General features: G+C 59.6%; 414 protein-coding genes, 14 tRNA genes, 14 pseudogenes, 2 riboswitches and 1 other annotated feature (1 of these 445 running past the window's edge). Of the genes and pseudogenes, 168 read left to right on the plus strand and 274 right to left on the minus strand.

Annotated features, from left to right (window positions below; all coding sequences use genetic code 11):
* Window positions 1-67: 67 nt before the first annotated feature.
* Window positions 68-595, minus strand: a complete 528-nt coding sequence (locus ETEE_RS01050; protein ID WP_012849085.1) for a fimbrial protein — start codon at window positions 593-595, stop codon at window positions 68-70.
* A 624-nt stretch (window positions 596-1,219) separates the two neighbouring features.
* Entirely contained in the window at window positions 1,220-1,522 is a 303-nt protein-coding gene (locus ETEE_RS01055) for a hypothetical protein (protein WP_034162517.1), read from the minus strand.
* Window positions 1,523-2,751: 1,229 nt separating this feature from the next.
* Between ETEE_RS01055 and ybjG the strand changes: the two genes are divergently transcribed.
* The 4 genes from ybjG to ETEE_RS01075 all read left to right on the plus strand — a co-directional run bounded on the left by ybjG (window position 2,752) and on the right by ETEE_RS01075 (window position 8,143).
* Window positions 2,752-3,360: an undecaprenyl-diphosphate phosphatase gene (ybjG, locus tag ETEE_RS01060; RefSeq protein ID WP_034162518.1), complete on the plus strand. Its 609-nt coding sequence runs from the start codon at window positions 2,752-2,754 to the stop codon at window positions 3,358-3,360.
* A 347-nt stretch (window positions 3,361-3,707) separates the two neighbouring features.
* Window positions 3,708-4,472 carry a DNA-binding transcriptional repressor DeoR gene (gene deoR, locus ETEE_RS01065; RefSeq protein ID WP_012849091.1) on the plus strand — a complete coding sequence of 255 codons (765 nt, stop codon included), beginning with the start codon at window positions 3,708-3,710 and terminating at the stop codon, window positions 4,470-4,472.
* Window positions 4,473-5,383: 911 nt separating this feature from the next.
* Window positions 5,384-6,676: an HAAAP family serine/threonine permease gene (locus ETEE_RS01070; RefSeq protein WP_034162519.1), complete on the plus strand. Its 1,293-nt coding sequence runs from the start codon at window positions 5,384-5,386 to the stop codon at window positions 6,674-6,676.
* 99 nt (window positions 6,677-6,775) lie between these two features.
* Complete coding sequence (locus ETEE_RS01075; RefSeq protein ID WP_034162520.1) at window positions 6,776-8,143, plus strand: L-serine ammonia-lyase; 1,368 nt, start codon at window positions 6,776-6,778, stop codon at window positions 8,141-8,143.
* Window positions 8,144-8,251: 108 nt separating this feature from the next.
* Here the strand turns inward: ETEE_RS01075 and ETEE_RS01080 are convergent, their stop codons facing one another.
* Entirely contained in the window at window positions 8,252-9,451 is a 1,200-nt protein-coding gene (locus tag ETEE_RS01080) for a serine hydrolase (RefSeq protein ID WP_034162521.1), read from the minus strand.
* Window positions 9,452-9,894: 443 nt separating this feature from the next.
* Between ETEE_RS01080 and ETEE_RS01090 the strand changes: the two genes are divergently transcribed.
* Both ETEE_RS01090 and ETEE_RS01095 read left to right on the plus strand, forming a co-directional pair.
* The gene (locus tag ETEE_RS01090; RefSeq protein ID WP_034162523.1) at window positions 9,895-10,446 is read left to right on the plus strand and encodes a kinase inhibitor; all 552 of its coding nucleotides are present in this window, start codon (window positions 9,895-9,897) and stop codon (window positions 10,444-10,446) included.
* 19 nt (window positions 10,447-10,465) lie between these two features.
* Window positions 10,466-11,293, plus strand: coding sequence for a helix-turn-helix transcriptional regulator (locus tag ETEE_RS01095; RefSeq protein WP_034162524.1), 828 nt, complete (start codon window positions 10,466-10,468; stop codon window positions 11,291-11,293).
* Window positions 11,294-11,303: 10 nt separating this feature from the next.
* Here the strand turns inward: ETEE_RS01095 and ETEE_RS01100 are convergent, their stop codons facing one another.
* The 12 genes and pseudogenes from ETEE_RS01100 to ETEE_RS01145 form a co-directional block, all read right to left on the minus strand.
* Window positions 11,304-12,620 carry a PglL family O-oligosaccharyltransferase gene (locus ETEE_RS01100; RefSeq protein ID WP_034162525.1) on the minus strand — a complete coding sequence of 439 codons (1,317 nt, stop codon included), beginning with the start codon at window positions 12,618-12,620 and terminating at the stop codon, window positions 11,304-11,306.
* Window positions 12,524-12,985, minus strand: a complete 462-nt coding sequence (locus ETEE_RS21495) for a hypothetical protein (protein WP_144418101.1) — start codon at window positions 12,983-12,985, stop codon at window positions 12,524-12,526. Before ETEE_RS21495 ends, ETEE_RS01100 begins: the two co-directional genes overlap by 97 nt.
* A 144-nt stretch (window positions 12,986-13,129) precedes the next feature.
* Complete coding sequence (locus ETEE_RS01105) at window positions 13,130-13,975, minus strand: thioredoxin domain-containing protein (protein ID WP_225865092.1); 846 nt, start codon at window positions 13,973-13,975, stop codon at window positions 13,130-13,132.
* 148 nt (window positions 13,976-14,123) lie between these two features.
* Window positions 14,124-15,083 carry a fimbrial protein gene (locus ETEE_RS20725; protein WP_081854051.1) on the minus strand — a complete coding sequence of 320 codons (960 nt, stop codon included), beginning with the start codon at window positions 15,081-15,083 and terminating at the stop codon, window positions 14,124-14,126.
* A gap of 230 nt (window positions 15,084-15,313) precedes the next feature.
* Window positions 15,314-15,883, minus strand: a complete 570-nt coding sequence (locus ETEE_RS01115; RefSeq protein ID WP_225865093.1) for a fimbrial protein — start codon at window positions 15,881-15,883, stop codon at window positions 15,314-15,316.
* Between the two features lie 11 nt (window positions 15,884-15,894).
* Entirely contained in the window at window positions 15,895-16,488 is a 594-nt protein-coding gene (locus ETEE_RS01120) for a fimbrial protein (protein ID WP_049703831.1), read from the minus strand.
* A gap of 89 nt (window positions 16,489-16,577) precedes the next feature.
* A complete protein-coding gene (locus ETEE_RS01125) occupies window positions 16,578-17,123 on the minus strand; it encodes a fimbrial protein (RefSeq protein WP_158407643.1) in 546 nt (181 codons plus the stop codon).
* A gap of 10 nt (window positions 17,124-17,133) precedes the next feature.
* Window positions 17,134-17,745: a fimbrial protein gene (locus ETEE_RS01130; protein WP_034162529.1), complete on the minus strand. Its 612-nt coding sequence runs from the start codon at window positions 17,743-17,745 to the stop codon at window positions 17,134-17,136.
* A gap of 153 nt (window positions 17,746-17,898) precedes the next feature.
* Window positions 17,899-18,651 carry a fimbria/pilus periplasmic chaperone gene (locus ETEE_RS01135; protein WP_034162530.1) on the minus strand — a complete coding sequence of 251 codons (753 nt, stop codon included), beginning with the start codon at window positions 18,649-18,651 and terminating at the stop codon, window positions 17,899-17,901.
* A gap of 176 nt (window positions 18,652-18,827) precedes the next feature.
* Window positions 18,828-21,341: an outer membrane usher protein gene (locus ETEE_RS01140; RefSeq protein ID WP_034162531.1), complete on the minus strand. Its 2,514-nt coding sequence runs from the start codon at window positions 21,339-21,341 to the stop codon at window positions 18,828-18,830.
* The gene (locus ETEE_RS19630) at window positions 21,341-21,931 is read right to left on the minus strand and encodes a fimbrial protein (protein WP_225865094.1); all 591 of its coding nucleotides are present in this window, start codon (window positions 21,929-21,931) and stop codon (window positions 21,341-21,343) included. The genes ETEE_RS01140 and ETEE_RS19630 overlap by 1 nt, the downstream gene beginning before the upstream one ends.
* 10 nt (window positions 21,932-21,941) lie before the next feature.
* Window positions 21,942-22,474, minus strand: a pseudogene (locus ETEE_RS01145) (fimbrial protein).
* An 808-nt stretch (window positions 22,475-23,282) separates the two neighbouring features.
* Here ETEE_RS01145 and ETEE_RS01150 point away from each other — a divergent pair.
* The 6 genes from ETEE_RS01150 (at window position 23,283) to rimO (ending at window position 30,871) form a co-directional block, all read left to right on the plus strand.
* A complete protein-coding gene (locus tag ETEE_RS01150) occupies window positions 23,283-23,921 on the plus strand; it encodes a hypothetical protein (protein ID WP_034162533.1) in 639 nt (212 codons plus the stop codon).
* Window positions 23,922-24,562: 641 nt separating this feature from the next.
* Window positions 24,563-25,489, plus strand: coding sequence for a LysR family transcriptional regulator (locus ETEE_RS01155; RefSeq protein ID WP_034162534.1), 927 nt, complete (start codon window positions 24,563-24,565; stop codon window positions 25,487-25,489).
* A 220-nt stretch (window positions 25,490-25,709) separates the two neighbouring features.
* Window positions 25,710-25,919, plus strand: coding sequence for a transposase (locus ETEE_RS22280; RefSeq protein ID WP_095666536.1), 210 nt, complete (start codon window positions 25,710-25,712; stop codon window positions 25,917-25,919).
* Window positions 25,920-27,303: 1,384 nt separating this feature from the next.
* Complete coding sequence (locus tag ETEE_RS01165; RefSeq protein ID WP_034162535.1) at window positions 27,304-28,059, plus strand: glycosyltransferase family 25 protein; 756 nt, start codon at window positions 27,304-27,306, stop codon at window positions 28,057-28,059.
* Window positions 28,060-28,619: 560 nt separating this feature from the next.
* Entirely contained in the window at window positions 28,620-29,360 is a 741-nt protein-coding gene (locus ETEE_RS01170) for a glycosyltransferase family 25 protein (RefSeq protein WP_034162536.1), read from the plus strand.
* 185 nt (window positions 29,361-29,545) lie between these two features.
* A complete protein-coding gene (gene rimO / locus ETEE_RS01175) occupies window positions 29,546-30,871 on the plus strand; it encodes a 30S ribosomal protein S12 methylthiotransferase RimO (protein ID WP_034162537.1) in 1,326 nt (441 codons plus the stop codon).
* A 265-nt stretch (window positions 30,872-31,136) separates the two neighbouring features.
* Here rimO and ETEE_RS01180 read toward each other — a convergent pair whose 3' ends face one another.
* The 3 genes from ETEE_RS01180 to ETEE_RS01190 all read right to left on the minus strand — a co-directional run bounded on the left by ETEE_RS01180 (window position 31,137) and on the right by ETEE_RS01190 (window position 34,763).
* The gene (locus ETEE_RS01180; RefSeq protein ID WP_034162538.1) at window positions 31,137-31,964 is read right to left on the minus strand and encodes an SDR family oxidoreductase; all 828 of its coding nucleotides are present in this window, start codon (window positions 31,962-31,964) and stop codon (window positions 31,137-31,139) included.
* Window positions 31,965-32,097: 133 nt separating this feature from the next.
* Window positions 32,098-33,522: an MFS transporter gene (locus ETEE_RS01185; RefSeq protein ID WP_034162539.1), complete on the minus strand. Its 1,425-nt coding sequence runs from the start codon at window positions 33,520-33,522 to the stop codon at window positions 32,098-32,100.
* A gap of 56 nt (window positions 33,523-33,578) precedes the next feature.
* Window positions 33,579-34,763, minus strand: a complete 1,185-nt coding sequence (locus ETEE_RS01190; protein ID WP_034162540.1) for an amidohydrolase — start codon at window positions 34,761-34,763, stop codon at window positions 33,579-33,581.
* A 418-nt stretch (window positions 34,764-35,181) separates the two neighbouring features.
* On the opposite strand from ETEE_RS01190, the gene ETEE_RS01195 reads away from it, so the two are divergent.
* The 13 genes from ETEE_RS01195 (at window position 35,182) to ETEE_RS01250 (ending at window position 49,417) form a co-directional block, all read left to right on the plus strand.
* Complete coding sequence (locus ETEE_RS01195; RefSeq protein ID WP_034162541.1) at window positions 35,182-36,681, plus strand: C69 family dipeptidase; 1,500 nt, start codon at window positions 35,182-35,184, stop codon at window positions 36,679-36,681.
* A gap of 150 nt (window positions 36,682-36,831) precedes the next feature.
* Window positions 36,832-36,879 carry a his operon leader peptide gene (gene hisL, locus ETEE_RS21130; RefSeq protein ID WP_106389040.1) on the plus strand — a complete coding sequence of 16 codons (48 nt, stop codon included), beginning with the start codon at window positions 36,832-36,834 and terminating at the stop codon, window positions 36,877-36,879.
* Window positions 36,855-36,987 (plus strand) — a sequence feature (His leader region). (Overlaps the previous gene by 25 nt.)
* A 55-nt stretch (window positions 36,988-37,042) precedes the next feature.
* Complete coding sequence (gene hisG / locus ETEE_RS01200) at window positions 37,043-37,942, plus strand: ATP phosphoribosyltransferase (protein ID WP_034162542.1); 900 nt, start codon at window positions 37,043-37,045, stop codon at window positions 37,940-37,942.
* A gap of 4 nt (window positions 37,943-37,946) precedes the next feature.
* A complete protein-coding gene (hisD, locus tag ETEE_RS01205) occupies window positions 37,947-39,257 on the plus strand; it encodes a histidinol dehydrogenase (RefSeq protein WP_034162543.1) in 1,311 nt (436 codons plus the stop codon).
* Entirely contained in the window at window positions 39,254-40,330 is a 1,077-nt protein-coding gene (gene hisC, locus ETEE_RS01210; RefSeq protein ID WP_034162544.1) for a histidinol-phosphate transaminase, read from the plus strand. The genes hisD and hisC overlap by 4 nt, the downstream gene beginning before the upstream one ends.
* Complete coding sequence (gene hisB / locus ETEE_RS01215; protein WP_034162545.1) at window positions 40,331-41,410, plus strand: bifunctional histidinol-phosphatase/imidazoleglycerol-phosphate dehydratase HisB; 1,080 nt, start codon at window positions 40,331-40,333, stop codon at window positions 41,408-41,410.
* Complete coding sequence (gene hisH / locus ETEE_RS01220) at window positions 41,410-42,015, plus strand: imidazole glycerol phosphate synthase subunit HisH (protein ID WP_012849109.1); 606 nt, start codon at window positions 41,410-41,412, stop codon at window positions 42,013-42,015. Before hisB ends, hisH begins: the two co-directional genes overlap by 1 nt.
* Window positions 42,012-42,749 (plus strand): 1-(5-phosphoribosyl)-5-[(5-phosphoribosylamino)methylideneamino]imidazole-4-carboxamide isomerase, encoded by a 738-nt coding sequence (hisA, locus tag ETEE_RS01225; protein ID WP_034162546.1) that lies wholly within the window; start codon window positions 42,012-42,014, stop codon window positions 42,747-42,749. Before hisH ends, hisA begins: the two co-directional genes overlap by 4 nt.
* On the plus strand, window positions 42,731-43,507 hold the full coding sequence (gene hisF / locus ETEE_RS01230; protein ID WP_012849111.1) for an imidazole glycerol phosphate synthase subunit HisF: 777 nt from the start codon (window positions 42,731-42,733) through the stop codon (window positions 43,505-43,507). Before hisA ends, hisF begins: the two co-directional genes overlap by 19 nt.
* The gene (gene hisIE, locus ETEE_RS01235) at window positions 43,501-44,133 is read left to right on the plus strand and encodes a bifunctional phosphoribosyl-AMP cyclohydrolase/phosphoribosyl-ATP diphosphatase HisIE (protein WP_034162547.1); all 633 of its coding nucleotides are present in this window, start codon (window positions 43,501-43,503) and stop codon (window positions 44,131-44,133) included. The genes hisF and hisIE overlap by 7 nt, the downstream gene beginning before the upstream one ends.
* Before the next feature lie 286 nt (window positions 44,134-44,419).
* Window positions 44,420-45,589, plus strand: coding sequence for a NapC/NirT family cytochrome c (locus ETEE_RS01240; RefSeq protein ID WP_034162548.1), 1,170 nt, complete (start codon window positions 44,420-44,422; stop codon window positions 45,587-45,589).
* On the plus strand, window positions 45,589-48,081 hold the full coding sequence (torA, locus tag ETEE_RS01245; protein WP_034162549.1) for a trimethylamine-N-oxide reductase TorA: 2,493 nt from the start codon (window positions 45,589-45,591) through the stop codon (window positions 48,079-48,081). Before ETEE_RS01240 ends, torA begins: the two co-directional genes overlap by 1 nt.
* Window positions 48,082-48,217: 136 nt before the next feature.
* A complete protein-coding gene (locus ETEE_RS01250) occupies window positions 48,218-49,417 on the plus strand; it encodes a sugar efflux transporter (protein WP_034162550.1) in 1,200 nt (399 codons plus the stop codon).
* A 5-nt stretch (window positions 49,418-49,422) separates the two neighbouring features.
* Here the strand turns inward: ETEE_RS01250 and ETEE_RS01255 are convergent, their stop codons facing one another.
* Window positions 49,423-49,683 carry a YkgJ family cysteine cluster protein gene (locus ETEE_RS01255; RefSeq protein ID WP_034162551.1) on the minus strand — a complete coding sequence of 87 codons (261 nt, stop codon included), beginning with the start codon at window positions 49,681-49,683 and terminating at the stop codon, window positions 49,423-49,425.
* 284 nt (window positions 49,684-49,967) lie between these two features.
* Between ETEE_RS01255 and mtr the strand changes: the two genes are divergently transcribed.
* The gene (gene mtr / locus ETEE_RS01265; RefSeq protein WP_034162552.1) at window positions 49,968-51,218 is read left to right on the plus strand and encodes a tryptophan permease; all 1,251 of its coding nucleotides are present in this window, start codon (window positions 49,968-49,970) and stop codon (window positions 51,216-51,218) included.
* A 187-nt stretch (window positions 51,219-51,405) separates the two neighbouring features.
* A complete protein-coding gene (gene yeiP / locus ETEE_RS01270; RefSeq protein ID WP_015871856.1) occupies window positions 51,406-51,978 on the plus strand; it encodes an elongation factor P-like protein YeiP in 573 nt (190 codons plus the stop codon).
* 74 nt (window positions 51,979-52,052) lie between these two features.
* Here the strand turns inward: yeiP and uxuA are convergent, their stop codons facing one another.
* Window positions 52,053-53,243, minus strand: coding sequence for a mannonate dehydratase (gene uxuA / locus ETEE_RS01275; protein ID WP_034162553.1), 1,191 nt, complete (start codon window positions 53,241-53,243; stop codon window positions 52,053-52,055).
* A gap of 406 nt (window positions 53,244-53,649) precedes the next feature.
* Here uxuA and ETEE_RS01280 point away from each other — a divergent pair, with 406 nt between their 5' ends.
* On the plus strand, window positions 53,650-55,122 hold the full coding sequence (locus ETEE_RS01280; protein ID WP_034162554.1) for a mannitol dehydrogenase family protein: 1,473 nt from the start codon (window positions 53,650-53,652) through the stop codon (window positions 55,120-55,122).
* A 62-nt stretch (window positions 55,123-55,184) separates the two neighbouring features.
* Here ETEE_RS01280 and ETEE_RS01285 read toward each other — a convergent pair whose 3' ends face one another.
* The 4 genes from ETEE_RS01285 to ETEE_RS01300 form a co-directional block, all read right to left on the minus strand.
* Complete coding sequence (locus ETEE_RS01285; protein ID WP_034162555.1) at window positions 55,185-56,768, minus strand: methyl-accepting chemotaxis protein; 1,584 nt, start codon at window positions 56,766-56,768, stop codon at window positions 55,185-55,187.
* Between the two features lie 164 nt (window positions 56,769-56,932).
* The gene (locus tag ETEE_RS01290; RefSeq protein ID WP_034162556.1) at window positions 56,933-58,498 is read right to left on the minus strand and encodes an EAL domain-containing protein; all 1,566 of its coding nucleotides are present in this window, start codon (window positions 58,496-58,498) and stop codon (window positions 56,933-56,935) included.
* 151 nt (window positions 58,499-58,649) lie between these two features.
* Window positions 58,650-59,402 carry an FCD domain-containing protein gene (locus ETEE_RS01295; RefSeq protein WP_034162557.1) on the minus strand — a complete coding sequence of 251 codons (753 nt, stop codon included), beginning with the start codon at window positions 59,400-59,402 and terminating at the stop codon, window positions 58,650-58,652.
* A 213-nt stretch (window positions 59,403-59,615) separates the two neighbouring features.
* Entirely contained in the window at window positions 59,616-59,942 is a 327-nt protein-coding gene (locus tag ETEE_RS01300; RefSeq protein WP_225865095.1) for a hypothetical protein, read from the minus strand.
* Between the two features lie 382 nt (window positions 59,943-60,324).
* Here ETEE_RS01300 and ETEE_RS01305 point away from each other — a divergent pair, with 382 nt between their 5' ends.
* The 3 genes from ETEE_RS01305 to cycA all read left to right on the plus strand — a co-directional run bounded on the left by ETEE_RS01305 (window position 60,325) and on the right by cycA (window position 64,085).
* On the plus strand, window positions 60,325-61,320 hold the full coding sequence (locus ETEE_RS01305; protein WP_034162559.1) for a CobW family GTP-binding protein: 996 nt from the start codon (window positions 60,325-60,327) through the stop codon (window positions 61,318-61,320).
* 455 nt (window positions 61,321-61,775) lie between these two features.
* Window positions 61,776-62,372: a bifunctional murein DD-endopeptidase/murein LD-carboxypeptidase gene (mepS, locus tag ETEE_RS01310; RefSeq protein WP_034162560.1), complete on the plus strand. Its 597-nt coding sequence runs from the start codon at window positions 61,776-61,778 to the stop codon at window positions 62,370-62,372.
* A 294-nt stretch (window positions 62,373-62,666) separates the two neighbouring features.
* Window positions 62,667-64,085, plus strand: coding sequence for a D-serine/D-alanine/glycine transporter (gene cycA, locus ETEE_RS01315; RefSeq protein ID WP_034162561.1), 1,419 nt, complete (start codon window positions 62,667-62,669; stop codon window positions 64,083-64,085).
* A gap of 85 nt (window positions 64,086-64,170) precedes the next feature.
* On the opposite strand, the gene fruA is transcribed toward cycA, so the two are convergent.
* Genes fruA through fruB form a run of 3 tightly spaced genes read right to left on the minus strand, consistent with a single transcriptional unit; the run spans window position 64,171 to window position 67,954 of the window.
* Window positions 64,171-65,868, minus strand: coding sequence for a PTS fructose transporter subunit IIBC (gene fruA / locus ETEE_RS01320; protein ID WP_034162562.1), 1,698 nt, complete (start codon window positions 65,866-65,868; stop codon window positions 64,171-64,173).
* A 14-nt stretch (window positions 65,869-65,882) separates the two neighbouring features.
* The gene (gene fruK, locus ETEE_RS01325) at window positions 65,883-66,821 is read right to left on the minus strand and encodes a 1-phosphofructokinase (protein ID WP_012849132.1); all 939 of its coding nucleotides are present in this window, start codon (window positions 66,819-66,821) and stop codon (window positions 65,883-65,885) included.
* Window positions 66,818-67,954 (minus strand): fused PTS fructose transporter subunit IIA/HPr protein, encoded by a 1,137-nt coding sequence (fruB, locus tag ETEE_RS01330; RefSeq protein WP_034162563.1) that lies wholly within the window; start codon window positions 67,952-67,954, stop codon window positions 66,818-66,820. Before fruB ends, fruK begins: the two co-directional genes overlap by 4 nt.
* A gap of 271 nt (window positions 67,955-68,225) precedes the next feature.
* Between fruB and ETEE_RS01335 the strand changes: the two genes are divergently transcribed.
* The 4 genes from ETEE_RS01335 (at window position 68,226) to glnQ (ending at window position 71,192) form a co-directional block, all read left to right on the plus strand.
* Window positions 68,226-68,654: a nucleotide triphosphate diphosphatase NUDT15 gene (locus ETEE_RS01335; protein ID WP_034162564.1), complete on the plus strand. Its 429-nt coding sequence runs from the start codon at window positions 68,226-68,228 to the stop codon at window positions 68,652-68,654.
* Between the two features lie 334 nt (window positions 68,655-68,988).
* Entirely contained in the window at window positions 68,989-69,735 is a 747-nt protein-coding gene (gene glnH, locus ETEE_RS01340; RefSeq protein WP_034162565.1) for a glutamine ABC transporter substrate-binding protein GlnH, read from the plus strand.
* An 81-nt stretch (window positions 69,736-69,816) separates the two neighbouring features.
* Window positions 69,817-70,473 (plus strand): glutamine ABC transporter permease GlnP, encoded by a 657-nt coding sequence (gene glnP / locus ETEE_RS01345; RefSeq protein WP_012849138.1) that lies wholly within the window; start codon window positions 69,817-69,819, stop codon window positions 70,471-70,473.
* Window positions 70,470-71,192 carry a glutamine ABC transporter ATP-binding protein GlnQ gene (glnQ, locus tag ETEE_RS01350; protein WP_034162566.1) on the plus strand — a complete coding sequence of 241 codons (723 nt, stop codon included), beginning with the start codon at window positions 70,470-70,472 and terminating at the stop codon, window positions 71,190-71,192. The genes glnP and glnQ overlap by 4 nt, the downstream gene beginning before the upstream one ends.
* 43 nt (window positions 71,193-71,235) lie before the next feature.
* On the opposite strand, the gene rlmF is transcribed toward glnQ, so the two are convergent.
* Window positions 71,236-72,165, minus strand: coding sequence for a 23S rRNA (adenine(1618)-N(6))-methyltransferase RlmF (rlmF, locus tag ETEE_RS01355; RefSeq protein WP_034162567.1), 930 nt, complete (start codon window positions 72,163-72,165; stop codon window positions 71,236-71,238).
* Window positions 72,166-72,353: 188 nt separating this feature from the next.
* On the opposite strand from rlmF, the gene ETEE_RS01360 reads away from it, so the two are divergent.
* Entirely contained in the window at window positions 72,354-74,204 is a 1,851-nt protein-coding gene (locus ETEE_RS01360) for an extracellular solute-binding protein (RefSeq protein WP_081926385.1), read from the plus strand.
* Here ETEE_RS01360 and ETEE_RS01365 read toward each other — a convergent pair.
* From ETEE_RS01365 to rsuA, 3 genes are all read right to left on the minus strand, one after another.
* Window positions 74,179-74,526: a YejG family protein gene (locus ETEE_RS01365; RefSeq protein WP_034162718.1), complete on the minus strand. Its 348-nt coding sequence runs from the start codon at window positions 74,524-74,526 to the stop codon at window positions 74,179-74,181. The two genes, ETEE_RS01360 and ETEE_RS01365, sit on opposite strands and share 26 nt — an antisense overlap.
* A 183-nt stretch (window positions 74,527-74,709) precedes the next feature.
* Window positions 74,710-75,948 carry a Bcr/CflA family multidrug efflux MFS transporter gene (locus ETEE_RS01370; protein ID WP_049703834.1) on the minus strand — a complete coding sequence of 413 codons (1,239 nt, stop codon included), beginning with the start codon at window positions 75,946-75,948 and terminating at the stop codon, window positions 74,710-74,712.
* Window positions 75,914-76,621 (minus strand): 16S rRNA pseudouridine(516) synthase RsuA, encoded by a 708-nt coding sequence (gene rsuA, locus ETEE_RS01375; RefSeq protein ID WP_034162569.1) that lies wholly within the window; start codon window positions 76,619-76,621, stop codon window positions 75,914-75,916. The genes ETEE_RS01370 and rsuA overlap by 35 nt, the downstream gene beginning before the upstream one ends.
* A gap of 245 nt (window positions 76,622-76,866) precedes the next feature.
* Between rsuA and ETEE_RS01380 the strand changes: the two genes are divergently transcribed.
* The 3 genes from ETEE_RS01380 to rplY all read left to right on the plus strand — a co-directional run bounded on the left by ETEE_RS01380 (window position 76,867) and on the right by rplY (window position 79,291).
* Window positions 76,867-77,109, plus strand: a complete 243-nt coding sequence (locus tag ETEE_RS01380) for a YecH family metal-binding protein (RefSeq protein WP_034162570.1) — start codon at window positions 76,867-76,869, stop codon at window positions 77,107-77,109.
* Window positions 77,109-78,869, plus strand: coding sequence for a DNA repair helicase RadD (gene radD, locus ETEE_RS01385; protein WP_034162571.1), 1,761 nt, complete (start codon window positions 77,109-77,111; stop codon window positions 78,867-78,869). Before ETEE_RS01380 ends, radD begins: the two co-directional genes overlap by 1 nt.
* Before the next feature lie 137 nt (window positions 78,870-79,006).
* Window positions 79,007-79,291: a 50S ribosomal protein L25 gene (gene rplY / locus ETEE_RS01390; protein ID WP_034162572.1), complete on the plus strand. Its 285-nt coding sequence runs from the start codon at window positions 79,007-79,009 to the stop codon at window positions 79,289-79,291.
* Between the two features lie 96 nt (window positions 79,292-79,387).
* On the opposite strand, the gene yejK is transcribed toward rplY, so the two are convergent.
* On the minus strand, window positions 79,388-80,392 hold the full coding sequence (gene yejK, locus ETEE_RS01395; RefSeq protein ID WP_034162573.1) for a nucleoid-associated protein YejK: 1,005 nt from the start codon (window positions 80,390-80,392) through the stop codon (window positions 79,388-79,390).
* A 170-nt stretch (window positions 80,393-80,562) separates the two neighbouring features.
* Between yejK and ETEE_RS01400 the strand changes: the two genes are divergently transcribed.
* From ETEE_RS01400 to ETEE_RS01410, 3 genes are all read left to right on the plus strand, one after another.
* Entirely contained in the window at window positions 80,563-80,790 is a 228-nt protein-coding gene (locus ETEE_RS01400) for a YejL family protein (RefSeq protein WP_012849148.1), read from the plus strand.
* A gap of 40 nt (window positions 80,791-80,830) precedes the next feature.
* Window positions 80,831-82,585 (plus strand): LPS biosynthesis-modulating metalloenzyme YejM, encoded by a 1,755-nt coding sequence (gene yejM, locus ETEE_RS01405; protein WP_034162574.1) that lies wholly within the window; start codon window positions 80,831-80,833, stop codon window positions 82,583-82,585.
* Window positions 82,586-82,798: 213 nt separating this feature from the next.
* A tRNA-Pro gene (locus ETEE_RS01410) sits at window positions 82,799-82,875 on the plus strand.
* A gap of 170 nt (window positions 82,876-83,045) precedes the next feature.
* Here ETEE_RS01410 and ETEE_RS01415 read toward each other — a convergent pair.
* The 5 genes from ETEE_RS01415 to corR all read right to left on the minus strand — a co-directional run bounded on the left by ETEE_RS01415 (window position 83,046) and on the right by corR (window position 87,734).
* A complete protein-coding gene (locus ETEE_RS01415) occupies window positions 83,046-83,990 on the minus strand; it encodes a GGDEF domain-containing protein (protein WP_225865096.1) in 945 nt (314 codons plus the stop codon).
* A 238-nt stretch (window positions 83,991-84,228) separates the two neighbouring features.
* Window positions 84,229-85,515, minus strand: a complete 1,287-nt coding sequence (gene eno, locus ETEE_RS01420) for a phosphopyruvate hydratase (protein ID WP_034162576.1) — start codon at window positions 85,513-85,515, stop codon at window positions 84,229-84,231.
* A gap of 15 nt (window positions 85,516-85,530) precedes the next feature.
* A complete protein-coding gene (locus ETEE_RS01425; protein WP_034162577.1) occupies window positions 85,531-85,950 on the minus strand; it encodes a universal stress protein in 420 nt (139 codons plus the stop codon).
* A 14-nt stretch (window positions 85,951-85,964) separates the two neighbouring features.
* A complete protein-coding gene (locus tag ETEE_RS01430; protein ID WP_034162578.1) occupies window positions 85,965-86,855 on the minus strand; it encodes a DHH family phosphoesterase in 891 nt (296 codons plus the stop codon).
* Between the two features lie 93 nt (window positions 86,856-86,948).
* A riboswitch (Fluoride riboswitch) is annotated at window positions 86,949-87,024 on the minus strand.
* Window positions 87,025-87,062: 38 nt separating this feature from the next.
* Window positions 87,063-87,734, minus strand: a complete 672-nt coding sequence (gene corR, locus ETEE_RS01435; RefSeq protein WP_034162579.1) for a copper stress response transcriptional regulator CorR — start codon at window positions 87,732-87,734, stop codon at window positions 87,063-87,065.
* A 374-nt stretch (window positions 87,735-88,108) separates the two neighbouring features.
* Here corR and ETEE_RS01440 point away from each other — a divergent pair, with 374 nt between their 5' ends.
* Window positions 88,109-88,462, plus strand: a complete 354-nt coding sequence (locus ETEE_RS01440) for a helix-turn-helix domain-containing protein (protein WP_034162580.1) — start codon at window positions 88,109-88,111, stop codon at window positions 88,460-88,462.
* Between the two features lie 79 nt (window positions 88,463-88,541).
* On the opposite strand, the gene rhlE is transcribed toward ETEE_RS01440, so the two are convergent.
* Window positions 88,542-89,864: an ATP-dependent RNA helicase RhlE gene (rhlE, locus tag ETEE_RS01445; protein WP_034162581.1), complete on the minus strand. Its 1,323-nt coding sequence runs from the start codon at window positions 89,862-89,864 to the stop codon at window positions 88,542-88,544.
* A gap of 246 nt (window positions 89,865-90,110) precedes the next feature.
* Here rhlE and ETEE_RS01450 point away from each other — a divergent pair, with 246 nt between their 5' ends.
* The 7 genes from ETEE_RS01450 (at window position 90,111) to rcsB (ending at window position 99,258) form a co-directional block, all read left to right on the plus strand.
* Window positions 90,111-90,830: a CerR family C-terminal domain-containing protein gene (locus ETEE_RS01450; protein ID WP_049703836.1), complete on the plus strand. Its 720-nt coding sequence runs from the start codon at window positions 90,111-90,113 to the stop codon at window positions 90,828-90,830.
* Window positions 90,827-91,816, plus strand: coding sequence for a secretion protein HlyD (gene hlyD, locus ETEE_RS01455; protein WP_034162582.1), 990 nt, complete (start codon window positions 90,827-90,829; stop codon window positions 91,814-91,816). Before ETEE_RS01450 ends, hlyD begins: the two co-directional genes overlap by 4 nt.
* Before the next feature lie 11 nt (window positions 91,817-91,827).
* Window positions 91,828-93,564, plus strand: a complete 1,737-nt coding sequence (locus ETEE_RS01460) for an ATP-binding cassette domain-containing protein (RefSeq protein ID WP_034162583.1) — start codon at window positions 91,828-91,830, stop codon at window positions 93,562-93,564.
* Entirely contained in the window at window positions 93,557-94,696 is a 1,140-nt protein-coding gene (locus ETEE_RS01465) for an ABC transporter permease (RefSeq protein WP_034162584.1), read from the plus strand. The genes ETEE_RS01460 and ETEE_RS01465 overlap by 8 nt, the downstream gene beginning before the upstream one ends.
* A 13-nt stretch (window positions 94,697-94,709) precedes the next feature.
* A complete protein-coding gene (locus tag ETEE_RS01470; RefSeq protein ID WP_034162585.1) occupies window positions 94,710-95,822 on the plus strand; it encodes an ABC transporter permease in 1,113 nt (370 codons plus the stop codon).
* An 87-nt stretch (window positions 95,823-95,909) separates the two neighbouring features.
* Entirely contained in the window at window positions 95,910-98,612 is a 2,703-nt protein-coding gene (gene rcsD, locus ETEE_RS01475) for a phosphotransferase RcsD (RefSeq protein ID WP_034162586.1), read from the plus strand.
* The gene (gene rcsB / locus ETEE_RS01480) at window positions 98,605-99,258 is read left to right on the plus strand and encodes a response regulator transcription factor RcsB (protein ID WP_012849164.1); all 654 of its coding nucleotides are present in this window, start codon (window positions 98,605-98,607) and stop codon (window positions 99,256-99,258) included. Before rcsD ends, rcsB begins: the two co-directional genes overlap by 8 nt.
* Before the next feature lie 32 nt (window positions 99,259-99,290).
* On the opposite strand, the gene rcsC is transcribed toward rcsB, so the two are convergent.
* Both rcsC and gyrA read right to left on the minus strand, forming a co-directional pair.
* Window positions 99,291-102,257 carry a two-component system sensor histidine kinase RcsC gene (gene rcsC / locus ETEE_RS01485; RefSeq protein ID WP_034162587.1) on the minus strand — a complete coding sequence of 989 codons (2,967 nt, stop codon included), beginning with the start codon at window positions 102,255-102,257 and terminating at the stop codon, window positions 99,291-99,293.
* A gap of 191 nt (window positions 102,258-102,448) precedes the next feature.
* A complete protein-coding gene (gene gyrA, locus ETEE_RS01490) occupies window positions 102,449-105,085 on the minus strand; it encodes a DNA topoisomerase (ATP-hydrolyzing) subunit A (protein WP_034162588.1) in 2,637 nt (878 codons plus the stop codon).
* A 241-nt stretch (window positions 105,086-105,326) separates the two neighbouring features.
* Between gyrA and ubiG the strand changes: the two genes are divergently transcribed.
* The 4 genes from ubiG to yfaE all read left to right on the plus strand — a co-directional run bounded on the left by ubiG (window position 105,327) and on the right by yfaE (window position 110,229).
* Window positions 105,327-106,034: a bifunctional 2-polyprenyl-6-hydroxyphenol methylase/3-demethylubiquinol 3-O-methyltransferase UbiG gene (gene ubiG / locus ETEE_RS01495; protein WP_015461896.1), complete on the plus strand. Its 708-nt coding sequence runs from the start codon at window positions 105,327-105,329 to the stop codon at window positions 106,032-106,034.
* A 379-nt stretch (window positions 106,035-106,413) separates the two neighbouring features.
* Window positions 106,414-108,696, plus strand: coding sequence for a class 1a ribonucleoside-diphosphate reductase subunit alpha (nrdA, locus tag ETEE_RS01500; protein ID WP_034162589.1), 2,283 nt, complete (start codon window positions 106,414-106,416; stop codon window positions 108,694-108,696).
* A 94-nt stretch (window positions 108,697-108,790) separates the two neighbouring features.
* Window positions 108,791-109,921, plus strand: a complete 1,131-nt coding sequence (gene nrdB / locus ETEE_RS01505; RefSeq protein WP_034162590.1) for a class Ia ribonucleoside-diphosphate reductase subunit beta — start codon at window positions 108,791-108,793, stop codon at window positions 109,919-109,921.
* A complete protein-coding gene (gene yfaE, locus ETEE_RS01510; RefSeq protein WP_045424283.1) occupies window positions 109,921-110,229 on the plus strand; it encodes a class I ribonucleotide reductase maintenance protein YfaE in 309 nt (102 codons plus the stop codon). Before nrdB ends, yfaE begins: the two co-directional genes overlap by 1 nt.
* A 26-nt stretch (window positions 110,230-110,255) precedes the next feature.
* Here yfaE and ydeP read toward each other — a convergent pair whose 3' ends face one another.
* The 7 genes from ydeP to moaA form a co-directional block, all read right to left on the minus strand.
* The gene (gene ydeP, locus ETEE_RS01515) at window positions 110,256-112,535 is read right to left on the minus strand and encodes an acid resistance putative oxidoreductase YdeP (protein ID WP_034162591.1); all 2,280 of its coding nucleotides are present in this window, start codon (window positions 112,533-112,535) and stop codon (window positions 110,256-110,258) included.
* Window positions 112,536-112,681: 146 nt separating this feature from the next.
* Window positions 112,682-113,392 carry a Bax inhibitor-1/YccA family protein gene (locus tag ETEE_RS01520; RefSeq protein ID WP_012849172.1) on the minus strand — a complete coding sequence of 237 codons (711 nt, stop codon included), beginning with the start codon at window positions 113,390-113,392 and terminating at the stop codon, window positions 112,682-112,684.
* Window positions 113,393-113,558: 166 nt separating this feature from the next.
* Window positions 113,559-114,140 carry a flavodoxin family protein gene (locus ETEE_RS01525; protein ID WP_034162592.1) on the minus strand — a complete coding sequence of 194 codons (582 nt, stop codon included), beginning with the start codon at window positions 114,138-114,140 and terminating at the stop codon, window positions 113,559-113,561.
* 93 nt (window positions 114,141-114,233) lie between these two features.
* Window positions 114,234-114,686, minus strand: a complete 453-nt coding sequence (moaE, locus tag ETEE_RS01530; RefSeq protein ID WP_034162593.1) for a molybdopterin synthase catalytic subunit MoaE — start codon at window positions 114,684-114,686, stop codon at window positions 114,234-114,236.
* A 1-nt stretch (window position 114,687) separates the two neighbouring features.
* Window positions 114,688-114,930 (minus strand): molybdopterin synthase sulfur carrier subunit, encoded by a 243-nt coding sequence (gene moaD, locus ETEE_RS01535; RefSeq protein WP_034162594.1) that lies wholly within the window; start codon window positions 114,928-114,930, stop codon window positions 114,688-114,690.
* Complete coding sequence (moaC, locus tag ETEE_RS01540; protein WP_034162595.1) at window positions 114,927-115,412, minus strand: cyclic pyranopterin monophosphate synthase MoaC; 486 nt, start codon at window positions 115,410-115,412, stop codon at window positions 114,927-114,929. Before moaC ends, moaD begins: the two co-directional genes overlap by 4 nt.
* 38 nt (window positions 115,413-115,450) lie before the next feature.
* Window positions 115,451-116,440: a GTP 3',8-cyclase MoaA gene (moaA, locus tag ETEE_RS01545; RefSeq protein WP_034172518.1), complete on the minus strand. Its 990-nt coding sequence runs from the start codon at window positions 116,438-116,440 to the stop codon at window positions 115,451-115,453.
* Window positions 116,428-116,570: riboswitch (molybdenum cofactor riboswitch) on the minus strand. (Overlaps the previous gene by 13 nt.)
* Window positions 116,571-116,883: 313 nt before the next feature.
* On the opposite strand from moaA, the gene ETEE_RS01550 reads away from it, so the two are divergent.
* Window positions 116,884-117,792 (plus strand): gluconeogenesis factor YvcK family protein, encoded by a 909-nt coding sequence (locus ETEE_RS01550; RefSeq protein WP_034162597.1) that lies wholly within the window; start codon window positions 116,884-116,886, stop codon window positions 117,790-117,792.
* Between the two features lie 18 nt (window positions 117,793-117,810).
* Here ETEE_RS01550 and ETEE_RS01555 read toward each other — a convergent pair whose 3' ends face one another.
* A complete protein-coding gene (locus tag ETEE_RS01555) occupies window positions 117,811-119,013 on the minus strand; it encodes a nicotinamide mononucleotide deamidase-related protein YfaY (RefSeq protein WP_034162598.1) in 1,203 nt (400 codons plus the stop codon).
* 214 nt (window positions 119,014-119,227) lie between these two features.
* Between ETEE_RS01555 and tyrP the strand changes: the two genes are divergently transcribed.
* Window positions 119,228-120,445, plus strand: a complete 1,218-nt coding sequence (gene tyrP / locus ETEE_RS01560; protein WP_034162599.1) for a tyrosine transporter TyrP — start codon at window positions 119,228-119,230, stop codon at window positions 120,443-120,445.
* Between the two features lie 182 nt (window positions 120,446-120,627).
* Window positions 120,628-121,659 (plus strand): tryptophan--tRNA ligase, encoded by a 1,032-nt coding sequence (trpS, locus tag ETEE_RS01565; RefSeq protein ID WP_049640964.1) that lies wholly within the window; start codon window positions 120,628-120,630, stop codon window positions 121,657-121,659.
* Between the two features lie 91 nt (window positions 121,660-121,750).
* Here the strand turns inward: trpS and ETEE_RS01570 are convergent, their stop codons facing one another.
* From ETEE_RS01570 to ETEE_RS01605, 8 genes are all read right to left on the minus strand, one after another.
* Complete coding sequence (locus tag ETEE_RS01570) at window positions 121,751-122,305, minus strand: YfaZ family outer membrane protein (RefSeq protein WP_034162600.1); 555 nt, start codon at window positions 122,303-122,305, stop codon at window positions 121,751-121,753.
* Window positions 122,306-122,604: 299 nt separating this feature from the next.
* The gene (gene menE / locus ETEE_RS01575; RefSeq protein WP_034162601.1) at window positions 122,605-123,999 is read right to left on the minus strand and encodes an o-succinylbenzoate--CoA ligase; all 1,395 of its coding nucleotides are present in this window, start codon (window positions 123,997-123,999) and stop codon (window positions 122,605-122,607) included.
* Window positions 123,987-124,958: an o-succinylbenzoate synthase gene (gene menC, locus ETEE_RS01580; protein WP_034162602.1), complete on the minus strand. Its 972-nt coding sequence runs from the start codon at window positions 124,956-124,958 to the stop codon at window positions 123,987-123,989. Before menC ends, menE begins: the two co-directional genes overlap by 13 nt.
* Window positions 124,958-125,815 (minus strand): 1,4-dihydroxy-2-naphthoyl-CoA synthase, encoded by an 858-nt coding sequence (gene menB, locus ETEE_RS01585; protein ID WP_034162603.1) that lies wholly within the window; start codon window positions 125,813-125,815, stop codon window positions 124,958-124,960. The genes menC and menB overlap by 1 nt, the downstream gene beginning before the upstream one ends.
* A 50-nt stretch (window positions 125,816-125,865) precedes the next feature.
* Entirely contained in the window at window positions 125,866-126,639 is a 774-nt protein-coding gene (menH, locus tag ETEE_RS01590; RefSeq protein ID WP_034162604.1) for a 2-succinyl-6-hydroxy-2,4-cyclohexadiene-1-carboxylate synthase, read from the minus strand.
* On the minus strand, window positions 126,636-128,315 hold the full coding sequence (gene menD / locus ETEE_RS01595; protein WP_034162605.1) for a 2-succinyl-5-enolpyruvyl-6-hydroxy-3-cyclohexene-1-carboxylic-acid synthase: 1,680 nt from the start codon (window positions 128,313-128,315) through the stop codon (window positions 126,636-126,638). Before menD ends, menH begins: the two co-directional genes overlap by 4 nt.
* Before the next feature lie 240 nt (window positions 128,316-128,555).
* A complete protein-coding gene (gene menF / locus ETEE_RS01600; protein ID WP_034162606.1) occupies window positions 128,556-129,884 on the minus strand; it encodes an isochorismate synthase MenF in 1,329 nt (442 codons plus the stop codon).
* 140 nt (window positions 129,885-130,024) lie between these two features.
* Window positions 130,025-130,528: a DUF1097 domain-containing protein gene (locus ETEE_RS01605; RefSeq protein WP_034162607.1), complete on the minus strand. Its 504-nt coding sequence runs from the start codon at window positions 130,526-130,528 to the stop codon at window positions 130,025-130,027.
* A gap of 294 nt (window positions 130,529-130,822) precedes the next feature.
* Between ETEE_RS01605 and ETEE_RS01610 the strand changes: the two genes are divergently transcribed.
* Window positions 130,823-132,289 (plus strand): C69 family dipeptidase, encoded by a 1,467-nt coding sequence (locus ETEE_RS01610; protein ID WP_034162608.1) that lies wholly within the window; start codon window positions 130,823-130,825, stop codon window positions 132,287-132,289.
* 60 nt (window positions 132,290-132,349) lie between these two features.
* Here the strand turns inward: ETEE_RS01610 and hybE are convergent, their stop codons facing one another.
* The 6 genes from hybE to hybO are packed head-to-tail and all read right to left on the minus strand — an operon-like array spanning window position 132,350 to window position 138,340.
* Window positions 132,350-132,862 (minus strand): hydrogenase-2 assembly chaperone, encoded by a 513-nt coding sequence (gene hybE / locus ETEE_RS01615; protein ID WP_034162609.1) that lies wholly within the window; start codon window positions 132,860-132,862, stop codon window positions 132,350-132,352.
* Window positions 132,852-133,346 carry a HyaD/HybD family hydrogenase maturation endopeptidase gene (locus ETEE_RS01620; protein WP_034162610.1) on the minus strand — a complete coding sequence of 165 codons (495 nt, stop codon included), beginning with the start codon at window positions 133,344-133,346 and terminating at the stop codon, window positions 132,852-132,854. The genes hybE and ETEE_RS01620 overlap by 11 nt, the downstream gene beginning before the upstream one ends.
* Entirely contained in the window at window positions 133,346-135,049 is a 1,704-nt protein-coding gene (gene hybC, locus ETEE_RS01625) for a hydrogenase 2 large subunit (protein WP_034162611.1), read from the minus strand. Before hybC ends, ETEE_RS01620 begins: the two co-directional genes overlap by 1 nt.
* Entirely contained in the window at window positions 135,046-136,236 is a 1,191-nt protein-coding gene (hybB, locus tag ETEE_RS01630; RefSeq protein ID WP_012849195.1) for a Ni/Fe-hydrogenase cytochrome b subunit, read from the minus strand. Before hybB ends, hybC begins: the two co-directional genes overlap by 4 nt.
* Complete coding sequence (gene hybA, locus ETEE_RS01635) at window positions 136,229-137,212, minus strand: hydrogenase 2 operon protein HybA (protein WP_034162612.1); 984 nt, start codon at window positions 137,210-137,212, stop codon at window positions 136,229-136,231. Before hybA ends, hybB begins: the two co-directional genes overlap by 8 nt.
* A 3-nt stretch (window positions 137,213-137,215) precedes the next feature.
* Window positions 137,216-138,340, minus strand: coding sequence for a hydrogenase 2 small subunit (hybO, locus tag ETEE_RS01640; RefSeq protein ID WP_012849197.1), 1,125 nt, complete (start codon window positions 138,338-138,340; stop codon window positions 137,216-137,218).
* Window positions 138,341-138,989: 649 nt separating this feature from the next.
* Between hybO and ETEE_RS01645 the strand changes: the two genes are divergently transcribed.
* The 4 genes from ETEE_RS01645 (at window position 138,990) to ETEE_RS21590 (ending at window position 143,399) form a co-directional block, all read left to right on the plus strand.
* Window positions 138,990-139,934 (plus strand): sugar glycosyltransferase, encoded by a 945-nt coding sequence (locus tag ETEE_RS01645; RefSeq protein ID WP_034162613.1) that lies wholly within the window; start codon window positions 138,990-138,992, stop codon window positions 139,932-139,934.
* 140 nt (window positions 139,935-140,074) lie between these two features.
* Window positions 140,075-140,611 (plus strand): cytochrome b, encoded by a 537-nt coding sequence (locus tag ETEE_RS01650; protein WP_034162614.1) that lies wholly within the window; start codon window positions 140,075-140,077, stop codon window positions 140,609-140,611.
* A gap of 239 nt (window positions 140,612-140,850) precedes the next feature.
* On the plus strand, window positions 140,851-143,154 hold the full coding sequence (bglX, locus tag ETEE_RS01655) for a beta-glucosidase BglX (protein WP_034162615.1): 2,304 nt from the start codon (window positions 140,851-140,853) through the stop codon (window positions 143,152-143,154).
* A gap of 89 nt (window positions 143,155-143,243) precedes the next feature.
* Entirely contained in the window at window positions 143,244-143,399 is a 156-nt protein-coding gene (locus ETEE_RS21590) for a hypothetical protein (RefSeq protein ID WP_167549803.1), read from the plus strand.
* Between the two features lie 51 nt (window positions 143,400-143,450).
* Here the strand turns inward: ETEE_RS21590 and nuoN are convergent, their stop codons facing one another.
* The 15 genes from nuoN to ETEE_RS01730 form a co-directional block, all read right to left on the minus strand.
* Window positions 143,451-144,908 carry an NADH-quinone oxidoreductase subunit NuoN gene (nuoN, locus tag ETEE_RS01660; RefSeq protein WP_034162616.1) on the minus strand — a complete coding sequence of 486 codons (1,458 nt, stop codon included), beginning with the start codon at window positions 144,906-144,908 and terminating at the stop codon, window positions 143,451-143,453.
* 6 nt (window positions 144,909-144,914) lie between these two features.
* Window positions 144,915-146,438 carry an NADH-quinone oxidoreductase subunit M gene (gene nuoM / locus ETEE_RS01665; protein WP_034162617.1) on the minus strand — a complete coding sequence of 508 codons (1,524 nt, stop codon included), beginning with the start codon at window positions 146,436-146,438 and terminating at the stop codon, window positions 144,915-144,917.
* A gap of 77 nt (window positions 146,439-146,515) precedes the next feature.
* Entirely contained in the window at window positions 146,516-148,360 is a 1,845-nt protein-coding gene (gene nuoL, locus ETEE_RS01670) for an NADH-quinone oxidoreductase subunit L (RefSeq protein ID WP_034162618.1), read from the minus strand.
* Window positions 148,357-148,659 carry an NADH-quinone oxidoreductase subunit NuoK gene (gene nuoK / locus ETEE_RS01675; protein ID WP_012849206.1) on the minus strand — a complete coding sequence of 101 codons (303 nt, stop codon included), beginning with the start codon at window positions 148,657-148,659 and terminating at the stop codon, window positions 148,357-148,359. Before nuoK ends, nuoL begins: the two co-directional genes overlap by 4 nt.
* The gene (nuoJ, locus tag ETEE_RS01680; RefSeq protein ID WP_034162619.1) at window positions 148,656-149,228 is read right to left on the minus strand and encodes an NADH-quinone oxidoreductase subunit J; all 573 of its coding nucleotides are present in this window, start codon (window positions 149,226-149,228) and stop codon (window positions 148,656-148,658) included. Before nuoJ ends, nuoK begins: the two co-directional genes overlap by 4 nt.
* A 10-nt stretch (window positions 149,229-149,238) precedes the next feature.
* Window positions 149,239-149,781: an NADH-quinone oxidoreductase subunit NuoI gene (gene nuoI / locus ETEE_RS01685; protein ID WP_005288223.1), complete on the minus strand. Its 543-nt coding sequence runs from the start codon at window positions 149,779-149,781 to the stop codon at window positions 149,239-149,241.
* 17 nt (window positions 149,782-149,798) lie between these two features.
* Window positions 149,799-150,776, minus strand: coding sequence for an NADH-quinone oxidoreductase subunit NuoH (gene nuoH / locus ETEE_RS01690; RefSeq protein ID WP_034162620.1), 978 nt, complete (start codon window positions 150,774-150,776; stop codon window positions 149,799-149,801).
* Entirely contained in the window at window positions 150,773-153,508 is a 2,736-nt protein-coding gene (gene nuoG, locus ETEE_RS01695) for an NADH-quinone oxidoreductase subunit NuoG (RefSeq protein WP_034162621.1), read from the minus strand. Before nuoG ends, nuoH begins: the two co-directional genes overlap by 4 nt.
* A 60-nt stretch (window positions 153,509-153,568) precedes the next feature.
* Window positions 153,569-154,915: an NADH-quinone oxidoreductase subunit NuoF gene (gene nuoF, locus ETEE_RS01700; RefSeq protein WP_034162622.1), complete on the minus strand. Its 1,347-nt coding sequence runs from the start codon at window positions 154,913-154,915 to the stop codon at window positions 153,569-153,571.
* A complete protein-coding gene (gene nuoE / locus ETEE_RS01705) occupies window positions 154,912-155,412 on the minus strand; it encodes an NADH-quinone oxidoreductase subunit NuoE (RefSeq protein WP_034162623.1) in 501 nt (166 codons plus the stop codon). Before nuoE ends, nuoF begins: the two co-directional genes overlap by 4 nt.
* Window positions 155,413-155,414: 2 nt before the next feature.
* The gene (gene nuoC, locus ETEE_RS01710) at window positions 155,415-157,211 is read right to left on the minus strand and encodes an NADH-quinone oxidoreductase subunit C/D (RefSeq protein WP_034162624.1); all 1,797 of its coding nucleotides are present in this window, start codon (window positions 157,209-157,211) and stop codon (window positions 155,415-155,417) included.
* A gap of 99 nt (window positions 157,212-157,310) precedes the next feature.
* Window positions 157,311-157,985, minus strand: a complete 675-nt coding sequence (locus tag ETEE_RS01715; RefSeq protein ID WP_012849213.1) for a NuoB/complex I 20 kDa subunit family protein — start codon at window positions 157,983-157,985, stop codon at window positions 157,311-157,313.
* 63 nt (window positions 157,986-158,048) lie between these two features.
* On the minus strand, window positions 158,049-158,489 hold the full coding sequence (locus ETEE_RS01720; RefSeq protein ID WP_015461917.1) for an NADH-quinone oxidoreductase subunit A: 441 nt from the start codon (window positions 158,487-158,489) through the stop codon (window positions 158,049-158,051).
* Window positions 158,490-159,108: 619 nt separating this feature from the next.
* Entirely contained in the window at window positions 159,109-160,011 is a 903-nt protein-coding gene (locus tag ETEE_RS01725) for a LysR substrate-binding domain-containing protein (RefSeq protein ID WP_034162625.1), read from the minus strand.
* Between the two features lie 391 nt (window positions 160,012-160,402).
* Window positions 160,403-161,077, minus strand: coding sequence for a TVP38/TMEM64 family protein (locus ETEE_RS01730; RefSeq protein ID WP_225865100.1), 675 nt, complete (start codon window positions 161,075-161,077; stop codon window positions 160,403-160,405).
* A 143-nt stretch (window positions 161,078-161,220) separates the two neighbouring features.
* Between ETEE_RS01730 and ETEE_RS01735 the strand changes: the two genes are divergently transcribed.
* Window positions 161,221-162,513: a rhodanese-like domain-containing protein gene (locus tag ETEE_RS01735; RefSeq protein ID WP_034162626.1), complete on the plus strand. Its 1,293-nt coding sequence runs from the start codon at window positions 161,221-161,223 to the stop codon at window positions 162,511-162,513.
* Window positions 162,514-162,556: 43 nt separating this feature from the next.
* On the opposite strand, the gene ETEE_RS01740 is transcribed toward ETEE_RS01735, so the two are convergent.
* The gene (locus ETEE_RS01740; RefSeq protein ID WP_034162627.1) at window positions 162,557-163,195 is read right to left on the minus strand and encodes a CDP-alcohol phosphatidyltransferase family protein; all 639 of its coding nucleotides are present in this window, start codon (window positions 163,193-163,195) and stop codon (window positions 162,557-162,559) included.
* A complete protein-coding gene (locus ETEE_RS01745) occupies window positions 163,188-163,772 on the minus strand; it encodes a carboxymuconolactone decarboxylase family protein (protein WP_034162628.1) in 585 nt (194 codons plus the stop codon). The genes ETEE_RS01740 and ETEE_RS01745 overlap by 8 nt, the downstream gene beginning before the upstream one ends.
* A gap of 277 nt (window positions 163,773-164,049) precedes the next feature.
* Between ETEE_RS01745 and ETEE_RS01750 the strand changes: the two genes are divergently transcribed.
* Together ETEE_RS01750 and yfbR are read left to right on the plus strand one after the other, a co-directional pair.
* Entirely contained in the window at window positions 164,050-165,270 is a 1,221-nt protein-coding gene (locus ETEE_RS01750) for a pyridoxal phosphate-dependent aminotransferase (protein WP_034162629.1), read from the plus strand.
* An 83-nt stretch (window positions 165,271-165,353) separates the two neighbouring features.
* The gene (gene yfbR, locus ETEE_RS01755; RefSeq protein WP_034162630.1) at window positions 165,354-165,959 is read left to right on the plus strand and encodes a 5'-deoxynucleotidase; all 606 of its coding nucleotides are present in this window, start codon (window positions 165,354-165,356) and stop codon (window positions 165,957-165,959) included.
* Between the two features lie 24 nt (window positions 165,960-165,983).
* Here yfbR and ETEE_RS01760 read toward each other — a convergent pair whose 3' ends face one another.
* The 6 genes from ETEE_RS01760 to yfbV all read right to left on the minus strand — a co-directional run bounded on the left by ETEE_RS01760 (window position 165,984) and on the right by yfbV (window position 170,872).
* Window positions 165,984-167,825 (minus strand): SLC13 family permease, encoded by a 1,842-nt coding sequence (locus tag ETEE_RS01760; protein ID WP_034162631.1) that lies wholly within the window; start codon window positions 167,823-167,825, stop codon window positions 165,984-165,986.
* 244 nt (window positions 167,826-168,069) lie between these two features.
* Window positions 168,070-168,450 (minus strand): hypothetical protein, encoded by a 381-nt coding sequence (locus ETEE_RS01765; protein ID WP_237753779.1) that lies wholly within the window; start codon window positions 168,448-168,450, stop codon window positions 168,070-168,072.
* 14 nt (window positions 168,451-168,464) lie between these two features.
* Window positions 168,465-168,734 (minus strand): hypothetical protein, encoded by a 270-nt coding sequence (locus ETEE_RS01770; protein ID WP_034162633.1) that lies wholly within the window; start codon window positions 168,732-168,734, stop codon window positions 168,465-168,467.
* Window positions 168,735-169,017: 283 nt separating this feature from the next.
* Window positions 169,018-169,677, minus strand: a complete 660-nt coding sequence (locus ETEE_RS01775; RefSeq protein ID WP_034162634.1) for a sugar phosphatase — start codon at window positions 169,675-169,677, stop codon at window positions 169,018-169,020.
* 30 nt (window positions 169,678-169,707) lie between these two features.
* A complete protein-coding gene (locus ETEE_RS01780; protein WP_034162635.1) occupies window positions 169,708-170,202 on the minus strand; it encodes a YfbU family protein in 495 nt (164 codons plus the stop codon).
* Between the two features lie 214 nt (window positions 170,203-170,416).
* A complete protein-coding gene (gene yfbV, locus ETEE_RS01785; RefSeq protein WP_034162636.1) occupies window positions 170,417-170,872 on the minus strand; it encodes a terminus macrodomain insulation protein YfbV in 456 nt (151 codons plus the stop codon).
* Window positions 170,873-171,417: 545 nt separating this feature from the next.
* On the opposite strand from yfbV, the gene ackA reads away from it, so the two are divergent.
* Both ackA and pta read left to right on the plus strand, forming a co-directional pair.
* The gene (gene ackA / locus ETEE_RS01795) at window positions 171,418-172,617 is read left to right on the plus strand and encodes an acetate kinase (RefSeq protein ID WP_015461926.1); all 1,200 of its coding nucleotides are present in this window, start codon (window positions 171,418-171,420) and stop codon (window positions 172,615-172,617) included.
* Between the two features lie 134 nt (window positions 172,618-172,751).
* On the plus strand, window positions 172,752-174,890 hold the full coding sequence (gene pta, locus ETEE_RS01800; protein ID WP_015461927.1) for a phosphate acetyltransferase: 2,139 nt from the start codon (window positions 172,752-172,754) through the stop codon (window positions 174,888-174,890).
* Window positions 174,891-174,966: 76 nt separating this feature from the next.
* Here the strand turns inward: pta and ETEE_RS22175 are convergent, their stop codons facing one another.
* The 5 genes from ETEE_RS22175 to yfcF form a co-directional block, all read right to left on the minus strand.
* Window positions 174,967-175,092 (minus strand): hypothetical protein, encoded by a 126-nt coding sequence (locus tag ETEE_RS22175; protein WP_255640304.1) that lies wholly within the window; start codon window positions 175,090-175,092, stop codon window positions 174,967-174,969.
* A gap of 62 nt (window positions 175,093-175,154) precedes the next feature.
* The gene (locus ETEE_RS01805; protein ID WP_034162638.1) at window positions 175,155-175,733 is read right to left on the minus strand and encodes a rhodanese-like domain-containing protein; all 579 of its coding nucleotides are present in this window, start codon (window positions 175,731-175,733) and stop codon (window positions 175,155-175,157) included.
* Between the two features lie 101 nt (window positions 175,734-175,834).
* Entirely contained in the window at window positions 175,835-176,461 is a 627-nt protein-coding gene (yfcD, locus tag ETEE_RS01810) for an NUDIX hydrolase YfcD (RefSeq protein ID WP_081926386.1), read from the minus strand.
* 99 nt (window positions 176,462-176,560) lie between these two features.
* Window positions 176,561-177,124, minus strand: coding sequence for a phosphodiesterase (gene yfcE / locus ETEE_RS01815; RefSeq protein ID WP_034162639.1), 564 nt, complete (start codon window positions 177,122-177,124; stop codon window positions 176,561-176,563).
* 113 nt (window positions 177,125-177,237) lie between these two features.
* Entirely contained in the window at window positions 177,238-177,879 is a 642-nt protein-coding gene (gene yfcF, locus ETEE_RS01820; RefSeq protein WP_034162640.1) for a glutathione transferase, read from the minus strand.
* A 214-nt stretch (window positions 177,880-178,093) separates the two neighbouring features.
* On the opposite strand from yfcF, the gene yfcG reads away from it, so the two are divergent.
* The 4 genes from yfcG (at window position 178,094) to ETEE_RS01840 (ending at window position 180,976) form a co-directional block, all read left to right on the plus strand.
* Complete coding sequence (yfcG, locus tag ETEE_RS01825; protein ID WP_034162641.1) at window positions 178,094-178,720, plus strand: GSH-dependent disulfide bond oxidoreductase; 627 nt, start codon at window positions 178,094-178,096, stop codon at window positions 178,718-178,720.
* Between the two features lie 54 nt (window positions 178,721-178,774).
* Window positions 178,775-179,149: a dihydroneopterin triphosphate 2'-epimerase gene (gene folX, locus ETEE_RS01830; RefSeq protein WP_034162642.1), complete on the plus strand. Its 375-nt coding sequence runs from the start codon at window positions 178,775-178,777 to the stop codon at window positions 179,147-179,149.
* Between the two features lie 43 nt (window positions 179,150-179,192).
* Window positions 179,193-180,089: a TIGR01777 family oxidoreductase gene (locus tag ETEE_RS01835; RefSeq protein ID WP_034162643.1), complete on the plus strand. Its 897-nt coding sequence runs from the start codon at window positions 179,193-179,195 to the stop codon at window positions 180,087-180,089.
* Window positions 180,090-180,289: 200 nt separating this feature from the next.
* Window positions 180,290-180,976 (plus strand): SDR family NAD(P)-dependent oxidoreductase, encoded by a 687-nt coding sequence (locus ETEE_RS01840; RefSeq protein WP_034162644.1) that lies wholly within the window; start codon window positions 180,290-180,292, stop codon window positions 180,974-180,976.
* Here the strand turns inward: ETEE_RS01840 and ETEE_RS01845 are convergent.
* From ETEE_RS01845 to ETEE_RS01910, 14 genes are all read right to left on the minus strand, one after another.
* Complete coding sequence (locus ETEE_RS01845; protein WP_034162645.1) at window positions 180,973-181,551, minus strand: UbiX family flavin prenyltransferase; 579 nt, start codon at window positions 181,549-181,551, stop codon at window positions 180,973-180,975. The two genes, ETEE_RS01840 and ETEE_RS01845, sit on opposite strands and share 4 nt — an antisense overlap.
* Before the next feature lie 119 nt (window positions 181,552-181,670).
* A complete protein-coding gene (gene purF / locus ETEE_RS01850) occupies window positions 181,671-183,188 on the minus strand; it encodes an amidophosphoribosyltransferase (RefSeq protein ID WP_034162646.1) in 1,518 nt (505 codons plus the stop codon).
* Between the two features lie 21 nt (window positions 183,189-183,209).
* Complete coding sequence (gene cvpA / locus ETEE_RS01855; protein ID WP_034162647.1) at window positions 183,210-183,719, minus strand: colicin V production protein; 510 nt, start codon at window positions 183,717-183,719, stop codon at window positions 183,210-183,212.
* A 189-nt stretch (window positions 183,720-183,908) separates the two neighbouring features.
* The gene (gene dedD / locus ETEE_RS01860; protein ID WP_034162648.1) at window positions 183,909-184,688 is read right to left on the minus strand and encodes a cell division protein DedD; all 780 of its coding nucleotides are present in this window, start codon (window positions 184,686-184,688) and stop codon (window positions 183,909-183,911) included.
* Window positions 184,678-185,949, minus strand: a complete 1,272-nt coding sequence (gene folC, locus ETEE_RS01865) for a bifunctional tetrahydrofolate synthase/dihydrofolate synthase (protein WP_034162649.1) — start codon at window positions 185,947-185,949, stop codon at window positions 184,678-184,680. Before folC ends, dedD begins: the two co-directional genes overlap by 11 nt.
* A 147-nt stretch (window positions 185,950-186,096) precedes the next feature.
* Complete coding sequence (gene accD, locus ETEE_RS01870; RefSeq protein ID WP_034162650.1) at window positions 186,097-187,005, minus strand: acetyl-CoA carboxylase, carboxyltransferase subunit beta; 909 nt, start codon at window positions 187,003-187,005, stop codon at window positions 186,097-186,099.
* A gap of 262 nt (window positions 187,006-187,267) precedes the next feature.
* Entirely contained in the window at window positions 187,268-187,933 is a 666-nt protein-coding gene (locus tag ETEE_RS01875; protein WP_034162651.1) for a DedA family protein, read from the minus strand.
* A 14-nt stretch (window positions 187,934-187,947) separates the two neighbouring features.
* Window positions 187,948-188,775 carry a tRNA pseudouridine(38-40) synthase TruA gene (gene truA / locus ETEE_RS01880; RefSeq protein ID WP_034162652.1) on the minus strand — a complete coding sequence of 276 codons (828 nt, stop codon included), beginning with the start codon at window positions 188,773-188,775 and terminating at the stop codon, window positions 187,948-187,950.
* Window positions 188,775-189,785: an aspartate-semialdehyde dehydrogenase gene (locus ETEE_RS01885; RefSeq protein ID WP_034162653.1), complete on the minus strand. Its 1,011-nt coding sequence runs from the start codon at window positions 189,783-189,785 to the stop codon at window positions 188,775-188,777. Before ETEE_RS01885 ends, truA begins: the two co-directional genes overlap by 1 nt.
* 108 nt (window positions 189,786-189,893) lie before the next feature.
* On the minus strand, window positions 189,894-191,021 hold the full coding sequence (gene pdxB / locus ETEE_RS01890; protein ID WP_034162654.1) for a 4-phosphoerythronate dehydrogenase PdxB: 1,128 nt from the start codon (window positions 191,019-191,021) through the stop codon (window positions 189,894-189,896).
* 138 nt (window positions 191,022-191,159) lie between these two features.
* A complete protein-coding gene (locus ETEE_RS01895; protein WP_034162655.1) occupies window positions 191,160-191,663 on the minus strand; it encodes a protein disulfide oxidoreductase in 504 nt (167 codons plus the stop codon).
* Complete coding sequence (locus tag ETEE_RS01900) at window positions 191,660-192,268, minus strand: DsbA family protein (RefSeq protein WP_225865101.1); 609 nt, start codon at window positions 192,266-192,268, stop codon at window positions 191,660-191,662. The genes ETEE_RS01895 and ETEE_RS01900 overlap by 4 nt, the downstream gene beginning before the upstream one ends.
* A gap of 3 nt (window positions 192,269-192,271) precedes the next feature.
* Complete coding sequence (locus ETEE_RS01905) at window positions 192,272-194,278, minus strand: protein-disulfide reductase DsbD family protein (protein WP_034162656.1); 2,007 nt, start codon at window positions 194,276-194,278, stop codon at window positions 192,272-192,274.
* 52 nt (window positions 194,279-194,330) lie between these two features.
* Window positions 194,331-194,711 carry a suppressor protein gene (locus ETEE_RS01910; RefSeq protein ID WP_227625197.1) on the minus strand — a complete coding sequence of 127 codons (381 nt, stop codon included), beginning with the start codon at window positions 194,709-194,711 and terminating at the stop codon, window positions 194,331-194,333.
* A gap of 208 nt (window positions 194,712-194,919) precedes the next feature.
* Between ETEE_RS01910 and ETEE_RS01915 the strand changes: the two genes are divergently transcribed.
* The gene (locus ETEE_RS01915; RefSeq protein WP_034162658.1) at window positions 194,920-195,279 is read left to right on the plus strand and encodes a DUF4186 domain-containing protein; all 360 of its coding nucleotides are present in this window, start codon (window positions 194,920-194,922) and stop codon (window positions 195,277-195,279) included.
* A gap of 148 nt (window positions 195,280-195,427) precedes the next feature.
* Window positions 195,428-195,976, plus strand: coding sequence for an acid resistance repetitive basic protein Asr (gene asr, locus ETEE_RS01920; protein ID WP_038631172.1), 549 nt, complete (start codon window positions 195,428-195,430; stop codon window positions 195,974-195,976).
* A gap of 71 nt (window positions 195,977-196,047) precedes the next feature.
* Here asr and ETEE_RS01925 read toward each other — a convergent pair whose 3' ends face one another.
* Window positions 196,048-196,794 carry a class I SAM-dependent methyltransferase gene (locus ETEE_RS01925; protein ID WP_034162659.1) on the minus strand — a complete coding sequence of 249 codons (747 nt, stop codon included), beginning with the start codon at window positions 196,792-196,794 and terminating at the stop codon, window positions 196,048-196,050.
* A gap of 316 nt (window positions 196,795-197,110) precedes the next feature.
* Window positions 197,111-198,322 (minus strand): beta-ketoacyl-ACP synthase I, encoded by a 1,212-nt coding sequence (gene fabB, locus ETEE_RS01930; protein ID WP_034162660.1) that lies wholly within the window; start codon window positions 198,320-198,322, stop codon window positions 197,111-197,113.
* Between the two features lie 172 nt (window positions 198,323-198,494).
* Here fabB and mnmC point away from each other — a divergent pair, with 172 nt between their 5' ends.
* Complete coding sequence (gene mnmC / locus ETEE_RS01935; protein WP_034162661.1) at window positions 198,495-200,519, plus strand: bifunctional tRNA (5-methylaminomethyl-2-thiouridine)(34)-methyltransferase MnmC2/FAD-dependent 5-carboxymethylaminomethyl-2-thiouridine(34) oxidoreductase MnmC1; 2,025 nt, start codon at window positions 198,495-198,497, stop codon at window positions 200,517-200,519.
* Window positions 200,520-200,651: 132 nt separating this feature from the next.
* Here mnmC and ETEE_RS01940 read toward each other — a convergent pair whose 3' ends face one another.
* The 4 genes from ETEE_RS01940 to ETEE_RS01955 all read right to left on the minus strand — a co-directional run bounded on the left by ETEE_RS01940 (window position 200,652) and on the right by ETEE_RS01955 (window position 204,118).
* Window positions 200,652-200,933: a YfcL family protein gene (locus ETEE_RS01940; protein ID WP_034162662.1), complete on the minus strand. Its 282-nt coding sequence runs from the start codon at window positions 200,931-200,933 to the stop codon at window positions 200,652-200,654.
* Window positions 200,934-200,976: 43 nt separating this feature from the next.
* The gene (locus ETEE_RS01945) at window positions 200,977-201,525 is read right to left on the minus strand and encodes an elongation factor P hydroxylase (protein WP_095666537.1); all 549 of its coding nucleotides are present in this window, start codon (window positions 201,523-201,525) and stop codon (window positions 200,977-200,979) included.
* 100 nt (window positions 201,526-201,625) lie between these two features.
* Window positions 201,626-202,426 (minus strand): TSUP family transporter, encoded by an 801-nt coding sequence (locus tag ETEE_RS01950; RefSeq protein WP_034162664.1) that lies wholly within the window; start codon window positions 202,424-202,426, stop codon window positions 201,626-201,628.
* Window positions 202,427-202,738: 312 nt separating this feature from the next.
* The gene (locus tag ETEE_RS01955) at window positions 202,739-204,118 is read right to left on the minus strand and encodes an SH3 domain-containing C40 family peptidase (protein WP_237753725.1); all 1,380 of its coding nucleotides are present in this window, start codon (window positions 204,116-204,118) and stop codon (window positions 202,739-202,741) included.
* Between the two features lie 403 nt (window positions 204,119-204,521).
* Here ETEE_RS01955 and ETEE_RS21690 point away from each other — a divergent pair, with 403 nt between their 5' ends.
* The 16 genes from ETEE_RS21690 to ETEE_RS02035 all read left to right on the plus strand — a co-directional run bounded on the left by ETEE_RS21690 (window position 204,522) and on the right by ETEE_RS02035 (window position 225,324).
* Window positions 204,522-205,085 (plus strand): hypothetical protein, encoded by a 564-nt coding sequence (locus ETEE_RS21690; protein WP_225865102.1) that lies wholly within the window; start codon window positions 204,522-204,524, stop codon window positions 205,083-205,085.
* Between the two features lie 249 nt (window positions 205,086-205,334).
* Window positions 205,335-205,850, plus strand: coding sequence for a type VI secretion system contractile sheath small subunit (gene tssB / locus ETEE_RS01965; RefSeq protein ID WP_045424188.1), 516 nt, complete (start codon window positions 205,335-205,337; stop codon window positions 205,848-205,850).
* Entirely contained in the window at window positions 205,847-207,334 is a 1,488-nt protein-coding gene (gene tssC / locus ETEE_RS01970) for a type VI secretion system contractile sheath large subunit (RefSeq protein WP_034162666.1), read from the plus strand. Before tssB ends, tssC begins: the two co-directional genes overlap by 4 nt.
* 69 nt (window positions 207,335-207,403) lie before the next feature.
* Window positions 207,404-207,895 carry an Hcp family type VI secretion system effector gene (locus ETEE_RS01975; protein WP_034162667.1) on the plus strand — a complete coding sequence of 164 codons (492 nt, stop codon included), beginning with the start codon at window positions 207,404-207,406 and terminating at the stop codon, window positions 207,893-207,895.
* Window positions 207,896-208,025: 130 nt separating this feature from the next.
* The gene (locus ETEE_RS01980; protein WP_034162668.1) at window positions 208,026-209,246 is read left to right on the plus strand and encodes a hypothetical protein; all 1,221 of its coding nucleotides are present in this window, start codon (window positions 208,026-208,028) and stop codon (window positions 209,244-209,246) included.
* Between the two features lie 8 nt (window positions 209,247-209,254).
* A complete protein-coding gene (tssE, locus tag ETEE_RS01985; RefSeq protein ID WP_034162669.1) occupies window positions 209,255-209,731 on the plus strand; it encodes a type VI secretion system baseplate subunit TssE in 477 nt (158 codons plus the stop codon).
* 3 nt (window positions 209,732-209,734) lie between these two features.
* Window positions 209,735-211,576: a type VI secretion system baseplate subunit TssF gene (gene tssF, locus ETEE_RS01990; RefSeq protein ID WP_034162670.1), complete on the plus strand. Its 1,842-nt coding sequence runs from the start codon at window positions 209,735-209,737 to the stop codon at window positions 211,574-211,576.
* The gene (gene tssG / locus ETEE_RS01995; protein WP_034162671.1) at window positions 211,573-212,598 is read left to right on the plus strand and encodes a type VI secretion system baseplate subunit TssG; all 1,026 of its coding nucleotides are present in this window, start codon (window positions 211,573-211,575) and stop codon (window positions 212,596-212,598) included. Before tssF ends, tssG begins: the two co-directional genes overlap by 4 nt.
* A gap of 118 nt (window positions 212,599-212,716) precedes the next feature.
* On the plus strand, window positions 212,717-215,317 hold the full coding sequence (tssH, locus tag ETEE_RS02000; RefSeq protein ID WP_081926387.1) for a type VI secretion system ATPase TssH: 2,601 nt from the start codon (window positions 212,717-212,719) through the stop codon (window positions 215,315-215,317).
* The gene (locus ETEE_RS02005; RefSeq protein ID WP_034162673.1) at window positions 215,317-217,302 is read left to right on the plus strand and encodes a type VI secretion system Vgr family protein; all 1,986 of its coding nucleotides are present in this window, start codon (window positions 215,317-215,319) and stop codon (window positions 217,300-217,302) included. The genes tssH and ETEE_RS02005 overlap by 1 nt, the downstream gene beginning before the upstream one ends.
* 94 nt (window positions 217,303-217,396) lie before the next feature.
* Window positions 217,397-217,699, plus strand: a complete 303-nt coding sequence (locus ETEE_RS02010) for a PAAR domain-containing protein (RefSeq protein ID WP_012849267.1) — start codon at window positions 217,397-217,399, stop codon at window positions 217,697-217,699.
* Window positions 217,700-217,712: 13 nt separating this feature from the next.
* Window positions 217,713-218,783 (plus strand): type VI secretion system protein TssA, encoded by a 1,071-nt coding sequence (tssA, locus tag ETEE_RS02015; RefSeq protein ID WP_034162674.1) that lies wholly within the window; start codon window positions 217,713-217,715, stop codon window positions 218,781-218,783.
* Window positions 218,770-219,411 (plus strand): type VI secretion lipoprotein TssJ, encoded by a 642-nt coding sequence (locus ETEE_RS02020; protein ID WP_034162675.1) that lies wholly within the window; start codon window positions 218,770-218,772, stop codon window positions 219,409-219,411. The genes tssA and ETEE_RS02020 overlap by 14 nt, the downstream gene beginning before the upstream one ends.
* A gap of 98 nt (window positions 219,412-219,509) precedes the next feature.
* The gene (tssK, locus tag ETEE_RS02025; RefSeq protein WP_034162676.1) at window positions 219,510-220,898 is read left to right on the plus strand and encodes a type VI secretion system baseplate subunit TssK; all 1,389 of its coding nucleotides are present in this window, start codon (window positions 219,510-219,512) and stop codon (window positions 220,896-220,898) included.
* A complete protein-coding gene (locus tag ETEE_RS02030; RefSeq protein WP_034162677.1) occupies window positions 220,895-221,545 on the plus strand; it encodes a DotU family type IV/VI secretion system protein in 651 nt (216 codons plus the stop codon). Before tssK ends, ETEE_RS02030 begins: the two co-directional genes overlap by 4 nt.
* Window positions 221,542-225,324, plus strand: coding sequence for a type VI secretion protein IcmF/TssM N-terminal domain-containing protein (locus ETEE_RS02035; protein WP_034162678.1), 3,783 nt, complete (start codon window positions 221,542-221,544; stop codon window positions 225,322-225,324). The genes ETEE_RS02030 and ETEE_RS02035 overlap by 4 nt, the downstream gene beginning before the upstream one ends.
* A 189-nt stretch (window positions 225,325-225,513) precedes the next feature.
* Here the strand turns inward: ETEE_RS02035 and mepA are convergent, their stop codons facing one another.
* From mepA to prmB, 3 genes are all read right to left on the minus strand, one after another.
* Entirely contained in the window at window positions 225,514-226,320 is an 807-nt protein-coding gene (mepA, locus tag ETEE_RS02040) for a penicillin-insensitive murein endopeptidase (protein WP_370634785.1), read from the minus strand.
* Window positions 226,321-226,357: 37 nt separating this feature from the next.
* Entirely contained in the window at window positions 226,358-227,446 is a 1,089-nt protein-coding gene (gene aroC / locus ETEE_RS02045; protein ID WP_034162680.1) for a chorismate synthase, read from the minus strand.
* 93 nt (window positions 227,447-227,539) lie between these two features.
* Window positions 227,540-228,472: a 50S ribosomal protein L3 N(5)-glutamine methyltransferase gene (prmB, locus tag ETEE_RS02050; protein WP_034162681.1), complete on the minus strand. Its 933-nt coding sequence runs from the start codon at window positions 228,470-228,472 to the stop codon at window positions 227,540-227,542.
* Between the two features lie 210 nt (window positions 228,473-228,682).
* Here prmB and smrB point away from each other — a divergent pair, with 210 nt between their 5' ends.
* On the plus strand, window positions 228,683-229,228 hold the full coding sequence (gene smrB / locus ETEE_RS02055) for an endonuclease SmrB (RefSeq protein ID WP_034162682.1): 546 nt from the start codon (window positions 228,683-228,685) through the stop codon (window positions 229,226-229,228).
* Window positions 229,229-229,279: 51 nt separating this feature from the next.
* Here the strand turns inward: smrB and sixA are convergent, their stop codons facing one another.
* Window positions 229,280-229,756 carry a phosphohistidine phosphatase SixA gene (sixA, locus tag ETEE_RS02060; RefSeq protein ID WP_034162683.1) on the minus strand — a complete coding sequence of 159 codons (477 nt, stop codon included), beginning with the start codon at window positions 229,754-229,756 and terminating at the stop codon, window positions 229,280-229,282.
* A gap of 392 nt (window positions 229,757-230,148) precedes the next feature.
* Entirely contained in the window at window positions 230,149-230,445 is a 297-nt protein-coding gene (locus ETEE_RS02065; protein ID WP_015461965.1) for a YfcZ/YiiS family protein, read from the minus strand.
* A 397-nt stretch (window positions 230,446-230,842) separates the two neighbouring features.
* Here ETEE_RS02065 and fadL point away from each other — a divergent pair, with 397 nt between their 5' ends.
* Window positions 230,843-232,159 carry a long-chain fatty acid transporter FadL gene (fadL, locus tag ETEE_RS02070; RefSeq protein ID WP_034162684.1) on the plus strand — a complete coding sequence of 439 codons (1,317 nt, stop codon included), beginning with the start codon at window positions 230,843-230,845 and terminating at the stop codon, window positions 232,157-232,159.
* Window positions 232,160-232,443: 284 nt separating this feature from the next.
* Here the strand turns inward: fadL and mlaA are convergent, their stop codons facing one another.
* From mlaA to ccmA, 10 genes are all read right to left on the minus strand, one after another.
* On the minus strand, window positions 232,444-233,211 hold the full coding sequence (mlaA, locus tag ETEE_RS02075) for a phospholipid-binding lipoprotein MlaA (RefSeq protein WP_034162685.1): 768 nt from the start codon (window positions 233,209-233,211) through the stop codon (window positions 232,444-232,446).
* A gap of 69 nt (window positions 233,212-233,280) precedes the next feature.
* Window positions 233,281-234,498: a c-type cytochrome biogenesis protein CcmI gene (gene ccmI / locus ETEE_RS02080; protein ID WP_081854045.1), complete on the minus strand. Its 1,218-nt coding sequence runs from the start codon at window positions 234,496-234,498 to the stop codon at window positions 233,281-233,283.
* On the minus strand, window positions 234,495-234,998 hold the full coding sequence (locus ETEE_RS02085) for a cytochrome c-type biogenesis protein (protein WP_034162686.1): 504 nt from the start codon (window positions 234,996-234,998) through the stop codon (window positions 234,495-234,497). Before ETEE_RS02085 ends, ccmI begins: the two co-directional genes overlap by 4 nt.
* Window positions 234,995-235,549, minus strand: a complete 555-nt coding sequence (locus ETEE_RS02090; protein WP_034162687.1) for a DsbE family thiol:disulfide interchange protein — start codon at window positions 235,547-235,549, stop codon at window positions 234,995-234,997. Before ETEE_RS02090 ends, ETEE_RS02085 begins: the two co-directional genes overlap by 4 nt.
* On the minus strand, window positions 235,546-237,513 hold the full coding sequence (locus ETEE_RS02095; protein ID WP_034162688.1) for a heme lyase CcmF/NrfE family subunit: 1,968 nt from the start codon (window positions 237,511-237,513) through the stop codon (window positions 235,546-235,548). Before ETEE_RS02095 ends, ETEE_RS02090 begins: the two co-directional genes overlap by 4 nt.
* Window positions 237,510-237,998 (minus strand): cytochrome c maturation protein CcmE, encoded by a 489-nt coding sequence (gene ccmE / locus ETEE_RS02100; RefSeq protein WP_034162731.1) that lies wholly within the window; start codon window positions 237,996-237,998, stop codon window positions 237,510-237,512. The genes ETEE_RS02095 and ccmE overlap by 4 nt, the downstream gene beginning before the upstream one ends.
* Window positions 237,998-238,231 carry a heme exporter protein CcmD gene (gene ccmD, locus ETEE_RS02105; RefSeq protein WP_034162689.1) on the minus strand — a complete coding sequence of 78 codons (234 nt, stop codon included), beginning with the start codon at window positions 238,229-238,231 and terminating at the stop codon, window positions 237,998-238,000. The genes ccmE and ccmD overlap by 1 nt, the downstream gene beginning before the upstream one ends.
* Window positions 238,228-238,980: a heme ABC transporter permease gene (locus ETEE_RS02110; RefSeq protein ID WP_034162690.1), complete on the minus strand. Its 753-nt coding sequence runs from the start codon at window positions 238,978-238,980 to the stop codon at window positions 238,228-238,230. The genes ccmD and ETEE_RS02110 overlap by 4 nt, the downstream gene beginning before the upstream one ends.
* Before the next feature lie 176 nt (window positions 238,981-239,156).
* Window positions 239,157-239,816 (minus strand): heme exporter protein CcmB, encoded by a 660-nt coding sequence (gene ccmB / locus ETEE_RS02115; RefSeq protein ID WP_034162691.1) that lies wholly within the window; start codon window positions 239,814-239,816, stop codon window positions 239,157-239,159.
* A complete protein-coding gene (gene ccmA, locus ETEE_RS02120) occupies window positions 239,813-240,436 on the minus strand; it encodes a cytochrome c biogenesis heme-transporting ATPase CcmA (protein ID WP_034162692.1) in 624 nt (207 codons plus the stop codon). The genes ccmB and ccmA overlap by 4 nt, the downstream gene beginning before the upstream one ends.
* Before the next feature lie 696 nt (window positions 240,437-241,132).
* Between ccmA and ETEE_RS02125 the strand changes: the two genes are divergently transcribed.
* The 5 genes from ETEE_RS02125 to ETEE_RS02145 all read left to right on the plus strand — a co-directional run bounded on the left by ETEE_RS02125 (window position 241,133) and on the right by ETEE_RS02145 (window position 245,609).
* Window positions 241,133-241,342 (plus strand): DUF1656 domain-containing protein, encoded by a 210-nt coding sequence (locus tag ETEE_RS02125; RefSeq protein WP_034162693.1) that lies wholly within the window; start codon window positions 241,133-241,135, stop codon window positions 241,340-241,342.
* A gap of 11 nt (window positions 241,343-241,353) precedes the next feature.
* Window positions 241,354-242,343: an HlyD family secretion protein gene (locus tag ETEE_RS02130; RefSeq protein WP_034162694.1), complete on the plus strand. Its 990-nt coding sequence runs from the start codon at window positions 241,354-241,356 to the stop codon at window positions 242,341-242,343.
* 8 nt (window positions 242,344-242,351) lie between these two features.
* Window positions 242,352-244,016 (plus strand): FUSC family protein, encoded by a 1,665-nt coding sequence (locus ETEE_RS02135; RefSeq protein ID WP_034162695.1) that lies wholly within the window; start codon window positions 242,352-242,354, stop codon window positions 244,014-244,016.
* Between the two features lie 200 nt (window positions 244,017-244,216).
* Window positions 244,217-244,291 (plus strand) — tRNA-Arg (locus ETEE_RS02140).
* A gap of 160 nt (window positions 244,292-244,451) precedes the next feature.
* Entirely contained in the window at window positions 244,452-245,609 is a 1,158-nt protein-coding gene (locus tag ETEE_RS02145) for a tyrosine-type recombinase/integrase (RefSeq protein ID WP_034162696.1), read from the plus strand.
* A gap of 99 nt (window positions 245,610-245,708) precedes the next feature.
* On the opposite strand, the gene ETEE_RS02150 is transcribed toward ETEE_RS02145, so the two are convergent.
* From ETEE_RS02150 to ETEE_RS02290, 32 genes are all read right to left on the minus strand, one after another.
* Window positions 245,709-246,065 carry a tail fiber assembly protein gene (locus ETEE_RS02150; RefSeq protein WP_321970052.1) on the minus strand — a complete coding sequence of 119 codons (357 nt, stop codon included), beginning with the start codon at window positions 246,063-246,065 and terminating at the stop codon, window positions 245,709-245,711.
* Window positions 246,065-247,795 carry a prophage tail fiber N-terminal domain-containing protein gene (locus ETEE_RS02155; protein WP_225865104.1) on the minus strand — a complete coding sequence of 577 codons (1,731 nt, stop codon included), beginning with the start codon at window positions 247,793-247,795 and terminating at the stop codon, window positions 246,065-246,067. Before ETEE_RS02155 ends, ETEE_RS02150 begins: the two co-directional genes overlap by 1 nt.
* Before the next feature lie 60 nt (window positions 247,796-247,855).
* Entirely contained in the window at window positions 247,856-248,728 is an 873-nt protein-coding gene (locus tag ETEE_RS19640; RefSeq protein WP_071881868.1) for a hypothetical protein, read from the minus strand.
* 179 nt (window positions 248,729-248,907) lie between these two features.
* Complete coding sequence (locus ETEE_RS02160) at window positions 248,908-249,570, minus strand: Ail/Lom family outer membrane beta-barrel protein (protein WP_034162697.1); 663 nt, start codon at window positions 249,568-249,570, stop codon at window positions 248,908-248,910.
* A 53-nt stretch (window positions 249,571-249,623) separates the two neighbouring features.
* Complete coding sequence (locus ETEE_RS19645; RefSeq protein ID WP_071881869.1) at window positions 249,624-250,625, minus strand: hypothetical protein; 1,002 nt, start codon at window positions 250,623-250,625, stop codon at window positions 249,624-249,626.
* Window positions 250,622-253,741 carry a TipJ family phage tail tip protein gene (locus tag ETEE_RS02165; RefSeq protein WP_034162698.1) on the minus strand — a complete coding sequence of 1,040 codons (3,120 nt, stop codon included), beginning with the start codon at window positions 253,739-253,741 and terminating at the stop codon, window positions 250,622-250,624. The genes ETEE_RS19645 and ETEE_RS02165 overlap by 4 nt, the downstream gene beginning before the upstream one ends.
* Before the next feature lie 40 nt (window positions 253,742-253,781).
* Window positions 253,782-254,435 carry a tail assembly protein gene (locus tag ETEE_RS02170; protein WP_071881870.1) on the minus strand — a complete coding sequence of 218 codons (654 nt, stop codon included), beginning with the start codon at window positions 254,433-254,435 and terminating at the stop codon, window positions 253,782-253,784.
* On the minus strand, window positions 254,333-255,070 hold the full coding sequence (locus ETEE_RS02175) for a C40 family peptidase (protein WP_034162699.1): 738 nt from the start codon (window positions 255,068-255,070) through the stop codon (window positions 254,333-254,335). Before ETEE_RS02175 ends, ETEE_RS02170 begins: the two co-directional genes overlap by 103 nt.
* Window positions 255,071-255,158: 88 nt before the next feature.
* Window positions 255,159-255,695, minus strand: a complete 537-nt coding sequence (locus tag ETEE_RS20955; RefSeq protein ID WP_034162700.1) for a zinc ribbon domain-containing protein — start codon at window positions 255,693-255,695, stop codon at window positions 255,159-255,161.
* Window positions 255,696-255,773: 78 nt separating this feature from the next.
* Window positions 255,774-256,472, minus strand: coding sequence for a phage minor tail protein L (locus ETEE_RS02185; RefSeq protein ID WP_034162701.1), 699 nt, complete (start codon window positions 256,470-256,472; stop codon window positions 255,774-255,776).
* Between the two features lie 15 nt (window positions 256,473-256,487).
* Window positions 256,488-256,817 carry a phage tail protein gene (locus tag ETEE_RS02190; protein ID WP_014526494.1) on the minus strand — a complete coding sequence of 110 codons (330 nt, stop codon included), beginning with the start codon at window positions 256,815-256,817 and terminating at the stop codon, window positions 256,488-256,490.
* Window positions 256,817-259,723: a phage tail tape measure protein gene (locus ETEE_RS02195; RefSeq protein WP_034162702.1), complete on the minus strand. Its 2,907-nt coding sequence runs from the start codon at window positions 259,721-259,723 to the stop codon at window positions 256,817-256,819. Before ETEE_RS02195 ends, ETEE_RS02190 begins: the two co-directional genes overlap by 1 nt.
* A complete protein-coding gene (locus tag ETEE_RS02200) occupies window positions 259,713-260,039 on the minus strand; it encodes a phage tail assembly protein T (RefSeq protein ID WP_034162703.1) in 327 nt (108 codons plus the stop codon). The genes ETEE_RS02195 and ETEE_RS02200 overlap by 11 nt, the downstream gene beginning before the upstream one ends.
* An 8-nt stretch (window positions 260,040-260,047) precedes the next feature.
* The gene (gpG, locus tag ETEE_RS02205) at window positions 260,048-260,491 is read right to left on the minus strand and encodes a phage tail assembly chaperone G (RefSeq protein ID WP_225865105.1); all 444 of its coding nucleotides are present in this window, start codon (window positions 260,489-260,491) and stop codon (window positions 260,048-260,050) included.
* A 7-nt stretch (window positions 260,492-260,498) separates the two neighbouring features.
* Entirely contained in the window at window positions 260,499-261,269 is a 771-nt protein-coding gene (locus tag ETEE_RS02210) for a phage tail tube protein (protein WP_014526490.1), read from the minus strand.
* 1 nt (window position 261,270) lies between these two features.
* Window positions 261,271-261,684 carry a phage tail terminator protein gene (gene gpU / locus ETEE_RS02215; RefSeq protein WP_014526489.1) on the minus strand — a complete coding sequence of 138 codons (414 nt, stop codon included), beginning with the start codon at window positions 261,682-261,684 and terminating at the stop codon, window positions 261,271-261,273.
* Entirely contained in the window at window positions 261,681-262,259 is a 579-nt protein-coding gene (locus ETEE_RS02220) for a phage tail protein (RefSeq protein ID WP_034162704.1), read from the minus strand. The genes gpU and ETEE_RS02220 overlap by 4 nt, the downstream gene beginning before the upstream one ends.
* An 11-nt stretch (window positions 262,260-262,270) precedes the next feature.
* Complete coding sequence (locus ETEE_RS02225; RefSeq protein WP_034162705.1) at window positions 262,271-262,552, minus strand: hypothetical protein; 282 nt, start codon at window positions 262,550-262,552, stop codon at window positions 262,271-262,273.
* A complete protein-coding gene (locus ETEE_RS02230) occupies window positions 262,545-262,868 on the minus strand; it encodes a DUF2190 family protein (RefSeq protein WP_034162706.1) in 324 nt (107 codons plus the stop codon). Before ETEE_RS02230 ends, ETEE_RS02225 begins: the two co-directional genes overlap by 8 nt.
* A gap of 92 nt (window positions 262,869-262,960) precedes the next feature.
* Window positions 262,961-264,976, minus strand: coding sequence for a ClpP-like prohead protease/major capsid protein fusion protein (locus ETEE_RS02235; protein ID WP_049703849.1), 2,016 nt, complete (start codon window positions 264,974-264,976; stop codon window positions 262,961-262,963).
* Window positions 264,933-266,459, minus strand: a complete 1,527-nt coding sequence (locus tag ETEE_RS02240) for a phage portal protein (RefSeq protein WP_014526543.1) — start codon at window positions 266,457-266,459, stop codon at window positions 264,933-264,935. Before ETEE_RS02240 ends, ETEE_RS02235 begins: the two co-directional genes overlap by 44 nt.
* Window positions 266,459-266,662, minus strand: a complete 204-nt coding sequence (locus tag ETEE_RS02245) for a hypothetical protein (RefSeq protein ID WP_014526542.1) — start codon at window positions 266,660-266,662, stop codon at window positions 266,459-266,461. Before ETEE_RS02245 ends, ETEE_RS02240 begins: the two co-directional genes overlap by 1 nt.
* A complete protein-coding gene (locus tag ETEE_RS02250; RefSeq protein WP_014526541.1) occupies window positions 266,659-268,752 on the minus strand; it encodes a phage terminase large subunit family protein in 2,094 nt (697 codons plus the stop codon). The genes ETEE_RS02245 and ETEE_RS02250 overlap by 4 nt, the downstream gene beginning before the upstream one ends.
* Entirely contained in the window at window positions 268,752-269,288 is a 537-nt protein-coding gene (locus ETEE_RS02255; protein ID WP_014526540.1) for a DUF1441 family protein, read from the minus strand. Before ETEE_RS02255 ends, ETEE_RS02250 begins: the two co-directional genes overlap by 1 nt.
* A gap of 682 nt (window positions 269,289-269,970) precedes the next feature.
* Window positions 269,971-270,183, minus strand: coding sequence for a hypothetical protein (locus ETEE_RS19655; protein WP_014526537.1), 213 nt, complete (start codon window positions 270,181-270,183; stop codon window positions 269,971-269,973).
* 113 nt (window positions 270,184-270,296) lie between these two features.
* Window positions 270,297-270,584, minus strand: coding sequence for a hypothetical protein (locus ETEE_RS02265; protein ID WP_034162708.1), 288 nt, complete (start codon window positions 270,582-270,584; stop codon window positions 270,297-270,299).
* Between the two features lie 6 nt (window positions 270,585-270,590).
* Window positions 270,591-270,890 (minus strand): Rz1-like lysis system protein LysC, encoded by a 300-nt coding sequence (gene lysC, locus ETEE_RS21755; protein ID WP_225865106.1) that lies wholly within the window; start codon window positions 270,888-270,890, stop codon window positions 270,591-270,593.
* The gene (locus ETEE_RS20740; protein ID WP_034171747.1) at window positions 270,781-271,182 is read right to left on the minus strand and encodes a hypothetical protein; all 402 of its coding nucleotides are present in this window, start codon (window positions 271,180-271,182) and stop codon (window positions 270,781-270,783) included. Before ETEE_RS20740 ends, lysC begins: the two co-directional genes overlap by 110 nt.
* Before the next feature lie 103 nt (window positions 271,183-271,285).
* Window positions 271,286-272,068 carry an antA/AntB antirepressor family protein gene (locus ETEE_RS02275; RefSeq protein ID WP_049703962.1) on the minus strand — a complete coding sequence of 261 codons (783 nt, stop codon included), beginning with the start codon at window positions 272,066-272,068 and terminating at the stop codon, window positions 271,286-271,288.
* A 189-nt stretch (window positions 272,069-272,257) separates the two neighbouring features.
* Window positions 272,258-272,803, minus strand: a complete 546-nt coding sequence (locus ETEE_RS02280; RefSeq protein ID WP_034166122.1) for a glycoside hydrolase family 108 protein — start codon at window positions 272,801-272,803, stop codon at window positions 272,258-272,260.
* Window positions 272,800-273,081, minus strand: a complete 282-nt coding sequence (locus ETEE_RS02285; protein ID WP_034162745.1) for a phage holin family protein — start codon at window positions 273,079-273,081, stop codon at window positions 272,800-272,802. The genes ETEE_RS02280 and ETEE_RS02285 overlap by 4 nt, the downstream gene beginning before the upstream one ends.
* Complete coding sequence (locus ETEE_RS02290) at window positions 273,078-273,449, minus strand: phage holin family protein (RefSeq protein WP_014526530.1); 372 nt, start codon at window positions 273,447-273,449, stop codon at window positions 273,078-273,080. Before ETEE_RS02290 ends, ETEE_RS02285 begins: the two co-directional genes overlap by 4 nt.
* A 198-nt stretch (window positions 273,450-273,647) precedes the next feature.
* On the opposite strand from ETEE_RS02290, the gene ETEE_RS02295 reads away from it, so the two are divergent.
* Window positions 273,648-273,926 (plus strand): hypothetical protein, encoded by a 279-nt coding sequence (locus tag ETEE_RS02295; protein ID WP_014526529.1) that lies wholly within the window; start codon window positions 273,648-273,650, stop codon window positions 273,924-273,926.
* Between the two features lie 205 nt (window positions 273,927-274,131).
* Here the strand turns inward: ETEE_RS02295 and ETEE_RS02300 are convergent, their stop codons facing one another.
* The 11 genes and pseudogenes from ETEE_RS02300 to ETEE_RS02345 form a co-directional block, all read right to left on the minus strand.
* Window positions 274,132-274,668 carry a DUF1133 family protein gene (locus ETEE_RS02300; protein WP_034166109.1) on the minus strand — a complete coding sequence of 179 codons (537 nt, stop codon included), beginning with the start codon at window positions 274,666-274,668 and terminating at the stop codon, window positions 274,132-274,134.
* Between the two features lie 16 nt (window positions 274,669-274,684).
* On the minus strand, window positions 274,685-275,722 hold the full coding sequence (locus tag ETEE_RS02305) for a DUF968 domain-containing protein (protein ID WP_227625198.1): 1,038 nt from the start codon (window positions 275,720-275,722) through the stop codon (window positions 274,685-274,687).
* A gap of 20 nt (window positions 275,723-275,742) precedes the next feature.
* Window positions 275,743-275,946, minus strand: a pseudogene (locus ETEE_RS02310) (LexA family protein); the annotation flags it as partial.
* The gene (locus ETEE_RS02315) at window positions 275,943-276,758 is read right to left on the minus strand and encodes a KilA-N domain-containing protein (RefSeq protein WP_034166126.1); all 816 of its coding nucleotides are present in this window, start codon (window positions 276,756-276,758) and stop codon (window positions 275,943-275,945) included. The pseudogene ETEE_RS02310 and the gene ETEE_RS02315, both read right to left, overlap by 4 nt.
* Before the next feature lie 155 nt (window positions 276,759-276,913).
* Window positions 276,914-277,309 carry a RusA family crossover junction endodeoxyribonuclease gene (locus ETEE_RS02320; RefSeq protein WP_034172590.1) on the minus strand — a complete coding sequence of 132 codons (396 nt, stop codon included), beginning with the start codon at window positions 277,307-277,309 and terminating at the stop codon, window positions 276,914-276,916.
* Window positions 277,306-277,832 (minus strand): annotated as a pseudogene (locus tag ETEE_RS20745) (phage N-6-adenine-methyltransferase). Before ETEE_RS20745 ends, ETEE_RS02320 begins: the two are co-directional and overlap by 4 nt.
* Window positions 277,829-278,071, minus strand: coding sequence for a hypothetical protein (locus ETEE_RS02330; RefSeq protein WP_034166015.1), 243 nt, complete (start codon window positions 278,069-278,071; stop codon window positions 277,829-277,831). The pseudogene ETEE_RS20745 and the gene ETEE_RS02330 overlap by 4 nt, the downstream one beginning before the upstream one ends.
* Window positions 278,068-278,979, minus strand: a complete 912-nt coding sequence (locus tag ETEE_RS02335; RefSeq protein ID WP_225865107.1) for a helix-turn-helix domain-containing protein — start codon at window positions 278,977-278,979, stop codon at window positions 278,068-278,070. Before ETEE_RS02335 ends, ETEE_RS02330 begins: the two co-directional genes overlap by 4 nt.
* The gene (locus tag ETEE_RS19675) at window positions 278,976-279,152 is read right to left on the minus strand and encodes a DUF4222 domain-containing protein (RefSeq protein ID WP_071881874.1); all 177 of its coding nucleotides are present in this window, start codon (window positions 279,150-279,152) and stop codon (window positions 278,976-278,978) included. The genes ETEE_RS02335 and ETEE_RS19675 overlap by 4 nt, the downstream gene beginning before the upstream one ends.
* Before the next feature lie 194 nt (window positions 279,153-279,346).
* Window positions 279,347-279,886, minus strand: coding sequence for a YmfL family putative regulatory protein (locus ETEE_RS02340; RefSeq protein ID WP_034166017.1), 540 nt, complete (start codon window positions 279,884-279,886; stop codon window positions 279,347-279,349).
* A 93-nt stretch (window positions 279,887-279,979) separates the two neighbouring features.
* The gene (locus ETEE_RS02345) at window positions 279,980-280,165 is read right to left on the minus strand and encodes a Cro/CI family transcriptional regulator (RefSeq protein ID WP_034166018.1); all 186 of its coding nucleotides are present in this window, start codon (window positions 280,163-280,165) and stop codon (window positions 279,980-279,982) included.
* Between the two features lie 79 nt (window positions 280,166-280,244).
* Between ETEE_RS02345 and ETEE_RS02350 the strand changes: the two genes are divergently transcribed.
* Together ETEE_RS02350 and ETEE_RS02355 are read left to right on the plus strand one after the other, a co-directional pair.
* On the plus strand, window positions 280,245-280,895 hold the full coding sequence (locus ETEE_RS02350) for a LexA family protein (RefSeq protein WP_049703850.1): 651 nt from the start codon (window positions 280,245-280,247) through the stop codon (window positions 280,893-280,895).
* Between the two features lie 320 nt (window positions 280,896-281,215).
* Window positions 281,216-281,518, plus strand: coding sequence for a hypothetical protein (locus tag ETEE_RS02355; protein ID WP_034166019.1), 303 nt, complete (start codon window positions 281,216-281,218; stop codon window positions 281,516-281,518).
* Window positions 281,519-281,520: 2 nt separating this feature from the next.
* Here ETEE_RS02355 and ETEE_RS21135 read toward each other — a convergent pair whose 3' ends face one another.
* Window positions 281,521-281,775 (minus strand): hypothetical protein, encoded by a 255-nt coding sequence (locus tag ETEE_RS21135; protein ID WP_144242788.1) that lies wholly within the window; start codon window positions 281,773-281,775, stop codon window positions 281,521-281,523.
* A gap of 912 nt (window positions 281,776-282,687) precedes the next feature.
* On the opposite strand from ETEE_RS21135, the gene rdgC reads away from it, so the two are divergent.
* Both rdgC and ETEE_RS22285 read left to right on the plus strand, forming a co-directional pair.
* The gene (rdgC, locus tag ETEE_RS02360; protein ID WP_034172589.1) at window positions 282,688-283,626 is read left to right on the plus strand and encodes a recombination-associated protein RdgC; all 939 of its coding nucleotides are present in this window, start codon (window positions 282,688-282,690) and stop codon (window positions 283,624-283,626) included.
* The gene (locus tag ETEE_RS22285; protein WP_051905069.1) at window positions 283,623-283,895 is read left to right on the plus strand and encodes an ead/Ea22-like family protein; all 273 of its coding nucleotides are present in this window, start codon (window positions 283,623-283,625) and stop codon (window positions 283,893-283,895) included. Before rdgC ends, ETEE_RS22285 begins: the two co-directional genes overlap by 4 nt.
* Here ETEE_RS22285 and ETEE_RS22290 read toward each other — a convergent pair.
* Window positions 283,890-284,135 carry a hypothetical protein gene (locus tag ETEE_RS22290; protein ID WP_034172588.1) on the minus strand — a complete coding sequence of 82 codons (246 nt, stop codon included), beginning with the start codon at window positions 284,133-284,135 and terminating at the stop codon, window positions 283,890-283,892. The genes ETEE_RS22285 and ETEE_RS22290 overlap by 6 nt on opposite strands.
* A 163-nt stretch (window positions 284,136-284,298) precedes the next feature.
* On the opposite strand from ETEE_RS22290, the gene ETEE_RS02370 reads away from it, so the two are divergent.
* The 5 genes from ETEE_RS02370 (at window position 284,299) to ETEE_RS02385 (ending at window position 286,647) form a co-directional block, all read left to right on the plus strand.
* Window positions 284,299-284,814 carry a hypothetical protein gene (locus ETEE_RS02370; RefSeq protein ID WP_034166087.1) on the plus strand — a complete coding sequence of 172 codons (516 nt, stop codon included), beginning with the start codon at window positions 284,299-284,301 and terminating at the stop codon, window positions 284,812-284,814.
* Between the two features lies 1 nt (window position 284,815).
* Entirely contained in the window at window positions 284,816-284,962 is a 147-nt protein-coding gene (locus tag ETEE_RS21595; RefSeq protein WP_167549804.1) for a hypothetical protein, read from the plus strand.
* 3 nt (window positions 284,963-284,965) lie between these two features.
* Window positions 284,966-285,565: a hypothetical protein gene (locus tag ETEE_RS02375; protein WP_051905071.1), complete on the plus strand. Its 600-nt coding sequence runs from the start codon at window positions 284,966-284,968 to the stop codon at window positions 285,563-285,565.
* A complete protein-coding gene (locus ETEE_RS02380) occupies window positions 285,558-286,361 on the plus strand; it encodes a hypothetical protein (protein ID WP_034172586.1) in 804 nt (267 codons plus the stop codon). Before ETEE_RS02375 ends, ETEE_RS02380 begins: the two co-directional genes overlap by 8 nt.
* 85 nt (window positions 286,362-286,446) lie before the next feature.
* Complete coding sequence (locus ETEE_RS02385; RefSeq protein ID WP_034165921.1) at window positions 286,447-286,647, plus strand: helix-turn-helix transcriptional regulator; 201 nt, start codon at window positions 286,447-286,449, stop codon at window positions 286,645-286,647.
* Between the two features lie 631 nt (window positions 286,648-287,278).
* Here ETEE_RS02385 and ETEE_RS02390 read toward each other — a convergent pair.
* Window positions 287,279-289,954 (minus strand): DEAD/DEAH box helicase, encoded by a 2,676-nt coding sequence (locus ETEE_RS02390; RefSeq protein ID WP_034165920.1) that lies wholly within the window; start codon window positions 289,952-289,954, stop codon window positions 287,279-287,281.
* Window positions 289,955-290,886: 932 nt separating this feature from the next.
* On the opposite strand from ETEE_RS02390, the gene ETEE_RS02395 reads away from it, so the two are divergent.
* The 4 genes from ETEE_RS02395 to ETEE_RS02410 all read left to right on the plus strand — a co-directional run bounded on the left by ETEE_RS02395 (window position 290,887) and on the right by ETEE_RS02410 (window position 294,803).
* Entirely contained in the window at window positions 290,887-291,564 is a 678-nt protein-coding gene (locus ETEE_RS02395) for a DUF1345 domain-containing protein (protein ID WP_034165919.1), read from the plus strand.
* Window positions 291,565-291,714: 150 nt separating this feature from the next.
* On the plus strand, window positions 291,715-292,422 hold the full coding sequence (locus tag ETEE_RS02400; RefSeq protein ID WP_034165918.1) for a GntR family transcriptional regulator: 708 nt from the start codon (window positions 291,715-291,717) through the stop codon (window positions 292,420-292,422).
* A gap of 10 nt (window positions 292,423-292,432) precedes the next feature.
* Window positions 292,433-293,404, plus strand: a complete 972-nt coding sequence (locus tag ETEE_RS02405) for a sugar phosphate isomerase/epimerase family protein (RefSeq protein WP_034165917.1) — start codon at window positions 292,433-292,435, stop codon at window positions 293,402-293,404.
* A 124-nt stretch (window positions 293,405-293,528) separates the two neighbouring features.
* Window positions 293,529-294,803: an MFS transporter gene (locus tag ETEE_RS02410; RefSeq protein WP_034165916.1), complete on the plus strand. Its 1,275-nt coding sequence runs from the start codon at window positions 293,529-293,531 to the stop codon at window positions 294,801-294,803.
* Between the two features lie 51 nt (window positions 294,804-294,854).
* Here the strand turns inward: ETEE_RS02410 and ETEE_RS02415 are convergent, their stop codons facing one another.
* Window positions 294,855-295,529, minus strand: a complete 675-nt coding sequence (locus tag ETEE_RS02415; protein WP_034165915.1) for a DUF3313 domain-containing protein — start codon at window positions 295,527-295,529, stop codon at window positions 294,855-294,857.
* A gap of 492 nt (window positions 295,530-296,021) precedes the next feature.
* Between ETEE_RS02415 and ETEE_RS02420 the strand changes: the two genes are divergently transcribed.
* Complete coding sequence (locus tag ETEE_RS02420) at window positions 296,022-296,948, plus strand: LysR family transcriptional regulator (protein ID WP_034165914.1); 927 nt, start codon at window positions 296,022-296,024, stop codon at window positions 296,946-296,948.
* Between the two features lie 522 nt (window positions 296,949-297,470).
* Here ETEE_RS02420 and ETEE_RS02425 read toward each other — a convergent pair.
* A pseudogene (locus tag ETEE_RS02425) lies at window positions 297,471-298,259 on the minus strand (IS630 family transposase); the annotation flags it as partial.
* Window positions 298,260-298,364: 105 nt separating this feature from the next.
* Between ETEE_RS02425 and ETEE_RS20960 the strand changes: the two are divergent.
* Window positions 298,365-298,484, plus strand: a pseudogene (locus tag ETEE_RS20960) (VapC toxin family PIN domain ribonuclease); the annotation flags it as partial.
* An 80-nt stretch (window positions 298,485-298,564) separates the two neighbouring features.
* Here the strand turns inward: ETEE_RS20960 and ETEE_RS02435 are convergent.
* Window positions 298,565-299,158: pseudogene (locus ETEE_RS02435) on the minus strand (ParB N-terminal domain-containing protein).
* Between the two features lie 87 nt (window positions 299,159-299,245).
* A complete protein-coding gene (locus ETEE_RS19690) occupies window positions 299,246-300,400 on the minus strand; it encodes a phosphoadenosine phosphosulfate reductase (RefSeq protein WP_095666538.1) in 1,155 nt (384 codons plus the stop codon).
* A 788-nt stretch (window positions 300,401-301,188) separates the two neighbouring features.
* Here ETEE_RS19690 and ETEE_RS21760 point away from each other — a divergent pair.
* Window positions 301,189-302,139: pseudogene (locus ETEE_RS21760) on the plus strand (RNA-dependent RNA polymerase family protein); the annotation flags it as partial.
* 370 nt (window positions 302,140-302,509) lie between these two features.
* Window positions 302,510-303,622 carry an LD-carboxypeptidase gene (locus ETEE_RS02445; protein WP_045424127.1) on the plus strand — a complete coding sequence of 371 codons (1,113 nt, stop codon included), beginning with the start codon at window positions 302,510-302,512 and terminating at the stop codon, window positions 303,620-303,622.
* A 550-nt stretch (window positions 303,623-304,172) separates the two neighbouring features.
* On the opposite strand, the gene ETEE_RS02455 is transcribed toward ETEE_RS02445, so the two are convergent.
* The 9 genes and pseudogenes from ETEE_RS02455 to ETEE_RS21765 all read right to left on the minus strand — a co-directional run.
* Window positions 304,173-305,306, minus strand: coding sequence for a hypothetical protein (locus tag ETEE_RS02455; RefSeq protein WP_034171902.1), 1,134 nt, complete (start codon window positions 305,304-305,306; stop codon window positions 304,173-304,175).
* 50 nt (window positions 305,307-305,356) lie between these two features.
* Window positions 305,357-305,977, minus strand: coding sequence for a hypothetical protein (locus ETEE_RS02460; protein WP_038631187.1), 621 nt, complete (start codon window positions 305,975-305,977; stop codon window positions 305,357-305,359).
* A complete protein-coding gene (locus tag ETEE_RS02465) occupies window positions 305,970-308,540 on the minus strand; it encodes a TcfC E-set like domain-containing protein (RefSeq protein WP_038631693.1) in 2,571 nt (856 codons plus the stop codon). The genes ETEE_RS02460 and ETEE_RS02465 overlap by 8 nt, the downstream gene beginning before the upstream one ends.
* Window positions 308,541-308,617: 77 nt before the next feature.
* On the minus strand, window positions 308,618-309,322 hold the full coding sequence (locus ETEE_RS02470; protein ID WP_034166083.1) for a fimbrial biogenesis chaperone: 705 nt from the start codon (window positions 309,320-309,322) through the stop codon (window positions 308,618-308,620).
* Window positions 309,323-309,414: 92 nt separating this feature from the next.
* Window positions 309,415-309,993 (minus strand): hypothetical protein, encoded by a 579-nt coding sequence (locus ETEE_RS20760; protein WP_049703852.1) that lies wholly within the window; start codon window positions 309,991-309,993, stop codon window positions 309,415-309,417.
* 726 nt (window positions 309,994-310,719) lie between these two features.
* Window positions 310,720-310,983, minus strand: a pseudogene (locus ETEE_RS02485) (autotransporter outer membrane beta-barrel domain-containing protein); the annotation flags it as partial.
* 53 nt (window positions 310,984-311,036) lie between these two features.
* Window positions 311,037-311,631 (minus strand): annotated as a pseudogene (locus tag ETEE_RS20965) (DDE-type integrase/transposase/recombinase); the annotation flags it as partial.
* A gap of 21 nt (window positions 311,632-311,652) precedes the next feature.
* Window positions 311,653-312,682 (minus strand): annotated as a pseudogene (locus ETEE_RS19385) (IS630 family transposase).
* A 99-nt stretch (window positions 312,683-312,781) separates the two neighbouring features.
* Window positions 312,782-313,336: pseudogene (locus tag ETEE_RS21765) on the minus strand (hypothetical protein); the annotation flags it as partial.
* Window positions 313,337-313,888: 552 nt separating this feature from the next.
* Here ETEE_RS21765 and ETEE_RS02500 point away from each other — a divergent pair.
* Window positions 313,889-315,526 carry an NAD(P)-binding protein gene (locus ETEE_RS02500; protein WP_081926390.1) on the plus strand — a complete coding sequence of 546 codons (1,638 nt, stop codon included), beginning with the start codon at window positions 313,889-313,891 and terminating at the stop codon, window positions 315,524-315,526.
* Entirely contained in the window at window positions 315,523-319,104 is a 3,582-nt protein-coding gene (gene nifJ, locus ETEE_RS02505) for a pyruvate:ferredoxin (flavodoxin) oxidoreductase (RefSeq protein WP_034165722.1), read from the plus strand. Before ETEE_RS02500 ends, nifJ begins: the two co-directional genes overlap by 4 nt.
* Before the next feature lie 62 nt (window positions 319,105-319,166).
* Here the strand turns inward: nifJ and ETEE_RS02510 are convergent, their stop codons facing one another.
* The 3 genes from ETEE_RS02510 to mltB form a co-directional block, all read right to left on the minus strand.
* On the minus strand, window positions 319,167-319,697 hold the full coding sequence (locus tag ETEE_RS02510; protein ID WP_034165724.1) for a rhodanese family protein: 531 nt from the start codon (window positions 319,695-319,697) through the stop codon (window positions 319,167-319,169).
* A 12-nt stretch (window positions 319,698-319,709) separates the two neighbouring features.
* Window positions 319,710-320,018 carry an ArsR/SmtB family transcription factor gene (locus ETEE_RS02515; protein WP_034165725.1) on the minus strand — a complete coding sequence of 103 codons (309 nt, stop codon included), beginning with the start codon at window positions 320,016-320,018 and terminating at the stop codon, window positions 319,710-319,712.
* 160 nt (window positions 320,019-320,178) lie between these two features.
* Complete coding sequence (mltB, locus tag ETEE_RS02520) at window positions 320,179-321,267, minus strand: lytic murein transglycosylase B (RefSeq protein ID WP_034165726.1); 1,089 nt, start codon at window positions 321,265-321,267, stop codon at window positions 320,179-320,181.
* 501 nt (window positions 321,268-321,768) lie between these two features.
* Between mltB and ETEE_RS02525 the strand changes: the two genes are divergently transcribed.
* From ETEE_RS02525 to ETEE_RS22180, 5 genes are all read left to right on the plus strand, one after another.
* On the plus strand, window positions 321,769-321,960 hold the full coding sequence (locus ETEE_RS02525) for a hypothetical protein (RefSeq protein WP_034165727.1): 192 nt from the start codon (window positions 321,769-321,771) through the stop codon (window positions 321,958-321,960).
* A gap of 408 nt (window positions 321,961-322,368) precedes the next feature.
* Window positions 322,369-324,480 (plus strand): pyruvate/proton symporter CstA, encoded by a 2,112-nt coding sequence (cstA, locus tag ETEE_RS02530; protein ID WP_034165728.1) that lies wholly within the window; start codon window positions 322,369-322,371, stop codon window positions 324,478-324,480.
* A 56-nt stretch (window positions 324,481-324,536) separates the two neighbouring features.
* Window positions 324,537-324,734 (plus strand): YbdD/YjiX family protein, encoded by a 198-nt coding sequence (locus ETEE_RS02535; protein WP_015462047.1) that lies wholly within the window; start codon window positions 324,537-324,539, stop codon window positions 324,732-324,734.
* A gap of 64 nt (window positions 324,735-324,798) precedes the next feature.
* On the plus strand, window positions 324,799-325,188 hold the full coding sequence (locus tag ETEE_RS21770) for a GTP-binding protein (protein ID WP_265102054.1): 390 nt from the start codon (window positions 324,799-324,801) through the stop codon (window positions 325,186-325,188).
* Entirely contained in the window at window positions 325,131-325,892 is a 762-nt protein-coding gene (locus ETEE_RS22180) for a CobW family GTP-binding protein (protein WP_265102055.1), read from the plus strand. Before ETEE_RS21770 ends, ETEE_RS22180 begins: the two co-directional genes overlap by 58 nt.
* 168 nt (window positions 325,893-326,060) lie before the next feature.
* Here the strand turns inward: ETEE_RS22180 and ETEE_RS02545 are convergent, their stop codons facing one another.
* Window positions 326,061-326,300, minus strand: coding sequence for a hypothetical protein (locus tag ETEE_RS02545; RefSeq protein ID WP_034165730.1), 240 nt, complete (start codon window positions 326,298-326,300; stop codon window positions 326,061-326,063).
* 661 nt (window positions 326,301-326,961) lie between these two features.
* Between ETEE_RS02545 and ETEE_RS02550 the strand changes: the two genes are divergently transcribed.
* From ETEE_RS02550 to ETEE_RS02560, 3 genes are all read left to right on the plus strand, one after another.
* On the plus strand, window positions 326,962-327,171 hold the full coding sequence (locus tag ETEE_RS02550; RefSeq protein ID WP_015462049.1) for a hypothetical protein: 210 nt from the start codon (window positions 326,962-326,964) through the stop codon (window positions 327,169-327,171).
* A gap of 200 nt (window positions 327,172-327,371) precedes the next feature.
* Window positions 327,372-328,010, plus strand: coding sequence for a leucine efflux protein LeuE (gene leuE / locus ETEE_RS02555; protein ID WP_034165731.1), 639 nt, complete (start codon window positions 327,372-327,374; stop codon window positions 328,008-328,010).
* Window positions 328,011-328,222: 212 nt separating this feature from the next.
* Window positions 328,223-328,591, plus strand: coding sequence for a helix-turn-helix domain-containing protein (locus tag ETEE_RS02560; RefSeq protein ID WP_034165732.1), 369 nt, complete (start codon window positions 328,223-328,225; stop codon window positions 328,589-328,591).
* Window positions 328,592-328,638: 47 nt separating this feature from the next.
* Here ETEE_RS02560 and eco read toward each other — a convergent pair whose 3' ends face one another.
* Together eco and ETEE_RS02570 are read right to left on the minus strand one after the other, a co-directional pair.
* Complete coding sequence (eco, locus tag ETEE_RS02565; protein WP_034165733.1) at window positions 328,639-329,142, minus strand: serine protease inhibitor ecotin; 504 nt, start codon at window positions 329,140-329,142, stop codon at window positions 328,639-328,641.
* A 162-nt stretch (window positions 329,143-329,304) separates the two neighbouring features.
* Window positions 329,305-330,900, minus strand: coding sequence for an ABC-F family ATPase (locus ETEE_RS02570; RefSeq protein ID WP_034165734.1), 1,596 nt, complete (start codon window positions 330,898-330,900; stop codon window positions 329,305-329,307).
* A 748-nt stretch (window positions 330,901-331,648) separates the two neighbouring features.
* Between ETEE_RS02570 and ETEE_RS02575 the strand changes: the two genes are divergently transcribed.
* The 3 genes from ETEE_RS02575 (at window position 331,649) to yajD (ending at window position 334,956) form a co-directional block, all read left to right on the plus strand.
* Window positions 331,649-332,551 (plus strand): LysR family transcriptional regulator, encoded by a 903-nt coding sequence (locus tag ETEE_RS02575; protein ID WP_034165735.1) that lies wholly within the window; start codon window positions 331,649-331,651, stop codon window positions 332,549-332,551.
* A 209-nt stretch (window positions 332,552-332,760) separates the two neighbouring features.
* The gene (locus ETEE_RS02580; RefSeq protein WP_034165737.1) at window positions 332,761-334,428 is read left to right on the plus strand and encodes a methyl-accepting chemotaxis protein; all 1,668 of its coding nucleotides are present in this window, start codon (window positions 332,761-332,763) and stop codon (window positions 334,426-334,428) included.
* Window positions 334,429-334,608: 180 nt separating this feature from the next.
* Window positions 334,609-334,956: an HNH nuclease YajD gene (yajD, locus tag ETEE_RS02585; protein WP_012849349.1), complete on the plus strand. Its 348-nt coding sequence runs from the start codon at window positions 334,609-334,611 to the stop codon at window positions 334,954-334,956.
* A gap of 50 nt (window positions 334,957-335,006) precedes the next feature.
* Here yajD and ETEE_RS19700 read toward each other — a convergent pair whose 3' ends face one another.
* The 26 genes and pseudogenes from ETEE_RS19700 to pbpG form a co-directional block, all read right to left on the minus strand.
* Complete coding sequence (locus ETEE_RS19700; RefSeq protein WP_225865204.1) at window positions 335,007-335,090, minus strand: oligogalacturonate-specific porin KdgM family protein; 84 nt, start codon at window positions 335,088-335,090, stop codon at window positions 335,007-335,009.
* Window positions 335,091-335,146: 56 nt separating this feature from the next.
* A pseudogene (locus ETEE_RS02590) lies at window positions 335,147-335,614 on the minus strand (integrase core domain-containing protein); the annotation flags it as partial.
* Window positions 335,615-335,622: 8 nt separating this feature from the next.
* Entirely contained in the window at window positions 335,623-336,765 is a 1,143-nt protein-coding gene (locus tag ETEE_RS02595) for a hypothetical protein (protein WP_034165740.1), read from the minus strand.
* Between the two features lie 51 nt (window positions 336,766-336,816).
* Window positions 336,817-337,422 carry a hypothetical protein gene (locus ETEE_RS02600; RefSeq protein ID WP_038631193.1) on the minus strand — a complete coding sequence of 202 codons (606 nt, stop codon included), beginning with the start codon at window positions 337,420-337,422 and terminating at the stop codon, window positions 336,817-336,819.
* Complete coding sequence (locus ETEE_RS02605; RefSeq protein WP_051905072.1) at window positions 337,415-339,664, minus strand: TcfC E-set like domain-containing protein; 2,250 nt, start codon at window positions 339,662-339,664, stop codon at window positions 337,415-337,417. The genes ETEE_RS02600 and ETEE_RS02605 overlap by 8 nt, the downstream gene beginning before the upstream one ends.
* Window positions 339,639-339,986, minus strand: a complete 348-nt coding sequence (locus ETEE_RS21780; RefSeq protein ID WP_227625199.1) for a hypothetical protein — start codon at window positions 339,984-339,986, stop codon at window positions 339,639-339,641. The genes ETEE_RS02605 and ETEE_RS21780 overlap by 26 nt, the downstream gene beginning before the upstream one ends.
* 77 nt (window positions 339,987-340,063) lie before the next feature.
* Complete coding sequence (locus ETEE_RS02610) at window positions 340,064-340,768, minus strand: fimbrial biogenesis chaperone (protein WP_034166083.1); 705 nt, start codon at window positions 340,766-340,768, stop codon at window positions 340,064-340,066.
* An 86-nt stretch (window positions 340,769-340,854) separates the two neighbouring features.
* The gene (locus ETEE_RS02615; RefSeq protein ID WP_038631197.1) at window positions 340,855-341,427 is read right to left on the minus strand and encodes a hypothetical protein; all 573 of its coding nucleotides are present in this window, start codon (window positions 341,425-341,427) and stop codon (window positions 340,855-340,857) included.
* Window positions 341,428-341,916: 489 nt separating this feature from the next.
* Window positions 341,917-342,428, minus strand: a pseudogene (locus ETEE_RS20765) (transposase); the annotation flags it as partial.
* A 473-nt stretch (window positions 342,429-342,901) separates the two neighbouring features.
* Window positions 342,902-343,483, minus strand: a complete 582-nt coding sequence (locus ETEE_RS02625; RefSeq protein WP_034164262.1) for a DJ-1/PfpI family protein — start codon at window positions 343,481-343,483, stop codon at window positions 342,902-342,904.
* A 12-nt stretch (window positions 343,484-343,495) separates the two neighbouring features.
* Window positions 343,496-344,350 carry a tagatose bisphosphate family class II aldolase gene (locus ETEE_RS02630; protein ID WP_034164261.1) on the minus strand — a complete coding sequence of 285 codons (855 nt, stop codon included), beginning with the start codon at window positions 344,348-344,350 and terminating at the stop codon, window positions 343,496-343,498.
* 99 nt (window positions 344,351-344,449) lie between these two features.
* Window positions 344,450-345,940, minus strand: a complete 1,491-nt coding sequence (locus tag ETEE_RS02635; protein WP_034164260.1) for a DUF2264 domain-containing protein — start codon at window positions 345,938-345,940, stop codon at window positions 344,450-344,452.
* A gap of 69 nt (window positions 345,941-346,009) precedes the next feature.
* Window positions 346,010-347,641 carry a sulfatase family protein gene (locus tag ETEE_RS02640; RefSeq protein ID WP_034164259.1) on the minus strand — a complete coding sequence of 544 codons (1,632 nt, stop codon included), beginning with the start codon at window positions 347,639-347,641 and terminating at the stop codon, window positions 346,010-346,012.
* A 14-nt stretch (window positions 347,642-347,655) separates the two neighbouring features.
* Complete coding sequence (locus ETEE_RS02645; RefSeq protein WP_034164258.1) at window positions 347,656-348,885, minus strand: anaerobic sulfatase maturase; 1,230 nt, start codon at window positions 348,883-348,885, stop codon at window positions 347,656-347,658.
* A gap of 210 nt (window positions 348,886-349,095) precedes the next feature.
* The gene (locus ETEE_RS02650) at window positions 349,096-350,145 is read right to left on the minus strand and encodes a glycoside hydrolase family 88/105 protein (protein WP_034164277.1); all 1,050 of its coding nucleotides are present in this window, start codon (window positions 350,143-350,145) and stop codon (window positions 349,096-349,098) included.
* Between the two features lie 132 nt (window positions 350,146-350,277).
* Complete coding sequence (gene nagA / locus ETEE_RS02655) at window positions 350,278-351,432, minus strand: N-acetylglucosamine-6-phosphate deacetylase (RefSeq protein WP_034164257.1); 1,155 nt, start codon at window positions 351,430-351,432, stop codon at window positions 350,278-350,280.
* A gap of 3 nt (window positions 351,433-351,435) precedes the next feature.
* A complete protein-coding gene (gene agaF, locus ETEE_RS02660) occupies window positions 351,436-351,876 on the minus strand; it encodes a PTS galactosamine/N-acetylgalactosamine transporter subunit IIA (protein ID WP_034164256.1) in 441 nt (146 codons plus the stop codon).
* Window positions 351,877-351,945: 69 nt separating this feature from the next.
* Window positions 351,946-352,836 carry a PTS system mannose/fructose/sorbose family transporter subunit IID gene (locus ETEE_RS02665; protein ID WP_034164255.1) on the minus strand — a complete coding sequence of 297 codons (891 nt, stop codon included), beginning with the start codon at window positions 352,834-352,836 and terminating at the stop codon, window positions 351,946-351,948.
* The gene (agaW, locus tag ETEE_RS02670) at window positions 352,826-353,596 is read right to left on the minus strand and encodes a PTS N-acetylgalactosamine transporter subunit IIC (protein ID WP_012849361.1); all 771 of its coding nucleotides are present in this window, start codon (window positions 353,594-353,596) and stop codon (window positions 352,826-352,828) included. Before agaW ends, ETEE_RS02665 begins: the two co-directional genes overlap by 11 nt.
* Window positions 353,597-353,649: 53 nt before the next feature.
* Window positions 353,650-354,147, minus strand: coding sequence for a PTS N-acetylgalactosamine transporter subunit IIB (gene agaV, locus ETEE_RS02675; RefSeq protein ID WP_034164254.1), 498 nt, complete (start codon window positions 354,145-354,147; stop codon window positions 353,650-353,652).
* A complete protein-coding gene (locus tag ETEE_RS02680; protein WP_034164253.1) occupies window positions 354,134-355,330 on the minus strand; it encodes an SIS domain-containing protein in 1,197 nt (398 codons plus the stop codon). Before ETEE_RS02680 ends, agaV begins: the two co-directional genes overlap by 14 nt.
* Window positions 355,331-355,343: 13 nt before the next feature.
* Complete coding sequence (kbaZ, locus tag ETEE_RS02685; RefSeq protein WP_034164252.1) at window positions 355,344-356,624, minus strand: tagatose-bisphosphate aldolase subunit KbaZ; 1,281 nt, start codon at window positions 356,622-356,624, stop codon at window positions 355,344-355,346.
* Window positions 356,625-356,673: 49 nt separating this feature from the next.
* Complete coding sequence (gene agaR / locus ETEE_RS02690; protein ID WP_255640309.1) at window positions 356,674-357,453, minus strand: transcriptional repressor AgaR; 780 nt, start codon at window positions 357,451-357,453, stop codon at window positions 356,674-356,676.
* A gap of 199 nt (window positions 357,454-357,652) precedes the next feature.
* Window positions 357,653-357,889 carry a hypothetical protein gene (locus tag ETEE_RS21140; RefSeq protein WP_144242789.1) on the minus strand — a complete coding sequence of 79 codons (237 nt, stop codon included), beginning with the start codon at window positions 357,887-357,889 and terminating at the stop codon, window positions 357,653-357,655.
* Between the two features lie 244 nt (window positions 357,890-358,133).
* Window positions 358,134-359,039 carry a DUF808 domain-containing protein gene (locus ETEE_RS02695; RefSeq protein ID WP_034164251.1) on the minus strand — a complete coding sequence of 302 codons (906 nt, stop codon included), beginning with the start codon at window positions 359,037-359,039 and terminating at the stop codon, window positions 358,134-358,136.
* Between the two features lie 123 nt (window positions 359,040-359,162).
* Window positions 359,163-360,089 carry a D-alanyl-D-alanine endopeptidase gene (pbpG, locus tag ETEE_RS02700; RefSeq protein WP_034164250.1) on the minus strand — a complete coding sequence of 309 codons (927 nt, stop codon included), beginning with the start codon at window positions 360,087-360,089 and terminating at the stop codon, window positions 359,163-359,165.
* Between the two features lie 403 nt (window positions 360,090-360,492).
* On the opposite strand from pbpG, the gene ETEE_RS02705 reads away from it, so the two are divergent.
* The gene (locus ETEE_RS02705) at window positions 360,493-361,392 is read left to right on the plus strand and encodes an EamA family transporter (protein ID WP_034164249.1); all 900 of its coding nucleotides are present in this window, start codon (window positions 360,493-360,495) and stop codon (window positions 361,390-361,392) included.
* 342 nt (window positions 361,393-361,734) lie between these two features.
* On the plus strand, window positions 361,735-362,709 hold the full coding sequence (locus ETEE_RS02710; protein ID WP_034164248.1) for an arsenic resistance protein: 975 nt from the start codon (window positions 361,735-361,737) through the stop codon (window positions 362,707-362,709).
* A gap of 12 nt (window positions 362,710-362,721) precedes the next feature.
* On the opposite strand, the gene dusC is transcribed toward ETEE_RS02710, so the two are convergent.
* The 7 genes from dusC to bioB form a co-directional block, all read right to left on the minus strand.
* On the minus strand, window positions 362,722-363,678 hold the full coding sequence (dusC, locus tag ETEE_RS02715) for a tRNA dihydrouridine(16) synthase DusC (protein WP_034164247.1): 957 nt from the start codon (window positions 363,676-363,678) through the stop codon (window positions 362,722-362,724).
* Window positions 363,679-363,761: 83 nt separating this feature from the next.
* The gene (locus tag ETEE_RS02720) at window positions 363,762-364,040 is read right to left on the minus strand and encodes a VF530 family protein (protein WP_034164246.1); all 279 of its coding nucleotides are present in this window, start codon (window positions 364,038-364,040) and stop codon (window positions 363,762-363,764) included.
* Between the two features lie 75 nt (window positions 364,041-364,115).
* Entirely contained in the window at window positions 364,116-366,134 is a 2,019-nt protein-coding gene (gene uvrB, locus ETEE_RS02725; protein ID WP_034164245.1) for an excinuclease ABC subunit UvrB, read from the minus strand.
* Between the two features lie 567 nt (window positions 366,135-366,701).
* Window positions 366,702-367,391: a dethiobiotin synthase gene (gene bioD, locus ETEE_RS02730; protein ID WP_034164244.1), complete on the minus strand. Its 690-nt coding sequence runs from the start codon at window positions 367,389-367,391 to the stop codon at window positions 366,702-366,704.
* Window positions 367,384-368,151, minus strand: a complete 768-nt coding sequence (gene bioC / locus ETEE_RS02735) for a malonyl-ACP O-methyltransferase BioC (RefSeq protein WP_034164243.1) — start codon at window positions 368,149-368,151, stop codon at window positions 367,384-367,386. The genes bioD and bioC overlap by 8 nt, the downstream gene beginning before the upstream one ends.
* Window positions 368,135-369,286, minus strand: a complete 1,152-nt coding sequence (gene bioF / locus ETEE_RS02740; protein WP_034164242.1) for an 8-amino-7-oxononanoate synthase — start codon at window positions 369,284-369,286, stop codon at window positions 368,135-368,137. Before bioF ends, bioC begins: the two co-directional genes overlap by 17 nt.
* 2 nt (window positions 369,287-369,288) lie before the next feature.
* Window positions 369,289-370,326 carry a biotin synthase BioB gene (gene bioB / locus ETEE_RS02745; protein ID WP_225865205.1) on the minus strand — a complete coding sequence of 346 codons (1,038 nt, stop codon included), beginning with the start codon at window positions 370,324-370,326 and terminating at the stop codon, window positions 369,289-369,291.
* A gap of 210 nt (window positions 370,327-370,536) precedes the next feature.
* On the opposite strand from bioB, the gene bioA reads away from it, so the two are divergent.
* Both bioA and ETEE_RS02755 read left to right on the plus strand, forming a co-directional pair.
* Window positions 370,537-371,826 (plus strand): adenosylmethionine--8-amino-7-oxononanoate transaminase, encoded by a 1,290-nt coding sequence (gene bioA, locus ETEE_RS02750; RefSeq protein WP_034164241.1) that lies wholly within the window; start codon window positions 370,537-370,539, stop codon window positions 371,824-371,826.
* An 82-nt stretch (window positions 371,827-371,908) separates the two neighbouring features.
* Window positions 371,909-372,184 (plus strand): annotated as a pseudogene (locus ETEE_RS02755) (gamma-glutamyltransferase); the annotation flags it as partial.
* 132 nt (window positions 372,185-372,316) lie between these two features.
* Here the strand turns inward: ETEE_RS02755 and ETEE_RS02760 are convergent.
* The 3 genes from ETEE_RS02760 to ETEE_RS02770 all read right to left on the minus strand — a co-directional run bounded on the left by ETEE_RS02760 (window position 372,317) and on the right by ETEE_RS02770 (window position 377,957).
* A complete protein-coding gene (locus ETEE_RS02760) occupies window positions 372,317-373,165 on the minus strand; it encodes an aldose 1-epimerase (protein ID WP_034164239.1) in 849 nt (282 codons plus the stop codon).
* On the minus strand, window positions 373,165-374,604 hold the full coding sequence (locus tag ETEE_RS02765) for a sugar porter family MFS transporter (protein ID WP_034164238.1): 1,440 nt from the start codon (window positions 374,602-374,604) through the stop codon (window positions 373,165-373,167). The genes ETEE_RS02760 and ETEE_RS02765 overlap by 1 nt, the downstream gene beginning before the upstream one ends.
* A gap of 77 nt (window positions 374,605-374,681) precedes the next feature.
* On the minus strand, window positions 374,682-377,957 hold the full coding sequence (locus tag ETEE_RS02770; protein WP_034164237.1) for a DUF5107 domain-containing protein: 3,276 nt from the start codon (window positions 377,955-377,957) through the stop codon (window positions 374,682-374,684).
* Window positions 377,958-378,071: 114 nt separating this feature from the next.
* Between ETEE_RS02770 and ETEE_RS02775 the strand changes: the two genes are divergently transcribed.
* Both ETEE_RS02775 and ETEE_RS02780 read left to right on the plus strand, forming a co-directional pair.
* Entirely contained in the window at window positions 378,072-379,268 is a 1,197-nt protein-coding gene (locus tag ETEE_RS02775) for an ROK family transcriptional regulator (protein ID WP_034164236.1), read from the plus strand.
* 207 nt (window positions 379,269-379,475) lie between these two features.
* On the plus strand, window positions 379,476-380,297 hold the full coding sequence (locus ETEE_RS02780; RefSeq protein ID WP_034164235.1) for a pyridoxal phosphatase: 822 nt from the start codon (window positions 379,476-379,478) through the stop codon (window positions 380,295-380,297).
* A gap of 48 nt (window positions 380,298-380,345) precedes the next feature.
* On the opposite strand, the gene modC is transcribed toward ETEE_RS02780, so the two are convergent.
* From modC to ETEE_RS19710, 5 genes are all read right to left on the minus strand, one after another.
* Window positions 380,346-381,404, minus strand: coding sequence for a molybdenum ABC transporter ATP-binding protein ModC (gene modC / locus ETEE_RS02785; RefSeq protein ID WP_038631204.1), 1,059 nt, complete (start codon window positions 381,402-381,404; stop codon window positions 380,346-380,348).
* 1 nt (window position 381,405) lies between these two features.
* On the minus strand, window positions 381,406-382,098 hold the full coding sequence (modB, locus tag ETEE_RS02790) for a molybdate ABC transporter permease subunit (RefSeq protein ID WP_015872100.1): 693 nt from the start codon (window positions 382,096-382,098) through the stop codon (window positions 381,406-381,408).
* Window positions 382,099-382,107: 9 nt separating this feature from the next.
* On the minus strand, window positions 382,108-382,875 hold the full coding sequence (gene modA / locus ETEE_RS02795; RefSeq protein WP_095666541.1) for a molybdate ABC transporter substrate-binding protein: 768 nt from the start codon (window positions 382,873-382,875) through the stop codon (window positions 382,108-382,110).
* A 146-nt stretch (window positions 382,876-383,021) separates the two neighbouring features.
* A complete protein-coding gene (locus ETEE_RS02800) occupies window positions 383,022-383,798 on the minus strand; it encodes a YdcF family protein (RefSeq protein ID WP_034164232.1) in 777 nt (258 codons plus the stop codon).
* A 123-nt stretch (window positions 383,799-383,921) separates the two neighbouring features.
* Window positions 383,922-384,065 (minus strand): AcrZ family multidrug efflux pump-associated protein, encoded by a 144-nt coding sequence (locus tag ETEE_RS19710; protein ID WP_012849388.1) that lies wholly within the window; start codon window positions 384,063-384,065, stop codon window positions 383,922-383,924.
* A 206-nt stretch (window positions 384,066-384,271) separates the two neighbouring features.
* Here ETEE_RS19710 and modE point away from each other — a divergent pair, with 206 nt between their 5' ends.
* The 6 genes from modE to galM all read left to right on the plus strand — a co-directional run bounded on the left by modE (window position 384,272) and on the right by galM (window position 390,517).
* Complete coding sequence (modE, locus tag ETEE_RS02810) at window positions 384,272-385,063, plus strand: molybdenum-dependent transcriptional regulator (RefSeq protein ID WP_034164231.1); 792 nt, start codon at window positions 384,272-384,274, stop codon at window positions 385,061-385,063.
* A 127-nt stretch (window positions 385,064-385,190) separates the two neighbouring features.
* Window positions 385,191-386,000: a CPBP family intramembrane glutamic endopeptidase gene (locus ETEE_RS02815; RefSeq protein WP_034164230.1), complete on the plus strand. Its 810-nt coding sequence runs from the start codon at window positions 385,191-385,193 to the stop codon at window positions 385,998-386,000.
* A gap of 222 nt (window positions 386,001-386,222) precedes the next feature.
* Window positions 386,223-387,239 (plus strand): UDP-glucose 4-epimerase GalE, encoded by a 1,017-nt coding sequence (gene galE / locus ETEE_RS02820; protein WP_034164229.1) that lies wholly within the window; start codon window positions 386,223-386,225, stop codon window positions 387,237-387,239.
* An 11-nt stretch (window positions 387,240-387,250) separates the two neighbouring features.
* Entirely contained in the window at window positions 387,251-388,294 is a 1,044-nt protein-coding gene (gene galT, locus ETEE_RS02825) for a galactose-1-phosphate uridylyltransferase (RefSeq protein WP_034164228.1), read from the plus strand.
* A gap of 19 nt (window positions 388,295-388,313) precedes the next feature.
* On the plus strand, window positions 388,314-389,471 hold the full coding sequence (gene galK / locus ETEE_RS02830; RefSeq protein ID WP_034164227.1) for a galactokinase: 1,158 nt from the start codon (window positions 388,314-388,316) through the stop codon (window positions 389,469-389,471).
* On the plus strand, window positions 389,465-390,517 hold the full coding sequence (galM, locus tag ETEE_RS02835) for a galactose-1-epimerase (RefSeq protein WP_034164226.1): 1,053 nt from the start codon (window positions 389,465-389,467) through the stop codon (window positions 390,515-390,517). The genes galK and galM overlap by 7 nt, the downstream gene beginning before the upstream one ends.
* Window positions 390,518-390,577: 60 nt before the next feature.
* Here the strand turns inward: galM and ETEE_RS02840 are convergent, their stop codons facing one another.
* Window positions 390,578-391,957 carry an SLC13 family permease gene (locus ETEE_RS02840; protein ID WP_049703858.1) on the minus strand — a complete coding sequence of 460 codons (1,380 nt, stop codon included), beginning with the start codon at window positions 391,955-391,957 and terminating at the stop codon, window positions 390,578-390,580.
* Between the two features lie 379 nt (window positions 391,958-392,336).
* Here ETEE_RS02840 and gpmA point away from each other — a divergent pair, with 379 nt between their 5' ends.
* On the plus strand, window positions 392,337-393,089 hold the full coding sequence (gene gpmA, locus ETEE_RS02845; protein WP_034164225.1) for a 2,3-diphosphoglycerate-dependent phosphoglycerate mutase: 753 nt from the start codon (window positions 392,337-392,339) through the stop codon (window positions 393,087-393,089).
* Between the two features lie 56 nt (window positions 393,090-393,145).
* Here the strand turns inward: gpmA and aroG are convergent, their stop codons facing one another.
* From aroG to sdhC, 25 genes are all read right to left on the minus strand, one after another.
* Window positions 393,146-394,210 carry a 3-deoxy-7-phosphoheptulonate synthase AroG gene (aroG, locus tag ETEE_RS02850; protein ID WP_034164224.1) on the minus strand — a complete coding sequence of 355 codons (1,065 nt, stop codon included), beginning with the start codon at window positions 394,208-394,210 and terminating at the stop codon, window positions 393,146-393,148.
* 468 nt (window positions 394,211-394,678) lie between these two features.
* Window positions 394,679-394,754 (minus strand) — tRNA-Lys (locus ETEE_RS02855).
* A 150-nt stretch (window positions 394,755-394,904) separates the two neighbouring features.
* Window positions 394,905-394,980: transfer RNA gene (locus ETEE_RS02860), tRNA-Lys, on the minus strand.
* Between the two features lie 41 nt (window positions 394,981-395,021).
* Window positions 395,022-395,097, minus strand: a tRNA-Lys gene (locus ETEE_RS02865).
* A gap of 175 nt (window positions 395,098-395,272) precedes the next feature.
* A tRNA-Lys gene (locus ETEE_RS02870) sits at window positions 395,273-395,348 on the minus strand.
* A gap of 148 nt (window positions 395,349-395,496) precedes the next feature.
* Window positions 395,497-395,572: transfer RNA gene (locus ETEE_RS02875), tRNA-Lys, on the minus strand.
* A 174-nt stretch (window positions 395,573-395,746) separates the two neighbouring features.
* Window positions 395,747-396,541 carry a cell division protein CpoB gene (gene cpoB / locus ETEE_RS02880; protein WP_034164223.1) on the minus strand — a complete coding sequence of 265 codons (795 nt, stop codon included), beginning with the start codon at window positions 396,539-396,541 and terminating at the stop codon, window positions 395,747-395,749.
* Window positions 396,542-396,565: 24 nt separating this feature from the next.
* Window positions 396,566-397,078 carry a peptidoglycan-associated lipoprotein Pal gene (gene pal, locus ETEE_RS02885; protein WP_012849399.1) on the minus strand — a complete coding sequence of 171 codons (513 nt, stop codon included), beginning with the start codon at window positions 397,076-397,078 and terminating at the stop codon, window positions 396,566-396,568.
* A 46-nt stretch (window positions 397,079-397,124) separates the two neighbouring features.
* A complete protein-coding gene (gene tolB, locus ETEE_RS02890; RefSeq protein ID WP_012849400.1) occupies window positions 397,125-398,417 on the minus strand; it encodes a Tol-Pal system beta propeller repeat protein TolB in 1,293 nt (430 codons plus the stop codon).
* 144 nt (window positions 398,418-398,561) lie between these two features.
* Complete coding sequence (gene tolA / locus ETEE_RS02895) at window positions 398,562-399,779, minus strand: cell envelope integrity protein TolA (protein WP_034164222.1); 1,218 nt, start codon at window positions 399,777-399,779, stop codon at window positions 398,562-398,564.
* 129 nt (window positions 399,780-399,908) lie between these two features.
* Window positions 399,909-400,331 carry a colicin uptake protein TolR gene (gene tolR, locus ETEE_RS02900; RefSeq protein ID WP_012849402.1) on the minus strand — a complete coding sequence of 141 codons (423 nt, stop codon included), beginning with the start codon at window positions 400,329-400,331 and terminating at the stop codon, window positions 399,909-399,911.
* Window positions 400,332-400,343: 12 nt separating this feature from the next.
* Window positions 400,344-401,027 (minus strand): Tol-Pal system protein TolQ, encoded by a 684-nt coding sequence (tolQ, locus tag ETEE_RS02905; RefSeq protein WP_034164221.1) that lies wholly within the window; start codon window positions 401,025-401,027, stop codon window positions 400,344-400,346.
* A complete protein-coding gene (gene ybgC / locus ETEE_RS02910; protein WP_034164220.1) occupies window positions 401,024-401,419 on the minus strand; it encodes a tol-pal system-associated acyl-CoA thioesterase in 396 nt (131 codons plus the stop codon). Before ybgC ends, tolQ begins: the two co-directional genes overlap by 4 nt.
* 249 nt (window positions 401,420-401,668) lie before the next feature.
* Window positions 401,669-401,962 (minus strand): cyd operon protein YbgE, encoded by a 294-nt coding sequence (gene ybgE / locus ETEE_RS02915; RefSeq protein ID WP_034164274.1) that lies wholly within the window; start codon window positions 401,960-401,962, stop codon window positions 401,669-401,671.
* Entirely contained in the window at window positions 401,962-402,072 is a 111-nt protein-coding gene (gene cydX, locus ETEE_RS19715) for a cytochrome bd-I oxidase subunit CydX (RefSeq protein ID WP_071844137.1), read from the minus strand. The genes ybgE and cydX overlap by 1 nt, the downstream gene beginning before the upstream one ends.
* A gap of 19 nt (window positions 402,073-402,091) precedes the next feature.
* A complete protein-coding gene (gene cydB / locus ETEE_RS02920; protein ID WP_034164219.1) occupies window positions 402,092-403,231 on the minus strand; it encodes a cytochrome d ubiquinol oxidase subunit II in 1,140 nt (379 codons plus the stop codon).
* A 15-nt stretch (window positions 403,232-403,246) separates the two neighbouring features.
* On the minus strand, window positions 403,247-404,809 hold the full coding sequence (gene cydA, locus ETEE_RS02925) for a cytochrome ubiquinol oxidase subunit I (protein WP_034164218.1): 1,563 nt from the start codon (window positions 404,807-404,809) through the stop codon (window positions 403,247-403,249).
* A gap of 626 nt (window positions 404,810-405,435) precedes the next feature.
* The gene (gene sucD, locus ETEE_RS02930; protein ID WP_034164217.1) at window positions 405,436-406,308 is read right to left on the minus strand and encodes a succinate--CoA ligase subunit alpha; all 873 of its coding nucleotides are present in this window, start codon (window positions 406,306-406,308) and stop codon (window positions 405,436-405,438) included.
* Complete coding sequence (gene sucC, locus ETEE_RS02935) at window positions 406,308-407,474, minus strand: ADP-forming succinate--CoA ligase subunit beta (protein ID WP_034164216.1); 1,167 nt, start codon at window positions 407,472-407,474, stop codon at window positions 406,308-406,310. Before sucC ends, sucD begins: the two co-directional genes overlap by 1 nt.
* 86 nt (window positions 407,475-407,560) lie before the next feature.
* The gene (odhB, locus tag ETEE_RS02940; RefSeq protein WP_034164215.1) at window positions 407,561-408,772 is read right to left on the minus strand and encodes a 2-oxoglutarate dehydrogenase complex dihydrolipoyllysine-residue succinyltransferase; all 1,212 of its coding nucleotides are present in this window, start codon (window positions 408,770-408,772) and stop codon (window positions 407,561-407,563) included.
* Window positions 408,773-408,827: 55 nt separating this feature from the next.
* Window positions 408,828-411,635 (minus strand): 2-oxoglutarate dehydrogenase E1 component, encoded by a 2,808-nt coding sequence (gene sucA, locus ETEE_RS02945; RefSeq protein ID WP_034164214.1) that lies wholly within the window; start codon window positions 411,633-411,635, stop codon window positions 408,828-408,830.
* Between the two features lie 262 nt (window positions 411,636-411,897).
* A complete protein-coding gene (locus ETEE_RS02950; RefSeq protein ID WP_034164213.1) occupies window positions 411,898-412,614 on the minus strand; it encodes a succinate dehydrogenase iron-sulfur subunit in 717 nt (238 codons plus the stop codon).
* Between the two features lie 18 nt (window positions 412,615-412,632).
* Window positions 412,633-414,399, minus strand: coding sequence for a succinate dehydrogenase flavoprotein subunit (sdhA, locus tag ETEE_RS02955; protein WP_034164212.1), 1,767 nt, complete (start codon window positions 414,397-414,399; stop codon window positions 412,633-412,635).
* Window positions 414,400-414,747 carry a succinate dehydrogenase membrane anchor subunit gene (sdhD, locus tag ETEE_RS02960; RefSeq protein ID WP_034164273.1) on the minus strand — a complete coding sequence of 116 codons (348 nt, stop codon included), beginning with the start codon at window positions 414,745-414,747 and terminating at the stop codon, window positions 414,400-414,402.
* On the minus strand, window positions 414,741-415,130 hold the full coding sequence (gene sdhC / locus ETEE_RS02965) for a succinate dehydrogenase cytochrome b556 subunit (RefSeq protein WP_034164272.1): 390 nt from the start codon (window positions 415,128-415,130) through the stop codon (window positions 414,741-414,743). Before sdhC ends, sdhD begins: the two co-directional genes overlap by 7 nt.
* A 631-nt stretch (window positions 415,131-415,761) precedes the next feature.
* Here sdhC and ETEE_RS02970 point away from each other — a divergent pair.
* On the plus strand, window positions 415,762-417,045 hold the full coding sequence (locus ETEE_RS02970; protein ID WP_012849416.1) for a citrate synthase: 1,284 nt from the start codon (window positions 415,762-415,764) through the stop codon (window positions 417,043-417,045).
* On the opposite strand, the gene nei is transcribed toward ETEE_RS02970, so the two are convergent.
* Window positions 417,042-417,893 carry an endonuclease VIII gene (gene nei, locus ETEE_RS02975; RefSeq protein WP_034164211.1) on the minus strand — a complete coding sequence of 284 codons (852 nt, stop codon included), beginning with the start codon at window positions 417,891-417,893 and terminating at the stop codon, window positions 417,042-417,044. The genes ETEE_RS02970 and nei overlap by 4 nt on opposite strands.
* A 236-nt stretch (window positions 417,894-418,129) precedes the next feature.
* Here nei and ETEE_RS02980 point away from each other — a divergent pair, with 236 nt between their 5' ends.
* The 3 genes from ETEE_RS02980 to ETEE_RS02990 all read left to right on the plus strand — a co-directional run bounded on the left by ETEE_RS02980 (window position 418,130) and on the right by ETEE_RS02990 (window position 420,775).
* The gene (locus tag ETEE_RS02980) at window positions 418,130-418,666 is read left to right on the plus strand and encodes a GNAT family N-acetyltransferase (protein WP_034164210.1); all 537 of its coding nucleotides are present in this window, start codon (window positions 418,130-418,132) and stop codon (window positions 418,664-418,666) included.
* A gap of 289 nt (window positions 418,667-418,955) precedes the next feature.
* Window positions 418,956-419,294, plus strand: a complete 339-nt coding sequence (locus tag ETEE_RS02985; RefSeq protein ID WP_034164209.1) for a zinc ribbon domain-containing protein YjdM — start codon at window positions 418,956-418,958, stop codon at window positions 419,292-419,294.
* Between the two features lie 761 nt (window positions 419,295-420,055).
* On the plus strand, window positions 420,056-420,775 hold the full coding sequence (locus tag ETEE_RS02990; RefSeq protein ID WP_034164208.1) for a LuxR family transcriptional regulator: 720 nt from the start codon (window positions 420,056-420,058) through the stop codon (window positions 420,773-420,775).
* On the opposite strand, the gene ETEE_RS02995 is transcribed toward ETEE_RS02990, so the two are convergent.
* From ETEE_RS02995 to ETEE_RS03020, 6 genes are all read right to left on the minus strand, one after another.
* Complete coding sequence (locus ETEE_RS02995) at window positions 420,756-421,418, minus strand: acyl-homoserine-lactone synthase (RefSeq protein WP_034164207.1); 663 nt, start codon at window positions 421,416-421,418, stop codon at window positions 420,756-420,758. The genes ETEE_RS02990 and ETEE_RS02995 overlap by 20 nt on opposite strands.
* 610 nt (window positions 421,419-422,028) lie before the next feature.
* Window positions 422,029-422,772, minus strand: coding sequence for a type 2 GTP cyclohydrolase I (locus ETEE_RS03000; protein WP_034164206.1), 744 nt, complete (start codon window positions 422,770-422,772; stop codon window positions 422,029-422,031).
* Between the two features lie 56 nt (window positions 422,773-422,828).
* A complete protein-coding gene (locus tag ETEE_RS03005) occupies window positions 422,829-423,833 on the minus strand; it encodes an MBL fold metallo-hydrolase (RefSeq protein ID WP_225865110.1) in 1,005 nt (334 codons plus the stop codon).
* A 54-nt stretch (window positions 423,834-423,887) separates the two neighbouring features.
* Window positions 423,888-425,318, minus strand: coding sequence for a deoxyribodipyrimidine photo-lyase (gene phrB / locus ETEE_RS03010; protein WP_034164204.1), 1,431 nt, complete (start codon window positions 425,316-425,318; stop codon window positions 423,888-423,890).
* An 8-nt stretch (window positions 425,319-425,326) separates the two neighbouring features.
* Complete coding sequence (locus ETEE_RS03015) at window positions 425,327-426,280, minus strand: YbgA family protein (protein ID WP_034164203.1); 954 nt, start codon at window positions 426,278-426,280, stop codon at window positions 425,327-425,329.
* 100 nt (window positions 426,281-426,380) lie between these two features.
* The gene (locus ETEE_RS03020; protein WP_034164202.1) at window positions 426,381-426,581 is read right to left on the minus strand and encodes a YbfA family protein; all 201 of its coding nucleotides are present in this window, start codon (window positions 426,579-426,581) and stop codon (window positions 426,381-426,383) included.
* A 409-nt stretch (window positions 426,582-426,990) separates the two neighbouring features.
* Between ETEE_RS03020 and ETEE_RS03025 the strand changes: the two genes are divergently transcribed.
* The 6 genes from ETEE_RS03025 to kdpE are packed head-to-tail and all read left to right on the plus strand — an operon-like array spanning window position 426,991 to window position 434,899.
* Entirely contained in the window at window positions 426,991-427,080 is a 90-nt protein-coding gene (locus ETEE_RS03025) for an ATPase (protein ID WP_034164201.1), read from the plus strand.
* Entirely contained in the window at window positions 427,080-428,777 is a 1,698-nt protein-coding gene (gene kdpA / locus ETEE_RS03030; protein ID WP_034164200.1) for a potassium-transporting ATPase subunit KdpA, read from the plus strand. Before ETEE_RS03025 ends, kdpA begins: the two co-directional genes overlap by 1 nt.
* 17 nt (window positions 428,778-428,794) lie before the next feature.
* The gene (gene kdpB / locus ETEE_RS03035; protein ID WP_034164199.1) at window positions 428,795-430,861 is read left to right on the plus strand and encodes a potassium-transporting ATPase subunit KdpB; all 2,067 of its coding nucleotides are present in this window, start codon (window positions 428,795-428,797) and stop codon (window positions 430,859-430,861) included.
* Window positions 430,862-430,872: 11 nt separating this feature from the next.
* Window positions 430,873-431,478, plus strand: coding sequence for a potassium-transporting ATPase subunit KdpC (gene kdpC / locus ETEE_RS03040; protein ID WP_034164198.1), 606 nt, complete (start codon window positions 430,873-430,875; stop codon window positions 431,476-431,478).
* A gap of 26 nt (window positions 431,479-431,504) precedes the next feature.
* Window positions 431,505-434,213: a two-component system sensor histidine kinase KdpD gene (kdpD, locus tag ETEE_RS03045; RefSeq protein WP_034164197.1), complete on the plus strand. Its 2,709-nt coding sequence runs from the start codon at window positions 431,505-431,507 to the stop codon at window positions 434,211-434,213.
* Window positions 434,210-434,899, plus strand: coding sequence for a two-component system response regulator KdpE (gene kdpE / locus ETEE_RS03050; protein ID WP_034164196.1), 690 nt, complete (start codon window positions 434,210-434,212; stop codon window positions 434,897-434,899). The genes kdpD and kdpE overlap by 4 nt, the downstream gene beginning before the upstream one ends.
* An 83-nt stretch (window positions 434,900-434,982) precedes the next feature.
* Here kdpE and pgm read toward each other — a convergent pair whose 3' ends face one another.
* The gene (gene pgm / locus ETEE_RS03055; protein ID WP_034164195.1) at window positions 434,983-436,623 is read right to left on the minus strand and encodes a phosphoglucomutase (alpha-D-glucose-1,6-bisphosphate-dependent); all 1,641 of its coding nucleotides are present in this window, start codon (window positions 436,621-436,623) and stop codon (window positions 434,983-434,985) included.
* A 29-nt stretch (window positions 436,624-436,652) separates the two neighbouring features.
* Window positions 436,653-437,192, minus strand: a complete 540-nt coding sequence (gene seqA / locus ETEE_RS03060) for a replication initiation negative regulator SeqA (RefSeq protein ID WP_034164194.1) — start codon at window positions 437,190-437,192, stop codon at window positions 436,653-436,655.
* A 263-nt stretch (window positions 437,193-437,455) separates the two neighbouring features.
* On the opposite strand from seqA, the gene ETEE_RS03065 reads away from it, so the two are divergent.
* From ETEE_RS03065 to fur, 4 genes are all read left to right on the plus strand, one after another.
* Window positions 437,456-438,238 (plus strand): alpha/beta fold hydrolase, encoded by a 783-nt coding sequence (locus ETEE_RS03065; protein ID WP_370634786.1) that lies wholly within the window; start codon window positions 437,456-437,458, stop codon window positions 438,236-438,238.
* A gap of 213 nt (window positions 438,239-438,451) precedes the next feature.
* A complete protein-coding gene (gene ybfE / locus ETEE_RS03070; protein ID WP_034164271.1) occupies window positions 438,452-438,730 on the plus strand; it encodes a LexA regulated protein in 279 nt (92 codons plus the stop codon).
* Window positions 438,731-438,914: 184 nt separating this feature from the next.
* Window positions 438,915-439,442, plus strand: coding sequence for a flavodoxin FldA (gene fldA / locus ETEE_RS03075; protein ID WP_034164192.1), 528 nt, complete (start codon window positions 438,915-438,917; stop codon window positions 439,440-439,442).
* A gap of 275 nt (window positions 439,443-439,717) precedes the next feature.
* Window positions 439,718-440,167 (plus strand): ferric iron uptake transcriptional regulator, encoded by a 450-nt coding sequence (gene fur, locus ETEE_RS03080; protein WP_034164191.1) that lies wholly within the window; start codon window positions 439,718-439,720, stop codon window positions 440,165-440,167.
* 199 nt (window positions 440,168-440,366) lie between these two features.
* Here fur and ETEE_RS03085 read toward each other — a convergent pair whose 3' ends face one another.
* The 5 genes from ETEE_RS03085 to nagE form a co-directional block, all read right to left on the minus strand.
* Window positions 440,367-443,033: a beta-N-acetylhexosaminidase gene (locus ETEE_RS03085; RefSeq protein ID WP_034164270.1), complete on the minus strand. Its 2,667-nt coding sequence runs from the start codon at window positions 443,031-443,033 to the stop codon at window positions 440,367-440,369.
* An 18-nt stretch (window positions 443,034-443,051) separates the two neighbouring features.
* On the minus strand, window positions 443,052-443,384 hold the full coding sequence (gene chiQ, locus ETEE_RS03090; RefSeq protein WP_034164190.1) for a ChiQ/YbfN family lipoprotein: 333 nt from the start codon (window positions 443,382-443,384) through the stop codon (window positions 443,052-443,054).
* A 57-nt stretch (window positions 443,385-443,441) separates the two neighbouring features.
* Window positions 443,442-444,839: a chitoporin ChiP gene (gene chiP / locus ETEE_RS03095; RefSeq protein WP_034164189.1), complete on the minus strand. Its 1,398-nt coding sequence runs from the start codon at window positions 444,837-444,839 to the stop codon at window positions 443,442-443,444.
* 562 nt (window positions 444,840-445,401) lie between these two features.
* The gene (gene glnS, locus ETEE_RS03100; RefSeq protein ID WP_034164188.1) at window positions 445,402-447,069 is read right to left on the minus strand and encodes a glutamine--tRNA ligase; all 1,668 of its coding nucleotides are present in this window, start codon (window positions 447,067-447,069) and stop codon (window positions 445,402-445,404) included.
* A 227-nt stretch (window positions 447,070-447,296) separates the two neighbouring features.
* Window positions 447,297-449,321, minus strand: coding sequence for an N-acetylglucosamine-specific PTS transporter subunit IIBC (nagE, locus tag ETEE_RS03105; RefSeq protein ID WP_034164187.1), 2,025 nt, complete (start codon window positions 449,319-449,321; stop codon window positions 447,297-447,299).
* Window positions 449,322-449,646: 325 nt separating this feature from the next.
* On the opposite strand from nagE, the gene nagB reads away from it, so the two are divergent.
* Genes nagB through nagC form a run of 3 tightly spaced genes read left to right on the plus strand, consistent with a single transcriptional unit; the run spans window position 449,647 to window position 452,874 of the window.
* Window positions 449,647-450,447 carry a glucosamine-6-phosphate deaminase gene (nagB, locus tag ETEE_RS03110; protein WP_015462098.1) on the plus strand — a complete coding sequence of 267 codons (801 nt, stop codon included), beginning with the start codon at window positions 449,647-449,649 and terminating at the stop codon, window positions 450,445-450,447.
* A 22-nt stretch (window positions 450,448-450,469) separates the two neighbouring features.
* Window positions 450,470-451,624, plus strand: coding sequence for an N-acetylglucosamine-6-phosphate deacetylase (gene nagA, locus ETEE_RS03115; RefSeq protein WP_034164186.1), 1,155 nt, complete (start codon window positions 450,470-450,472; stop codon window positions 451,622-451,624).
* Between the two features lie 23 nt (window positions 451,625-451,647).
* Window positions 451,648-452,874, plus strand: coding sequence for a DNA-binding transcriptional regulator NagC (nagC, locus tag ETEE_RS03120; RefSeq protein WP_034164185.1), 1,227 nt, complete (start codon window positions 451,648-451,650; stop codon window positions 452,872-452,874).
* A 19-nt stretch (window positions 452,875-452,893) separates the two neighbouring features.
* On the opposite strand, the gene ETEE_RS03125 is transcribed toward nagC, so the two are convergent.
* Entirely contained in the window at window positions 452,894-453,661 is a 768-nt protein-coding gene (locus ETEE_RS03125; protein WP_034164184.1) for an alanyl-tRNA editing protein, read from the minus strand.
* 176 nt (window positions 453,662-453,837) lie between these two features.
* On the opposite strand from ETEE_RS03125, the gene ETEE_RS03130 reads away from it, so the two are divergent.
* The 9 genes from ETEE_RS03130 (at window position 453,838) to ETEE_RS03170 (ending at window position 457,435) form a co-directional block, all read left to right on the plus strand.
* Window positions 453,838-454,590 (plus strand): HAD-IIA family hydrolase, encoded by a 753-nt coding sequence (locus ETEE_RS03130; protein ID WP_034164183.1) that lies wholly within the window; start codon window positions 453,838-453,840, stop codon window positions 454,588-454,590.
* 221 nt (window positions 454,591-454,811) lie between these two features.
* Window positions 454,812-456,473 (plus strand): asparagine synthase B, encoded by a 1,662-nt coding sequence (gene asnB, locus ETEE_RS03135; RefSeq protein ID WP_034164182.1) that lies wholly within the window; start codon window positions 454,812-454,814, stop codon window positions 456,471-456,473.
* A 230-nt stretch (window positions 456,474-456,703) separates the two neighbouring features.
* A tRNA-Met gene (locus ETEE_RS03140) sits at window positions 456,704-456,780 on the plus strand.
* 19 nt (window positions 456,781-456,799) lie between these two features.
* Window positions 456,800-456,884, plus strand: a tRNA-Leu gene (locus ETEE_RS03145).
* Window positions 456,885-456,906: 22 nt separating this feature from the next.
* Window positions 456,907-456,981 (plus strand) — tRNA-Gln (locus ETEE_RS03150).
* Between the two features lie 38 nt (window positions 456,982-457,019).
* Window positions 457,020-457,094: transfer RNA gene (locus ETEE_RS03155), tRNA-Gln, on the plus strand.
* Window positions 457,095-457,150: 56 nt separating this feature from the next.
* Window positions 457,151-457,227 (plus strand) — tRNA-Met (locus ETEE_RS03160).
* A gap of 4 nt (window positions 457,228-457,231) precedes the next feature.
* Window positions 457,232-457,306 (plus strand) — tRNA-Gln (locus ETEE_RS03165).
* 54 nt (window positions 457,307-457,360) lie between these two features.
* A tRNA-Gln gene (locus ETEE_RS03170) sits at window positions 457,361-457,435 on the plus strand.
* A gap of 95 nt (window positions 457,436-457,530) precedes the next feature.
* Here the strand turns inward: ETEE_RS03170 and ubiF are convergent.
* Entirely contained in the window at window positions 457,531-458,706 is a 1,176-nt protein-coding gene (ubiF, locus tag ETEE_RS03175; RefSeq protein WP_034164181.1) for a 3-demethoxyubiquinol 3-hydroxylase, read from the minus strand.
* A gap of 198 nt (window positions 458,707-458,904) precedes the next feature.
* Between ubiF and miaB the strand changes: the two genes are divergently transcribed.
* Window positions 458,905-460,329 (plus strand): tRNA (N6-isopentenyl adenosine(37)-C2)-methylthiotransferase MiaB, encoded by a 1,425-nt coding sequence (gene miaB, locus ETEE_RS03180; RefSeq protein WP_034164180.1) that lies wholly within the window; start codon window positions 458,905-458,907, stop codon window positions 460,327-460,329.
* 51 nt (window positions 460,330-460,380) lie between these two features.
* Here miaB and ETEE_RS03185 read toward each other — a convergent pair whose 3' ends face one another.
* Window positions 460,381-461,373 carry the 3' portion of an AbgT family transporter gene (locus ETEE_RS03185; RefSeq protein ID WP_034164179.1) on the minus strand. It continues 531 nt past the right edge of the window, so 993 of the gene's 1,524 nt are visible here — the last part of the coding sequence; its start codon lies off the right edge, out of view; its stop codon occupies window positions 460,381-460,383.

Raw genomic sequence — 461,373 nt, forward strand, 5'->3', positions numbered from 1 at the left:
TAAATAATGCCATATCTATCGAGGTAGCTATCAGGCAGCGATATCGCCGCCTGATAGCTAAAAAACATTATTGGTAGGTAATATTAAAGTTAGCCACGGATGCAAAGTCACCCTCAGCCAATGTACCACCCGTAGCACTTTTAACCCATGCAGAATAACGCAGAATATTATCGCCAACCTTCAGTTTTTGTGCAGATCCAGCATTACCAAATGAGACTAAGCTGCCATCCTCACTAGAAATAACAATGGCCGTACCCGTTGAGCCCGTCGTTCCTAACTCGGTAGGCGCGCCGGTAATAGTAACGCCAGTAAATGTTACCTTGGCACTACCCGTCTGAGCCAGCGCGGTCGCATCGCAACCAACCAGTTTAATATCAATATTCTTCTTCACGGAAATGCCACCCGCCTCAAGATGGCTCTTCGAGATCTGACCAAAATCAATCGATTGATCGGCAGATTCCGGAGCAATACCACATGGCGCGGTAATTACAGTACCACTAAAATTCACAACCCCTTGCCCACTCGCAGCTTGGCTACCAAACGTTACCAGTGCGATGGTCATAGCTCCAGCTGCTTTAAAAAACAACGTTTTCATTATACTCATTCCTTATATATCAATAGATAATATGTTATTGCGTTAGATTATTGCATAGCACACTCTCAGTCACTCACCGACGCTGACCAATGAGCGCTGATTATTCTTTACAGAACATACAGTTAATAACCACCACAGCGATGATGCCTATACATATGGATCATTGTTTGAATAATGATCAAACAATCATAAAGATTTCTTGTTACATATCTTCGGCTGAACTCAGCATAAACACATTTTTGTTTTGGTAAAAGCTTTTTACTTGATCTTTTTATCTAAAAACGAACCTCACAGCAGAATTATCTGCTGATATATATCAAAAAAACAGGTGAAGCGAGCATTAAGAAAGCAAAGCGCGACATAAAACAAATACTTTTTTATAAAATTAAAAATAAAAAAATTATTTAGCTTTAGATAAATTACATAATACTTTTATAAAAATGTATAAACAGCGACATCATAACTAAAGAAATCACTTCCAATAGATATATACAAGTTCATTGTATAAATATGACGTATGACCTCTGTCCTCTGAGTTCCAATCTCTCTAATTACGATAAAAATATCTCGAGCAGAAAAAATAATATGGCTTCTAAAATACATCTAATGCCGATTAAATATCATTCAAAAGCGCGCTTTACACCGGTAAAAAAACACTCTTAAACCAACGCCAGAAAAGAAATACAACTCAATCGCAATACCATATTTCTGGATGAAACGACTAAAATTTTGGCGAGTGATGCCGATCTTATGACCAGGCATCAGGTGAAGAAGCCTCAGGATGTAGGCATGTTTTACAAAAAAGAGAATAAAAGAAGTAAATTCCTGAAATGTTATTTTTGGATTTTTACCTAAATCAGACATCGCAGCTATGCGGCTGCCGGGGATGCGCTGAAGGTCGATGATCCAGGACGCGCTACTGTGCATCTCTGCGCTGAAGGCGTCATTACCCGGGAGATCCTGTCAGCATAGCGCGCGGATCGCCATCGCCAGGCTGTCTATTAACGATATGGCACCCGACACGCCATAGGGACCAGCCCCCTCCCCCTGCTTAGCCTGACACTGGAGACGATGTAACAATAAACGCGTCAGCGCCTTTCATCGGTAACTCTGTTGCCAGAGCAGGTAAGGCGATCCAGAACACACCGGGCGATGCGTTGCCGGTCAATGTGACATAGGGATACCAGCAGAAGATGACTCCGTTGCCATAGCCAATCCGTGACTCGTCGGAGGGCTTAGCGGCAGAGAACGCCCCCGGGCGAGCTCTGTCCAACCTTGCTCCGTGCCACCGAGATGACCGCGACGCTCCCACGGTTAATCCGTGACGCCATGGCGACACTCTCGCTTATCAACGCGGTCGATTGGCGCCGCGATCCGCTCACCTTGCCGGACTCTTTAATGGCATCCCCTGCCTTATGCCTGCCAGCGCCGATGATCCCCCCATTTATACTCTGGGCAGCCGGGGGAAAACGTCGATGATTTTGGTTCTGGTTTCGCCACCTACGCCCGTGATGCAGAGCGTTGCTGTCGACGCTCCGACGCCGGCATCACTTGTCGAGATTGCCGCGCCTGTCTTTTTTTACCATTCTCCTGACGTGAATAGGTTAAATCGAGACGACGTCATCGCGCAGCGGCCCATGACTGCGCTCGCATTATCGACATCGGCAGCCGTCTCATCCTCCCCACGGGAAAACGTCGATGAACGGGCTCTTTTCAGCCTGACATGTCAGGGGGCGGCGCGCTGCCGGACTGAATATGATTGACTCCGAGCATCCCGGCGCTGACGCGTCGCGACATCGTCTGGCGCATGAATAATGTCGCGCTGCCGCACATCGGTTCTGTGGCCTCTATGGTCAATGAAGCGTCACGATGCGCAGCCCGCTGCGATAAATCACCGACTCGTCGCCTTTTCAACCGATGCTCCCACAACAATTATTTTAACGACCGATACGAGACGGAAAGATCGATATGCACGGCAGAGAGCATAAGGTTCCCTTAAGCCTTGCAGGCTAGGCTATCGAGTTAAACCCGGCGACAACCGCGACACACTCGCATTGGCGCAAACGAACGCTTCCTTCTATAGTCTGGCGTTCGCCTGTTGCTGGCGAGAGCGGGCGTCATGCCCTTCTGTTCCGTTGTTAATTGAGCCTGTGTTAATGGAAGAGTTTAACCACACCCTGTTTCTGTGGATCAACGCCACACCGCACTCCTCCGGCGCGCTGATTGCGCTGGCCCGTTTTATCGCGCGGGATCTGATCCTGCTGATCCCGCTGACGATCATCGGCGGCTGGCTCTGGGGACCCGCCGGGCAGATCGCCGCACGACGCCGCCTGATCAGCCAAGCGACGCTGGCGCTGATCGTAACGCTGCTGCTGGCCCAAATCATCGGCGGGATCCTGCCCCATCCCCGCCCATTCAGCATAGGGCTCGGTCACCAGTTCCTGCCCCATGCGCCTGATAACTCGTATCCCAGCGATCACGGCTGCGCCATCTTCAGCTTTGCGCTGGCGTTTCTTTTCTGGTCACCGCGCAGGGGATTCGGCTGCGCGCTGATGCTCTGTGGCCTCGCGATCGCCTGGTCTCGCATCTACCTCGGCGTACACTGGCCGCTGGATATGATCGGAGCCTTTTTGGTCGCGCTAGCCAGCTGTGGACTGGTTCAAATGCTGTGGCCACGCTACGGTGATACGCTGTACGGCGCGCTGCTGCGCCTGTACCGACAGATCTTCGGCTACGCCATCCGGCGCGGCTGGGTTCAACCCTGAATAACGCCGCGGCGCCTCCCGCATGCGCTGACTCGATACCGGGCGCGCATGCCATCGCGGCGTTGGCGCCGCCCTCTCTCGCCCTAACCGTCTATGCCGTCAGCCTGTGACGGATAAAAATGTCACGTAATCATCAAAATTCGGCGTATCATGTAGAGGAATTAACACTGTCTGCGTCTGTCGCCACCGTGCTGTTCGGACGTAGCAAAATGCCTGATCCCTCCACCAAGGCGTCTATCGATATCAGGCATCGCCAGGGTGGCCGGTATGCCTTGTGCTGCATATTCCTGCGGCCCGCACGATGACCCGCCGCACGCCATTCACGGAATCATTTAACGAGAGAGATTATGGAAGCCCGGCGTTACGATCGTATCAACCGCCTGTCCCAGGCACTGAAACGCACCGATAAGCTGCACCTGAAAGATGCGGCCGAATTACTTAATGTCTCTGAAATGACGGTACGCCGCGATCTGGCGGCCCAGAACAGCGACGTGGTGTTGCTGGGTGGCTACGTCGTGCTCGATCCCAAGATCCATCAGAGCGTTCGCTATTTTGTCAGCGATCAGCAGGAGCGACGGGTCAAAGAGAAGCGCCACATCGGCGCCCTGGCCGCCCAGCAGGTACAGGAGGATGACGTGGTGTTTTTTGACTGCGGCACCACGGTTCCCTTTATTATTGATGCGATTGATGAGCAGCGGCACTTTACCGGCGTCTGCTATTCACTCAATACCTTTATGGCCCTTCAGAGCAAGCCCCACTGCAGGGTGATCCTGTGCGGCGGCCTGTTTAACCCGGACAGCGCTATTTTTGCCACCAGCGATGGCGTCAGCGAGCTGGACAACCTGTGTCCAACGCTGGCCTTTATCTCTGCGGCTGGCATCTCCGTACAGCAGGGGGCCACCTGTTACAACCTGGACGAAATCGCGATGAAGCGCAAAGCGATGATGCGGGCAAACCGCACGCTGCTGATCGCCGACGCCAGCAAGTTTGGCGAAGTCCGCAGCGCCTGGATCGCGCCGCTGGAGAACTTCAGCGCGCTGATCGCCGATCAGGCGCCGCGCGGTGAGCTGAAAACGTACCTTAACGCCCATAAGGTTCAGTTGCTGTACTGAGGTCTCTTTCGCCGCCGTACGCGGCGGCGTCTCCCTCCGTCGGCGCGGTGTCGGCGGAGCTGGCCGTCCACACCTGCCGGCGTAGGGATTACTCCCCTTCCATCCCCCACCTCATCCGCCGCCGCCTCTCCCCCATCATGGCTATCGCGGTTAAATAATCGCCACCGCTGTGTGAAATATCGCCTTAGCATTTCTATTTTAAAAATGTGAACTGCTTTCCAGACAGCAATTTAAATCATCATACATAATATTAAATAATCCATGTTCGGTTTTTCCTATTATTCCTTTATTTGGATCAACGATAACGGTTGCTCTATTTTCAGTCACCTAGGTTAATAATTCACCGGGATTTAAATAAATTGACCATCAAAGAACAAATCTTTTAAAAACAAAGAATTAAAAACATAAATAGAGCGTACCCTATAAGAGTTATTTCACCTGAACGCGATTGAGTTGAGGACGACGTCATAAAATCAGTTATGACATAATATATACAAATATTTACTTATTACACTCCAGGTGTTAAAAAGCACAGTTTCGTTTGTTAAGTTTATGTTTTTCTTTTGACCAAAAATTCGGCAAATGACGGTAAAAAATAAATGAATATTGTATTTGAGAGCCTGATCACGGACGTTTAAACTGTAAAAATATATCTTTGCGCCCGAAAAATGCTGTAGCACACCAACAAGAAAAGTTGTTTTGTGAACGGATTCAATCGGTTCGCTGTTTAAATCAAACAGCGACCGGTTACTGTTTGTACTCTTTTTCGCGCAGCAACTTTATTTAACGGATTAAACTTTTTTCGTTTTTTTCATTAGGAATTATTAACTCACTCAGTTCCCTGATTGAGTGTCTGTCGGCCCGTGGGCGGGCAGACCGATCAGAACAAATGTGTTCAATTTGGAGACCCTATGGACACCACTCAGACTGGTACTATTGCTTCTACCTCCGGTTCCAAGAGTGCCTGGCGTAAGTCAGATACTATGTGGATGTTGGGCCTGTACGGTACGGCTATCGGCGCGGGCGTTCTGTTCCTGCCGATCAACGCCGGCGTCGGCGGTCTGATTCCGCTGATCATCATGGCGATCCTGGCGTTCCCCATGACCTTCTTTGCACACCGCGGTCTGACCCGTTTCGTGCTGTCCGGCAAAAACCCGGGCGAAGACATCACTGAAGTGGTTGAAGAACACTTCGGCATTGGCGCAGGTAAGCTGATCACGCTGCTGTACTTCTTCGCCATCTACCCGATCTGCCTGGTATACAGTGTGGCGATCACCAATACCGTGGAAAGCTTCATCACTCACCAGCTGGGGATGACTGCACCGCCGCGTATCATCCTGTCCCTGGTGCTGATCCTGGGCCTGATGACCATCGTTCGCTTCGGTGAGCACCTGATCGTGAAGGTGATGAGCATCCTGGTATACCCGTTCGTTGCAGTGCTGATGATGCTGGCCCTGTACCTGATCCCGAACTGGAACGCCGCTATCTTTGACAGCGCCGCCATCGCCAGCTCTGCCTCCGGCAGCGGCCTATGGATGACCCTGTGGCTGGCTATCCCGGTAATGGTCTTCTCTTTCAACCACTCACCGATCATCTCTGCCTTTGCCGTGGCCAAGCGTGAAGAGTACGGCGATGAGCTGGCTGAGAAGAAGTGCTCCCAGATCCTCAGCTACGCTCACATCATGATGGTGCTGACCGTCATGTTCTTCGTGTTCAGCTGCGTGCTGAGCCTGTCTCCAGCCGACCTGGCGGAAGCCAAAGCGCAGAACATCTCTATTCTGTCTTACCTGGCCAACCACTTTAATACGCCGGTTATCGCCTTCGCTGCGCCGATCATTGCGTTCGTTGCCATCACCAAATCTTTCCTGGGCCACTACCTGGGCGCCCGTGAAGGCTTCAACGGTCTGGTGATCAAGTCACTGCGTGGCCGCGGTAAGAGCATCGAAATTGGCAAGCTGAACAAAATCACCGCGCTGTTCATGCTGATCACCACCTGGATCGTCGCCACCCTGAACCCGTCAATCCTGGGTATGATCGAAACCCTGGGTGGCCCGGTTATCGCCATGATCCTGTTCCTGATGCCGATGTATGCCATCAACAAGGTACCGGCCATGCGTAAGTACAGCGGCCATATCAGCAACGTGTTCGTTGTTATCATGGGCCTGATTGCCATCTCTGCAATCCTGTATACCCTGTTCGGTTAATAAAAGTAACAGCCCGGCCGGTGCGGTTTCCGCATCGGTCGTTTTTTTTATCCTGGCAACAGATTGAATTTCCAGCCTTGATAAATCATTGGAGGCGATATGATTAGCGTTTTTGACATTTATAAGATCGGCATTGGCCCATCCAGCTCCCATACCGTAGGGCCGATGAAGGCCGGTAAACAATTTTGTGATGACCTTATCGAAAAAGGTCTGCTGAACGACGTCACCCGCGTCGTTGTTGACGTTTATGGCTCCCTGTCCCTCACCGGCAAGGGCCACCACACCGATCTGGCCATCATCATGGGGCTGGCCGGTAACCTACCGGACAGCGTCGATATCGACAGCATCCCCGGCTTCATCAAAGACGTCGAGACCCGCGGTCGCCTGCTGATGGCCAACGGGCAGCATGAGGTGGCGTTCCCGCTGGAAACCAGCATGAACTTCCACGAGGACAACCTGTCTCTGCATGAAAACGGCATGCGCATCACCGCGCTGGCCGGAGATAAGGTGCTCTACAGCAAGACCTACTACTCTATCGGCGGCGGCTTTATCGTTGACGAAGAGCACTTTGGCCAGCAGAGCAGCCAGCAGGCTGCCGTCCCGTATCCCTATAGCAGCGCCGCCGATCTGCAGCGTCACAGCAAAGAGTCCGGGCTCTCCCTGTCCGGCCTGGTGATGCAAAATGAGCTGGCCCTGCACAGCAAGGATGAGATCGCGGCCCACTTCTCCCGGGTTTGGGACGTGATGCGTACCGGCATCGAGCGCGGCATCAACACCGAGGGCGTTCTGCCCGGGCCGCTGCGCGTACCGCGTCGCGCCTCTGCCCTACGCCGTATGCTGGTCACCAATGACAAGACCAGCGTCGATCCGATGGCCGTTGTCGACTGGATCAACATGTTCGCCTTCGCAGTGAACGAAGAAAACGCCGCCGGCGGCCGCGTCGTTACCGCACCGACCAACGGCGCCTGCGGGATCATCCCCGCCGTTCTGGCCTACTACGATAAGTTTATTCGTGAGGTGAACGCCAACTCGTATACCCGCTACTTCCTGGCTTCCGGCGTCATCGGTACGCTGTATAAGATGAACGCCTCCATCTCCGGCGCCGAGGTAGGCTGTCAGGGTGAGGTCGGCGTCGCCTGTTCTATGGCCGCGGCCGGTCTAGCCGAGCTGTTGGGCGGCAGCCCGGCCCAGGTCTGCATGGCGGCCGAGATCGCCATGGAGCATAACCTGGGGCTCACCTGCGATCCGGTCGCCGGTCAGGTTCAGGTACCCTGCATCGAGCGTAACGCCATCGCCGCCGTCAAAGCGGTGAACGCGGCGCGTATGGCGCTGCGCCGCACCAGCGATCCGCGCGTCTGCCTGGATAAGGTTATCGAAACCATGTACGAAACCGGCAAGGACATGAACGCCAAGTACCGTGAGACCTCTCGCGGCGGTCTGGCGCTGAAAGTGCTCTCCTGCGGTTAAGTCGGCCTCTGCCGCGATCTCCCCTTCGATGGAGGGGGAAGGTTGATAAATGAAATGCCCGGCGCTGCCGGGCATTTTTTTATGCGACGAGCGGTGCGCCCGGCGGACTTAGCCGAACCAGCCACCGAACAGGCCGTGCAGCTTCAGCATAATAAAGTCGATGATGCGGCCGAAGAAGCCGGCCTCCGGTACATCCTCCAGCACCACCAGCGGGCGCTGCTCAATGGTTTTGCCGTTAAGCTGAAAATCGATGGTGCCCACCGCCTGCCCCTTCTTCAGCGGCGCCTCCAGCGGCGACTGCGTCAGCGTATAGCTGGCTTTCAGATCCTTCATCTGCCCACGTGGAATGGTGACCGCGGCGCTCTTGTCCACGCCCAGCGGCACCTCGCTGCGCTCGCCGTACCACACTTTCTGGGTGGTAAAGGGCTGACCTACCTTGATCGGGGTGACGGTTTCATAGAAGCGAAATCCCCAGGTCAGCAGCTTTTTGCTTTCGTCAAAGCGCACCCGGTCGGTTGGCGCCCCCAACACCACTGAAATCAATCGCATGGGGCCATCCGTAGCCGATGCGACCAGGTTATGTCCGGCGCCGCCGGTAAATCCCGTCTTCACCCCGTCCACGTTCAGACTGCTGTCCCACAGCAGACGGTTGCGGTTGATTTGGCGGATCTTATTAAAGGTAAACTCCTTCTCTTTATTCAGCTGATACTCATCCGGCACATCGGCGATCAGGCGCTGGCTGATCAGCGCCATATCCCGCGCCGAACTGTACTGTCCCTCGGAATCCAGGCCGTGGACGGTGCGGAAATGGGTATTCTTCAGCCCCCAGGCGCCAACGTACTGGTTCATCAGGTTGACAAACGCATCTTGGCTGCCAGCCACGTGATCTGCCAGCGCGATGCTGGCGTCATTGCCGGACTGAATCACCACCCCGCGGTTCAGCTCCGCAACCGGAACCCGATCGCCAGGCTTGAGAAACATCAGCGAGGATCCACGCAGCAGCGGGTTCCCCGTCGCCCAGGCATCCTTCCCGACCACCACCATATCGCCGGGCGCGATCTTGCCGCTCTTCAACGCCTGGCCGATAACATAGCTCGCCATGATTTTGGTCAGGCTGGCGGGATCCAGACGCTCGTCGGCGTTGCCCTCCGCCAGCACCCGGCCGCTATCATAGTCCAGCAGAATATAGGCCTTGGCATTGATCTGCGGCGGCGCCGGATCGGCGGCCAACAGCGGTAAGGCAACCAGAGACAGGCTCGCACCCAGCGTTAGCCTGCGGATAAAAACGGTAAGCGCACGATTCTTCATGATAAGACCAGTGTATCCATTCATATGATCAAACAATATGCCATTGCCCGGGGCAACGCACCTGACGCGATCCGACATGCTGGCCATCGGCAGGGCAGCGGACTCCACCGTCACCGTTACCGCGACGCCTAAGCACGCCGAGAAGTAATTCATTAATTTTATGACATTCCTCGGGATTATTAGCGTAATTCCAGGGATTTTTTCAGCATAACGACACTTCTTGACGCGTGATTGTGGCCGGGGACACACTTTTCCGCCGCCGCCGTGCCCCCTTCCCCGCCGTCCACTCCGCCATCCACTCCGCCATGCTGTGCCGTAACGTCCATTATCAGCCCCAGAAAAGCGGTCAACTGAGCGATTCGGCATAATTGTAGAGCGTTTCGGCACAGCATCTCCGCGCCAACTCCAGTAGCCTGTACCCATCATCACACAGGAGAAATATCATGAGTAAAACCACCTTTTCGCTGGCGGCCCTGGCGCTGCTCTCTTTACCGGTACACGCCCAAGACTTCACCCTGAGCAGCCCAGATATGCAGCCAGGCCAACAGATGAGCAATCAGCAGGTGTTCGCCGGCTTCGGCTGCGAAGGCGGCAACCGCTCCCCGGCGCTGAACTGGTCCGGCGCCCCGGAAGGGACCAAGAGCTTCGCCATCACCGCCTATGATCCCGACGCGCCGACCGGCAGCGGCTGGTGGCACTGGACAATGGTCAATATCCCGGCCAACGTCCATCAGCTGGCGGCCGGGGCCGGAGCACAGGACAGTACCACCCTGCCCGCCGGTGCGGTTCAGGGGCGCAACGACTTTGGCTATGCCGGTTTCGGTGGGGTATGCCCGCCCGCGGGAGACAAACCGCATCGCTACCAGTTTACCGTCTGGGCGCTGAAGACCGACAAGCTGCCGATCGATAATGCTTCCAGCGGCGCCCTGGTTGGCTTTATGCTGAATGCCAACAAACTGGCCACCGCTCAGCTGGTGCCGGTATACGGTCACTGAGTTTTGGAGACAGCAGCAGATGCACGATCCCGCCCCCCCCACGCCGACGGTGCAGCAGATCAGCACACGCCAGAACCACCAGCTGCGGCGGGTCACCCTGTTCAGCCCGGCGCTGTGCCGGGTTCGCCAGGGTAGCAAGACCATCCAATGGGGTGAGCGCTGTGAGGTGGCGGGGGGCGACTCGCTGGTGCTGTTCCCCGGCGGCAGTGAGGTGAGCATGGCCAATCAGACCGGCGCGGGCTACTATCGCGCCGAGATGCTCTATCTACCCGCGGCGCTGCTGCGTCAGTTTCGAAAACACTATCCACAGGCGGCGCCCTCCGACGGGGGGGCCGCCTCGCTGGCGCTGCCCATGACGCCGACGCTGACGCTGCTGTGGGACGCCGTGATGGATGCGCTGCGGGCGCCGCTGGCGCCGCCGCTGCTTAACCATCTGGCCGAAAGCCTGCTGCTGGCGCTGCAGCCCAGCGGCCATACCGCGCTGCTGCTGAACGAACGTCACGATCGTCTCACGGAGCAAATCCAACAGCTGCTGCTGTTGGATCCCGCCTATGCCTGGCAGGCGACCGACGTCGCCCAGCGCCTGCATATGGCCGAGTCCACCCTGCGCCGCCGCCTGAGCGCCGAAGGAAAAAGCTTTCGCGATATTCTGGACGATGTGCGCCTTGGTCAGGCGCTGCTGGCGCTGCAGTCGGGGAATGCCCCCATCGGCGATATCGCCAGCCAGAGCGGCTATGCCAGCCCATCGCGCTTTACCGCCCGCTTTGTCCGCCGCTACGGCCTTACCCCCAGCGCCCTGCGCCAGGCCATGCGCCAGCCGCCCGACGCCCCTCACGCCGGCGGCTAACAGCGGGATATTACGGTTGGGGCGGTGGGAAGATTTGGCGATACGTCTGCCGCAACGCCGTCGATAAGGCCGTCTCTCCCAGGGCGTCGGCGATAGCGATCCGGGTACGATAAACATTCTTATCGTTCGCGACGAGGCAATACTCGGCCGCCCAGCGCTCATACTGCTCTAAGAGACGCCTGTCGCGGCTGTAGTTGAATTGCAATAGCAGCGCCGTGTGGCGATCGTATTGATAGTTTTGCCATTGGGCCTCAGGCATGACGATCTGCTGCAGCAGCGCTGGCTCCCGCAGCCCACCGTGCTCGAAACGGGTTAAGCACCGTTGAGCCTGAAACGCCCCCAGCATAAACACGATGGTCGCGACGCAGCCCAGCGCGAAGCTAGCGCGCCACGGTATGCGAGTGGTCAACTCGTGACGCCGCCGTGGCGGAATCAATGCCAACAGTACCAGCAAAACCAGGTAATGAGGCACCGAGAGATAGAGCGGATACTCCGTCATCAGGTGCAACGCAATGGGTAGCGCCATCCACAGACAAGGCCAGGCGGCGCGGGGACTCTCCCACGCTGCGCGGACGATCCCGCCCAGCAGCAGTAGCGTGCCGACAATGGCACAGATACCGCCCTCCACCCACCAAAACAGCGCCTCGTTGTGTGGATGATCGATACGCCAGATGAGATGCTGCGGAGAGGGTAGATCGCGTTGGGTTACTAAGCTATAGGCGAAGTTTCCATAGCCCCACCCCTGCCACGGGTGATGCAACAGCATCGCCACACTGGTCCGCAGCAACAGCCAACGCGCCTGCGTCGAAGACGCCTTATCAATCACCACCTGGGTATAAGGCAGCCACCCTCGCGCAATCGCCAGCAATAGTATCCCGCCGACCAGACTCCCCAATAGCATGATCCCCAGGTAGAAACCCAGGTGAGGACGCCGGCGATACATCACCCCACCCCACAGCGCCACCATCCCCCCTGCCAACCACCCGATGCGGGATCCCAGTAACACCAGCACCGCAGGAAAGATCAGGAGTGCCACGCCCAGTCCCCATTGCGCTAGACGCTGGCGCCGGTAAAGCGCCAGATGCAAGGCGACAGCCAGTCCAATTGCTAAGAAGCTCGCCAATACATTGGGCTGCTGGAATATCCCATAGGCTCGCGTATGGGGAACAAAGTCCATCCAATTGTTTTTATTTGCAAAAAACAACTGCCAGAGGGCGATCAGCGCCTCTATCAATGCACTAGAAACCAGTGCGAAGAACAACCAATGCCGTTGACGGACACGGATCTCCGCCTGCTGCAGCAGCCAATAGAAGGCAATCCCCCCCATAGCCCGGCGATCCGTAACCAGGCATTTTGTTGCGCCGGGAGAGGTGACCAGAGCAGCGGTAACGTCAACAAAATGGCCCCCGCCAATAACCAAGGCAGGGCGGCCACCCGTATCACCCGCTTTTCACGCCGCAATAGCAGGATCATCAACCCGGCCAACGCCATGCTAATCCAAGCTAATATATTGAATGGTAGGCTAAGCCCCATGCCGCCACTGTTCGGCCAATAGAGATGCATCACCAACAGCAGATAGCACAGCAGGATCAGGCTACAGCCCGTCGCCGCGCCAAAGCGGCTACGCCGGCCGTTCTCGCTTTCTCCCTTTTTCTTCTGCTCAGGCCCATGCCAGCCACCTTCCCTTGTCATACTGTCAGTTTCTCCCGACATAACGACGCACACACTGGCCGAACGCTATGGTTATAGGTTCATGGCGCACTAAAAAATGATGAAGATGAATACAGCATTAATCTGTATGAATTAGGAGGCGCAGGACGCCCATATACGGCAAGGCTACTTGGCTTTTCCGCCGGCCAGTTCGATGGCCGCCTGGAGCTGGCTAGCACTCACGGCTCCTGGCAACACCAGGGTATTGTCTACATTCGCTCCCTCCTGCGGCATCACCACGAAGGCCGGCGTCCCGCTCAGCCCCAACGCTTGTCCCAATTGTATATTGGCCGCGATCTGCGCCAGGTAAGTATCAGGCGTGCGGTGCCCCTGCGCATCAAGGACAATCCCCTGCACCGCCAGCAGCTGATCAATATCCGCCGTCGCTAGGTTCCCCTCGTTTTTCCCGGTCGCAAACAGGCCATTATGATAGGCACGATATCCCTCGGCACCTTTACTGGCCCACACAGCCTGCCCCGCCGCCGCCGCCGCCTGTGAGGCTGGCCAACGCGAGGCAAAGATGGGAAATGCCTTAAAAATAAAGCGTACGCTGGGATTGGCGGTGACCACATCATCAACCAGCGGAGCCATCTTGGCGCAGTAGATACACTGGTAATCGAAGAACTCAATCACCGCCACCTTCGCCGTTTGCGGCCCCAGCGCCGGGGTATCCGCATTGCGTAGCAACGCCTTCTGATGCCCTAACGCCGCCTGTACCATGACGCGTCGCTGCGCCTGGCGGCGCTCATCCTGTAGCCGTTGGTTGGCGGCCAGCAAAACCTGTGGGTGGCTGGCGACATACTCCCCGGCAATCTTGCCGATGGCCGCGACCTGCTCTGGGGTAAAGTCGTCAGTTTTGCTCTTCGCCGCCAACGCTGGATGTCCCCCCAAGAAACACATCGCCATCACGGCCGCGAACGAGACGAATCCGGTGCCACGGAGGGGGCCACCATATACATTACAATTACTCATGCATTAGATCCTAAAAACGAATCATACTATAGCTTAATAAGCCTGCCCCAAAAGAGAGTGAGACAGCATATTGACCAATTCAGTGATCTATCTTGAATAGATTCATCTGTAATGAATTCTAAAAACCCTTTAATGTAAATAAAATATATTATGGCAAATTAATTACCAACGCCATTGAAGCCGTATACCCCCCAGTCGCGATCGACTCAGCCGACGTCGCTGGATTACGGTTAAGTGTAAAACCAAGATTAGAGGTCGCCGAACCGGTCACATTCATCTGGAAGGTAGTCCCATTTTTTAATGGAACACCATCAGCCGTAACCGTAACGCCTAAATCCTTATTAGATGTTAATAGCTGAGTATCAGACCACGATGTTGGCATATTTATTATAGTCTTTACGCTCAGAGGCATTGGATCCGTTGAGTCACAGGTAACGGTTAAGGGAACAATTTTTTGTGCACCACCGCTAGTCTGGATATCACTCCGTTCAATCTGCCCCAAGTCCACATTCATCGGGTTAGCCGAGGTTACAGAGCAGGTAGGACTCGGTGGCGTTGGTGGAATTATCTTCCCACTATGGCAATACCCGGAGAGTCCACTCGGCGATGAGGAATCGTTGTAATCACCACGAAGAACAACACCACCATCTGTTTCAAAAACAGCACACCACAACTCTCCCTCTTGCTTAGAGACAGTTGGAGTTGGCAGCTCCATAGGCGCGCCATCCTTAAGATCCTTAACATCAACATATGCGCCATAGTGATGCCAATATCCTTGACTATCCGTTGCAGAACAGCGGCCGTCGCCAAGAGTACCCAATGGCGCATCGGGACAACGGTGCAACCCATCGCCTGGCCCCGTCACTACCGACAGCCTAATTTTTGTGACTGTATCTGGAATATATCCAACCTGATAGCCATCAATGGTTTTAAATGTCGTTGGGCTGTTAAGATAATATGCTTTTTTTGTTTTATCTACTGAGAAACTAAAAATAGATCCATTTACTGAGGTTATGCTCTTAGGTACCAATACCTTCTTGGCATTGCTGATAGCATAGTTGGATACTATACACAACCATACACCGATCCCCCACAATATCACTTTCATTTATGCTCTCCCCAAGCTTAAGGGCTAATAGATAACCTCACTCACCCTATCGGATTATTGGCAAATCTGTCATTACCCACATACGCCCATCATTGATGGTAGAAGGGTAAAGATTATCACCTGGCTATCATAGTGCTAAATTTTGTTAGCAAGTCTATCCGTTACATCAACCGCCAATAGCACACGAAGGAAGCGTCTTGATAACGAAATGGGCCATATAGGGATATCAACTATAAATACTCAAGAGTAAAAGTGGCCACCGCCGTAAAATTACCAAGAATAATACTATGTTTGAGTAATGCCGTGGGCTCACCCTGTACATATCCTTTAAATGTCAATATGTTATCACCGCTCATAAGCGTATAGGATGGTGTTGATTTGTTTAATGGTAAGGCCGAGCCATCAGACTTCTCCATACCGATAGCAATACCGCTGGCAGGTCCGCTGCTCAATGCTAATAGTGTTGGCAATTCCTTATTGGGCATACCGCCGAAGGTGACACGTACCGATTGCCCCAATGTAACATCACAATCTAATAGCCGAATATTGAATACCTTGCTCGCGGTACGCATATTAGTATATAAATACTTATCTACCACCGTACCAAAGTCTAATGTAATATCTGTGGTGTCAGGATCGAGAGTACAAGGTTCAGTGACTAGAATACCGTCGAAATTAAGGTTATTGTCACCGGTGGCCCAAACCACTTGCCCGATCGACAGCAACACAATTAGTACAATGCTCTTCATGCCGCCATGTAGTATCCATGATGGATAGGAGACGATAGCCGGATAGCGCATTATTTGCCTCTCTATTCAAATACAACCAATAAAGTCGCAGTGGCCGAAAATGCCCCCCCGGACAAGATCACACCCGGTTGCTTAACGGGAACAGCCTGCAACACCGGATTATGTACTTGCTCATAGCGTAATCCTTTATTGATCTCCATCGGGTGACCATCCTGAATTATATGTATCCCCAACCCCGCCACCGATGTATTCAGCGCCGCGGGATCATAACCTGTAACAGAACCGTTGACAAACATCAACATCGGCTGGCCTCGGTTTTCATCTTCATTATATTGATCATCACACGTCACTGTATACGGAATGGTCTGGATATAGTTGACACCATCAACTTTATTCACCCCGACATTTCCAAAATGAATATTTATCGGTTCGTCATTATTAATATGGCAAGGCTTACGCAGCAAGGTACCCGTAAAGGTGATAGAGACCTTATCACCTGTAATATCAGCCTGTGAAGATGAAATTGCCGCAAAAAAAATCAGTAAAAACATTAAGAACATCGATAGATAGCGTACGCTCTTAGCTATATTTTTTTTCCATTGGAAGACGCTATCATACGATACAGAGATTATATGTTGCCAATTGTCATTTATCATAGTTATTCTCAATGATAATCTACGCTAAAAAATTACTGATATCATAACCTTCTACCCACGAGTTACCTCTCGACTTCACCATGGATATTTCAAACATAATCTACAGTCAATGTTATCGATGCCGTAAACTTCTGCCCATTATAAAACGTCACATTTGCGCCTTTCATCACCAGAGCTTCAATCTTCGGAGGCCGGTTAGGATCAATCGCTATCCAACTGCCCGGACTTAACGTAGTGCCATCCAGCATGATCTTAATTCCTAAGCCACGCACATTTGTTGCCAACGCGGTGTCATCGAAAGAAGCACGGGTACCGACAAAGCGCATTTCAACTAATCTGCCATCAGGTTTTTGCTCTCCTTTACAAGTCAATGTATAGGGTACCTCTTTGCGATAGCCTCCTGCGGCTAGATCTGAAACATATACATCACCAAAATCTACGACAATCGGGTCATCACTACCAAACGAACAATGGGCATTGGCTGTAACCGTACCATTAATATTGATAGCAATATTAGTAGGATTACTCGCTAGCGAGTACAGCGGGAACATTGCTAACGCGATACCAGCGCATACCGCCAGCACCCAGCCCATCCCCCACCCATGCCCAACCGCCGCCATAGCCTGTTTAACCATCGTCCCGTTCTTAATCATAATTCAGCCCAAAGTTCACCACGGAGCGCCAAGCGCCTGTGACCAATGGCGCAGAGGTCCGCTCTGGCATGATGTAGTAGGTCAATTGGCTATTGTTTGGCATTAAATACTGCGGCGTACCGCGATCTCCCAGGCGGACATCGCGCCGATTACTATCCTGGAGACGTAATGCCAGCCCCGATGTTCCCTGAACTTGTAACAAGTCAGGATTATCGGCATCCGCTGCACCTTTAAAGGTTACCGAGACGACCGGTTGTAGGCGATCGCTAGTACGGTTACCACTGCGCAGATCATCTTGATGTCCTCCGCTATGCAAGCAATCGCGTAGCGAGAGCTGCACCGCCACAGGGGCCCCTTGGTTACCGGGATAATGCAGCTGCCCGGCCGGCACCGTCCCCAGAGAAATTTGCTGATAGGCCGACTGCATATCCAAACGGCAAGCGCCCTCCGTCAGCACGCCGCTGACATGCAACATCCCATGCGAGCCATCGACATTCCAATTATCCGACGTTTTATCTAACATTGCCGATAGAGCACTCAGTGACACGAATAACAAACTACCCAGTAATACACCTTGGCAATAACGTTGAACGCCCTGAGCCATCATATTCTCCTACCCTTTGACGTATTATCCTGAGAATCATGCATTGCTTCTCTCGCCACTCTCGTCATCACATTCCACTGCCCGTTACCGGGTACATTCGCCATAATGTCTGTTATGTCGTATGTGACCCACCATGCTTTCACTCGCCACGATTCAGCCAGGGTGATTGGCCTTCACCGTGCAACTGCTACCGGCGCACTGGAATTCCAACTTCGGACGCCCGCCAAAATCGTTGATATACGTCAGCACCGGTGAACTGCCCAATGCGGCAGCGCTGCCCGGGATACTGGCACTACCTTTGGGATCGATCATGAAGGGGGAGAACCCGTTGACATCCTTACCCTTCAGACTGCTGGATGCCCCCGCGATCGTCACATAGTATGGTGTCGGGTTATTGATCTGGTACTTATCTGCCATACGAGTCAACGTTACCTTCATCTGCCATGGATTGGCATAGGAGTCCGCTGTCGCCATCAATGCTTTCGGACGATAAAACAGCTTAATTCTTGTCTGTAGTGCAACTTGTAACGTATTCGGTTTATTACTCTTCGGCGGAATCTCTCGCAGGTTAAAATAATATAACGATTCGCGATCCTGTGGTAATTGCCCTATTGCAGGTATCGCCTGAATTTTTACCTGACTCTTCGCTCCCGGCTCTACACGTTGCAATGGTGGCAACACGATCAATGGTGATTCAATCTTCTTTCCATTAATATCTTCAATCCAGCCTTGAGCCAAATAAGGCAGTTCTTTGTTCTCATTGCTTATATTTAGACTCACAGAGCGATTGGCTCCATCAAAAATAACCCGAGTGCGATCCAGTGCTATCGCAGCCATTGCCTGCTGAGCTCCCACAGCAGCGCCAATCACGACGGCCAGTGCCGCCAGAAAAATATTTTTCTTCATACCTTCTCACTATCTCATCAATAATCGTAAAGATTGCTATGTCGCGTAATCTCGATGGTCTATTCCTGCAACACAGAAAAGCTTATCTATCACTGCTCACTGTCTACTATCATCGCAAGAACCCCTGTCCCCAACCGTGGCAAAACATCGCAATATGGTTATTTCTTAGCTATCAATTAATGTCCATTAAGCGGCTGACATGGTAATAGCAACATGCCCCCTGGTGACGGCAGTGACTTCGGTATAGTCAAACGACAACGTTCTGCACCATCCCAGCGAACATTCATTATCTCACCGACCTGAATACCCGTTAACCATATTCGGCCCTCGTCATTCACAATACCTAATTGCTCTTGGTTCTGATTACTAACAATAGCGCCAAAGGGTGGCGTACTCCCATCGGCCAACGTGATGACCGCCATTGATTTCTCCCCTGCGATGATACCAAAGCGGCGATAGCCAATAGCGCCCTCCGTCAGTGTCCCTTCTACCACCGAGCGCGTTGCCTCAACGTTATCGGCCAAGTGATCAACATCCACCTTGACTGCATTATGGTAATAGCTGTTCACATCACCGACGACGGCCTTACCAAACATATTAGTATCAGTGATCCCGCCGTAACCATAGATCGGCACGCCTGCCACACCATCAGTATCCACCATCATCCGGGTCCCTCCCATTACATTGATCCGGTGTAGCGCCGCCCCTTGCATCGTCGCAGTCATCCCTCCCTGCAGGCTCACTCCCAGAGAGCTGTACTGCCCATCTTGGTAGCTGGCATTGGCCGTAACCTGCGCCAAGTCGCCATCATGGACAAAGTAACCCGATGCAGCCGCGCGACCTTGGTTACCCACACCGGCACGAATGTTATAGTTATTGTTGGCATTGATGATGCCTGAATAACCAACCATATTCGTATTACCGCTGCTAGAATGCTGGCTATCATACGTTAAAGTACCATGGGTTCCCCACGGAACACTCAGGCTCACATACATCCCATCATCATTCGTATTGTTATATGCACTACGGTAAGCTGATAATGACAAACTAATGTTTTTAATTCGGCCGAGATCAAAATAACGAGCCAGCGACAAGGTATAACTATCCTCTGATGGGCGATCCCAATAGGTTTGATGGCTATAGTTCAAGTTGGTCGAAAGATTCAATTCACTAAATTGTTTATTTAAGGTAATAGTGTATAGTTCACGTCCCATACCATCACTCTGGCCAAGATAACGCGCATCGAGATACTGAGACATGCTCATAAAGTCACGTTGACTAAAGCGATACCCAGCGAAAGTTACCTGGCTATCATATTGATCAAAGCGCTTAGAATAACTCAGGCGATACGATCCCCCGCTCTTCACCCCTTGCTGCGGTAGTTCGGCAGTGGATTGAGTGATATCAAACGATAATGCGCCAAAAGCCATCAGGTCTCGCCCAATGCCGAGCGCTAGCGCATTATAATCACTACCCGCTAATACGGAGCCACCGTATAACGACCACCCGTTATTGATACCCCAAGAAAATTCCCCGGTGACAAACCCTGGCCCTTGTTGGTTGTGCTGATAATCTAAGGGCCTTCCCAAGGCCAACTTATAGCGTACTAGCCCGGGACGCGTCAGGTAAGGAATATTAGCCGTATTCACCTGGTAGGTACGCACCGAACCATCCTCTTCAGTAATTTTAACATCCAGCGTACCGGTTGTTGCCGAGTTGAGATCCTGAATCCGGAACGGACCGGCAGCTACCGTAGTCTCATACAGTACACGTCCCTGTTGGCTAATGGTTACCTTAGCATTGGTATTCGCCACGCCTGTCACCTCTGGCGCATAGCCGCGTAGATTGGGTGGCAGCATGTTGTCATCGGTCTCCAGGCTAGCACCCAAATAGCGAAAGCTATCAAATATACTGGAGTTTAAATAACTTTCGCCTAGCGTTAACTTAGCCCGCAGAGCGGTAATGGCACGATAGGCATAGTAACGCGTCCAATCCCAGCTACGCTCGCTGTTATTACTATTGCCTGGTTCTGAGTTATGATTATAATTCCCTTGCCAATCAGCACGAAAACGCCACGCCCCAAGATTAAACCCCGTCGTTCCGTTACCGCTTACTGACTGAGTACCATCGCCCCGATGAGATCGAGTAAGTTGAGTATTGAAATTATAGTCAAATAATAGTCCTGCTACACCATCATCCCAAGTCGCTGGTGGGTCCCAATCTTTCGCAGTATATTCAAGATAAGCTTGAGGTATGTTCAAATATAGAGAAGCACTGGCCAGCTCACCTTGAGCCGACATCCCTTTAAGGGAATCAAAATTCAGACACTGCCCCTGATGCCAATAACTTACATCACGTAATGCACTCGTTTTCAGCCCCAGACGCTCGACCATATCGGGAGTGATACACGGTTCACTGCCTTTAGGATTATTATCTGGAGCAAGGAATTTTACGGTCTGCTCTGGTAGCGCATTTTTATTAATATAGACCACCATGTTATACTCCCCAGGCATAATATATCCGGCCTGGGAAAACTCGCTTAAATCGATGCTGCTCCGATCCTTAACATCCAAGACGTCGGTATTAAACTCCACGCTTTGTGCAGCTAATACTGACTGCCCAAATATCGCCAGCGATACTACCACTGACAACGGGCGAATAACAAAACGACGAACCTCATGCCCTTGCATCAGTAATAATCCAATTTAAAACGAATAGATGTCCGGTACGCTCCCGCCTGCAACTTCTTGTGGTTAGTAACCAAACGCATCGTGTAATACAGCATATTACTACCAGGATGAAGATTACCTGCAGGCATTTTCACTCCGGGAATAGCTAAATTATCAGCCTCATCGGCGATTTGCAGTCCCACCCCTCGACCTTCCCCACTTACTGCGAAGAGATCATGGTGTGTCGCAGCACCATCAAATGTCACCCGAAACGTATTCCAATCTGGCTGGTTAGGATTATCTCTGGCTAAATCACAGTGATCTAGCCGAATACGAAACGATCGCGTCGGACCATAGCTATCACGCATAATTTGTGCAACGGGGACCACAGACATATTAATGATCTGATCACGGCTCTCCACGGCAATGGAACAAGGTGTATCAATAATGGAACCTTGCATCCTGACATAACCCGTACCTAAGTCACTTGCCCTAGATATTGCAGGTAACGCCAGCAGGTAAAGTACCACTATAGTAAAACCGCAATAACGCATGCCACCCCCACTCAAGCCTTGTGTTGAAATGGCCAGGTAAAATACCCGGCCAGACATGCGCAGAGCCTTACTGGTAAGCCAAAACGAAGCTTGCAACAGAGGCAAAATCACCGGTCTGAATCGCACTAGAACCAGTATCACCTTTCAGGTAGGCAGAGAAATGTAGGGTATTGCTACCATCCACAATGGATTCAGGTGCACCGCCAATAGCATCGTTAATTTTGATCGGGGCACCGGTAGAGTCCACGATAACGATAGCGGCACCAGCTGCTGTCCCGCCTTGCAGACTCAAATTATCACCATCTGCGACACCATTAAATGCGGTAGTCACGGTTTTCTTAGCCAACGCTGAAACGTCACATCCCTCCAGTTTAATATTAAACTGCTGCGGAGAAGATGTACCCCCCCCAGCAACGCATTACTGGAGACCTGTCCCAGATTGACGGTTTGATCAGTGGTATCAGGCGTAATGGAACACGGTGCATCGATAATTGCACCTTTAAAAGTCACAGTGCCTGATCCCTCGGTTGCGGCAAATGCAGCACCACTAGTCGTAGCAGCAACCAGCCCCAGCATAACAACAAGCTTGTTCAATTTCATTGCAAAATATCCTTAGATATACATTATGTATAGATTAGTTGTACCAATAGGATAAACTAAAATAGGTTATCGTTTATCCACCTAGTGTTATCCCTGAAAAACAAAATTAAAAAAATAGTCATCCATTGGGATAGATACATCTCAAAAATTCACAGTGCATCAAAAACAAATACCAGGTAAAATCAAAGATAAGCAAGCTTGACTGATTACTTAGCTCAAGATTCAAGGCTTAACCTGACCTGAGCAGGATTAACCATATTCAAGGCTTAACTTGATCTGAGCTGGATTAACCAAAGTTCCTGACCTAGAGCGAAAGCGTAGCTGCAGCGCAGCAGCTGCTTATCGGCCTAGTTACACGCTGTCAATCAATAATATCCAGTCATCAAACCAGGAGACAAATCAAATAAATTAAAGCATGGAATAAGAATTAATAATGTAGACAAAAAAATCAATTAAAACAGTTGATTACAAAATAAACCCAAAGCCGCAAAGACAATAAAATCACCTACAGACAGATAACGTTAGCGAGTAATCTTCACCGTTAATTATATAAAATAGAGTTAATGCCACGCCACATTACATCAGCTAATCTAAGACATTAAGAAAAATAATCCACGGTCGTCATAAATTCATTTGACAGTAAAATAAATTAAATATTAACATATTTAATACTTATCTATAGTCCTTAAACAATAGTATACAAACGACCTCAACTGAAAAACATCAAAACATCGATAATTAATCATTACTAAATGAATAAATCATTTGTAGAATGGCAAATGTACGGTCAAGTCAAATGGAGCACGTTATGAATATAAGTTCATTCACTAGCGATAAAAAAATTGCTTTTTTTTGCAAAAACCAACTATTAGATTTATCTATTACTGAGCTGATTCGCTCAATATCTACGATGAGCATTGAACATATTGATATAGAAAACATAGGAGATATAGAAAGTAAAATTGTTAACTACATAGGGATCATATATGCCGTTGGCAACGAGGATTTATCCATTTCATTATTAAATGCAATAAAATCAATCAGTGAAAAATCCATTTGCAAGCAGCTCATCATCACATCATTACTGGATGGTGTTTTCTCTAAATTTAATATGACATCATCAATCCCACTATCCAGTACACTGGAAGAAATAAAACAAGCAATATCACTAATATTTGAGATGGATGAAAAAATTGATAACTACACACTTGAGAAGAAAATAAAGATATCAGAAGATAATATTGCCATGTTAAGAATGATGGCCAATGGTACTAGCGTAAAAGAGGTGTCTATTATATGCCGTAAATCAAAGAATGCGATATACCGATGCCAAAATAAGATTATTCATATGATTGGAATAAAAAATAAGCAAGAGAGATCCATTCTCTTATCTAATTATAATCACCTCATTTCGGCATTGCTCGCCATCAACAAAACAACCAGTTAAGATCTCACGCCCCCATAATCAACACGAAGAAACATACTGATAGCACGACCATTTCTATCTATTTTTTGACAATTATAGCGTCAACGCATCTCGATATGAGAGCAAACCTTGATTTACAATCGTGGTTATATATAGTTTGTATATTCGATGACGTAACTTATATCTCTCTTAATTATATCCACATTATTATTCAAGCACATTGTCACTCAAACAATTTCCTTCTCCTACGAGAAAAATCTTGGAAGAAGGAGATTGCTCCTCAGCCAAGCAGATCATGGCAATCCCATTATAACTATTTGTTATATACATGCAAAATAATAGATATTTAATATACCAATAAGCGTGTAACATAATGAAAATTAATGTAACTTAATGTAAACCAAGCTACGCTTTGAAAGCGTCACGATGCATACGATCACCTCATTGATAGCGTATAGAATGAGAATCACCTGAAAAAACGCTTCTAAAAAATAATTTATTTTTATATTGACAATGAAAAAATAATATTTTCATGTATAATACAATTACATCTATTTTGCGGATGTATGTCTTTATAGTGCCATAATAATTTTTATCACGATCAAAAAATATCAATCACTTACAAGTGATCTTACTCTCTCGCCACCAGAGCACATGACTATATGTTTAGAAATACATTTCCAAAAGCGATAAAGTATGACAGCAACCTACTGATAACTCTATATTTATTGCTAAAGCTAAAGCGCGTGCAAAGCGTTGCTGATGAGCTCTGCATTAGCCAATCTGCTGTAAGCCAGAAACTCTCTCGGCTGAGAGAGATTTTTAACGATCAGCTTCTGGTGAGAAGCAAAAACAGTATGGTGTTAACTTCGTTTGGCGATGAGTTATTGCCAAAACTGGAAGGCGTAATTACTCACATAGAAAATATTTATAACATTATTGACATTTATTCTGATGACATTAGACCTAGCAAAAACATATATACCATCTGCATTAACTCAGATGTCTATGTCGCAGAACTTATTGAATTACTAAACAAAATCAAGCAAGACCTCAACATAAGTGATGATGTATCATTTAAAATAATGTCAAGAAACGCTAACTTGATGCAGGATCTCCTCTCTGGAAAAATAGATTTTTTCATTGGGCATCTCAGTGATACGCCTAATAGCATAAAATCGTTAGATATGCGCCAGCATACCTTCTCCTTTGCAGTGAGAAAAGGCCATCCTCTTGCAGGTGTACATACAACCGGTGAGGCGTTAGGTCAATTCAAGTATATCGAGCTAATAGAACGTCCGGCAGCCCTATCTATCGCATACAATGATAAGTTTGGAAAGATACCAGGGTTATCATCATCAACCTTCTGCACTCAGTCTATTCGGGCTATCGTAGATATTTTAGAAACAAGCGACAGTTTTGCCTACCTAAGCGATACCATTATAACAAAATTTAACCTTCTTAGCGTAGAGATAACCAATAGTGATATATCCCTGCAAAGCAAATTATACTGGCATGAGTTAATGGATAACGATACGTTTCATCGTTATATCAGGGAGGCATTAATTGATAAATTCAAAGAATCATGACAAACAGCAAAAGGCGCAGTCATGCCATATTATATCAGTGTCATTTTAATAAAGTAGTGAACGGCCATCATGTTGGTTACCCTGCCCCAAAATCCTGTTCCGTTCAGAAACAGAATGCCGGCATGATAAACGCTCCCCTGAACGGAGGTGGTGCCAATGAAAAAGCCACGATTCACCGAAGAGCAGATTATCTTTGCCCTGAAGCAGGAAGCAGGCTGAGCTGGGTTCGTCCACGCCGGGTGTCTGCCGCAAGCTGGATATCTCCGACGCCACTTTTTACACATGGCGAAAGAAATACGATGGAATTTCCCCTTCTGAACTCAGACAGATGCGACAGTTGAAAGCGGAAAATCTGCGGCTGAAGAGGCTAGTTGCCGATCTCAGCCGCGACAAGGCGATGCTGCAGGACGTATTGGCAAAAAAGCGCTGACGCTGGCACCGTTGCGCGAATGAAGCCGGGATTTATAGGCCCGTTATGGCGCTAGCGAAAGAGCGGTCTGTTTTGCACTGCGGGTTAATCGCCGTTCGTTCAGGTATCTTTTCGTTGCTGCCGATGACAGCGCACTGCACCCGTGTATTCGGGAGATCAGCGAAGTGCGAATTCACTACGGATATCGCCGGGTACACGTGATGCTCCGGCGTGAAGGGTAGCGCGCACATCTACCGCCCCGACGGTGAGCAGGGGCTCTCAAGCAGCCACGCCGCAATAAATCTGCCCAGCGGCGGCACGCTGCGGCCTAAGGGCCGGCCTCCAAACTTACGTCTGGGGCATGAATTTTGTCTCTGATGCGTTGTTTGACGGAGGGCGACTGCGCCGGCTGACGGCTATCGACCGTTACACCCGCGAATGCCTGAAAATATGCGCGAGACAGAATCTGCGTTCGACAGAAATAGCTGGAATACTGGAATACTGGAATACTGGGATGCTGGAATACTGGGATGCTGGGATGCTGGGATGCTGGGATGCTGGGATGCTGGGATGCTGGGATGCTGGGATGCTGAGCAGCATAGCGTTCAGGCGTCTTTGACCGCAGTTGCTGAAAACCGATAGTGGCTCTGAATTTACAGAGAAAATACTGGATAGGCGGGTGTATGAAAGCGGGATTAGGATCGACTTCTCACGCCCGAGAACGGCGACGGACAACGCGGCGGTGGACACCTTAAGCGACAGGTAGGTCAGTAGGTCAGTAGGTCAATAGGTCAGTAGGTCAGTAGGTCAGTAGGTCAGTAGGTCAGTAGGTCAGTAGGTCAGTAGGTCAGTAGGTCAGTAGGTCAGTAGGTCAGTAGGTCAGTAGGTCAGTAGGTCAGTAGGTCAGTAGGTCAGTAGGTCAGTAGGTCAGTAGGTCAGTAGGTCAGTAGGTCAGTAGGTCAGTAGGTCAGTAGGTCAGTAGGTCAGTAGGTCAGTAGGTCAGTAGATTGACAGAACTACCTGAATGAGAACGAGTTCATCTCCCTGGAGGAGGCTCGGTGCAAAATCGAGGCCTGGCATACACGATAACCAGAAGCGTCCCCATTCTGCACAGGGCAGGATGATCCCGCCGAATTTGCTGAAAAATCTGCCGCTTGCCAGAATATACAGCCAGAATGAGGCGAGTTATTCCTGATTACGACTGGAGCATATTCGGGGTCGGGATCAGAGGTCGCTTATTCCTAATTATGAATGGATCACATGCGGGTAGCGGGCCAAGACCCGGCTCCCTATCGAACAAACACACGCCTCTCGGTGAGTAAAAATCAATCGTATGATAAAACCCTGGATTTAATTTGATACAAAATGTATCATGTGGTATTAAATTTGAAAGACACAACACCCGATGAAAGTATTTATTATAAATTTAAAAAGAGATCTTCAGAAGAAGCACGAAATAATAAGTGAGTGCAACAGATTAAACATTAGCCATGAGATTGTCGAGGCGGTCTCCGGCATCGATCTCAACGCAGCAGAGATCGATCGTTTAATTGACAAAGACGCTCAAATATATTTAACCAAAGGTGAGATAGGTTGTTCCCTTAGCCACCTGCGGATATATCAAAAAATAATAACAGAAGACCTACCATACGCGTTAATTCTCGAAGATGATGCCATTTTACATGATGATCTTAATGAGGTTATTCACGCCATCGAAAACATTATAGATAAAGAAAACAGCCATGCATACCTGCTATATAAAACGAGCTGCGTATACAGAAACAAAAAAATAAAGCTATCTAAAAAATATAGCCTTTATGAATCTAATATTCCAACATGTACCCATGGCTATGTGGTTACCAACAAAACCGCACGCCTCATTACAGCAATCAATACCCCGGTTCGCTTCGAAGCGGATGCCTGGCGTAATTTTTATTACGAAAAAAACATTCGGCCATACTCACTGAATATTAATTTAGTTGACTCAAGAGATCAGTCCAAAGAAAACTCGACAATAGAGAAGGAGCGACTGTCTCGTACGCCAATACAGATCAGGTTAAGGGAACGTATTGACCGAAAAAATTCGTTGGTGAAATTTTATCACAAGATCTGCCGGCGACCATTTCTAAAAAAAATGAGGCAGAATAATAACATTCTATAAGCGCCACCGTTTAGCGTAGCCATCCCGTTAGGCTGTTCACTTTTTCAGTCGTCAGCGAGCGCTCAGATAAATGCACAGGGTGCTCGCTGTTGTCCTGAGTCAGCCGATTACCTGCGCGCTCTTAAAATTGGCCTCGCCAACGCGCCAGATAAACCCGATGACGGATAACGCTCCAGAATATCGCGGGCTGCCGCGCCTCCTCTCAAGGTTACCCTGCATTAGCCGCGGTATCTCCCAAAATAGCTATCGAGTCCTTATTGCATTTTTACGCGGCAATAGCGCTAAGCCAGAGCCCCCTAGAGAAAGCGCAGGAGAGGGATACCTCTGCCGCGTCTTCAAGACACATCGCCTCCCTCTAGTTAAAAACCATGCATCCATTTCAGCTGCGATTATCACGGCTATATACTACTTACATTAGCATTTAATGTGATTAAAAATAATATATTAGATTTTTTAAAATAAAAAAGTCAATAGTCGTCATTATGGTAGCAGTAAATACAAAGCCAACGTTTAAACATAGAGACATTCCAGCGCTATAAAAACATTTGACAGGGGTTAGTATGCGGGTATTTATTATAAATTTAAAGAGTGATATTCAAAAAAAGAATGAAATCATTCAGCAATGCAAACGACTCAAGATTAAATTTGAAATAATTGACGCCGTATGCGGCATAAATTTAACCGATAGCGATCTGGATAGCCTTATCAACACCGATGCACGTTACTACTTAAGCCGTGGCGAGATGGGCTGTGCACTCAGTCATAACGCCCTCTATCGACGGATCATCGCGGAGCAACTCCCTTTTGCACTCATTCTTGAAGATGATGCTATCCTGCACAACGATACAGTCCATGTGATTGCGTTGATAGAAAAGAGGATAAGTAAAGAAGATAATATCGCACTATTGCTATATAAAACTAAATTTATTTATAAAAATAAAATGATAGCGTTGTCTGATGACTATATTTTTTATGAATCCAATGCCCCAACGCTGACGCATGGCTATGTGATAACCAATAAGGCGGCGCGCACTCTGCTTACCCTCAACGCCCCTGTCAGGGTAGAGGCCGATGCCTGGCGCTATTTCTACTTCTCGCGCTTTGTTCGTACTTACTCCCTTAATACTGATCTCATCCTCTCCCATGACGTGGACAAACAGACGTCAACGATAGAAAAGGAGCGACGGCTCAAGAGCGATGCACAAAAGCAAAAAAGGAAAAGCCTTGATAGCAAAAAATCAGTGATCAAAATATACCATAGACTAATTAGGCGGATATTTTTAAAAAAAGTGAAAGGTTAGCTCTCCTAGACGTTATCTGCGTGGGAGAGACGGCGCTCGGCTACAGCGCGCCGCGTCCCGCGGAAACGCACGCTGAAGCAGGAAAAGCGCTCGACGCCCCCCCGAATAAATAGCGGTACAATTTCAGCGCAGAGCGCTGTAAAATCCCTGCCCTATCATAACCAGACACGATGAATTTTTACGCTATGAGCAATCAATCCCGCCAACCGACAATCGGTTTCGTCTCCCTCGGCTGCCCGAAAAACCTGGTCGACTCCGAGCGCATCCTGACCGAGCTGCGCACCGAAGGCTACCTGGTGGTGCCTACCTATGAAGACGCCGATCTGGTGATCGTTAACACCTGCGGCTTTATCGACAGCGCGGTACAGGAGTCTCTGGAGGCCATCGGCGAAGCGCTGCATGAAAACGGGAAGGTCATCGTGACTGGCTGCCTGGGCGCCAAAGAGAACCAGATCCGGGAAGTCCACCCCAAGGTGCTGGAGATCTCCGGGCCGCACAGCTATGAGCAGGTGCTACACCACGTGCACAAATACGTGGCCAAGCCGCAGCACAACCCTTTCACCAGCCTGGTGCCGGAGCAGGGCGTCAAGCTAACGCCCAAGCATTTCGCCTACCTGAAAATCTCGGAGGGCTGTAACCACCGCTGTGCGTTCTGCATTATCCCTTCCCTGCGCGGCGAGCTGGAAAGCCGACCAATCGGCTCGGTGCTGGACGAAGCCAAGCGTCTGGCCGACTCCGGCGTCCGTGAGCTGCTGGTCATCTCGCAGGATACCTCCGCCTACGGCGCGGATATCCAGCACCGCACCGGCTTTTGGAACGGTCAGCCGGTCAAAACCAGCATGCTCAGCCTGTGTGAACAGCTGGCGACGCTGGGGATCTGGATCCGCCTGCACTATGTTTACCCCTATCCGCACGTGGATGACGTTATCCCGCTGATGGCGCAGGGTAAGCTGCTGCCCTATCTGGATATCCCGCTGCAGCACGCCAGTCCGCGCATTCTGAAGCTGATGAAGCGCCCCGGCGCCGTTGAGCGTACGCTGGAGCGGATCAAGCGCTGGCGCGAGATCTGCCCGCAGCTGACCCTGCGTTCGACCTTTATCGTCGGCTTCCCCGGCGAGACGGAGGAGGATTTCCAGATGCTGCTGGACTTCCTGCGCGAGGCACGCCTGGATCGCGTTGGCTGCTTCCAATACAGTCCGGTTGAAGGCGCCGCCGCCAACGAACTGCCCGACCAGATCCCTGACGAGATCAAGCTGGCGCGTTTCGATCGCTTTATGCAGCTGCAGCAGCAGATCTCCGCCGAGCGTCTGCAGGAGAAAGTGGGGCTGACGCTGCCGGTGATCATCGATGAGGTTGACGAGGAAGGCGCCATTGGCCGCAGCATGGCCGATGCGCCGGAGATCGACGGTGTGGTATACCTGAACGGGGAGCGAGGGGTCAAACCGGGCGATATCGTCAGCGTAACCATTGAAAATGCCGACGAATACGATATGTGGGGATCTCTGGCCTGATGAGGCACGGCGCGCCGCCCTGTGCGGCGCGCTTTTCTACGGATAGCTGATCGTAACGTAATTCAACCGGCTGAATAGTAAATAAAATAATCGACATTCAATAGAAATAGTCGGTTTGTGATACCATTCATACCAACACTCGATTTATACCGATTACTCCCCGTTACCACCGCCGTTTCATCCCCTCTTTTTTACCTGCCGATACAAAAAAACACCAGCGATAAAATGTGATCATCGTGGGCGCCGCATGTCGACGCCCCGCCGGCTAATCAAAGGGCATGATCGTGGGATCGGAATAGCGGTAAACGAAGCCCAGCTCATGGCTGATACGGGTTCCGTCTATCGCTTTACCCGCTGTCGCATCGTCATCGCTGCGAAACGCCGGCGGCGTCAGGCCGAGCGCACGCGCCAGCGGCGGGTAAAAGGCCCGGCGAGCCGGATGCTGCGGCGCACACAGATTATAAACGTGGCCGCCCTGAGGCTGCGCCAGCAGCAGCATGATCGCAGCGATGGCGTCGTCCCGGTGCAGCAAATTCACCCCTACATTACCGCCCGGCAGATCGGTTTTACCGGCCAGAAAACGTCCCGGATGGCGCCCTTCACCCACCAGCCCGGCCAGCCGCAGCACATCTACCGAGGTATTGGGCAGATCGTGCAGCCAGCGCTCCAGATCGGTCAGCGCCTGGCCGGCCAGGGTGTTAGGCTGCAGCGGAGAATCCTCGTTGACCTCGCCGCGCGCGGCGCCGTAGACCGACGTCGAACTCAAAAAGATGATCCGCGCTACGCCGTACGCCAGCGCGCTGTCGACCAGCTGACGCACCGACTGACGGTAGCCCATCCCCTCATCGTTCCCACAGCTGGCCGGCAGGGTGATCACCAGGGCATCTACGCTCAGCAGCTGCGCCAGATCCTCGTCGTCGCACTCCAGCTGCGGCGCCAGCCGCAGGGGATAGCACTCCACGCCGCTCATCCGCGCCGCCTCAACCCCATCCGGCGTGGTCTTGCTGCCCACCACCTGATAACCACGCGCCATCAGCGATAACGCCAGCGGCATTCCTAACCAACCTAACCCTACGATAGCCACTCGCTGCATTGCGTTCTCCTCATCTCGGCTCCGCTTCACCCCGTCGCCGGGTTATCTCTCTCTAAGGCTACGCTGACCGCGGCGGTTATACAATTGTTACTCGCGACGATGAGGGCGGCACGATACGCCGCCCCCTGCGTACTCAAGCGGAGGACGAGGAGGAGGAGACGGCAGACGGCGGAAGCTGCCACAGCACCACGCCACCGGCCAGGAGACTGAAGGCGACATTGACCCACAGCGGTAAGGCGCCAGCATAAGCCAGGTTGGCGGCATCGCTCGCGCCCGCGGCGCTGAACAGAGCCAGCGCCACGGCGATGCCGAAGGCGCCCCCTAACGCACTGGTCATCTTGTACAGCCCCGCCGCGACGCCCACTCTCTCCTTAGCCACCTGGGCGATGGCGGTCTCTGTCGAGGGCGTAGCATAGGCCCCAATACCGATCCCCAGCAGCAGATAGCCGATGCCAAGTCCCAGTAGATAGCTGCTCTTCGGTAAGAACGTCATCGTCATCAGCACCGTACCCACGGCGATCAGCACACACCCCCACAGCATCGGTAGCCGGGCCCCTATGCGCTGCAACAGCTTCTCCCCCACCCGAACCATCGCGACCGCGGCGGCAGCATAGGTGATGGTCATCAGCCCCGCCGCCAATGCCGTCATGCCTAGCCCTCGCTGTAGATAGAGGCTGGCGATCACCAACGTGCTGACGTTGCAATTGACGAAGAAGTTAGAGAGTGAGGCCGCGCGATAACCCCGATCGCGGTACAACGAAAAGTCCACGAAGCCGCGACTGCCTAGACGCCGCTCGGTGGTAATGAAGAGCGCCAAGAGTCCGCCGGTCAGCAGCACACCTAGCAGGGTCGCGCCACTCAGCCATCCCCACTCACCGCCCTTGCTCAGCGTCAAGTTGAGCGCCAGTAACGAGAGGGTCAGGGAGGCGGCACCGGCGTAATCGAGCGCCGGCGCCTCCCCGTCGTTACGGCTCTCCGGCACGTGACGGATCAATCCCATCGCCAGCAGGGCCACCATGGCCGAGACGAGGAAGATCCCGCGCCATCCCAAGACGGCGGCGATAGCGCCGCCCAGCAATGAACTCAACGCCGAACCGACGAATGACCCCATCACATAGAAGCTTAAGGCGCGCTGACGCGCGCGCGCTCCCTGGTAATAGACCTTAATGAGCGCCAGGGTCGCCGGCATGATGCAGGCGGCAGAGATCCCCTGCAAGGCGCGCGCAACCAGCAGATGGGCGCCGTTTTGCGCCAGCACCAGGATACCGCACCCCACTAAGCTCAGCAGCAGGCCGATATAGCTCAGGCGACGCCGCCCAAGACGATCCGCCAGTCCACCGCATAGCACGATGAAACAACCGGCAAACAGGCCGCTTAAACTGATCGCCAGACTCAGCGTACCGGGGGAGACGGGCAAGCTGTGCTGTACCGCCGGCACGACGTTGTATAACGACTGGGCGAAGAGCCAATAGGTCAACATACTCAAGACGATGCCCAGCAATAGCCGATTATCGCCGATGAACACCTTGCGCTCGCCACTCCGGATCACCCGCGCCATATCCTCTTCTCCTCATCCTGAGTCTTCACCGCGTCCCTTACCACCATGAGGCGTGGCTAGCGCAGATAATCCGCCACCAGCGCGCACCAGAAGGCGGCGGCGGGCAGCAGAATAGCGTCGTTAAAATCGAACTCTGGTTGATGCAGCGCGGCCCCGCCCGCGCCGCCATAGACCAGCACATAGGCCCCCCAAGGTACCTGCTCCAGCAGCAGCGCGAAGTCTTCACTGCCCATCATCAGCGGGGGATCCTGATGCACCCGCGGCTCGCCCAACAGCGCACAGGCACTGCGGTAGGCCAGATGGCTGGCATCGGGGTGATTGACCACGCAGGGACAGCGGCCAAGCTGGACGATCGTCGCCTGGGCACCGAACGCGGCGGCGATCGCATGGGTCAACTGTTCGATACGCTGCAGCGTCTGCTGGCGCAGCGCGGGCTGTAGACTGCGCACGCTGACCCGCAGCAGCGCCTTATCGCTGATCACATTAGCCGCCTGCCCGCTCTGTAGACTGCCGACGGTCACCACGGCCGCCTGTAATGGATCGGTATTGCGTGCCACGATGCTCTGCAAGGCAACCACCAGATGGCTGGCCACCAGGGTGGCGTCGATACACAGCTGGGGAAAAGCCCCATGTCCCCCAACCCCGCTCAACACGATCTCCAGCTCGTCGGAGGCGGCCATCAGCGGCCCGGGGCGGATGGCGATATCCCCCACCTCGCCCTGCATACCGGCCAGATTCGGCATGTTGTGCAGTGCAAATAGGGCATCGCAGGGAAAACGCTCGAATAGTCCATCCGCGATCATCGCCTGCGCACCGCTTAACCGCTCCTCCGCCGGCTGAAAGATCAAATGCAGGGTGCCATTAAAGCGGCGCTGCTCGGCAAGGTAGTGAGCGGCACAGAGCAGGATGGCACAATGTCCATCGTGACCGCAGCTGTGCGCCACGCCGGGATGGCGGCTCAGCCAGGCGCGCTCCCCCCGCTCCTGGATCGGCAAGGCATCCATGTCGGCCCGCAGGCCGAGCGTACGCTCCCCCTGCCCGGCCTGCAGCGTCGCCACTAGCCCATGCCCGCCGATAGCCCGCGTCACTCGATAGCCCCACTGGCTCAGATGACTCGCCAGCAGATCGGCGGTCTGCGACTCGCTGCCGCTTAGCTCCAGGTAGCGATGCAGCTGGCGGCGTAGGGGGATCATCGCCGCCGCATGGGGCTGTAGTGCGTCCAACAGATGGGCATGAGACATGGCATACCTCCCGAATGGCTCCCCCGCGCAGCGGCGAAATGACCGCCCACCCACAGGGATAATAGTGACAGGAATATCAATGAGATAACTGTCGACACCAGGCAGATGGCGAGCGGATGGCGTCCGTTTTTCATACTAGGCGACAGCGGGAGGTGAGAAAAATTTATTTTTAATATCGATATACGAGACAAATAACCAATTCGCATATTAAAGAGCCACATAGGACATCCTTAATAACATATGTTACATGGGCAACATCATTTGGTTTAAACATTCGTAACAATGGCGCATTTGCATATAAAAATTCCACAAAATCATAAAATATTGGTGTTTAACGCTAAGAAATATGATGCAGTTAAAATAATTAAATAAAACCTGGTGCAATAATCCCAGTAATTCTTCAATGGGAGTCTTACCGATGAAATTTAAATCTTGCGCCGTCCTGATTTCTAGTTTGATCGCCGCAGGTGGCGTCTTGAATAGCGAAGCCTGCACCACCATCTTAGTGGCCTCCGGCGCCACCAGCGATGGCTCTAGAATTATTGCCCGCACCGAAGATCATGATCCCACGCTATCGAAAGTGATGCTAAACCATCAGGCCAAAGAAAATAGCAGTGGCACCTTCCATGCCAATGAAAATAAATTCACCTATTCTGTCCCCAAAAAAGCTTTTGCTTATACTTCATTCTCCAATGGCAAAGAGGGGAAACTGCCCGATCAGATGACCTGGGGGGCCGCTGGATTTAACCAAAAAGGCGTGGGAATGACGGCAACAGAGACGATCTTCGCCAGCCCCGAGGCTCTCAAACATGACCCCTATCTGCCCGAAACCGGCATTACCGAAGACAGCATTACCGACGTGATCTTGCCCTACGTCTCCTCAGCGCGCGAAGGCGCCGCCCGTCTGGGTAAAATTATTGAAGAAAAAGGCGCCGGCGAAGGCTTTGGCGTCGCCTTCGTCGACCAGCACGACATCTGGTATCTGGAAACCGGCAGCGGCCATCAGTGGCTGGCCACCCGCCTGCCGAAGGATGACTATTATGTCACCGGCAACCAGGGGCGCCTGCAGACCTATAAGCCTGACGACAGCGCCAACTATATGGCATCGCCTACGCTGATCAGCGCCGCCGAAAAATATGGTCTTTACAATCCTAAGCGCGACGGCGACTTTAATTTTGAAAAGGCCTATACGCTGCATAACGAGAAAAACGACCCCTATTACAACTATCCCCGAGTATATGCGCTACAGCATCTCTATACGCCAGATATCAAGACCTCACTGACGGCTCCACAAAATTTCCCCGTTTTTGCTAAACCGGAGGCTAAACTTGATATCGACGCGGTAAAACAGGGGCTGCGAAATACCTATGAGAACATAGATCGCAAGCCTTATACTCAAACCCCCGATTATCGTCTACGTCCGGTGTCATTATTTCGCACCCAGCAGGCACATATTTTACAAGCGCGCGATGGTTTACCTCGTGGTATTGCCGATGTGGAATATTTAGCCTATGGCATGCCCAGTATTTCTATTTTTATTCCGGTTTATGCCAATAGTATCCAGCAATTCCCGCAGGCCTACCGCACGGTAACCGACGGAAAAGCGGACTCGGTCTCTGCCCAGTGGCAGTTCCGGAAACTGCAAACGCTGGTGATGATGGACTATTACAAATATGCGCCGATGGTACAAAAGGCCTATCAGCAGCAGGAGGCCAGCTTCAGCGTCATGCAGCGCGACATGGAAAAAGCCTATCTGGCCACCTACCAGAAAGATCCGGCCAAGGCCCAGCGGCTGGTGCAGCAGTTTGAGGATCGCGTTTTCAGCGACGCGCTCAGCACGACACAAACCCTGACCAATCAAATCTTTACCCAACTGACCCAGGACGTCAACGCCAAGTATAAGTTTGCCGGCGCCTGATGCTCCCGCGACGATGGGCGAACCGCGCCCATCGTCAAGCGGCCAAAAAAAGCGCTTGCCATACGCCGTACACTTGGTTTAGGTTAAAAATCACTGAGCGCATTTTGCGCAGCGTATACAAGCGATACCGAACCACGGACTACAATCATGCTGACTCGCGTACTGTTCAACCACCATCATCACCATCACCCTGACTAGTTCTTTCAGGCGGATGTGTGCTGGAAGACGGTCAACGGATCTTCCAGTGGCGGCAGACGCAAGATGTGAAAAAGCCCTCGGAAGATCTTCTTCCGAGGGCTTTTTTGTTGTTCATCATTCACAGGCGCCGCGGCGCCGGCTGGAGAATACAGGGGTAACCACCATGTTGGACAAAGCACGTTTACGCATTGCCATGCAAAAATCTGGCCGCCTGAGCGAGGACTCACAGGCGCTACTGGCTCGCTGCGGGATCAAAATCAACCTGCATCAGCAGCGGCTGATCGCGTTTGCTGAAAACATGCCCATCGACATCCTACGGGTGCGCGATGACGATATTCCCGGCCTGGTGATGGACGGCGTGGTTGACCTGGGCATCATTGGCGAGAACGTGCTGGAGGAGGAGCTGCTCGCCCGGCGCGCTCAGGGCGAAGATCCGCGCTATACCCTGCTACGGCGCCTCGACTTCGGCGCCTGCCGCCTCTCCCTGGCCATGCCCATCGATGCGCCCTATGACGGCGCCCGCGGCCTGCAGGACTGCCGTATCGCCACCTCTTACCCTCACCTGCTCAAGCGCTATCTGGATGGACAGGGCGTCCGCTTCAAATCCTGCCTGCTCAACGGATCGGTCGAGGTTGCCCCGCGCGCCGGGCTGGCCGATGCCATCTGTGATCTGGTCTCCACCGGCGCCACCCTCGAGGCCAACGGCCTGCGCGAGGTCGAGGTTATCTACCGCTCCAAGGCCTGCCTGATTCAGCGCGACGGCGAGATGCCTCCCGCCAAGCAGGCGCTGATCGAACGCCTGATGACCCGGATTCAGGGGGTGATCCAGGCGCGGGAGTCCAAATACATCATGCTGCACGCGCCGAGCGATCGTCTGGAGGAGATTATGGCGCTGCTGCCGGGGGCTGAGCGCCCCACCCTGCTGCCGCTGGCCGGCGACAAGCGCCGCGTCGCCATGCACATGGTCAGCAGCGAGACCCTGTTCTGGGAAACTATGGAGCAGCTCAAGGCCCTGGGGGCCAGCTCGATTCTGGTGCTGCCGATTGAAAAGATGATGGAGTAACGCCATGACCCGCTTTGATACGCTTATCCAATGGGACGACTGTCGCCCCGAACAGCAGCAGCGCCTGCTACAGCGTCCGGCGATCGCCAGCGCCGCGCAAATCAGCGCCAGCGTTGAGGCGATCATCGCCCAGGTTCGCCGCGACGGCGATGCGGCGCTACATCGCCTCAGCCAACGCTTTGACCGGGAGGCCCCCGCCAGCCTGCGCGTGTCACGCCAGGCCCGCGACGCCGCCGGCGACCGCCTGCCCGACGCGCTGACCCGCGCCATGGGCCAGGCGGCCGAAAATATTGAGGCCTTTCATCGCGCCCAGCGCCCGGCCCCGGTCGAGGTCGAAACCCAGCCCGGCGTCAGCTGTCGCCAGGTCACCCGCGCGCTGGACTCCGTCGGGCTGTATATTCCCGGCGGCAGCGCCCCGCTGCTCTCCACGGTGCTGATGCTGGGGCTCCCGGCCCGCGTGGCGCAGTGCCGCAGAGTGATCCTCTGCTCGCCGCCGCCGATCGACCCAGCGATCCTTTACGCCGCGCGCCTGTGCGGCATCGACGAAATCTTTCAGGTCGGCGGCGCGCAGGCGATCGCCGCCATGGCCTTCGGAACCGAATCCGTCCCCCGCGTCGACAAAATCTTTGGCCCCGGAAACGCCTATGTCACCGAGGCCAAAAGGCAGGTCAGCCAAAGCCCTCAGGGCGCCGCCATCGATATGCCCGCCGGCCCCTCCGAGGTACTGGTGATCGCCGATGCCGGGGCCAACCCGGACTTTATCGCCGCCGATCTGCTCTCCCAGGCAGAGCATGGCCCCGACTCACAGGTGATCCTGCTGACGCCCGATGCCCCGCTGGCTCGCCGGGTCGCCGAACGGGTCGAGGCCCAGCTTGCCGCCCTGCCGCGCGCCGACATCGCCCGTCAGGCGCTGGCGCAGAGCCGCCTGATCGTCACCCGTTCGCTGGCGCAGTGCATTGAGATCAGCAATCGCTATGGGCCGGAGCACCTCATCATTCAAACCCGCGACGCCGAGGCGTGGCTCGATGCTATCACCAGCGCCGGCTCCGTGTTTCTGGGCGACTGGTCGCCCGAGTCCGCCGGGGACTATGCCTCCGGCACCAATCACGTGCTGCCGACCTACGGCTACACTGCCACCCACTCCAGCCTGGGCCTGGCGGATTTCCAGAAACGCATGACCGTCCAACGCCTTAGCCCCGCCGGCCTGCTGACGCTGGCCCCGACGGTCGAAGCCATGGCGCAGGCCGAGTGCCTTGACGCCCACGCCAACGCCGTCCGCCTGCGGGTCGCCGCCATCCAGGAGAGCCAATCATGAAACCGATCACCGCACTGGCGCGGGAAAACATACAGCGCCTGACCCCCTACCAGTCCGCCCGCCGCCTCGGCGGCAGCGGCGACGTCTGGCTCAATGCCAACGAGTACCCGCAGCCGATCAGCTACCCGCTGCGCAGCGAGGCCTTTAACCGCTACCCGGAATGCCAGCCCGCCGAGCTTATCGCCAACTACGCTGCCTATGCCGGCGTCACAACGCAGCAGGTGCTGGCCAGCCGCGGCGCCGATGAGGGCATCGAGCTGCTGATCCGCACCTTTTGCGAACCGGGGCGCGACGCCATGATCTACTGTCCGCCCACCTACGGCATGTACGCCGTCAGCGCGGAGACCAGCGGCGTCGAACGGCGCTGCGTCGCGCTGCGCGCCGACTGGCAGCTGGACGTGCCGGCCATCGCTGCCGCCCTCGACGGCGTCAAGCTGGTGTTTGTCTGCAGCCCCAACAACCCGACCGGCAACCTGCTCAATCCCGATGATCTGCGCACGCTGCTCACGCTGACCGCCGGGCGGACGCTGGTCGTCGTCGATGAGGCCTACATTGAGTTTGCCCCCGACGCCAGCGTGGTCTCCTGGCTCGCCGACTACCCCCATCTGGTGGTGCTGCGCACCCTCTCGAAGGCCTTTGCCCTGGCCGGGCTGCGCTGCGGCTTCACGCTGGGCAGCGCCGAGGTGATCGCACTGCTGCAGAAAACCATCGCCCCTTATCCTTTGGCATCACCGGTCGCTGACATCGCCGCCCAGGCCACCTCGCCCGCCGGGATCGCCGCCATGCGGACGCGGGTTGCCTACGTGATTGAACAGCGCCAGGCGCTAATCGCACAGTTATTGCGCTGCGACTGCATTCAAGAGGTCTATCCTTCTCAGGGGAACTATCTAATCTTTCGCAGTGACCGCGCAGAGTCGATCTTTCAGGCTCTGTGGCAGCAGGGCGTCATCCTGCGCGATCAGCGCCGTCAGCCCTCGCTAAACGACTGCCTGCGCATCACCATCGGCAGCGCCGCGGAGCATGAGCGGGTTCTCGCGGTACTGCGCCGTTTTAGCCAGGAAGGAGAGGCGTAAATGAAGAAATATCTGTTTATCGATCGCGACGGTACCCTGATCGCCGAGCCGCCGCAGGACTTTCAGGTAGATCGTCTGGACAAGCTGGCGCTGATGCCCGGGGTCATTCCGGCGCTACTGCGGCTACAGCAGGCCGGCTATCATCTGGTGATGGTCAGTAATCAGGACGGACTGGGCAGCGAACGCTTTCCGCAGGCCGACTTCGATGCGCCGCACAATCTACTGATGCAGATACTGACCTCGCAGGGCATCCTGTTCGAGCGGGTGCTGATCTGCCCACACCTGCCGCAGGAGGGCTGCCGCTGCCGCAAACCCGCCACCGGACTGGTCGACGACTATCTGCAGCCCGGCGTGCTGGATACAGCCAACGCGTGGGTGATAGGCGACCGTGACAGCGATCTGCAGCTGGCGCACAACATGGGGATCAACGGGCTGCGCTACGCCGCGACCCCAACCGATGGCGTCAGTCTGGACTGGCCGCAGATCGCCGAACGCCTGACCCGCCGCGATCGTCATGCCCAGGTGGAGCGCGTCACCCGTGAGACCGCGCTGCTGGCGGAGGTATGGCTGGATCGCCAGGGCGAGAGCCACATCCGTACCGGTATCGGCTTCTTTGACCATATGCTGGATCAGATAGCCACTCACGCCGGCCTGCGCCTGCATATAGAGGCCAAAGGCGATCTGCATATCGATGATCATCACACCGTCGAAGACACCGCGCTGGCGCTCGGCGAAGCCCTGCGCATCGCGCTGGGAGACAAGCGCGGCATCGCCCGCTTTGGCTTTGTCCTGCCGATGGACGAGTGCCTGGCCCGCTGTGCCCTGGATATCTCGGGCCGCCCCTACCTCTCCTTCAAGGCCGAATTCAGCCACCAGCGCGTCGGGGATCTCAGCACCGAAATGGTCGAACACTTCTTCCACTCCCTCGCCTACGCGATGGGGGTGACCCTGCACCTGAAAACCAAAGGCAAGAACGACCACCACCGCGTAGAGAGCCTGTTTAAGGCCTTTGGCCGCACCCTGCGTCAGGCGATCCGCATCGAAGACGACCGCTTACCCAGCTCAAAAGGAGTGTTGTGATGGCCACAGCGTGCAACGTGGTGATTCTGGATACCGGCTGCGCCAACCTGGCCTCGGTGCGCTATGCCCTGGAGCGCCTGGGCTGCCGTCCGACCGTCAGCCGCGATGCGCGGGCGGTGCTGGCGGCTGACAAGCTGCTGCTGCCCGGCGTCGGCAACGCCGCCGCGGCCATGGAGCAGCTGCGCCAGCGCGATCTTATCGATCTGATCAGGGCCTGTACCCAGCCGGTACTCGGCATCTGTCTGGGAATGCAGCTGCTGGCCAGCCGCAGCGCCGAAGGGGATGTCCCCTGCCTCCGTCTGGTCGACACCCCGGTCGAACGGATGACCGACACCGGCCTGCCGCTGCCACACACCGGCTGGAATCAGGTTACCTCTCTGGCCGGTAATCCCCTGTTTCGCGGGATTCCCGACGGCAGCTACTTCTATTTTGTACACAGCTACGCCTATCCCCTGTGCGCCGACACCCTGGCACAGTGCGACTACGGCTATACCTTTAGCGCCGCGGTGCGCCGCGATAACTTCTACGGTGTGCAGTTTCACCCCGAACGCTCCGGCAAGGCCGGCGCCCGCCTGCTGAAAAACTTTCTGGAGATGCCGTCATGATCATTCCGGCACTGGACTTTATCGACGGCAGCGTCGTTCGCCTGCATCAGGGGGACTATGGCCGCCAGCGCGACTATGACGGCGATGCGCTGACGCGGCTGCTGGAGTATCAGCGTCAGGGCGCAGCGCAGCTGCACCTGGTCGACCTGAGCGGCGCGCGCGATCCCGCCCGTCGTCAGCTCCCCATGCTGACCCGCCTGCTGCGCGCGCTGAGCGTTCCGGTACAGGTCGGCGGCGGCGTGCGCAGCGCAGAGGACGTGGCCACGCTGCTCGACGCCGGTGCGACGCGGGTGGTGGTCGGCTCAACGGCGATCCGCCAGCCGCAGGAGGTCGCCCGCTGGTTTACGCGCTTCGGCGCCGATCGCCTGGTACTGGCGCTGGACGTGCGCATCGCCGCCAATGGCGATAAGCGCGTGGCCGTCAGCGGCTGGCAAGAGGACTCCGGCGTGACCCTGGAGCAGACGGTAGCGCATTTTCTGCCGCTGGGACTGCGGCACGTACTGTGTACCGATATCGCCTGCGACGGCACCCTGGGCGGCGCCAACGTGGCGCTGTACCGCCAGATCTGCCCGCGCTATCCGCAGATCGCATTTCAATCCTCCGGCGGCATCGGCGCGCTGCAGGACATCGCCGCCCTGCGCGGCAGCGGCGTGCAGGGCGTCATCGTCGGCCGCGCCCTGCTGGAAGGTAAATTCAGCGTGAAGGAGGCCATCGCATGCTGGCAAAACGCATAATTCCCTGTCTGGACGTTCGCGACGGCCAGGTCGTCAAAGGCGTTCAGTTTCGCAATCACGAGATCATCGGCGACATCGTTCCGCTGGCCCAACGCTACGCCGATGAGGGCGCCGATGAACTGGTGTTCTATGACATTACCGCCTCCGCCGACGGTCGCGTGGTCGATAAAAGCTGGGTGGCTCGGGTCGCCGCGGCGATCGATATTCCCTTCTGCGTCGCCGGCGGGATCCGCAGCGTCGAGGAGGCCGGGCTGCTTCTGAGCTACGGCGCGGACAAGATCTCCATTAACTCGCCGGCGCTGGCCGATCCGGCGCTGATCACCCGTCTGGCGGATCGCTTCGGCGTGCAGTGCGTGGTGGTCGGTATCGATACCTGGCACGACGCCGCCAGCGACAGCGACCGGGTCTACCAATTCACCGGCGATGAGGCGCGCACCCGCGCCACCGCCTGGCAGACGGCGGACTGGGTGCAGGAGGTGCAGCGGCGCGGCGCCGGGGAGATCGTGCTGAACATGATGAACCAGGACGGCGTGCGCAGCGGCTACGATCTGCGCCAGCTAGAGCAGATCCGCGCCGTCTGCCACGTCCCGCTGATCGCCTCCGGCGGCGCCGGTGCCCCCGAACACTTTCTGGCGGCCTTCAGCCAGGCCGACGTGGACGGCGCGCTGGCGGCCTCGGTCTTTCATAAACAGATTATTCAAATCGGTGAACTCAAGCGCTATCTGGCGCTCAACGGTGTGGAGATTCGACTGTGCTAACTCAAGGTTTTCTTTCGCAACAGCAAAAAGAGCGTCTGGACTGGAACAAAGTGGACGGCATGATGCCGGCGATCGTGCAGCACGCCGGCTCCGGCGATGTCCTGATGCTGGGCTATATGACGCCAGAGGCGTTGGATCATACCGAGCGCTGCGGTAAGGTCACCTTCTATTCCCGCACCAAGCAGCGGCTGTGGACCAAGGGCGAAAGCTCCGGTCACACCCTGAACGTGGTCAGCATGACCCCGGACTGCGACCGCGATACGCTGCTGATTCTGGCCGATCCCCAGGGGCCGACCTGCCATCTCGGCAGCGACAGCTGCTTTGCCCCGGCCCGCGCGCAGTGGCCGTTTCTGTATCACCTGGAGCAGCTGCTGGCCGCACGGAAAACGGCCGATCCACAAAGCTCGTATACCGCTCGGCTGTACGCCAGCGGGACCAAGCGTATCGCCCAGAAAGTCGGCGAGGAGGGCGTAGAAACGGCGCTGGCGGCCGCCGTGCATGACCGCGATGAGCTGATCAACGAGTCTGCCGATCTGCTCTACCATCTGCTGGTGCTGTTACAGGATCAGCAGCTGTCGCTGGGCGATGTCATCGACTGTCTACAAACCCGCCACTGCCAGGCTTGACCCGGCCGCCGCCGCCTGCCAACGCGGCGGCGCCTTCCCCCTTCCCCGCCCTGCCGGGGTAGCCAAAGTGTGACCAGCCTGTAGCGTCGGGTTAATCCCGGCGCGCAAAAGCGTCTACCCGCTCACGAAAATGCCTTTGCCTCCTACGCAAAATGGGTTAGCTAGCGGAAATAGTAATATGATTTACCGAGGAGTAATGCACCGAGCGGCCCGGCCCGGCGCGCGGTGATGCTCCCAACAACAATGGCAAGTAAAAACTCTCTCCAATAATAATAAGGTCATCATTATGAGCAATCGTTACGCCGCCCCCAGGCGACGCCGGCGTTGGCCGTGGCTGGTGCTACTGGGGATCATCCTCGGCATTGCCCTGCTGGCTGCGACCTTCACCGTCCTGCACAAAACCAGCGGCACCGAGTTTTGTGTCTCCTGCCATACCATGCAACAGCCTCTGGCCGAATATCAGGGCAGCGTCCACTTCCAGAATAAGCCGGGGATCCGGGCCGACTGCGCCGACTGCCATATTCCACAGCAGCCCCTCGACTTCCTGAAGACCAAGGTACTGGCGCTGAAGGATGTCTACGGCGAGCTAACCGGTAAAATAGACACGCCGGAGAAATACCAAGCCCACAAGCTGGCCATGGCGCAGAGCGTCTGGAACACCATGAAAGCCAACGACTCCGCCACCTGTCGCTCCTGCCATAGCTACCAGGCCATGGATATCATCGATCAGAGCGCGGAAGCCCGCAAACAGCACCCCGTCGCCATCAAGGACGGGGAAACCTGTATCGACTGTCATAAGGGGGTCGCCCATATTCTGCCGGATATGAGCGCCCTGAGCGCCGCCGGCGCTAGCGAGCTGGCCGCCGCCGCCGCGAAAACCCCTGACGGTGCCCGTACGCTCTACGCCATATCCACTCAGCCCTTCTTCCTGGCGCCGCAGGCCGGGGCACACAGCGACGGCAGCCTGATGCCATCGACGGAGATCCGGGTGCTGCAGCGCCGCGGGGACATGGTGGAGGGTGAGCTGAGCGGCTGGCAGCAGAATGGCGTTAACCAGGTGATCTATGCGGCGCAGGGCAAGCGTATCCTCTCCGCGCTGCTGGGCGAGGCGGCCCGCAAACAGGTGAAGGTGCAGTCCAGCGACACCGACGCCGCGACCGGGCTGGTATGGCACCGGGTAACGCTGTCCATCTGGCTGCCCAAGGCCAATCTCATCGGCAGTGAACAGCCCATCTGGCGCTATGCCGCCGATATGATGTCGGCCAACTGCACCGGCTGCCACGGCCTGACCGCATTGGATCGCTTCAACGCCAACCAATGGATCGGCGTGGTGAAAGGCATGGCATCGCGCACCTCGCTGAATGAAGAGCAGCTGCGCCTGCTGACCCAGTATGTCCAGAAACACGCCAGCGATATGTCCGCTAACGGTGCAGATAACACCAAGGAGCCCAAGTGATGAGCAAAACAACATCCCTGCCCGCTGCGCCGCTGTGCGTATCCCGCCGCCGCTTTATCGCCGGTGGTGCGGCTCTGCTCGGCGCTCCCCTGCTGGCCGGACTGTGGCCGAAATCGGCGCTGGCGCAGGCGATTAGCCAGGCGCTGCCCCAGTTTACCGCCCTGCAGCCGGCGCAGAAGGGGATCCTGACCGGCGCCCACTGGGGCGCCTTTGAGGCCATCGTCGAATCGGGACGCATGGTCGGCGTGCAGCCGGTCAGCGACGATCCCTATCCCAACGATCTGATCACCATGGCGCCTTACCAGGTGCACGCCGCCAACCGGATCAAGTATCCCATGGTGCGCAAGAGCTGGCTGGAGGGCGGCGCAGAGCACGGCCGCCCCGAGCTGCGCGGGTGCGATGAGTGGGTGCGCGTAAGCTGGGATCAGGCCCTGACCCTGGTCAGCGGGCAGATTGCCCGCCTGCAGAAACAGTACGGGCCGCAGTCCATCCACGCCGGCTCCTACGGCTGGAAAAGCGTCGGCATGCTGCACAACAGCCGCACCCTGCTGCAGCGGCTGATGAACCTGAGCGGGGGCTTCCTCGGCTACGCCGGTGACTACTCCACCGGCGCGGCCCAGGTGATCATGACCCACGTGGTCGGCTCCATGGAGGTCTATGAACAGCAGACCGCCTGGCCCAACGTCATCGAGCACAGTGAGCTGATCGTCCTGTGGGGCTGTAACCCCATGATCACTCTTGAGAACAGCTGGAATATGCCGGACCACGTCGGCCAGACCGGCTTCGAGGCGCTGAAGAAAAAAGGCACCCGCATCGTCAGCATCGATCCGGTGCGCAGCGCCAGTACCACCCAGCTCAACGCCGAGTGGATCGCCCCGCACCCCTACACCGATTCGGCCATACTGCTCGGTATCGCCCATACTCTGCTGAGCGAAAAACTGCACGACAGCGACTTCCTCACCACCTATACCGTGGGCTTCGATCGCTTTGCCGACTACCTCAACGGCAAGGATGACGGCGTGGTCAAGGACGCCGCCTGGGCGGCCGCCATCAGCGGCGTCGACGCCGACGCCTTGCGCAGCCTGGCGCGGGATATGGCGCACCACCGCACCATGATCATGGCTGGCTGGGGCATTCAGCGTCAGCACCACGGTGAACAGCCCCACTGGCTGCTGGTCACCGTGGCGGCCATGCTGGGGCAAATCGGCCTGCCCGGCGGCGGCTTTGGCTTTAGCTACCACTACTCCTCCGGCGGTAGCCCGACCGCGCGCGGCGGTATTATCTCCGGCATCTCTGCCGGCAATGCCCCGCAAAACAGCCCCACGCCGATCCCGGTGGCGCGTATCGCCGACTGCCTGGCCAACCCAGGGAAAACCATCGACTTTAACGGCGGTAAGGTCACCTACCCCGATGTGAAGATGGTCTACGTCGCCGGCGGTAACCCCTTTGGGCACCATCAGAACACCAATAATCTGATCGACGCCTGGCGCCGCCCGGAGACCATCGTGGTCAACGAGCCCTACTGGACCGCCACCGCCAAGTATGCCGATATCGTCCTGCCGGCCACCACCAGCTATGAGCGTAACGATCTGGAGATGGGCGGAGACTATTCGCAGCTGTATGTCTTCCCGATGCACCAATGCGTTCCCCCGCAGCATGAGGCGCGCAACGACTTCGCCATCTTCGCCGGGCTGGCCGAAAAGCTGGGGGTGCTGGACGCCTTTAGCGAGGGTAAGGATGAGGCCCAGTGGCTGAAGGGAATGTATGATGGCATGGCGGCCCAGGCACGCAACGCGCGCGTCGCGCTGCCGCCGTTCGATATGTTCTGGGCATCCAACAACTACATCCGCTTCCCGATCCCGCCGGCCAACAAGGAGTGGGTGCGCTACGCCGACTTCCGCGAGAACCCGCTGCTGAATCCGCTCGGGACCCCCTCTGGCAAGATCGAGATCTACTCCGATACCATCGCCGCCATGCACTACAGCGACTGTCGGGGCCTGCCCAGCTGGCTCCCCCCCTATGAGTGGTATCAGAGCGAGGTCGCCCAGCGCTTCCCGCTCTCCCTGAGCACCGCCCACGCCGTCAACCGCCTGCACTCCCAGCTGGACAACACCCCGCTGCGTGAAAAGTATGCGGTCGCCGATCGCGAGGCGATCCTGATCCACCCGCAGGACGCCAAGGCGCGCGGGATTGCCAACGGGGATGTGGTGCGGGCCTGGAACAATCGCGGGCAGATCCTGGTCGGCGCCATCGTCACCGAGGACATTCGCGCCGGCGTCGTGCGGATCAGCGAAGGTGCCTGGTTCGATCCGGCCGATCCGGCACAGCCCGGCTCGCTGTGCAAGAACGGCAATGTGAACTGCCTGACCTTCGACATCGGCTCCTCGAATCTGGCCCAGGGCAACTGCGGCCATATGGCGCAGCTGGAGATCGAGAGGTTCCGCGGCACGCCACCGGCCAACACCGCGCACGACGTACCGCGCGGAGCCTAACCCCTTATGCGGCTGGGGAAACCTGGCCGCCTCTCCCTGCGTGATGGAATATTGAAATCCCTTTTCATTTTCACCAATGGCCGGTAACATGCGCAACGCCTATCCCCTGACGCCCTGACCCGATACCGGTTTTCTCATGCTGACTTTTGCCCGCACCCTCGCCCGCCGCTTACCCGATCGCACCGGCTGCGCCTTCCTGATCGTCGCGTTTCTTACCGGGATCGCCGGGGCGCTGCAGACCCCGACGCTAAGCCTGTTTCTCTCCAGCCAGGTTACCGGCAGCCCGCTGATGGTCGGCCTGTTTTATACCGGCAGCGCGGTCATCGGCATCATCGTCAGCCAGTGGCTCGCCAGCCTCTCCGATCGGCGCGGCGATCGTAAGCAGCTGATCCTGCTGTGCTGCCTGCTAGGCGCGGTGGGCTGCCTGCTGTTCGCCTACAACCGTAACTACTATCTTCTGCTGATCGTCGGCGTCTGCCTGACCAGCTTCGGCTCCACCGCCAACCCGCAGATGTTTGCCCTGGCGCGCGAGTACGCCGATCGCTGCGGCAAAGAGGCGGTGATGTTCAGCTCCGTACTGCGCGCGCAAATCTCCCTGGCCTGGGTGATCGGCCCGCCGCTGGCCTTCGCCCTGGCGCTGGGCTGGGGCTTTACCTTTATGTATCTGGCCGCCACTCTCACCTTTCTGCTGTGCGCCGCCATTGTCTGGCGCTGGCTACCGTCCATGCCGCGGACGGCAGAGACGCCGCGCGGCGGCGCGCAGGCACCGCGGCGCAATCGGCGCCAAACTCTGCTGCTGCTGGCCTGCGCCACGCTGATGTGGACCTGCAACAGCATGTACCTGATCAACATGCCGCTGTACGTCAGCCACCAGCTGCAGCTGCCGGAGCGCCTGGCGGGACTGATGATGGGAACCGCGGCCGGGTTGGAGATCCCGACGATGCTGATCGCCGGCGTCTATGCTGCGCGGCTGGGAAAACGGCGGCTGATGCTTCTGGCGCTGGTGGCCGGTCTGCTGTTTTACGGCGGGCTACTGTGGATCACCCACCCGTGGGCGCTGCTGGCCCTGCAGCTGCTCAACGCGGTATTTATCGGTATTCTGGCCGGGATCGGCATGCTCTACTTTCAGGATCTGATGCCGGGACAGGCGGGATCGGCCACGACGCTGTTCACCACCAGCGGGCGCATCGGCTGGATCATCGCCGGCTCCGTCGCCGGCACGCTGGCAGAGATCTGGAGCTACGCATCCGTATTCCCGGTGGCGCTGGCGATGCTGCTCATCGCCCTCGCCTGCCTGCTGCAGATGAGACCAGATCGCCCGGCCGCGGCGCCGTAAGGGGGCTACGCCTCCGGCGCCGTCGCCTGCTCCAGGTGCCGCAGATAGCCCAGGGCCGCCTCGCGGCTCTGTCCGCACATCTCAGCGCAGGGCTTCAGCTGTCCGCACACCGCCGGGCGCGTGGGGCTATGAAACAGGCGGCAGCGCATCATCTCATCCAGCTGCGGACAGGGGATCCCCGCCGGTTTGCCCTGCGGTAGCCCCGGAATCGGGCTGGATATCGACGGGGCAATACAGCAGGCACCGCAGTCGCTACGACACTCCATCACTCTCTCCTTGCCGCCTGAGGGCGGTCACTGATGCGCGCGGGTGGATAAAAAAACGCCGCCCGCGCGCCGGGCGCATACCCTACCAGAGCGCCGCCGCCGCCGCTACCCCCACCGCTGGTGAAATGCAGCAGTCGTGGATACCCCCTCCCGCCCCACGCGCCGGTGAACATTCGCCATTCGCCCTTTTTCTTATTCCGCCGCTGCGTAACCGGTTTACTTTCCGCACGCGGCATCGTACTATTGAGCTAGTACACAAGAATTTTTTCCAGGAGTAACGTCACATGACCATGGAGCAGACTTTGACCCACTCGCTGCAGCGCCCCTCTATTCTGGGCGGCGCGATGATCATCGCCGGCACCGCCGTCGGCGCCGGTATGTTTTCGATCCCCGTCGTCACCGCCGGCGTCTGGTTTAGCCTCTCCGTCGCGCTGCTGATCGTCACCTGGGCCTGCATGTATCTGTCCGGTCTGATGATCCTGGAGAGCAACCTGCACTACCCGGCGGGCGCCAGCTTTCACACCATGGTCGGCGATCTGCTGGGGAAGGGATGGAACAGCGTCAACGGGCTGTCGATCGCCTTCGTGCTGTATATTTTGACCTACGCCTACATCTCCGCCGGCGGCTCCATCATCACCCATACCCTGGCGCCGCTGGCCGAGGTAGGGCAGCCGCTGGCCGGCGGAGTCTTCGCCCTGCTGGTTGGCTTTATCGTCTGGCTGTCAACCCGCGCGGTCGATCGCCTGAGCACCATACTGATCGGCGGAATGGTGATCACCTTCCTGCTGTCAACCGGCGATATGTTTACTCACGTCGACCGCGCGATCTTGTTTGACAGCGCGGATACCCAGGCGAACTACCTGCCCTACGCGCTGGCGGCGCTGCCCTACCTGCTGACGTCGTTCGGCTACCACGGCAACGTGCCGGGGCTGGTCAAGTACTACAACAAAGACAGCCGCGCCGTGGTACGCAGCCTGCTGTACGGCACCCTGATCGCCCTGGTGATCTACATCTTTTGGCAGTACGTGATTCAGGGCAATATCAGCCGCGCCGCCTTCCGCCAGATCATCGCCGAAGGTGGCAATATCGGCAGCCTGCTCAAGCAGATGGGCAGCGTCGCCAGCGGCCCATTGGTCACACAGTTGCTGAACGCCTTCTCCTATATGGCGCTGGCCAGCTCGTTCCTCGGCGTCTCGCTGGGTCTGTTCGACTACATCGCGGATATGCTGCGCTTTGCGGATACCCCGAGCGGACGGGCCAAAAGCGCGCTGATCACCTTTGTCCCGCCGGCGATCGGCGCCCTGCTGTTCCCTAATGGCTTTCTGTACGCCATCGGCTTTGCCGGTCTGGCCGCGACGATCTGGGCGGTGATCGTCCCGGCGCTGATGGCGCGCGCCAGCCGGCGTCGCTTTCCCCGGGCGAGCTATCGCGTCCCCGGCGGGACGGCGGTCATCATCCTGGTTATCGCCTTTGGCCTGATCAGCGCCGCGGCCCATATTCTCTCTCTGTTCAATCTGTTACCGATTTACCGCTAGCGTCCGGGCGCCCTCTCCTGCGGGGGGCGCTTTTCCCCCGCCGATCCGACTTTTTACACCGCCTCCCCTTGCCTGAACCGCAGCGGGCGGGTAGTGTGTCGCCACCTGACCGCGTCCCGCCAGAGGCACTCCTGCCGGGCGGGCGCGCGGCCGAATAACCCCGCTGTTTTTTTAAGGTATTGCAATCATGGCCAGAGCTAACGAGATCAAACGCGGTATGGCGGTAAACTACAACGGTAAACTGCTGTTGGTCCGCGATATTGATATCCAGTCCCCCAGCGCGCGCGGCGCGGCAACCCTGTACAAAATGCGCTTTTCCGACGTGCGTACCGGGCTGAAGGTCGAAGAACGTTTTAAAGGCGACGATCTGCTGGAAACCATCACCTTAAGCCGCCGCCCCGTCACCTTTTCCTACATTGACGGCGACGAGTATGTGTTTATGGATGACGAGGACTACACCCCGTACACCTTCAAGAAAGAGCAGATCGAAGACGAACTGCTGTTTATTCCGGAAGGCGGCATCCCGGGCATGCAGGTGCTAACGATGGAGGGCCAGGTGCTGGCACTGGAGCTGCCGCAGACCGTTGATATGGAGATCGTCGAGACCACGCCGAGCATCAAGGGCGCCTCCGCCAGCGCGCGCACCAAACCGGCCGCCATGTCAACGGGCCTGGTAGTGCAGGTGCCAGAATACCTGAGCAGCGGCGAGAAGATCCGTATTCACGTCGAAGAGCGCCGCTTTATGGGACGCGCCGACTAAGCCCGACGCCTAACGCAAACGAAAGGGGGGACGCCCATGCGTCCCCCCTTATTTTTAGGCCATCGCCCGCGCCGTTACTTCATCTGCGGGAAATAGACCCGCTTGATGGCCAGCTCGACGCCGCGCACCTCGGCCAGCCCTTTCAGACGGCCAATGGCGGAGTAGCCCGGGTTGGTTTTCTTCTTCAGGTCGTCCAGCATCTGGTGACCGTGGTCCGGACGCATCGGAATCGGACGCATGTCGCCGGCCTGCTGACGACGGGACTCCTCCGTCAGGATCGCCTTGACCACCGCAAACATATCGACATCACCCTGCAGGTGAGCCCCCTCGTGGAAGCTCTTCGGGTTGGCCTCCCGGCAGGTGGCGCGCAGGTGGGTAAAGTGAATGCGATCGCCGAAGCGCTCGATCATCGCCACCAGGTCATTGTCGGCGCGTACGCCGTACGACCCGGTGCACATGGTAAAACCGTTGTAGACGCTATCGACGGCCTCTTTCAGCCACTGCATATCCTCGACGGTAGAGACGATGCGCGGCAGACCCAGAATCGGACGCGGCGGATCGTCCGGATGCACCGCCAGACGCAGGCCGCAGGCCTCCGCCACCGGTACGATTTCACGCAGGAAGTGGGCCATATGCTCACGCAGCGCCGCTTTATCAATCCCATCATACTCCGCCAGGCGGGCGCGGAACTGATCCAGGGTGTAGCCCTCCTCCGCCCCCGGCAGACCGGCGATGATATTGGCGGTCAGCTTGGCCACCTCGGCCTCGCTCATCGCGTCGAAGTAGGCCTTGGCCTGCGCCTGCTCTTCTGTGCTGTAATCCTCTGCGGCGCCCGGGCGCTTCAGGATATGCAGCTCAAAGGCGGCAAAGGCGATCTGGTCGAAGCGTAGCGCCTTGGAGCCGTCCGGCAGCTGGAACTCCAGATCGGTACGCGTCCAGTCCAGCACCGGCATGAAGTTATAGCAGACGGTATCGATCCCGCAGGCTGCCAAATTGCGCAGGCTCTGCTTGTAGTTGTCGATATGGCGCTGGTAGTTGCCGGTCTGGGTTTTAATCTCCTCATGGACCGGAACGCTCTCCACCACCGACCAGGTCAATCCCTTCTCGGCCAACAGCGCTTTGCGTTTTTCAATCTCTTCCACGCTCCAGACTTCGCCGTTTGGAATATGGTGCAACGCCGTCACTACGCCGGTGGCGCCAGCCTGGCGGACATCATCAAGGGAAACCGGATCGTTCGGGCCATACCAACGCCAAGTTTGTTCCATCTACTGTTACCTTCTGCGGTGTGTTAACGGGTCTTCCTGTGACGGGTCAGACAGGTTTTACGCTTCACGGCCTCCGCCGGCATAATCTGTCATACCAAATCGACACAGATATCACTCAGCTTTACCCTGACGCATCCGGGTGCAGCTGTCAAAAGCGAAAGTGTGATTGGTTGATCCGCCTCACGATTATCGGGTAATTTTGGACTAACCAATTTGATTTTCTATCATATCAATTTAGACTGCAAGCCTGTGTGATGCTGTCAGACCAAACCGACGACGCTGGGAAAAGCAGGCGCCATGCCGCTGAGTGCCATCAGCAAGTGGTCTAACACCTTTTATGGCTATAGCAACGAAACAGGCCGCCGAGGGCGGCGCTGCTTCCGTCATCCATCAGATGGAGTTACGAATGAACAACCTCGCCAACTATACCTTACCGGCCGACGTACAGCGCCCCTCCTACGATCGCAGCGCCCTGAAATCCCGCCTCGTGCACCTGGGATTTGGCGCGTTTCACCGCGCGCATCAGGCGCTGCTTACCGACCGCGTACTGAATACGCTGGGCGGCGACTGGGGTTACTGTGAGATCAACCTGATCGGCGGCGAAACGCTGATCGAACAGCTGCGCCAGCAGGATCACCTGTACAGCGTGCTGGAGAGGGGCGCCAGCCATAACCAGGCCATCGTCATCGGCGCGGTACATGAGTCGCTGCACGCCGCCCTCGACGGTATCGACGCGGTGGTCGAAAAGATGGCCGAGCCGCAGGTCGCCATCGTCTCCCTGACGGTCACCGAAAAAGGCTACTGCATCGAGCCGGGCAGCGGTCGTCTGGATCTCAGCAACCCGCTGATTAAGGCCGATCTAGCGCACCCGCAGCAGCCGGCGTCCGCCCCCGGCGCGATCGTAGAGGCCCTGCGTCTGCGCCGCGAGCGCGGCCTGCCTCCCTTTACGGTGCTCTCCTGCGACAATATCCCGGAAAATGGCCACGTGGTGAAAAATGCGGTGCTGGATCTGGCGCAGGCGCGCGATCCGCAGCTGGCGGCGTGGATCGCCGACAGCGTCACCTTCCCCAGCACCATGGTCGATCGCATCGTACCGGCGGTCACCGAGGAGAGCCTGAGCCAGATCGGCGCCGCCCTCGGCGTCGACGACCCGTGCGGCATCGCCTGCGAGCCCTTTATTCAGTGGGTGGTCGAGGACAACTTCGTCGCCGGACGTCCCGAGTGGGAAGCCGTCGGCGCCGAACTGGTCAGCGACGTACTGCCCTATGAGGAGATGAAGCTGCGTATGCTCAACGGCAGCCACTCTTTCCTAGCCTACCTGGGCTATCTGGCGGGTTATGAGCACATCAATGACTGCATGGAGGATGCCGCCTACCGCCAGGATGCCCATCGCCTGATGCTGCAGGAGCAGGCGCCGACCCTGAGCGTCAGCGGCGTCGATCTGGCGCGCTATGCCGCGCAGCTGATCGAACGCTACAGCAACCCGTCGCTGAAGCACCGCACCTGGCAGATCGCCATGGACGGTACCCAGAAGCTGCCGCAGCGCATGCTGGACTCCATTCGCTGGCATCTGGCCCACGGCAGCGCCTTCCCCTGCCTGGCGCTGGGCGTCGCGGGCTGGATGCGCTATGTCGGCGGTACCGATGACGCAGGCCAAGCCATCGATGTCCGCGATCCGATGGCGGAAACCCTGAAGCAGTGCGTAGCCAACAGCGCCGACGGCGCAGAGCGTGTCCAGGCGCTGCTGGGCGTCAGCGCGGTCTTCGGCGACGCACTGCCGCAGGAGCCCCGTTTTGTCGAGGCGGTGACCGTCGCCTACCTCTCACTGATGCAGCAGGGCGCGGCCCGCACCTGCGCTACGCTGGCAAGCCAGGCGTAATTCCGCCCCAACGCAGTCTGCCGCCCGGCGGCGGCAGACTGTGCGTCCTTCCATCAAGAAGCCTAAGCTACCGCGGGCGATAGCGCCGCCGCCTCGCTGACGTTGAATGCCGCCACGATCTCGGTCAACGCCTTGGCCTGCCCCTCCAGCGCATGGGATGCCGCCGTGGACTCCTCCACCAGCGTGGCGTTATGCTGCGTCACCGTATCCATCTGGTTGATGGCCTGATTGATCTGGGCAATCCCACGGCTCTGCTCCTCTGCGCTCGACGATATCTCCCCGATCAGACCGGATAAATGCGTAATGGCGCTAATGATATTCGCCATGGTGGCGCCGGCCGCCGACACATTGGCGCTGCCCTGATTGACCCGCTCGACCGATGAGGCGATCAGCGTATTGATCTCTTTCGCCGCCTGGGCGCTGCGCTGCGCCAGACTACGCACCTCACTGGCCACGACGGCAAAACCGCGTCCCTGATCGCCGGCCCGCGCCGCCTCCACCGCGGCGTTAAGCGCCAGTATATTGGTCTGGAAAGCAATGCTATCGATGACGTTGGTAATTGAGGCGATATGCTTAGAGTTGCCGGCGATCTCCTCCATGGTCTTCACCACCTCTGCGATGGCCTGTCCGCCGGACTCCGCCGTGTGGGTTGCCTCGCCGGCCAGCTGCGCCACGTGGCGTGAGCTGTCGGTATTCTGATCGACAATGGAGGTCATTTGTTCCATGCTCGCGGCGGTCTCCTCCAGCGCAGCGGCCTGCTCCTCGGTGCGTGAGGCCAGATTGCTGCTCCCCGAGGCAATCTCACCGGCGCCTGAGTAGATGGCGCCGGCGCTGTGGCGAACCGAGTCGACGATCTCCCGCAGCGCCCGCTGCATGTCATCGATATGCGCGGCCAGGATCCCCATTTCACTCTTGCCATGACGCTGAAAACGCTGCGTCAGATCCCCCTGAGCGATACGCTGTACGCTGCGAATGATGCGCTGCAGCGGTATCAGCATCGCCTGCTTAACCGATACCCAGCACAGCAGCAGGCACAGAATCGACAGCAGCGCCAGCAGCAGCAGCACCCACTTCATGATCTGGCTGGCGTGCTGACTTTTCTGCACCCCGACCTCCATCAGTCGGTCATGCTCCTCCTGCCATAAATTATATGCATGCTGTGTTTCAATATTCAGTGAAATAAGCTGCTGGTTCAGCTCCACCGCGCGCTGAATATCGTTCTGCTTAAGCAGTTCAGCTATTTTAGACACCGTCGAAAGATATTTCGTGAAGTCATTATTAACCCGATTGACTACGTTCACATCCAGCCCGTCAACGTCGGGAATATCTTTATAGGCCACGTAATTACTGCGCGCTTCGGCGATCCGCCGATCGGCGCGGGAGAAGAGTCCCTGCATCCGCTCCCGGTCGACCGTCGCCGCAACGGCCTGATTCTGAGCCTCTCTCAGCGTGGAGCGCGCCTGAACCAGGTTGATCCATGCGTCGCTAAAAAACATGACGTTACGCCGTGATTGATAGTTTTCCTGAATATGTCCAGCGTCGCTATTAATAACATCGTAAAAGAATATAAATGAAACCGCCTGGATTGAAAAAATTGCAACGATTATGATAGGAAGCAGTCTGGCTATTTTGATTTTAGAAAACATGTGACCGATATTCTCTTGTCATTTGCACTCAAGTGTTAAAGATTATCGGCTAGGTCTCCTGTTTCTTTATCATTTTTTTAATAGAAATAACCGGGCATAAATTATACAAATATCCTGTACCCCCATCGGGCAGAGGAGAGCCCCCGGGCCCCGCGCGGGGCCCCCTAGCGCGGCTGACGCGCCTGCCTAACCACGCGCGTCAACCACTCCCGGGTAAAGTCCGGCAGCGGCAGCGGACGGCCAAACAGATATCCCTGCAGGTAATCCAGCCGATCGGCGCGCAGATGCTGCAGCTGCGCCTCGGTCTCAACCCCTTCCGCCAGGGTGACCATATCCAGCCGCTTGGCCAGCGCGATCACCGTATCCACGATGTGGCCCGACAGCATATCGCTGCCGATCATCCGCACGAAGCTTTGATCGATCTTGATGATGTCGAAATGATAACGCTGTAGATAGGCCAGGCTGGAGTGTCCGGTGCCAAAATCGTCCAGCGCCAGCAGCACCCCCAGCGCCCGCAGCTCGTGAAAGACTTGATCCGTCAGCTCGCCGTCCGGCACCCGCTGGCGCTCGGTCAGCTCCAGCACCAGCCGAATCGGGTTGGCGGCAAAGGCATCGATAAAGCGTCGGCACTCCTCAACCAGGCTCAGATCGTTAAAATGGCTGGCGCTGATATTAAAACCAAAGTGAAAATGCGCCGGCAGGCTATGGCAGCGCGGCGCAAAATAGTCGCTGACCTGCTGCATAATATCGCGCGTCATCGGAACGATAAGGCCGCTGTCCTCCGCCAGTGGGATAAAGTTATTCGGCGGGATCAGTCCCATCTGGGGATGCTGCCAGCGCATCAGGATCTCGCAGCCGCTCAGCGACTCATCCGCGCCGTTGACCACCGGCTGAATATAGGGGATAAACTGATGACGCCGCAGCGCCTCGCGCAGGTAGGAGACCGGCGAGTTTACCTGCCCCGCCAGGCGGTAGGTGCCAACCCCGAAAACGATGGCCAGCACCAGGAACAGCACCAGACTCCCGCGGGAGTAGTCCAGCATATATGTCCAGTGGCTGTCGATCGGAACGACCGTGGCGACCGAGATCGGGTAGCGCGACGAACTGCGGACAAAGCGGTGTCCGTCCACCGACGGCGGCGCATCGACGACCTTACCCAGAGGATCCATCCAGCCCGCACCGATATGCAGATACAGCGGCGTCGGGGTACTGAGCGAGCGCAGAATATTCCGCAGGTAGTAACCGTCTATCCCCACCAGCACGCTGGTATCCCCCTGCCCGGGCTCACGAAACACCACCAGCGAGCGGTGAGGCGTAATCCGGTTGCCAGACATCAGGGTCAAGCGGCTCTTGGTGTAGTGGTCATAGCCGACTTCGGCATGAAAGGCGCCGTAGAGAGAGGAGCAGTAGATAGCGCTCGCCCGTGCCAGGCTGACCGAACGCACGTCGGGTACCGTCGTCGCCTGAAGCGCCAGCATATTATGCAACACCGTATCGCAGGGCTGTCCGGCGTAACGCCGGACAGCATCGGCCGCCGTCTGGGCGTTGTCCAGCGCCTCATCGATCTGCCAGATGGCCAGCGTCAGCCGCTGTTTGGCCGACTCGGCCAATCCCCGCGAGGCCTGCCAGGAGATGGTGACGGTAGCCAGCAGCAGCACCATGCCCACCGCGCCCGCAGACAGCAGCGGGCGCAGATAGCTGCGCCATCGTTCGCCGCCCAGATGAATCATTTGCGTTTGTTACCTCCCGCTCGGCGCGTAGGCAGCCTATGCCACGCATAGGCTGCCCCGCACGCAGGCGCTGCGATAAGGGTCAAACCCGCTCTCCACGCTGCGGCAGCGCTCCTGACCCCGCCGGCGTATGCGGAAGACCGGCGACGTGCTATGGCGCCATGCCGCCCAGCGCCACCGGCGTAGAGTCAAACAGATAGCCGTCAAATCCCGGATCGTCTGGATTGGAGATCTCTAATAGCTTAGCCTTAACATTCTCCAAATGCTGCCACATCGCCTGTTTAGCGTCGCGCGCGTCGCGCCGCAGCACCGCCTGCAGGATCCGCTGATGATCCTCCAGCCAGTCCCAGCGGTAGCTGAAATCCTGGGTATGACCATGCAGTCCCGCCCACAGCGGATTATGCTTGCGCGCGCGCCAGGCATCCTCCACCATACCGGCCAGTACGCTGTTCTGCGTCGACTGCGCCAGCAGGCAGTGAAACTGCTCATCCGCGCTCTCATCGGCACACCCTGCGTTCAGCGCCAGGCGCTCCTGCTCAATCGCCTGGCGCATCTTCAGAATATCGGACTTGGTAGCCTGCGTCGCGGCAAAGGCCGCGACCTCGCTCTCCAGCAGCTGGCGCGCTTGCAGCAGCTCAAAGGGGCCAAAGGTGTTCTCATCCAGGTTCCGCACCCGCGGGGAGGATACATTCTGCGGTAAAGCGACGACGTATACCCCAGAGCCTTTACGAACATCGATCAGATGCTCCAGCTCCAGCATGATCAGCGCCTCGCGCACGACGCTGCGGCTCACGTCAAAATGTTCGGCAATATCGCGCTCCGGCGGCAGACGATCTCCGATGGGATAGTCGCCGCGCGCGATGGCAGTGCGCAGCGTATTGCCGACTTCCTGATACAATCTCATGACGTGCCCCTCTGGCTGTGCCGCATCTGCGGAGTAAAAGCACCAATTGGACAGACCAATTGTTAATACTAGCGTGCCGCTATAGTGGCTCTGATTGTATCACAGCATGAATTCATTAAGAAAAAGGACGACGCGGGCGCGCGGGCAGATAATGCTTAGCATGACGATGAAGAACGCCCCTGCGCTGGCAGGGGCGTTCCAGGCAGAACATTCTTAGCGATAAGAGACGGTGAGCAACGCCTGCGCATGTGCATCATCCAGCCAGGTCAGATGGCTCTCGCCAACCTGGGCCGGTAGGGCCATGGCCCCCTGCTGCGCCCGCTCAACGCTGCGCGTAGCCGTCTGGGCTTTACCGTCCCGATAACATTCGGAATGGATCTGATCATTCACTATTTTAAACTGACAACCATCCTCCACAATCATACCACCAAACTGTACCACGCCCGAGCCAGCGGCCTGGGCAGGGGTATCGGCCAATCCGGCCCCCAGCAACATCCCCATAACGACAATCTTCACCAGTGATAAGCATTCACGCCTCATATATCACTCCCGTCGTCAAGTTACTGCGTCTTTTCATCTCGCCAAACGTCGATCGCGGATGAAAAAACGGTGACATTCCCTGTTAACACCTCTCCTAAAAAATAGCAGAACTCGTTGATTACTAACGGCAATGCAGATCAAAACTTCAGTTATTTCTTTTCAAAAGGTAAAAACAGAATTACAAACCAATAAAAAACAAGTGATTAGCATAAACAACCAATTACTCCCCATTTCTTTACCGGTAACGTCGCGAATAGGTTGCCAGCGGTGAGAAAACTCTTAAAAAATAGGGTTGTTTCCGCGCACATTTTTCCTAAGAATGTCTGATCTCTCACAAAACCAGCGGCGCTCTCAATGGCCTCTAATAACAAGGGAACTGCGCATGACCCGCGTAAATATAATCACCGGTTTTTTGGGCAGCGGAAAAACCACCACCCTGCGCCACCTGCTGGCAAATAAGCCCGCCCGGGAGCGCTGGGCGATATTGGTCAATGAGTTTGGTGAGATAGGGATCGATGGCGCGCTGCTCGCCGACAGCGGCGCCCAGCTGAAAGAGATCCCCGGCGGCTGTATGTGCTGCGTCAACGGGTTGCCGATGCAGATAGGGTTGAACATGCTGCTGAAAACGCAGCCTGACCGACTGCTGATCGAGCCGACAGGGCTCGGTCACCCCACGCAGATCCTGCGCCTGCTGGAAAGCGACGTCTACAGCGCCTGGCTGATGCTGCAGGCAACGCTGTGTCTGCTGGATGCCCGCCAGCTCAACGATGCGCGACTGCAGGATAATGAGAACTTTCGCGATCAGCTGGCGGCGGCAGATATTATCGTCGCCAATAAAATAGATACCTATGACGACGGCGCCCGCGACACGCTGCGTCGCTGGCAACGGGCCCTGGGCGATGGGCGGACGCTGCTCGAAACCCAGCGCGGACAGATCGATCCCGCCTGGCTAGATCGCCCGCGCACCCGTACGGCAGCGTTGCCCGACGCACGCCATCATCACGCGCCGCCCGCCCCGGCATCGGGCATCGCCGCGCTGCGGCTACGGCCCGGGCAGGGCTGGCGACGAGCGCTCAACCAGGGCCAAGGCTACTTTAGCTGCGGCTGGGTCTTCAGCGCAGAGAGCGTCTTTGACACCATCGGCCTACTGGAATGGGTACGTTTAACCCCGCTGCTCCGTATTAAGGGCGCCGTACGGGTAGCCGAGGGCACCCTCTGTATTAATCGCCAGGGGGCGGATTTACAGATAGAGACCCGCCAAACGCCGCCGCCGGACAGCCGCATCGAAGTGATCCATGATGCCGAAGCCGACTGGAACGCGCTGCAAAGCGCCCTGTTAGCGCTACGCACCCGTCGACCGGAGGCGTCCGCGCCATAGCCTGGCCGGGGCGCCCCCGCCTTTCCGGCGCGCCGGACACGCCGACGCGGACAAGTTCGCGCCAAATATATTACCAAGTGTGTCAAATTAAACCATTGCTTACCTTTGGATAAGATATCTCTCCCCGTTTATCTTTTTCCTCAATATAATAGAGGGGCGCATAATCTAGAAAATAGGTCATATAATTGACTTGTTTTACATGTGATTAGCACAGTGGCTTCTACTGAATATCTGGGCAGGATACGCGATGGCGCACGGTTTAATCCGGCCATGTCCCTCCGGTCGCAGAGCGTCTGCGCTGCGAATAGCGGAAATCGGGACAAAAAGTGTGTTCTGCTGCACAATTCTGCCTCAGCGCGATTGTCAGTACCCCACGCGGAAATTAGTCTCTGGAAGGGTAATTTTCAGATAGCGACACAACAGGTCGTTAAGGACAACAAGGGAAACGGTTTATAATGGTCAAGTCTCAACCAGTTCTGAGATACATTCTGCGCCTGGCGCCCGCCATCGCCGCCGCAGTGTTGCTTTCGGCATGTACTACGGCACCCTCCGATCGCTACGCACAAACTGATACGCATGTAGTCAACAACAAAGACAATCTATTACTACAGGCGTCTCAGGATGAGTTTGAGGAGATGGTGCGCAATCTGGATGTTAAATCCAAGATTATGGATCAGTACGCCAGCTGGAAGGGCGTACGTTATCGCCTGGGCGGCGACAGCAAGCGCGGCATCGACTGCTCCGCGTTTGTTCAGCGTACTTTCCGCGAACAGTTTGGTCTGGAGCTGCCGCGCTCAACCTCACAGCAGGAGGGCACCGGCCACGCCATCAAGCGCTCTAAGCTGCGCATCGGCGATCTGGTGCTGTTCCGCGCCGGCTCTACGGGCCGTCACGTCGGCATCTATCTGGGCAACGATCAGTTTGTTCACGCCTCCACCAGCAGCGGCGTCACGATCTCCAACCTGAACGACACCTACTGGAACAAGCGCTACCGTGAAGCGCGCCGGGTACTCTCCGGCACTCAGCTGGCGCAGGCTGATACCCACAGCTAAGCCGTCCCGCGGTCTCCCCCTGTCCTAAAAAACGCTGCTACGGCAGCGTTTTTTATTACTATAAATATGATAACCAAAATAAAGCGCTACTCCGTAGCGATAGCACGGCAGGCTCTCCCCACAACCCGCGAATAAACACTATATTTTAACATTTTATTAAACTCCCCATATTCAAAACCGTCGTTCTTTTCTACTATCGTTAGCGGAGGACGGCCATCGGGAGTGACTGCCGCAGGAGGCGAACCGTCGGATCCGCGCATTTCGAACAGAACAGCCCACTCGGGGAGAGCAAACATGGGGAAACGACTCACAGCGGCGGCAGAGCAACGCGAGGCGGCGTCCGACGGACATCTGCAGCGTAATCTGAATAATCGTCATATCCAGCTCATTGCCATCGGCGGCGCTATCGGCACCGGCCTGTTTATGGGCTCCGGGAAAACTATCAGCCTGGCCGGACCATCTATTGTTTTTGTTTATATGATTATCGGATTCATGCTGTTTTTTGTCATGCGGGCCATGGGCGAGCTACTGCTCTCCAACCTGGAGTATAAATCCTTCAGCGATTTCGCGACCGATCTGCTCGGCGCCCGCGCCGGTTATTTTACCGGATGGACCTACTGGTTCTGCTGGGTCGTCACCGGCATGGCCGACGTGGTCGCCATTACCGCCTACGCCCACTTCTGGTTCCCCCACCTGGCAGACTGGATTATTTCGCTCTCCTGCGTCGTGCTGCTGCTTTCGCTCAATCTGGTCACGGTCAAAATGTTCGGCGAAACTGAATTTTGGTTTGCGATGATTAAAATCGTCGCCATTATCGCCCTGATCCTGATCGGACTGGGTATGGCCATCGGCGGCTTTCGCGCCCCCTCCGGCGAGCAGGCGGCCTTCAGCAACCTGTGGCACGGCGGCCTCTTTCCCCACGGGATCGGTGGCTTCTTCGCCGGATTTCAGATCGCGGTCTTCGCCTTTGTCGGCATTGAGCTGGTGGGCACCACGGCGGCGGAAACCCGCGATCCGCAGCGAGTCCTCCCCAGAGCGATCAACGCGATACCGCTGCGTATTATCATGTTCTATGTACTGGCCCTGTGCACCATCATGATCGTCACCCCGTGGCAGCAGGTGGTGCCCGACAAGAGCCCCTTTGTGGAGCTGTTTATTCTGGCCGGGCTGCCGGCCGCGGCGGGGATCGTCAACTTTGTAGTGCTGACCTCGGCGGCCTCCTCCGCCAACAGCGGCATTTTTTCCACCAGCCGCATGCTTTATGGACTGGCGCAAAGCGGTCTGGCCCCGGCCCGCTTCGCCCGCCTCTCTCGTCAGTCGGTGCCCGCCGCCGGGCTGTTCTTCTCCTGCCTGTGTCTGCTGGGAGGCGTCGTACTGCTCTATCTGATCCCCAACGTGATCACCGTCTTTACCCTGATCACCACCGTCTCGGCCGTGCTGTTTATGTTCGTCTGGTCTATCATTCTGTGTAGCTATCTGGTCTATCGCCGCCGCTATCCGCAGCGACACGCTGCCTCGGGCTATAAGATGCCGCTGGGCAGCGTTATGTGCTGGATCTGCCTCGCCTTTCTGTTTGGCGTACTGATCCTGCTCACGCTGGAGACCGATACGCGCCAGGCGCTGATGGTCACGCCGCTGTGGTTTATCGCGCTGGCCATCGGCTGGCGCTTCACCCAGCGTCCCTCAGCGCTTTCCCGCGACGAGGCCGCCTAAAACAGCCCCCCTGCCTAGCAGAGGGTCAACAGATAAAAAAAACGGGGGCATCTCTCGACACCCCCGCTCGGTATCGCTTACGCGACTACGCCGTTTTGCTCGCCTGGCTCTGCGGCGCGCCGTCTGGCCGCTTGAGCAGCGCATACAGCAGTCCGCTCAGCAGCGTCCCGGCCAAGATCGCCAGCAGATAAGGCAGCACCGGGGTGATCGCGCCGGGGATCAGCAGTACAAACAGTCCGCCGTGCGGCGCCATCAGCTTCGCGCCAAACAGCATCGACAGCGCCCCGGTCAGCGCCCCGCCGAGAATGCAGCACGGCAGCACCCGCATCGGATCCCGCGCGGCAAAGGGGATCGCCCCTTCGGTGATGAAGCACAGCCCCAGCACCACCGCCGCCTTACCGCCCTCGCGCTCGCTCTGGGCAAACTTGCGGCGCGCAACCAGCGTCGCCAGCCCCATCGCCAGCGGCGGAACCATCCCGGCGGCCATGATCGCCGCCATCGGCCCGTAGGTCTGGGTACTGAGCAGGCCGACGCCGAAGGCATAGGCCGCCTTGTTCACCGGTCCGCCCATGTCGGTACACATCATCGCGCCGAGCACCGCCCCCAGGATCACCGCATTGGCCGTGCCCATGGTCTGCAGCCAGTGGGTCAGCCAGGCCAGGATCTTCGCCACCGGCGTGCCGATGATGTAAATCATCGCCAGGCCGACGATCAGGCTCGACAGCAGTGGAATGATCAGGATCGGCTTCAACGCCTCCATGCTCGCTGGCAGCGTCAGCCTGCCGCTGATGGCCCGGGCGACGTAGCCGGCGAGAAAGCCGGCGATGATCCCGCCGATAAACCCCGACCCCAGGCTAACCGCCAGCATCCCGCCGATCAGCCCCGGCGTCAGGCCAGGACGATCGGCGATGGAGAAGGCGATATAGCCCGCCAGCACCGGCACCATCAGCGCAAAGGCGGTGCCGCCGCCAATCTGCATCAGCGCGGCCGCCAGCGTGCCGGGCTCCTTGAAGGCCTGAATACCAAAGACGAACGAAAGCGCGATACACAGGCCGCCGGCCACCACCATCGGCAGCATGTAGGAGACCCCGGTCAGCAGGTGACGGTACGCACCGCCCGCCTCTTTCCGGCTCCCCGAAGCCACGGCCCCGGACGGCGCAGACGTCTGAGGGCGGTAGATCTCTGCTTCCTGCAGCGCCCTGTCCAGCTCCTGAGCCGTCTTCTTCAGCGCCAGCCCGGTGCTGGTACGGTACATCGGTTTACCGGCGAACTTCGCCAGATCCACCTCAATATCTGCCGCCACCACCACCAGATCGGCCTCCGCGACCTCCTGCGGCGTAATGGCGTTGCCCGCCCCTACCGATCCCCGCGTCTCCACTTTTACCTGCCAGCCGCGACGGCGTGCCTCTGCCTCCAGCGCCTCCGCCGCCATGAAGGTATGCGCGACGCCCGTCGGACAGGCGGTGACCGCGACCAGCCGCAGGCATTGCGATCGATCCTGGCGCGGCGCCGCATGGTGATAGGGTGAGGCATCGCGCAGCGCGCGGGCCAGCAGCTCCGCCGGCTGGCGAATAGCCTCGCCTACCGAGCCCCGGTACAGCGGTTTCCCCTCCAGCGCGGCATCCTGCGGGGTATCGTCACCGATAAACAGCACCAGCGCCGCATCCTGCGGGCGGGTAACCCAGGTAATCTGCTGCTGGGCGGCGGCAGCCTCCAGCATACGCCTGGCAAGGAAACAACGGGCCTCGCCCTGCGCACCTTCCGTAATCAGTAGGGTATTCATATGGCCTTCCGCAATCAGTTAAAAGGATCGAGCTCCACGCGTGCCATCATCGCCGCCAGCTGCGTGCGGTCGCTGATGCCGACATTGCTCTGACTGACCGCCAGGGCAGAAACCGCCGTAGCCAGCCGCAGCGTGTGTTCACTGGACTCCCGCATCATCAGGCCATAGATCAGCCCGCCGACCATCGAGTCACCGGCACCGACGGTGCTGATAACGTCCACCTCAGGAGGCTTAGCCAGCCAGGCACCAGAGGCGTTGACCCACAGCGCCCCCTCTGCGCCCAGCGAAATCACCACGTGGGCAATCCCCTGATCGCGCAGCGCGTGGGCGGCACCGACGACGTCCTCCAGCGTCGGCAGCGCCCGGCCAGCCCAGATTTCCAGCTCGCGGCGGTTGGGCTTCACCAGCCAGGGGGCCGCCTTCAGCCCGGCGACCAGCGCCTCGCGGCTGCTATCAAAAATGATGCACGGGCACTGACTGCGCAGGCGGCGCATCCAGTCGGTAAAATCATCCGCCGCGACGCCGGCCGGCAGGCTGCCGCTGACGCACACCATATCAAACTGCCCGAGCCAGCTCAGGGAGTCATTCACGAAGCGATCCCAGTCGCTCTTGCTGACGTCGAAGCCGGAGAAGTTAAAGTCGGTGACCGCCCCATCCTTCTCGGTCAGCTTTACGTTGATACGGGTGCGCCCCGGGACTACCTGAAAACGGTTGGCGATGCCCAGCTCGCTGAACAGCTGCTGAAATCCATCCTGGTTATCCTTGCCCAGGAATCCGCCCACGGTCACATCGATGCCGAGATCCTTCAGCACCTTGGCAACGTTAATCCCCTTACCCGCGGCGTGCAGCCCGGCGGTTTGTACCCGGTTAACCTCACCGCGCTCAATCTCCGCACAGTAGCCAACCAGATCGTAGGCTGGGTTTAAGGTGATGGTTGCAACTCGTCTACTCATGATATTTCCTCGCCAAGGCCATTCGCGATGGCCTGACCAATAACGTCCAATGCCTGCTGCGCATCACTGCCGCTGGCAGTAAAACGCAGACGATGGCCTTTTTTAACCCCCAGTGCGACAACCTTCATCAGACTGCGGCCATTGACCGGAACCCCGCTGCCATCAAGGTTGGCAACGGTTATCTGGCTTGCAAACTGCTTAATGGTATTCACCAACTGCGCGCCCGGTCGGGCGTGCAGGCCATGCTCATTACGAACGGTAAACTCGGCACTCAGAGACTCATCGCTCTCCGTCAGCTCGCTGGTCAGCAGCGCGACGATCTCTGCCGGGGTCTGCGCCGTCAGCAAACGTTCAGCCTGCTGACGCTGCAGCAGACGGCTCAGGTAGTCCAGCATCCCCTCTGGCTGCGCATCGGCCATCGCAACGGTCAGCAGCAGCGCCACCGGCTCCCCATCTAGGGTAAAGGGCTGACGCGGACGCGCCAGCGCCGCCGCGCTGGCCTGAACACCCAGCGCGCTGTCGCAGAGCCAAATGCCCTGCCCCAGACACAGCGGCGCGCGACGGATGACATCGCTGACAAACTCGCCGCCGACCGCCTCCACCTGCTGCAGGCGCCCGGCGTTCAGCGCCTGTAGCGTCATCAGGCTGTCGGTCTCCACTCCCAGCGTCACCATGCTGATATCAAAGCGGAATTCAGCTACGCTGCGCTCACCCAGCAGCAGGCTGCGCAGCGTCTCCGCCGACGTGGTCTGCGCCAGCTCCCGGCTTACGCCGTCGTCGCTCAGCACGTGGGTCAGCTGACGCAGCAGCGTCAGATGCTCATCGGACTTGGCTGCGATGCCGATCACCACATAGGCCCGCTGTCCCTCGCCCCACGCCACCCCCTGCGGAAACTGAAACACCTGAACCCCGGTGTTCAGCACCTGATCCCGGGTATCCGTCGTGCCATGGGGAATCGCGATACCGTTCCCCAGGTAGGTCGGCGTCTGCTTTTCGCGCTGCAGCATGCCCTGTACATAGCCCTCGCCAACGTAGCCCGCCGCGACCAGCGCCGCCGCCACCTGCCTGATGGCCTGCTCTTTACTGTCAGCCTCGGCTGCCAGATGGATATCCTGTAGAGTCAGATGAAACATAGATGCTCCTCGTCCGTCATACCACGTGCGCCGCCGGCGAATTGAATCGTTTCAGCGTTGCGGGATAAAAAAACCGGCGTTACCGCGAGATCGCCGTGATTCACCACGCTGAATCGTTTTTGTGAGTGTGGTCCGACGCGCGTCGTTACGCAAGGACTTCCCGCCGCATCTGTACAGATTTTAGACCTTCAGCACATTTTTGCTGAAGTTTGTTGTCAGCGCTGCTGACGTGCGACAATACGCGCTGAAATTTGCTGATGGAGAAACAGACATGACGGTAAAGGTGGGGGTCGGCGTGATTATCGTGAACGCCGCCGGCCAGATTTTACTCGGAAAACGCTGCGGCAGCCACGCGCCTTATTGGTCGATCCCCGGCGGCCACGTAGAACAGGGGGAAACCTTTGAACAGACGGCGATACGTGAAGTGGCCGAGGAGTGTGGGCTGCACATCGATACGCCGCGCTTCGTCGGCGTGACCAATAACCTGCGAACCTGGCGTGACGAAGGGGTGCATAACGTCTCTATCATTATGCAGGTCAGCGCACCGGCAGCGGCGGCCCCCCAACGCTGTGAGCCGGATAAATGTGAACGCTGGCAATGGTGCGATCCGCGTCAGCTGCCGCAGCCTTGCTTCGACGCCTGTCAGCAGGGCGTTCAGCTGTGGCTCACCCAGCAGGCCTATTGCGCTACGCCGGCGTAGCGACGCTGCGGTGCGGTCAAAACCGCACCGCTCCAGTGCACTCCCCACGCTGAACAAAAATAAAGCAATATGAGTAAGATAATCTTCTCTCGCACCACCCTTATCCGCTACTGCACCAAAACAGTTAACGTATAAGCCGCCATCGCACCAATATCGACCACAATGCACTTAAATAGTGCACCCCCTCACCCCGCGCCTGCCTCAGCGCTGCGTATTTATGCCAGTGATAAATATAACCACTTGATAATAAATACAAATAAATAGTTGGCACGTTTTTTTCATTATATCCCGAGCAAACACAAGCGGCTTATCGCAAAGACAAGGAACCATTACGATGAAAGCAATGTTGAAAGCCTCCGTGGCAGCCCTGGCGCTGGCCTTCGCCGTCAGCGCTCAGGCGGCGGAAAAACCGCTGATCGTCGCCACAGATACGGCGTTCGTCCCATTCGAATTTAAAAAGGGCGATAAATATGTCGGTTTCGATATCGACCTGTGGGATGCCATAGCCAAGCAGCTGCACCTAAGCTATACGCTGAAACCGATGGACTTCAGCGGGATCATCCCCGCGCTGCAGACCCGTAACGTGGATCTGGCGCTGGCCGGCATCAGCATTACCGAAGAGCGCAAGAAAGCCATCGATTTCTCCGACGGCTACTACAACAGCGGCCTGATGGTCATGGTGAAGAGCGATAACGCACAGATCCACGGAGTGAAGGATCTGGACGGCAAAGTGCTGGCCGTGAAGAGCGGCACGGCCGGCGTAGACTATGCAAAGGCGCACGTAAAGAGCCAAGATCTGCGTCAGTTCCCTAATATCGATAACGCCTATCTGGAGCTGGCGACCGGCCGCGCCGACGCCGTCCTGCACGATACCCCCAACATCCTTTACTTTATTAAGACCGCGGGCAACGGTCAGTTTAAGGCCGTCGGCGACTCGCTGGAGGCTCAGGCCTACGGCATCGCCTTCCCGAAGGGCAGCGATGCGCTGCGCGAGCAGGTCAACGGCGCGCTGAAGACCCTGAAGGCGAATGGGACCTACGCGGTTATCTATAAAAAATGGTTCGGCGTCGAACCGAAGTAATGCTTTGGGCGCCCGCTGGGCGCCCCTTTGCCCTCGCGGGCGTTGCACGGTAACACATACGGTTTTACCAGGAGAATCGACATGCAGTTTGACTGGAGCGCCATCTGGGATGCCATCCCGCTGCTGCTGGAAGGCGCCAAACTCACCCTCTGGATCTCGGTGCTGGGGCTGCTCGGCGGCCTGATCATCGGCCTGGCCGCCGGCTTTGCGCGCGCCTTCGGCGGTTGGCTGAGCAACCACATCGCCCTGGTGTTTATCGAGCTTATCCGCGGCACCCCCATCGTGGTGCAGGTGATGTTCATCTACTTCGCCCTGCCGATGATGATGCCGCTGCGCATCGACCCTTTCAGCGCCGCCGTTATCACGATCATGATCAACTCCGGCGCTTATATCGCCGAAATAACCCGCGGCGCGGTGCTCTCCATTCACAGCGGCTTCCGCGAGGCGGGGCTGGCTCTGGGCCTCTCTCGCCGCGATACTCTGCGCTATGTGATCATGCCGCTGGCGCTGCGCCGCATGCTGCCCCCGCTGGGGAACCAGTGGATCGTCAGCATCAAGGACACCTCGCTGTTCATCGTCATCGGCGTGGCCGAACTGACCCGCCAGGGGCAGGAGATCATCGCCGGAAACTTCCGCGCCATGGAAATCTGGAGCGCCGTCGCCGTGATCTACCTGATCATGACACTGGCCCTGAGCTTTGTCCTACGCCGTCTTGAAAAAAGATTGAAAATCATATGATTGAATTTAAAAACGTCGATAAAAGCTTCGGACAGACCGCCGTTCTGCACGATATCAACCTGCGTATTCAGCCGGGTGAGGTGGTCGTGATCATCGGCCCCTCCGGCTCAGGGAAGTCGACCCTGCTGCGCTGCATCAACAAGCTGGAGGTCATCAGCCGCGGTCAACTGCTGGTGGACGGGATGGACGTCAACGATCCTAAGGTGGATGAACGCCTGATCCGCCAGGAGGCGGGGATGGTATTCCAGCAATTTTATCTGTTCCCCCACCTGACCGCGCTGGAAAACGTCATGTTCGGCCCCATCCGGGTGCGCGGCATGGGCCGGGCCGATGCCGAGCAGCGCGCGCGCACCCTGCTGGCCAAAGTGGGGCTCTCCGAGCGCGCCCACCACTATCCGTCGGAGCTCTCCGGCGGGCAGCAGCAGCGGGTGGCGATCGCCCGTGCGCTGGCGGTCAAGCCCAAGCTGATGCTGTTTGATGAGCCGACATCCGCGCTAGATCCCGAGCTGCGCCATGAGGTGCTGACGGTGATGAAAGACTTGGCCGAGGAGGGCATGACCATGGTCATCGTCACCCATGAGATCGGCTTTGCCGAAAAGGTGGCGTCGCGGCTGATCTTCGTCGATAAAGGGCGTATCAGCGCCGACGGCAGCCCGCAGCAGCTGATCCATACGCCGCCCAACGAGCGTCTGCGCGAGTTCCTGCAGCACGTCGCGTGATCGTCCGTCGGGGACCGCCCGCGCAGGCGGCCCCGGCGCGATCTCAGAATCGCCAGGCGATAAAGCGGCTCACCTTCTGCCCCTGCGCCATCGTCACCTCACGCATCTCCTTCACCGGGATTGCGCGCAGCGCTCTGCGCAGCGCCGGCAGCGTCTCCCGTCGGGACACCAGCGAGGTAAACCACCCCACCTGCGTCGCAAACGCGCGGCTCTCCGCGATCATCCGCAGAATAAACGCCTGCTCACCGCCGTCGCACCACAGCTCATCCGCCCTGCCGCCAAAGTTCAGTCGCGCCGCCTGCGGCGGTCGCAGCCCCAGGTTGGTCAGCTTTCTCTGGCTACCCGCGGCGGCCTCCGCCGCGCTGCGGTGAAAGGGCGGATTGCACATCGTCGCGGCGTAGTACTCTCCGGCCTTGATAATCCCCTGAAAAATCGCCTGCGGCTGACGCTGACGACGCAGGCGAATCCGCGTGCCCAGTGCCGGATTGGCCCGGATGATGGCCGCCGCGGCCGCCAGCGCCTGCGCCGAAATATCGCTGCCGGTAAAGCGCCAGCCGTATTCGGCCTGCCCCAGCAGCGGGTAGATGCAGTTGGCGCCGGTGCCGATATCCAGCACGCAGGTCTGCGCGCCGCGCGGAATGGCACCGTCAGAGCGGGTGCTGGCCAGCAGATCGGCCAGATAGTGCAGGTAGTCGGCCCGGCCCGGGATCGGCGGGCAGAGAAACTGCGCAGGAATATCCCAGTGCGTAATGCCATAGTCCTGCGCCAGCAGCGCCCGGTTGAGCGCCCGAACCGCCTGCGGATCGGCGAAGTCGATGCTTTCGCCGCCGCCCGGCATCGCTCGAACAAAGTCTCCCAGCGCGGGAGAGATCCGGCACAGCGCCGCCATGTCGTAGCGGCCATGGTGGCGGTTACGCGGGTGCAGACCCGCTTTCTGGCGCCGATCCGGCGGCGTGACTGGCTTATGGTTCATGATTCACTTCGGGGGAGTCGCTCAAACAGGGCGGCAAGTATACCCATTTCAGCGCCGGACACCTACCCTCCTGCGCTTTCCTTCTGCAACCCGTCGCGGGGTGGCGTATACTGCGCGCACGGAGAGTGACCGCGTCGATCCCGCCCGCGGCGATCGCCTGCGCTCACCGGTTATGGAGCCAGTTTCCCATGCGCTTACCCGCCCTGCTCGGTTCGATACTGGGACTTATGCTGCCCCTGCTCTGTGCGGCAGCGCAGCCGGACACCATCGACGAACGCTACGCCATCGCCCTCCGGGGCGAGGCCAAATACGCCGCGGGCTTTAGCCACGTTGACTATGCCAACCCCGCCGCGCCCAAGGGGGGCAGCCTGCGCCTGGCTGCGATCGGCAGCTATGACAACTTTAACCCCTACGCCGCATACGGCACCCCGGCCATCCGCAGCGCGCGGCTGTTCGATACCCTGTTCAGCCCCTCCGCCGATGAGCTCGACAGCGCCTATCCACTGATCGGCGCCTCGATCCGCTACGATCGCCGTTTCCGCTGGGCCGAGGTGGCTATCAACCCCGACGCCCGCTTTCAGGACCGCACGCCGATCGCCGCCCGGGACGTCGTGTTCAGCTTTCACGCGCTGATGACCCAGGGCCCCGCGGCCTTTCGTCAGCGTTTTCAGGGCGTCACCCTGCGCCCCCTCTCGCCGTTGACCATACGCATTGAGCAGCCATCCCCCGACAAGGCGCGCATTCTGGCGCTGCTGACCCAGCTGCCGATCCTGCCGCAGCACGCCTGGCATCGGCGATCGCTGCGTCATCCTCTGCGCCAGCCGCCCATCGGCAGCGGCCCCTATCGCATCGTCCGCTACCGCCTGGGCCACAGCGTCACCTATCAGCGACTAGCCGACTATTGGGCGGCCAATCTGCCGATCAACCGCGGACGCTATAACATTGATACCCTGCACTATGTCTACTACCCCAGCCAACGGGCGGCGCAGGCGGCCTTTCTGCACGATCGGATCGATGTGTGGCTGGAGACCTCCCCGGCCCGCTGGGCGAACCAATACCCCGAGCGCCGCGTAGCCCGCGGCGAGATCGTCAAGGCCGATATTCTCAGCCACGCAGCCCAGGCAACCCGCTGGCTGGCGTTCAATAACCAGCTTCCCCTGTTCCGCGACCGACGGGTACGGGAAGCCATCTCGCTGGCCTTCGACTTTCCGACGCTCAACCGCCGCCTCTACCACGGCGACTACCGGCGCGCCGACAGCTATTTCCAGAATACCCCCTACGCGGCGCACGGCTACCCCAGCGCCGCGGAGCTGCTCTGGCTCGCCCCCCTTCAAGGCGAGGTACCGTCCGCCGTCTTCCTGCGGCGCTACCGACCGAACGGAGAAGGTGCCCTGGCCGACCCGCGGCGGGCGCAGGCGCTGCTAAGGCAGGCCGGCTGGCAACGCCACGGCCCATGGCTGGTCAATCAGGCGGACGGGCGGCGCTTTGCCTTCACGCTGCTGCTGCCGTACGGCAGCCGGCTGCACTACGTCGGCCCCCTGCGCGACAGCCTGGCCCGTCTGGGGATCGACATGCAGATCCGCGAGGCGCCGCGCGGTCAGTTCAGCCGCCTGGCCCGCCGCCATGCCTTCGGCATGATCCCGCTGATCTACCCGGCGACCCCCTTTCCCTCGCCGGCGCTGCTGACGCGCTGGGGATCCCGCTACGCCGATGGCCGCGGCAATATCGCCAACGTCCGCAATGGCGCGGTCGACGCGCTGCTGGCCCACATCGCAGCGCAGCAGCGCTCGCCCGATGCGCTGCGGGCGTTGGGCCGGGCGCTGGACAGGGTCTTAACGTGGAATGCGTTTATGCTGCCGCTGTGGTATTCCGACCACCGGCATCTCGCCTATTGGAACCGGTTTACGATGCCGGCGCAGCGGCCGCGCTACGGGCTGGGATTGGATTATTGGTGGTATGACGTGAATCGTGCGGCGCGTCTGCCGCCTCAGGGGAACGCCGGGGCCGGCGGTGTCACAGAAACGCGTGCGCCGCGATAGGCTCCGCGATCGCCACCCCGTCATTCTTCAGGCGGCACATCACCGTACTCTCATCCTCGGGATCGACAAACAGACAGGGCTCGCCGTCAAGCGCGACGATAGCGCAGGCGACGGGCATCTCCTGCAGGGAGAGATACATGTCGCGCATCACCTGCCAGGCACTCTCGCCGCGCTGGCTCAACAGCGTCAGGCCGATCAGCCGGTCGGCCGCGCCCTGCGCCTCCGGATCCGGAATCGGTTCGACCTGGACGCCGGTGCGCCCAGACGCCCAGCGGTAGCGCCGCGGCAACCGATGAACTATCGACAGCTGGGGATTGTTCACGTTAATACCCTGATGATAAACACGGCACAATTTTTTCACAAAAAACTCACACCGTAAATGCTGAATCGCGTAAATTCGTACAAATAACCGATTGACAGCGATTAATTTCGTTAGAATTGATTACATACCATCAACATTGTCGGTATTTTCACCGCCACGGCGACGGGGGGAGCCCCGCCGCCGTCAGGCCAGCGGACACCGAACGCCGCGCGCCGCGTACAGAAAGAGCGCCATGGCCAGGGTACTGCACAGCGCCATCGACCCGACCAGCGGCCAGGCCGAGACGATCGGCAGCTGCGCCAGCAGCGCGCCGATCAGCGCGCTGAGGCCAAAGCGCAGGGTGCCGGCCAGCGAGGCCGCCGTCCCCGCCATATGGGGAAAGCTATCCAAGATCACCGCCATCGCGTTGGAGGTCACCATGGAAATACAGCCGACATAGGCCGCCACCCCGAACACCAGCGGCCAAAATCCTAGCGCCAGCAGCACACAGGCCACCAGCCAAGCGCCCATCACAAACTGCACCAGCAGCCCAACGCGCAGCATCGCCTGCGCGCCGTAGCGACGCACGTTACGGCTGTTAATCAGGGTCATCAGGAACAGAAACAGAATATTCAGGGCAAAATAGTAGCCGAAATGCTGCGGCGAGACGCCGTGCAGGTCGATATAGACGAAGGGGCCGGCGCTGAAGAACGAAAACATCCCGGAGAAGGAGAACCCGCTGGCCAGCATGTAGCACAGCACGCGACGGTGGCGGAACAGCGCGACGAAATTGGTCAGGGTGGCATACAGCCGGAACGGCTGACGCCGCGCTCGCGGCAACGTCTCGCGGATAAACAAGGCCACCAGCAGCGTCGCCAGCAGCGCCGCTGCCGCCATCACCCAGAAAATGGCGTGCCAGCTAAACCACAGCATCAGCGCGCCGCCCAGCAACGGCGCCAGCAGCGGGGCTATGGTCATGACCAGCACCACAAACGACATCATGCGCGAAAATTCATCCTTACTGAACATATCGCGCATCAGGGCGTTGATCACCACGCTGGCGGCCGCCGCCGCCAGCCCATGCAGCAGGCGCAGGGCAATCAGCTGATCGATGCTGTGCGCCAGCGCACAGGCGGCCCCGGTCAGGGCAAACAGGAGGGTGCCAAACAGGATCACCGGCTTACGCCCAACGCTGTCGGCCAGCGGGCCGTAAAACAGCTGACCGCAGGCAAAGCCCAGCGTATAGGCGCTCAGGGTCATCTGCACATCGCCGCCGGATACGCCAAACTGCGCGGCGATGACCGGCAAACTGGGCAGATACATGTCGATGGCCAGCGGCATCAGCATCGACAGCAGCCCCAAGATCAGGATAAGCCTCAGGTGAGACCCGCTTTGCACACCGGCCTCCTTATGCCCTAGCGGCCAGTACGCTGGCCACCTCATCGTCGCTCAGCGCGCGGTACTCGCCGGGCGCCAGCGCCGCATCCAGCGCAATAGCGCCGATACGCTCGCGGTGCAGCCCCACCACCCGGTTGCCCACGGCGGCGAACATGCGCTTCACCTGATGATAGCGTCCTTCGCTGATGGTCAGACGGACATGATGCTCGTCGAAAGCCTCCAGCTGCGCCGGCTTGGTCAGCTCTGTTTCACCGTTCAACATGATCCCCTGGGCAAACTGCGCCGCGGTCTGCGGCGCCAGCGGCTGCTCCAGCGTCACCAGATAGCTCTTCTCACAGTGGTGGCGCGGCGAGGTGATGCGGTGCGACCACTGCCCGTCGTCCGTCAGCAGCACCAGACCGGTGGTGTCCAGGTCCAGACGCCCGGCGGCATGCAGCTTCTCCGCCATCGGCTCATCGATAAAGTAGAGAATGGTGGCATGGTCCGGATCGTCCGTCGAGCAGACGTAGCCCTCAGGCTTATGCAACATGAAGTAGCGCGGCCCGGTGATAAACGTCAGCACGTTGCCCTCATAGGCGACCTCCTGATCCGGCGTGACCTGCAGCGACCCGCTGCGGGAGACGACACCATCGACGGTGACGCGCGCAGCCCGCAGCTCGCGGATCACCAGTGAGCGGCTGATCCCCAGCTGCTGGGAAATAAATTTGTCCAGTCTCATGAAACCTGCTCTGTTATAACCAAGGCGAAATAAAAACCGATATCGTCCGCGGCGCTGTCCCGAGCGCGGGATCCCCCGCTGCCGCGGCGAACGTAGACCGCTCAGTCTACCATAAGGCCCATACCGCCAGCCATCGCCGCGCAGGAGGCGACGCGCGACGCTGGATCTCGCGCGCCCGATGGGTAAACTGGATCCCGTCCGCCGCGCGGACACCCAATTTTCCCCTTCCAGCCAGAGGTTACACTATGTCCGCATCCATTCACGGCCACGACGTCATGCGCATGATGCTTGCCAGCGAGACGCCCTATACCCGCGATGCCCTGATCGCCGCCATCGGCCAGCGCTTCGGCGCCGATGCCCGCTTTCACACCTGCTCCGCCGAGGATCTCAGCGCCGCCGAGCTGGTGGACCTGCTGGCCAAACGCGGTAAGTTTGTCCCCGCCGCAGGTGGCTTTACCACCCGTGCGGATAAAATCTGCCGCCACTGATGGCCTTTACCCTGCGGCCATACCAGCGTGAGGCCGTCGATGCCACGCTGGCCCACTTCCGGCGCCACCGGGAGCCGGCGTTGATCGTGCTGCCGACCGGCGCCGGGAAAAGCCTGGTGATCGCCGAACTGGCCCGCCTGGCGCGCGGACGAGTCCTGGTACTGGCCCACGTTAAAGAGCTAGTGGCCCAAAACCATGCCAAATATCAGGCCTGGGGGCTCGAGGCCGACATTTATGCCGCCGGGCTGAAGCAAAAGGGCAGCCAGGCCAAAGTGGTCTTTGGCAGCGTCCAGTCGGTCGCACGCAATCTGTCCGACTTCGATGCCGCCTTCTCCCTGCTGATCGTCGATGAGTGTCACCGCATCGGCGACAGCGAGGAGGGACAGTACCAGCAGATACTGCAGCACCTGCGCGGCCATAACCCGCAGCTGCGGCTGCTCGGGCTCACCGCGACCCCCTACCGACTCGGCAAGGGCTGGATCTATCGCTACCACTATCACGGCATGGTACGCGGCGACGAGGCGTGTCTATTTCAGGACTGCATCTACGAGCTGCCGCTGCGCTATATGATCCGCCATGGTTTTCTGGTGCCGCCGGAGCGGCTGGACATGCCGGTGGTACAGTACGATTTCAGCCGTCTACAGCCGTCGGAGGCCGGGCTCTTCAGTGCCGAGGATCTCAATCGAGAGCTGCGCGATCAGCAGCGCATTACGCCGCACATCGTCAGCCAGATCGAGGAGTATGCGGCCACCCGGCGCGGCGTGATGATCTTCGCCGCCACCGTCGAGCACGCCCAGGAGGTGCTGGGCCTGCTGCCAGCGGGCAGCGCGGCGCTGATCAGCGCGCAGACGCCCCATGACGATCGCGACGCGATCATTCGCGATTTCAAGGCGCAGCGGCTGCGCTACCTGGTCAATGTGGCGGTGCTCACCACCGGCTTTGACGCGCCGCACGTGGATCTGATCGCTATCCTGCGACCGACGGAGTCCGTCAGCCTATACCAGCAGATCGTCGGGCGCGGCCTGCGCCTGTGCGACGGCAAGCAAGACTGTCTGATCCTCGATTACGCCGGTAACCCACACGATCTCTATACACCCGAAGTCGGCAGCCGCAAGCCCCACGGCGACAGTCAGCCGGTGCAGGTGTTCTGCCCCGCCTGTGGCTTCGCCAATACCTTCTGGGGCAAGTGTGACGAGCAGGGCCGTATCGTCGAGCACTACGGGCGGCGCTGCCAGGGCTATTTCGAGGACGACGAAGGACAGCGCGAGCAGTGCGACTACCGCTTCCGCTTTAAAAACTGCCCGCAGTGCAATGCAGAAAACGATATCGCCGCCCGCCGCTGTCATCAGTGCGCCGCGCTGCTGGTCGACGCTGACGATATGCTGAAGGCGGCGCTGAGGCTGAAAGATGCGCTGGTGCTACGCTGCGGCGGCATGCAGCTGCGCGACGGGGAGGATGCCAAGGGCGAGTGGCTGCAGATCACCTACTACGACGAGGACGGCGCCGACGTCAGCGAGCGCTTCCGCCTGACCACCCCGGCCCAGCGCACCGCCTTTGCCCAGCTCTTTCTCCGTCCGCACCAGCGGGCGCCGGGCTGTGAGCTGATCTGGCAGCGGGCTGCCGATATCGTGGCGCAGCAGGAGGCCCTGCGCGCGCCCGACTTCGTGGTGGCGCGCCGCCGGGGCCAATTCTGGCAGGTGCGGCAAAAAGTATTTGACTATCAGGGGCGTTTTCGCAAGGCGAACCAACTGCGCGGCTAATTTATTTGCCGTCCCGGCGCGGATCGGCTAGAATGCCGCCCGCCTTGTCGAGGGTGTCAGCCTAAGACTGGCGCACGATATCCCGTCTGCTGCTGGGTCGCCTGTAGCAGGCTTCATTTTTTTAAAGAGACAGATCAATGTTCACGATCAACGCTGAAGTACGTAACGAGCAGGGTAAGGGTGCGAGCCGCCGCCTGCGCACCGCCGGCAAATTCCCGGCAATCGTTTATGGTGGTAGCGAAGCCGCGCTGTCCGTTACCCTGGACCACGACTCCACCATGAACCTGTCTGAAAAAGACGGTTTCTACGCCGACGTTCTGACGCTGTCCGTTGACGGCAAAGAGATCAAAGTGAAGGTTCAGGCAGTACAGCGTCATCCGTACAAGCCGAAAATCACGCATATCGACTTCGTTCGCGCTTAATCGCCCGTTCGCGTCAGATGATAAAAAAAACGCCGCTCTGCGGCGTTTTTTTATGGTTCGCGCGGGGAAAAGGCGCGTTGTACGCGCCCTTCGCCGTTAACGCGCGCCGCCGTTGCGCTGCAGCTGATCTCGCAGGTTAGGCGGCGTCCCCTTGATCGTCAGGGTATCGGTCTGCGCATCCCAAAAGATACGTTCCCCCAGCAACAGAGCATCAAAGTTAATCGTCAGTCCACCGCCGCTGCCGGCAAACTTGGTCAGCTGACGCAGCGTGCTGCGATCCGCGGGGAAGCTCTCCTCCAGCTCGTAGCCGCGCTCGGCGGTGAACTGTTGAAAGTCCATCTCTCCGACGCTGGGGATCTCCCGCGACAGCGCCTCCAGCGCAATATCCTCCCCGGCCTGCAGCTGTTCGTTACAGTAGTCATACACCTGCTGGCGGCAGGCCTGGCGCTCATTTTTATCCAGCTGGCCTTCGCTACAGTAATCGCTCACCGCCTGCAGCAGGCCGCGGTTCTGCACCTTGGTATCCAGCCCCGCCTGGGCGCCTAAAAAGTCCATAAAGAAATCGGCCACCTTGCGCCCCACCCGCCCTTTCAGGTAGGAGAGGTAGCGCTGGGACTGCGGATTGGTCTCCCATTCGGTCATATCGATACGCGCGACGATGTCGGCATGCATAATGTCCAGGTAATGGGTGGTGCTCAGATCCAGCCGTTCGTTCACCCGCATGCTGCTGCAGTTATTGAGCACCGCGACCAGCAGGTAATCCACCGCCAGATAGCGATACTGACAGAACAACACGATCCCGCCCTCGGCAAACGGATATTTGGCCAGCTCATCGCGCAGGCGACCGGTCGCCGCACGGCTAAACTCCAGGAAGCTATCCTCTCCCTTGCGATAGTGAGTCAGCGCCTGCGCCAGCTCGCTCTCCGGGTTAAAGGTGCCATATGCCTTGCTTTTGGCACTGTAGACCCGGTGTAGCTCCGCCATCATCTCATCGACGGCGGCGCTCTTTTCCAGCAACGAGTCGCGCAGCACCACATCCAACTGTTGCTCATCGCGTTTAACCAATTGATGCAGTGCGATGTTCTCCAGATCCAGACTCATTGTTTGCTCCTGTTGTCCTCAGCCTGATACAGGCGCGTATTCAAGCACCGTTGCCGAGCACCCGCAAGCGCCTTTGTCCGCCGCCGCGCCTTCCCCTGCATAAAAGAGCAGAAAATCACGCGCCTATCGGGTAATATGATGGACTTTGTAAGTCATCGACGGTCACTTTTATGCCACAATCATCCCGTTACAGCGATCAGCGCGTTGAACAATTGCTCTCTGAACTGGTTAACGTATTAGAATCGCAGCATGCGCCCACCGATCTCTCCCTGATGGTGCTGGGCAATATGGTAACTAACCTGATTAACACCAGCGTCGCGCCGGCGCAGCGTAGCATGATCGCTCGCTCCTTTGCCGATGCGCTGCAGGCTTCCATTCGGGAAGATAAAGCCCACTGACCCTTCGGGTACAGAGATTCGACGGAAACAGACAGAGTTTATGGTAACGAACCGTCAGCGCTATCGTGAAAAAGTCTCCCAGATGATCAGTTGGGGGCACTGGTTCGCCCTGTTCAATATTCTGCTGGCGCTGCTGCTGGGCAGCCGTTATCTGTTTATTGCCGACTGGCCTGCGACCCTGGCCGGGCGCATCTATGCCATCGTCAGCTGGCTCGGCCACTTCAGCTTCCTGGGGTTTGCCACCTATCTGCTCACGCTGTTTCCGTTAACCTTTATTGTGATGTCGCAGCGCCTGCTGCGCTTTCTTTCCGCGGCGCTGGCCACCGCCGGGCTGACTCTGCTGCTGATCGACACCGAGGTATTCACCCGCTTCCACCTGCACCTTAATCCGCTGGTCTGGGAGCTGGTCGTCAACCCCGCGCAGGGGGAGCTCTCCCGCGACTGGCAGCTGATGTTCATCTGTGTGCCGGTGCTGTTTCTGATCGAGATGCTGTTCGGTACCTGGAGTTGGCAAAAGCTGCGCAGCCTCAACCGACAAACCTTTGGCAAGCCGCTGGCGCTGGTGTTTATCGTCTCATTCCTGGCTTCGCACCTGATCTACATCTGGGCGGATGCCAACTTCTACCGTCCCATCACCATGCAGCGCGCCAATCTGCCGCTCTCCTACCCGATGACGGCGCGGCGCTTCCTGGAAAAACACGGGCTGTTAAACGCACAGGCCTATCAGGAGCGGCTGATCCGCACCGGCAATCCGGAGGCGCTGGCCATTGAGTACCCGCTGGGCGAGCTGAGCTACAGCGACAAAGGCGCCGGGCTCAACCTGCTGGTGGTGGTCGCCGACGGCCTGCGGGCCGACTCGCTGCCACAGACCATGCCGGCGCTGGCCGCCTTCGGCGCACAGAACCTGCGCTTTACCCATCATTACAGCACCGGCAACGCCGTCGACAGCGGGCTGTTTGGTCTGTTTTACGGCATCTCGCCCAGCTACCTGGACAGTATTCTGGCCGGGCGTAAGTCGTCGGCGCTGATCGGCGCGCTGGCGCATCAACACTATCAGTTTGGCCTTTTCTCATCGGATGGCTTCAAGACCCCGCTGTATCGCCAGGCGCTGTTCAGCGACTTTACCCTGCCCGCACCGCAGAAACAGAGCGATGCCGCCACGGTGCGCCAGTGGGAAACCTGGCTGGATACCCAAACCTCCACCCATCCGTGGTTTGCCTATGTGAATCTGAACGGCGGCGGCGCGGACGACGACGGAACGCTGTCGGCCAGCCGCTATCAGCGCTCGGCTCAGCTGCTGGATGGTCAGATCGCCGCAATGATCGACGCCCTCCGCGCGCGCCAGGCGCTGAAAAACACCGTGGTGGTGATCACCGGCAGCCACGGCGTGGCGCTGGACGGCGAGGATCGCGCCGGCGGCGACTACAGCCGCGCCCGGCTACAGGTGCCGCTGATCATCCACTGGCCGGGCACCTCGCCGCAGTCCATCGCCAAGATGACCAATCATGAAGATATCATGGCCACGCTGATGCAGCGCCTGCTGCACGTCGACAGCCGGGCCGCCAACTACACCCAGGGCGAGGATCTGTTTGCCGCCGTGCGCCGTCACGACTGGCTGACACTGGGCAGCGGCGGCGATCTGGTTATCGTTACGCCACAGCAAACCATCGTGCTCAACCGTAATGGCACCTACCGCGCCTACGATCGCGACGGCCGCGAGCTGACGGGCGAGCGGCTGCAGCTACCGCTGCTGCTACAGGTATTGACCGACGTGAAGCGATTTATTGCCAACTAGGGCGCGGTCCGTAACGGGCAGTGAGCGTCTCTGGAACAAGGCGCGAGCGGCGCCGGACGCTATCGATGCGTGCCAAGCCGGGCGCAGCGCAGGGAAAATACCGCGCCGCCGCGCAATACCACGACAAAAGGCGGCCGATTGCCTAAAACAACGGCAAACGGTGCGATCACGGCTTGCAAATGTCAGAAAAAAAGGTAGTATACACAACCAGTTCGGCACGTAGCGCAGCCTGGTAGCGCACTGTCATGGGGTGTCAGGGGTCGGAGGTTCAAATCCTCTCGTGCCGACCAAAATTCCCTAAAAAAACCAACCTCCGCGGTGGTTTTTTTACGTCTGTGCCTCCGCGGGCGCACGTCTATCCGCTGCGGCGTCTACCGCCGGATTTCCCGCCCTCCCCCGGGCCACGCCGCACCGCCCTAGGCTCATAGCCCAACGATCGGCGCTCCCCATCGCCGCGGCCTCACGGCGGCGGCGGGCTCCAGCGATAGCGGTTACGCCCGGCGTCTTTCGCCTGATACAGCGCGCCGTCCACCCGCGCCACAAAATGCGCCAGCGTTTCACCAGCCGCATAGCTCCCCACGCCGATGCTTACGGTCAGCCCGCGCTGTTCGGTCACCCGTACCATGCTGGCCTGCTGCAGCAAGCGCGCCGCGCGGGTCTCTAGCCAGGCCCGATCCTCGCTCTCCAGGATCACGGCAAACTCCTCGCCGCCGATGCGGGCCGGAAAGGCCGGGGCGACGAACTCACTGTGCAACACGCGGCCAAACTGACACAGCACCCGATCGCCGACGGCATGCCCAAACTCATCGTTAATCTGCTTAAAGTGGTCAAGATCGATAATAAACAGAGAGAAGTGGCGCGGCAGCGGCTGCGACATCAGGCTGGTGTAAAAATGGCGCCGGTTGGGTAGCCCGGTCAGATCGTCAAACAGCGCCAGGTAGCGCAGCCGCCCCCGCACCCGGGCAAGGTAGCGCAGGGTACAGATGCCGCCCCAGGCGCACATCACCATGCCGATAGCGCGCAGCACGTCCTCCAGGTTACCGAGCCACACCGGCTGCTGCACTATCTCATCCAGCACATCCAGCACCCCGCTCAGTATCCACAGGGTCAGGCCGCTGTTCAACACCCAATAGGAGCGGCGATCCAGCGCAGAAAACTGCACCGCGACCAGCATCAGCAAAACGGTCAGGTACTCCACCAGCTCCAGCGAAAAGGCAAAACCATTAAAGCGCTGCACCGGATAGTGCGGCAGATACAGCAGGTGCAGCATGATCAGCAGCAGCAGCAGTAGCCCAAGAGACAGCAGATACAGCGCCCGTAGCCGGGTGAAGCCGCGCCGCGGCAGCATCGGATCGCTATATTCCGCCATGGAACGCAGGCGCCTGTCGCCGAAAAGATCCCTCATCCCTGCCGCCTCGTGGTGGAGTAATCGTTAGATACACTTTTAATCTATTGAAATTATTATATATATTTACTTAAACTCTATCATGATAACTATAGTTAGCAAGCCGCAGATTGACAACTTCTTCTTTTCATCTGCGCACGACGGCGCGACCACGCTGGGCAAAGGGGGAGACTGAGGGGAAGGCGCTCGGAGGCCCAAAGCGGCGTGACGGGCGCCACGCCGTCGCAGAGGGACGCGATTAGGCGTGGGTAAAGGCGCGTTTGCCGGCAAACTGCGCCGCGGCCCCCAGCGCATCTTCAATGCGCATCAGCTGGTTGTATTTTTCAATCCGCTCGCCGCGGCACGGCGCACCGGTTTTCAGGTGACCAGCGCGCAGCCCGACGGTCATGTCGGCGATAAAGCTGTCCACTGTTTCACCGCTGCGGTGGGAGATGAAGGTGCCCCAGCCGTGGCTGTGGCACAGCTGTACCGCGGCGATGGTCTCACTCAGGCTGCCGATCTGGTTCAGCTTAATCAGCGCCGCGTTGGCCGCCGCCTCATCGATACCGCGCTGGATATAGCGTACGTTGGTGACAAACAGATCGTCGCCCACCAGTTCAATCCGCTGTCCCAGGCGGGCATTCAGGTGACGCCACCCCTCCCAGTCGTTTTCCGCCAGCCCATCCTCCAGCAGCACGATGGGGAACGCATCCAGCAGCGCAGCATAATAGTCGGTCATCTCCTGCGCGTCGAGCTGGCGCCCCTCGCTGCGCAGATGGTAGCGCCCGTCCTGATAGAACTCGCTGGACGCCGGATCCATGCAGATCACAATATCCTCACCCGGGCGGTAGCCGGCGCGCTCAATGGCCTGGACGATCAGCGCCAGAGGCTCACGGTTCGAGCTGACGTGCGGTGCAAATCCACCCTCATCGCCGACGCCGATGCTCAGGCCGGCATCCAGCAGAACCTGACGCAGCGCCTGGTAAACCTCGCTTCCCCAGCGCACCGCCTCGCGCAGCGATGACGCGCCCCACGGCGCGATCATATACTCCTGAAAATCTGCCCCCTGCCAGCGCGCGTGTACCCCGCCGTTGATGATGTTCATGCAGGGAACCGGCAGCAGCGTCGCCCCAAGACCGCCGATATAGCGATACAGCGGCTGCTGGGTCAGCTGGGCCGCCAGGCGCGCGCAGGCCAGGGAGACGCCCAAAATCGCGTTGGCCCCCAGCGCCGATTTGTTATCGCTGCCGTCCAACGCCAGCATACGAGCGTCCAGCGCCGCCTGCTCACGCACGTCAATCCCTTGCAGGGCGCTGCGGATCGGGCCGTTAACGTGCGCGATCGCCCGCTGCACGCCGCGGCCGCCAAAGCGTCCCGGATCGCCGTCGCGCAGCTCTACCGCCTCGCGCGATCCGGTGCTGGCGCCGGAGGGCACCGAGGCGCGCGCCCACGCGCCGCCCTGCGACGTCACATCCACTTCTACCGTCGGGTTTCCGCGTGAATCCAGGATCTCCCGGGCCACCATACTCTCGATTAAAAAGCTCATGCTGCACTCCAGCCCTTAAAGGTGTTTAACCAGAACGTCGGTCTCAAGGCCATTGATAAAATCAAACGAGGTAGAGACAAACTTGGCTAGCGCGCGGTTATGGTGACCCAGCATCAATAAGTCGACCTGCTGAGCGCTAACGAACTCACGCAGATCGTCCAGCGCATCCATGGAAACGATCTGCTCGGCATCGATAGGGTAGTCCTGCTGGTGCACCAGTGACATCAGCACCTGGCGGGCGTCATTAAGGCTTTGCTGCTCCATACGCGTCAGATTGACATCCAACATACCGCGCAGCGCGGCCAGATCACCGCGGATATGCCCCAGCGTCAGCCGGGCATCATTTTGCCGGGCAACCTGGCAGGCGTGCGGCAGCAGCCGCTCGCCGTCGTGGCGGCCATGAATCAAAACCAGAACATGGTGATATATCTTCATCGGGAAACCTCATTTCACATCAGATGGGCGCCGATCCAGGGAAGGATCTCTTTCTTACGGCTCAGCATGCCGGGCAGCGCCTGTACGGGAAGCGACGTACCGTCGCGGGCAACGCGATAAAGGTCGGTATGGCAGCGACGGATATCGCTGACCGCCAGCATCACGTAGTCCAGCGCCTGCTCGCGGCAGCGCTGTCGCATGCAGGCCAGCAGCGGTGCCAGCCGATCGGAAAGCTGCGTGGGCGAGGCGACCTCCAGCTGCGCCACCTCCAGGGTGTAGGCGCCGATGGCGAAGCGCTTGAGATCTTTTTCCAGCAGTCCCGCGGGGGTATAGCCATCCAGGCAGGTCTTTGCCACCAGCAGGCCATCCAGGAACGCCGCGTCATCGACGCCGCACAGTGGGCTCAGCGCGGCGACCGCCCGGCGATCCGCCTCGGTCGCGGTGGCGGAGATCAGGCCGACGGTATCGCTCAGAATGGCGCCCAGCAGCAGCGTGGCCTGACACCGATCCGGCACCATGGCGTACTCCTGGGTCATGATCTGCCACAGCAGGGTCGCCGTACTGCCCACCCGGCGGATCCAGGCATCGATCGGCTCGGCGCTGGTCAGTGAGCCTAGCCGGTGGTGGTCGATTAGCCCCAGCAGGCGACACTCCGCCAGCCCCGCTGGCCCCTGTTCGGCATCGCTGAAATCGACCAGCCAAACATCCCGTCCATCCAGCGGCTCCGTCAGCGGCGCCGGCGCATCACACCCGGCCTGCCGCAGGATATAGGCCGTCTCATGGTTTATCTCGCCCAGGCGCCAGGCCGTCGCGGGCAGGCCGCGCGCCGTCAGCCACTGGGCGGTCACCAGCGCGCTGCAGATGCTGTCACTGTCGGGATATTTATGGCCAAAAACGTAGATCATCTCTCCTCCGTCACGATCGAATAACCACGGGGAGTTCAGGCACAAGCGCAGAGAAAAAAAAGCAGCACTGATGCCGCCGTTCCCGTGGAACGGTTGTCATCAGGCGTCATCATCCGTAATCAGATTACGGCGGTTGGAATAGGGGTGGCACGCCATCACCCGGGATTAGCTAACCCGTTTTCCCGAACGATGGCAAGGGAGAGAGTATTACAAAGCGTGTCCGCCGGCAGGCTCCGGCAGCCGGCAGGCGTCGCACAGCGCAGGCCATACCGCCATAGTGGCGGCCACAACCGCCTGCAGATCGGCGCAGTCAGCGCCCTCGCGAGCCCGCACCGACATCCCCTGGATCACGCAGCACAGGTAGCGTGCCAGCCCCTGTGCGTCGCTGTATGCCGGCAGCTCCCCCTGCGCCTGACGCAGCTGGAGAAAACGGGCCAGCATCGCCTCCTGTACCGGCTGACGGCTCTTCAGCACCTGGCTGACCTTATCCGAACAGCGGGTCTGCACCATAGAGGCGCAGATGATAAAACAGCCGCTGGGCGTATCACCGCTGGTAAAGCAGTTCGCCGTCACGCTCAGGTAGTTGTGAATCGTCTCGGCCAGCGGCAGCGTCACGTTAAACAGCAGGCGGTCGTACTTGTCCTCGTTACAGGCGGTGTAATACTCCACCACGGCACGGAACAGCCCCTCTTTGTTCTCAAACTCGGCGTACAGCGTCGGCGCCTTGGCACCGGTGGCCTCCACCAGATCCGCAAGGGAGGTGGCCTCATAGCCCTGACGCCAAAACAGCTCCAGCGCCTTACGCAGCGCCACCTCCCTGTCAAACACCTTTGGACGGCCGCGCCCGGCGCGCTTATAGGATGTATGTTCAGTTGTCATTCCCTTTCCTACACCTCACTGACTGGATCTCACGCTAAAGGTAGCCCTCCGCCCCTGAATATGCAAACCGCGGCGCATCGGGGGTGCAGGCGGAAAAAGGGACGCGGACGCCCGCCGCGGACATCAATATCTTTTTGTTAATAAACATAGAGTTAACAATTTTATTAATAAGCGTTAATAAAAAACATTGACGCCGCTTCGGCGACGGAATTACCATTAAATTAACGATCGTTAAAATAATAGATAAACGACGCCGTATCCCATAGCGTCACCGCGATCGTAACTGTGATGACACGTCAACGCATTCAGGTCCCCAGGCGACTCCCGCGCGCGCCGTGTCACCGACCATCGCACAAAAAAGTAAGGTGATTGCCATGTACAATACCGATTTTATCAGCGCACTGCGCACCTGGATCGACAGCAACGTTGCCGCTATCTCATCCCTTGACGACGTGGCGGCGCGCGCCGGTTACTCCAAATGGCACCTGCAGCGCATGTTTAAAGCACACACCGGCGTTCGGCTGGGGGAGTATATCCGCAATAAAAAGCTGGATGAGTCGGCCCGCCGGCTAAAAGTCTGCCAGGGTTCGATTCTCGACGTCGCCCTGTCGATGGGCTTTGACTCCCAACGCTCCTTTACCCGCTCTTTCAAGCGGCGCTTTGACGTGACGCCGGGCGTATGGAAGAAAGAGGTGACGGCGGGGAAACCGCTGGATCGCGCCGCCTGAACGGCAGCGGCGATCGGCCCGTCGCAGACGCAGTCTCACCACTGTCTCCGCAACGGGCTATCCTGACATACCCTATGGCTTAGCGCCCCTCGGTACGCCCCTTACCCTGCTCGGCCGGACGGCGCGGGCGGCGATTTTGCCCCTGACGCGGCGCCGCACTACGCGGCCCCTCCGCGCGGCGCCCCTGCCCCGCACGCTCCGAACGACCGCTGTTCTGGCGCCCGCCCTGGCGGCCATTCTGAATCGGCTCAGCCTTAATGGTCGGATCCGGCTCATAGCCCGCAATGGCCATGCGCGGAATCGGGCGCTTCAGCAGACGTTCGATGTCGCGCAGCAGCTTGTGCTCATCCACGCAGACCAGCGACAGCGCCTCGCCGGTCGCCTGGGCCCGCCCGGTGCGGCCGATACGGTGCACGTAGTCCTCCGGCACGTTGGGCAGCTCATAGTTCACCACGTAGGGCAGCTGATCGATATCCAGGCCGCGCGCGGCGATATCCGTCGCCACCAGCACCCGAATATCACCGCTCTTAAAGTCCGCCAGCGCACGGGTACGCGCGCCCTGGCTCTTGTTGCCGTGGATCGCCGCCGCGCTGATGCCGTCTTTATTCAGCTGCTCCGCTAGGTGGTTGGCGCCGTACTTGGTACGGGTGAAAACCAACACCTGACGCCAGTCCCGGGTGCCGATCAGGAAAGAGAGCAGCTCGCGCTTGCGCTTCTTATCCACCAGATGCACGTGCTGAGTCACCAGCTCTGACGCGGTATTGCGGCGCGCCACTTCCACCTCGGCCGGGTTATGCAGCAGCGAAGCCGCCAGCGCCTTGATCTCATCGGAGAAGGTGGCGGAAAACAGCAGGTTTTGCCGCTTGGCCGGCAGACGGGCCAGCACGCGGCGAATGTCGTGAATAAAGCCCATATCCAGCATCCGGTCGGCCTCATCCAGCACCAGGATCTCGACCTGAGACAGATCCACCGCATTCTGATGGGCCAGATCCAGCAGGCGCCCCGGTGTCGCCACCAGCACATCCACGCCGCCGCGCAGCTTCATCATCTGCGGATTAATGCTCACGCCGCCGAACACCACCAGCGACCGCAGCGGCAGATGACGGCTGTACTCGCGTACGTTTTCACCGATCTGCGCCGCCAGCTCGCGGGTCGGCGTCAGGATCAGCGCCCGCACCGGGCGGCGTCCCTTACCATTTTTGGGGTTCTGGTGCAGCAGCTGCAGCAGCGGCAGCGTAAAGCCGGCGGTCTTACCGGTGCCGGTCTGGGCGCTGGCCATCAGATCGCGACGCTGCAGCACCAGGGGAATGGCCTGCTGCTGGATCGGGGTCGGATCACGATAGCCCTGCTCTTCCACAGCGCGTAACAGTTCGGCACACAGGCCAAGGGAATCAAAAGACATGAAAAACTCCAGACCCGCCCGCTCCCTGTGCTACAGGGATGCAGTTTCCGGACAGGCGTATCAGACGAGGCAAAGCAAGAATTACCACGAGGACAGGCACAAACTGCAGGTACATAATTAGCGCACAGTGTAACAGCATGCGCCCGCGCTGTCTGCCCCCTATTACGCTTCCGTCATCCGCTTTACAGCGGCGAAAAAAGCGCCTAAAGTTAATCAATCATATGATTGACTTTTAACGAGGTCGCGATGAAGACGCCCCGCGGCAACGCGGCGCTGGCCAGCGCAACGCCCCGCGGCGAACAGGCGCGTCAGGCCCTGATCGATGCCGGGCTGACCCTGTTTGCACAGCGGGGGCTAGAGGGTGCCACCACCCGCGATATCGCGCTGGCCTCTGGGCAGAACATCGCCGCCATCACCTACTACTTTCACTCCAAGCAGGGTCTCTATCTGGCCGTCGCCCAGTGGATTGCCGATACCCTTAACGCCAGCTTCCACCCCCTGCGCACAGAGTGCGAACGCTTTCTGAGTCGGGCCGAGGCGACGCCGCAGGCCTATCTGGTGCTGATCCAGCGCGCCATCGCTCACCTGTGTCATCTGATGACCCAGCCGCAGACCCTGCACCTGAGCCAGATTATCTCACGGGAGCAGATGCTGCCCAGCGCCGCCTCGCCCATTCTGCACGATCAGTTTATTTCGCCGCTGCACACCCTGATGACCCATTTGGTGGCCGGCTATGCCGGGCTAGACGCGACGCAGCCGGCGGCGGCGCTGCACACCCATGCGCTGCTCGGCCAGGTACTGGCCTTTCGCATGGCGCGAGAAACCATACTGAACCGCACCGGCTGGCCCCAGATAGGCCCGGCCCAGGCGCAGGCGATCCATGAGGTCGTGCAGCTGCACACCGAGCTGCTGATGAACGGGCTGCGTCACCGCGGCGCCGTCGGGAATGTGAGGAAACCATCATGAATAAAAGGCGCATCGCAGGCGTGGTCACCGGCATCGTACTGATTGCTCTGGCCGCTGCGGGATATTACTACTACCGCAGCCAGCAGGATCAGCCGCTGACGCTGTACGGCAACGTCGACATCCGCACCGTCGATCTCGGGTTCCGCATCAGCGGCCGTCTGGCGTCCCTGAGCGTCGATGAGGGCGCCGCGGTTAAGCCGGGTATGCTGCTGGGCCGGCTGGATGACGCCCCCTATGTCAATGCCCTGAACGAAGCGCGCGCCAACGCCGCCGCCGCACAGGCCAACCTCGCGCTGCTGCAGGCAGGCTACCGCAGCGAAGAGATAGCCCAGGCTCAGGCGGCCGTCGCCCAGGCCGACGCCAACTATCGCTATGCCCAGAGCTTCCTCGATCGTCAGCAGGGGCTGTGGGCCAGCCGCGCCGTATCGGCCAACGAACTGGACAACGCGCGCACCAACCGCAACCAGGCGCGCGCCCAGCTGCAGCAGGCGCGCGACAAGCTGGCCCAGTACCAGGCCGGTAACCGTCCGCAGCAGATAGAACAGGCCCAGGCTCAGCTGCAGCAGGCCCAGGCCGCCCAGGCCCAGGCCGAGCTGAACCTGCACGACGCCGCGCTATTCGCCCCCTCCGCCGGTACGGTAATGACCCGCGCCGTCGAGCCAGGCACCATGCTGGCCGCCGGAAATACAGTATTCAGCGTCGCCCTGACGCGCCCGGTCTGGGTACGCGCCTATGTCGACGAGACCCACCTGAACCAGGCCATTCCCGGCACCCAAATCGACCTGTATATCGACGGCCGCCGCCAGCCCTACCATGGCACCATCGGGTTCGTCTCCCCGACCGCCGAGTTTACGCCCAAAACCGTGGAAACCCCGGAGCTGCGTACCGCGCTGGTCTATCGCCTGCGCGTGATCGTCAACGACGCCGACGATGCGCTGCGCCAGGGAATGCCGGTCACCCTGCGCTTTGCCCCGACGCAGCGCTAGCGGAGCCGATCATGGAGAGCCGCTATATCGCGCTGGAGGGGCTGGAGAAACGCTTTGACGGGCTGGATCGCCCGGCGGTGGCCAGCCTGACGATCCGCATCGCCAGCGGCGCCGTCATGGGGCTGGTCGGGCCGGACGGCGCCGGAAAAACCACGCTGATGCGCATCCTGGCCGGGCTGCTGAAGCCCAGCGCTGGCCGCGTCAGCGTCGTCGGGCTCGATCCCCTTCGCCAGGATCGCCAGCTGCACGCCATCCTGGGCTATATGCCGCAGAAGTTTGGCCTGTATGAAGATTTAACGGTGATGGAGAATCTGAACCTGTACGCCTCGCTGCGCGGCGTCATCGGCGCCGAGCGTCAGCGTACCTTTGAGCGGCTGCTGGCGTTCACCTCGCTGGCCCCCTTCACGGATCGCCTGGCCGGCAAGCTCTCCGGCGGCATGAAGCAGAAGCTGGGGCTGGCCTGCACCCTGATAGGATCGCCGCAGGTGCTGCTGCTGGACGAGCCGGGCGTCGGGGTCGATCCCATCTCGCGCCGAGAGCTATGGCGGATGGTACACAGCCTGGCCGACGACGGAATGCTGATCCTGTGGAGCACCTCCTATCTGGACGAGGCCGAACAGTGCCGGGAGGTACTCCTGCTCAACGAAGGACGCCTGCTGTACAGCGGCGCACCGCAGCAGCTGACCCAGCGCATGGCCGGGCGTACGCTCCTGCTGCGCGCGCCCGGCGTCTCCCACCGCCGTCTGCTGCAGCGGGCCATCACCCTGCCGATGGTCAGCGACGGCGTGATCCAGGGGCGGTATCTGCGCCTGATCCTGCAGGAGGGCTGCGACCATCGGCAGATCCCCGCGGCGCTCGGCCTCGCTCAGGCCGAGCTGCAGGAGGCCGAGCCGCGCTTTGAGGATGCCTTTATCGATCTGCTGGGCGGCGGGCCGCACCAGGCTTCGGCGCTGGCCGACATCATGCCGCAGGTCAACGCCGACCCCGCGCAGACGGTGATCGAGGCGCAGGCGCTGACCAAGAAGTTCGGCAGCTTCGCCGCCACCGACCACGTCGACTTTCAGGTCAGGCGCGGTGAGATCTTCGGCCTGCTCGGCCCCAACGGCGCGGGCAAGTCCACCACCTTCAAGATGATGTGCGGCCTGTTGGTGCCCACCAGCGGCCACGCGCTGGTGCTCGACATGGATCTGAAGACGGACTCCGGACGGGCGCGCCAGCACCTAGGCTATATGGCCCAAAAATTTTCACTGTACGGCAATCTGACCGTCGCGCAGAACCTGACCTTCTTCTCCGGGGTCTACGGCCTGCGAGGCAGGCGCCAGCGTGCCAAAATCGCCGACATGACCCGGGCGTTCAACTTCACGCCGATCCTGAGCCAGACGCCGGATGCACTGCCGCTGGGCTTCAAACAGCGTCTAGCGCTCGCCTGCGCCCTGATGCATGAGCCGGATATCCTGTTTCTGGATGAGCCCACCTCCGGCGTCGATCCGCTGACCCGACGTGAATTCTGGCTGCACATCAACGGCATGGTGGATAAAGGGGTAACCGTGATGGTCACCACCCATTTTATGGACGAGGCGGAGTACTGCGACCGTATCGCATTAGTCTACCACGGACAGATCATCGCCAGCGGATCGCCGGACGACCTCAAGGCGCGCATCGCCGGCGACGAGAACCCCAACCCGACCATGGAGCAGGCCTTCATCGGGCTGGTGCAGGCCTACGACCGGGAGCATACCCATGCCTGACAGCGCCACCCACTTCTCCTGGCGCCGTCTGCGCGCCCTGTGCCGAAAAGAGAGCGCCCAGATCGTGCGCGACCCCAGCAGCCTGCTAATCGCGGTGGTGATCCCGCTGCTGCTGCTGTTTATCTTTGGCTACGGCATAAACCTGGACTCCAGCCGCCTGCGCGTCGGTATTCTGCTGGAGCAGCAGACCCCCCAGGCGCGCGACCTGGCCGATACCTTTACCGGCTCACCCTATATCGACGCCACCGTCAGCGACGATCGTCGGCAGCTGACCGCCCTGCTGCAGGCCGGGCAAATCCGCGGCATGGTGGTTATCCCGGTCGACTTCGCCGCGCGCCTGCTACGCACTCAGGATATCGCACCGATCCAGGTGATCACCGACGGCAGCGAGCCCAACACCGCCAACTTTGTCCGCGGCTACACCGAAGGGGTCTGGCAGATCTGGCTGCAGCAGCACGCCCTGGCAAGCGGTCAGCCTTACCAGCCGCCCATCGATATACAAATGCGCTACTGGTTTAACCCCGCCGCCATCAGCCAGCACTTTATCATTCCCGGCGCGATCACCATTATCATGACCGTGATCGGCGCGATCCTCACGTCGCTGGTAATCGCTCGCGAATGGGAGCGCGGCACCATGGAGGCCCTGCTCTCCACCCAGGTCACCCGCACCGAGCTGCTGCTCTCCAAGCTGCTGCCCTATTATGTGCTGGGCATGCTGGCGATGGGGCTGTGCATGGTGGTGGCGGTCTTCATCATGGGCGTGCCGTTTCGCGGCTCGCTGCCGATTCTGTTTGCCATGACCAGCCTGTTTATGACCAGTACCCTGGGGATGGGACTGCTGATCTCCACCGTCACGCGCAATCAGTTCAACGCGGCGATGATCGCCCTTAACGCGGCCTTCCTGCCGGCGGTGATGCTCTCCGGCTTTGTGTTTGAAATCGACAGCATGCCGGCCATCGTGCGCGCGGTGACCTATGTCATTCCGGCACGCTACTTCGTCAGTACCCTGCAGTCCCTGTTTTTGGCGGGCAATATCACCAGCGTACTGATGGTTAACCTGGCCTTTATGCTGGCATCAGCGCTGGTTTTCATCGGCCTGACGGCCCTGAAAACCCGGCGGCGGCTGGACTGAGGAGGAGAAGACTATGCTGCACCGCCTGCTGACCCTAATCGTCAAAGAGCTGCAGTCCCTGCTGCGCGACCCGCAGACCCGGACCATTCTGGTGGTTCCGGTACTGATGCAGGTGCTGCTGTTTCCCTTTGCCGCTACCCTCAACGTCACCAACGCCACCATCGCGGTGTACAGCGAAGACAGCGGCCAACTCTCCGTCGAGCTGACCCAGCGGCTGGCCAAGGCCAGCGCCTTCTCCCAGGTGATCCTGCTGCACAGCCCGCAGGCGATCGCGCCGACCATCAACGACCAGCGCGCGCTGCTGGTGGTGCGCTTTCCGGCTAACTTCAGCCGCGACCTGCTGAGCGGAAAGCCGAGCGCGCTGCAGCTGATCCTCGATGGCCGCAGCTCCAACAGCGCCCAGATCGCCGCCAACTACGTACAGCAGATCGTCAGCGACTACCAGCAGACGCTGATGCGCGCGCGCAGCCAGCCTCCCTTGGTCAACAGCGCGCTGATCGTCCGCAACTGGTATAACCCCAACCTGGACTACAAATGGTTCGTCGTGCCCTCGCTGATCGCCCTGATCGCCACCATCGGCGTGATGATCGTCACCTCGCTTTCGGTGGCGCGCGAGCGGGAGCAGGGAACCCTGGAGCAGCTGCTGGTTTCGCCGCTGAACACCGGACAAATCTTCATCGGCAAAGCGGTGCCGGCGATGATCGTCGCCACCTTCCAGGCGACCCTGGTGCTGCTGATCGGGATCTTTGGTTATCAAATCCCCTTTGCCGGCTCCCTGTGGCTGTTTTACTTCACCCTGTTGGTGTATGGCCTGTCGCTGGTCGGCTTTGGGCTGTTTATCTCCTCGCTGTGTGCGACCCAGCAGCAGGCGTTTATCGGCGTCTTCGTCTTCATGATGCCGGCCATCCTGCTGTCCGGCTACGTCTCCCCGGTGGAGAACATGCCGCTCTGGCTGCAGCGCGTGACCTGGATTAACCCGATCCGCCACTTTACCGACATCACCAAGCAGCTGTACCTCAAAAACGTCGGCTTTAGCGTGATCTGGCACAGTCTGTGGCCGCTGCTGGTGATCACCATCACCACCGGCGGCGCCGCCTATGCCATGTTCCGGCGTAAGATAGCCTGAGGACGGCGCGGGGCTGATGCCAGCGACCGTCCCCCTTGCTATACTGCGCACAGCGTTTTTCTTGACTGACAGGATCGCCCGCGCGCTATGGAGCCGACTTCACACACCATGTCCCTTTCCGGCATTACCCGCAGCTACCTGCTGTTCCTGCTGCTGCTGCTGCTGGGCAACCTGCTGTATGGCTATAACTATGTGAACGCCTATATCGGCGCCAAGCAGAATATGCTGGCCTCGGTGGCCAGGCAAATACAGCAGCGGGTGGAGACCTACCGCTTCATTACCTACCAGATCTATGAAAACATCCCGGCGGAAAGCGCCGCCGACGCTGCGCCGACGCCGCGAGAGCTGCGCCTGCGCCCGGACATCTATCTGCTGGACAAGGCCCGCCATAAGACCGATGCGCTGATCTTCGGCCTGCACGACAACGCCACCACCGATCTAGCCCAAGGCCTGTCACGCTATCTGGACGTCCTGTGGAGCGCCAGCACCGACGCCTACTCGCTCTACTACCTCAACGGCCAGGACAACAGCCTGATCCTGATTTCGACCATGCCGATGAAGGATCTCTCGGCGCGCTATAAAGACGGCTACCTGGGCAATCTGGTGGAGACCCGCAAAGCCGAAATGCTGCAGCAGTCCAATGCCCTCGACCTGCGTGAGGGCTTCTCCGGGCTGCGCAAGTTCCGTTTTCTCAACGCCTACTACTTTACCCTGCGCACCACCTTTAATAATCCGGGCCATCTGGCCACCGTCATCGCCTTCGATCTGCCGGTGGGCGATATTCTGCCGGACAATCTGCCGGCGACGCGCTTCCAGCTGCTAGAGGATCAGGACAGCATCAGCGACTGGGGCGGTCACGATGAGCTGCCGCGCGCCTTTACCCAGCTGGGCTGGCCCTGGGTCACCGTCAATGCGCCCATCTACAATACGCCGCTGAAAATTCAGTTTCATATCCCGACCATGACCCTCACGCTGGATCTGGCGCGCAATAACTTCTGGGTACTGCTGATCAACCTGGCGCTGCTGATCCTCTCCGCCATCGGCTTCTACATCATCCGTCACCAGTATGTACGCCCGGGCAAACGCATGGCGGCCCAGCTGAACGCCCAGCAGGAGATGAACCAGGAGATCATCACCCATCTGCCGATGGGGCTGCTGATTTACCGCTTCGACAGCGACACCCTGGTCGCCAGCAATAAGCTGGCCGACCATCTGCTGCCCCACCTGAGCCTGAACAAAATCGCCGCCATGGCCGACCGCCACCAGGGGAAGGTGCAGGTCAGCGTCAATAACGCCATGTACGAAGTGCAGATGGTGCGCAGCCAGCAGACACCCTACTCCGCGCTGTTTCTGATCCGCAACCTGGATAGCGAAATGCTGATGAGCCAAAAGCTCAAGCTGACGCAGGCGGAGTATGAAAAGAACCTGACGGCGCGCAAGACCATGACGGACAACCTGGGCCGGGAGCTGCGCGATCCGCTGGCGCGGATAATGCAGATCTGCGAGAGCCTGCGCCGCGACCGCGACGCCGACGGCCCATCGCCGCTGGACGATCTGTGGCTGGAGAGCCAGCACGCCCAGCGCCTGATCGATGAGATCACCCTGCTGACCGCCGTCGAAAGCCAGGACTGGGCGCCGCCGCAGGAAACCTTCCGCCTGCATGAACGCATCGATGCCCTGCTGCTGCGCAGCCTGCCGGCCATGCGGCGCAAGGGGCTGATGCTGCTGGGACGGGTTGAAACCGATCCCGCCCAGCAGTTCAACGGCGATATCGCCACCCTGGAGCGGGTGCTGGAGATGCTGCTGCACTACGCCATCATCACCACCGCCTACGGCAAGATCGGCCTCACCATCGCTCCCGATGCTCAGCGCCCCGGCCTGCTGCAGATCACCCTCAGCGACACCGGCGCAGGCGTCTCCAGCGCCGAGCGCCACAACCTGCGCTATCCGGCGCTGGCGCCGGCCCAGCGCGATCGCTTCGCGCGCGGCTCCAGCCTGACCTACTATCTGTGTGCCCAGCTGTGCCGACGCCTGGGCGGCGAGCTGACCATCGACAGCAGGCATGACATTGGCACCCACTACCGCTTTAGCTGCCAGATGCAGGCGCTGCCCCTGGCCGATCAGGACGGTGAGGGGCTGCTGGACGGCATCACCATCCGTCTGCGGATTACCTCAGAGGAGATCCGCTCCCGGGTTGCCCAGCGCCTGGAGGGCTTTGGCGCCACCCTGCTGACCGCCGACGCGGAGAGCGACGGCGCAGAGATCCACAGCGATCTGACGCTGACCGACGATCCGGCGCTGGCCCAGGCCGATACCCTGCTGCTGGCGGCGGATATCGACGGCTTTGAGGAGTACGCGCCGCAGCGGATCCGGGCCAATTTTAACCTGACTGATGCGCTGATCGATGCCATTCTGCTGCTGATCGAACGGCAAATGGCGGCGACAGAATCGCCAGCGCGGTGCGAATATGCTGAAAATACGTCTCTCGATATTGACAACAATCCTTTTAAATCAAAGGATTATTATTCTCTATTTTTGGACACAGTACCCGCAGATGTTCAAAAACTGTATACTGAGTCGGATCAACAGGATTGGCCATCGCTGGCCCTCACCGCACATCGCCTCAAGGGGGTCTTTGCCATGCTGGCGTTTCCCGCCGGCAAAGGGCTGTGCGAACAGTTGGAAGAGGCCATTAAACGCAACGATGCGGCACACGTTAGAGTCCTGATCAGTCACATTGACGCTTTTGTCAGCCGACTGCTGCAACTAGGTAACCAACAATATGAATAACCTGAATGTAATCATTGCTGATGACCATCCCATCGTCCTGTTCGGCATCCGCAAATCGCTAGAACAGATCGAGTGGGTTAACGTGGTCGGAGAATTTGAAGATTCCACAGCGCTGATCAATAGCCTGCCCAAACTGGACGTCAACGTACTAATCACCGATCTCTCCATGCCCGGTGACAAGTACGGCGACGGCATTACGCTGATCAAATACATCAAGCGCCACTTTCCCGAGCTGTCTATCATCGTACTGACCATGAACAACAACCCGGCGATCCTCAGCGCCGTGCTGGATCTGGATATCGAGGGGATCGTGCTGAAGCAGGGGGCGCCCACCGACCTGCCCAAGGCGCTGGCCGCCCTGCAGAAAGGCAAAAAGTTCACACCGGAAAGCGTCTCCAAGCTGCTGGAGAAAATCAATGCCAGCGGCTACGGCGACAAGCGCCTCTCGCCGAAAGAGAGCGAGGTTTTACGCCTGTTCGCCGAGGGCTTCCTGGTCACCGAGATCGCCAAAAAGCTCAACCGCAGCATCAAGACCATCAGCAGCCAGAAGAAATCAGCGATGCTGAAGCTGGGGGTCGACAACGATATCGCCCTGCTAAACTATCTGTCATCGGTCAATATCATGCCGAATGACGACAAGGCATAACCCCACGCCCCGCCTCCGTCGGCGGGGTTTTTTTATGCCTCTTTCTCCCGCCGCCGGCGAATCTGCTGCGCATAGCCGCTGAGGGAGGCCAGCAAATCCTCCCGCATCACCGGCTTGGACAGGCAGCTGTCCATCCCCACCTCAATACAGCGCTGGCGCTCCTCGGCCAGCGCGTTAGCCGTCACTCCCACGATCGGCAGGGTGCGCCCCTGCTGACGCAGTCGCTCGGTCAGCTGGTAGCCATCCATATTGGGCATATTCACGTCCGTCAGCACGATATCCGCCGCCTGCTGCTGCAGCGCCCCCAGGGCATCGACCCCATCGCAGGCCACCGCGACCTGGCTAAAGCCCAGCGAGATCAGCTGATCGGCCAGCAGACGTCGGTTGATCGGATGATCGTCCACGATCAGGATCGCGATATCGCTGAAGTCCTGCTGACGATCCGCCGGCGCCGCTATGGCGTTGTCCAGGCAGCACTCCGCGACGCTCTCCGGCGCAAAAATGCGGTTCAGCACCTGCAGCAGCTCCAGCGGCGCCGCTATGGCGTTGTCCAGGCAGCACTCCGCGACGCTCTCCGGCGCAAAAATGCGGTTCAGCACCTGCAGCAGCTCCAGCGGCGCGGCGGTATTCAACAGCCATTCCCCCGAGGCGCGGCGACAGGCGTGGCCGAGGTAGTCGGCGCACAGCCGCACCTGGGCGGCGAACGCCTGCTCCGTCTGCGGCGGATGATCGCAGATCAGCACATCCTGCGCCGTCGACGGCGTCATCGGCGGACAGAGGCACACCCGCGCACCGGCGGCGCTCAGCAGCGTCTGCAGATAGCGCTCCAGACGGGCGTTATGGATATCCAGCCACAGGGTGCGCTGCTGCAGCACCGGCTGCAGCACCGGCTGCAGCGGCTGCGCCGCCTTGGCCTGATACATCGGCAGGCGAATGGTAAAGATGCTGCCCAGCCCCGGCGACGACTCCACCGCGATATCGCCGTCCATCAGGCTGACCAGCTTCTCGCAGATGGCCAGCCCCAGCCCAGTGCCGTGAAAATGGCGCTGAACGCCGCTGCCCACCTGAAAGAAGGGATCGAACAGGCGCAGCACGTCGCGCGGCGGGATCCCCAGCCCGGTGTCGCGCACCCGGAACTCCAGATAGAAGTCATTCACCCGCGCCTGCAAAATAATGCAGCCGGTATCGGTAAACTTGATGGCGTTGCTCAGCAAATTCGAGAGCACCTGCTGAATGCGCATGATGTCGCCGGAGAGGGCCTCCGGGACATCCGGCTCAATAAAGCAGTACAGCGTCAGACGTTTACGTACCACCAGCGGGAGGTAGTTGCCGATGATATGCGGGATCACCTCGCGCGGGACAAAGCGACCGGGCTCGATCTTCAGCTGCTCCGACTCTATCTTGGAGAAATCAAGGATATCGTTGATGATCTTCAGCAACAGCCCCGACGAGTTGCTCATCGCCCCCAGCAGACGCTGCACCTCCTCCGGCAGCGTCTTGGTGCGCAGCAGATCCAGGTTGCCGATAATGCCGTACAGCGGGGTGCGCAGCTCATGGCTGACGGTCGCCAGAAACATCGATTTAGACTGGCTGGCCTGCTCGGCGGCGGCGGCCATCTCCTGCAGCGACTCCTCCATCTTCACCCTGGCGCTGACGTCGACCATGGCGCAAATCGCCACGTCTTCATTGCGGTAGCGCGAACGGACAAAGCTGATCTGCAGATTCTGGTTCTGTACGGTGATCACATCCAACACGCTGACCGGCTCTTCGCAGATAATCCGGGTGATGCGCTGGCGATCCTCGGGCGTAAACTGGCTGATATAGTTGTGGGCCAGCTCGTTACTGAGGATGTTGCTGCCGTCGCGCGCCCGCAGGATCGAAATGCCCACCGGCGCCGACGCCACGATCTTGCGGTTAAACTGCTCATGCTCCTCCAGCCGCAGCGCGTTATTCTCCGCCGGAAGGAACATCTTGCGCTCGAACAGCCAGGTCAGGACGAACAGGACGATCCCGCTGATCAGGTTCAGTACGATGGCGTTGATCAGCAGCAGGTTAAAGCGCTCCAGCAGCACCCGCGACGGCAGCGAGTAGACGATGGACAGACCGCTCGGCTGCAGCTTTTTCTTCAGCAGCAGCGTGTCGTAGCCGCTGTTATAGCCGAAGTAGTGCTCATCGTCCGGCAGGCCGCTCAGTATCGGCAGCGGCCCGCCGTTTTCGGCATAGCTCAACAGCGTATCGCCGCTGTCGCTGAGCAGCGTAACCCCGATCGGCAGTACCGACGGGTTGGTCAACTCCTCCAGACGCAGCGTCTGCTCGGTGCCCAGCACCGCCTCCAGCTGGTTGCCGCTGTATATCGGTGAGGCGATATACAGCGAGCCGGCGTCGCTCTGCGCGCCCGGGATCACCCAGAACAGCGACTGATCCTTATCGTTGCTGCCCTGAAAACGCATCACCCGCTGCTGCAGCAGGCGCAGGGTGTTGCCGCCGTCCAGGGGCACGTTGCGAATGCTAAAATCGGCCAGGCATTGGCTGCTGCCGCCGATGACGAAGATCCGGTTGAGATCGTAGGCGGCGACAAAGTTCTCCTTCCAGTAGCGGATAAACCCGCTGAGCGCCCGCAGAGAGGTGCGGTAGCCCGCGCTGATGCGCCGGCAGTCGGACTCGGGAAAGATCGGCAGCAGCGGCGGCAGCTCGCCGCTGATGTCCAGAGCCCTGCCGCTGTAGGGCTGAATGCTACCGTCGCTGCCCGACCAGGCCAGCCGATTCTCGGCGATATAGCGAATATCGCGCATGGTGGCGTTAGCGTGACGGATGACCGACTGGGCCTGATCGAAGTTCAGGTTAAAGTCTTGACGGATATCGGACTCTTTCTCATGAAACTTATTCAGAATGTAGAAGGTGGTCAGCAGGGCACCCAGGATCCACAGCATCAGCGCCAGCGTGCGGAACAGATAGCGGGAAACCTTGAGCGTGGTGCGAAAGGAGACGAAGTATTTCAACGTGGCGCCCGTAACCGTAGTAACAGAGGGAATGGCGTTAAGGTAGCGGCAAACCCCGCCCGGCGCAATGACCTGGCGGCATAACGGCGCGTCAGCGCTAGTCAGGAGGCAAGCCTCAACCGCTATTCGGGCGGATCAGCGGCATAAAAAAGGGCCGGAGTGACCGGCCCTTGTGACACCTACGTCAACGCTTATTCAGCGTCGTCCTCGGCGGCATCGTCATCGCTCTCCACTTCCGGCACGATCTCATCGTCGCCCTCTGCGGCGCTGCCGTCGATGCTGTCCAGCTCTTCGTCGTCAACCGGCTCGACGACCCGCTGCAGCCCCACTACGTGCTCGTCTTCGGCGGTACGGATCAGGATAACCCCCTGCGTATTACGCCCGACGATGCTGACCTCGGATACGCGGGTGCGCACCAGGGTGCCGGCATCGGTGATCATCATGATCTGGTCGCAGTCCTCGACCTGCACCGCGCCGACGACGCTGCCGTTACGCTCGGTCACCTTGATGGAGATAACCCCCTGGGTCGCGCGTGACTTGGTCGGGTACTCGGCCACGCCGCTGCGCTTGCCGTAGCCGTTCTGGGTCACGGTCAGGATAGCCCCCTCACCGTGCGGTACGATCAGCGAGACCACGCGATCGTCTCCGGCCAGCTTGATGCCTCGCACCCCGGTCGCGGTACGCCCCATGGCGCGCACTGCGTCTTCCTTGAAGCGCACCACTTTACCGGCGGCGGAGAACAGCATCACCTCGTCGTTGCCATCGGTCAGATCGACCCCGATCAGCTCATCGCCGTCGTTGAGGTTAACGGCGATAATCCCGGCGGCGCGCGGACGGCTGAACTCGGTCAGCGCCGTTTTCTTCACAGTGCCGCTGGCGGTCGCCATAAACACGTTGACCCCTTCGGCGTACTCACGCACCGGCAGGATCGCGGTGATGCGCTCGTCGGCCTCCAGCGGCAGCAGGTTGATGATCGGACGGCCGCGTGCGCCGCGGCTGGCCTCCGGCAGCTGGTACACCTTCATCCAGTACATGCGGCCACGGCTGGAGAAGCACAGGATGGTGTCGTGGGTATTGGCCACCAGCAGCCGATCGATAAAGTCCTCTTCCTTAATACGGGCGGCAGACTTGCCCTTACCGCCGCGACGCTGAGCCTCATAGTCGCTCAGCGGCTGGTACTTCACATAGCCCTGATGCGACAGGGTCACCACCACGTCTTCCTGCTCGATCAGATCTTCGATATTGATATCCGCCGTGTTGGCGGTGATTTCGGTGCGGCGCGCATCGCCAAACTGCTCGCGGATAGCGATCAGCTCTTCGCGGATCACCTCCATCAGGCGCTCCGGGCTTTGCAGAATGAAGATCAGCGCGGCGATCTGCTCCAGCAGCGCCTTGTACTCATCCAGCAGCTTCTCGTGCTCCAGGCCGGTCAGCTTCTGCAGACGCAGATCCAGGATCGCCTGCGCCTGCTGCTCCGTCAGGTGATAATGGCCGTCGCGAATGCCATACTGCGGCTCCAGCCACTCCGGACGCGCGGCATCGTCGCCGGCGCGCGCCAGCATCGCCGCCACGTTGCCCAGCGCCCAGGCCTGGGAAACCAGCGCGGCCTTGGCCTCGGCGGGCGTCGGCGCGCGACGGATCAGCTCGATGATCGGATCGATGTTGACCAGCGCAATGGCCAGGCCTTCCAATATGTGGGCGCGCTCGCGCGCCTTGCGCAGTTCAAAGATGGTGCGGCGGGTCACCACCTCACGGCGGTGGCGCACAAAGGCTTCCAGGCACTCCTTCAGGGTCAGCAGCTTCGGCTGTCCCTGGTGCAGCGCCACCATGTTGATACCGAAGGAGACCTGCATCTGCGTCTGGGAGTAGAGGTTGTTCAACACCACCTCGCCCACCGCGTCGCGTTTGATCTCGATGACGATACGCATGCCGTCTTTATCGGACTCGTCGCGCAGCGCGCTGATGCCTTCGACGCGCTTCTCCTTCACCAGCTCGGCGATTTTCTCGATCAGACGCGCCTTGTTGACCTGATAGGGGATCTCATGCACCACGATGGTTTCGCGACCATTCTTGGCGTCGACCTCGATCTCGGCGCGCGCACGCACGTAGATCTTGCCGCGCCCGGTGCGGTAGGCCTCTTCAATGCCGCGGCGCCCGTTGATGATCGCCGCCGTCGGAAAGTCTGGCCCCGGAATATGCTCCATCAGCCCTTCGATGGTGATGTTCTCATCATCGATATAGGCCAGGCAGCCGTTGATCACCTCGGTCAGGTTATGGGGAGGAATGTTGGTCGCCATCCCCACCGCGATACCGGCAGAGCCGTTGACCAGCAGGTTAGGCACCTTGGTCGGCAGGACGTCGGGGATCTGTTCGGTGCCGTCGTAGTTGGGCACATAGTCCACCGTCTCTTTGTCCAGATCGGCCAACAGCTCATGAGCAATCTTCGCCATGCGCACTTCGGTGTAACGCATCGCCGCCGCGGAGTCACCGTCGATGGAGCCAAAGTTACCCTGACCGTCGACCAGCATATAGCGCAGGGAGAACGGCTGCGCCATACGCACGATAGTGTCATAAACCGCGCTGTCACCGTGTGGGTGATATTTACCGATAACGTCACCGACCACGCGGGCCGATTTTTTGTATGGTTTGTTCCAGTCATTGCCCAGTACGTTCATCGCAAACAGGACGCGACGGTGTACCGGCTTCAGGCCATCCCGAACATCCGGCAGCGCACGACCGACGATAACGGACATGGCGTAATCCAGATATGAGTTTTTCAACTCTTCTTCGATATTGACCGGCGTAATCTCTCTGGCAAGGTCGCTCATGGAGCTGCTATCCCTCTACTAATTATTCATCTGCCGCTACCCTCAATACATCGAGTAGAACCAGGCGCATACACGATGACAAAGACGATAATGATACCACAAAGGCCGGGGTTGTGCGAAATGCACAGCGCCATCGTCGCGTGAGCGCCGACTGCCCCTTTGCCATCGCGGAACAACGGGTATAATCGCCCCAGAGGGTCTTTTTTGCGCGCGCCGCCGCGCTGAATTAAAGGAGTCAGAGGTGTCACAAAACGTTGATTTGCAGGAAATTGCCAAGTTTGAAGCCGTCGCCTCGCGCTGGTGGGATCCCGAGGGCGAGTTCAAACCGCTGCATCGCATCAATCCCCTGCGCCTGGACTATATCCTGCAGCGCGCCGACGGCCTGTTCGCCAAGCGGGTACTTGACGTCGGCTGCGGCGGCGGCATTCTGGCGGAAAGCATGGCGCAGGCCGGCGCCGAGGTCACCGGGCTGGATATGGGGGCGGAGCCGCTGCAGGTGGCGCGCCTCCACGCCCTGGAGAGCGGCGTCACGGTCAACTATCTGCAGGAGACGGTCGAACAGCACGCCGAGCGCGCCGACGCACAGTATGACGTGGTCACCTGCATGGAGATGCTGGAGCATGTGCCGGATCCCCGCTCAGTGGTTCTGGCCTGCGCCCGCCTGGTCAAACCCGGCGGACAGGTTTTCTTTTCAACCATCAACCGCAACCCCAAGGCCTGGCTGCTGATGGTGCTGGGTGCAGAGTACCTGCTGAAAATGGTGCCCAAGGGCACCCATGATCCGCGCAAGTTTATCCGCCCCGCCGAGCTGATGGGCTGGCTGGACAGCGCCCCGCTGACGGTGCGCCATCTCTGCGGTATGCACTATAACCCGCTGCGCGATCGCTTCACCCTGGGCCAGGGGGTCGACGTCAACTATCTGCTGCACGCCTGCCGCGAGGCGGAGTAACGCGCGCCGTCGTCACCGCTGCCGTTTTCCCCGCGGCGGTGACGTTTTAACCCATTCCGCGCCAGATCAAGATTGCCCGTTTCCGTAACGAATAATAAAACGGCAAACGATCAATTTTTTTAAAAGCGCCCCTCATGTTATCCCCTCGCGGACAGTGCCAGAGCGGACGCCGCCTACCGTCCGCTACATAACATTTCACCCCCAACTTATCCACAAGCACGCGCCATTTTGTTCACTTGCAAAACGCGGGCAACAACACTATCTTGTTGCCACATCGTCATTCACCCCCTATATATTGTGTTATCGCTGCGCCTACGCCACTAGCGTCAGCGGGGCTAACGCACGTCCAGCGGGGCTCACACGGACAGGAACGTATCCTATGAATCAGAGTCTGCTCGTCACCAAACGCGACGGAAGCAAAGAACGCATCAATCTCGACAAAATCCACCGGGTTCTCGACTGGGCGGCGGAAGGGCTGCAAAACGTCTCGGTCTCCCAGGTTGAGCTGCGTTCCCACATCCAGTTTTATGACGGCATCCGCACGGCGGACATCCATGAGACCATCATCAAGGCCGCCGCCGATCTGATCTCCCGTGAAACCCCGGACTACCAGTACATGGCCGCGCGCCTGGCGATCTTCCACCTGCGCAAGAAGGCCTACGGCCAGTTCGAACCGCCCAAACTGTATGACCACGTCGTACGCCTGGTGGAGATGGGTAAATATGATGCCCACCTGCTGACCGACTTCAGCCGCGACGAATTCGAACAGATGGATGGCTTTATCGACCATTGGCGCGACATGAACTTCTCCTATGCCGCGGTGAAGCAGCTGGAGGGCAAATACCTGGCGCAGAACCGCGTCAGCGGTGAGATCTATGAGAGCGCCCAGTTCCTGTATATCCTGGTCGCCGCCTGCCTGTTCTCCCACTACCCACGCGAGACCCGGCTGGACTATGTCAAGCGCTTCTACGACGCGGTATCGACCTTTAAGATCTCCCTGCCGACGCCGATCATGTCCGGGGTGCGCACCCCGACGCGCCAGTTCAGCTCCTGCGTGCTGATCGAGTGCGGCGACAGCCTGGACTCGATCAACGCCACTTCCAGCGCCATTGTGAAGTATGTCTCCCAGCGCGCCGGTATCGGCATCAACGCCGGGCGCCTGCGCGCGCTGGGCAGCCCGATCCGCGGCGGCGAGGCGTTCCACACCGGCTGCATCCCGTTCTACAAACACTTCCAGACCGCGGTCAAGTCCTGCTCTCAGGGCGGCGTCCGCGGCGGCGCGGCAACCCTGTTTTACCCGCTGTGGCACCTGGAGGTAGAGAGCCTGCTGGTGCTGAAGAACAACCGCGGGGTCGAAGATAACCGGGTGCGCCACATGGACTACGGCGTGCAGCTCAACCGCCTGATGTACCAGCGCCTGATCCAAGGCGGCGAGATCACCCTGTTCAGCCCCTCCGACGTTCCGGGTCTGTACGACGCCTTCTTCGCCGATCAGAACCTGTTCGAACGCCTGTATGTGCAGTACGAGCAGGACAGTCGCATCCGCCAGCGCAAGATCAAGGCGGTCGAGCTGTTCTCGCTGATGATGCAGGAGCGCGCCTCCACCGGGCGTATCTACATCCAGAACGTCGACCACTGCAATACCCACAGCCCGTTTGACGCCCAGGTCGCACCGGTGCGCCAGTCCAACCTGTGTCTGGAGGTCGCGCTGCCGACCAAGCCGCTGGAGGATGTCAACGATGAAACCGGCGAGATAGCCCTGTGTACCCTGTCGGCCTTCAACCTGGGCGCCATCGATTCGCTGGACGACCTGGAAGAGCTGGCCACCCTGGCGGTCCGCGCGCTGGATGCCCTGCTCGACTACCAGGACTACCCGATTCCGGCCGCTAAGCGCGGCGCTATGGGGCGCCGCACCCTGGGCATCGGGGTGATCAACTTCGCCTACTATCTGGCTAAAAACGGGGTGCGCTACTCCGACGGCAGCGCCAACGCGCTGACCCACCGCACCTTTGAGGCGATCCAGTACTACCTGCTGAAGGCCTCACACCGCCTGGCGCAGGAGCAGGGCGCCTGCCCGTGGTTCAACGAGACCACCTATGCGCAGGGGATCCTGCCCATCGACAGCTATAAGAAAGATCTCGACGCCATCTGTCGCGAACCGCTGCACTATGACTGGGAAACCCTGCGCGCCGAAATCGTCCGCGACGGGCTGCGCAACTCGACCCTGTCGGCCCTGATGCCGTCGGAGACTTCATCGCAGATCTCCAACGCCACCAACGGCATCGAGCCGCCGCGCGGCTATATCAGCATCAAGGCCTCCAAGGACGGCATTCTGCGCCAGGTCGTGCCGGAATATGAGCGCCTGAAGGATGCCTACGAGCTGCTGTGGGCCATGCCGGGCAACGATGGCTATCTACAGCTGGTCGGCCTGATGCAGAAGTTTGTCGATCAGTCGATCTCCGCCAATACCAACTACGATCCGTCACGCTTCCCGTCCGGGAAAGTACCGATGAAGCAGCTGTTAAAAGATCTGCTGACGGCGTATAAACTGGGGGTGAAAACCCTCTATTATCAAAACACCCGCGACGGTGCGGAGGATGTGCAGGAAGATCTGGGGAGCGCGCAGGACGACGGCTGCGAAAGCGGCGCCTGCAAGATTTAACCGCCCTCGCTGCACGGCGTCCCCGGCGTGGGACGCCGCATCCACGCATTATTTTTGACGCCTCGCACCGGCGGGGCACAACAGGATTAGGGTCATGGCCTACACCATCTTCTCTCAGAAAAAAAACGACCAACTGCTCGAACCGATGTTCTTTGGTCAGCCGGTTAACGTTGCCCGCTATGATCAACAGAAGCATGAAATCTTTGAAAAGCTGATCGAAAAGCAGCTCTCCTTCTTCTGGCGCCCGGAAGAGGTGGATGTCTCGCGCGATCGCATCGACTATCAGGCGCTGCCCGATCATGAAAAGCATATCTTTATCAGCAACCTGAAGTACCAGACCCTGCTGGATTCCATTCAGGGCCGCAGCCCCAACGTCGCCCTGCTGCCGCTGATCTCCATTCCGGAGCTGGAGACCTGGGTCGAGACCTGGTCCTTCTCCGAGACCATTCACTCTCGCTCCTATACCCATATCATCCGCAATATCGTCACCGATCCGTCGCTGGTGTTCGATGATATCGTCAGCAATGAGGAGATCCTCAAGCGCGCGCGCGACATCTCCGCCTATTATGACGACCTGATCGAAACCACCGGCTACTATCATCTGCTGGGGGAAGGAACGCACCAGATCAATGGCAAGCCGGTGACCGTCAGCCTGCGTGAGCTGAAGAAAAAGCTCTACCTGTGTCTGATGAGCGTCAACGCGCTGGAGGCGATCCGCTTCTATGTCAGCTTCGCCTGCTCGTTTGCCTTCGCCGAGCGCGAGCTGATGGAGGGCAATGCCAAGATCATCCGCCTGATCGCCCGCGACGAGGCCCTGCACCTGACCGGTACCCAGCATATCCTCAACCTGATGCGCTCCGGGCAAGACGACCCGGAAATGGCCGAGATCGCCGCCGAATGCGAAGATCAGTGCTATGACCTGTTCGTACAGGCTGCCCAGCAGGAGAAGGAGTGGGCCGGTTACCTGTTCCGCGACGGCTCGATGATCGGCCTCAACCGGGATATTCTGTGCCAGTACGTGGAGTACATCACCAACATTCGCATGCAGGCCGTCGGACTGTCGCTGCCGTTTGAGACCCGCTCCAACCCGATCCCGTGGATCAACGCCTGGCTGGTCTCCGACAACGTGCAGGTGGCCCCGCAGGAGGTCGAGGTGAGCTCCTATCTGGTCGGCCAGATCGACGCCGAGGTCAACGCCGACGATCTGAGCGGCTTCCAGCTCTGATGACGCGCACCGCTAAAGCCGTCGCCGCCGCGGCGACGGAAAGCCCGGATGCCCCGCGCTACCGTATCCGACTGGCGCGCAGCGCGCGTCAGCTGGAGCACCGCCCCGATCGGACGCTGCTCGCAACCCTAGAGCAGCAGCAGGTGGCGGTCGAATACCAGTGTCGCTCCGGCTTCTGCGGCGCCTGCCGCTGCCGCCTGCTGCGCGGGCGAGTCAGCTACCGTCAGGCGCCGCTGGCCTTTCTGCAGCCGGACGAGATCCTGCCCTGCTGCTGTATCGTGCAGCAGGACATCGAGCTCGATCTCTAGGGCGCCCGGCTCGCCGCGCGTCCGCCCTACCCCGCTCGCTCCAGCACCACCGGAATGCTCTTGTAGGCGGGAATACCGCTGGCCGGATCGTGATTGTCCAGCGTCAGCATATGGTTTGACTCCGGAAAGTAGGTCACCAGCGAGCGATCGGCCATCGGGTAAATCACCACCCGCAGCGCATCCATGCGACGCCCGCTGCGCTTGCCGTCCGGCGTCAGGGCGATCAGGTTGACCCGCTCCCCATCGCCGACCCCGCAGCGCTGCGCCTGCGCCGCGCTGATAAACACCACGTCACGCTGACCAAACACCCCGCGATAGCGATCATCCATGCCGTACAGCGTGGTATTGTACTGATCGTGACTGCGCACCGTCGCCAGCACCAGCTCGCTGTTAAAGGCCGATTCGGGATCCTCCAGCAGCCCCGCGCAGGGAATAAAGCTGGCCTTGCCCGAGGACGTCAGCCAGCGCCGCTCGGCCGCCGCGTTGACCAGGTGGAAGCCGCCGGGCTGGCGGATGCGCTGATTCACATCGGCAAACGCAGGGAGAACGGCCTCGATGGCGGCACGAATGCGGTCGTAGTCGGCGATCAGCGCCTCCCACGCCACGACGCTGTGCGGCAGCGCCGCCCGGGCGATCCCAGCCACCACCGCACACTCCGATAGCAGCTGGTCGCTGGCGGGCGTCAATACCCCGCGGGAGGCGTGTACCATCGACATGGAGTCCTCTACGGTAATCGCCTGCGCCCCGCTCTGCTGCATATCGATCTCGCTGCGCCCCAGCACCGGCAGAATGTAGCTGTGACGCGCGGTCAACAGGTGCGAACGGTTCAGCTTGGTCGCGATGTGCACCGCCAGATCCAGCTGAGTGAGCGGCACGGCGCTCGCCTGCCTGTCCGGCATCGCCAGCGCGAAGTTCCCGCCCAGACAGATAAGCGCCCGCGCGCTGCCGTCGCAGATGGCCTGCATGCTGGCTACCGCCGCGTGGCCGGGGGCCGAAGGCGGAGTAAAACCAAAGTAGTCGCCCAGCCGCGCCAGAAACTCGGCCGATGGTTTTTCAGTGATGCCGACGGTGCGATCGCCCTGCACATTCGAATGGCCGCGCAGCGGGCAGATACCGGCGCCCGGGCGACCGATATTGCCCTTCAGCAGCAACAGATTCACCAGCTGCTGTACGTTCTGGGTGCCGTGCTGATGCTGGGTGATCCCCATGCCATAGCAGATAATGGTGCGCTCGGCGGCCGCGTAGGCGTCCGTCAGTTCGGCCAGCTGAGCCTGGCTCAGGCCGGAGATCCGTTCAATATCCTGCCAGCGGGCGTTGAGCACATCGCTGCGCAGCGCGGCATAGCCGCGGGTGTGCTCTGCGATAAAGGCATCGTCCAGCAGCGGCGGCTGCCCGGCGGCCCGCGCCGCCTCATCGCGCTCGATCAGCAGGCGCATCATCCCCTTCAGCAGCGCGGTATCGCCGCCGATACGCACATGATAATAGGCGCTGGCCAGCGACGTCTCACGATTGGTCAGCATCTCCAGCGGGTTCTGCGGCGCGGTAAAACGCTCCAGCCCGCGCTCCTGTAACGGATTGATGGCGATCATTTTCGCCCCGCGCTTCACCAGCGCGCGCAGCGAGGTCAGCATCCGCGGATGGTTGGTACCGGGGTTGTGGCCGATGCAAATCACCAGATCGCACTGGTCAAAGTCCTCCAGCAGAACGGTGCCTTTCCCCACGCCGATGCTGGCCGCGAGCCCGACGCTGGTCGGCTCATGGCACATATTGGAGCAGTCGGGAAAGTTATTGCTGCCGTACTCGCGGGCGAACAGCTGGTAGAGGAAGGCCGCCTCGTTGGAGGTGCGGCCCGAGGTATAGAATTCGACCTGATTCGGGTTGCGATAGCCTTGCAGGTGGGCGCCGATCTCCTCGAACGCCTGCTGCCAGCTCAGCGGCCGGTAACGGTCGCTGGCGGCATCGTACTTCAGCGGTAGGGTCAGGCGGCCCGCCGCCTCCAGTTCATGATCGCCCCAGTTCAGCAGCGTCTGCACCGTATGGGCGGCAAAAAAGCCGGCGTCTAGCCGCTTCGCGGTCGCCTCCCAGGCCAGTGCCTTCGCCCCGTTTTCACAGGCGTCGAACGAGGCGCTGTGCTTGGGATCGGGCCAGGCACATCCCGGACAGTCAAAGCCGTCTGGCTTATTCATGTCAAACAGCGCAATCGCCTCCCGGCGCAGATCCATCTGGCGACGCAGCGCATCCGCTACGGCCTTCACCGCGCCCCACCCACCGGCGGCGGCGCTGTACGTTTCTACTTTGGGTTTCATGACAGCCTCGACTTTACTCAGAGAGGCTATAAGTATAGCCAAGTCGGGCTATCCGGCAGCGCGCCGGGGTATCATGGCACAAAAAGCCATACCGGCCGCAAAGGGCCGGTATGAGTCGCTGGATTTAACGCCTCGACAGCGCAGGGCTAGCGGCGATCGCCGAAGATGCGCAGCAGCATCAGGAACAGGTTGATAAAGTCCAGATACAGCGTCAGCGCGCCCATGATCGCATAGCGGCGGAAGCCGTCGCGATCGTCGGCGGAGAGCTGCTCACCCATCACTCTCAGCTTCTGGGTATCATAGGCGGTCAGCCCGACGAAAATCAGCACCCCGGCGTAGGTCACGATCCAGGTCAGCGCGCTGCTCTTCAGCCAGATGTTGACCAGCGAGGCCAGCACCAGGCCGATCAGGGCCATAAACAGCATCGATCCCATGCCGCTCAGATCGCGCTTGGTGGTATAGCCATACAGGCTCATGGCGCCGAACATACCGGCGCTCACCACGAAGGTGCTGGCGATGGAGCTATAGGTATAGACGATGAAAATGCTGGACAGCGTCAGCCCGGTCAACAGGGAGTAGAGCATAAACAGCGAGGTCGCGGCGGCGCCGCTCAGGCGGTTGACCATCCCGGACAGGACGAACACCACCCCTAGCTGAACGATGATCAGCCCGAAAAAGACCATCTTGTTGGCGAAGATCAGGTTAAGCACCGCCGGTGTCCGCGCGGCATACCAGGCAACCAGCGCCGTCAGCAGCAGACCGCAGCACATCCAGCCATACACCTGGGCCATATAGGCCTGAATGCCGCTGCCTGCGCGCGCTGCCAGGGTGCCGTTTGTACGTGGATAACGATCCATGGAATGACCCTTCATAATGCGAAAAAAACGTGCCCGCGGGCCATAGACACCGCGGGCGGATGAGTGCTATGTCACTCACTTAAGCCTAACATAAAAAAATGCGATCTCGCTCAAACAATTATGCCGCTCGCCGACGCATCGCGACGCCGGCGGCGTACAGCGGGGCTTACGCCGGTGTATGCCAGCGCAGGGCCACCGCGGCGACCCGGGCGCCGAAGCGGCGCGCTGTCTCCAGATCGCCCGGCAGCGGGGCCTCATCCGGAGTGGCGTCGGAGGGCGACACGGTCATCAGGCCGGAAAACCCGGCGATGTAGTTCACATCATTACGCTGGGCCGCCTTGCCGTTGGACGGCAGCATCCCCATTCCCACCCACAGCCCGCCGTGCTGCTGAGACAGGTGAAACAGATAATCGAGGGTGGAGAGCTTATCGCCGTTCATACTGGCCGAGTTGGTGAAGCCGGCAAACAGCTTATCCTTCCAGCTCTGGCTGAACCAGGGCTTGGAGGAGGCGTCGGCGAATTTTTTGAACTGCCAGGAGGGGCCGCCCATATAGGTCGGCGAGCCCATGATGATGGCATCCGCGCCCGCCAGCTGCTCCCAGCCCTGGGCGGGGAGATTGCCCTCGCTGTCGATGGGCAGCAGGCTGACCTGCGCGCCGGCGACGGCGCGGGCCCCCTGTGCCACGGCCTCTGCCGCGCGCGCGGTGTGTCCATAGCCGCTGTGATACACAATAACGATGACTGCCATGATCCCGACTCCTTTTATCCACGGATAATCACAACAGTTATAGGCCAGCTCCGGCGAGAAATCCACGTCGGCGGCATTCGCTGCGTATCGGCGCTACCAGCGCTCGGCCGCCTGGCGATCGCTGTCGCGGGCATCGACCCAGCGATCGGCCCCCTCCGAGGTCTCCCGCTTCCAGAAAGGGGCGCGGGTCTTCAGGTAGTCCATGATGAACTCCGCCGCCTCAAAGGCCATGCCACGGTGTGCGCTGGTCACCCCGACAAACACGATCTCCTCACCGGGGAGCATCGGTCCGACGCGGTGATACACCGCGACGCGCCCCAGCGGCCAACGGCGGCGCGCCAGCGCGACTATCTCCTCCAGCGCCTTCTCCGTCATGCCCGGATAGTGCTCCAGGGTCAGCGCGCTGACGTCATCGCCCAGGTTATGGTTGCGTACCTTGCCGCTGAAGGTCACTACCGCCCCGTCCTCATTCCGCTGCGCCAGCCACTGATACTGTTCGGCAACGGAAAAAGGGGCGGCGCTGACGACGATCTGGGTATCCTGCATGTCAGCCTCCGGTCACCGGTGGGAAAAAGGCTACCTCGTCACCCTCCTGCAGCGGGTGGTCGAAGGGCGCCATGGTCTGATTCACGGCGACCAGCAGCTTGCCCGGCTCCAGCGCCAGCGCCCATTTATCGCCGCGCTGCGCCAGCGCGGCGCGCAGCGTCTCGACATCCCGACAGGACTCACAGGCCAACTCGGCGCAGCCGGTCAGCTCGCGCACCTGGGCAAAAAAACGCACCTGGATCATTGTACCTCCCCCGCGTGAAAATCCCCGGACTTGCCGCCGCTTTTGGCCAGCAGGCGCACCGGGCCGATCACCATATCTTTCTGCACCGCTTTGCACATGTCATAGATGGTCAGCGCGGCCACCGAGGCGGCGCTCAGCGCCTCCATCTCCACCCCGGTCTTGCCGCACAGACGGCAGCAGGTCTCGATGCGTACCCGACTGTGGGCCGGCTCGATGCTCAGCGTCACCTCAACCTTGCTCAGCAGCAGCGGGTGACACAGCGGGATCAGCTGCCAGGTGCTCTTGGCGGCCTGGATACCGGCGATGCGGGCGGTAGCAAACACATCCCCCTTGGGGTGCTTACCGTCGATGATCATCGCCAGGGTCTCCTGGCGCATAGTGACATAGGCCTCGGCGCGCGCCTCACGTACCGTCTCCGCCTTGGCGGAAACGTCAACCATGTGCGCCTCGCCGGCCGCATTAATATGGGTTAACTGGCTCATCGTTCTTCGCTGTATAAAAGGTGGGTCTACCCGGCGGACTAGCCGCCGATGAAAGAAAGGTTCTGGGTATGGCCGCTGTCGCCCTGATGCAGGAAGTGGCTCTCCCGCTTATGGCGCAGGGCCGCGGCGATGCGCGCCTGCAGCGCGGCCTGCTGCGCATCCTCCTGCAGCAGATCGCGCAGGGCGATCCCCTGCTCGCCGAACAAGCACAGATGCAGGTTGCCCACGGCGGACACCCGCAGGCGGTTACAGCTGGCGCAAAAGTTCTTCTCATAGGGCATGATCAGACCGACTTCGCCCAGATAATCGGGATGCCAGAAGACCTGCGCCGGACCGTCGCTGCGCCCCGGCAGCCGACGCTGCCAGCCCGCCGCCAGCAGCTGGGCGCGGATCGTCGAGCCGGACACGTGATGGCGGCGAAACAGTTCGCTGCCGTCGCCGGTCTCCATCAGCTCGATAAAACGCATCTGAATCGGCCGGCGGCGGATCCAGTGCAAAAAGGCCTGCAGGCTGCCGTCGTTGACGCCGCGCATCAGCACGGTATTGACCTTGATTCGCTCGAAGCCGGCGTCAAAGGCCGCATCGATCCCCGCCATCACCTGCGCGAAGCGATCCTCGCCGGTAATGGCGTGAAACTGGCGGGCATCCAGGCTGTCCACGCTGACGTTGATCGCCGTCAGCCCCGCATCGCGCCAGGCGCCGACGTCGCGCGCCATACGGTAGCCGTTAGTGGTCACCGCCAGCGTACGGATGGCGGGATTCTCACGTACGGCGGCGACGATATCACAAAAGTCGCGGCGCAGGGTCGGCTCCCCCCCCGTCAGACGCACCTTTTCGGTGCCCAGCGCGGCAAAGGCATGGCTGATACGGCGGATCTCATCGCGCGACAAGAAGCGCTTGGCGCCGTGGCTATCTGGACGATAGCCGTCCGGCAGGCAGTAGGTGCAACGAAAGTTGCACACATCGGTGACTGACAGGCGCAGATAATAGAACGTGCGCGCGAATGCGTCGGTTAACTGGGACACGATAAACACCTTTCCAAGTCGGGAGGCGCCGGCATTTCTACCTGACACCCTGGTGGCGCGAAGCCACGGCCAAGAAACCTTATCTGCGCGGGAGCGCACACTTAGGCATCAGGGCTCGGAGTTCAAAAATACCCGCGGCGGGCGGCGCACTGCCGCAGGCCATAGCGAGCTGTTGCTGAAACCTCTTCTTTGCCTCGGACGGCGCAGACGCACTCCGGGGCAAAAAAGACGCGACGGTCAACGGACCGATGCAGCGCGACTCTCTGCAGCGGCCAAGCGTTATATAATTAAAAATATAACGCTTATATCTCAGTAGCTTAGTTTTCATAGTAACCAAAATCACGCCGGTTGCAATTGATACATGTCACGCAACCGCCGCGCGGCTTCGCCTTTTTCGCGCCGATCCGCTATCGTAGGCGCCCTCACCGCGCCCGAAAAGGAACCCTATGCGAAACCGCACCCTGGCTGATTTGGACTGTGTGGTCGCCCTCGGCGGCGGCCATGGGCTGGGCCGCGTCATGTCGGCACTCTGCGCCCTTGGCCCGCGGCTGACCGGCATCGTCACCACCACCGATAACGGCGGCTCGACCGGGCGCATCCGGCGCGCCGAAGGCGGCATCGCCTGGGGCGATCTGCGCAACTGTCTGAACCAACTGATCACCGAACCCAGCGTCGCCTCGGCCATGTTTGAATACCGCTTTAACGGCAGCGGTGAGCTGGCGGGGCACAATCTGGGCAACCTGATGCTCAAGGCGCTAGATCACCTGAGCGTGCGGCCGCTGGAGGCGATTAACCTGATCCGCAGCCTGCTGAAGGTGGACGCCCAGCTGATCCCCATGTCCGAACAGCCGACCGACCTCTGCGCCATCGCCGAGGACGGCAGCCGTATCCACGGCGAGGTCGATATCGATAGGCTGCAGCAGATGCCGCGCCAGCTGATGCTCTCCCCCTCCGTCTGCGCAACCCGCGAGGCGATTGAGGCCATTGGCCGCGCCGACCTTATCCTGCTGGGCCCCGGCAGCTACTTCACCAGCCTGATGCCCATCCTGCTGGTCGACGATCTCAGCCAGGCGCTGCGGCGCACCGGGGCGCCGCTGGTCTATATAGGCAACCTGGCCCGTGAACATAGCCCGGCCGGCGCGCTGCGGCTGCCAGAAAAGCTGCGACGCCTGAGCGATGCCATGGGCGGGCGCCACATCGACGCCGCGATCGTCGGTCCGCAAACCGAGATCGGCGGCCTCGGCGCAGGCGTCACCATCGTACAGGGAACGCTGGCCGCCGACGACATTACCTACCGCCACGATCGGGCGCAGCTGCGCGCGGCGATAGAGCAGGTGCTGCAGCGGCTCGGCTAGGCGGCATCCCTGCACACTCTAGGCCTCCTCCCGCCGTTCCAAACAGCGCGGCCACTCGTAGCGCCCAAAGGGCGAGCGCCCGTCCAGATAGCGGCACAGCATATCCAGCGCCAGCGTCGCGCACGCCTCCCGACGCAGCGTCTGGCTGTGGCGGGCAGAGGGAAAGCACAGCGTCTGGCCAAAGCTTCTCCGCGGAGTATGCAGCGCCAGCGTCAGGGTATCCTCCAGCAGTTCACCGCTGGCCAGCGTCAGCGCCCCCGCGCGACCGGCGGAGAGCATCCGCGCCCGGCCCATCACCTGCTCCAGCGTCGGGTGCCCCTCATGCGCCAGCAGCTCGCCGTTCGCCAGCGGCGCATCCGCCGCCCGCAGCCAACAGTGGATCAGCCCGGCGCTGAACTGTTCGCTCAGCGCCAGAGTGACACCCGCGCGTCGCAGCGCGGCGGCGGCACGCGCGGCGACGCCGTCGCATCCGTCAAACAGCAGGTTCTCCGCCACCGCGGCGCGGATCCGGGCCCAGGCCGCCTCCATCGCCGCCGCCTGCCCGGCGGGACCGGTTAGCTTCAGCTCGATGATCGGTGACGCGGAACGGTAGCCCAGCGTACAGCCGGGCGGCAGCGCCAGCGTATCCAGCTGTTCAGCCAGACCGCTCTCGGTGCGACCAAAGGTGCTCAGCCGCAGACACAGCGGCGGCGGCGGCAGACGAAAACGCTGCCGCAGACGCGGCAGGATCTGCTGCTCGACCATCATCATAAACTCGCTGGGCACGCCAGGCGTAAAGAAAACAATACACTTATGCAACGTAACCACAAAGCCGCAGGCGGTGCCGATCGGGTTATCCAGCACCTCGGCTCCGGCCGGCAGCCAGGCCTGCTTGCGGTTGCTGGGGGGCATACTCCGTCCGCGCTGGGCGAACCACGCCTGCATCCGCGCCATCCAGGCGTCGTTCTCCTCCAGCGCCACACCCAGCGCCTGAGCCGCCGCCTGCGCGCTGAGATCGTCACGGGTCGGCCCCAGCCCGCCGTTGACGATCAGCACATCGGCGCGGCGAGCGGCGCCCTCTATCGCCGCACACAGCGCCGCGATCTCATCGCCCACCGTCGCGCGGCCGCACAGCGGCACGCCGCGCTCAAACAGCCAGCGCCCCAGCCAGGCCGCGTTGCTATCCAGGATATGACCGTGCAGCACCTCATCGCCGCTGCTCAACATCTCAACTCGTAACATGGTTCACTCCGTTTTAGACCCTCCCCCACTTTAGGAAGTGTCCGGCCGATGCACAAGATCTCCCGCCGCGCCACCGCGGGCGATCCGGCGCCGACGGCGCCCTTTTTTGTGTAAACAAATAATTACATATAATGTAACGCCAGTTTGACGAAGGTGATTTTTTCCCGTACGCTGCCATGAAATAACTCCCTGGAGCAGTAAAGCAGAGGAAAGCGTGAGAAATCGTACAATTGGCAGTATTTTTATCGTGGCAGGAACCACCATTGGCGCAGGGATGCTGGCGATGCCGCTGGCCGCCGCCGGCGTCGGCTTTAGCACCACGCTGGTGATGCTGATCGCGCTGTGGGCGCTGATGTGCTATACGGCCCTGCTGATGGTCGAAGTCTATCAGCATGCCCCGGCCGATGAGGGGCTGGGCACCCTGGCCCGCCGCTATCTGGGACGACCCGGCCAATGGCTGGCCGGTATCAGCATGCTGTTCCTCATGTACGCGCTCACCGCGGCCTATATCAGCGGCGCCGGCGAGCTGCTGGCCGCCAGCCTGGGGCAGTGGCTGTCGCTGTCGGTCTCGCCGACCCTCGGCGTACTGCTGTTTACGCTGGTCGGCGGCACGATTGTCAGCGTCGGTACCCATTCGGTCGATCTGTTCAACCGCCTGCTGTTCAGCGCCAAAATCGTGCTGCTAGTCGTGATGCTGGCGCTGATGATGCCCCATATTCAGCGCACCAACCTGCTCAGCCTGCCGCTGGAAAAAGGGCTGGCGTTGTCGGCCATTCCGGTCATTTTTACCTCCTTTGGGTTCCACGGCAGCGTGCCGAGCATCGTCAGCTACATGAAAGGCGATATGCGCCGCCTGCGGCTCATCTTTATTACCGGCAGCGCCATTCCACTGCTGGCCTACATTTTCTGGCAGCTGGCCACCCTGGGCGCCATCAGTAACCACACCTTTCTCGGCCTGCTGGCGACCCACGCCGGGCTGAACGGACTGCTGCAGGCGGTGCGCGCCGTGGTGGCGACGCCTCACGTCGAGCTGGCGGTGCATCTGTTCGCCGATCTGGCGCTGGCGACCTCGTTTCTCGGCGTATCGCTGGGACTGTTTGACTATCTGGGCGATCTGTTCCAGCGCCGCCGTAACGCCTCTGGGCGACTGCAGACCGGCATTCTGACCTTTATTCCGCCCCTGGCCTTTGCCCTGTTCTATCCACAGGGGTTCGTCATGGCGCTGGGCTACGCCGCCATCGCGCTGGCGGTGCTGGCGCTGCTGCTGCCGGCGCTACTGGTATGGCAGACCCGCCGTCGCCACGGCGGACTGCCCAACGGCTACCGAGTCGCCGGCGGCCGTCCGCTGCTGTGGCTGGTGCTGCTGTGCGGCGTCGCGGTGATCGCCATACAGCTGTCGATCGCGGCCGGGCTCTTGCCAGAGGTGGGATAAGGCAGTATGGTGAAGCGATGAAAAGCACACTGTCCCGTCTGCCCCCCCTTCGCTGGTGGCGCCGTTTACTGCGGCGGCCCGATACTGTGTACTTCTAATTTCAGTGACCAAGCCGCCGGAAGGCGGCTTGATGTTTTCTATGGACGCACTCCGGCGCAGCTATCGATTAACGGAGAGCGACCATGCAACACCTTTCTTCCCCCAACGACGTTGAACAGCACATCTGCCTGAGCGGCGATCGCCCCACCGGCCCGCTGCATCTCGGCCACTACGTCGGCTCCCTGCGCCAGCGTCTGGCGCTGCAGCAGCGCTTCCCGCTGTATGTGATGATCGCCGATCTGCAGGGGCTGACCGATAACGGCAGCCGCCCGCAAAAGGTGGCGGACAACATTCTACAGGTGATGGCGGACTACCTGGCGGTCGGTCTCGATCCCCGGCGGGCTACGCTGTGCCTGCAGTCAGCGCTGCCCGCGCTAGCGGAGCTGACGATGCTATACATGAATATCGTCAGCGTGGCGCGCGTGGCGCGGAACCCCACGGTAAAAAACGAAATTGCCCAGAAGGGCTTTGCCAACGCGCTGCCGGCCGGTTTTCTGCTCTATCCGATAAGTCAGGCCGCCGATATCACCGCGTTCTGCGCCGATCGCATCCCGGTCGGCGACGATCAGCTACCGATGCTGGAGCAAACCAACGAGATCGTCCAGCGGATGAACGCCCTGCTGCCGCAGCCGGTGCTACGTCCCTGCCAGGCGATTCTCAGCCAGGTAGGCCGGCTGCCGGGCATCGACGGCAACGCCAAGATGTCCAAATCCCTGGGTAATGCCCTGCCGCTCAGCGCCGATCCCGCGCAGATCCGGGCGGCGGTTCACGCCATGTACACCGATCCCGCCCATCTGCGGGTCAGCGATCCGGGACGGGTCGAGGGCAACGTCGTCTTCACCTATCTCGACGCCTTTCATCCCTGCGCCGAACGGGTGGCCGAGATGAAGGCGCACTACCGCCGCGGCGGCCTCGGTGACAGCCAGTGTAAACGCGAGCTAGAGGCGTGTCTGCAGACCCTGCTGGCGCCGATCCGGCAGCGGCGCGCCGAGCTGTTGGCGGATCGCGCCCAGCTGCTGCAGATCCTGCAGGCGGGCAGCGAACGGGCGCGCGAAGTTAGCCAGCAAACGCTGATGGCGATCAAACGGGGACTGGGGCTGCCGCTGATGTACTGAGCCAGAATAGGAAAAAAGGGAGAGTGGGGGCGGCGACGAAAAGGGAGGCGCGGGAAAAGCAGGCGGCGCATCTGCGCCGCCGCACCGATCGTCAGAAGCTGAGACCGACGCCAACGTAGGGGCCATCGGCGATCGCGTTATCGCGGTGGCCGTTTTTGCCGGCCAGGTTAATGTAGCGATAGCCGACGTCCACGCTCAGCGGACGCATCACGTTCCAGCGCACCCCACCGGTGGCCTCCGTGTAGTCCTTGATCCCGCTGGAGAGGGAGTCCGGCGCATAGTAGGCCGAGCCGTACAGCGCGAAGCTTTGCCCCAGCGGCAGGTTAACCCCGCCGCCGATCGCCACGGCATAGTCATCGCTGCCGCCGCCGCTGTGCTTCGGATTCATATACATGGCCTTACCGCCCACGGAAATAATGGCGGAACCCAGGGGGACGCCCAACCCCAGTCCCAGGCCAACGATATCACCGTCGTTATCGCTGTGTGCCCAGTTCAGGGTGGAGTACAGGCCTGACGACCCGGTCCCCAGACCGACCTCAAGATTGGTAAAATCCTTACCGGCCTGTCCGTTCAGACTGATCGCCTGAGCCGCCCCGCTCAGCAGTAGCGCGCTGCCGGCTACCAGGCAGTAAAACGACTTCTTCATTGAATTTTCCTTATCAAACATTAAAAAATGTGCTCCAACATTTTCCCGACGTCCATCGCTCCGCCGGTGAAAAATGCGCCTCCGGCATCCGCCCGCCCAGCGGGGTCATCGGCTCACCGCCCCGCTCCGCGTAAGAACGGCTGCGGGAGGCGTGGCGCAGAGCGCCCCGAGGGCGTTAGCATAGCGGGAAGTCCGGAGAAACAGAATAAAAAAAGCGCCTCGTTGCCAGTCCGGGCGCATTATTTAAGATTATCCCGACGTCGCCGTACGGCGAGCCGGCGGCACCGGGTACCGTCAGGTCAGAGCCCCTGCGCGCGGTAGGCCTGCACGGCCCACTGCTGCACCTGACGGCGAGCGATTTTAATCCCGCCGCTTTTCAGCGTTTCGGGCAGCAGAAGCCAGGCCACCGGACGCTGAAAGCGCGCTACCCGGTTTTCCAGCCAGGCGGCCAGCGACGCCGTCGCCACGCTGCACTCCACCACCGCCAGCGGACGCTGGCCAAACTCGGCGTCATCCACCGGCACGATAAAGGCCTGAGAAACCGCCGGATGCTGCTGCAGAATACGCTCGATATCCTCCGGCTGGATCCCCTCGCCCCCGCTGAAAAACTGGTTATCCAGCCGCCCCAGTATGCGCAGCTCGCCGGACGCCCACGCCCCGCGATCGCGGGTATGGAACCAGCCGTCGTCACCCAGCAGCGGGTGCAGGCGGCCATCCCGCCAGTAACCGCAGGCCATGCTGTCGCCGCGCAGCAGGACTTCGCCGTCCGCCGCCAGGCAAACCTCACGCTGCGGCAGCGTCGTCCCCACGCCCGGCAGGGCATCCGCACGCTTGGCGCACACCGTTGAAGCCATCTCCGTCAGACCATAGCCGCACCAGCAGCGAATACCGCGCGCCTCCGCCGCCTGGGTCAGCGCCAGCGGGATCATCGCCCCTCCCAGCAAAACGTCGCGCAGGGCCACCGGCTGCGGCGACTGCAGCAGACGCCACAGCTGGGTCGGCACCAGCGACGCATGGCTACAGCCGTCCAGCGCCCGCTCCAGCGGGTGCATCGCACGCAGCGCCAGGCGAGCGCCGGCGAGCAGCCAGCGCCAGACGATCCCCTGTCCAGAGACATGGTACAGCGGCAGCGACAGCAGCCAGGTATCCTGCGCCGTCAGCGGTATCAGGGAGAGCACGCCCCGGGCCGAGGCCAGATGCGCGGCCGCCGTATGCACCGCCGCCTTGGGCAGCCCGCTGGAGCCCGAGGTCAGCGTCAGCGTCGCCTGGCGCCGGGGCGCCCATGGGGCAGACGCCGCGGCCGACCCCGAACGCAAATGCAGCGGCGGAATCCCCTCGGACCAGCTCAACGCAGACCCGGGCGCTAGGTCCAGCGCAAAGGCCACGTTGAGCCGCGGCAGCAGGACGCCGAGCAGCGCGGCGGGCAGCTGTGGATTCAGCGGCAGCACCCGGGCGCCCAGCTGCAGCAGCGCCAGATAGGCATACAGCATCTCGGGCCCATTCTTCGCCCGCAGGGCAACGACGGCCTCGGAGGCGACGCCCTGTGCACTGAATCCGCCGGCCAGCCCATCAATACGCTGCGCCAGCGTCCGCCAGTCAATCGCCTCGCCGTCGCTGCGCAGCGCGACGTCAGCCGGACGCAGACGCGCCCAGTGACGCCAGGGCCAGTCGTCAACGCCGCTCAGGCCTGCCATACCACGTCCAGCGCATCCTCACCCCACAGCGGCAGCGTACACGCCGGCCAGGCCCGCAGCAGCTGCGCCTGCATCAGCGTCAGGGTATCCAGACCCGGCGGCGTGCCCGGCGTCAGCCAGGCCGCCATGCGCGCCAGCTGGCTCAGCCCCAGGCTGGATTCAATGCTGGAGCTGATCACCGCGCTCAGGCCCGCCCGGTGCGCCTGCGCCACCAGCTGCTGGCAGCGCTGCAGGCTGCCGGTCAGGGTCGGCTTGATGACGATGGCCGCCACGCCCGGCTCCGCCTCGACGCGAAAGTCCGCATCGCGCACGCTCTCATCCCAGGCGATGGCGATCCCGGTGTCGCGGGCAAAGGCGCGCGACTCATCGCGGGTCTTACACGGCTCTTCCAGGAACAGAATGCGATCGCGCCAGGCCGGATTGACATATTTGGCAAAGCCATCCGCCTTGGCCCGGGTCCAGCTACGGTTGGCATCCAGACGCAGATGCAGATCCGGCAGCGCCTCCAGCAGCAGGTTGACGATCATCCCATCGCGTACCGCTTCATACAGTCCGACCTTCACCTTGGCCACTTTTTCGCCGGGGATCGACTGCAGCGCCTGAAACAGCGCATCGGGGTCGCCGTTGCACAGCGTGGCCGAGCGGTAGTTGGCCGCCTGCGGCAGCGCGCCAGAAAGCTCCGCCAGCGCACAGCTCAGGCCAAAGGCAACCGACGGCAGCGGGCTCTCCGCCGGCACCGCGCCCGCCTGCCACTCCGCCAGCAGGCGGCACGCCGCCTCCTGAGCCTCGGGCAGCGTTTCACGGCTAAATTCCGGTAACGGGGCTATCTCGCCCCACCCTTCGCGCCCGTCCTCGCGCAGTCGCACCAGTAGCCCATCGCGGCTTTTCAACCGCTGGTTACGCAGCGCGACGCCGGCGTCCACCGGCAGACGGTAGCGGTACAGCGTGGCCTGACGCATTACGGATTCCGCTTAAACTTGGAAAAGTCCGGCTGACGCTTTTCATTAAACGCGTTACGCCCTTCCTGCCCCTCTTCCGTCATGTAGAACAGCATGGTGGCATTCCCCGCCAGCTCCTGCAGACCGGCCTGGCCGTCGCAGTCCGCGTTGAGTGCCGCCTTCAGGCAGCGCAGCGCCATCGGGCTATTGCGCAGCATCTCACGGCACCAGCGTACGGTCTCACGCTCCAGCTCATCCAGCGGCACCACGGTGTTGACCAGCCCCATGTCCAGCGCCTGCTGTGCGTCATACATCCGGCACAGGAACCAAATCTCGCGGGCCTTCTTCTGGCCGACGATGCGCGCCATGTAAGAGGCACCCCAGCCGCCGTCGAAGGAGCCAACCTTCGGGCCGGTCTGGCCGAACTGGGCATTCTGCGCCGCGATGGTCAGATCGCACATCATATGCAGGACGTGACCGCCGCCGACCGCATAGCCGGCAACCATCGCCACCACCGGCTTCGGACAGGTGCGGATCTGACGCTGGAAGTCGAGGACATTGAGATGATGCACGCCGCTGTCATCGCGGTAGCCGCCGTAGTCACCGCGGATCTTCTGGTCACCGCCGGCGCAGAACGCCTTATCACCGGCGCCAGTCAGCACGATCACCCCGATGCCGTCGTCATAGCGCGCGTCGGCCAGCGCCTGCAGCATCTCTTTCACCGTCAGCGGGCGAAATGCGTTACGTACCTGCGGGCGGTTGATGGTGATTTTAGCAATACCGTCGGCGGACTTGTGATAGAGGATATCCTCAAAGTCGCCGCTGCAGTCCTGCCATGCGATCGGGGCGTACAGCTCTTGTTCGCTTGGATACAGCATAATACGTTTCCTGTTAATAAGGGTGCCGACCCGGCGGCGCGTCTGGCGCGTCAGCCGGGAGTTGATGTCGTTAAAAAGGTCCCCAGCGCGTCGCGAAACGCCCGTGGGTTGGCGCGGTGGGCGTTGTGGCCGGCGCCGTCGATCAGACGTACCGCCAGCCGCCAGCGCCCGGCCAGCGCGCGAAACTTGGTGTCCTGCTCACCGCATAAATAGCATAAAGGACAGGTCAGCGCCGCCAGCGCCGCGCCCAGCGGCGGCTGGACACCCAGCGAGGTCGCCTGCAGCATCTGCGCCAGCGCCGCGCCGGACTGTCCGGCGCGCAGCGCCACCAGGGCGGCCCGCGCCGCCGCATTCAGATCGGCGAACACCGGCTGTCGATACCAGTCATCCAGCACCTGCGCCAGCGGCTCGCTGCGCAGGCGCTCGGCCCAGCGGCCGTCGTGCGCCCACCGAGCCTGGCGCTCCGCGGCCGTCTCCAGTCCGGGGTTTCCCCCCTCGACCGCCAGCGCCCATAGCCCGGGCGCGCCCTGGCAGCCATGATACATCGCCAGGCGACCGCCCAGCGAATAGCCGATCAGCCCATAGGACGTCACCCCGGCGGCGCGCAGCGTATCGCGCAGCGCGGCATCGCTCTGGGCAAAGTCGTCCACCGTCAGCGCTGCCGAGTCACCGTGCCCCGGCAGATCGATCAGCACATGCGCATACTGCGGCAATGCCTGCGCCTGCGCCAGCCACTCACGGTGATTGCCGAGAAAGCCATGCAGCCATACCAGGGTCGGTGCACCGGGAGACGCGGCCGCCAGGCGGCGATAGGCCAGGATCACAGCGCGGCCACCTTACCCAGCAGCTGCTGCAGTGCCTCCGCGCCCGCCGTGCCGGGCACCCGCAGTTCGATCAGCGTCGTCCCGCTGCGCCGCCAGCCCTGGGAGACCGCGTCGCTCAGCGCCGCCCAGTCCGTCGGGCAGGCGTAGGTCAAATCAAACAGCGCCGCCGCGTGGCGGAAATCCACATTCTGCGGCATCAGGTAAAAGCGTTCGCGCTCCGCCGGCGGCGTCGGCAGCATGGAGAAAATCTGCCCGCCGTTGTTGTTCACCACGATCACCACCGTCGGCGCCGTCACCTGGCGCAGCAGCGCCAGGCCGTTAATATCGTACAGCGCCGACAGATCGCCCAGGATCGCCAGCGTCGGCAGCCCGCTGCCGCGCTGTACCCCGGCAATGGTTGAGACCAGGCCATCGATACCGCTGGCGCCGCGGTTGCTGTATACCGGGTAGCCCGCGGGCAGCTGCCCCAACGCATCGACCAGACGCACGATCAGGCTATTGCCGACAAACAGCTGTCCCCGCAGCGGCAGCAGCTGCGCCAGCCGGTGCGCCACCTGCGCCTCGCCAAACGACGCCTGCAGCGTTTGCTCAACGCACTGGGCTGCCCGCTCGGCCAACGCCTTCAGCCCGGGCGCCCAGGGCGCAGCGGGCTGCGCCGGGTGAGCCTGTAGCCATGCCTGCACCGGCGCCACCAAACGACGACCGCGGTGACAGGCGGGATCCAGCCGTCCCGGCAGCGGATCGATCAACCAGTAGCGCTGCGGTTTGCAGGCCGCCTGCCACTGCAGCAGGCGCTTCCCGGTCAGGCTGGCACCAAACTGCACGACGATCTCGGCCTGCGCCAGCAGGCGGCGCGCCTCCGCGTGGGGCAGCCACAGATCGGCGCAGGGCAGCGGCTGGCCACTTTGCGACAGCACATCCCCCAGCACCGGCCAGCCCAGCATCTCTCCCCAGGCAGCCGCCTGGCGGCCCGCCTCGGCATCCACGCGGCCAATCAGCACCACCCCGCGGCGGCGACGCCACTGCGCCCAATCCGCCTCTGCACGCACCGCGCCCGCATAGGGGGTGCTCTCCTGCAGCCAGGGCGTCTCGCCCTGCCACCAGCTGCCCAGCGCCGCAGACCATCCCTGCTGCCCGTCGTCATCCTCGCCGTACAGCGGCTCTGCGAAGGGGCAGTTGATGTGCAGCGCACCGTGGTCGAGGCGGGCCATGGCGCTATCGACGCTGGAAACCAGCCAGGCGGCGGAGATGTCCGGCGTAGGCCGGGGAAGATTGAGGGTTTCCGTCGGGTGGGAGGCGAACATGTTCTGCTGGCGGATCGCCTGGTTGGCACCGCAGTCGATCAGCTCCGGCGGGCGGTCGGCGGTCAGCAGGATCAGCCGCTCACCGGTCAGCCCGGCCTCGATCAGCGCCGGGTAGAGATTGGCGACGGCCGTTCCCGACGTGACGATCACCGCCACCGGCTGGCCGCTGACCTTGGCCAGCCCCAGCGCCAAATGCCCTAGGCCGCGCTCGTCGAAATGGGTATGGCTATGCAGGCGGGGATGGGCCGCCGCCGCCATCGTTAGCGGCGTAGAGCGGGAACCGGGAGCGATACAGACATGACGTACGCCGTGACGGGTCAACGCTTCAAGCAGCACCGAGGCCCAGCGACGGTTAAACAGAATAGATGACATGGCGACTCAACAGTGACTTAGCGGATTGCGCGTCCTACGGCTGCAGCGAACAGGCTGGCAGCGGCTTCCCTGACGCACGCGTTGGCATACAGCGCGCCTCACGCAGAGGCACAATGTAAGACCATGATTTAAAAGAGAATCAAATGTAAAATATGACCAATATGGTACACCAGACTCCCCCATATCACAATCTGTGTGCTGCGCATGTGTCGCCCCGATCGCAGCTTTCGCCCCCGGGGGCTACAGGCTCTCCCCCTCCAGCAGCGTGCGCAGACCGGCTGCCTTATTCTCAATCTCCAACCACTCCTGCTGCGGATCCGAGCCCGCCACGATGCCGGCGCCGGCGTACAGATGGATGCGATCGTCTTCGATCAGCGCCGAGCGCAGCGCAACCGCAAACTCGGCCTGGGCCAGCGAAAGGTAGCCTGCGGATCCCGCGTACCAGCCGCGCGCAAAGGGTTCATCGCGCATAATAAAATAGCGTGCGGGCTCACGCGGCAGGCCGGCCACCGCCGCCGTCGGCTGCAGGCGCCGCAGGCATTCGGCGTCATCCTGCTGATTCAACGTAACATGAATGGTGCGCCGCAGATGCTGAACCTTACGCAGCGCCACGATCTCCGCCGCCATCACCTCTAGAGTCGGCGCGCCCGCACCGCTGCGCAGGCGCTGACAGATATCGTCGACCACCAGCAGGTTTTCATGCTGATTCTTGCCATCCTGCATCAGCCAGGCCGCGTTGTCCCGGCGCTGCGCCTCGTTTCCGCCGCGGGCGACGGTACCGGCCAGCGCTTCGGTCTCCAGCTGCACCCCGATGCGGCGGTACAGCCGCTCCGGCGACGATCCCAAAAATGCGCGGTGCGGCGCCAACGCCAGCATAAAGTGGTAGCAGCGGTGGTTGACCGCCCGGCTGGCGGCCAGAAACTGCGCCGCGCGCAGTGGCTCACTGAGGGTCAGGGTGGTACAGCGCGCCATCACCACCTTGGCAAATTCATTGCGGGCGATCGCCGCCAGCGCCTGGGTCAGCAGCGCGCACCAGGCGTCGTGATCGGGCTGGTGCGCGGCGCTCAGTACCTGGGCCTGTAGGGCACCCAGCGGCTGCGGCGGCAGCAGCGCGGCCAGATCGCTCAACGCCCGCGGCAGATCCGCCTGCAGCGACGTCTCGCTGTACAGGTATACCACCAGCTCGGCCCGATCGCCGCGGCGCAGCAGCGCCAGACGCGGCAAAAACAGCAGGCTCTCCACCTCACCATAGCCCTCCAGCGTCACGCGATCGAAGGCATTCAGCCCCCAGATCCGCAGATCCGGCTGGCGGTGTCGCCGAATAAACGCCTGCGCCTGCTCGGCATCGCGAAACACCTGCAGCGCCCCACACACCGCGGCCTCTTCCTCATCGCTGCGGTGGCGCCAGTAAAACTGCGGATACAGCGGCTGGGTCGCCAACCACGCCAGCATCGAATCGCTATCATGCGCCGCAAAGGGCAGCGCCACTCTGACCAGTCCCGGACCCTGCTGGGCCGCTTTATGTAGCTGGGGGACAATGCGTTGTATCAGAGCGGTAAAATGGTGCACGACAACCTCGGTCGGGGATAACAGCGGTTAGGAGAGTGGTGAATTATACGGGGGATTAAAGAGAAAAAAAGCGGATGAAGGTGATATCGCTCTCACTGGCGGACAATCGTTGAAAAAGCCGCCAGCGAGACGTCCCCGATTTAGCGAACCCCTGCGCCGTCGGTGCGCGCGTCGTCCGGTAACGGCACGCTGCGGCGCCGGCGAGCAGCCAGCCACAGGCCGCTGTTCTTCATCCCATAGCCAAACAGCAGCCCCAGCAGCAGTGACGGTATCACCAGGCGCCAGTCACCGCCGGCGGCGAAGGTGGCGCAGCAGCCGATAAAGGTCCCCGGAACAAAGGAGAGCCAGCGCTGACAGGCCTGAACGCACATCAGAAAGGCCACCGCGCCGGTCAGCCCATACCCCAGCAGCGCCATGTGCGGCTGCAGCGCGCTGCCGTTGATGATGATCTCCGCCCAGAACACGCCGCTGCACAGGGTGCACAGTGAGATGCCCAGCCCTTTCAGCCCCCCCTGCGGACAGGCGAAGTACGCGGTACAGCCCAGGAAACCGGCCCAGACCGATAGCCCGAGGCTGATGGCGACCCATCCCCACACGGCCGACAGAATCCCAGTGGTTAAGGCAATGGCAAGTAAGACGGGCATCGCAGGCTCTCCTGATACAAAAAGCGTAGTGTAGCGGCGAATGGGCAATATTCATTGATAGACATCACGCCGTCATTTGATGATCTTGTGACTATTACATCATAAAGTGATATTAATCACACTTTTTGCCGGTTTTATGCGGTTTGTTCGATTCGTTATGCTCGACGGGCGCCGTGGTCATTTCCGCTTACAAAAGGTAACGCGCTTTTTATTAGCAGGGTTTGTAACTGACGCTAACGCGATCTACTGTGAAGAAGATTTACGAAACAATACTTATAACGATTGGAGTCAATTATGAAAACCACTCTGCTTGCGGCAGCGATCGCTACGCTGTGCGTTGGTCAGGCCATGGCCTGTACGACGATACTGGTGGGCAATCAGGCCACGACCGATGGTTCTTTTATCGCAGCGCGAAATGAAGACTACTCAGCCAATAATGCCAAACATATGGTCATCCACCCGGCGGCCCATAATCAGCACGGGGTGTTTAAATCCCACGGCAATGACTTTACCTATCCGCTGCCGAAAGAGGCGCTGCGCTACACCGCCATTCACGATTTTGATACCCAGGATAAATCAATGGGTGAGGCCGGCTTCAACTCCGCCGGCGTCGGAATGACCGCGACCGAAACCATCTACAACGGGCAGCCGGCGCTGAAGGCCGATCCCTATGTAGAGAAAACCGGGATCACGGAAGACGCTATCCAGAGCGTGGTGTTGCCGCGTATTCACAGCGCGCGTGAGGGCGTTGAGCTGCTGGGCAAGATCATCGAACAGCAGGGCGCCGGTGAAGGCTTTGGCGTCGCCTTCGTCGACCAGCACGATCTGTGGTATTTGGAGACCGGCAGCGGCCACCAGTGGATGGCAACCCGCCTGCCGGCGGACAAATACCTGGTCTCCGCCAATCAGGGCCGTCTGCGTCAGTATGATCCGAAAGACACCGCAAACTACCTGGGCTCCCCGACCCTGATCAGCTTTGCCGAACAGCATGGCCTGTACAGCCCGAAAGACGGCGCCTTCGACTTCCACAAAGCCTATTCTCAGGACGTCGAAAACGATGTGACCTATAACTATCCGCGCGTCTGGACGCTGCAGCACATGTTCAACCCGCAGCTGAAGACCACCATCACCGACGGTAAAAACTTCCCGGTCTTCCTCACCCCGGCCAAGAAAATCAGCATTGCCGACGTAGAGCAGGCGCTGCGTAACCATTATCAGGGAACCGCGCACGACCCCTATGCCAACAACAACCCGAAAGAGCCTTACCGCCCGATCTCCGTATTCCGCACCCAGGAGTCGCACATCCTGCAGGTTCGTCCGAACTTACCCAAAGCGATCGGCGAAGTGGAATACGTCGCCTTCGGGATGTCCGCGCTGAGTGTCTATGTGCCCTATTATCAGGGCATCGAGCACTATTTGCCGGGCTACGACAAGGGGAGCGATCAGGCCAGCGATGACTCCGTCAACTGGAAGTTCCGCACGCTGCAAACCCTGGTCATGCAGGATTACAACGCCTATGCGCCTGACGTACAGCGCGCCTACCATCAATTCGAGCAGCAGACGGCCCAGCGTCAGCAGAGCATGGAGCAAGAATACCTGACGCTCTATAAGTCTCAGCCGAAGAAGGCCCAGCAGCTGCTGCAACAGTTTGAGGATCAGACCATGCAGGACGCACTGAAGCTGACCGATCAGCTGACCCGTCAGGTCGTGACCAAAATGACCCATGCCACCGACATGAAGTATCACTTCGAAGGGGCATAACGCCAGGCGCTGGCCATAAAAAAACACCCCGCGCTGCGGGGTGTTTGCTTTTATGGACGCTTAACCGCGGCGGCTGAACAGCGCTCGCCGGGAAAGATCCACCTCGTGGGTCTCCGTCACCGGCAGGGAGAGCAGCATGGTCAGCGTATCGCGCATCAGCTGTTCGGCCTGCTCAGCCTCCAGATGGGGATCGAGAGGCGACATCAGCGAACAGGAGAGCAGCTGTCCGCTCTGCGGCAGCTCTCCGACCATAAAGGTCATGTTGCCGCGCGGCAGCTGCAGCGCCAGACGATCGCCGATCTTACGCGCCGGCCAGGCCTGATCCGGCCCAGGCAGGATCACCACGCTCAGCATCCACGGCGTCAGCACACAGCCGATCCACTGCCCGTCGAACGGACGCATCACGGCGCTGACCGGGATCCCGGCGCGATAGAACGGCAGATCGTGCATTTCGCCCGTGGCGATCTGCTGATACTGCGCGATCAGCTGCGCGGCAGGATCGCTATCGAACCCCACGCGCCCGGCGGCCATGCCCTGCTCCGGCGGCTCATCGTGCGGGAACTCACTGTGCATGGATATCCCCCTGGTGCAGGGCCTGAATCCCCTGCTCACGCAGGATAGCCAGCACCCGGTCCATCGCCACCGGCACCGCGCTGGCGATCGCCGGCGTCAAACCGATGTTCGGCTCCAGCGACTGCGGCTCAATGCCGACCAACGTCAGCTTTTTCGGGAACTCGTCCGTCAGGCGCAGCGCCGACAGCACGTCGGCCAGCCCCAGCTGGTGCGGCGAAATTTTACGGCTAAACATCGCCGGGACCTCGTCGTCGCGCAGCGTGATGACGCTGCCGGGTTCGCTGCCGCTGAGCACGGCGTCCACCACGATCAGGTGATCGCGGCAGGCCAGGTACTCCAGCAGCTCCATGCCGGCGGTGCCGCCGTCCATCAGCTCGACGTTGGCCGGAAAGCGATAGTCGCGCTGCAGGCGCTCGACGATACGCACGCCGACCGCCTCATCGCTGAGCAGCAGGTTTCCAATCCCGAGAATCAGCGTATTCATTACAGGATTTTCACCTTGGTGGTTTCGCCATCCAGGGTATTCACCACGTGTACCGCACAAGACATGCACGGGTCGAAGGAGTGCACGGTACGCACCACTTCCAGCGGCTTGTTAATGTCGGCGACCGGAGTCCCCACCAGCGCCTGCTCGTACGGGCCCGGCTCATCCTGGCCGTTGCGCGGGCCGGAGTTCCAGGTTGACGGCACCACTGCCTGGTAGTTGGCGATCTTGCCACCCTTGATGACGATCCAGTGCGACAGTGCGCCGCGCGGCGCTTCTTCGAAGCCGACGCCGCGGTACTCTTTGTTCGGGTCGATTTCGGCCGGGATATAGGCCACGTGATCGCCCTTGCCGATATTGTCGATCAGCGCCTGCCACTGCATCATCAGGGTATCTTTCAGCACGCAGCAGCGCACCGCGCGGCCAATGATGCGCCCCATGGTGGAGTGCAGCTGTTCGACCTGCAGCGTCTTGCCGGTCAGCTTCTGGTACAGCCCATTGACTTCGTTGTAATGTTTAACGGTGTCTTCATGCTTGGCTGCCAGCTTCACCAGCAGATCGGCCAGCGGACCGACTTCGACCACCTTGCCGTACAGGGTCGGCGATTTCACCCAGGAGTACTTACCGTCCTCCTGCCAGCCGGTGTAGTTCGGCTCGGTTTTCCCTTCCCACGGCTTCAGGTTAGCGTCATCCTGATACCAGGAGTGCTTGCTGCACTCGGCGATACCGGCGATCAACCACGGATCCTGCTGGCTATTGATCGGGCGGTAGTTGGCCATGTCACCGTTTTCGATATAGCCGCCCGGCAGCAGGAAGCTACCGCCGTCGCCGTCGGTCGGCAGCTCCGGCACGCTCAGGTAGTGCTGAGCGCCGCGGCCCAGCGTCATCCATTCCGGGTAGTTGGCCGCGATGATCGCCGCGTCCACCTTGTACACCTGCTCAATGAAGTCGCCCAGACGTTCGATGAACATCTTGACGTACATCAGGCGCTCCAGGTTGAGCACGCTCGGCGCGTTGAGATTGATCGGGTTGGCCACACCGCCGACCGCCAGGTTCTGGATATGCGGAGACTTACCGCCCAGGATAGCGACGACGCGGTTGGCGTCACGCTGGCACTCCAGCGCCTGCAGGTAGTGGGCGACGGCGATCAGGTTCACTTCCGGAGAGAGCTTCATCTCCTTGTGGCCCCAGTAGCCGTTGGCAAAGATCCCCAGCTGGCCGCTGTCGACCAGGTTACGGATCTTCTGCTGTACCTTGGCGAACTCGCCGGCGCTGTTCAGCTTCCAGGCGGAGACGCCCTGCAGCATCGCCTCACACTTGTTCGGATCGGCTTTCAACGCGGCGGTGATGTCCACCCAGTCCATCGCCGACAGCTGATAGAAATGCACGATATGGTCGTGAATGCTGTGCGCCGCCAGGATCAGGTTACGGATATACTGCGCGTTCACCGGGACCTTGGCGCCGACGGCGCTTTCGACCGCGCGGACGGAGGCGATGGCGTGGATGGTGGTACACACGCCGCAGATACGCTGAACGATCATCCAGGCGTCGCGCGGATCATTACCCTTAACGATGTCTTCCATCCCGCGCCACATGGTGCCGGATGACCAGGCTTTAGTCACTTTGCCGTTTTCGATCTCGCAGTCAATGCGCAGATGGCCCTCGATGCGGGTAATCGGGTCGATAGTAATACGTTGGCTCATACTTTAGCTTTCCCTTGGGCCTGATAACCTTGGTGTTTTAAATGGTCAAGCGCTGGCAACACCGGCAGCAGCCGGATCAGCAGCAAATAAGCAACGACTTCAATAGCCACAAAGCCCATTGAAATCAGCACCTCTTCAGAGGTTGGAAAATATCCGTAGCCGTTGCCCGGCACAAAGGCCAGCAACGAGTAGTTCAAGCGCCACAGGGCCGAACCGAGCAGCATGCTCAGCGCGCCGACAAACAGAATGCGCGAGTCTTTACGGCAGCGCGCAGAGCAGAATGCCAGCAGCGGGAACAGCATCAGCATGGCCTCACACCAGAAGCTGACGGAGTAGCGGTCAAACTGGAACAGGTAGTGCAGTTTATCATGCATCGCCAGCTCGCCGAAGCGCAGCACCAGGAACAGCAGCAGGAACACCTGGATCACCCGCACCAGCTTGGCAAACAGGGTTTTCTCATCTGGGCCGCGCCCGCGCAGGCCGGCCTGCACCAGCGAGCCTTCAAAGACCACGATGGAGAAGCCCATGATAAAGGCGGTCAGCAGCGACAGCAGCGGCAATAGCTCGTAGCTCTGCCACAGCGGATGCACCTTCTTACCGGCGGCGATCATCAGCGAGCCCATGGAGGACTGGTGCATGGTCGGCAGCAGCGCACCCAGCGCCAGAATAAAGAACATGACCTTATTCAGGCGTTTCAGCGACACCTTCCAGCCGAAGCGCTCCAGGATAACCGGCGCAAACTCCAGCGCCATCACGCCGATATACACCGTCATACAGGCCGCCGTTTCAAACAGCACCGAGGAGGTATTGAAATGCCCCGGGATGTAGAAGTACGGCAGGTTCCAGTAACGGCCCACATCGATGGTGATGGAGAGGCCGCCGAGGGAGTAGCCGAACAGGCTGGCCAGCAGCGCCGGACGCACCAGCGGGTGGTATTCGCCGCGGTTAAACACGTACACCGCCCAGGCCAGCGCCCAGCCGCCGCAGGCGAAGCCGGTGCCGATCAGCAGGTCAAACGCGATCCAGATCCCCCACGGATAGCCACCGTTCAGATCGGCGACGGAGCCGATACCGAAGATCAAACGCTTCAGGATAAACATCCCGCACAGCAGGATGAACGGGGCCAGCAACACGACGGGCCAGCTTACCAAACGCCCGCCGAGCGGACTGGCTTTATGATCACTCATTATCATCGTCTCCGTCATGGTGATTCTTGGTATTTCGATAGGTCATTACCGAAAGACCGGCCAGGACCACCAGCGGCAGGATCATGCCTTTGTACAACGTATGCTGAATGTGTTCGGAGCGGGCGCCGGTAGACAGCTCATCCAGCTGCGGCATACCCAGCTTGGCATAAGGCACGCCCGCCAGAACCAGAACCTGGGTACCGCCCCCCTCTTTCTCGCCATACACGTAAGGCTGATAGTGGGCGACCGGGTGCTGATAGCTGTCATTGCTGTGCAGGGTCTGACGCGGGTAGGCATACTCTGCGCCGGGACGCGCGGCGAGACGCTTCTTGGCCTCGGCCAGCAGCTCGTCACGGGTACCGTAGATCACCGCACCGGCAGGACACACCTCGACACAGCCCGGCAGTTTACCCTGATCGATACGCTCCAACCCTTTCTGATTACACAGTTCACATTTGTGAATCGCCCCGAACGGGTTATCGTAATCGTACTTCGGTACGTCGAACGGGCAGGCCACCATGCAGTAGCGACAGCCGGTGCAGACGTCAGGATCGTACATGACGATCCCGGTGACAGGGTGCTTCTTCAGCGCAGAGACCGGACAAACAGAGACACAGTTAGGATCGACGCAGTGCATGCACTGCTTCTTGATGTAGGCGTAGCCGTTTTCTACCTGATCCTTATTCACCCCGGTGCCGTCACGCCATACCTGAATTATGTTATTGGTATAGGGCGTCAGCTTATCGTTGTTGGACCAGATCGGATCGCCGTTCGGGTTCAGCTGATTTTTGTTCAGTCGCTGACACTCCGCGACGCAGGCCTGACAGCCGACGCACAGCGTTGAGTCATACAGCATCCCCACCGCCGTCGGGATCGGCGGCTTGTTCTCGGCCGCTGCCTGGGCGCTGCCGGAGGCGGCAGTGCCCGCCGCCAGCGCGCCGACAGAGGCGAACTTCAGAAAATTTCGTCTGTTCACGGTTTACTCCTCCCGTGAATCGTGTTGATCCGCCTGGTTACGCTTCTGCTGGCGACCCAGCTCACGCACAGCCATCAGGCTCACCCCGGCCAGGATCCCCAGCGCGCCGCCGATAAGACCGGTGGCCGTCGGCGAGATATGCCCACCCTCTTTGTTATCCACCAGCGGTTTTTCCGCGCGCGGCGTCGGGTTTTCTACGCTGGAGAGCTGGAAGATCCCCTTGGTAAAGCCGACACCCTGCTCGTTACAGCCGTAGCACGGGTGGCCGATGCCCACCGGCCAGATGCCGCCGCCGATGTCGCAGAACTCCAGCGTCGAGCAGTTGCCGTAGGTTTCCGGCCCCTTACAGCCGAGGTGATACAGACACCAGCCCTGACGGTGGCCATAGTCACCGAACTCTTTGGCGAAGCGGCCTGCGTCGAAGTGCGGGCGACGCTCGCAGTTCTCGTGGATCAGGCGCTCGTAGGCGAACAGCGGACGGTGCTTGCTGTCCAGCTCCGGCAGCTTGCCATAGGTGATGTAGTAGACCACGGTGGTCAGGAAGTTATGCGGGTTAGGCGGGCAGCCCGGGATATTGATCACCGGACGACCCAGCGCCTCTTCCAGGCTGACGGCGCCGGTCGGGTTACCGCCGGTAGCCGGAACGCCGCCCCAGGCGGAACAGGAGCCGATAGCGATCACCGCGGCCGCATCGGCGGCGGCCTTACGGATCTGATCGACGATAGGCTCGCCGGCCACCATGCAGTACACGCCGCCGTCTTTCAGCGGAATGGAGCCATCCACCACCAGGACATATTTGCCCTTGTAGCGCGCCATGGCGTTGTGCAGGTTTTCTTCAACCTGATGACCGAAGGCTGATGACAGTACCTCATGATATTCCAATGAGATGGTATTCAGCAGCAGCGTTTCCAGCGTCGGGTGCGTGGAACGCAGCAGGGCCTCGGTACAGCCGGTACACTCCTGGGCACCGATCCAGATAACCGGAGGACGCTGCGGACTGGTGATCGCTGCCGCCATTTCCGCCGCCGCATTGGAGCTTAACCCTAGTGTGGCGGCCATGCCCGCGCACAGTTTCATAAAGTCACGACGATTGATGCCGTGAGCGGATAAAAAAGAATCCTCAACCATTCTGCAGTTTCCTGTTTATGCGCATTCGTCTGGTGGAATGCTTTCAGGGGCGCAATGCTAAGGATTTGCCCCCCCCGCTGTGGTTGATCTTCATCAAGTTGACTGGCTTTTTTTACGCGATAAGGATATTTATGTGAAACAGAGCGATTCAGCCCTGACCATCTGTTCAAAAAGCCCTCAATTAATTCATATAATTATGCTATAGCGCCATTAGACACCTTAATAACTATCAGCCTATCTATTTCACATGATTATTATTTAGCGACGGTCATGACCTCCGCGCCGCGCCGCCGCCTCCCTCTTTTTGATTAACCGAGAGCCCAGTCGATAGCGTAAATATCTCTTCCCACAGTCCCAAGAATAGGCGCTGAGCATTGCTTTTATTTTTACGGCGCAGATCCGCCGCCTTCCTCGCAAAACGCAGCGCCTGTGCTACTTTTTCCGGCAGCGGTCAGGATGCTGCACCGAAGCCCTCTCCCGGCACCCGAGCGCCCGCGGCAGGCCGACGAGATGCCGCGGGTGGCGCCCCGCACCACGGTTAAACAAAGCATCAACAGACAAGACTTTAAGCTAAAAATACCGCAAAAAAATAAAGTTATGATGACGATTAAGAACACCCCGCGTTACATATCAGCTAATTGGATGAATTATGGGTTCTTTTTTTAAACAGCTGTACCGCTACTCCCACCCCCGCCCCTATCGCCATAACGAAAATCTTTGGCCATACGTAAAAATCACGCGCGGCGACGGCGGTGAAATTGTAACGTTAGATTACAAAAAACAGCCGATCCCCATCGTCCCGCTGAGCCAGCTGCAGCGCAGCAGTCACGGTAAGGTGCTGCTGACGGCGAGCGGCCCGTCGGTCAATACGCTCTGTTTTGAGCAGCTCCCCGCCATGCCCGCCGTCGGGGTGAACGGCGCCTACTTTTTACATCACAAGGTTGACTTTACTTTTTACGTTATCATCGATATGGGGTTTATCGATCGGCGTCCGGACGTCGTTCTGGAGGTGATTAAACAGTGCGGATTAACCCTGTTTACCACCGTTCACGGTATGGCCCGCATCCTCGACCGCTTTACCCTCGGCGCCCTCCGCTGCCGCCTGGCCATCATTGAGGATATCGCGGAAAAGGTCTATTGCCCCAGCCTCACGCCTCGCCAGCTTAGGGCGCACTATGGGCAGGACCGCAGCATACAATTTTCCGACAATGAGCAGAGCATTGGGTTCAGCCAGGATATCCGCCGCGGCATCTTCGACGCGGGCACCGTCGTCTATTGGGCGCTGCAGATCGTCGCCTACCTTGGCTTTAATACGATATTTATCGCCGGGCTGGATATGAACAATTTCGACCGTCCCCGTTTCTATGAGACCCTGGGCAGCATGCTGCCGACCTTTTTAGCCGATAAAGTAGAACCGCTGATCATCCCGGCCTTTCTGCATGCAAGCCAGGTGATGAAGGCCAATAATATCGACATCAAAAATCTCTCGCTGAATAGCGCGATCGACGACGCTATTTTTGAAAAAATTGACGCCCGGCGCTACTTTCAGCAATGGAGTCCTCATGTGGAAAAGGCTGAGCCCGGCATCATATAATTGCCATAGGTACGGACATTCGCGTCGTTGGGTGACGTGTCAGACATCATCGCAGGATAAAATCAGAGAAAACCCTTTAAGGGTCTCTTAATATTTTTCAGCTAGTCTACAATGTCACGAACCCATGAGAGTGAGAGACCATGCAACGCTTTAGTAAAATACAAATATCCCTGCACTGGATAACGCTGCTGCTGATTGCCATCGCCTATATCAGCATTGAGTTCCGCAGCCTGTTTGCCAAGGACTCACCGGCCTATCTATTGATGCGCGAAGTTCACTACAATGCCGGCGTACTGGTATGGATTGCGATGCTGATACGCCTCGGGCTACGTCACATCCTGCCGGATCCGCCGATCCTGCCGCCGCCGCCGCGCTGGCAGCATCTGGCGGCGCGCATGATGTACCTGACGCTCTACCTCTGGTTCCTGGCGATCCCGCTGCTGGGCGTCACCTTGATGGCCTACGGCGGTAAAAGCTGGTCGCTGTTTGGCATGACCATCGCCCCCTGGGTTACGCCGGATCCTTCCATGAAGTCCGTGATAAAAGAGTGGCACGTGGTGCTGGCCAATATCGGCTACGCCCTGATCGCTATGCACACCGCCGCCGCGCTGTTCCACCACTATGTCATCCGTGATAACGCGCTGCTGCTGATGATGCCGCAGAAAAAAACGCGCTGATCCGCCTCAGGCGCCGACGCCGGCGCCTGAGATCGCCCCGCCCCTCCCCCGCTTACCTATCCAACATAAATTAAGAAGCACGAAGCAACTATTCACCTGTATGATATGTATCCTTAAAACGCCGTTCCCAGCCTGCGTGATGATCCGCGCACCGCATTAAACTGCGCCCCACTGGGAGAGGCCGGTACCGCTCCGATTACGCTGCTGCGTGCAGCCCAGGCAAAGGAAATGTGAACATCATGAAATGGCTCTGCTCATTCGGTCTGATCAGCGCTCTATTGACGGCGCCGGCGCTGGCCGGAACGTCAGGCTACCCCACCCAGTGGCCCGATCCCACCCTGCCCCGAGACGCCTTTGTCACCCAGATGCTGCAGCGAATGACCCTGGCGGAAAAAATAGGCCAGCTGCGGCTGATCAGCGTCGGCCCCGATAACCCCAAGGAAAAGGTCTACACGATGATCGCCGGCGGCCAGGTCGGCGCCATCTTCAATACCGTCACCCGACCCGGGATCCGCGGCATGCAGGATCAGGCCGTGCGGCACAGTCGAATGAAAATCCCACTGTTTTTCGCCTATGACGTCATCCACGGGCAGCGCACGGTATTTCCCATCAGCCTGGGGCTGGCCGCCAGCTGGGATCGCGATCTGGTCACCACCGTCGGGCGCGTCTCGGCCTATGAGGCCAGCGAAGACGGGCTGAACATGACTTGGGCGCCGATGGTCGACATCACCCGCGACCCGCGCTGGGGCCGCACCTCGGAGGGCTTTGGCGAAGATACCTATCTCACCTCAGAAATGGGGCGTCTGATGGTCAAGGCGATGCAGGGGCGTCACCCGGGCGATCGCCATGCGCTGATGACCAGCGTCAAACACTATGCGCTCTACGGCGCCGTTGAAGGCGGGCGCGACTACAACAGCGTCGACATGAGTCCTCAGCGCATGTTCCAGGACTACCTTCCCCCGTACAAGGCGGCGCTGGACGCCGGCAGCGGCGGTGTGATGGTCTCCCTGAACGCCATTAACGGTACCCCGGCCAGCGCCGACCCCTGGCTGCTGAAAACCCTGCTGCGCGACCAGTGGGGCTTTCAGGGCATCACCATCAGCGATCACGGCGCCATTAAGGAGCTGATTAACCACGGCGTCGCCCGCGATCCCCAGGATGCGGTGCGCCTGGCGATCCAGTCCGGTATCGATATGAGCATGAGCGACGAATACTACAGCCAGTACCTGCCGGGACTGGTGAAAAGCGGCCGGGTCAGCGCCGCCGCCGTCGATGATGCCTGCCGCCACGTACTGAACGTGAAGTACGACATGGGGCTGTTCCACGATCCCTATCGCCATCTCGGCCCCGTCGGCAGCGATCCCCAGGACACGGACGCCGAAAGCCGCCTGCACCGCGCCGAGGCGCGCACGGTCGCCGCCCAAACGCTGGTGCTGCTGAAAAACCGCCTGGATACCCTGCCCCTGGCGCGCCGCGGCACCCTCGCCGTCGTCGGTCCGCTGGCCGACAGCCAGCGCGACGTGATCGGCAGTTGGTCGGCCGCCGGCAAGCCTGCGCAGGCCGTCACCCTTCTCAGCGGGATCCGCAACGCCATGGCCGGCCATGGCCGCGTGCTGTACGCGCGCGGCGCCAACGTCAGCAATGACGCAGACATTCTCCAGTTTCTCAATCAGTACGGCCCCTCCGTCAGCGTCGACCCGCGTCCCGCCCAGGCGCTGATCGATGAGGCGGTCACCGTGGCCAGACAGGCCGATGCGGTGGTGGCGGTCGTCGGCGAGGCGCAGGGGATGGCCCACGAGGCCTCCAGCCGCACCCATATCGATCTGCCGCAGAGTCAGCGGGATCTGATCGCCGCCCTCAAGCAGACCGGCAAGCCGCTGGTCTTGGTGCTGATGAATGGGCGTCCGCTGACCCTGGTACGCGAAGATCAGCAGGCTGACGCCATCCTGGAGAGCTGGTTCCCCGGTACCGAGGGCGGCAACGCCGTCGCCGATGTTCTGTTCGGCGACGTTAACCCCTCCGGCAAGCTGCCCATCTCTTTCCCGCGCTCCGTCGGCCAAATTCCCACCTACTACAGCCGGCTGAATACCGGCCGGCCCTACGATCCGCAAAAGCCGGAGAAGTACACGTCGCACTACTTCGATGAGGCCAACGGCCCGCTCTACCCCTTCGGCTACGGACTGAGCTATACCCGCTTCACGCTGTCGGAGATCACCCTGTCGGCCCCGCAGATGGCGCGCGATGGGCAGATTGAGGCCAGCGTCACCGTCACCAATACGGGCCCGCGCGCCGGGGCCACGGTGCTGCAGCTCTACCTGCAGGATCCCGTGGCCAGCATCAGCCGCCCGCTGAAGAGCCTGCAGGACTTCCGCAAGGTGATGCTGCAGCCGGGCGAACGCCGCCGCGTCAGCTTTACCCTGACGCCGCAGCAGCTGCGCTTCTGGAACGCCCAGATGCAGCAGGTCATCGAGCCGGGGCGCATCAACGTGTTTATCGGCACCGATGTCCAGCGGGTGAAGCGCGCCCACTTCGAGCTGTTATAGCCCGGCGCTTTTCTTATGCGCCCGCGGGCGCATAATCAATCTCATCGCCCCGGCGCCGCCGGGGCCGCCGTATCTTTAGGGGGAGCGCTATGTATACCTGGCCAAGCCTGCTCGTCATGATTATCTTCAGCCTCGGCATGACCCTGCTGTCGATCATGCTGGGCGTGGAGAGTCCCTGGGTCCGTCTGTGTATCTTCTTCATCAGCGCCTTTGCCTGCGATCTCTTTTTCTCCATTACCCGCTAGATAAAAAAATGCCGGGCCCCTGGCCCGGCATTGTCTCATCGGTGCCCCCTATCAGGGCAGCGGCTGTGCCAGCTGTACCAGCGAAATCAGCGTCTGCGGGAAGATCCCCGTCAGCACCACCAGCACGCCAGAGAGCAGCACCACCACCCCACCGGCGGTGAGCGCCCAGTTATTCGGGGTGTCGCGGATCAGCGTCTGCGGCGCGCGTAGGTACATGCTGACCGCTACGCGCAGGTAGTAGTACAGGCCGATCGCGCTGCCGACCACCACCGCGCCGACCAGCCACCACAGCCCGGCGCTGACGCCCGCCATCACCACGAACAGCTTACCGATAAAGCCCAGGGTCATCGGGATGCCGGCCAGGGAGAGCATGGATACGGTCATCACCGCCGACAGAATCGGCTTATGCCAGAACAGGCCGCGGTAGGAGTAAAGCGACTCGGCATCCGGCCCGCTATAGGGGCTGGACATCAGGCTAACGATACCGAAAGCCGACAGGCTGGCGAACAGATAGCCGGCCAGATAGACCCCGGCGGTCTCGATCGCAATGCCCTCGCTCTGCACGGCGATCAGTGCCACCAGCAGATAGCCCAGGTGGGCGATAGAGGAGTAGCCCAGCAGACGTTTGATGTTGCTCTGGGTGACCGCCATCAGGTTACCGAACAGGATGGAGCAGAAGGCGATGACGCCCAGCACCACGCGCACCGCCTCGCTGTCTGTCGCCGGCAGCAGGATGAACAGACGCAACAGCACGGCAAAGATGGCGATCTTGCTGGCGGTCGCCAGGAAGGTCGACACCGGCGCCGGCGCCCCCTGATAGACATCCGGCGTCCACAGCTGGAACGGCGCCAGCGACAGCTTGAAGCCAAAGCCCACCAGCATCATGCCCAGCCCCACCAGCACCAGCGGCTGGGTCAGCATGCTGCCGCCCAGCGCATAGCCCAGACCGGCAAAGGAGAGATCGCCGGACTGCGCGTACAGCAGCGCCATGCCGAACAGCAGGAAGGCGGACGCGGCGGCCGAGAGAATGGCGTACTTGATCGCCGCCTCCAGCGAGCGCTTCTGGCGATAGGCGTAGCCCACCAGACCGAACAGCGGCAGGGAGATAAGCTCTATCCCCAGGAACAGCGCCGCCAGATGGTTGGCGCAGGCCAGCAAGATCCCGCCCAGCGTGGCGATCAGCACCAGCAGGTAGAACTCGTCGCGGTTATCCGGATAGCCCTGCAGCCACGGGTAGGCAAAGGTGCAGGTCGCCAGCGCGGAGAGCAGCACCAGCGCGGTGTACAGCATGGAGAAACCGTCCACATGCATCAGCGGAGTAATGTCGCTGGGCACCGCGGCGGCCACCAGAAACAGCGACAGCAGCGCCGCGTTCAGGCCAATCACGGTCACCGTCGCGTTGACGAAGTGGTTGCGTCGCCACGCAATGCACAGCATCACAACCACCACCGTCAATCCGACGATCAACAGCGGTAGCAGTGCGATCAGATTTTGAGGAGTTATTGTCATGGCGATTTACGGCCTTGTGGTTAAAGTTGAAGCAGAAGCGAACCAATGCTGAATATTGCCCATCGCCGCGCTGGAGGTATCTAGCACCGGCTGCGGGAAGATCCCCAGCAGCACCAGCAGTACCACCAGCAGCAGAATCAGCGACAGCTCACGCACGCTCAGACTGGCCAGCGGCTGGTCTGACTTGGGCGCGCCGTAGTAGGCGCGCTGCATCATCACCAGCGAATAGACGGACGCAAACACCAGGCCGAAGCTGGCGACCACCGTCGTCACCGGCACCACCTGGAAGCTGCCGAACATCATCATAAATTCACCGACGAAGTTACCGGTGCCCGGCATCCCCAGGGTCGCCACGGCGAAGAATAGCGACAGCGCGGGCAGGTACTTCACACGCCCCCACAGGCCGCCCATCTCGCGCAGATCGCGGGTATGCAGGCGCTCATACAGCTGACCGGTAATGATGAACAGCCCGGCGGCGGAGAGGCCGTGCGCGATCATCTGCACCACCGCCCCCTGGAACGCCAGCTGACTGCCGGAGTAGATGGCGATCATCACAAAGCCCATGTGCGACACCGAGGTGTAGGCGATCAGACGCTTGATATCCGTCTGGATATAGGCCATCCAGGCGCCGTAGAAGATCCCGATCACCCCCAGCGCCATAGCGATGGGCGCGAACTCGAGCGAGGCCTGCGGGAACAGCGGCAGGCTGAAACGCAGCAGGCCATAGGCCGCGGTCTTCAGCAGGATACCGGCCAAGTCGACGGAGCCGGCGGTCGGCGCCTGACTGTGCGCGTCCGGCAGCCAGCCGTGCAGCGGCACCACCGGCATCTTCACCGCAAAGGCGATAAAGAAGCCCAGCATCAGCAGATACTGCACCGTGTGGCTCATCGGCGTGTTGAGCAGCACCTCATAGTCGAAGCTCAGCACCCCGGTGGCGTTGTAGTGCACCCACACCAGGCCGAAGATGGCGATCAGCATCACCAGACCGCTGGCCTGGGTATAGATGAAGAACTTGGTCGCCGCGCTGATGCGCGTCTTGCCGTCGGATCCCTTATGGCCCCACAGGGCGATTAGGAAGTACATCGGCACCAGCATCATTTCCCAGAAGAAGAAGAACAGGAACATGTCGATGGCCAGGAAGACGCCGATCACCCCTGCCAGGATCCACAGCAGGTTAAGGTGGAAGAAGCCCTGGTACTTATGGATCTCATTCCAGGAGCAGAGGATGGCCAGCACCCCCAGCAGCGCGGTCAGCACCACCATCAGCAGCGACAAGCCGTCGAGCGCCAGATGGAAGGAGATGCCCAGGCTCGGGATCCACGGCACCATGAAGCTGGACTGCCACTGTGGAATACCCGCCGCCTGGGTCAAGCCATAGTTGCCCTGCAGCCACAGGTACAGCGACAGCAGCAGCGTCAGGCCCATGGCCAGCAGCGCAATCCAGCGCGGCGCTTTCAGCCCCAGACGCTCGCCCTGCCAGGACAGCAGACCGCCAATCAGCGGGATAAGAATTAGCCAAGGTAATAACATGGCGTTTGGTTTCCCTTATTCTGAATACATTCAAACGGAGGAGACAGGGGTCGTCCCCTCACCCGCTTTAACGAGATTCACTTAACCAATAACAACAGCGCCAAAACGACCACTGCCCCAACACCCATCGACGCTGCATACCAGCGCAGCTGCCCGTTTTCGCTGACGGCCAGCGCACGGTTGCCCAAGCGGGCCACCAGCGCAAACAGGTTCATCATGCGATCGAGCGGATCGCGCCGCAGCAGCCAGGCGACGGCCTTAAATGGCTTAATAAAGATCTGCCGGTACAGCCAGTCGAATCCCCAGGCATGGAACCACCACGTGGAGAGGAAACGCCCCGGCACGCTGTTGGCGATCCCGTTGACCAGGCTGCGCTGCCCCAGATAAAGACGCGCCGCCAGCAGTACCCCGGCGATGGCGACGATGGCCGATACCACCTCCAGCGTCACCTTGCCCCCCTCACCCTCAGGCATGGCGGGCAGCACCCCGGCCAGCGGCGGGGTGATCAGCGCCCCGACGAAGGTAGAGAGGATCATCAGCACGATCAGCGGCAGGTTGTGGCTCAGCCCCTTCACCTCATGGGCCTGGGTATGCGCCTCGCCGTGGAACACGATGAAGATCATCCGGAAGGTATACAGCGAGGTCAGGAAGGCGCCGATAAGCCCGGCCATCATCAGGTTGACATGGCCCGAGGCCAGCGCTCCCCACAGGATCTCATCTTTACTGTAGAATCCGGCGGTGACCAGCGGCAGCGCCGCCAGTGCCCCCCCGCCCACCAGGAAGCACAGGTAGGTCAGCGGCAGCTTGTGGCGTAGTCCGCCCATCTTGAAGATGTTCTGCTCATGGTGGCAGGCCAGAATAACCGAGCCGGAGGAGAGGAACAGCAGCGCCTTGAAGAAGGCGTGGGTCATCAGATGGAAAATCGCAGCATCCCAGGCCTGTACCCCTAGCGCCAGGAACATATAGCCGATCTGGCTCATGGTGGAGTAGGCCAATACCCGCTTGATATCCGTCTGCACCAGCGCGGCAAAGCCGGCCAGCACCAGCGTCACGGCGCCGATAATCCCCACCAGGTGCAGCACCTCCGGCGCCATCACGAACAGGCCATGGGTCCGGGCGATCAGATAGACCCCGGCGGTCACCATGGTCGCGGCGTGGATCAGCGCAGAGACCGGCGTCGGGCCCGCCATGGCATCGGCAAGCCAGGTCTGCAGCGGCAGCTGAGCCGATTTACCCACCGCGCCGCCCAGCAGCATCAGCGTCGCCCAGGTGATGGCCGGCGAACCGACCGCCAGCTGCTGCGGCGCCAATACCATCAGCTCGCGGATATTCAGGGTACCCAGCTGGTGGTAGAGGATAAACAGGCCGATGGCCAGGAACACGTCGCCGACGCGGGTCACGATGAATGCCTTCATCGCCGCCGCACCGTTGGCCGGATTGGTGTAGTAGAACCCGATCAGCAGATAGCTGCACAGCCCCACCCCTTCCCAGCCGAGGTACATCAGCATCAGGTTATCCGCCAACACCAGTACCACCATGCTGGCGATAAACAGGTTGGTATAGGCGAAGAAGCGGGAGTAGCCCTCCTCCCCGCGCATATACCATGAGGCGAACAGGTGGATCAGGAAGCCGACGCCGGTCACCACCGACAGCATGGTCAGCGACAGGCCGTCCAGGCTGAGGGTCACCGGAATGGTAAAGTTACCGACCGCCATCCAGTTCCACAGATGCTGGCTATAGGCTGCACCGGCCGCATTGTGACTCAGAAAGTCGGCGCCGACGTACAGGGTGACCAGCGCCGCTAGACCGACGGAACCGACCCCGATGATCGCGGTGTGATTCTCCGACAGACGGCCGCGGGAAAAGGCCAGGATCAGAAATCCCAGCAGCGGCAGCAGAATGGTTAAATAGAGTAGGTTCATCCGCGCATCTCACTGACAGTATCGATATTCAGGGTGTTGCGGCGACGATGCAGCTGCAGCAACAGCGCCAGACCGATAGAGGCCTCCGCCGCCGCCAGACTGATGGCCAGGATATACATCACCTGCCCGTCGGCCTGGCCCCAGACGCTGCCGGCCACCACAAAGGCCAGCGCCGCCGCGTTGATCATGATCTCCAGACTGATCAGCATGAACAGCAGGTTGCGGCGGATTAACAGGCCGGTCAGCCCCAGCGCGAACAGAATGGCTGCCAAGATCAGCCCATGTTGTAACGGGATCATGCGCGCTCCTCCGCTTTATTACGTACCGCCATCGCCGCCGTCCCCTGGGACGCGGCCTTATTGCTCAGTACCTCGCCCGGATGGTGTTCACGACCGATGTGGAAGGCCACCACCAGGCCGGCCAGCAGCAGCATTGAGACCAGCTCCACCGCCAGCACATAGGGCCCGAACAAGGCAATCCCCACCGCCTTGGCATCCACGGCGCGACCATCGAGGACACCACCCTGCAGGGTGCTAATCGCATACAGCACCACCGCCAGCAGGATCAGCGACAGCAGCGCCGGACCGATCCACACGCCGGGCTTCAGCCAGGCGCGCTCCTGCTCGACCACCGAGTGGCCCAGGTTGAGCATCATCACCACGAAGACGAACAGCACCATGATGGCGCCAGCGTAGACGATGATCTCCAGCGCCCCGGCAAAGTAGGCGCCGAGGGAGAAGAACACCGCCGCCACCGCCAGCAGCGAGACGATCAGGTACAGCAGCGCATGCACCGGGTTGGTGTGGGTGATCACGCGGATCGTCGCCAACACGGCCACCAGCGCCGCAGCGTAAAAGGCAAATTCCATGCTCGGCTCCTTAGGGCAACAGACCTTTGACGTCGATCGGTTTGGCTTCGTTTTCGGCCTCGCCCTTGGCTTTGCCATCGATCGCCATACCGGCCATACGGTAAAAGTTGTAGTCGGGGTATTTCCCCGGCCCGGAAATCAGCAGATCCTCTTTCTCATACACCAGATCCTGACGACGGAACTCCCCCATCTCAAAATCCGGCGTGAGCTGCAGGGCGGTGGTCGGACAGGCCTCCTCGCACATGCCGCAGAAAATACAGCGGGAAAAGTTGATGCGGAAAAACTCCGGATACCAGCGGCCATCCTCGGTCTCCGCCTTCTGCAGCGAGATGCAGCCGACCGGGCAGGCCACCGCACACAGGTTGCAGGCCACGCAGCGCTCGGCGCCGTCCGGATCGCGCGTCAGCACGATACGGCCGCGGTAGCGCGGTGGCAGGTATACCGGCTCCTCCGGATACATTTTGGTTTCGCGTTTGGCGAAAGCATGCAGGCCTATCATCCACAGGCTGCGCACTTGGGTGCCGAAACCAACCACTAACTCTTTCAATGTCATGGTTACACTCACCCCTTTTACTGAGCGTGATACAAAATGACGGCCGCCGTGACCAACAGGTTGATCAGCGTCAGCGGCAGGCAGATCCGCCAGCCGAAGGCCATCACCTGGTCATAGCGGGGACGCGGCAGGGAGGCGCGTACCAGAATAAACATCACCATAAAGAACGCCGTCTTGAGGGCGAACCAGATAAACGGCGGCAGCCACGGCCCGTGCCAGCCGCCGAAGAACAGGGTGACGATCAGCGCTGAGATGGTGACAATACCGATGTATTCACCGACGAAGAACAGACCGAACTTCATCCCGGAGTATTCGATATGGTAGCCATCGGCCAACTCCTGCTCAGCCTCCGGCTGGTCGAACGGGTGACGGTGACACACCGCGACGCCGGCGATGATAAAGGTCAGGAAGCCGAAGAACTGCGGAATGATGTTCCACAGATGGCTCTGCGAGTCGACGATCACCTGCATATTGAAGGAGCCGGCCTGCGCCACCACCCCCATCAGCGAAAGGCCGAGGAACACCTCATAGCTCAGGGTCTGCGCCGAGGCGCGCATCGCCCCCAGCAGGGAGTATTTGTTATTGCTCGACCAGCCGGCGAACAGCACCGCATACACCGCCAGCCCGGCCATCATCAGGAAGAACAGGATGCCGATGTTAAGGTCGGCCCCCATCCAGCCCGGCGCCACCGGCACGATGGCAAACGAGAGCAGCAGCGAGCAGAAGGCGATCATCGGCGCCAGGGTAAAGATCAGGCGATCGGTGAACGGCGGAACCCAGTCCTCCTTGAAGAACATCTTGATCATGTCCGCCACCAGCTGCAGCGAACCGCCCCACCCTACCCGGCTTGGCCCGTAGCGGTTCTGGAACAACCCCAGCAGACGGCGTTCACCGAAGCTCATAAAGGCCCCACAGGTGACCACCACCAGCAGGATCACCACAGCCTTCAGCACGGTGAGAAGGATCTCCACCGTATCCGGCGTTATTACGCTCATACCGCAGCCTCCCGCATGTAATCCACTTTAACGCCGTTCAACACCGGCGCGACCCCCGGCATGCCCAGCGGCAGGCCGACCTGACCCGGCTGCAGGCGGCGGCTAATCTGCAGCGGCAGACGCAGCACCTCGCCGGCGCAGCTCAGTTCGATCGTCACCCCCTCCGACGCGCCCATCCGCGCGGCATCCTCCGGGCAGACCCGCACGCAGGCCTGCGGCATGCGGCGCTGGATCACCGGCGTACGCTGAGTCAGCTCGTCGCTGCCAAACAGATGGTAGTAAGGGGCGATCACCCAGCCGTGCACCTGATACGGCGCCGGTACCTGGGTGAAATAGGGTAATCCGCCGTCACCGGCCGCGATCAGGCGCACGCCCGGATCGCCGAAGCGCAGGTGGCTGCCGACCTCATCCTGGAACTTGTTCCAGGCCTGCGGGGAGTTCCAGCCCGGCGCCCAGGCGAAGGCGAACTCCTGACGCTCGGCCTGCGGCGCGCTGTAGCCCTCCATCGAAAAGGCAAAGGCGGTGTCCTTATCCTGCGGCTGGCGCGGCTCATGGACGCTGATGTTGGCCAGCATCGAGGTACGCCCGCTGTAGCGCAGCGGCTCACGCGCCAGCTTCTGCCCACGCACCCGGAAGGCGGCGTTGGGCGCCGCGTCGACCATGCCGGCGAACTGTGGGCAGGCCTGCACGCAGTCGGCGATCACCTGATCGAGCTGGCTCCAGTCCGGCACCTGCTGGCCGGCGCTCACCCGCAGGGCATGCAGCCAGCGCCACCCCTCCAGCATGATGGTCGGCGACTTCTTCTTCGGATCGTCGTAGAACGCAGGATCGAACACCTGGAAGAAGCGCTGGGCGCGCCCTTCCTGGTTAACCAAGGTACCGTCGCTTTCCGCGAAGCTGGCGGCGGAGAGCACCAGATCGGCGCGATCCATGATGGCCGTGCGCTGATGGTCGATGACGATCAGGCCGTTGGCCTTGGCCAGCGCCGCATCGACGCGCGCCGACGGCGCATGACGGTACAGGTCGTTCTCCAGCACGATCGCGGTATCCGCATAGCCCTGCTCCAGCTGCACCAGCGCGTTATCCAGCGAGGAGGCATCCATCATCGCCAACCCCATGCTGTTGGCCTCAGCCGGTACGAAGGTGATGCCGACCTCCAGCGCACGCTGCTTCAGCGCGCGCGCCACGTTGGCCGCCGCCTCGATCATCGGGGTATAGCCCGCCCCGCTGCCGGTCACGATCAGGGGTTTGCGCGCACCGGCCAGCGCCTGAGCGATGATATCAGCCTGACGGCGCACCTCGTCCGACAGCCCCTCGACCGCCGGCGCGTTTTCATCCAGCGCGTGCGCCACAGCAAAGCCTAAGCGCGCCTGGTCGGCCACCGGCGCGCAGTAATTCAGGGCGGCGATGTCATCCAGGCGAGTTTCATCAATACTGGTGATAAACAGCGGGTACTTGGCGTGCTGGCCGATGTTCTGCACCGCGGCGATCTGCCAGTCGGCCACCCGCTGGGCGGCGGCCATGGCCTGCGCCTTGCCCTTCACCGCCTGACGCAGGGCCAGCGCGATGCGCGCCGCCGTCTGAGTCACATCCTCACCGAGGATCAGCACCGCATCGTACTGCTCCATCTCGCGCAGGGACGGCGTGTAGATACCGCCGTCGCGCAGCACCGACAGCATCAGGTTCAGGCGCTTCAGCTCACCCACGTCGATGCCGCTGTAGAAGTTCTCCGCCCCCACCAGCTCACGCAGGGCGAAGTTGCTCTCCACGCTGGCGCGCGGCGAGCCGATGCCGATCACCTTGCTGGCGCGGCGCAGAATATCGGCCCCGCCCTGCAGCGCCTGCTCGGCGTTGAGATCGATCCAGTCCGTCCCACGGCGCTGCTGCGGCCGGCGCGGACGATCCTTGAGATTGACATAGCCGTAGCCGAAACGGCCGCGATCGCATAGGAAGTAGTGGTTCACGGTGCCGTTGAAGCGGTTTTCGATACGGCGCAGCTCGCCGTAGCGCTCGCCGGGGCTGGTGTTACAGCCGACGCTGCACTGCTGGCAGACGCTGGGGGCAAACTGCATATCCCACTTGCGGTTATAGCGCTCGGAGTGGGTCTTGTCGGTGAACACCCCGGTTGGGCAGATCTCCACCAGGTTGCCGGAAAACTCGCTCTCCAGCGTGCCGCTCTGCGGGCGTCCGAAGTAGACGTTATCGTGGGCGCCGTAGACGCCGAAGTCGGTGCCGCCGGCGTAATCCTTGTAGTAGCGCACGCAGCGGTAGCAGGCGATGCAGCGGTTCATCTCGTGGGAGATAAACGGCCCCAGATCCTGGTTCTCATGAGTACGCTTGGTAAAGCGGTAGCGGCGCAGGCGGTGGCCGGTCATCACGGTCATATCCTGCAGGTGACAGTTACCGCCCTCCTCGCACACCGGACAGTCGTGTGGGTGGTTGGTCATCAAAAACTCCACCACGCTCTCACGGAACCGCTTGGCCTCCTCGTCATCGATGGCGATATAGGTGCCATCGGCGGCCGGCGTCATACAGGACATCACCAGTCGCCCACGGGTATCCTCCGCGTTCTGATACTGCTTAACCGCGCACTGGCGGCAGGCGCCGACGCTGCCCAGCGCCGGATGCCAGCAAAAGTAGGGTATGTCGAGCCCCAGGGAGAGACAGGCCTGCAGCAGGTTCTCCGCCCCGTCGACGTCATACTCTTTGCCGTCTACATGTATTGTTGCCATTGACATGCTTCCAAAATAAGAAAACCGTATCCCCCCGCCGTCAACGGCGAAGAGATTCAATTACCAGCGTGATTTCAGTAAGTTGGGCTGAATTCCGCGGATGGGGCTGACGTTGCCGACCGTCTCCCGGGCGATCCCCGCCTCAAACTCTTCGCGGAAGTATTTAATCGCGCTCTGCAGCGGCTCTACCGCCCCGGGGGCGTGGGCGCAGAAGGTATGACCCGGCGCCAGCAGGCGGCACAGCTGCTCAAGGGTTTCGATGTCCCCCGGCTGCCCCTCGCCGCGCTCCAGCGCGCGCAGAATCTTCAGCCCCCACGGCAGACCGTCGCGGCACGGCGTACACCAGCCGCAGGACTCGCGGGCGAAGAAGCTCTCCAGATTGCACAGCAGCGAGACCATGTTGATCTCATGGTCAACCGCCATCGCCAGCGCGGTGCCCAGACGGCTGCCCGCCTTGCCGATGCTGGCGAAGTCCATCGGCAGATCCAGGTGCGCCTCGGTCAAAAAGTCAGTCCCCGCCCCGCCCGGCTGCCAGGCCTTCAGCTTCAGCCCATCGCGCATCCCGCCGGCGTAGTCCTCTAAGATTTCACGCGCCGTCGTGCCGAAGGGCAGCTCCCACAGGCCGGGGTTCTTCACCCGCCCGGAGAAGCCCATCAGCTTGGTGCCGGCATCCTGACTTTTGCCGGCGGACAGCCCCTGGTACCAGGCGGCGCCGTGCTCGACGATCGCCGGCACGTTGCACAGCGTCTCCACGTTATTGACGCAGGTCGGCTTGCCCCAGGCGCCGGCGCTGGCCGGGAACGGCGGCTTGGCGCGCGGATTGGCGCGGCGTCCCTCCAGGGAGTTGATCAGCGCCGTCTCCTCGCCGCAGATGTAGCGCCCGGCGCCGGTGTGCACGAACAGATCGAAGTCGAAACCGCTGCCGAGAATATTCTTGCCCAGCAGCCCCGCCGCGCGGGCTTCGTCGATCGCCCGGCGCAGGTTCTCCGCCGCCGTCACATACTCGCCGCGCAGGAAGATATAGCCGCGGTAGGCCTTCAGCGCGTAGGCGCCGATCAGCATCCCCTCCACCAGCAGGTGCGGCAGCTGCTCCATCAGCAGGCGGTCTTTATAGGTGCCCGGCTCCATCTCATCCGCGTTGCACAGCAGGTAGCGGACGTTCATGCTTTCGTCCTTGGGCATCAGGCTCCACTTCAGCCCGGTGGAGAAGCCGGCCCCGCCGCGCCCTTTCAGCCCGGCGTTCTTGACCAGCGTCACCACCTCGTCCTGCGCCATCCCCTTCAGGGCGCGCTCGGCGGCGTGGTAGCCGTTCTTGGCGCGATACTCATCCAGCCACACCGGCTGTTGGTCATCGCGCAGGCGCCAGGTCAGCGGATGCGATTCAGCGGTACGAATAATCTCTCTCATTTGTAGCGCTCCAGCAGTTCGAGGGCCCGCTCCGGCGTCAGGTGATCGTGCAGATCGTCATCGATCATCATGTTCGGCCCCTTGTCGCAGTTGCCCAGGCAGCAGGTCGGCAGCAGGGTAAAACGGCCGTCGAAGGTGGTTTCGCCCGGCTGAATGTTCAGCGTCTGCTCCAGCGCCGCCTTGATACCCTGATAGCCGTTGATATGACATACCACGCTGTCGCAGTAGCGTACGATGTGACGCCCGACCGGCTGGCGGAAGATCTGGCTGTAGAATGTCGCCACCCCCTCGACATCGGCGGCCGGGATCCCCAGCACCTCGGCGATGGCCTCGATCGCCGCATCCGGCACCCAGCCGTGCTCTTTCTGCACGATCTTCAGCGCCTCAATCGATGCGGCGCGCGGATCTTCATAGTGCTCGATTTCATGCTCAATTTCGGCGCGCGCGCTGTCGCTGAGTACAAAAACCGAATCCTTGTCCAATACGTTTTCTGTCATGATTAGCGGTCCACATCTGACATAACAAAATCAATACTGCCGAGGTACACGATCAGGTCGGACACCAGACAGCCACGGATCACCGACGGGATCTGCTGCAGATGCGCATAGCTCGGTGTACGGATACGCGTGCGATAGCTCATGGTGCCGCCGTCGCTGGTCAGGTAGTAACTGTTAATCCCCTTGGTCGCCTCCACCATCTGGAACGACTCGTTGGCCGGCATCACCGGCCCCCAGGAGACCTGCAGGAAGTGGTTGATCAGGGTATCGATATGCTGCAGCGTGCGCTCTTTCGGCGGCGGCGTGGTCAGCGGGTGATCCGCCTTGAACGGCCCCTCCGGCATGTTCTTCAGGCACTGCTGCAGAATGCGCAGGCTCTGGCGGATCTCTTCCACCTTCAGCATCACGCGGTCATAGCAGTCGCCGTTACTGGCGGTCGGCACCTCAAACTCGAAGTTTTCATAGCCGGAGTACGGCCGCCACTTGCGCACGTCGAAGGCGATGCCGGTGGCGCGTAGACCCGCGCCGGTGGTGCCCCAGGCCAGCGCATCCTTGGCGCCATAGGCGGCCACGCCGACGGAGCGCCCTTTCAGAATGGTGTTGTGCAGCGCTGCCTTGACGTAGGAGTCCAGGCGTTTGGGCATCCACTCCAGGAACTCGCGCAGCAGGCGATCCCAGCCCTTGGGCAGGTCATGCGCCACGCCGCCGATGCGGAACCAGGCCGGGTGCATACGGAAACCGGTGACCGCCTCGACGATGTCATAGATCTTCTGACGGTCGGTAAAGGCGAAGAACACCGGCGTCATGGCGCCGACGTCCTGAATAAAGGTGGAGATGTACAGCAGATGGCTGTTGATGCGGAACAGCTCGGAGAGCATCACGCGGATCACCTTCACCCGCTCCGGCACCTCGATCCCGGCCAGCTTCTCCACCGCCAGCACATAGGGCATCTCATTGACGCAGCCGCCCAGGTATTCGATGCGATCGGTATAGGGAATGTAGCTGTGCCAGGACTGACGCTCACCCATCTTCTCGGCGCCGCGGTGGTGATAGCCGATATCCGGCACGCAGTCGACAATGTCTTCGCCGTCCAGCTGCAGCACGATGCGGAAGGCGCCGTGGGATGAGGGGTGGTTCGGCCCCAGGTTGAGGAACATGAAGTCTTCGTTGGCGGTGCCGCGCTGCATCCCCCACTCTTCCGGGCGGAACTTGAGGGACTCCATCTCCAGATCCTGCTTCTGCTTGGTCAGCTCGAAGGGATCGAATTCGGTGGCGCGCGCCGGGTAGTCCTTGCGCAGCGGATGCCCCTGCCAGGTACGCGGCATCAGCAGACGGGTCATATGCGGATGGCCGTCGAAGGTGATGCCGAACAGGTCAAAGGTTTCCCGCTCATACCAGTTGGCGTTGGGGAACTGGCGGGTCACCGTCGGCAGGTGCAGGTCCTGTTCGACCAGGGCCACCTTGAGCATAATATCGCGGTTGCGATCGATGGAGATCAGGTGGTAGAACACGGAGAAGTCCGCCGCCGGCAGTCCCTGGCGGTGGGTACGCAGACGCTCGTCCATACCGTGCAGGTCAAACAGCATCACGTAGGGCTTGGGCAGCTGCCTCAGGAACGCCATCACCTCCAGCAGCTGCTCGCGCTTGACCCACACCACCGGCATCCCGGTTCGGGTTGGCTGGACGCTAAACGCCTCCGGCCCAAAGCGCTTGGTCAACTCCCCGATAACCGGATCGTCGAGATGGTCGTGGGTCTGCCACGCCGGCATCTCGCGATCGTGCGTCGTCGAATCTGTCATAATTTTTTATCACCACGCATTGAATGACACTTGCCGCCGCATCGCGGGGCAAAACGGGCTAAATTCCAACGGTAAACGCGGCGGCCCGCCGCGCCGCGCTTAAATTTCGTCGGGCGTACGCAGGTTGGTTACCGCGATACGCTCCGCGCGCTTACGCTCGCGCTCGGACTGCATATTGGCGCGGTAAACGCCCTGATCACCCACCACCCAGGAGAGCGGACGACGCTCCTGACCGATCGACTCCTGCAGCAGCATCAGCGCCTGCATGTACGCCTCCGGGCGCGGCGGACAGCCGGGGATATACACATCCACCGGAATAAACTTGTCCACCCCCTGTACCACAGAGTAAATATCGTACATGCCGCCGGAGTTGGCGCAGGCGCCCATGGAGATCACCCATTTCGGCTCCAGCATCTGTTCATACAGACGCTGGATAACCGGTGCCATCTTGGTAAAGCAGGTGCCGGCGACCACCATAAAATCCGCCTGTCGCGGCGAGGCGCGCAACACTTCCGCACCAAAACGCGCCACGTCATGCACCGCCGTAAACGACGTCACCATTTCCACATAGCAGCAGGAAAGACCGAAGTTATAGGGCCACAGCGAGTTCTTGCGCCCCCAGTTGACCATGTCGTGCAGGGCGTGATCGAGCTTACCCATGTAGACGCTGCGGTGAACGTGCTGCTCCAGAGGATCGCTCACCACCTCCTGTTTCTGCAGGGGGTAACGGTCGTTATCACCGTCAGGATCGATGCGCGTCAGCGTGTAATCCATCTTTGTTGCCTCATATCTTGATAAAGCGGGTAAATCCTGGCGTCACGGGCCACCATCCGTCGGCTACTGCGGGCGTTTGTCGGTCATGACGATGGGGCTTTCGTGGGTAATGCGGCGCTTGGATCGCGCAGGCGTCCAATCCAGGGCGCCGATGCGCACCAGATAAAATAGGCCGGCCAGCAGAATCAGAATAAACAGCGTGGCCTCGGCAAAACCCAGCCAGCCGTTTTCACGCACCGAAACCGACCAGGCATAAAGATAGAGCGCCTCCACGTCAAAAATAACGAAGAACATGGCGACCAGGTAAAATTTGGCGGAGAGACGCAGGCGGGCCGAGCCAACCGAATCGATACCGGATTCGTAGGGAATATTCTTGGTACGGGCGCGGGCCTTTCCCCCCAGGGCATAGGCCCCAAGCAACATAAACCCACACAGACCGAGCGCGACGAGAACAAAAACGGCGAATGCCCAATGCTGGGCGATAACTTCAGTGGCTGTTGACATACTCTTATGCTTACTCATTTAACGCGGTATTGCCCGTTGCCGAATCGCTCCAGCAGACAATGACCACAGCGCCCAAGGGAAGGAAATCATCACAGGAACAGCTGTTGATAGGCATATGCGCGCGCAGACAGCGTAACCCTGTGTGTTTTACCTCCATCGATAACCTTTTGTCAACATTAGCAAAAGGAAATATAACATTCGTTTACATCAAAGCAACAAACGCCCTTCGTTATCCAACATCACCACCGAGACAAGCGGTATAAAATCCCAAATAAACGTGGCTGGAATGTAAAAAAACGTGAACGTTTAGTTTCTACTATATCATTTATTGACGCAATTCCTGTTCTCAGGATGAGGTATCTGCGACATTTTTATGATCCAGCGCACGTTTAATTGTAGGATGATATTAGTGAAAAGCGTAATTTATAGAGATGAAACGGAATAAGAGTCAGCCCGCGAGGGGAATTTATTGAGAATGATTTTTATTTAACGCGAAATAGAGACGATGCGAAAAGAAACCGGCGCCTGGCGCCGGAACTATTAATATAAATTAATTTTTTAACAGAAAAATATATCGTTCAATCAATTAATATTCACGGTGCTTGAGCATCTGTGTCGCTCAGCCCTCGTCCGCCTCTGTCGAGGCGCCGCTGCCGTCTCCCCCCTCACGCAGCGCATCGAACAGCGTCACCGCCAGTGGGTTACAGCACTGCGGCGCCAGGCAGAGACTATATTCGGTATCCGCCAGACGCGGCAGACCGTCCGCTTCGCCCAGCACCCGCAGCGATGAGCTCATCATCTCGATCGGGCGGGCCGAGATCCCCAACCCCGCCTTCAGCGCCGCCCGCAGAGCCGGCAGCGTTGAAGCGACGTAGGCCAGACGCCAGGGCAAACCGGCGGCATCCAGCGCCGCGGTCGCCAGACTGCGGAAGGCGCTCGGCTCATCCAGCACCACCAGCTCTATCGGCGCGCCGGGGGTAAAGTCATAGTCGGTGGCGCAAAACCACACCGTCGGGGAGCGGCGTAGCAGGGTGCTGGATAGCGAGGGCTCACACCCCGTCGAGACGGCAAGATCAACCTCATTATCCAGCAGCATCAGCTGAATATCGGCGTTACGCTGCATGCGAACGTCGATCGCCAGCTTGGGATACTGCGCGGTAAAACGGCCCAGCAACTGCGGCAGGATATTGTCGGCGCTGTCGTCGGTCGCCCCCACCACCAGCGTTCCCTGCAGGTGATCGTTGATCAGGGAGTGGCAGGCCTCGTCATTAAAACGCAGGATTTTACGGGCATAGCTTAATAGCTGCATGCCGTGATCCGTCAGATACTTATTGCGTCCTTGGCGGGCAAACAGCTCTTTTCCCACCAGTTGCTCCAGACGCTGCATCTGCTGACTCACGGCAGACTGTGTGCGTTGCACCCGGGCGGCGGCGGCGGCAAACGTCTTCACGTCTGCCACTGCAACAAAGGTGCGCAATAAATCCAAATCCAGATTGATGGGGGGACGTGGTCCGTTGCTCATATCTTTTCTCGTTATTAATCAAAAACAGTTTACCCTGGTGTTCACAACATAAGATAATCTTTAATCATCTTTTTCATCAGGCTTGCATCCTGAATAAAGCACACTAAAGAAACACCGAAAGACAGATAAAGATCACGTTATGTTATCGATAATTATGGCTGAAAATTGCAAAGAAAACATAGGGACTAACAAAGACTTTTTTGCTGCAAAATACTACAGAGTACGATGGAGCACCTCGCAAAGATAACACCCAACACATTGATAAATAATTTTTTTTGCTATTAGCAAAAAGCCAGACCACAAAGCTTTCGCTAATAACGAATAGTTAAGCTAATCTTATATAAATGATTCGCCGCTCCGTTTTTTAATCATCGGCAAAGATTAATTTAAATTAATCATTTGACGCAGGCTTACGCTTAATCGCGTAAATCATAATGCTTATTGAGAATAATACCAATAATCCGCTTAGCAGCATTTGGATACCGCCGCTCAGCATCGCGCCAACATAGGAATAGATCAGCGTCGCCGGCAGTTGTCCCAGTGCCGTCGCGACTAAAAACTCCATCAGTCCCATCGAGGTCAGCCCGGCGGCATAGCTCACCGCGTCAAACGAGACAAAGGGCAGCAGCCGGCAGATCAGCACGGTATAGCGACCATAGCGGGAAAAGAAGCCGTCGCAGCGCCGCAGCGCGGCGGGCGAAACCCAGCGCGCCAGCGTCTCCCGCCCCAGCATCCGCGCCAGGCAAAAACAGAGGGCCGCCGCCGCCGTGGCGCTGAACCAAGAGAGCAGCGCCCCCTGCCACCAGCCAAACAGCGCCGCATTAGCAAAGGTGATGACAAACGCAGGCAGCGGCGCCGCCAGCGCCTGAAAGATCATCAGAAAAAAGGAGACCAGCATCGCCCAGGGACCGAATGACCGCAGGTAGGCCAGCAGCGCGGCGACATCCAAAGAGGCGAGCAGGCGCCCGATCCGCACGGCCTCGTGACGCGCCTCAGGCCAGCACAGCACCAGTAGCACCACCGCCGCGGCACTCCCCACAATCCCATACTTCACGTGACTGGACACGGCATCGCCCTCTGCATAAAACGAACAAGACTACGCATAAATGCCGCCGCCCCCTTTGATGGACGACAACGATTGTGCGTTCGTGCGTGGATTGGTGTAGCATCGCCCTCTCCCAAGCACTTTTGTATGATGGATAAGGGTATATGAGACCACTTCTTTCGCTGGCCGGCGCCCTGTGGCTAGCCGTTACGCTGTGCAGCGACGCCATCGCACAGGCGATCCCGCTACACACACTGCAGGCTCGGCAGGGCGTTGCTATCGACACCCGTCCCAGCGCCGACTATAACGGCTGGCCAGACCAGGGCACCTCAGGTCACGAGCCCGGCGCGCTCAACCTCGCCGCCGAGTGGCTGCCGCTGATGGACGATGCGCAGCTGCGCGCCTGGCTCAGCGACCACCGCCTGGACAGCCAGCGAACCGTGGCACTGTACGGTACACCGGCGCAGGTCGACGCCGTCTCCCACCGCCTTCGGGCACTGGGCTTCAGCCATGTCGAACCGCTGAGCGATGCCCTGAGCCAGCCAGACCGTCTGCAGCGTCTGGCCCACTATGAACAGCTGGTTTATCCGCAGTGGCTGCACGATCTGCAGCGGGGTCAGCCGGTGGCCAACCCGCCGGCCGGCCAGTGGAAAGTGTTTGAGGCGGCCTGGGGGGCGCCGAAACAGTATCTGCTCAGCCATATCCCCGGCGCCGGCTACATCGATACCAATACGGTCGAGAGCGAGCCGCTGTGGAATAAAGTCCCCGACGCCCAGCTGAAGGCGCTGCTGGCCAAGCAGGGCATCCGTAGCGATACTACGGTGATCTTATACGGCCGCGACGTCTATGCCGCCGCCCGGGTCGCGCAGATCCTGCTCTACGCCGGGGTGAAGGATGTACGCCTGCTGGACGGGGGTTTTCAGACCTGGCAGCGCGCCGATCTGCCGGTCGAGCGAGGTCTTCCCGCAGACTCCACGCCGGCCGCTGACTTTGGCGCCCCCTTCCCCGGCGATCCGCAGCTGATGCTCTCCACCGCCCAGGCGCGCGCCCTGCTGAATCGCCGCGATGCCTCGCTGATCAGCATCCGCTCCTGGCCTGAATTCACCGGCGTCACCAGCGGCTATAGCTACATCAAGCCCAAGGGCGAGATCGCCGGCGCCCGCTGGGGCCACGCCGGCAGCGACGCCACCCATATGGAAGACTTCCATAACCCCGACGGCACCATGCGCGCCGGCGACGACATCGCCGCCATGTGGCGTACCTGGCACATCACGCCGGATCAGCAGGTCGCCTTCTACTGCGGCACCGGCTGGCGGGCCGCCGAAGCCTTCATGTATGCACGGGCCATGGGCTGGTCGCGCATCGGCGTCTATGACGGCGGTTGGTACGAATGGTCAGCCAATCCGGCCAACCCGATCGCCCGTGGCGAACGCGGCCCGGAAAGCAGCTGGCGCTGAGCGTGCGACGGGCGTCGGATCGCCTCCCCGGCCCCGATGCCCTTTATTCACCCTGCGCCGCGTCATCCTGCGCCACCCGGCGCAGGGTGTGATATCCGCCCCACACCCGGGTCAGGGTGGTAAACCAGCACAGCGCCCCGAACAGCCAGGCCAGCGGCGCAAACAGGGACGGCCATAGGCAGAACGCGATAAACAGCAGGATGGTCTCCGTGCCCTCCGTCAGCCCCCCCAGGTAATAAAAGGATTTATGCGGATAGGCCAGCGCCAGTAGACGGTGCTTTTGCGCCAGCGCGGCAAAGGCCAGAAAGCTGCTGCCGGTGCCGATAAAGGCGCACAGCAGCCAGGCGCCGGGCAGCGCATTCTGCGCCGGATCGGCCAGCACAAATCCCAGCGGCAGCAGGGCATAAAACAGAAAGTCGAGGGAGATATCCAGAAATCCCCCGGCGTCGCTGAGTCCCTGGCGGCGCGCCAGCGCCCCATCCAGCCCATCGCACAGCCGGTTGATCAGCACGGCCGCCAGCGCCGCGCCGTACTGCTGCCACATCAGCAGCGGCACCGCCAGTGCGCCAACGGCGAAGCCGAACAGCGTCAGGTGATCGGCGCGCACCCCGCGGCGATCCAACCCGGCGGCCAGACGGGCCAGCGCCGGCTTCAGCGGCGGGTGCAGATAGCGATCAAGCATCCTCGCCTCCCCGACGTCCGGCGGCGGGCGTACACAGCCCCTGCGCGGGGATATCCAGCGCGGCGTTAAAGCGCGCCGACAGATTTTGAAACGCCACCAGCGCCGTCAACTCGGTTAGCGCGCGATCGTCGAAATGGCGGCGCAGCTCCGCCTTCAGCGCCGCAGACACCTGCGGCGGCGTCGCACTGACGGCGTCGGCATAGGCCAGCGCCGCCCGCTCCACCGCGTCAAAGCAGTCGGCCTCCTGCCATGTCGCGACCGCCAGCACCTTATCCAGCGAACCGCTGCGCTGCGCCAGACGCAGCCCGTTGGCATCGATGCAGAAGGCGCAGTCGCAGCGCTGGGAGACCCGGGTCATCACCAGGGCGCGCAGGCTGGGTGTCAACGTGGACTGACGACGCTCAAGGTAACCGACAAACAGGGCGATCAGCCAGAACAGGCGGGGAAAGCGCCCCCACCAGCGGACAGGATTCAGCACTTCGCCGTAGTGGCGCCGCTGCAGATGCAGCAGCGGCGCCAGACTGCGCGGCAGGCGCCGCAGGGGGGCCACCCACTCTGGCTGCGTTGTTTTTTTCACCGACTCTCCCTCTCTGTTGTCGTCGCTTTACGTCACTCGCTCTTTTTATCAGTTTATTTAACCAATAAACACAAATAACATAGTTAAATGAACCACAATAGACGTATAACACCATCTATTTTGCTAAGCATTAGCCGTGAATAATACTGTTTTGCACTAAAAACAGACATCTGTCTTCTAAACCCCGATCGCGGGGAGTACAGTATTTTATATTGCCGTGTCAGTAAGGACACCGATCCGTCAGCGGCGGCGCTGATATAAATAAGGCCACAGAGTTATGTCTCCGATCGAAAAATCCCACAAGCTGGACCACGTATGCTATGACATTCGCGGTCCGGTACTCAAAGAAGCCAAACGGCTGGAAGAAGAAGGCAACAAAGTCCTCAAGCTGAACATTGGCAACCCGGCCCCCTTCGGCTTTGAAGCGCCGGACGAAATTCTGGTCGACGTGATCCGCAACCTGCCGACGGCGCAGGGCTACAGCGACTCTAAAGGGCTCTATTCGGCGCGCAAGGCCATTATGCAGCACTATCAGGCCCGCGACATCCACGACGTCACCGTCGAGGACATTTACATCGGCAACGGCGTCTCCGAGCTTATCGTGCAGTCGATGCAGGCGCTGCTCAACACCAACGATGAGATGCTGGTTCCGGCGCCGGACTACCCGCTGTGGACCGCCGCCGTTGCGCTGTCCGGCGGCAACGCGGTGCACTACCGCTGCGATGAGCAGGCGGACTGGTTCCCCGACATCGACGACATCCGCAGCAAAATCACCCCGCGCACCCGCGGTATCGTCATCATCAACCCCAATAATCCGACCGGCGCCGTCTACAGCAAGGCGCTGTTGGAACAGATTGTGGATCTAGCCCGCGAGCATAACCTGATCATCTTTGCCGATGAGATCTACGACAAGATCCTGTATGACGACGCGCAGCACATCTCGATCGCCTCCCTGGCGCCGGATCTGCTGGTGATCACCTTTAATGGCCTCTCCAAAACCTATCGCGTCGCCGGCTTCCGCCAGGGCTGGATGGTGCTCAGCGGGCCGAAAAAGCACGCCAAGGGCTACATTGAGGGGCTAGAGATGTTGGCTTCCATGCGCCTATGCGCCAACGTGCCGATGCAGCACGCCATTCAGACGGCGCTGGGCGGCTATCAGAGCATCAGCGAATTTATCTGCCCGGGCGGCCGCCTGTATGAACAGCGCAACCGCGCCTGGGAGCTGATCAACCAAATCCCGGGGCTCTCCTGCGTCAAGCCGCGCGGAGCGCTGTACATGTTCCCAAAGATCGACGCCAAACGCTTTAATATTCATAACGATCAGAAGATGGTACTGGATCTGCTGTTGCAGGAAAAAGTCCTGCTGGTGCAGGGGACCGCCTTCAACTGGCCGGAGCCGGATCACTTCCGCATCGTCACCCTGCCGCGGGTTGACGAGCTGGACAGCGCCATCCTCAAGCTGGGGCGCTTCCTGTCGACCTATCACCAGAAATATTGATCCCGCAGCGGCGCCCGAGGGCGCCGCTGTCATTTTTGACGCATAATGGTGAGCTCCATTACTGCGACAGGCATGACATCACCATGAGCCACATCCAGAGCCATTTTTTTGCCCATCTCGCCCGCCTGAAACTGATCAGCCGCTGGCCGCTGATGCGCAACGTGCGCACCGAAAACGTCTCCGAGCACAGCCTGCAGGTTGCCTTTGTCGCCCACGCCCTGGCGATTATCAAAAACCGTCTGTTTGGCGGCAGCGTGGACGCGGAGCGTGTCGCCTTACAGGCCATGTACCACGACGCCAGCGAAGTGCTCACCGGCGATCTGCCGACGCCCATCAAGTACTACAATCCGCAGATAGCCCACGAATACAAAAAGATAGAGGAGATGGCACAGCAGAAGCTGCTGGCCATGCTGCCCGCCGAGCTGCGCCAGGATTTTTTACCGCTGATCGACGAACGTAGTTACCCGCCGGAGGAGCGCCAAATAGTCAAACAGGCCGATGCGCTGTGCGCCTATCTGAAATGTCTGGAGGAGCTCGCCGCCGGCAACCAGGAGTTTCTGCTGGCCAAGGCGCGGCTGGAAAAAACCCTGGATCAGCGCAATAGCCCGGAAATGGCGTACTTTATCCAGGTCTTCGTGCCGAGCTTCACCCTGTCACTGGATGAGATCAGCCAGGATACCCCGCTGTAATCCGGGCATCGGTCTGCACCGCCCCTAAAACGGGAACAACCAGGGCACCACCGCCACGCTGACCAGCATCACCAGCAGCGTGAAGGGCACCCCGATACGCACGAAGTCGCCAAAGCGGTAGTTGCCCGGCCCCAGCACCAGGGTATTGACCGGTGAAGAGACCGGGGTCATAAAGGCCGCCGAGGCCGAAATGGCGATAATGATGGCGAAGGGATAGGGCGACATCTGCAGCTCGCGCGCCACGGCGATGGCGATGGGCGCCATCAGTACCGCGGTGGCGGTATTGGAGATAAACAGCCCGATCACCGCACACAGCACAAACAGGCAGCCTAAGATGCCGCGCGGCCCCAGACCGCCGACGGCGTCGGTCAGCCCGCGCACCGCCAGCTCGATCCCGCCGGTTTTCTGCAGCGCCAGCGCAAAGGGCAGCATGCCGACGATCAGAATCAGGCTAGGCCAGTGGATCGCCTTGTAGGCGCTCTCCATATCGATGCAGCGAAACTTGCCCATCAGCAGGCAGGCGATCAGCGCGGCGATAACGTTGGGGATCTCCGCCGTCAGCATCATGGCGATCATCAGCGCCAGGCAAAACAGCGCATGGGGGGCCTGAGAGAGCGCGGGGACCTCGTCGTCGACCTCCGCCGGCAGACTCAGCACCACAAAGTTACGCGCATTCTGCTGTAGCTGACGCAGCTGGCGGATCTGGCGCCAGCTGCCGATGACCAGCAGAATATCGCCCATCTGCAGCGGCTCGTCCACCAGCTTGCCCTCCAGCGCGTTGCCATTGCGGCGAATACCGACCACGTTCAGCCCATAGCGGGTACGGAACGTGACTTCGCGCAGGGTTTTTCCGATCACCTCGGCCTCCGGCACCAGGGTGACTTCGGCCATGCCGACGTCGCGCGCCTGCTCAGAGAAGTACTCGCCGCGCAGCACCATCGGCTCCAGCAGCTGCTCGGCGCAGAAGGCGCGGACATCCACCTGCGGATCGGACATATCGACCAGCAGTACGTCGCGCGCCTTCAGCTCCGTATCCCCAAAGGCGCTGACCATCACCCGGCGGAACTTACGCCAGCGCTCGATCCCCACCACGTTGGCGCCGTAGCGGGCGCGCAGGTGCAGCTCATCCAGGGTATGGCCGATCAGCGGCGAGCCATGGCGCAGCGCCAGGCGCCGGGCGCGCCCGGCCAGGCGATAGTCCCGGATTAAATCGCGAAAGGTGCGCCGCTGCCAGTTATCCTTGTGCGGCGCCTGCTGCGCGGCGCCCAGCCAGCGGCGAGCGATCAGCATATAGCCAATCCCCAGCAGCAGTACGATGATCCCGATGGGCGTAACGCTGAAGAAACGCAGTCCCCCCAGCCCTTCGCGCACCAGTTCGCTGCTGACGATCATGTTAGGCGGGGTCGCCACCAGCGTCATCATTCCGCTGATAAGCCCGGCAAAGCTCAGCGGCATCATCAGCCGGCCCGGCGCGGTTTTCATCCGCGCCGCCACGCTCAGCACCACCGGAATAAAGATGGCCACCACCCCGGTCGAGCTCATCACGGCGCCCAGCAGGGCGACCGTGCCCATCAGCAGCACCAGCATCTTGGCCTCGCTGTCGCCGGCCACCCGCATCAGCCACTCGCCGACCTGATAGGCGACGCCGGTGCGTACCAGACCGTCACCGATCACGAACAGCGCGGCGATCAACAGCACGTTGGGATCGCTGAAACCGGCGGTAGCCTCGGCCAGGGTCAGCGTTCCGCTCAGCACGAACGCAACGATGATCAGCAGGGCGACCACATCCATCCGCAGTCTGTTGGTGGCAAACAGCACGATGGCCACCAGCAGTAAGCTTAATACCCACACCAACTGACCGTTCACGACGTCTCCCTTTACAACACCCTCTCCTGCCGCTTTTTCCCCGCTGACGTGGGGCATATCCCTTAACCATGGATAACACAAACGGGTTAACTGCGATTAACTATGCCATAAAATAACCAACGGATGCAGGGGGATTTTATCCGCGGCGTCTCCCCGCCAGACGGCACGCCGCGGACAAGGGAAACGCGGTGATGCTGCGCCCTCCCACATCGCGCCCTGCGTGATTAAAAACTCACCCGATAGCTCAGCCGGCGCGCAACTCTCCCGAGCCGAAGCCTGTATCACGATACCCACTCTCCAGCGTCACCTGCTGCCGGGCGCTCATCGTACCCGGGTAACCCGCCTCGATCTCCGGCATCACCCGTGCGATTTTCGCTAACCGATAGCGACTGACCAACCCGCCGAAGCCGCCCAATACCGTCGCGCTCGCGCCGCCGTTGGCGCTATGACGATCCTTACGCAGATCCGCCCGCAGAGTGAGGTTGGCACACCCTCTGCGGCGATAGGCGCTTTCTGCGCCAGTGCGCCGGCTAATGACCCTGCTGCGTTGCCCAGCAAAAGTGGCGAGGAAAGGTGCGCTCCCCTGCTCATCATCGCCTTCCCCACGCGTATCACTGTAGCTCAATGCGAGAAAAGGCGTCAGGCGATAGTTGGGCATCGGCGCGAAGGTATAGCCGTATTCAGCGCCTGGCTACGCGCCGAGCCGCGGCTACCCCGACGCTCGACACCGTTGTCATAGGCACGGTCGATATCGAGTGAGGCATCAAGCCAACGGATACCGGCATATCCCTTCCAGCCCGGCTCCTGCGCGTTGCCAATCCCGACAAAGCTCGTGACGATCGGGGTATTCTGTTTCACCGCTCTGCCGCCGTCGCTCTTAATACGCGCCAGCAGGGCCGATAAACTCACGCCGATGCGACTATGCTGCGCCGCTTGATGCGCGATGCTATCGGCGCGCGGTAAGCAGTAGGCAGTAGGCAGTAGGCAGTAGGCAGTAGGCAGTAGGCAGTAGGCAGTAGGCAGTAGGCAGTAGGCAGTAGGCAGTAGGCAGTAGGCAGTAGGCAGTAGGCAGTAGGCTAGCCTCCCCCGCCGGTGACGACAACGTCACAGGCGAGGAGGGACAGGAGGGACATCGCGCCGTGACCGCGCAACAGCGCGCCGTCGTCGTCGCAACAGGACGTCGGCTGACGGCCTAATCTTGCACCAAGGCGATCTCGGCCTCGTCGCCAACGCGCGTCACGGCGATCAACGCCAGGCTACGCAATACCAAGGTCACCTTATCCAGCTTGGGGGTCTCCGCCGGGGCGTTGACGGCGATCACCTGGCAACCGGCCGTCAGCCCGGCTAGGATCCCGGCCGGAGCATCTTCCACCACGGCGCAGGCACCCGGCGCCAGCTCTAGCCTTTGCGCCCCCAGCAGATAGGCATCCGGCTCCGGCTTGCCGCGCTGTACCTGTTCTGCGGTGATAAACACCGCCGGCTTCGGCAGCCCGGCGGCCTTACAGCGCGCATAGGCCACCGGCACCGACCCCGAGGTCACGATCCCCCAGGGGATCTCCAGCGCATCGAGACGGGCGATCAGTGCGGCGGCGCCGGGCATCGCAACGATGCCGTCGGTGTCGCGCGACTCCAGCGCCTCCAGCCAGTCGAACTCTTCCTGCAGGCGCGCCTCATCGGCGTCCGGCATAAAGTGACGCAGGGAGGTGATCGCCTGCTTACCATGAATAAATTCCAATACTTGCTGAGGATTGATCCCCTGACGCTTGGCCCAGTTAATCCACGAACGTTCCACCACCGGCAATGAATCCACCAGGGTTCCATCGAGGTCAAACAAAAAACCTTTACACTTCACGGGTACTCCTCATGACAAAATCAACCGCCGTTACGCATTCAAAATTTGCGTAATCTCGACGGCGCTTAAATGGTACTGGCGCGGACAGGCATGCCAAACGGCCAGCATGCGCAGGTACTTATCCCACATTTTGGTCTGGGCGTTGAAGCCATGGGTGCCGCAGTCAAAGTGGGTATAGCGCCCTTCGGTATTCACCAGAAAACGGACGTAGCTCAGATAGCGCGCCTCCGTCGCCGCATCGAACCCCAGGAACTCCAGGCGACGGGCGTCGATATCCTGGCGCTCTTTCAGGTTATTGTAAGAGACCTGCAGCGCGTGGTGCATCTCCATTATATCGATGATGCTGCGACAGGTCTCTTCCGGCAGTTCACCAAAGTCGCGATCCAGCTCGCGCAGCTGCAGGCCAAACCCCCGCTCAATGATCGTCTGCAGACGGCGGTAGCGTTCGGCGTTATCCGGATCGAGCATCGACATCATTTTATACTGATTGGAGAGGATCAGGCGCTGTGCATTGGTCATTTCCATTTTTACTGTCCTTATCGGCCGACGACGGCCAGAATTACCACGGTCAATATTCGCCGCTCAGCATGACATATTGCCAAATTCACCAACAGTGTAATAAAAGGTGTTTTTTGATCCAGGCAAATATTTAGACCAATAAAAAGGTGATTAAACGCCCAGCACGACCATTAATTATCACGACGCACTCATTTTAAGCACAAATAATTAACAGCGGCGCTTAGATATCGTCCAGAAAGGTTTTATCCAGCTGCTTACAGCAGCGGCGCAGCAGCTCCGCCAGCGACTGGTAGGTCGGCGCGCCATCGACGGGCGCCAGGGCGATGCCGGCGGTCTGCAGCTTGTCGCGCAGCTGATGAAACCACTGCAGCAGCGTCGGCGGCAGCGGCGTTACCGCGCGTTTGCCCAGCCACCACAGCCCCTGCATCGGTAGGCTACAGGCAAACAGCGCCGTCGCGATGGCCGGTCCCAGCTGGCCGCCCAGGGCGATTTGCCAGCACAGGGTAAACATGGCGATCGGCGGCATAAAGCGAATGGCGAAGCGGGTGGCGCGGGTCACGCGGTTTTCCGGGAACACCGGCGCCAGACGTTTTTCATTCGGCCAGGTCTTCATATAGATCTGACCGCGCTGGAAAAGGCGGAACCAGGCGACGTGCGGCGTGGGGGCAGATGACATGGCAACCTCAATTTATTCGATAAGAGTTAAAAAAAAATCATAAAATGAAAACAAAAAATATGCGGCCTCAAATTTATTTTGTTTTTAAAGGCCGCTATCGGTATTCTAAGCCGGCCTTGAGGCCGCCGTCAGTCAAGAAGGGTAAAAAATCCTCCATACCGCTGACGCCCGCACTCATCGCCCCCGTATTAAGGAGTGCCACCGCCGTTCGCGGCCTGGCGAAAACCGTTACGGGCGGGCTCACAGCAGCGCACTCCCCTGCGGGGAGCGACGGACAGTGGCAGACATGCCGCAGCGCCAAAGCGCGCTGCTGTGAACCTGCATGGTTCAGGGTGCTCCCGGCGACGCCGAGGGCGAGCTCCTGAATACCGTGGCCGCCTGCGGGCGGATATTTTGATGCAACACCGTTTATGAACGGTGCGTTCGCGGCCCGCGGCCAGATCGTACCGCGCATGATGTTAATCATAAATGCCGACGGCGTATTGCGCTACGCTTAGCGTCTGTTTGGTACATTTTCTAACCACGCATAACAAGTAGGTACTTCCATGTCGAAGCTGGTACTGGTTCTTAACTGCGGCAGTTCTTCCCTGAAATTCGCCATCATTAACGCGGCAAACGGTGAAGAGCACCTGTCTGGTTTAGCCGAATGTTTTAACCTCCCTGAAGCCCGTATTAAATGGAAAATGGACGGTGCGAAACACGAAGCGGCGCTGGGCGCAGGCGCGGCGCATAGCGAAGCCCTGAGCTTCATCGTGAACACCATCCTGGCACAGAAGCCGGAGCTCTCCGCCTCACTGACCGCCATCGGTCACCGTATCGTTCACGGCGGCGAGAAGTTCACCCACTCTGCCGTCATCAACGACGAAGTCCTGCAGGGTATCAAAGACGCTATCCCGTTTGCACCGCTGCACAACCCGGCGCACCTGATCGGCATCGAAGAAGCGTTCAAATCCTTCCCGCTGCTGAAAAACAAGAACGTCGCCGTCTTCGACACCGCGTTCCACACCACCATGCCGGAAGAGTCCTACCTGTACGCCCTACCGTACCACCTGTACAAAGAGCACGGCATCCGCCGCTACGGCGCCCACGGCACCAGCCACTACTACGTCAGCCGCGAAGCAGCCAAGATGCTGAACAAGCCGGTTGAAGAGCTGAACGTGATCACCTGCCACCTGGGCAACGGCGGCTCCGTCAGCGCCATCCGCAACGGCGAGTGCGTAGACACCTCTATGGGTCTGACCCCGCTGGAAGGCCTGGTGATGGGCACCCGCTCTGGCGATATCGATCCGGCTATCGTGTTCCACCTGCACGATACCCTGGGCATGAGCGTAGCCGAAATCAATACCCTGCTGACCAAAGAGTCCGGCCTGCTGGGCCTGACCGAAGTCACCAGCGACTGCCGCTACGTGGAAGACAACTACGACACCAAGGCTGACGCCAAGCGCGCCATGGACGTTTACTGCCACCGTCTGGCCAAGTACGTCGGCGCCTATACCGCGCTGATGGACGGTCGTCTGGACGCCGTGATCTTCACCGGCGGCATCGGTGAAAACGCCGCCATGGTGCGTGAGCTGACGCTGGACAAACTGGCGCTGCTGGGCCTGGAAATCGACCACCAGCGTAACCTGGATGCCCGCTTCGGCAAATCCGGCGTGATCACCAAGGACGGCAGCCGCCTGGCCATGGTGATCCCGACCAACGAAGAGCTGGTTATCGCGCAGGACGCTGCCCGTCTGACCGCCTAACCCGCCCGCACCGCCTGCTTCGGCAGGCGGTGTCATTCGCCGGGGGCGCGCCGCCGCCGCCGGTCGGCAAAGACTCCCTGTCACCGCCCGGCCTTCCTGGGCCCGCCGCGGAATACTCACAAGAGGTTGCTATCGTGTCCCGTACAATCATGTTGATCCCCACCAGCACCAGCGTTGGCCTGACCAGCGTTAGCCTGGGTGTCATTCGTTCCATGGAGCAAAAAGGCGTACGCCTGAGCGTGTTCAAACCGATCGCCCAGCCGCGTACCGACGCCGATGCGCCGGATCAGACCACCACCATCATCCGCGCCAACTCCGCCATCCCGGCTGCCGAGCCGCTGCGCATGTCCCACGTGGAAGCGCTGCTGAGCTCCAACCAGCAGGACGTTCTGATGGAAGAGATCGTCGCCCGCTATCACGAAAACACCAAAGATGCCGAAGTGGTGCTGGTTGAAGGCCTGGTGCCGACCCGTAAACACCAGTTCGCCAACGCGCTGAACTACGAGATCGCTAAGACCCTGAACGCCGAAATCGTCTTCGTTATGGCGATGGGCAACGACAGCGTCGATCAGGTGAAAGAGCGCATCGAACTGGCCCGCTCCAGCTTCGGCGGCAGCAAAAACCAGAATATCGCCGGCGTGATCATCAACAAGCTGAACGCACCGGTTGACGAGCAGGGACGTACCCGCCCTGACCTGTCTGAAATCTTTGATGACTCCAGCAAGGTTCGCGTCGCGACCCTGGATGCCGCTCAGGTGGTTGCCAACAGCCCGCTGCCGGTGCTGGGCTGCATTCCGTGGAGCTTCGAGCTGATCGCGACCCGCGCCATCGACATGGCTAACCACCTGAAAGCGCGCGTGATCAACGCTGGCGACATCCAGACTCGCCGCATCAAGTCCGTCACCTTCTGCGCACGCAGCATCCCGCACATGCTTGAACACTTCCGCCCGGGCTCCCTGCTGGTGACCTCAGCCGATCGTCCGGACGTCCTGATCGCCGCCTGCCTGGCGGCGATGAACGGGGTTGAAATCGGCGCACTGCTGCTGACCGGCGGCTATGAAGTCGACGCCCGCGTCAACAAGCTGTGCGAACGTGCCTTCCAGACTGGCCTGCCGGTATTCATGGTCGACACCAACACCTGGCAGACCTCTCTGAGCCTGCAGAGCTTCAACCTGGAAGTGCCGGCCGACGATCACCAGCGCGTAGAGAAACTGCAGGACTTTGTTGCCAGCCATATCGATGCGCAGTGGATCGAATCTCTGAGCGCGACCTCTGAGCGCTCACGCCGTCTCTCTCCGCCGGCGTTCCGCTACGAGCTGACCGAATTGGCTCGCAAGGCCGGTAAGCGTATCGTCCTGCCGGAAGGCGACGAGCCGCGCACCGTCAAAGCGGCCGCGATCTGCGCCGAGCGCGGCATCGCACAGTGTGTGCTGCTGGGTAATCCGGACGAAATCCAGCGCGTCGCCGCCGCTCAGGGCGTAACGCTGGGCAAGGGCATCGAAATCGTCGATCCGGTCGCCGTGCGTGAAAAATACGTTCCGCGTCTGGTCGAGCTGCGCAAGAACAAGGGGATGACCGAGGTCGTCGCCCGCGAGCAGCTGGAAGACAACGTGGTGCTGGGCACCCTGATGCTGGAGCAGAACGAAGTCGACGGCCTGGTCTCCGGCGCGGTACACACCACCGCCAACACCATCCGCCCGCCGCTGCAGCTGATCAAAACGGCCCCGGGCAGCTCCCTGGTCTCCTCCGTCTTCTTCATGCTGCTGCCGGAGCAGGTGCTGGTGTACGGCGACTGCGCCATCAACCCGGATCCGACCGCCGAACAGCTGGCCGAAATCGCCATCCAGTCCGCCGACTCCGCCGCGGCCTTTGGCATCGACCCGCGCGTGGCGATGATCTCCTACTCCACCGGTAACTCCGGCGCGGGCAGCGACGTTGAGAAAGTTCGCGAAGCCACCCGTCTGGCGCAGGAAAAACGTCCGGATCTGGTCATTGACGGCCCGCTGCAGTACGACGCCGCCATCATGGCCGACGTCGCCAAGTCCAAGGCGCCGAACTCGCCGGTGGCCGGTAAAGCGACCGTGTTCATCTTCCCGGATCTGAACACCGGTAACACCACCTACAAAGCGGTACAGCGTTCCGCCGACCTGGTCTCCATCGGGCCGATGCTGCAGGGTATGCGCAAGCCGGTCAACGACCTGTCCCGCGGTGCACTGGTAGACGATATCGTCTACACCGTGGCGCTGACCGCCATTCAGTCTTCCCAACAGTAAGACGGCATCCGCCACGCAAAAAGGCTCCCGTTGGGAGCCTTTTTTATTTACGGGCGGGCGTACGCAGGGCCTAACCTCAGCAGCCCCGGGTGCAGGTGCTCCCCTTCGCCGCATCGGCCTTCTCTACCGAGTAGACGATATCACCTACACCGTGGCGCTGACCGCCGTTCAGTCTTCCCAGCGGTAAGACGGCATCCGCCACGCAAAAAGGCTCCCGTTGGGAGCCTTTTTTATTTACGGGCGAGTCATACGCAGGGTCTCGCCTCAGCAGCCCTGGGTGCAGGTGCTCCCCTTCGCCGCATCGGCCGGTGCCGGCGCCGCCGCAGAGGCCTTCTCTACCGGATAGCCGGCCTCTTTCCAGGCCGTGATCCCGCCCGGCAGGCGGTAGACATGCTGGTAGCCCAGCTTCTTGGCCCACATGGCCGCGTTGTGTGAACGCGCACACTTCACGAAGCCGCAGTAGAACACCAGCACCCGCTCCTTATCGGCGCCCAGCATACGCATAAAATCGGCCTGCGTTATCGCCCCCATGCCGGCCTTATCCCACACGTTCATATCCCCCATCGGGAAGGCCATATTCAGCGCGCCCGGGATATGCTGCTTCTTGTAAGAGTCGGAAAAGGGCATGGTATCGACGATCAGCATCGGCTTTTTCTCGTCCATCCACTGCTTCAGCTCCTGCACGGTCAGCAGCTGATACGTCCCATTCGCCGTTTCCCGCGCCAGCTGCACCGCCTGCTTTTCCGCATCCACTTCAGAAGAGGAAAACAGGCCGGCCTGCGCCGGCAGCGCCGAAAGGGCAGCCAGCATCACGCCGGCAACCAGAGGTAATACGGGTTTCATCATTTTTCCTTATATAAAAATCCCGATTTCACGGTAACTCTTTATATAACAAAACGATGTGACTAACGTGGCAAATGCTATTTCGCAACCTATCGCTTGCTTTAATCGCGAGCGCCCGGCTCGGCGGGATCGGCATCGACGGCGGGCGTCGCTCCCTGCGGCGGCTGGCTGGCATCGACCTCGCCGCAGCGGGTGCACAGCGCCGGCGCTTCTCCGTCGCTGTTGCGCGCCATCCACAGCGATAGCGCCCGGATAGAGTCCGGGGTAAAGCTGTCGCAGCGTTCGGCGATCTCCTGCGGCGTCATCCAGCATACGGACGCGATCTCGCTCTCCTGCAGGGCAAAGGGGCCATGGGATACGCAGCTAAACAGCCCGCCCCAGACCCGGCACGCTGCCTGCTCAAAGTAGAACAGACCGTGATCGGCGAAAGGCACCCCGGCGATACCCAGCTCCTCCTCCGCCTCGCGGCGCGCCGACTCCAGCATGTTCTCGCCGCTCTGCACCACGCCGCCGGCGGTGGCGTCCATCCAGCCGGGATAGTAATCCTTGCCCTCGGTTCTCTGCTGCACCAGGATCTTACCCATCCCGTTATGCACCACAATGTAGGTGGCGCGATGGCGCAAACGCTGCGCCCGCATCTGTTGGCGGCTGGCCTGAGCGATAACCTCGTTATTCTCATCAACGATGTCTACCCACTCAATCTCGCTGTTAACCTGCTGGTCCACCATCCTCTGCTACCCTATTACTGATTCTCAACGGCGCTGCTGCGCCACGATGCCGTCGCCGCCGACGCGGGCGGTCGGGCCCCTTGCCAAAAAAAGATAATCTTACCGTGCCGCCGCGGCGCTCAGGCTTACCTCTGCCAGTCTCTCTGTACCGTGCAGCGCCTGAACCCACAGCCGATCCCCCGCCAGCATGCCAAAGCTAGGAACATTCCCGCCCTTGGGCAGGCTGATGGATCCGGGGTTAAAACAGAGATGCTCCCCCTGACGCTCGGCCAACGGCAGGTGCGTATGGCCGTACACCAGCACGTCATCCGGCGCCAGCGCAGGAAGCTGCTGGGGATGATAAAGGTGACCGTGGGTCAAAAAAAGCCGTCTGTCCGACAAAAGCACCTGCTGCCACGGCGCCATCATCGGAAACGTGAGCAGCATCTGATCGACCTCGCTGTCGCAGTTGCCGCGCACCGCGATAATGCGCTCGGCGCAGCCATTCAGCAACGCGGCCACGGCCGGCGGATCGTAGCGATCCGGCAGCGGATTGCGCGGCCCGTGGTTCAGTACATCCCCCAGCAGGATCAGCCAGCGGCAGCCGCTGTGCGCAAAGATCTCCAGCGCCCGTTCGGTCGCGCTGAGCGAACCGTGAATATCGGAGATAAACATTAATTTCATCGTGAGACTCTCACCGGCAAAAAGGACGCGCCCATCGCGCGTATGACGGAATAGCGCTTAGTGTAACCAGCCCGCATTCGCGACACCAGTCACCCCGGCGGCGGCGCCATTTTTTACCCGCGGCGGCGCCCCAGCGCCAGCCACTGACACACCGAGGCCCGCTGCCACTGGAAATGGGCATACTCCGCCAGCCGCTCGGGCAGGCCATCGCCATGCTGCGCCAGGCGGTTCAGCATCATCGCCAGATCGGTGTCGGCAATGCACCACTCACCGAACAGATTTTGGCGCCCGACCGGCAGCAGACGCTCCGCGGCGGCCACCAGACGGGCAGCCTCATACTCGGCCTCCGCCGACAGCGCACCCGCGCGGTGGCCGCAGAACACCACCTCACTCGGCCGTTCACGGCGCAGCGCGGCCAGATCGCTGCGCAGCCAGGCCTGCACCTCGCGCGCGATGGCCCGCGCCTGACGCGCGTGCGGATAGAGCGGCGCATAGTGCGGCGCGCAGAAGGTTTCATCGAGGTATTCACAGATGGCGGAGGACTCCGCCAGGGCAAAGCCATCCAGCTGCAGCGTCGGTACGCGGCGGGTCAGCGACACCTCCGCATAGGCCTCCTGGCGGTTTTCATGCTCCGCCAAATCCACCGGAACCAGCTCGCAGCGCAGCCCCTTCTCCTTCAGGGCAACAAAGACGGACATCACGTAGGGACTCAGATAGCGGCTGTCAGAATAGAGAACGATCGCAGAGGAATTCATAGGCACTCCTGATGGCAGTCAACGTCGGGCACGCTAGCGCGCCCTCGGTGACAGTATGCCATGTTTCTGCCGGGACGAAACGCCACGTCGCGCATCCCGTCTGCGCCCGGGTCGGGAAAACGCCTGATAACAAACAATCTGTTAACATCATCCTTTTATCACCGCGAAATTTGCTCTATAGTCGCCAGACCCTCCCCCCTAGCAGGAAGCGACCATGATCGATCTTTACTACGCTGCGACACCCAACGGCCACAAGATTACCCTGTTTCTGGAAGAGAGTGGCCTGCCCTATCAGCTGCACCCTGTCGATATCGCCGCCGGCGAGCAGTTCGCGCCGGCGTTTCTGGCGATCTCGCCGAATAATAAAATTCCGGCGATCGTCGATCGCCAGCCGCTGGACGGCGGCGCGCCGCTGAGTCTGTTCGAGTCCGGCGCCATCCTGCTCTATCTCGCGGAGAAGAGTGGGCGCTTCCTCAGTGCGGAGCTGCGCGCCAGGGCCACCACTCTGCAGTGGCTCTTCTGGCAGGTGGGCGGCTTTGGCCCGATGCTGGGACAGAATCATCATTTCAACCACTATGCCCCGCAGCCGGTTCCCTACGCCATCGAGCGTTATCAGGTCGAAACCTGCCGCCTGTATGCGGTGTTGGAAACGCAGCTGCGGCAGCACACCTACGTCGCCGGCGCCGACTACAGCATCGCCGATATGGCGATTTACCCCTGGGTTGCCGCCTACGCCCGCCAGCGCATCGATCTGGCCGACTACCCCGCCGTCAGCCGCTGGTTCCACGCCATTCAGGCACGTCCGGCCACCCAGCGCGCCTACCGGCTCGCCCAGGCCTGATCCTCGCAGGCGGGTGCGCCCGCCTGTCCGTTCCGCTACCGTTCAGGATCGCTTATGAGCCCACATTTCCCGGATGCCATCATCAAAATTAAAAACCTGCGTCTGCGTACGTTTATCGGCATTAACGAGGAGGAGATCGCCAACCGCCAGGATGTGGTGATCAATGTCGCCATTCACTACCCGGCGCAGCAGGCCCGCCACAGCGAAGAGATCGCCGACGCGCTCAACTACCGCACCGTCACCAAACGCATCATCGCCCACGTGGAGCAAAACCGTTTTGCCCTGCTGGAAAAATTGACCCAGGATCTGCTGGCGATCGCTTGTGAACATCCTTGGGTCACCTATGCTGAAGTAGAGGTCGATAAACTTTACGCCCTGCGCTATGCCGATTCGGTTTCCGTAACCATGCGCTATAGCCGGGGGGAATAAGCGAAGGGGACGGTGCGCCGGCGCGCGCCGTAAGGAGCAGCCTATGGAGATCCTGATTACCGGTGCTACCGGCCTTATCGGCCAGGCGCTGTGCGCCCGGCTACACGTGCTCGGCCATCGCCTGAGCGTCCTGACGCGCAGCGCGGCGCGAGCCCGCCAGCGTCTCGGAGAGAGCGTTCAGTGCCTCACCTCGCTCGAGAGTCTAACCAGTCTGGATGGCTATGACGCCGTGATCAATCTGGCCGGTGAGCCGATCGCCGACAAACGCTGGAGCGCGGCGCAAAAGCAGGTACTGTGCGACAGTCGCTGGACCGTCACCCAGCGGCTGGCCGAGCTGATCCGCGCCGGCCAGCGCCCGCCCTGCGTGCTGCTCTCCGGCTCCGCCGTCGGCTACTACGGCAGCCAGGACGAGACACCGCTCAACGAGGATGACCCACCCCGCGATGACTTCACCTACCGCCTGTGCGCCCGCTGGGAGGCCCTGGCGCGTGAGGCGGAGAGCGAACATACCCGCGTCTGCCTGCTGCGCACCGGCATCGTACTGGCCCCCAACGGCGGCGCGCTGGGGCGGATGCTGCCGCTGTTCCGCCTGGGGCTCGGCGGCGAATTGGGCAACGGCCATCAGTACATGTCCTGGATCCATATCGACGACATGGTCAACGCGATACTGTATCTGCTGGATAACCCCACCCTGCGCGGCCCCTTCAACATGACCGCCCCCTACCCGGTGCGCAACGATCAGTTCGTCGCCACCCTGGGCGAGGTGCTGGGGCGCCCCACCCTGCTCCGCGTTCCCGCCATGGCCCTGCGCGCGCTGATGGGCGAGGCCAGCCAGATTCTGCTGGGTGGCCAGCGGGTGCTGCCGCGCCATCTGGAGGAGGCGGGCTTTGGCTTTCGCTACTACGATCTGCGCGAGGCGCTGGACGACATCATCAGATAGCCCCCATAGCGCACGCAATGTGCAGCCCGGCGCACCGGCGGTGACGGTGCGCCCCGACGCGCCCACTACACTCTCTGCAGAGACGGGCGGCGGCAGCGATGGTCGGTGCCCGTAACACCACGGCGGGCGCGATACCCCGGTACGGCGCCCAGCGCCGGCGCCGGGACGCCGGCCCGGACATTTCCCACTGCGGAGCATCTATGAGCCCAACCCTCTTGCGCGATAAAGTGGCGCTGGTCACCGGCGGCGCGCACGGCACCGGTGCCGCCATCGTCACCGCCCTGGCCGACAGCGGCGCCCGCGTGGCGCTGACCTACCACCATTCGGAAGGCGAGGCGCGGCAGCTGACCGCCCAGATCCGGCAGCGGGGCGGCGAGGCCATCGCCCTGCGCACCGACTCACGCCACCCGGAAACCTGCGCCCGCGCCGTCACCCGCACGCTGGAGCTGTGGGGACAGATCGATATCCTGGTCAACCAGGCCGCCGTCACCATCAGCAAACCGTTTGATGAAATTGAGCTACGCGAGTTTGAGCAGGCCATGGCGATCAATGTGCAGGCGGTGTTCCTGACCAGCCAGCTGGCCGCCCGGCGCATGCCGGCGGGGGGGAGAATCATCCATATCAGCGGCGCGCATCAGCCGTCTGGCCACGGCGGCGCGCTCTGTGCCATGAGCCGCGCGGCGCTGACCGCGCTGACGCGCAGCATGGCGCAGGATCTGGCGCCGCAGGGCATTACGGTCAACCACCTGGTGCCCGATCCGCTTCCGGCGCCGGGACGGGACGCACAGAGCGCGGCGCAGGCGATCGCCGGGCTGGCGCTGTGGCTGGCCTCACCGGCGGCGGGCGCCATCACCGGCAGCCAGCTCTCTATGGCGGGAGAGCCCTAGCCTGCCGCGGGCCCCTGCCAGCGAGGGAACAGATCCTGCGGCAGGCTGATGTCCAGCTGATCCAGCACTCGGTTGACCGTCTGGTCGATAAGATCTTCAATCCGCTGCGGACGGTGATAGAACGCCGGCATCGGCGGCATGATGATCGCCCCCATCTCGGCGGCGGCGGTCATCGTGCGCAGGTGTCCCAGATGCAGCGGCGTCTCCCGCACGCACAGCACCAGCGGACGCCGCTCCTTCAGCACCACGTCGGCGGCGCGCACCAGCAGGGTATCGCTGTAGCCGTGCACAATCGCCGAGAGCGTTTTGATCGAGCAGGGCAAAATCACCATCCCGGCGGTTTTAAACGAGCCAGAGGAGAGCGAGGCGGCGATATCCCGCGCATCGTGTACCACATCCGCCAGCGCCTGCACCTCCCTGAGCGAAAGATCCGTCTCCAGAGCCAGGGTCTGGCGCGCCGCCTGACTCATCACCAGGTGGGTCTCTACCGCCGGCAGCGCCCGTAGCGCCTGCAGCAGGCGGACCCCGTAGATCGCGCCGCTGGCGCCGGAGATACCGATAATCAGTCGTTTCATCGCCCGTCACTTATCCTTATTCAACGCTCTGCTGCAGCAGACTTTGCCGCAAGGCGGGCGGGTGCGCAAGTAAAAACGGGCCGCATACGCGACCCGTCGGCAGAGCGCGGGGCGCGCCCCTACCCCTCGTTATACAGCGCGAGATCTTCCGCCTGCTGCTGATGGTTCAGCGCCTTGGTATCATCCCCGCGCAGCGACTGCAGGTAGTCCAGGTAGGCCTGATCCACGTCGTGCGTGATGTACACCCCGTTAAACACCGAGCACTCGAACTGCTCGATATCCGGATTATCCTCACGCACCGCCTCAATCAGATCCGTCAGATCCTGAAAAATCAGCCCATCGGCACCGATCAGCTGGCGGATCTCCTCGACTTCGCGCCCGTGGGCGATAAGCTCGGTCGCGCTCGGCATGTCGATGCCATAGACGTTGGGAAAACGGATCTCCGGCGCGGCGGAGGCCAGGTAAACCCGGCGGGCGCCCGCCTCACGCGCCATCTCGATGATCTGCTCCGAGGTGGTGCCGCGCACGATGGAGTCATCCACCAGCAGCACGTTCTTATCGCGGAACTCGGCGCGGTTAGCGTTCAGCTTACGGCGCACCGACTGGCGGCGCAGCTGCTGCCCCGGCATGATAAAGGTGCGTCCCACATAGCGGTTTTTGACGAACCCCTGGCGATAGGGCTTATCCAGAATGCGGGCGATCTGCAGCGCGATATCGCAGGAGGTCTCCGGGATCGGAATCACCACGTCGATATCCAGATCCTCCCACTCGCGGGCGATCTTCTCGCCTAGCTTCTGCCCCATCCGCACCCGGGCGCTATACACGGAGATCTTGTCGATAAACGAGTCCGGGCGGGCAAAATAGACATACTCGAACAGGCAGGGATGGCTCTTCGGCTCCTGGGCACACTGGCGGGTAAACAGCTGCCCCTGCAGATTAACGTAGATCGCCTCGCCCGGCGCCACGTCGCGGATAAAGTCAAACCCCAGCGTATCCAGCGCCACGCTCTCCGAGGCGACCATGTATTCGGTACGGCCATCCTCCAGGGTTCGCTTGCCGATCACCAGCGGCCGGATACCGTTCGGGTCGCGGAACGCCACCATGCCATGGCCGATGATCATCGCCACGCAGGCATAGGCCCCGCGGATTTGGCGATGGGTCGCCGCGACGGCGGCGAAGATGTTCTCTTCGCTCAGCGGATAGTGATCGTAGCGATCCAGCTCGTAGGCGAAGATGTTCAGCAGGATCTCGGAGTCTGAGGTAGTATTGACATGGCGGCGGGCATGCTCAAACAGCTGCTGCTTCAGCTGATGGGCGTTGGTCAGATTGCCGTTGTGCGCCAGAGTGATGCCAAAGGGGGAGTTAACATAGAACGGCTGAGCCTCCGATGCGCTGGAGCTTCCGGCGGTGGGATAGCGCACATGCCCTATCCCCATATTTCCCTGCAGGCGCTGCATATGGCGCGCCTCAAACACATCACTGACCAGTCCATTGGCCTTGCGCAGGCGGAAGGCATGGTTATCATCGATGGTGACGATGCCGGCGGCGTCCTGGCCGCGGTGCTGCAGCACCGTCAGAGCATCATAGATAGACTGGTTGACCGGTGTAAAACCGGCGATACCGACAATACCGCACATGTTGTCATTTCCTCATCAGCGTTACCGGAGCGGCAGCGACGGCATGTGCTCCGGCAAGAAACTCGACGTGCTTTGCAGATAGTCAAATGACCACCTGATGATAGGGCTAAACTGCGGGATCAGCCGGGACTGCTTCCACTCCTCGCTTTGCGCCATCGCCGTGAAGGTGTCCATAAAGAACAGCAGCGCGGCGACGATCAGGATACCGCGTATGGCGCCAAAGCAGATGCCCAGCACCCGATCCGTTCCGCCCAGCCCGGTACGCTCCACCAGGGAGCCGATCACATAGTTGACGATGGCGCCGACGATCAGGGTCGCGACGAACAGCACCGCTATCGCAATGCCGTTACGCACCAGCGGATCCTCAAAGCGGGTAAAGAAGGCGGCCAGATAGGGGTAAAAATGGCTGGCGACAAAGAACGCCGCTCCCCAGGTAACCAGCGACAGCGCCTCGCGCACAAAGCCCCGGATTAAGCTGACCAGTGCAGAAAATCCGACGATGCCAATAATGACCCAATCAATCCAAACCATGACAATTCCAACGCATGAACTGCCGCAAATGTCGCCCGCGGCGCATTCTAACAGAAAAAGAAAACGTTTGCGTAGCAGATTTCCGCCGCACGGCATAAATAAATCTGCCGCGTCCTGCGCCCGTTTTCACCAAAAAAATGGCGCTGTCCGCCGCCGCGAACAGCGCCGTCGAACGCCGTTAAGCGCGGCTTAGCGCACGCTGTAATTACGGATCTGCCCATTCAGCCCGCTCAGGCTGTTCAGCTCCGGCAGCGCCGACTGCAGCTTGGCGCGCGACGCCTCCGGGCCCACGAACAGCCGGTTGATCTCGCCCTGCACCGGCGTCGCCGGTACGCTATAGACTCGATAGCCGGACAGACGCAGCTTGGCGATGATCTCATTCACCTTGCCCGCGTTACGCAGCGCACCGAGCTGCACCACATAGGCCTGACCGACCGGCGCTTTCTCGCTGGCGTCGCTCTTGGCGACGGGCGCGGGCGGCGGCGTCGGACGGCTTTCTGGCGCCGGCGTCACGCTCTTCGCCGGCTCGGCGGCCTTGGGACGGCTCTCCGCGACCCGCGTCGGCGGCTCGCTGGCCTTCGGCCTGCTCTCCTGCGGCGCCGGTGCGCTGATCGGCGGCGGGGCCGTACGCTGCGGCGCGGGCTCCGGCGCCCGGCTCTCGACCGGCTTCAGCTCTACCAGCTCGCCCTCGCCGCGGGTAGGCGTCGGGGCCACCGCAGGCGCGGGCGCAGGGGGCGTCGCAGCACCGGTCGCGCTGGCGCTAGGCAGCGGCGTTTCCCCCAGCGGCTGCGTTACCGGCGGAATGGCATCCGTCGGATCGTCCTCTCCCGGACGCGGCACCAGCGGGATCGCGGCAAACTCATCCTGATAATGCTTTTTCTGGCCATCCAGCAGACCGGGCAGAATGATCACCCCCAGCGCCACCAGGATCACCGTACCGACCAATCGGTTCTGAAACTTACTTGCCACCCGTCTCTCCTGACGCGAGGGCTGCCATCACGTGAGCAACCGTATGGAAGGAACCGCAGACCACCACCGTGTCGTCGGCGGCCGCATCGGCCATCGCCTGACGCCAGGCCTGTTCAACCCCGTCGAACGCCTGGGCGGCGGCGGGCAGATGCGCCGTTAACGCCGAGACCGCCGCACCGCGCGGTCCCTCCAGCGGCGCACAGTACCACTGGTCAACCAGCGGCGTCAGGCAGGCCAGCGTACCGGCGATATCCTTGTCCGAGAGCATGCCGATCACCATACGCAGGCGGCCGCGCTGCGGCAGCGCGCGCAGCCGCTGGGCCAGATAGGCCGCCGCGTGAGGATTGTGCGCGACGTCCAGGATCAGGCGCGGCGCCTCCGACAGCTGCTGAAAGCGCCCCGGCAGCACCGCATCGCGCAGCCCCTGGCGGATCGCTGCATCATCGACCGGCAGCGGCCCATAACTGAGCGCCGCCAGCGCCGTCGCCGCGTTGGCCAGCGGCACCTGAGGCAGCGGCAGCCCCTCAACATGGCGCGTGGCATCGTGCCAGCGCCACCCCTGAGCCTCCACGCTGAAATCCCAGTCCGCGCCGCGTCGCAGCAGATGAGCGCCACACGCCTGCGCGGCCGCGCCAATCGAATCCGGCATATCGGGTTCGCCGACCACCGCCGGCGCCGCGCCGCGGAAGATACCGGCCTTCTCACGGCCGATGCTCTCGCGGGTATCGCCCAGCCAGTCGGTGTGATCCAGCGCGATGCTGGTCACCACCGCGACGCTGGGATCCACGATGTTGGTCGCATCCAGGCGGCCACCGAGGCCGACCTCCAGGATCACCGCATCCAGCGCCGCCTTCTTAAACAGGTACAGCGCGGCCAGCGTGCCGAATTCGAAATAGGTCAGCGATACGCCGTCGCGCCCCGCCTCAACGGCGGCGAAGGCGGCGGCGTGCGCCGCATCGTCCAGCTCGCGGTGCTGGATGCGCACCCGCTCACGATAGTGCAGCAGGTGCGGCGAACCGTATACCCCAACCCGATAGCCCGCCGCCATCAGGATCGCCTCCAGCGTGCGGCAGGTCGTCCCTTTCCCGTTCGTTCCCGCGACGGTATACACCACCGGGGCCGGCGTCAGCAAGCCCAGGCGCTGCGCGACGCGGCGCACGCGGTCCAGACCGAGATCGATGGTCTTACTGTGCAGCTGCTCAAGGTAGTCAAGCCAGGTGGAGAGTGGAGAGGTTGCCAATGGCGTAGGAAGCGTATTCATGCTGTTTTACGTCCCGTAATAAAACCGATTGTGGCGTGTATAGCCGGCCCCAGAGGGGCGCCGGTTACCGAAGAGGTGCGACGTATGGAATACGCCATACGCCGCATCGGCGGCCTGTGCGGCGCGCCGGAAACACAGACGTAAATATTACGCCTGTGCGCTGCTTTCCGCGTCAGCAGCCTGTTGGGTACCGTCGCCCAGCGGATCCGGACGGCCAGTCATCTTGGCCACCAGACAGGCCAGCTTATCGCGCATCGCCGGACGGCGTACGATCATATCGATAGCCCCTTTCTCCAGCAGAAACTCACTGCGCTGGAAGCCCGCCGGCAGCTTCTCCCGCACCGTCTGTTCAATGACGCGCGGGCCGGCGAAGCCGATCAGCGCCTTCGGCTCGGCGATATTGATATCGCCCAGCATGGCCAGACTGGCGGAGACGCCGCCCATGGTCGGATCGGTCAGCACGGAGATATAGGGCAAACCGCGCTCACGCATCTTGGCCAGCGCCGCGCTGGTCTTCGCCATCTGCATCAGCGACATCAGCGCCTCCTGCATCCGGGCGCCGCCGCTGGCGGAGAAGCAGATCAGGGCGCAGTTATCCTCCAGCGCCTGTTCAACGGCGCGAACAAAGCGTGAGCCGACCACGGAGGCCATGGAGCCGCCCATAAAGGAAAACTCAAACGAGGCGGCCACCACCGGCATCCCGTGCAGGGTACCTTTCATCACCACCAGCGCATCTTTTTCGTCGGTCTCTTTCTGAGCGGCGGCCAGGCGATCCTTATACTTTTTGGAGTCTTTGAACTTCAGGATATCCTTCGGCTCCAGCTCGCTGCCCAGTTCGACGTGGCTGCCGTCATCCAGCAGCGTATTCAGACGCATGCGCGCCGTCATACGCATGTGGTGGTCGCACTTGGGGCAGACCTCCAGATTACGCTCCAGCTCGGCGCGGTAGAGCACCTGACCACAGCTGTCACACTTGGTCCAGACGCCCTCCGGGATGCTTGCCTTACGGGTTTGAGAGATATTGCTCTTGTTAAGAATGCGTTCAATCCAGCTCATCGATGACCTTTCTGTTTGAACCTGGCGGAATGCCAGTCCTCTGCCCCTGCCAAGGAACCAAATGCAAAGACCCAGCCAACGCTGAGCCCGATTTTAGCCCATGTCTCCCCTTTCTCCAGGCGACGGGCCGCTTTTTTTGACTGGCAGGAACAGACCATAAATGCCGTTCATTAAACCACAACGGTTCGACCGTGTGGATAAAAAACTGGTCGAACCGTGCAGAGTTTACATTTTTTACCCACTTTAGGTGAGCGCAACGCGGTTATTTTGTGACCTTATTCCGCCGCGCCTGACGCCGATGGCGCCAAATTTCGATCACCCCGGGCAGGATGGAGACCACGATGATCGCCACGATCAGCAGCTTCAGGTTCTCCTGCACCACCGGCACATTGCCGAACAGGTAGCCAGCATAGGTAAACAGCAGTACCCACAGCAGGGCCCCGATCACGTTATAGGCGGCGAAGTGACGGTAGGACATATGCCCCATTCCGGCGACGAACGGCGCGAAGGTGCGCACGATCGGCACAAAGCGAGCCAGGATAATCGTCTTTCCGCCGTGGCGCTCATAAAACGCATGGGTTTTATCCAGATAGCTGCGGCGGAACACGCGCGAGCGAGGGTTACTGAACAGCCGCTCGCCGAACAGGCGGCCGATGGTGTAGTTCAGCGCATCGCCCACGATGGCGGCGATCACCATCAGCAGCACCATCAGGTGCACGTTCAGATCGTTGCTCGGCAGCGACGCCAGCGCGCCGGCGACGAACAGCAGCGAATCACCGGGCAGGAACGGCGTCACGACCAGGCCGGTTTCGCAGAACAGGATCAAAAAGAGTATGCCGTAAATCCACACGCCATACTGTGCGACCAGCTGCGCCAGGTGCACATCAATATGCAGAATAAAATCAACCATCCACTGTAGGTATTCCATCACGGCTCCGGTTATCAATCGGGTAGAAACAGCGGCCCCATCGGCGGCTGTGGTAGTGCAAATTGCGCCGGGTAGTCCACGGCGACCAGATACAGCCCGGCCGCCTTGGCGGTCGCCGCCGCCAGGGTGCGATCCCGCCCCGCCAGCAACTCGGCGATCCAGCTTTCCGGCTGGTTGCCGTACCCCACCTCCAGCAGGCTGCCGACGATATTACGCACCATATGATGCACAAAAGCATTGGCCTTAATATCGACCACCACGTAGGGACCGTAGCGGTTGACCCTCAGGTGGGAGACATTGCGCCACGGGGTACGCGACTGGCACTGGGCGGCGCGAAAGGCGCTGAAATCGTTCTCCCCCAGCAGCGCCTGCCCGGCGCGCGCCATGCGCTCGGCGTCCAGCGGCAGATAGCAGTGCGTCACCCCGCTCTGCAGCACCGCCGGACGATAGCGATGATTATAGATGACGTAGCGATAGCGGCGCGCCGTCGCGCTGAAGCGCGCGTGAAAATCGGGGCTGACATCCTTAACCCAGCGTACCGCGACATCCTTGGGCAGATGGGCGTTGACGCCCATGGTCCAGGCGCCCTCCTGGCGCAGGGCATGGGTGGTGAAGTGCACCACCTGACCGGTGGCGTGGACCCCGGCGTCGGTACGCCCGGCGCAGAACACCGTCACCGGCTCGCTGGCGACGCGCGACAGCGCCGCCTCCAGGCGCGCCTGGACGCTATCGACTTCCCGCTGGCGCTGCCAGCCGGCGTAGCGGCTGCCGTCGTACTCGATCCCCAGTGCTAGAGTATATTCCGGGCGCGGTATCTGCTCGGTCAACGGTTGCTGCGACATCAGTAGAGATACTCCTGCATCAGGCGCTCCGCCACCTCCAGCGCCATCAGCGCCCCGCCGAAGCGAACATTGTCCGCCACCGACCAGAACTGCAGGGCCTCCGGCATGCCGTAGTCATTGCGTACGCAGCCGATGCTCAGATGCGGATTGCCCGAGGCGTCGCCGACCTGGGTCGGGTAGTCATCCTCCTCGCTCAGGCGGATATCGTCCGACTGCGTCAGCCGCTCCCGCGCCTCCTCGACGCTGAGCGGGCGCAGGGTCTCCAGATGTACGCTCTGGGCATGGCCGTAGAACACCGGCGACTGGATACAGCTGACCGTCAGCGGCAGCCCGGGCTCCTGCAGCACCTTGCGTACCTGATCCACCAGACGGCGCTCTTCGGTCACGCTGCCCTGAGGATCCGCCAGCAGCGGCAGCAGATTAAACGCCAGCTGCTTCTGGAACAGGCCCGGCTCGAACGGCATGCCGTTGAGCAGGCGCGCGCTCTGTCCGGCCAGCTCATCCACCGCCGCCTTACCGTAGGCCGAGGCGGAGAGCAGACAGGTTACGCCAATGCGCGCCAGGCCGATCTCAGCGCTGAGCGGATGGATCGCCGTCAGCAGCTGGCTGGTCAGGCTGTCGGCCACCGCCACGATATTGCGGTTACGGTACTCCGCCAGCGCATGGGGATTGACCCCCGGAACCACCAGCGGCACGTCCGCCTCCAGCGCAAAGGCATCGCTGCTGTCGATCACCAGACAGCCGGCGTTGCCGGCGTCCTCGGCGTAGCGCAGCGAGGCCTCGCGTCCGGCGACAAAAAACGCCAGCTGGGCCTGGGCCCAGTCAAAGGTAGCCGCATCCTGCACCGTCACCTGACGCCCGCCGACGCGCACGCTCTCCCCGGCGCTGCGCTCGCTGGCCAGCAGATAGATCTCCCCCAGCGGAAGATCGCGCTGCTGCATCTGCTCCAGCAACGCTTCACCGACGGCGCCGGTTGCCCCCAATACGGCAATATTCCAGCCTTCGCTCATTCTCATCCTCTCCCGGACGACGGATTACGCCGCCGTCCCTGTCAATGGCCCATCAAAAATCGCCAGTCCGCCGCCCGGGCGCACTGGCGATAAGCATCAATTGTCTGCTCAGGCGACGCGGGCGTCAAAGCCCAGCGCCGCCAGCAGCGAGGCGCTGGCGCTATCGTCGCACAGTACCTGCAGCGATGACCACTCGCGGCGCGCCGGATAGTGTTTACGCAGGCGATCGAATTCGCCCTCCTGCGCGGCGACGCGGCGCAGCGGCGCATCATCACGGCGCACATCATACACCAGATGCATCAGACGTTTGAGCATCGCCTGATCGGGCTGACCGTGAACGCGCACGCTGGCGACCGACGGCGGCGGCAGCAGAGAGGCCAGCGCCACCGACTGCGGCTGCCCCAAGAAGGCGCTAAAAGCCTCAAACACCTGGGTGGTACCACGCGCTTTCCCCTCCAGGCTGTATCCGGCGATGTGTGGCGTCGCGATATCCACCCGGGCCAACAGCGGCAGCGGCAGCATCGGCTCCGGCTCCCAGACATCCAGCACCACTCGCAGATCCTGCCCCGCCTCCAGCGCCTGCAGCAGCGCCGCATTGTCGACGACGGCGCCGCGCCCAGCGTTAATCAGGATCCGCCCCGGCGGCAGCCCGCGCAGAAAGTCCGCATCGGCCAGGTGCAGCGTTCGATAGGGACCGCCCTTGTTCAGCGGCGTGTGGAAGGTAATGATATCCGCCTCGCGCTGCAGATCCGCCAGACTGTGAAAGACCTCGTCGTCACCGCGATCGGCGCGCGGCGGATCGCACAGCAGGGTGCGGATCCCCAGCGCGGCGAGGCGGCGCTGCAGCCGGCTGCCCACGTTGCCGACCCCGACGATCCCCACGGTCTTATCGCGCAGCGCAAAGCCGTCTCGCTCCGCCAGCAGCATCAGGGCAGAAAAGACATACTCCACCACGGCAATGGCGTTACAGCCGGGGGCGGCGGAAAAGCCGATACCGGCCTGCGCCAGCCAGGCCGTATCCACATGATCGGTGCCGGCGGTGGCGGTGCCGACAAAGCGAACGCGATGCCCCGCCAGCAGGGCCTGATTGACCGCGGTCACCGAACGCACCATCAGCGCGTCGGCCCCGGCCAGCGCGCTCTCGGGCAGCGGGCGGCCCCGCACGGCCTGGACCTCACCCAGTCGGCCAAACAGCGCCTCGGCGTACGGCATATTCTCATCAACCACAATTTTCATCTGTTCTCCCCTGCGGCATAGGCAATCGGTTCAGGACGAATTATTCTGCCACCAAATGGACGTGATACCTAACCACAGCCGCAGCGCAACCTTGGGGACAGCGGCAAAAAACAGGCGCCCGGCAGCGGGCGCCCTCGTCTAGCCAAACCAGCGCGGCCAATGTAATCGCAGCCACAGGCCAGGATAACTGCTCCAGCCCGTGGTGACGCCAGTGACGCGCCCCCGGTAGAGGATAATAAATGTTGGCGTAACGCCTATCTGCCAGGAGGCGGCCAGCGCCCCCTTCGCGTCATTCACCACCGGGAAGCGCAGGCCACGCCGAGCCAGCGCCTGCGTCAGGCTGGCATCGTCGCCGGAGCGCAGCGCCACCGTCACCACATTCTCCCCCCGCGAGGCCAGGCCGTCGACCGTGGGGCTGGTCACACGGCAAATGCTGCACCAACTGGCCCAGACGTAAATCAATAGCGGCCGCTCCGCGCTCAGCGCCGTCAGAGAGAGCGGGCGCCCCTCCAGGGTGTGGAGGGTCTCCGGCAGATTCGGGGGCAGGCGGGGCTGCCGCAGATAATCCATTACCCCGGCAGAGACAGCCAGCAGTACCGCCAGCCATAATACCTGACGTAGCGCACGACGCAGGCGGCTCATGGCTGCTGTGCCAGCGCGGCCTGAACCGCCTGCTCCAGCTGCTCATACTCCAGCGCACCGGGGATCAGCTGATTCCCGATAATCATCGTAGGGGTGCCCTCAACCCCCAATGCCTGCGCCAGCATCAGCGTGTCGCGCAGCTCCTGAATACTCCCCGGCCCGTCCGGCTGTAGCGACCCGTTACCGCTCCGCTGCAATGCCTCCTGCAGGGAGCCCGCCGAATGGTAACCCCGCTTGGACATCAGCGTTCGGTGCAGCGCCAAAAAGCGTTCGGGCTGTTGGCGCCATAGCGTCAACGCCAGCTGCGCGGCGCGGTGTGCGCTCTCGCCTTTGAACGGCAGAATTTTAATCGCCACCGCCACCTGGGGGTAGCGGCTGACTATCTGCTCCAGCAACGGGTCTAGGCGTTTACAGTAAGGGCAGTTGTAATCCGTAAACACCACCAGCGTCAGCTTGGCATCCGCCGCTCCCAGGCGCGGCGTTGCCGGGTTATGGAACAGCAGATCCTGTCCCTGTGACGCCGACGGGGCGCGTATTGACGCCAGCGTCGCCAGCAGGAGCACGGCCACGACGGTAAAATAGCGGACACTCTTGATCATTGTCATCGGTTACTCCTTGGCCGCCGCCAGCTGATCCAGCAGCGACTGGCGATCGAGTAGAGGGGAAAGCGTGATGCCCTGCGGCAGCGCCGGACCATAGATTTGATTAAAGGGAATGGCCACGGCGCCGCGCTGGCGCATAAACGCCTCCAGCGATGCCGAGGGCAATGTCCAGTCCCCGCGCAGCGCGACCACATCGTCAGCACGCAGGGCCCGCTGGACATCATCTCGCAGTAATACATTGATTTTATTTGCTTTACAGGTCACACACCAATCGGCCGTCACATCGACAAAGACCCGCTTACGCTGCGCCAGCGCCTGCCTCAATGCCGGCTCGCTAAGGGGTTGCCAGACCACGCTATCCTGCAGCGGCGTCAGCGCACTGCCCCAATACATCACGCCGGGAACCCAGACCAGCATGGCCCCGGCCGCCAGTGCGGCGATAAATCCCCGCCGGCCATAGCGCCACAGGGCCAGCCCGAGCAATGAAAGCGCCACCAGCGCCATCAGCCAGGTTACGCGGGGCCAGCCGATGTGCACCGCGAGCAGCGACAGCAGCCACAGCGCAGACGCCAGCATGAGCAGGCCCAGGAACAGACGCAGGTGTAACATCCAGCGCCCGGGGCGGGGAAGACGCCGCGCGACGCCCGGCCACATGGCGACGGCCAGCCAGGGCACGCTCATTCCGACCCCCAACGCCAAAAAGACCAGCCACAGCTGGGCCAGCGGGGCCGCCAGAGCAAAGGCCAGCGCCGTTCCCATAAACGGCGCAGAGCACGGCGTCGCCAACAGGGTCGCCAGTATGCCTTGCCAGAAATGGCCGACGGAGCGCCCCGCCAGGCGGGTCATCAGCGGGCTGGAGAGCGTAATGGTGAAAAAGCCGAAGAGATTGGCGGCAAACAGCAGGGTGACCAGCATCATCAGCGCGAGAAACCAGGGGCTTTGAAACTGAATTCCCCAGCCGACGGCCTGCTGGCTCAAGCGTAGCCCGCTCATCAACGCCGCCAATAGCGCAAAAGCGCTGATTATCCCTGCGGCGGACAGCAGAAACTGGCGGCGCAGCCCCCGAACATCGGCGGCCGGGACATGCAATACGCTCCCCAGTTTCATCGCCAATACCGGCAGTACGCAGGGCATCAGATTCAGGATGAGCCCCCCGGCCAACGCCAGCGCCAGTGCACCGAACAGCGTTAGCGTGGACTCCCCGCGGGGCGGAGCCACGCTGCCAGTGATCGGCGTCACCGACAGCTGACGCGCAACGCCATCATCGCTGAGCAGCAGGTTCAGCGGCGTACCGCGCAAGTCAGGAGCCTTCCCCTGCCAGCCATCGCTCACCGCAACCCGGGCATACAGCCAGTCCCCCTCCTGCCACAGGCGCGGCGCGGCAAAGTCGGCCCCCTCCGGCGCATCCACGAACAGCGCTGGTAAACGCCAGCCGCCGGGTCGCGCGGCGCGCAGGGTCAATTCCCCCGGCACATAGGCCGCCGCCACCTGAGTGACGACCCCGCTAGTCAGCGGTAGCGCGCCCTCTGCCCGCGCCAGCGTATGGCGAAAATCCACCGGCGGCGCGGCCGCCAAATCCAGATCGAAGGCGTAATCACTCAGCACGCACACCGTACTGCAGACCGGCAGCGTCAGTACCCCCTGTAAGCGCGGGGCGTTCGTACGTAAGCGGATAGGGAAGATAACATTCTGCAGGTAGCCCTGCGCCGAGAGGCCGGCAACGTCAAAACGCTGCGGAACCGGCCAGCGCCAGTCCACCCCGTCCAGCGCAGTGCGCCAGCGGATCTCCGGCGCGACGCCCCCCTCGCCCGGGGAGCGCCAGTAGGTTTTCCAGCCCGGCGCCAGCGCCACCTGCACCACCAGATCCACGCGATCCGATGCCTGACGCGCGGCGCTGAAGCGAACCTGTGCATGGCCGTTGCCATCACCGCTCAGCCAGCCGCTGTCGGCCGCCCATACGCCGGGCAGCCAGAGGCACAGGCAGAACGCCAGCGCCCGAAAAATAAAAGCCATCGTTTTTCTCCATAAATAAGCCTAGACCAGGACCCAACAAACCGGTCTGGCGTTATTCGTGGAAGATACACAGGCGTAAGTGTAAACGCCGCTGAGGCGGGGAGAGCGCCGGGGGCGGCGCGGTAAAAAAACGGGCGGGCGGGCATAGCGGGCAAAGCAGCAGCGCCAGGAAAGCCCACGGAACAGCCCCCAGGTGCTCCAGCGGCGGCGCGGACAGCAGCATTTTGGCCCGCAGGGCACAGTGCGCGGACGGGGCGTCGTTATCCTCCGCTCCGGGCGCAGCCATGCTCTGGGCCGAGAGCGACGGCGGGGCGCCCAGCGGCTGTAGCCCGGCTATCCGCTGGGCGGTACACACCGCCACCAGCAGGCACACCAGCGCTAAAAAAAACTTTGCCGCCCGACTATGCTGCACGCGATCCGCTCCCTTTGTCACCCACGGTTATCTTACCGTTCCGGCGCTATTTCACAATCATCATCCCGGGCAGCCGCCGGGGGATAGCACGGATTGTCATCCGCAGCCAAAAGGGGCATGGTATTGACCTTTCCCGGTAAGGACGACGGGGACACCCCGCTGCCGCCCTACCGACCATCTATCTTGGTTATGCACCGCTCCCGCATTCAGCAACAGGACTCAGCCCGGCATGTTACCTCTCTCCAGCGCCGTTTGGCGGCGATTGCAACGCTCCCCTTTCCGGCGCCGTTTTCAGCTCAGCGACGCCGAGTGGCACTACCTGCAAACGAAGGGATGGCCGCAGGTTCTAAACCATGCCCGGGACTTTATCGATACGCGGCTGGCCCCGGCCCGCATCTCCTACGATGGCAGGCAGACGCCCATGCGCGGACACCCGGTCTTTGTGGCGCAGCACGCCACCGCCACCTGCTGCCGCAGCTGCCTGGAAAAATGGCACCATATTCCGCGCGGCCGCGCGCTGAGCGGCGGAGAAAAGCTGTACATTCTGGCGCTGCTGGCCCACTGGCTGGCGGCGCAAACGCCGCGCTGAGCGCGGACAGAAGGCGGTTCACCGCCGTTGTACATACGGTTACTTACCGACACCAAACACACACGGACAATCGTCGCGCCGCTGCCTAACATATCCTCAACGGCTCCAGTGGGGGCTTACCAAACGGCAAATTTTGAGGACAGGAAAAATGAATAAAGTATTAGCTCTGGTTGTCGCTGCTGCGATGGGTCTCTCTTCCGCCGCATTTGCCGCCGAACAGACCGCGGCGCCTGCCGCAGCCCCAGCAGCCCACAGCGCCGCCCCGGCGGCCAAAGAGGCGGGCGCCGTAAAACATCACGGCACCAAAAAGCACCATAAAAAAGCCACGACCGAGCAGAAAGCCCAGTCAGCGAAAAAAGCACACCACAAGAAAGCGGCCGTAGAGCAGAAGGCACAGGCCGCCAAGAAGGTTCATCACAAGAAAGCGGCCGTCGAGCAGAAGGCGCAGGCCGCCAAGAAGGTTCACCACAAGAAAGCGGCCGTAGAGCAGAAGGCGCAGGCCGCCAAGAAGGTTCACCACAAGAAAGCGGCCGTAGAGCAGAAGGCGCAGGCCGCCAAGAAGGTTCACCACAAGAAAGCGGCCGTCGAGCAGAAGGCGCAGGCCGCCAAGAAGGTTCACCACAAGAAAGCGGCCGTAGCGCAGAAAGCGCAGGCCGCCAAGAAGACCCATCACAAAAAAGCGGCGCCGAAAGCCTAAGCCCACCGCGTAAAGACAGCCCAGACGCTCCGGCCTCACCGCCGGGGCGTCTTTGTCATCGGTGCGGCAAACTAGCGACGCAGGCGACAGACGAACGCCGTCACGTCAAAGTTCACCCGCACATCGCGCTCTCCCCCCGCCGACAGCAGCGCCATCAGTCGCTTAGCGTACTCCGGCCCGCCCCGCTCCTCCATATAGCGGGTGACATAGCTGGTCGACAGGAAAAAGGTCGCCAGCTGCGCCACGCTCAGGGTCAGAATATTGGGAAACAGATGGCGCTGACTGTGCTGTAGCTGCGGCTGGATCTGCATCAGCTCCAGCGTATCGTCATAGTCCACCAGACGCCGATCGCGAAACGGCGCCCAGCGCGTCGCCAGCTCATACTCCACCACGTCGCGCAGCGGACCGTACACCAGCGGAAACTCGTAGCGGTAGGCGCAGAAGACCCCGCCCGGCAGCAGCAGCTGCGGCATCCGCGAGAGCATCAGCGGACGATCCATCCAGTAAAACGCCGTGGCGCAGGTCAACAGATCGACCGGCTGCGGCGGGACATAGCGCTCGGCGGACTCGACGCTAAAATTGAGCTGGGGGTAGTTCTCCCGCGCCTGGGCGACCAGCGTCTCATCGCGATCGCAGCCGATAACCTGAGAGAAATAGGTCTGCAGGCGGGCGGTCGAGAAACCGCTGCCACAGCCCAGATCCAGCGCCCGATCGTGGTGGGTGCACTGGCGGGCCAAAAACTGATACAGCGACTCCGGATAACGGATCAGCGCCCGGATTTGTTGATAGGCAATAGCGTAATGGTTGAGCTGTCCCATAGTTTTTCCTTTGGGTGATGACGCCGGCGTCATCGCGCCGTGGTTATGAGTGTACCTATCCCGACGCCGGATACCAGGCATAAAAAACGCGGTTTGGCGCACAAAATGACATAAACAGCTAAACCGTATTTTCCCCTCGGGATCAATCCCTCACCGTGTGGCTAGCCATAAAAAGAGAGACAAACGCAGAAGCAGAAGCAGAAGCAGAAGCAGAAGCAGAGGAGTTGAAAAGAAAACCCCCTTGCCGACAACGCGGCCGACAAGGGGGAGACATCATTACGCTACCCGCCATCGCGGGTAGGATTGGCCGATACGCTTACTTATGCTTGCGCATCACCAGCGTCGCATTGGTGCCGCCAAAGCCGAAGCTGTTGGACATCACCACATCCAGATCGCGCTCGGTGGTGGCGGTAACGATATCCATCCCGGCGGCCTGCTCATCCAGCTCTTCAATGTTGATGCTCGGCGCGATAAAGCCGTGCTCCAGCATCAGCAGGGTGTAAATGGCTTCGTGAACCCCCGCGGCGCCCAGCGCATGACCGGTCATCGCCTTGGTAGAAGAGATAGCCGGCGTATGGTCGCCAAAGACCTCACGGATAGCGCCCAGCTCTTTCACGTCGCCCACCATGGTGGAGGTGCCGTGTACGTTCAGGTAATCCACCGGCTTATCCAGCCCCTGCATCGCCATCTGCATGCAGCGCGCCGCGCCTTCGCCCGATGGCGCAACCATGTCATAGCCATCGGAGGTAGCACCGTAGCCGACGATCTCGGCGTAAATGTGCGCGCCGCGCGCCAGCGCGTGCTCCAGCTCTTCCACGACCACGATGCCGCCGCCGCCGGAGATGACAAAGCCGTCGCGCTTGGCGTCATAGGTCCGGGACGCTTTTTCCGGCGCATCGTTGTAATGGGTAGAGAGCGCGCCCATCGCGTCGAACTCGCAGGCCAGCTCCCAGCACATCTCTTCACCACCGCCGGCAAAGACCACGTCCTGCTTGCCCAGCTGGATCATCTCAACGGCATTGCCGATGCAGTGAGCCGAGGTGGCGCAGGCGGAGCTGATGGAGTAGTTAACCCCGCGAATTTTAAACGGCGTGGCCAGACAGGCGGAGACACCGGAGGCCATGGCCTTGGTCACCATATACGGCCCCACGCCGCGGATACCGCGGGCGCGCATACCGTCAGCGCCGGCAACCTGGTTACGCGGGGAACCGCCGCCGGAGCCCACGATCAGACCGGTACGGTTGTTGGAAACCATATCCTCGCTCAGACCGGAGTCCTTGATCGCTTCCTGCATCGACAGGTAGGCATAGATCGACGCATCGCTCATAAAACGCATCACCTTGCGGTCGATCATGCCGGCGGTATCCAGCTTGATGTTGCCCCAGACCTGGCTACGCATGCCGGCCTCCTGCAGCTCAGGCGCAAAGGTGATCCCCGAACGCCCTTCTTTCAGAGACGCCAGCACCTCCTGCTGGTTGTTACCGATACTGGAAACAATACCCAAGCCAGTAATCACTGCACGTTTCATCTATTACCTCTTGAAAAAATTTTTGTCATTCGGGATTTGCAACGCACTTTAGCGTACACCTGTACGCCGAGGCAAGTCCGATCAGCGCTGGTAAAACCAGATAGCGCTAAATTTGCCGCCCCGGGCACAGACCGTTAAAATCGTCCACTGGCTGATTTAGCGGTAAAAAAACGTGAACCATACATCGATACAGGGTGCATCGCTGAGCTGGAATCAACAGGGTACGCCTGTTTCGCAGCAGTTTGACGACGTCTACTTTTCCAATCAGGACGGGCTGGCGGAAACCCGCCACGTCTTCCTGCAGGGCAACGGGCTGCCGCAGCGCTGGTGTGAGCCCGGGCGCCCTGACTTTACCGTCGCCGAAACCGGCTTCGGCACCGGGCTGAACTTTCTCACTCTGTGGCAGGCCCATCGTGCCTTCCGACAGGCATATCCCGACCAGGGACCGCCGCGTCTGCACTTCATTAGCTTTGAAAAATACCCGCTGTGCCGCGACGACCTGCGCGCCGCCCACGCCGCCTGGCCAGAGCTGGCGGAACTCAGCGAACAGCTGTACGCCGTATGGCCCGACGCCCTGCCCGGCTGCCACCGTCTGCACCCGGCGCCGCACATCACGCTGGATCTGTGGTTCGGCGACGTCAACGCGCTGCTGCCGCAGCTGCCCGACGGCCTCAGGGGGCACGTGGACGCCTGGTTTCTGGATGGCTTTGCGCCGGCGAAAAACCCGGATATGTGGACCCAGGCGCTCTTCGACGCCATGCTGCGTCTAGCCCGGCCCGGCGCTACCTTCGCCACCTTTACCGCCGCCGGATTTGTGCGCCGCGGCCTGATCCAGGCCGGATTTGAGGTCAGTAAAGTCAAAGGATTTGGGCAAAAGCGGGAGTGTCTGGCGGGACGGCGCCCTACGGCGCTGCCGCCCGATGCGCTGCGGGCGCCCTGGTATGCTCGGCCGGCGGCCCGCCGCCCTGACGAGGTCGCGCTGATCGGCGGCGGCATCGCCGCCGCCCTGTGCGCCCTGGCGCTGCAGCGGCGCGGCAGCCGCGTCACCCTCTACTGCGCCGATCCGCAGGGGGCGCAGGGCGCCTCCGGCAACCGTCAGGGGGCGCTCTATCCCCTGCTTAACGGCCGCGGCGATGCGCTGGAGCGCTTTTACGCCCGCGCCTTTCCCTACGCCCTGCGCACCTACGATGCGCTGGCGGCCCAAGGCGTCGACTTTCCCCACCAATGGTGCGGCGTCAGCCAGCTGGGTTACGATGACGCCAGCCAGAAAAAGATAGCGCAGCTGCTGGCCGCCGGTTGGCCCGAGTGGCTGGCGCAAGGGGGCGATGCCGCCGATCTCGGCCTGCGCTGCGGCCTGCCGCTGCCGGTCGGCGGCGTCTGCTATCCCCTCGGAGGCTGGCTGGATCCCGCTGAGCTGACCCGCCAGGCCCTGGCGCTGGCGGAGCGTCAGGGGGCCACCCTGCACTTTAACCATGAGGTTCGGCAGCTGCAGCCGGCGCCGGAGGGCTGGCGCCTGCGGCTGGCCGACGGCTCGACCCGCCTGCACGGCTGCGTCGTGCTGGCCGGCGGCGCCCGCGCCGGCGAGTTCAGCCAGAGCGACGCGCTGCCGCTCTATCCGGTGCGCGGCCAGGTGAGCCATATTCCCACCGCCCCGGCGCTGGCGCCGCTGCGCCAGGTACTGTGCCATGACGGCTATCTGACCCCCTGCAGCCCGAACTACGGCACTCACTGCCTCGGCGCCAGCTACCGACGCAACTGCACCGATCGGGAGTACAGCCCGCAGGAGCAGCAGGACAACCGCCAGCGGCTGATCGCGTCGCTGCCGCAGGCGACGTGGCCGCAGCAGGTGGACGTCAGCGCCGCGGCGGCGCGGATCGGCATACGCTGCGCCGTACGCGATCATCTGCCGCTGCTCGGCGCGCTGCCGGACGCCCCAGCGCTGCAGACGCGCTATCCGCATCCTCGCCCGCAGCAGCGCGTCCCCGCGGAGACCAACGCCGCCGCGCCGCACCATCCGGATCTGTTTATCCTGGCCGCCCTCGGCTCTCGGGGTCTGTGCAGCGCGCCGCTGTGCGCCGAGCTGCTGGCCGGGCAAATCCACGACGAGGCGCTACCGCTGGAGCAGGATCTGCTGGACGCACTCAGCCCCAACCGTTTCTGGCTGCGTAAATGGCTTAAGGGAAAAGGGATGGCGTAGCGGGAGACCCCCCCCCGCCCTTCCTGCGTTATCCGGCGGTGGCGGCGGTGGCGCCGCTGAAGCGGCGCCCCGTCTGTTCACTACGGCGCGATGTATCCTGCCCGCCCCTGAGCGCGCGAAGGATTCCCGGCCTCAGGCTTCATGCTGAGCCCGGCGGTAGAGATCCTGCCATAGGTTGTGTACCAGCGCCTGATCGGGCGGAGAGAGCTCGCCGGCGTGAATGGCGCGCACCAGGCTGGCGCGCACCGCAGCATCCAGCGCCGCGGGCGCGGCCTGCGGCTGTGAGGCGATCTCCGCCACCGCCAGGGTCAGGTGGCCGCGCAGGTAGCCGCCGGCAAATAGCTCATCGTCGCTGGCGCTGTCAACCATCTCATCAATCAGCGTCAAAATACGCTCTTCAAACTCTGCAATCATAGGGATTCCTTGCGCATCGGCATCGGCCGCGCCGCGCCGCGCATCACTGTAAATCGTCGGGATAGGGAAAGTCAGCGGCACTCAGTGCCGGCGTACGATAAAACGCCTGAAGCGCACGGATAAACTGCGCCGGACGCGAGGGGATACCCTCGGCCAGATAGCTCAGCACCTGCTCTCGCACCCGGCGCTGAAACGCGATGCGATCCGGCTCGAAGCTGCCCTCCAGATTATCGCAGCTGACGTTAAAGGGGTAGCCGGCGGCGGCGCAGAACAGCCAGTCCAGCGCCTGCGGCTTAATCTCTACCGCCTCAAAGCGCGACTGCGTGTCGGCGTCCCGCCCGTCCGGGCAGTACCAATAGCCATAGTCCTCCAGGCGGCGACGTGCCTCCCCGGCGATGCACCAGTGTGAGATCTCGTGCAGCGCGCTGGCATAGTAGCCGTGGGCAAACAGAATGCGGTGATCCGGATGCGCGTCATCCGCCGGCAGATAGATAGGTTCGCCGTCGCCGGCCACCAGGCGGGTGTGGTATTCGCTGCCGAACGTCTGCGCGAATAGATCGATTAACTGCTGATAATGATGGGTCTCGGGCATGGTCATCTCTGGGCCTGATGAGAAAATAACGCGCGGCGCCGCGGCGCCGCATCACGGTGGCAGATTGTCGCACAGGCGCCGCCGCCTTGCATCAGCCGCGCTACAGCCAGCGCTGCACCCAGGACAGGATATCGCTGCCGTGGTTGTCATACAGCAGCTTAATGCTCATGATCAGCGACATCACAACGATCATCGGCCGGATCAGCTGCTGCCCGCGGGTTAGCACCATCCGAGCGCCGACGCGGGCGCCGATCGCCTGTCCGACCAGCATGCACAGCCCCACGCTCCACACGACGTTTCCCCCGATGATAAACAGCAGCAGGGACGCCGCGTTAGAGGTAAAGTTGAGCACCTTGGCATGCGCCGTCGCCTGGGGAAGCGACAGCCCCAGCAGCATGACATAGCCCAGCGCATAAAACGAGCCGGCGCCGGGGCCGAAAAAGCCGTCATAAAAACCGACGCTGGCGCCGCCCAGCACGGCAAACAGCGGCATACCGACGCGCCGCACCCCCTCCGTCGCCCCCAGCGACGGCGTCAGCAAAAAGTAGAGCCCGACCCCGATCACCAAAAACGGCAGCAGCTGGCGTAATATCTCCGCCTGCAGGCGCTGCACCAGCAGCGCGCCGGCCGCGGCGGCCAAAAACGTCAGCAGAATGACCCACTTTTGCTCGGCAAGGTTGACCACCCGGCGACGAATAAAGTAGAGGCTGGACGAAAACGATCCCCCCACCGACTGCAGCTTGTTGGTGGCCAACGCCTGGGCGGGCGGCAGCCCGACGGCCAGCAGCGCCGGCACCGTCAACAGTCCGCCGCCGCCGGCAATGGCATCGATAAAGCCGGCGAACAGCGCCACGCAAAATAAAACCCCGAGCAGCTCGGGAGAAAGCAATAGCGTCTCCATGATCCTTGTCTGAACCGTCCCATCGTGTTGTATACGCCCCATATCACATCGACAGCATCGGATACAAAAAACGTATGCATCAGTATGTGATTGAGACCACTAAATAGGCCGCTATCATGACAAACAATCTCGCTGCGGTAACTGACTTTTATCATGCCACCGATGCGATACCCGGCGATGGGGAGCGGGCAGCGCGGGCGATGGGGCGCCTCACCATCTTCCGACGCGGCCCGCGTGCCCACCCGTGACTGCCAAACAGCCGCAGAGCCCGGCGCGCCCACGGCGAAGGGCAACCGGGCAGAGCGGGCAGGACTATTCAATAAAGCCAAGCTTGAAGAGCTGCTTACCGGCCAGCGAAGCCAGCGAGGGATCCTCTGGATAGACCGGCAGCAGGGGGAAAAATACCGCGCCGCCAATGATGCTGCGCCGCTGGCGATCCGACGGACTCAATCCCCAGATATTTTGGTAGGTCATTGGCACCGCCTGCCCATGAACGAGCGAATTGCCGATATACAGCATGATATGCCCCTGAATGTAGACCAGCGTCGTGAATGGCCGGCCATGCGTGGTCAGGTAATCCAGGCGGGAACGGAGGCTATACGGAGAGAGATCGACGGTTCTGGACACCGCCTGAATCTGTGCGGCGGAGTTGCGCGGCAAAAAGATGCCGAACGGCAGCATCAGGCTACGGATCTCCGATGAGCAATCATTGTAAAATTGGTAATTTCCCCAGCCGTAGGGCTTTCCGCCCATGGTTTTCATCAGCGTTGCCATATTCTGCGGCGTCATGCGCCACGGCATGGCGGTAAAGGCGCTGGCGCTCAGCGTCACCCAGCGGAGGCGCGCCTTACCGTCCGCGCCGAGCGTCGGAACCGCCGTTCGGTAATACCCCGGCCACGCCGCGCCAAACGGCAGTATCGTGCCGGGGCGGGCGATAAAATAAAACCGCTTACCGTCGTGCACCGAGACCGGGGCCTGAATAAATGCCCCCAGATTTTTCTGCGCCAGCCTCCGCCACTCGGCGATAAACCGACTATCCGCCGCGGCCACGTCATCGCTTTTGACCCAGCCCATCACCGTGGGAGAGACAACATATTTCCAGCCGGTGTCCCGGCTCAGCGTTAATACGTAGACAGGCGTGCCCGGCCGAATCGACGACATCTGCAGATCGTCGAAGGGATATCCCTGCCCGGCCAGGTGCGGATCGCCGTAGGCCGGCTCCGCGGTCGGCAGTGCCCTGACCGCCGTCTCTCTTAGCGTAATCCCCCGCTGCCCCGGGTGAAAAACGCTATCGATTGTGGATGCGCTGTTCTGCATTAACTGCGCTTTCCACTCAGGCGGATTCAGGCGAAAGTTACTGCCCCAAGAGCGGCTCTCGGGGAGGAGAAACTGGTGAATAATGCGCTCGCGGTTCTCTCTCGCCTCGCCCTGCAGCAGGGCGCTGATATATTCCGCATTCCACGGGGATTTATCCTGAGGATTAATGCCAAAATAGGATGATTTTAATTGGGTAAAATGGCGATGTTGCGCTGACACATCCATTAGCGCAACCGTATAGTCCTTGCTTTCAGGCTGAATCCAGCGGTCGACAGACTGCGGATAATTCTGCAGAGGAAAGCGCGATTTGGTCGGATCGATGACGCTTCCGTGCGCCGTTGCGGGAGGCGATGAGACGCCGCGCCCTCCTTCCATCTGACATCCGGAAAGCAGTAGGGATAAGGCGAATAAGGGCAATTGTATCCACCCAGAAACCGGACGATTTATCATATTTTATCTCCCATGCTGAGCAGCCTGCCCCATTGTCTACATAATGGTCCTCTCGCTATGTCATCGCACATCCAGAATAAACGCCGACTCAACCATCCTTCTATTTTCTAACGCCAGACGAAATATCATTAGCTTTTATTCACGTGACTTATAGATAACTCGATGATCGATAAGTAAACAAACAGCAGATGATACATACGGAACGCTGGATATAACCGAATAACGCGGATTGGCCATAGACAAATGAATCGGTTTTTTTTGCAAAGATTAGATATTTCACCCGCCTACAATAACGAGCTCAATGCTACTGAAAAAAGGATGGCGCGTTATGTTGACTTTGAATTCCGAGCTGGAATGGTCCGGTGTTGGAAGCATTTGTACAGATCAAAAGGCAAAAACCTACGTCAGCGATGCATTTAACATAGCCTATGGGCAGCCGACGAAAGAGCTGCTCCCGGCGGGGACAGCCTTATACAAATTCAATGGATTTAATTCATTGGCAAGGTCCCCGATCACTGACGATAGCCCGCTATCTCCCTGGTGGAGCCCGGTCCAGCCATTCCGGTACGATGGCGGTCTGCGCCAGCGTATGCTGATCGCTAAGCAAAACGGGGTATCAATGAGGGAATGGGGACGACTCACCTCCGTGATCAAAGAAAACTGGAGCTCTCTCGAATACTTACTTGAGATAACCCTCAAGGTTCCCGTCTATGCCTGGTTCGGTGGATTTAAGGGCATGTCGCGCATTGATAATGGTATGACCTCTAGACGAAATATCACGCTGGAACAAAAAGGCCGGAGCTCAATGCTCCCCGGCGGGGCCACACAGTTCTATATTCCAAACCTGACGGTCGGGCATATCAGTAGCCACCAATTTTCAATATTGAAATAGCGCTTATTACGTCAAAACCCATCCTCCTTTCAAGGGAATTATCCCCGAACAGAGCCCCTTATCCCGAGTATTAACGGCCTGCCGCCGGCGCCGTTAATACCCGATGGAAAGCATCGAGCCCGGGGAATAATCGGATAGTCGAGATTGGAATGAATATGTATTTTTTACAAAGATTGGCTAATTCATTCACCTACAATCGCTATCCATAACGTTACGCAGTGTTGTAAGAAATGTTACGGAGATGACTTCATGGCAAGTGAAAGCAAGCAGCATACTTTGGATCGAGTTCGCTCGCCAAGAGTGCAGATTACCTACGATGTGGAGATTGGCGATGCGCAGGAAATGAAGGAGCTGCCATTTGTCATGGGGGTGCTCGGTGACTATTCAGGACAGCCGGCAACCCCGCTTCCCAAGCTGAAAGAGCGCAAATTCGTTTCGATTGATCGCGACAACTTCAACGATGTCATCAAAGGGGTGCATCCCCACCTGTCATTCCGCACCGAAAATACCCTGAGCGGAGACGGCAGCCAGCTGTCGGTGGATCTGCATTTTCAGAGCATGGCGGACTTCACCCCTGAGCGGGTCGCGGCGCAGGTCGAACCGCTGCGTAAGCTGATGGATATCCGCAGCCGCCTCTCTGACCTGAAAAACAAGATGTACAGCAATGAGCGCCTGGGAGAGGTATTGCAGGGCATCATCGAGGATACCGAAAAGCTGCAGAGTCTGGGCAAAGAGACCGGTTTTGGCGAGGAGAAGCAGCCATGAGCGAACAGAACTTGCCAGAGAACAACGCCGCCGAGAGCGCGGCGTTAGAGGGCGGCCTGCTGGATAGCATCATCACGGAAACCCGGATGGCGCGTAGTGACCTGGAGAAGGCGCGGGCCCGGGATCTGCTGGGTGAATGGGTTAGTGAGGTTCTGTCGGGAACGGTGACGGTGTCCGGGGATGTGCTGGCCAGCATTGAGGCGCGTATTGCCCAGATCGATGCGCTGCTTTCCACCCAGCTGTCCGCCATTATGCATGAGCCGGATTTCCAAAGGCTGGAAGGGTCATGGCGAGGACTGCATTACCTGGTACATCAAAGCGAGACCGGTACCGGCCTGAAGATCCGCATGCTGAACGTCAGCCGCAAAGATCTGATCCGCGACTTTAAGAGCGCCGCCGAATTTGATCAAAGCGCGCTGTTCAAGAAAGTCTATGAGGAGGAGTACGGTACCTTTGGCGGCGCCCCCTTTGCGGCCATGATCGGGGATTACGAGTTCAGCAACCACCCGGAGGATCTGTTTCTGCTGGAGGAGATCTCACACGTTGCGGCGGCGGCCCATGCCCCCTTCCTCTCTGCCGCCAGCGCCGGAATGTTCGGTCTGGATAGCCTGACCGAGCTGTCGATCCCCAGGGATCTGGCCAAGGGCTTTGATACGGTTGAGTATGCCAAGTGGAAGTCGCTGCGTCAGTCGGAGGATGCCCGCTATATCGCCCTGGCCCTGCCCCATGTGCTTGGGCGGCTGCCTTACGGCGCCACGACGGTGCCGGTAGAGGCATTCAACTTTGAGGAGGATGTCAACGGCAAGGAGCATGGCAAGTATCTGTGGCTGAACGCCGCCTATGCGCTGGGCACCCGCCTGACCCAGGCCTATGCCAAATATGGCTGGTGCGCCGCCATCCGGGGAGCCGAAGGGGGCGGCCTGGTGGAGGGACTGCCGGCGCACACCTTTACCACCGATGATGGCGAAGTCGAACTCAAGTGCCCCACCGAGGTGGCCATTACCGATCGCCGGGAAAAGGAGCTGGCCGAGCTGGGATTTATCGCCCTGACCCACTGTAAGGGTACCGACTATGCCGCCTTCTTTTCGACCCAGTCGGTGCAAAAGCCCAAGGAATATGACAGTGACTCGGCCAATGCCAACGCCAGGATCTCCTGCCAGCTGCAATATATTATGGCCACCTCACGCTTCGCCCATTACTTAAAATCGATGGTCCGCGACAAAATCGGCAGCTTTATGAGCCGTAGTGAATGTGAATATTTTCTCAATCAGTGGATCAGTAATTATGTGGTCGGCTCGGATGATGCCGGCCAGGATATCAAGGCGAAATATCCATTACGGGAAGCCCGTATTGATGTCAGTGATATTCCAGGCAAACCGGGGTTCTATAAGGCGGTAGCCTATTTAAAACCCCATTTCCAACTGGAGGGGCTGACCGCGTCTTTACGTCTAGTCGCCGATCTGCCACCGCCGGCGCAAGGCTAACTATTTGGCCGAGCTTATTTACCACGTATATCCAAAACGCAGTTTATCTTGTCACAAGAGAGGTCCGCTATGGCTTTTGATACATATATCAAACTGGATAAGGTTGATGGAGAATCCACCGATGATAAGCACAAAAAATGGATTGAAGTGCTGGGCTTTGCCTGGGGAGCCGGCAACGAGTGCACGATGGAGAGCGGCACCCAGGGGCTGAATACCGGTAAGGCCATGATGTCGGTCCTCCGAGTCACCAAATGGATGGACAGCGCCAGCGTCAAACTGGCCTCCGCCGCCGTTCAGGGGCAGAACTTTCCCACGCTGGAGCTGGAGATTTGTACCCAGGCGGGCGATAAGTTCGCCTTCTGCATCTACAAATTTACGCATGTCGCCGTCTCCAGCTATCAATGCTCCGGGGCCACGGGCGGCAGCGACCGTCCGCAGGAAACCATTGATTTCGCCTATAAAGAAGTGACCTGGGAATATATTCCCCAGGATCAGAGCGGCAAGGCGGGCGGCAAAATCGGCCCTGAGGGCTGGAGCCTGATTACCAACAAGAAAAAGTAAGACACTCACAGCGGGGCGCAGTGCGGTGGGCGTCCGACGGACTTCACTCTGCGCTGTCCCCCGCTGGATACGGATAGGCGATATCCCTTCTGCTTTATATGCAGATAGGCTACATCGGTAGGAGCATGTGATGAATATTGACGATCTCACTGATGACGAGCTGTGGCAACAGCTGGGGCCAAAGCCAAAGCGGCAAGCCGGGTTTTACAGTGCGGCAGTGCTGCCTACCGACATACTCCGTATGGCGGACGTTGTCATCACGCATGAGCTGAAGTTCGACTCAGAATCCTTTGGTGCGCTGCTGAAGAAGCTAAAGGCGTACCAAGATGATGCGATGAATCAAAAAGCCACCTCACTGCTGCGCCCGCCGCAGTGGCCTATCGACAGCCATCCTGCTGATGCGGGGGGACATAGTATCAGCGTCCCGCAGGTCATCGGCCACATCGGAACCCTGACCTCCAGCGCCAATCAGGCTGCTGCGCTGTACGGCTATATCCAGAGGGCATCGGGGCCGTTACCAACGGATGCGCGAGGCATCGCCACCTTTTCAACCTCAACGGTATCCAATGTGCTGGGTACCGCGAACCTGATCAATACCGCTGACAATATCTTAGGAAACCCATTGCCCAAGCCGGCCAAAACGGCGCTGACGGCGGTGAACAAGATGGCGGAGGGGGTCTCCCCCTATATCGCGCTGACCAATCAGATCATCGCAGCCACGCAGGGAAGTGTCTCCGTCGGCGGTAACGCGTTACTGAGCACCGTCGGCCATGCCGTGGGCGGCGGCGTCGGCGCCGCGCTGTCGGCCGCCGCCACCCCGGTCGGGGTCATACTGAGCCTGGCCCTAACCTCGGCCGGCGTGGCGTCGACCATGAATGTGTATGGCACGCTGTGGGATCTGCGCCAGCGTTTGTATCCCTGCACCTGCGGCCAGTGCGATGGACGGCTCAAGTTTATTATCGAACGCTATGATCAAAGCAATATGGCCAAAGCGACAGCCTTTGCCGCCGGCTTTATCATGGTGGGACTACTCCCGCTGATGGCGATCGGAATACGCAAGCTGCACCACCGCAGGCAGGGCACAGCCTCCCACAAGCACCAGATGTGTTTACAGATGATTCAGGCGGCCAGAAGCCGGGGAATCCAGATGCAAGGAACCCCCGGCGCGGCGCCGCTGAACGGAAAACCCTGTATGCCCGGCTTTCAGGTCACCACGCCGGGCTGCCCGACCGCCATCGCCACCATTGCGCTGCTGATGGGAGAGCACGGAACCAAAGACGGCTATCTGAAAACGCTGGCGATCATGCTGTCGACCGACGGCGTCGACAGCCTAAAAAAGACAATCCCGTGAGTTAAGCCATGATCCTTCATCATATCCTCCGCCCCTCCGTGCTAGATCGTCTGTTCGATGATTTCCCGCAGGAGGGAACCGAACGGACATCAGAGCGCCGGTATGACCTGGCCCACTTTCACAGTGCCGTCAGACGGGATGTGGAGGATGTGCTGAATACGCGATCCGCGCTGTCGCTGGATACCGTTCAGTGGCCCGAGCTGGAAAAGTCGCCCCTGAATTATGGCCTGCCGGACTGTTCAAATCTGAGTGCCGCCAACGCCGAGGATCGGGAGTGGATCCGCCAGCATATCGAGCGGGCCATCGATCTGTTTGAGCCCCGGCTGAGCCAGGTCCGGGTGCAAATCTATCTGGATGAGAAAACCGGCATCAGTCAGCTGATATTCAGGATCGAGGCATTACTGGAGGTGGATCCCACGCCGGAGCCGGTGATGTTTGATGCCGTTTTGGATGTTTCAACGCAGCTGTATCGAATTGACAGGTGACGCATGGTCGAGCTATTGCCCTACTATAACCGGGAGCTGGCGTTCCTGCGCCAGCTGGGACGCGAGTTCGCCTCCCAGTATCCCAAGGTGGCCGGCCGCCTTCTGCTGGAGGAGGGGGTATCGGAAGATCCGCACGTCGAGCGGCTGATCGAGGCCGTGGCATTTCTCTGCGCCCGGGTGCATCACAAGATTGATGAGCAGTTTCCCGAAATTACCAATGCGCTGCTGGGGATCCTATATCCCCACTACCTGCGCCCGATCCCCTCCCTCTCCCTGGTCCAGTTTTCGGTCGATCCGGCGCAGACTAACCTGTCAGGCCCGCTGCGCCTGCCGCGGCATACCAACCTGCTGTCCCGCCAGGTGGATGGCATGGCATGCCGGTTTCGCACCGCCTACCCGGTGGAGATTTGGCCCGTATCGGTCATCCATGCCTGCTTCGCCCCCGCGCGGCAAACCAGCCTGTCAGTGCAGCAGCAGGGAAGCGCCGGTCTGATCTGTATCCGGCTGCAGACCCATCCGGGGCATCATCTGAATACCCTGGGGATGGATAAACTGCGCTTCTTTCTCCAGGGGGAGCCGGCCGTGGTGCACACCCTGTATGAGCTGCTGTTCAACAATGTCACCAAGGTGGTCCTGCGCGCCGGAGCGTCGGAGTGGACCCTGCCTGCCGGCATCATCTCACCGGTAGGATTCGACGAGGATGAGAGCCTGTTTGACTACGATGCCCGCTCGTCCCAGGCCTACCGCCTACTGCATGAATACTTTGTCTTTCCCGACAAGTTCCTGTTTTTTGATATAACCGGGCTGCTGCAGGCCACCCCGCTACCGGAGGCCTGCCAGGAGATCGATCTGTTGATCCATCTGTCGGCGTTCGAGCGGGAGGGACGCCTGGCCAAACTGACCGATACCATCGACGCCTCCACGTTCCGGCTGGGATGCACTCCGGTGGTCAACCTGTTCCGGCAGCGGGCAGAGCCGTTGCAGATAACCCACCGTAAAACCGAGTACCCGATTATTCCCGACGTCCGCCGCCCCTGGGGCATGGAGGTCTATTCGGTCGATGCCGTCAGCAAGCTGGTCGAGAATGGCGGGCAGGAAAAGACGAAGTGCTACCGCCCCCTGTTCGGCCTGCATCACGCCAACGACAGTGAGCCGCAGCGGGTGTTCTGGATGGAAAACCGCCGCGGCGGGCTGCACGGAGATGACCCGGGGCAGGATGTCTACTTATCCCTGGTGGATTTGGATTTTGACCCCAACCAGTCATCGACGGAAACCCTGAGCATCGATGTAACCTGCACCAACCGTGAGTTTCCATCCCTGCTGCCCTTCGGCGGTGTCCAGGGGGACTTCGAGGTGGACGGTGGCTCTCCCGTCACCCGGATCCACTGCCTGCGCAAGCCGACGCCCACCCTGCGTCCGGCCCACGGCAGGGCCGCCATGTGGCGGCTGATCTCTCACCTGAACCTGAACCTGCTCTCCATCACCGGTGAGAACGAGGAGGCGACCGAGGCGTTCAGGGAGCTGCTCGGGCTGTATAACTTCAGCGACTCCCCCGCCCTGCGTCAGCAGATTGCCGGCATTGTCAGTATCAATAGCCAGCCGGCGACGGCGCGCCTGTGCAGCCGGAATCAGGCGGCGGTGGTGCGGGGCATCGAAATCACCCTGGTGCTGGACGAGAGCCAGTTTGAGGGCTCCGGGGTGTATCTGTTCAGCGCCGTGGTGGAGCGATTCGTCAGCCAGTATGGCGCCATCAACAGCTTCACCCGCCTGCACGTCCGCACCCGGCAGCGGGAGCAGGCGCTCAAGCGCTGGCCGCCGCGGGCGGGCAAGGCGGTGCTGTCATGAGCGACGCCCTGACCCCACAGTCCGTGCTGGAGCAGCTGTATGCCCGGCCCTACGAGTTCGATTTTTTTCAGGCCGTCAGGATACTGGAGCTGCAGCAGCTAAAGTGTGGCTGCCAGGAGCTGCCGCTGCGCTTCCGTACCCATCTCTCCCTGGCCACCCCGGCCAGCAGTATCTATGCGCTGCAGCCCCCTGCGACAGACCAGCCGCAGGTCATGACCATCAACTTCATGGGGCTGACCGGCCCCTCCGGGGCACTGCCGACGCGGTATACCGAGATGCTGCTGGAGCGTCGCCTGCAGCATCGGGATCAGACCGCCCACCACTTTTTTGATCTGCTCAATCACCGTCTGATCACCCTGTTTTACCAGGCATGGCGCAAGCATCAGGCGACGGCCGATCTGGAGTGCGGCCTGCAGGCCGACTGGCGTCAGATGCTGCTCTCCCTGGCCGGTCTGGGCACGCCGGGACTGCAGAACCGGCTGAAAAAAGACGGCGTCAATGACGATGTCTTTGCCTATTACGCCGGCCGGTTCGGCGCACGCTCGCTCAGCGAGGAGGGGCTGCGCACGCTGCTGACAGACTATTTTTCCGTACCGGTCGAGATCCTGCCCTTTCAGGGGCGATGGCTGAAGCTGGATGAGGCGGATCGCCTCTCCCTGGGGCGCCAAAACTGCACCCTGGGCGAGTGGCCGGTGCTGGGGCGGCAGGTATGGGATGCCCAAAGCCAGTTTAGGATCCGCCTCGGCCCCCTGCGCTATACGCAGTTTCAGGCGTTTTTGCCGGGGGGCAAGGACTTTCGGGCGCTGACCCGGTTGGTCCGTTTCGCCATTGAGATCGCCGTAACATTCGATATTCAGCTGGTGCTGGCCGCCAGCGAGGTACCGCCCTGCACGCTGGGCGATGGCCAGGCCGGGGCGGCCCGCCCCGGATGGATTGGCTGGCTGGGCGGCCGCCCCGCCAGGCTAGGCGATGCCGACGAAGTGGTATTACAGGCGTCAGGGGAGCGTCAACACGCGCGATAAGCCGGGCGTGCTGACCAGATGCCCGGCGGCCAGCGCCTCTTCAGGCGGAAAGAGGGCGGCCGGGCGAAGTGACTGACATTCATTAACGGGAAAGCCCGTTTTTCGGGGAGAGGGTTCAGTGAATACAGATTTGAAAGCCTTGACGGGGAAAATGAACCAGACCTGCCATCAGGCGCTGGAGGCAGCGGCGGGCCTGTGCCTGTCGCGGGGCCATCACGAGGTCGAGATCGAGCACGTGCTGCTCAAGCTGCTGGAGACGGACAACACGGACCTGGCGCGCCTGCTGCAGCACTATGGGGTCGACGCCGGCCGTTTTCAGCGGGACGTGGAGCGGGCGCTGGATCGTCTGAAGGGCGGATGTAGCCGGCAGCCGGTGCTTTCCCCCCACCTGCCGCGGCTGCTGTCTGATGCCTGGCTGATGGCCTCCGTCAACTGTGGCGAGAGCCAGATCCGCAGCGGCCATCTGGTCATGGCCCTGCTGGATGACCCGGTGCTGCAGCAGCTCGCCAGGGCGCTGTCGCCAGAGTGGGCGGCGTGGTCAGCGGCAGATCTGCTGCACCAGTGGCCCGCGCTGGCCGCGGGCAGCAAAGAGGCGACGGCGCGGAGCGCGCCGGGCGCCCCCCCCTCACCCGCCCTGGATCAATACACGGTAAACCTGACCGAGCGAGCCCGCCAGCATCAGCTGGACCCGGTTCTCGGGCGCGACGGCGAGATTCGGCAGATGATCGATATCTTACTGCGCCGCCGGCAGAACAACCCGATTCTTACCGGTGAGGCCGGCGTAGGAAAAACCGCCGTGGTCGAGGGGCTGGCCCTGCGCATTGCGGCCGGAGAGGTGCCGGATAGCCTGCGCGGCGTTGCCCTGCGGATGCTGGATCTGGGCCTGCTGCAGGCGGGTGCCAGCGTCAAGGGCGAGTTTGAGCGGCGCCTCAAGGCGGTCATCGACGAGGTGAATGCCTGCAGCGAGCCGGTCATCCTGTTCATCGATGAGGCCCATACGCTGATCGGCGCGGGAGGCGCGGCTGGCCAGAATGATGCCGCCAACCTGCTGAAGCCGGCGCTGGCCCGGGGAGAGCTGCGCACCATTGCCGCCACCACCTGGAGCGAATACAAAAAATATTTCGAGAAAGATCCCGCCCTGGCGCGGCGCTTCCAGGCCATCAAGGTGGAGGAGCCCAGCGAGGAGATCGCCATGGTGATGCTGCGCGGCATGCTGACCAAAATGCGCCAGCACCACCGGGTGCGGATTCTGGATGAGGCAGTGACGGCCGCCGTCAGGCTGTCACACCGTTATTTAACCGGCCGACAGCTGCCGGATAAGGCGGTCAGCGTGCTGGATACCGCCTGCGCCCGCATTGCGCTCGGGCAGCGTACCCTGCCGGCCCCCGTCGAGGACGCATGCCGGCATCTGGAGCATCTCCAGACCGAGATCGCGCTGCTGGAGCAGGAGCAGGCCGGCGGCCTCGATCACGGCAGCCGTCTGGCGACGCTGCAGGAGCAGGCCCGGGTCGCCCGAGAGCACTATCAGACCCTGGAGCAGCGCTGGATAGAGGAGTGCGAGCGGGTCGCAGACATTCAGGCGCTACAAGCGCAGCTGGAGCAGGAAGATGGCCCGGAGCGCGCTGAGGTGCTGGCCCGACTGGAGCAGGCCGTTTTGGCGCTTGAGCAAATGCAGGGCCGGGAGCCGCTGGTGCAGACCTGTGTGGATGAGTCCGCCATTGCGGCGGTGATCTCGGCATGGACGGGGATTCCGCTGGGCAAGATGGTACAGGATGAGCTGGAGATGGTCCGCCAGCTACAGACGCGGCTGGCCGAGCGGGTCATCGGACAGCCCTATGCCCTGGAGACCATCGCCCGGGGTATTCGCCTGTCCCGCGCGGGACTGGAGGATCCCAACAAGCCCATCGGCGTGTTTCTGCTGGTCGGTTCCAGCGGCGTGGGAAAGACCGAGACCGCGCTGGCGCTGGCCGAAACCCTGTATGGCGGCGAGCGCAACCTGATCACCATCAACCTGTCGGAGTTTCAGGAGGCCCATACCGTTTCGACGCTGCGGGGCTCGCCGCCGGGCTACGTCGGCTACGGCGAGGGCGGCGTGCTGACGGAGGCGGTACGCCGCAAACCCTACAGCGTGGTGCTGCTGGACGAGGTGGAGAAAGCCCATCCGGATGTCCTGGAACTGTTCTTCCAGGTGTTTGACAAGGGGATCATGGACGATGCCGAGGGGCGGGAGATCAACTTCCGCAACACCGTCATACTGCTGACCTCCAACGTCGGCAGCGACACCCTGATGGCCTACTGTCAGGACGGCATGACGCCGCCCGAGCCGGAGCAGCTGTGCGAGGCGCTGCGGGACGAGCTGACCCAGGCCTTCAAGCCGGCCTTTCTCGGACGCCTGCAGGTGGTGCCCTACTACCCGGTGCGGGGCGCGGTGCTGAAACAGATTACCCGTCTCAAGCTGGATAAGATTGCCCGCCGCTTCCAGCGCAATCATCAGGCCACCTTCCATTACGACGAAGCCCTGGTGGACGGCATCGCCGAGCGCTGTACCCAGCCGGACAGCGGCGCCCGCCTGATCGATAACATTCTGTCGGCCCAGCTGCTGTCCGGTATGGCGGACGCGGTGCTGGCGCGGATGGCCGCCGGTGAGCCGGTGTCCGATATCACCGTCTCGATGGATGAGCACGGCCGGCTGACGGGATCGCTAGAGGGGAGTGACTGATGGGATTAACGTCGGATAGCCGGCTGTTGTCCTTGTCCACCCCGCTGGGCAAGGATGCCTTACAGGTGGTGCAGTGCCGGGGCGAAGAGGCGATCTCCGACCTCTACCGCTTCGAGCTGGAGCTGTTCTCCACGGACCCTGCGCTGGAGTGGCAAAAGCTGGTCGGGCAGGCCGCCGCGCTGCGGCTGGCCTTGCCGGATGGCCAGACTCGCTACTGGCATGGCGTGATCGGCCGGGCCTCATACCGGGGCGCCGAGCAACACGGATTCGCCTATTATGCCGAGCTGGTGCCGCGCCTGGCCTGGCTGCAGCACGCCCGGGAGTGTCAGATCTTCCAGGAGAAGACGGTGCCGCAGATTATTGAGGCGGTGCTCAAGGCGCGGGGCATCAGCGATTTTCGCCTCGCCCTGTCGCAGCGCTACGCCCCTCGGGAATACTGCGTACAGTATCGCGAATCGGACCTCGACTTCATTAGCCGGCTGATGGCGGAGGAGGGCATTTTCTACTGGTTCGATCACAGCGAAAGCCGCCATGTGATGGTACTGGCCGATGGCAATGCCGCGGTCCAGCCCTGCAAGGTGCGCTCAGACATCGTCTACCGACCAAAGCATATGAGCGAGTCCGGCGATGATATCCAGTGGTGGATGCCCTCCCTCGCGGTCGTGCCGGCCAACGTCCTCCTGAACGCCTATACCTTTGAACAGCCGACCGCCAGCTTGCTGACTTCCAGCGCCTCGGTGGCCAAGCAGGGCAAACTGAGTGACGTGGCGGTCTATGATTTTACCGATGGCTATACGCAGACCCGCGAGGGAGAACGGCGCGCCAAGCTGAAGATGGAGGGGCTAGAGGCCATGCAGGCCCGGATAGAGGGCGGCGGGCGCTGCCGCACGCTGGCCCCGGGCTATGGCTTCAGCCTGCAAAAACATCTCCGCAAAGACTGTAACGGTGACTATCTGCTGTTAAGCGTACGGCACGAGATCGTCAACAACCTGCCGTGGCAGGACCAAGAGGTGAACTACCAGAACCACTTTATCTGCCTGCCCAAATCCCTGCCTTACCGGCCCCTGAGCCCAACGCCCCGCCCGGTGATCCATGGCGTACAGACGGCCGTGGTCACCGGCCCGCAGGGCGAGGAGATCCATACCGATCGGCATGGCCGGGTTAAGGTCCATTTTCACTGGGATCGCCTGGGCACACAGGATGATAAAAGCTCCTGCTGGATCCGGGTGGCACAAGGCTGGGCCGGGCTGGGCTGGGGCGGGATGCAGCTGCCCCGGGTAGGTCAGGAGGTGATCGTGGATTTTGTCGATGGCAATCCGGACGCCCCCCTGATCACCGGTCGGGTCTATAACGCCCACCAGACGCCCCCCTTCAAGCTGCCTGACAATAAGACCCAGAGCGGCATTCAGACCCGCAGCACGCCCAATGGCAATCCGGAGCACTTCAGCCTGCTGCGCTTCGAGGACAAGATGGGCGCGGAGGAGGTGTTCATACGCTCGGAGCGGGATTTTCGCCGTCTGGTGAAACACGATGACGAGCTGACGGTCGAGCACGACCGGAGGGTGACCATCAAGAATGACTGCACCGAAACGGTCTCCGAGGGGAACTACCTGCAGAGCATCACCAAGGGCAAGCATACCCGGGTGATCGAGGGCGACACCCGCACGGAGGTGAAGTCAGGCAACAGTACGCTACAGGTGGACAAGGGGGATCACGCCACCAGGGTATCGGCGGGAAGCCTCCATCTGGAGGCCGGCACCTCGATAACCCTGAGCGTGGGCAGCAACCGTATCGTCATCGACAGCGGCGGCGTACTCCTAGAGGGCATGAATGTCACCGTGAAGGGGAAACAGTCCATTGCGCTATCCGGCCTCAGCGTCGCGATAACGGGCACCCAGTCGGCCAGCCTGAGCAGTTCGGCTGAGGCGGAGGTCTCCTCTTCCGTGATGACCTCCATCAAGGGCGGCATTGTCAAGATCAACTGATTTTTTCTCTCCGCACCCCCGCAGAGCCCCGCGCTTCGGCCCAGGCGCTGCGGTAAGGGAGCGGTACTTACGCAACTGAATAAGGAGTCTATCCATGGGACAACCTGCCGCGCGTTTGACGGATATGCACGTCTGCCCGATGCAGACCCCGGGCGTCCCCCCGGTGCCGCACGTTGGCGGGCCGGTCATCGGCCCCGGCGTTCCCACGGTACTGATCGGCGGACTGCCGGCGGCGGTACTGGGCGACATGCTGACCTGCGTCGGCCCGCCCGACACCATTATCAAGGGCAGTGCCACGGTGCTGATCGGCGGCAAGCCCGCCGCCCGCATGGGCGACAGTACGGCCCATGGCGGCACCATCACGCTGGGTTGCCCCACCGTGTTGATCGGCGGCTAAGGGAGGATGCGATATGACTATCTTAGATATGGCGCGTTTACTGGCCCCCATCAGTGAACACCATCCTGCGGGAGAGGATATCAGCTTCGACCCGCTATATGACCAGATTCGGGAGGCCCGCCGGGCCGATGCCGACTACCTTGGCCAGGGGGAGTGGGTCAGCGCGCTCAAACAGTCAAACTGGGCCGAGGTGATCCGCCTGACCTGCGAGGCGCTGGCGACGCGCAGCAAAGATCTGCAGCTGACGGTGTGGCTGTGCGAAGCCCTGGTGCAGCGGCATGGGTTGCCGGGGCTACGGGATGGGCTGCTGCTGCTGGACAGCCTGCTGGAGCGCTATTGGGCGGAGATGTATCCGGCGCTGAGCGAGGGGGATCTGGAGGGCCGGGTGAGCCGCCTGGAGTGGCTCAACCAGACCCTTCCCCCGGAGCTGGGCCTGCTCCCTCTGACGGCCGCCCAGGATGGACGCGCCTATGGCTGGCTGGACTGGCAGATCTCCCGGGAGGTCGATAACCTGAAGCGGCTAAACAGTGACGCAGCGCAGGTGGCCATCAGCGAAGGCAAGCTGGATCCGGATGCCTGGGATCTCGCCGTCAGCCATACGCCAGGCACCTTTTATCTGACGTTGCAGGACGCGCTGCAGCAGGCCATCCACGCATTCCAGGGATTATCCCAGCGGCTCGAGCCCTTATTCGGACGGGATGCCCCGCGGGTAAGCGATGTGGCTGAGCGGCTGGAGCAGATGCTCCGGCTGGTGGGGCGTCTGGTGGAGGGCAAGGGGGTGACGCTAGCCCGCGACGCAGAGGAGCACGCGGTGGCGCCGGCAGGCGCAGAGGCGAGCGCCACGCTCAGCCCCCCCTCTTCCGGCGTGGCCGGCGCCCCCCGAACCCGCGAGGAGGCCATCCGGCAGCTCAGCGGCATCGCCGCGTTCTTCAGGGAGACCGAGCCGCACAGCCCCGTCTCCTACATTGTGGATAAAGCCGCCCGCTGGGGCAATATGAGGCTGGATGAGTGGATCCGGGAGGTCGTGGAAGATGACGGCACCCGGCGGATGCTCAAGGGTGTACTGGGCTATGATGAAGAATAAGGCGATCTGGGGAGCCGTCGGCTGCCTGCTGCTCAGCCTGATCGGCTGCACCTCCGACTCGGCAAAACAGCAGGCCCGCAGCAATGTACAGTGGCGGTATGGCAGCCAGGCCATTCTGGTGAATGCGCAGACCGCCCCGGATCTGAACAGCTACGACGGCGAGTCGCACAGCCTGGTGCTGGCGGTGGTGCAGGCCCGTTCGCCTGAGGCCTTCTATCAGTTAACCCAAAACCCCGAACTCGCCGGCCACGTCTTGCAGGGCGGACGTCCCCCTGACGGGGTCTTGCAGGTAAGCCGCTATGCCCTGGAGCCCGGCCACGCTTTCCGCCTGGTCTTGGATCGCCTGCAGGAGGCGCGCCAGGTGGGGTTCATCGCCGCGTTCTACGGCCTGCCGGTAGCGCAGACCTCCCGCCTGTTTGAGATCCCGGTCGCCGTAACCCGCTCGGGGATACTGTTCCCGGACTGGCAGGCCGCCCCCTCCCCCGTGGCGCTGACCCTGAAGCTGGATAACAGCGGGATCGGCGAGGCGGTCATCAATCCGGTAGAGAGTATCCCCCCGGCCCCCGACCCGGCCGACGCAGCGGCGGTGGCGACGCCAATCCGGCTGAGCGATATCAGCGATCCCTAGGCGCGATCCGGCGGCCCGTCCATTACGAATTACAAATTAAACATGCAGTTATAGTAAAAAACTGCGCCAACTCTCCACTCTGGCCTTTAGGGTAATAGATGAAAATTCACAAACCAGTTTATTGGCATCAGGGCATGTTTTTACAGCCGCAGCATTTTCAGCTGGCAGACCTGCATAGCCAATTTCAGCTCAAGCCATTCCTGGATTCCGGACTGCAGGATTTTTGGGGAGTGGGAGCGCTGACCATTGCGGAGTCAGCCCTGGGCAACCAACAGCTCAATGTCCTGTCGGCTGAGCTGCTCTTCCGGGATCACAGCTATGTCGTATGGCCGGGCAATAGCATCTGTAAGCCGCGCTCCTTCGCCTCGGCCTGGCTGGATCAGAGTCGGCCGTTCAATGTCTACCTGGGGCTGAAGAAGCTGGACACGATCGAGTCCAATGTGGCCGTCGTGCCACAGCTTGAGGATGGCGCAGGCCGGAACATCCGCTACGTGACGACCCAGCAGGGAGACAAGCTCGCAGATTTATACTCGGATGGGCCCAAAGCCGAGATCCAGAGCCTGCACTACGTGCTGCAGATACTGTGGGAGAGCGAGGTTGAGAAGCTGACGGATTACAATATCCTGCCCATCGCCCGGCTGGAGCGCCAGGGCGAAGTGATTCAGCTGTCTAGGAACTTCATTCCGCCGTGTTACATCATGGGCGGCTCCGAGAGCCTGATGCGGGTGGTGCGGGATGTCCGCGACGATCTGGCGGGTCGCGCCCGCCAGTTGGAGGCCTATAAAAGCCCACGAGAAATCCGCAAGGCAGAGTTCGATGCCAGCTTTCTGATGTTTCTGCTGGCCCTGCGCACCCTCAACCGCTACGTGCCGCTGCTGTACCAGCTGACCGAGTCACCGCAGATCCATCCGCGCAAGGTCTACGACGTACTGCGGCAAATCGTCGGCGAGCTGTCCACCTTCAGCGAACGCTGCGACATGCTGGGATCCCCGGACGGAAACCACCCGGGACTCCCGCCCTACCGCCATCAGGATATCGCGCCGGGTCTCTTCGCGGTACGCGATCTGATTATTAATTTATTGAATGAAATATCGATCGGCCCCGATTTCCTGATCGCCCTGGAGCCGAGCGGAGAGTACCTGACGGCGCGGCTCCCCAAGAGCCTGCTGGAGGAGCGTAACCGCTTCTACCTGATCGTCCGCAGTGACATGGCACCGGATGCCCTGCAGGCCGCGTTCCGGGCCCGCGCCAGGCTGGCCGAGGCCGGCGCATTGCCCTTACTTATCCAGCGCGCCTTGCCGGGGATCACGCTGACGCCGCTATCGTCAGTTCCCGAGGGCCTGCCCCGGCGCTCCTGCTCGTTTTATTTCAAGATCGATAGCCAAAGTGAAGCCTGGCGGCAGGTCGCCCAGAGTTGCCACATCGCATTCAACTGGTTCGATGCCCCAGATGACCTCAACGTAGAATTGGTAGGAGTGAGCCGGTGAGTTTATCGGAAGCATTTATTCAGCCCATGCTCTATGTACGGCAGTATCTGCAGGCGCCCGAAGGCGATGCGTCATTATTCCGTGAGCGGCTGCAGTCATACCTGCACCACAGCCGGATCCGGGCCCAGGAGGAAGGGGAAAGTCCGGCGGCGATCGACGCCGCTATGTATGCCGTTGTGGCCTGGATGGATGAGGCGATCCTGTGTTCGGCGTGGGACGGCGCTGCGACATGGCGCCGTGAGCCCCTGCAGGCCGGCTACTTCAACACCGTCTGCGCCGGGGTCGACTTTTTCGACAGGCTGTCCGCCCTGAGCCCCGAGGCCGACGGCGTCAGGGAGGTCTATCTGCTGTGTCTGGCCCTGGGGTTTGAGGGGCGCTATGCCGGCCCGGCGGGCCAGGCCGCGCTGATGCAGATCAGGATGCACCAGCTGAGGACCTTGCACGGCGAGGTATGGGAGGCGTCGCAGCATTTATTTCCAGAGGCCTACCCGCGCCCCTCACTCACGCCGACGCAGCAAAAGCGATGGCTGACCCACGGCCGCTTTACCACCATCGTCGTGCCGCTGGCCATCCTGGCCGCATTGTATGGCATTCTGAACTGGGTACTATATGAATACGCGGATATCGCGCTGGAGTGGCTGCCATGAAACGTCTCTTCAAATGGATCGCTGTCGCACTGATCCTGATCGTACTGGCGATACTGTGCTGGCTGCTCACGCTGTGGCAACGCTGGCCCGCCGCCGCCGCATGGGTGCTGTTTCTCAGCATTCTGGCCGGCGCCCTGCTGACCCGCTATCTCTGGCGTAAGGCGCGGGCATGGCGTACCCGCAGCCTGGAGGCGGAGCCGGTTGAAAAAGCCCGGGCCGCGGAGCGCCATCCCGTGACGCTACAGCGCCAGTGGAAGGCGGCCACCACCCTGCTGAAGCACTCCCAGCTGCGCCGTTTCCGCCACCCGCTGCAGGTTCTGCCCTGGTTTATGCTGCTGGGCCGCCCGGGGACGGGTAAATCGGCGCTGCTGGCGCAGTCAGGCCTGGCGGCACCGCTGGATTTGCCTCATGAGATCAATGACGGCAAGGCGCCCGTCGACTGGTGGTATTTCGACAAGGCCGTCATCCTGGACATCTCTGGCCAGTTTGTACAGCCGGAGGCATCACAGGATACCCGCACGGCCTGGAACAAGATGCTGGATCTGCTGGGGCGCGATCGCGACCGGGCCGGATTGAACGGGCTGGTCCTCACGGTGTCGGCCCAAACCCTGCTGTCCGAGGACGGCGGCGGCATCGTCGATGAGGGACGGCTGATTCGCACCCGCATAGAGCAACTGATCCGTCTGTTCGATAGACGCTTCCCCGTCTATGTCCTGGTGACCCAAATCGACAGCCTGTACGGCATGGAGGCCTGGTCCCACCTGCTGACCCCGGAGGTGCTGGATCAGGCCATGGGCCATGTGGTGGATGAACCGGAGAACGGCCGCGACGTCCGTGACGTGATCGATATCGCCCTGGGCAGGGTCAGCAGCCGGCTGAAAACCATGCAGCTGACGATGCTGCTGCAGCACCCGGATGCCGATCCGGCCTTATTGATGTTCCCCACCGAGCTGACCAGGCTGGCCGGGCCCCTCAAGCGCTATGTCTATCATGCCCTGGGAGACAGCTCCTATCTGGAGTCGCCCATCTTGCGCGGCGTATTCTTCGCCAGCGCAGTCCAAAAGGGAAACACCCGCAGCGGGCCCCCGGATCAGCAGGAGATTGCGCTGCAGGAGGCGGCACATGACACCGTCAAGCGCGGGGTCTTTGTCCGGGATCTGTTTAACCGCGTTCTGCCGGCCGACCGTAACCTGAATCGCCCCGTCGCCGTGACCAGCCCCTGGCGACGTCTGAACCGCCACCTGGGCCTGTTCACCTGGTGGCTGTGCGTGGCCGCCGCCCTCGGCTATCTCGGCGTATCGGTCGTGTACTGGCAGCATACGCTGGACGATCTGCGCCAGCGCTATCCGGCAACCATGGCCATGAATAGCGCCCTGCCCCACAACATGCGGACGCTGATCGCACAGCGGGATGCGATTTATTGGCTGGAAAGCAGAAACGCGCAGTGGGCCAGCCGAGTACTGGCATTCCAGCATCAGCTGTTCTCGGTTGAAGAGGATGCAAAATCGCAGTATGTAAATGATTTCGGCAAATATATATTGCCCACGCTGGACAAAGCGATTCAGCAGAGTACCACGGCGGAGCGCATGGCATCCCATCCGGATGGCCTGGTGAACGCTATTCAGGTGGAGGTCCGCCGCGCCAACCTGCTACAGGCGAGGCTGCGGGGCGCCAGCGATGAGGCGCTGATGGCCATGCCCCCCATACCGACCCCGCCCCTGCGGTTACTGTATCCGAGCCTGGATTCGGATACGGTCTCCCGCTTCAATGACCTGTTCCTCTCCCAGCTGGCCTGGTCATCGGATGTCCAGCAGCAGAACGCCCGCCTGCTGCGCCTGCAGGAGCGGCTCCGACAGCTGGCGGCGCAAAGCGCCACCCTGGACTGGGTCATTCCGTGGGCAAACGCCCAGCCGGATCTGACTGGCGTGACCTTGGATGACTTCTGGCAGGGCTCACTGCGGCCGGATAACCTGCCGGAGGTCGCCGCGGCCTATACCCTAGAGGGACAGCAGCGGATCCGCGCATTCCTGGTGGAGATGCGCAACAGCATGCCGAACGACATCGCCTTCGACAAAAAACTGGCCGCATTCAGGCATGAATATGCGCAGAAGCGATTGCAGGCCTGGCAGGATTTCGCCGGACACTTCTCCCAGGGAGAGCGGATCCTGGCCGGCCAGGGAGAGTGGCAGAGCACCATTGACCGACTGCCCCACGATGACAACCCGTATCTGCGCCTCGCCCGCCGCCTGCTGAACGAGTTCGCCGACACGCCGGATGACTTGCGTCCAGGCTGGCTCCGAGTGCTCCCGCAGTGGCTGGAGATACGTCAGCGCGCCCACCAGCAAACCATCGTCAGGGTACCCGGACTGGTCAGCGACGTCGGCGGCATGATCCTGCGCGGAACGGCGCAGAAGGGCGCGCTGGATCAGACCCGCAGCCAGCTCGTCAGCCGGCTGGATGCCATCCGCCTGTATCAGGAGTATCAGGCGGCCATGACCCAGGCCATGAACAGCGTCGTCATCAGCCAGGCCCAGGCCACCAAAGTGGCGGCGGACTTCCATGGCTTTGACAGCCAGCAGAGCGGACAGTCCTCACTGCAGACGGCCTATGCACGCCTGATGAGCCTGCGCAGCCTGCTGGGATACAACCGGTCCGATGAACAGCTCACCTGGGGACTGATGGCGGGCCCCTTACAGCTGGTCATTCGCTATGCCGATCAGCAGGCCTCCTGCTTCCTGCAGAGCACGTGGCAGGACCGCGTCATCGCGCCATCGCGCTGGACCCTCAACCAGGCCGAGCGGGCGGACAAGCTGTATGGTGACAATGGGTTGCTCTGGACCTTTTTATCCGGACCGATTAAGCCGTTTATCCAGCGTAACGAGACGGGCTGGCAGGTGGTGGATACGCTGGGGCAGTCAGTCCCCTTTACCGCAGACTTTCTGCCCTTCATCAACCGGGCCCTGATCCGTCAGGTTGATCTGAAGGCCGGGAAAATCGAGCTGCGCCAGAAACAGCAGCAGGCGGTCCTAGCCCAGCAGCAGAAAAAGCAGCGCTGGCAAACCGCGGCCGCCGAGTCTGCCGAAAAACTGGCGGAGCTGAACACCAGCGTCAATGCCCTGAAGGCGAAAAGCTATCCCGTCGCCCTGACGGGGCTGCCGACGGACGTCAACAGCGACGCCCGGGCCAAGGTCGTGGGAACCCTGCTGACCATGCAATGTACCAATGCCACGCTCCGGCTGAACAACCTGAACTTTGCCGTGATGCAAAGCGTACTCTGGTCACAGCAGCAGTGTGGCCAGGTGACGCTGCAGATCCGGCTTCCTGCCTTCACGCTGACCCGCAGCTATCCCGGGCCTCAGGGCTTTGTCAGCTTTTTGCGGGATTTCCAGGGCGGAGCCCGCCGGTTTACCTCGGCGGACTTCCCCGCCGACAAAAGTCGGATGGCGGCGGTCGGGCTAACCCAGATTACGGTACGCTACCGTATCGCCGGACAGGAGACCCTGCTGCAGGACGCCGCCCAGCTGACGCAGGCAGAACGTGATATTCAGTCAGCCCAGCGTCTTCAGCAACAGGCGCAGCAGGCCCTGGCCACGCTGAATAAGCCGACCACGTCGGAGATCCTTCCGCCGCTGGATGCACTGCCGGGGCTGAGCATGATGAGTGTACCGGAGCGCATTGGGCAGTGCTGGCGGGGGGATATCCGCCTGGCCAGAGAAAACGGCGGCATTGGTCAGCTGATGAGTGAACTGGTCGCCAAGCAGGTCACCGACCGGCCGTAATGCCGGCGGCGGGACGTCCGTTTCCGGGATGAGCGGAGGGCCGCGGATCCCGGACTCGGGCGCGGGGAGAGGCTGACGCCCCGCCCTGATGCGGCGGACGGACGCCCTAACCACGCCGGCTGGCGTCCCCCATGGAGGGCGTCGCGATCGTCGCCCTCTATGCCACGACGGACGCCGGCGAGCGCCGATCTAGCCGTGAAGCTGCGCCAGCAGCGCCTGACACGCCGGCGGCAGCGGCGGCGGCGTCAGCGGCTTGGCCGGCGTGCTGCGCGGCGGCGGCGGCTGGAACCAGCTGGCCAGCTCCGCGCCGCAGCCATCGCCCGCCGGCGGCGGCGTTTGCGCCTCACAATCCACGCTGCCCGGCGGACAGCGCAGGCGCACGTGCATATGGGCGCGGTGGGCAAACCACGGGCGCACCTTATGCAGCCAGGCGCGATCGCCGCCGGCCGTCTCGCACAGCTGACGCTTGATCGCCGGGTTGACAAAAATACGCACCACCTGGGGATCCTGCGCCGCCAGCCTGATCAGCTCGCCGACCTGCGGCGTCCAGCGCGACGGGATCACCCTGTCGGCGCCGACGGCCACCAGATCCTGCGGCACCGGCTGCCGCAGCTGCTGCGGCGTCCAGCGCACCTGGGGCAGCTGTAGCCAGATATCCACATCCAGCCCCGACTGATGGCTGGCGTGACCGCCGTTGAAGCGTCCACCGGCCGGCATCGCCATATCGCCGATCAGCAGGGTACCCAGACGCTGCGTGCGGGCCTCGGCACCCAGGCGCGCCACGAACGCCAGCAGCGTCGGATGGCCGAAGTAGCGCCGCTGATCGCTGCGCATGACCTGATAGTTCTCCGACGCCAGCGGCAGCGCCTGGGCGCCGATGATACAGCCATTGGCGTAGCTGCCGATGGCCTGCGGCGCACCGGCCACCGGCTGGGCAATGCGCTGCCAGGGCGTCTGGGTCTGAGCCAGCGCCGGCAGCGCGCACAGCGCTGCCAGCCATAACCACGCGCGTTTACTCACGCTGACCACTCCTTTATGACCAACGCGGAACCGTACAGGCGACATCCGCGCACTGCGCACGCTGGCGCAGCAGATGATCCATCAACACCAGCGCCATCATCGCCTCGGCGATCGGCACCGCCCGGATCCCCACGCAGGGGTCGTGACGGCCGCGGGTGACCATGGTCGTCGCCTCGCCGGCGCGGGTAATCGTCTGCCCTGGCACCATAATGCTCGACGTCGGCTTCAGCGCCAGGCGCGCCAGCAGCGGCTGACCGCTGCTGATCCCACCCAGAATACCGCCGGCATGGTTGCTGAGAAAGCCCGCCGGGGTGATCTCATCGCGATGCTCGCTGCCGCGCTGCCCCACCGCCGCAAAGCCGTCGCCGATCTCGACGCCCTTCACCGCATTGATGCTCATCAGCGCATGGGCCAGGTCGGCGTCCAGCCGATCGAAGACCGGCTCGCCCAGCCCAGGGGGAACCCCGGTCGCCATCACCGTCACCTCGGCGCCGATCGAGTCGCCGCACTTTTTCAGATCGCGCATCAGGGCATCCAGCGCCTCCAGCTGCTGCACATCGGGACAGAAGAAGGGATTCTGCTCTACCTGCGCCCAGTCAGACAGGCGGCAGACGATATCGCCCATCCGGCTCAGGCAGGCGCGGATAACGATGCCATGCTGCTGCTGAAGGTATTTTTTAGCGATCGCCCCGGCGGCGACGCGCATCGCGGTCTCCCGCGCCGAGGAGCGCCCGCCGCCCCGGTAGTCGCGCAGGCCATACTTCTGCTCATAGCTGTAGTCGGCGTGGCCCGGGCGAAACAGATCCTTGATGGCGCCATAGTCCTGCGAGCGCTGATCGGTGTTCTCGATCAGCAGCCCAATACTGGTGCCGGTGGTCATCCCCTCAAAGACGCCCGACAGGATCCGCACCCGGTCGGCCTCGCGCCGCGCCGTGGTGTAGCGCGACGCGCCGGGGCGACGGCGATCGAGATCGCGCTGCAGATCCGCCTCGCTCAGCGCCATTCCCGGCGGAACGCCGTCCACAATGCAGCCCAGCGCCGCACCGTGCGACTCGCCGAAGGTGGTTACTCTGAATACCTGACCAATGCTGTTTCCCGCCATGTCACTCTCCTGGTTGCCCTGACGCCATCAGGGGACTGCCTGTCTCTGCATTCGGAATAAAGGGGGGCAGGCCCAGCGACCGCCCCCTCGCGCTCAGCTGCGGTAAAGGGCGAAGTGCTCCGCGCACTCCAGCAGCTGCTGACGCGTCAGCATAAAGACGCCGTCGCCGCCGTTATCGAACTCCAGCCAGACAAACGGGATCTGCGGATACTGCGCCATCAGATGCACCATGCTGTTGCCCACTTCACAGATCAGGACCCCGTCATCGCTCAGATAGTCCGGCGCACAGGCCAGGATACGGCGTACCAGCTTCAGGCCATCGCTGCCGGCGGCCAGCCCCAGCGCCGGCTCATGGCGGAACTCGTCGGGCAGATCGGACATGTCCTCTTCATCGACATAGGGCGGATTGGTCACGATCAGGTCATAGCGCAGCGGCGGCAGCTCACGGAACAGATCGGAGCGGATCGGCGTCACCTGCTGCTCCAGGCCGTGCTGCTGAATGTTATGCTCCGTCACCGCCAGCACATCGCTGGAGATATCCACCGCGTCCACTTCGGCCTGCGGGAACGCATAGGCGCAGGCGATGGCGATGCAGCCGCTGCCGGTACACATATCCAGAATGTGCTGCGGCTCATCGCCGATCAGGCCGGAGAAGCGATTGTCGATAAGCTCGCCGATCGGCGAACGCGGCACCAGCACCCGCTCGTCCACATAGAATTCGTGCCCGCAGAACCAGGCCTTATTGGTCAGATAGGCGACCGGAATACGCTCATTGATACGGCGGATCACCCGCTCAACGATACGGTGACGCTCACTCAGGGTCAGACGGGCGCTACGCATATCCTCAGGAATGTCCATCGGCAGATAGAGCGTCGGCAGCACCAGCTGCACGGCCTCATCCCACGCGTTATCCGTGCCGTGGCCGTAGTAAACCTCAGCGGCGTTAAAGCGGCTGACGGTCCAGCGCAGCATATCCTGAATGGTGTGCAGTTCGTTTACCGCCTCATCGACGAAAATCTTGTCCAAAGTAGCCTCCAGCAGCGCTCGGAAAGTCATGCCTCACGGCATAGATTACATAATATTGAGTGATACCCGTCGGGGTATAGCGGCTGTAGTGTGCCATGAAGCCACGGACAAATCAGCAAGGATCCGCCGCCGACGGCGGTTTTACTTAGCGCGGCGCCCATCTGCGGTTACACTGTGATTATCAGTAAGAAATCAGCGAACCGTCACAGCATGAGCAAGAAACATTCCATCAATGGCGATGACGTCGCCCTGTTCCGCACCGTCGTCGCCGGTATCCGCCCCCTGAGCCAGGACAGGGTAACCCATCGCCCGGCGCGCCTGACGCGCCAGGCGGCGCCGCAAAAGGTGCTGCAGGAGCAGATCGACGCCAGCTTCTACTTTTCCGATGAGTTTCAGCCCAACTTGAGCAGCGACGGGCCGACCCGCTACGTCCGCCCCGACGTCAGCCACTTTGAGCTAAAGCAGCTGCGTCGCGGCGACTACACCCCGGAGATGTTTCTCGATCTGCACGGCCTGACCCAACAACAGGCCAAACAGGAGCTGGGGGCGCTAATTGCCGCCTGCCGCCGCGAACACCTCTGCTGCGCCTGCGTCATGCACGGCCACGGCAAGCATGTTCTCAAGCAGCAGACGCCGCTGTGGCTGGCGCAGCACCCCGACGTCCGCGCCTTTTATCAGGCGCCGCGCGAATGGGGCGGCGATGCCGCGCTGCTGGTGCTCATTGAGGTCGATGAACGAGAGACGCCGCACCTCTGAGGCGCGGGCTCCACGCCGGCCGCCGTCGGGCGACGGGACCGATAAGGAAGATCAGAGGTCGTCGGCCAGCTGGGATGGGCTCACCTGCCACGCCAGCTCACCCGCGGCCCCGTCCAGGGTTACGGCGGCGATGGCCGAGGTCGCAAACATCGGCGGCGTCTCCTGTGGGCAGAGGGCGGAGACCAGATAGCCGACCAGCGGCAGATGCGAGATCACCAGCACCCGCTGCGACGCCTGCTGTGACAGCGCCTCAAGGTAGCTGGCGGTGACATCGGCATCGCCGCCCGGCACCAGCTCGTTCAGGATCTCGACTTCGCTCGGCAGCGACAGCGCCTCGCGCACCGCGGCCAGCGTCTGCTGCGCCCGCAGATAGGGGCTGACCAGCACCCGATCGATGTTCTCAACCTGGCTACCCAGCCAGGCCGCCATGCGCACGGATTCCGCACGACCGACCTGCGTCAACGGACGCTGCGCATCGCTGGCGGCCTCAAGCGCCGCTTCACCGTGACGCATAATAAAAACTTGCATATTGCACCGCTACTGTTGGTAAACGCCGACGCCACCGTGCGCGGCCCTTACACCCTGGTGGAAAGAAAAATATCGTTACTCAATGCATCCTTTTCCGCGCCAAGCCGGAAGAGCAAAGGATCGCAGTGGGGCTACCGCCGATTTATTGTTATCACGAGGCGACGCGCGCCGTTATTCGGCGCGCTGTTAACGGCGCACCCCGTACGCCGCAGGGACGAAAACTACCCCGTTCACCGCCGGCTGTACAGATCTTAAAGGCAAAAGAGTTGCAGCCAGTGATCCGGCTCTCATCCCCCTGCGGGCGGCCCAATGCCATCGGCCCGCGCGGCGGATAACCTCCGATTACAAAAAAACGCACGGTCTCCCGTGCGTTTTTCCCCCTCGGCGCACGCTTAGCGCAGGCCCAGCTGGAAAATCAGCGTCTCGGCCTGACAGCAGAACAGGAAATCGATGTTCAGCTCGAAGCCCTGCGCATTCTGCGCAATGCTGCTGGTGATCTGGCACGGCTCGGACGCGACGGACTGCGCCTTTTCAGTCAGCTGAGCCAGCATCGCCTGAGCCTCATCCTGGCTGGCAAATAGATGACGGTAAGATGCGGTGCAGTCGGTATTGTCCATCACGGTACCTACGTCTACACAACAGCATGCCGCGGTTTCAGTCGCGCTGCATTTATTGATTGCATCGGTCATTTCGCTTGTCTCCTCAGTGGGGCAACCGCCCCGATAGTCGTGCCAATGATGATCTGGCTCAAAAAACAGGATATTTACGCTTATTTTACCTCGCCCGCCTTTTTCACACTAGCGCCAGGAGAGCGGAATTACGCATCGCGCCAAAATCGCGTAATCTCCACGGTTTGCGGCGTTTTTTCACCTATATTCACCCAGCAAGGTAATAATCTTACAACAAAAATAACAAATTAAAAACATCAACCCCATGAAATCAAAGAACAATATTGCAACATTCAGCCATCGTCCCGCGCCGATACGGCACTGGTCTGATTTGTTAGGCCGCCGCTCCCCCCTACAATCCGCGCTCCTTGTTACGACGTGTAACATTGTTTAAAAAAAGTTCTACGAGGCTTCGGATATGCGCCAGAAAAAACTGTTTACTCGATCGGCGTTAGCCGCGGCGGTAGCACTACTCTCTTCCAACGTCAACGCGGCGGGTTTTCAGCTCAATGAATTCTCCGCGGCCGGACTGGGCCGGGCCTTCTCCGGCGAAGGGGCCATGATCGACACGCCGGCCTCCGCCAGCCGCAACCCGGCCGTGCTGAGCACCTTCGACCGTCCGGCGATCTCCGTCGGCGGCATTTATATCGATCCGGGCGTCGATATCACCGGAACCTCGCCGACCGGTCAGAGCCTGAACGCGCACAACATCGCCCCGAGCGCGCTGATCCCCAACCTGCACTACGTGCAGCCGCTGAACGATCGCTGGTCCATCGGCGCCTCCGCCACCAGCAACTACGGCCTGGCCACCGATTTTAGCGATAACTACACCGCCGGCGCCTTTGGCGGCACCACCGATCTGATGACCGCCAACTTTAACCTGAGCACCGCCTACCGCCTCAACCAGCAGCTGAGCTTCGGCTTAGGCGTCAACGCGGTATACGCCAAGGCGAAGATCGATCGCTATGCCGGCGATCTGCCGCAGATGCTGGCCCCCAAGCTGCCGCAGCCGTATCGGTCAATGGCCATGAACATTCCCGCCGACACCCAGATCGCCGATCTGAAAGGCCACGCCTGGGGCTACGGCTGGAACGCCGGGATCCTGTTCCAGGTAGACGAGCGTAACCGCTACGCCCTGACCTACCGTTCAGAGGTAAAGCTCGACTTTAAAGGCGACTACAGCAGCGCCCTGCCCGCTAACCTGAACCCGATCCTGGGCGTCATCGGCCTGCCGATGGGCAGCAGCGGCCAAGTCATTCCGGGCAAGCTGAGCATGACCCTGCCGGCGATGCTAGAGGTCTCCGGCTATAACCGCGTGGCGCCGCAGTGGGCTATCCACTACAGCCTGGCCTATACCACCTGGAGCCAGTTTAAAGAGCTGAAGGCCACCAATAACAGCAACGATACCCTGTTCCAGAAGGATGAGCAGTTCCACGACGCCTACCGTATGGCGCTGGGGGCCACCTACTACTATGACGATAGCTGGACCTTCCGCGGCGGCGTAGCATTTGACGCGACGCCGGTGCCGGCCGAGCACCGCTCTATCTCCATTCCGGATCAGAACCGCGCCTGGCTGAGCGGCGGCTTCAGCTACGCCTTTAACCGCGATCTCTCCGTGGACGTCGGCGCCTCCTATATGCACGGCTCCCACGTTGACTTCAAGGAAGGTCCCTATACCTTCCGCTCCGTCGGTAAGGCCTGGCTGTACGGCGCTAACCTGAACTACGCCTTCTAATCGCGACGCCGTCAGACATCGAGCGCCCCTGTGGGGCGCTTTTTTTATCTCTGCGCCCACGACGGCCCGGAAAGCCACCGCCGCACGATGAGGGCGATAGCGCGCCGATCGTCCCGGCAAAAGGCGGCCGGTACGGCAACGCTCGGCGGCGTCCGTGGGTATGGTAAGGGAGAAGGCGGTGGGACGCCAAAGCGGGAGCGGTCGCCGCGAGGAAGTCGACGCGCGCGGCGGCGCTGCAGAGATAAAAAAACGGGCGCCCGCCGGACGCCCACGCAGCCTATGCCTCAGTTAGCCGAGTCGATATCTTTCAAATCGTCCTGGATCGCCTGCGCATTGGGGTTGGTCTCCTGCTGAACCTGACCGCCGTTGACCAGGAAGTCATTGTACTGGAAGTAAGCCTCGCGTACCGTGATGTACGGATCGGGCGAGTTGCGCAGCAGGCCGTCGGAGTCCAGCAGCTGGGCCCGGGTTTCAATCCCCTCCAGCGCCCACTTACCGGCCGACATCCAGAAGGTCAGCCACCCCAGCGGCGGATAGAGGTAATCCACCGAATCGCCCCCCTCCTGGCGCAGGGTAAAGCTGCCGTAGCCCGGCAGCACCACGTAGGGGCCGTAGGGGATATGGTAGTAGCCCAGCGTACTGCCGAAGCGCTGTGGATCCTGCTTGCCCAGCTTGTCAGGGTTGGCCATCGCCGCAACGTCGATCAGCCCGCCCATCCCCAGCGTCGTGTTGAGGAAGAAGCGGTTAAAGTGACGGAAGCCGTCATAGATCCGCCCCTCGGCAAAGCTGTTCACCATGCTGGCCGGCTCCGCCAGGTTAACGAAGAAATTCATCAATCCGTTACGCGCAGGGCGGGGAACATAGTCACGCCATACCACGGCCACCGGCCGCACCAGGTAGGGGTCAAGGTAGTCATAGTTCACGCTGAACATGGCCCGGTTAAAGCCCTCCAGCGGATCCGATCGCCCCTGTGTATCGTGCGGGGAAGATCCCGTGGCACAGCCGGCCAATACCACGCTTGCCAGGGCCACCCCCGCCAGACGATATTTCATAATTCACTCCATCAACAAGAACGCCCCTTTACGGGGCGCCCTTCACTGCCTTACGCGCCGCTCAGCCGCCTAAGGCGCCTGACGGCTAAGGGTTATCGCCACCGTTTTACCGCTAGTATAGGGTAAAACTGCACTTTCTCCGAACACATCGCTCTGTCCGTCAGCCCCCCCCGCGCCCGGCGGCACCACCCGCGCTCGTATGGAAAACTGCGCCAGCGAAGAGAGCAGCCGCTCCGGCATCATCGCATCGCCGTCTGACAGGGTCACCGACTGCGGGAAATGGCCCAGCGGCAACCGTTTTACCGCCACCGGTAGCGGGCTATTGCCGTCGGTCAGGGTGATCATCAGCTGGCTGCCGGACGGCAGCTGGCGCTCCAGCGCCGGATCCATGCTGATATCGACCCGCACCTGTGCCGCGTCGATCCCCGCCTGCACCCGCGCCTGCGCAATGCTGCGCTCGATCATATCGCGGCGCCGATCGTCCGGCGGCAGCAGCTTCAGCATCATCTCCCAGGCGCCGATCGCCTGACGAAACTCACCCTGCTCGAAGGCGTTAAACGCCAGCAGGCTCAGCACCCGGGTATTCTGGTGATCCTGGCTGAGCAGACGGCGCAGCAGCGCGGCGGCGTCGCGGTTATCCTGCTCATCGCTGGAACGCGTCAGCACCTCGGCGTAGCCCAGTGCCACCTCAGGCTCGCCGGGGGCCAGTTTATAGGCGTGGGCAAACGCCTGCGTGGCCGTCGTTGCGTTATTCAGCGCCATCCCGATCCGCCCCAGCATCACCCAGTCCGCCACATTGTCCGGATGCGACTGCAGCTCGGTGCGCAGCCCCAGCCCCAGGCGCGTCAGCTCCTCGCGATCCAGCGGCTTCTGATCTTCGTGCATCACCCGCTCGCGCAGCTGCGGCAGCTGCGTCATCACCCGCCGCCACTCGGCCACCTGACTCCAGCCGCCGGTTTTCAGATAGAAGCCCAGCGACAGCCCCACCAGCACCAGCACGCCCGGCAGCAGCGCCCAGCGCCCGATCGGCTGAGCGCGCTGCTCCGCCTGCTTCGGCACGTCATTCAGCAGGTTATGCTGCAGATCCGTCAGCATCTCTGCGTGCCCCTCGACCAGCCCCTGCGCCTCATCCTGCTCCAGCTCACGCAGACGCTGATGATACAGCTGGGTATTCAGGCGATCGCGATCCGCCCCGTCATCGCCGCGCGGCGTACGCAGCGCCGGGATCAAAAACAGCGCTGCGGCGGCGGCCAGCAGCAGTATCACTATCAGCCAAAAGGTTATCATCGCGGCTCTCCGTCATGCTCTTGGTTAAGCAAGCGCCGCAGGCGCTGCCGCTCGGCCTCGCTCAGGTCAGCCTGCGCCGCCTCGCTATCGCGCTGTGCCGTGCGCGCCGGACGGCGACGGGCCAGACGCACCAGCACCCATCCGCCGCCCAGGATCGCCAGCAGCGGCCCGATCCACAGGATCAGGGTCGCCGGCGTCACCGGCGGCTCATAGGTCACAAAGTTGCCGTAGCGCGCCACCATATAGTCCACCACCTGTTGCTGGTTATAGCCCTGCTGCATCAGCTCATACACCTTCTGGCGCATGTCCGAGGCGATGATGGCGTTGGAGTCGGCAATGCTGTTGTTCTGACACTTGGGGCAGCGCAGCTGCTCCGTCAGCTCGCGATACTGCTGCTCCTGCGCCTCGCTGGTAAAGTTGTAGGTGTCGATCACCGCCGCCCACAGGACGCCCGGCAGCAGCAGTCCCAGCGCCAGCAACGCGCCGCGTAACCCCTTCATGATTGACCTCCCTGATATTTCAGCCACAGCGGCTCAATCTCTTCCTTCCAGACCCGCTCATTCAGATCGCCGGCGTGGCGATAGCGAATAATGCCGTTACCGTCGATCAGGAAGGTCTCCGGCGCGCCGTATACCCCCAGATCCAGCCCCAGCATGCCGTCGCCGTCATACAGGCTCAGCGCATAGGGGTTCCCCAGCTCGTTCAGCCATTTGATCGCCTTCTGCCGATCGTCCTTGTAGTTCAGGCCGACCACCCTGATCCCGCGCGCCGCCAGGGTATTCAGATACTGATGTTCGGCATAGCAGGTCGGACACCAGGTGGCCCATACGTTCAGCAGCAGCGGCTTGCCGTCGTGCAGCACCGACTGGCTATAGGTTTTGCCCGGCGTATCCAGCGAGGCGAGGCGGAACGCCGGCACCGGTTTGCCGATCAGCGCCGATTCCAGCATCGTGGGATCTTCGCCGCTGGCGTTGCGCTGTAGCTGGATCAGAAACGCCAGCACCAGCAGTAAGAACAGCGCCAGCGGAATAAAAAGCAGTTTACGGTTCATGCCGTTTTCTTCTCCTGAGCATCCTTGGCGCGGCGCGCGCTGCGATAGCGCGGATCCAGCATACACAGCAGCCCGCCGATCGACATCAGCACGCCGCCGTACCAGATCCAGCGGACAAAGGGTTTGTAGTACAGCCGGACGGCCCAGGCGCCGTCATCCAGCTCCTCGCCCAGCGCGGCATACAGATCCCGCGTCAGGCCGCCGTCCACCGCCGCCTCGGTCATCATGCTGCGCGCATTGGTATAGAAACGCTTCTCGGCGCGCAGCGTAGTCTCCGGCCTGCCGTTACGCAGCACGTCGATCAGCGCCTCGCCGCCGCTGTAGTTCGGGCCGCTGATCTCATGCACATCGCGGAAGACAAAGCGGTAGTCGCGGATCTCCAGGCTGTCGCCGGACTTCATCCGCACGTCGCGCTCAATGCTGTAGTTCTGGCTGAAGGCAATGCCGATCACCGTCACCGCCACCCCGAGGTGGGCCAGCACCATCCCCCACTGGCTGCGCGACAGCTTGCCTAGCCCGCGCCAGAAACCGTCGCGGTGAGTTGCCCGCTGGTACAGCTCCACCAGCGTCAGCACCCCCACCCACAGCGCCATCAGCAGCCCCAGCACCGTCATGGCCACGATACGATCCTGCAGCAGCCACGGCAGCAGCAGCGCCAGCGCCACGCTGATCACCAGCGCGGCCAGCAGCGGCGTGCGCAGGCGGCCCAGCGTATCGCGGCGCCAGCGCACCAGGGGGCCGACGCCCAGCAGCAGGGCGAACGGCACCATCAGATAGGTGAACATGGTATTGAAGAACGGCTCGCCGATGGAGATGCTGCCTAGCCCCAGCTGCTTGTGCACCAGCGGCAGCAGCGTTCCCAGCAGCACCACCAGCGTCGCGGCCACCAGCAGCACGTTGTTCCCCAGCAGCAGCGTCTCGCGGGAGAACAGCTCATGGCGGGTGTGACTGCGCACCTGACCGCCGCGCAGCGCATACAGCAGCAGCGAACCGCCGATCACCACCACCAGGTAGGCCAGGATAAACATGCCGCGCGCCGGATCGGAGGCGAAGGCGTGGACGGAGACCAGCACCCCGGAGCGCACCAGGAAGGTGCCCAGCAGGCACAGGGAGAAGGAGGTGATGGCCAGCAGCACTGTCCAGGCCTTAAAGGTGCCGCGCTTCTCGGTGACGGCCAGCGAATGCAGCAGGGCGGTACCGGTCAGCCAGGGCATCAGGGAGGCGTTCTCCACCGGATCCCAGAACCACCAGCCGCCCCAGCCCAGCTCATAGTAGGCCCAGAACGACCCCAGCACGATCCCCAGCGTCAGAAACACCCAGGCGGCCATGGTCCAGGGGCGAGACCAGCGCGCCCAGGCGGTATCCAGGCGCCCGGCCATCAGCGAGGCGATGGCAAACGCGAAGGCCACGGAAAAACCGACGTAGCCCATGTACAGCAGCGGCGGGTGGAAGATCAGCCCCACGTCCTGCAGCAGCGGGTTCAGATCCCGCCCGTCAATGGGAAAGCCCGGCAGCGTGCGAATAAACGGATTGGAGGTCAGCAGGATAAACAGCAGGAAGCCGATGTTGATCATCCCCATCACCGACAGCACCCGCGCGACCGAATCCAGCGGCATGCGACGACTCAGCAGCGATACCGCCAGCGTCCACCAGCTGAGCAGCATCACCCACAGCAGCAGCGACCCCTCATGGGAGCCCCAGGTCGCGGCGATCCGGAAGTAGACCGGCAGCTGCGAGTTGGAGTTGGCCGCCACGTAGGCCACGCTAAAGTCATTGGCGATAAAGGCATACACCAGGCAAATAAAGGCCAGGGTGATGGCGGCGAACAGCCCAAAGGCCAGCGGCCGCGCCAGCGCCATCATGCGCAGATCGCCGCGCGCCGCGCCCCAGCAGGGGTAGACGCTGAGCAGCACGGAAAGCGCCAGCGCCAGCGACAGTAAAAAGTTACCGATCTCTGGGATCATGATGGATTTCCGCCCCGTTGCTCTGCGCCCGACGCGGGCTGGTGATGGTTCTCTTTCATCGCTTCCTCGATCTCCGGCGGGGTGTATTTCTCATCATGCTTGGCCAGCACCTCTCTGGCCTGGATGACGTTGCCCGGCGCCAGCACCCCCTGGGCGACCACCCCCTGCCCTTCACGGAACAGGTCCGGCAGAATGCCGTTATAGGTCACCTCGACCGCCCCGCGGGCGTCATACAGCTTGAAGCTCACCTTCAAACTATCAGCGTCGCGCTGCACCGAGCCGGGCATCACCATGCCGCCGATGCGCAGGCGCTGGCCCACCTCCGGCTTCTCATGCTGCGCCCCTTTCCCCATGATGATTTCACCGGGGGTGTAGAACAGATCGATGTTGGCGCGCAGGGCATACAGCACCAGCGAGACCGTGACGGCCAGCCCCAGCAATACGCCCACGGCCAGGTATAAACGGTGTTTACGTCGTGAATTCATCATACGGGCTCACTCTCCCTGTTATCGTCATCCGCGGCCTGCTGCGCCCGGCGTATCCGCTGTTCCCGCGCCTGATGACGGCGGATCTCGCCGAACAGCGCGCGCCGGCGCAGGCGGGTATGCAGCACCAGTCCCAGCAGCGGCAGCAGCGTCAGCGCAACCGACAGCCAGACATAGAAGGCGTAGCCGCCCATCGCAAAAAACGCCTGCCAGGAATCAAAGAACGGTGTCATTGCGGGCGCCTCCCTCGCGAAGCCGGCGACGGCAGCAGCGCGGCGACCCAGGGGCGGTGCCGCTCCTGCTGCAGAATAAGGTTACGCAGACGCATCAGCGTCAGCGTGACAAAGAAAAACAGGAAGCCAAAGATGCTCAGCCGCAGCGGGGCGCGCATGCTGGGGTCGATGCTCTGCTGCATATTGCTGGACCCCTGGTGCAGCGTGTTCCACCACTCCACGGAAAAGTGGATGATCGGCAGGTTGACCACCCCGACCAGCACCAGAATGCCCGCGGCCCGCCCGGCGAGGCGGCGATCCTCAAAGGCGTTATACAGGGCGATCACCCCCAGGTAGAGGAACAGCAGCACCAGCTCGGAGGTCAGGCGGGCGTCCCACACCCACCAGGTTCCCCACATCGGTTTCCCCCACGCCGATCCGGTCGCCAGCGCAATAAAGGTAAACACCGCGCCGACCGGCGCCATGGCCGCGCCGACCAAATCTGCCATCTTCATCTGCCAGACCAGCCCGACAAAGGCCGCGACGGCCATACCCGCGTAGATCCCCATCGACCAGATGGCCGCGGGAACGTGCAGGTACATAATGCGGTAGCTGTTACCCTGCTGATAGTCCGCCGGCGCAAAGCCGAAGCCCCAGATCAGGCCGGCCAGAAGAAACAGGATACCAAGCCCCCCCAGCCAGGGGGTCAGTCTGCCGCACAGCCGATAGAGCCGTTCCGGCATGGCAAGCTGATGAAGCCATTTCCACATAGCGATTGCTCACATATTGTTATGAATGGTCCGGGCTGACGCCCGGAATGATGAAAAGTCAGTCAAATTCGGCAGTTATATACAATAAACGCCGCAAATTTTGTCCTGCCGATAGCCCTAATATCAACACGGTTTTAGTTATCGCTGCATGCAAGAACCGGCCGATAACTGTCACCCTACTGAATACTCACCCGCAGCGCGGCGGCGGCGGCAAAGGGCGCCAGCGTCATGCTGCCCGCCAGCATCGCGCCCAGGATCGCCAGATAGCCGCCGATAGGCATTCCCATCGACGCCGCGTCGATGGCCGAAGTGGCGAAAATCAGCACCGGGATGTAGAGCGGCAGCACCAGCAGGCTCAGCAGCACCCCGCCCTTGCGCAGCCCGACCGTCAACGCGACCCCGATAGCCCCGATAAAGCTCAGGGTCGGCGTACCGAGCAGCAGCGTCAGCGCAACGGCCTGCCAGGTCGCCGCGTTAAACGACAGCAGCAGCGCCACCAGCGGCGACAGGATCAGCAGCGGCAGCCCGGTCAGCAGCCAGTGGGCGATCACCTTGGCCAGCACCGTCAGCGTCAGCGGCGCCGGGATCAGCACCAGCTGCTCCAGCGAGCCGTCCAGAAAATCGTCCCTGAACAGCCGCTCCAGCGACAGCAGCGCCGCCAGCAGCGCCGCAACCCAGACGATCCCCGGCGCAATGCGCGCCAGCAGCTGCGGCTCCGGCCCGATGCTCAGCGGAAACAGCGTGACTACAATCAGAAAAAACCACAGCGGGTTGATGATTTCCGCGCCGCTGCGCAGTGCGATGCGCAGCTCGCGCCGAATGACTGCCAGTATCATACCGCCCTCTCCTCACCGCGCAGACGCAGGCGCCGCATGGCGGGGTAATTCAGGTCCTGGTGGGTCGTCAGCACGATAGCCCCCCCGGCCGCACAATGGCGCTCAAACAGCCCGATCAGCCGGGCTACGCCGCGTTTATCGATCGCCGTCAGCGGCTCATCCAGGATCCACAGCGGCGCCTGGCTCAGCCACAGCCGCGCCAGCGCCACCCGACGCTGCTGCCCCGCCGACAGCTGGGCGACCGGCACATCCTCAAAGCCGACCAGCTCGACCTGCGCCAGCGCATCCCAAATGGCGGCCTCATCCGCCTGCCCCAGCACCCGGCAGTAAAATGCCAGGTTCTCAAACGCCGTCATCACGCTTTTGACGCCGGGATGATGTCCCAAATACAGCAAGTTCTGTTGATACGTCTCCCGCTGACGGCGGATGGGCAGCCCCTGCCACAGGACCTCGCCGCGATCCGGCAGGGCCAGCCCCGCCATCATCCGCAGCAGCGTGGTCTTCCCCGCCCCGTTGGGGCCCTCAATCTGAATGATCTCCCCCGCCTGTACCTGAAAGTCCAGATCGTCAAACAGCACACGCTCATCGCGGCGGCAGCCCAGCCGGGAAATGGTCAACATGGATAGATTCTGTCCTGATTTTAGTCGTTGCATAATAGCATAAGCCCTTCGTCCCCCGAACCCCGGAGGCAACACTCGTCCTAACTCATTCGGGGTAAAATAACGCGTGAGATCAAGGATAATCACCGGGTAAATCCCGCCAAGGTACCTGAAATGCCGCCCATGCCGACGTAGTTCACATTTTGCCGCCGGCACCCGGCGCGCACTCAGCCGGCCGCGGGAGAGACGCAGAGGAAGACACGGCGCGATCCGCGCCAAGAAAAGAGGGCGCAGCGCAGCCATCGCGTTTGCGCCAGCCCCCGCGTGCCGCGCACTCTCCTCTCCCGCCCATAATCATCATTAAGCACAATAAAGAAAGACTTCATTATTTTTTAATTAGATTAGGCTCATATATCGTGAATATATATTATGAAAACAAGCTCCCTGATGACAGATTAAAAACCACGCGCCTCGGCGTCCCCGCGACGCTGCGCGCATCAATCGCGGCCGATTCAGTGCGACGCAGCGGATAACAGCGGCTATAATAGCATAATAAATATAGTGATTTCTGTCAGGAGTCCGCGCAGTCTAGACAGCGCGCGGGCTTTACTTAACTTATAAAGAACGGTTTCATTATCACACGAAATAGTAATGCGCATTATCAATAGTGTGATCTATAATACCAAACTAGAACTACTATAATAATCGTAGGTAATCATGGAACTCTTTAACGATGTCGTGCTGCTGAATGCCTTTATCCCCAAGCTGGTGGTATTAGGCATTCTTTGTTTCATTATCACCCAGCTGTCGGTGAAATTTGCCGCACGCTATCGTCTATTAAGCTATTTCTGGCATCCGCGCCTGATCGTCTGGGCTTATGCATCGGCCGTCTATGCATTACTGGTTATCGCCATCATTTATATCTAACAGGTTATGATATGCTAAAGTCACCCGCCTCACGCACGGCGTTATTTCTCGCCATCACCTTCACGATCATTATCTTTGGCATCCACGAGTACAACCAGCAGCTGAGTACCCGCCATGGCGTCGTGCGGGCGAATATCATCGATATCGCGCCTCAGGTGAGCGGCCTGGTCACCCAGGTCAATGTGCGCCACAACCAGTCGGTCAAAAAGGGGGAACTGCTTTTTTCCATCGACGACAGCGACTACCGGATCAGCGTCCAGAATGCCCGGGCGAATCTGGCAAACGTCGAACAGCAGCTGTTAGAGCAGAGCGCCGCGGTGCTCTCGGCCAAGGCGGCGCTGCAAAACGCGCAGAGCCAATACAGCTATATGCAGGCAAACTTCCAGCGCATCAGTAGCCTGAAGCGGCGTGATTTCGCCTCGACCAATGACTATCAGCAGGCCGAGACGGATCTCAATGTGAGCAAGGGAAACCTGGCCACCGCACAGGCACGGCTGCAACAGGCGATCGCCGCACGCGGCGCTATCGGCCCGGACAACGCCCAGCTGCTGGCCGCCAAGGCCACCTTGGCCAAGGCCGAGCTGGATCTCTCCCGCACCCGGGTCTATGCGCCCAGCAACGGCAACATCGCCACGGTTAACCTGAACGCGGGCGACTACGCGCGTCCCGGCAGCGCGGTTCTGGCCGAGGTCGACACCGATAATATCTGGGTCGAAGGCGCCTTCCCCGAAACCGTCATCGCCGGCATACGCGTCGGCGATAAGGCTAAGGTCTACCTGATGGCCGATACCCGCACCGTCTACCGCGGCCATGTACAGAGCATCGGCTCGGCGATCAACTCCAAGGAGCTGCCAAACCCGGGCCTGCTTTCGGAGTTGCCCCAGGTCTTTGACTGGGTTCGTCTGGCGGAAAACGTCCCGGTCAATATTCAATTGGATCCCGACACCAAGATGGAGAACTTTATTCCGGGACTCAGCGCGACCGTCGATATCATTAAGTAAGGCGCCCCATGCTACTGCAAAGTTTAAAAGCCCTGCGGTTAACCCTTGCCGTGATGCTCTCGCTCTATATCGCCATGCGACTGGGGATGCACTCGCCGGATTGGGCCGTAACCAGCGCGCTGATCGTCTCGCTGGGGACGATCGGCCAAATCCGCAGCCGCTGGTGGCAGCGCATCGTCGGTAACTTTGTCGGTGGCAGCATCGGGTTCTTCGTCATCTGGTGGCTAGCGCAGGACCCCTTTACCATCATGCTCTGCGCCGCGCTGTTTGGCAGCGTCTGCACCTATATCAGCCTGACCCATTTCCAATATAAGGACATGTGGCGTTGGGTGCTCATCGGTTTCATCATCGTCTTCAGCGCCTCCCTTTCCAATCCCAGCCACGCCTTCAGCGTACTGTTCGACCGCGTAGGCTGCGTGTTCATCGGCTCCTCCGTGATCTTCATATTCAACCTGCTGTGGCCGCTGGAATATGCCGCGTCGTGGCAGAAGCAGTATCACGCCATTCTGGAAAAGCTGGATGCCCTGCTCAATAAAGAGGATGCGGATGCGGTGGCGCTATACCTGGCTTTGTCGCAACAGATCGATCAGCTGCGCCAGTCCCTGTCCTCAAACTATGGCGACTACCGAAACATCTATTCCCGTGAATACAATGTAATCAATAGTATCTACGCGCTAGAGAAGTTCAGCCGTCACCTCTACTCCCTGCGGATGCAGCATGCCCTGGATAGCCAGGCGAAGACATGGATTAGCGCGGCCATCGCGGCGGCCAAGGCACATGAGACCATTCCCCCGATTACGCTGGAAAACTCCCCGCGCTACGCCTCACTGCTGACGCTAATCGCCGCCGATCTGCACGACATCGTGCAAAAGAATGCCACCACTGATGCGCAAAGCCGCTTTCGCTGGCAGTGGCAAAACCGCATGTTCAGCGCCGGAACCGACTCCGCCTTTACCAGCTCACTGCTGTTCTTCGTCAGCTGTATTCTGAGTCTGCTGCTCTGGCGCTATGGCTGGCCCGGCGGGCCACAGGTAATGCTCTTGACGGCGGTGCTTCTGGTCATGTGCCAATACGGTGAGCGCATGTCGCCCAAGGGGTTCGCCATCGGCTTTAGCATCGGCACGCTGTTCGCCTTCCCGATCTTTATTTTTCTACTGCCTAGCCTGCACAACGCCAATGCATTCTGGCTCAGCATGCTGTTAATCTATTTTCCGGTGGCCTTCGTGATGAATGGGCAATACAAAGTACGAGCGCTCCCCTTTATCGCCTTCGCGGTCGCCGTCATGGTCAACGCCAACAGCCACAACTACGTGCCCGGCAATGACTATTTCAACGGTTACACCACCTTCCTCTTCGCCCTGGTCGCCGTCATCACCATCAGCTCGGGGGCGCTGAGCCTGCTGGTGGTGAACGATACCGAGACCCGCCTCAAGGCGCAGATCGACGGGTGGGCCAAGGAGCGCCAGCGCTTTCTCAACCACCGCAGCCAGGAGCGGAGCAAGATACTGGTACGCCTGGAGCGCCGCACCGACATCATCCTCAGCATGTACAGCAAGCTCGATCCGGCGCAGCAGGGGGTTTGGCGTAAAAGGGTATCGGCGATACCGCTGATGCTGACGCGCATCCAGCGCTGGGAGTATCTCGAAACGCCCGCCGCATCGGCGAGCGACTGATCCCCGCAGGGTTGCGCCGCCCCCCGGCGCCCCCGCTCAGCGCGGCGCCGCGGAGTGCGCATTTAGTAGGCGGCGTCGCGCAAAAAGAGCGCGTTCTGCCCCTTATGCCCCGGTTCGGCTTGAAAAAAAGAGAGAGAATACGGTAGGATAGCTCAATGCTTCGGCGCAGATAGCGCCGCCGCACCACGCCCTATACGCGTGTTCCCTTAGTTAAATGGATATAACGAGCCCCTCCTAAGGGCTAGTTGCAGGTTCGATTCCTGCAGGGAACGCCATTACATAGTTCGTCAACATCCGCATAAGTTCGCTAACCCCACGCCAGATAAGCAATCACAGATAATTTCTGTCCGCTACCGTTCGATTTAGATCGTTGACAGCCGCACTCTTTTGCGGGTAAAAAGCGGGTAAAACATTTTACCCACCGGGATTTTACCCATGCTCACGGTTAAACAGATTGAAGCAGCAAAGCCAAAAGACAAGCCCTATCGCCTACTGGACAGCAACGGGCTATACCTCTACATACCAGCCTCTGGAAAAAAGGTGTGGCAACTGCGTTTCAAACTAGGCGGTAAAGAGAAAATTTTAACCGTGGGTAAATATCCTCTTGTTTCTTTACAAGAAGCTCGCGACAAAGCCTACCAGGCAAGAAAGGATATTGCCGATGGTATAGATCCAGTAAGGACCAAAAAGGAAAGCGAGAAGGATAACTCATTCTCAGTGATCTATAAGGAATGGTACGCCCACAAGCGCCAGGTATGGTCTGAAGGGTATGCGAATGAATTACAGCGGATGTTTGAAACTGATATTCTCCCGCTCATAGGCGCGATGGAGATGAATGAAATCGAGCCTATGGCCCTTTTGTCTGTTGTGAGGCGGATTGAAGAGCGCGGAGCCATGGAGAGAGCAAACAAGGCCCGGCGTCGTTGTGGTGAGGTGTTTCGTTACGCCATAGTAACGGGGAGAGCAAAATACAATCCAGCGCCGGATCTCGCTGATGCAATGAAGGGATACAGGAAGAAAAATTTCCCTTTCCTTCCTGCTGAACAGATCCCTGCATTCAACCAGGCATTGGCTGGATATTCAGGCAGTATAGTTTCGAAGATTGCCACTATGGTGTTGCAGTATACAGCCTTGCGAACCAAAGAGCTCAGATCTATGAAATGGCCTAACGTCGATTTCACTTCCGGACTAATTACGATCGACGAATCGGAAATGAAGAGCCGTAAGCCTCACATTGTCCCTATGTCGCACCAAGTCGCTGAGTTGCTCAAAGCATTAAAGCCAGTCACTGAACCTGTATCGCAGTTTGTATTTGCCGGTAGAAATGATAAAAATAAGTCGATCAGTGAAAATGCCGTTCTATTGGTCATTCGCCAAATCGGCTATGAAGGGCTGGCGAGTGGTCACGGTTTCCGCCACCAATTTAGCACCATTCTACACGAGCACGAATGGCCTTCTGAGGCGATAGAGCGCCAGCTTGCTCACACAGATAAACAGTCCGTGCGCGGGATCTATAACCATGCACAATATATGGATAAAAGGCGAGAGATGATGCAGTGGTGGGCTGACTGGATAGACGGCAATGCCGCATGACCTTCGCGTTACGAACTCAAAGAATTGCCTTATAACATAACCAACGCCGCGCTCACACCGTCCCACGTGTTTATGGCGTCCATGCCCCCCCCCAATCACTCAACCAGCTGGCTTTGGCGGCCATGTGATATCAGGAGCGGTTGAAGTATCTGCAGCTTTCACCGCCTTGATATACTCCATCCATGCAATAAGCTTCGCCTTATCGACATCATTGATGACGCCTAACGCTAGTTCAGTCCGCCAGTCTGCAGTTACAGCATTAGCTTCATCTAATAACGACTGCCTGTACGCTTCAGCCTGTATGACAAGTTCTTCGTGCGTTGGCGGAGGGTTAACAATTGCCATGGCCTCGCGCTCCGTGATTGCCGTAAGGCCCTCGCTTATATAGTCATCCTGACTGCCATCAGACTCGTAAGCATACACAACATCATGAGCATCTTTAAAATACTTCATCATCACACCATCTCCGACCAAATAATAGAAGCGACTGCCCCGTCCGTCTTTGTTACTGAATAAGTTTCGCCTGATGGGACGATGAATGATAGTGATGGCCCAGAATGGGTTGATGAGTTATTAACGCTAACAGCCCTAGCAACAATAGCACCACCAACCCTTGCTTCTACAGTTCCCCAGCTTGCGCCGTGATAAGAAAATATGACCAGCATCGACCGTGTAGAACTATTTGTATATGTTACCCCCATGACCCTGCCGCTTGTTACGTTTGTGTAGCTTCCCCCCATTGTGGTATCACCAGCGGCAACGCTTCCTGCCGTTATACCAACGTCCAGTTTTGCCGCATTCCCCAATTTAAGGTATTGGATAACATCATTAGCAGTACCAGCCCCCACGATATCACGACCTACCTGTGAAAAATCAGCAAGTCCTACACGGTCAGCGCCAGTGAAATACGATAGCTTATTTGCCGCAGCCGGCAACGCAGCAATCGCAGATAATATGGGGGCCTTATCCTGCTTTGTGTCCAGCTTCCCAAGAATACGATCGGCCTCAGTCTTGGCGCTCTGAGCTGATCCTGCCGCCGCTGATGCGCTACCGGAAGCGGCTGTCTCCGAGGCTTTCGCTGCACTAGCACTACCAGCTGCTGCGCTGGCGGAGCTTGATACCTGTGACACTGACTGCGCAGCAGATGATGCACTCCCAGCTGCTGCAGTTTCCGAGGCTTTAGCAGCACTAGCACTGCCAGTTGCAGCACTGGACGATCCCGCCGCCTGTGATGCTGACTGAGCGGCTGCTGTTTGCGAATTATGAGCACCGCTTGCCGATCCTGCAGCCTGCTCTGCAAAGGAATGTGCTTCCGTGGCACTGGATGCGGCGCGATCTGCATCTGCACGCACAGCCTCCCTCAGAGTGGCCTCGGTTGCCTGTGCCGCTTTTACAGCGGCATCTGTTGCTGCAGTTTCCGCAGAGGAGGCCGCCGCCAGCTCCGACGCTTTCGCGGCGTTCTGGCTGGCCAGCGCCGCAGCTGCGCTGTCTACCACTGCCGATTCTGAACCATGCGCCGCCTGCTGACTGGCCTGCGCGGCCTGGGCGCTACTGGCCGCCGCCCGTTCTGATTCTTTAGCTGCATTCTGACTGGCCAGCGCTGCAGCTGCGCTGTCTGCTGCCGCAGACTCCGAGGCTTTGGCCGCTTGCTGGCTGGACTGCGCAGACTGGGCGCCACTAGCAGCCGCCAACTCCGACGCTTTCGCGGCGTTCTGGCTGGCCAGCGCTGCGGAAGCACTCGCAGCTACTGCTGATTCAGATGCATGGGCAGCATTTTGACTATCTAAAGCAGCGCGAGCACTCTCTGCGGTGGCATCCCTATTCTTTTCAACCTCTGCAGATTGGGCCGACACTTTGGCCACCATCACTTCAAACTCTTTCATCACGTCAGGGCGTAAATCACCATCCTGTGGGAGCCCAAGAAAATAGTTCAGCGTACCATCAGGAGAGTCGTGGTAAATCTGAATATCCCCGACATACTCCGGCGGATATCCATCCACACAGAGCGTTACGCGGTACTGCCCTGGCTCCGCTGCCATGTCATATAGCCCTGCCTCTCCAGGGCTCTGTGATGCGACAGTATGAACAATGACGCTTGCGCTCGTTCGTAGCGCTTTCAACGCAATTTCACAATGGGTAATAGGTTTCCCCATCCCATTTTTTAGGATGCCGGTAATGCGTGCCATATTGACTCCATAAATAAAAAAGGCCACCGATGGTGGCCCTGTTACTTAGTGACTATTTATTCAGAATGGGAGAGTCCAAGTAATACTAATGGTCCCATCTCGAAAGTTAGCATTACGATCACCTCGCCAAAAATACCGTGTTCCGCTATAGTTACTATATGAAATTGATAAATCACCAGGTTGATAACCTGAAACATAGCCAATGCTATAGGTATAGTCTGCATCCCATGGTTGTTGCTGAGATCTATCTGGGTAAAAGAACGTCGAAACCCTGAAAAAATAATTATGTTTTAATGTATACCCGCAACTTCCAAGCAATACACTCTTCCCTTTCCGTATTCTACTCTCTTGTGTCGAGTAATATCTTGGGCCATATAAATAGCCTATTTGGCATGTTAGGCTATCACTAGGATATATCAATATATTTTTATTCCATGAGTTCGGAAGCGAAAACTTATATGCCGCAGTAATCATTCCTTGCTCTATTTTTGTTCTGCGATCACCTTCTTGTGGGAAGAATTTATTATTGTCACCATAATTGCTATATACTAGGCTGAATGTTCCTGGCCTCCAATCATCATAGCCAAAACTATAAACAAAATCAGCTCTATAACGATTAATATTTTGCAATGGTGTCCTAACCGTCAAATTAGCAAAAAAAGAGCTTAATGGGGAGTACTGAAAGCTAACAAAGACTCTTTGGTTATATATGTTTTTGGTCTCACTCTCAGTATAACTTACTGGTATATACTTGTCTTGATTAGACAATGGTGCATTATAAGTAATAGCTGTAGACAATCTCGCTTCTGAACCAGAAAAAAGGCGAGACCACGGGGTGGTAAACACGGGAACAGAGTCCTCTGCACCATCAGCACCAAAAGCACATATCGGAAAAATAAAAAACAATAAAAAAACATATTTTCTCTTATTCATTTATCTCATCTCAACCATCCTTAGGCTTTTCTTTAATTAAGAATAGATACAGGTGGATGCTTTCTCCACCCCATAGAGAGAAAACAACAAAATGAATACACATCTTATTGATTTATAAGAAAGTGCAAAGCGAACCAATAACATTTAATCGCACCACACTTACCCGTCATGTCAAAACTCTAAAAAATAAGACCAACCCCAACCAAAAAGCCATGGCTGCGGTCATCACCGCCAACACCGGTATATGAGAAGTCCAGGACATAACCTCCAGCGTTAAGCTGGACTCCGGCGGCGTAAGCCATCGATACACGGGTTAACTGCTGCTCCGCAGTGTGCAAAGCCGTCCCAAGCGCATCGTTAGCGCCATCATCCACCTGAATATGCCAGCTCAGCCGATCAACGCTGGCACCCGCCAGCCCATATAAACTGAGATTGTCGGTAACTCGATACGATGGACCCGCCATGATCCCCCATCGCTGGGAACGGCTACGCCCATCAACAAGTACAGGGACACCCGGTCCATAATTATGCCCGCGCCGGATCTGCATTCCCCGGCGTAATCCCGTGTAACTTAGCCGCCCTATCACGCCCCAGCAGTCGGTAAACTCATAGCGATAGGAAAGTGCAACACCTTCAGCATCGCGGTATGGCGCCGTGGACGCACCAAAGTGTTCAGATCCAATAAACTGATCTGTAATCTGCTTAAACTCAACCAGATCTTTCTCAACCTGGATATTCGATTGCTGTATATAATTCAGCGTTATTGTTGAATCACCTGAACTCGCTTGGGCCATACCAGCAGCAAAAAGCAAAATAGCAGGACATAAAATGCATACACGCATACCAGATCCTTTTATGAAGGGTTAATGTGAAATAGTAGAAATAAGGGAGGAAGTTAAAAGGAGAAGTAATCTTCTGCGTCGAGTACCATCAATGGCGAGTCACCAACAAACCATGGCGATGAATGAGCAAACTCACCAGAAACCCGCCCCATTGCCGCGCCGATCGAAAAGCCATCGCTACGCTGATATAGCTTGCGAACCCCACACTGACCAACACCAGTAGGCATATACATTGGCCTGCGAACGCCGGAAACCCCGGTCATACTATTTTGAGCCATGCCATTCATATTTAATAGTATTGGTCGTGTTAGCATACGCCACCCTGAGTTATAGGCCAGCACGCCATTATTGTATAGCTCAAGGCCATAGGTATCACGTTGAAGCCCGCCACCTCCATTTCCTGTACCAAAGATAACAACTTTAGCACGAACAGATCTTGGCGCCGCATTACTGATATCTACCGGGTAAAAATTTATTTGCTGCGGTTCCTCATGGCACGATATGCAAACATTAGGATCAGTAGTATAGAAAAATACCACAGAGTTATATCGATTAAATGCTGGGTTGATTCTGGACGGAGCCCATCCGTAATCTATGGTTACCTCTCCTCTGAAAAGCTCAGTGCTAAATGATGTATCACCTGTCAACCTAAATAATGCAGACCCATTTAACACTTCCAAACCATATGTGGCTTTCTGCTGCGTTTTAGTCGGCCACGCAATGACAGCATAAAACAGGGCAGGAATACGATAATCGGCGGTATTGGTTGTATCTATAAGCACTCGCCTTGCGCCATCAAGGCGCGAGTATCTCCGATGAAACCCCCACGGTCCTCCTATCGATAACCTGTCATAACCAGCGATGGGGGCACTATTCCAGCAATAGTAATCGTACCCATCAGGAATAACGATCCCTGTATTGAATGGCGCCTTGGCGAGATTTAAGCCATCACCAGGAACTCTTGATACTCCCAAAATTTTTGATACGGTTGTCTCGCTGTTCAGCGTTAGGAATGAACCATCATCACGAAAAATCCTCAGACCATAGTCACTCATACCAGCGTTTTCCTCAAATCTCCCAATTTTATAACTGGCCGGCCTGATTCATCATTAATCTGTATCAGATCGCTATCCATCATTAAACCAACGCGGCTATCTTTGTGAGATCGAATGGTGAGCTGTCCATCTGGAGTAACAATAAACCTATCGTTAATATTGAGTGATTTCATAAAAGCCTCATCAATAATAACCTGGCCATTCTGAATGATGAAAGGTAACAACTCGCTGCCATTATTGGGATTCATAACGGCAAAACGATCGGCAAGTATCAGTACTTGGCCAACACCTCCCTCAGCTGTGGCCTGAATCCCGGCAATAACCTTTTTACCGTCTTGTGTGGTCTGAACCTGCATTGACCACATGGCAGACACATCGCCCTTAAGATCTGCCTGCGCCTTAGAAATCACCTGGACAGCAGAAGCATTTTCGCCGACCTGAGCATTAACGTTATCAATTTTCTGAGATAACGCAGCATCCTCCGTCGCAACAGTCTGAGACAACGCCTGCAATTGAGCCTTAGAGTCACCAACAGCAGACTCCAGAACCGTCAGCGCCTGATCAACTTTAGTTTCTGAATCATCCAGAGCTTTATTAAACTCATCACGCACCAGATTATTATCAATGCCTTTCAGAAAATCCTGCGCCATCTGACTATCGGTAATTTCGCCTTTCAGAATGTCGAGTACGCCGGTAGCATCGCTGGTGACTTGGCCTATAGACTCAACGAATATAGATTTACCGACAAGATTCACACTGCGCACATAGAAATAATATTCCGTAGCTAATTTATTTAGCCCCGCCTTCACCCAATAAGTCGCAATCCCGAGGCGCATCGCTAATGACTCAACCTGAGTCACATCTGTGATACGTCTCTCTGAAAAATAAAACTCATACTGCACATCGGAATGATAGTAGGTCTGGTGAGGGATTATCGTGATCTGAAAATAACCGGGGTTAACCTCGATGCTCGCTGGAGCCTCAGGGACTTGAATACTAAACTGCGTAGAGGTTGGCGCGCCCTGCTGACCTAGGCCATTCATGGCTCTCACGGTAAGCTCATAGTCACCTCGCGACAGATCATTAAACGAAAACCGTGTCTCGCTGATCGTCGCAGACGTTACCAACCGCGCAGGGTCCTCCGCCGTTCCTGCGCCAGTCGTCAGCCGCAGGAGAAACTTACAGCCTTTAACAACGCGCGGGGTGTCCCATTGTGCTAATGCCTGATATTTATCCGAATCGGCGCCAATGCTGACGGACAAATGCTGGATAGCTGGCGGGATAACGCCGTTTTCTGTGCCTGGTAACGGCTCAAAATGCGCGCCGTTATCCACAATGGCCTCTTTCTCCGGTACATGCTGCAGCGCCGTAACGGCATATGTCCCGTCATCATTTTCGCGGAGCATCATGCAGCGAAATAAGCGCCGGCGCATAGATGAAAGCCGCAGTCCCCATACACCATACGCCTGAATACCGGCCGGAACTGTCTGCAGCCGCACCATATTTGGCGCAGGGAGATCGACAACAGGGATGCTTATTGGCGAGCCATCAGCACCGATAAGATTCATCTCTGCCGAACCACCTGGAGGTAGAGCAATATCACGATCGAGGGTGACCGTTCGGCTGACCGTATCAGCATCCAGTATTCGCCCACCAACTGTGACACCTGCATAATCATTATCGCAGATTTCAATAATGTCACCGGGTAGATGGCGCAATCCCTCGGCACCGATCATGAAATCGACGGTTTGCGTCTCCAGCAATTCAGTCTGGATCACCCATAGCCCCATACGTCGCGCTTGGCCACGCGACGTACAACCAAAGGCCTCCATTTTAAGCAGGTTTCGCCCATATCGAACGATGGCCGCCTGATCCTCTACAAGCTCCACAGAGGCTTTCCAGCCATTCTGCGGGTCAATGTATCGCACCTCTACCGCATTATGACGATCTTTCAGTGCGCTGAATCCGTACTTAAAACTGCCGTCAACGACATTGCTGTTTGAATACGTCCACACTTTGTCTGCGGGCCTGTCCTGCACAAACGTCATCGTCAGACCGTTCCAAACGGGCATACAGCGCATTAATGAGCAGAAGTCAGCCAGGACATCATAAACCTTTCGCTGAGTCGCTAGGTAGGCGTTACACACCATCCTCGGCTCCGTCCCACCAAACCCATCAGGAACAGACTGATCGCAATACTGTGCAATGGCATACAGGGACCAGATATCAACGTCTGCCATCCCCATACGATCGCCCATGCCATACCGTGGGTGCGTAAGCAGATCCAGCAGACACCACGCAGGGTTATTGGTATACGCCGGTTTGAAAGATCCATCCCAAATACCGGTATACACCCGCGTAATTGGATCATAGTTGGATGGGACCCGGACAATGCGACCGCGAACGTGGTAATTCATCGTGACCTGCTGGCTGCCGAATTGCTCAGCATCCACACGCACACCAACTACAGCCGTATTGGGATAGCGCTGCTGCAGATCGATTATCTCAGTGTAACTCGACCATAATGTTTTGTTCTGTAAACGAGCAGATGTACTGTCAGGCGTATTCCTGATCATCCGAATACCGAACGGGCGTGGAGGCAAATTATCGACGACTACTGATGCTAAAAATTGCGATGTCCGCTTTCCTTGGATCGTCACATCTTTTTCCGTCACCCAGGCGCCGGCGCGCTGCACTTGAATGCTCAGATTAACGCTGGTTTCGACCTGATCACCGTCATCGGTGCCGGCAACCAATGATGAAACACCGAACGTAAAGCGCAGGCGATCGATCTCTTTTGATGTAATGGTCCTGGTTATTGGATTAGCGTTTTTCACCTCGGCGTTTAACATTGTTTCAGCGCCAGATTCCTCAAACCCATCCAGTGACGACTGCTCCTGCTCTCCAACACGGTAAACCACCGTGACACCGTGGACATTAACATTACCATCAGCATCGACAGTGGGCGTTTGATTAACCAGGATACTCTGCAGGCCATCCACTGGCCCCTCTATCGGACCTTCACTCAACGCATCAATCACGCTGAGCAGTTGAGAAGATCGTAAATTATCAGGTGCCTCATACGGCGTATGCCCACCGCCACTACCCTTACCCATAATGCACACCCCTCATATAACAAAACCGCCAAAAGGCGGTTTATGTTCTGCGACCTATCACGACAACTTTTCCGCCGCCACCTTCATCACGGGTGCTCAGCATCTGCGAAATACGGCGCGATCCGATTAACATCTCGCCGTACAAAACCGGTAATGGGTTTCCTTGTGCAACCATGTTATCCAAGCTGGAAAAATAGGTGCTTTGCTTTCCGTTATCAGCCTGCGCCATTGATGGCGCTTTCGGCTGTGGTGCCAACATCTGCGCAACGCCACCAAGGGCCATGCTGGCACCTGCTGCGTATAGTCCAGATACTGCAGCAGCCCCCATCCAGCCAGCGGGGTTCCACCACGCCACGGCGATCATTGCCACACCAGCGATAATCTGAAATACCCCACCGCGCTTTGCGCCGGCAGCCCGAGGAACAATATGAATAATGCCCCCATACGGCAAAGGCTCCCGCATACGCTGAGCCACGTCTGCCGGGGTGGCAGTTAGCCCTGCGATGCGCACTTGATAATGTCCCTGCGACATCTGCTGGCGCAGGCCTGGAAGCTGTATGCACAGCGCACGAATTCCCTCAGCGGCGGTATTTACATGGAGGTCAAATCGACTACCAAATCGTTGTAAATCCCCGTGAAAGCGGATACTTGCCAGTCCCGGTGCCTCCATATTGAGTGCGTTCGCCGTTGCCATTTATCGCTATACCTCTCTCGTTTACTCAACTGATCAGGGACGTGATGTAGCAACATTCCGTCACCACAGTAAATTGCCGCATGATTCGCTACGGATGACCCAAAGCAGCACAGCACCACATCCCCAGCCTGCGCATCACTGGCGGTAACCCGGTAAAACCCGGTTTTCTCAAAGTTCTCCAGATACAGATTTTCGCCACGCTTCCACCAATCATCATCCCGATGAAAATCGGGCAACGTCAGGCCAGCGAGCTCATAGGCGTCACGAAAGAGGGTGTAGCAATCCAATATCCCGTGCTCAAACTGCCGCCCCAATAAGCGGGGAACGCAGCGAAACCGATGGATATTGCCATCGCAGACTAACCACCACGACAAGGCGCTGGCCAACTGCAGCGTTCGGTCTCCCTCGCTGAGATAGGGCAGCCCCCCAGGATGGCTATGCACCATCGCGATAACCTCCCCCCTGGCCTGTGCCGCCAAAAAGTCCTCGGGCGCCATCCTGAAATACTGCGTAGGCTCAATAGACCGGTTTTCAAATGGCAGATATGCCGTTCTCTGATCCATACGCACCACATAACCGCATGACTCCATCGGCGCACACTGTAAAGCATGCTCCAATATTTCATCATCAATCATATGATTCCTTATAGAGTAAATAGTAAGTTCATTAAGAATGACAACAAAACAGGCAATAAAAAGCCCGTTCAATAACGGGCGTATTTCTTCAAGCCATTAATATTGATCTATACACCATAGAGAACTCTTCTCTAAGGTCATGTGGCAGTTCCGACAAAATAAATTCAATATCATCGGAATATCTTTTTTCAATCCACTCAGAGCTAACATCAGGATTTATTTTTCTCAATTTATAAACAACATCGGCGACTTTGCTGCTGTTAATTGTTTTTCTTCCAGCATCAACTTTGATGTATTCATTAATAGGAACACAAGAAGGAACAAAAAGATAATCAACATTACTTTCTTTTGCCACATTAAATGCTGGTATATCACTACCACAATGCTTGCACTTAATAGCTTCTTTCTTTACTAACTCAGCGCAAAATGGACATTTCCTCATCCCATTTTCCAGCTGTTTATCCTCTATCGCTTTATCATTCTTAGATATTAAAAGAGCGTGGATTATTGCCACAATAAACAGAAAAAAACCATATAACCACCACGCACCAAAAGATCGCCCTTTACTCTGTGCTATGAATGCAGGAATTAATCCAAGCAATGCAGCAACAATAAATAATTCCATATCACCATCCTCATTAGTAATGTAGCCACATACTAACAAATGATAGGTGTAAAGGTAAAAGATGATGCCACCAAATTATCATTGCGATAGTTTATTAATAGACAGATAACCACCAAAGCTGCCGATATTGCTCCTCAGCTTGCACCCCCTCGGACATCGACTGCACTGGTCAAGGGAGGGATCAACGGTTGGACTATCGAACACATCCGCCACTGGAGGGCCAGCATAACCACACTCATCTGATCGATAACGCCATGCACAAACCTCTGCGAGCATGATACGCCCGGGGAATACGGCTCCGTCAGTCTCAGTAGGGAGAGATAAAACAAACGTCGCCGTTTCTGCAGTCAGCTCTGTCAATTGCTCAACAACGTAGCGAGCCACGGCCTCCTGCTCAGGATCGGCCTCTAGGTTACCATCGGGGAAATTTTCCGCATCAAGAAACCGAGAATATACCTGCCGGCGCACAACAGAAGCCCCAACAAGGCTCTGCAAATCCTCCGCCATTCCAGTGACCAGGCCAAACAGATTAGATACGGCGAGCGAAGGGCGATTAGTTGCCCCCTTTCCCTTAATTTCGATACCCGAGCACTGAATGGGATAGGGTTGATATTGTCTCCCCTGCCACGTTACCGGCTCACCATTGTGATTTAATTCATTGCAAAAAAAGTAACGATCCCCGCCTATGGATGACAGGTCGAACTCCCACAGATCAATGCGAGCTCCCTGCTCAGTTTTTGTGGTTTCGTTTCGGGTCTCCTGCGGAATATTGCGCATTATTCCTCCTCTCAATCAGGAAATCACCTGGTTAAACGTTGCTGTAAACACGGTGTTAAGCATTTCAACCCGTGACGCCCATTTCCGGCATACGACCCTGATCTGCCGATGCACATAGGGCGGCGTCCATAGGAACGCTGAAACACCGCCGTGTCGAGATAAAAACGCCTCCAGCGCGTGGGCGTCATCCCGCGAGACCTTGATTGTTACTTCATAGCTTTTCAGATCGCCATTTAAACCGGAGGATCGGCGCTGTTCGTACCCCTCTCCGAACTTTACAACATGCACCCGTGGCTCAGACTCTACGACCATATCGGGGCGAACTTGCCAGCGAAATGTTTCCATTATCGATATGCCCCGCTCAGATGACCACCATCACGCCCCTGCTGCCGCAAAAAATCAGCTGCAGCTTTTTGCCCGAGGTCATATACGGCTTTTAGTGCCCCTGGACCTATCTCGCCATTTTTACCGTCGTTCTGAATAACAACGTTATAGTTCGGAGAAAATACCGAGCCATGTGCCCCAGCCCCAACCGCAGTTACCGCTAAACGGCCTTTACTATCTCGGGTCAATGGCATGATCGCCTCTGGCCCTGCCTCCCCCATCAAGCCCGCCCCGCGAGCAAAAGCAAAAAAAGTTGGCTGTGAAACCACCTGGCCGCTATATGCACTCAAATCTGACGAGCGATACACGCCGCCGGATGCGTTTGCGACCAGTGGCAGGTTGCCATATTCTCCCGAAGAAAAGGCATTAGCGCCTCCTGCTGCCGCCCCGCCGAACATGCTAAACAGCCCACCAACGGCCTTTGACAATGCCATTCGTGCAGCAATGCGGGCTAAATCAGACAGGATCGATGTTGTCAGACTACGAAAGTTAGCTTTACCACTTGATACAAAGTTTGCCAGAGAGTCGGCAGCACTACTAAACGCCCCCGTTAGCGCCTCCCCAGCGGCGCCAGCGGCATCATCCCCGGCCTCTTTAATATTTTGCATAGAGCGGCTTACGCCAATATCCCAGCGGGCCCGCTCCGCATCAACCGCAGCATAGTAACCACGCAATGCCTGTAACCGCTGCTCTAGGCTTTCCTGCAGCATGCGGACTGCATCTGAATACTCCGTGCTACCCTTCGTCCTTTTTTGTGTGGCGCTTCGCTCTAACTCCCCCATAACCTGATCGTAGTGATCGCGGAGAACCATCTCCTGCCGTGCCCGCTCACGGGCTAGGTCACCCATTCGAAACCCCTGCAGTTCAAATGATCGCGTCCGGCTATCTCGTTGCGCTTCTTGCTCCATCTGCATAGAGAGCTGAGAACCCTTGCGCCTCATTTCATTCAGCGCTTTCTGCTGCTCTAACGCCTTTTCCTCCGCTACGTTCTGGGAGAGTAACTTCTCTAAAATGGCGGCATTCGCCACCACGCTTTGCTCAGTTTTAGTCAGGCTGCGCCCTTTCAGGTCATCCAAACGCTGACGAAGTGCGATCAGGTCGCGCTCTGATTGTGTTAGGGTTTGCGCTCCAGCCTGTTCCAACTGCAATGCTTCTCGGGTTTGAGCAAGGCGCTGGCTATAGCGATCTGCCAAGCTTTCCCCTTGCGGGGAACCTTGGTTACCCCGTGACTGAGATTTTGCATAGCGTTCATTTTCAGCATTGATAGCAAGGTCGATAGCATCTTTCGCAGCGCCGGAATTTCTGATCTGTTCCAGCTTCCTAATGTGTCGAGTTGCCTCGCTCTCGTACTCACGATTTAACTTTTCTGTTGCTTCAATTTGTCGTTTTTGGCGCTCTTGATCATCTCGATCTGCTTTCTCTCTGCCAGCCTTAATAGACTCTTGATATGATTTCTCTCCGAGTTCTCCAAGCTGTTTTTGCAATCGTAATACTAGCGACTGCTTTTCAATAATGGCCTGAGTACTTTCTTGAGAACCTAACGAGTCACTTTTTCGCCCGAAACCATACCCAGTAGTATCTACATTCACTGACCCTTTTTTTAAATTAACCAAATCCCGTTTAGCGTTTTCAAGCTGACGGCGAGTTTCTTCCAATTTATCGCTGATTGGAACCTCACGCCCAATATTCAGCATAGAATCCCACGCCTCAGAAGCAGTATTTTTTACTGACCTCCATGCTATTTCAAGTGACCCAAGATTTTCACGCATTTCTGCTGTACGGGTATTAATAGCTGCCGCATACGCATTCATGGCCACTCTAGCCGCCTCCTGCTCTCGCCCCTGAGAAGCAAGCGTAGTGATCTGCTCCAACTGCGCCGCCGTCAGAAAATGTATCTGATCATCAAGCGTCTTTACCGCTGCTACTGGATCTTGCTGCAGCCGCTTAAACTGCTCGATGGTTGAGTCAATTGATGCTCCAGTTGACTTTTCAAGGCGCGCAGCAGCATTAGCAACCATTTCAACAGATGAACCAGAAAATGCACCAGAGCCAACCGTCTGAGCCAATGCCGATGCCATACTCCCTTGAGACAGACCATCGCCAGACATAGCTCGCGCCAGCGCTTGTAATTCCCCCGTCGTTTTCCCGGCATAGCTACCCGTCATAATCAGATTGCGATTAAACGCCTGCTGCTCCTGCTCGGCCTTATACAGCGCATATGCCAACCCACCAATACCGCCGGATAATGCTACGACGCCTAGCGCTGCGGGTGAAATAACCGAACTTAACGCGACAAACGTATTCTTTATGCCGCCGAAGGAGTCCTTAATCTGCCCGCCTTGCTGCAGCAGGATGAGCAGAGGATTTTGACCACCCGCCAACTGCGTAACCACGTCAGTCATCTGCGCCGGTAACATGCCAACGGCGCTACGGTATTGTCCGACTGAGATGTTCATTTTTTTGAGCATCTGATCTTGCCGCTGCATAGCCGCGGTAGCCTGCCCAAACGCGGCCGCATGCAGCCGCTCTTTAGCCTGTGTCTGTTCCAGATCTCGGGACAGAATTTGCATGGCGCGCGAATACTCTTCCGTTGAGATTTTGCCATCACGAAGTGACTGCTCGACCTTGCGCTGCTTTACTTCAAGGGCGTCCATAGACCGCAACGTCGGATCGATCGAACGCAGGAGGCGTTGCGTTGCCCGGACTTGGGCTGCCGTAAATTTATCGGCGCCGTCTTCTGTCGCGGCAGCCGCGGACCGCACTTCCTCGTTCACGATCTGAATATCATCGCGAGCTTTTTGCATCGACTCACGGAACTGCGCCGTGTTAGCACCGATAAATATCTCAAGATCAGTTTCACTGGCCAAATCGCACCCCCCCAGGAATAAATGTCGCGGCCGCCATAATTTGATCGTCTCCCATATCTTCCTCGGGCTCGAGCGCTTCATCGCCGGCAGTGATTAGGCTAAAATCCTGCATAGAGACCTCATCACTCTTTCCGCCTGCCAACAGGAACTGATTCAGCTTCAGGGAAGCAAACTCGCAATCAACCAGATCAACAAAGAAGGGGCGGGTAGCATAGTAATCTGCCCACGTTTTAAACTCCGTGCAGCTCATAGAGGACAACCAGCGCCGCCAGTCAGCGCGCCGGAACTCTCGCGCCAGTCCCAAAACAAAGGCCATTTCCCGCCCTAAAACTTTCCCGCATCATGCTCTCCGAGGGTTCCGTCTGGAGACTCTCCCGGGGCAGGTTCCGGGGGAAGCATACCGCTCAAGGCCATCACTAATTTTCCCGCCTTTCCCAGCGCATCCGATGGCCATGCCCGCATGATGCTGTGCTGTAACACCTGCATTTCCGTCGGATCCTCCATTTTTTCTGGGGATACCGTGGCCATGGCAACCAACATGGCATTCAGCTTGATATCCATGCGATTAAGCGCCGAGATATACTTCATCGGCTCAATCTCGCCGTCATCATTGATCTGGTTTGCTGCCGCATACTCCATATACTCAATACGCTGCAGTGCTGACAGCTCACGAAGCTCAACAGAATGCTCGCAGTGAGTAAATTTCTCTTTTTTTAAAAACATCCACGCCCCCAATAAAAAACCCGCCAAAATGGCGGGCTGCTGCAATGAAAAATCAACTTAACGTGAGCGTTAATTTATCAGTAAAGCCACCGCCACTGATCGTGATCGCCGCCTCACCCGCCATTAACGGCACAATATCGGGAGCCGTAGCATCGGGGATCAACGCCTTATCTGGCGCAGAGGAAACAACACTCAATGCTGGAATGGCTGCCCCCGCCGGAATAGGTTCAATGGTTAGGCTGATACGCCCCTTAGATACGGGAGCGCTCCCCGTCCATTTGCCTTGGCTGCCTGTCAGTGCAACCGCCGTACCATCTGCAGATTGCCCGGTAGAGATTTTGATACCAGTCAGCGCCGGGATAAGTCCTTCTGCTGAGATCGGCTTACCGGATGGCTGAATTTTAATGTCTCGCGTAATAACATCTTTACTGTTGATCTCTTTGCCAAGATTGGTAATGAATCCCGTAAAAAAATCGGCAGTATCGTTCGGGTATTTAATGCGAAATGCCAGCGTTTTACCCAGCATAAACGCATCCATCAACGCCTGTTGCCCCGGGTCTCCAGGCATCCACGCTAACGTTACCGACGCCTCCGATACTGATTTTTGCCCCGGAGAGCTCTGCTTCCAGTCGGCATCAGGATCGTCGAGATAGGAATCATCCTCAGTGTCGGCTTTCATCTCTCCCGGCTTCAGTGACTTTACCTTACCCAATCGACGCCAGTCAGGCTCCGGCGACTGGGGGGTTCCAACACCACGCCCGATGTAATACCAGAACGTGGTCTTTGCGCCTTTAATCGGCTCATTTTTCAGCGGATCAGCCATATCACTCCCACTCAAACGTAATGTTATATTTCACATCAATAGCAGCCCAAGTCGCAGCGACATCACTGCGGTCATAGGTGCATCCCACTAACTCGATTGATGAACACAGGCGCAATAACTCCCGACAGTTAGGAACAACCGGGAAAACTAAGCGGCTAGCCCAGTGATCTAACGTACTATCCGGCGCGCTCGATTTAACAAACACGGCCACATGCAAAACTGCCCGCCATTTCGGATCGTCGAGAAACTCATCGTCATCCGCAATATCTGACAGATGCACAGAAACCGCCGGTAACTCCTCTTCACCGTCAACAAACGCTGGCAGCCCATTGAAAATGGCGACTTCTTCAGGCTCGTCTTTTAAGACCCTGCGGAACTCATCGACCAGAGCCTTACGGATCTCCGTTGCGCTCATCGCTTCATCTCCCGCTTCAGCTGTGACGTCAGCTGCTTACCCAGCTCATCCTCCATCTCGCTCAAGATGTTGTCTTTCTCCATCTCAAATGCCTGCGTCAACACGCCTGACATATCCTCACGCGTCGCGTCGATCATCAGTCTCTGCTTGGCGGCAATCGCCGCCGCAGTCCTGTGCATGATCTGCCAGTGACGATACTTGGGGATGTAGACAAGGAAAGAGCCGGGATAAGAGCGGCCGCCAGCCGTTAATACAGATCCACGCCAGCCAGACCGCCCGCCACTGCGCGGCCCGAGGATCAACTGCGGGGCCCCACGATTAATGACCGGCATTGCGCTTCGATATACCGTGATTTTCGAATAGGCCGCAATGCCGCCACGAGGGGTGTACAACCTCATGCGCCTTTTGACTTTATCGATGGGCAGCTTCTCTTTACTGGCTACTCGCTCTGCGGCACGCAACATGGCCGCCTCTGCGACCTTCCTTGACGCACGCCGCACGGCGGCAGGGACAGCTTTATCGCTGAGATCACGCAGGACGGCCTCCAACCTGTCCATGCCTTTAACTAATGCCATACCCCCCCCGATTAGCCGATCTCCAGTTGGATCACCCACTTCCCGTTTTGCTGATGAAACTTACTCACGGTGTAGGCTTTCTGGTTCCACCTCACATCGTCACCGCGCCGTGGCCGATAGCCGGGTGAAAACACGATCAGAGTCAGCACGCTGGCTTCCACTGGACCGAGAATCGCTGATAACGATGAGGGCACCACGATAACCGAAGTGCCGTTGATCTCGGCTGGCTTACCGAAACGCTGAGAGATAGTCGCGTCCATCCTGCCAGCCAGCTCGTCGAATGGGTTAGGCATTGATTTTTACCGGCACGAAATCATCGCTAGTGCCGGCAGCCTCCCACACCACACCGACATAGGGCTCGCTGGCACTATTGGCCAGCTGCACTTTGTCGCTCTTCAGGTACACCTTTTTACCGGTGGCCATATCATCGGTCCGCAGTTTCGGTAACAGGAATACCCCCTCAGCCATGCCAACGCCCTGCGCTTGAGCAGCAACATCGGAAATGGAAACAGCCATAACGTCGCCCACTTGAACCAGGGCGCCACTTTCCGTGGCCTTCGCCGCAGTAAACTGGATGGTCTTACCTTCCTGTACAAAATTTTTAGCCATAAAGCCTCCAGGCCTCTCCGTGAGAGGCCAAATTCAGGACATAAAAAAAGCCCATAAGGGCCAGTTCGTGGTATTCGGATTATCGGCCGATATTACGATGCAGAGCAGCGCACCAGGCCGCGGTGATCAAGCGGAGAAACGCCCGCGTCAATGCGGACTTTCGTCGTCACTCCATCAACGTCGAAACCATCCAGTTGATCGATATACGGAGCGTCTACGCCGTTGAGATAGGCGACCTCAATCGTGTCGCTGCCTTTCGCGGCCGCCAGGTAATAGGTCGATACACTGGCATCATCCAGGCGCGGTTCGGCGATAACGGTGGCAAAGTTCTGGATCGGGTTAATAACGCCAGAGTTAACGTCAGCCCCCTTAACGCTGGCCGACTTAATAACCTGATTGGCATTGGCCTCCATCGCTGTCGGAACCAGGACAAACGCCGGACGGATGTTCAGATGGCGATCGCCTTCTTTTTGCGTCCGCATCAGCTGGCGACCTTTATCCAGGCTGGGAACATCCATGGCGGCACTGCTCAATACGTTATGGTGCTTGGCGCTATCAAACAGCACGACACCATCCGTCGACATTTTCGGGTTTTTCGTCAGAACGGCATAAACCAGATCAGCGATCGTCGCCTTGGCGGCTCGCCCCAACTTCATCGGCACATCGGTCAGCATGTTCAGATCGTCGTTGATGATAGCTTGGCGAGTAATGCTGAAGAGCTCACCATACGTCGCCAGCGCGATCGTCGCTTGGCTATCACCGGTGGTAACGTACTTATACTCAGCTCCCTCGCGCACCTGACGCAGTGAGGAGAAGCCACCCAGGCCGACACGATGCGCAACTTTGAAGTCGGAAAGCTGCCCCTTCTTCGTCCACTGCTCAAACGTCTCCCCTGCATCCTCCCAGCCTTGCAGAATAGACTTATTGGCCACGTCCAGCAGGATGTTGCCGAAGTCTGAGCTTGAGTGGGTAAAAGCGAGACCGACCATCTGCATCGGGTTATAGCCGGCAATGCCGATCCCACGCTCTGTCAGCGACATTCGCGCCATTTCGCGCAGCGTCATCCCGGCATACGGGTTATCGCGCTGGCCTTCTTCATAGCCGGATTGCGCCATCAGGGCAGCACGAATGCCATCGCCAGTGAAGTTACCGTTGCCCGCGTAGATGTGCGAGTTAGTGCGGTTCTGCGTACCGTTCAGCTGATTGGTCGGCGTCGCACCTTTACCCAATTCGGCCAGCAGCTTGTCCTTTGCCTGATCGACAGAGCAATCGACATCGGACACGCACTGCGCCATCAGATCGGCATGGCGGTTACCAAACATGGCAAATAGGTCTTGGATACCGGTGACACGCTGGCGCTGCTCTTCCTGCACCTGGGCGCGAATAGCGTTAACGTCGAGATTTCCCGCCGGCGCCGCCGGTTCCTGATGGGTAGGCTGACGGCCAGCATTGGCTTGCGGATTGATCAGATTACGGATGCTCTTCGGCATATGTTCGAATTCCTCTACTCGTTTAGATTGGATGCAGGCCATCGCCTTGACAGGCTTGATGGTTTTGTCAGCGAATCCTTGCTCGACACACTCGACGCCGCTCAGCCACGTCTCTTGCTCCAGCAGCGCCGCGATCTCGTCTGCCGTCTTCCCTGTTTTCTCGGCATAGGCCGGGATCAGCACTGATTCAACCTTGTCCAGCAAATCAGCGTAATCACGCATTTCATTGGCATCACCGCCGGCAACGCCCCAGGGCTTGTGGATCATCATCATGGCGTTTTCCGGCATGATGATTGGGTCACCAACCATGGCGATCACCGAGGCCATCGAAGCGGCCAGGCCATCGATATACACCGTTTTGCTGGCTGGGTGATTTTTCAGCAGGTTATAGATGGCGATGCCATCAAAGACATCACCGCCTGGGGAGTGGATGTGCAGATTAATGTGGTTCACCTGCCCCAACGCTGTCAGCTCCTCAGCAAACTGGCGGGCTGAAATACCCCACCCGCCAATTTCTTCATAGATACTGATGTCCGCCGTATCCTCCGCACTGGCTTTCATGCTGTACCAGTTACTACCGCGTCCGGCTCCGAGTGCGGCCATCCCCTTTGGACTCATGATTTGGTTCTTCTTTCCCACCACTGGGATCTCCTCCTGTGTCATTAGCCGGATCGGTATCAAACACCAGCCCCAGCTCTCTGTTTTCGTCGATTTCAGCCTTACGACGACGTTTCACATCTGCCGGGGTTCCGCCTCGGGCACGGATCCAGTCACTTTCCGTACCGGCGCCGCCACGAAGAATGACCTTCCAGGCGTTGGCCTCTTTGAGTGGGTCAATCCACGGCATAACGGGGCCGCTGTAAACGGCGTTGAATAGCGTTTCTTTGTCGATACCGCGCGGGACAGTAATACGGCCAGCTGCAATCGCAGCGGACAGCCAGCGGCGATACATCGGGCGAGTAATAGCAGCGATAAAGGCATCTTGCAGGATGGCGTAACCCTCTTGCGCCTCGACCAGCTCCTGGCGTTGCGCGCTGTATGTGCCATCGTAGTTACGGGCGATAGAGGAAAAGCTGCTTCGGGTTCCTGCGGCGACGGCTCGTAATTGCCCCATGCGGAACGTCTCAAGATTCGGATTCGGGCGATCTGACTTAATCATCCCGATATCCTCACCCGGACCAAGGCCGTCAAAGATCATCCCAGGCGTAATATTCAGCTCTCGCTCTTTGCCTTTTTCGTAGTTGTCGTCATTAAAGGTCTGTGCGTCACCCCGCTTGATATAGGCGCCAAACGCCGCGCCAAGTCGCGCCGCAATACGCTCGCTGTCCTCGTAATTTTTGAGATCGGCCAAACGAATAATGACGCCAGATAACAGCGACACCCCGCGAGCCTGATTTAACCGGCGGGTAAATTTCAGATGCAGCATATTATCTGCAGAGATTACCTTGGTATCAGCGAGACCAACGCCAAACCCCGGATACGTCTTATAGACTTGATAGCCAGTAGGACGCATCCAGTTATTAAACTGGATCCCCTGAACCAGATTCGTTTCTTGATCGCTCATGCCTAACGGCACGTAATCCGGCTCCATCGCCTCCAGCCAGCAAGGAACACCGGCAACCTTAGATAACCCCACCGCCGATCCGCAGATGGTATGCACAAACACTTCGCCATCACGTAACCAGGTACGCAACAGCAAGCGCTCCAACACGGGCCGCGTATACTGACCAGATACATCTGGAGCTACCGACCATTCGGCCCACGCCATGCGGATATCTTCGGCCAGCTCCTTATTTAACGCACCGTCCGGCGTTAGGGGCTGTGGCTCAACGATGATTCCCCGTGAGCCGATAATCCGCTCTTCCAATTTATCCAAAGCGCCGATAACCAGATCGTGGTTTTCATCTAGCCACCGCGCTTGCTCGCGCAATGACTTGCCGCCAAACTGCGTGGCTTGATTAGGTGAGCGATTTTCTCGGTGCGCTCGATGCGTACGCGTAGGCATGACCGCCTCATACGCCCGAATAGTGTGCTGAGCGCGTAGGCGTGACAACTTCCAGTGAGGCGCAATAGCCGTCACCATCTTCCCCAAGATACCCATTAGAACCTCGCTACTGAGTGCAAACTGCGGGGTCGGGTTTTAGCTCGTAGTTGCGCGTCGATATCCTCCAGCCCCTTGCGGATCACCGACAGGCTTTCCATCGTCATTTCCTGCCCGTTAATTGAGATGGACTTCCCCATTAACACGGCGCGCTCAGCCTCCAAATAAGCCTGGCGCCGCTGCTCCAATTCTTCTCGCGTCACAGTATCCACCCTCCCTTAATCTCTTTATCAGGAACAACAGTTGGCGCCGCGAGGACGGCCTCGAAATTGATTGTGTTAACCGGTTTATTTTCTTCGGACGCGGGCTGCGTTACTGGTTTTGATGATGGCTCAGTAGGTAAACGCGCCCACACGGGAGGGCTCTCCCAATTAATACGTTCATACCCACGAAGAATGGCGATGGCATGCGCGTAACAGAAAAGGTCGAACGCCTCGTTTGCGCCATGCCCTGGCTTGCGCCATTTCCCGCTGATATCGCGCTCCTCATACGTCAATTCCTCATAGAACCACTCCCCAAGCCAGTCGGGGAAATGAATATAATTTGGTCCAGGAATATCGCGAGATAGCGCACCAGAGATCCGATCCTTGAGCTTATCGGTTTGCAGCAGATAGATAGGAACGTCACCTCGGGCCTTTGCACGGCGGTCGGAGCGGTCTGTGTTGTCAGGGTAAGAGCGCGAGATCAGCTTGCTGCGGGATACGCTATCCCCTTTCAGCAAATAGACACGCCGACTCTCACCGTCACGGCGGCAACGGCGCCAAAAAGTGTAGGCGTTATCGGTGACGCCATCTTCACCCCCAGAATCGACCCCCATCGCCAATATCGGCATGCGAATATCCGGCGATGACTCCAAAGGATAGGTTTTATCAAGAACATCCGTTCTCAACAGGTCCCAATCCTCAGCGAATGAAGCCGGATTAATCGGCTGACTTTCCCCATTCTCATTGAACCGCATGGAATAGCGGATGTTGTAGCGATCGACTACCCAGCGCTCGCCATCGGCGCCATAACCGATAATCTGCACGACAAAACGACGATTCTTACCACCCTGTACGTCCACCGTCGCGATCAGGAAGCGCACGCCTTCCGGTACAACGCGCTTCTCTATCACTTCCGCACGCGCCATAAGGACATCGCTCTTGCGGCTTTCCAGCGAACGGCGCGGCATATACGGCTGCCCGCAGTCAGTATTGATGACCGTTTTCAGCGTCTCCTCACTACCGGTCGCCTCATACTCCTGTTCAGCGGTCAAAATTTTATAGATAAGCTGCGCCCAGGTCTGGTACGCCGCCGCCGGCCCCTCCATCCAAAAAGACGCGATACGAGATCGACGTGGCGTTCCGCTACGCTCACCATCGGCATAGCTAATTTCCCCATCGCGCAGCCAGATGCCGCGCGCGTTAAGCTCACGCTTTTGATGCGGTTCAATCAGCCCCATACAGTGTGGGCACTGTACCCGAGCCGCCTCGCTGGCCTCCATGGGATCCGGGTTATCTCTATAGCCGACAACGTTCTCCATAATCGGCTGGAAAAACTCACCACAGTGGGGACATGGCCAGTACCAGCGCCGGCGATCGCCTCGGTTGTAGAGTGACAAGATCCCCGTCGAGGGAGGCGCCTCATGTGGCGTCGTCCGCTTCCACTTCGTATCTACAATATCTCGCCCTGGCGAGCTCTCAACCAGAGTCATCCCAGCCGACATAAACGTTGTGGTGCGCTTAGATGCCAGGCTAAAAGCATCACCCTCACCATTAATGTCCTCCGGCAGACGGTCATAGTCAGTCAGCGCTACAAAGCGGTAGTCTGATGACGACATAATGTTTACCGATGGCCAACCAATTTTTAGATAGGATCCATCACGTAGAATTTTGTCATGAACGTTATTGTCATTCCGGCGCGGGCTCATCCGACGGCGCACTGCTGGGCTACAGCGGAAAGTACGGTCAAGGCGTTTTTTCGAATGCTCCCTGGCTTTCTCCTCAGAGATCTGCACAATCAGCATGTCGGACGGGTCGCAGCAAATGTTATAAACAATCCATCCATCAACCAGCGCCACGGTCTTCCCCGTTCGGGCGGGACCGACAAAAATCACCGCATCAAACTCTCTCGACGACAGACAATCCAACGGCTCTAGCACATACGGCGACACATTCGGATCCCAAGCGACAGAGTTGCCTGCACTCTTTGGCACTCGCATATACTTCCCAACAGCCTCGGATACCCTCATTCGACGCGGCGGCTTTAATCGAGCCGATAAATCCTGCCCTATCATTTTTGCGGATGCGTACATCAGTCCTCCCCTAGCCCCTCCTCACTGCCGGCCAAATCCGATGCGCAGGCATGGTATGTGCGTTCAGCCAGCGTAAAACGCAGATCATCAATGACATTTTGGACATGCGAGACAGCCTGCGGAGACAATGCGCAATCGCGCTCTAGAAGATCTGGTACGGTTTCAAGCACCTGAACAACGGCTTTTGTCATACTGGAAAACACAGACACAACCTCAGACTCCGGGATCAGTTGCCGTGTACTCTCCTCCAGCTTCACGCGCTCATTCTCGGACTGATACCAGTCCTTACGGTCCTTTGGTGGCATCAATGCGGGGTTTTGAATGGCATCGATATCAGCAGGAGCGCTATTAGTAGAAAACAGCGCTGGCCCGACATCACGGAGAGCATATAGGGAATTCCCTCTACTCTCTCCGGCTGGCTCTACACCAGCTTCGGCCAGCCGTTTGCGCACTGTGGCCCGATCAAGAGAAAAAGCCTCTGAAATCTTAGAGATACTCCACGCAAAGGCAGTGCCAAGATCGTCAACAGTTCCCATCTCACACCCCGATTCACCACCTTAAAACACAATTTCGCATTAAAATTCAACGAATAAGAAAAATGCACCTGGCGACAGTGCAAAACACACTCACCAGATGGATCTATATTTTTTATATATTAATCATGATATTACGGCAGGTGCTGATGATGGCGATCAAAGTGCAAAAACTAGCCGCCCGCCGCGTGGCGCGTGACCCGCAGTAGGGCCACCCTCAGGGAGTACCTTTTGATAATGGTTATCATTTGTTGATTGGTGCGCTGGATTCCTCCGCCATAGCTCCAGCTGGCGAGCATGTGGGAACCACCCCGGCGTTACCTGTTTTTGAATGACCCCGCCCACTCACATGAAGGATGGCATGGTCTCGGTTAAGGAGAGGACACGGCGACAGGCGGCGCAAACCGATTATTGGTTACGGGTGCTGTTAACCAGCTGCTTAACCCGCTCACGGCTCTCTATATTCGAGCGCCCCGCATACGTTTTGGGGCAGAATTGAACGATATGCGTTAACGAACCGCAATAGCTGCAGCGGCGTCCTCGCGTGAATTGAAACGGTGATGACGTCATACATACCCCCATGAAAAAGGCCGCACATGGCGGCCTGGCTGTAACGATAATTGCTCTGAGTGTGGTAATAACAATAAAAAACCCGCCGCAGCGGGTTATTAATTAGGAATAACAATTATTCATCATCATTGCTTTCCAGTGCATCCTGGATAGCATCAGCTAATGAGCCAACCCCTTCAGTTACAGCCTTAAAATCAGCAAAAGCTTTACCACCAGTATAAGAAGTAGGAGAGCCAACAGAAGCTTTTACAATCTCTAAAGCTGCCTGTACTGCCAGCAAGCGACGCTCTTGATCGGATGTAGAATGTGAAAAATAATCTTGAAGCATAAGTCCTCCATTTTGGGTACTTACCACAATGATAGTTTTCTATACATGGGGCGCTCAGAAAAAACACAAGTCTACATTATCACAGACCCCCCACTGAAGGCCTGCTGTAATGCTTACTCGTCTTCTACCGTCGCCCCTTCCGGCATTTCGGCACAGCTATAGATAGGACAACCAGGGTGGCAATCATCCTCTGCAGCGACCAGCAGGGATTCATCGAACCAGGACGAAGTTGCACGGCCATCAGCGGCGCGGTAGTGGATGTAATACTGGTTCTCAGCATTGGCATACTGAGCGCGCCCACGCACCTCGCCGAACTCATCACTAACGCGTACATTGACCATCTGATTCAGGTCGAACTTAAACGCCGGGGTGTTTACTGCAATCTGCACTGCTTTCTCCATCATTCATTACCTTATGTTGTCGATATGATTTTTATTGCCTGTTGCAGGAGAGGCGCGCATCAGTTCCACGCGCCGGATCCCCGCCTTATCCGCATTGCACTGACCCAACGCTGATAGCAAGCTGATATTCAAATCCAAGCTGCCCCCCCAGGTCAGCGGATCAGGTACTACCGGTACTGGCGTATCGGCAGTTAACTCAGTGCTGATCGGTGGCACTGGCGCCGGAACGTACACTGTCCGCGTACTGACGCAGCCGCTGAGCAGCGACAGCAGGCACAGGCCGACTAGTGCAATCATCGCCCGCAACAGCCACCGCGATATCTCGCGCGGCTCTCTGTGACTCCAGTGCGATCTGGTGCTTTGCATTTCGATTAGCCTCCACCGCCTGATTCATGATGTTGAGCGTCAGCATCACGTTGTCTGTAATCGCCTGAGCTTCCCCGGCATCACGCTGTGACCATTTGGCCTGCCACGCTCGATCAGCCTCAGCCTTTCCATCTGCATGGCCAGCGGCATAGCGCCAGGACGATAGCCCCCAATACGACAAAGTCACCGCCGCGATTAGCGCCAGTGGCTTCCATAACCGTTCACCAACCATGTAATCCCACCCTTGATAGTGATGACCGATGCGATTTTCTTCGCATCATTCAAGGCCTGAACACTGCCACCGCTATTTTTGTAGTGGCGTTAAACAAAAGCCATCACGAACCCAGGCGCCGCGCCATCCAACGCTGGGATAGTCGGGTTAGCTCAACCTTTCGCTGCAGGTAATCCATCCCCATATCCAGCAGGGTTATATTGGTGCTTTCCAGATAAGACAGATGCTCCAACTGCTCGGCATTCATCGAGTCACGCGGATCCCCAACCAACCCATTCATACCCGCCCATTGCTTCGCAGTAAGGCCTCCCAGGACGATGCGGGAGATCATGTTACTTTCGTTGCTATAGTGGTGAGACTGCGTCGCCTTGCCCTGCTCAGCCCTTACCGATTCCAACGCAGAACACATCGGCTTAAACAGGTTTGCCACTCCGATGCGAGCCTTTAGCTTGCGACGATAGCGCGCGGCGGCCTCTGGGGCGGTGAGCTGTAACGCCTCTTCACACTGGATGAAGTAACGACGGATGGCGCGCCCTTGTTCACTACGCTCAACCATTGCCAGCTCTTTGGCTGTGTTCAGCGTCAACAAGTAATCATGCTCTATTTGTTGGCGAGATTTTGCGCTCGCCCGTTTTGGCGAGCTCAAATTTTCAACAGCGATGTAATCAACTCCAACCACGAAGCCGTATTGGCTAACCCGCCCTTTAACCCAGTTGGTGAAGTCTCGGCCAACCCCCAAAGCACCATGCAGTGCTCTGGCACTCACAATATTGGTTTCACGCTCACCGATCCGGCCACTGACAACAGGAACAATGTCAGCGAACTCATTAACGACATGATGATTGCTTGATGCGTCGGTATAAGAAGATGCTACAGATGTGTTCATATCGATGGTTACCTTATAGAAACAAGCCTCGTTGCCCAGAAACGTCGCCCACAGAGAGGTCGCCACCTATAACGGCGTTTCTCCGAGGCCTGTTTCTATAAGGCTCTGTGTGATTGTTTACGCCGGGCATGGCGCAGATACGAAAAAGCCCCGGCATAGCCGAGGCTCTTGGATACACGTCAGATATGGTTAAGACAGAGCGACCCGCTCACGCAGCCAGCCGTACAGAAACGCCTCGTTAGCTGGTCGCGCCTCTGATAGCTCGATGTAGCGAGCCCCCTGGCAGCAGTTCAGCGCCTTGAGCAATACCGCCTCGCCGTCATGTCCACGCTTTGCGAGATAGGCCCGCAGGGCGTTGGCCGTGCGATTACCGATAACCCCATCTACCTGCAGGTCAGGATAAAGGCGCCCGCTATCGTTCAGGGCGGTAAGGCAACGCTGTAGCATCTTGGCCGCTACCGATGGTCCCATGTTAACGCCAGTATCGAGCAGCTCCGCGGCGACGGGTTGAGAAACGACGTCGATCAGATCAAAGCGTGGGCTTTCCCAATAATCTGCGCGATAGATGCGCAGCGCCTGATCGCGTGACAGCATGCTGATATCACCGGTATAGCCGTTTGCTCGCGCCGTTTTCTCTGTAATACCCCAATTCGTCGGGCCACCACGATCAGCGGGATGGTTAACGTATCCGCCCTCACGCTTGAGTAGCCCATCAAAAATTTCATCTTTGGTCATCGCGAAGCCCCCCGAAATAACTGCATAACATTCCCCTTAGCTCTCATCACCAACGCCATGAAGAACACGTTGATGATCGTCTCGGATATGTCGACAGCGTGATACACGCCGATCAGCACCCGGAACGTCACCGATGCCGACGCCACAATCAGTACATAGGCCAGAGCAGCGCCCAGGCGCTTATGCTGCGAGCCATTACGACGAAACAGCAGCAGCCGCATGGCGATTACCCCGCACACAGCTGCATTGATGTGAAGCAGAAACAGATCGATCGTCACTTGCCACCCCCTTTAAAATTCAGGGGCGGCGGGTTCTTGGCTTTCGAGATGATGAACATTAGCACCCAGATAACGCAGGCACTCGCCACCAACGCGCCGATCGGCTTATCGACTACGACCTGGTCAGGGAGAAACCAATCGATAATCGATGCCGTAAACCCTGCCGCAATAACCCCCATCAGGAACGACACAAAGCCAAAAGCGATGCGCTTCCACGCGGGAAACTCCACAGCCGATAGGACAAACACAACGGCCCCCGCAAACGCCGCAATGACTACGCCAGCGTCCGCACCGGAAAAGATCCCGACAAACGTCACCCCAGCCAACGCCCCGGCAGCCGACCCCGTACCGGTTAGCGGATCACTCATGGATAGCTCCTTTTGTTCGCGCTCAGCGAACGCTGGGCGATAGTTGATTGCTCACCCAGGCAAGCAGAGAGCGCGCCACTAATGGCCACTCATTGGAAAGTAGTATTGGTTATCGCAACCGCTGACGAGCCATGGTTAATCTATACTTTGAAATAGATATTTAAGGTATGGCTGGTTAATCATGGTCTGGGAGGCGGCATGGATTACGAGACGAAATCAGAGTTAGACCAAATAAAAATAATGATGGTTGTCAGAGAGCAGGCCGTTAGCCTTATATTTCACAACATAGTAAAAACAATTGAGCGTATCGACCCATCAGGCCATCTGGTAAGGGAGCTCAAGAGCGACATCAACAATTCACTAACATCATTGCATCACGGTAATGATTTAAAGACATTCATTAACAGGCTAATGGATTATCCAGAAGGAACATCCTCTGGATTTCTGGTTAAAGATAAAAAAAGTTTTCTGGACTGAGCGATGACCTATCGCTTATTGACAAACCAAACCCACGATGCGCGCCCATCGGCATCGTTTTAATCGTATACCAGCACTGCTACGGACAAAAACGAAAAACCCGCTCAATGGCGGGTTAATCAAATTCGTTTCGCTTTTGCTGTCTGCCGAGCCGGCGCAGCTTCGCTAAGCGTATATCAAAATACTAACTTTTTCGGTAAGAATGTCAACTGTCTTTTTTTAACGCATCCCGCAGCGGCTTAAACAGCGCAAACTCAGCAGCCGCTAACCACGCATTCACCCGGTTCTGATGCGTTCTCAGGCACGCGCTAGGGTCTTTCTCATGCCGCTCTACAGCAATCTGATAGCAGCTCTTCCGATGGCAATAATGATCCTTGATTACCCTCAACTGGCCCGTACCTAACACCCTTGCAATCACTCCATCAATCACCACCCCCTCATCATCGCTCAGGAATAAAAGGCTACTGGCAGCGCGATCGCCTTTGATGCAGTCGAAAATGGCCTGCAATTCTTCACTCGTTATTCCTGAACGCACCAGCTGCCGCTTGGCCCTCAGCAATGCTGCTTTTGAGATCGTAGGGTCACAAATCAGCTTTGACAGAATACCAGCAGCCCCTTGGTTACGTCTTACCAGCGCCCAGCGACCCCACATACGCAGGCGCCCCTGCAGCCACACCCGATCCAGAGTCCGCAGTTTCAAATCACTACCATTGGCCGTAGCCACACAATCAGGATAAAACATCAGCTATCTCCACACATTAAGCTGTAAAAATTGCGCCGATACCCAGCGCCCTATTGAGGAATTGCACTAGCAGCTCTATCTGGCTGCCGTGCTGCCGCTCCCAGGTACTGACGTCCCGGTGCAGCTCGTCGTGACACCGCCGGCATAGCGGGATCACATACAGGTCATGGGTCTTGGTTCCGACACCACCCAACCCTAGACCTGAATTGATGATGTGATGCGGATCGTCAGCAGAACTACCGCACCCACTGCACTGCTGAATCTTCACCCAGCGCAAATATGTCGGGCACTCCCAGCGCTGCAGCTTGGGGCGCAGCATAAAGCCTGCCGCCGGTGCTTCATCCGCCGCCAGCTTGATCACCGGCTTCATTTTCTCCTGGGGGATGGAGGCTTCCGCCGCCTTCACCTTGGCAGCCAGAACCCCCTGAGCCGTTGGCCGATCCGGGATGATGGTTGACTCGCTCATCACGCCAGTGATCTCCTCCGGCTCTACGCCAGTGATCCGGCGCGCAATGCCTCCGGGGATCAGGTCAGTGACACCGAACTCCAAGGCCCACCAACACAGCTCTGGCTCAGTCAACTGATGCCCTTCCGGCATCTTGAGCCCACGGCGGGCAGACTCGATCACCCACTCAGCACGGTTTTTCTCGCACAGCTCTATAAACAACTTGCCATCAGTACCGCGCATGGCGTTGTCGCAGGTCCAACACAGCCTGGCTCCACCATGCTCGCCATCGGTATTGGTCAGCTGTATGTCGTGGTATCCATCGCGCACACCTTTCCACTGGCAGTAGTGGAAATTTTCCAAATATTCCGAAAAGTTCATGTACAGGCCCGCAGCTTTCTGCACGCGCTCATGTGCAAAGAAGGGACGCCACACCGGATCCGCCGCGATTAGCTGCTCAGACACCAGTTCGCCGGCGGGGCTGTCATGAAATGCCGCGGGTACATCGGCCAGCATCACGCGCTGGCCATCGGTGAAACGGCGCGTCAGTTTTCCGGTTTTCAGCAGGACAACGCCAGCACTCCGCTGCGGGTACGCGGTAAACAGCATGCGCATTACGCTGTCTCCCGAATCCGAATACCACGAGCAGTACCGCGGATCAGCTCAATGGCGCCACTGCGGCTCAGCGCCTTGAGGTGATCCTCTGCGGCGTTAGGTGAGCGGAAGCCAATCCCCCTGGCAATCTCCGCACGCGTTGGAGGGAAACCGTTAGCAGCGATAAAATCACTGATAAAGCTCAACACACCTTCCTGCTTCTTAGTCAGCACCATCACGCCTGCGCCTCCATCATCATCAGCTTGAGCAGGTCGCCCGCCCTGGAGTCAAAGAAGTGTGGTTGCGTCTCGCGCGGGTTGTTCGGGCTCGTGATGTTCTTCCCGTACTGGCAGCCCCGCGCTGTTACTGCCCAGAACGCCTTAACGCCATTCTTGGCCTTAGCTGAGCAGCTAGGGCGCTCACAGTGCTGAACGATGCCTAACTGCACCAGGCGCCGGTATGCGGCCGGTGTCGATATGGGAATGTTGTGACGCTTCAAAATGGCAGTGAGTGAGCTTGTCGGCCTGCTTGACCCATCGGCGGCATCTGATGGGGCATCGATGGCATAGGCCGGCATCAACTCAGGAATGCCAACGAACTGCTGCAGTTTCTGGTAACCGGCCAGTTTAGAGGAATTGGAGAGATTGAGGGTCTTGGCTGCAGACTCCAAGATCATGATACCCGCCTGCACCTTATCGGCAGCGCAGTTATCCCTGGCAGCAGACTGTATCGCGTCAAATGTGCGAATAACTTTTAGATTAAACGCTGCGCTGATCCACATGGCATACGCGTAGACAAGCTCCTTGCACGCATATGTACCACGGTTGTCACCGCCATTTATTACGCTAGTAGGTTGATTATCCAGCACTCCTGTAATCTCAGGAGTGGCGATTATTTCTCCGATAAGCTCTTTGGTCTGCGCCAGAGCCAGCCAGTTTGTGGGCTGGTGACGCTTTTCGCCACCGGCTGCCCGGTGCAAGTCGTTTAAGCAGAAACGTCCACCAACATCCTGACGAACGCAGATACCATCAATCGAGATCAATTGACTCATCACTACCTCCACACAGTTGATTGTCCCCACATACCCCGGCATGGCTATGCGGTCTGTCTATTCTACTGGATATTAAAACAGCCCGCATGAAAATCTTTTTGTTATATAAGGCATTACAAATAAAATGAAAAATCATGATTGGCATAATTGGCATACTATTTGCCCGTAAGCTTCTTAGGTAACGATAAGATTTGCTGTACCGTGATCTCTACACAGCCGCCCTTTACCACTTCGCCGAACTCGGCCGTCAACCGCTTGACCTGACTATCGTCATGCCAGATGCCGATCTTCGTCATGGAGTCCAACGGTGCTTTGAAAAAATTATCCAGATCACGGCGGGCGCGGGTCGGCGGGTACAGGACAACATGCACAGACAGATCACCGGCCATCGGCACCGGATAGCGGCGCAGCTGCTCCAGTACGCGGGCTCGGCATTCGGTGTGAAATGCTCGCCCTTTGGCGCTAACCAAATGGCGGCCGGCAAGCGGACCCCGCGAGGGGGCGCGCCAGTAGGTGTTAACGCTTGGCGGAAACGGAAGGTACAGCCTCACGCCGCACTCCTTACTGGACGGCCTATAGCCTCCAGCGTTGATTTTGAGACGGTCGTTATCATGCGGCGAGAGTTAGTGAACGGACGCCAAATCAGTAGCATTGACCCCTTGCTATTCCCCTTCTGCTCCGCTCCCGTCACAGCATGGACAAAGTTGACACGGCCACCGGTGATCACCCTCACCTCATCGACTGTTTTCAGCGCTTCGCTGAACCAGCCACGCTCATATCCTCCGGGACTAGCATCACTACCGTCTGGATCTGCCGCGCGCTCTGCTCTGCCGCTTTAGCGACCCAAGGCCCGATCTTGCTGTATGGCGGGTTACACCAGACAGCTCCAGCGCTATCCCACTCACACCCCAGGGCGTTGTCTGCCTCGGTCAGATATTTAACGCACAGGGCGTTGCTCTCTGACGCCGCTGCATCCAGCCAGAAGCCGAACTCGAGATCTAACGCATCGAATAACCATAGCGGGGTCTGCCAACAGTCCTTGGCCTCTGCCGGGGTATTGGATTTAACGCTCACAGTACGCCCCCTACGCAGTTGTCATAGTCCATACGCGGATCCCCGCTGGTACGCTGCACACAGCGCACACGGCGCGATAGCTCGTTACGGCGCTCCACAACACCGCCGATCTGTGACGCACTGGCGCACATGGCCGCCGCGGTCAGCTCAGTGATCGCCCTACGGTAAAACCCACGCGATGCCAACGACTCCGCACGCTCGCAGTGTGCTGTGGCCATAGCCGATTTTTTTATGCTCATGCTGCCTCCCCTGCTGCGCCCTGGCGCTGCTCAACTTCGGTCCAGATACTGTTCCAGCGCTTCTGCGCCCACTCCGGTGACATCTTGCTGATGTTTGCCATGCTGGCCGCCTTACGGGCTGCCAGCTCCAGTGCTGACGGCTCACGCAGTGGTAGACCGGATCCGATAAACCGGCGGAACGCAGCATCACGCAGCGTGGTATCTCCTGCCGTCTCGGACTTGGATCGTTGCCCGCGATTGCCGGCGAACTTCTTGGCATTGCGCAGCCAGGTGTTGAATGCGGCGGGCCAGCTTTTGAACGTGGTCCCTTTGGCTAGGTGATAATCACAGAACTGGGCGAGCTCCAGATCGATATCAACGCCAAACTCACTGGCCATAGCTCGGTGAGAATCACTCGGTTTGAAATCGTCAGGCAGTTGCGTAGCCCTTTTAATTTTCCTGTCGGATGTTTGTTTTTCCCCAATAGGTTCTATGACTGGTTCTAACTGATAGGTTCTGGTGTCATCTGACGGCACAGGGGTCTGCCACGTGGCGGCACAGGGGGTGTCGCCTGATGACATAGCTGTGCTTTTTGACGACATAGGGGCTATGCTTTTTGACGGCACAGGGGGTGTGCTTTCTGCTGACATAGGGGTATTCAAGTTCAGGTAATAAACGTTCGATTTATTACCCTTCCCGTTGTTATTCCCGATGCGGTTCTCTTTCACCAATACGCCCATACCTATTAGTGCTTCAATGTGCGTTCTCACCGCGCTCTTGCTGCATTCACAGTGATCGGCGATGTGCTGATATGACGGCCAGCACTCCCCGTTGTCATTGGCATTGTCGGCCAGCTTGATAAGGACAAGCTTACGGACAGGATTCCCAACCTTAATCGCCATGGCCTTTGCCATCAGAGTCATACTCACGCCGCATCCCTCCGAAAACGGGCGTTAAACACGATCAGGGCCGCGTTAATCGTCCACTCATACCCCTTCAGTTGATATGCCACCCGCTGCTTATCAGCGCATGTGGATACCACACGCACGGTATGGCCATAGCGATCTTTGTACATATGGCCAACCCTCGGAAACTTAGCCATGCACCCTCCCGTTCCCGTAAAACTCACCCCACGCCGCATCAACCGCTGCACGACCGACTACCAAACCCTGGCGCTGTTGGTTGTTGCCGTGTCTATTAGACGCCGCTACGATTTGCTCATAGCTCAGGCGGCCACCAACAATCCGGCACCGAAATTGCGTTGATGGACGTTTTGGGTTTAAAATGTTCATGCGTTTATCTCCACACAGAGTTATGCGCAACCGACGCACAGGGACGGCATTCCCTGTGCGTCACCCCTTCCATTGAAAACAACCACGAATTATTGACTGGCGCCCCATACAGAACCGAATGGGCGTAGAAGTGCATCGCAAAGCATCCCACCGAAGCCATAAATAACGACGCCAAATCAGCAAACTCATCAGCGCAGATAACGCCATCAGAAGCCGCTTCTCGTTGTGCTTTCGCTAACTCACCACTGGCTATAGCATTGCGCTGTGCATAGTCATACAGCTCTACGTTGTCGATCTGCTCTGGTGCTGGAACCTCAAAGGTGGCATTCCCAACGCGAGCCGAACTGTACTCTGCAAACAGTTTCGTCCCCGACAAATCCTCCATCAGCTCTATCTCCGCCAACGTGAAGAACCGGCTAGCGCACTTCTGATCCAGGCGGTTGCGGAACGCGTCATAGGTCATGCCAAGCTGTGTGGCCATCGCCTTTTGGCCACCAGGAAATGCCTTGCACATCTCTTTGATCGTTGTCTTGATGTCTACCATCTCTTCTTCCCCTTGGTGGGTATGCTGTTCTATCGATTGCAACTAAACTGAAATCATCACGTTCTATATCTGTCCGTTAAAGAGCGGTGGTGCTTAGGCGATTTTTTTATAAAAATCCTTTGAGTACTTCAGTTTTCCCTTGGTGATTTGGTGAACGAGAAGCGCAGCACGCTCAGGAATCACCCCTTTCCACTGAGAGACAGCAGAGTCACTGACCTGCAAAGCCTTCGCTACTGCATGCTGGCTACCGAAGTGCTCAATAACTGCTTTCTTGAGCATGTTTACCTCCATATTTAAGTATTCTTTAATTATCGATATAAAGGATTCTTAAGTCAACAAGATTTAAGATGTCTTAACTATGAAAAGCGAAACCATGGGGTCCCGCATCCATAAGCGGAGGAAAGAGCTGAAGCTAAGTCAGGTGTCTTTAAGTAAGGTGGTTGGTGTCTCTAACGTTGCCATCTCTCAATGGGAGCGTGATGAGACATCCCCACGGGGAGATGCCCTCCTGAACTTGGCTGAGGCCTTACAGTGCAGCGCCGAATACCTGGTTAATGGTGGCGATGTAGATCACAACATTGAATTCAGAAAGGAGAGAACGCAGAAAGGGATGTACCCAGTGATCAGCTGGGTAAGTGCTGGGCAATGGAGTGAGGCAATAGAGGCATATCCAATAATGGCTGTAGACAGGTGGTATGGAACTACAGAGGAATGCCACGCATCATCGTTCTGGCTAGATGTTAAGGGGGATTCAATGACATCTCCTGTGGGATTGAGCATCCCAGAGGGTATGGCGATTCTCGTTGATCCAGAAGCAGCCCCGGATAACGGAAAATTAGTAGTGGCAAAACTAGTTAATGACAATGAAGCAACGTTCAAAAAACTGGTCATCGATTCAGGGCGGAGATTCCTCAAGCCGCTAAACCCGCAATACCCAATGATAGAGATCAACGGGAACTGCCAGATCATCGGCGTTGTCGTTGATGCCAAGATTACCAACCTCCCATAACACTGCGCCCCGCGGGGCGCCATCAACATAAAACCCCACCCCGCAAAACCAATCACACAAAAATATTTAAGTTTTCTTTACGAATACCTTGACGTGCATTTTAAGTTGTCTTAAAGTTTACTCATCGGGACGGAACACTACAACTCGATGACCGCTTAGACTCACAGGCTGATATCAGCAGATGTGACGAGTGCGAGGGGTAAAACGCATGTGGAAGCATGGGTGTGACCAGTCTGATAGCCATCCACATAGGCATTTGTGAGTGTCTATGTGGATGACAAGTAGTGCTACCTACAGCGATGTGAAGATGAGGAGGAGTTATGGAACAGCAAGAACCACAAGTGATAGCTGGCAACATGTCAAATGACGACCTGCTTAAGTGGATGGAAGAAAAGGTTAGTGCTGCTAACAGCCTTGCGTGTGCTCTTTATAAAAAGAGAGAACTACTGCAAAAATTGGAGTGCATTGAAGTGAGAATTACCGAGCTTACTAAAAATGCAGCAGTGGATATCTTTGTTCTTCGGGCGGATGTTACAGAGAAAAAAAAGACCCATAATGAAAATGGGCCTTTAAATATCGCTCAAAACAACATTGAGCTCAATGATGTAACGATAGCATCATAATGCTATAGTTCTAGATGAACATGAGAAATAGATTCCAGCATAAATTGCTTTGCATATTCCACATCTTCATCTGTAAATGAACCATCACGTGCAGACATAGTTGTATTATTGATTATTTCAATAATTTGATCACAATTTCCAGTACCAACAACCAGCGCATTAATGACACGGGCCATAATATGCTGGGCTACAAACATTTTTCTTAAATTTTGATCGATTATCTCAATTCGTTCATTAACGCTGTAACTGCTAGACATTGCTTAACCTCATATCTTGGTTGTGTAGGAACACCCAAGATACCACTGCCGCCTGAGGTGGTAAAACGACCAGGCTCTAATTTATGTGTGGAGATAGCGCCGAACCGGCGGCACCGTAGGGAAACCGAGCGCGGATATCCGGATAAATTACCATTGCCTTGTATCAATTGGCGGCCCCGGCAGCATCAACACCAGGGCGCTTCTCGGGTCGCAGCCCTTTTTACAGCAGCATGAGTATTTGGCCTCCAGGGGCGTTGGCTGAGTGCTCATCCTGCTGTACTACGGGAAACCAACGGCCAGCTGGCGGTGCCGTTATAACACCGGCAGTGCTCTCTTCATTGTGGTGAATGCGCAGGCTGATGCGCTCCAGTTTCTGCCGTAACTCGCTGTATGCAGGTGAGACCGTGATGACGCAGAAGAAACGTGGCTGAACACACTGTATCGGGCGACTAATACCGCCAATGCCGGGATCAGCTCCGGCCACCACAACGAACAAATGAGGGGGTCATATGTGAAAGTAAAACGGATAGACCGCAGCAGCCGAAAGGTGGCAATGGCAGGGTAGTAACCTGCTCCCGAGTCTCCGCGTAGAGAGCCAGCTTTGCATCTGGTGAGGGTTAAATGAGAAAAGAAGCACCGGTGTCGACGCGTAACAGCCAATTGCGCACTGGTTAGATCCAACGGGGAGCAGAGACGAACCGGGGTGACTACTCAAGGGCATGAGCGCGGCCACTGCGTAAAGTGGCACACACAGAGAAGGGTTCTGGCTAACCTTAACTTAAGTATGAAGTGAGTTATTCAGTCTATCCGGCTAGAGCTCTTCTCTGTGTGAATCCCTTAGATGCCAATCGTGTTGATTATCCGTAATCAGCGCCGGGGACACTCGTACCTAAAAAATGTGTGGAGATAACGATGAAACTTGCTCAAATCAAAAATGCCATCGCCTATAAGGCGACGCTCCCTAACACTGAGAACCTGCTGACTCACATGCAGGAGCAGCTGTTCACCGATGTTATAGAAACGGCGTTCCATGGATATGGCTTCGTGGCCAATGATATTACCGGTGAGATGATCACCCCGATTACTGGCGGGTTCTCTTTCACTATTCGCTACGATGAAAAAGTAATCCCGGCGAAAGCGATCGTCGCCAAACTCAGCGAACGCATTGCGGAGCTACAGGCAAAGAATTTGCTGGGTGAGAAAATTAGCCGTCCGGTGAAAAACGAACTCAAGCAAGCGGTCTTAGCCGAAATGTGCAAGACGGCATTTGTAAAAACAACGCTTCTTACCTGCTACTACAACGAGGGAAACCACCTTCTGTTTGTAGATACGCCAAGCGCGAATATGGCCAACATGTGCATGCACCTATTGGTAAAGGTCACCGGGTCCGTTAAAACCGAAACTATCAATATCAGCGACCCTAAGCACGGCCTGACAACTCGCCTGGAAAACTATCTGAAAAATGACATGCAGCCGTTTGACGGATTCACCGTCGGAAACATGGTGCAGCTCGGGCGCATGAATGGTCAAAAAGAGGTGATCACATACTCTGAAACGGAGCTCACCTCAATCTCTGATGAGATCCTGGAAAAATTATCTGCATGCTTCACCGTCGAAAAACTTCGCCTGGTATTCAATGGCGACATCACGTTCGTACTCACTAATAAATTTCACTTTAAGCAGATCAACCTCCTGTCAGATCCAGCCTATGAGGATGATGACGATCTCCCCTATATCTGGCGCCATGAGGCAGGGCTAAAGCTATTCCTCCTGTCCAATATCGTCCTCGGCCTTGTTTCTGTTCTTGAGTACAAAGACGACGCTGAGAAAAGCACGGAGGCGTCAGCATGAGCCAGGTAGACAAACAGGCGCTGCGTGAAGCGGCGGTAAACGCCAAAATAGCCGGAGAGGCCCCGGTTATACCTTTCGATCAGCGGATCGACGCACTGAATTCGTTCACAAAGCTCCTTACCCCAACTACGGCTATCGCACTGCTGGATGAAAACGAGGCGCTGGTGCGCGCCAACTCGGCCCAGGACGATCACATCAATCAACAGCAAGGCCGTATCGACCGACTTGAGAAAGGCATCTATGAGGCCGCCAAGCAAATCAGTTCATAGCGCCGGATTGCCAAACAGAATATCGCTGAGCGAGAAAAAGATATTGCTGAACTTTGTGCGTCCCGCCAACGCATAGCGGAGCTGGAAGATGAAAAAGAGTACATCAGCAAACGCTTTAAAGAGGCCGATCTGATAGTCGGGAGAAACCTGATCGCCATGCGGGCGGCAATTATAGAGTGGCGAGCCACTGGCGATGCCAAGAGCGGAATGGCGTGGATTTTTAACACTCTGATTGGGCATGGTGAATTACCAAGTGAAAACGAGAAAAACGCACAAGCTTATTTCGACCGAGAGGATGATCAGATCGATAAGGAAATGATGGATCTTCATAAGTGGTTCTGGGAGCGCAGCAAGCGCATCGAAGCAGAGCGCGGCTGCTGGCGCCAGTAAGGGGGAGTGAGGCATGAGTTATTCAACAGTGGTTTCAGTATGGCCCGGCGAAAAATCAGAGGAACTGGAAGAGTTGCAGAACGCTTATGGTAGTGGTCCGGTCATCTGGAATGACATGGCTGTACGCTATCTCGGTATGGCCAGGAACTCTTACACCTGGGAGATCGATAAAGTCTGGCCTTTACCTAAACGCATGGATATCCCAGAACATAATCGCGCTGTGCTGGCGATGACGTACGACAACATGATCGTCGTTCGAGAAGACTATGCCCGCGCTGCGCAATGCATTCGCCAGTATCTAATTGATTTCCCCGCGGACGAAAGATACGTCAATCACTGGCCTCGAATTGCTGAAATTTTCGAGAGCAATCCTGAATCACCAGCAATCGGTTTATGGCTCACATCTGTTTGCGAAAACCCATTTACTGGGGAATGGAATGAAGATGCTGATGAGTACGATCAGCCAGATTGGTCGAAATACTGGAATGTATTTGAATGGCTGGACGCTGGCACCAGTAAGGGGGAGTGAGATGACTGACATACAAAAGGGGTTCTGGAAAGAGTGGGGGCGCCTGTGCCGATTGTGTGGCAAACGCCACACCCGAACCTACGTCGGCACGCCGAAATTCCACTACGGCGCACTAAGCAAAGCCCAACAGATAAAATGGATTGACTAACCCATGACCACTATTACCAAAGAACAATTAATTAAATTACTCCAGCATAGAATTTCGGTGGCCGCCAAATATCCAGATATAGAAGAGGCGCAAATTGATGCAACTGTTTTTAAAATCGCACTGGCATCCGTGGAGGCTGATCCGGTGGCGTATGTCGACCCGGTCGCTTTCCATAACTTTAGCGCCTATCGTTCTGGCAAAACTGATAACAAGCACATGGGCAGAGAATGGATGTGGGCCAATCCAGACGCAGGGCTTATTCCTGTTTACACCGTCCCGCCCGCGCCGGTATCGGATCCTGCAGTAAGCGACAATTCTATTCATGATTTGTTTTTGCGGGCAAAGTCGCTGATGTACCAATCAGGCGGCTCGCCAATCGAAAACTCACTAAATCCTGTTGACGCATGGCTGTTTGAAGCAGAACGAGCAGACATGCTACAGGCCGAGCCTATAAGCCCCGATGCCGAGGAGCCTGATGACACCGTTTTTACCTGCCCGCGCTGCGGCCGCCGAAGCAGTCGACCCAACGGGGAACACTACTGCCACCCTCTCGCTGCGGCTGCCAGAGAAACCGCGCCAAAGGAGGAGACCAGCAATGGCTAACTCATTCAAGAAAATGTGCAAAAAAGGCGGACCGATTAGCCGCCGTGACAGCGGCATGCTTATCAAACTAGATGATATCCACGTACAGGAAGGGTTTAACAAGCGTGTCGATGATGAGCGGACACAGCAAGCTGATGAGGATCTATTTCAGTTCCTGTTCTCCGGCGGAACGGTGCCGCCGCTTGAGGTCCGTCCACGCGATGAGGGCGGTGTATGGGTCGTAGAGGGGCACCGCCGCATTCGAGCGTATCGCCGGGTAAGAGAGGCTGGCAAACCCATCGAACTGATCGCCATTGCTCCCTTCACGGGTAGCGATGTGGAGCGCGTAGCGCGCATCATGACCAGCAACAACCAGCTGCCGCTGACGCAGTTCGAACAAAGCCTCGTTGTGAAGGAGCTGGCCGCGTTCAATCTGACACCGGATGAGATCGCCAAGCTGATCCACAAAAGCCGCGCAACCGTAGACAAACTGCTGATCCTCAGCGCGTCGAATTACGACGTACAGCAGCTGGTGAAAGATGGCGAGGTGGCAATGGATGTGGCAGTCGATCGCGTGAAGGAGCACGGGGAGAGCGCCGGGGATGTACTGCAGGAGGATGTGAAGCGGGCGAAAGCCCAGGGAAAAAAGAAAGTCACCCGCAGCGTCACCGGCAGCCAGTTTAGCGCAATACGCGCACGCCGGCTGGTCGAGCTGCTCAGCGATGCCGAGATCGATGGGGATGGACGCACCCTGGTCCTGCGGGAAGGGGTTGGTGAAGAGGTGCTGAAGATTATCAACGAATACATGCATAGATAGATCTGCTGGCGCAGACGCACTGAACACTTAGGCAATCAGATCAGGAAAAAATGACAGGTTCGATTCCCTGTCCGGAGATAAAATCATGACACATAATATGACCCCAGATTCGCTCGTTGATTTGAAATTCATCATGGCGGATACTGGCTTCGGGAAAACCTTCATTTATGACCGAGTGAAGGATGGCACCTTGGTAAAACCAGAGAAGATTCATGGACGTTCGCGCTGGCGTTATAGCGACCACTGCGAATTTAAGAATCGCCTCCTATCCAGCTCAAATGGGTAAAATTGCGGGTAAAAAGTTTAACGAACACATAAAAACCCAATTATATCAAATCCCTGCATATCAACTTCGGCGTATGCAGGGAACGCCATGCGCACCGCGCCTGAAGTCCGCCGAACCCATCACGTCTCCAGAGAATCAGTAAAACAGCTTCAATACTGGATGGTTAATCTTTCACCTCGAGCGCTGCAGCGCTTTGTCGACTTGAGTTTTAGACCGATAGCCGGTCTATATGCAGCTCAAATCCCCCTAGCGCCAGCCAACGAGAAAAGGCGTCAATACCGAGATAAAAACGCCGCTTCAGGATGAAATCTCGCACCAGGCCACTAAACGCTCCGCGCTGAAAGTCTTCAGTGACAACACGTGAGCGCCTTGGCAACATCGACTGCCAAGTACCTTGAAGATCCCCCCGTAGCCAATCAGTATCAGAGAGACTACATTGATGACTAGAAAAAATGCTCACCGCTGCGTAATAACAGAAACGACCATTCTCCGCATCAAGCTACTATCCGGAGCGCATCTGAATTTGCATGACGCTCCGAAATATACTGTAAATTCTCCTTCATCCCCCGCTGCCGGCAAGGCTTCGTCACTAACGACTTATTAACACATTACCTTGCTCTTTTACTTATTTTTAGTGCAATAGACCTGACAGAAACGTTCCCAGTTTACCTTCTATATTACTGTCGGTCGTACATAGTCTGAGCAGGGGCAGGTTGCATTTCTTCAATATGCTGTTCTTAAGTTCATCGCGCTCAATCTGTGAGCTTTCCAGATGATATCCGCCATCTACTTCAATAACACCCAACGGGGTCTTACCAACCTTATAGTAAATTACAAAATCACAGCTGGCCCGGTTATGCATAAATGACAGTTCTCTAGGGCTAAATTCACCTAGCTCCAACGACACCAACTGGTTCAACGCTATCTGTGAATGGAACATCATGCTTCGATAGCTATCCAGTGACAATTTATCCCGCAACAGACTAGCAACAATCTGCTCTGACTTAAAACACGAATCATCTGGATCCAACTGAATATTCAACCGTTCCAGTGATTTATCATATTCGCTATACAGCAAGTCAAATGCAGATATCACTGGGCTCTCAAAAATATCTTCATCGTTAGCATAATATTTAATATGACGAATCAGTGCAGCAATATGCTTGCCGTGACTTTCAAAAACACCATCTCCAGTCACCAATGTAAATTTGTTTCGAGCCCTGGAAACCGCGACGTTCACCAAATTAGGGTCATCAACAAACATAATATTCCTACTTTGCTGACTGCTACATTTTTTATCCAGTACGGTTGAGAAAACGATCTCATCACACTCTCTCCCTTGAAATTTATGCACCGTCGATTTCACAAAATCAACAGGCAGAACAGTTTCCGCTAAATTAATCTGTGCATTATAGGGGGCAATGTATCCTCTGCTACTTTTTTCATCCCAGTAATGTCCCTCTATCGACTCAAGCTCTCTGAAATTAGAAAAATTACGAGTATGGTTTCCTTTTGCCGTAATCACCAAAGATAATGATGATTCCCCTGAGTCTGTCGTCAGCGGAATCAGTGTATTGTCATAAAACTGCTTATTACAGAATTGAATTATTTTAGGGTGGCAACGATAATGTTCTTTCAGAAGCGTTACCGGTGTAGTTTCCCGAAAAAGCATACAGATAGAATCTAGAAGGCTGTTCTTCACACAGTCATAGTATTCTGCTGGGGGAGTGCTTGAGCTAACTATAGGAACATGCGGAAGCTGCTTGCGATCCCCGACCACAATCACGTTTCGGGCACATCCTAGACCTAAGATACCTGGAACAATATCCTGCTGAGAGGCCTCATCAATAATCACATAATCAAGAATAGCGCCCTTTCCAATAGAATTAATAATAGAATGGGTACTACTACCGATAATAGGAAAGCGTTTTATAAAACGATCAAAGTGATCTCTATATGTTTCCGCAGCAAATGACTTTTCTGGTGGGATACTCTTCCGCAAACACCACTTTAAATAAATCATCGATAACGATGTAAGCTGATCCAACAAATTATTAAAATCAGACGCTGCCAAGATTTCATTATATTTATCTAGAGAGCCTTGTTTTTCTTGGATGGCTTTTTCATAAAATGAAAGTTGCAGCGAGGTAAAAATTGCCAGCCTTTTCTCCTGATCATTCAGCGGTTTTATTCTCAAAATCCTAAAATTCAGCAGCAAATCAATTCTATTTTTAAGCCCAATCCGCCGTCCAGAGAGATAATGAATATAAGCCATCAGGTCAGCCGTTTTCCGAGAAGACAATCGGTAACTACGAGCAAAAGACTCCTCCGCTAGATGGTTTTCCCCCTGCCATTGCTGCAAGTATTTATGTTCAACACTCAGCTCGTCAATTTCTGCTTTCAACAGAGCAACCTGATTAATCGCATTCAGATGTTTTTTCACCTGTTGAAACACATCATCAATTACATGTATTGGTGGAGTATCTAATAAATTCTCTTCAGGAATCAAAGATGGCATAGAAAAGAAATGCTGTCTACTCTCTGAACTCCCCAGCCGGGCTATCAGATATCCCAGCCCTTGCTTATCCATTTTTTCATAAACATTACTGACAGCTGTGTTATTGTTAGATAAAATTGCCACTGTTTTATTCTGAATCAATATATTAGCAACAATATTAAGAATGGTCTGCGTTTTGCCGGTTCCTGGTGGTCCTTCAATAACAGAGAGTTGTGAAGAAAATGCCCGTTCGACTGCCAGCAACTGACTTTCATTAAGACCGAACGGGAAAATCAAACTCTCCGAAAAATCACGCTCTTTACTCTGCCCTGAACAGTATGCATGCAAGGCCGTATCAGGATGAGGAACAATTCTCTTTATCTGACGAAGGACATTCTCAGCAATACTCCTATCGTTTCCACGAGCATCACTAATACGCTCTTCAGCTATACGACAAAAATAGTCAAACACGGCATGCTCTGTAAAATTCGAACACGTCTGAAAATTAATCCCAGCGGTTTTCATAATGTAGGGTTTTTCATTTCCAGAATAGTAAACAACTGCATATTTATTGCCATAGAGAACAACCCGCTCAGCCCGAGATGTTATAGCAAATCCTTTCCGTTCAAGAAACACATTGTGCAGGGTGCTAGTCGGCGTTATCTGGCATACGGAAAGCGGACGAGTATATTTTTTTCCGCTACGGAAATGACAGGTCAGCATAACCTCTCGGTTATCATATCCAGACCATAAAGTCCAATCTGAAATTTTATTGGTTTTATTTTCCCCGTCAACGCAAATCGTAACCATATTATCATCCAATCATCATTGATTAACTTACGGAAAAACCGTTAAAGACACGCTGAGAGCTTATCCTAAATGAAGTTGACCATTTTCTCTTTTAGCGCCAAACCACTTTACCCGCCGATGGATAACCTGGATTATTCTATCTCGTAGGTTATTTCACCCGACCGGATCACTCATTTCTGAATATAGCGCTCTCAGCAGAGGCTCTTACCCAAGGATGCCGCGTCCAAACCTCGTCAGGCCCATTCCCCAGCCTGGGCTAAAATAGCGCACGGGATACATCCCGGCAGCAGCCCATTCATCCCTATCATATGTTCGCATCAACGCCACTCCCAGCGCCGTCCACACGCTATCCTTTACTCCGCTTCAGCTGGAGCGCCTAACCGCTCCCCGTCCCGACTATTCTACTCGCCTCCCGCCAATAATTTATATCGATAGGCGTATGAAAAGTCATTTTTCACACACTACTAACTGTCTAGGGAGATCATCCGCAGCAGAAAAGCTGACCTGATGGAGGCTTCGGACAACGGCTGCTTACCCCCGCAGGGGTGCCGACATTGCGGATACGGCTCAGCATTTGAACCTCCTCAATCCAGACCGGGACTAACTCCTTATTCAACCTGAAAAGCGGGACGATACGGAGCACTGCCTTAACGGCTTCAATGTTAAACACCCTGAGATAACGCTCCCTATCATGAGATCCTCGCGTTAGATCATCTTAATGACGAGGAGATGCCTTTTAAAATCCTTGGTGATTCAATCACATCAAAAAGCATCATCAACATTCATAGCAGTACTGCCGCTACACTAGATTACTCATAAGCATTATTCATATCGTTACAATTTCCTTACAGCCTCAAAACGGCTAAAATGAACAATATTTCCACGATAAATTAAAGAGATGCTCTTCTCTGGCAATCAGGAACAATGTTGGAATGAATCCACGCTTAACCCGCGGCTACCGTAAAATAAGGCACTATCTACATGGGCGGCCGCGCTTTCTCTTTTCCATACTGATGGCCACCGTCATCTACCTCTGCCTTACGCCCTTTTTCTCCCCGGCAATCCGCCTGATGTTTGGCTGGAACGTCTTCGCCTGGCTGTACATCCTCTTTTTGCTGGCCAAAATCGTCAACCGCAGGGCCCACGATATCCGCAAAATCACCCGGCTAGAGGATGAGAGCGCCAAGATGGTGATCTTCTTCGTCGTCATCGGCTGCTGCATCAGCGTGCTGGTGCTGTTTCTGGAGCTGGCCACCGCCGGGCAGATCAGCGGCCACCAAAAGATCCTGCACTTCATCATCACCGGATCTACGCTGCTCTCCTCCTGGCTGCTGCTGCCGATGGGCTTTACTATGCACTACGCCCATGTGTTCTACGCCAACCCCAGGGCAGACGATCCCTGGCTGCTGTTTCCCGACAAGATCCAGGCGCCCTCCTACTGGGACTTTATGTACTTCTCGTTCACCATCGCCGTCGCCTCGCAGACCGCCGACGTCTGCGTCGGATCTCAGGAGATGCGCAAAATTGTCCTGCTGCAGTCGGTGATCTCCTTCGTGTTCAACATGGCCATCCTCGGTCTGTCGATCAACGTCTGCGCCAGCCTGTTCTAAGCCGGCGCTCGGGCGCCGCCGCCGCGGCGCCCCCCGGTGACTTCTGCGAGAAGCCTCACACTTCATCACACTCTCCCGCCGTGTCTATTGTCTGTTCAGACGCGTAACGGTAGTTTATTCAAATCTGGTTTAAACCAAATGGATTACATCATGGAAACCGTTTCTACCGTCGAGCTGGCCAAAGAGCAGCTCAATCAATGGATTGACAATGGCATGATCGGTGCCGGCGGCAAGCTTCCCTCGGAGCGCGAGCTCAGCGAGCTGCTCGGCATCAAGCGGATGACCCTGCGTCAGGCGCTGCTCAATCTGGAGGGCGAATCCAAAATCTTCCGCAAAGATCGCCGCGGTTGGTTTGTCGCCCTGCCGCGCTTTAACTACAACCCCAATGAGGCGACCAGCTATAAGCAGGCCGCCATCGAACAGGGGCGCGTGCCCTCCTGGGGCTACCTGGAAAAGCGGCGGGTGCTGGATGCGCCGCCGCGAATGCAGTCGCTGCTGCAGGCCGACCCGCAGCAAGGGCTGTACCGTATTCGCGGCTGGGGAGCCCTGGACGGCCACAAGGTGTTCTATCACGAAACCTATATCAACCCGCGGGTCGCCCCCGACTTTATCGATCATCTGGGCGAGAGCGCCTTTGCCGACGTATGGAACCAGCACTACCAGCGCCCGACGGTCACCCGCCATCTGGCCTTCAAGCCGACGCGGCTGAACGCCGAGGCCAGCCGCGTCATCGGCGGCAACTGCACGACGCCGGCGATCCAGGTGGAGAAGTTCCGCGCCGATATGCTGCGCAATATCCTGCAGATTGACATCGAATACTGGCGTTTTGAATCCGTAGATTTTTATATCGACCTATAAGGCAATTCCAATGACACCCGAACAGGCTAAAAAAATCGCTGCGCGTGCCGACACGCTACCGCTGTATCTGCACGCCTACGCTTACCACCTGAATATGCGCCTGGAGCGAATCCTTCCCGAGGATCTGCTGGAGATCGCCCACCGACAGGGGCTGCACGGCGTAAAGATTCACGTGCTGGATGGGGAAAGCCGCTCGCTGGCTCACGCCAGCCCCGGGAGGCTGACCCGCTTTGGCGCCGCGGCGCGTCGGCTGGGGCTGGATATTCACATTGAAACCAGCGCCTCAGATCGCGATACCCTGGCGCAGGCGATCGGCATCGCCGAGGGCTGCGGCGCCAGCTCGGTGCGCTTCTACCCACGCTATGAGGGCGCCCTGAGTCAGGTGCTGAGCCAAATTCGCGCCGATATCCAGACGCTGCGCCGGCATCACCGGCACAGCGGACTCAGCTTTACCCTAGAGCAGCATGAGGATCTGAAAAGCCACGAGCTGGCGGCGCTGATCGCCGAAAGCGATTTTCCCGCCCTCACCCTGCTGTTCGACTTTGCCAACATGATCAACGCCAACGAAGAGCCGCTGCCGGCCCTGAGCACGATGGCGCCCCATGTCACCCAGGTGCACATCAAGGACGCGCGGATCACCCGCGAGGCCCGCGGGCTCGGGCACCAGGCCTGTATCTCCGGTCAGGGGGAGATGCCCATGCGCCAGCTGCTGACCGAGCTGATCTGCCTGGGCGAAACGCAGCCGCAGGTCACCGCCTATGGGCTGGAGGAGGAGGTCGACTACTACGCCCCGCCGCTGCGCTTTGCCGACGAGGGCGCGGATCCCTGGATCCCGTGGCGCGCGATGAGCGAAACTCCGCTCCCTCAGCGCGATCTGGCGCAGCGCCTGGCGCAGGAGCAGCAGGATGCGCTGAATCAAATCCACTATGTCCGCACGCTGGTTCAGGATATCAAGCGGGAAGCCTTAAATTTAATTAATTGAGCGCCATTATTATTTTTTAATTTATTCCGCAGCGTCAGCGCGAATTATTCCTTCGGGAGTAAGGATGCCTGTCGACCCTACATAACGCCATGCCATACATTTTTATGTGTGTCGGGGGGACTTTATGCTAACGAAAAGAAAATGGGCTATCTTCAGTCTATTAATGCTGTGCGGTGGCACGATTTATAAACTGCCGTCGTTAAAAGATGCGTTCTATATTCCAATGCAGCAATATTTCCACCTAAGCAACGGTGAGATCGGCAATGCGATGTCGGTGAACTCGATTGTCACCACCATCGGATTTTTTCTCTCGATCTATTTTTCCGACCGCCTGCCGCGCAAATACACCATGTCCTTTTCGCTGATCGCCACCGGCCTGCTCGGCCTGTACCTGAGCACCATGCCGGGCTACTGGGGGATCCTGTTCGTCTGGGCGCTGTTCGGCGTGACCTGCGACATGCTCAACTGGCCGGTGCTGCTCAAGTCCGTCAGTCTGCTGGGCGATAATACCCAACAGGGGCGTCTGTTCGGCTTCTTTGAGACCGGACGCGGCGTGGTCGATACTATCATCGCCTTTTCCGCGCTGGCGATCTTCGCCGGATTCGGCAGCGGCTACCTGGGGTTTAAGGCGGGGATCCTGTTCTACGCCGGCTGCGCCATCGTGATCGGCATCCTGATCCTGTTCGTCCTCCGCTCAGACGGCGATGCGCCCTCTGCCCCCGTCGCTAAGCCCGAGCAGGCCAAACCGGGCATCGGCAGCGTATTGAAGGACAAGACGGTCTGGCTGATCGCCTTCAGCGTCTTCTGCGTCTACGCCGTCTACTGCGGGCTGACCTTCTTTATTCCGTTCCTGAGCACCGTCTATGCCCTGCCTATCGCGCTGGTCGGCGCCTATGGCATCATCAACCAGTATTGCCTAAAAATGGTCGGCGGTCCCATCGGCGGACTGATCGCCGATAAGATTCTCCGCTCACCGAGCCGCTACCTTTTTTACACCTTTATTATCAGTGTACTAACGCTGCTGCTGCTGATCGTGCTGCCCCATGAGAAGATGCCGGTATACCTTGGCATGATGTGTACCCTGGGGTTCGGCGCCATCGTGTTCACCCAGCGCGCCGTCTTCTTCGCCCCTATCGGCGAAGCGCGGATTGACGAGGCGCACACCGGCGCCGCCATGGCGCTGGGCAGCTTTATCGGCTACGCCCCGGCCATGTTCTGCTTTAGCCTGTACGGTCATCTGCTGGATGCCTATCCCGGGCTGCGCGGGTATCAGATCGTGTTTGCCCTGATGGCCTGCTTTGCCTGTCTGGGGATCATGGTCTCCGGTCTGCTGGTCAAGCGTATCCGTACCCAGCGCGCCGCCGCGGCGCAGTCCGCCCCGGCGCCGACCGACGCCTAAAAACGAAGGGCCCGCGCCGCGGGCCCTCCATAGCCACCGCGGCGGAGAGCGTCAGGAGCCAAAGCCGTTATAGGCCCGGATGTCGCTCGCCAGCGCATTCAGGGCCGGCTGCATATCCTGCAGCGTCAGCGGGGTCTGATCGTTGCGCAGCGGATTACCGGCGATCTTACGCACCACCTTCAATACCGGCTTATGGGTCGCCGCATCGATAAACTCCGCCTGCAGATAGATGGCGCTCTCCAGCGTACGGTGCCCCGTCGCGGCCTGCGTCCCGGCGATCAGCAGCGTCACCGGCAACACCTCATAAAACTGCAGCCCCTGCTTCGTCGTGTCGATGGCGGTGATCGCCCCGCGGAAGATCAGCGTCTTACCGGTCGGCCTATCCACCAGCGGGTAGTGGCTGGCCAACGCCGCCTTCACCTTAACGTTGGCGTATGCCAGGATCTGATCCAGCGTGCTCTGGCTGATCTGCGCCGTTGGCTTCGGGCGCGGCGCATAGATCACCGGCTGATAGATCAGGCTGTTAAACTGCTTCATATCCATCCCGGGCGCCCGCCAGTACAGCACCGGCTGGCCCGACGCCGTCGTTCCCCGGGTGACGTTTTCATAGGGGGTAAAATAATTGCCGTACTGGTCCTTCTCCGGCACCTTGGATGCGCAGCCGGCCAACAGCAGCAGCGCCGGCAGCATGACACAGCCAATGACCTTACTATTCAATCGTTTCATATTCTACCGATCCTTAAATAACACCTGAGTTGCCCGTTCGATGCCGCAATACGCGCGAAGAAGCAGCGCGGTAATAAGACGCAGCGGTGCCGCCAGCCTGCCGCAATAACAGGCTGTATCCCCTCTTGTTTATTCTCTTTACCATCAGACACGTTATTTTCCGGCGGGGAGTCGGAACGCCCGCCGGCCTCGCTCGCGCCCCAGACGGACGTCAGAGGCCCCCTCCCTAATTCCACCGCCGACGCGGCGGAATAATAACAGCGTAGCACACGCCAGACGCCGCGGTGGCCCACGGATAGATGCGCGCGACGCCGCTGAGAAACCGTTCGGATAATACCTTGATGACATTAAAAAAACCCCCGCCAGGGGGCGGGGAAAAGTCATGCAGCGGTTATCTTTCGCCGCCATCATAATCTGCCCGCCAGAGGCCATCATCTGGTATTTTTGCTAAACATAGATATCATTTTTGATATACCCCTGTAGGACCACTCTATGAAAGATTATAAGTTTGATGAACTGCGCATCGCCCTGGCAATCGCCGGCCAGGGCAGCGTCACCCGGGCGGCACAGCTGCTGCATATGCCGCAGCCCAACGTGTCGCGCGCCCTGGGCAGCCTAGAGCGCCGCCTGGGGCTGGCGCTGTTTGTCCGCCATCGGCAGGGGCTGGTCCCCAGCGAATTCGGCCAGCGCTTCCTGGCCCAGGCCGAGCTCATGCTGGAGCAGCATCGCGCCCTGCAGAGCTTCTCCGACAGCTACAAGCGCAGCCTGCAGGGCGGCGTGACGCTTGGCGCGCCCATCGCTATCCACGCGCTGCTGGCCCACCATCTGCTCCCCGCACTGCAGCGCGACATGCCCGGTCTGATCCTCGATCTGCGCACCCGGAACCCCAGCGCCACCGAGCGTCAGTACGGCGCCATCTTCGACAGCGACTGCGATCTGCTGATCAGCCCCTTTCAGCCGCAGAACGAAAGCCTGATCGCTCGCCCGCTGGTCAACTTTCGCATAGGGATCTTCGCCGCGCCGGCGTATCTGGCCCGTCGTCCGCTGACGCTGGACCAGGCCGCCGATCTGGAGGGACACGCCTGCATCACCCTCAGCATGCTCGGCGGGCAGCGCAACCGCTGGCACTTTCCCGACGCGCAGGGCCATCTCCAGCAGAGCGAGGTCAGCGGCGTCTGCATCTGCGACAATCTACTGCCGGCGATCGAGCTGGCCCGCCAGGGGATCGGGCTGCTCTATGCGCCCTTCTACGCGGTGGCCGCCGACCTGCAGGCGGGTACCCTGCGCGCCTGTCTCGCCCACGCCGACGGCCTATCGATGAACAGCTACCTGATTTACCGCCAGCGCAGCACTCTGCCGCACCGGGTACAGGCGGTGATGGAAGCCATCGCCGACCAGCTGCCCCGCCTCCTGCCCTGACGCGCCGCGCCTGCGGCCATGCGCTGCGAGGGAGCGCGCCGGCCTCCCGCGGGGTCGATGCCGTACGGCGCCGGCGCCGCACGGATATCCTTCTCGATGATTGACCCGCGCCGGTGGCAGATTCAACCAGTGGCGCCTGGAGGTTTACCGATCCAATTGGTGGTGTATGGCGCTATGGGAGCATCCGAGCAAGAATTTAAGGTTTTGCGCTATAACTGGCTCGAGTGAACCAGCAGCAGCTTTTATTATCAAAACTCATGCAGATAGAAATGATCAAGAACATTAGATAGTTACAACACCATCCTATTAATATCAATATGTTGATGTGGTTTTCTCAAAAACCCTCGTTTTTATAGCGCCAGTTGTTGGCACTTATATCAGCGACTCGGTCATTACTAAAACAGTAAGTTTCTATGCAAATGCTCCCGTTGGTCCATGATTGCTCCCAATAGTTAAATATTCCCGTCCAATATTACGACCACTTCGATCTCAGACATCGAAAACTGCATACGCTGTTTAGCGGTAACTATCCACGATGAGCGTTATCGTTTTTGCCCGCCGGTACATCGCTTTAAGATGCTTTAACAAGCTGACAAATAAGGCTGAGCTTTTGCGGTTACCGCCCACATAGCTGACTTTGCCCGTACCGCAGTGCAGCGCTCCGGCCAGATAGTATTTTTCATTCTGCCCTGGTGTTACCACGCATTTTTGTTGTCCGCGTACCTGCCACTCCGCACCGATTTTGGGATTAAGATAGATATCCACTTCCCCCTCATAAAAGACGGGATTCTCTGCGCTGCATCCGCCCAGCGCTTTATGGATTGCCGCTATCTTTTCATCCTTATGCGGGGCGCGGATACCCAGGGTTGGTGCTGCCCTGCGCCATACCAGAGCCGCAGAGGGCAACCAGCGGCGAACGGTTCCGGCATGTCACTGGCATCCGGTTATCTCGTTGATTTTTTATTGCCAGAAGTTCTGTACTCCAGCGTGAACGCTGGTAGCCAAAATCGCCGGGAGAGTGTTTTACCAGCTCGCGTAACAGCGAGCAGATATGCTCGGACGGCCAACGGCGGGAACACCCTGCGGGTAATGATTTCAGTCCTTCAATACCCAACAGCGTGAACCAGTTAATCCAGCGTCCCACCGATGAGCGGGCGCAGCAGAGCGTTCTGGCAACGTTGCTGACGCGGTCGCCCCGATGCAGCATCAGCATGGCGGTCAGCCTGCGGCATGGTTTTTGTCACGCGTTTTATGGATAGTTTTCTGCATCAGGCATCGTTCAGTTCGGGGAATGGGTGCTATGATCGACATCGCACAGTCCGGTTGGTGATTTTGATTGGTTTGGCGATTGATCGGATCGCACAATCCGGGCTGAGTTCCCTCAAAGTGATCTACTATTCCGCGCAGCTATTTAGCCCGAACAACACGGCGAGCGCCGGACACGCCATCGCTGCTGGAGCGATTTTGGTGACGAATAATAAACGGGAGTTTGAAGAAGTGCCAGGCCTATTACTGGAAGACTGGGTAAACTTATGATGATTAATGACGCTGAATATACCTTGAATGGACAAAATCAAAAAGCATGGAATATATAACCCATGCTTTTTACAGGATAACTACTTAACTGTCCATGCTTCGCTAAATTTATCTTCAGCAAAGATCTCTGTGATTCCATTTATTTGTTTAAGCCGCAGCACCTCATCCCTATCCATTCCGAGATTAAAGCTAATTTTCTCATCATCCAAACCCAACAAATATAACTCTTTAACTACATTTGACATCAATGCAATTTGATGTTGACCTCTAGCTCTATTATGCCTAATAGTTGATATAATTCTAAACACTCTATCAGCATTTTCTTGTTTTATTATTGCTATAGGTATGTAATCTTTAAATCGATTGTTTCAGCCATTTAATTTTGAATTAATCTTATAGCGATGATAGCCATCAACTATATTGAACTCACTATTTTCTTTATATACAATTATTGGCTACGTAAAGCCATCTATATTCAATGATTCTTTTAATACATTGTTTTCTACTGATGCCATATTATTTGGATTGTAATCATTTTCATCAATTAACTTATCTTTTACCCATAGTACAAAATCAATAGGCTCAGATGAAAACGGGCTTTCATTATGAAAAGTTTTTCGTATTAAATTTAATGCAGCCATTTTTTCATCAAGTGAAATATCCTGAGAAAAAATATTTTATACTAGCAATAATTTTATTAACGTCAATCATAGCATCTTCCATTTTAGTCGTTTCTTTTGTCTTCTATTAATATGTTTATATTATGATTTATTAGACTTAGGGCTAAACGAAAGCATCTTACACCAATAATCATTTTTTATTATAACTTTACAAATTCGTCTCCATGATGGTATATCTTTAATATCCAGATCTTTGTCTTGCAAGTCTGGAATATTTATAGGATATTCCCGCTCTTTATGCCATTTCAAATAGATAGATATTTTACAACGATAATGTTCAGCAGTTGCTGGAGGCATGTTGTCAAGCAAGAATAAAGCATACTCTCGCCAAGATAAAGTGTTTGGCTTATTTATTTTCCTTAATGCATAAAAATCCCCACTTTGATTACCATATATAGCACCACTGTGCGCACCAGAAACTCTATTACATACTAGACGCCAAGTATCAGGCTCTAGAATATAATATAACCATAACCCCTTACGTTGTTCTGGACCAAATGGTTCACATATACGCATTGAGTTTATTGGAACACCTGCTTGATACATCAGATTATATAACTCATTATATGGCAGTTTTGTTTTCCTATGGTAGACCCATATATCTTTTGCTTTCCAATCGTATAGCGGATATCCAGTATAATAGAACCCCTCTAGAGATGCCGTTGTCCAAGGTTTATCATCGGCATATCTTAACTTCCGATTTGATACTAGCCCCATATATCGATTCAGTGACTCATCAGTTCTAACACCCGTTAAAGTTATTAAAGAATTATGCCCTGCGAGCCAATTGGAAAATTTAGAAACAAACTCCTCAAATGTCATACCATATTTATAAAAAGGGAAATAATCATGTCCTGTAATAGAGAAAGACGGTGGAGTTCTAACCCACGAAGTATCTGACTCCCAGCATATCCATTCTGGTTGAAACTGAGATACACCGTTTACTGTTTTGAGAGGTAGAGCTACCCAATAGACATCGAGTATAACATCCATATATAATTCAAGCATTCTTTTAATATGATTTATTGTATAGTTAAACTGCACCTCCCAATCTATAAATAACACACTGAATTTCTTTTTTTTCTTTCTAGCTACATACCCTGCCAAATGAAATAGCACAGTGGAGTCTTTCCCACCTGAAAATGACACACAAACACTAGAAAAATTATCAAAAGCCCAGTCAATTCTATCTGTTGCTGCAAATAGAACATTTTCATTTATATTAATTTTAGTCATATATATATCCATATAAACCGACTATTAATTCATTTGATATCATGCTAACAGATTAGTTGCAATTTATTTTTCAAGATTATAATCCTGAGTGTATTTATTTTCACAGAATTACAATCCATGCACATCAGAAAAATCATAGATAAATATAAAATAACTTATTTTTGTTAGCATACTATCCTTTATTTTAATCAACTACTGACTAACTTGATTTAGATAAAGCACTCAAAAGCTCACATCAAAAACCACTCATAAATAGTTACAAGGATTGTATATCAATATATTTATGCATCATTCCCATTTTTAAATTATAGAATATTAATTAATAGATAGTACTATATTTAAATCAAAATTTATTTTTAACAATGGTTAATATTATTGAGCTCACGCGAAGTTTTGTTGAATAGATCAGTTTTGGCATAAATATCAATACAAACTGAATTTATCCCTACTATGTAAAAATAAAGAGGTCTCCTAATTATGATTACACAGAAACGTCAACTTGCATCTATCTCTTCAGTTGATCATCTTTGCTCTATCTTCCTGACGGCAACTTTAGCCCTCGAACTGTACGATATGGGCACCATATAGTAGACGATAACAGAATGGTTACCGTTAACGTTCCATTATATCCAAACGTGCCGGAGCGCTGCGTAAACGACAGATGATTAGTCAAACCAGGCTACCTGATTCATAACATCGTGCGACAAACAGGAAGTACAAATTGGTCTTTTCTTTGCTAAACAGCAGGTAACCGGTCTCATCAACAACGAATAGCCGAGTGGTCTGGACGCCGTGTCCAGCACGCGATCCGCACGGCGAAATACAACTCACAGATGGTGAAGAAACCCGAGGACGCGAGGTTATTTAAGGTGACCTGTCCAACGACTTCGACACCGTACACCATCAACTACTGATGCCAGTTGCCCATCGTAGGATCAGTGATGCACGTTGCATAACCTTGCTGTGGGAAACCATCAAGGCGGGACATAGCGATGCCGCTATCTTTCGGGCGCCAGTGAAGGTGCTCCGTAGGGTGGCATACTGCCGGAATGCCGATGACTTTATACTTATGTCAAAGGCATCAAAGCACAGACGAAAGTTATCAGGGAAGAATGCTGGGGTGTGCTCGAAGGCAGCGCTCAAGCTAAACATGGGCAAGACAAGGATCACCCATGTTAATTATGGCTTTATATTTTTTGGTCATCGGCTCATCCGTAAACGAAGTCGTTACGGCAACATGTGGATGGTCACGACGATCCCGAGGGACACAGCCTAGAAATTTCGCGGCATCACTGGCGGCGCTATTATCGGGCGATTACAGTGGAAGCAAAGTCGATATGGTTGAGCAACTCAACCAGAAATTGAAAGGCTGAGCAGTATTTTACCAGTTCGTTAATTTTAAGATCAAAGTGTTCAATTATATCGATCGTATTATGTTCTGAAAACCAGCTGACTGACTGGCCCGTAAATACCTAATAGGTATTGCATCTCTGCTACCTCGATGATGCAAGGCTCCGAAATCTGGACAGAGAAAGAGATGGGTTTTATTTGGCTGCACCAATAACGGTAAGCTCAGCGGTAAAATATTATATAGAATGGTCAGGCAAGGCAAGGCAAGGCAAGGCAAGAGGATGTTTCCCTAGCGATTGCCCTAAGGTAACTCTTATCTAAGGACTGAAACCAGAAACACATATAAATCGCGCTTTCCTGAAGTGGCAATAGCGTTCACTAGCATTTAACTGGTACGAATACTGTTGTTTAATTATATTGAATGTGATTACAATCGCTAACGCCGCTATAGTGCATGAGAACTAAGCCTGGACCAATTTCGAAAACATAACCTCGCTTTGCATCCAGCACACTTTTCATGAGTAGGTTCAAAGCTCGATTTTTTAGCAACGTCACAGTTAACACTATCTTCCTGAATAGCCATCTATTATTAAATTTAATTAAACTAAAAAATAAGCAACTTTGCACTAGCACAATCATAGTTGCACATTTAGTCAACAACACTTATGATGCAGGAGATTTTAAGTGGAAAAAGTACAGGTCAAAGTAATATATATCAATATGGCTGAATAAAAGTTAACCTTATCATTAAGGAAGTCTATGATTAAGATAAAAGAAAAAATATCAAAAGAAATCACACCCCTCATCCTTTTGCTTTTCCTGTCTGGATGTGCGAGCACCTCACTGACCACTGTGAAAAAAACGGTTTCCCCGCTAGAAGCGTATGAGCGAAAAGACTGTTCCAGTCAAAAGGGAACGGTATTCCTGATTTCAAGTTCATCGCAATATGATGAAAACATCATTCCTGAGATTGAGACAGCATTTTCTCGCCAGTGTTACTCTGTTGACAAACGATATCTCAACCAGAAGCCTAACAGGTTGGGTTACGTCAACACTGATGAAAAACGGGCGCAGACTCTCATTAACGCTCTCAGTGACAACAATGTACAATACCTCTGGTTTGTTAGAGGAGGTTCGGGGGCACTCAACCTATACCCAGCTCTGCATGCAAACCGGCTTCGAATTTCAACATCCACACCCAAAATCATCATCGGATTCAGCGACGTAACAGCTATTCATAGCTTTATTAATCATGATCTGAAGTGGCCAAGCGTGCACGGGGTGCTGGCATCTTATAATAAAGAAATGCATGAGATTGATAAAAGTAAGAAAATCAGCATGAACAGTAGCCTAAATGAAGTTTTTGATACACTATCTCATGGAATTAATTATACAGGTATCGAGCCGATGAATAGTCAGGCTGTAAAAATAGTAAGCGGTAAACTAGATGGTGGGAACCTGACTCTAGTGCAGTCCTTGTTTTCCACTATTTATGAGGGCAACTATTCCGATAAAATAGTGATCCTAGAAGATACTGGAGTAACGGCGAAACAACTTGACCGCACCTTGCATCAGATAGAGTTCAGCAAGAAACTCCATCCACGCGCCATTATTTTTGGGCAGTTTTACGGGCAAAATGCATCCGACGAAGAAAAATATCTTTACCGATATGTGATAAAACAGTTCGCTGATCGAGTTAACTATCCTGTTTATTACTATCCAGAATTTGGGCATGGTGAAACTAACCAACCATTTATTTTAAATCACCAAGCCAATATTTTATGCAGCAGCGCATACCAGCTGTGCAGCCTGACCCAAACGCCTGTAAAAGCGGCGACACATATCGGCTATTTACATTTACCACAAATCTAAATTGGCATATAAGCCTAAAAGGCAACAAATCAGCTTTATGGCGATATAGCTAGCCATTGATAGGATACTCCACTTCAGAGCAAGCCGTTTAGGATATAGTGGCCATTTTTACATCGGTAAGTATCTATGGTCACTTTGGCATAATATATCGTAATCCTCTTATAGATCAGGAAAAATATTGATAAAGCGATCTGTACAAGCATGTCTACGGGGAATATTTTCTGCACAATTTCAATCCTTTCTAGCAATAAGTACGGTAGATTTCTTATTGTTAACAAGCCGATCTTCCTGTCACAGCTGAATATGAATACGTGGATAAAAACAATCCTGTTAGGTGATGCATCCAATTAGTAGAATTTGGTGTGGTTTCTATCTATCCCATAGGCTCACGGGATATCTCATGCTACTTAACTCACTATACAATCCATGCAACTCATAACAGCAAGGGCCAGATAAGTAAATTTTCGTCATTTCCTATCCTTAAATCTGAAAAAAACTTATGCACTAAAATAATCATGTTGCTTTAAGAAATAAGAGTATTGATTATTAATCACAGCAGAGGCAACTCAGCAATGAGTGTCACTCTATCACGATAGACCCCATTGGTTAAGCTGGATTTGTCTTGATTAAATTGAAATGTCAAGTTTAACGGGAGTTGATTTACATTATTTAAACTGGCTATCTCGATGGGCGCCGTGCTGGCCGCATCCTTATTTAAGGGATACTGCCGTGTCCCATGGTTCAATACTGCCTGATAAGCTATCCTTCTGCCATCAGCATTACCCAGGGAGAACTGATTATCAGAGCGCAGGCTAAAGCGTATCCGGCCAAAGTTAGGATCGAATAACCCCTGTAAAATCAGCGGCGTGGAGGCGTAGCCTACCACCTGATCCTGGGTATAGCTCGTGTTGAATGCCACATTGGTTGAGGGCACGGATAGCCCGCTAAAATAGGGCAGCTTGCGTATCGAGACGGTGGTGGTGGTATTTAGATCTTTAATTCTGCCAGTATCGATATTATTCATGTGCTCCAGATTTAAACTGACGCTACCGTTATAAACATCAGGCGGCAGCGATTGCCAGGCAACGCTAGCTGTCAGGGTATCGATATCCAGCCATACCACTCTGGCATCCCCAAAGGTAAACACAGGACGAATATCGCTACTTCTATAAATATCAGAAAAGGTCCTTGCACTACAGTCCGCCGTAAAATCATGACTGCCCGGGTCAATAATAACAAATTTACCGGAGCCCTGTGTTTGGTTTGTATCCCGCGGCTGGATATTGGCACACCCATTATTCTCAGAGGTATGTCCTATGGTAAAGGATTGTACATAAGAGTCTTGTCGGTAGATCGTCCTGCCCAGCTTGGCCCGCAGGGTTATCGACCTGCCGTAGCGCGCCCCGGTCAGGGTGACGCTGAACAGGCTGGTTCTGCGCACCAAGTTGCTTTGGGTTGAGCCGAGATCCGACAGAACAAACCCCGATAACTCAGGGTAATTATCCTTAACTTGCAGCACACCGTCGCTCAGGATCTCTGGAGAGTCTCCAGAGTCAATCCGTATCTCCTGATTATTATAAATAGTGAGATTCACCCCGATAGCGTGGCTCTTTGCCATCAACGACAGCGCTAAAACGCCATACATCAGATAACGCAGCAGCCTTTCCCCTATTATGCAATACATACTTCCTCCTGATATAACATCACACCGCCGGCTCAGGGCCGCGATACCTCTCAGAGCGGCACGCTCACCAGCAGGGTAACCTGCCCGCTGCAGACTATCGGCACCCCCACCCCGCCCACGGGAACCTGCGAGAGTTCCGGCAGAACCACGCGGAGATAGAAGTCCAGAATAAAACGATTTGCCGCGATACCCGCCACATCCCCCGCGCGCTGCCACTCTCCCGGCTCAAAACGGTGCTGGCGGGGGCCAGAGCTATCCAGCCGGGCAACCGACCGCCCCCCTGTTTCGACGCCGTAGCGATATCCCTGGTTGACGGCTGCCAACGTAAACGGCGTGTACAACGTCTGGGAGAGGGACGCACACTGGTACTGGTCGTTCACGATCTCCAGCAGCAGCGGCTGGCTGTTCTGTTCGCCTATCGCCCGCAGGGCGATACCCATATCCTCAAAACGATGGCGCCGCGCGTCATACGCCACCTGCTGAAACAGGGGCGTCTGACTTATCACCTGCACCGGCTGCACAACATGGCTGCCCATATCGATATGCGCGCTCAGCTCCAGGCTCTCCTCCAGCGTATAGCCGCCATTGCTCACGACAAAGCCCTGCGCCGCACCGCTCAGCCACAGCCCGAGGCTTAACCCGATCCCCACGCTTACCTGACGTTTATTCACTCTTACACTCCACGATGGGTAGTTGATCCGCCGGCAGCTGCAGCGCCGAAGAGAGCGAGGCGCATGGCCGCCCCTCAGACAGCAGGGTAATCGCCCCGGTGGGGTGCAGCTGCAGCATAAATAGGCCGCTCTGTATCCGCTGTACCCCAACGCAGCCGGCCCCCTCACAGCGCAGTTGATCCACCCCATTGCCCTGCTGCCGGACCCGTATGGCCTGATTGCGCACCGGCAATACCGCGCGCGTGGTATCGACCAAACGCCCGGGCAGCAGATCGATCTGCTGCTGATAACGCGACTGATGGTTGTCAAAGACACGGCTCCCGCCAATCAGCCGCTCATCCAGCTGGTAACGGCTGTAGGCCGGCAGGGCGATGATTTTCCCCCCGCCCTCCGTGTAGTAGCGGGTCATCCCGCTGCTCTGCTCTTTCAGCGCCACCGACACCGCCCCTTTCTCCTCTGCCGGCAGGCGCAGAAAAGCCTGTTGACTCAGCGCATCCGGCCGCTGAAACGATATCCCGTCTGAGGCGATCAGCTGGCTGGACTGCACATCGAGGCTGCCGGCTGCACCCGACTGATCGCTGGCCAGATAGACCTGCGCACGGACATCCGCGTTGCCCCGGTATTGCGCACCGGCCGAGAAGGTGCTCTGCGCGCCGCTGTCGGAGAACTGCTGGCCACCCTGCAGGTTAACCAGCCACGCCTCCGCCAGACTCTGGCTATAGTTCAGGGTGTTCTGGCTGCGCCAGCGACCCGCGTTTTGCTGCGAGTAGTAGCTGCTGGCCTGCAGGCTGCCTATCGGCACCGAGAGCCCCACCGAGGCGCTCCAGAGGTCGTTCCGGGCGTAGTTGAGGCTGGCGGTGAGATTGATATTCCAGGGTAAGCGGCTGAACAGCGACAGCGTATAGTATTGGCTCCGCTGGGACTGCTCGCGGAAAAACTGGTAGCCAAGCTGCAGCGTATGGTCCTGATGCAGGGCTACGCTGTAGTTGGCCAGCAGGTTTTCGCGGTTGGTCGACGTGCCGGGGAGCTGGTCCAGATAGTCCGGGATCAGGCTGGGCTGCAGCACGTCGTCAGGCTCCACCGCGCCCGGCAGGGTGCGGACGAAGGGACGCTCGCGCTGACGGTAGCGCTCACGGGTGTATTGCAGCGAGAGCGGGTAGTAGGTGGCGACCAGATCGCTCTTCTGATACCCCTGGCTGCCCAGGGTCTGCAGCAGCGATAGGGTGAGGCTGCTGCTGCGGATATCAGCCCCCAAGGTGCCCAGAAACTCACGGTCGGCATAGCCGGTCAGCCCAGACAGGCTGACGATATCGCCCAGCGGTACCGTGACGCCCAGCTCGCCCATCCAGGCGTTACCGTAATAGGCATGATCGTCCAGGCGTCCGACGCTGAGGTGGGTGCTGACCCCCTCCAGGGTCGGGCCATCGTTGACCAGCAGCAGGGACTGGTCGGAAAACAGCTCATCATTCAACCCCTTGATGACAACTCGTGCCTGATAGATCCCCGTCGGCAGGCTTTGGTAGGCAAGCTCCCCCATGCCGGCGTTGACGCCGCGGCGCAGCAGCAGTTTATCGTCGCGCCACACCTCCAGCACCCCCGGCAGCGGGGCGTAGTAGGTGTAATGGCGATCGTTCTGGCTCCGCACCTGCATCTCCGCGGAGTTACCGAGCAGGAGGCCGGTCATCTGACTGTTTTTAAACAGGCTGCGCTGCGCCGAGGGGTTAAAGTCGTAGCTGTTGTCGACCGCGCCCAGCTGTGCCTTGAACCACTGGTATTGATAGACATAGTTCAGCGCATTGATGCCATAGTCCCGGTCGGTGACGTAGGCATCGTATTTCAGAAAGCCGCCGGGCAGCCCCCACAGGCCATAGTCGCGGGCATAGAGGCTGTTGCCCTGATTCGCATAGCGGTTGGCAAAGAGGCTGGCATGGTTGACCAGCACCTTTTTTCCCCCATCTCCCTGCAGATATTCAACCTGGCGCGTCTCGCGGGCAAAGTAGGCGGGGGCAAAGAAAAGACGGACCTGACGCGCATAATAGTCGATCACGACGGCCATCCCCTCGCTGCTGAGGACACAGGTCGCCCGGCTGCCCTTACAGCGGCTGTCGTGGGCCACCCCGGCCGCAAACTGTCGGGCCACCTCGTCTGCCTGTTTCTGGCTCAGCCCGGCGCGGGATAAAAACGCCGCCACCGCGGCGCTGTCGTCGATACGCACGCTATCCAGGGCAAGCTCCCCCTCAAAGCGGGCCTCATCCACCTGGGGGATCACCAGGGTAATCGCCATCGGGCTGGGGGTCAGGATTTTGCCGTAGCGGGAGCGGGCCAGCGGGACCCCGGAAGCCAGCGACATGCCATGCGCCATGGCCAGCGTCGCATTGTTCTGTGCCAGCGTCATATCATTGTGTGCCAGCGTCTGGGTGGCGACAGCGCCCTGCGCCAGCCCACGGTGATTGCTGGCCAGCGTATCTGTCGGAAGGGAGGGCGCCGCCCAGGCAGCGCCTGCGAGCAGACCGGTAACCGGTAATATTTTTATGATGGTAATCTGGAAACTCGTCATGGTCATCTTCATCTTCAAGCCGGGTGACACCCTGTCAGGCGCGTTAACGCAGGCTGCTGTCTGACAGACGATGGGTAATTTCCTTATCTGGCCGGGCGCAGGGCAATCTCCTTTTTATACTGGTCAGCAAGGTCAAAAAAGGTCACCTTACCCCGGCTCAGATCGGCAGTGGCCGGGACAGTAATCTGCTTGTCATTGCCGGGGAGTAAGATGGCTTCGCTGTAGCAGGAGCCACTGTCGGCTTTCCTGTCTGCGGCGGGACAGACATCCAGGATCAGGCGCAATACCTTATTGGTCGGGTTACTGAAGTTAATCTTCTGGTTACTTAGCCAGGCGTGTGGCTCTCCGGTAATACGCTGGCTACCGGGGATCAGATACCACGACTTATAGCCAATGGCGATGGCGACATTGCTTTTTTCGCCCTGCTCCTGCTGGCGTAAACTGTCGGGAATAAAGCTGACGCCAATAATACGGTCGTGCGGGGTAATTTGAGCGGTACGGATAACCGAGACACGTAATTCCCCCTTAGCGTCAATAACGATATCCATCGGATCAATATAGAGCGGCCATGTTAAAAAATCATCCGTGGAGAGCGCGCTCTCCTGATAACGCCCATTCCCCGCACGCTGTAATTCGCTTAATGAGACCGCAAGGTAAACCGGCTCGTCATCCGGGTTTTTTAAGGTAAAGTAACGGCTGTTTTCACTGTCCACCTTAAACATGGAATCAACGGTGAAGGCATAGGCATGATTGATGATAAATAAGAATGGCAGGATCCACTTGTACATTGAAATCACCCTGGAGACAGCGACAAATTACCCGGCGATATTGGTATTGTTATCGCCGGGTAGGATTAAATCCTCGAGCGGGACTTAAATGATTAAGGCGTAGGTGTAGTGACCAAATCAACCGCGAAAACCACCGGCGTGGTAAAGCTGACGCTGCTGCCGGCATCATAGGCATCACGGGTTGCTTTAGCATACAGGCCAAGGTTGATAGGACGATCATTTCCCGCACCGGTGACGGTGATGGCGTCTGAGTTCCCCACTTTGAGAGGTTCGCCGTTAATAGTAATTAAGACCTGGTTATCCCCGGGCGCGGCCGCGGTGTCCTGCAAAGCCAGCTGACGGCTCCCCTTAAACCCGACGGCGATGGGAGCAGAGGCCAGATAGGCGTTGATACCGTTAATATTGCTATCGGATTGGATATAAAAGGTGACGGGAGAAGTGGTGGTCAATGTCAGCTTGTCGTTTGTGTCAACCGCGGTGGTAAGCGTCTGGGGGGCGGGAATAAAATCGGCCCCCAGGGCATCGACGAACTTCCAGTCGGAGGCTAACTTCTGGGCGGGAATGGTCCCCTGCCAGGTAAAGGTCAGCTGACCGTTAGTGACCACGGCAGAGGCATACAGGGGGGCGGCCAGTAGCGTGACTAAGGCCAGTTTTTTCGCAAAAGACATCATGTCTACTCCATCATAAATAATTAGTACTGGAACAATATAAATTTATATTAAAGGTCTTTAACATACGTTTATAAGGCTCGACAAGAGTAAACAGGACAGGGGGCATTCATACTGATATCATCAAAAATATAATGTCAGCATTAATTCATATAATTAATTGGATTATAACAATAGGTTTCTAATATTTCTACGATAGGTAATGGTGAGCGTTTTATCTTGTTGATTGTTCAGCGTTTTAATTTAACTAAGGCCTATGAAAGATGGAGGCTTCAAGAATGTAAAATTGAAATGACGCTTTAGCTAAATAGTTGGAGTGATTTTATTTATTGGTCTGTTTTATTATGTTCGAGTTTTCTATAATTGACATCTTATTGTCTAAAGAAATATATTCAACTTATACTCTTTTCAGATTTAATATCTTTAGAACTAATTGAATGAGCCCCCTTAGTCCATGTATCCAATTTCCCTACTCACGATTCCTTTAGTGGGATAACCCTTTAAATATTTTATCACTACCCTTGATAAAACCATTAATCGCATAGGGTAATGTTTTAAATATACACTTTTAGTGATCTCCCTATAACTTGTTTATACCATAGATGTCCAGCCTGCAGGGGTGGGTTATCCGGCTGATCCAATAGGGGAAAATGAACCTTCCCGCCATGACGGGAAGGTTCAGCCCCACGAAATCAGAAACTATAGCTGAATCCATCCTGCCGTCACACCTCATTTCTGCTCCGTATCCTTACTACGGATATAATCCACATTCACGTTGCCGCTCAGTTGTTTCGAGAACTTGGTGCCTAAGCCGGCGCCGTAACGCATACCGCTGGTGTTAATCGCGTTATTGAACGTGTGTGCCCCGTTAATGCTGGCGTCGTTGTTATCCATAAACTCATGGATACCGGCTATCGTAATATAAGGCAACAGCTCGACGCGGCTCAGCGGCAGGTTCATGCCGGTGCGTATACCACCTTCCGCACGCAGAGAGTTATAACGTTTGAACCATACCGGTTTTGTGGGAGCAAGTTAAGTGCGGGAGCTCAGGCTGCCATAGCGTCGTTCCCGATGGAAGCGTGATACACTTTTTCTGCTTCAGCGGGCGGGATGTTACCAAGCCGCTTAAGCAACCAACGATTGTTGTACCAGTCCACCCACGCCAGTGTGGTCTGCTCCACTGCCTGTCAGTTTTTCCAGCTCTATACAGAGCGTTGATACTTTCGGCCATGACGTTATCATAAGAGTCACCCGTACTGCCCGTTGAAGCCAAAAGTTCCACTTCCTGTAGCCGCTATGTGTAATACTGCGTGCCTTTGACGCTGTGATGAATGGTTCTTGACGGCCACCGGGCCCACAGCGCCCGCTCCAGTGCGTCCAGTACGAACGCTGTCTCCATTGATGATGACACTTTCACCCCAGATAATTCAGGCGAATACATCAATGATAAACGCCACATAAGCGAAGCTTTGCCAAGTGCTGACCTGTCACCCACAGCTGATCCGGCCGTTCTGCCACGAATTGACGGTTTACCCAGTCATGTGCGGCCTCTACCCTACGACTGACAGTGGTACGCACCCTTTTGCCTCACAGCACACCCGCGAGGCCTATTGCCTTCATTAACCGCGCCACCGTGCATCTAAATAGCTGCGCCTAATACCGCTACACTTTTGCCAGACCATGTTTCCTCCGGGGAATGGACTGACGGTTTCCATAAAATGTCTTACCTTTCTCAACAGGTTCCACATTGAACGGCACTGATGATTACGAGTTATCGTGTCGTGAAGCGCCTGCCATAGCCGCTCAACATGATTCACCCACGGCGAGTAAACTGGCTGGTAAATTATCCTGAACTGCGGATTTTGCTTCAGCCAGCGCTGCGTTTCCCGACTTTTATGGATAATGTAGTTATCCACGATGAGCGTTATCGTTTTTGCCCGCCGATACATCGCTTTAAGATACTTTAACAAGCTGACAAATAAGGCTGAGCTTTTGCTGCTACCGCCCACGTCGCTGACTTTGCCCGTACCGCAGTGCAGCGCTCCGGCCAGATAGTATTTTTCATTCTGCCCTGGTGTTACCACGCATTTTTGTTGTCCGCGTACCTGCCAGTCTGCACCGATTTTGAGATTAAGATAGATATCTACTTCATCTTCATAAAAGACGGGATTCTCTGCGCTGCATCCGCCCAGCGCTTTATGGATTGCCACCATCTTTTCATCCTTATGCGGGGCGCGGATACGCAGGGTTGGTGCTGCCCTGCGCCATACCAGAGCCGCAGAGGGCAACCAGCGGCGAACGGTTCCGGCATGTCACTGGCATCCGGTTATCTCGTTGATTTTTATTGCAAGAAGTTCTGTACTCCAGCGTTAACGCTGGTAGCCAAAATCGCCGGGAGAGTGTTTTACCAGCTCACGTAACAGCGAGCAGATATGCTTGAACGGCCAACGGCGGGAACGCCCGGCGGGTAATGATTTCAGTCCTTCAATACCCGACAGCGTGAACCAGTTAATCCAGCGTCCCACCGATGAGCGGGCGCAGCAGAGCGTTCTGGCAACGTCGCTGACGCGGTCGCCCCGATGCAGTATCAGCATGGCGGTCAGCCTGCGGCATGGTTTTTGTCACGCGTTTTATGGATAGCTTTCTGCATCAGGCGTCGTTCAGTTCGGGGAATGGGTGCTATGATCGGCATCGCTCAATCCGGTTGGTGATTTTGATTGGTTTGGCGATTGATCGGATCGCACAATCCGGGCTGAGTTCCCTCAAAGTGATCTACTATTCCGCGCAGCTATTTAGCTACGATGAGATCCTCGCGCCGCAATTGATGCCAGACCTTGCGGATGGCATAGACACCGTAGTTTTCGTCATACACCCGCTGTATTTCCGGTATCAGCAGCTTGTCACTGCGATAACGATAACTACGTTTCTCTGGATGCTGGCAATATTCACAGTGCCGGTAGTATGTCGACGGGGCGATATTCAGCTCATGGCATACCGGTCCAACCCTATGACTACCGCTGAGGGTATTCAGCAGCGGCACTATTTTTTCACAGACGGACGAAGCCTGTCGCAAAATTTCATTGCTGCGGCGCAGCTCGCGGTTTTCGCACTCTAATTCTTTCAGTCGTTGGCGTTCGGCAGTCGTGAGTCCATCATCACCACCGCCAACATCGCGTTCATGCTGACGAAGTCAATAGCGTAGGGTGTCGGTGCTACAGCCGATTTTAGGGGCGATGGATTTGATAGCAGCATGTTCAGAAGGATAACTATCCCGCTGCTCTATCAGCATTTTGACTGGCCGCTCACGGAGCTCGGGGGAGTAACACTTGGATGATTTCGATGTCATATCGGGTCTCCTTTCATTGAGAGTTTAGTCTCCCAAAAATCCGGTACGGTTCAGTTTTTCATCCATAAATTAACCTGTTTTTGATATTGGATTGAACATATAAAAATCATGCAATTACACAAATCTATGTACAGGCTTATTTAGCCAGAACATAATATTGTAGGGAGATCAATATCCTACGCACGCAATAGCCATTGTTTATATGATTTATTCTAATTAAATAAAGCACTAATCTGTATCGTTCTGTTTTTAGCGCTAGAGATAAAAACATCTTATTGATATCCATCACCATTATCCCTTTCAGTCAAATTATCCACGCCATCGCGGCGTCATAAATGGCGCCATTATTGATCTGGCGCAATTTTTACCCGCCAGTTTGGCGTAATTTTATCCACAATCTCATTTTTATTGTTTGCCGCCCGTACCCGCTTGCCACGCCAATCGCGTCGGGCCGCTCTCTTTTATCACTCGACACCGACTGCCGCGCACTGACGCTGGCGGTCTGTTTTACGGTTGTCTCTTTCCCTGTACAACAACTGATAAAGAAGCAATATGATGAGCAAAAATCAACGAGATATGACGCTGCCACCGGATCTGGGCGCCGCCTCAGGCACCGGCCCCATTCGCAGCCAACGCCCTGTCTATCGGGACTCCCTGCCCCCCTGTAACCATGCCTGCCCCGCCGGGGAAAACATCCAGGCCTGGCTGGCGCTGGTGCAAGAACAGCGCTATGAAGAGGCCTGGCAAAGCCTGATCGCCAACAACCCGATGCCGGCGATCCACGGCCGCGTCTGCTACCATCCCTGCGAACAGGCCTGCAATCGCCTGCAGGCCGATCAGCCAGTCAGCATCCACGCCGTCGAGCGTTTCCTGGGCGACATGGCGCTGGAGCAGCGCTGGACACCCCGCATCGACGCCGCCGACAGCGGTAAAAAGGTGCTGGTGATCGGCGCCGGCCCCTCCGGTCTCTCCTGCGCCTGGCACCTGCGCCGCCTGGGACACCGGGTAGAGATCCGCGAGGCGGGGCCGATGCCCGGCGGGATGATGCGCTTCGGCATTCCCGCCTACCGCATGCCGCGCGACATCCTCGACGGGGAAATCGACACCCTCCTCTCCACCGGCATCACCCTGACCCTGAACCATAAAGTGGACGACGTGCAGCAAGAGATGCGCGACGGCGGCTTCGACGCCGTCTTTATGGCCATCGGCGCCCATCTGGCGAAGAAGACCGATATTCCGGCGCGTGAGGCGGGGAAAATCCTGGACGCCGTCGGCTACCTGGCCGCCGTCGAACGCGGTGAGGCGCCGAAGCTGGGGCGCCGGGTCGCCATTTACGGCGGGGGGAATACCGCCATGGACGCCGCGCGCACCGCGCGACGCCTCGGCGCCGATGAGGCGATGATCATCTACCGCCGCGACATGGCGCATATGCCGGCCCACGCCTTTGAGGCGGAGGAAGCGATGGAGGAGGGGGTCAAGATCAACTGGCTGCGCACCATCCGCAACATCGACAGCACCACCGTTACCGTAGAGCAGATGACCATCGACGATCAGGGGCGCCCGCAGCCGACCGGCCGCTTTGAGACGCTGCAGGCCGACAGCCTGATCCTGGCGCTGGGCCAGGACGTCGATACCCGAGTGCTGACGCGGATTCCGGGGATCGTCGTACGCCCGGACGGCATCGTCGAGGTGGATGAACATATGATGACCGGCGTGCCAGGGCTGTTCGCCGGCGGCGACATGGTGCCCTCCGAGCGCACCGTCACCATCGCCACCGGCCACGGCAAGAAGGCCGCGCGCCACATCGACGGCTGGCTGCGTGGCCACCCCTATCACAAGGCGCCCAGCGGGGCGACGTTGGAGTATCCCCGGCTGCACCTGTGGTTCAAGACCGATGCCGATGCCTCACGCCAGCCGGAGGTCTCCCCCGAACAACGCGCCGGATTCGACGAGATCATCGGCGGCCTAAGCGGCGAACAGGCCACCTATGAGGCCGCCCGCTGCTACTCCTGCGGCAACTGCTTCGAGTGCGACGGCTGCTACGGCGCCTGCCCGGAGGGGGCGGTGATCAAGCTGGGCAAAGGGCTGCATTACCGCTTCGATTACGCTAAATGCACCGGTTGCCAGGCCTGCTACCTGCAGTGTCCCTGCCATGCCATTGAAATGATTGCCGAGGAGAACGCCCGATGAGCCAGCCGGATAACGATGTCATGGTCGACGGTAATGAGGCCGCCGCCTGGGTCGCCTATAAACTGAGCGAGGTCTGCGCGATTTACCCCATCACCCCCAGCTCTACCATGGCGGAGCTGGCGGACGAGTGGGCCAGCCGCCACACCGCCAACCTGTGGGGCAGCGTTCCCGCCATTATGGAGATGCAACATGAGGGGGGCGCCGCCGGGACGGTACACGGCGCCCTGCAGGCGGGGGCCCTGAGCACCACCTTCACCTCGTCACAGGGGCTGATGTTGATGCTGCCCAATATGTATAAAATCGCCGGCGAGCTGACCAGCGCGGTGTTCCACGTCGCCTCCCGCTCCCTGGCCACCCAGGGGCTGTCGATCTTTGGCGACCATCAAGACGTGATGGCGGCCCGCAGCACCGGCTTTGCCATGCTGAGCAGCGCCTCGGTGCAGCAGGCGCAGGATCTAGCGCTGATCGCCCACGCGGCGACCCTGGAGTCACGCATCCCCTTTGTCCACTTCTTCGACGGTTTCCGCACCTCGCACGAGGTCAACAAAATCCATAAGCTGAGCGAAGACGATCTGCGCGAGATGATCGATGACGAGCTGGTTTTGGCCCACCGCGCTCGCGCGCTGAATCCAGACCGCCCGGTGATGCGCGGCACCGCGCAGAACCCGGATACCTATTTTCAGGGGCGCGAGAGCGTCAACGCCTACTATCAGCGGATACCGGGCATCGTCGAGCGCCATATGGCCCGCTTTGCCGAGCTGACCGGGCGCCGCTATCGCCTGGTGGAGTACGACGGTCCGGTCGACGCCCGCCACGTGGTAGTGGTGATGGGCTCCGCCTCCGCCACCCTGCGTCAAACCGCGGCCCTGCTCAACCGCGACGGTGAGCACTACGGGGTACTGACGCTGCATCTCTACCGTCCCTTCCCCGGCGAGGCCTTCCTTCAGGCGCTGCCCGCCAGCTGCGAGATACTAACGGTACTCGACCGTACCAAGGAGCCGGGTGCCCAAGGCGAGCCGCTGTATCAGGATGTGCTGGCCACCCTGGTCTATGGGGTACAGCACGGTCTGCGTGCCGCGCTGCCGCGCCTGAGCGGCGGGCGCTATGGCCTGTCGAGCAAGGAGTTCACCCCGGCGATGGCGCGCGCCGTGTTCGAACAGCAGCAGGCCGCCAGCGCACGTCCGTTCTTTACCATCGGCATCCACGACGACGTCGGCGGGCTGAGCCTGGCGTGGGACGCCGACTGGAAGCCCGAGCCGGACGATCAGATCCGCGCCCTGTTCTTCGGCCTCGGCGCCGACGGCACCGTCGGCGCCAACAAGAACAGCATCAAGATTATCGGCGGGCTGCCCGACTTCTACGCCCAGGGCTACTTCGTCTATGACTCGCGCAAGTCGGGATCGCGCACCACCTCGCACCTGCGCTTTGGCCCACGCCCCATCGACTCCCCCTATCTGATCGGCAGCGCCAACTTTATCGGCTGCCATCAGTTCAACTTTGTCCACACGCTGGATATGCTGGAGCACGCGCGGCCCGGCGCCACCTTCCTGCTCAACAGCCCCTACCCGGCCGAGGCGGTCTGGTCCCATCTGCCGGCGACGATGCAGCGCCAGATCCGCGCAAAAGCCCTGGCGTTTTACGTCATCGACGCCGCCGCGGTCGCCCAGGAGGTCGGCATGGGCAGCCGCATCAATACCATCATGCAGACCTGCTTTTTTGCCCTCTCCGGCGTGATGGAGAAGGAGAAGGCGATCGCGCTCATCAAGAGCAGCATCCGCAAGACCTACGGGAAGAAGGGAGAGGAGGTGGTGCAGAAGAACTTTCTGGCCGTCGATAAAACCCTGGAGCATCTGCACGCGGTGACGCCGCCGGCGACGGACACCCTCTCCGAAGAGCAGGGTTGGCACCTGCCGGCAGCGGCGCCGCGCTTCGTACGCGAGGTCACCGCGCCGATGCTGCTCGACCGCGGCGAACGGATTCCGGTCTCCCTGCTGCCGGCCGACGGCACCTATCCCACCGGCACCACCCGCTTTGAGAAACGCAATATCGCCCTGGAGATCCCCGCCTGGCGCCCGGATCTATGCATCCAGTGCGGTAACTGCGCCTTTGTCTGCCCCCATGCCGCCATCCGCGCCAAGTTTTATCATCAGGATCTGCTCGACGGTGCGCCGCAGGAGTTCCGCTCTGCGCCGATCAGCGCGCGCGGTTTCCCGGAGACCCGCTATACCCTGCAGGTCTACCCGGAGGACTGCACCGGCTGCGGACTGTGCGTCGAAGCCTGCCCGGTACGCCACAGCGAGCTGGGTCAGGCGGAGCCCCAACGGGCCATCAGCATGCAGGACAAGCTGCCGCTGCTCGAGGCCGAAAAGCGGGCGCTGGCGTGGTTTGAGCATCTGCCGTGGCCGGATCGGGCGCGGGTCGACTTCTCCAACGTGCGCGGGGTGCAGTTCCTTGAACCGCTGTTTGAGTTCTCCGGCGCCTGCAGCGGCTGCGGCGAGACGCCGTACCTGAAGACCCTCACCCAGCTATTCGGTGACCGGATGATGGTGGCCAACGCCACCGGCTGCTCCTCTATCTACGGCGGTAACCTGCCGACCACCCCCTGGAGCCACAACGCCGAAGGGCGGGGCCCGGCCTGGTCCAACTCGCTGTTTGAGGACAACGCCGAATTCGGCCTGGGCTTCCGCCTGGCCGCCGATAAACACCTGGCGATGGCGCAGGGTCAGCTCCAGGCGCTGGCGCCCCAGATCGGCGCCGATCTGGTCGCCGAGATCCTGCAGGCCCCGCAGCAGCTGGAGAGCCAGATCTGCGCCCAACGCGCCCGCCTGCAGCGGGTGCGCGATCGCCTGAGCCGCCTGCGCGGTGCGCAGATCGATAGCCTGCTGAGCCTGCTGGATCACCTGGTGCGCCGCTCGGTGTGGATCGTCGGCGGCGACGGCTGGGCCTACGATATCGGCTCCTCCGGGCTGGACCACGTGCTGGCCTCCGGGCGCGATGTGAACGTACTGGTCATGGATACCGAGGTCTACTCCAACACCGGCGGACAGATGTCCAAGTCGACTCCGCTGGGCGCCGTGGCCAAGTTTGCCGCCGGCGGCAAGACGATGGCGAAGAAGGATATCGCCCTGCAGGCCATCGCCTATGGCGATGTCTACGTGGCCCGCATCGCCTTCGGCGCCAACCCGCAGCAAACGCTGGAGGTGCTACGCGAGGCCGAGGCCTATCCGGGGCCGTCGCTGATCATCGCCTACAGCCACTGTATCGCCCATGGCATCGACATGCGCCAGGGGCTGATGCAGCAGAAGCGCGCGGTCTATGCCGGCCACTGGCCGCTGATCCGCTATAACCCGGTGCTGCGGGAGCGGCATGTCAACCCGTTCCTCCTCGACAGTCTGCGTCCATCGCTGCCGCTGCTGGAGTACCGCCGGCATGAGACCCGCTACCAGGCGCTGATGCGCGCCCACCCGCAGGAGGCGCAGCGCATGATGGCCATCGCCCAGCAGGTGGTCGATCTGAAGTGGGCAGAGTACGAGGCGATGGCGCGCCGCGACGAGCGCGCCTTCCCGGATACGCACTGATCCCGCGTGCCTATCCCTCTACAGCACACCGCCCGGATAACCCGGGCGGTGTGCTGTTATCGCTACGGGTTCATCCGGCGGTTCCACGGCATCTTCATCAGGAGACGCGCCATACCGCAAAAGCCGCTGATCCCGGCAAACAGCAGACCGGCGCCGACAAAAGCGGAGAGCAGGAAAAAGCCCGCCGATACGCCATACCCCAGAATCACCCCCAATAACACCAATGAACCGGCGGCGATCTGCACCTGACGCATCAGCGGTAGCGGTTGACGCCGATCCTCCACCGTCGGCAGACCGGCCTGCTTCCAGGCCGCCAGCCCCCCCTGCATCACATAGGCCTGACCCGGCGCAACGCGGGAGGCCAGCAGCGCCGCGTTGCTATCCGAGCGCATCCCGGACTGACACATAAAAATCACCGCCCCCGACGGCGGCGGCGTCAGCGGCATCCCCTGCTGCCAGGCGGAGAGCGGCGCCAGCGTCGCCTCGGCAACGTGTTCACGCGCATACTCCTGCGCATCGCGGATATCGATCAGCCGGGCGCCCTGCGCCAGCATCTCGCTGGCCTGACGCGGTGTAAGGGTATTCACCTGCATAGCTGCCTCCCGTTACGGGCAATAGTGGGTTTTGAGCGTGGCGATGATCTGGGCGATCGCCGGGTTGTGGATCCTATATCGCACGTAGGTGCCCTCCCGCTCACTGGCGATCAGCCCTTCGGCGCGCATCCTGGCCAGATGCTGGGAGGTCGCCGAAGGCGTCAGGCCGACGGCGCGGGCCAGTTCGCCGGCCCCGGCGCGCGGCTGCTCCAGCAGAATGCACAGGATCAGCAGACGCTGGGGATGGCCCATGGCCTTCAGCAGCGCCGACGCCCGATCGGCGCTAGCCTGCAGCTGCTGTAGCGGGGGACGTTCATCCATCGGCCTCACCTTTGTTTTAGTAAACTCTTAATTAAGTAAATACTAAAATAAAGACGACGCCGGCGCAAGCGCCGAGGTATCGCCGCGGCGGCAAGCAAACGGGACAGCGAAGAGAGCGTCCCCGCGGCGGGCCCTGGCGCCGCGCGGGGACACGGCGGGATCAGCGTCCCGCGGAGCGGACCACCGACTCGCCCAGCTGCCATACGGCCATGGCGTAGTGGGTGCTGTGGTTATAGCGGGTAATGGTGTAGAAGTTGGACAGGCCGTACCAGTACTGGTAACCGCTGCCGACGTCAAGGCGCAGCAGGCTGACCTGGCGCCCGTCCTCCAGCGCGCCCCGGGGCGATAGTCCGGCCTGCGCCAGCTCGCTCACCGAATAGCGGGTCTTAAAGCCGTTATCCAGCCCCGGCGCCTGGCCGTTGGCCTGCACCGCGACCGCGGCGCCTGGCGTCCAGCCGTGCCCTTTAAAATAGCTGGCCACGCTGCCGATAGCGTCCACCGGGTCCCACAGGTTCACGTGGCCGTCGCCGTTGAAGTCGACCGCATAGGCCTGAAACGCCGAGGGCATAAACTGGCCGTAGCCCATGGCGCCGGCGAACGAGCCGCGCAGCGTCAGCGGATCCTTACCCTCCTCACGCGCCATCAGCAGATAGGTTTGCAGCTCGCTGCGAAAGTAGTCGGCGCGGCGCGGGTAGGCGAAGGCCAGCGTGGCCAGCGCATCGATGATGCGCGTCTTGCCCATCACCCGTCCCCAGCGGGTCTCAACCCCGATGATACCGACGATGATCTCCGGCGGCACCCCGTAGATCTGCTGCGCCCGCAGCAGCTCGGCATAGTACTGGTTATAAAACTGCACGCCGTTCTGGATATTGTCCGGCGTAATAAACTTGTCGCGATAGCGCAGCCAGGCACCGTTTGGCCCGGCGGGCGGGCGGCTGGTCGGCGCCTGCCGATCCATCAGGCGCAGCACATAGTCCAGGCGCTGGGTCTGCGACAGCACCGTCTCCAGCTGGCGGCGCTCGAATCCATGCTCACGCACCATCGTATCGATAAACTGGGCGGCGGCGGGGCTATGGACAAAGTCGCCGGTCGGCTGATACTGCGCGTGCTCGGGCGCCAGCGTAAAACCCCCCGACTGGCTACGGCTCAGCGCCTGCTCCGCCGTCTCCGGCGCCGCGGTTTTCGGTTTATGGCTGCTGCAGGCGCTCAGCATCGCCACCAGGGGGAGCAGCACGATTAATTGACGCATTGGACTTCCATTTAACGAGGTCAAAAATAGGGTAGCGCTATGGTAGAACATTGCCCGCGGCGAAAACATCCCCGAAAGCGCATCCTGGACGCATCGGCGGCGAGCGGCGCTCGCCCCCGATGCGTTTGCGCAAACTCTATCCATCCGCACCGCGCGGGCGCAACCTTTTTCACATCGGCCTGCGGACAGTAGATGATTTTTTATAAACCGTTAACAATGGCACATTGTTGATCGCCCTCACGCAGAGTAAAATGGCCGGCGCCGATGCGGGAATACCGCGCCCGGCGCACCGTAGGGCGGCTCAAGCCGCTTTCCGGCTGTGAAAATCGTTACACGTCTATGCCCCCTGCGCGTTGCGCAAACGCCGCGGCGTTTCCCGTTCGGGTAGGGGCCGCGTCGGCGCAACCCACGTTTTCATACCGCCCGCGATTATCTCAACGCCGTTAACCGTCGCGCCTGTCCCCTGCGGTCAGCCGCACACCGATCTTCGGATTATAAAAAATGAATCAAGTACAAGACGAAACCTATTGGAAATTCTATAACACCGCCAATGGCCAGTGGCGCTGGTGCCAAGTGGAGTCGACCGGATATATTATCTGCTGCTCTGGCGCCACCTTTCGCCAACGCGCCGACTGTATCCGCGATGCCCAGGCGCACGGCTATGAAAGCCCTCTGGAGCTGAGCCACGCCTGAGTTTACCGTTTCGGAGGCCGATGTCCCTCGGCCTTCGCACCTTGTTCCTTCCCCCTCTTCCTCCCCCTTTCCCCCGCGCTTTTCTGCGCCGGTTGGCATATTGATTACGATCGCATATCCATTAATCAGATAATTCTCGCCGCCAATACGCGCGCGGTCGATAGCCGTATCCGACGAGAGACGCGCCATGGCCCTGTATTTTCTGCGCCTTCTTCCGCGGGTTTATCACGCAATAACGCCTCTCGTTGCATCTTGTACAAGCGCAATCAGTGATCCTTTCTGCAAGATCGACAAAACATTACCAAATGTAACATCGCGAGCGGAGCGCTCCATTATTATTCATAGGCATTGTTGTTTATATGCAAACCCATTTGTCTGTGCATGAAAAATAAAAGCAAAAGGAATGTTATGGATAATCTTGGTAAGTACCTCCTCTGGATCGCGCTGGCGCTCCTCGGCGCCTTCTCGCTCGGCTACATCGCCCTAAACCGCGGCGAGCAGATCAATGCGCTGTGGATCGTCGTGGCGGCGGTGTGCGTCTATCTGATCGCCTACCGCTACTACGGGCTCTATATCGCCAAACGCGTGCTGGGGGTCGATGCCACACGCATGACGCCGGCGGTGCGCCACAACGATGGCCTGGACTATGTCCCGACCGATAAGAAGGTGCTGTTTGGCCACCACTTTGCCGCGATCGCCGGCGCCGGTCCGCTGGTCGGCCCGGTGCTCGCCGCCCAGATGGGCTATCTGCCGGGCATGCTGTGGCTGCTGGCGGGGGTGGTTCTGGCCGGTGCAGTGCAGGACTTTATGGTGCTGTTCGTCTCCACCCGCCGCGACGGCCGCTCGCTGGGAGAGCTGGTGAAAACCGAGATGGGCAACACCGCCGGGGTGATCGCCCTGGTCGCCACCTTCATGATCATGGTGATCATCCTGGCGGTGCTGGCGATGATCGTCGTGAAGGCCCTGACCCACAGCCCGTGGGGGACCTACACCGTCGCCTTCACCATTCCGCTGGCGATCTTCATGGGTATTTATACCCGCTACCTGCGGCCGGGACGCATCGGCGAAGTGTCGATCCTTGGCCTGGTCTGCCTGATCTTTGCCATCATCTCCGGCGGATGGGTCGCCGAAAGCCCGGTCTGGGGCCCCTATTTTGACTTTAGCGGGGTTCAGCTGACCTGGATGCTGGTCGGCTACGGCTTTGTCGCCTCGGTACTGCCGGTATGGCTACTGCTGGCGCCGCGCGACTACCTCTCCACCTTTCTGAAGATCGGCACCATCGTCGGGCTGGCCATCGGCATCCTGATCATGCGCCCGACCCTGCAGATGCCTGCGCTGACCCGCTTTATCGACGGCAGCGGGCCAGTCTGGGCCGGGGATCTGTTCCCCTTCCTGTTTATCACCATCGCCTGCGGGGCGGTCTCCGGTTTCCATGCCCTGATCGCCTCCGGGACCACCCCCAAAATGCTGGCCAATGAGGATCAGGCCTGCTTTATCGGCTACGGCGGCATGCTGATGGAGTCCTTTGTCGCCATCATGGCGCTGGTCGCCGCCTGCGTCATCGATCCGGGGGTCTACTTTGCCATGAACAGCCCGCTGGCGATCCTGGCGCCGGCCGGCAGCGCCGACGTGGTGGCCTCCGCCGCCCAGGTGGTCAGCGGCTGGGGCTTCCACATCACGCCGGATGCCCTGAACGCCATCGCCCACGAGGTGGGCGAACAGAGCATTATCTCCCGCGCCGGCGGCGCGCCGACCCTGGCGGTCGGCATGGCCTATATTCTGCACGGCGCCCTCGGCGGGCTGATGGATGTCTCCTTCTGGTATCACTTCGCCATCCTGTTCGAAGCGCTGTTTATCCTGACCGCCGTCGATGCCGGCACCCGGGCGGCGCGCTTTATGCTGCAGGATCTGCTGGGCGTGATCTCGCCGTCGCTGAAGAGGACCGACTCGCTGCCGGCCAACCTGCTGGCGACCGCGCTGTGCGTGCTGGCCTGGGGCTACTTTCTCCACCAGGGGGTGGTCGACCCCCTCGGCGGGATCAATACCCTGTGGCCGCTGTTCGGCATCGCCAATCAGATGCTGGCGGGCATGGCGCTGATGCTGTGCGCCGTGGTGCTGTTCCGCATGAAGCGCCAGGCCTACGCCTGGGTCGCTCTGCTGCCGACCGCCTGGCTGCTGATCTGCACCATGAGCGCCGGCTGGGAGAAAACCTTCAGCGCCGATCCGCGGGTCGGCTTCCTCGCCATCGCCAACAAGTTCCAGGCGATGATCGACAGCGGCGCCATTCCGGCGCAGTACACCCAGTCGCAGCTGGCGCAGCTGGTCTTTAACAACCGCCTGGACGCCGGGCTGACCCTGTTCTTTATGGTGGTGGTGGTGGTGCTGGGGCTGTTCTCCCTGAAAACGGCGCTGTCCGCGCTGCGTAACCCGCAGCCCAGCGCGCATGAGGTGCCCTACCAGGCGATGACGCCGCCGTCGCACGGGGATAATCGGTTGCCTGAGCATCAGCGTCAGGCGTGAATGTGGCCACGCCGCGTCGCGACAGCGCGCCGGCGCGGCGCAACGGAGGAGGCGCTATGTTCGATACTCTGGCCAAGGCCGGTAAATACCTCGGGCAGGCGGCCAAGCTGATGGTCGGCGTGCCCGATTACGATAACTATGTCCAGCATATGCGGCTGACGCACCCCGAGCAGACGCCGATGAGCTATGAGGACTTTTTCCGCGAGCGCCAGGATGCCCGCTACGGCGGCAAAGGCAGCACCCGCTGCTGCTGAGCGACGGAGCGCCGCGCTATTGATCCGCGGGGCGCCTGCGCGCCCCGCCAACCCGGGAGAGAGCATGCAGAGCCCCGTTTCCGTTACCCTGTTGACCGGCTTCCTCGGCGCCGGCAAAACCACCCTGCTCAACCACTATCTGCGCAGCGGCCCCGATCGGCGTCTGGCCATCGTGGAGAATGAGTTTGGCGCCGTCAACCTCGACGGCGCCCTGCTGGAGGCCGATGCGTCGGTGTCGGTCACCGAGCTCAGCAACGGCTGCCTCTGCTGCAGCGTACGCGGTGAGTTCCGCGCGGCGCTGAGCGATCTGCTGGCCCAGCGCCGCGCCGCGCCGGACGGCTCCAGTTTGAGCATATCATCATCGAAAGCACCGGCCTGGCCGATCCCGCGCCGATCGTGCAGACCTTCTTTGTCGAGCCCGCGCTGCGCGATGCCCTGCGTCTGGACGCGGTGATCGCGCTGGCCGACTGTCAGCACCTGGCGCGCCAGCTGGACGAGCATCCCGTCGCCGCCGCCCAGCTGGGGTTTGCCGATCGCATCCTGCTGACCAAGGCCGATACGGTCGACGACGCACGGCGCGAGGCGGTCATCGCCCGCGTCCGGCGCATCAACTCGCGGGCCGAGCTGTATCAGGTCGAGCACGGCATCTGTCCGGCGGCCCTGTGGCTGGATCTGCACGCCTTCACCCTCAGCGACGATCTCAGCGTCTCCCGCGGGCTGCATATCGTCACGGCGCACGCCGCGGCAACGCCGCGCTTTCAGCCGTTTCGCGCCGTGCCGGCCCCCGCCACCGCGGTCGATGACGCCATTCAGGCGCATCTGCTGGAGGGCGGAGAGCTGGATCTCCAGCGTATCGGCGCCTTTATGGAGCGGTGCGTCGAACGCCACGGCAACGATATGCTGCGCTATAAGGGGGTGCTGGCCATCGCCGATCAGCCCCGTCGTCTGGTGGTGCAGGGTATCCATCGGGTGGTCGGCTTTGACTATGGCTCCCCCTGGCCGCCCGGCGAGCCGCGCCGCTCTCAGCTGGTGATCATTGGCCGCCATCTGCCGATAGCGACGCTGCGGGCCGAGTTTAACGCCGCCCACGGCAATGAATGCGCCGCTCTGACGGTGGCGATGTCCGCGGATGCAGAGGCTCAGGACGATGCTCGGTAGTCAGGCGCACGCGACGCGATCGCGCAGGAGGAGATACGACGCAGGGATATAAATATATTGAATGAAATAATGCCGCCTATGTCATTAGGCTCGCTGGCATAGGCGGCATGGGAAACGTCCGAAGACTGTGCGGGAGGTTAAATCAACCTTTACCTGTTTAATAAACCGTTACTCCTTGATGGCACGCTCCACCATCCACGCCAGTGCATAAGAAATCATCAGCAGAGGAATATTAATAAATACATGATACCAGCTATCCATTTCTCCCCAGGCCATTGAACGCACCAGGCTCATTCCGAAGAAAAACACCACTGTAAACAATAAAGTATAATCACCATGCCCACGATAAGCCGGCATGAGAGCCCAACGCATCGAACCACGAAAACCAGAATAAATTGCCGTTAACATAATATTTCTCCTTGGATTAAACAGAACCTATACCTTTTGGTTCTAAGACGCCCCATTAATCTCACGATAAAATCTGGCGTTCAAGTCAAAACCCAGAAATTAACGCTGACAATAGAATTTGTCGTAATCGGCTTATAGTTATAAGTTTTGCTAATTATGGAATTTTATGCAGATATGCTGTGCAAATATTCCACGAAGCCACCGGTTTAATCCGGCTTTCAACGCCCGGCGTCGCATAGATGTGGTGAAAACTTGCGTAAATAAGCATATCCACAGATGTACGCCGGTGCTTACGCCGACCGCCAAAGAAATACCGGCGACGCTGGCTGGTTGCAACGCATTTCACAAATCTATATGTTCGCTAAAGTAATAATGATTGCACTAAATAGTGTCCCGCGAAGCGGCGGAACACCGCCTCCCGTCAGCGCGGGCTGCACGCCGCGCTAGGCAGGGGCACGTCGGGTCGGAGTCGGTAACAATATGGGAAAAAACAATAAATTATCTCTACCTCCCCATAGGCACCCCGCGGGTATCGCGGCGGTGCACGGCCGCGCCGGCACTCGTTTTTTTAACGCACGGGACTTTTCTGCGTTTCGGACCGGGGAGCACCCGCCATCCGTGGCGATGTCGCCTCCCGCCGACGATTCATTCGAGGCTACACATGCAACAGTTTCTCTGCCGTTATGATCGTATTCTCACCCTGAGAGAGGAAAACACCGGGAAAACCACCGCCAGCAAAGAGCAAGGCGCCTTTGTCATCAGCGCGGAATCGCGCCCCAAGGCGATGATGAAGGCCAACGCCCGCCTGGCGGCAATGATCGATCTGCACAGCACCTACCATTTGACCAGCGTCGACTGCTGTACCGCCTAGCGCCCTCGCCCGGGCGTCGCGGAGAAAACCCGCCCCGTCAGGCCGTGCGCAGCCCGGCCTGACGGTGAGGCTGCGCCGGAAACAAGGTCGCCGCGCGACCGGCATCTTGCCCCTGCCATTCGGCGCATAAAGTGTGTAGAATAATCGAACATTATTAAGGCAATAGTCCCGCATAACTCACTAACTAAAACGAGGTTGATGTGTTAGAAAGCTTTGGCGTACTCAATATCTGGACATATGTCCTGGGTGCGATATTCATCATTCTGGTCCCCGGCCCCAATACGCTGTTCGTCCTCAAGACCGGGATCACCGGCGGTATCCGCGAGGGGTATAAGGCCGCCAGCGCAGTGCTGATCGGTGATGGTGTCCTGATCTTCCTGGCCTATTTAGGGATCGCGTCGCTGATCCGCTCCTCCCCGTTTCTGTTTAATCTGATCAAAATGCTCGGGGCGCTCTACCTGCTCTATCTGGGGATCAAAATCCTCTACTCCACCCTGCGCCACACCCCGCGTCAGACCAGCGAGGAGCGCATCGAGGTCATCCATACCTTCCGTAAGGCGCTGACGCTCAGCCTGACCAACCCTAAGTCGATCCTGTTCTATGTCTCCTTCTTCGTGCAGTTTATCGACCTGAACTACGCCCACACCGGGCTCTCGTTTTTGATCCTGGCGAGCATCCTGGAGTGCATCAGCATCTGCTACATGACATTTCTGATCTTCTCCGGCGCCGCGCTGGCCCACTTTCTGGGACAGAAACAGCGTCTGGCCCGCCTAGGGAACTCCATGGTCGGTCTGATGTTCCTCGGCTTCGCCAGCAAGCTGGCCAGCGCCACCGCCTAATCACACCGTCGAACCACCGCCCGGCGAAGACCCGATCTTCGCCGGCGTCCGCCACATTCTCTCCCCATTGCCGTCATTATTACGCCTGGAAACATCTGGCTGGCATTTCTTTACAAAACAACAAGAAGCCTTAGTTTTTGTATAAGTCTCTCTATTTTTGTTCCGCTACTATGGAGGCAGGCACACACAACGCCAGCGATGAGGGACACCCAATGACAACCCAGGGACAACACCAGCTGTTGATCGACGCATTAATTCAGTGGATAGAACAGAATCTGGACAGGCGCATTCTGATCGACGATATCGCCGAGCGGGCGGGTTATTCCAAATGGTATCTGCAGCGCCTGTTTAAAGAGGTCACTGGCTACAGCCTGGCCGCCTATGTGCGCAAACGCCGCCTGATCCGGGCGGCGGCGGAGCTGCAGCGCAGCAATAAGAAGATTATGGAGATCACGCTGCTGTACGGCTTTGACAGCCAGCAGACCTTCAGCCGGGCCTTTAAGCGCCGCTACGGCACCTCGCCCGGCAGCTATCGCCAGCAGACGGGCGGCGAGCACCGCGTGGCGCTATCGCTCGCCTGACAGCGTGAGCCCCATCGCGGCGGGCGCCATCGGCCCGCCACCGCGCGTTATTTGATCTGCGCGTCCATCATCGCCGGCTGGGCCTGCCAGATACGGTACTTCACCTGCACCCCCTGCGGCACATAGACCACCAGCGGCAGCTTACTGTTGTAGCGCTGCAGCGCGCTGTCGCCTAAGTGAACCGTCACAAACGCCGGATGACGCTGACCGTCCGGGCAGGCCATCAGCGTGCCCATCGGTCCGCTGACCTTCTCCATTACCAGATAATCATATCCCCACCCCTGCAGGGTCTTGCTCTCCAGCTGCCCCATCAGGCGCTGGCGGTTACAGTCGACCGGCAGCGTTTTACCGATCAGCAGCTCAACCCGCAGCGCCTCTTCATCGTCGCGCGGCGGCAGATAGATAACCTGACGCGTCATGCCCTGCTCGGCCTGAGGATAGGGCGCCACCTTATCCAGCGGCTGACGGCTGAGATCCGCCGAGCCGGCCCAGGCGCTCACGGAAGAAGCGGCTAGCATCATGCCCGCCATCATCATAGAGAATGTCTTCATCATCAAATCCTTATTTATCCTGTGCGCTATGCGCCAAACGGGTAACAGCCTAGCACAGCGGCCTGCACGCCCCCCATAGGCGTATTCCGACAAACCGGGGCGCTCTGCGGCGGCTCTGCGTGCGAGCGCCGCGAAAAAAAACGGCCCCGCAGGGCCGTCCGTTTACTCATCGACGCCTTTACTGCGCAGATACTCTTCGTAGCCGCCGCCAAAGTCCACCACCTTCTGCGGGGTGATCTCCACGATACGGGTCGCCAGCGAACTGACAAACTCGCGGTCGTGGGAGACGAAGATCAGCGTTCCCTGATACAGCTCCAGCGCGATGTTCAGCGCCTCGATCGACTCCATATCCATATGGTTGGTCGGCTCATCCATCACCAGTACGTTGGGACGACGCATCATCAGCTTGCCGAACAGCAGACGCCCCTTCTCACCGCCGGAGAGCACCTTAACCGACTTTTTGATGTCCTCCTGGCTAAACAGCAGACGACCGAGGAACCCGCGCACGGCCTGCTCGTCATCGCCCTCCTGGCGCCACTGGCTCATCCAGTCGAACAGGGTCATATCCTGTTCAAACTCATACTCGTGATCCTGCGCGTAGTAGCCTATCTGGGCGTTTTCTGCCCACTTGACGCCGCCGGCGTCCGGCGTCAGATCGCCGACCAGGGTTTTCAGCAGGGTGGATTTACCGACGCCGTTGGTGCCCAGCACCGCCAGCTTCTCGCCGGCCTCCAGCAGCAGCTTCACCCCGCTGAACAGCGGGCCGTTATCGAAGCCTTTGCTCAGATCCGTCAGCTCCAGCGCGTTGCGGAACAGTTTTTTCTCCTGCTCGAAACGAATAAACGGGTTCTGACGGCTGGAGGCCTTCACATCGTCCAGCTTGATCTTATCGATCTGACGGGCGCGCGAGGTGGCCTGACGCGACTTAGAGGCGTTGGCGCTAAAGCGGCTGACAAACGACTGCAGCTCCGCGATCTGCGCCTTTTTCTTGGCGTTGTCCGCCAGCAGGCGCTCGCGGGCCTGGGTGGCCGCCGTCATATAGTCATCATAGTTACCCGGGTAAATGCGCAGCTCGCCGTAGTCCAGATCGGCCATATGGGTACACACCATATTCAGGAAATGGCGGTCATGGGAGATGATGATCATGGTACTGTTGCGCTCGTTCAGCACCGTCTCCAGCCAGCGGATAGTATCGATATCCAGGTTGTTGGTCGGTTCGTCGAGCAGCAGGATATCCGGATCGGAAAACAGCGCCTGTGCCAGCAGCACGCGCAGCTTCCAGCCCGGCGCCACTTCGCTCATGGTGCCATAGTGCTGTTCGACCGGGATGCCGACGCCCAGCAGCAGTTCACCGGCGCGGGCCTCGGCGCTGTAGCCGTCCATTTCACCGTAGGCGACCTCCAGATCGGCGACGCGGTATCCCTCCTCCTCGCTCATCTCCGCCAGCGCGTAGATGCGATCGCGCTCCTCTTTCACCGCCCACAGCTCCTGGTGCCCCATGATGACCGTATCGATCACGCTGTATTTTTCAAAGGCGAACTGATCCTGACGCAGCTTACCCAGACGCTCATTCGGATCCAGCGCGACGTTCCCGGCCGTCGGCTGCAGATCGCCGCCGAGGATCTTCATCAGCGTAGACTTACCGCAGCCGTTGGCGCCGATCAGACCGTAGCGGTTTCCGCCGCCAAATTTGACAGAAATATTCTCAAACAGCGGCTTACTGCCAAACTGCATGGTGATGTTGTTACTTATCAGCACAGCGCAATCTCAATAGGTTAACGTGATTTTGTTCACATTATGCCACAAACGCAGCACAAATGTCGTCCACTGTGCGGCGCAGTGGCGCGCGTCCCGGCGGCGTCCACGACCTATTTAGCGTGCTAGGGGGTTCCGTCGCGGGTCATGGACGGCGCCGGCGGTCATTTTAGCCCGGGGCAAGGCGCGAGCGGCGAGGTGCGGCGGGCCCAAGTGCGCCCTGAGTAACGCCGCACGGGGCCAACACGGCCCGGCCCTGCGGGACGCGCGCCAGAGGCCGCGACGCTGCGCACGGCCTCGTTCCCCCACCAATAAGCGAGCGGACAAAATAGAAAGGATTATTCTCTGCAACGGCGCCAATAGCGTCGCACTCAATTAATAATTAGCATATATTTACTGGGCAGTTCATTAATACTTTCTATTTAGAATAAAAACAAAATAAAATTTATTACACTGACGGCAAAATATTAATCACTCCGCGCAAATAGTAACCCGCGGGCTTTATATTTAATCACCACATCAAAATAAATATACAGATATATCTGCATAGCTATTCAAAGGGATATATGATAATTAATTTGCGTTATGGCAAGATGAAACTCTTTCTTTTATCTATAGTTTCAAATAGAAAAATAAATCGGCGTTTATCCGTATTCACGTTCCGTATTTTGCTGACGGGCACAGCGCCTTTCATGCATGACGAAAGGCGCTGCGCCCACCGGCGCGCGACGCGCCCCGGACGGAGCGGCCTATGCGTATAAATCTGGAGGTGCTGCTGATCCTCGATGCGCTGGATCGACACGGCAGCTTCGCGGCGGCCGCCCAGTCGCTGTATAAAACCCCCGCCGCCCTGAGTTACATGGTACAAAAGCTGGAAAGCAACCTGAATCTACAGCTGCTCGACCGCAGCGGCCACCGCGCGCGCTTTACCCACGCCGGGCGCATCATTCTGGAGAAGGGACGCCGCCTGCTGAACGAGGCGCAGGAGCTGGAGCTCCAGGCGACGCTGCTGGAGTCGGGCTGGGAAATGGAGATGTTCATGGCGCTGGAGGGCTATATCCTGCCGCACACCCTGCACCCGGTTATCGATGCCTTCATTCAGGCGCACCGCCATACCCGCCTGCACCTGATGCCCCATGCGCCGACGCACAGCGGACAAGGCGGCGAGCTAGGCGCCATCGCCGATATCATCATTGGAACGGCCCCCCAGCTGCCGGAAAACGGCGGCTATACCTATCAGAGCCTGGGCTATATCGATACCCTGCTGGCGATGGCGCCCAATCATCCCCTGAACCACGGCGCACACCCGCTGACGCCGGAGCAGCTCGGAGAGCAGCGAACCATCGTGATGGGCGATAGGCCCGCCTCTTGCCCCGCCGCCGCGGGGCAAGAGGTGGGGCCGCACATCGTGGTCTATGACGCGGCATACCAAATCAGCCTATTGCTCAGCGGCGCGGGGATCGGCTACCTGCCGCGACACGCCGCGCGTCCCTACCTGACGCAGCGACGTCTCTGCGCGCCACCCCTGGCGTTTACCCCGCCGCGCGAGGTGGCCTACGTCGGCTGGCGCCACGCCAAGGCCGGCCGCGCCGTACAGTGGTGGCGGGAACGCCTGCTGAGCGGCGACCTGCATCCCGCGCTGTTTGGCGATTAATGGAGTCCGTTTTATCCTACCGCAGTACGGTCAATCCGTAGCGTGCTGCGGTGGGATTGCCACGTTATCCTTACACGCCAGGTTTAATTAATTAGCTAAACCATTAAAGTTTTTACACTATCAACCGACAGTAATAGCACACCTTTTTCCGGCCCCGATATCTCTACGCGCCGGACATCGACTCCATTACTGCTCACGACAGGTTAGATATGTTTGAACGATTAAAAATTTCACGGGGACTGATGGCCGTTCTGGCTCTGTTCTGCGGCCTGCAGATCTTTTCCGGCATCTGGAGCCTGCGCGACGCCTCCAGCACCGACACCCGCCTCGATCAAATCTCCAGCGGCTTCAACCAAATTATGGCGATGGACCGCGCCTACGCCTCTATTACCCAGATCCGTGAAGAGATCATGAAGGATGCCCTGGCGCTGAGCGCCCACAGCGATGAAGGTAACGCCCGCGTCTCCCTCGGCAACCTGCTGCAGAAGCTCGGCAACGTCGATAAAGAGATGGAGAAATTCTACAGCCTCTCCCTCAGCAGCGGCCACGATAACGGCCGTGCCGAAAAAGTGCGCGGCCTGTATGGCAAAGCGCGCGCCGATCTGGTCGCGATGATCGAATGCCTGCAGGGCAACGATATCGCCGGTTTCCAAAGCGTGCTAAAAAACCACTCCAGCAGCGGTTTTATGTCCTCTCTGGATGAGGCCTCCGACTACGTCGCCAACCAGATCATCAACCCGGCCTCCCAGGCGGCGGCGGCCAACTACCGCCAGATGATCCCGCTGACCATCGGCTTTATGATCCTGTTCCTGGCGATGACCGCCCTGGTGCTGTACTGGGTGCGCAACCACATCATCGCCCGTATCCAGCAGGTGATCACCTATCAGGCCGAGATTGCCCACGGCAACCTGGCCATCGATATCCAGGCGCACGGCGATAACGAAGTCAGCCAGCTGATGCAGGGGCTGCGCCATATGCGCGACGAGCTGGCCCACATGGTCGGCGCGGTACGCGCCGGTACCCAAAATATCTTTACCGGCGTGCAGGAGATTGCCGCCGGCAACAACGATCTCTCCAGCCGTACCGAGGAGCAGGCCAGCTCGCTGGAGGAGACCGCCTCCAGCATGGAGCAGATCTCCAGCACGGTAAAAAACAACGCCGACAGCGCCCGCGAAGCCACCGACCTGGTGCAGAAGGCCTCAACCATCGCCGTCAACGGCGGCAAGATCACCCGTCAGATGGTCAGCACGATGACCGAAATCGCCGAAAGCTCTCGTAAAATTGGCGATATTACCGGCGTCATCGACGGCATCGCCTTCCAGACCAACATCCTGGCGCTGAACGCCGCGGTCGAGGCCGCCCGCGCCGGCGAGCAGGGACGCGGCTTCGCCGTCGTCGCCGGCGAAGTGCGCAATCTGGCGCAGCGCAGCGCGCAGGCCGCCAAGGAGATCAAGGGGCTGATCGACACCTCGGTAACCCGGGTCGATCAGGGCAATCAGCTGGTGGAAAACGTCAGCCATGCGATGGAAGATATCGTCACCTCCGTAAACCACATCTCCGACACCATGCAGGAGATCTCCTCGGCCTCCGAAGAACAGAGCCGCGGCATTGCCCAGATAGCTCTGGCGATCAATGAGATGGATAAGGTGACCCAGCAGAACGCCGCCCTGGTGGAGCAATCCGCCGCCGCCGCCGGCGCGCTGGAAGATCAGGCAGACCGCCTGAACCAGACCGTTTCCCAGTTCCGCATCAGCGATCAGGAAGAGAAGGCGCCGGCCAGCGCCAAGCCCACCGCCGCACCGGCGGCGCCGGCGCCGTCGGCCAAAGCGGCCGCGGCCTCCCGCAGCGACGACGACGACAACTGGGATCAGTTCTAACCGCCGACGCGCTCGACAGGGAGCGGCGCCTAGGCGCCGCTCCTCTCGCCTCCTCTCCTCGCCCGGTGGCAAAACCGGCGTCCGCTCGCACAATTAACGCCGCGCAGGCAATCGCCGGATGATCGCAGCGCCGCTTTGCCCTACCATAGTCGCCATCCTTTTTCACGATGAGATCAGCGTATGGCTATCATTCCCAAAAACTATGCCCGGCTGGAAAGCGGCTACCGCGAGCAGGCCCTGAAACTGTTTCCCTGGGTCTGCGGGCGCTGCGCCCGCGAATTTGTCTACTCCAACCTGCGTGAGCTAACGGTGCACCACCTCGATCACGACCATACCAACAACCCCGCCGACGGCAGCAACTGGGAGCTGCTATGCCTCTATTGCCACGATCATGAGCACGAAAAATACACGGAGGCCGACGCGTTTGGCACCCGCGTCGTCGCCGGTGAAGACGCTCAGCAAGAGGTGGGCGTGGCGACCTACAACCCGTTTGCCGACCTGAAAAGCCGCCTGAACGGGAAAAAATAATCCCCGCCGGGGTGACGCCACCGCGTCACCCCGGTGAGCGCGAGCGCGAACTACCAGGTATATTTCAGACCGATACGATAGCGTCCCTGACGCCGATCGCTGTCGCGGCTCTCCTTAATATCGCCAATTTCGATAAAGGGGTGCTAGTTGGTGATCTCCCCCCAATATTAGGAATTAGTACCTGGCTAAATCAGAGATCCGGGCCTTTTTGCAGACTTTGGATGAATTCCTCCGGAATCTGATTATTTAACGATGGATGGGATCTGTTTCGGTGGTATTCCTGTCGCCACTGCTCGACCTTTTCCTGCGCATCGTCCAGAGACAGGAACCAATGAACGTTCAGATACTCATCGCGAAAACTACCGTTAAATGACTCGAACAACGCATTATCCGTCGGTTTTCCAGGCCGTGAAAAGTCCATTGTTATACCGTTTTCATACGCCCAGTGATCCAGTGTTTTAGATATAAATTCACGACCATTGTCTGTCTGAAGCCGTTCGGAGACTCGCTGTCTTAACGCTTTTAAACGCGCCATCACCGCGACAACATCTTCCCCATCTAACCCCTGACCTACATGGATCGCCAGGCACTCACTGCTAAAATTATCAACTACAGTCAATGCCCGGATACGGCGTCCGTTGAACAGATTATCAGCAACCTAGCCGGTTATAATAATGGTACCTCGGCTAATAAAATGAGGTAATCGCGATAGGTGCCGCTCGTCACCCGCTCTCTGGGCTGGTCAAACTGAAAGGTCAGGGTCAAAGGGATCTGATCTGAGGGGTTGTTTAAACCACTCACGATGAAGGTATCATCCACATTTAATACATGTCGCTCGGCTCCCTGATGCAACACCGCCTGATAAGGCAGATCCCGGCCATCAGCATCGTTACGCAATGCATAGTTATTACCCGTAAATATACCAATGCGTACCTGGTCAAATGATCCCTGCAACAGCAGCGGCGTTGAGGCGCGCCCTGTCACCTGCTCCTGAGTATAGGTCGTGTTGAATACCACATTGGTTGAGGGGATGGATATCCCGCTAAAATAGGGCTGCTTGCGTATCGTTACTGCGGTAGCGGTATTTAAACCAAGCCTCTGGCCCGATTGCGGACTATAGACGTACTCAAAGGTTGAGCTGCTGCTGCCGCTATAAACATCAGGTGGCAGCGATTGCCAGGCATCGCTGGCTGTCAGCGTAGGAAGATCCAGCCATACCGTTCTGGCATCGTCATAGGTCACAACAGGGTAGGGATTTACATAGACAAAAGGATAGGTATTCCCGCTGCAGTCCTGAGTAAAATCATAGGTTCCCGGGTCGATAAAATTCCAGATACCATTGATCGGTTCACCATCCCTTAAAGGCCGATCATACTGAATTCCGCCGCTGCATCCCTTATTTTCACTGATCCGATTGTTAAAACTGCCACCTATCACCGAAGGCTGCAGAAAGATAGACTTGCCCAGCTTACCACGCAAGGTTATCGACCTGCCGTAGCGCGCCCCGGTCAGGGTGATGCTGAACAGGCTACCTCTGCGGTAGAAGGCAATATCGGGCGTATTACTCTGATTAGTCCGCGCACCAAAATCATAGACATTAAAACCGGTCAGCTCAGGGTAGCTATCCTGGGCCTGTACGATGCCATTACCCAGGACCTGCAGCCTGCCAGTCGCACCGTAAGCTATCCGGACATCCTGATTAAAGACGACAAGATCCACCCCGATAGCGTGGCTTTTTGCCATCAGCGACAGCGCTACAATGCCATACATCAGATAACGCAGCAGCCTTTCCCCTATTACGCAATACATACTTCCTCCTGACATAACATTCATACCGCCGGCTCAAGGCTGCGATACCTCTCAGAGCGGCACGCTCAGCACCAGGGTGACCTGCCCGCTGCAGACAACCCCCATCCCTCTGGGAACCTGCGAGAGTCCCGGCAGAACCACGCGGAGATAGAAGTCCAGAGTAAAGCGATTTGCCGCGATACCCGCCACATCCCCCGCGCGCTGCCACTCTCCCGGCTCAAAACGGTGCTGGCGGGGCCCCCCGCTCTTCAGATTGGCAACCTGCCGCCCCCCTGTTTCCACGAGGTACTGATATCCCTGGTTGACGGCCGCCAGCGTAAGCACAGGGGCCGGGGGAAGGCTCACACACTGGTACTGGTCGTTCACGATCTCCAACAGCAGCGGCTGGCTGTTCTGTTCGCCTATCGCCCGCAGGGCGATGCCCATATCCTCAAAGCGATGGCCCCACACCTCATACGCCACCTGCTGAAACAGGGGCGTCTGACTTATCACCTGCACCGGCAGCATAAGCGTGCTGCCCATATCGATGTGCGCGCTCAGCTCCAGCCGCTCTTCCAGCACCTGAGCGTTATTGCGCAGCTCAAAGCCCTGCGCCGCGCCGCTCAGCCACAGCCCGAGGCTTAACCCGATCCCCACGCTTACCTGACGTTTATTCACTCTTACACTCCACGATGGGTAGTTGATCCGCCGGCAGCTGCAGCGCCGAAGAGAGCGAGGCGCATGGCCGCCCCTCAGACAGCAGGGTAATCGCCCCGGTGGGGTGCAGCTGCAGCATAAATAGGCCGCTCTGTATCCGCTGTACCCCAACGCAGCCGGCCCCCTCACAGCGCAGTTGATCCACCCCATTGCCCTGCTGCCGGACCCGTATGGCCTGATTGCGCACCGGCAATACCGCGCGCGTGGTATCGACCAAACGCCCGGGCAGCAGATCGATCTGCTGCTGATAACGCGACTGATGGTTGTCAAAGACACGGCTCCCGCCAATCAGCCGCTCATCCAGCTGGTAACGGCTGTAGGCCGGCAGGGCGATGATTTTCCCCCCGCCCTCCGTGTAGTAGCGGGTCATCCCGCTGCTCTGCTCTTTCAGCGCCACCGACACCGCCCCTTTCTCCTCTGCCGGCAGGCGCAGAAAAGCCTGTTGACTCAGCGCATCCGGCCGCTGAAACGATATCCCGTCTGAGGCGATCAGCTGGCTGGACTGCACATCGAGGCTGCCGGCTGCACCCGACTGATCGCTGGCCAGATAGACCTGCGCACGGACATCCGCGTTGCCCCGGTATTGCGCACCGGCCGAGAAGGTGCTCTGCGCGCCGCTGTCGGAGAACTGCTGGCCACCCTGCAGGTTAACCAGCCACGCCTCCGCCAGACTCTGGCTATAGTTCAGGGTGTTCTGGCTGCGCCAGCGACCCGCGTTTTGCTGCGAGTAGTAGCTGCTGGCCTGCAGGCTGCCTATCGGCACCGAGAGCCCCACCGAGGCGCTCCAGAGGTCGTTCCGGGCGTAGTTGAGGCTGGCGGTGAGATTGATATTCCAGGGTAAGCGGCTGAACAGCGACAGCGTATAGTATTGGCTCCGCTGGGACTGCTCGCGGAAAAACTGGTAGCCAAGCTGCAGCGTATGGTCCTGATGCAGGGCTACGCTGTAGTTGGCCAGCAGGTTTTCGCGGTTGGTCGACGTGCCGGGGAGCTGGTCCAGATAGTCCGGGATCAGGCTGGGCTGCAGCACGTCGTCAGGCTCCACCGCGCCCGGCAGGGTGCGGACGAAGGGACGCTCGCGCTGACGGTAGCGCTCACGGGTGTATTGCAGCGAGAGCGGGTAGTAGGTGGCGACCAGATCGCTCTTCTGATACCCCTGGCTGCCCAGGGTCTGCAGCAGCGATAGGGTGAGGCTGCTGCTGCGGATATCAGCCCCCAAGGTGCCCAGAAACTCACGGTCGGCATAGCCGGTCAGCCCAGACAGGCTGACGATATCGCCCAGCGGTACCGTGACGCCCAGCTCGCCCATCCAGGCGTTACCGTAATAGGCATGATCGTCCAGGCGTCCGACGCTGAGGTGGGTGCTGACCCCCTCCAGGGTCGGGCCATCGTTGACCAGCAGCAGGGACTGGTCGGAAAACAGCTCATCATTCAACCCCTTGATGACAACTCGTGCCTGATAGATCCCCGTCGGCAGGCTTTGGTAGGCAAGCTCCCCCATGCCGGCGTTGACGCCGCGGCGCAGCAGCAGTTTATCGTCGCGCCACACCTCCAGCACCCCCGGCAGCGGGGCGTAGTAGGTGTAATGGCGATCGTTCTGGCTCCGCACCTGCATCTCCGCGGAGTTACCGAGCAGGAGGCCGGTCATCTGACTGTTTTTAAACAGGCTGCGCTGCGCCGAGGGGTTAAAGTCGTAGCTGTTGTCGACCGCGCCCAGCTGTGCCTTGAACCACTGGTATTGATAGACATAGTTCAGCGCATTGATGCCATAGTCCCGGTCGGTGACGTAGGCATCGTATTTCAGAAAGCCGCCGGGCAGCCCCCACAGGCCATAGTCGCGGGCATAGAGGCTGTTGCCCTGATTCGCATAGCGGTTGGCAAAGAGGCTGGCATGGTTGACCAGCACCTTTTTTCCCCCATCTCCCTGCAGATATTCAACCTGGCGCGTCTCGCGGGCAAAGTAGGCGGGGGCAAAGAAAAGACGGACCTGACGCGCATAATAGTCGATCACGACGGCCATCCCCTCGCTGCTGAGGACACAGGTCGCCCGGCTGCCCTTACAGCGGCTGTCGTGGGCCACCCCGGCCGCAAACTGTCGGGCCACCTCGTCTGCCTGTTTCTGGCTCAGCCCGGCGCGGGATAAAAACGCCGCCACCGCGGCGCTGTCGTCGATACGCACGCTATCCAGGGCAAGCTCCCCCTTCAAAGCGGGCCTCATCCACCTGGGGGATCACCAGGGTAATCGCCATCGGGCTGGGGGTCAGGATTTTGCCGTAGCGGGAGCGGGCCAGCGGGACCCCGGAAGCCAGCGACATGCCATGCGCCATGGCCAGCGTCGCATTGTTCTGTGCCAGCGTCATATCATTGTGTGCCAGCGTCTGGGTGGCGACAGCGCCCTGCGCCAGCCCACGGTGATTGCTGGCCAGCGTATCTGTCGGAAGGGAGGGCGCCGCCCAGGCAGCGCCTGCGAGCAGACCGGTAACCGGTAATATTTTTATGATGGTAATCTGGAAACTCGTCATGGTCATCTTCATCTTCAAGCCGGGTGACACCCTGTCAGGCGCGTTAACGCAGGCTGCTGTCTGACAGACGATGGGTAATTTCCTTATCTGGCCGGGCGCAGGGCAATCTCCTTTTTATACTGGTCAGCAAGGTCAAAAAAGGTCACCTTACCCCGGCTCAGATCGGCAGTGGCCGGGACAGTAATCTGCTTGTCATTGCCGGGGAGTAAGATGGCTTCGCTGTAGCAGGAGCCACTGTCGGCTTTCCTGTCTGCGGCGGGACAGACATCCAGGATCAGGCGCAATACCTTATTGGTCGGGTTACTGAAGTTAATCTTCTGGTTACTTAGCCAGGCGTGTGGCTCTCCGGTAATACGCTGGCTGCCGGGGATCAGATACCACGACTTATAGCCAATGGCGATGGCGACATTGCTTTTTTCGCCCTGCTCCTGCTGGCGTAAACTGTCGGGAATAAAGCTGACGCCAATAATACGGTCGTGCGGGGTAATTTGAGCGGTACGGATAACCGAGACGCGTAATTCCCCCTTAGCGTCAATAACGATATCCATCGGATCAATATAGAGCGGCCATGTTAAAAAATCATCCGTGGAGAGCGCGCTCTCCTGATAACGCCCATTCCCCGCACGCTGTAATTCGCTTAATGAGACCGCAAGGTAAACCGGCTCGTCATCCGGGTTTTTTAAGGTAAAGTAACGGCTGTTTTCACTGTCCACCTTAAACATGGAATCAACGGTGAAGGCATAGGCATGATTGATGATAAATAAGAATGGCAGGATCCACTTGTACATTGAAATCACCCTGGAGACAGCGACAAATTATCCGGCGATATATTCATCACCGGATAGCATTACATACTGGAAATAGAATTTAATGATTAAGGCGCAGCAACCAAATCAACCGCGAAAACCACCGGCGTGGTAAAGCTGACGCTGCTGCCGGCATCATAGCCATCACGGGTTACTTTCGCGTACAGGCCGAGGCTGATGGGACGGTCGTTGCCAGGGTCGACAACGTTAATGGCGTTTGCGCTGCCCACCTTGAGCGCATCATTGTTGAGGGTGATCAGGATCTGGTTATCCCCGGGCGCGGCCGCGGTGTCCTGCAAAGCCAGCTGACGGCTCCCCTTAAACCCGACGGCGATGGGAGCAGAGGCCAGATAGGCGTTGATACCGTTAATATTGCTATCGGATTGGATATAAAAGGTGACGGGAGAAGAGGTGGTCAATGTCAGCTTGTTGTCGTTTGTGTCAACCGCGGTGGTAAGCGTCTGGGGGGCGGGAATAAAATCGGCCCCCAGGGCATCGACGAACTTCCAGTCGGAGGCTAACCTCTGGGCGGGAATGGTCCCCTGCCAGGTAAAGGTCAGCTGACCGTTAGTGACCACGGCAGAGGCATACAGGGGGGCAGCCAACAGTGCGGCTAAGGCCAGTTTTTTTGTGAAAGACATTTTATCTACTCCATATTTAGCACTTGGGATAATATAAATTGATTTTATTCACTGATAACCCTCAACCAACGTTCTACGTTAATTTAAACGTTCGTTTCATGGCTTGATAAAGCTAAACTGGGCAGGCGCCCTCATACTGATATTATGAGGCCGATAAAGTAAGTGTATATATTAAATTATTTATATTATATCAGCAGACAGAAACTATTGCTATGGACGTCGACACCCCCAACACCATCATATTGATTATTAACACATATAGCCATTTTTATCATCAACCCTCCAGTATTGTTGACGCCATAATCTTTCATAATTATGGTATTTCCGATATGGGAACAATGCCTATATTTTTTTATTTTTTAATATGTCACGTTAGTTATATCGGCATAAGCACTCAGACAGATGCATCATAAATAAGCGCGATAAACTCTTCAGAATGGAAACGATATTTATGAGTTTGATATAATAATGAGAATACTATAGGCAATATTGATTTTTACGCAGGATACCCCACTCACGGCGATAGCCATGACTCGGCATATCGCTGATAATATCGAGGATGTCCGACAGGATTTCAGCGTCTGCTTCGTCATTACGCCGGTTACAACGCCTCTCCTGCCAATCAGGCAGAACGTTTAATCCATAGTGATAGCTGCGCACGCGACACGCTTACGGTGCGCTGACCTGTGCCATTCCCCATCCTTTGGCAGCAAGGGCGCGTACGCTATCCATTTTCGCGACTGACCGTACTCCACGGTCTCTTTGAGGATCTCAGCCTCCATCGCCTTCTTATCCAGAAGGCGCTGTAGCTCCCAAATCTGTGTTAGTTCAGCTGCAGTCTCAGAGGCAGGAACGACGTCCTCTCCAGCCGCAACGGCAGTGAGGTTGCCTTCCTTATATTACTTCTTCCACTTCAATAGCAGACTGGGCTGAATACCGTGCAGACGTGCGACGTGAGAGACATTCGTGCCTGGCTCCATCATCTGCTGGATAATGGCGATGTTCTCCTGAGGCGTCTTACGTTTACGGACAGGATCCCGGCCATCTCAACATTGGCGTTGGTGTTAGACATATATTCAAGCCTATCTCTTATCTGGAGATACAGCTACTGTCTGGTGTTTCAGGGGGCGACTACAGCAGCCAAGTAAATTAACTTGTTCATCGTATCCTTAACTCTTTTTCATATTATTGACTGATGGGTAACCCGCGCGTTGCCGTCATGATACCCAGGCCATAGCGCATTGACGCCACACAGCGCCGACGCCGGTGCGATCGGAGGCCGCCGCTGGCATAGAGATATACTACGCGGGCTAAAGTTTCATTTTATTACGCACCTTCACAAAATCACATCAAATAGAAATCAAGCGAAAGAGATGAAAAGAAAGGATGGCGCCATCACATAAGCAAAAAAAACGGTATCTCCCGTAGGCGATACCGTCGCAGTAAAATAACCCCCAAAACCTTCGGCAATCGATCAATATTCCGTTAACGGCCAGCGACGAAAATAGATATGGCTGGCCTGAGCATCTACCTTGGCAACGTTGTCTGCCAATAAATGGCGGGCGACGGTAAAGGCAAACTCAAAACTGACGCCCAGTCCCTTGGCCGAGATGAAGCGGCCATCGACCACCACGTCCCTATCCACATACTCGCCGTCGGCGAAACGCTCGGCCAGCTTGTCTCCGGTGCTGTAGCGCCGCCCCTCAAGCAGGCCATGGGCGGCCAGCACTTTGGCACCGGAGGAGCACAGCGCGCAGATATATTTATCTGCCGCAATGTGGCGGCGTAAAAAGGCGACCACGTTGGCGCTGGCGTTAAGGCGGTCGGTGCCCTGCGGCCCGCCCGGCATCATCACCGCGTCGTACAGCGTCTCCAGGCGATCGGCCAGCAGCGCATCGGCCCGGATAGGGGTTTCAAAATAGCTGTTCAACGCCAGGCTCTCCTCGCAGGAGAGGATCTCCACCTGAATATCCAGGCGACGCATGATGTCGATAAACACCACCGCCTCACCCTCTTCAAACCCGTGTGCCAACAGGACGGCAACCCGTTTCGTCATGCTCAGTGCTCCTTACAGCTGCCCGGCGCTGCCGCAGATGCGGATCTTCTGTTCCACCACCTGCCGCATCGCGGCCTTACCCGGTTCCATATAGTGACGCATATCGTTCGCCGCGGGATGGCTGGCGAAATAGGCTTTCACCGCGTCAGAGAAGGCGATCTTCAGCTCCGTCGCCACGTTGACCTTACAGATCCCCAGCGAAACGCAGCGCTCGACATCCTGATCCGGGATGCCGGAGGCGCCATGCAGCACCAGCGGAACCTCGGTCTGACGGCGGATCAGGGCCAGTCGGTCAAAGTCCAGGCGCGGCGCCTCTTTATACATGCCGTGCGCGGTGCCGATAGCGATGGCCAGGGAGTCGATGCCGGTCGCCCGGGCGAACTCGGCCGCCATCGCCGGATCGGTATAGCTGCCGTGCGCCGCGTCGACCACCAGATCGTCCTCCTGGCCGACCAGCCGGCCCAGTTCGGCCTCAACGGTGCAGTCCAGGCGGTGGCAATACTCCACCACCCGGCGGGTCAGGGCCACGTTCTCCGCAAAGGCGTGGTGCGAGGCGTCGATCATCGCCGACCGGACGCCGCTCGCCACCTTGGCGCAGATATCCTCATAGGATTCGTGGTGGTCCAGGTGCAGCGCCAGCGGAATACGGTATTCACGCGCCGCCTCGCGGCAGATATCCACCAGATAGGCGACGCCGGCGTAGCTAAAGGTACCGGGCGTGCCGGCCAGGATCACCGGAGATCCCATCTGGGCCGCCGTCTTGGCAATGACCTGAATGGTCTCCAGGTTGTGAATGTTAAACGCCGGTACCGCGTACCCCTTGGCCTGCGCCTGCAGCAGCATATCCCGGGAAGAAACCAAAAACATCGTCACACCTCCGCATCTTCATCTGCTTTCATTTAATCATTAAAACAAAATAAAGAAAACATTCAAAAGATAATAAAAGTGTGACATTGACCGGCGAAACTAAAAGTAAAGATCCATTTTCGAACTGTAGCAGGTCACGCCCTTGCGCAGCAGGTTGTTTTTTGGCCGTTCAGCGCGTCCCGTCAGGCTCTCCAGCAGCCACTGCCAGGGCCGCTGGCGCTGCAGGCGGCGGCTCAGGGGGCCCTGCGCCTTGGTATAGTCGTGCAGGAACAGCGCCACGCTCTCGCCGGTCTCCTGACAGCCCAGGAGCTGCACGCCGATCGCGTCGATCCGGTGCGAAAAGTCGCCCCGCTCCACCGGCAGCGGCAGCGACGCCGCCTGCCACAGCCCGCTTTGCGGCGCACTGTACAGCGCGATATTCAGCGCGCGCAGCGACCAAAAGCTGCTGGCCGGCCCGCTGTAGTTGTCCACCAGACGGGCATCATCGGCAAACAGCCCCTGGGTCGGTGCGCCGGCCCGCATCGCCCCGTTGGCGATAAAGTAGCGCAGCGTCACCTCCAGCGCCCGTCGCGCGCAGCCCAGGCTGTGCGCCGTCGGCGCCTGGCTGGCCTCCGCCAGCAGCGGCGCGGCGGCGGCCAGTCGATAGCAGGCGCTGCGTCCGAAGAAGGCGATCCCCTGGGGGGTAATCAGGTGACGGTAGCCGTCGTTAAACTGGCGCAGGGCGTCGTGAATAAAGCCCCGATCAAGCTGCGGATCGATCTGATCCAGCCAGTACAGGGAGTAGTGGAATCCCCAGGCGTTGTAGTAGTCATAGTTACCCCGCGCGCCGTCGCGGAACCATCCTTCGCCGACATAGAATGCCTTGATGCGCTGATACTTTTGCTGGTCTATCTCCCCTTCGCCGCTCAGATCACACAGCACCGCCTCTACCGTCAGGCCGAACAGGTGCCAGTTGTTGTCCACCGTTTGACGGGTCGGCACCTGACGAAACCAGGTCAGGATCTGCGCGCGCCCGCGCGTGTCGAAGCGCGACCAGACCCACGTCTTGCTCAGCCACAGCGCCAGCGCCAGATCGGCGCTCTCGCAGATGCGCTGATCGTAGTCGTGCAGCGTGCCCCAATAGCCGGGATGCGCCGGATCGGTGCCGGCCAGAAACGCCCGGCTCAGCATCTCGGCAATGTCCCAGCGCTGTCCGTTCAGCCCCGTCAAGACGCCGTCCCGGCCCTGCGCCGCCGCACTGTGCAGCCAGGTCGCCAGGGTCGGTAGCACCCGGCTGCACCCCTCCATGGCGTCGGTGCGGGCATTCTGCTGGCTGGGACGGCCGGGGTAGTAGGCGTGGGTATAATCCCACACCGCGTAGTGGTCGAACGCCTCCGCCACGTAGCGCACCAGCGTGTCGCACTGGCGCTCCAGCGGCTGGCTATCGTCGGCAAAGCAGGCGCGCAGGGCGGCGTCGTTGCGGGTATAGGCGCGTTTACGCCAGCGCAGGCGGATCAGACGCTCGCGCAGCAGACGCAGGTACATCTGCGCATCGGGGTGCTCATAGGGAATGATCGGACGCGGTGCGCCCTCGATTTTCTTCTGCGCCATGCAGACTCCTCCGCTCAGAAAAAAGTCAAAAAAAGGGCAGCGCATACGGCGCTGCCCCGCTCAGGCCCCTCAGCTGCGGGCCGACTGCTCCAGAATATGGTAGCGATCCTGTCCCCAGGCGACCGGCTTGGGCTTGGTCTTGATCCAGTCGTGGTAGGCCGCCTTCATCTCGGCCACCCGCTGCGGATACTTGGCTGCCAGATCCTGGGACTCCGCCGGGTCGAGGCGATCGTTGAACAGCTGCACCCGATTGCTGCCGTCGTCATAGAAGTAGAGCGTCCACTCCCCGTCGCGTACCGCCCAGGAGGAGGGCGAGAGCTTCTCCAGGTTGGGATTCTTCGGCGGCATCGGCGCCTCATAGGTGATCCACTTCCAGTAGTCGAACCAGAACGGCTGGTTCTCCTCGCTGTAGTGCTTGGCGCCCGGCCCCGCCCAGAACAGGTAGCGGTGCGGTGACGTCTGCGCCTTACCGCTCAGCTGCGGTAGGATGTCGCGTCCGTCCACCTTCATGGCATCGGGAATGGTGATCCCGGCGGCCTTCAGCGCCGTGGGCAGAATGTCGATGGCGCTGACCATCACGTTGCTCTGGGTGCCGGCGGGGATATGCTTCGGCCAGTAGGCGACGAACGGCACGTGCACACCGCCGTTGAACATCTGCCCCTTGAAGCCGCGATCCATGCCGTTGAGTGGCATCGGCGACTCGTGCACCGCTCCGTTATCGGAGATGAAGAAGATCAGGGTGTTATCCAGCTCCCCCAGCGCCTTCAGGCGTTCGATAATCTGCCCAATGCCCTCGTCGGCGGCGTTGACGGCGGCGAAATACTTGTCCGCCTCGGCGTTGCCGGTATGGAATTTATCCATATAGCGGGCCGGTGAGGCCTGCTCCAGCGGAATATGGGGAACGCTGTAGGCCAGGCTGATGAAGAAGGGCTTGCCCTGATGATCGTCGAGAAACTTCAGCGTCTCGTTGGTCAGGTTATGGGTCAGGTAGCCCGGCGCGGCAATATTCTTGCCATTCTGCCAAATCGCCGGCGAGTTCCACAGCGCCGCGCCGGAGGCGTAGTAGCTGTAGGAGTAATCGAAGCCGCGCGACTCCGGGCCATAGCCCGGCGCGCTGACGGAGATCATGTTGTCGTGATAGTCGCGGGTCTGATCGGCCTTATCGACAAAGTTCTTCTTATCGATGCGGGCGTTGTGCCACTTGCCGATATTGGCGGTGGCGTAGCCGTTTTCCTGGAACAGCGCCGGCAGCAGCGTGATGTCCAGCGGAACGCCGAGCATGGCATCGTCGTTGCTGTAGGTGCCGAAGCTGGCCGGATAGCGCCCGGTGAAGATACCGGCGCGCGACGGGCCGCACACCGGATGGGCGACAAAGGCGTTGGTCATTTTCACGCCCTGATTCGCCAGCTGGGCCACGTTGGGCATCGCCCGGCGCGCCGCATCGATCATCTTGTCCAGATCGCCCTGGTAGCGCGCGGCCACCGGACGTTTGCCCAGCGCCTGGGTATCCAGCGCATCCAGCGCAAAGTCCAGCTGACCGGTGCCCAGATCGTCCATAATCACCAGCAGGACATTGGGGCGGCTGTCGGTCGCAGCGGCGGCGGCCGACACCGCCGACGCTGACGCTGACGAGGCACCGCACAAACAGGCAGCGGCCACCAGCCCTGCCAACTGCTTCTTCTTGCTACTGAAAAACGTCATTGCCAACTCCGTTGTTATGCATGCTTAAGTAAAGGCATCACATCCGCCGCCACCCCCCCGCGTCGGATCACCGCCTGCATCATCTGCATCGCCTGGGCGGTATGAGTAAAAAAGTGCAAGTAGGAGGGGCACAGGTAGTTGTGCCGGTGGCGCTCGTCGGGTAGCCCCATCATGCGGTGTTTGGGACAGCCCCCCTGACACAGCTGACGCACCGAACACTGCTGGCAGCGCGTCGTCAACTTATCCTGCTTAGCCTGGCCAAAGCGCTGCTGGCGCGCCGACGTCGCCAGCGTCGCCAGCGAGGTATCGGCAACGTTGCCCAGGCGGTTGGCCGGGTAGACGAAGTGGTCGCAGCTGTAGACGTCGCCGCTGGCTTCAATGATCAGCGCCTGGCCGCAGGTGGCCGACTGAACGCAGGTCGAGGCCGGATAGCCCATCCATACCCCGAGCAGGCTGTCGAACTCACGCACGTAGTAGCGCCCAACGTCATGCGCCACCCAGGCATCGAAGACATCGGCCATAAACGCGCCGTAGCCGTGGGCCGGGACGCTAAAGGGCGCCATCTGCGGCGAGGCCGGCGGTGAATAGTGGTGACCATGGCCGCAGCCGATGGACGCATCGACCTCCACCAGCGGAATAAACTGCATAAAGGTCGAGCCCAGCGCCTTGAGCGCCTCATAGGTCTGACGCCCCTTATCCCAGTTCTGATCGTTCACCACCGTCAGGGTATTGAACTCGACCTGATGGCTGCGCAGCGTATCGATGGCGCGGCAGACGCGATCAAACGTGGGCTGCCCCTGCGCGGCGATACGGTAGCGGTTGTGCACGGCTGCCAGCCCATCCACCGAGACGCCGATCAGAAACCCGTTCTCGGCAAAGAAGTCGGCCCACTGGCCGTTGATGGCGATCCCATTGGTCTGAAAGCTATTGGTGATGGTCTTGCCGCCGGCATACTTCTTCTGATACTCCACCGCCCGCTGATAAAACGGCAGGCCGGCCAGCATCGGCTCGCCGCCCTGCCAGGCAAAGTCCACCTGCTCCCCCGCGTGGGACTGAATATAGTCACGCACGTAGCGTCGCAGCGTCGCGTCGCTCATGGTTTCCGCCGAGCGCGCGCCGGCCTGCTGCGGCACCACCTCCTCTTTTTCCAGATAGAAGCAGTAGCTGCAGCGCAGATTGCAGCGATAGCTCGCCGGCTTGGCCATCATATGGAAGTGGGCTTGCTGTGACGGAGAACGCGACATGGGAGAGACTCTTATTTAAAACGATGTTTCTTATTTTACGGAATACAAGGAAAATAAGTGATGCGTAAAATCACAATACCGAAAAAAAACGAAAGATATTAAACAGAGATACGTAACCAAAGAGGCAATCACGCGCCGATTCATTAACCGATGAAAATCAATGAAAGAAAAGCCCGGCACTACGCCGGGCCGTAGATTCAGCGCTGCGGATCAGGCATACAGCGCCAGCATCGCGCTGCCCGCCAGCAGATAGGCGCCCGCGCCGTAGTCAATATTGTGCTCCGCGCTCACGTCGCGCGGGTTGAACGCCGGCAGCTGTACCCAGCCCAACATACCGTTGTCATGAATGCAGCCGCGCAGCGCCGACCAGGCGCGCTCAACCATCGGCAGATAGCGTGCGCGATCCAGTATCCCCTGCTGGATCCCCCAGGCCACGCCGTAGCAGAACAGCGCGGTGGCGCTGCTCTCTGGCGCCGGGAAGCGCTCGGGATCGCGCATGCTGGTGCGCCAGAAGCCGTCCGCCTGCTGATAGTCGCTCACCGTCGCCGCCAGGGCGCTGAACATCGCCAGATAGCGTGGGCGGCTTGGGTGATCGGCCGGCAGGTGCGCCAGGATACGCGGCACCGCGGCCAGCACCCAGCCGTTGCCGCGGCTCCAGAAGACCTTCTCGCCGTTCTCTTCGCGCAGTTCGCCGCCCTTGCCGTCGGGAATATAGCGGTAGTCGCGGTAAAACAGCCCGCTCTGCGCATCGAACAGATGCTCGACCGCATCCCAGAAGGCGACGTCCATATAGTCGGCATAGCGGCTATCGCCGGTGCGCGCGCTGAGGGCGGCAAAGGCCGGCGGCGCCATGAACAGCGCGTCGCACCACCACCAGTCCTCGCGCCCCGGGCGCGGCTCATCCACCATCACGCCCAGGGACTTGATGGTCGGCTCCAGCGCCTCTGGCTGATTCACCAGGGGATAGACATCCAGGTAGGCCTGACAGCACACCATATCATCGGCGAAGCGGGCGTTAGGGCCGGTGCGGAAGCCGGTATGCAGGGTGTAGTTCATCACCCCGTCCAGATAGGCCGTATCGCCGGTGGCCTGCCAGGCGGCGGCGACGCAGGACCAAAATACGCCGCGTTCCCAATCGGTATCCTTGATGAAGCGCGTCTTGCCGCTGCGGCGTATCACACTGCGTGTCTGGTTGGCCGCCTGATAGCGGTACACCCGCAGCATGTCGCGCAGAATCTCTTCACGTGTTATCGCAGTCATTGCATTATCCTCGCTGAGCCCGCTCATCTCCGCGCTGGCGATGACTCCCCCGCGGGCCTTCGGTTTACCGCGGTCATGGTTGGCATGGCCGCGTCTGGTTGTGTCGGGGCAAGCGACGCCGCCCGCCGGCGCTCAGGCCGGGCGTCGATAGGCGCACTCGCCGTTAATGTAGGTCTCCGCCACCGTCATGGCCGGATCCACCGCCGTAAAGCTGGCGGTCGCGCCGGGGCGGATCGCGCCCAGGCTATCCTGTAGGCCGAGATAGGCTGCCGGCACCGCCGACGCCATCTGCACCGCCTCCCAGGCCGGAACGCCGGCCAGGGTGACCATGTTACGCACCGCCTGATCCAGGCTACAGGTGCTGCCCGCCAGCGAGCCGTCGTCGGTACGCGCCTCGCCGCGGTGCACCGTGATCTCCTGGGCACCCAGGCGATAGCGCCCCTCGCCCAGTCCACCGGCACGCATGCAGTCGGTGATCAGCGCAATGTGGCGGTAGCCCTTCATCCGGTAGGCCAGATTCAGCATCACCGGGTTAACGTGGATCCCGTCGGCGATCAGCTCCGCCAGCATATCCAGATACAGCACCGCGCCGCAGCAGCCCGGCTCCCGGTGGTGCAGGCCAGACATGCCGTTATACAGGTGCACGCCGCAGTCGGCGCCCAGCGCATGGGCCTCTTCGACCTGGGCAAAGCTGGCCGCGGTATGGGCCACGCCGACCTTGACGCCGCGCGCCCGCCACCAGGCGATCGCCTGCATCGCCGCCGCAGACTCCGGCGCCAGCGCCGCGCGCAGCAACGTGCCCGCGCTGGCCTGCCACAGGGCCTCCAGCGCCGCGCCCTCGGGAGCGCGCAGAAACGCCTCCGGGTGCGATCCCCGGAAGGGGGCGGTAAAGTGCGGCCCTTCCAGAAAGCTGCCCAGCAGGCGGGCACCCTGCGCTTGACCGGCGGCGATAAACGCGCCGACCTGCCGCAGCGCCCGGCAGACATCCTGCTGCGGAGCGCTGACCGTGGTGCCGACCCAGGCCACCACGCCGGTCTGCGGCAGCGCATCGGCGATGGTCTGCAGCGCCTGCGGCGTCGCATCCATCACGTCGGCGCCGGCGCGGCCGTGAATGTGTATATCGATAAGCCCCGGCCACAGGCTGTGACCGGGCAGGTGTACCCGCCGGGCGCCCGGCGGTATCGGCTGACCGACGCCGGTGATCACGCCGTCATCAACCAGCACGGCGACGTCCCGCTCAATCCCCCGAGGGGTAAATACGCTGTCGGCCAGGTAGGCGGTTAACATGGTTTACAGTCCGTCGCTGGCTTCACACTCGGCCGGGGCCATCGCGGCCTCCAGCGTCTGGCGCATGTTCTGTACGCTGCTGGCGCCAATCTCCTGCAGAACGGCCACCAGCTCCGCCAGCGTCGCACCGTCGCGCTCAAAGGCGGCGTTGGCGATCATCGGTAGGTTGACCCCGGCTAGCACTTCAACGCCCTCGCGGCGCATCAGCACGTTCAGCGCGCGGTTGCACGGCGAGCCCCCCGGCAGGTCGGTCAGGAACAGCACCCCCTCCCCGTCGTCGACCTCATCGGCCGCCTGGCGCAGCGCCTCCTCCAGATCGTCGGTCGACATGGATTCCACAAAATCGATAAAGCGCATCTGCGGCTGATCGCCGGCGATGGCGTGCACGGCGGAGGCCATGCCAGTTGCAAAATGGATGTGCCCGGAAATGACAAGACCAATCATCGTATTACCCTTACAGCTTACTCATCGGGAACGCCCCGCCCGGCATCAGGCCGCGGCGGGGCGCAGTGGTTACAGGATGCCCAGCAGATGACCGACAACGCCGGCCGCCAGCGTGGAGAAGATCAGCACCGGTGGCTTAGCCCAGAAGCCGGTCCCCTTCACCATGCGGAACATAAAGAACACCAGCAGCAGCGGCAGCATGTTCGGCATGATCTTGTCGAACAGGGCGCTCTGCAGATCCACCGTCTTGCCCCCCAGCTCTATCGACGCCGTGGTACTGAACCGTATAAAGGTGGCGCACAGCGCACCGATGACGAAGATACCCATGATGTTGGCGGCGCGCGCCAGCTTCTCCGTCGCGTCGCTCATGCTGACCATCGCCGCCGTACCGGCGCGGTAGCCCATGAACATCAGGCCAAAGTAGACCAGGAAATGCACGATCTGATACAGGATGAAGAACACGAACGGACCGGCAATGGAGCCGTCGATGGCGATGGAGGCACCCAGCGCCAGGGTCAGCGGCATCAGCGTCATGTGGTCAATGGCGTCGCCGATCCCACCGGTCGGCCCCATGCCCGCCACCTTCATCACGTTGATGGTCGACGGCTTCTCTTTGTTCTCCTCCATCGCAATGGCGGTGCCCAGCAGGAAGGTGAACAGCTTCGGACTGGCGTTAAAGAACTGCAGATGGTTCTTCAGCGACTTGGCCAGATCCGCCCGGTTATTGCCGTGGATCTTCTTCAGCGCCGGGATCATCGAGTAGGCAAAGCCGCCGCCCTGCATACGTTCGAAGTTAAAGTTGCCTTCCATGAACAGGCCGCGGAACGCGCACTTCCACAGATCCTTCTTGGTGATAACCTTGCGGACCTCGCCATCCTGATAGGCATCAACGTTGTCGACCAGGCTTGCGGCCTTACGCTTTTCATCCTGCGCCGGGGAGATAATGACTTCAGATGCCATCTTCGAATTCCTCTTTAACCTGCTGCTGTGAATTGGTCTTATTACCGCTGAAGAAGTAGTACAGCACCGCGATGGAAGCGCCGAGGATCGCCACGGCCATGATCGGCAGCTTCAGGTAGGTGGTCATGACGAAGCCGATGAAGAACACCCCGGCCATCTCTTTGGACCACATGATTTTCAGCAGCATGGCGAAGCCGATAGCCGGAACCATCTTGGCACCGATGCCCAGCCCTTCCAGCAGCGCCTTCGGCGTGTTCTGATCGATCCACTCGGCGGCGTGCTCACCGAAGTAGACCGTGGCAAAGGCGATCACGAAGTACAGCATCGAGCGGGTGATGATGGTGCCTATCAGTAGGCGGGAAATGCCGCCGGCATCGGCCTGTTCAGCGCACTCGTCCGCTTTACCCATGGTGAACGCGGTCAGCGCAAAGAAGCCGATGACGATCATCTGCATCAAGACCGCGATCGGCATGCCGACCCCCATGGCCACCTCCGGGGATTGGCCGGTCATCACGGCGAAGGCGACGGCGGCGATGGTACCCATGGTCACATCCGGCGGCTGCGCCCCGGCGTTCGGCACCAGACCCAGCCAGGCCAGCTCCAGGGTGGCGCCGGCGATCAGCCCGATTTCCATATTCCCCATGATTAAACCGACCACCGGGCCAGTAATTAATGGACGGTGAATATTTAATGCAACGTCGTATTTATCGATACCACATAAGAATGCCCAGATGGCAACCAGGGTAGCTTCGAAGACCATAAATATATTCCTTAGACGGAGTGTTACAGCGGGGGAATAATCCCCCCGCTGAATTAGGCGCTTTTAGCCAGTGTCAGAATATCAACCGGTGACTGATCTGGCGTATTCTGCACGGTGCAGGAAACCCCCAGATTGATCATGCGACGGAAGGCGTCCAGATCGCTGTCATCAACCGATACCGTCTTCGCGATTTGGCGCTTACCCTCATGGAAATGCATATTACCGATATTACAATGGGTAATCGGCACGCCGCCCTCAACCAGGCGTGCGACATCGCGCGGGTTATTACACAGAATAAAAATTTTCTGGCGCGCGGCGGCTTTGTGAATCACATCGATGGTTTTTTGAATGGTAAAGAAGCGCACATCATATTCACCGCCGGCAGAGGCTTTCATCCCCGCCTGCATAAATGCCGCGCTATCGCCTTCGGCCGCGTCATCGTTAGCCACCAGAATCAGGTTGGCCTCCGTATGTTTACCCCAGGTAATGCGGATCTGCCCATGCAGTAAACGTTCGTCGATACGAGTCCAGACAATATTAGGCTGATTCATAAATTTTCCCTTCGAGTGATTTTTCAAAACCGTAAATAGTTACGCCCTGAACAACCCGGTTAATTTCCCCAGTCGGAGATGGGTTATCCGGTGAATTGCCAACGGCGATTGAATTATGGAATGCAAATGCCTGTGCCAACATCAAATACGCAAATAACAGTCCAATGTCATCGCTTTGCGCTACGCCCGGCACAATAATATGCCGACCGGCAGTTACCGTATTATCTTCATAGGCGGATACAGCAATAATTTCGCGTGCAACATTATCGCTACGAAGCTCTTTCAGCAGGTCGAGATCGTACTTACGCGTATAAGGATTGTTAGAAATAAAAACGAAGATTAATGTTTCGTTGTTAACTATTGCTTTAGGGCCATGACGGAATCCCAACGGGGAATCGAACATCGCAGCAATTCTTCCTGAGGTTAATTCCAGCACCTTCAGTGCCGACTCCTGAGCCAATCCTTGTAATCCTCCGCTACCCAGATAGATAACGCGCTGATACTGCCCGGCCCGGATATTATCTACAAATTGGCGGTTTATTTGTTTGAACCAATCCGCACTTTTTTTACAAAATTCTTCGATATCTTTCGAATATTTATCAAGACCGGCAAAAATCGTAACTGCCGCCATCATCATGGAAGAGAAGCTGGAGGTCATCGCCAGCGACTGATCGTTGGTCTCCGGCGGCGTCAGCACCGCCAGCGCGTCTGGGCTGTTCTGGCAGAAACGATACAGATGACCGTCCGGATTACAGGTCAGCACCAGATGGCAGCACTGGGTCAGGCACTCGGAGGCCACCTGCAGCGCCGCGACGCTCTCCGGGCTGTTGCCAGAGCGGGCAAATGAAACCAGCAGGGTCGGAACATCTTCGCTCAGATACTGCTGCGGGCAGGAGACCAGATCGGTGGTGGCGATCGCCTCCATCCGGCGCGGCACATGGCGTGACAGCAGCGGCACCAGCGCGCGGCCGGCAAAGGCCGAGGTGCCCGCGCCGGTGAAGATCACCCGCGCATTATCGGCGGCCAGCGCACGGCGCAGAAACGTCTCGATCTCCGTGTGCATGCCGCTGACGATCTGCTGGGTCTTCTCCCAGCATACCGGCTGTTGCTCAATCTCTTTCGCCGTCCATGTCGCGCCGAGACGCTGCAGCGCGTCCAGGTCATATCCCATATAGTGTTGCATAGTCACGTCCTAATTAGTTACGCAGGCAGGCCTGCGCGTAGCCGGATAAAATCTGTTTGATGTGCGCCTTGACCAACGCCTCAGGCTGCAGCGCCAGAGCGCCTTCGCGTACGGCGGTGAACTCGCGCGGCAGATACTGGCTGAGCAGCGGATAAGGGATCGGCGCCTGGGTCAGGTTGTGGAACAGCGTCTGCTGCGCCGCCTGCACCGCCGGCGTCGGCCAGTAGTAGCGAATACGGTCGCTGAAGCTGTAGCGACGGGCGAAACGCACCTGTTCGTCGCTGCCGCTGTAGTATTTTTGCCAGTTCTGCGGGGCTTCCAGCATCGCCGTTTCAATCGCCTGGCGCAGACCGGAACACTGCTCCGGCCCATACATCTCCTCTTCGATGTGGCACAGGCTGAACAGCGCCTCGCGCAGGGCGAAGGTCAGCGCCGGGCCGACCTTCAGGATCGCAAAGTGGTTGTCCACCAGCTCGCGGTAGGCGCGATCGGTCTGGTAGTCGGTGGAGTGAGCCTCGAACACCTGGTGCGGGTAATCCTCCAGCACCTGGCTGAGCGCCTGGGCCTGCTGCGGGCGAAAATCGATCACCCCGGTATGGTCAAACTCGACGCCCGGCTGTACCACCAGGCCGATGACGCGGTTCCAGCACTCGGCGATCCCGGCGTGGGCAAAGGCCGCGCGGTGACACTCAATGGTCTGGCGCGCCGCCTGCGGCGAGGTGACCTCCAGCGTGTCGATGTGCTCTTTGGCGCCGCCCGGCACCGGCACTTCGGTACCGATAACGTACACCAGCTGGCTGCGGCCAAACTGTTCGCGCGCGGTACGCTCGGCGATGGCGGCCAGGCGCGCGGCGCGCTCGGCGACCGTGGCGTCGCTCAGCGGCAGCGGATCGTCGGCGCAGGACATGCTGCAGTCGAGGTGGATTTTTTGGAAACCGGCGGCCACGTAGGCGGCGATCAGGGTGTCGGCGTGAGCCATCGCCTCGGCGGCCGGCAGGTGCTGCCAGCGGTTAGGGCCCAAATGGTCGCCGCCCAGGATCAGGTTGGCTAACGGGAACTGCAGTAAATCAGCCTGGCAACAGACATAGTCGCGAAAGTCGGCCGGCGTCATCCCGGTGTAGCCGCCAAACTGATCCACCTGGTTGGAGGTGGCTTCGATCAGCAGGAGCGAATCGTCCTGCAGCGCCTGCTCCATCGCGGCCTCAATTACCAGCGGATGGGCGGAGCAGACTGAATAGATACCGACCGGCTCACCGGCCTTGTGACGCTGTACGAGCTGTTCTAACTGATGCATCAAAATACTCCACAATAAACACGGGCCGGTTTACCGTGGAGTCAGCGCGTCACTTCTCTTTTTCAGCGATAATCACTTCAACGTGCGCTTCCCGCAGACGCTCGACGTACTCGTCGGGAATGCCGGAATCCGTGACCAGAATATCGATATCAGCGAAGTCCCGGATCATGTGGTAGCCGCGCTTGCCGAACTTGGTCGAGTCGGCAACGGCGATCACCTGATCGGAAATCTCACACATCAAGCGGTTAAGACTGGCTTCCTGCTCATTGTGTGTGGTGATACCCGCCCGCAAATCGAAGCCATCCACCCCGAGAAAAACCTTGTCGAAACAGAAGTTTTTCAAACAGGCCTCGGCCTGCGAGCCTGAAAAAGACATTGCGCTCTTACGTAACACCCCGCCGGTGCAGACCACTTCCACTCCCGGCGAGGAGACGAGCTCCACGGCGACATCCAGACCGTTAGTCATGACCACCACGTTCTCCAGGCCCCGTAGGTGCCCGGCAATCTCACGGGTCGTCGTACCAGAATCCAGAATCACCGCGTCACCGCTGTTAATCAGCTTGGCCGCCGCCAGACCTATCTGAGACTTCACACCGCTGTTGCGGTGGCGCTTCTCGTGGACGCTCAGTTCGGCGATCACCCCGGTATTGGGGATTGCCGCGCCGTGCGAACGCACGATGTAGCCGTTCTCTTCCAGAAAAGTCAGGTCACTGCGGATGGTGACGCTTGAGACGTTAAACCGTGCGGCCAACTCCTCAACGCGTGCCTTCCCTTGGGCGGTCACCACGTTGAAGATTTCCATACGCCTTTCGATTGCTGCCGCTTTCACTTTTGTCCCCTTACGAAACCGGTTAAAGCGAACTTCAACAGGCCTCGACCTAAGATTAATAACATTACGATTGCTTTCAACACAAACAACCGAAAAACATGATTGCTTTCACAAACTTTCGAATAACAGCCAAAGACTTTCAAAATGATCCCGCTCACAGCCTGTCCGCGGCGCGGCGCCGCCCGCAGCCGGGCACACGCTACGCCAGAGAACAGAGACAGACCCCGGCATCTCCCGCCGCAGCGGCGGTCATGCCCTGTTTCTGCGCATCAGGCTGCACACTGTCATGGTAGCAAACGAAAACCATCTTCTTCGTTAAGTTACGCAAAAAATGAAATAAAAAACAAATAAAAGCGATCGGCGTAAAAACATACAACGACGGCGTGCCTGGAGGGGAGAAAACGCCCCAACCCGTCACATTACGCGTGCTTTTCATCCCAGATAACGCTTTGTCCGCTATTTATCCAAAGATTACCCCCGGAAAGCAAGCGTTAAATCCGCCGTCCGCGACGCGCTGACGCCGCCAAACGCCCCGCTATCGGAGAGAGATCGACAATACCTTTCAAATACCTTCACGGCGATGCGAAAATAAAAACAATCAGATATCGGCAATAACACAGAAAAAGGAAAGGAAGGAAAAACCAGAGGATGGACGGGGCGGCGACAGCGCCCCGCCGTGGTCAACGACGCAGCAGACGCCGCGCGCCGAGGAGCAGCGAGACCAAAAGGCCCCCCAGCAGGATACCGAACAGCATATTCAGCAGCGACGGCCCGATGCCGCCCAGCAGCATCCCAACGCTGGGCAGCCCAACGGCGGACTGGCTCAGGGCCGCGATGCCGTGATGCAGCCAGGGCAGTCCGTGAACCACGATGCCGCCCCCCACCATAAACATGGCGGCCGTACCGGCCACCGACAGCAGGCGCATCAGCCAGGGCGCGGCATTCAGCAGCCCCCGTCCCAGGCCGCGCGCCAGAATCCCCGGGCGGGCGCTCAGCCACAGCCCGGCGTCATCCAGCTTCACGATCAGCGCCACCAGGCCATACACGCCCAGGGTCATCACCAGCGCGATGCCGCACAGCACCAGCACCTGCTGCACAAACGCCGCGCTGGCGACCGTACCCAGCGTAATCGCTACGATCTCGGCGGAGAGAATGAAGTCGGTGCGGATGGCCCCCTTCACCTTCTCACGCTCATAGGCCTGCATATCGTCCGGCAGCGCCGGCTCGGCGTGCTGCGGCGCCTGCCCGCGCTGCAGCCACTGATGGGCCAGCTTCTCAGCCCCCTCGTAGCACAGAAAGGCGCCGCCCAGCATCAGCAGCGGCGTAATCAGCCAGGGCGCCAGGGCGCTGATCAGCAGGGCCAGCGGCACCAGGATCGCCTTGTTCAGCAGGGAACCGCGCGCCACCGCCCACACTACCGGCAGCTCACGATCGGCGTTGACACCGCTCACCTGCTGCGCATTGAGCGCCAGATCGTCACCCAGTACGCCGGCGGTCTTACGCGCCGCCATCTTACTCATCAACGCCACATCATCCAGCAGTGAGGCGATATCATCAATCAGGGTCAATAAACTGCTGCCGGCCACCGTCAGTATCCTTGCAATAACATTAACGTGCTCATCATAAGCCGCCGCCGCCAAAAAGTCGTGCGCCGACCGGCGCACGCAGAGCGCATTCCACCCGCCGCCCGCTTAACGGGGCGGTCCCCATCAGTTTTCGGCCAGACGCTGGCCCAGGTTTTTCTGCTGCTTATAGCTCAGCGCCGCGGCCGGAACCGGGGCGGACTTCCCCGTCAGCATCCATTCGCGCAGCCGATTGGCATCGGCGAAGTGGGTATACTTGCCAAAGGCATCCAATACCACCAGCGCCACCGGACGACCGCCGATCACCGTCCGCATCGCCAGGCAGTGTCCCGCCTGGTTGGTAAAGCCGGTCTTAGTCATCTGGATATCCCACTTGTCGTTGCGCAGCAGGTGGTTGGTGTTGTTAAAGGTTTCCGTATAGGTCGGATGAGCAAAGGTGACGCTCTTGGTCTCCGTGGTGCTCAGCTCGCCGATCAGCGGATAGCCCTTCGCCGCCTGCAGCAGTTTGACCAGATCGCGGGCGCTCGACACGTTGTCCGGCGACAGTCCGGTGGGCTCCACGTAATGCGTACGAGTCATCCCCAGCGCCCGGGCCTTGGCGTTCATCGCCCGGATAAACGCATCGTAGCCGCCGGGATAGTGATGCGCCAGCGTCGCGGCGGCGCGGTTCTCCGACGACATCAGCGCCAGCAGCAGCATCTGACGCCGGGTCAGCTCGCTGCCCACCCGAACCCGGGAGAACACGCCCTTCAGCTCTTTGGTACGGTGAATGTCGACCGCGATAATCTCATTCAGATTGGGGTGCGCATCCAGCGTCACCATCGCCGTCATCAGCTTGGTTATCGAGGCGATCGGCACCTGCACATCGGGATGGCTGGCGTAGATCACCTGATGATTATTCATATCCACCACCATCGCACTGCCCGACGCCAGCGCCAGCGGCGCGCGCGGCGCGGCGGCGATCGGCTCGCGGGCCTGAGCGACCGGCAGCGCGCTGAGACTGCCGCCCAGAATCAACAGACTTAACAGGGAATAACGGAGTTTAACAGCCATGTTTCTTCATTAATCTCACAAGGAATGGACCCGGTATACGCCGGGAAGCCCGCCGCACTGATGACCGACAGCGGTCCACGGGCAGGAGTACGGAGCCAAACGTCATACCCATCATGCGTTTACGCCCCTCAGCACCCTCCGTCCGCTCAGACGGCGCCGCGTGGCGGAGCGTGCGGCACACAGCCTAATCGCTCGCTTGAAAGGCGGCAAAAATAAAAATGTTTCCGTATGTGAATCGCCGCGCGGCGATGCCGGCGCGAAATATCACCGCGCGACGGCGCGAAAAAACACACGAAAGGATGCCATTGACTATAGTTGTTTTATCAGAGGGATACCCGGAAAAAATGCCCGGCGCAGCCCGCGCGGCGGCGGCGGGATAATAACCTAACGCGGAGAGTGGACTATGGGGCTAAAAGATACCCTGCTGGCGCTGTTGGTGGTGGCGATCTGGGGCGTGGGATTCGTGGTGATGCAGGCGGGGCTGCAGCATTTGTCGCCGCTGCTGCTGGGCGGCCTACGCTGCCTGCTGCTGGCGCTGCCGGCGGTATTTCTGCTGCCGCGTCCGGCGCTGCCCGTCCATACGCTGATCCTGTATGGACTGCTGATCGGCTTCGGTCAGTTCGCCTTCCTCTTTTTTGCCCTGCAGGGCGGCCTCAGCGCGGGCGTGGCGGCGATGCTGCTACAGCTACAGCTGCTGTTCACCCTGCTGCTCGGCGCCCTGCTGTTCGGCGAGCGCATCCGCACCAGCCAAATTATCGCCCTGCTGTTTGTCCTCACCGGTCTGGCGCTGCTGCTGCATCCGGGCCTGACGGGACTGCCGCTGTCGCGCGGGGTCATCCTGCTCGCACTGGGAGCGGCCCTCTGCCTGGCGCTGGGCAATCTGATTCAGCGCCTGCGCATCCGCGACAGCATTCAGGGCTCTCTGCCGGCGCTGATCGCCTGGGCGGCGCTGGCGCCCATTATTCCCTTCTTCCTCGCCGCCTGGCTGTTTAACGGCGCGCAGGCGACCCTGACCGCCCTGCGCACGCTGGACTTCAGCGCGCTGCTGGCGCTGATCTACCTGGCCTATATCGCCACCCATCTGGCCTACGCCATCTGGGGGCGACTGCTGCTGCGCAACCGGGCAACGCACCTGATGCCCTTTACCCTGCTGATCCCACTGGTGGCGCTGGCAGCCGATCTGCTCACCTACGGCGATCGCCTCAGCCCTGTCCAGCTCTATAGTCTGCTGCTGATCCTGCTGGGACTGGCGCTGGCGGTGCTGGGCAACCGCCTGGTGGATTTCCGCCTGGTGCGCCATTAACGCGGGCACCTCTCCCCTACCGCGGTGCGCCGGGAAACCCGCGCACCGCATCGATTAGCGGGGACTTCCGAGCGCAAAAATGGCCGGCGCCAGACGCCAGACGCCATGAGCCATGCCTGGTGCCAGCCTATTTATCTATTCTGCACAGTGTAAATATCCAGGGCAGGTGGGTAACGGTACTCACGCTGGACTGATTGAAACGCCGACCATCCCCCGTTGGCCGCTCCCCATATCGTCCTCGCCCCCTTTATCCCTACGGTTCCCGGTATGTTTTGCCCCGCGTTTTCCCGTTATGATGCCTGCCCTGACGCTTTAACGACGAAACACGACATCATGAACGCAATGCGCGACTGGCTGGAGCAGCGCCAGATTACCCTCTATTTTTCTGTCATCCTGCTGGCCGCGCTGCTGGCCTATAGCGTTCCCGCCGCCGGCGAACGGCTCAGCGCCGCCATGACCCCCGCGCTGGCGCTGATGCTGTATGCCACCTTCCTGCAGATGCCCCTCGCGGAGCTACGGCGCGCCCTGCACCACCCGCGCTTTCTGCTGCCGCTGTTCCTGACCCAGTTTCTGTTGATTCCGGCGCTGGTCGCCCTGCTGCTCCCCTTTCTGCCGCACGATCCCCTGCTGCGGCTCGGCGTACTGCTGGTGCTGCTCTCGCCCTGCATCGACTATGTGGTGACATTCGCCCAGCTCGGGCGCGCCGATGCGCGCCTGCTGCTCGCCGCGACGCCGCTGCTGCTGCTGGCGCAAGCGCTGCTGCTCCCGCTCTATCTGCGTCTGTTTCTCGGCGAGCAGGCGGCAGACGTGATCCGTCCGGCGCCGTTCATTGAGGCGTTTATCGGATTAATCGTGCTGCCGCTGGGCTTGGCGGCGCTGACCCAGCGGGTATGCCGCCGCGGCCGCGGCGGGCAGGCCATTGCCGGAGGACTCTCGCTGCTGCCGGTGCCCGCCACCGCCCTGGTCCTGGGGATCGTCGTCGCCGCGACCCTGCCGCCGCTCCGCGACACCATCTCGCGGGTCTGGCCGGTGATACCGCTCTACCTGATATTCGCGGTCGTTGCACCGCTGATAGGCTGGGCGGTGGCGCGGCTGTGCCGCCTTGAGGCGCCGGCCGGGCGCGCGCTCGCCTTCAGCGCGGCCACCCGTAACTCGCTGGTGGTGCTGCCGCTGGCGCTCGCCGTCCCCGGTGCGACCCCGCTGCTGCCGGCCGTGATAGTGGCCCAGACGATCGTCGAACTGGCGAGCGAGCTGATGTATATTCGGCTGATACCGCGCCTGGGGGCGCGGGACAAAGAGGCGGGCAGGGCGAGCTGAGGCCCCACCCCGCTATCGGGCGGGATCCAGCGTGCCGATGGCCGCCGCGATCGCGCGGCTATCCATCAGCGGGCGAACCTGACGGAACAGGACGTCGGCCTGGGGGTACTCCTTACGCAGGTAGCTCAGCCACTGCTTGATGCGCGCCACGTGATACAGCCCGGTATCCCCTTGCTTCTCCAGCCGGGCGTAGCGCCGCAGCAGCGAGACCACCTGCGGCCACGGCATCTTCGGCGCGTTCTCTTTGATAACCCGGCTCAGGTTGGGGATATTCAGCGCGCCGCGCCCGATCATCAGCGCATCGCACCCGGTCTGCGCCAGACAGGCCTGGGCGCTGGCGTAGTCCCAGATCTCGCCGTTGGCGATCACCGGGATCCGCAGGCGGCGGCGGATCTCGCCGATCGCCGCCCAGTTGATCCGATCGGCGCGGTAGCCATCCTCTTTGGTGCGACCGTGCACCACCAGCTCCGTCGCCCCGCCCTGCTGCACCGCATCGGCGATCTCAAAACGCTGGCTGTCGCACGCCCAGCCCAGGCGCACCTTCACCGTCAGCGGCAGGTGCGCCGGTATCGCCTGACGCATCGCCTGCACCCCGGCGTAAATCAGCGCCGGATCTTTTAACAGCGTGGCGCCGCCGCCGCTGCCGTTGACCGCCTTCGATGGGCAGCCGCAGTTGAAGTCCACCCCCGGCGAACCCAGCGTCACCGCGCGCAGGGCGTTCTCCGCCAGCCAGTGCGGCGACTGTCCCAGCAGCTGAATGCGCACCGGCGTGCCGCTCAGGGTCTGACTACGGCGGTGCAGCTCCGGACACAGGCGGTAGAACACCCTTTCCGGCAGCAGCCTGTCCACCACCCGCACAAACTCGGTGATGCACAGATCGTAGTCGTTCACCTCGCTGAGCAGCTCGCGCACCAGGGCATCCAACACCCCTTCCATCGGCGCCAGCAGCACCCGTTTCACGTTCGGCATCGCGTTATCCTCAGACTCTCCCCGCACGTCGTGCGTGACCGGCGCAGAGAGTACTGGGTTCCCCGCCCGTCCGCAACGGGGATTCACTCGCCGTCGCCGCGCCGCCGCCAGCCGTCCCAGGGGGTATCCGCGGGGGGCGCCTCTGACGCTGACGACAGGGAGTCCAGATACAGCGCCTCGACCTTGGCGCGGGCCCAGGGTGTCCGGCGCAGAAACTTCAGGCTGGATTTAATGCTGGGATCGCTCAGAAAGCAGTTGATGGCGATGCGACGGCCGAGCTCCGGCCAGCCGTAGCGCGCGACCAGCGCCGTCAGCAGGGCTTCCAGGGTTACCCCGTGCAGGGGATCGCGTGATGGGTTCATAGTGTTTCCGCTTGGCATAAAAGGGGGGCTTACCCTAACGGCACACGGGCCGCCGGGCAAGCAAAAGCTGCGCCTCTAGGGCGCATTCTTAAACTGCTCGCGCAGGATGTGGATCTCGTCGCGCAGGGCGGCGGCCTGCTCAAACTCCAGGTTCTGGGCATGCTGGTACATCTGGCTCTCCAGACGCTGGATCTGCTGCTCGATCTGCTTCGCCGACAGATCGCGGTAGTCCGGGCGGGGCTCTGCCGCACGCTGTCCGCGCGCGCCTTTGGCCCGGCTGCGCGCCGGGGCGTCGCCCAGCTGCAGGATATCCGTGACCTTCTTGTTCAGCGCCTGCGGCGTGATGCCGTGCGCCAGGTTAAAGGCCTGCTGGCGCTCGCGGCGACGCTCCGTCTCCCCGATCGCCCGCGCCATCGACGGGGTGATTTTGTCGGCATAGAGGATCGCCTTGCCGTTCAGGTTACGCGCCGCCCGGCCAATGGTCTGAATCAGCGAGCGCTCCGAGCGCAGGAAGCCCTCCTTGTCCGCGTCCAAAATCGCCACCAGCGACACCTCCGGCATATCCAGCCCCTCGCGCAGCAGGTTGATCCCTACCAGCGCGTCAAACTCGCCCAGGCGCAGATCGCGGATGATCTCCATCCGCTCGACGGTGTCGATATCGGAGTGCAGGTAGCGCACCCGCACGCCGTGCTCCTCCAGATACTCGGTCAAATCTTCGGCCATGCGCTTGGTCAGGGTGGTCACCAGTACCCGCTCGCCGATGGCGGCGCGCAGATTGATCTCCGACAGCAGGTCGTCCACCTGGGTCGCCACCGGGCGCACCTCGATCAGCGGATCGAGCAGCCCCGTCGGGCGCACCACCTGGTCGATCACCTCGCCGCCCGACTTCTCCAGCTCGTAGCTGCCCGGGGTCGCCGACACATAGATGGTCTGCGGCGCCAGCGCCTCGAACTCCTCAAAGCGCAGCGGACGGTTATCCAGCGCCGACGGCAGGCGGAAGCCATACTCCACCAGCGTCTCTTTACGCGCCCGGTCGCCGCGGTACATCCCGCCGATCTGCGGGATGGTGACATGGGACTCATCGATCACCAGCAGGCCGTCCGCCGGCAGGTAGTCAAACAGGGTCGGCGGCGGCTCTCCGGGCCCACGCCCGGAGAGGTAGCGGGAGTAGTTCTCGATTCCCGAGCAGTAGCCCAGCTCGTTCATCATCTCCAGATCGAACTGGGTACGCTGGGCCAGACGCTGCTCTTCCAGCAGCTTGTTATTGGCCAGCAGCGACTGGCGGCGCGTCGCCAGCTCGGCGCGGATCTCCTCCATCGCCTGCAGGATGCGTTCGCGCGGAGTCACATAGTGGGTCTTCGGGTAGACGGTAAAGCGCGGCACCGTGCGCAGCAGCTGTCCGGTGAGGGGATCGAACAGCGACAGGCGTTCCACCTCGTCATCAAACAGCTCCACCCGCAGCGCCTCGTCGTCGGCCTCCGCCGGGAAGATGTCGATCACCTCGCCGCGCACCCGAAAGCTCCCGCGCGCAAACGCCTGATCGTTACGGGCATACTGCAGCTCGGAGAGGCGGCGCAGAATGCTGCGCTGATCGATCAGCATCCCCTGAGTCAGGTGCAGCATCATTTTCAGGTACAGATCGGGATCGCCCAGGCCGTAAATCGCGGAAACCGAGGCGACCACCACCACGTCGCGCCGCTCCAGCAGCGCCTTAGTGGCCGACAGCCGCATCTGTTCAATGTGCTCGTTGACCGACGCGTCCTTTTCGATAAAAGTATCCGAGCTGGGCACATAGGCTTCCGGCTGGTAGTAGTCGTAGTAGGAGACAAAGTACTCCACCGCATTCTCCGGGAAGAACTGCTTCATCTCGCCGTACAGCTGGGCGGCCAGCGTCTTGTTGGGCGCCATCACCATGGTCGGCCGGTTGAGATCGGCGATCACGTTGGCGATGGTAAACGTCTTGCCCGAGCCGGTCACCCCCAGCAGGGTCTGATGCGCCAGCCCATCCCCGAGCCCCTCCTCCAGACGGCGGATAGCCTCTGGCTGATCGCCGGAGGGCTGAAAGGCGGAATGCAGTTTGAAGGCTTTGCTCATGACTCACTACCCCATTACGCGGCGGCGATGCGCCGGCAGAAGAAAACCGCACCGCGCGGCGCCGGATTATTGTGTGAACCGGCTATATTACTGGATATTTACCCAGCTTAAAATACCCGCACACGGGCGACGCCCGCCACGTTCACATCCATTTCACAATTTTCACTGCAGAGTGACATTTATCCCCATTTCATCCCCCGCAGGGTCATCCTGTCAACGATGCGCTTGTCAAGGGGGGCTCCCCGCGGCACGGCAAAATCTAGACACGCCTTGATTTTAATTAATTCATTGATAATTAAATAAATTAACATAAGGACGATAATCCGAGCGGGTTAAGGGAAAACCGCGCTGGCTCTGGCTTCCCCCCAGTTTTCTAAACCTAATGCACAAGGTTATCCACAGGAATAGTGGATAAGTTGCCGCACCCCGCTCGGCAGCGGCACCGCCGCTGGGGCAAAATTTTTTTCCCGCGCCGTCGCAGCCACATTATTAAACTATTTTTCAAATCTTAATTTGAAAAACAATCTGTAATTATGATAATTGGATGGGATAAATCCGCCGACGCCGTCACGGGAGGAGGCAGGCCAGATCCAGATAGGCCGCCCGGGCGCGGCTCTCCTCGCCGGGGCGAAAGGGGATCTCGCCCAGACAGGGTGCCGGCAGCAGCGCATGGAGCGCCGTCAGGTATTCCGCGTGGCGCGCTCCCGGCGGCTGTACCTGATTAGCCACCCAGCCCGCCAGCCTCACACCGGCGCCGGCGATGGCGCGCGCGCTCAGCAGGGCATGGTTAATGCAGCCCAGCTTAACCCCCACCACCAGGATCACCGGCAGCCGCTCCGCGGCCACCCAGCGATCGAAGCTATACGCCAGGCTCAGGGGGGTGAACCAGCCGCCGGCCCCCTCCACCACCACCCACTGCGCCTGACGCTGCAGGTCGTGCAGCCCGGCGCTGAGGCGTCGCGGATCGATGGGGATCCCCTGCTCGGCGCTGACAATGTGCGGCGAGGTCGGCTCGGCGAAGGCATAAGGATTCACCTGCTCATAGCGCAGGGGCAGGCTGGAGGCTGCCTGCAGCGCCAGCGCATCGCCGTTATACAGTCGTCCCTCGCACGGCGTACTGCCGGAAGCCACCGGTTTATAGCCCGCGCAGCGCAGCCCGCGGCGCGCCGCCGCCTGCAGCAGCGCGGCGCTGACCACGGTTTTTCCCACGTCGGTATCGGTGCCGGTCACAAACCAGCTCTGTACATCGCTATTCACGGCTCAGCTCTCCGATGACCAATTGATAACTCAGCGTCACGCCCTGCGCGTCGCGCGGATAGGCCTGCGCCAGACGGGCCAGGCTCTGTCGCCCGCTCAGCCCCGCCTGCCGTCCGTCGTGAAGATGGGTCGCGCCAATCCCCTTCAGAGAGCGCATCAGCGCCAGGACATCGGGAAAATGACAGCGCTCCAGGCTCGGCGTCAGACGGTAGCGATAGGGCGCACAGGCGGCGGCGATCTGCGCGGCGGAGAGGAAGCGGTTCACGTGCCGACGCCCGTCGACCTGCCGCCAGGCGCGATCCAGCTCGCCCAGCGATCCATCGGCCAGGGTGGCGAACAGCACCCGCCCGCCGGGGCGGGTCACCCGCATTAGCTCGGCCAGCGCCTGCGGCAGCGAGGCGCACCACTGGATAGCCAGGTTGCAGAAGCAGAGATCCATCGACGCCGCCGCCAGCGGCAGGCGCTCCATATCCGCCAGCAGGTAGTGCTGCGCACTCTGCCGGCGCCGCGCCTGCGCCAGCATCCCCGGCGCCAGATCCAACGCCGTCACCCGATACGCCAGCGCCGTCAGGCGACGGCTGAAATAGCCGGTGCCGCAGCCCACGTCCAAGGCATCCCGCCCGCCGTCGACGGGCAGGCGCGCCAGCAGCCGCTCGCCGCTCAGGCGCTGAAACGCGGCCGCATCGTCATAGCTGGGTGCGGCGCGGCTAAAGGCATCGGCCACGGCGGGCTTATTGACGGCGTCACGGAGCAACATCATGCAGCGCCTCCAGTAGCCGGTCGAGATCCTGCGGCTGATGCGCCGCGCTCAGAGTAATGCGCAGGCGCGCGCTGCCCGGCGGCACGGTGGGCGGACGCATGGCGCAGACCCACAGGCCGCGCTGGCGCAGGCGCTGCGCCAGCGTCAGCGCCGCCTGATTATCCCCAACGATCAGCGGCTGAATGGCGCTGTCGGACGCCGCCAGGCGCAGCTCGCCGCCCGCCAGCGCCCGGCGCAGCCGCGCCACATGCTGCGCCAGCCGCGCCCGCGGCGCATCGGCGGCGCGCACCACCTGCAGCGCGGCCTGCAGCGCGCAGGCCTGCGCCGGCGGCATGCTGGTGCTGTAGATCAGATGGCGGGCAAACTGCAGTAGGTATTCCGCCGTCGCCTCGTCGCACAGCAGCGCTGCACCGCCGATGCCAAAGGCCTTGCCAAAGGTGACGAGCAGCAGATCGGGGCGCACCCCCTGTGCATCGCAGCTGCCGCGCCCCTCACGCCCGCAGACCCCGATGCCGTGGGCGTCGTCGACCATCAGCCAGGCGCCGTGGCGATCGCACTGCGCCCGCAGTGCGCTCAGCGGCGCGCTGTCGCCGTCCATGCTGAAGACCCCCTCGGTCACCACCAGCGTCTCCCCCTCGCAGGGGGCCGCCAGCAGGGCCGCCAGCGCGTCGGGCTGATTATGCGGAAAGCGGCGCAGCGACGACGGCGCCAGCATCGCCGCCTCCATCAGCGAGGCGTGGCTCAGCCGATCCGCCAGCACCCGATCCTGACGCTGCATCAGCGCCAGGATCAGCGCCTGATTGGCGGCGAAGCCGGAGATAAACAGCAGCGCGCGCGGGTAGCCGAGCCACTCCGCCAGCGCATGCTCCAGCGCCGCGTGGGCCGTGGTTTGCCCGGTCACGTGCGCCGAGCCGCCGGAGCCGCTGCCGTAGCGCGCCAGCCCCTGCTGCCAGGCGGCGATCGGCGCCGGATGCTGGCTGAGCCCCAGGTAATCATTGGATGAAAAATTAATATAGCGCCGTCCCTCAACGACGATCTCTCGTCCGCCGGGCGCCTCGCGCACCGTTCGGCGACGATAGGCATCGGCGGCGCGGCGCGCCGCCAGCGCCTGACTAAACCGCTCAGACCAGCCCATCGTCAGCGCGCCGCGTTATAAAAAAGGTCGCCATCCGCGTGCAGCACCTGCTCCGCCAGCTGCTGCTGCTGCTGGTTATCGCCATAGGCCACCTGCGTTTGCCGGGGATTCAACCCCAGCTTGCGGAACAGCTGCAGATCGCGATCCTCTGCGGGGTTCGGCGTCGTCAGCAGGCGGCAGCCGTAAAAGAGGGAGTTGGCCCCGGCCATAAAGCACATCGCCTGGGTCTGCTCGCTCATCTGCTCGCGCCCGGCGGAGAGGCGGACATAGGCCGTGGGCATCATGATGCGCGCCGCCGCGATGGTACGGATAAAGTCGAAGGGATCGACGTCCGGGTTTTCCGCCAGCGGCGTGCCCGCCACCTTCACCAGCATGTTGATCGGCACGCTTTCCGGCGGCGTCGGCAGATTAGCCAGCTCCACCAGCAGGGCCGCCCGATCGCGTACCGCCTCCCCCAGCCCGACAATCCCGCCGGAGCAGACCTTGATCCCCGCCTCACGCACCCGCGCCAGGGTATCCAGGCGATCCTGATAGCGACGGGTGGTGATGATATTGGCGTAATACTCCGGTGAGGTGTCCAGATTGTGGTTGTAGTAGTCCAGCCCCGCCTGCGCCAGACGCTGGGCCTGATCGGCGTTCAGCGCCCCCAGGGTCATGCAGGTCTCCATGCCCAGCGCCTTGACCCCGCGCACCATCTGCTCCAGGTAGGGCATGTCGCGTTCGTGGGGATTTTTCCACGCCGCTCCCATGCAGAAACGGGTGGAGCCGGCGTCGCGCGCCCGGCGCGCGGAGTCCAGCACCTGCTCCACCTCCATCAGCCGCTCCGCCGCTAGCCCCGTTTTATAGCGGGCGCTCTGCGGACAGTATTTACAGTCCTCTGGGCAGGCGCCGGTCTTAATCGACAGCAGGGTGCTCACCTGCACCTGACGCGGATCGAAGTGTTGGCGGTGAACCTGCTGCGCCTGAAACATCAGCTCCAGCAGCGGTTGCTCAAACAGCGCCTGCGCCTGCGCCTGCGTCCAGCGCCCGGAATGCGGTATCTCTGCCACGGTGGCCTCTCCCTTCATCAAATCGGTAAAAGTGGGCTCAGTGTAGAACGGAGAAACACCATGTCAACCAAGTTATATTATTAATGGTTTACAATACAGGTTCAATAAACCGCGCCAGATCGGCATAGAGCATGACGCGGCGGCGTTAAGGCGCTACACTGTCAACTCTAAAAACACATCAGGGTTTACCTAACGAGCGCCATGAACGCCAGCGACCTCGACTTTGACCGCCGCCATATCTGGCACCCCTATACTTCGATGAGCCAGCCTCTGCCGGTGTACCCGGTAACGGCGGCGTCCGGCTGCGAGCTACAGCTGGCAGATGGCCGGCGTCTGGTGGACGGCATGTCCTCCTGGTGGGCCGCCATTCATGGCTATAACCATCCCCATCTGAATCAGGCCATCACGCGTCAGCTGGCGCAGATGGCCCACGTCATGTTCGGCGGCGTCACCCATCCCGCGGCGATCGCCCTGTGCCAAAAGCTGGTGGCGATGACCCCCCAGGCGCTGGAGTGCGTATTTCTGGCCGATTCCGGCTCCGTTGCCGTCGAGGTGGCGCTGAAGATGGCGCTGCAGTACTGGCAGGCGCGCGGCGAACCGCGCCAGCGCTTCCTCACCCTGCGTCAGGGCTACCACGGCGATACCTTTGGCGCCATGTCGGTATGCGATCCGGATACCTCCATGCACAGCCTGTACCGCGGCTGCCTGCCGCAGCATCTGTTTGCCCCGGCGCCGCAGTGCGCCTTTGACGACGACTGGGATGAGGCTGACTTTGTCCCCTTCGCCCGCCTGCTGGCGGCCCATCACCGCGAGATTGCCGCCGTGATCCTAGAGCCCATCGTACAGGGCGCCGGCGGCATGCGTTTCTATCATCCACGCTATCTGCAGCGGGTGCGGCAGGCCTGCAGCCGCCACGGCGTGCTGCTGATCGCCGATGAGATCGCCACCGGCTTTGGCCGCAGCGGGGCGCTGTTTGCCTGCGACCACGCCGAGGTGACCCCGGATATTCTGTGCCTGGGCAAGGCGCTGACCGGCGGCTACATGACGCTCTCCGCCGCCCTGACCACCCGCAGCGTGGCCGACACCATCAGCAACGGCGAAGCGGGCTGCTTTATGCACGGCCCGACTTTTATGGGCAACCCGCTGGCCTGCGCCGCGGCGGTGGCCAGCCTGGAGCTTATCGAGCAGGGGCACTGGCGCGGTCAGGTCGCCGCCATCGAGTCTCAGCTGCGTACGGAGCTACTGCCGCTCAATGCGCACCCCCGCGTACGCCAGGCGCGAGTGCTCGGCGCCATCGGGGTGCTGGAGACCCATCAGCCGGTCAATATGGCCGCCCTGCAGGCCTTCTTTGTCGAGCAGGGGGTGTGGATCCGTCCCTTCGGCCACCTGATCTACCTGATGCCGCCCTACCCGATCGCGGCGGCGCAGCTCTCACGGCTAACGGAGACAATTCGTGCGGCGCTGACGCGCGATGCCCATTTTTTAACCTAAATTTATTGCACCCGCATCCTCCCTGGACAATGTTAACCCACCTGAGCGGACAGAGCGCCCGGCGGCGGGCACCCCAGCCCCCCTGTACACGGAGACTGTGACGATGACCCAATTGGGTGCGGTGGTCAGTGAACAGCGGTTGGCCTCCGCGGTGGGGTTACAGATTCTGCAAGCCGGGGGCAACGCCGTTGATGCCGCCGTCGCGATGGGGTATGCGCTGGCCGTGGTCAATCCCTGCTGTGGCAATATTGGCGGCGGCCGCTTTATGACGCTCCATCTGGCCGATGGCAAAAACACCTTGATTAACTTTCGCGAACGGGCCCCCGCCGCGGCCCGCGCCGACATGTATCTCGGTGCTCTGTCGGGTTAAGACGACATGCCCGCTGAAAATCTGGACTGACTGTTTTTTATCGACTGGCCGCCTAACGAACCAGCAATACCAGCGCTGCCTACTGCGCTACCATTAATGCGACAGAGCCCTTACGCGGGATTAACGCGATTCTGCTGCCGACGTGACCATTATCGTCATCGCAAAGCGGGCCGATTCCCCCTTTTGCAGCATCAGCAAACCCGGCTGGCCCGGCTGACGGTGGGCGTTAACCGGGTGAGTCTGTGGCTCAAGGCACAGGAACGGTTGACCCGATATTCTGAACAGCATCAGCCACGGAGTTTGTGCGAAAAGCATGATACACATCACATCATCCAGCAGGCGGGCCTGACCGCTCCAGCCGGAATAGCAGACGTTAAGCCATTCATCGCAACCCGCCTGTGGCTGGCTGAAATCGGCCGCAGGCGGCAGTACCGGCTGCCATTCGCGCGGAAGATGTGTATCCCCTTCCGGCCAGTAGCCGCTGGCGCTGAACTGCGCCCGGGTGCCCGGCGAAAACGGAAACCACGGATGAAAACCCAGCCCATAGAGCATTGGGCGTTCCCCCCGGTGCGTGAGGTGCAGTTCGGCCTGCAACGCGTTTTCAGTCAGCGTATAGCGAAGCCGAGCCTGGTAATCAAAGCCACAGTCGTGCCGGCTTTCAAGCCGCAGCTCACAGCCACCTGCGCTCTGGGCCGCCACCTGCCAACGTTTTAACCAACCATCACCATGCAGGAAAAACTGTGCGTCAGCCGGGCTTTGCGGCAAGGTCACCTCCCGCCCCTGTAGCCAGAAACGGTTCCCAGCCACCCGGTTTGCCAACGGCAGCATGGGGAACAGCGCGCCCGGTTCGGCGGCCTCGTACAATACCGGGCGCTGGAAGGTACGGGAGAACAGGCTCAGTACCCTGCCCCCCTGTGGATCAACGCGCATCTGCAGATATGCGTTTTCCAGTGTAATGACCTCGCTCATCAGCGTAGCGATTCCCGGTTCACGCCAGAGGTTGGTGTCTGATGCGGCTGTGCCAGGCGGGCCTCCAGCGCCTCCAGGGTGACGCCTTTGGTCTCAGGCACATGACGTAGGATGTACAGATACCCCATCGCGCAGATTACGCCGTACAGCAGGAAGCTCCCGGCCGCCCCAAGACTCGCATTCAGCAGCGGGAAACTGTAGGTCAGCAGGAAACAGGCAACCCACAGCGCCAGCGTACCGAGCGACATCGCCAGGCCACGCACCCGAGTCGGGAAAATCTCTGACAGCAGCACCCAGGTTACCGGCGCCAGCGTCAGGGCGTAAATGGCGATCGCCGCCAGTACAAGAACCAGCACCGGCCAACCCATCACGCCCATCGCGTATGCGCCCGCTATCAGCACATAAATAAGGGTAAGACCGGACGCCCCCAGCAGCATCAGCTTACGGCGGCCGATTTTATCCACCAGCGGCAGCGCGGCAATGGTAAAGACCAGATTGATGATCCCGGTTGCCACAATCGATTTAAGCGTGCCGTTAATGTCGAACCCGGCAGAGGCGAAAATCTCCTGCGCATAGTTGAAAATAACGTTGATCCCGCACCACTGCTGGAACACCGCCAGCACCATACCGATGATGACTATCGGCTTAATCTGCGGCTGTAGCAGCGTGGAATACGCGACCCTGTGATTATCCTGCTGCAGCGTCTGTCCTATCTCCTGCAACGTCTGCGCGGCATAGGCTTTTGAGCCAATACGTTCCAGCATGGCTCTGGCACGCTCTGGTTTCCCGGCCTTCATCAGCCAGCGCGGTGATTCCGGAACAAAAAACATCAACACCAGGAACGCCAGCGCCGGAACCAGCTCAGCACCGAACATCCAGCGCCAACCCACCTGGCCGTTCCAGGTTTCCACCAGCACCTGCTGTGTTGCGCCACCCGGCACCGGGTCGGCAATCATCAGGTTAACCAGCTGCGCCGCCAGCACACCGATCACGATGGTTAACTGGTTAACGGCGACAAAACGTCCCCGTTTTTCCGCCGGGCTGACTTCCGCGATGTACAACGGGCTAAGGGCCGAGGCCAGACCGATCCCGACGCCACCGACGATGCGGTAGATAATGAACATGTCGAAATTGCTAGCAAGAGCGGTGCCAAGCGCCGAGGCACTGAACAAAATGGCAGAGAAAATAAGCGGCAGGCGGCGCCCCAGTTTATCCGCGCACCAGCCGGAAATCAGCGCGCCAAACACGCATCCGCCAAGCGCCGAGCTCATCGCCCAACCTGACTGCGCCGGGTCGGTAATCGAAAACCAGGCCTCATAAAACGGTTTTGCCCCACCAATCACGACCCAGTCGTAACCAAACAGTAATCCACCGCAGGCGGCGACCAGACAAATCGTCCAGATGTAGCCCATATTGAGTTGTGTCTGCGCATTGTTCATGAGTGTTCCTCTTATTTTATAGGGAAACGCAGGTACAGAGGAGGGTGGGCAAGAGCCGGCCTCGCCCACGTGATGTGCTATGCGAAAATTCCGCAGATCAGCGCATGGCGAAGCAGATGCACTTTGTCATGAGCCGGGTTAATCGCTAACAGGCGCGTCATGACGTCCTCACAGGCGGTGATGTCTCCTTCGCCAAGGTAGCCAAGCGCCTCGATAAACAGGCAGTGCTGACGGTGATGATGAGAAGGCGGCGTATCCAGCACCACCAGATCCGGCAGAGAGACCGCGAAGAAGTCAGCATCTGGAATGGCATCCTGATGCGCACTCACCCATTCGCCAAAGCCACGGAACAGACGTTCGGACTGCGCATGATGGCCCAACGCCCGCAGCGCCATTCCCTGCCAGAAGAGATAATCCGCCGGCTGGTCGTTGTAATAGCGACCGGCGTCAAGGCTTCCGTCACCCAGAGACGCCTGGCGGAAGTAATGCTGCGCAAGATCCTGTTCTCCAACCTGCAGAGCGCAATAGCCGAGCAGATACCAGACGTCGTTGTCGGTTTGCCCCGGTAGACGCCCTTCCCCCAGGTTATGCGGGTAATGCAGCGCCGCGGTCAGCAGCGACTGCGCCGTGCCCCACTCTCCGACCGCTATCGCTTCCAGCGCCCGGTGCTGCTGGTTCAGCAGATACTGACCCGTCACCTTTCCCTCTCCCCCTTCCCAGGGGTGGAATTTGCGCTCCAGCAACACCTGTGCCGCCGCCGCATAGTTGCCGCTGCCGTTCCACAGACTCAGCAGCTCGGCGGTCAGATCGTCGCGCCCGAACACCACCGCCGGCTTGCTTTCCAGACGAGCCAGACGCGTTTCCATCGGCTCAGCGAGCTGTTTGTTAAGGAAATCGAGTTCAAACAGGAAGCGGGCGTTATCCGGCTCAAGCGCTACCGCGCGCTGCATCGCCGCCTGCGCCTGGCGAGCATCCTGCTGTTTGTTCCAGGCGTAAATGCCGATCAGACGATGAGCGGGTGCGAAGTCCGGGCGCTGCCCAAGCGTTGCCCGCCAACAGGCCACTGCTGCGTCATAGCGTCGTTTGCTGTACCAGAAACAGCCGAGCAGATAGCGGGCGAAAGGTACATCGTCCAGCGCCTGCAGCATCTGCACCTCATCAAGCGAGTTAGGGAAACGCACTCGGCTACCGTGGCGGGCTTCCGCCTGAGCGATGAGCTGCTGGCGCGCGTAGGCCTCGTCCGTCAACGACGCCTGCCACAGAAGCGGTAATGTTTCCGGGCTTTCGAGCGCGGCAAGCATTTCGAGAGAGGCAGCGTACTGACCGAGAGAACTCAGCCAGCCCGCCAGTAGACAGGCGTTAGCTCCGCGCTGCCCGGTAACGTTACGCAGCGTCGCCAGCGCCGATGCTTCGCCGCTAATGGCCCAGCGAGCGTAATAGAGCGTGTAGTTCAGAGGATATTGCTCAAGCGCACCGGCGATATACGCCAGCGCGGAGTCCTTGCCCTGCTGCTGCGCCAGAGCCAGTGCCTTCAGCCCCATCGCCAGCGTGTTGCTGCCGTTAAACTGCAGGCTCTGCTCGACATGCGCCAGCGCCTCCTGCCAGTGGTTCCCCTTCGCCGCAAGACGCGCCAGCGACCACCAGGCCGCATCGCGGCAATTTCCGCTCCAGCTGGCCTTGAAATAGTGCTCGCGAGCCGCCGCATCATCGCCCTGGCGCTCCAGTGCCGCCGCCAGCAGCATACTGGCCTCGCCATCGCGCGGGTTTTTATTCAGACGATGGGCCCGTGCCAGCGCTGCCCGTGCGCACTGTTCCGCCAGCAGCCAGTCGGCGCTGTTCAGCGCCAGGGTTCCGAGCGCCACGTTACTGCGATAATCCTGCGGGTCTAACGCCAGCGCCCGACGATAGTAGTCAGCGGCAAAGCGACTGGCATGGTTGTACTGCTCCAGATGCTGGCCAATGAAATAGAGCTCATCAGGGTTACTGATGTTCTCGGGCATCTCCGGGGCGCTGGCGGGATCCGGCAGCGGTGTCTCTTCTGCAATATGCTCCTGATAGTCAAGCAACGTGTCGCCGTTTGCCGCGCGAACGCTGAGCATCAGCCGCTGCGGCCAGCGGTCATCAAGGGTTTCCTGCCAGCTTTCTCCCGGCTTAAGCGACAGCGTCGTTTCCCACAGCAACGAATCTCCTGCACTAAGCTCAACCACCACGTCATTCAGCGGCGCAATGGCGTAAACCCCGAGATGGCGTTGCCCTCCCTCACGCTCAAGTTTGAGCGCCAGCGTGGTACTGGCGTTCTGCACCGTACCAAGCTCACTGTAGGGCAGGAAGTTTTGCACAAAGACTTTCTCTTCATACGGGGCAAGCCAGGTGAAGTCTGGCTGATTATCGGTGAAAACGCCGGTCATCAGCTCAATGTACGGGCCGTTCTCATCGGTCAGATTGCGATCCCACGCCTGACCGAAGTCGCCATAGCCCCATGACCACTGTTTTTTACCCGGAGAAATGTGGTGATCAGCAACGTGCAACAGGCCGCCGCGCTCGCCGTGGTGATAAGCACCAACGAAGTCGTAGTCGGATTTCTCTGCCATATAGGACGTCGGTACCGGGACGTTTTTGTAGCGGGAGATATCCACCCCGGCCGAATAGTCCACTTTATAGTAGGTGCCGGTCGCTATCGGAAACGCCGAGACGTCGCGCTTGCCGTGGTCAAAAACCGCGGTAACGTCCGGTGGAAACACGCTCTGATGGTCGTCGCCCCCCTTCACCGCCGGGTTCGCCCACCACAGGAAGTGGCGCGGCGTGGCGTTACCGTTGAACACTTTGCCGGTGATTTCAATCAGCGCTTTATCCGGGTAGAGCGTGAAACCGGTCATCACCTGCAGGCCGCGCATCGGTTCAGCCTCGCCCATCCACACCGTCTGCGCGCCGCCTTCACGACTTTGAATGGTGAAATCGACCGGCATAAAGGTGGTCGGACGGTGGTGCTGCGGCCAGTTGAATTCGATACCGCCGGAGATCCACGGCCCCAGAAGGCCGACCAGCGCCGGTTTCACGACTTCGTTGTAATAGACAAAATCGCGCTGCTGCACCTTATCGAAGGCGCGATGAATGCGTCCGCCAAGCTCCGGCAACAGCATAACGCGAATAAAATCGTTCTCTATCCATACGGCCCGGTATTCGCGCATTTCGCGCTGGCCGGTCAGCGTATCGATAACGCCGTAGGGATAGACCGCGCCGGAAGACCCCTGATAAACGCGTTTTTCCAGAAACATCGGGTTGGTATCTTCTGCCCCGGTCGTCCACGTGGGGAGTGAAAGCGTCTCCTGCCACACTTTTACTGAACCGTACATGCTGCTCTCCACTAAATGAAGTAAAGTGAACTGAAATGATACGGCGAGTGTAGTGGGCAATATTGCGCATGAAACAGGCGATACTCACGCATTACAGTTAAGGAAGTTAAGTGTATGTTGCGACCTGGTTTAAATAACACCCGTGTGCGACAGGTAAACAAAGCGATTTTCCTGACCCATCTGTGGCGGGAAAAACAGCTCAGCAAGTCACAGCTGGCGCAGCTTACCGGGCTATCTATTCCGGCGGTGAGCAACATTCTGCAGGAGCTGATGGACGAGGGGCGCATCAGCCACTCGGCGGAAAATCTCAGCGCTCGCGGCCTCAACAGTGGCAGCTTCCAGATCCCACTCACCGGTCCGTGGACCCTGTGTATGAACATCACGCCCACCAGCATTGAGAGCCAGCTCGCTGATGCGCGCCTGCTGCCGGTAGGAGAGCCTGGCCGCCAGTCATTTAATGCCGAATCGCCGCAGGTGCTTTTGGATCATATCGCCCAGCACTGGCGTCACTACCGCCAGCGTTATCCGGAGCAGCGCATCAACCTCGCGCTCGGGGTTCACGGCCAGGTGGATCCGGTCACCGGCGTTTCACAAACCATGCCGCAGGGACGCTGGAAAACACCGGTGGAAATGAAGTATCTGCTGGAGGAGCGTCTCGGCGTTCAGGTTCGTCTGGATAACGACTGCGTGATGCTGGCACTGGCGGAGAAGTGGCAAAATCCGGCCGGGCTACGGGATTTTTGCGTTATCAACGTCGATTACGGGATTGGTTCGTCGTTCGTCATTCACGACCAGGTGTGGCGCGGGAGCCTTTACGGCAGCGGCCAGATTGGTCATACCATCGTCGACCCGGACGGCAACGCCTGCGACTGCGGCCGCTACGGTTGTCTGGAGACGGTCGCCTCGCTTAGCGCGTTGAAAAAGCAGGCGCGCGTATGGCTGAAAACGCAGCCCAACCCAGCCCTCAACCCGGATGCGCTGACCACAAGTGCACTGCTCAAGGCCTGGCGTGGCGGCGACGTGCGAATTCAGGCGTGGGTAGAAAATGCTGCCAACGCCGTCGGACTCAGCCTGTATAACTTCCTTAATATTCTGAATATTAACCAGATCTGGTTGTATGGACGCAGTTGTTCGTTCGGCGAACACTGGCTTCATACCATCATCCGGCAAACGGGCTTTAACCCCTTCGATCAGGAAGACAGTCCGGGTAGCAAAGCAACACACATCGGCTTTGGCAAACTGAGCCGCGCGCAGCAAATCCTGGGTATCGGTTATCAGTACGTCGAGTCACAGCTTAACGATGAGGTGTAATAGGGGACTCTGCCGCATGAAAAGGTTCTGTCGCGTTAACCGCTGAAAATCCGAGCTGACTGTTTTTTATCGACAGGCCGCCTGACGAACCGGCAATGCCAGCGCAGCCTACTGAGCAACCGTGAACGTGACAGATCCCGGCGCTGTCCCCCTGTGGCCATCCGGTGTAACATTTGGCGCAGAATCCATTGATTTAAGGTATCGCCAATGCACTATCGCTTGATTGCCCTCGATCTGGACGGCACCCTGCTCAACGCGCGTAAACAGATCCTGCCGGAATCTCTGGCTGCGCTGGCCGAGGCGCGCGCCGCCGGGCTGGAGGTGATGATCGTCACCGGCCGTCACCACGTCGCCATCCATCCGTTTTATCAGGCCCTGCAGCTGGATACCCCGGCCATCTGCTGCAATGGCACCTACCTGTATGACTACCCCGCCCGGCGCGTACTGGCCGCCGATCCGCTGCGCCCCGAGCAGGCGCGGGCGGTGCTGGCGCGCCTGGAGCAGCAGCAGATCCATGGACTGATGTATGTGGATAACGCGATGCTCTATCAGCGGCCGACCGGCCACGTACTGCGCTCTCACGCCTGGGCAGAGTCCCTGCCGGCGGATCAGCGCCCGGTGCTGCAGCAGGTCGATAGCCTGCACGCTGCCGCCGAGCAGGTCGACGCTATCTGGAAGTTCGCGACCTCAGACGAGGACACCGAGCGCCTGCGCGACTTTGCCGCCGGCATCAAGCGCGATCTGGGGCTGGCCTGCGAATGGTCATGGCACGATCAGGTGGATGTGGCGCAGGCGGGAAACAGCAAGGGGCGCCGCCTGGCCGAGTACGCCGCCGCGCGCGGCATCGCGATGGACCAGGTGGTCGCCTTTGGCGATAACTTTAATGATATCAGTATGCTGGAGTCTGCCGGCCTCGGCGTGGCCATGGGCAACAGCGCCGACGCCGTTAAGGCGCGCGCCGCGGAGATCATCGGCAGCAATGAGACGTCGGCCATCGCCGACTTCCTACGCCGTCGCGTGCTGTCGTAATCAGCGGGGGATCGCGTCACGGCACCCGCCGTGACGCCGCCGGCGGGCCTATTGGTTGATGGACACGCTCTTAATCTGGGCGTACAGGCGCTGGCCCGGCGCCAGCCCCAGATCGTCACGCGCCCAGGGGGTGATCCGCGCCCACAGGGTCTCCCCCTCCAGCGCCAGCTTAACGTCCACCTGCCCCTCCACCTCCAGCAGCTCGACCACGCTGACCGCCAGAATATTGCGGATGCTGCTGGCGCGCGGCACCTCCCGCACCAGCGAGACGTCCGCCGCGTTGATGCTCAGCCGCAGCCGATCCCCCGGCTCACCTGCCTGACGGCTCACCCACAGACACTGTGCGCCCAGCGCCAGGGCGCTCATCGCGTAGTGCGGATGGTGGCGATCGAGACGCACGTTGAGCACGCTGCTCGGCTCCGCCTTTTGCAGCCAGGGACGCAGGGCGCTGCTGGCCCACACCTCCTCCAGGCGGCCAAAGGCGCGCATCTGCCCGCGATCCAGCAGCAGCACGTGCTGCGCCAAACGCAGGATCTCCTCCATGCTGTGGCTGACGTACAGAATGGGCGTGCGCACATCGCGCGCCAGACGCTCCAGATAGGGCAGCAGCTCACGCTTACGCGGCAGATCCAGGGAGGCCAGCGGCTCATCCATCAGCAGCAGCTCCGGTGCGGTTAACAGGGCGCGGCCGATGGCCACCCGCTGCATCTCGCCGCCGGAGAGGGTGCGCGGAAAGCGATCCAGCAGCGCGTCGATGCCCAACAGGCCGACGATATCGTCAAACTGTCCGCGCATCTGCGCCGCCATGCCATAGGTCAGGTTGCCGCGCACCCGGTAGTGGGGAAACAGGCGCGCATCTTGGAACACATAGCCGATGCGCCGTTGCTCCGGCGGCAGACAGATCCCGCGCTCGCAGTCCACCAGCGTGCGTCCGTTGAGCACAATGCGCCCCTGCTGCGGACGCGTCAGTCCGCCGATGGCGTTAATCAGCGAGGTCTTGCCCGCTCCGGACAGGCCGAAGATGGCGGTGATCCCCTCGCCCGGCAGATCGGCATCGACCCGCAGATCCAGATCGCCCAGGCGCTGGCGAAGATCAATATGCAGCATCTCAGCCACCTCCCAGCCGTTTCTGACTCCAGCGCGCCAGCCACTCGGAGAGCATCAGCGACAGCAGCGACAGCGCGATGGCGATCGCGCACAGCCGGGCCGCCTCGGATTCGGCGCCCGGCGTCTCGATCAGGGTATACATCGCCAGCGGGATGGTGCGCGTCTCGCCGGGAATGTTGGATACGAAGGTGATGGTGGCGCCAAATTCGCCCAGCGAGCGGGCGAAGGCCAGCACCGTCCCGGCCAGAATGCCGGGAAACGACAGGGGCAGCGTGATGGTAAAAAAGACCCGCAGCGGACTGGCGCCCAGCGTGCGCGCCGCCTGCTCCAGGCGCCGATCCACCGAGGCCAGCGCCAGACGAATGGCGCGCACCATCAACGGAAACGCCACCACCGCCGACGCCAGCGCGGCGCCGTGCCAGCTGAAGCTGAAGCTGAAGCCGAACCAGCTGTACAGCCAGGCGCCGATGACCCCCTTGCGCCCCATCGCCAGCAGCAGCAGGTAGCCGATGACCACCGGCGGCAGCACCAGCGGCAGGTGGATCACGCTGTCCAGCAGCGACTTACCGGGAAACCGGTAGCGCACCAGCACCCAGGCGGTCGCAATGCCCAGCGGCAGACTGAAGATCACCGCGGTGCCCGCTACCTGCAGGCTGAGCACCACGGCCTCCCATTCGTAGGGACTGAGAAACATACTCACGGATTAACGCGGGGTAAAACCGTAGCGGGTAAAGACAGTGGCCGCCTGTGGCCCCTTCAGATAATCGTAGAAGGCGTCGACCGCCGGGCTCTGTTTCCCCTTGACGATCGCCATCGGGTACTCCACCGGCTTATGACTGTCCGCCGGGAAGACCCCAACCACCTTCACCTTTTTGCTGGCCACGGCGTCGGAGCCGTATACGATCCCCAGCGGCGCCTCGCCGCGCTCAACCAGCGCCAGCGCCGCACGCACGTCGTTGGCCCGCGCCATCAGCGGCGACAGCGTCTCCCAGGCCCCCAGCGCCTGCAGCGACTCCTTGGCATAGATCCCCGCCGGCACGTGGTCCGGATCGCCCACCGCCAGACGGCCGCCGTCCAGCAGTTTTTTCCAGTGAGTCTGCGCATTAATGGTCATTTGACCCAGCTTACTGTCAGCCGGCGCCACCAGCACCAGCTGATTCCCCAGCAGGGTATAGCGAGTATCGGCCACCACGGCGTGTTTATCGATGGCGTAGTTCATCCACTTCTGATCGGCGGAGATGAACAGATCGGCTGGCGCCCCCTGATCGATCTGGCGCGCCAGCGTCGAGGAAGAGGCGAACGAGGTGACGATGCTCACCTGCTTGCCCTGCTGGTACTGCGCCGCAATCTCCTGCAGCGCATTGGTCAGGGAGGCGGCGGCAAAGACCGTCACCTTGTCTTCGGCCTGGGCGCCCTGGCAGACGCCGACGGCCAGTACGGCCCCCGCCAGTAATCTATTCCACGCTTTCATCACATCTCCCCGCTTCATTCGGTTATATCGTTGTATAATCGATTATATGGCGTAAGCGCAGGCAAGGACACTGAAAAAAGCGCTAAATATGACGCCGTTAGCATTTAGGCGCCCGCACGGCGCCGGGGCATCGCCCGGCGGCGCACTCAGGCCGGACGAAAGCCATAGCGCTCGCCCAGCGACGCCGCCACCCGCGTAAAGGCCGCCTCCACCGCGTCGGGAATGGCAACGTGGGCGATAAAGTCGCGCCCGCGCGGCCCGTAGCCTCGCGCATCGTCGCGCAGGCGCGGGATCTCCCCCAGCAGCAGCGACATAAAGCGATCCAGCGACCACAGGGCGCCGGGGGCCCCCGCGATCGTCACCCCGCCGGCACCGCGCTCCAGGCGGGGCACAAAGGTCGGCCAGCTGGTAAACTGCACCGCGGGACAGTCCTGCCAAACCCGCTGAAAGGTTGCCAGCGTGCGGCGCTGCATCAGGGGATCCTGCACCAGCAGCAGACGCGACGGCGTCGCCCCCTTCTCCTGTAGCAGCGCGCGGGCAAAGCGCGCGTTCTCCCCGCAGTTGGTCGACGCGCTCTCCAGCCAGATCTGCGACGGTGCCAGCCGCCCCTGACGGAGGGCCAACGCCGCCAGCAGCGGGGCTTCGGCCTGCCCCGCCGTCGCCAGTCCGCCAGCCGCCGGCTCATCGGCCAGCGCCTGGTACAGCAGCGGCGTGGAGTGGCCAATCCCGCCGGCGATCAGCAGCCGCGGCGCCACGCCGGCGCGTACGGCGTCAAAGCTGCGCCAGGCGGTCGGCAGCAGGGCGTTACCCAACAGCACCAACAGATCGGCGCTGCCGACGGCGGGCCGCGCCCCGGCGAACGCATCGCAGGCCAAAAAACGGGCGATCAGGTTGATATCATGCAGTTGATCATCGGAAAACACGGCAGCCTCCGCGGCGGATGGAAAGTGGCAGCGCCAGACAGCACATCGCCCGGCTTTGCCGGGCGATGTCGGAAACACAGCGGCGCGATAGGCACCCCACATGGGTACGTCGCGCTGCGGGGATCAGGACTCTTTCTCTTCCGGGTGGCCCCAGGCGGAGATCAGGTTACACAGCTCCCCCATCCCCCAGATTAGCCCCATAATAATCGCCATCACCACGGGTACCATGATGGCGGCGACAACCAGACTCTTCAGCAGTTCAAACATGGCTGACTTAACTCTCCGTTGATATGCGCAGTGCGCTAACCCTACCGTTGACTTCGCCGCAAGCGGCGCCAAAAAGGCAGTATCCTGCTCCATAGTGTAACCTAGCCGATGGCGTTTGGCATTGTTCAATCCGTGCGATACGCGCGGTTTGCCTGACGGGCGCCGGATCGGCCACAATAGAGGGAGCGTCAATGCGAGGAGCCGCCATGCAAGCCGATATTTTACTCACCCTTAAACTACAGGATCGCCTGTTTGCCGATCCGCGCCGCATCGAGCTGCTCAAGCAGGTGCGCCATACCGGCTCCATCAGTCAGGGCGCCAAGCTGGCCGGGATCAGCTATAAAAGCGCCTGGGATGCCATCAACGAAATGAACCAGCTGGCGGACGATGAGATCGTCGAACGCGCCACCGGCGGTAAAGGGGGCGGCGGCGCCCGGCTGACCCGCTACGGCGAGCGCCTGATTGCGCTGTACGATCTGCTGGGGCAAATCCAGCAGAAGGCCTTCGACGTGCTGAAAACCGACGATCTGCCCCTCGACAGCCTGCTGGCGGCGATCGCTCGCTTTTCCCTGCAGACCAGCGCCCGCAACCAGTTTTTCGGCACCGTCATCGAGCGCGGCGAGGAGTCGGTCCAGCAGCATCTGCTGGTGCAACTGGCGGACGGTAAGACCCGTCTGCGCGCCGCCGTAACCGCCCAGAGCGCCCGTCGTCTGGCGCTGCGTCCGGGTAAAGAGGTGCTGGTGCTGATCAAGGCGCCCTGGATCCGCCTGTGCACCGACAACGCCCTGTGCGGCGCCGCCGACAATGCGCTGAGCGGCCTGGTCAGCCATATTCAGGCCGGCAGCGACAACAGCGAGGTGCTGATCGCGCTGCCCGGCGGAGAAACCCTGTGCGCCACCGTCGATAACCGCACCATGAGCCAGCTGCACCTGAGCGTCGGCATGCCGGTCAACGCCCTGTTTAACGCCGATCGGGTCATTATCGCCACCCTCGCGTAACGCGCCGCGTCCCCCGGCGCCCCTCTCCCGGTCAGCCCGACCCGGCATTTAACGGCGGTTTACCCCGCCGTGTTAACATGATAAAAAACAAATGACGACAATTATTAACAATACCTGAGGGAGTATTATGTGGTGGATCATGTTACTGCCGCCGGCGCTGCTGGCGCTGGCGCCGCGCGTCGCCTTTCTGCTGGCCGGATGCGCTGTCCTGCTCCTTGCGCAGCAGGGGTTCATCACGCTGCCGGCCATCGCCATGCTGGCGCTCATGGCGCTGCTGCTATCGCTGCGCCAGCGTCTGTCTCCGCGCTGGCGTGGCATCAGTGAGATCGCGCTTCTCCTTGGCATTATCGCCCTCTACACACACGCTTTTCCCGGCTTTCACAACCCGCTGTTACTGGATCGGGTGAGCGCCGGGCCACACAGCGCCCCGTTTACCCTGTATGCCAACCTGGATAAGTCGCTGGTGCCGCTGCTGCTGCTGGCGCTCTACCCCACGCTGCTGCGCCGTCCCGGCGTGCCCCCCGTTGCGCCGTGGCGCTGGGGCGTCCTGCTGCTCAGCGTACCGGCCCTGCTGCTGCTGGCCGTAGCGCTGGGCGGCCTGCGCATTGAACCACACTGGCCCGCCTGGACACCGCTCTTCGCCATTATCAACCTGCTGTTTGTCTCCCTGGCGGAAGAGGCGCTGTTTCGCGGCTACCTGCAACAGCGCCTGGGCGTCTGGCTGGGGCCATGGATTGCGCTGCCGATAAGCGCCGTTCTGTTTGGGCTAAGCCACCTGAGCGGCGGCCTGCTGCTGGTCATCTTCGCCACGCTCGCCGGGATCATTTACGGCCTGGCCTGGCAATGGAGCGGGCGTCTGTGGGTGGCCACCCTGTTCCACTTCGCCCTGAATATGCTGCACCTGCTGTTCTTTACCTACCCGCTCTATCGGCCCTAAGCCATCGAGAGCGAGGCGCCGGCGCGGCTATGTAAGCGATACCACAAACCGAATTCCTTCATAGCCTGCGCGCTGTCTCCAATGCTGCCATCACGCCATTTTCATTGGAGAGCGGCGTTTATCGCCTTAGTGTAAACGATTCCATTTTTACCGCACAGATCACCTTTTCAAGCCCTCATGCATGCTACCTTTCTGCCACTAGCATCGCACTGGGAGTCCAACATGATTGTATTAGTCACCGGGGGAAGCGGTTACATTGGCAGCCATACCTGCGTCCAGCTGCTGCAGGCGGGCCACACGCCGGTCATCCTCGATAATCTGAGCAACAGCAAGGCTAGCGTGCTGGATCGCATCGCCACCCTGACCGGCGCACGCCCGCGGCTGTATCAGGGGGATGTTCGCGATCGGGCGCTGCTCAAGCGCATCTTTACCGAACAGGCCATCGACGCCGTGATCCACTTTGCCGGCCTGAAGGCCGTCGGCGAATCGGTGCAGCAGCCGCTGGCCTACTACGACAATAACGTCGGCGGTACGCTGATCCTGCTGGAGGCCATGGGCGATGCCGGCGTGCATAACATCATCTTCAGCTCCTCCGCCACCGTCTACGGCGAACAGCCCCAGGTCCCCTATATCGAAACCATGCCCACCGGCATGCCCGCCAGCCCCTATGGCCGCAGCAAGCTGATGGTGGAGCAAATCCTGCAGGATCTGCAGCGCGCGGCGCCGCAGTGGAGCGTCACCCTGCTGCGCTACTTCAATCCAGTCGGCGCCCACCCCTCAGGCCTAATGGGCGAGGATCCGCAGGGGATCCCCAATAACCTGATGCCCTATATCTCCCAGGTGGCCATCGGCCGCCGCGACGCCCTAGCCATTTTCGGCAACGACTACCCGACGCCCGACGGCACCGGCGTACGCGATTACATTCACGTGATGGATCTGGCCGACGGCCATCTGGCGGCGCTGCAGGCCAAGACCCAGCGTCCCGGCGTGCACATCTACAACCTCGGCGCCGGCGTCGGCTACAGCGTTCTGCAGGTGGTGGACGCCTTCAGCCACGCCTGCGGTAAGGCGCTGCCCTACCGCTTTGCCCCACGCCGGGAGGGCGATCTGCCCGCCTACTGGGCCGACGCCGCCAAGGCCGAGCGCGAGCTGAACTGGCGGGTCAGCCACACGCTGCAGGAGATGGCCGAGGACACCTGGCGCTGGCAGTCACAGAACCCCACCGGTTACCCACAGTAAGGAGCGTGGCGATGAGCATTCCCTTTAATCCGGCGGATCATCCGCACCGCCGCTACAACCCCCTCAGCGATCAGTGGGTGCTGGTGTCACCGCACCGCGCCAAGCGCCCCTGGCAGGGAGCCCAGGAGACGCCGGCGGCGGCGGCCCTGCCGGCGCACGATCCCGACTGCTACCTGTGCCCGGGCAATCTGCGCGTGACCGGCGATCGCAACCCGGACTACCGCGCGACCCATGTGTTTACCAACGACTTTGCCGCCCTGATGCCCGACACCCCCGATGCACCGCACAGCGATGACGTCCTGATGCGCAGCGCCAGCGCACGCGGTACCAGCCGGGTGATCTGCTTCTCACCCGACCACAGCAAGACCCTGCCGCAGCTGACGCTGCCGGCGCTGGAGGCGGTGATCGAAACCTGGCAGCAGCAGAGCGCCGAGCTGGGCAGCCGCTATCCCTGGGTGCAGGTCTTTGAGAATAAAGGCGCGGCCATGGGCTGCTCGAATCCCCACCCGCACGGCCAGATCTGGGCCAACAGCTTCCTGCCCAACGAGGCGGCGCGCGAAGATCGGCTGCAGCGCGACTACTTTGTCCGCCATCGCCGTCCGCTGCTGCTCGACTATCTGCAGCGCGAGCGGGATGACGGTAGCCGCACCGTGGTGGAAACCCGCCACTGGCTGGCGGTGGTGCCCTACTGGGCCGCCTGGCCGTTCGAAACCCTGCTGCTGCCTAAGCAGCACCTGCTGCGTCTGCCCGATATCGATGCGGCGCAGCGCGGCGATCTGGCGCTGGCGCTGAAAAAGCTGACCAGCCGCTACGACAACCTGTTCCACTGCGCGTTCCCCTACTCCATGGGGTGGCACGGCGCCCCCTTTGGCCAGGATGAGGCCGAACACTGGCAGCTACACGCCCACTTTTACCCCCCCCTGCTGCGCTCCGCCACGGTGCGCAAGTTTATGGTGGGATATGAAATGCTGGCAGAAACCCAGCGCGATCTGACGCCGGAGCAGGCGGCCGAACGCCTGCGCGCCGTCAGCGACGTCCACTTTAGCCAAGCCTGACCCCGAGAGGAGAACACCCATGCGCCTCCATGATCTGATTGCCGTGACCCGTGACATGTTTACCCGTGAGTTTGGCTATGCGCCGACGCTGTGCGTGCAGGCGCCGGGACGGGTCAACCTGATCGGTGAGCACACCGACTACAACGATGGCTTTGTGCTGCCCTGCGCCATCGACTACCAAACCGTCATCAGCTGTGCGCCGCGCCGCGATCGGCGCGTGCGCGTCATCGCCGCCGACTACGACGGCCAGCAGGACAGCTTCAGCCTCGATCAGCCCATAGTCGCCCGTGACGATATGATGTGGAGCAACTATGTCCGCGGGGTGATAAAACACCTGCAGCAGCGCTGCGACGGCGTCGGCGGCATCGATATGGTGATCAGCGGCAACGTGCCGCAGGGGGCGGGACTCAGCTCCTCCGCCTCGCTGGAGGTCGCCGTAGGCCAGGCGCTGCAAGCGCTATATCAGCTGCCGCTGGACGGCGTCGCCCTGGCGCTCAACGGCCAGGAGGCGGAAAACCGCTTCGTCGGCTGCAACTGCGGTATCATGGATCAGCTGATCTCCGCCCTTGGACAGGCGCAGCACGCCCTGCTGATCGACTGCCGCTCCCTGACCACCCGTGCGGTGCCGCTGCCGCCGGAGGCCGCGGTGGTGATCATCAATTCCAACGTCAAGCGCGGGCTGGTCGACAGCGAATACAACACCCGCCGCCAGCAGTGCGAAGCGGCGGCGCACTTCTTTGGCGTCGACGCCCTGCGCGACGTCACCCCGCAGCGCTTCGCCGCCGAGTCCCACGGGCTTCCGGCACTGACCGCCCGCCGCGCGCGCCACGTGATCGGCGAAAACCAGCGTACGCTGCAGGCGGCCGACGCACTCGCCGCGGGCGATCTGGTACAGATGGGTGAGCTGATGGCCGCGTCCCACGCCTCCATGCGCGATGACTTCGCCATCACCGTTCCCCCCATCGATACCCTGGTCGAGATCGTCAAGGGGGTCATCGGCGATCGCGGCGGCGTGCGTATGACCGGCGGCGGCTTCGGCGGCTGCGTCGTCGCGCTGATGCCGCAGACGCTGGTCGAGCCGGTGCGCGCGGCGGTCGCCCGCGACTACGCCGACCGCACCGGCCTACGGGAAACCTTCTATGTCTGTCAGCCCTCCGCGGGAGCCAGCGTATGTTAACCCCACAGCCCGCGTATGAGACCGCGCCGGACGGCGCCCCCTTTCAGTTCACCGCGCTGCACAACGCCCGCGGCAGCACGCTGCTGCTGATGGACTGGGGGGCGACCTGGCTCTCCTGTCGCCTGGCGCTGCCCGACGGTCAGGCGCGCGAGGTGCTGCTCGGCTGCCAGCGCGCCGGGCAATACCCGCAGCAACAGGCCTTTCTGGGGGCCACCGTGGGACGCTACGCCAACCGGATCGCCCACGCCCGCTATACCCGCCAGGGGCAAACCGTCGTGCTTCAGCCCAGCCAGGGCGTCAATCAACTGCACGGCGGCCCGCAGGGGTTTGACAAGCGCCGCTGGCAGCGGGTCGCCTGCGATGCGCGCTCGGTGACCTACCGGCTGGACTCACCCGACGGCGATCAGGGCTATCCCGGCAACCTGCGCGTGGAGACCCGCTATACCCTCAGCGACGACGACCGGGTCGAGATCCGCTGGCAGGCCAGCATCGACCGCGCCTGCCCGGTCGGTCTGACCAACCACGCCTACTTTAATCTGGACGGCGAGACGCAGGCCGACGCGCTGGCGCAGCGCCTGCAGCTGAACGCCGATCGCTACCTGCCGGTGGATGAGACGGGGATCCCCTGCGCGCCGCTGACCCCTGTTTCAGGCAGCGGAATGGATTTTCGCCAGGCCAAGCGGCTGGGGCAGGATCTGCTCAAGGATGCCGATCAGCGGCGAACTAAGGGCTACGACCACGCCTACCTGCTGCAGGCACGCTGCGCCGACGGCGCCTATCCCGCCGCCGTACTGAGCGCCGCCGATGACCGGGTTAGCCTGCGACTGTACACCAGCGCCCCGGCGCTGCAGCTCTACAGCGGGAATTTCCTGGCCGGCGTCCCCGACCGCCGCGGCAGCCACTACGCCGACTATGCCGGCGTGGCGCTGGAGAGCGCGTTTTTACCCGACAGCCCCAACCATCCGGAATGGCCGCAGCCCGACTGCATGCTGCAGCCCGGCGAGACCTACCGGGCCTTTACCCGCTATCAGTTCACGCTACGCTGAGCACCAGCGCCGCGCGCGACGGCGCCGTCGTCCGCGCTGCGCTGGCGGGCACGGGGTCGCTCAGCGCCAGAAGAACCAAGCGAACAGGCTGAGCGCAACGATGCTGACCAGGTTTAGCCAAAAGCCGACCCGCACCATCTCCCGCTGGCGGATATAGCCCGAGCCGAACACGATGGCGTTCGGCGGCGTGGCCACGGGCAGCATGAAGGCGCAGGAGGCGCCGATCCCGATCACCAGCGTCAGCAGGCTCTCCGGCATGCCCAGCGCCTTGGCGACGGTCGCGAATACCGGCACCAGCAGTGCGGCGCTGGCGGTATTGCTGGTAAACTCGGTCAGAAAAATGATGAACGTCGCCACCGCCAGCAGAATGATAAACCAGTGGCTATGCCCAAAGATATCGGCCATGCCGCGCGCCAGGATAGCGCTGGCGCCGGAGTCCTCTAGGATCAGGCTCAGGGTCAGTCCGCCGCCGAACAGCATCAGCACCCCCCACTCCGTATTGCGCTGGATCTGCTCCCAGCTGGCCACGCCGGTGGCGCCGATCAGCACCGCGGCCGACACCGCAACCAGGGTATCGAACTGCTTGATCCCGCCCAGCAGGGCGCTGAGCTGGACGCTGAAGATCCAGCCGAAAACCGTCAGCCCAAAGATAACCAGCGCAATCAGGCGCGGCAGGGTCCACTCCAGCGTCTCCACCTGCAGCGCTACCCGGTGCTTCAGGTTAGGGCGCAGTATCAGGTAAAGCAGCCCCATCATCAGCGGCATCATCACCACCATCACCGGGATGCCAAACTTCATCCAGGTGAGGAAGTCGACCCCCAGCTGCGCCGCGGCGATGGCGTTGGGCGGGCTACCCACCAGGGTGCCAAGGCCGCCGATGCTGGCGCTGTAGGCGACCCCCAGCAGCAGAAACACATAGGTGTTACGCTCGCGCGCCGGATCCAGGTTGGCCAGGATCCCCAGCGCCAGCGGCAGCATCATCGCCGCCGTCGCCGTATTGCTGATCCACATGGAGAGCGCCGCGGTGACGCTGAACAGCATCAACACCGCCCTCCCCATGCGCCCGCCGGCCAGCAGCAGTAGCCGGTTGGCGATCAGGCGATCCAGCCCCTGCACGTGCAGCGCCGTCGCCAGCACAAAGCCGCCGAAGAACAGAAAGATGGTCGGGTTAGAAAAAGACTTCAGCGCGCCGCCGGCGTCCAGCAGTCCAAAGCCGATCGCCAGCAGCGGCACCAGCAGCGCCGTGATGGTCACGTGCACCGCCTCCGTCAGCCACAGCACGCCGATAAACACGGTCAGCGCCAGGCCGATATTGGCTTTTTCCTCAAAAGGCAGGGTATTGAGCAGCAGCAGCAGCAGCGCGATATCGAGCGCGATAATCACTAAGCCCCGCTGCGACGGCGGGCTGGCCACTGCAGCGGTCAACGGGGTTGCTTCCATGTGGAACCTCTCTATCCTGAATCGATGCCATATCTACCCCGCTCGGCGCCGAGGGGCCCGATACCGAGAGGAGTCAGTGCCGGACGCCGGAGCGCGGAGCAGACCTTAATGTTAACAATTGAAACAAGCCGTTAACTATAATCAACAATCCCCCGGGGAAAAACCTCGAAGCGGCAAAAATGAGAGGCGGATAGGATCCCGTCCACGCCGGGCGCCGGCGATCGCCCGAATCGCGATCTGTCGCGGCGGCGCATCAACTACACTGAGTAGATCGCGCGGCGCGGGCGAGAAGCGCGCCGGGCGCACGCAGGGCCATTGCATTCCACGCATCATAATGATAATAATTATCATTATAGAATCGTAATTAAGGAGTCTCACTATGGCTGTCACCAAACTGGTTCTGGTCCGTCACGGCGAAAGCGAATGGAACCGGGAAAACCGCTTCACCGGCTGGACCGACGTTGAACTGTCAGAGAAAGGGCGCCAGGAGGCGCTGGCGGCGGGCCGCCTTCTGAAGGCGCAGGGATTTTCCTTTGACGTCGCCTACACCTCCGTGCTCAAGCGCGCCATTCATACCCTGTGGCACGTACTGGATGAGCTCGATCAGCCGTGGCTACCGGTGGAGAAATCGTGGAAGCTCAATGAGCGTCACTATGGCGCCCTGCAGGGGCTGAACAAGGCGGAGACCGCGCAGCAGTACGGCGACGAACAGGTCAAGCTGTGGCGCCGCGCCTTTGCCATCACCCCACCGGCCCTGACGCCGGACGATCCCCGCTATCCCGGCCACGATCCGCGCTATGCGGCCCTGAGCGCCGACGAGCTCCCGCTGACCGAGAGCCTGGCCACCACCATCGAGCGGGTGATCCCCTATTGGCAGCAGCAGATCGCGCCGCGCATCGCCGCCGGCGAGCGGATCATCATCGCCGCCCACGGCAATTCGCTGCGTGCGCTGGTCAAGCACCTGGATCGCCTGAGCGAAAGCGAGATTGTCGAGCTGAATATCCCGACCGGGGTTCCGCTGGTGTATGAGTTTGACGCCGATATGCAGCCGCTGCGCCACTACTACCTTGGCGACGCCGACGAGATTGCCGCCCGCCAAGACGCCGTCGCCAATCAGGGCAAGGCGGGCTAGCCGCCTCCCCCGCTTACGCCGCCGCGGGGCGCTGAGCCCCGCGGCGGTCAACGCGCCTAGGCGGTCGGCCGTGCCCGGCGCGCGCGTACCGCGTCGGCCAGCTGACGCAGGGCGCGCTCGCTGTCCTCCCAGCCGATGCAGGCATCAGTGACGCTCTGCCCGTAGCGCAGCGCCTTGCCGCCGTCCGGGTTCTGATTTCCCTCCACCAGGTGGCTTTCGATCATCACCCCCATGATAGCCTGCTCACCGGCGGCCATCTGGGCGCAGACATCCTCGCATACCGCCATCTGGCGCTTGAACTGCTTGCTGCTGTTCGCATGGCTGAAGTCGATCATCAGCCGCGGCGGCAAACCGGCCTGACGCAAACCCGTCTTCACCGCCTGTACGTCTGCGGCGCTGTAGTTGGGGCTCTTGCCGCCGCGCAGAATAATGTGGCAGTCGCCGTTGCCGCGGGTATTGACGATGGCCGAGTGTCCCCACTTGGTCACCGACAGGAAGCAGTGCGGCGCCCCGGCGGCGTTGATGGCGTCGATAGCCACCTTGATGGTGCCATCGGTGCCATTTTTAAAGCCCACCGGGCAGGAGAGCCCCGAGGCCAGCTCGCGGTGCACCTGCGACTCGGTGGTCCGCGCCCCAATGGCACCCCAGCTCATCAGATCAGCCAGATACTGCGGGGTGATCATGTCGAGAAACTCCCCGGCGGTTGGCATTCCGCTGTCGTTGATCTCCAGCAGCAGGCGACGAGCGCTGCGCAGGCCGTCGTTGATGCAGTAGCTGCCGTCCATGTGCGGATCGTTGATCAGTCCCTTCCAGCCCACGGTGGTACGCGGCTTCTCAAAGTAAACGCGCATCACAATCTCCAGCTCGCCGGCCAGCGCGCTGCGCAGCGCCAGCAGGCGGGAGGCATACTCCTTCGCCGCCTGCGGATCGTGGATGGAACAGGGGCCGATGATCACCAGCAGGCGATCGTCCTGCCCCTGTAAGATTCGGTGAATAGCGCTACGGGTCTGCGACACCGTGCCGGCCGCACAGGCGGTGGCTGGAAAGGCCTCCAGCAGCGCCACCGGCGGCAGCAGTTCCTTGATCTGTGTAATCCGTAAATCGTCGTTCTGATAGCTCATAGTGCATCCATCGTGTCGTAGAAAAGGCGTATAGCGATACTTTTCAATCTATCCGCTTTCTCACGCCGTTGTAAACGATGGGATCCATCGCCGCCGTTTTATATAGTTAATTGATATATATAAATAAAATAACGACTCCGAAATATCACTCTAGATTAATCGGTGCATTTGAAGTATCAAAATGATGAAAGCGCTTAGCGACAGACTAATTCACTGGCGTCACCGCCGCCGCGCGCAAATATCGAAGCTCGCTGGGTGGGCGGGAAATCGAAGCCGGCAGCGCGCGATCGGTGAGACATCGAGCCAGGATGGAACATGCGTGCGGCATAAGGGAGCGAAGGGTGGCGGACGGTCCGGCGCGGCGCATGATCGGTCGCGCAGAGTGACGCAGCTGACGCCCGGCCCTAAGTGGCCATCGCCAAGCGGTGCTGTCCTGCACGCTAAACATCGATTTCTTATCGCGGAGAGTGGTGGGTCGTGCAGGATTCGAACCTGCGACCAATTGATTAAAAGTCAACTGCTCTACCAACTGAGCTAACGACCCGCGTCGTGAGGTGCGGCCTATTGCAGAGTGTCGCCGTCGGATGGAGAACGCGGAGATCGTGCGGAATGACGCGGCTGACGCCTCGCCCTGATGGGCCATCGCCAGGCGATGTATCCTTACACGCTGAATACCGGTTTCTCATCGCGAGAATGGTGGGTCGTGCAGGATTCGAACCTGCGACCAATTGATTAAAAGTCAACTGCTCTACCAACTGAGCTAACGACCCGCTCGATGTGTCACCTTACTCTGTTTCGCCACCCAAAATCATGGTGGGTCGTGCAGGATTCGAACCTGCGACCAATTGATTAAAAGTCAACTGCTCTACCAACTGAGCTAACGACCCTTACAGAGTAGTGCCAACAGAAAAACCAGACGGCTAAGATAGCCTGAGAAATGCGTGTGTTACCACACCTTACTCGCCGTGCCTCACCCTCGGAATGGCGGCTGGTGCAGGATGATAATGCCATCGCCAAGCGACGTTATCCCTCACGCTAAATACCGATCTCTCATCGCGAGAATGGTGGGTCGTGCAGGATTCGAACCTGCGACCAATTGATTAAAAGTCAACTGCTCTACCAACTGAGCTAACGACCCGCACCGTGGTTTACTGCCTATTACAGAATGTCACTCACCAGAATGTGCGGTGGGTCGTGCTGGATGACGCGGCTTACGCCTCGCCCTGATGGGCCATCGCCAGGCGATGTTATCCTTCACGCTAAACACCGATTTCTCATCGGGAAAATGGTGGGTCGTGCAGGATTCGAACCTGCGACCAATTGATTAAAAGTCAACTGCTCTACCAACTGAGCTAACGACCCATTCCGTAATGCCGCCGCGACTCGGTTTACACTTTGTCTTGGCAACGGCGGCATATATTACCCATTTATCTCGACAGCGCAACCAAAAATTCTCAGAATCCGGTCAATTGCTTGCGCTTCATACACCCGGGCGCGGAAAACAGGCAATACGCCTGATTTCCGTCCCGTTTAGGGTTATCCCATGCGTTTTTGCGCCAGCTTGGCCGCATCGCTGTTCGGATATTGTTTGATCACCTGCTGGTAAACGGCGTTGGCCTTATCGGTCTGCCCCTTCTCCTGCATGATCACGCCGACCTTATACATAGACTCCGCGGCCTTGGGCGATTTGGGGTAGTTTTTTACCACCACGGCATAATAATAGGCCGCATCGTCCTTTTTCCCCTTGCTGTAAAACAGCTGCCCCAGCCAGTAGTTGGCGTTGGGCTGATAGGTGGAGTCCGGGTACTGTTTGATAAAGGTCTGGAAAGCCGAAATCGCCTGATCGTTCTGCTTCTTCACCAGCACCAGATCGACGGCGCGGTTATAGTCCGCGTTGGCGTCACCGCCGCTGGCGGCCGCCTGTGGGGTCGCCGTCGCCGGCGCGCTGGCCTCCGCCGCCTGGGCGGGTGCTGTCGCTGCCGTCGAAGACGCTGCCGCGCCCTGAGCCGCGCTGCCGCTGCCGCTGCTCAGAGAGTCCATCTGCTGATAGATCTGTTTCTGGCGTTCCACGATCTGATTCAGTTGATATTGGTTTTCCTGGATCTGCCCGCGCAGGGTGTCAATATCACGCTGGTTATCGGAAAGCTGTTGCTGAAGCTGAGTCAACAGCTGGCCCTGAGCGTTGGTAATACGCTCAAGGGAGGTCACCCGGTCTTCCACCGAGCCGGAGCCGACGCTACTGATTGGCGCTTGGGCAGTAGCGGCCCAGGGGGCCGCTACGCCAACCAGTAACGACAGACCCATCATATGACGTCTGAAGTTACTGCTCATTCGCTACTCGTCTAGGTAACAGAATTAGTAGACCAGTACGGCACGACGGTTTTTAGCGTATGCCGCTTCGTCGTGACCCAGTACCGCAGGCTTCTCTTTACCGTAGGAAACGATATCGATCTGATCGGCGCTAACGCCTTTACCCTGCAGATACATCTTCACCGCATTGGCGCGACGTTCGCCCAGCGCGATGTTGTACTCCGGGGTACCGCGCTCGTCGGTATGGCCTTCTACGGTGACTTTGTAGGACGGGTTGCTGCGCAGGAACGCCGCGTGGGCATCCAGCTCCTGCATGTAGTCCGGCGTCACGTCGTATTTATCCAGGCCGAAGTAAACGATGTTGTTTTTCTGCAGCTCCTGCATCTGCAAACGAGCCTGTTCATCAGAAGAGAGATTGCTGCTGCTGTTTTCCATACCGTTGGCGCCCATGCCCATACCGGACTGATCGTCATTGGTGTTTTTCTTTGAACTACAGGCAGCCACGGCCATGATCGGCAGTACCAGCATCAGCCCCTTGAGAACTTTGTTCAGTTGCATCTTATTGATCCTTTTAAATTTATATAAGTATAGTTTTATTCATGCATCACAGATACGGCGACCAGGCAGGGAACTTAACCTGACCATCGGTAGCCGGAAGACGCGCTTTAAAACGCCCGTCTATCGATACTAACTGCAGCACGGAGCCCAGTCCCTGGGTAGAACTGTAAATCACCATGGTGCCGTTCGGCGCGATACTCGGCGTTTCATCCAGGAACGTATCCGTCAGAACCTGAGTGGCATTCGTTCCAAGATCCAGTTTAGCGATATGCTGCGCGCCTGCATTGCTGCTCACCATGACCAGGAATTTCCCGTCAGGGCTCACTTCGGCATCCTGATTCTGGGAGCCTTCCCAGGTCAGGCGCTGCGCGGCACCGCCGTTGATGTTCATTTTATAAATCTGCGGCCGGCCGGCCTGGTCAGAGGTAAAGGCCAGGTTTTGGCTGTCCGGGAACCAGGTCGGCTCCGTGTTGTTGCTGCGGCCATCGGTCACCTGACGGATGGCGCCGGAGGCCAGATCCATCACGTACAGGTTGAGGCTGCCGGTCTTGGAGAGCGCAAACGCCAGCTTGCTGCCGTCCGGAGAGAAGGCCGGGGAGCCGTTGTGGCGCGGGAAAGAGGCCACCTGACGGATCGCACCGTTAGAGAGGGTCTGGATCACCAGCGCCGAACGGCCGCTCTCAAAGGTCACGTAGGCCAGCTTGCTGCCGTCCGGCGACCAGGCCGGCGACATCAGCGGCTCGGCGGAGCGATGCACCACAAACTGGTTGTAACCATCGTAGTCGGCCACGCGTAGCTCATAGGGGAACTGACCGCCGTTGGTCTGCACCACATAGGCGATGCGGGTGCGGAAGGCCCCCTTGATACCGGTCAGCTTCTCAAACACCTCGTCGCTGGCGGTATGGGCGGCGTAGCGCAGCCACTGCTTGGTCACCTTATACTGATTCTGCGCCAGCACGCTGCCCGGGTTCCCGGAGGTATCCACCAGCTGGTAGGAGACCAGATAGCTACCGTCCGCGCCAGGCTGCACCTGACCGACCACCACGGCGTCGATCCCCAGCGCTGTCCAGGCGGCCGGGGTGACCTCGGCGGCCGTCGACGGCTGCTGCGGCATCCGGCTGGCATCGATCGGGTTAAACTTACCGCTGTTGCGCAGATCGGCGGCGATGATTCCGCCGATATTCTCCGGCGCCGCGCCCGGCCCCATCCACTTAAAGGGAACTACGCCAATCGGGCGGGCAGAGTCTACCCCTTGGGTTATCACGATTCGGACTTCGGCATGGAGCACGCTGGCCCACAGGACGAGAAGCCCCACCATCAAACGAAACGCCTGCTTCATCTTATCTCCCTTATCCGACCCTCTGGCCACGATAAATTAGCAGAATTTTAACAAATCAATGTCAACAACACTACATGCCGCCGCAGAAGTCCATCGGCCGAATCCGATAACGATCCGCCGATCGCCGCCGCGGCGCCGAGTTCATCACTGCGGCTGGAACACCACCGGCGCATTTTTAAACACCTGGTACACCGCGTCGCTGGGCGGCTTGGGATAGCGCGCCTGACGCGCGGCGGAGAGCGCCGCCTGGCACAGCGCCGGATCGCCCCCTTCCGCCTTCACATCGAGCAGCAGGCCATCGGGCGCCAGCTTGATGCGCAGATCGCAGGTTTTTCCAGCATAGCTTGGATCAGTATAAAACTTCGCCATGATTGCGCTTCTAATTTGATTCCCATAGCCGCTAATTTCTGCGCCGGAGGCGCCGGAAGCCTTGCTATTGCCTTTGCCGTCCGGGCCCGCCTTGCCGCTGTTGCCGGGCGTGCCGCCGTTGGCGGTGCCTTTCGGCGCGTTCTTCGACGACGCCAGGCCGCCAAACAGATCGTCCACCTCGTCAGCCTGCTTCGCGGCGGCCGCCTTCTTCTTCGCCTCGGCGGCTTTCTTGGCGTCGGCCTTGGCCTTGGCCTCGGTATCGGCCTTCGCCTTAGCCTCTGCCGCCGCTTTCGCCTTGGCCTCCGCCTTCGCGTCCGCCGCGGCCTTAGCCTCCGCCGCTTTCTTCGCCTCTTCCGCCGCCTGCTTCTTCGCGGCGTCGGCGGCCTTCTTCGCCTCTTCTGCGGCCTTCTTCGCCGCCTCGTCAGCCTGTTTCTTCGCGGCAAGGGCGGCTTTTTTCACCTCTTCCTCGGCCTGTCTCTTGGCCTCGGCGGCCGCTTTCGCCGCCTCTTCCTTCGCCTGCTGCACCGCCAGCGCGGCGGCCTTCTTCGCCTCTTCTGCCGCCTGCTTGGCCTCTTCCGCGGCCTGTTTTTTAGCCTGCTCCGCGGCCTGCTTGGCCTCTTCCGCCGCCTGTTTGGCATCTTCCTGCGCCTGCAGACGCTCTTTCTCCAGCGCCTTCAGGCGCTGTTGCTCTTCCGCCTGCTTACGCTGCATCTCCTGCGCCTGCTTTTCCGCTTTCTGCTGACGCTGCTGCTCCGCGCGCTGGGCCGCGTTCTGCTGCTCCTGCTGGCGGTTGTACTGCTGCACGACCGCATTCGGATCCACCATCACCGCGTCGATCGCCGAGCCGCCGCCGCCGCCGTCACCGCCCTCGCTCATCGGGTTATCCTGCATCAGGGAGCCCCAAATCAGCAGGCCGATCAGGACAATGTGCAAAATCACCGAGATGATGACAGAGCGATTCAGCTTATCTTTTTGCTCAGTAGCATTTCCCACAATTCGATTCCAACCGCTAGTCGCTTCCAAGATCCTGCCGTGCCGGGCCACTACCCGCCGCGCTGTAAAACAAAGACACGCAGCCCATACAGGCTGCATGTCTGCTTACGCTACGCGGCGGCGAATCCCTTAAATCGGCTGCGTCATCAGTCCCACGGAGGTGACTCCGGCCTGATGTAATAAATTGAGCGCCTTAATAATTTCATCGTACGGTACCTCTTTGGCTCCCCCGATCAGAAACACCGTTTTCGGGTCGGCCTTGAGCTGCGCCTGCGCCTCGGCGATCACCTGCTCCGGCGGCAGCTGCTCCATGCGGTTATGATCCACCACCACCGCATACTGCCCTACTCCGGAGACCTCCACGATCACCGGCGGGTGATCGTTGGTGCTGACGGTTTTCGACTCCGTCGCATCCGGCAAATCCACCTCAACGCTTTGCGTAATAATCGGCGCCGTCGCCATGAAGATCAGCACCAGCACCAACAGCACGTCGAGCAGCGGAACGATATTGATTTCCGACTTGAGATCGCGCCGTCCACCTAATCTTGCCATGCTATCCTCAACTTACTTGCCGTCAGCGGCAAAGGCCTGGCGGTGCAGAATAGCGATGAACTCTTCCATGAAGTTTTCATAGTTCTGCTCCAGCTTATTCACCCGTAGGCTGAGGCGGTTATAGGCCATCACGGCCGGGATCGCGGCGAACAGACCGATCGCCGTCGCGATCAGCGCTTCGGCGATACCCGGCGCCACCATCTGCAGCGTCGCCTGCTTCACGGCGCCCAGACCGATAAAGGCGTGCATAATCCCCCAAACGGTACCGAACAGGCCGATATAAGGGCTGATAGAACCGACGGTGCCCAGGAACGGAATGTGGTTCTCCATCGCCTCGATCTCCCGGTTGAGCGAAATGCGCATCGCGCGCGATGCCCCTTCGATCACCCCTTCCGGCGCATGGCTATTCATGCGGTGCAGGCGAGCAAACTCCTTAAATCCGGAGTAGAAGATCTGCTCGGAGCCACTCAGGGCATCGCGCCGGGTCTGGCTTTCCTGATACAGACGGGACAGCTCGATGCCGGACCAAAATTTATCCTCAAAAGCCTCGGCATCACGCGTAGCCGCATTCAGGATGCGAGTACGCTGGATAATGATCGCCCAGGAGGCAACCGAAAAGCATATCAATACCAGCATGATAAGCTTTACCAGCAGGCTTGCTTTCAGGAATAAATCCAGAATGTTCATGTCAGTCACTGCTTAAACTCCGCGACAATAGACTTTGGAAGCGCAATCGGCTTCATTAGATTTTGATCGATACATGCAATCAGCACATCGGCCCGGCTGAGAACCAGACCGTCAGAATTGACAATGCGCTGCGCAAACGTAAGGGAAGCCCCCCGCAGCGCGGAAATCTCGCTCTCCACCACCAACAGATCGTCCAGGCGGGCGGGAGCCAAATAGTCCACGGTCATGCGACGGACCGCAAAAGCGACATGCTCAGTCAGCAACTGTTGCTGACTAAAATGATGTTGACGCAGCATCTCCGTGCGCGCTCTTTCATAAAAGGCGATGTAGCGTGCGTGATAGACTACACCCCCGGCATCGGTGTCCTCAAAGTACACCCGTACCGGCCATTGGAATACCATATGACTCACTCTACATCCCAGTATAGCTAAACAACGCGGATACTATACGCAACTGAAATGGGGTTTGGAATGGGGGAGAAACCTGAGAGCTAAAATAATTATGGGTCGACGGATGACCCATAATGGAAGTGAACGATCACTGACTTATCGATAGGCGGACGGCGCTTGATGCGGACCCGCCTTCGCGCGTCTGATAGCGCCGTGCTCCGGGCGGCGTCGGCTGCCTCGTCCCGCTCGGCGGCCCCGATCTCAGCGGAAGAAGAACAGCAGTCCGGCGATCAGAAGGATCAGCGCCGGCAGCGGCGAAAAGAACCCGCGCCAGCGCAGACGGCGGGGACGGAATCCGACCCCGTGCACCACGCCGCTGCAGACGGCCCACATCAGCAGCAGCCCCTGCCAGATCGCCAGCGAACTGGTTTTCGCCGCAAAGCGGGTCGGATCCCAAAAGATACAGCCCGCCAGCGCCAGCGCCAGAATCAGGGAGAGGGCCCGCAGCGGGCCCTTATCCATCAGGCTATACAGCCTGTCTGCCAGTCCGGTCATCATTTACCGTCTTGTGCCGCCTTGCTCTCGCGATTCTCAATCGCCATCGCGGTGATGATAGCGAAAAAGCAGGCCATAAGCGTTCCCAAAATCCAGGCAAAATACCACATGCTTAAGCTCCCCAGCGGATCAGTACAGTGAGTGTTTATTGTCTTCGATAAAGTTTTTGTCCAGTCGGCCAAACATCTTGTAGTAGCACCACAGGGTGTACAGCAGCACGATAGGTACAAAAATGATCGCCACAATCGTCATCACCTTCAGCGTCAGCAGGCTGGAGGTGGCGTCCCACATGGTCAGACTCATGTTCGGGTTGGTGATGGACGGCATCACGAACGGGAACATGGTCACACCGGCGGTCAGGATCACGCAGGCGATGGTCAGCGAGGAGAACAGGAATGCCCAGCCGCAGCGATCCAGACGGGAGGTCAGGATAGTCAGCAGCGGCAGCACCACGCCCAACGCCGGAATCAGCCACAGGATCGGATGCGCATCAAAGTTCACCAGCCAGGCGCCGGCCTGATGCGCCACCTCTTTATGCAGCGGGTTGGACGGCGCCGCATGGTCAAGAATCGAAGTCACCAGATAGCCATCGATCCCCTTCACCAGCCATACCCCAGCCAGCAGGAAGGCCACCATCATCACCAGCGCGCAGATCTGCGTCGTGGCGCGGGCGCGCAGGCGCAGTTCACCGGCGGTCTTCATCTGCAGATAGGCCGCCCCCTGCACCAGCAGCATGGTCAGGCTGACCACGCCGGCCAGCAGGGCAAACGGATTGAGCAGCTGGAAGAAGTTGCCGGTATAGAACAGGCGCAGATACTCATCGATATGGAACGGCACGCCCTGCAGCAGGTTACCGAACGCCACGCCAAAGACCAGCGCCGGCACGAAGCTACCGATGAAGATGCCCCAGTCCCACATGTTACGCCAGCGCGGATCGGCAATCTTAGAGCGGTAGTCAAAGCCCACCGGGCGGAAGAACAAGGCGGCCAGCACCAGGATCATCGCCACATAGAAGCCGGAGAAGGCGGCGGCGTATACCATCGGCCAGGCGGCAAACAGCGCGCCGCCCGCGGTGATCAGCCATACCTGGTTACCGTCCCAGTGCGGCGCGATGGCGTTGATCATCACCCGCCGCTCGGTATCGGTTTTACCGAGGATACGGGAGAGAATCCCGACCCCCATATCAAAACCATCGGTGATCGCAAATCCGATCAGCAGCACACCGACCAGCAGCCACCAGATAAAGCGCAATACTTCATATTCGAACATAGTGTGGACTCCTGTTTACCGTGCGTCTACCGCATTCGTCTGTTCAAAGTGATAGCGACCGGTCTTCAGGCTGCTCGGCCCCAGGCGGGCAAACTTGAACATCAGATACAGCTCAGCGACCAGGAACAGCGTATACAGACCGCAGATCAGAATGATCGAGAACCACAGATCGCCTGTGGTCAGCGACGAGTTGGCGACCGCCGTCGGCAGCACATCGTTGATCGCCCACGGCTGACGGCCATACTCGGCCACGAACCAGCCCGCCTCACAGGCAATCCACGGCAGCGGGATCCCCACCAGGGCCGCGCGCAGCAGCCAGCGCTTCTCGCCGATGCGCCCGCGCACTACGCTGTAGAACGACGCCAGGATCAGCAGCATCATCAGCACGCCGCAGCCGACCATGATACGGAAGGCAAAGTACAGCGGCGCCACCTCCGGAATGGAGTCTTTGGTTGCCTTGGCGATCTGCTCGTCGCTGGCCTGAGCTGGGTTATCGGTATAGCGCTTCAGCAGCAGACCGTAGCCCAAATCCTGCTTGCTGTGGTTAAAGGCATCGCGCACCGCCGGATCGGTATTGCCGGTGCGCAGCTCCTGCAGCAGCTGGTAGCTCTTCATCCCGTTACGGATGCGCCCCTCGTTCTCCTTCATCAGATCTTTCAGGCCGATGACCTGCTGATCGAGAGAGCGGGTGGCGATCAGGCCCAGCAGATAGGGGATCTCAATCGCGTAGCGGTTGCTCTCCGTCTGCTGATCCGGCAGGGCGATAAGGTTGAAGGAGGCCGGTGCCGGCTGGGTTTCCCACTCGGCCTCAATGGCCGCCAGCTTGGTCTTCTGCACGCTGCCCATCTCATAGCCAGACTCATCGCCCAGCAGGCTCACCGCGATCACCGACGCCATACCGAAGGCGGCGGCGATGGCGAACGAGCGCTTGGCAAAGGCGAAGTCACGGCCCTTCAGCAGATAGTAAGCGCTGATGCCCAGAATGAACATGGCGCCGGTGACGTAGCCGGCGGAGACGGTGTGCACAAACTTCACCTGGGCGACCGGGTTTAGCACCAGCTCGGAGAAGCTCAGCATCTCCATGCGCATGGTTTCAAAGTTAAAGTCGGAGGCGATCGGGTTCTGCATCCAGCCGTTGGCCACCAGGATCCACAGCGCGGAGAGGTTGGAACCCAGCGCGACCAGCCAGGTCACCATCATGTGCTGCACTTTGCCCAGGCGATCCCAGCCAAAGAAGAACAGCCCGACGAAGGTAGACTCAAGGAAGAACGCCATCAGCCCTTCGATGGCCAGCGGCGCACCGAAGATATCGCCGACGTAGTGAGAGTAGTACGACCAGTTGGTCCCGAACTGGAACTCCATGGTCAAACCGGTAGCGACCCCCAGGGCGAAGTTGATACCGAACAACTTACCCCAGAACTTGGTCATATCTTTATAGATTTGCTTGCCGGTCAGCACATATACCGTTTCCATGATGGCCAGCAAAAACGCCATCCCCAGCGTTAGCGGGACAAACAGGAAATGGTACATCGCCGTTAAGGCAAACTGTAAACGCGACAGTTCGACAATATCAAACATCTTGACTCCTTGCTCCTCGCAGGAAGACTCCGACTTGCGGCAACCCGGCTTCCGTTTTTACGGAAGTCACATAACAACCAGCAATGAATGCCCTTCACCCACAAATGCACCCTGTCCCAATTCTTAACGGCCTACGCTCTCCGCGGCAGCGCCGCTTTAGCAAGCATAGCGCAGAAAACGTTCGCGACTAAGAACCGAAAAAAGATAACAAATATAACAATAGGTCTGACCATGTATTACAGTCTGACAAATATTACCCTCACAGCCAGACACAATAAATCACTTTTTACGTGACGCTGCTTGGATTTCCATTGTTAGGTCAATATTTGCCTACATATACAGCGCTCGCGAATATTGATCTGTCGCAAGATTAACAAAAAATTACATTACAAGCATTATTTACAGCGCCAAATTAGATCAAAGAGCGCAAAATTCAATCAATTAGTGAGTGCGGTAAAATGTACGGATCATGTTAAATAATATAGCGAAAACTGTTTAACTATGAGTTGGAGTGATATATTCCGCCGTCGAGGATCCCTTTCCGGCGCGGTAATATTTCATTTGTCATCTATTAGGACAATAAAAAAGGCCACCCGCCGGTGGCCCGTATCGCGCGGCTCGCTGCGTCAGGCCAGAGCCCGCAGCGCAGCCTGACCGATATCGGCCAGGCTGCGCACCGTGACGACCCCTGCGGCCTCCAGGGCGGCAAACTTCTCATCCGCGGTGCCCTTGCCGCCGGCGATAATCGCCCCGGCATGGCCCATTCGCTTACCCTTGGGCGCCGTCACCCCGGCGATATAGCCGATCACCGGCTTGGTCACATGCGCCTTGATATAGGCCGCCGCCTCCTCCTCCGCGTTGCCGCCGATCTCGCCGATCATCACGATGGCCTCGGTCTGCGGGTCGGCCTGGAACAGCGCCAGAATGTCGATAAAGCTGGAGCCGGGGATCGGATCGCCGCCGATACCGACGCAGGTGGACTGCCCCAGCCCGACGTCGCTGGTCTGCTTCACCGCCTCGTAGGTCAATGTTCCCGAACGGGAAACGATCCCGATACGCCCCGGTTGGTGGATATGCCCCGGCATAATGCCGATCTTACAGGCGCCCGGCGTGATCACCCCCGGACAGTTCGGGCCGATCATCCGCACCCCGGGGCTCTGATCCAGCTTGGCCCGGATCACCAGCATATCCTGCGTCGGGATCCCCTCGGTAATACAGATAATCAGCGAAATACCGCCGTCTATCGCCTCCAGAATGGAGTCTTTACAGAACGGCGCAGGGACATAGATCACGCTGGCGTTGGCGCCGGTCGCCGAGACCGCCTCGCGCACGGTGTTGAATACCGGCAGGCCGAGATGCTCGCTGCCCCCCTTGCCCGGCGTTACCCCGCCCACCAGGCGGGTACCGTAGGCCAGCGCCTGCTCGGAGTGGAATGTCCCCTGGCTGCCGGTAAAGCCCTGGCAGATGACCCGGGTTTCATGATTGATCAGTATCGACATTATTTCCCCTCCACGGCGCTAACCACCTGGCGCGCGGCATCCGTCAGACTGGTGGCCGCAATGATGTTCAGGCCGCTGTCGGCCAGTATTCGGGTGCCCAGCTCAGCGTTATTGCCCTCCAGGCGCACCACCACCGGTACGTGAACGCCCACCTCCGCCACGGCGCCGATGATGCCGTCGGCGATCAGGTCGCAGCGTACGATGCCACCGAAAATATTGACCAGCACCGCCTTAACGTGCTCGTCGGACAGGATGATCTTAAACGCCTCCGTCACCCGCTCCTTGGTGGCGCCGCCGCCCACGTCCAGGAAGTTGGCCGGCGCGCCGCCGTGCAGCTTGACGATATCCATGGTGCCCATCGCCAGGCCGGCGCCGTTCACCATGCAGCCGATGTTGCCCTCCAGCGCGACGTAGTTCAGCTCCCACTGCGCCGCATGCGCCTCACGCGCATCGTTCTGCTCGGGATCCTCCATTTCGCGCAGCGCCGGCTGGCGGAACAGGGCGTTGCTGTCGACGTCCAGCTTACCGTCCAGGCACAGCAGATCCCCCTGCGGGGTGATCACCAGCGGGTTGATCTCCGCCATGGTCAGATCGCACTGCAAAAACAGCGTCGCCAGCCCGATGAAAATCTGGCCAAACTGCTGCGCCTGCTTACCGCTCAGCCCCAGCTTAAACGCCAGCTCGCGCCCCTGATAGGGCTGCGGCCCGGTCAGCGGATCGAGCGCCACCCGGTGGATCAGGTGGGGCGTCTTTTGCGCCACCTGCTCAATCTCCACTCCCCCCTCGGTCGACGCCATGAACACCACGCGCCGGGAGCTGCGATCGATCACCGCCCCCAGATACAGCTCGCGCGCGATCTCGGTCGCCCCCTCCACCAGAATCTGGCGCACCGGCTGCCCCTGGGCATCCGTCTGGTAGGTCACCAGCCGCTTACCCAGCCACTGTTCGGCGAAGGCGCGGATCGCCTCTTTACTCTCCACGCACTTCACGCCGCCCGCCTTACCCCGCCCGCCGGCGTGCACCTGGCACTTGACCACCCAGGGGCCGCTGCCGATTTTAGAGGCCGCCTCTTCCGCCTGACGCGGCGTACTGCAGGCGTACCCCACCGGCGTTGGCAGTCCATAGCGGGCAAACAGCTGTTTTGCCTGATATTCGTGTAAGTTCATGATGTTCTATCCCTATAGGGGCTGACTCTTACTGTTAGGAGCAGGCCCGCCGGCGCGGGCCTGTGCATAGCACGGATTACACGGAGTTACACATCCAGCAGCAGACGCGCCGGATCTTCCAGCATCTCTTTTACCGTCACCAGGAAGCCCACGGACTCACGCCCGTCAATCTGCCGGTGGTCATACGAGAGCGCCAGGTACATCATCGGCAGGATCACCACCTGGCCGTTGACCGCCATCGGGCGATCCTTAATGGCATGCATGCCCAAGATGGCGCTCTGCGGCGGGTTGATAATCGGCGTGGACATCAGGGAGCCGAATACGCCGCCGTTGGTAATGGTAAAGTTACCGCCGGTCAGCTCCTCCACCGTCAGCTTGCCGTCGCGCCCCTTCAGCGCCAGCGCCTTAATCTGTTTTTCGATGTCCGCCATGCTCAGGGTATCGACATCGCGGATCACCGGCGTCACCAGCCCGCGCGGCGTCGATACCGCAATGCTGATATCGAAGTAGTTGTGGTAGACCACCTCTTCGCCGTCAAGGGCGGCGTTCACCTCCGGATAGCGCTTCAACGCCTCCAATACCGCCTTGATATAAAAAGACATAAAGCCCAGGCGCACGCCGTGGCGTTTTTCAAACGCCTCGCCGTACTGGCTGCGCAGATCCATGATCGGCTTCATGTTCACTTCGTTAAAGGTGGTCAACATCGCGGTGCTGTTCTTCGCCTCCAGCAGGCGTTCGGCCACCCGCTTGCGCAGGCGGGTCATGGGCACCCGCTTCTCACGCTCCGCGCTCCGCGGTGCGGCGGCCTGAGACGGCGCGGCGACCGGCGCCACGCTCGGTTGCCCGGCCAGATGCCTGGTGACATCCTCTCGCGTCAGACGCCCGCCGACGCCGCTGCCCTGCAGCGATGACGGATCCACGCCGTGCTCGGCGACCAGACGGCGCACCGCAGGACTCAGGGCATCACTGCTGCCCGTCTCCAAAGCGGCGGTATGGCGCTCGGCCGGCGTCGTCTGCGCCGCCTGCGCACCTGCGCTAATCGCAACGCCGCTTACGTCGGCCGGACGCAGCCGCCCCAGCAGCTGACGCGCCGTTACCGTCGTGCCCTCCGGCTCCAGGATAGCCTCCAACACGCCGGCCTCCGCCGCCGGCACCTCCAGAACTACTTTGTCCGTCTCGATCTCGACGATGACCTCATCGCGGGCGATGCTGTCGCCCACCTGCTTATGCCAGGTGGCGACCGTGGCGTCGGCGACGGATTCAGGCAGATCGGGAACCAGAATTTCTACGCTGCTCATTGTTTATCCTTGTATTAATACGTGTCGCGAATACGGGCGGCAGCGCCCGCACCCTTTATTCCACATTCAGGGCATCGTCCACCAGCGCCTGCTGCTGCTCGCGGTGAACCGACAGATATCCCACCGCCGGCGAGGCCGACGCCGGACGGCCGGCGTAGCGCAGCACCGCGCCGAAAGGGATCACCTCACGGAAGTTATGCTGACTGCAGTACCAGGCCCCCTGATTGAGCGGCTCCTCCTGGCACCAGATAAAATCGCGCGCCTGGGTATAGGGCGCCAGCACCGCCTGCACCGCCTGATGAGGGAACGGGTAGAGCTGTTCGATGCGGATGATCGCCACGTTGTCCTGGCCATTCTTCCGCCGCTGCTCCAGCAGATCGTAGTACACCTTACCGGAGCACATCACCACCCGCTTCACCCGCAGGGCATCGAGGGGATCGATCTCCCCGATCGCCGGCTGGAAGCTGCCCTGCGCCAGATCCTCCAGCGAAGAGACCGCCAGCGGATGGCGCAGCAAGGACTTCGGCGACATCACCACCAGCGGGCGGCGCATGGCGCGCAGCGCCTGACGGCGCAGCATGTGGTAAACCTGCGCCGGCGTAGAGGGGATGCAGACCTGGATATTCTGCTGGGCGCACAGCTGCAGGTAACGCTCCAGGCGAGCGGAGGAGTGCTCCGGCCCCTGCCCCTCATAGCCGTGCGGCAGCAGCATGACCAAGCCGCACAGGCGTCCCCACTTCTGCTCGCCGGAGCTGATGAACTGATCGATAACCACCTGGGCCCCGTTGGCGAAATCACCGAACTGCGCCTCCCAGATCGTCAGGGTACGCGGCTCGGCGCTAGCGTAGCCATACTCAAAGGCCAGCACCGCCGCCTCGGACAGCACCGAGTCCCACACCTTAAAATCCCCCTGGCCGTTGTGCACGTTCTCCAGCGGCACATACACCGCGCCATCCCTTTGGCTGTGGATCACCGCGTGACGGTGGAAGAAGGTGCCGCGGCCGCAGTCCTCGCCGGAGATACGCACCGGAATGCCCTCATCCACCAGCGTGGCATAGGCCAAGTTTTCCGCCCCGCCCCAGTCGAAGGGGCGCTCGCCCTCGGCCATTTCGGCGCGATCGGCGTAGATTTTGGCTACCCGCGCCTGCATCTCTACCGCCTCCGGCACCCGGCTGATACTGCGCGCCAGATCCTGCAGGCGCTGCGGCGCCACCGCATGGGGATACGGCTCATCCCATTCGTGGTGCAGATAGGGATCCCAGGCTACGCTGTGCATGGTCATCGGGCGCCACTCCGCCACGACGCAGCCGCCGCCGTCCAGGGCATCGCGATAGAGGTTGACCATCTCGGTGGCGTCCTCCAGGGTGATCGCCCCCTGCTCCGTCAGGCGATCGGCGTACAGCTTGCGCGGCGTCGGGTGCTTTTTGATCTTCTGATACATCACCGGCTGGGTGGCGCTCGGCTCATCCGCCTCGTTATGGCCGTGGCGGCGGTAGCACACCAGATCGATAAAGACGTCGCGCTTAAAGCAGTTGCGGAAATCGAGCGCCAGCCGAGTGACAAAGGCCACCGCCTCCGGATCGTCGGCGTTGACGTGGAAGATCGGCGCCTGCACCATCTTGCCGATGTCGGTACAGTACTGAGTCGAGCGGGCATCCAGCGGGTTTGAGGTGGTAAAACCGATCTGGTTATTGATCACGATGCGCACCGTACCGCCCACCTCATAGCCGCGCGCCTGGGACATGTTCAGCGTCTCCTGAACGATGCCCTGGCCGGCGACGGCCGCATCGCCGTGGATGGTGATAGGCAGCACGATGTCGCTGCGGGTGCGATCCAGGCGATCGCGGCGCGCGCGCACCGATCCCATCACCACCGGACTGACGATCTCCAGGTGCGACGGGTTAAAGGCCAGCGCCAGGTGCACCGGGCCGCCCTCCGTCTCCATATCCGACGAAAAGCCCATGTGGTACTTCACGTCGCCGGTGCCCAGATGATCCTTATGCTTGCCGGCAAACTCGTCAAATAGCTCGCCGGCGCTCTTGCCCAGGACGTTAATCAGCACATTCAGACGCCCGCGGTGCGCCATTCCCAGCACCACTTCACGGGTACCGTTGCGCCCGGCGTGGCGGATCAGCTCTTTCAGCATCGGGATCAGCGCATCGCCCCCCTCCAGCGAAAAGCGCTTGGCTCCCGGGAACTTGGCGCCCAGATAGCGCTCCAGCCCCTCGGCGGCGGTCAGCTCCTGCAGAAAGCGGCGCTTCTCCTGCGGGCTAAACGCTGGCTGCCCCATCACCGACTCCAGTCGCTGCTGTAGCCAGCGCTTCTCGTCGGTGTTGGTCAGGTGCATATATTCTGCGCCGATGGTGCCGCAGTAGGTCTGCTGCAGCGCCCGGTAGAGATCCGCCAGGCGCAGGGTATCGCTGCCGATGGCGAATGAGCCGACGTTAAAGGTTTCGTTGAAATCCTCCGGCGTCAGATGATGAAACGCCGGGTCGAGATCGGCGACCGGCTCCTGTTTCCACAGTCCGAGCGGATCGAGGTTGGCCTGCTGATGACCGCGGAAGCGAAAGGCATTGATCAGCTGCAGCACCTTCACCTGCTTGACGTCGGTCTGCGGATCGTTGAACGCGAGGCCGAAGCGCGTCGGATCTTTGGCCAGGCGGCGGAAGTACTCCCGGGTCTGGGAGTGCAGCTGATCCGGCGGCAGTCCATTAACCGGAAGTTGTTGAAAAAGGGTTTTCCAGCTCCCCTCCACTGAATCGGGGTCGGTCAAATAGTCCTCATACAGTTGCTCTATGTATGACTGGTTCGCGCCCGCCAGATAGGAGGAATCCAGCCAGGCCTTCATGGTGCCGTTCTGCATTGTGATCCCTTAAGCTCGTAAAGCCTGTTATTCGCCGTGGTGAATATCTTATTTTTAACAGATATTCTTGTATTAACTGAATGTTATTAAAAAAAATTATCGAGATGGCCAGCGCGGGCGTCACCCGGTGATAACCCCGCTGACATTCTGAGCGCCTCTGTGGGCGCCTTCTCGCTTTCCTGGCGCTCCCCGTCGCGACAGACCGAGAGAGCGCGAGACCATTATCCGGCGTATCGCGCGGAATTCTATGCTTTTATGCCCCTCAGGCTCCGCGCTGCAGCAGCATGGATTTAATGTGACCAATCGCGCGCGTCGGGTTTAGCCCCTTCGGGCATACGCTGACACAGTTCATGATGCCGTGGCAGCGGAATACGCTGAAAGCGTCGTCCAGCGCGTCGAGGCGCGGCGCCGTCGCCGTGTCGCGGCTATCGATCAGGAAGCGGTAGGCCGCCAGCAGCCCGGAGGGACCGACAAACTTGTCCGGGTTCCACCAGAAGGATGGGCAGGCGGTAGAGCAGCAGGCGCACAGGATGCACTCATACAGCCCGTCCAGCCTTGCGCGCTCCTCCGGCGACTGCAGATGCTCGCGCGCCGGCGGCGTTCGGCCATCGTTAATCAGGTAGGGCTTGATCTTTTCGTACTGGGCATAAAACTGGCCCATGTCCACCACCAGATCGCGCACTACCGGCAGCCCCGGCAGAGGGCGAATGACGATTTTCTTTCCCCCCCGGCGCAGGGCCGAGAGCGGGGTGATGCAGGCCAGACCATTCTGGCCGTTCATGTTGACCCCATCCGAACCGCACACTCCCTCGCGGCAGGAGCGGCGAAAGGCCAGGGTCGGATCCTGCTCTTTCAGCTGGATCAGCGCATCCAGCAGCATCATGTCACGCCCCTCTTCCGCCTCCAGGGTATAATCCTGCATGCGCGGCGCGCTATCCACGTCCGGGTTGTAACGGTAAATAGAAAATTCGAGTTTCATTACCTGCTCCTCGGCAAATCAGTAAGTACGCACCTTCGGCGGGAAGGCCGCGCGCAGCCGGGGCTGCATGTTGACGCGGCGTTGCACCATGCTCTCACTCTCCGGCAGGTACAGGGTATGGCACAGCCAGTTGGCGTCATCGCGCTCCGGGAAGTCAAAGCGGCTGTGTGCCCCGCGGCTTTCTGTGCGGTAGTTGGCGGCCATCGCGGTGGCGAAGGCCGTCGCCATCAGGTTGTCCAGCTCCAGACACTCGATGCGCTGGGTATTAAATTCACTGGAGGTATCGTCCAGACGGGCGTGATCCAGGCGCTCGCGGATCGTCTTCAGCTCGGCCAGCCCCTGCGCCATCGCCTCGCCTTCGCGGAATACCGAGAAGTTATGCTGCATACAGGACTGCAGATCTTTGCGGATCTGCACCGGATCCTCTCCGTTACGGGTGCCGTTCCAGCGCTCAAGCCGCGCCAGGCTGGCCTCGACGTCTGACTCGCCGGCGTCGCGCAGCGGCCCCTGCTCACGCAGACTCTCCTCCAAATGCAGGCCGGCCGAGCGGCCAAACACCACCAGATCCAGCAGCGAGTTGCCGCCCAGCCGGTTGGCGCCGTGTACCGAAACACAGGCGATCTCACCGACGGCGAACAGCCCGGGGATCACCCGGTCGGCGCCGCTGGCGTCCAGGGTCAGCGCCTGTCCGCTGATGCGGGTCGGAATCCCCCCCATCATGTAGTGGCAGGTCGGGATCACCGGTATCGGTTCCTTGACCGGATCGACGTGGGCAAAGGTGCGCGACAGCTCCAGGATCCCCGGCAGGCGGGACTCCAGCACCTCTTTCCCCAGGTGGTCAAGCTTCAGCTTAGCGTGAGGCCCCCAGGGGCCATCGCAGCCGCGCCCTTCGCGGATCTCTATCATGATCGATCGCGCCACCACGTCGCGGCCGGCCAGATCCTTGGCGTTGGGCGCATAGCGCTCCATAAAGCGCTCGCCGTGCTTGTTTAGCAGGTAGCCCCCTTCGCCGCGGCAGCCTTCGGTCACCAGCACGCCGGCGCCGGCGATCCCGGTCGGGTGAAACTGCCACATCTCCATGTCCTGCAGCGGCACCCCGGCGCGCAGCGCCATGCCGACGCCGTCGCCGGTGTTGATGTGGGCGTTGGTGGTCGACTGATAGATGCGTCCGGCGCCGCCGGTGGCCAGAATGGTGGCACGCGCCTTGAAGTAGACCACCTCGCCGCTCTCAATGCACAGCGCCGTACAGCCGACGATGGCGCCATCCTGATTCTTCACCAGATCCAGCGCGTACCACTCGGAGAAGATCGTGGTGTGATTCTTCAGATTCTGTTGATACAGGGTATGCAGCAGCGCATGACCGGTGCGATCCGCCGCCGCCGCGGTGCGCGCGGCCTGCTCCCCGCCAAAGTTCTTCGACTGGCCGCCAAACGGCCGCTGGTAGATGCGTCCATCCTCCAGGCGTGAAAACGGCAGCCCCATGTGCTCCAGCTCCAGCACGGCATCCGGGCCGGTTTTGCACATATATTCAATCGCGTCCTGATCGCCGATATAGTCTGACCCCTTCACGGTGTCATACATGTGCCATTCCCAGTTGTCTTCATGGGTATTGCCCAGCGCGACGGTGATCCCGCCCTGGGCCGAAACGGTGTGGGAGCGGGTCGGAAACACTTTGGACAGCAGTGCGCAGCGAAACCCCGCCTGAGAAATCTGCAGCGCCGCGCGCATCCCTGCTCCACCGGCGCCGATCACGACGGCGTCGAACTCTCTGACTGGCAGCTTCATCTATATCCCCCACACAACCAATGTTCCGTAAACCAGATAGATCACCAGGACCACCACGATCGCCAGCTGCAGCACCAGACGCAGCGCCAGCGGCTTGACGTAGTCGGTCAGCACCTGCCACATCCCAATCCAGGCGTGGATCAGGATGCACAGCAGGGTCAGCAGGGTAAACACCTGGGTGATCCGCGAAGAGAAGAAATCAAGCCACAGCGTATAGTTGAGCGGGCCTGCGCCGGCCACGAAGGCCAGCAGATAGATAACGTACAGCGTGATGATGATGGCGGATGCGCGCAGCAGCAGCCAATCCTGAATACCGTTGCGCCCCAGCGCCGATGCGTTGCTTACCATACCCATACCCCCGCGCAGACGGAGAGCAGCACGGTCGCGGCAAACGCCAGCTGCGCCGAGCGGCACCCCACGCTAAAGCTCTCCTCGAGATAACCAAAGTCCATCAGCAGGTGACGGATCCCGCCGCAGAGGTGATAGGCCAGCGCCGTCAGGATGCCCCACAGCACCAGCCTGGCCAGCGCGCTATTCAGCAGCGCCGCGGCCTGTGCAAACCCGTCGGCGGAGGAGAGGGAGAGGCCGAGCAGCCACAGTAGAATGCCGATAGCGATGAAGACGGCGACGCCGCTGACGCGGTGCAAGATTGACGCAATCGCGGTGACAGGAAAGCGGATTGTTGGCAAATCCAGATTGACAGGTCTTTGTTTTTTCACAATTTTGCCCACATAGCTCTTATTATTTTCCTCCTCCGGACCTGGGGCGGTATCAAGCAGCGGCGCAAATCCCACGGGGCTGACGCAGCGGGCCGGCGGCGGGCGGGCCTGACTGCAACGGGGGTTTGCTGCTGGGTGCTCCACGGCAGGTGCTCTCACCCGAGGGTAAGTCCCGGAGACCTGGCGGCAGTATAGGGTCGATACAAATTGATTACAATTACAACACAAAATGATTAATAACATTTAACTGGAACAGTGACAGCGGTCACGCATTCACCAGAGGTTAATAAATAAACTGGATTTACAGACAAAACCGTAACATTTTAGCAACAATGAAAGGATTAAAACTGTGCACTATGATTAGATGTTGCCCACGCGGCGTTCCTATGAGAAAACGTTAGGCGGTCGATCGGGAAACCCTTTTCCATACCGTCAACATAATAATCATAATCAGCGCGCAGTTTTGGAAGCATATTTTTAACAACGAGTAACGGCAACAGCGTGGCTATCGTGACAGAGGCTGACCCCGCAGGGTCTGACGCCGCAGGGCCGGATGCCGATCATCACATGCCAGGAAAGCTTACCGCGCTGCACCCTGTGCATCGTTAATGAGTCTAAAAATAGCAGTACCCAAGGAGGCTGTATGGCAGAGAAGAAAGCAACGCTGACGGTGGGCGCAGAGCATATAGAGCTCGATGTCCTCGCGGGGACGTTAGGAAATGAAGAGATCGATATTCGCAAGCTGGGTAGCCAGGGCTACTTCACCTTTGACCCGGGATTCACCTCCACGGCCTCCTGCGAATCCAAAATTACCTATATTGACGGCGATGAGGGGATCCTGCTGCACCGCGGCTATCCCATCGACCAGCTGGCTAAAAACTCATCTTTTCTAGAGGTGTGCTACATTCTGCTGTACGGCGAGGCGCCTGAGCAGGCGGAATACGATGTCTTCAAGAGCACCGTCACCCGCCACACCATGATCCACGAGCAGATCACCCGTCTGCTGCAGGGATTCCGCCGCGACTCTCACCCGATGGCCGTCATGTGCGGCGTTACCGGTGCGCTGGCCGCGTTTTACCATGACTCGCTGGACATCAGCAACGAGCGCCACCGAGAGATCGCCGCATTCCGCCTGCTCTCCAAGATGCCGACCGTCGCGGCCATGTGCTACAAATACTCGCTGGGACAGCCCTTTATCTACCCGCAGAATAACCTCTCCTACGCCGGCAACTTCCTGCGTATGATGTTCGCGACGCCGTGCGAAGAGTACGTGGTCAACCCGGTGCTGGAGCGCGCGATGGATCGCATCCTGATCCTGCACGCCGACCACGAGCAGAATGCCTCCACCTCGACCGTGCGCACCGCCGGCTCCTCCGGCGCCAACCCCTTCGCCTGCATCGCCGCCGGTATCGCCTCGCTGTGGGGACCCGCCCACGGCGGCGCCAACGAGGCCTGCCTGAAGATGCTGGAAGAGATCCGCAGCGTGGAGCACATTCCGGCCTTTATCAAGCGCGCCAAGGATAAGAATGATGCGTTCCGTCTGATGGGCTTTGGACACCGGGTCTATAAAAACTACGATCCGCGCGCCACCGTGATGCGCGAAACCTGCCATGAGGTGCTCAATGAGCTGGGTATGAATGACGATCTACTGGAGGTGGCCCTGGAGCTGGAGCACATCGCGCTGAACGATCCCTACTTCATCGAGAAAAAGCTCTACCCCAACGTCGACTTCTACTCCGGCATCATCCTGAAGGCCATGGGGATCCCCTCCAGCATGTTCACCGTCATCTTCGCCATCGCGCGCACCGTCGGCTGGATAGCCCACTGGAATGAAATGCACGAGGACGGCCTGAAGATCGCCCGCCCACGCCAGCTGTATACCGGCTATACGCGCCGCGACTTCAGCTCACGGCTGGATCAGCGTTAATCGTCCTCCCGGCGGGAACGACGCCCGCCGGTTTCTCCTTCCTGCGTCTCTTCCAGCCCCTCCTGACAGCGCGGACAGCCGTAAAACGGACGCGACGCCGCCTGCGCGCGGATGAGCGTCGTCCCGCAGCGTTCACATGCCTCCCCCGCGCGATGAAATACCCGAAAGCGGAACAGCGCCCCGTGGTGATGCCCCTCGTCGGCCTGACCACGCGTGGCATAGGAGAGACGCGGCAGCGCCAGCAGCGCATGGCAGAGCGATGTCAGCTGCGCCGGGCTCAGCTCCGTCGCCCGCCGCTGCGGCGACAGCCCCACCTGCCACAGGATCTCCACCCGCAGGTAGTTCCCCAGTCCGGCCAGAAAGCGCTGATCCAGCAGCAGCCCCCCCAGCTGGCGGCGGCGAAACGCCGGCGAGCACAGACGCTCGCGTACCTGCGCCTCCGTTAGGGCGGGATCCAGCACGTCGGGGCCGATGCGCAGTAAAAAGGGGTGGCGGAGGATCTGCGCCCGCGGCGCCAGCTGAATATCAGAGGCGCTGTAGAGCAGGATAGCCCGCTCGGCGGTCTCCAGGCGCACACGCAGCGAGCGCGGCGTCGGCGGCGTCTCGCCGGCGGCGGCCACCCGCCAGACGCCGTACAGCTGATTGTGACTGTACATACTCATGCCACTGGAGAAGTGGATCAGCAGCGCTTTGCCGCGCGTCTCGATCGCCGTAATCTGACAGCCCACCAGTCCGGCGGCGTGGCGCTGCAGCGACGGCGCGCCAAACCAGACCTGGGTCAGCGTCTCTCCCCCAACCGCGGCGCGCAGCCCATCTGCCGCCCGGCGAATTTCTGGTCCCTCCGGCATATATGCCCCCTGATGATGTATGTTTGGCAACGTGGCCGAAAATGGATATCCCCAGCCCTGCGCAGGCGTGAGCCTCCTACCGCTACGCCGCGGAGTCGGGTATACCTAAGTGGCGGCGCGACGGCCGTTTTCAACCCCGTCGCACGGCAGCGCCTTTTGGCTGCCCCGATGCCGCCGACAAGCGCTATACTGACAGGCCGACGGCGCGCCCAGGGTGCGCCCATACAGGAGCTTCCATGTATCACACCGCCCTGCAGGCCGGCCCCGATCTGGCGCTGATCCCAGCGCACCCGCGCTTTGCCCGCGCCCTCTTCACGCTGGTCGACAACAACCGCGATCACCTCACCCGCTTTATGCCCTGGCCCCACAGTATGGTGCATATCGATAACACGCTGCAGACCCTGCGTGCCCAGGCCGATGCCCACCGAGCGGGAAGCGCGCGCCACTATGTCATTGTTTACCGCCAGCGCTGCATCGGGCTGATCTCCCTTAACAGCATCGATCGCGAACGCCGCTGCGCGCCGATCGGCTACTGGATCGATCGAGCCCATCAGGGAAAAGGGCTCATCTCCACCGCCCTGCAGGCCCTGATGTACCACTGCGTGGCGCAGGGCCTGGTCACCCGCTTTGTCATTCAGTGCATGGTCATCAACCAACGCAGCAACGCCGTCGCCCTGCGCAACGGCTTCACGCTGGTCGAGACGCGCCGCCGCAGCGAGGAGCTTGACGGCGTACGCTACGATCAAAATATCTACCTGCGGCGCTTTGACTGATCAGGAAGCAGCATATTTCAGTGTAATGAAGTGAAAAGCAAACATTTCCACGACAATCTGCAGAAGACAAAAACAATATATTGATTTTAATGCTAAAAAATACAAATCATCGCCATAAAAACAGATGTTTACCTGCCCTGCACGAGGGGGATAAAAAGATTTTTTAACAAAAATAATGATAGATGGATTATAATACGGGCGTATTGTTTGTTTTCACTTCTTTTCACCGCCCGGCGCTCCTGTCACTCAGGGCCCTTCCCGGCGGTTTTTACTTTTGCGAGGCCATAACATGCAACTGCCACACTGCCCGAAGTGCCATTCTGAATACACCTATCAGGACAATGATATGTATGTCTGCCCAGAGTGCGCCTATGAGTGGAATGACGCCGCCGCCGAGAGCGCGGAAGAGGAGACCCTGATCGTCAAAGACGCCAACGGCAACCTGCTGGCGGACGGCGACAGCGTCACCGTGATCAAAGATCTGAAGGTCAAGGGCAGCTCCTCAATGCTGAAGATCGGCACGAAGGTCAAAAACATTCGCCTGGTCGAAGGCGATCATAACATCGATTGCAAAATCGACGGCTTTGGCCCGATGAAGCTCAAGTCAGAATTCGTCAAAAAGAACTGATTCGCTCCCGCGGCGAATAGCGGGCGATAATACCATTAGTAGACAATTAAATAAGATCATTCGTAAATGAATGATCTTTTTTAGTACTGAATTAATAAAAACATGATTTTTTACTATTCATTTACATCAAAGATGCAATATTTCATGGTAAATAACATGCAAATCATTCGCTGACTTTGGTGACGAAAGCCGACGCTTTTATTATTAAAGTCTTTTAATATCAAACACTAATAATAATTATGCTCTAAAAACGATCAGTAACAAAGGGGATAATCGCGGCTTTTTTTCTGTTATTTTGTAAATTACAGAAAAAAAATAGCAAGGGGTCTATATTCCGCAGAAATTTTTATGTAAGCTATCCATGACAGTACGGAGCGGAAGCAGAATGAGGATATATTCCGTCTGTTTGAATATATATGCGTAGGGCAGGTTGCAATACGCAGTGAGTCAATCAGGTGTACCTTCTCTATTTATATGACACGGAAAGTATCAGCCTGATTGCGTCGTTTTCCCTGGTGTTGGCCGAAATTGGCAACCTGATTCAGCGATGAATCAGGTTTTTTTTTACCTTTTCGGCCTGGTTGTAATTCTATTGACATCTGCCGATAGCGTCTAGTTAGACTAAGGTATAGCTATCATGCGGATACCCCTCTGTTGGCTATGTAAAATTCCCGTTGACACGTAAGATAGAGGATGTAATTAACAGCGGAACGTATTACTGTATATCTTTCGCGATAAGGTGATTGGGAGAAGAAACGAGCGTGTTTGCTGATAATGAGAGCCTGACAAGAGAGATCAAGCAATTTATCGATCGGTCACTGGTCGCTTACGGCCACACTCAGTTTGCTTATTTATTGCTCAACAAGAAAAATCCATCGGACATTATCATCATCTCCAATTACCCAGATGAATGGGTGACGCTGTATAAAGAGCACCATTATCAGCACATCGATCCGGTGGTGATCTCCGCCCTGCGCCGAGTATCCCCCTTCCTGTGGGATGAGAAGATCACCGTCAACTCGAAGCTGAACCTCTCGAAAATTTTTAATCTTTCCAAGAAATACCAGGTGAGCAGAGGCTACACCTTTGTACTGCATGATGCAGATAATCAGCTGGCGATGCTTTCACTGATGGTCGACGATCGTGGACTGGCGGAGATTGAGCGCAGCAGAGGCGTCCTGCAAATGCTGCTGATCGATGCCCATGAGCGCTTTATGAATGGCCAGCGCCAAATTACCGCACAGCACTACTACAGTAAAAAAGAGCCAATAGAGAACATTTTCTCCACACGTGAGAATGAAATTCTGTACTGGGCTAGCATGGGGAAAACCTACCAAGAAATTGCGCTGATCCTCGGCATTAAAACCGGCACCGTCAAGTTTCACATTGGCAACGTGGTCAAAAAGCTGGGGGTATTAAACGCCAAGCACGCGATCCGGCTTGGCGTTGAGCTGCAGCTGATTAAGCCGATTGAGGGCTGAGCGTATCGGCCTTCAGCACCAGAGGCCAACTCTGCAGGGCCTCCTCATCAAAAGGCTGATCCTGATTAATTCGCTCCATCAGCAGACGCTGGTTGGCCGCATCCGTCGGCAAATAGACTAGATAGATATCCTGCGCCTTCTCCGACACGCCGCGCTCGACTACGGTAATATTCCAGCCGGAGCGGGTCAAAATCCGCAGCATCGAATGGCTAACAATCGTATAAATACCACGGTGACCAGAGGCCATCGTATAGTTAATCATGGCGAGAAACAGGAGATGACACAGCGGATATTGATTGCCCAGCAGAGTGCGGGCGCGACGCTTATCGACAAAGAAGCGGCTGGATTCAAAAAACTGGCTGCTGGCCGGGATCTCGCCTTTCTCAAAGTAGCGGAAAAACGTGCCGACAATCATGTTGTGATGACAGGTTTCAATTAAGCGTACGCTGCACACCACATCGTTATCCTTCACCCCCAGCAGATAGGTTGTATGCTCGCTGTCATACTCATCGAACTCCATCCCATCGCTGCAGGTTACCGCCCAATTGAGCCGATCCTTAAACGTCCCCTTACGCAGGGAAAATAGCTCTGTTGATGTCGTTCTTGACAGAGACTGGTAGTCAACATCAAAAATCTCAAACATTTTCTGTCCTTTAACGCCCCGCCTGTGTACACACCCACCACGTAACTCAGCGTAAGCCAAACGGTGCCTTACCCTACGCTGACGCGTGCCACTACAATCCTATATTTCATTTACTAAGAAAATATCCGAATACAATCTAGCAGAGCGATTAACTCCGCCGTGAATCCATGTTATTGACCATAACATAATAACCCCGTCCAATATACTGAGATTTTAGCATCTGCGACGCTAAGTAAGGTAGAACGCGCGGTGGTAGTGCGTTCGTCTGACGGAGGAAAATAAACACTTTTCTGTTTATCGACAGGAGGTTAAGTGGGCTATAGATTCTTCGGATTATGCTTCAGCGTCAGTTGAAATGCAACTGCGAGACGCTAGGAATAACCTAACGTCATACGCGCAATCATTGGGAAAATAATAACTCTCATAATCTTATTTTTATCATACTGAGATACCCTCAGGCGCCCTCTCAGCCTGCATCCGGCGATCGGTCAGCGCCGTTTAGGCTAATGACGGAATATCGCGACCGATTATATTAGGGCAGCGCACCATGGTATTGGTTTGGTATTATGACGGCACTCACGCGGCGGGAAGCGCCCGCCGCGCCGCCCGGCTATGCGGGATTGGCGATATCGATAAAGGTGACGTCCAGCGCATGCTCTCGGGCCAACCACTCCCCCAGCGCCCGAACGCCGTCGCGCTCGGTGGCGTGATGGCCGGCGGCAAAGAAGTGAATGCCCATCTCGCGGGCAACGTGAATCGTCTGCTCGGACACCTCACCGCTGATAAACGCATCGACGCCAAAGGTCGCCGCCTGCTCAATAAATCCCTGCCCACCGCCGCTGCACCAGGCCACGCGCCGGATCAGCGCGGGCCCGCTATCGCCGCAGTGCAGAACGCCGTGGTGCAGCTTACGCTCCAGACGTCCCGCCAGCTCTCCGGCGCTGCAGGGACTCTCCAGCTCGCCATAGGGCAACAGCGGCGCAATCAGCCCATGCGGAGCGATCTTTAGCCTCCGCGCCAGCTGGGCGTTATTGCCCAGCTCGGGATGGGCATCCAGCGGCAGATGATAGGCGTATAGATTGATGTCGTTAGCCAGCAGCGTTTTCAGGCGCTGCCGCCGCATCCCGCGTACCGTCGGGGCCTCGCTCTTCCAAAAGTATCCGTGGTGAACCAGCACCGCATCGGCCTCGGCCGCCACGGCGGCATCCAGCAGCGCCTGACAGGCGGTCACGCCGGTAACGATACGCCGCACCTCGCGACGCCCCTCCACCTGCAGGCCGTTGGGGGCGTAATCCTGCATACTGTCTACGTCGAGCAACCGGTTAATCCGCTGCTCCAAAACCAAATTATCCATGGGGTCTCCCGGGCAGTTCGCCTGCCGCCGTCATCGATCGTACTGCGGATAATACGCTACTCATCCCCTCCGGCAAACCGCGTCCGCTCCCCCTGGCGCAGATGGCGAAACGCCACGCCGCTGCGGTTCCCGACCGCCAGCTGCGCCATGATCTGCTGCTCCGCCGCGGCGCCGGCCCGCAGCGACGGCTTGATATGCGATATCACCACCGGCAGACCCGCCAGCGCCGCCGTGCCACCGCTGTAGCGGGACAGATTGATCATCTCCTGGTTCAGCAGCGCCGGGGTTAGGTGCCCAAACAGCCGCGTCTCGGGCACCTCGTCGCTGAAGGAGGTCTCAATGATGATCCCCTTTAGCGCCCGGCTGGCCACCAGCGGCCCCAGCCGGCGCCAGATGTGATCCAAGCGCTGGCTGTTCTCTATCCGATCGGCGCCGGTATCGCCAAAGTACGCCACGTACTCCCCCTCTCGCTCCAGCAGGATCATCGACGACGTCTCTCCGCCGTGGCTGAGCGGGTAGACCACCCCGCGCAGACCGCTGACGCCCAGCGTAAAGCGCTGCCCCGGGCGGACGCTGTGGATCCGGTAGGTACCCAGCCGCTGCCCTTGCCCGGCATCGCTGAAGTTCGGCCAGCTCTTCCAGTTAAAATAGTGATTGCGCAGGGTATCGGCGCTGTCCGCCAGGGTGTAGATCGGCTTATGGCTATCCTCCGGCGCCGCCAGCAGCAGGCCGGCGACGTGATCCAGGTGGGGATGGCTGATGAAGTAGGCGGCAATGAGCTCTCTCAGCACATAGCCCTGCGGCGTCCAGGGCGCGGCGCGCGCGGCGCTCACCGTCGGAAACGCCCCCAGCTCAAGCGCCCGGGCGATCCCCGGCAGGGTGGTGCCGGCGTCCAGCGCAACATAGCGCGCATCGCGCTCATGGCGGATAAGATAGGCGTTCAGGTTATCGCCGTTCAGCCCGCCGCCGCTGCCCAACGCCACCAGTTCAAAGGCGGCCTGCGCGGGGCACATCGCCAGCCCGCACAGCAGCGCGCCACCGGCCACCCATCTGCGCCACATCCTCTGCATCATCTGCCACTCTCCCTGTCTCTGCCACGCTGCGGCGCCTGCGCCTCATGCCGCGCCGTCGTCCCCGGCGCGGGCGCGGGCAAAGGCCAACAGCGTGTCCTGCCGCGCGCGGGCGTGATCGACCTGCGGATCGGGATAGTCTAGCACGCGCTGCCGCCGCAGCGCCCAGCGCTGAGGGTGATGAATGTCACTGTCCGGGACATCGCGCAGTTCAGGGAGCCACCGGCGGATAAACTGCCCCTGTGGATCATAGCGCTGCCCCTGTACACGTGGGTTAAAGATGCGGAAATAGGGCGCGGCATCGCAGCCCGTCGAGGCGGCCCACTGCCAGCCGCCGTTGTTCGCGGCCAGATCGCCGTCGAGCAGCTGACGCAGAAAATAACGCTCGCCAAGGCGCCAGTCGATCAGCAGATCTTTGACTAGAAAGCTGGCCGTCAGCATGCGCAGTCGGTTATGCATCCAGCCGCAGCGATTCAGCTGACGCATGGCGGCATCCACCAGCGGAAAGCCGGTCATCCCCTGCTGCCAGCGCTGCAGTCCCGCCGGATCGTCCCGCCAGCGGATCTGCGCCGTCCAGGGAATAAAGGGGCGATGGCGACAGAGATCCGGCCAGGCCACCAGCAGGTGGCGGTAAAACTCACGCCAGATCAGCTCATTTAACCAGGCCTCGGCGCCGGCGGATGGGGTTGGCGAGGCCAGCGCCTGCGACTGCAGCGCCGCCAGACACTGGCGCGGCGATAGCACCCCCAGCGTCAGGTAGGGAGAGAGCCGGCTGGTTCCCGCCTGCGCCGGAAAATCGCGCCGGGCCGCGTACGCCGCCAGCGCCCCGTGGCAAAACAGCGTCAGGCGCGCCTGGGCCGCCGCCTCACCGGCGGGAAACAGCGCGCTATCCACCGCGGCATCCGGATAATCGAAGCGCGCGACCTGCGTCGGAGCCGCGGGGGTCGGCTGGCGCGGCGACGGCGCCGGCAGCACGCGCAGATCGACCGATGTCAGCCCGCGCAGAAAGGCGCGTTTAAACGGCGTAAAGACCTTAAACATCTGTCCCGCGCCGGTCAGCACCGTCCCCGGCGCCAGCAGCAGCGCGTCGTCAAAAAAATGGCACGGGATGGTCAGCGCGGCGGCCAACGCATCGTCGCGGCGCCGTTCATTCAGCTCATACTGACGGTTGACAAACAGCGCATCGGCGCACTCGCGCAGGCACACCGCGCGCACCGTCCGCGCCTGGGCTGCATAGTCGTCCACGCTCAGACAGTACAGCGGGATCCCGCGCTGCCCCAGCGCCGCCTGCAGCGCCGACAGATTCTGCCAGATAAACTGCGCCTGACGCGGCGCCATCTCCTGCGCCAGCCACTGGCGCGGCGTCGCCACATACAGCGCCACCACCCGGGCCCGGGCATCGGCGCAGGCCGCGTGCAGCGCCCGGTTATCCGTCATGCGCAGATCGCTGCGCAGCCACACCACGTGCGTCCTCATCGCGCCGCCTAATGACCGTAGCGCAGACGCAGGGCGTCCGGGTAGGGGGAGAAATAGCGCTGCGACGCCAGATAGTCGTCCGGGTATTCCCGTAGGTAGTGGTTGATCAGCGTCAGCGGCGCCAGCAGGGGCTGTATCCCCTGACGATACTGTAGGATCAGCTGGCTCAGCTCAGCACGCTGGGCAGGATTGAGGCGTGGGCTGAAGTAGCCCTGTACGTGCTGCAGCACATTGGTATGGTTACGGCGTGAGGCGGGCTGTCGCATCAGCGCCATCAGCCGGTGACGGTATTCTGTGGCAAACGCCGCCGTCGAAGGCCACTGGCCTATCTCCGCCACCATCCGCCCCAGCGCGCGATAGGCGGGCTGAGAGTGGGCCAGCAACAGCAGCTTATAGCGGCTGTGGAACGCCACTAGCGCCCCGCGGCTCAGCCCCGACGGCCACAGCTGGTTAAACTCGTGCAGCGCGTATACCCGGGCAATAAAGTTCTCCCGCAGCGCGCCGTCGCTCAGGCGCCCATCCTCCTCGACCGGCAGCCAGGGCATCGCCGCCATCAGGGCGGCGGCGAACAGCCCCATCCCGCTTTTACGTGCCTCGTGCGGCGTATACACCTTCACCCGCTCCATGCCGCAGCTGGGCGAGCGGGCGCACAGGATAAAACCGCACAGCGACTGCAGCTGCGGCAGCTGACGCGCGGCGAAATCCGCCATCGCCGCCGTATAGTCCAGCGCCGGATCCCGGCTGTTGACCAGCGCCACCGGCGACGACGCATCGCGGCGAGTCAGGCGCAGCGCAGGGCGCGGCGACGGCAGGCCGATCCCCATCTCGGGACACAGCGGCAGAAAGTGAAAAAACGGCGCCAGGGTATCGGCGGCGAAGGCGAAGCGCCGGTGACCGCCGTCAAAGCGCACCGCCTGACCGAGCAGGCAGGCGCTGATCCCGACAGGAATCGCAGAAGACATGGCGTGGCCCCCCTTGTTCTATCTCCATGACCGCGTGGAGTCTGTACGCCAAGTGTAGATCGCCGAACGGGGTTTGCCAGATATCGGGACGCGCGCGGACTCAGAAGAAGTCGGGGCGGACCTTCTCCGATTCAGCCAGCCACACCGGCTTGTCGCTGGTTTTCGACCAGACCCGGTGCAGATAGCTATAGAAGCGTGCTCGATCGTGACGCAGCAGCATCACGGGCAAGGCCAGGGTACCCACCAGAATCACGCCGCTGCGGCGCAGCCAGATACGCGGCCAGGAATAGCGCTGGTACATGTGACCTCCTTGCAAATACGCCCGCCGGTGCCGGGAGCGTCAAAAAGCGGCCGGAGACGTGGCCGAAACAGCACCAACATAGCCCTGGAACGCACAAAGATCAAGCACTCATCCGACCACTTACGCCCCCGCGTACGCCGCTACGCAATAAAGGAGACACACGATAACGCCGGCCGATCTGGCGCATCGCCAGGCGCGACGCATACCCATGACCTGCACGGGGGATCCGCGCTATCCCCTCCTTTACCGCCGCGAGCCGACAGCCCGGCATCCCCTGACCATAGCCGCCCCCTCCCCGCGCGGCACCGCCATTTTTATACTTTTTTTACGGCGACGGCAGCGCTTTTTGCCTCATTTATATCCGGGAGCTCCTATCCTGATACCGTCATCGCGCTCAAGGAGATAAAAAATGACGCTGGGACTGATCGCCTGTGCCGTACTGGTGCTACTCCTGTTGGTTTATCTGGTGTACGCCCTGTGGCATGCGGAGGACTTCTGATGTTTACCAATGCACTAATGCTCATCGGTCTGCTGATGCTGCCGTTGCTGATCCTGGCACCGCCGCTGGGCAGCCTGCTGAGCCGTCTGATCGACGGCGAACCGTACCGCGCTATGGCGCGCACGGAAAACACCCTGTGGCGCCTGTGCGGCGTGACGCCCCATGAGATGGACTGGCGTCACTATCTGCTGGCGATCCTCGCCTTTAACCTGTTGGGCATTGCGCTGCTGTTCGCGCTGCTGATGGCGCAGGGTCTGCTGCCCCTCAATCCCCAGGGATTCCCCGGCCTGCGCTGGGATCTGGCTCTCAATACCGCCGTCAGCTTTGTCACCAATACTAACTGGCAGGCCTACAGCGGCGAGAGCAGCCTGAGCTACCTCAGCCAGATGGCCGGGCTCAGCGTACAAAACTTTCTGTCGGCGGCCAGCGGCATCGCCGTTTTGTTTGCCCTGATCCGCGCCTTCGCCCGCCACGCCGATCCGTCGCTGGGCAACGCCTGGGTCGATCTGTGGCGTATCACCCTGTATGTCCTGCTGCCGCTGTCGCTGCTGCTGAGCCTGCTCTTTGTCAGTCAGGGCGTGATCCAGAATGTTAGCGGCTATGTCAGCGTGACGCCGCTGGAGGGGGGCACTCAGCTGCTGCCGATGGGGCCGGTCGCCTCCCAAGAGGCCATCAAGCTGCTCGGCACCAACGGCGGCGGCTTCTTCGGCGCCAACTCCGCTCACCCGTTTGAAAACCCGACCGCGCTGAGCAACCTGCTGCAGATGGTGGCGATCTTTCTGCTGCCGACCGCCCTGTGCTTCGCCTTCGGCCGCAGCGTCGGCGACAGCCGTCAGGGCCACGCCCTGCTGTGGACCATGTCGCTGATCTTCATCGTCGCCGCAGGCTGTGTGATGTACGCCGAGCTGCAGGGGAATCCACATCTGATAGCGCTGGGCGCCGACAGCAGTGCCAACATGGAGGGTAAGGAGAGCCGCTTCGGCATCCTCTCTTCCGCGCTGTATGCCGTGGTCACGACCGCCGCCTCCTGCGGCGCGGTCAACGCCATGCACGACTCCTTCACCGCCCTGGGCGGCATGGTGCCGATGTGGCTGATGCAGATAGGTGAGGTGGTCTTCGGCGGCGTGGGCAGCGGCCTGTACGGCATGCTGCTGTTCGTGCTGCTGACCGTCTTCATCGCCGGACTGATGATCGGCCGTACCCCGGAGTACCTGGGGAAAAAGATCGGCGTCTATGAAATGAAGATGACCGCCCTGGCCATTCTGATCCCGCCGGCCCTGGTGCTCACCGGCAGCGCCATCGCGCTACTGTGCGACGCCGGACGCAGCGCGATCCTCAATCCGGGTGCCCACGGCTTCAGCGAGGTGCTGTACGCCTTCTCCTCCGCCGCCAACAACAACGGCAGCGCCTTCGGCGGCCTGAGCGTCAATACGCCGTTTTACAACCTGCTGCTGGCGCTGGCCATGCTGCTGGGGCGTTTCGGGGTGATCGTGCCGGTCATGGCGATCGCCGGCGCGCTGGCGCTGAAAAAGCGCCAGCCGGCGGGCAACGGCACCCTGCACACCCACGGCGCGCTGTTCGTCGGCCTGCTGGTAGGCACCATTCTGCTGGTGGGCGCCCTGACCTTTATTCCAGCGCTGGCGCTCGGCCCGCTGGCGGAACAGCTACAGATGACGCTGAGCGGCGTACGGCCATAAGGGAAGAGAGAGTTATCATGAGTCATAAACAGCGTGCACTATTCGAACCGGCCCTGCTGAAAACGGCGCTGCGCGATGCGCTGCGTAAGCTGGATCCCCGCGTCCAGTGGCACAATCCGGTGATGTTTGTGGTCTATCTGGGCAGCCTGCTGACCAGCTTTATCTGGCTGATGATCCTGTGCGGCCAGACCGACGGCAGCGCCGTCTTCACCGGCAGCCTGGCCCTGTGGCTGTGGTTTACCGTGCTGTTTGCCAACCTGGCCGAGGCACTGGCCGAAGGGCGCAGCAAGGCGCAGGCCGAGAGCCTGAAAGGGGTGAAGAAGAGCGGCTGGGCCAAAAAGCTGGCGCAGGCGCAGTACGGCACCCCGTGGCAGAAGGTGGCCGCCGAAAGCCTGCGCAAAGGCGACCTGGTTCTGGTCGAGGCGGGCGATACCCTGCCCTGCGACGGCGAGGTGCTGGAGGGCGGCGCATCGGTGGATGAAAGCGCCATCACCGGGGAGTCGGCGCCGGTAATCCGCGAGTCCGGCGGCGACTTCTCCTCGGTCACCGGCGGCACCCGCGTGCTCTCCGACTGGCTGGTAGTACAGTGCAGCGTCAACCCCGGCGAAACCTTCCTCGATCGCATGATCGCGATGGTGGAGGGTGCCAAGCGACGCAAAACGCCCAACGAGATCGCCCTGACCATCCTACTGATCGCCCTGACGATCATCTTTTTACTGGCCTGCGCCACCCTGTATCCCTTCTCACTCTTCGGGGCTCAGGTCAGCCAGATGGGCAGCCCGGTAACCGTAACCGTACTGGTGGCGCTGCTGGTCTGCCTGATCCCTACCACCATCGGCGGTCTGCTCTCGGCTATCGGTGTCGCCGGCATGAGCCGGATGCTGGGCGCCAACGTCATCGCTACCAGCGGACGGGCGGTCGAGGCCGCCGGGGATGTCGACGTCCTGCTGCTGGATAAGACCGGCACCATCACCCTGGGCAACCGCCAGGCCTCCGAGTTCCTGCCGGTCAGCGGCGTCAGCGAGCAGGCGCTGGCCAGCGCCGCGCAGCTGGCCTCCCTGGCGGACGAAACCCCAGAGGGGCGCAGCATCGTGGTGCTGGCCAAGCAGCGCTTTAACCTGCGCGAACGCGACCTGAGCAGCCTGAACGCCACCTTTGTCCCCTTCTCCGCCCAGACTCGCATGAGCGGGGTCAACATCCAGGGCCGCATGATCCGCAAAGGCTCCGTCGACGCGATCCGCCGCTACGTCGAGTCCGCCAGCGGCCACTTCCCCCGCTCGGTGGAAGAGGCCGTCGAGCGCGTCGCGCGCAGCGGCGCCACCCCGCTGGTGGTGGCGGAGGATGCCCGCATCCTCGGCGTCGTCGCGCTGAAGGATATCGTCAAGGGGGGGATCAAAGAGCGCTTCGCCGAGCTGCGGCGCATGGGGATCAAAACGGTGATGATCACCGGCGATAACCGCCTGACCGCCGCCGCCATCGCCGCCGAGGCGGGAGTCGATGATTTCCTGGCCGAGGCGACGCCGGAGGCCAAGCTGGCGCTGATCCGCCAGTATCAGGCCGAAGGACGTCTGGTCGCCATGACCGGAGACGGCACCAACGACGCCCCGGCGCTGGCCCAGGCCGACGTGGCGGTGGCGATGAACTCCGGCACCCAGGCGGCCAAAGAGGCCGGCAACATGGTCGATCTGGACTCCAACCCGACCAAGCTTATCGAGGTGGTACACATCGGCAAGCAGATGCTGATGACGCGCGGTTCGCTGACCACCTTCAGCATCGCCAACGATGTGGCCAAGTACTTCGCCATCATCCCGGCCGCCTTTGCCGCCACCTACCCACAGCTCAACCAGCTCAACGTGATGCACCTGAGCTCACCGGCGTCGGCCATCATGTCGGCGGTGATCTTCAACGCGCTGATCATCGTCTTCCTGATCCCGCTGGCCCTGCGCGGCGTCAGCTACCGCCCGCTGAGCGCCGGCGCGCTGCTGCGGCGCAACCTGTGGATCTACGGCGCCGGCGGACTGGTGGTGCCCTTTATCGGCATCAAGCTGATCGATCTGTTATTAACCTTATGCGGCCTGGCTTAAAGGAGCCCACCATGACACAGCCCTTACTACGTCCCACCCTGGTCATGATGCTGGTGCTTACCCTGATCACCGGTATTCTCTATCCCCTGTTAACCACGGCGCTGGCGCAGCTGATGTTCCCCCTGCAGGCCAACGGATCCCTGCTGCTGCGCGATGGCCGCCCGGTGGGCTCTGCGCTGATCGGCCAGCCGTTCCAGCGCGACGACTACTTTTGGCCGCGCCCGTCGGCCACCGCCGGGCACCCCTACAACGCCATGGCGTCGGGCGGCAGCAATCTGGCGGTCAGTAACCCGCTGCTGACCCGGACGCTGGCCGCGCGCGCCGAACGCCTGCGCCAGCGCGATGCGCAGGAGCCCGTCGGCGAGCCGATACCGGTCGATCTGCTCACCAGCTCCGCCAGCGGCCTCGACCCGGATATCTCGCCGCAGGCCGCCCATTATCAGGCGGCGCGCATCGCCGCGGCGCGCGGACTCGCGCTGAGCCGCGTCGATGCCCTGATAGCCGATGACACCGAGCCGCGCTGGCCGGCCTTTCTCGGACAGCCGACGGTCAACGTATTGCGGCTGAATCTGGCGCTGGATCGGCTATCATCGGAGGCAACACCCCGCTTACGCTAACCGTTTTCGCTCGATAAGGATGTTTCATGGTTGATGATGAACAGCGCCCCGACCCCGACGCCCTTCTGGCCCAGGTCAACGACCCCGCGCGCGGCAGGCTCAAGGTCTTCTTCGGCGCCTGCGCCGGCGTCGGTAAAACCTACGCCATGCTGCAGGAGGCGCAGCGCCTGCGCGCCCAGGGGCTGGACGTGGCGGTCGGCGTCGTAGAAACCCATGGCCGTAGCGAAACCGCCGCCCTGCTCGACGGTCTGGAGCTGCTGGCGCAAAAGCGGATCCACCACCGGGGGCGCCAGATCCGCGAATTCGACCTCGACCGGGCGCTGGCGCGCGCCCCCGCGCTGATCCTGATGGATGAGCTGGCGCATACCAATGCGCCCGGCTCTCGCCACCCCAAGCGCTGGCAGGACGTCGAGGAGCTGCTGGCGGCCGGTATCGACGTGCTGACCACCGTCAACGTACAGCATCTGGAGAGTCTGAACGATATCGTCGGCAGCGTGACCGGCGTACAGGTGCGCGAAACGGTGCCGGACCGGCTGTTTGACGCCGCCAGCGAGGTCGTGCTGGTCGATCTGCCGCCGGACGACCTGCGTCAGCGTCTCAAGGAGGGCAAGGTCTATATTCCGGGTCAGGCCGAGCGCGCCATCGAGCACTTTTTCCGCAAGGGAAACCTGATCGCCCTGCGTGAGCTGGCCCTGCGCCGCACCGCCGATCGGGTCGATGATCAGATGCGCGCCTTTCGCAGCGGCCCCGGCGGCAGCCGGGTCTGGCACACCCGCGATGCCCTGCTGCTGTGCATAGGCCAGTACGCCGACAATGATAAGCTGGTGCGCACCGCTGCCCGTCTGGCCGGGCGGCTGGGCTGCGTCTGGCACGCCGTCTACGTGGAGACGCCGCACCTGCACCGCCTGCCGGAAAACGAGCGGCGCACCATCCTGCGCAGCATGCGCCTGGCGCAGGAGCTGGGGGCGGAGACCGCCACCCTCTCCGATCCCACCCCGGAGCACGCCATCCTGCGCTATGCCCGCGAACACAATCTGGGCAAAATTCTGCTGGGTCGCCGCCAGCGCGAGGCCCGGCGTCTGCGCTGGCCCGGTGCCAGCTTTGTCGATCGCCTGGCCCGCCTGGGCCCCGACCTCGACCTGCTGATCGTCGCCGTCGAAGATCGCCCCAGCGGCCCGCGGGAAAGCGATCCGCGCCCGTTCGGCGAAAAGTGGCGGGTGCAGATCCAAGGGTTCCTGGTGGCCGCGGCGCTGTGCGCGCTGATCTCGCTGTGCGGCAGGCTGATGCTGCCCGCCTTCGATCAGGTCAACCTGGTGATGGTCTACCTACTCGGGGTGGTGGTGGTGGCGCTGTTCTTTGGCCGCTGGCCGTCGGTGTTCGCCGCCTGCATCAGCGTCGCCAGCTTCGATCTGTTCTTCGTGCAGCCGCAGTGGTCCTTCGCCGTCAGCGACGTCCAGTACCTGGTCACCTTTGGCGTGATGCTGATCGTCGGTATTCTGATCGGGAACCTCACCGCCGGCATGCGCTATCAGGCGCGGGTAGCGCGCTACCGCGAACAGCGCGCCCGCCACATGTATGAAATGTCCAAGGCGCTGGGCAACGCGTTAAATCACGACGCGGTGGTACACAGCGCCTGCGCCTCCCTTAATCACAGCTTTGGCGCCCGTACCACGCTGCTGCTGCCGGACGGCGACGGCCTGCTGCACCCCCGCCACGGCGATGAGGCCGGGGTAGCCAACGTCGATCTGGCCATCGCCCAGTGGTGTCTGGATCGTCGCCAGCCCGCTGGCGCCGGAACCGATACCCTGCCCGGCGTTCCCTATCAGCTGCTGCCCCTCTCCAGCGCCCAGAACACCTTTGGCGTACTGGCCATTGAACCGAGCAACCTGCGTCAGCTGATGGTGCCGGAGCAGCAGCGCCTGCTGCAAACCTATACCGTCATGATCGCCAACGCGCTGGAGCGCCTGCACCTGGCCCACAGCGCGGCGGCCGCCCGCCTGGAAGCCGAGCGGGAGCAGCTGCGCAACTCGCTGCTGGCCGCCCTCTCTCACGATCTGCGCACCCCGCTGACGGTGCTGTTCGGGCAGGCGGAGATACTGACGCTGGATCTGGCCAGCGAGCGATCGGCCCACGCCCCGCAGGCGGAGGAGATCCGCCAGCAGATCCTCAACACCTCGCGTCTGGTCAACAACCTGCTCGACATGGCCCGCATCCAGTCCGGCGGCTTCCGTCTGCGCAAGGCGTGGCAGTCGCTGGAGGAGATCGTCGGCAGCGCCATCCATACGCTGGAGCCGATGCTGGCCGGCCATCCCCTCGCCCTCAGCCTGCCGGCGGATCTGCCGCTGGTGAACTGCGACGGGGCGCTCATCGAGCGCGTCCTGCAGAATCTGCTGGAGAACGCGGGGAAATACGCCGGCAGCGCGGCCAGCATCGCCATCGGCGCTCGGGTCGGCGCCGACGGGCTCGAGGTGGAGTTAAGCGACAGCGGGCCGGGGATTCCCGCAGACCAGCTGCCGCATATCTTCAACAAGTTTACCCGCGGTGATAAAGAGTCCGCCATTCCCGGCGTCGGTTTGGGGTTAGCGATTTGCCGTGCCATTATTGATATACACGGTGGTAGAATCTGGGTCGAGAGCCCGCCGCAGGGCGGCGCCCATTTTCACTTTACCCTGCCGTTGGAAACCGTGCCGGAGATCGACCCGGAAACCGATGAGGAGATGACAGACAACCCGTGACAGCCGCCCCCATCACTATTCTGATCGTCGAAGACGAACAGGCCATCCGCCGCTTTGTGCGCGCCGCCCTGGAAAACGAAGGCTGGCGCGTCGCAGACGCCGATGGCCTGCAGCGAGGCCTGATCGAGGCCGCAACCCGCCAGCCGGATCTGATCATTCTCGATCTGGGGCTGCCGGACGGCGACGGCGTGGAGTTTATCCGCGATCTGCGCCGCTGGAGCGCCATTCCGGTGATCGTGCTCTCGGCGCGCTGCGATGAGGCCGATAAGGTTGAGGCCCTCGACGCCGGCGCCGAGGACTTTCTGAGCAAGCCCTTCGGCGTTGCGGAGCTGCTGGCGCGGGTACGGGTGGCGCTGCGGCGTCACACCCGCCAGCAGCAGGAGAGCCCGCTGGTCTGCTTCGCCGACGTCCAGGTGGATCTGCTGGCGCGCAGCGTCACCCGCTGCGGCGAGCGGCTGCACCTCACGCCGATCGAGTTTCGCCTGCTGGCCGAGCTTATCGCCAACAGCGGGAAGGTGCTGACCCAGCGCCAGCTGCTCAGCAGCGTCTGGGGCCCCAACTACGTCGAGCACAGCCACTACCTGCGCATCTACATGGGACACCTGCGCCAGAAACTGGAGGCCGAACCGGCCCGCCCGCGCCACCTGCTGACCGAGACCGGCGTCGGCTACCGCTTTATGCCTTAGCGGGCGCGATCGCCTCTCCCCGGACTACGCCCATAAAAAAACGCCGCGCAGTGCGCGGCGTTGCGGTAGGTGTAATGACGCGCTTAAGCGTTAGCCAGTACGGCGCTCACAATATCGACCGCCTCTTTCTCGATACGCTGGCGATGCTCCGCACCCAGGAAGCTTTCACAGTAGATCTTGTAGGCTTCCTCGGTGCCGGACGGACGCGCGGCAAACCAGCCGTTGTCGGTCATGATCTTCAGCCCGCCGATCGGCGCATCGTTGCCCGGGGCGCGGGTCAGACGGGCGGTGATCGGATCGCCCGCCAGCCGGTCCGCCTGCACCATCTCCGGAGAGAGACGGGAGAGCGCCGCCTTCTGGGCATGGGTCGCCGGTGCCTGCAGACGGTTATAGCTCGGCGAGCCAAAGCGCGCCGCCAGCGCATCGTAATGCTGCTGCGGATTCTTACCGGTCTGGGCGGTGATCTCTGCCGCCAGCAGGCACAGGATGATGCCATCCTTATCGGTAGACCACGGCGTGCCGTTGAAGCGCAGGAACGATGCCCCGGCGCTCTCTTCGCCGCCAAAGCCGAGGCTGCCGTCAAACAGACCGTCGACAAACCACTTGAAGCCGACCGGCACCTCCACCAGGCGGCGATCCAGCGCCTTAACCACCCGATCGATCATCGCGCTGGAGACCAGCGTCTTACCCACGGCCACCTCGGCCCCCCACTGCGGACGGTGGCGGAACAGGTAGTCGATGGCCACGGCCAGATAGTGGTTCGGGTTCATCAGCCCGGCCGGCGTTACGATGCCGTGACGGTCGTAGTCCGGGTCATTGGCAAAGGCCAGATCGAAGCGATCGCGCAGCGCCAGCAGCCCCGCCATGGCGCTCTCCGAGGAGCAGTCCATGCGGATCACGCCGTCGTGGTCCAGATGCATAAAGCGGAAGGTCTGATCGATATGGTCGTTGACCAGCGTCAGATCCAGGCCGTAATGCTCGCCGATGCGCTGCCAGTATTCGATACCGGAGCCGCCGAGCGGATCGACGCCCAGCTTCAGACCGGCGCGCTGAATCGCCGGCATATCGACGATATCACGCAGATCTTCGACGTAGGGCTGCACCAGGTCGCGCGCGTGGATATGGCCGCTGCGCCAGGCCGCGTCCAGCGTCAGACGCTTCACGCCGGCCAGATCCTGCGCCAGCAGCTGGTTGGCACGCTGCTCGATAACGCGGGTCAGATTGGTGTCCGCCGGGCCGCCGTTGGTCGGGTTGTATTTGATGCCGCCGTCTTCGGGCGGGTTATGGGAGGGCGTAATCACGATACCGTCGGCCAGCGCGCCGCCGCGACGGTTATGGGTCAGAATGGCATGAGACACCGCCGGCGTCGGGGTAAAACCATTGTTCTCCTGCACCACCACCGCAACGCCGTTGGCGCTCAGCACCTCCAGCACGCTGACGAAGGCCGGCTCAGAGAGCGCATGGGTATCTTTACCGACAAAGCAAGGTCCCTCGACGCCGTTGGCCTTGCGCACCTCGGCGATCGCCTGGGCGATCGCCAGAATGTGCGCCTCGTTGAAGCTTTGGCGCTGCGCGCTGCCGCGGTGACCGGAGGTGCCGAACTTCACGGCGTGGGACGGATTATCCGCCTGCGGACGCAGGCTGTAATACTGTGCAACCAGCTGAGCCACATTGATCAAATCGCTCTGCCGGGCAGGCTGCCCGGCGCGCGGGTGATTTGCCATCTGCGCTTCTCCCTAACGCTTGTTATTTATCAAATGGTGCCGCAAACCTTCTCGATCAGCTCCACGGGGAACTGCATCGCCAGCATGATGTGTTCGATCATCGCGCGCTTGCGGCCTGAGTTGGTATTGGTGATCACCCAATAAGGGGTGCCGGGTACCTGCTTGGGCTTGGTGTGATTGCCACTCTGCAGCAGCGTATTGCGATCGCCGGCAAAGTAGACGCGGGTGCGCCCGTGCAGGGCATCCGTTGCCGCCGCAAACCCATCGGCGTCAATGGCGTACAGCGTGGTCAGGATCAGCATAAAGCGACTGACCGCCCTGTTCTGTTCAGCATACTCGTCCGACAGCAGCAGCTCGCGCATGGTGCGCACGCGATCCTGCGGCCGGGATACCGCCGCGGCAGGGGGGGTCACCAGCGCAGGAAGCGCCGCGCCAGCGACGGCGGCCGGCTTGCTCTCCATACCGACTTTCAGCAGCCGGCGCAGAATGTCGGAAGCACTCTCGCCAATCCGCTGGGTGTGGCTGGCAATATAGCGGTAGAGCTCCTCGTCGACTTCAATCGTTTTCATCGTTATCCAGTACTTTTGCTACGTGGTCAGATTGGATTATAAGGTTAAACGCCTTGAGCGGATAGCGTTTAGCGCCACGGCGGGGTGATTAACGTCCATTTTGGTGCCTGCGCGGCACAAAAGCGGCGCGGACAGCCATACGGCTCGGAAATCGGCGTAGATGCCCGGCCCGCTGGGGTCAACCCCGCCGAGCGGCGGACAATTCGCCGCCGGCGTGGTAACCTATACGCAACATTAACCGAACAATTTATCTCGCCATGATCCTGACCCTGAATCATCTGCTGCTGCGGGCGCCGCAGCCGCCGAGCCAACCGCCGCTGCTGCTGATCCACGGCCTGTTCGGTTCGCTGGACAACCTGGGCCAGCTCGCCCGCGCGCTCAATCCCCAGCGCGACGTACTGCTGGTCGATCTGCGTAACCACGGGCAGTCCCCTCATACCCCCGAGATGAACTATGACCTGCTCGCCGAGGATCTCATCGCGCTGATCGACGCCTACGGCCTGGCGCCGCTGGACATCATTGGCCACTCCATGGGCGGAAAAGCGGCGATGCGTCTGGCGGCGCTCGCCCCGCAGCGCCTGCGCCGTCTGGTGGTGCTAGATATGGCGCCGGTGGCCTACCCCACCCGCCGTCACGACGCGGTCTTTGCCGCCCTGAACGCGGTGCAGACGGCGGCGGTACAGACCCGCCCGCAGGCGGCGCAGATCCTGCGCCGCTTTCTGCAGCAGGAGGGGGTGGTGCAGTTTCTGCTCAAGTCCTTTTACCAGGGACGCTGGCGCTTTAATCTTGCGGCCCTGCAGCAGCACTACCCGCAGATCCTCGGCTGGCAGCCGCAGGCGCCCCACCCGGGGGCGACGCTGTTCATCAAGGGCGCGGACTCGCCCTATATTCTCGATGACTATCGCGAGGCGATCGCCCGCCAGTTTCCCTGCGCCCGCGCCCACGTGGTCAGCGGCAGCGGCCACTGGCTGCACGCCGAACAGCCAGACAACGTCCTGCGCGCGGTGCGCCGCTTTCTCGATCCCCCCTCCGGCGCAGGGGCGTGAAGCGTCCGGCGGATCGGATCGTGCCCTCATCGGTGCGGGAACGCGCGCCGACGCCGATAAGGGATTGTCGCTGCTCCACTCCCTGGGGTATGATGGCGCGCTAAAATGGGCGGCGCGTCCCCGTACGGTGCCGTCGGGGGAAATCCCGTATATACGTTAATCGGAGTCCGGGGTTCCCGTGCTCCCTTCTCCTTGCAGTACCGCTACCTGAATATGGCCAAAGAACAAACGGACCGCACGACGCTCGATCTGTTCGCGGAAGAACGTCGTCCAGGTCGTCCCAAAACCAACCCGCTTTCCCGGGAAGAGCAGCTGCGGATTAACAAGCGTAACCAGCTGCGGCGCGATCGGGTGAAAGGGCTGCGCCGCGTCGAGCTGAAGATGAATGAAGAGGCGGTCGATCTCCTCAACCGTCTGGCGCAGGAGCGCAACATCAGCCGCAGCGAGCTGATCGAGCAGATGCTGCTCCGTCAGCTACCGCTGGACACCTGACCCGCCCGGCGCAGCGCACAATGACGATAAAGCCGCGACGCCAAAAATGTTATAGTATTCGACTGGTAGGTAGGCTGGGTGTGTGACCGCGCCCGGTTAGGCTCAGCGCCTAATCCCGTCCGTCGCCCGCGACGGTCAGGGCACAGCCTGATTTAATTTCTGAGATAAAAGGTAAATTCGCGATATGGCAATCGTAGGTATTTTCTTTGGCAGCGACACCGGCAACACGGAAAACATTGCTAAGATGATCCAGAAGCAACTGGGTAAAGACGTTGCTGAAGTTCATGACATTGCCAAGAGCAGCAAGGAAGACCTTGAGGCGTTTGATATCCTTCTGCTGGGTATCCCCACCTGGTACTACGGCGAAGCGCAGTGCGACTGGGATGACTTCTTCCCCTCGCTGGAGGAGATCGACTTCTCCGGTAAGCTGATTGCGCTGTTCGGCTGCGGCGATCAGGAGGACTATGCCGAGTACTTCTGCGATGCAATGGGCACCATCCGCGAGCTGGTTGAGGCGCGCGGCGCCACCATCGTCGGCCACTGGCCGACCGCCGGATACCACTTTGAAGCCTCCAAGGCGCTGGTCGACAGCAACACCTTCGTCGGCCTGGCCATCGATGAGGATCGCCAACCGGAGCTAACCGCCGAGCGCGTGGACGCCTGGGTCAAGCAGCTCAGCGCAGAGATGCATCTGGCCGATATCCTGGGCTAATGCCTGTCGCCTGCCGGCGCGGAGCCCCGTTTAATAGCCGGCAGGTATTTCAGCCATCAATAAAAACGATAGTGCGCAGTTCGCTGCGTCATTTGTTTCTATCTTCCTCATTACTCGCGAGTTATATCTGGCCCACGCCGCGGGCACCCCACGCCGGACACGCCGCGCCACGGTTCCCATTTAGGGATATCGGCCTTATAATGAATCTCACTATTATTTTCCGTTCGGTAACGGCCTCTGGGCGCTGCCGGGCGCTGTGACAGGACAGAATCCGAATGACTGACAACAACACCGCGTTAAAGAAAGCTGGCCTTAAAGTCACGCTTCCCCGTCTCAAGATTCTGGAAGTACTGCAAGATCCTACGTGCCATCATGTCAGTGCTGAAGACTTGTACAAGAAGCTGATCGACATGGGCGAGGAGATCGGTTTGGCAACCGTATACCGCGTGCTCAACCAGTTTGACGATGCCGGCATCGTTACCCGCCATAACTTTGAGGGCGGGAAATCGGTCTTTGAACTGACCCAGCAGCACCACCACGATCACCTGATCTGCCTGGACTGCGGCAAGGTCATCGAGTTCAGCGATGAGTCCATCGAGAAGCGTCAGCGCGAAATCGCCAAAAAACACGGCATCCAGCTGACCAACCACAGCCTGTATCTCTACGGCCACTGCGCCGAGAGCGACTGCCGCAGCGATGATACCCTGCACGACGAAAAGGCCTAAACCCACCGTCAGCGAAGCGGCCCACCGGGGCCGTTTTTTTTGCCCGTCGCGGGTAAAAAAAAAGCCCTCACAGACCGAGGGCAATTACTGCTCACTACTACTCAGATCGAAACCGGAATAAGGAGAGGATGAGGCCGCGCCGCGGGCGCTCATCCTAAGGCCCCCGCGCGAGGCGGGGGAAAATGAGGGTAAAATCCCGTCAGGATTTGACGGACTCCACGCGGCTAAAGCGCTTGCCGTCCGGCGACGCGGTACGCACCTGAACCTCGCCGCTCACGCTCGGCTTCGCCTTGGCATCATAGCGCTGCCACTGCTTACCGCCGTCGACGGAGTACTCCACGATCAGGCCCGGCATCGCGACGTTGGTCTCCAGCTTGCCGTTCACTACGCGGGCGCCCGGCTGCGGTACGCGATAGGCCACGCCAGACTTATCCATCTTGGCCAGCTCACGCTGCCCCATCAGGTTGGCGAAACGCTGCCAATCCTTCAGCAGAGCCTGCTGATCGACCAGATGGGTTTCGCCGCCCTTGTATTCACGCCCGGCCTGATACGGCTGTTCCCAGCCCGCCTGATGCCAGGCACGCTCGGCGACGGCCATGATGCGCGGATAGATCTTGTACTCCATCATCTCATCGGTGCGCACCACTTCGCTCCACAGCTGAGCAGAGAGGCCATAGGCGCCCGGCCACGGCTTGTCGCTCTTGGCGCTGAAGTAGTTACCGTCGCGATCGACCGACGTTTCGGCGTTCTGCGGCAGGTTGTCCGGCGCGAAGGCAAAGATCTTGCGCTCATCGCTGAAGCGAGTGCCCCAGTAGTAGCCGTTCTCCTGCGGATTGACCTCATACGGGAAGTCCATATAGACGTAATCCGGGTTGGAGATCACCACCTCATAGCCCTTGTTGGCCCAGTCGTTGGCCGAGTCAAAGCCGCCCCAGTACAGGGTATCCCAGAAGTTCACCCCGACGCGCGGCGTCGCGAATGCCTTGGCATCCTTGGCATCCTTCAGGCCATCCTGCCAGGCCTGCATCTTGCCGATGCCGTGATCCTTGACCATCTTGCTGACTTCGACCGCGAAGTAGCTCGGCAGGTGCTCCATATCGGCCACCTTGCCCTCTTTGATCATCGCCTGGCACATCTGAGACTTCGCCCACGGCTTGTCCTCTTTGCTCAGGTCGATCATCCCCTTGCCCGGCTCCGGCTTGTTCACGTCGGTGTAGCCCGGCCCTAAGCGGATGTTCTTCGCCTCATCGCCGCCGAAGTGCCAGGTGGTGAGCGGCTGGCCGGCTTCGCGGTGCATCTGGGCCATCTCGCCGATCACTTTGTCGACAAAGCGCTTGGATGAGTCCAGGCACGGGTTGAGGTAGCTGTGACGATCGTAGAACTGCACCGAGGTGGTGTTGGAGTCATCGGTCGGATCCAGCAGGCGGTACTCGTTGGCGCCCTTCTCGTCACCGGCGGCCTTCAGCTTGTTATAACGCGCCTCCATCGCCACCACCGCCGCACGGGCGTGGGCCGGCATGTCGATCTCCGGGATCACCTCAATGTGGCGCGCCTGGGCATACTTCAGCAGCTTGATATAGTCGGCGCGAGTAAAGTAACCGCTGCCGTTGTTGTTGCTGTCCGGGCCAGAGCCCAGCTGCGGCAACAGACACTGCTGTTCGCTCAGATCATGGCAGCGCTTGCCGCCGACCTCGGTCAGCTCCGGCAGGCCCGGGATCTCAATGCGCCAGCCCTCATCGTCGGTCAGATGGAAGTGGAACTTGTTCAGCTTGTACGCTGCCATCTGATCCAGCAGGCGCTCGATGGAGGCCAGGGAGTGGAAGTTACGCCCCACGTCCAGCTCAATGCCGCGGTACTGGAAACGCGGCGCATCTTCGGCGTCCAGCGTGGCGATCTTGGCGCTGCCGTTGGCCGGCAGCAGCGACAGGATAGACTGCAGACCGTAGAACACCCCGGCCTGATCGTAACCGGTCACCTCCGCGCCCTTGGTGCCGATCTTCAGCTGGTATGCGCCCGGTACCGCCATATCGCCTTTAAAGGCTTTGGTGGCGATCTGTGTCTTGATCGGGTAGCCCTTCTGGGCCTGCTTCACGCCCAGCTGGCCCAGACGCTGCTTGATAACATCGGCGCTGGCGGTGTTCAGCACCGTCAGATCCAGGCTAACGCCGCGCGCCAGATCGGCGTCCTGCTGATGCACTTTCAGCGTCAGCGGCGTCGGCATAATCTGGCCGCGCAGGCTAGCCGCCGGCAGGGTCTTCACATCGGCGTTCTTGGCAAAGCGGTTCTCCGGCGTCATCAGAACGTTTTTATCATCCTTGATGCGCTTCCACAGGTCGCCGGCAAACGGCGTCACGAACTGACGCAGATCTTCGGTATCGGTATTGGCGATCACCTTCGGCTTGGCGTCCGGCGAGGTCACGTACCAGCGCGGCATCACGTCGCTTTCGAACAGCTGCCAGTATTCGCCGACGATGGGGATCTCGATGCGCTCACCCGCGGCAAAGCCCTTGAATTTATCCGTCGGCTCAATCTTGTGCAGATCGCCGGTTACGAAGGTGATCTTGAACTGATCGTTGCCGCTCTTCAGGATCTGACGGATGTTATGGAAGTAGATGGCCCAGTCTTTCCCCTCGATGGCGCTGCCATCGTTGGTCAGGCTGATCACCGCCTGGTTGCAGGAGGCCCAGTCGGCGCCCAGCGCCGCACAGTTGACGCCGTTCTCCGCGCCGCGGTTGTCGGTGACGGCGTAGTTCACCTTCACCTGGCTGCTGATGCTGTCCACCAGCTGCTGATCGGCCTGCGCTACGCCGGAAACGCCCAGCATACCCAGTGCCGTGGCGACTACGCTCAGTTTATATCCTTTCATCATCTCGCTTCCCTTTTCTCAGTTCGCGTTACTGGCGCGGATTTCCTGCCACAGTTTGCCGCAGCGGGCCGTATAGTTGTCACCGGCGCCGCTCATCGCCGCCTCAATACACTGCTGGTAATTCAGCACGCTCACGCTCTCTTTCTGCGCGAACGCGGCGTGTGCCTTGCTCTGCTTCATCACCTCCAGAATGGTCTGGCAGGAGGCGACCTTGTCATGTTTGCCGTCGGCATCCTGAATACACTTGCCGTAGGCCTGCTTCAGCAGCTGGCCGTCCTGGGACGGCGCGCTCGGCTGCGCGCAGCCGGTCAGTACGATGGCGGCCATGGCCACACCCAGAATCGCTTTCATATTCTCTCTCCCTTGATTCGCTTAGCGCCCCTCCGCGCGTGCGGAGGGGGCGATAACTCAGAACACGGTGAACGGGGCGATAACGATAAACTTCACGTCGCGCTCATCCTGGAACATGTTGTTGTAGCCGCCGCCCCAGCTCGGGTTGTCGGAGTGGTTGTCATACTGGGTGTAGTGCAGCTTAAACAGGGTGCCCTTGGCGCGACCGTCCTGAATCACGTACATCGCATCCAGACTGTAGGCGCTCTCTTTAACCCGCTCGCTCTGGTCAGCCCAGGTGCTGTTCGGCTTGGCATCCCAGGCATAGACATAGGAGGCACCGACGCCCCAGCCCGGCATATTCCACTTGCTCAGGTCATACATCACGCCGGCAAAGACGGCCTTTTCCCCGTTGGCGTTGAAATCGGAGCGGTTATCCCACCAGATATCCAGGCGACCGTTGGAGGAGGCGTAGGCCGGCGTCATACGCTGCAGGAAGTAGCCCTGCTTGCCTTCCGCCTTCACCCAGGTGCCTTCCAGACGCAGATCGAACTGACCGGCCTTGTAGCCGAAGGTCAGCGCCTGCAGCCAGGCAGTGCCGTCATAGATATTGGCGCTGCTGTTGGCGTCGGAGACGCGATCGTGCGCGCCGTAGAACTGGTAGCTGGTGGTCAGCGGGCTGCCGGCGACGTCAAACTTGTAGGTCCCCTTGGCGAAGTACTGATTCATAAAGCCCTGGGCCTGACCAAAGGCCGCTTCCAGCACCAGGCCGTTCTTGAAGTCATATTTCCCGCCCAGGGAGTGCAGGTAGGAGACCTCCTCCCCGCGGTTATCGCCCAGGCCGCCCTGGTAGAACTTGTCCATTTCCAGATGCCACGGCGCCTTATAGCGGTCGGTCCACATATAGGAGAAGCTCAGCGCACCGGCGCTATCAAAGTCAAAGTTGGCGCCGGTCTCAACCCCCTGATAGGTGCCCGGCATGAAGCTCCAGTGCGGGGCGATCAGGGTCTGGCCGGTCGGCTGGATCCAGCCGACACGCGCCCACATCGGCCCCATCTTCAGCTTGGCCGCCGCCTTGTACAGGCTGATGCCGCTCTTATCGCCGCTGTAGTTTTCGTCGTAGCCCTTGTTGATGGAGGAGAAGGCGATTTCGTTCGGGTGGCTGCTCTCCGCCGATTCGGCCATCTCAATGGCGGTGAAGGCGCCGACGTCCAGACCGATAAAGTCGGCGGCGTAGCCGGAGGAGAAGTCGAGGCTAGCGTTCCAGGTGGAGTGAGACAGGTTGGTCTTATACTGACCGGTCTCCACATCCTTGCGATCGCGCTCGCGCTGCCAGTAGTAGATCCCACCGGTCATGGTTGAATCGTCGATGAACCCTTCAGCCTGCGCCTGTGAGGGCGCCATGAAGCCGCTGCCCAGCGTTGCTGCGGCAACAGCGAGCGCCAGCACGCTGCGCTTAGCACGATGCGTAACCATAGAAAAATTCCTCTTTGACTGAAAAATGCGGCTGGCGGAGCAGCGCCCGACCAGGTCGCCAATATCCCCACAGGGGTAAAAGTTATTGGGTGTCCGGGTAAAATCCCGTTCACTTACTGCACTACTAGACTATTTTTCGCGACGCGAATTATCAAATGAAAAGTAAAAAAGATGTATCAATTTTTGACCGAGTGCACATATTCTTATATTTAGTTACATTGCGGTATAATTGGCATTATTAATGAAAAATACCATTAAAAAACAGAGATATATTTGTAATACCATTAGTGATATTGGGGAAGCTTACGGCGGGGAGCGCGGGGGGACTTACTTCATTAATGAATAATTATTACATTACAACACCTTATTAATTTGCAACGCGAAGTCATCATCTCCTATCTCCTGACCCACACCGCGCCAGAGTGGGCATACGCCGCCGCGAAAGAGGGCGCGCCGACCCGGGAAGCATCCCGCCAGCGCAGACAAAAAAACGCCACGGACCGGCGGCCCGTGGCGTTGATATTGGCACTCTACCGGCGTACTACGCCGTGCGCCGTGTCGTTCAGAGCGCCGCTTTGGCCCAGGTATCGCGCAGGCCAACGGTGCGGTTAAACACCAGATGTTCGACGGAGGAGTAGCGACTGTCGGCGCAGAAGTAGCCCTCACGCTCAAACTGGTAGGTCACCCCCGGCACCGCTGCGGCCAGCGTCGGCTCGACGAAACCGCGACGAATAACCAGAGACTCAGGGTTAATGGTGGAGAGGAAATCCTCCGCCGCCCCCGGGTTCGCCACGCTGAACAGGCGATCGTATAGGCGGAACTCCGCCGGCAGCGCATGGCTGGCGGACACCCAGTGGATCACCCCTTTCACCTTGCGGCCATCCGCCGGATCCTTGCTCAGGGTGTCCGCATCGTAGCTGCAGTAAATGGTGGTGATCTCGCCGTCGGCGTCTTTCTCTACGCGCTCGGCGCGGATCACGTAGGCGTTGCGCAGACGCACCTCTTTGCCCAGCACCAGACGCTTGTACTGTTTGTTGGCCTCTTCGCGGAAGTCGGCGCGATCGATGTACAGTTCGCGGGCGAACGGCACCTCACGGCTGCCCATCTCCGGATTGCTCGGGTGGTTCGGCATGGTCAGCAGCTGTACGCTGTCGGCCGGCAGGTTTTCGATCACCAGGCGCACCGGATCCAGCACCGCCATCGCGCGCGGGGCGTTTTCATTGAGATCGTCGCGGATACAGGACTCCAGCGCCGCCATCTCGACGTTGTTGTCCTGCTTAGTCACCCCGATACGACGGCAGAACTCGCGCACGGCGGCGGCGCTATAGCCGCGGCGGCGCAGACCCGAAATGGTCGGCATACGCGGATCGTCCCAGCCCTCGACAATCTTCTCGCTCACCAGCAGGTTCAGCTTACGCTTGGACATGATGGCGTATTCCAGGTTCAGGCGCGAAAATTCATACTGACGCGGATGGCACGGAATCGAGATATTATCCAGCACCCAGTCGTACAGGCGACGGTTGTCCTGGAACTCCAGGGTGCACAGGGAGTGCGTGATGCCCTCCAGCGCATCGGAGATGCAGTGGGTAAAGTCGTACATCGGGTAGATGCACCACTTATTGCCGGTCTGGTGGTGATCGGCAAACTTAATCCGATACAGCACCGGGTCGCGCATCACGATAAACGGCGACGCCATATCGATCTTGGCGCGCAGGCAGGCGCTGCCTTCGGCGAACTCGCCCAGACGCATTTTTTCGAACAGCGCCAGGTTCTCCTCCACGCTGCGGTCGCGGAACGGGCTATTTTTCCCGGGCGAGGTCAGGGTGCCGCGGTATTCGCGGATCTGCTCGGCGCTCAGCTCATCCACATAGGCCAGCCCTTTGCCGATCAGCTCCAGGGCGTACTGATGCAGCTGATCGAAATAGTCAGAGGAGTAACGCACCGCGCCGCTCCACTCGAAGCCCAGCCACTGTACGTCACGCTTGATGGACTCAACGTATTCGATGTCTTCTTTGACCGGGTTGGTATCATCGAAGCGCAGGTTGCACAGCCCTTGATAGTCTCTGGCGATGCCGAAATTCAGACAGATGGACTTGGCGTGGCCAATGTGCAGGTAGCCGTTTGGCTCCGGCGGGAAACGGGTATGCACGCTGGTGTGTTTACCGGACGCCAGATCTTCATCAATGATCTGACGGATAAAGTTGGTTGGGCGGGCTTCAGCCTCACTCATCTTCTGTTCCTCTATGCCAAAAAACGCGTTCTCATCGTTCCATGATCTAACAACCCTCGGGCGGAAACAACCGTTCTATCGGTAAAATACCGACGTTTTTTTTGTGATCTCCGCGGAAGTAGCGGATAAGCGCGCCGCGCCGCGCCCTCCCCCGGCTCCGGACAATAAAAAAAACGGGGGGCCCTCTCGGGCCCCCCGCCGCGTGACGCAACCGTATGACGGCGGCGTTACTTGTTCAGAAGGGTATACAGCTTGCTCTGACCGGCGACCACCTGACCGGAGGCCAACGCCCCCACGCCGCCAAAGTCATCGATATTGCTGACCACCACCGGGCTTATCATGGAGCGCGCATGGGCGTTCAGGTAATCCAGATCCATCTCCAGCACCGGCTGGCCGACCTTCACCACATCTCCCTCTTCCACCAGGCGCTTAAAGCCCTGCCCGTTCAGCGCCACGGTATCGATCCCCATGTGCACCACCACTTCCACACCGTCATCGCTCTCCAGACAGAAGGCGTGGTTGGTGTTGAAAATCTTCACCACGGTGCCGTTGGCCGGCGCCACGACCATCTTATCCGTCGGACGCACCGCCAGACCGTCGCCGACGGCTTTGCTGGCAAACGCCTCGTCCGGCACCTCGCTCAAGGCCACCACCTCACCGGTGATCGGTGATACCAGCGTCGAGTGGACGCCGGCGGCGGCGTTTGGCGTCGCCTGGGCCTTCGCCGCGGGCGCGGTCGGGGCGGCGGCGCTTGCCGCGGCGGCAGGTACCGTGCCCGCCGTGCGCATCGCGTTGGCGATCTTCTCGGCCACGAAGCCGACGATGATCTGTACGCTGGTCTTGTTCAGGCGGATCACGCCGGAGGCGCCCAGCTTCTTGGCCATCGCTTCGTTGACCAGCGAAGAGTCCTTCACCGTCAGACGCAGACGGGTGATACAGGCATCGATACCGGTCAGGTTGGCGGAGCCGCCGACGCAGGCGATATACTGGCGAGCCAGCTCGCTGACGTCCGCGTCTTTGGTCAGATCCAGATCTTCATCGTTGCCATCGGCCTCTTCACCCGCGCCGCTCAGCTCACGCCCCGGCGTCATCAGGTTGAATTTGGTGATGGTGAAACGGAACACCACGTAGTAGATAACGAAGAAGACCAGCCCCTGCGGGATCAGCATATACCAGTGCGTCGCCAGCGGGTTACGGGACTGCAGCGCCATATCCACCAGGCCGGCGCTGAAGCCGAAGCCGGAGATCCAGTGCATGCTGGCCGCGATAAAGACGGAGATACCGGTCAGGATGGCGTGCAGCACGTACAGCACCGGCGCCACGAACATGAAGGAGAACTCCAGCGGCTCGGTGATCCCGGTAAAGAAGGCGGCAAACGCGGCGGCCAACATGATACCGGCGACCTTCGCCTTGTTCTCCGGACGGGCGCAGTGGTAGATGGCCAGCGCCGCACCCGGCAGACCGAACATCATGATCGGGAAGAAGCCTGCCTGATAGCGACCGGTGATACCGACCACCGCCTTACCGCTCTCGATGGACTGGGCGCCGCCCAGGAAGTTCGGAATATCGTTAATGCCGGCGACGTCAAACCAGAACACGGAGTTCAGGGCGTGGTGCAGACCGACCGGGATCAGCAGACGGTTAAAGAAGGCATACACACCGGCCCCCACGGAGCCCAGCTTCTGGATATGCTCACCGAAGTTCACCAGACCGTTAAAGATCACCGGCCAGATATACATCAGGATAAAGGCCAGAATGATCATCAGGAACGAGGTCAGGATCGGAACCAGACGGCGGCCGCTGAAGAAGGAGAGCGCCTTGGGCAGCTCAACGCTGCTATAGCGGTTATACAGCTCGGCCGAGATGATACCGACCAGGATACCGATAAACTGGTTATTGATCTTACCGAAGGCGGCAGGAACCTGATCCACAGGAATCTTCTGGATCATCGCCACCGCGGCGGGTGAACACAGGGTGGTCACCACCAAGAAACCGACAAAGCCGGCCAGCGCCGCCGCGCCGTCTTTATCTTTGGACATACCATACGCAACACCAATGGCAAACAACACCGACATATTATCGATGATGGCTGAGCCCGACTTGATGAAGAACGCCGCCAGCGCGTTGTCTCCTCCCCAGCCGACCGGGTCGATCCAATAACCGACACCCATTAGTATTGCTGCGGCCGGTAGCGTCGCTACCGGCACCATCAGCGCGCGGCCTACCTTTTGCAAATAACCGAGAATACTCACATTTCCCCCTATTGGACCTACAATGCAAAGGGCACTGCCGGTCTCATCATCACTGATTTAAGTATTTTGTTGATAATATGAACCACACTGGAGAGTGTAAAAAAATTATTTTTCTCCGCAAATTAAAACCTCCTGATTTGTGATTATTATCACCAACAATAGGTGAAATGTTGTCTGCAGGCTGGCTATCTATGAAAACTTATTTTATTATTCGAAAAATCAATCGGCGCGGTAGGCTCCTTCGCAGGAGAGCCGGGAGCCAATGGGTCATCACCGGCGCCGAACCCGCTTTTCGTTCAGTTTCCCGTTTTGTAAAAGGTGCCCTATGAGACTTATTCCGCTGCATAACGCGACCGACGTTGGCCTGTGGTCTGCCCGCCATATCGTTAAGCGCATCAACGCGTTCAAGCCTACCGCCGAGCGCCCGTTTGTGCTGGGTCTGCCGACCGGTAGCACCCCGCTGCAAACCTATAAGCGTCTGATCGAACTCTATCAGGCCGGTGAGGTGAGCTTCCGCCACGTCGTCACCTTCAACATGGATGAATACGTAGGTCTGGCAGAATCACACCCGGAAAGCTATCACAGCTTTATGTATAATAATTTCTTCAACCATATTGATATTCAGAAAGAAAATATCAATTTGTTAAATGGTAACGCGCCGGACGTGGACGCCGAGTGCCGCCGCTACGAAGAGAAGATCCGCGCCTATGGTAAGATCAATCTGTTCATGGGCGGCGTCGGCAACGACGGGCATATCGCCTTCAATGAGCCAGCCTCTTCGCTGGCTTCGCGCACCCGGATCAAGACCCTGACCGAAGATACCCGCATCGCCAACTCCCGCTTCTTCAACGGCGACATCAGTCTGGTGCCGAAGTATGCGCTGACCGTCGGCGTGGGCACCCTGCTGGACGCGGAAGAGGTGATGATCCTGGTAACCGGTCACGCTAAATCCCTGGCGCTGCAGGCCGCGGTCGAGGGCAGCGTCAACCATATGTGGACTATCAGCGCCCTGCAGCTGCATCCTAAGTCCGTGGTGGTCTGCGATCAGCCGGCGACCATGGAGCTGAAGGTTAAAACCGTTAACTATTTCCGCGAGCTCGAAGCGGAAAATATGAAAGATCTCTGATAATTACGTCCGGGGGAATGTGATGTACGCCTTAACTCACTGTCGGATTTATACCGGCCACGATATTCTTGACGACCATGCTGTGGTGATCGCCAATGGTTTAATTGAAAAAATCTGTCCCGAGTCTGCGCTCGCACCGGATATCGCCACCCGCGATCTGGGCGGCGCCATCCTGGCCCCCGGCTTTATCGACGTTCAGCTCAACGGCTGCGGCGGCGTGCAGTTTAACGACAGCGAAGAGGCCGTCAGCGAGCAGACGCTGGAGATCATGCAGCGCGCCAACGAGCGTGCCGGCTGCACCAGCTACCTGCCGACGCTGATCACCTGCAGCGACGCCATGATGCAACGCGGTATTACGGTGATGCAGTCCTATCTGCGCCGCCAGCGTAACCAGGCGCTGGGGCTGCATATTGAAGGGCCCTATATCAGCCTGGAGAAAAAGGGCACCCATAACCCGCGCTATATCCGCCGCCCGGATCGCGCCATGCTCGACTTTATCTGCAGCCACGCCGAGGCCGTCGTCAAGGTGACCATGGCGCCGGAGATGAGCGACGACGCGGCCATTCAACAGCTACGCGCCGCCGGGATCGTGGTCTCCGCCGGCCACTCCAACGCCAGCTACGAAGAGGCGCGCCGCGGCTTCGCCGCCGGAATGCGCTTTGCCACCCACCTCTACAATGCGATGCCGGCGATCAGCGGCCGCGCGCCGGGGCTGATGGGCGCCATTTTCGACACCCCTGAGGTGTATACCGGTATCATCGCCGACGGCCACCACGTGGCCTGGCCGAACATCCGCATGGCGAAAAAGCTCAAGGGCGACCACCTGGTGCTGGTCACCGACGCCACCGCGCCGGCGGGTTCAGACATTGACAGCTTCATTTTCGCGGGGAAAACAGTATATTACCGCAATGGGCTGGTCGTGGATGAAAATGGTACGCTGAGCGGATCGGCGCTGACCATGATAGAGGCGGTGCAAAACAGCGTTGAGCACGTCGGCATTGCGCTGGATGAAGCTCTGCGCATGGCCAGCCTCTATCCGGCGCGCGCCATCGGCGTCGCGCAGCGGCTGGGCAGCATCGAGCCGGGTAAGGTCGCCAACCTGACGGCGTTTACCCGCGACTTCCGGGTAACCACGACCATCGTTAACGGCGAAACCGTCTACCAGCGCGGCGGTTGAATGACAACACAGGTGAGAGAGTGATGGCCACTGGCGGACAGGGACAAATTGGTAACGTCGATCTGGTAAAGCAGCTGAACAGCGCGGCGGTCTACCGCCTGATCGATCAGCAGGGTCCGATCTCACGGATTCAGATTGCCGAATACAGCCAGCTGGCCCCCGCCAGCGTCACCAAGATCACCCGCCAGCTGCTGGAGCGCGGGCTGATCAAAGAGGTCGATCAGCAGGCCTCCACCGGCGGGCGGCGCGCCATCTCCATCGTCACCGAGACGCGTCGCTTCCAGGCGATCGCCATTCGCCTGGGGCGCCACGACGCCACCATCACCCTGTATGACCTCAGCGGCAAGGCGCTGGCGGAGACGCACTACCCGCTGCCGCAGCGCACCCAGGAGACCGTCGAGCACGCCCTGTTTCAGGCCATCGACCACTTCATTAACGATTACCAGCGCAAAATCCGCGAGCTGATAGCCATCGCCCTGATGCTGCCCGGGCTGGTCGATCCGGATCTCGGTATCGTCCGCTACATGCCACACATTACGGTCAGCGACTGGCCGCTGGTTGAACGCCTAGAGGCGCGCTTCCGCCTGGCCTGCTTTATCGGTCACGATATCCGCAGCCTGGCGCTGGCCGAACACTACTTCGGCGCCAGCCGCGACTGCCGGGACTCGATCCTGGTGCGGCTGCACCGCGGCACCGGCGCCGGGATCATCGTCGATGAGAACATCTTCCTCGGCAGCAACGGCAACGTCGGGGAGATCGGCCATATCCAGATAGATCCGCTGGGAGAACGCTGCCACTGCGGCAACTTTGGCTGTCTGGAAACCGTGGCGGCCAATGCGGCTATCGAACAGCATACCCGTCGCCTGCTGGAGCAGGGCTACCCTAGCAGCCTGACGGCCGACGGCTGTACCATCAACGCCATTTGCCGGGCCGCCAACCGCGGCGATAGTTTAGCCGTCGAGGTGATTGAACGGGTCGGGCGCAACCTGGGGCGCGCTATCGCTATCACCATCAACCTGTTCAATCCCCAGAAGATCGTCATCGCCGGCGAGATAACCGAAGCCGGCAAGATCCTATTGCCGGCCATCGAGCGCTGCATTCAGACCCAGACGCTGAAAAACTTTCGCCACAACCTGCCGGTGGTCACCTCCGAGCTCGACCACCGCTCCGCCATCGGCGCCTTCGCGCTGGTCAAGCGCGCCATGCTGAACGGCGCGCTGCTGCAGCGTCTGCTGGAGCATCACGACTGAGAATCGCGCGGCGCGTCGGTTATACCAGGGGCTGCAGCGCGATAGCGATCCGACTGCGCTCGCGGCCGCTGCTCTTTTTATGGAAAAAGATCGCCGCGTCGCTGACCTCGGACAGTGCCTGCACGTGGGTGCCGCCGCAGGGGATCAGCGTCTCGCCATAGCGCCAATAGAAGAGGCTGTCCGTCTCCGGCGCCGGCTCTACCGCCAAGGGGTGCGCCTGCGCCAGCATATCGCGGGTATGGGCCTGAATGGCGGAGAAGTCATCCTCGCTCAGCTTCTTATCCAGTGAGAACACCGCCCTCTGCGCATCGATGGTGCACCCCTTGACGCCGACGCCGGCGCTGAAGTGGCGGTTAATGGCGGAGAACAGAAAGTGCGCCAGCGTATGGTGGCGCATGATGGCGTAGCGCCGCGGCCAGTCGATCTGCATGATAACGCGGTCGCCGGGCTGCAGATCCGCCGCGTGGGCCAGGCGGTGTACGATCCGCGTCTCCACGTCCACCAGCGGTACGTTGACCCCCTCGCGCTTGATATACAGCTTATGCCCCAGCCGGTGCTGCACATCGACCACCGGGCAAGGCGTTCCGCCCGCGGCGGAGCGGATCGACCCGACGTCGCAAACCTGTCCCCCCGACTCGGCGTAGAAGATGGTCCTGTCGAACACCGCCAGATCGTTTTCAAGGTACAGCAGCGTAGCTTCCAGGCGGGTCAGGTAGGGCTCCTGGTTATATACCCGCTGCGTCGCCGGCTGCGCATAGACGCGGTCACGGTCATAGTGAAATTCCATATTCGTCCTCATTTATCCTGATCTGGGTATCCCCGCACGTACGTCCCTCTGACTCTACCCCAGCGGACCGGCGACTGCACCCCCTGATTGCCGCCCCGGCCCGGCGTGAAGCGGGCGATAATACGCTCAGCCGTGGTATAGTCACTAACTGCATTATCAACGAGAAGCTCTCAGCTATGACAATAAAAAGCGTTATTTGCGATATTGACGGCGTCCTGATGCACGACAATACGCCGGTTCCCGGCGCCCGTGAGTTTTTACAGCGGCTGCAGCAGCAGGAGATGCCGCTGGTGATCCTGACCAACTACCCCGCGCAGACCGGGCAGGATCTGGCCAACCGTTTTGCCTCCGCCGGCATCGACGTCCCTGAGCAGGTGTTCTATACCTCCGCCATGGCGACCGCCGACTTCCTCAAGCGACAGGAGGGCAAGAAAGCCTACGTCATCGGCGAGGGGGCGCTGATCCACGAGCTGTACAAGGCCGGCTTCACCATCACCGACATCAACCCGGACTTCGTGATCGTCGGCGAGACCCGCTCCTATAACTGGGAGATGATCCACAAGGCGGCCTACTTCGTCGCCCACGGCGCGCGCTTTATCGCCACCAACCCCGACTCCCACGGCCGCGGCTTCTTTCCCGCCTGCGGCGCCCTGTGCGCGCCCATCGAGCTAATCGCCGGCCGCGCGCCGTTTTACGTCGGCAAACCCAGCCCGTGGATTATCCGCGCCGCGCTGAACAAGATGCAGGCCCATTCGGAAAGCACCGTTATCATCGGCGATAACCTGAAAACCGATATTCTGGCCGGCTTCCAGGCAGGACTGGAGACCATTCTGGTGCTCTCCGGCGTCTCCACCCTGGAAGACGTGGACACCATGCCCTTCCGCCCCAGCTATATCTATCCGTCGGTGGCCGACATCGACATTCTGTAATCGCCCCCTGCGGCGGCCACGGCCGCCTTTTTTTAGATATTCTTCAATAAAATCGCGTTTTTTTTGAAGTCTATCTAAAAATAAGCGCCAGCAAAAAACTTTTTTACCCCGCCAGAGCAAAATACTTGATTTTCATTCATCGGATGACGCATGTTGATGTCATCCGCCGCGCCGCAGGGCGCCGCGCCACCTGATACCGCCAATGCCGTAGGGGAAACGCTATGTGTTCGATCTTTGGAGTGCTCGACCTGAAAACCGATCCGCAGGCGCTGCGCAAGACAGCGCTGGAGATGTCCCGACTGATGCGCCACCGCGGCCCGGACTGGTCCGGCATCTATGCCGGTGAACGCGCTATTCTGGCCCATGAGCGCCTGTCTATCGTCGACGTCAACACCGGCGCCCAGCCGCTGTACAACGCACAGCGCACCCATGTTCTGGCGGTCAACGGTGAAATTTATAACCACCAGGCGCTGCGTGAACGCCTGGGCGATCGCTATGCGTTTCAGACCGGCTCCGACTGCGAGGTGATCCTGGCGCTGTACCAGGAGTATGGCCCGGACTTCCTCGACCAGCTGCGCGGCATGTTTGCCTTTATTCTGTATGACGCCGAGCGGGACGCCTATCTGATCGGCCGCGATCACCTGGGGATCATCCCGCTGTACATGGGGCACGATGAGCACGGCAACCTGTTTGTCGCCTCCGAGATGAAGGCGCTGGTGCCGGTATGCCGGACGCTGCGTGAATTCCCCGCCGGCAGCGCCCTGTGGAGCCGCGACGGCGAGATCCGCCGCTACTACCGGCGCGACTGGTTCGACTATGCCGCCGTCGAACATAACCCCACCGACGCCGCCGCGCTGCGCTGCGCGCTGGAGGAGTCGGTCAGAAGCCACCTGATGTCCGACGTGCCCTACGGGGTTCTGCTCTCCGGCGGGCTGGATTCGTCCATTATCTCCGCCATCACCAAGAAGTTTGCCGCCCGCCGCGTCGAAGATGACGAGCGCAGCGCCGCCTGGTGGCCACAGCTGCACTCCTTTGCCGTCGGCCTGCCGGGGGCGCCGGATCTGAAGGCCGCCCAAGAGGTCGCCGACCACCTCGGCACGGTGCACCATGAGATCCACTTCACCGTCCAAGAGGGTATGGACGCCATCCGCGACGTGATTTACCACATCGAAACCTACGACGTCACCACCATCCGCGCCTCGACGCCGATGTACCTGATGGCCCGTAAAATTAAAGCGATGGGGATCAAAATGGTGCTCTCCGGCGAAGGCGCCGACGAGGTGTTCGGCGGCTACCTCTATTTCCATAAGGCTCCCAACGCCAAAGAGTTCCACGACGAGACGGTGCGCAAGCTGCTGGCGCTGCATATGTATGACTGCGCACGCGCCAACAAGGCGATGGCCGCCTGGGGCGTCGAGGCGCGGGTTCCGTTCCTCGACAAGGCGTTTTTAGACGTGGCCATGCGCCTCAACCCGCGCGACAAGATGTGCGGCGACGGACGCATCGAAAAGCAGCTGCTGCGCGAATGCTTCGAGTCCTACCTGCCGGCCAGCGTCGCCTGGCGCCAGAAGGAGCAGTTCTCCGACGGCGTCGGCTACAGCTGGATAGACTCGCTGAAAGCGGCCGCCGCCGTCCAGGTCAGCGACCAGGCGCTGGCCAACGCCCGCTTCCGCTTTCCCCACAACACGCCGACCAGCAAGGAGGCCTACCTGTACCGCGATATCTTTGAGCAGCTGTTCCCGCTGCCGAGCGCCGCGGAGTGCGTGCCCGGTGGCCCCTCCGTCGCGTGCTCCTCCGCCAAGGCCATCGAGTGGGACGCGTCCCTGCGTAAAATGGACGACCCCTCCGGACGCGCCGTCGGCGTACACCAGTCCGCCTATTAACCTCCCGCGGCAGCGCCCTCTTCCCTAGCGGGCGCGCCGCACCGACTCCCCCTGTCAGGCCGGCGTTAGCCTACTTTTCACCGACTTTTGCTGCTTTTCACGCCGACCTGTATAATCAATCGGCAAACGTGCGCGACGATGGCGTTTCTGCTAAAAAAGGGGTTGACGCTTCCCCCCCATATCCGCATAATGCGCCCCGCAACGCCGATGAAGGCTAGCGAATAAAGAACGGCTACGTAGCTCAGTTGGTTAGAGCACATCACTCATAATGATGGGGTCACAGGTTCGAATCCCGTCGTAGCCACCACTCTTTATTACGCAAGTGGGCGGGAGTGGCGAAATTGGTAGACGCACCAGATTTAGGTTCTGGCGCCGCAAGGTGTACGAGTTCAAGTCTCGTCTCCCGCACCATTTCAACCCGGCTTGTGTCGGATGGGGTATCGCCAAGCGGTAAGGCAGCGGGTTTTGATCCCGCCATCCCCAGGTTCGAATCCTGGTACCCCAGCCATATTTTCTGTCTCGATGGAGACTGGATACAGTCCCTGATGGGGTATCGCCAAGCGGTAAGGCAGCGGGTTTTGATCCCGCCATCCCCAGGTTCGAATCCTGGTACCCCAGCCACAGAAAATAATGATTGAAATTCAATAAGTTGTATGATTTACTAGTAACACATTGATGGCTACGTAGCTCAGTTGGTTAGAGCACATCACTCATAATGATGGGGTCACAGGTTCGAATCCCGTCGTAGCCACCACTTTTGGGGTATCGCCAAGCGGTAAGGCAGCGGATTCTGATTCCGCCATCCCGAGGTTCGAATCCTCGTACCCCAGCCAAATTTATTCGGTTCGCCACGGCGGGCCGCGCATCGAAAGGTGCCACCCAACAATTGGGGTATCGCCAAGCGGTAAGGCAGCGGATTCTGATTCCGCCATCCCGAGGTTCGAATCCTCGTACCCCAGCCAATAAGAGAGCTCACCTTCGGGTGGGCTTTTTTTTGCCTGCCGTTTGCCCGCGCCTTTGGCGGCGCGCCACACGACGCACCGCCCGCCGCCATCGACTACAGCCCGATAGCGTAGCGCAGCGCGCGTGCCTTGAGCCCACCGGCGCGATCCGCCGCCATCAGCCCCAGATTGCGCAGCAGCATCAGCGGCGGCAAGCGGTTGCTGAAGGCGCCGTAAAAGAGATCCATCCCGCTCTGCATCAGCAGGTTATCGCCCAGGCGACGGCGCTGATAGCGCTGCAGCACCGCCTGCGTCTGCCACGCCTCACCGCGCGCCGCGGCCGCCGGCACCACCTCCAGCAGCGCCGACACGTCGCGGTAGCCCAGATTCACCCCCTGCCCGGCGAGCGGGTTAATGGTGTGCGCCGCATCGCCCAGCAGCAGCAGTCCCTGGTCCACGTAGCGCTGCGCGTGGCGCCGAATCAGCGGAAACGCCGCCGCGGCCACCGCCTGCACCGGCCCCAGTCGGGCGGGAAACGAACGCAGGATCGCCTCATTCAGCTGCGCCAGCGGCATCGCCAACAGCTGACGGATACGCGACGGGCTGTCATACCACACCAGCGAACCCCAGCCGGGCCACAGGGGCAAAAACGCCCGCGGACCATCCGGGGTAAACTGCTGCCAGGTGACATCCTGCGGCACCGGCGGCGTCTTCACGCTGATCAGCATGCAGTCGTGGCGGTACTGCCAGCCGTGAACGCCGATGCCGGCCTGGCTGCGCACCCGGGACTCGGCGCCATCCGCCGCGATGACCAATCCGGCATAGAGCCTTTCGCCGTTATCCAGCGCCAGCTGCCACCCCTGCCCGGCGCGCTGTAACTGCTGCAGCGCCGCCCCGGTATACAGCGTGACGTCCTCGTGGGCCTCCAGCGCCTGCCACAGTGCGCGCTGCAGTACCCGGTTCTCCAGCATGAAGCCCAGACACGGCAGACCGAGCGTCTCGGCACGAAACGAGACCGTTGACGACGCCCACTCCCAGGTCTCCAGCCCGCGGTAGGGCACCGCGCGCATCGCCTGCACCGCTGACCACACCCCGAGCTGCTCCAGCAGGCGCACGCTGGCCATGCTGACGGCGGAGATGCGCAGATCGGGATCGCTGTCTGGGACAAACGGCGGCGGCGGGCTGTTCTCCAGCACCGTCACCCGCAGGCCGGCCTGCGCCAGTCCCAGGGCCGCCGCGGTGCCCACCATCCCACCGCCGACCACCACAATACCGCCCGCGTCCTGAACCATCGCCTCTCCCCCTGTCACCGCACATTTTGCGCTAGTGTAGCGGATTTCAGCCCCCTTGCCCCCCGCTATCTGACTGGTCACGACAGCGCCAAGCGATTACAATAGCCGCCCTGCCGCGGACGCAACGGTCACCGCCGGCACGGCGCCTGAGGGCGCCTGCGCGTCCCTGATCCACCTGCACTGAGCAATGGCAAGTCGATGACAAAAAAACTGCATATTAAAACCTGGGGCTGTCAGATGAATGAGTATGACTCATCCAAGATAGCCGATCTGCTGGGCAGCACGCATGGCCTTGAGCTGACGGATAATGCCGAGGACGCCGATGTCCTGCTGCTGAATACCTGTTCGATCCGTGAAAAGGCGCAGGAAAAAGTGTTCCATCAGCTTGGCCGCTGGAAGATGCTCAAAGAGGCCAAGCCGGATCTGATCATCGGCGTCGGCGGCTGCGTCGCCTCCCAGGAGGGTGAGCATATCCGCGAGCGCGCCAGCTTTGTCGACATCATCTTTGGCCCGCAGACGCTGCACCGCCTGCCGGAGATGATCGACAGCGCGCGCAGCAGCCACGGCCCGGTGGTTGACGTCAGCTTCCCGGAGATCGAAAAGTTCGACCGCCTGCCGGAGCCGCGCGCCGACGGCGCCACCGCCTTTGTCTCCATCATGGAAGGCTGCAACAAATACTGTACCTACTGCGTGGTACCCTATACCCGCGGGGCCGAGGTCAGCCGCCCGTGCGACGACGTGCTGTTTGAAATCGCCCAGCTGGCCGCCCAGGGCGTACGCGAGGTCAACCTGCTGGGGCAGAACGTCAACGCCTACCGCGGCGCCACCTTCGACGGCGGCATCTGCTCCTTTGCCGAGCTGCTGCGCCTGGTGGCCGCCATTGACGGCATCGACCGTCTCCGCTTCACCACCAGCCATCCAATAGAGTTCAGCGACGACATCATCGCCGTGTATGAGGACACCCCAGAGCTGGTCAGCTTCCTGCACCTGCCGGTGCAGAGCGGATCCGACCGCATCCTCAACCTGATGAAGCGCACCCATACCGCGCTGGAGTACAAGGCGATCATCCGTAAGCTGCGCAGGGCGCGCCCGGATATTCAGATCAGCTCCGACTTTATCGTCGGCTTCCCCGGCGAGACCCAGCAGGACTTCGAACAGACCATGCAGCTGATCGCCGAGGTGGACTTCGACATGAGCTACAGCTTTATCTTCTCCGCCCGCCCGGGCACCCCGGCCGCCGACATGGTGGACGACGTGGCGGAAGAGGAGAAAAAGCAGCGCCTGTACATTCTGCAGGAGCGTATCAGCCAACAGGCGATGCGCTACAGCCGCCGGATGCAGGGTACTGTGCAGCGCATCCTGGTCGAGGGCACCTCGCGCAAGAACGTGATGGAGCTGTCCGGCCGCACCGAAAACAACCGGGTGGTCAACTTTGCCGGTCAACCGGAGATGATCGGGCGCTTCGTCGACGTTGAGATCACCGAGGTGCTGCCCAATTCCCTGCGCGGCGTCGTGGTTCGCAGTGAAGAGGAGATGGGGCTGCGCATCAGCGAGTCGCCGCAGTCGGTGATCGCCCGCACCCGCAAAGAGGATGCTCTGGGCGTCGGCAGCTACCAGCCGTAAGCCGCCCGCGTCACGACGCCCGGTCCAGGCCGGGCGTTTTATTTGATGCGCTTACCCCGCCGCGGGGTAGCCATACCCTCCCTGGACGCCCAACGGTATCCCGAGCCCCCACATCGCCAGCAGCAGCGCCGTCCACGCCAGCGCCATCAGCAGCGAATAGGGCAGCATCAGCGTGACCAGCGAGCCGATCCCTGCCGACGAGACATACTTACGGCAGTAGACCACCACCAGCGGGAAAAAGCCCATCAGCGGCGTGATAATGTTGGAGGTGGAGTCCCCTATGCGGTAGGCCGCCTGCGCCAGCTCCGGCGACAGCTGCACCGCCATCAGCATCGGCACCAGGATCGGGCTGAGCAGCGCCCATTTGGCTGAAGCCGATCCCAGCAATAAGTTGACCAGAAAGACCAGGATCACGACACCGAGCACCGTCCCGGCGGCCGGCACGCTGAGGGCCTTCAAGCCGGCGGCGCCCGCCAGCGCCAGCAGCGTGCCCAAGTTCGAGGTGTTAAAGATGGTGATAAACTGCGCAGCGAAAAAAACCACCACCAGATAGTAGCCCATAGTACGCATATTCTCGGTCATCGCCTCGATCACCTGCCTGGCCTGCGTGAAACGTCCGCTGAGAAAACCGTACAGGGTGCCGGGGATGATAAACAGGATAAAGATCAGCGGCACGATGGATTGGATCGCCGGCGACTGTGAGCTGCTCAAGACCCCCGCGGGGCTCCGAAACGGCGAGTCGGCTGGATACATCAACGCCGCCAGGAGCAGCAGCATCAGCACCATTGCGCCCAGCGCATAGCCGAACGCCCGGTTCTCCCGCGGCGTAAAGGTACTGAGCGCGCTGTTTTCCTGCTCATCCTGCGGCACATCCAATGGCTGACGGCGCAGGCGGGGTTCGATAAACCGATCCGTCACCAGCCATACCAGCAGGATCACCATCAGCGAAGAGAGGGAGGTAAACAAGAAATTGCACAGCACATTCACCGAATAGCCCGGCGCCAGCAGGCGCGCCGCCGCCTCGCTGAACCCGGCCAACAGCGC

The organism is Edwardsiella anguillarum ET080813 (assembly GCF_000264765.2).
Taxonomy (GTDB): Bacteria; Pseudomonadota; Gammaproteobacteria; order Enterobacterales; family Enterobacteriaceae; genus Edwardsiella; species Edwardsiella anguillarum.

Bases quoted from the DNA above. Each gene is read 5' to 3' on its own strand.
- ETEE_RS01050 (WP_012849085.1), bottom strand. From the start codon at position 595: ATGAAAACGTTGTTTTTTAAAGCAGCTGGAGCTATGACCATCGCACTG.
- ETEE_RS01055 (WP_034162517.1), bottom strand. From the start codon at position 1,522: ATGCACAGTAGCGCGTCCTGGATCATCGACCTTCAGCGCATCCCCGGC.
- ybjG (WP_034162518.1), top strand. From the start codon at position 2,752: ATGGAAGAGTTTAACCACACCCTGTTTCTGTGGATCAACGCCACACCG.
- deoR (WP_012849091.1), top strand. From the start codon at position 3,708: ATGGAAGCCCGGCGTTACGATCGTATCAACCGCCTGTCCCAGGCACTG.
- ETEE_RS01070 (WP_034162519.1), top strand. From the start codon at position 5,384: ATGGACACCACTCAGACTGGTACTATTGCTTCTACCTCCGGTTCCAAG.
- ETEE_RS01075 (WP_034162520.1), top strand. From the start codon at position 6,776: ATGATTAGCGTTTTTGACATTTATAAGATCGGCATTGGCCCATCCAGC.
- ETEE_RS01080 (WP_034162521.1), bottom strand. From the start codon at position 9,451: ATGAAGAATCGTGCGCTTACCGTTTTTATCCGCAGGCTAACGCTGGGT.
- ETEE_RS01090 (WP_034162523.1), top strand. From the start codon at position 9,895: ATGAGTAAAACCACCTTTTCGCTGGCGGCCCTGGCGCTGCTCTCTTTA.
- ETEE_RS01095 (WP_034162524.1), top strand. From the start codon at position 10,466: ATGCACGATCCCGCCCCCCCCACGCCGACGGTGCAGCAGATCAGCACA.
- ETEE_RS01100 (WP_034162525.1), bottom strand. From the start codon at position 12,620: ATGGGGGGGATTGCCTTCTATTGGCTGCTGCAGCAGGCGGAGATCCGT.
- ETEE_RS21495 (WP_144418101.1), bottom strand. From the start codon at position 12,985: ATGACAAGGGAAGGTGGCTGGCATGGGCCTGAGCAGAAGAAAAAGGGA.
- ETEE_RS01105 (WP_225865092.1), bottom strand. From the start codon at position 13,975: ATGAGTAATTGTAATGTATATGGTGGCCCCCTCCGTGGCACCGGATTC.
- ETEE_RS20725 (WP_081854051.1), bottom strand. From the start codon at position 15,083: ATGAAAGTGATATTGTGGGGGATCGGTGTATGGTTGTGTATAGTATCC.
- ETEE_RS01115 (WP_225865093.1), bottom strand. From the start codon at position 15,883: ATGCGCTATCCGGCTATCGTCTCCTATCCATCATGGATACTACATGGC.
- ETEE_RS01120 (WP_049703831.1), bottom strand. From the start codon at position 16,488: ATGATAAATGACAATTGGCAACATATAATCTCTGTATCGTATGATAGC.
- ETEE_RS01125 (WP_158407643.1), bottom strand. From the start codon at position 17,123: ATGGTTAAACAGGCTATGGCGGCGGTTGGGCATGGGTGGGGGATGGGC.
- ETEE_RS01130 (WP_034162529.1), bottom strand. From the start codon at position 17,745: ATGGCTCAGGGCGTTCAACGTTATTGCCAAGGTGTATTACTGGGTAGT.
- ETEE_RS01135 (WP_034162530.1), bottom strand. From the start codon at position 18,651: ATGAAGAAAAATATTTTTCTGGCGGCACTGGCCGTCGTGATTGGCGCT.
- ETEE_RS01140 (WP_034162531.1), bottom strand. From the start codon at position 21,341: ATGCAAGGGCATGAGGTTCGTCGTTTTGTTATTCGCCCGTTGTCAGTG.
- ETEE_RS19630 (WP_225865094.1), bottom strand. From the start codon at position 21,931: ATGTCTGGCCGGGTATTTTACCTGGCCATTTCAACACAAGGCTTGAGT.
- ETEE_RS01150 (WP_034162533.1), top strand. From the start codon at position 23,283: ATGAATATAAGTTCATTCACTAGCGATAAAAAAATTGCTTTTTTTTGC.
- ETEE_RS01155 (WP_034162534.1), top strand. From the start codon at position 24,563: ATGTTTAGAAATACATTTCCAAAAGCGATAAAGTATGACAGCAACCTA.
- ETEE_RS01165 (WP_034162535.1), top strand. From the start codon at position 27,304: ATGAAAGTATTTATTATAAATTTAAAAAGAGATCTTCAGAAGAAGCAC.
- ETEE_RS01170 (WP_034162536.1), top strand. From the start codon at position 28,620: ATGCGGGTATTTATTATAAATTTAAAGAGTGATATTCAAAAAAAGAAT.
- rimO (WP_034162537.1), top strand. From the start codon at position 29,546: ATGAGCAATCAATCCCGCCAACCGACAATCGGTTTCGTCTCCCTCGGC.
- ETEE_RS01180 (WP_034162538.1), bottom strand. From the start codon at position 31,964: ATGCAGCGAGTGGCTATCGTAGGGTTAGGTTGGTTAGGAATGCCGCTG.
- ETEE_RS01185 (WP_034162539.1), bottom strand. From the start codon at position 33,522: ATGGCGCGGGTGATCCGGAGTGGCGAGCGCAAGGTGTTCATCGGCGAT.
- ETEE_RS01190 (WP_034162540.1), bottom strand. From the start codon at position 34,763: ATGTCTCATGCCCATCTGTTGGACGCACTACAGCCCCATGCGGCGGCG.
- ETEE_RS01195 (WP_034162541.1), top strand. From the start codon at position 35,182: ATGAAATTTAAATCTTGCGCCGTCCTGATTTCTAGTTTGATCGCCGCA.
- hisG (WP_034162542.1), top strand. From the start codon at position 37,043: ATGTTGGACAAAGCACGTTTACGCATTGCCATGCAAAAATCTGGCCGC.
- hisD (WP_034162543.1), top strand. From the start codon at position 37,947: ATGACCCGCTTTGATACGCTTATCCAATGGGACGACTGTCGCCCCGAA.
- hisC (WP_034162544.1), top strand. From the start codon at position 39,254: ATGAAACCGATCACCGCACTGGCGCGGGAAAACATACAGCGCCTGACC.
- hisB (WP_034162545.1), top strand. From the start codon at position 40,331: ATGAAGAAATATCTGTTTATCGATCGCGACGGTACCCTGATCGCCGAG.
- hisH (WP_012849109.1), top strand. From the start codon at position 41,410: ATGGCCACAGCGTGCAACGTGGTGATTCTGGATACCGGCTGCGCCAAC.
- hisA (WP_034162546.1), top strand. From the start codon at position 42,012: ATGATCATTCCGGCACTGGACTTTATCGACGGCAGCGTCGTTCGCCTG.
- hisF (WP_012849111.1), top strand. From the start codon at position 42,731: ATGCTGGCAAAACGCATAATTCCCTGTCTGGACGTTCGCGACGGCCAG.
- ETEE_RS01240 (WP_034162548.1), top strand. From the start codon at position 44,420: ATGAGCAATCGTTACGCCGCCCCCAGGCGACGCCGGCGTTGGCCGTGG.
- torA (WP_034162549.1), top strand. From the start codon at position 45,589: ATGAGCAAAACAACATCCCTGCCCGCTGCGCCGCTGTGCGTATCCCGC.
- ETEE_RS01250 (WP_034162550.1), top strand. From the start codon at position 48,218: ATGCTGACTTTTGCCCGCACCCTCGCCCGCCGCTTACCCGATCGCACC.
- ETEE_RS01255 (WP_034162551.1), bottom strand. From the start codon at position 49,683: ATGGAGTGTCGTAGCGACTGCGGTGCCTGCTGTATTGCCCCGTCGATA.
- mtr (WP_034162552.1), top strand. From the start codon at position 49,968: ATGACCATGGAGCAGACTTTGACCCACTCGCTGCAGCGCCCCTCTATT.
- yeiP (WP_015871856.1), top strand. From the start codon at position 51,406: ATGGCCAGAGCTAACGAGATCAAACGCGGTATGGCGGTAAACTACAAC.
- uxuA (WP_034162553.1), bottom strand. From the start codon at position 53,243: ATGGAACAAACTTGGCGTTGGTATGGCCCGAACGATCCGGTTTCCCTT.
- ETEE_RS01280 (WP_034162554.1), top strand. From the start codon at position 53,650: ATGAACAACCTCGCCAACTATACCTTACCGGCCGACGTACAGCGCCCC.
- ETEE_RS01285 (WP_034162555.1), bottom strand. From the start codon at position 56,768: ATGTTTTCTAAAATCAAAATAGCCAGACTGCTTCCTATCATAATCGTT.
- ETEE_RS01290 (WP_034162556.1), bottom strand. From the start codon at position 58,498: ATGATTCATCTGGGCGGCGAACGATGGCGCAGCTATCTGCGCCCGCTG.
- ETEE_RS01295 (WP_034162557.1), bottom strand. From the start codon at position 59,402: ATGAGATTGTATCAGGAAGTCGGCAATACGCTGCGCACTGCCATCGCG.
- ETEE_RS01300 (WP_225865095.1), bottom strand. From the start codon at position 59,942: ATGAGGCGTGAATGCTTATCACTGGTGAAGATTGTCGTTATGGGGATG.
- ETEE_RS01305 (WP_034162559.1), top strand. From the start codon at position 60,325: ATGACCCGCGTAAATATAATCACCGGTTTTTTGGGCAGCGGAAAAACC.
- mepS (WP_034162560.1), top strand. From the start codon at position 61,776: ATGGTCAAGTCTCAACCAGTTCTGAGATACATTCTGCGCCTGGCGCCC.
- cycA (WP_034162561.1), top strand. From the start codon at position 62,667: ATGGGGAAACGACTCACAGCGGCGGCAGAGCAACGCGAGGCGGCGTCC.
- fruA (WP_034162562.1), bottom strand. From the start codon at position 65,868: ATGAATACCCTACTGATTACGGAAGGTGCGCAGGGCGAGGCCCGTTGT.
- fruK (WP_012849132.1), bottom strand. From the start codon at position 66,821: ATGAGTAGACGAGTTGCAACCATCACCTTAAACCCAGCCTACGATCTG.
- fruB (WP_034162563.1), bottom strand. From the start codon at position 67,954: ATGTTTCATCTGACTCTACAGGATATCCATCTGGCAGCCGAGGCTGAC.
- ETEE_RS01335 (WP_034162564.1), top strand. From the start codon at position 68,226: ATGACGGTAAAGGTGGGGGTCGGCGTGATTATCGTGAACGCCGCCGGC.
- glnH (WP_034162565.1), top strand. From the start codon at position 68,989: ATGAAAGCAATGTTGAAAGCCTCCGTGGCAGCCCTGGCGCTGGCCTTC.
- glnP (WP_012849138.1), top strand. From the start codon at position 69,817: ATGCAGTTTGACTGGAGCGCCATCTGGGATGCCATCCCGCTGCTGCTG.
- glnQ (WP_034162566.1), top strand. From the start codon at position 70,470: ATGATTGAATTTAAAAACGTCGATAAAAGCTTCGGACAGACCGCCGTT.
- rlmF (WP_034162567.1), bottom strand. From the start codon at position 72,165: ATGAACCATAAGCCAGTCACGCCGCCGGATCGGCGCCAGAAAGCGGGT.
- ETEE_RS01360 (WP_081926385.1), top strand. From the start codon at position 72,354: ATGCGCTTACCCGCCCTGCTCGGTTCGATACTGGGACTTATGCTGCCC.
- ETEE_RS01370 (WP_049703834.1), bottom strand. From the start codon at position 75,948: ATGAGGTGGCCAGCGTACTGGCCGCTAGGGCATAAGGAGGCCGGTGTG.
- rsuA (WP_034162569.1), bottom strand. From the start codon at position 76,621: ATGAGACTGGACAAATTTATTTCCCAGCAGCTGGGGATCAGCCGCTCA.
- ETEE_RS01380 (WP_034162570.1), top strand. From the start codon at position 76,867: ATGTCCGCATCCATTCACGGCCACGACGTCATGCGCATGATGCTTGCC.
- radD (WP_034162571.1), top strand. From the start codon at position 77,109: ATGGCCTTTACCCTGCGGCCATACCAGCGTGAGGCCGTCGATGCCACG.
- rplY (WP_034162572.1), top strand. From the start codon at position 79,007: ATGTTCACGATCAACGCTGAAGTACGTAACGAGCAGGGTAAGGGTGCG.
- yejK (WP_034162573.1), bottom strand. From the start codon at position 80,392: ATGAGTCTGGATCTGGAGAACATCGCACTGCATCAATTGGTTAAACGC.
- ETEE_RS01400 (WP_012849148.1), top strand. From the start codon at position 80,563: ATGCCACAATCATCCCGTTACAGCGATCAGCGCGTTGAACAATTGCTC.
- yejM (WP_034162574.1), top strand. From the start codon at position 80,831: ATGGTAACGAACCGTCAGCGCTATCGTGAAAAAGTCTCCCAGATGATC.
- ETEE_RS01415 (WP_225865096.1), bottom strand. From the start codon at position 83,990: ATGAGGGATCTTTTCGGCGACAGGCGCCTGCGTTCCATGGCGGAATAT.
- eno (WP_034162576.1), bottom strand. From the start codon at position 85,515: ATGAGCTTTTTAATCGAGAGTATGGTGGCCCGGGAGATCCTGGATTCA.
- ETEE_RS01425 (WP_034162577.1), bottom strand. From the start codon at position 85,950: ATGAAGATATATCACCATGTTCTGGTTTTGATTCATGGCCGCCACGAC.
- ETEE_RS01430 (WP_034162578.1), bottom strand. From the start codon at position 86,855: ATGATCTACGTTTTTGGCCATAAATATCCCGACAGTGACAGCATCTGC.
- corR (WP_034162579.1), bottom strand. From the start codon at position 87,734: ATGACAACTGAACATACATCCTATAAGCGCGCCGGGCGCGGCCGTCCA.
- ETEE_RS01440 (WP_034162580.1), top strand. From the start codon at position 88,109: ATGTACAATACCGATTTTATCAGCGCACTGCGCACCTGGATCGACAGC.
- rhlE (WP_034162581.1), bottom strand. From the start codon at position 89,864: ATGTCTTTTGATTCCCTTGGCCTGTGTGCCGAACTGTTACGCGCTGTG.
- ETEE_RS01450 (WP_049703836.1), top strand. From the start codon at position 90,111: ATGAAGACGCCCCGCGGCAACGCGGCGCTGGCCAGCGCAACGCCCCGC.
- hlyD (WP_034162582.1), top strand. From the start codon at position 90,827: ATGAATAAAAGGCGCATCGCAGGCGTGGTCACCGGCATCGTACTGATT.
- ETEE_RS01460 (WP_034162583.1), top strand. From the start codon at position 91,828: ATGGAGAGCCGCTATATCGCGCTGGAGGGGCTGGAGAAACGCTTTGAC.
- ETEE_RS01465 (WP_034162584.1), top strand. From the start codon at position 93,557: ATGCCTGACAGCGCCACCCACTTCTCCTGGCGCCGTCTGCGCGCCCTG.
- ETEE_RS01470 (WP_034162585.1), top strand. From the start codon at position 94,710: ATGCTGCACCGCCTGCTGACCCTAATCGTCAAAGAGCTGCAGTCCCTG.
- rcsD (WP_034162586.1), top strand. From the start codon at position 95,910: ATGGAGCCGACTTCACACACCATGTCCCTTTCCGGCATTACCCGCAGC.
- rcsB (WP_012849164.1), top strand. From the start codon at position 98,605: ATGAATAACCTGAATGTAATCATTGCTGATGACCATCCCATCGTCCTG.
- gyrA (WP_034162588.1), bottom strand. From the start codon at position 105,085: ATGAGCGACCTTGCCAGAGAGATTACGCCGGTCAATATCGAAGAAGAG.
- nrdA (WP_034162589.1), top strand. From the start codon at position 106,414: ATGAATCAGAGTCTGCTCGTCACCAAACGCGACGGAAGCAAAGAACGC.
- nrdB (WP_034162590.1), top strand. From the start codon at position 108,791: ATGGCCTACACCATCTTCTCTCAGAAAAAAAACGACCAACTGCTCGAA.
- yfaE (WP_045424283.1), top strand. From the start codon at position 109,921: ATGACGCGCACCGCTAAAGCCGTCGCCGCCGCGGCGACGGAAAGCCCG.
- ydeP (WP_034162591.1), bottom strand. From the start codon at position 112,535: ATGAAACCCAAAGTAGAAACGTACAGCGCCGCCGCCGGTGGGTGGGGC.
- ETEE_RS01520 (WP_012849172.1), bottom strand. From the start codon at position 113,392: ATGGATCGTTATCCACGTACAAACGGCACCCTGGCAGCGCGCGCAGGC.
- ETEE_RS01525 (WP_034162592.1), bottom strand. From the start codon at position 114,140: ATGGCAGTCATCGTTATTGTGTATCACAGCGGCTATGGACACACCGCG.
- moaE (WP_034162593.1), bottom strand. From the start codon at position 114,686: ATGCAGGATACCCAGATCGTCGTCAGCGCCGCCCCTTTTTCCGTTGCC.
- moaD (WP_034162594.1), bottom strand. From the start codon at position 114,930: ATGATCCAGGTGCGTTTTTTTGCCCAGGTGCGCGAGCTGACCGGCTGC.
- moaC (WP_034162595.1), bottom strand. From the start codon at position 115,412: ATGAGCCAGTTAACCCATATTAATGCGGCCGGCGAGGCGCACATGGTT.
- ETEE_RS01550 (WP_034162597.1), top strand. From the start codon at position 116,884: ATGCGAAACCGCACCCTGGCTGATTTGGACTGTGTGGTCGCCCTCGGC.
- ETEE_RS01555 (WP_034162598.1), bottom strand. From the start codon at position 119,013: ATGTTACGAGTTGAGATGTTGAGCAGCGGCGATGAGGTGCTGCACGGT.
- trpS (WP_049640964.1), top strand. From the start codon at position 120,628: ATGCAACACCTTTCTTCCCCCAACGACGTTGAACAGCACATCTGCCTG.
- ETEE_RS01570 (WP_034162600.1), bottom strand. From the start codon at position 122,305: ATGAAGAAGTCGTTTTACTGCCTGGTAGCCGGCAGCGCGCTACTGCTG.
- menE (WP_034162601.1), bottom strand. From the start codon at position 123,999: ATGGCAGGCCTGAGCGGCGTTGACGACTGGCCCTGGCGTCACTGGGCG.
- menC (WP_034162602.1), bottom strand. From the start codon at position 124,958: ATGCGTCAGGCCACGCTGTACCGCTACCGTCTGCCGGTGGACGCCGGC.
- menB (WP_034162603.1), bottom strand. From the start codon at position 125,815: ATGCTGTATCCAAGCGAACAAGAGCTGTACGCCCCGATCGCATGGCAG.
- menD (WP_034162605.1), bottom strand. From the start codon at position 128,315: ATGTCATCTATTCTGTTTAACCGTCGCTGGGCCTCGGTGCTGCTTGAA.
- ETEE_RS01605 (WP_034162607.1), bottom strand. From the start codon at position 130,528: ATGCCCGTCTTACTTGCCATTGCCTTAACCACTGGGATTCTGTCGGCC.
- ETEE_RS01610 (WP_034162608.1), top strand. From the start codon at position 130,823: ATGAAAACCACTCTGCTTGCGGCAGCGATCGCTACGCTGTGCGTTGGT.
- hybE (WP_034162609.1), bottom strand. From the start codon at position 132,862: ATGCACAGTGAGTTCCCGCACGATGAGCCGCCGGAGCAGGGCATGGCC.
- ETEE_RS01620 (WP_034162610.1), bottom strand. From the start codon at position 133,346: ATGAATACGCTGATTCTCGGGATTGGAAACCTGCTGCTCAGCGATGAG.
- hybC (WP_034162611.1), bottom strand. From the start codon at position 135,049: ATGAGCCAACGTATTACTATCGACCCGATTACCCGCATCGAGGGCCAT.
- hybB (WP_012849195.1), bottom strand. From the start codon at position 136,236: ATGAGTGATCATAAAGCCAGTCCGCTCGGCGGGCGTTTGGTAAGCTGG.
- hybO (WP_012849197.1), bottom strand. From the start codon at position 138,340: ATGGTTGAGGATTCTTTTTTATCCGCTCACGGCATCAATCGTCGTGAC.
- ETEE_RS01645 (WP_034162613.1), top strand. From the start codon at position 138,990: ATGGGTTCTTTTTTTAAACAGCTGTACCGCTACTCCCACCCCCGCCCC.
- ETEE_RS01650 (WP_034162614.1), top strand. From the start codon at position 140,075: ATGCAACGCTTTAGTAAAATACAAATATCCCTGCACTGGATAACGCTG.
- bglX (WP_034162615.1), top strand. From the start codon at position 140,851: ATGAAATGGCTCTGCTCATTCGGTCTGATCAGCGCTCTATTGACGGCG.
- ETEE_RS21590 (WP_167549803.1), top strand. From the start codon at position 143,244: ATGTATACCTGGCCAAGCCTGCTCGTCATGATTATCTTCAGCCTCGGC.
- nuoN (WP_034162616.1), bottom strand. From the start codon at position 144,908: ATGACAATAACTCCTCAAAATCTGATCGCACTGCTACCGCTGTTGATC.
- nuoM (WP_034162617.1), bottom strand. From the start codon at position 146,438: ATGTTATTACCTTGGCTAATTCTTATCCCGCTGATTGGCGGTCTGCTG.
- nuoL (WP_034162618.1), bottom strand. From the start codon at position 148,360: ATGAACCTACTCTATTTAACCATTCTGCTGCCGCTGCTGGGATTTCTG.
- nuoK (WP_012849206.1), bottom strand. From the start codon at position 148,659: ATGATCCCGTTACAACATGGGCTGATCTTGGCAGCCATTCTGTTCGCG.
- nuoJ (WP_034162619.1), bottom strand. From the start codon at position 149,228: ATGGAATTTGCCTTTTACGCTGCGGCGCTGGTGGCCGTGTTGGCGACG.
- nuoI (WP_005288223.1), bottom strand. From the start codon at position 149,781: ATGACATTGAAAGAGTTAGTGGTTGGTTTCGGCACCCAAGTGCGCAGC.
- nuoH (WP_034162620.1), bottom strand. From the start codon at position 150,776: ATGAGCGTAATAACGCCGGATACGGTGGAGATCCTTCTCACCGTGCTG.
- nuoG (WP_034162621.1), bottom strand. From the start codon at position 153,508: ATGGCAACAATACATGTAGACGGCAAAGAGTATGACGTCGACGGGGCG.
- nuoF (WP_034162622.1), bottom strand. From the start codon at position 154,915: ATGAGAGAGATTATTCGTACCGCTGAATCGCATCCGCTGACCTGGCGC.
- nuoE (WP_034162623.1), bottom strand. From the start codon at position 155,412: ATGACAGAAAACGTATTGGACAAGGATTCGGTTTTTGTACTCAGCGAC.
- nuoC (WP_034162624.1), bottom strand. From the start codon at position 157,211: ATGACAGATTCGACGACGCACGATCGCGAGATGCCGGCGTGGCAGACC.
- ETEE_RS01715 (WP_012849213.1), bottom strand. From the start codon at position 157,985: ATGGATTACACGCTGACGCGCATCGATCCTGACGGTGATAACGACCGT.
- ETEE_RS01720 (WP_015461917.1), bottom strand. From the start codon at position 158,489: ATGTCAACAGCCACTGAAGTTATCGCCCAGCATTGGGCATTCGCCGTT.
- ETEE_RS01725 (WP_034162625.1), bottom strand. From the start codon at position 160,011: ATGAGCAACGGACCACGTCCCCCCATCAATCTGGATTTGGATTTATTG.
- ETEE_RS01735 (WP_034162626.1), top strand. From the start codon at position 161,221: ATGAGACCACTTCTTTCGCTGGCCGGCGCCCTGTGGCTAGCCGTTACG.
- ETEE_RS01740 (WP_034162627.1), bottom strand. From the start codon at position 163,195: ATGCTTGATCGCTATCTGCACCCGCCGCTGAAGCCGGCGCTGGCCCGT.
- ETEE_RS01750 (WP_034162629.1), top strand. From the start codon at position 164,050: ATGTCTCCGATCGAAAAATCCCACAAGCTGGACCACGTATGCTATGAC.
- yfbR (WP_034162630.1), top strand. From the start codon at position 165,354: ATGAGCCACATCCAGAGCCATTTTTTTGCCCATCTCGCCCGCCTGAAA.
- ETEE_RS01780 (WP_034162635.1), bottom strand. From the start codon at position 170,202: ATGGAAATGACCAATGCACAGCGCCTGATCCTCTCCAATCAGTATAAA.
- yfbV (WP_034162636.1), bottom strand. From the start codon at position 170,872: ATGTCATCTGCCCCCACGCCGCACGTCGCCTGGTTCCGCCTTTTCCAG.
- ackA (WP_015461926.1), top strand. From the start codon at position 171,418: ATGTCGAAGCTGGTACTGGTTCTTAACTGCGGCAGTTCTTCCCTGAAA.
- ETEE_RS01805 (WP_034162638.1), bottom strand. From the start codon at position 175,733: ATGAAACCCGTATTACCTCTGGTTGCCGGCGTGATGCTGGCTGCCCTT.
- yfcD (WP_081926386.1), bottom strand. From the start codon at position 176,461: ATGGTGGACCAGCAGGTTAACAGCGAGATTGAGTGGGTAGACATCGTT.
- yfcE (WP_034162639.1), bottom strand. From the start codon at position 177,124: ATGAAATTAATGTTTATCTCCGATATTCACGGTTCGCTCAGCGCGACC.
- yfcF (WP_034162640.1), bottom strand. From the start codon at position 177,879: ATGAATTCCTCTGCGATCGTTCTCTATTCTGACAGCCGCTATCTGAGT.
- yfcG (WP_034162641.1), top strand. From the start codon at position 178,094: ATGATCGATCTTTACTACGCTGCGACACCCAACGGCCACAAGATTACC.
- folX (WP_034162642.1), top strand. From the start codon at position 178,775: ATGAGCCCACATTTCCCGGATGCCATCATCAAAATTAAAAACCTGCGT.
- ETEE_RS01835 (WP_034162643.1), top strand. From the start codon at position 179,193: ATGGAGATCCTGATTACCGGTGCTACCGGCCTTATCGGCCAGGCGCTG.
- ETEE_RS01840 (WP_034162644.1), top strand. From the start codon at position 180,290: ATGAGCCCAACCCTCTTGCGCGATAAAGTGGCGCTGGTCACCGGCGGC.
- ETEE_RS01845 (WP_034162645.1), bottom strand. From the start codon at position 181,551: ATGAAACGACTGATTATCGGTATCTCCGGCGCCAGCGGCGCGATCTAC.
- purF (WP_034162646.1), bottom strand. From the start codon at position 183,188: ATGTGCGGTATTGTCGGTATCGCCGGTTTTACACCGGTCAACCAGTCT.
- cvpA (WP_034162647.1), bottom strand. From the start codon at position 183,719: ATGGTTTGGATTGATTGGGTCATTATTGGCATCGTCGGATTTTCTGCA.
- folC (WP_034162649.1), bottom strand. From the start codon at position 185,949: ATGAATACGCTTCCTACGCCATTGGCAACCTCTCCACTCTCCACCTGG.
- accD (WP_034162650.1), bottom strand. From the start codon at position 187,005: ATGAGCTGGATTGAACGCATTCTTAACAAGAGCAATATCTCTCAAACC.
- ETEE_RS01875 (WP_034162651.1), bottom strand. From the start codon at position 187,933: ATGGAATACCTACAGTGGATGGTTGATTTTATTCTGCATATTGATGTG.
- truA (WP_034162652.1), bottom strand. From the start codon at position 188,775: ATGTCGCAGCAACCGTTGACCGAGCAGATACCGCGCCCGGAATATACT.
- ETEE_RS01885 (WP_034162653.1), bottom strand. From the start codon at position 189,785: ATGAGCGAAGGCTGGAATATTGCCGTATTGGGGGCAACCGGCGCCGTC.
- pdxB (WP_034162654.1), bottom strand. From the start codon at position 191,021: ATGAAAATTGTGGTTGATGAGAATATGCCGTACGCCGAGGCGCTGTTT.
- ETEE_RS01895 (WP_034162655.1), bottom strand. From the start codon at position 191,663: ATGAGCCGCCTGCGTCGTGCGCTACGTCAGGTATTATGGCTGGCGGTA.
- ETEE_RS01900 (WP_225865101.1), bottom strand. From the start codon at position 192,268: ATGACAATGATCAAGAGTGTCCGCTATTTTACCGTCGTGGCCGTGCTC.
- ETEE_RS01905 (WP_034162656.1), bottom strand. From the start codon at position 194,278: ATGGCTTTTATTTTTCGGGCGCTGGCGTTCTGCCTGTGCCTCTGGCTG.
- ETEE_RS01915 (WP_034162658.1), top strand. From the start codon at position 194,920: ATGTTACCTCTCTCCAGCGCCGTTTGGCGGCGATTGCAACGCTCCCCT.
- asr (WP_038631172.1), top strand. From the start codon at position 195,428: ATGAATAAAGTATTAGCTCTGGTTGTCGCTGCTGCGATGGGTCTCTCT.
- ETEE_RS01925 (WP_034162659.1), bottom strand. From the start codon at position 196,794: ATGGGACAGCTCAACCATTACGCTATTGCCTATCAACAAATCCGGGCG.
- fabB (WP_034162660.1), bottom strand. From the start codon at position 198,322: ATGAAACGTGCAGTGATTACTGGCTTGGGTATTGTTTCCAGTATCGGT.
- ETEE_RS01940 (WP_034162662.1), bottom strand. From the start codon at position 200,933: ATGATTGCAGAGTTTGAAGAGCGTATTTTGACGCTGATTGATGAGATG.
- ETEE_RS01945 (WP_095666537.1), bottom strand. From the start codon at position 201,525: ATGCCCGAGACCCATCATTATCAGCAGTTAATCGATCTATTCGCGCAG.
- ETEE_RS01950 (WP_034162664.1), bottom strand. From the start codon at position 202,426: ATGGAGACGCTATTGCTTTCTCCCGAGCTGCTCGGGGTTTTATTTTGC.
- ETEE_RS01955 (WP_237753725.1), bottom strand. From the start codon at position 204,118: ATGGAAGGAGGGCGCGGCGTCTCATCGCCTCCCGCAACGGCGCACGGA.
- ETEE_RS21690 (WP_225865102.1), top strand. From the start codon at position 204,522: ATGTTGACTTTGAATTCCGAGCTGGAATGGTCCGGTGTTGGAAGCATT.
- tssB (WP_045424188.1), top strand. From the start codon at position 205,335: ATGGCAAGTGAAAGCAAGCAGCATACTTTGGATCGAGTTCGCTCGCCA.
- tssC (WP_034162666.1), top strand. From the start codon at position 205,847: ATGAGCGAACAGAACTTGCCAGAGAACAACGCCGCCGAGAGCGCGGCG.
- ETEE_RS01975 (WP_034162667.1), top strand. From the start codon at position 207,404: ATGGCTTTTGATACATATATCAAACTGGATAAGGTTGATGGAGAATCC.
- ETEE_RS01980 (WP_034162668.1), top strand. From the start codon at position 208,026: ATGAATATTGACGATCTCACTGATGACGAGCTGTGGCAACAGCTGGGG.
- tssE (WP_034162669.1), top strand. From the start codon at position 209,255: ATGATCCTTCATCATATCCTCCGCCCCTCCGTGCTAGATCGTCTGTTC.
- tssF (WP_034162670.1), top strand. From the start codon at position 209,735: ATGGTCGAGCTATTGCCCTACTATAACCGGGAGCTGGCGTTCCTGCGC.
- tssG (WP_034162671.1), top strand. From the start codon at position 211,573: ATGAGCGACGCCCTGACCCCACAGTCCGTGCTGGAGCAGCTGTATGCC.
- ETEE_RS02005 (WP_034162673.1), top strand. From the start codon at position 215,317: ATGGGATTAACGTCGGATAGCCGGCTGTTGTCCTTGTCCACCCCGCTG.
- ETEE_RS02010 (WP_012849267.1), top strand. From the start codon at position 217,397: ATGGGACAACCTGCCGCGCGTTTGACGGATATGCACGTCTGCCCGATG.
- tssA (WP_034162674.1), top strand. From the start codon at position 217,713: ATGACTATCTTAGATATGGCGCGTTTACTGGCCCCCATCAGTGAACAC.
- ETEE_RS02020 (WP_034162675.1), top strand. From the start codon at position 218,770: ATGATGAAGAATAAGGCGATCTGGGGAGCCGTCGGCTGCCTGCTGCTC.
- tssK (WP_034162676.1), top strand. From the start codon at position 219,510: ATGAAAATTCACAAACCAGTTTATTGGCATCAGGGCATGTTTTTACAG.
- ETEE_RS02035 (WP_034162678.1), top strand. From the start codon at position 221,542: ATGAAACGTCTCTTCAAATGGATCGCTGTCGCACTGATCCTGATCGTA.
- aroC (WP_034162680.1), bottom strand. From the start codon at position 227,446: ATGGCGGGAAACAGCATTGGTCAGGTATTCAGAGTAACCACCTTCGGC.
- smrB (WP_034162682.1), top strand. From the start codon at position 228,683: ATGAGCAAGAAACATTCCATCAATGGCGATGACGTCGCCCTGTTCCGC.
- sixA (WP_034162683.1), bottom strand. From the start codon at position 229,756: ATGCAAGTTTTTATTATGCGTCACGGTGAAGCGGCGCTTGAGGCCGCC.
- ETEE_RS02065 (WP_015461965.1), bottom strand. From the start codon at position 230,445: ATGACCGATGCAATCAATAAATGCAGCGCGACTGAAACCGCGGCATGC.
- fadL (WP_034162684.1), top strand. From the start codon at position 230,843: ATGCGCCAGAAAAAACTGTTTACTCGATCGGCGTTAGCCGCGGCGGTA.
- mlaA (WP_034162685.1), bottom strand. From the start codon at position 233,211: ATGAAATATCGTCTGGCGGGGGTGGCCCTGGCAAGCGTGGTATTGGCC.
- ccmI (WP_081854045.1), bottom strand. From the start codon at position 234,498: ATGATAACCTTTTGGCTGATAGTGATACTGCTGCTGGCCGCCGCCGCA.
- ETEE_RS02085 (WP_034162686.1), bottom strand. From the start codon at position 234,998: ATGAAGGGGTTACGCGGCGCGTTGCTGGCGCTGGGACTGCTGCTGCCG.
- ETEE_RS02090 (WP_034162687.1), bottom strand. From the start codon at position 235,549: ATGAACCGTAAACTGCTTTTTATTCCGCTGGCGCTGTTCTTACTGCTG.
- ETEE_RS02095 (WP_034162688.1), bottom strand. From the start codon at position 237,513: ATGATCCCAGAGATCGGTAACTTTTTACTGTCGCTGGCGCTGGCGCTT.
- ccmE (WP_034162731.1), bottom strand. From the start codon at position 237,998: ATGAATTCACGACGTAAACACCGTTTATACCTGGCCGTGGGCGTATTG.
- ccmD (WP_034162689.1), bottom strand. From the start codon at position 238,231: ATGACACCGTTCTTTGATTCCTGGCAGGCGTTTTTTGCGATGGGCGGC.
- ETEE_RS02110 (WP_034162690.1), bottom strand. From the start codon at position 238,980: ATGTGGAAATGGCTTCATCAGCTTGCCATGCCGGAACGGCTCTATCGG.
- ccmB (WP_034162691.1), bottom strand. From the start codon at position 239,816: ATGATACTGGCAGTCATTCGGCGCGAGCTGCGCATCGCACTGCGCAGC.
- ccmA (WP_034162692.1), bottom strand. From the start codon at position 240,436: ATGTTGACCATTTCCCGGCTGGGCTGCCGCCGCGATGAGCGTGTGCTG.
- ETEE_RS02125 (WP_034162693.1), top strand. From the start codon at position 241,133: ATGGAACTCTTTAACGATGTCGTGCTGCTGAATGCCTTTATCCCCAAG.
- ETEE_RS02130 (WP_034162694.1), top strand. From the start codon at position 241,354: ATGCTAAAGTCACCCGCCTCACGCACGGCGTTATTTCTCGCCATCACC.
- ETEE_RS02135 (WP_034162695.1), top strand. From the start codon at position 242,352: ATGCTACTGCAAAGTTTAAAAGCCCTGCGGTTAACCCTTGCCGTGATG.
- ETEE_RS02145 (WP_034162696.1), top strand. From the start codon at position 244,452: ATGCTCACGGTTAAACAGATTGAAGCAGCAAAGCCAAAAGACAAGCCC.
- ETEE_RS02150 (WP_321970052.1), bottom strand. From the start codon at position 246,065: ATGATGAAGTATTTTAAAGATGCTCATGATGTTGTGTATGCTTACGAG.
- ETEE_RS02155 (WP_225865104.1), bottom strand. From the start codon at position 247,795: ATGGCACGCATTACCGGCATCCTAAAAAATGGGATGGGGAAACCTATT.
- ETEE_RS19640 (WP_071881868.1), bottom strand. From the start codon at position 248,728: ATGAATAAGAGAAAATATGTTTTTTTATTGTTTTTTATTTTTCCGATA.
- ETEE_RS02160 (WP_034162697.1), bottom strand. From the start codon at position 249,570: ATGCGTGTATGCATTTTATGTCCTGCTATTTTGCTTTTTGCTGCTGGT.
- ETEE_RS19645 (WP_071881869.1), bottom strand. From the start codon at position 250,625: ATGAGTGACTATGGTCTGAGGATTTTTCGTGATGATGGTTCATTCCTA.
- ETEE_RS02165 (WP_034162698.1), bottom strand. From the start codon at position 253,741: ATGGGTAAGGGTAGTGGCGGTGGGCATACGCCGTATGAGGCACCTGAT.
- ETEE_RS02170 (WP_071881870.1), bottom strand. From the start codon at position 254,435: ATGGCAACGGCGAACGCACTCAATATGGAGGCACCGGGACTGGCAAGT.
- ETEE_RS02175 (WP_034162699.1), bottom strand. From the start codon at position 255,070: ATGATTGATGATGAAATATTGGAGCATGCTTTACAGTGTGCGCCGATG.
- ETEE_RS20955 (WP_034162700.1), bottom strand. From the start codon at position 255,695: ATGGAATTATTTATTGTTGCTGCATTGCTTGGATTAATTCCTGCATTC.
- ETEE_RS02185 (WP_034162701.1), bottom strand. From the start codon at position 256,472: ATGCGCAATATTCCGCAGGAGACCCGAAACGAAACCACAAAAACTGAG.
- ETEE_RS02190 (WP_014526494.1), bottom strand. From the start codon at position 256,817: ATGGAAACATTTCGCTGGCAAGTTCGCCCCGATATGGTCGTAGAGTCT.
- ETEE_RS02200 (WP_034162703.1), bottom strand. From the start codon at position 260,039: ATGGCCTTTGTTTTGGGACTGGCGCGAGAGTTCCGGCGCGCTGACTGG.
- ETEE_RS02210 (WP_014526490.1), bottom strand. From the start codon at position 261,269: ATGGCTGATCCGCTGAAAAATGAGCCGATTAAAGGCGCAAAGACCACG.
- gpU (WP_014526489.1), bottom strand. From the start codon at position 261,684: ATGAGCGCAACGGAGATCCGTAAGGCTCTGGTCGATGAGTTCCGCAGG.
- ETEE_RS02220 (WP_034162704.1), bottom strand. From the start codon at position 262,259: ATGGCATTAGTTAAAGGCATGGACAGGTTGGAGGCCGTCCTGCGTGAT.
- ETEE_RS02225 (WP_034162705.1), bottom strand. From the start codon at position 262,552: ATGCCTAACCCATTCGACGAGCTGGCTGGCAGGATGGACGCGACTATC.
- ETEE_RS02230 (WP_034162706.1), bottom strand. From the start codon at position 262,868: ATGGCTAAAAATTTTGTACAGGAAGGTAAGACCATCCAGTTTACTGCG.
- ETEE_RS02235 (WP_049703849.1), bottom strand. From the start codon at position 264,976: ATGAGTCCAAAGGGGATGGCCGCACTCGGAGCCGGACGCGGTAGTAAC.
- ETEE_RS02240 (WP_014526543.1), bottom strand. From the start codon at position 266,459: ATGGGTATCTTGGGGAAGATGGTGACGGCTATTGCGCCTCACTGGAAG.
- ETEE_RS02250 (WP_014526541.1), bottom strand. From the start codon at position 268,752: ATGTACGCATCCGCAAAAATGATAGGGCAGGATTTATCGGCTCGATTA.
- ETEE_RS02255 (WP_014526540.1), bottom strand. From the start codon at position 269,288: ATGGGAACTGTTGACGATCTTGGCACTGCCTTTGCGTGGAGTATCTCT.
- ETEE_RS19655 (WP_014526537.1), bottom strand. From the start codon at position 270,183: ATGCTTCAAGATTATTTTTCACATTCTACATCCGATCAAGAGCGTCGC.
- ETEE_RS02265 (WP_034162708.1), bottom strand. From the start codon at position 270,584: ATGGAGAAAGCAGTGCAGATTGCAGTAAACACCCCGGCGTTTAAGTTC.
- ETEE_RS20740 (WP_034171747.1), bottom strand. From the start codon at position 271,182: ATGGTTGGTGAACGGTTATGGAAGCCACTGGCGCTAATCGCGGCGGTG.
- ETEE_RS02275 (WP_049703962.1), bottom strand. From the start codon at position 272,068: ATGAACACATCTGTAGCATCTTCTTATACCGACGCATCAAGCAATCAT.
- ETEE_RS02280 (WP_034166122.1), bottom strand. From the start codon at position 272,803: ATGACCAAAGATGAAATTTTTGATGGGCTACTCAAGCGTGAGGGCGGA.
- ETEE_RS02290 (WP_014526530.1), bottom strand. From the start codon at position 273,449: ATGAGTGATCCGCTAACCGGTACGGGGTCGGCTGCCGGGGCGTTGGCT.
- ETEE_RS02295 (WP_014526529.1), top strand. From the start codon at position 273,648: ATGGATTACGAGACGAAATCAGAGTTAGACCAAATAAAAATAATGATG.
- ETEE_RS02300 (WP_034166109.1), bottom strand. From the start codon at position 274,668: ATGTTTTATCCTGATTGTGTGGCTACGGCCAATGGTAGTGATTTGAAA.
- ETEE_RS02305 (WP_227625198.1), bottom strand. From the start codon at position 275,722: ATGCTGTTTACCGCGTACCCGCAGCGGAGTGCTGGCGTTGTCCTGCTG.
- ETEE_RS02315 (WP_034166126.1), bottom strand. From the start codon at position 276,758: ATGAGTCAATTGATCTCGATTGATGGTATCTGCGTTCGTCAGGATGTT.
- ETEE_RS02330 (WP_034166015.1), bottom strand. From the start codon at position 278,071: ATGAGCATAAAAAAATCGGCTATGGCCACAGCACACTGCGAGCGTGCG.
- ETEE_RS19675 (WP_071881874.1), bottom strand. From the start codon at position 279,152: ATGGCTAAGTTTCCGAGGGTTGGCCATATGTACAAAGATCGCTATGGC.
- ETEE_RS02340 (WP_034166017.1), bottom strand. From the start codon at position 279,886: ATGGTAGACATCAAGACAACGATCAAAGAGATGTGCAAGGCATTTCCT.
- ETEE_RS02345 (WP_034166018.1), bottom strand. From the start codon at position 280,165: ATGCTCAAGAAAGCAGTTATTGAGCACTTCGGTAGCCAGCATGCAGTA.
- ETEE_RS02350 (WP_049703850.1), top strand. From the start codon at position 280,245: ATGAAAAGCGAAACCATGGGGTCCCGCATCCATAAGCGGAGGAAAGAG.
- ETEE_RS02355 (WP_034166019.1), top strand. From the start codon at position 281,216: ATGGAACAGCAAGAACCACAAGTGATAGCTGGCAACATGTCAAATGAC.
- ETEE_RS21135 (WP_144242788.1), bottom strand. From the start codon at position 281,775: ATGTCTAGCAGTTACAGCGTTAATGAACGAATTGAGATAATCGATCAA.
- rdgC (WP_034172589.1), top strand. From the start codon at position 282,688: ATGAAACTTGCTCAAATCAAAAATGCCATCGCCTATAAGGCGACGCTC.
- ETEE_RS22285 (WP_051905069.1), top strand. From the start codon at position 283,623: ATGAGCCAGGTAGACAAACAGGCGCTGCGTGAAGCGGCGGTAAACGCC.
- ETEE_RS22290 (WP_034172588.1), bottom strand. From the start codon at position 284,135: ATGCCCAATCAGAGTGTTAAAAATCCACGCCATTCCGCTCTTGGCATC.
- ETEE_RS02370 (WP_034166087.1), top strand. From the start codon at position 284,299: ATGAGTTATTCAACAGTGGTTTCAGTATGGCCCGGCGAAAAATCAGAG.
- ETEE_RS21595 (WP_167549804.1), top strand. From the start codon at position 284,816: ATGACTGACATACAAAAGGGGTTCTGGAAAGAGTGGGGGCGCCTGTGC.
- ETEE_RS02375 (WP_051905071.1), top strand. From the start codon at position 284,966: ATGACCACTATTACCAAAGAACAATTAATTAAATTACTCCAGCATAGA.
- ETEE_RS02380 (WP_034172586.1), top strand. From the start codon at position 285,558: ATGGCTAACTCATTCAAGAAAATGTGCAAAAAAGGCGGACCGATTAGC.
- ETEE_RS02385 (WP_034165921.1), top strand. From the start codon at position 286,447: ATGACACATAATATGACCCCAGATTCGCTCGTTGATTTGAAATTCATC.
- ETEE_RS02390 (WP_034165920.1), bottom strand. From the start codon at position 289,954: ATGGTTACGATTTGCGTTGACGGGGAAAATAAAACCAATAAAATTTCA.
- ETEE_RS02395 (WP_034165919.1), top strand. From the start codon at position 290,887: ATGAATCCACGCTTAACCCGCGGCTACCGTAAAATAAGGCACTATCTA.
- ETEE_RS02400 (WP_034165918.1), top strand. From the start codon at position 291,715: ATGGAAACCGTTTCTACCGTCGAGCTGGCCAAAGAGCAGCTCAATCAA.
- ETEE_RS02405 (WP_034165917.1), top strand. From the start codon at position 292,433: ATGACACCCGAACAGGCTAAAAAAATCGCTGCGCGTGCCGACACGCTA.
- ETEE_RS02410 (WP_034165916.1), top strand. From the start codon at position 293,529: ATGCTAACGAAAAGAAAATGGGCTATCTTCAGTCTATTAATGCTGTGC.
- ETEE_RS02415 (WP_034165915.1), bottom strand. From the start codon at position 295,529: ATGAAACGATTGAATAGTAAGGTCATTGGCTGTGTCATGCTGCCGGCG.
- ETEE_RS02420 (WP_034165914.1), top strand. From the start codon at position 296,022: ATGAAAGATTATAAGTTTGATGAACTGCGCATCGCCCTGGCAATCGCC.
- ETEE_RS19690 (WP_095666538.1), bottom strand. From the start codon at position 300,400: ATGACTAAAATTAATATAAATGAAAATGTTCTATTTGCAGCAACAGAT.
- ETEE_RS02445 (WP_045424127.1), top strand. From the start codon at position 302,510: ATGATTAAGATAAAAGAAAAAATATCAAAAGAAATCACACCCCTCATC.
- ETEE_RS02455 (WP_034171902.1), bottom strand. From the start codon at position 305,306: ATGTATTGCATAATAGGGGAAAGGCTGCTGCGTTATCTGATGTATGGC.
- ETEE_RS02465 (WP_038631693.1), bottom strand. From the start codon at position 308,540: ATGACCATGACGAGTTTCCAGATTACCATCATAAAAATATTACCGGTT.
- ETEE_RS02470 (WP_034166083.1), bottom strand. From the start codon at position 309,322: ATGTACAAGTGGATCCTGCCATTCTTATTTATCATCAATCATGCCTAT.
- ETEE_RS20760 (WP_049703852.1), bottom strand. From the start codon at position 309,993: ATGATGTCTTTTGCGAAAAAACTGGCCTTAGTCACGCTACTGGCCGCC.
- ETEE_RS02500 (WP_081926390.1), top strand. From the start codon at position 313,889: ATGATGAGCAAAAATCAACGAGATATGACGCTGCCACCGGATCTGGGC.
- nifJ (WP_034165722.1), top strand. From the start codon at position 315,523: ATGAGCCAGCCGGATAACGATGTCATGGTCGACGGTAATGAGGCCGCC.
- ETEE_RS02510 (WP_034165724.1), bottom strand. From the start codon at position 319,697: ATGCAGGTGAATACCCTTACACCGCGTCAGGCCAGCGAGATGCTGGCG.
- ETEE_RS02515 (WP_034165725.1), bottom strand. From the start codon at position 320,018: ATGGATGAACGTCCCCCGCTACAGCAGCTGCAGGCTAGCGCCGATCGG.
- mltB (WP_034165726.1), bottom strand. From the start codon at position 321,267: ATGCGTCAATTAATCGTGCTGCTCCCCCTGGTGGCGATGCTGAGCGCC.
- ETEE_RS02525 (WP_034165727.1), top strand. From the start codon at position 321,769: ATGAATCAAGTACAAGACGAAACCTATTGGAAATTCTATAACACCGCC.
- cstA (WP_034165728.1), top strand. From the start codon at position 322,369: ATGGATAATCTTGGTAAGTACCTCCTCTGGATCGCGCTGGCGCTCCTC.
- ETEE_RS02535 (WP_015462047.1), top strand. From the start codon at position 324,537: ATGTTCGATACTCTGGCCAAGGCCGGTAAATACCTCGGGCAGGCGGCC.
- ETEE_RS21770 (WP_265102054.1), top strand. From the start codon at position 324,799: ATGCAGAGCCCCGTTTCCGTTACCCTGTTGACCGGCTTCCTCGGCGCC.
- ETEE_RS02545 (WP_034165730.1), bottom strand. From the start codon at position 326,300: ATGTTAACGGCAATTTATTCTGGTTTTCGTGGTTCGATGCGTTGGGCT.
- ETEE_RS02550 (WP_015462049.1), top strand. From the start codon at position 326,962: ATGCAACAGTTTCTCTGCCGTTATGATCGTATTCTCACCCTGAGAGAG.
- ETEE_RS02560 (WP_034165732.1), top strand. From the start codon at position 328,223: ATGACAACCCAGGGACAACACCAGCTGTTGATCGACGCATTAATTCAG.
- eco (WP_034165733.1), bottom strand. From the start codon at position 329,142: ATGAAGACATTCTCTATGATGATGGCGGGCATGATGCTAGCCGCTTCT.
- ETEE_RS02575 (WP_034165735.1), top strand. From the start codon at position 331,649: ATGCGTATAAATCTGGAGGTGCTGCTGATCCTCGATGCGCTGGATCGA.
- ETEE_RS02580 (WP_034165737.1), top strand. From the start codon at position 332,761: ATGTTTGAACGATTAAAAATTTCACGGGGACTGATGGCCGTTCTGGCT.
- yajD (WP_012849349.1), top strand. From the start codon at position 334,609: ATGGCTATCATTCCCAAAAACTATGCCCGGCTGGAAAGCGGCTACCGC.
- ETEE_RS02595 (WP_034165740.1), bottom strand. From the start codon at position 336,765: ATGTATTGCGTAATAGGGGAAAGGCTGCTGCGTTATCTGATGTATGGC.
- ETEE_RS21780 (WP_227625199.1), bottom strand. From the start codon at position 339,986: ATGACCATGACGAGTTTCCAGATTACCATCATAAAAATATTACCGGTT.
- ETEE_RS02610 (WP_034166083.1), bottom strand. From the start codon at position 340,768: ATGTACAAGTGGATCCTGCCATTCTTATTTATCATCAATCATGCCTAT.
- ETEE_RS02615 (WP_038631197.1), bottom strand. From the start codon at position 341,427: ATGTCTTTCACAAAAAAACTGGCCTTAGCCGCACTGTTGGCTGCCCCC.
- ETEE_RS02625 (WP_034164262.1), bottom strand. From the start codon at position 343,483: ATGACGAAACGGGTTGCCGTCCTGTTGGCACACGGGTTTGAAGAGGGT.
- ETEE_RS02630 (WP_034164261.1), bottom strand. From the start codon at position 344,350: ATGTTTTTGGTTTCTTCCCGGGATATGCTGCTGCAGGCGCAGGCCAAG.
- ETEE_RS02635 (WP_034164260.1), bottom strand. From the start codon at position 345,940: ATGGCGCAGAAGAAAATCGAGGGCGCACCGCGTCCGATCATTCCCTAT.
- ETEE_RS02640 (WP_034164259.1), bottom strand. From the start codon at position 347,641: ATGACGTTTTTCAGTAGCAAGAAGAAGCAGTTGGCAGGGCTGGTGGCC.
- ETEE_RS02645 (WP_034164258.1), bottom strand. From the start codon at position 348,885: ATGTCGCGTTCTCCGTCACAGCAAGCCCACTTCCATATGATGGCCAAG.
- ETEE_RS02650 (WP_034164277.1), bottom strand. From the start codon at position 350,145: ATGACTGCGATAACACGTGAAGAGATTCTGCGCGACATGCTGCGGGTG.
- nagA (WP_034164257.1), bottom strand. From the start codon at position 351,432: ATGTTAACCGCCTACCTGGCCGACAGCGTATTTACCCCTCGGGGGATT.
- agaF (WP_034164256.1), bottom strand. From the start codon at position 351,876: ATGATTGGTCTTGTCATTTCCGGGCACATCCATTTTGCAACTGGCATG.
- ETEE_RS02665 (WP_034164255.1), bottom strand. From the start codon at position 352,836: ATGGCATCTGAAGTCATTATCTCCCCGGCGCAGGATGAAAAGCGTAAG.
- agaW (WP_012849361.1), bottom strand. From the start codon at position 353,596: ATGGTCTTCGAAGCTACCCTGGTTGCCATCTGGGCATTCTTATGTGGT.
- agaV (WP_034164254.1), bottom strand. From the start codon at position 354,147: ATGAATCAGCCTAATATTGTCTGGACTCGTATCGACGAACGTTTACTG.
- ETEE_RS02680 (WP_034164253.1), bottom strand. From the start codon at position 355,330: ATGCAACACTATATGGGATATGACCTGGACGCGCTGCAGCGTCTCGGC.
- kbaZ (WP_034164252.1), bottom strand. From the start codon at position 356,624: ATGCATCAGTTAGAACAGCTCGTACAGCGTCACAAGGCCGGTGAGCCG.
- ETEE_RS21140 (WP_144242789.1), bottom strand. From the start codon at position 357,889: ATGAAAAGCACGCGTAATGTGACGGGTTGGGGCGTTTTCTCCCCTCCA.
- pbpG (WP_034164250.1), bottom strand. From the start codon at position 360,089: ATGGCTGTTAAACTCCGTTATTCCCTGTTAAGTCTGTTGATTCTGGGC.
- ETEE_RS02705 (WP_034164249.1), top strand. From the start codon at position 360,493: ATGGGGCTAAAAGATACCCTGCTGGCGCTGTTGGTGGTGGCGATCTGG.
- ETEE_RS02710 (WP_034164248.1), top strand. From the start codon at position 361,735: ATGCGCGACTGGCTGGAGCAGCGCCAGATTACCCTCTATTTTTCTGTC.
- dusC (WP_034164247.1), bottom strand. From the start codon at position 363,678: ATGCCGAACGTGAAACGGGTGCTGCTGGCGCCGATGGAAGGGGTGTTG.
- ETEE_RS02720 (WP_034164246.1), bottom strand. From the start codon at position 364,040: ATGAACCCATCACGCGATCCCCTGCACGGGGTAACCCTGGAAGCCCTG.
- uvrB (WP_034164245.1), bottom strand. From the start codon at position 366,134: ATGAGCAAAGCCTTCAAACTGCATTCCGCCTTTCAGCCCTCCGGCGAT.
- bioC (WP_034164243.1), bottom strand. From the start codon at position 368,151: ATGATGTTGCTCCGTGACGCCGTCAATAAGCCCGCCGTGGCCGATGCC.
- bioF (WP_034164242.1), bottom strand. From the start codon at position 369,286: ATGGGCTGGTCTGAGCGGTTTAGTCAGGCGCTGGCGGCGCGCCGCGCC.
- bioA (WP_034164241.1), top strand. From the start codon at position 370,537: ATGAACGCCAGCGACCTCGACTTTGACCGCCGCCATATCTGGCACCCC.
- ETEE_RS02760 (WP_034164239.1), bottom strand. From the start codon at position 373,165: ATGAGCGAGGTCATTACACTGGAAAACGCATATCTGCAGATGCGCGTT.
- ETEE_RS02765 (WP_034164238.1), bottom strand. From the start codon at position 374,604: ATGAACAATGCGCAGACACAACTCAATATGGGCTACATCTGGACGATT.
- ETEE_RS02770 (WP_034164237.1), bottom strand. From the start codon at position 377,957: ATGTACGGTTCAGTAAAAGTGTGGCAGGAGACGCTTTCACTCCCCACG.
- ETEE_RS02775 (WP_034164236.1), top strand. From the start codon at position 378,072: ATGTTGCGACCTGGTTTAAATAACACCCGTGTGCGACAGGTAAACAAA.
- ETEE_RS02780 (WP_034164235.1), top strand. From the start codon at position 379,476: ATGCACTATCGCTTGATTGCCCTCGATCTGGACGGCACCCTGCTCAAC.
- modC (WP_038631204.1), bottom strand. From the start codon at position 381,404: ATGCTGCATATTGATCTTCGCCAGCGCCTGGGCGATCTGGATCTGCGG.
- modB (WP_015872100.1), bottom strand. From the start codon at position 382,098: ATGTTTCTCAGTCCCTACGAATGGGAGGCCGTGGTGCTCAGCCTGCAG.
- modA (WP_095666541.1), bottom strand. From the start codon at position 382,875: ATGAAAGCGTGGAATAGATTACTGGCGGGGGCCGTACTGGCCGTCGGC.
- ETEE_RS19710 (WP_012849388.1), bottom strand. From the start codon at position 384,065: ATGTTTGAACTGCTGAAGAGTCTGGTTGTCGCCGCCATCATGGTACCC.
- modE (WP_034164231.1), top strand. From the start codon at position 384,272: ATGCAAGCCGATATTTTACTCACCCTTAAACTACAGGATCGCCTGTTT.
- ETEE_RS02815 (WP_034164230.1), top strand. From the start codon at position 385,191: ATGTGGTGGATCATGTTACTGCCGCCGGCGCTGCTGGCGCTGGCGCCG.
- galE (WP_034164229.1), top strand. From the start codon at position 386,223: ATGATTGTATTAGTCACCGGGGGAAGCGGTTACATTGGCAGCCATACC.
- galT (WP_034164228.1), top strand. From the start codon at position 387,251: ATGAGCATTCCCTTTAATCCGGCGGATCATCCGCACCGCCGCTACAAC.
- galK (WP_034164227.1), top strand. From the start codon at position 388,314: ATGCGCCTCCATGATCTGATTGCCGTGACCCGTGACATGTTTACCCGT.
- galM (WP_034164226.1), top strand. From the start codon at position 389,465: ATGTTAACCCCACAGCCCGCGTATGAGACCGCGCCGGACGGCGCCCCC.
- ETEE_RS02840 (WP_049703858.1), bottom strand. From the start codon at position 391,957: ATGGAAGCAACCCCGTTGACCGCTGCAGTGGCCAGCCCGCCGTCGCAG.
- gpmA (WP_034164225.1), top strand. From the start codon at position 392,337: ATGGCTGTCACCAAACTGGTTCTGGTCCGTCACGGCGAAAGCGAATGG.
- aroG (WP_034164224.1), bottom strand. From the start codon at position 394,210: ATGAGCTATCAGAACGACGATTTACGGATTACACAGATCAAGGAACTG.
- cpoB (WP_034164223.1), bottom strand. From the start codon at position 396,541: ATGAGCAGTAACTTCAGACGTCATATGATGGGTCTGTCGTTACTGGTT.
- pal (WP_012849399.1), bottom strand. From the start codon at position 397,078: ATGCAACTGAACAAAGTTCTCAAGGGGCTGATGCTGGTACTGCCGATC.
- tolB (WP_012849400.1), bottom strand. From the start codon at position 398,417: ATGAAGCAGGCGTTTCGTTTGATGGTGGGGCTTCTCGTCCTGTGGGCC.
- tolR (WP_012849402.1), bottom strand. From the start codon at position 400,331: ATGGCAAGATTAGGTGGACGGCGCGATCTCAAGTCGGAAATCAATATC.
- ybgC (WP_034164220.1), bottom strand. From the start codon at position 401,419: ATGGTATTCCAATGGCCGGTACGGGTGTACTTTGAGGACACCGATGCC.
- ybgE (WP_034164274.1), bottom strand. From the start codon at position 401,962: ATGACCGGACTGGCAGACAGGCTGTATAGCCTGATGGATAAGGGCCCG.
- cydX (WP_071844137.1), bottom strand. From the start codon at position 402,072: ATGTGGTATTTTGCCTGGATTTTGGGAACGCTTATGGCCTGCTTTTTC.
- cydB (WP_034164219.1), bottom strand. From the start codon at position 403,231: ATGTTCGAATATGAAGTATTGCGCTTTATCTGGTGGCTGCTGGTCGGT.
- cydA (WP_034164218.1), bottom strand. From the start codon at position 404,809: ATGTTTGATATTGTCGAACTGTCGCGTTTACAGTTTGCCTTAACGGCG.
- sucD (WP_034164217.1), bottom strand. From the start codon at position 406,308: ATGTCGATACTGATCAATCATGAAACCCGGGTCATCTGCCAGGGCTTT.
- sucC (WP_034164216.1), bottom strand. From the start codon at position 407,474: ATGAACTTACACGAATATCAGGCAAAACAGCTGTTTGCCCGCTATGGA.
- odhB (WP_034164215.1), bottom strand. From the start codon at position 408,772: ATGAGCAGCGTAGAAATTCTGGTTCCCGATCTGCCTGAATCCGTCGCC.
- sucA (WP_034164214.1), bottom strand. From the start codon at position 411,635: ATGCAGAACGGCACCATGAAGGCCTGGCTGGATTCCTCCTATCTGGCG.
- ETEE_RS02950 (WP_034164213.1), bottom strand. From the start codon at position 412,614: ATGAAACTCGAATTTTCTATTTACCGTTACAACCCGGACGTGGATAGC.
- sdhA (WP_034164212.1), bottom strand. From the start codon at position 414,399: ATGAAGCTGCCAGTCAGAGAGTTCGACGCCGTCGTGATCGGCGCCGGT.
- sdhD (WP_034164273.1), bottom strand. From the start codon at position 414,747: ATGGTAAGCAACGCATCGGCGCTGGGGCGCAACGGTATTCAGGATTGG.
- ETEE_RS02970 (WP_012849416.1), top strand. From the start codon at position 415,762: ATGGCAGAGAAGAAAGCAACGCTGACGGTGGGCGCAGAGCATATAGAG.
- nei (WP_034164211.1), bottom strand. From the start codon at position 417,893: ATGCCGGAGGGACCAGAAATTCGCCGGGCGGCAGATGGGCTGCGCGCC.
- ETEE_RS02980 (WP_034164210.1), top strand. From the start codon at position 418,130: ATGTATCACACCGCCCTGCAGGCCGGCCCCGATCTGGCGCTGATCCCA.
- ETEE_RS02985 (WP_034164209.1), top strand. From the start codon at position 418,956: ATGCAACTGCCACACTGCCCGAAGTGCCATTCTGAATACACCTATCAG.
- ETEE_RS02995 (WP_034164207.1), bottom strand. From the start codon at position 421,418: ATGTTTGAGATTTTTGATGTTGACTACCAGTCTCTGTCAAGAACGACA.
- ETEE_RS03000 (WP_034164206.1), bottom strand. From the start codon at position 422,772: ATGGATAATTTGGTTTTGGAGCAGCGGATTAACCGGTTGCTCGACGTA.
- ETEE_RS03005 (WP_225865110.1), bottom strand. From the start codon at position 423,833: ATGTGGCGCAGATGGGTGGCCGGTGGCGCGCTGCTGTGCGGGCTGGCG.
- phrB (WP_034164204.1), bottom strand. From the start codon at position 425,318: ATGAGGACGCACGTGGTGTGGCTGCGCAGCGATCTGCGCATGACGGAT.
- ETEE_RS03015 (WP_034164203.1), bottom strand. From the start codon at position 426,280: ATGTCTTCTGCGATTCCTGTCGGGATCAGCGCCTGCCTGCTCGGTCAG.
- ETEE_RS03020 (WP_034164202.1), bottom strand. From the start codon at position 426,581: ATGTACCAGCGCTATTCCTGGCCGCGTATCTGGCTGCGCCGCAGCGGC.
- ETEE_RS03025 (WP_034164201.1), top strand. From the start codon at position 426,991: ATGACGCTGGGACTGATCGCCTGTGCCGTACTGGTGCTACTCCTGTTG.
- kdpA (WP_034164200.1), top strand. From the start codon at position 427,080: ATGTTTACCAATGCACTAATGCTCATCGGTCTGCTGATGCTGCCGTTG.
- kdpB (WP_034164199.1), top strand. From the start codon at position 428,795: ATGAGTCATAAACAGCGTGCACTATTCGAACCGGCCCTGCTGAAAACG.
- kdpC (WP_034164198.1), top strand. From the start codon at position 430,873: ATGACACAGCCCTTACTACGTCCCACCCTGGTCATGATGCTGGTGCTT.
- kdpD (WP_034164197.1), top strand. From the start codon at position 431,505: ATGGTTGATGATGAACAGCGCCCCGACCCCGACGCCCTTCTGGCCCAG.
- pgm (WP_034164195.1), bottom strand. From the start codon at position 436,623: ATGGCAAATCACCCGCGCGCCGGGCAGCCTGCCCGGCAGAGCGATTTG.
- seqA (WP_034164194.1), bottom strand. From the start codon at position 437,192: ATGAAAACGATTGAAGTCGACGAGGAGCTCTACCGCTATATTGCCAGC.
- ybfE (WP_034164271.1), top strand. From the start codon at position 438,452: ATGGCCAAAGAACAAACGGACCGCACGACGCTCGATCTGTTCGCGGAA.
- fldA (WP_034164192.1), top strand. From the start codon at position 438,915: ATGGCAATCGTAGGTATTTTCTTTGGCAGCGACACCGGCAACACGGAA.
- fur (WP_034164191.1), top strand. From the start codon at position 439,718: ATGACTGACAACAACACCGCGTTAAAGAAAGCTGGCCTTAAAGTCACG.
- ETEE_RS03085 (WP_034164270.1), bottom strand. From the start codon at position 443,033: ATGAAAGGATATAAACTGAGCGTAGTCGCCACGGCACTGGGTATGCTG.
- chiQ (WP_034164190.1), bottom strand. From the start codon at position 443,384: ATGAAAGCGATTCTGGGTGTGGCCATGGCCGCCATCGTACTGACCGGC.
- chiP (WP_034164189.1), bottom strand. From the start codon at position 444,839: ATGGTTACGCATCGTGCTAAGCGCAGCGTGCTGGCGCTCGCTGTTGCC.
- glnS (WP_034164188.1), bottom strand. From the start codon at position 447,069: ATGAGTGAGGCTGAAGCCCGCCCAACCAACTTTATCCGTCAGATCATT.
- nagB (WP_015462098.1), top strand. From the start codon at position 449,647: ATGAGACTTATTCCGCTGCATAACGCGACCGACGTTGGCCTGTGGTCT.
- nagA (WP_034164186.1), top strand. From the start codon at position 450,470: ATGTACGCCTTAACTCACTGTCGGATTTATACCGGCCACGATATTCTT.
- nagC (WP_034164185.1), top strand. From the start codon at position 451,648: ATGGCCACTGGCGGACAGGGACAAATTGGTAACGTCGATCTGGTAAAG.
- ETEE_RS03125 (WP_034164184.1), bottom strand. From the start codon at position 453,661: ATGGAATTTCACTATGACCGTGACCGCGTCTATGCGCAGCCGGCGACG.
- ETEE_RS03130 (WP_034164183.1), top strand. From the start codon at position 453,838: ATGACAATAAAAAGCGTTATTTGCGATATTGACGGCGTCCTGATGCAC.
- asnB (WP_034164182.1), top strand. From the start codon at position 454,812: ATGTGTTCGATCTTTGGAGTGCTCGACCTGAAAACCGATCCGCAGGCG.
- ubiF (WP_034164181.1), bottom strand. From the start codon at position 458,706: ATGGTTCAGGACGCGGGCGGTATTGTGGTGGTCGGCGGTGGGATGGTG.
- miaB (WP_034164180.1), top strand. From the start codon at position 458,905: ATGACAAAAAAACTGCATATTAAAACCTGGGGCTGTCAGATGAATGAG.